General features: G+C 53.9%; 329 protein-coding genes, 2 tRNA genes and 6 pseudogenes (1 of these 337 running past the window's edge). 168 read left to right on the top strand and 169 right to left on the bottom strand.

Going from position 1 to position 369,343, the window contains the following annotated elements; genetic code table 11:
• The 4 genes in view from ACHZCX_RS17070 to ACHZCX_RS17085 are tightly spaced (each overlapping or abutting the next) and all read right to left on the bottom strand, a layout consistent with a single transcriptional unit that may run on beyond the window.
• On the bottom strand, nt 1-421 hold the 5' portion of the coding sequence (locus tag ACHZCX_RS17070) for a sigma-54 dependent transcriptional regulator (RefSeq protein WP_319588403.1). It extends 911 nt beyond the left edge of the window; only the first 421 of its 1,332 coding nucleotides appear in the window; it begins with the start codon at nt 419-421; the stop codon falls past the left edge of the window.
• Complete coding sequence (locus ACHZCX_RS17075) at nt 418-2,025, bottom strand: ATP-binding protein (RefSeq protein WP_319588404.1); 1,608 nt, start codon at nt 2,023-2,025, stop codon at nt 418-420. The genes ACHZCX_RS17070 and ACHZCX_RS17075 overlap by 4 nt, the downstream gene beginning before the upstream one ends.
• Entirely contained in the window at nt 2,010-2,366 is a 357-nt protein-coding gene (locus ACHZCX_RS17080; protein ID WP_319588405.1) for a hypothetical protein, read from the bottom strand. Before ACHZCX_RS17080 ends, ACHZCX_RS17075 begins: the two co-directional genes overlap by 16 nt.
• Entirely contained in the window at nt 2,344-3,183 is an 840-nt protein-coding gene (locus tag ACHZCX_RS17085) for a DUF4405 domain-containing protein (RefSeq protein ID WP_319588406.1), read from the bottom strand. The genes ACHZCX_RS17080 and ACHZCX_RS17085 overlap by 23 nt, the downstream gene beginning before the upstream one ends.
• A gap of 296 nt (nt 3,184-3,479) precedes the next feature.
• Between ACHZCX_RS17085 and ACHZCX_RS17090 the strand changes: the two genes are divergently transcribed.
• From ACHZCX_RS17090 to ACHZCX_RS17105, 4 genes are all read left to right on the top strand, one after another.
• Complete coding sequence (locus ACHZCX_RS17090) at nt 3,480-4,307, top strand: rhodanese-like domain-containing protein (protein WP_319588407.1); 828 nt, start codon at nt 3,480-3,482, stop codon at nt 4,305-4,307.
• A 138-nt stretch (nt 4,308-4,445) separates the two neighbouring features.
• Nucleotides 4,446-5,108: a TusE/DsrC/DsvC family sulfur relay protein gene (locus ACHZCX_RS17095; protein ID WP_319588408.1), complete on the top strand. Its 663-nt coding sequence runs from the start codon at nt 4,446-4,448 to the stop codon at nt 5,106-5,108.
• A 116-nt stretch (nt 5,109-5,224) separates the two neighbouring features.
• A complete protein-coding gene (locus ACHZCX_RS17100; protein ID WP_319588409.1) occupies nt 5,225-5,434 on the top strand; it encodes a sulfur reduction protein DsrE in 210 nt (69 codons plus the stop codon).
• A gap of 267 nt (nt 5,435-5,701) precedes the next feature.
• A complete protein-coding gene (locus ACHZCX_RS17105) occupies nt 5,702-6,343 on the top strand; it encodes an alpha/beta fold hydrolase (protein WP_319588410.1) in 642 nt (213 codons plus the stop codon).
• A gap of 3 nt (nt 6,344-6,346) precedes the next feature.
• On the opposite strand, the gene selB is transcribed toward ACHZCX_RS17105, so the two are convergent.
• The 3 genes from selB to ACHZCX_RS17120 all read right to left on the bottom strand — a co-directional run bounded on the left by selB (nt 6,347) and on the right by ACHZCX_RS17120 (nt 9,963).
• Entirely contained in the window at nt 6,347-8,272 is a 1,926-nt protein-coding gene (gene selB, locus ACHZCX_RS17110; protein WP_319588411.1) for a selenocysteine-specific translation elongation factor, read from the bottom strand.
• 41 nt (nt 8,273-8,313) lie between these two features.
• Nucleotides 8,314-8,946 carry an MBL fold metallo-hydrolase gene (locus ACHZCX_RS17115; RefSeq protein WP_319588412.1) on the bottom strand — a complete coding sequence of 211 codons (633 nt, stop codon included), beginning with the start codon at nt 8,944-8,946 and terminating at the stop codon, nt 8,314-8,316.
• A 69-nt stretch (nt 8,947-9,015) separates the two neighbouring features.
• A complete protein-coding gene (locus ACHZCX_RS17120; protein WP_319588413.1) occupies nt 9,016-9,963 on the bottom strand; it encodes an Mrp/NBP35 family ATP-binding protein in 948 nt (315 codons plus the stop codon).
• A gap of 323 nt (nt 9,964-10,286) precedes the next feature.
• Between ACHZCX_RS17120 and ACHZCX_RS17125 the strand changes: the two genes are divergently transcribed.
• The 7 genes from ACHZCX_RS17125 to ACHZCX_RS17155 all read left to right on the top strand — a co-directional run bounded on the left by ACHZCX_RS17125 (nt 10,287) and on the right by ACHZCX_RS17155 (nt 17,459).
• Nucleotides 10,287-10,433, top strand: a complete 147-nt coding sequence (locus tag ACHZCX_RS17125) for a hypothetical protein (protein ID WP_394708803.1) — start codon at nt 10,287-10,289, stop codon at nt 10,431-10,433.
• Between the two features lie 11 nt (nt 10,434-10,444).
• Nucleotides 10,445-10,888 carry an Hsp20/alpha crystallin family protein gene (locus ACHZCX_RS17130; protein WP_319588414.1) on the top strand — a complete coding sequence of 148 codons (444 nt, stop codon included), beginning with the start codon at nt 10,445-10,447 and terminating at the stop codon, nt 10,886-10,888.
• Between the two features lies 1 nt (nt 10,889).
• Complete coding sequence (lon, locus tag ACHZCX_RS17135) at nt 10,890-13,268, top strand: endopeptidase La (protein WP_319588415.1); 2,379 nt, start codon at nt 10,890-10,892, stop codon at nt 13,266-13,268.
• Nucleotides 13,268-14,785, top strand: a complete 1,518-nt coding sequence (gene ftsY, locus ACHZCX_RS17140) for a signal recognition particle-docking protein FtsY (RefSeq protein WP_319588416.1) — start codon at nt 13,268-13,270, stop codon at nt 14,783-14,785. Before lon ends, ftsY begins: the two co-directional genes overlap by 1 nt.
• Before the next feature lie 69 nt (nt 14,786-14,854).
• Nucleotides 14,855-15,694, top strand: coding sequence for a DnaJ domain-containing protein (locus ACHZCX_RS17145; protein ID WP_319588417.1), 840 nt, complete (start codon nt 14,855-14,857; stop codon nt 15,692-15,694).
• Between the two features lie 54 nt (nt 15,695-15,748).
• Nucleotides 15,749-16,168: a YiiD C-terminal domain-containing protein gene (locus tag ACHZCX_RS17150; protein WP_319588418.1), complete on the top strand. Its 420-nt coding sequence runs from the start codon at nt 15,749-15,751 to the stop codon at nt 16,166-16,168.
• 106 nt (nt 16,169-16,274) lie between these two features.
• Complete coding sequence (locus ACHZCX_RS17155) at nt 16,275-17,459, top strand: pyridoxal phosphate-dependent aminotransferase (RefSeq protein WP_319588419.1); 1,185 nt, start codon at nt 16,275-16,277, stop codon at nt 17,457-17,459.
• An 84-nt stretch (nt 17,460-17,543) separates the two neighbouring features.
• On the opposite strand, the gene glmM is transcribed toward ACHZCX_RS17155, so the two are convergent.
• The 3 genes from glmM to cdaA form a co-directional block, all read right to left on the bottom strand.
• Nucleotides 17,544-18,896 (bottom strand): phosphoglucosamine mutase, encoded by a 1,353-nt coding sequence (gene glmM / locus ACHZCX_RS17160; RefSeq protein ID WP_319588420.1) that lies wholly within the window; start codon nt 18,894-18,896, stop codon nt 17,544-17,546.
• A 69-nt stretch (nt 18,897-18,965) separates the two neighbouring features.
• Nucleotides 18,966-19,901, bottom strand: coding sequence for a CdaR family protein (locus ACHZCX_RS17165; protein ID WP_319588421.1), 936 nt, complete (start codon nt 19,899-19,901; stop codon nt 18,966-18,968).
• Nucleotides 19,885-20,694 (bottom strand): diadenylate cyclase CdaA, encoded by an 810-nt coding sequence (gene cdaA / locus ACHZCX_RS17170; RefSeq protein ID WP_319588422.1) that lies wholly within the window; start codon nt 20,692-20,694, stop codon nt 19,885-19,887. The genes ACHZCX_RS17165 and cdaA overlap by 17 nt, the downstream gene beginning before the upstream one ends.
• Before the next feature lie 196 nt (nt 20,695-20,890).
• Here cdaA and ACHZCX_RS17175 point away from each other — a divergent pair, with 196 nt between their 5' ends.
• Complete coding sequence (locus ACHZCX_RS17175; RefSeq protein WP_319588423.1) at nt 20,891-21,508, top strand: nitroreductase family protein; 618 nt, start codon at nt 20,891-20,893, stop codon at nt 21,506-21,508.
• Nucleotides 21,505-21,912, top strand: a complete 408-nt coding sequence (locus ACHZCX_RS17180; RefSeq protein ID WP_319588424.1) for a PGPGW domain-containing protein — start codon at nt 21,505-21,507, stop codon at nt 21,910-21,912. Before ACHZCX_RS17175 ends, ACHZCX_RS17180 begins: the two co-directional genes overlap by 4 nt.
• A gap of 66 nt (nt 21,913-21,978) precedes the next feature.
• Here the strand turns inward: ACHZCX_RS17180 and brnA are convergent, their stop codons facing one another.
• Both brnA and ACHZCX_RS17190 read right to left on the bottom strand, forming a co-directional pair.
• Complete coding sequence (brnA, locus tag ACHZCX_RS17185) at nt 21,979-22,203, bottom strand: type II toxin-antitoxin system BrnA family antitoxin (protein ID WP_319588425.1); 225 nt, start codon at nt 22,201-22,203, stop codon at nt 21,979-21,981.
• On the bottom strand, nt 22,184-22,456 hold the full coding sequence (locus tag ACHZCX_RS17190; protein ID WP_319588426.1) for a BrnT family toxin: 273 nt from the start codon (nt 22,454-22,456) through the stop codon (nt 22,184-22,186). The genes brnA and ACHZCX_RS17190 overlap by 20 nt, the downstream gene beginning before the upstream one ends.
• A gap of 113 nt (nt 22,457-22,569) precedes the next feature.
• On the opposite strand from ACHZCX_RS17190, the gene ACHZCX_RS17195 reads away from it, so the two are divergent.
• Nucleotides 22,570-22,761 carry a hypothetical protein gene (locus tag ACHZCX_RS17195; protein WP_319588427.1) on the top strand — a complete coding sequence of 64 codons (192 nt, stop codon included), beginning with the start codon at nt 22,570-22,572 and terminating at the stop codon, nt 22,759-22,761.
• Nucleotides 22,762-23,200: 439 nt separating this feature from the next.
• On the opposite strand, the gene ACHZCX_RS17200 is transcribed toward ACHZCX_RS17195, so the two are convergent.
• Together ACHZCX_RS17200 and ACHZCX_RS17205 are read right to left on the bottom strand one after the other, a co-directional pair.
• The gene (locus ACHZCX_RS17200; protein WP_319588428.1) at nt 23,201-23,776 is read right to left on the bottom strand and encodes a PEP-CTERM sorting domain-containing protein; all 576 of its coding nucleotides are present in this window, start codon (nt 23,774-23,776) and stop codon (nt 23,201-23,203) included.
• Nucleotides 23,777-24,236: 460 nt separating this feature from the next.
• A complete protein-coding gene (locus tag ACHZCX_RS17205) occupies nt 24,237-24,809 on the bottom strand; it encodes a PilZ domain-containing protein (RefSeq protein ID WP_319588429.1) in 573 nt (190 codons plus the stop codon).
• A gap of 757 nt (nt 24,810-25,566) precedes the next feature.
• On the opposite strand from ACHZCX_RS17205, the gene ACHZCX_RS17210 reads away from it, so the two are divergent.
• From ACHZCX_RS17210 to ACHZCX_RS17225, 4 genes are all read left to right on the top strand, one after another.
• Nucleotides 25,567-26,097 (top strand): shikimate kinase, encoded by a 531-nt coding sequence (locus ACHZCX_RS17210; RefSeq protein WP_319588430.1) that lies wholly within the window; start codon nt 25,567-25,569, stop codon nt 26,095-26,097.
• 62 nt (nt 26,098-26,159) lie between these two features.
• Nucleotides 26,160-27,908: a hypothetical protein gene (locus ACHZCX_RS17215; protein ID WP_319588431.1), complete on the top strand. Its 1,749-nt coding sequence runs from the start codon at nt 26,160-26,162 to the stop codon at nt 27,906-27,908.
• A 55-nt stretch (nt 27,909-27,963) separates the two neighbouring features.
• Entirely contained in the window at nt 27,964-29,043 is a 1,080-nt protein-coding gene (gene cobT, locus ACHZCX_RS17220) for a nicotinate-nucleotide--dimethylbenzimidazole phosphoribosyltransferase (RefSeq protein ID WP_319588432.1), read from the top strand.
• Nucleotides 29,044-29,179: 136 nt separating this feature from the next.
• On the top strand, nt 29,180-29,626 hold the full coding sequence (locus tag ACHZCX_RS17225; protein WP_319588433.1) for a hypothetical protein: 447 nt from the start codon (nt 29,180-29,182) through the stop codon (nt 29,624-29,626).
• A 9-nt stretch (nt 29,627-29,635) separates the two neighbouring features.
• On the opposite strand, the gene xseA is transcribed toward ACHZCX_RS17225, so the two are convergent.
• Nucleotides 29,636-30,988, bottom strand: a complete 1,353-nt coding sequence (xseA, locus tag ACHZCX_RS17230) for an exodeoxyribonuclease VII large subunit (RefSeq protein WP_319588434.1) — start codon at nt 30,986-30,988, stop codon at nt 29,636-29,638.
• 297 nt (nt 30,989-31,285) lie between these two features.
• Here xseA and ACHZCX_RS17235 point away from each other — a divergent pair, with 297 nt between their 5' ends.
• From ACHZCX_RS17235 to ACHZCX_RS17245, 3 genes are all read left to right on the top strand, one after another.
• The gene (locus ACHZCX_RS17235) at nt 31,286-31,981 is read left to right on the top strand and encodes a tetratricopeptide repeat protein (RefSeq protein ID WP_319588435.1); all 696 of its coding nucleotides are present in this window, start codon (nt 31,286-31,288) and stop codon (nt 31,979-31,981) included.
• A complete protein-coding gene (gene panC, locus ACHZCX_RS17240; RefSeq protein WP_319588436.1) occupies nt 31,981-32,841 on the top strand; it encodes a pantoate--beta-alanine ligase in 861 nt (286 codons plus the stop codon). Before ACHZCX_RS17235 ends, panC begins: the two co-directional genes overlap by 1 nt.
• Nucleotides 32,842-32,902: 61 nt before the next feature.
• Entirely contained in the window at nt 32,903-34,102 is a 1,200-nt protein-coding gene (locus ACHZCX_RS17245; protein ID WP_319588437.1) for a DegT/DnrJ/EryC1/StrS family aminotransferase, read from the top strand.
• A gap of 58 nt (nt 34,103-34,160) precedes the next feature.
• On the opposite strand, the gene ACHZCX_RS17250 is transcribed toward ACHZCX_RS17245, so the two are convergent.
• Nucleotides 34,161-34,946 carry a class I SAM-dependent methyltransferase gene (locus ACHZCX_RS17250; protein ID WP_319588438.1) on the bottom strand — a complete coding sequence of 262 codons (786 nt, stop codon included), beginning with the start codon at nt 34,944-34,946 and terminating at the stop codon, nt 34,161-34,163.
• Between the two features lie 127 nt (nt 34,947-35,073).
• Here ACHZCX_RS17250 and kdsB point away from each other — a divergent pair, with 127 nt between their 5' ends.
• The 8 genes from kdsB to ACHZCX_RS17290 all read left to right on the top strand — a co-directional run bounded on the left by kdsB (nt 35,074) and on the right by ACHZCX_RS17290 (nt 47,014).
• On the top strand, nt 35,074-35,838 hold the full coding sequence (gene kdsB, locus ACHZCX_RS17255) for a 3-deoxy-manno-octulosonate cytidylyltransferase (protein WP_319588439.1): 765 nt from the start codon (nt 35,074-35,076) through the stop codon (nt 35,836-35,838).
• A gap of 58 nt (nt 35,839-35,896) precedes the next feature.
• Nucleotides 35,897-38,248: a gluconeogenesis factor YvcK family protein gene (locus tag ACHZCX_RS17260; RefSeq protein ID WP_319588440.1), complete on the top strand. Its 2,352-nt coding sequence runs from the start codon at nt 35,897-35,899 to the stop codon at nt 38,246-38,248.
• Nucleotides 38,245-40,005, top strand: a complete 1,761-nt coding sequence (locus ACHZCX_RS17265) for a response regulator (RefSeq protein ID WP_319588441.1) — start codon at nt 38,245-38,247, stop codon at nt 40,003-40,005. Before ACHZCX_RS17260 ends, ACHZCX_RS17265 begins: the two co-directional genes overlap by 4 nt.
• Nucleotides 40,002-40,370, top strand: a complete 369-nt coding sequence (locus tag ACHZCX_RS17270) for a response regulator (protein ID WP_319588442.1) — start codon at nt 40,002-40,004, stop codon at nt 40,368-40,370. The genes ACHZCX_RS17265 and ACHZCX_RS17270 overlap by 4 nt, the downstream gene beginning before the upstream one ends.
• A complete protein-coding gene (locus ACHZCX_RS17275; RefSeq protein ID WP_319588443.1) occupies nt 40,363-42,327 on the top strand; it encodes a response regulator in 1,965 nt (654 codons plus the stop codon). Before ACHZCX_RS17270 ends, ACHZCX_RS17275 begins: the two co-directional genes overlap by 8 nt.
• A gap of 70 nt (nt 42,328-42,397) precedes the next feature.
• Entirely contained in the window at nt 42,398-43,405 is a 1,008-nt protein-coding gene (locus ACHZCX_RS17280; RefSeq protein WP_319588444.1) for a hypothetical protein, read from the top strand.
• Nucleotides 43,402-45,192 carry an ABC transporter ATP-binding protein gene (locus ACHZCX_RS17285; RefSeq protein WP_319588445.1) on the top strand — a complete coding sequence of 597 codons (1,791 nt, stop codon included), beginning with the start codon at nt 43,402-43,404 and terminating at the stop codon, nt 45,190-45,192. The genes ACHZCX_RS17280 and ACHZCX_RS17285 overlap by 4 nt, the downstream gene beginning before the upstream one ends.
• Nucleotides 45,185-47,014, top strand: a complete 1,830-nt coding sequence (locus tag ACHZCX_RS17290) for an ABC transporter ATP-binding protein (RefSeq protein WP_319588446.1) — start codon at nt 45,185-45,187, stop codon at nt 47,012-47,014. The genes ACHZCX_RS17285 and ACHZCX_RS17290 overlap by 8 nt, the downstream gene beginning before the upstream one ends.
• 209 nt (nt 47,015-47,223) lie before the next feature.
• Here the strand turns inward: ACHZCX_RS17290 and icmF are convergent, their stop codons facing one another.
• Nucleotides 47,224-50,487: a fused isobutyryl-CoA mutase/GTPase IcmF gene (gene icmF, locus ACHZCX_RS17295; RefSeq protein WP_319588447.1), complete on the bottom strand. Its 3,264-nt coding sequence runs from the start codon at nt 50,485-50,487 to the stop codon at nt 47,224-47,226.
• Between the two features lie 41 nt (nt 50,488-50,528).
• Between icmF and ACHZCX_RS17300 the strand changes: the two genes are divergently transcribed.
• From ACHZCX_RS17300 to ACHZCX_RS17325, 6 genes are all read left to right on the top strand, one after another.
• Nucleotides 50,529-50,768, top strand: a complete 240-nt coding sequence (locus tag ACHZCX_RS17300) for a hypothetical protein (RefSeq protein WP_319588448.1) — start codon at nt 50,529-50,531, stop codon at nt 50,766-50,768.
• Between the two features lie 91 nt (nt 50,769-50,859).
• The gene (locus tag ACHZCX_RS17305; protein ID WP_319588449.1) at nt 50,860-51,714 is read left to right on the top strand and encodes an AraC family transcriptional regulator; all 855 of its coding nucleotides are present in this window, start codon (nt 50,860-50,862) and stop codon (nt 51,712-51,714) included.
• 59 nt (nt 51,715-51,773) lie between these two features.
• Complete coding sequence (locus tag ACHZCX_RS17310; protein WP_319588450.1) at nt 51,774-52,574, top strand: methyltransferase domain-containing protein; 801 nt, start codon at nt 51,774-51,776, stop codon at nt 52,572-52,574.
• A gap of 111 nt (nt 52,575-52,685) precedes the next feature.
• Complete coding sequence (locus ACHZCX_RS17315; protein ID WP_319588451.1) at nt 52,686-53,723, top strand: MBL fold metallo-hydrolase; 1,038 nt, start codon at nt 52,686-52,688, stop codon at nt 53,721-53,723.
• 88 nt (nt 53,724-53,811) lie between these two features.
• Nucleotides 53,812-55,746: an ABC transporter ATP-binding protein gene (locus ACHZCX_RS17320; RefSeq protein WP_319588452.1), complete on the top strand. Its 1,935-nt coding sequence runs from the start codon at nt 53,812-53,814 to the stop codon at nt 55,744-55,746.
• Nucleotides 55,743-57,569, top strand: a complete 1,827-nt coding sequence (locus tag ACHZCX_RS17325; protein ID WP_319588453.1) for an ABC transporter ATP-binding protein — start codon at nt 55,743-55,745, stop codon at nt 57,567-57,569. The genes ACHZCX_RS17320 and ACHZCX_RS17325 overlap by 4 nt, the downstream gene beginning before the upstream one ends.
• 46 nt (nt 57,570-57,615) lie before the next feature.
• Here the strand turns inward: ACHZCX_RS17325 and ACHZCX_RS17330 are convergent, their stop codons facing one another.
• The 17 genes and pseudogenes from ACHZCX_RS17330 to ACHZCX_RS17410 all read right to left on the bottom strand — a co-directional run bounded on the left by ACHZCX_RS17330 (nt 57,616) and on the right by ACHZCX_RS17410 (nt 80,658).
• The gene (locus ACHZCX_RS17330; RefSeq protein WP_319588454.1) at nt 57,616-58,197 is read right to left on the bottom strand and encodes an HD domain-containing protein; all 582 of its coding nucleotides are present in this window, start codon (nt 58,195-58,197) and stop codon (nt 57,616-57,618) included.
• On the bottom strand, nt 58,163-59,395 hold the full coding sequence (locus tag ACHZCX_RS17335; RefSeq protein WP_319588455.1) for a PAS domain S-box protein: 1,233 nt from the start codon (nt 59,393-59,395) through the stop codon (nt 58,163-58,165). The genes ACHZCX_RS17330 and ACHZCX_RS17335 overlap by 35 nt, the downstream gene beginning before the upstream one ends.
• Nucleotides 59,396-59,444: 49 nt before the next feature.
• A complete protein-coding gene (locus tag ACHZCX_RS17340) occupies nt 59,445-60,785 on the bottom strand; it encodes an SLC13 family permease (RefSeq protein WP_319588456.1) in 1,341 nt (446 codons plus the stop codon).
• 27 nt (nt 60,786-60,812) lie between these two features.
• Nucleotides 60,813-61,823: a transporter substrate-binding domain-containing protein gene (locus ACHZCX_RS17345; protein ID WP_319588457.1), complete on the bottom strand. Its 1,011-nt coding sequence runs from the start codon at nt 61,821-61,823 to the stop codon at nt 60,813-60,815.
• A gap of 30 nt (nt 61,824-61,853) precedes the next feature.
• Nucleotides 61,854-62,512 (bottom strand): annotated as a pseudogene (locus tag ACHZCX_RS17350) (flavodoxin family protein).
• 24 nt (nt 62,513-62,536) lie between these two features.
• Nucleotides 62,537-62,971 (bottom strand): hypothetical protein, encoded by a 435-nt coding sequence (locus tag ACHZCX_RS17355; RefSeq protein ID WP_319588459.1) that lies wholly within the window; start codon nt 62,969-62,971, stop codon nt 62,537-62,539.
• A 4-nt stretch (nt 62,972-62,975) separates the two neighbouring features.
• Nucleotides 62,976-63,890, bottom strand: a complete 915-nt coding sequence (locus tag ACHZCX_RS17360; protein WP_319588460.1) for a zinc dependent phospholipase C family protein — start codon at nt 63,888-63,890, stop codon at nt 62,976-62,978.
• Between the two features lie 201 nt (nt 63,891-64,091).
• Nucleotides 64,092-69,452 carry a CHAT domain-containing protein gene (locus ACHZCX_RS17365; protein ID WP_319588461.1) on the bottom strand — a complete coding sequence of 1,787 codons (5,361 nt, stop codon included), beginning with the start codon at nt 69,450-69,452 and terminating at the stop codon, nt 64,092-64,094.
• Between the two features lie 394 nt (nt 69,453-69,846).
• Complete coding sequence (locus ACHZCX_RS17370; RefSeq protein WP_319588462.1) at nt 69,847-71,223, bottom strand: hypothetical protein; 1,377 nt, start codon at nt 71,221-71,223, stop codon at nt 69,847-69,849.
• Between the two features lie 343 nt (nt 71,224-71,566).
• Nucleotides 71,567-72,358, bottom strand: coding sequence for a caspase family protein (locus ACHZCX_RS17375; RefSeq protein WP_319588463.1), 792 nt, complete (start codon nt 72,356-72,358; stop codon nt 71,567-71,569).
• A gap of 242 nt (nt 72,359-72,600) precedes the next feature.
• Nucleotides 72,601-75,063, bottom strand: coding sequence for a helix-turn-helix domain-containing protein (locus ACHZCX_RS17380; RefSeq protein ID WP_319588464.1), 2,463 nt, complete (start codon nt 75,061-75,063; stop codon nt 72,601-72,603).
• Between the two features lie 87 nt (nt 75,064-75,150).
• Nucleotides 75,151-75,570, bottom strand: coding sequence for an alternative ribosome rescue aminoacyl-tRNA hydrolase ArfB (gene arfB, locus ACHZCX_RS17385; protein ID WP_319588465.1), 420 nt, complete (start codon nt 75,568-75,570; stop codon nt 75,151-75,153).
• Nucleotides 75,571-75,637: 67 nt separating this feature from the next.
• A complete protein-coding gene (locus tag ACHZCX_RS17390; RefSeq protein ID WP_319588466.1) occupies nt 75,638-76,174 on the bottom strand; it encodes a hypothetical protein in 537 nt (178 codons plus the stop codon).
• 130 nt (nt 76,175-76,304) lie between these two features.
• Nucleotides 76,305-77,534, bottom strand: coding sequence for an ISL3 family transposase (locus ACHZCX_RS17395; protein ID WP_319585207.1), 1,230 nt, complete (start codon nt 77,532-77,534; stop codon nt 76,305-76,307).
• A gap of 72 nt (nt 77,535-77,606) precedes the next feature.
• Nucleotides 77,607-78,167, bottom strand: coding sequence for a hypothetical protein (locus ACHZCX_RS17400; RefSeq protein ID WP_319588467.1), 561 nt, complete (start codon nt 78,165-78,167; stop codon nt 77,607-77,609).
• A gap of 461 nt (nt 78,168-78,628) precedes the next feature.
• Nucleotides 78,629-79,228 (bottom strand): nicotinamidase, encoded by a 600-nt coding sequence (locus ACHZCX_RS17405; RefSeq protein ID WP_319588468.1) that lies wholly within the window; start codon nt 79,226-79,228, stop codon nt 78,629-78,631.
• Nucleotides 79,228-80,658: a nicotinate phosphoribosyltransferase gene (locus ACHZCX_RS17410; RefSeq protein WP_319588469.1), complete on the bottom strand. Its 1,431-nt coding sequence runs from the start codon at nt 80,656-80,658 to the stop codon at nt 79,228-79,230. Before ACHZCX_RS17410 ends, ACHZCX_RS17405 begins: the two co-directional genes overlap by 1 nt.
• A gap of 539 nt (nt 80,659-81,197) precedes the next feature.
• On the opposite strand from ACHZCX_RS17410, the gene ACHZCX_RS17415 reads away from it, so the two are divergent.
• From ACHZCX_RS17415 to ACHZCX_RS17450, 8 genes and pseudogenes are all read left to right on the top strand, one after another.
• Entirely contained in the window at nt 81,198-81,629 is a 432-nt protein-coding gene (locus ACHZCX_RS17415; RefSeq protein WP_319588470.1) for a PilZ domain-containing protein, read from the top strand.
• Nucleotides 81,630-82,181: 552 nt separating this feature from the next.
• Nucleotides 82,182-84,271 (top strand): annotated as a pseudogene (locus ACHZCX_RS17420) (methyl-accepting chemotaxis protein).
• A 236-nt stretch (nt 84,272-84,507) separates the two neighbouring features.
• Complete coding sequence (locus ACHZCX_RS17425) at nt 84,508-87,717, top strand: PAS domain S-box protein (RefSeq protein WP_319588471.1); 3,210 nt, start codon at nt 84,508-84,510, stop codon at nt 87,715-87,717.
• Between the two features lie 167 nt (nt 87,718-87,884).
• Nucleotides 87,885-88,535: a response regulator transcription factor gene (locus ACHZCX_RS17430; protein WP_319588472.1), complete on the top strand. Its 651-nt coding sequence runs from the start codon at nt 87,885-87,887 to the stop codon at nt 88,533-88,535.
• A 54-nt stretch (nt 88,536-88,589) separates the two neighbouring features.
• The gene (locus tag ACHZCX_RS17435) at nt 88,590-93,197 is read left to right on the top strand and encodes a PAS domain S-box protein (protein ID WP_319588473.1); all 4,608 of its coding nucleotides are present in this window, start codon (nt 88,590-88,592) and stop codon (nt 93,195-93,197) included.
• Between the two features lie 287 nt (nt 93,198-93,484).
• Nucleotides 93,485-97,144, top strand: coding sequence for a PAS domain S-box protein (locus ACHZCX_RS17440; protein ID WP_319588474.1), 3,660 nt, complete (start codon nt 93,485-93,487; stop codon nt 97,142-97,144).
• Between the two features lie 806 nt (nt 97,145-97,950).
• Nucleotides 97,951-98,586 (top strand): hypothetical protein, encoded by a 636-nt coding sequence (locus ACHZCX_RS17445; protein ID WP_319588475.1) that lies wholly within the window; start codon nt 97,951-97,953, stop codon nt 98,584-98,586.
• A 525-nt stretch (nt 98,587-99,111) separates the two neighbouring features.
• A complete protein-coding gene (locus tag ACHZCX_RS17450) occupies nt 99,112-99,255 on the top strand; it encodes a YopX family protein (RefSeq protein WP_394708804.1) in 144 nt (47 codons plus the stop codon).
• Between the two features lie 109 nt (nt 99,256-99,364).
• Here the strand turns inward: ACHZCX_RS17450 and ACHZCX_RS17455 are convergent.
• Nucleotides 99,365-99,450 (bottom strand) — tRNA-Leu (locus ACHZCX_RS17455).
• Between the two features lie 158 nt (nt 99,451-99,608).
• Between ACHZCX_RS17455 and ACHZCX_RS17460 the strand changes: the two genes are divergently transcribed.
• Complete coding sequence (locus ACHZCX_RS17460; RefSeq protein ID WP_319588476.1) at nt 99,609-100,595, top strand: potassium channel protein; 987 nt, start codon at nt 99,609-99,611, stop codon at nt 100,593-100,595.
• 21 nt (nt 100,596-100,616) lie between these two features.
• Here the strand turns inward: ACHZCX_RS17460 and ACHZCX_RS17465 are convergent, their stop codons facing one another.
• Genes ACHZCX_RS17465 through ACHZCX_RS17475 form a run of 3 tightly spaced genes read right to left on the bottom strand, consistent with a single transcriptional unit; the run spans nt 100,617 to nt 103,661 of the window.
• Nucleotides 100,617-101,795, bottom strand: a complete 1,179-nt coding sequence (locus tag ACHZCX_RS17465; RefSeq protein WP_319588477.1) for a pyridoxine 5'-phosphate synthase — start codon at nt 101,793-101,795, stop codon at nt 100,617-100,619.
• 2 nt (nt 101,796-101,797) lie between these two features.
• Nucleotides 101,798-102,820 (bottom strand): PhoH family protein, encoded by a 1,023-nt coding sequence (locus ACHZCX_RS17470; RefSeq protein WP_319588478.1) that lies wholly within the window; start codon nt 102,818-102,820, stop codon nt 101,798-101,800.
• Nucleotides 102,807-103,661: a thioredoxin domain-containing protein gene (locus ACHZCX_RS17475; RefSeq protein ID WP_319588479.1), complete on the bottom strand. Its 855-nt coding sequence runs from the start codon at nt 103,659-103,661 to the stop codon at nt 102,807-102,809. Before ACHZCX_RS17475 ends, ACHZCX_RS17470 begins: the two co-directional genes overlap by 14 nt.
• Nucleotides 103,662-104,186: 525 nt before the next feature.
• Between ACHZCX_RS17475 and ACHZCX_RS17480 the strand changes: the two genes are divergently transcribed.
• The 13 genes from ACHZCX_RS17480 (at nt 104,187) to mtgA (ending at nt 118,818) form a co-directional block, all read left to right on the top strand.
• Nucleotides 104,187-106,358, top strand: coding sequence for an adenosylcobalamin-dependent ribonucleoside-diphosphate reductase (locus ACHZCX_RS17480; protein ID WP_319588480.1), 2,172 nt, complete (start codon nt 104,187-104,189; stop codon nt 106,356-106,358).
• 186 nt (nt 106,359-106,544) lie between these two features.
• A complete protein-coding gene (locus ACHZCX_RS17485) occupies nt 106,545-107,147 on the top strand; it encodes an SHOCT domain-containing protein (RefSeq protein ID WP_319588481.1) in 603 nt (200 codons plus the stop codon).
• A 10-nt stretch (nt 107,148-107,157) separates the two neighbouring features.
• Nucleotides 107,158-107,622: a hypothetical protein gene (locus ACHZCX_RS17490; RefSeq protein WP_319588482.1), complete on the top strand. Its 465-nt coding sequence runs from the start codon at nt 107,158-107,160 to the stop codon at nt 107,620-107,622.
• Between the two features lie 888 nt (nt 107,623-108,510).
• Nucleotides 108,511-109,740: an ISL3 family transposase gene (locus ACHZCX_RS17495; protein WP_319585207.1), complete on the top strand. Its 1,230-nt coding sequence runs from the start codon at nt 108,511-108,513 to the stop codon at nt 109,738-109,740.
• 57 nt (nt 109,741-109,797) lie between these two features.
• On the top strand, nt 109,798-110,301 hold the full coding sequence (locus tag ACHZCX_RS17500; protein ID WP_319588483.1) for a pyridoxamine 5'-phosphate oxidase family protein: 504 nt from the start codon (nt 109,798-109,800) through the stop codon (nt 110,299-110,301).
• 238 nt (nt 110,302-110,539) lie between these two features.
• The gene (locus ACHZCX_RS17505; protein WP_319588484.1) at nt 110,540-110,854 is read left to right on the top strand and encodes a BON domain-containing protein; all 315 of its coding nucleotides are present in this window, start codon (nt 110,540-110,542) and stop codon (nt 110,852-110,854) included.
• Between the two features lie 460 nt (nt 110,855-111,314).
• A complete protein-coding gene (locus ACHZCX_RS17510) occupies nt 111,315-111,767 on the top strand; it encodes a CBS domain-containing protein (RefSeq protein WP_319588485.1) in 453 nt (150 codons plus the stop codon).
• 46 nt (nt 111,768-111,813) lie between these two features.
• On the top strand, nt 111,814-111,993 hold the full coding sequence (locus ACHZCX_RS17515; protein ID WP_319588486.1) for a hypothetical protein: 180 nt from the start codon (nt 111,814-111,816) through the stop codon (nt 111,991-111,993).
• A 172-nt stretch (nt 111,994-112,165) separates the two neighbouring features.
• Nucleotides 112,166-112,666 carry a hypothetical protein gene (locus tag ACHZCX_RS17520; protein ID WP_319588487.1) on the top strand — a complete coding sequence of 167 codons (501 nt, stop codon included), beginning with the start codon at nt 112,166-112,168 and terminating at the stop codon, nt 112,664-112,666.
• 469 nt (nt 112,667-113,135) lie between these two features.
• Nucleotides 113,136-114,068 (top strand): ATP-binding cassette domain-containing protein, encoded by a 933-nt coding sequence (locus ACHZCX_RS17525; protein ID WP_319588488.1) that lies wholly within the window; start codon nt 113,136-113,138, stop codon nt 114,066-114,068.
• On the top strand, nt 114,065-116,983 hold the full coding sequence (locus ACHZCX_RS17530) for a DUF4350 domain-containing protein (protein ID WP_319588489.1): 2,919 nt from the start codon (nt 114,065-114,067) through the stop codon (nt 116,981-116,983). Before ACHZCX_RS17525 ends, ACHZCX_RS17530 begins: the two co-directional genes overlap by 4 nt.
• On the top strand, nt 116,980-117,999 hold the full coding sequence (locus ACHZCX_RS17535) for a DUF4340 domain-containing protein (protein ID WP_319588490.1): 1,020 nt from the start codon (nt 116,980-116,982) through the stop codon (nt 117,997-117,999). Before ACHZCX_RS17530 ends, ACHZCX_RS17535 begins: the two co-directional genes overlap by 4 nt.
• 126 nt (nt 118,000-118,125) lie before the next feature.
• Nucleotides 118,126-118,818: a monofunctional biosynthetic peptidoglycan transglycosylase gene (gene mtgA / locus ACHZCX_RS17540; RefSeq protein ID WP_394708848.1), complete on the top strand. Its 693-nt coding sequence runs from the start codon at nt 118,126-118,128 to the stop codon at nt 118,816-118,818.
• 19 nt (nt 118,819-118,837) lie between these two features.
• Here mtgA and ACHZCX_RS17545 read toward each other — a convergent pair whose 3' ends face one another.
• Nucleotides 118,838-119,278: a YqaA family protein gene (locus tag ACHZCX_RS17545; protein ID WP_319588492.1), complete on the bottom strand. Its 441-nt coding sequence runs from the start codon at nt 119,276-119,278 to the stop codon at nt 118,838-118,840.
• A gap of 212 nt (nt 119,279-119,490) precedes the next feature.
• Between ACHZCX_RS17545 and ACHZCX_RS17550 the strand changes: the two genes are divergently transcribed.
• Complete coding sequence (locus ACHZCX_RS17550) at nt 119,491-120,660, top strand: DUF2332 domain-containing protein (protein WP_319588493.1); 1,170 nt, start codon at nt 119,491-119,493, stop codon at nt 120,658-120,660.
• Nucleotides 120,661-120,752: 92 nt separating this feature from the next.
• The gene (locus ACHZCX_RS17555) at nt 120,753-121,616 is read left to right on the top strand and encodes a DMT family transporter (protein ID WP_319588494.1); all 864 of its coding nucleotides are present in this window, start codon (nt 120,753-120,755) and stop codon (nt 121,614-121,616) included.
• A gap of 74 nt (nt 121,617-121,690) precedes the next feature.
• Here the strand turns inward: ACHZCX_RS17555 and ACHZCX_RS17560 are convergent, their stop codons facing one another.
• Both ACHZCX_RS17560 and ACHZCX_RS17565 read right to left on the bottom strand, forming a co-directional pair.
• Nucleotides 121,691-122,323 (bottom strand): outer membrane beta-barrel protein, encoded by a 633-nt coding sequence (locus tag ACHZCX_RS17560; RefSeq protein WP_319588495.1) that lies wholly within the window; start codon nt 122,321-122,323, stop codon nt 121,691-121,693.
• Nucleotides 122,324-122,791: 468 nt separating this feature from the next.
• Entirely contained in the window at nt 122,792-123,619 is an 828-nt protein-coding gene (locus ACHZCX_RS17565) for an outer membrane beta-barrel protein (protein ID WP_319588496.1), read from the bottom strand.
• A 497-nt stretch (nt 123,620-124,116) separates the two neighbouring features.
• On the opposite strand from ACHZCX_RS17565, the gene ACHZCX_RS17570 reads away from it, so the two are divergent.
• The 6 genes from ACHZCX_RS17570 to asnS all read left to right on the top strand — a co-directional run bounded on the left by ACHZCX_RS17570 (nt 124,117) and on the right by asnS (nt 130,084).
• Nucleotides 124,117-125,286 carry a DUF1343 domain-containing protein gene (locus ACHZCX_RS17570; RefSeq protein ID WP_319588497.1) on the top strand — a complete coding sequence of 390 codons (1,170 nt, stop codon included), beginning with the start codon at nt 124,117-124,119 and terminating at the stop codon, nt 125,284-125,286.
• Between the two features lie 47 nt (nt 125,287-125,333).
• Nucleotides 125,334-126,455 (top strand): UDP-3-O-(3-hydroxymyristoyl)glucosamine N-acyltransferase, encoded by a 1,122-nt coding sequence (gene lpxD / locus ACHZCX_RS17575; RefSeq protein ID WP_319588498.1) that lies wholly within the window; start codon nt 125,334-125,336, stop codon nt 126,453-126,455.
• A gap of 7 nt (nt 126,456-126,462) precedes the next feature.
• Nucleotides 126,463-126,918 (top strand): 3-hydroxyacyl-ACP dehydratase FabZ, encoded by a 456-nt coding sequence (gene fabZ / locus ACHZCX_RS17580; protein WP_319588499.1) that lies wholly within the window; start codon nt 126,463-126,465, stop codon nt 126,916-126,918.
• A gap of 86 nt (nt 126,919-127,004) precedes the next feature.
• The gene (gene lpxA / locus ACHZCX_RS17585; RefSeq protein WP_319588500.1) at nt 127,005-127,802 is read left to right on the top strand and encodes an acyl-ACP--UDP-N-acetylglucosamine O-acyltransferase; all 798 of its coding nucleotides are present in this window, start codon (nt 127,005-127,007) and stop codon (nt 127,800-127,802) included.
• Nucleotides 127,795-128,643: a UDP-2,3-diacylglucosamine diphosphatase LpxI domain-containing protein gene (locus tag ACHZCX_RS17590; protein ID WP_319588501.1), complete on the top strand. Its 849-nt coding sequence runs from the start codon at nt 127,795-127,797 to the stop codon at nt 128,641-128,643. Before lpxA ends, ACHZCX_RS17590 begins: the two co-directional genes overlap by 8 nt.
• A gap of 58 nt (nt 128,644-128,701) precedes the next feature.
• Nucleotides 128,702-130,084 (top strand): asparagine--tRNA ligase, encoded by a 1,383-nt coding sequence (gene asnS, locus ACHZCX_RS17595; RefSeq protein WP_319588502.1) that lies wholly within the window; start codon nt 128,702-128,704, stop codon nt 130,082-130,084.
• Nucleotides 130,085-130,098: 14 nt separating this feature from the next.
• On the opposite strand, the gene ACHZCX_RS17600 is transcribed toward asnS, so the two are convergent.
• Nucleotides 130,099-130,278 (bottom strand): hypothetical protein, encoded by a 180-nt coding sequence (locus tag ACHZCX_RS17600; protein ID WP_319588503.1) that lies wholly within the window; start codon nt 130,276-130,278, stop codon nt 130,099-130,101.
• 25 nt (nt 130,279-130,303) lie between these two features.
• Between ACHZCX_RS17600 and hflX the strand changes: the two genes are divergently transcribed.
• Nucleotides 130,304-131,806, top strand: a complete 1,503-nt coding sequence (gene hflX / locus ACHZCX_RS17605) for a GTPase HflX (protein WP_319588504.1) — start codon at nt 130,304-130,306, stop codon at nt 131,804-131,806.
• On the opposite strand, the gene ACHZCX_RS17610 is transcribed toward hflX, so the two are convergent.
• From ACHZCX_RS17610 to pyrE, 3 genes are read right to left on the bottom strand one after another with little or no spacing between them, the layout of a single operon-like run.
• The gene (locus ACHZCX_RS17610) at nt 131,803-132,273 is read right to left on the bottom strand and encodes a PilZ domain-containing protein (RefSeq protein WP_319588505.1); all 471 of its coding nucleotides are present in this window, start codon (nt 132,271-132,273) and stop codon (nt 131,803-131,805) included. The genes hflX and ACHZCX_RS17610 overlap by 4 nt on opposite strands.
• A 5-nt stretch (nt 132,274-132,278) precedes the next feature.
• Nucleotides 132,279-132,449: a dual CXXC motif small (seleno)protein gene (locus ACHZCX_RS17615; RefSeq protein ID WP_319588506.1), complete on the bottom strand. Its 171-nt coding sequence runs from the start codon at nt 132,447-132,449 to the stop codon at nt 132,279-132,281.
• The gene (gene pyrE, locus ACHZCX_RS17620) at nt 132,446-133,012 is read right to left on the bottom strand and encodes an orotate phosphoribosyltransferase (protein WP_319588507.1); all 567 of its coding nucleotides are present in this window, start codon (nt 133,010-133,012) and stop codon (nt 132,446-132,448) included. The genes ACHZCX_RS17615 and pyrE overlap by 4 nt, the downstream gene beginning before the upstream one ends.
• 287 nt (nt 133,013-133,299) lie before the next feature.
• Here pyrE and glmS point away from each other — a divergent pair, with 287 nt between their 5' ends.
• The 6 genes and pseudogenes from glmS to ACHZCX_RS17650 all read left to right on the top strand — a co-directional run.
• Complete coding sequence (gene glmS / locus ACHZCX_RS17625; protein ID WP_319588508.1) at nt 133,300-135,138, top strand: glutamine--fructose-6-phosphate transaminase (isomerizing); 1,839 nt, start codon at nt 133,300-133,302, stop codon at nt 135,136-135,138.
• Between the two features lie 416 nt (nt 135,139-135,554).
• Complete coding sequence (locus tag ACHZCX_RS17630) at nt 135,555-136,754, top strand: efflux RND transporter periplasmic adaptor subunit (RefSeq protein WP_319588509.1); 1,200 nt, start codon at nt 135,555-135,557, stop codon at nt 136,752-136,754.
• A 3-nt stretch (nt 136,755-136,757) separates the two neighbouring features.
• A complete protein-coding gene (locus ACHZCX_RS17635) occupies nt 136,758-139,898 on the top strand; it encodes an efflux RND transporter permease subunit (protein ID WP_319588510.1) in 3,141 nt (1,046 codons plus the stop codon).
• Between the two features lie 4 nt (nt 139,899-139,902).
• Nucleotides 139,903-141,327, top strand: a complete 1,425-nt coding sequence (locus ACHZCX_RS17640; protein WP_319588511.1) for an efflux transporter outer membrane subunit — start codon at nt 139,903-139,905, stop codon at nt 141,325-141,327.
• Nucleotides 141,328-141,476: 149 nt separating this feature from the next.
• Nucleotides 141,477-142,109: a TetR family transcriptional regulator gene (locus ACHZCX_RS17645; protein ID WP_319588512.1), complete on the top strand. Its 633-nt coding sequence runs from the start codon at nt 141,477-141,479 to the stop codon at nt 142,107-142,109.
• A 174-nt stretch (nt 142,110-142,283) separates the two neighbouring features.
• Nucleotides 142,284-142,572 (top strand): annotated as a pseudogene (locus ACHZCX_RS17650) (ABC transporter ATP-binding protein/permease); the annotation flags it as partial.
• Nucleotides 142,573-142,640: 68 nt separating this feature from the next.
• On the opposite strand, the gene ACHZCX_RS17655 reads toward ACHZCX_RS17650, so the two are convergent.
• A complete protein-coding gene (locus ACHZCX_RS17655) occupies nt 142,641-143,744 on the bottom strand; it encodes a transglycosylase SLT domain-containing protein (RefSeq protein WP_319588514.1) in 1,104 nt (367 codons plus the stop codon).
• A 185-nt stretch (nt 143,745-143,929) separates the two neighbouring features.
• On the opposite strand from ACHZCX_RS17655, the gene ACHZCX_RS17660 reads away from it, so the two are divergent.
• The 3 genes from ACHZCX_RS17660 to ACHZCX_RS17670 all read left to right on the top strand — a co-directional run bounded on the left by ACHZCX_RS17660 (nt 143,930) and on the right by ACHZCX_RS17670 (nt 149,097).
• Nucleotides 143,930-144,757 carry a nitroreductase family protein gene (locus ACHZCX_RS17660; protein ID WP_319588515.1) on the top strand — a complete coding sequence of 276 codons (828 nt, stop codon included), beginning with the start codon at nt 143,930-143,932 and terminating at the stop codon, nt 144,755-144,757.
• Nucleotides 144,758-144,871: 114 nt separating this feature from the next.
• The gene (locus ACHZCX_RS17665) at nt 144,872-147,640 is read left to right on the top strand and encodes an HAD-IC family P-type ATPase (RefSeq protein ID WP_319588516.1); all 2,769 of its coding nucleotides are present in this window, start codon (nt 144,872-144,874) and stop codon (nt 147,638-147,640) included.
• Nucleotides 147,641-147,918: 278 nt separating this feature from the next.
• A complete protein-coding gene (locus tag ACHZCX_RS17670) occupies nt 147,919-149,097 on the top strand; it encodes a CaiB/BaiF CoA-transferase family protein (RefSeq protein ID WP_319588517.1) in 1,179 nt (392 codons plus the stop codon).
• Nucleotides 149,098-149,236: 139 nt separating this feature from the next.
• On the opposite strand, the gene ACHZCX_RS17675 is transcribed toward ACHZCX_RS17670, so the two are convergent.
• The 3 genes from ACHZCX_RS17675 to ACHZCX_RS17685 form a co-directional block, all read right to left on the bottom strand.
• Nucleotides 149,237-149,512, bottom strand: coding sequence for an Lrp/AsnC ligand binding domain-containing protein (locus ACHZCX_RS17675; protein ID WP_319588518.1), 276 nt, complete (start codon nt 149,510-149,512; stop codon nt 149,237-149,239).
• 130 nt (nt 149,513-149,642) lie between these two features.
• A complete protein-coding gene (locus tag ACHZCX_RS17680; protein ID WP_319588519.1) occupies nt 149,643-149,834 on the bottom strand; it encodes a ferredoxin in 192 nt (63 codons plus the stop codon).
• 131 nt (nt 149,835-149,965) lie between these two features.
• Nucleotides 149,966-152,632 carry a GNAT family N-acetyltransferase gene (locus tag ACHZCX_RS17685; RefSeq protein WP_319588520.1) on the bottom strand — a complete coding sequence of 889 codons (2,667 nt, stop codon included), beginning with the start codon at nt 152,630-152,632 and terminating at the stop codon, nt 149,966-149,968.
• A gap of 385 nt (nt 152,633-153,017) precedes the next feature.
• Between ACHZCX_RS17685 and ACHZCX_RS17690 the strand changes: the two genes are divergently transcribed.
• The 3 genes from ACHZCX_RS17690 (at nt 153,018) to ACHZCX_RS17700 (ending at nt 155,239) form a co-directional block, all read left to right on the top strand.
• Complete coding sequence (locus ACHZCX_RS17690) at nt 153,018-153,380, top strand: response regulator (protein ID WP_319588521.1); 363 nt, start codon at nt 153,018-153,020, stop codon at nt 153,378-153,380.
• Between the two features lie 164 nt (nt 153,381-153,544).
• Nucleotides 153,545-154,660, top strand: a complete 1,116-nt coding sequence (ald, locus tag ACHZCX_RS17695) for an alanine dehydrogenase (RefSeq protein ID WP_319588522.1) — start codon at nt 153,545-153,547, stop codon at nt 154,658-154,660.
• Between the two features lie 225 nt (nt 154,661-154,885).
• Nucleotides 154,886-155,239: a hypothetical protein gene (locus tag ACHZCX_RS17700; protein ID WP_319588523.1), complete on the top strand. Its 354-nt coding sequence runs from the start codon at nt 154,886-154,888 to the stop codon at nt 155,237-155,239.
• 94 nt (nt 155,240-155,333) lie between these two features.
• Here ACHZCX_RS17700 and ACHZCX_RS17705 read toward each other — a convergent pair whose 3' ends face one another.
• Entirely contained in the window at nt 155,334-156,491 is a 1,158-nt protein-coding gene (locus ACHZCX_RS17705) for an iron-containing alcohol dehydrogenase (protein ID WP_319588524.1), read from the bottom strand.
• 205 nt (nt 156,492-156,696) lie between these two features.
• Nucleotides 156,697-157,203, bottom strand: a complete 507-nt coding sequence (locus tag ACHZCX_RS17710) for a DUF4149 domain-containing protein (protein WP_319588525.1) — start codon at nt 157,201-157,203, stop codon at nt 156,697-156,699.
• A gap of 151 nt (nt 157,204-157,354) precedes the next feature.
• On the opposite strand from ACHZCX_RS17710, the gene ACHZCX_RS17715 reads away from it, so the two are divergent.
• The 3 genes from ACHZCX_RS17715 (at nt 157,355) to amrS (ending at nt 160,483) form a co-directional block, all read left to right on the top strand.
• The gene (locus tag ACHZCX_RS17715) at nt 157,355-157,681 is read left to right on the top strand and encodes a hypothetical protein (RefSeq protein WP_319588526.1); all 327 of its coding nucleotides are present in this window, start codon (nt 157,355-157,357) and stop codon (nt 157,679-157,681) included.
• Nucleotides 157,682-157,956: 275 nt separating this feature from the next.
• Entirely contained in the window at nt 157,957-159,396 is a 1,440-nt protein-coding gene (locus ACHZCX_RS17720; protein WP_319588527.1) for a PAS domain S-box protein, read from the top strand.
• Between the two features lie 73 nt (nt 159,397-159,469).
• Nucleotides 159,470-160,483, top strand: a complete 1,014-nt coding sequence (amrS, locus tag ACHZCX_RS17725; protein WP_319588528.1) for an AmmeMemoRadiSam system radical SAM enzyme — start codon at nt 159,470-159,472, stop codon at nt 160,481-160,483.
• Between the two features lie 207 nt (nt 160,484-160,690).
• Here amrS and ACHZCX_RS17730 read toward each other — a convergent pair whose 3' ends face one another.
• From ACHZCX_RS17730 to ACHZCX_RS17745, 4 genes are all read right to left on the bottom strand, one after another.
• Nucleotides 160,691-161,146: a DUF86 domain-containing protein gene (locus ACHZCX_RS17730; RefSeq protein WP_319588529.1), complete on the bottom strand. Its 456-nt coding sequence runs from the start codon at nt 161,144-161,146 to the stop codon at nt 160,691-160,693.
• A complete protein-coding gene (locus ACHZCX_RS17735; RefSeq protein WP_319588530.1) occupies nt 161,103-161,471 on the bottom strand; it encodes a nucleotidyltransferase domain-containing protein in 369 nt (122 codons plus the stop codon). The genes ACHZCX_RS17730 and ACHZCX_RS17735 overlap by 44 nt, the downstream gene beginning before the upstream one ends.
• A gap of 100 nt (nt 161,472-161,571) precedes the next feature.
• A complete protein-coding gene (locus ACHZCX_RS17740) occupies nt 161,572-161,823 on the bottom strand; it encodes a type II toxin-antitoxin system RelE/ParE family toxin (protein ID WP_319588531.1) in 252 nt (83 codons plus the stop codon).
• Nucleotides 161,820-162,044, bottom strand: coding sequence for a hypothetical protein (locus ACHZCX_RS17745; RefSeq protein ID WP_319588532.1), 225 nt, complete (start codon nt 162,042-162,044; stop codon nt 161,820-161,822). The genes ACHZCX_RS17740 and ACHZCX_RS17745 overlap by 4 nt, the downstream gene beginning before the upstream one ends.
• 184 nt (nt 162,045-162,228) lie before the next feature.
• Between ACHZCX_RS17745 and ACHZCX_RS17750 the strand changes: the two genes are divergently transcribed.
• The 6 genes from ACHZCX_RS17750 to ACHZCX_RS17775 all read left to right on the top strand — a co-directional run bounded on the left by ACHZCX_RS17750 (nt 162,229) and on the right by ACHZCX_RS17775 (nt 168,731).
• On the top strand, nt 162,229-163,095 hold the full coding sequence (locus tag ACHZCX_RS17750) for a glycosyltransferase family 2 protein (RefSeq protein WP_319588533.1): 867 nt from the start codon (nt 162,229-162,231) through the stop codon (nt 163,093-163,095).
• 3 nt (nt 163,096-163,098) lie between these two features.
• Complete coding sequence (locus tag ACHZCX_RS17755; protein WP_319588534.1) at nt 163,099-163,839, top strand: class I SAM-dependent methyltransferase; 741 nt, start codon at nt 163,099-163,101, stop codon at nt 163,837-163,839.
• Nucleotides 163,836-165,014: a glycosyltransferase family 4 protein gene (locus ACHZCX_RS17760; protein ID WP_319588535.1), complete on the top strand. Its 1,179-nt coding sequence runs from the start codon at nt 163,836-163,838 to the stop codon at nt 165,012-165,014. The genes ACHZCX_RS17755 and ACHZCX_RS17760 overlap by 4 nt, the downstream gene beginning before the upstream one ends.
• Nucleotides 165,014-166,879, top strand: coding sequence for an asparagine synthase (glutamine-hydrolyzing) (asnB, locus tag ACHZCX_RS17765; RefSeq protein ID WP_319588536.1), 1,866 nt, complete (start codon nt 165,014-165,016; stop codon nt 166,877-166,879). The genes ACHZCX_RS17760 and asnB overlap by 1 nt, the downstream gene beginning before the upstream one ends.
• Nucleotides 166,876-167,646: a methyltransferase domain-containing protein gene (locus ACHZCX_RS17770; RefSeq protein ID WP_319588537.1), complete on the top strand. Its 771-nt coding sequence runs from the start codon at nt 166,876-166,878 to the stop codon at nt 167,644-167,646. Before asnB ends, ACHZCX_RS17770 begins: the two co-directional genes overlap by 4 nt.
• A gap of 110 nt (nt 167,647-167,756) precedes the next feature.
• Nucleotides 167,757-168,731 (top strand): radical SAM/SPASM domain-containing protein, encoded by a 975-nt coding sequence (locus tag ACHZCX_RS17775; RefSeq protein WP_394708805.1) that lies wholly within the window; start codon nt 167,757-167,759, stop codon nt 168,729-168,731.
• Nucleotides 168,732-168,769: 38 nt separating this feature from the next.
• Here the strand turns inward: ACHZCX_RS17775 and ACHZCX_RS17780 are convergent, their stop codons facing one another.
• Together ACHZCX_RS17780 and ACHZCX_RS17785 are read right to left on the bottom strand one after the other, a co-directional pair.
• The gene (locus ACHZCX_RS17780) at nt 168,770-169,663 is read right to left on the bottom strand and encodes a lysylphosphatidylglycerol synthase domain-containing protein (protein ID WP_319588538.1); all 894 of its coding nucleotides are present in this window, start codon (nt 169,661-169,663) and stop codon (nt 168,770-168,772) included.
• Nucleotides 169,660-170,421 carry an acyltransferase gene (locus tag ACHZCX_RS17785; RefSeq protein ID WP_319588539.1) on the bottom strand — a complete coding sequence of 254 codons (762 nt, stop codon included), beginning with the start codon at nt 170,419-170,421 and terminating at the stop codon, nt 169,660-169,662. Before ACHZCX_RS17785 ends, ACHZCX_RS17780 begins: the two co-directional genes overlap by 4 nt.
• A 223-nt stretch (nt 170,422-170,644) precedes the next feature.
• Here ACHZCX_RS17785 and ACHZCX_RS17790 point away from each other — a divergent pair, with 223 nt between their 5' ends.
• A complete protein-coding gene (locus ACHZCX_RS17790; RefSeq protein WP_319588540.1) occupies nt 170,645-172,033 on the top strand; it encodes a glycosyltransferase family 39 protein in 1,389 nt (462 codons plus the stop codon).
• A 48-nt stretch (nt 172,034-172,081) separates the two neighbouring features.
• On the opposite strand, the gene ACHZCX_RS17795 is transcribed toward ACHZCX_RS17790, so the two are convergent.
• The 4 genes from ACHZCX_RS17795 to ACHZCX_RS17810 all read right to left on the bottom strand — a co-directional run bounded on the left by ACHZCX_RS17795 (nt 172,082) and on the right by ACHZCX_RS17810 (nt 177,551).
• Nucleotides 172,082-173,788 (bottom strand): glycosyltransferase family 39 protein, encoded by a 1,707-nt coding sequence (locus ACHZCX_RS17795; RefSeq protein WP_319588541.1) that lies wholly within the window; start codon nt 173,786-173,788, stop codon nt 172,082-172,084.
• Nucleotides 173,785-174,951, bottom strand: coding sequence for a vitamin K epoxide reductase family protein (locus ACHZCX_RS17800; protein ID WP_319588542.1), 1,167 nt, complete (start codon nt 174,949-174,951; stop codon nt 173,785-173,787). The genes ACHZCX_RS17795 and ACHZCX_RS17800 overlap by 4 nt, the downstream gene beginning before the upstream one ends.
• Entirely contained in the window at nt 174,948-177,053 is a 2,106-nt protein-coding gene (locus tag ACHZCX_RS17805; RefSeq protein ID WP_319588543.1) for a tetratricopeptide repeat protein, read from the bottom strand. The genes ACHZCX_RS17800 and ACHZCX_RS17805 overlap by 4 nt, the downstream gene beginning before the upstream one ends.
• 78 nt (nt 177,054-177,131) lie before the next feature.
• Nucleotides 177,132-177,551, bottom strand: coding sequence for a prepilin-type N-terminal cleavage/methylation domain-containing protein (locus ACHZCX_RS17810; RefSeq protein ID WP_319588544.1), 420 nt, complete (start codon nt 177,549-177,551; stop codon nt 177,132-177,134).
• A gap of 681 nt (nt 177,552-178,232) precedes the next feature.
• Here ACHZCX_RS17810 and ACHZCX_RS17815 point away from each other — a divergent pair.
• Complete coding sequence (locus ACHZCX_RS17815) at nt 178,233-178,934, top strand: hypothetical protein (RefSeq protein ID WP_319588545.1); 702 nt, start codon at nt 178,233-178,235, stop codon at nt 178,932-178,934.
• Between the two features lie 5 nt (nt 178,935-178,939).
• Nucleotides 178,940-179,590 (top strand): FlgO family outer membrane protein, encoded by a 651-nt coding sequence (locus ACHZCX_RS17820; protein WP_319588546.1) that lies wholly within the window; start codon nt 178,940-178,942, stop codon nt 179,588-179,590.
• Between the two features lie 362 nt (nt 179,591-179,952).
• Here ACHZCX_RS17820 and ACHZCX_RS17825 read toward each other — a convergent pair whose 3' ends face one another.
• From ACHZCX_RS17825 to ACHZCX_RS17855, 7 genes are all read right to left on the bottom strand, one after another.
• Entirely contained in the window at nt 179,953-182,001 is a 2,049-nt protein-coding gene (locus ACHZCX_RS17825) for a methyl-accepting chemotaxis protein (RefSeq protein WP_319588547.1), read from the bottom strand.
• A gap of 186 nt (nt 182,002-182,187) precedes the next feature.
• A complete protein-coding gene (locus tag ACHZCX_RS17830; protein ID WP_319588548.1) occupies nt 182,188-183,081 on the bottom strand; it encodes a DMT family transporter in 894 nt (297 codons plus the stop codon).
• A 267-nt stretch (nt 183,082-183,348) separates the two neighbouring features.
• Nucleotides 183,349-184,923, bottom strand: coding sequence for a serine hydrolase (locus ACHZCX_RS17835; protein WP_319588549.1), 1,575 nt, complete (start codon nt 184,921-184,923; stop codon nt 183,349-183,351).
• Between the two features lie 69 nt (nt 184,924-184,992).
• Entirely contained in the window at nt 184,993-186,285 is a 1,293-nt protein-coding gene (locus tag ACHZCX_RS17840; protein ID WP_319588550.1) for a hemolysin family protein, read from the bottom strand.
• 682 nt (nt 186,286-186,967) lie between these two features.
• Nucleotides 186,968-187,720: a twin-arginine translocase subunit TatC gene (tatC, locus tag ACHZCX_RS17845; protein ID WP_319588551.1), complete on the bottom strand. Its 753-nt coding sequence runs from the start codon at nt 187,718-187,720 to the stop codon at nt 186,968-186,970.
• The gene (tatB, locus tag ACHZCX_RS17850) at nt 187,717-188,172 is read right to left on the bottom strand and encodes a Sec-independent protein translocase protein TatB (protein WP_319588552.1); all 456 of its coding nucleotides are present in this window, start codon (nt 188,170-188,172) and stop codon (nt 187,717-187,719) included. The genes tatC and tatB overlap by 4 nt, the downstream gene beginning before the upstream one ends.
• Nucleotides 188,173-188,272: 100 nt before the next feature.
• A complete protein-coding gene (locus ACHZCX_RS17855) occupies nt 188,273-188,659 on the bottom strand; it encodes a nitrous oxide-stimulated promoter family protein (protein ID WP_319588553.1) in 387 nt (128 codons plus the stop codon).
• Between the two features lie 389 nt (nt 188,660-189,048).
• Here ACHZCX_RS17855 and nrfH point away from each other — a divergent pair, with 389 nt between their 5' ends.
• The 12 genes from nrfH to ACHZCX_RS17915 all read left to right on the top strand — a co-directional run bounded on the left by nrfH (nt 189,049) and on the right by ACHZCX_RS17915 (nt 201,139).
• The gene (gene nrfH / locus ACHZCX_RS17860; RefSeq protein ID WP_319588554.1) at nt 189,049-189,561 is read left to right on the top strand and encodes a cytochrome c nitrite reductase small subunit; all 513 of its coding nucleotides are present in this window, start codon (nt 189,049-189,051) and stop codon (nt 189,559-189,561) included.
• Between the two features lie 23 nt (nt 189,562-189,584).
• Nucleotides 189,585-191,084: an ammonia-forming cytochrome c nitrite reductase gene (gene nrfA / locus ACHZCX_RS17865; RefSeq protein WP_319588555.1), complete on the top strand. Its 1,500-nt coding sequence runs from the start codon at nt 189,585-189,587 to the stop codon at nt 191,082-191,084.
• Nucleotides 191,085-191,339: 255 nt separating this feature from the next.
• Complete coding sequence (locus tag ACHZCX_RS17870) at nt 191,340-192,644, top strand: adenylosuccinate synthase (RefSeq protein WP_319588556.1); 1,305 nt, start codon at nt 191,340-191,342, stop codon at nt 192,642-192,644.
• Between the two features lie 178 nt (nt 192,645-192,822).
• On the top strand, nt 192,823-193,089 hold the full coding sequence (gene rpoZ / locus ACHZCX_RS17875) for a DNA-directed RNA polymerase subunit omega (protein ID WP_319588557.1): 267 nt from the start codon (nt 192,823-192,825) through the stop codon (nt 193,087-193,089).
• A gap of 22 nt (nt 193,090-193,111) precedes the next feature.
• A complete protein-coding gene (dnaJ, locus tag ACHZCX_RS17880) occupies nt 193,112-194,269 on the top strand; it encodes a molecular chaperone DnaJ (RefSeq protein ID WP_319588558.1) in 1,158 nt (385 codons plus the stop codon).
• The gene (moaC, locus tag ACHZCX_RS17885) at nt 194,262-194,798 is read left to right on the top strand and encodes a cyclic pyranopterin monophosphate synthase MoaC (protein ID WP_319588559.1); all 537 of its coding nucleotides are present in this window, start codon (nt 194,262-194,264) and stop codon (nt 194,796-194,798) included. Before dnaJ ends, moaC begins: the two co-directional genes overlap by 8 nt.
• A gap of 2 nt (nt 194,799-194,800) precedes the next feature.
• Complete coding sequence (gene dksA, locus ACHZCX_RS17890; protein WP_319588560.1) at nt 194,801-195,163, top strand: RNA polymerase-binding protein DksA; 363 nt, start codon at nt 194,801-194,803, stop codon at nt 195,161-195,163.
• A gap of 5 nt (nt 195,164-195,168) precedes the next feature.
• Nucleotides 195,169-196,167, top strand: coding sequence for a galactose-1-phosphate uridylyltransferase (galT, locus tag ACHZCX_RS17895; RefSeq protein WP_319588561.1), 999 nt, complete (start codon nt 195,169-195,171; stop codon nt 196,165-196,167).
• A 9-nt stretch (nt 196,168-196,176) separates the two neighbouring features.
• Nucleotides 196,177-196,533 carry a response regulator gene (locus ACHZCX_RS17900; protein WP_319588562.1) on the top strand — a complete coding sequence of 119 codons (357 nt, stop codon included), beginning with the start codon at nt 196,177-196,179 and terminating at the stop codon, nt 196,531-196,533.
• Between the two features lie 66 nt (nt 196,534-196,599).
• Complete coding sequence (locus ACHZCX_RS17905) at nt 196,600-197,385, top strand: GTP cyclohydrolase, FolE2/MptA family (RefSeq protein ID WP_319588563.1); 786 nt, start codon at nt 196,600-196,602, stop codon at nt 197,383-197,385.
• A 31-nt stretch (nt 197,386-197,416) separates the two neighbouring features.
• Nucleotides 197,417-199,492, top strand: a complete 2,076-nt coding sequence (gene glyS, locus ACHZCX_RS17910; RefSeq protein ID WP_319588564.1) for a glycine--tRNA ligase subunit beta — start codon at nt 197,417-197,419, stop codon at nt 199,490-199,492.
• Nucleotides 199,493-199,882: 390 nt separating this feature from the next.
• Complete coding sequence (locus tag ACHZCX_RS17915) at nt 199,883-201,139, top strand: ISL3 family transposase (protein WP_319588565.1); 1,257 nt, start codon at nt 199,883-199,885, stop codon at nt 201,137-201,139.
• A gap of 8 nt (nt 201,140-201,147) precedes the next feature.
• On the opposite strand, the gene ACHZCX_RS17920 is transcribed toward ACHZCX_RS17915, so the two are convergent.
• The 10 genes from ACHZCX_RS17920 to ACHZCX_RS17965 form a co-directional block, all read right to left on the bottom strand.
• Nucleotides 201,148-201,543: a cytochrome c3 family protein gene (locus tag ACHZCX_RS17920; protein WP_319588566.1), complete on the bottom strand. Its 396-nt coding sequence runs from the start codon at nt 201,541-201,543 to the stop codon at nt 201,148-201,150.
• Between the two features lie 144 nt (nt 201,544-201,687).
• Nucleotides 201,688-202,536, bottom strand: a complete 849-nt coding sequence (gene ccsB, locus ACHZCX_RS17925; RefSeq protein ID WP_319588567.1) for a c-type cytochrome biogenesis protein CcsB — start codon at nt 202,534-202,536, stop codon at nt 201,688-201,690.
• 50 nt (nt 202,537-202,586) lie between these two features.
• Entirely contained in the window at nt 202,587-203,939 is a 1,353-nt protein-coding gene (locus ACHZCX_RS17930) for a cytochrome c biogenesis protein ResB (protein WP_319588568.1), read from the bottom strand.
• 144 nt (nt 203,940-204,083) lie between these two features.
• Entirely contained in the window at nt 204,084-205,316 is a 1,233-nt protein-coding gene (locus tag ACHZCX_RS17935; protein WP_319588569.1) for a lactate racemase domain-containing protein, read from the bottom strand.
• Entirely contained in the window at nt 205,313-206,572 is a 1,260-nt protein-coding gene (locus ACHZCX_RS17940) for a (Fe-S)-binding protein (RefSeq protein ID WP_319588570.1), read from the bottom strand. Before ACHZCX_RS17940 ends, ACHZCX_RS17935 begins: the two co-directional genes overlap by 4 nt.
• 6 nt (nt 206,573-206,578) lie before the next feature.
• Nucleotides 206,579-207,997 (bottom strand): FAD-linked oxidase C-terminal domain-containing protein, encoded by a 1,419-nt coding sequence (locus ACHZCX_RS17945; RefSeq protein WP_319588571.1) that lies wholly within the window; start codon nt 207,995-207,997, stop codon nt 206,579-206,581.
• Between the two features lie 13 nt (nt 207,998-208,010).
• Nucleotides 208,011-210,191 carry a hypothetical protein gene (locus ACHZCX_RS17950; RefSeq protein ID WP_319588572.1) on the bottom strand — a complete coding sequence of 727 codons (2,181 nt, stop codon included), beginning with the start codon at nt 210,189-210,191 and terminating at the stop codon, nt 208,011-208,013.
• A gap of 155 nt (nt 210,192-210,346) precedes the next feature.
• Nucleotides 210,347-210,982 carry a pyridoxamine 5'-phosphate oxidase gene (gene pdxH / locus ACHZCX_RS17955; protein ID WP_319588573.1) on the bottom strand — a complete coding sequence of 212 codons (636 nt, stop codon included), beginning with the start codon at nt 210,980-210,982 and terminating at the stop codon, nt 210,347-210,349.
• Between the two features lie 325 nt (nt 210,983-211,307).
• Nucleotides 211,308-212,726: a 3'-5' exonuclease gene (locus tag ACHZCX_RS17960; protein ID WP_319588574.1), complete on the bottom strand. Its 1,419-nt coding sequence runs from the start codon at nt 212,724-212,726 to the stop codon at nt 211,308-211,310.
• Nucleotides 212,727-212,957: 231 nt separating this feature from the next.
• Nucleotides 212,958-213,782, bottom strand: coding sequence for a Sir2 family NAD-dependent protein deacetylase (locus ACHZCX_RS17965; protein WP_319588575.1), 825 nt, complete (start codon nt 213,780-213,782; stop codon nt 212,958-212,960).
• Nucleotides 213,783-214,048: 266 nt separating this feature from the next.
• On the opposite strand from ACHZCX_RS17965, the gene ACHZCX_RS17970 reads away from it, so the two are divergent.
• From ACHZCX_RS17970 to ACHZCX_RS18020, 11 genes are all read left to right on the top strand, one after another.
• Nucleotides 214,049-214,351 (top strand): hypothetical protein, encoded by a 303-nt coding sequence (locus ACHZCX_RS17970; protein WP_319588576.1) that lies wholly within the window; start codon nt 214,049-214,051, stop codon nt 214,349-214,351.
• A 178-nt stretch (nt 214,352-214,529) separates the two neighbouring features.
• Complete coding sequence (locus tag ACHZCX_RS17975) at nt 214,530-215,603, top strand: acyltransferase (RefSeq protein WP_319588577.1); 1,074 nt, start codon at nt 214,530-214,532, stop codon at nt 215,601-215,603.
• A gap of 251 nt (nt 215,604-215,854) precedes the next feature.
• Nucleotides 215,855-216,799, top strand: a complete 945-nt coding sequence (gene dmeF / locus ACHZCX_RS17980) for a CDF family Co(II)/Ni(II) efflux transporter DmeF (protein WP_319588578.1) — start codon at nt 215,855-215,857, stop codon at nt 216,797-216,799.
• A 359-nt stretch (nt 216,800-217,158) separates the two neighbouring features.
• Nucleotides 217,159-217,584, top strand: a complete 426-nt coding sequence (locus ACHZCX_RS17985; protein WP_319588579.1) for a DUF2231 domain-containing protein — start codon at nt 217,159-217,161, stop codon at nt 217,582-217,584.
• Nucleotides 217,585-217,646: 62 nt separating this feature from the next.
• Nucleotides 217,647-218,189 (top strand): DOMON domain-containing protein, encoded by a 543-nt coding sequence (locus ACHZCX_RS17990; protein WP_319588580.1) that lies wholly within the window; start codon nt 217,647-217,649, stop codon nt 218,187-218,189.
• Nucleotides 218,186-219,127 (top strand): SCO family protein, encoded by a 942-nt coding sequence (locus tag ACHZCX_RS17995; RefSeq protein ID WP_319588581.1) that lies wholly within the window; start codon nt 218,186-218,188, stop codon nt 219,125-219,127. Before ACHZCX_RS17990 ends, ACHZCX_RS17995 begins: the two co-directional genes overlap by 4 nt.
• 3 nt (nt 219,128-219,130) lie before the next feature.
• Complete coding sequence (locus tag ACHZCX_RS18000) at nt 219,131-220,762, top strand: cbb3-type cytochrome c oxidase subunit I (protein WP_319588582.1); 1,632 nt, start codon at nt 219,131-219,133, stop codon at nt 220,760-220,762.
• A 62-nt stretch (nt 220,763-220,824) separates the two neighbouring features.
• Complete coding sequence (locus ACHZCX_RS18005) at nt 220,825-221,421, top strand: cytochrome c oxidase subunit 3 family protein (protein WP_319588583.1); 597 nt, start codon at nt 220,825-220,827, stop codon at nt 221,419-221,421.
• A 19-nt stretch (nt 221,422-221,440) separates the two neighbouring features.
• On the top strand, nt 221,441-221,725 hold the full coding sequence (locus tag ACHZCX_RS18010) for a cytochrome C oxidase subunit IV family protein (RefSeq protein ID WP_319588584.1): 285 nt from the start codon (nt 221,441-221,443) through the stop codon (nt 221,723-221,725).
• A gap of 18 nt (nt 221,726-221,743) precedes the next feature.
• Nucleotides 221,744-222,343: a cytochrome c oxidase subunit II gene (coxB, locus tag ACHZCX_RS18015; RefSeq protein ID WP_319588585.1), complete on the top strand. Its 600-nt coding sequence runs from the start codon at nt 221,744-221,746 to the stop codon at nt 222,341-222,343.
• A gap of 96 nt (nt 222,344-222,439) precedes the next feature.
• Entirely contained in the window at nt 222,440-223,252 is an 813-nt protein-coding gene (locus tag ACHZCX_RS18020; protein WP_319588586.1) for a UbiA family prenyltransferase, read from the top strand.
• Here the strand turns inward: ACHZCX_RS18020 and ppnN are convergent.
• The 3 genes from ppnN to ACHZCX_RS18035 all read right to left on the bottom strand — a co-directional run bounded on the left by ppnN (nt 223,249) and on the right by ACHZCX_RS18035 (nt 228,354).
• Nucleotides 223,249-224,634, bottom strand: coding sequence for a nucleotide 5'-monophosphate nucleosidase PpnN (ppnN, locus tag ACHZCX_RS18025; protein WP_319588587.1), 1,386 nt, complete (start codon nt 224,632-224,634; stop codon nt 223,249-223,251). The genes ACHZCX_RS18020 and ppnN overlap by 4 nt on opposite strands.
• Before the next feature lie 118 nt (nt 224,635-224,752).
• On the bottom strand, nt 224,753-227,248 hold the full coding sequence (locus ACHZCX_RS18030) for an AMP-binding protein (RefSeq protein WP_319588588.1): 2,496 nt from the start codon (nt 227,246-227,248) through the stop codon (nt 224,753-224,755).
• A gap of 101 nt (nt 227,249-227,349) precedes the next feature.
• Nucleotides 227,350-228,354 (bottom strand): YhdH/YhfP family quinone oxidoreductase, encoded by a 1,005-nt coding sequence (locus ACHZCX_RS18035; RefSeq protein ID WP_319588589.1) that lies wholly within the window; start codon nt 228,352-228,354, stop codon nt 227,350-227,352.
• Between the two features lie 268 nt (nt 228,355-228,622).
• On the opposite strand from ACHZCX_RS18035, the gene ACHZCX_RS18040 reads away from it, so the two are divergent.
• From ACHZCX_RS18040 to ACHZCX_RS18085, 10 genes and pseudogenes are all read left to right on the top strand, one after another.
• On the top strand, nt 228,623-229,828 hold the full coding sequence (locus tag ACHZCX_RS18040) for an MFS transporter (protein ID WP_319588590.1): 1,206 nt from the start codon (nt 228,623-228,625) through the stop codon (nt 229,826-229,828).
• A gap of 354 nt (nt 229,829-230,182) precedes the next feature.
• On the top strand, nt 230,183-230,494 hold the full coding sequence (locus ACHZCX_RS18045) for a transposase (protein ID WP_394708754.1): 312 nt from the start codon (nt 230,183-230,185) through the stop codon (nt 230,492-230,494).
• A 2-nt stretch (nt 230,495-230,496) separates the two neighbouring features.
• Nucleotides 230,497-231,024, top strand: coding sequence for a hypothetical protein (locus tag ACHZCX_RS18050; protein ID WP_394708735.1), 528 nt, complete (start codon nt 230,497-230,499; stop codon nt 231,022-231,024).
• Between the two features lie 26 nt (nt 231,025-231,050).
• Nucleotides 231,051-231,356 (top strand): transposase, encoded by a 306-nt coding sequence (locus tag ACHZCX_RS18055; protein ID WP_394708806.1) that lies wholly within the window; start codon nt 231,051-231,053, stop codon nt 231,354-231,356.
• A gap of 815 nt (nt 231,357-232,171) precedes the next feature.
• Nucleotides 232,172-232,459, top strand: coding sequence for a hypothetical protein (locus ACHZCX_RS18060; RefSeq protein ID WP_319588752.1), 288 nt, complete (start codon nt 232,172-232,174; stop codon nt 232,457-232,459).
• Nucleotides 232,460-232,472: 13 nt separating this feature from the next.
• Entirely contained in the window at nt 232,473-232,757 is a 285-nt protein-coding gene (locus tag ACHZCX_RS18065; RefSeq protein ID WP_394708807.1) for a hypothetical protein, read from the top strand.
• 375 nt (nt 232,758-233,132) lie between these two features.
• Entirely contained in the window at nt 233,133-233,459 is a 327-nt protein-coding gene (locus tag ACHZCX_RS18070; protein ID WP_319585208.1) for a transposase, read from the top strand.
• A 74-nt stretch (nt 233,460-233,533) separates the two neighbouring features.
• On the top strand, nt 233,534-234,475 hold the full coding sequence (locus tag ACHZCX_RS18075) for an IS3 family transposase (protein ID WP_319585350.1): 942 nt from the start codon (nt 233,534-233,536) through the stop codon (nt 234,473-234,475).
• Between the two features lie 36 nt (nt 234,476-234,511).
• Nucleotides 234,512-234,943: pseudogene (gene tnpA, locus ACHZCX_RS18080) on the top strand (IS200/IS605 family transposase).
• Nucleotides 234,944-235,184: 241 nt separating this feature from the next.
• Complete coding sequence (locus tag ACHZCX_RS18085; protein ID WP_319588591.1) at nt 235,185-235,559, top strand: pyridoxamine 5'-phosphate oxidase family protein; 375 nt, start codon at nt 235,185-235,187, stop codon at nt 235,557-235,559.
• A 72-nt stretch (nt 235,560-235,631) separates the two neighbouring features.
• On the opposite strand, the gene ACHZCX_RS18090 is transcribed toward ACHZCX_RS18085, so the two are convergent.
• The 5 genes from ACHZCX_RS18090 to ACHZCX_RS18110 form a co-directional block, all read right to left on the bottom strand.
• On the bottom strand, nt 235,632-236,975 hold the full coding sequence (locus ACHZCX_RS18090) for an FAD-dependent oxidoreductase (protein WP_394708808.1): 1,344 nt from the start codon (nt 236,973-236,975) through the stop codon (nt 235,632-235,634).
• Between the two features lie 150 nt (nt 236,976-237,125).
• The gene (locus tag ACHZCX_RS18095; RefSeq protein WP_394708849.1) at nt 237,126-237,668 is read right to left on the bottom strand and encodes an NUDIX hydrolase; all 543 of its coding nucleotides are present in this window, start codon (nt 237,666-237,668) and stop codon (nt 237,126-237,128) included.
• Nucleotides 237,669-238,125: 457 nt separating this feature from the next.
• Nucleotides 238,126-238,626 carry a ferritin-like domain-containing protein gene (locus tag ACHZCX_RS18100; RefSeq protein WP_319588594.1) on the bottom strand — a complete coding sequence of 167 codons (501 nt, stop codon included), beginning with the start codon at nt 238,624-238,626 and terminating at the stop codon, nt 238,126-238,128.
• A 236-nt stretch (nt 238,627-238,862) separates the two neighbouring features.
• Nucleotides 238,863-239,804 (bottom strand): IS3 family transposase, encoded by a 942-nt coding sequence (locus tag ACHZCX_RS18105; protein WP_319585209.1) that lies wholly within the window; start codon nt 239,802-239,804, stop codon nt 238,863-238,865.
• Nucleotides 239,805-239,878: 74 nt separating this feature from the next.
• The gene (locus ACHZCX_RS18110) at nt 239,879-240,205 is read right to left on the bottom strand and encodes a transposase (RefSeq protein ID WP_319585208.1); all 327 of its coding nucleotides are present in this window, start codon (nt 240,203-240,205) and stop codon (nt 239,879-239,881) included.
• Between the two features lie 159 nt (nt 240,206-240,364).
• On the opposite strand from ACHZCX_RS18110, the gene ACHZCX_RS18115 reads away from it, so the two are divergent.
• The 5 genes and pseudogenes from ACHZCX_RS18115 to ACHZCX_RS18135 all read left to right on the top strand — a co-directional run.
• Nucleotides 240,365-241,825: an SDR family oxidoreductase gene (locus tag ACHZCX_RS18115; RefSeq protein WP_319588595.1), complete on the top strand. Its 1,461-nt coding sequence runs from the start codon at nt 240,365-240,367 to the stop codon at nt 241,823-241,825.
• A gap of 131 nt (nt 241,826-241,956) precedes the next feature.
• Complete coding sequence (locus tag ACHZCX_RS18120; protein ID WP_319588596.1) at nt 241,957-242,226, top strand: chalcone isomerase family protein; 270 nt, start codon at nt 241,957-241,959, stop codon at nt 242,224-242,226.
• A gap of 14 nt (nt 242,227-242,240) precedes the next feature.
• The gene (locus ACHZCX_RS18125; RefSeq protein WP_319588748.1) at nt 242,241-242,540 is read left to right on the top strand and encodes a chalcone isomerase family protein; all 300 of its coding nucleotides are present in this window, start codon (nt 242,241-242,243) and stop codon (nt 242,538-242,540) included.
• A gap of 29 nt (nt 242,541-242,569) precedes the next feature.
• Nucleotides 242,570-243,108, top strand: a pseudogene (locus ACHZCX_RS18130) (DUF3833 domain-containing protein).
• A gap of 245 nt (nt 243,109-243,353) precedes the next feature.
• Nucleotides 243,354-244,021, top strand: a pseudogene (locus ACHZCX_RS18135) (transposase); the annotation flags it as partial.
• A gap of 408 nt (nt 244,022-244,429) precedes the next feature.
• On the opposite strand, the gene ACHZCX_RS18140 reads toward ACHZCX_RS18135, so the two are convergent.
• Together ACHZCX_RS18140 and ACHZCX_RS18145 are read right to left on the bottom strand one after the other, a co-directional pair.
• Nucleotides 244,430-247,555, bottom strand: coding sequence for a DUF6600 domain-containing protein (locus tag ACHZCX_RS18140; RefSeq protein WP_319588598.1), 3,126 nt, complete (start codon nt 247,553-247,555; stop codon nt 244,430-244,432).
• 56 nt (nt 247,556-247,611) lie between these two features.
• Nucleotides 247,612-248,556 carry a 4Fe-4S cluster-binding domain-containing protein gene (locus tag ACHZCX_RS18145; RefSeq protein WP_319588599.1) on the bottom strand — a complete coding sequence of 315 codons (945 nt, stop codon included), beginning with the start codon at nt 248,554-248,556 and terminating at the stop codon, nt 247,612-247,614.
• A gap of 315 nt (nt 248,557-248,871) precedes the next feature.
• On the opposite strand from ACHZCX_RS18145, the gene ACHZCX_RS18150 reads away from it, so the two are divergent.
• Both ACHZCX_RS18150 and ACHZCX_RS18155 read left to right on the top strand, forming a co-directional pair.
• The gene (locus ACHZCX_RS18150) at nt 248,872-249,768 is read left to right on the top strand and encodes a nucleoside recognition protein (RefSeq protein ID WP_319588600.1); all 897 of its coding nucleotides are present in this window, start codon (nt 248,872-248,874) and stop codon (nt 249,766-249,768) included.
• Nucleotides 249,769-250,163: 395 nt separating this feature from the next.
• Complete coding sequence (locus ACHZCX_RS18155; protein ID WP_319588601.1) at nt 250,164-251,369, top strand: MFS transporter; 1,206 nt, start codon at nt 250,164-250,166, stop codon at nt 251,367-251,369.
• Between the two features lie 156 nt (nt 251,370-251,525).
• On the opposite strand, the gene ACHZCX_RS18160 is transcribed toward ACHZCX_RS18155, so the two are convergent.
• The 11 genes from ACHZCX_RS18160 to mobB form a co-directional block, all read right to left on the bottom strand.
• Nucleotides 251,526-252,569: an extracellular solute-binding protein gene (locus ACHZCX_RS18160; protein WP_319588602.1), complete on the bottom strand. Its 1,044-nt coding sequence runs from the start codon at nt 252,567-252,569 to the stop codon at nt 251,526-251,528.
• A complete protein-coding gene (gene potC, locus ACHZCX_RS18165; protein ID WP_319588603.1) occupies nt 252,566-253,333 on the bottom strand; it encodes a spermidine/putrescine ABC transporter permease PotC in 768 nt (255 codons plus the stop codon). The genes ACHZCX_RS18160 and potC overlap by 4 nt, the downstream gene beginning before the upstream one ends.
• Nucleotides 253,330-254,184 carry an ABC transporter permease subunit gene (locus ACHZCX_RS18170; protein WP_319588604.1) on the bottom strand — a complete coding sequence of 285 codons (855 nt, stop codon included), beginning with the start codon at nt 254,182-254,184 and terminating at the stop codon, nt 253,330-253,332. Before ACHZCX_RS18170 ends, potC begins: the two co-directional genes overlap by 4 nt.
• Entirely contained in the window at nt 254,177-255,295 is a 1,119-nt protein-coding gene (gene potA / locus ACHZCX_RS18175; RefSeq protein WP_319588605.1) for a spermidine/putrescine ABC transporter ATP-binding protein PotA, read from the bottom strand. The genes ACHZCX_RS18170 and potA overlap by 8 nt, the downstream gene beginning before the upstream one ends.
• A gap of 50 nt (nt 255,296-255,345) precedes the next feature.
• The gene (locus tag ACHZCX_RS18180; protein WP_319588606.1) at nt 255,346-256,203 is read right to left on the bottom strand and encodes a YitT family protein; all 858 of its coding nucleotides are present in this window, start codon (nt 256,201-256,203) and stop codon (nt 255,346-255,348) included.
• Nucleotides 256,204-256,243: 40 nt separating this feature from the next.
• Nucleotides 256,244-257,080, bottom strand: a complete 837-nt coding sequence (locus ACHZCX_RS18185) for an arginase family protein (protein WP_319588607.1) — start codon at nt 257,078-257,080, stop codon at nt 256,244-256,246.
• 74 nt (nt 257,081-257,154) lie between these two features.
• Nucleotides 257,155-257,388: a hypothetical protein gene (locus ACHZCX_RS18190; RefSeq protein WP_319588608.1), complete on the bottom strand. Its 234-nt coding sequence runs from the start codon at nt 257,386-257,388 to the stop codon at nt 257,155-257,157.
• 531 nt (nt 257,389-257,919) lie between these two features.
• Nucleotides 257,920-258,774, bottom strand: coding sequence for an NAD(P)-dependent oxidoreductase (locus tag ACHZCX_RS18195; RefSeq protein WP_319588609.1), 855 nt, complete (start codon nt 258,772-258,774; stop codon nt 257,920-257,922).
• A gap of 210 nt (nt 258,775-258,984) precedes the next feature.
• Nucleotides 258,985-259,731 (bottom strand): DNA alkylation repair protein, encoded by a 747-nt coding sequence (locus tag ACHZCX_RS18200; protein WP_319588749.1) that lies wholly within the window; start codon nt 259,729-259,731, stop codon nt 258,985-258,987.
• The gene (corA, locus tag ACHZCX_RS18205; RefSeq protein WP_319588610.1) at nt 259,731-260,792 is read right to left on the bottom strand and encodes a magnesium/cobalt transporter CorA; all 1,062 of its coding nucleotides are present in this window, start codon (nt 260,790-260,792) and stop codon (nt 259,731-259,733) included. Before corA ends, ACHZCX_RS18200 begins: the two co-directional genes overlap by 1 nt.
• 31 nt (nt 260,793-260,823) lie before the next feature.
• A complete protein-coding gene (mobB, locus tag ACHZCX_RS18210; protein ID WP_319588611.1) occupies nt 260,824-261,333 on the bottom strand; it encodes a molybdopterin-guanine dinucleotide biosynthesis protein B in 510 nt (169 codons plus the stop codon).
• A gap of 337 nt (nt 261,334-261,670) precedes the next feature.
• On the opposite strand from mobB, the gene ACHZCX_RS18215 reads away from it, so the two are divergent.
• Nucleotides 261,671-264,631 carry an AsmA family protein gene (locus tag ACHZCX_RS18215; protein ID WP_319588612.1) on the top strand — a complete coding sequence of 987 codons (2,961 nt, stop codon included), beginning with the start codon at nt 261,671-261,673 and terminating at the stop codon, nt 264,629-264,631.
• 331 nt (nt 264,632-264,962) lie between these two features.
• On the top strand, nt 264,963-265,613 hold the full coding sequence (locus ACHZCX_RS18220) for a methyltransferase domain-containing protein (protein ID WP_319588613.1): 651 nt from the start codon (nt 264,963-264,965) through the stop codon (nt 265,611-265,613).
• A 41-nt stretch (nt 265,614-265,654) separates the two neighbouring features.
• Here the strand turns inward: ACHZCX_RS18220 and ACHZCX_RS18225 are convergent, their stop codons facing one another.
• Nucleotides 265,655-266,524, bottom strand: a complete 870-nt coding sequence (locus tag ACHZCX_RS18225; RefSeq protein ID WP_319588614.1) for a DUF2156 domain-containing protein — start codon at nt 266,522-266,524, stop codon at nt 265,655-265,657.
• On the opposite strand from ACHZCX_RS18225, the gene ACHZCX_RS18230 reads away from it, so the two are divergent.
• The gene (locus tag ACHZCX_RS18230; protein ID WP_319588615.1) at nt 266,523-266,669 is read left to right on the top strand and encodes a hypothetical protein; all 147 of its coding nucleotides are present in this window, start codon (nt 266,523-266,525) and stop codon (nt 266,667-266,669) included. The two genes, ACHZCX_RS18225 and ACHZCX_RS18230, sit on opposite strands and share 2 nt — an antisense overlap.
• A gap of 33 nt (nt 266,670-266,702) precedes the next feature.
• Here the strand turns inward: ACHZCX_RS18230 and ACHZCX_RS18235 are convergent, their stop codons facing one another.
• Both ACHZCX_RS18235 and ACHZCX_RS18240 read right to left on the bottom strand, forming a co-directional pair.
• The gene (locus tag ACHZCX_RS18235; protein WP_319588616.1) at nt 266,703-267,371 is read right to left on the bottom strand and encodes a hypothetical protein; all 669 of its coding nucleotides are present in this window, start codon (nt 267,369-267,371) and stop codon (nt 266,703-266,705) included.
• A gap of 229 nt (nt 267,372-267,600) precedes the next feature.
• Complete coding sequence (locus ACHZCX_RS18240) at nt 267,601-267,945, bottom strand: hypothetical protein (protein ID WP_319588617.1); 345 nt, start codon at nt 267,943-267,945, stop codon at nt 267,601-267,603.
• 316 nt (nt 267,946-268,261) lie between these two features.
• Between ACHZCX_RS18240 and ACHZCX_RS18245 the strand changes: the two genes are divergently transcribed.
• From ACHZCX_RS18245 to secA, 8 genes are all read left to right on the top strand, one after another.
• On the top strand, nt 268,262-268,447 hold the full coding sequence (locus tag ACHZCX_RS18245; RefSeq protein ID WP_319588618.1) for a 4Fe-4S binding protein: 186 nt from the start codon (nt 268,262-268,264) through the stop codon (nt 268,445-268,447).
• 96 nt (nt 268,448-268,543) lie between these two features.
• Nucleotides 268,544-268,981 carry a hypothetical protein gene (locus ACHZCX_RS18250; protein ID WP_319588619.1) on the top strand — a complete coding sequence of 146 codons (438 nt, stop codon included), beginning with the start codon at nt 268,544-268,546 and terminating at the stop codon, nt 268,979-268,981.
• Nucleotides 268,968-270,092 (top strand): alanine racemase, encoded by a 1,125-nt coding sequence (gene alr, locus ACHZCX_RS18255; protein ID WP_319588620.1) that lies wholly within the window; start codon nt 268,968-268,970, stop codon nt 270,090-270,092. The genes ACHZCX_RS18250 and alr overlap by 14 nt, the downstream gene beginning before the upstream one ends.
• Before the next feature lie 88 nt (nt 270,093-270,180).
• On the top strand, nt 270,181-271,830 hold the full coding sequence (gene argS / locus ACHZCX_RS18260) for an arginine--tRNA ligase (RefSeq protein ID WP_319588621.1): 1,650 nt from the start codon (nt 270,181-270,183) through the stop codon (nt 271,828-271,830).
• Nucleotides 271,831-271,971: 141 nt separating this feature from the next.
• A complete protein-coding gene (locus ACHZCX_RS18265) occupies nt 271,972-272,244 on the top strand; it encodes a hypothetical protein (protein ID WP_319588622.1) in 273 nt (90 codons plus the stop codon).
• 12 nt (nt 272,245-272,256) lie between these two features.
• Complete coding sequence (locus ACHZCX_RS18270; protein ID WP_319588623.1) at nt 272,257-272,772, top strand: hypothetical protein; 516 nt, start codon at nt 272,257-272,259, stop codon at nt 272,770-272,772.
• A gap of 102 nt (nt 272,773-272,874) precedes the next feature.
• Entirely contained in the window at nt 272,875-273,375 is a 501-nt protein-coding gene (locus tag ACHZCX_RS18275; RefSeq protein WP_319588624.1) for an N-acetyltransferase, read from the top strand.
• Between the two features lie 63 nt (nt 273,376-273,438).
• On the top strand, nt 273,439-275,991 hold the full coding sequence (gene secA, locus ACHZCX_RS18280) for a preprotein translocase subunit SecA (RefSeq protein ID WP_319588625.1): 2,553 nt from the start codon (nt 273,439-273,441) through the stop codon (nt 275,989-275,991).
• Nucleotides 275,992-276,075: 84 nt separating this feature from the next.
• On the opposite strand, the gene ppk2 is transcribed toward secA, so the two are convergent.
• A complete protein-coding gene (gene ppk2, locus ACHZCX_RS18285) occupies nt 276,076-277,002 on the bottom strand; it encodes a polyphosphate kinase 2 (RefSeq protein WP_319588626.1) in 927 nt (308 codons plus the stop codon).
• 229 nt (nt 277,003-277,231) lie between these two features.
• On the opposite strand from ppk2, the gene ACHZCX_RS18290 reads away from it, so the two are divergent.
• Nucleotides 277,232-277,645, top strand: a complete 414-nt coding sequence (locus ACHZCX_RS18290) for a hypothetical protein (protein ID WP_319588627.1) — start codon at nt 277,232-277,234, stop codon at nt 277,643-277,645.
• Nucleotides 277,646-277,666: 21 nt separating this feature from the next.
• Here the strand turns inward: ACHZCX_RS18290 and ACHZCX_RS18295 are convergent, their stop codons facing one another.
• On the bottom strand, nt 277,667-278,383 hold the full coding sequence (locus ACHZCX_RS18295; protein ID WP_319588628.1) for a metallophosphoesterase family protein: 717 nt from the start codon (nt 278,381-278,383) through the stop codon (nt 277,667-277,669).
• 81 nt (nt 278,384-278,464) lie between these two features.
• Nucleotides 278,465-279,928, bottom strand: a complete 1,464-nt coding sequence (gene cls, locus ACHZCX_RS18300) for a cardiolipin synthase (RefSeq protein WP_319588629.1) — start codon at nt 279,926-279,928, stop codon at nt 278,465-278,467.
• Nucleotides 279,929-280,210: 282 nt separating this feature from the next.
• Between cls and argJ the strand changes: the two genes are divergently transcribed.
• From argJ to ACHZCX_RS18340, 8 genes are all read left to right on the top strand, one after another.
• A complete protein-coding gene (gene argJ / locus ACHZCX_RS18305) occupies nt 280,211-281,395 on the top strand; it encodes a bifunctional glutamate N-acetyltransferase/amino-acid acetyltransferase ArgJ (protein WP_319588630.1) in 1,185 nt (394 codons plus the stop codon).
• A gap of 12 nt (nt 281,396-281,407) precedes the next feature.
• Nucleotides 281,408-282,961 (top strand): CHAD domain-containing protein, encoded by a 1,554-nt coding sequence (locus ACHZCX_RS18310; protein WP_319588631.1) that lies wholly within the window; start codon nt 281,408-281,410, stop codon nt 282,959-282,961.
• Nucleotides 282,958-283,701, top strand: coding sequence for a ParA family protein (locus ACHZCX_RS18315; RefSeq protein ID WP_319588632.1), 744 nt, complete (start codon nt 282,958-282,960; stop codon nt 283,699-283,701). Before ACHZCX_RS18310 ends, ACHZCX_RS18315 begins: the two co-directional genes overlap by 4 nt.
• The gene (locus tag ACHZCX_RS18320) at nt 283,673-284,197 is read left to right on the top strand and encodes a histidine phosphatase family protein (RefSeq protein WP_319588633.1); all 525 of its coding nucleotides are present in this window, start codon (nt 283,673-283,675) and stop codon (nt 284,195-284,197) included. Before ACHZCX_RS18315 ends, ACHZCX_RS18320 begins: the two co-directional genes overlap by 29 nt.
• A gap of 495 nt (nt 284,198-284,692) precedes the next feature.
• Nucleotides 284,693-285,940, top strand: coding sequence for a valine--pyruvate transaminase (locus tag ACHZCX_RS18325; protein WP_319588634.1), 1,248 nt, complete (start codon nt 284,693-284,695; stop codon nt 285,938-285,940).
• Nucleotides 285,941-286,083: 143 nt separating this feature from the next.
• Entirely contained in the window at nt 286,084-286,476 is a 393-nt protein-coding gene (locus ACHZCX_RS18330; protein ID WP_319588635.1) for a hypothetical protein, read from the top strand.
• 79 nt (nt 286,477-286,555) lie between these two features.
• Nucleotides 286,556-287,599: an ABC transporter permease subunit gene (locus ACHZCX_RS18335; RefSeq protein WP_319588636.1), complete on the top strand. Its 1,044-nt coding sequence runs from the start codon at nt 286,556-286,558 to the stop codon at nt 287,597-287,599.
• Nucleotides 287,600-287,603: 4 nt separating this feature from the next.
• Nucleotides 287,604-288,647 (top strand): ABC transporter permease, encoded by a 1,044-nt coding sequence (locus ACHZCX_RS18340; protein WP_319588637.1) that lies wholly within the window; start codon nt 287,604-287,606, stop codon nt 288,645-288,647.
• Between the two features lie 55 nt (nt 288,648-288,702).
• Here ACHZCX_RS18340 and ACHZCX_RS18345 read toward each other — a convergent pair whose 3' ends face one another.
• The 13 genes from ACHZCX_RS18345 to ACHZCX_RS18405 form a co-directional block, all read right to left on the bottom strand.
• Complete coding sequence (locus ACHZCX_RS18345; RefSeq protein WP_319588638.1) at nt 288,703-291,363, bottom strand: hypothetical protein; 2,661 nt, start codon at nt 291,361-291,363, stop codon at nt 288,703-288,705.
• 38 nt (nt 291,364-291,401) lie between these two features.
• Nucleotides 291,402-292,007, bottom strand: coding sequence for a GTPase domain-containing protein (locus ACHZCX_RS18350; RefSeq protein WP_319588639.1), 606 nt, complete (start codon nt 292,005-292,007; stop codon nt 291,402-291,404).
• Between the two features lie 80 nt (nt 292,008-292,087).
• Complete coding sequence (locus ACHZCX_RS18355; RefSeq protein WP_319588640.1) at nt 292,088-292,486, bottom strand: roadblock/LC7 domain-containing protein; 399 nt, start codon at nt 292,484-292,486, stop codon at nt 292,088-292,090.
• Nucleotides 292,487-292,751: 265 nt separating this feature from the next.
• A complete protein-coding gene (locus tag ACHZCX_RS18360; RefSeq protein ID WP_319588641.1) occupies nt 292,752-293,060 on the bottom strand; it encodes an EscU/YscU/HrcU family type III secretion system export apparatus switch protein in 309 nt (102 codons plus the stop codon).
• Nucleotides 293,061-293,082: 22 nt separating this feature from the next.
• The gene (locus tag ACHZCX_RS18365) at nt 293,083-294,480 is read right to left on the bottom strand and encodes a hypothetical protein (RefSeq protein WP_319588642.1); all 1,398 of its coding nucleotides are present in this window, start codon (nt 294,478-294,480) and stop codon (nt 293,083-293,085) included.
• Between the two features lie 283 nt (nt 294,481-294,763).
• Nucleotides 294,764-295,438, bottom strand: a complete 675-nt coding sequence (locus tag ACHZCX_RS18370) for a PilZ domain-containing protein (protein ID WP_319588643.1) — start codon at nt 295,436-295,438, stop codon at nt 294,764-294,766.
• A gap of 53 nt (nt 295,439-295,491) precedes the next feature.
• Nucleotides 295,492-296,190, bottom strand: coding sequence for a PilZ domain-containing protein (locus tag ACHZCX_RS18375; RefSeq protein ID WP_319588644.1), 699 nt, complete (start codon nt 296,188-296,190; stop codon nt 295,492-295,494).
• A gap of 301 nt (nt 296,191-296,491) precedes the next feature.
• On the bottom strand, nt 296,492-296,851 hold the full coding sequence (locus ACHZCX_RS18380; protein WP_319588645.1) for a hypothetical protein: 360 nt from the start codon (nt 296,849-296,851) through the stop codon (nt 296,492-296,494).
• A 32-nt stretch (nt 296,852-296,883) separates the two neighbouring features.
• Nucleotides 296,884-297,321 carry a flagellar export chaperone FliS gene (fliS, locus tag ACHZCX_RS18385; protein ID WP_319588646.1) on the bottom strand — a complete coding sequence of 146 codons (438 nt, stop codon included), beginning with the start codon at nt 297,319-297,321 and terminating at the stop codon, nt 296,884-296,886.
• 5 nt (nt 297,322-297,326) lie between these two features.
• Nucleotides 297,327-298,664, bottom strand: coding sequence for a flagellar filament capping protein FliD (gene fliD / locus ACHZCX_RS18390; RefSeq protein ID WP_319588647.1), 1,338 nt, complete (start codon nt 298,662-298,664; stop codon nt 297,327-297,329).
• A 21-nt stretch (nt 298,665-298,685) separates the two neighbouring features.
• On the bottom strand, nt 298,686-299,057 hold the full coding sequence (locus tag ACHZCX_RS18395) for a flagellar protein FlaG (protein ID WP_319588648.1): 372 nt from the start codon (nt 299,055-299,057) through the stop codon (nt 298,686-298,688).
• 90 nt (nt 299,058-299,147) lie between these two features.
• The gene (locus ACHZCX_RS18400) at nt 299,148-299,975 is read right to left on the bottom strand and encodes a flagellin (protein WP_319588649.1); all 828 of its coding nucleotides are present in this window, start codon (nt 299,973-299,975) and stop codon (nt 299,148-299,150) included.
• Nucleotides 299,976-300,207: 232 nt separating this feature from the next.
• Complete coding sequence (locus tag ACHZCX_RS18405) at nt 300,208-301,056, bottom strand: flagellin (protein WP_319588650.1); 849 nt, start codon at nt 301,054-301,056, stop codon at nt 300,208-300,210.
• Nucleotides 301,057-301,327: 271 nt separating this feature from the next.
• Here ACHZCX_RS18405 and ACHZCX_RS18410 point away from each other — a divergent pair, with 271 nt between their 5' ends.
• From ACHZCX_RS18410 to ACHZCX_RS18420, 3 genes are read left to right on the top strand one after another with little or no spacing between them, the layout of a single operon-like run.
• Nucleotides 301,328-302,335 carry an NAD-dependent 4,6-dehydratase LegB gene (locus tag ACHZCX_RS18410; protein ID WP_319588651.1) on the top strand — a complete coding sequence of 336 codons (1,008 nt, stop codon included), beginning with the start codon at nt 301,328-301,330 and terminating at the stop codon, nt 302,333-302,335.
• A gap of 34 nt (nt 302,336-302,369) precedes the next feature.
• Nucleotides 302,370-303,524 carry a LegC family aminotransferase gene (locus ACHZCX_RS18415; protein ID WP_319588652.1) on the top strand — a complete coding sequence of 385 codons (1,155 nt, stop codon included), beginning with the start codon at nt 302,370-302,372 and terminating at the stop codon, nt 303,522-303,524.
• Nucleotides 303,521-304,129, top strand: a complete 609-nt coding sequence (locus tag ACHZCX_RS18420) for a NeuD/PglB/VioB family sugar acetyltransferase (RefSeq protein WP_319588653.1) — start codon at nt 303,521-303,523, stop codon at nt 304,127-304,129. Before ACHZCX_RS18415 ends, ACHZCX_RS18420 begins: the two co-directional genes overlap by 4 nt.
• Here ACHZCX_RS18420 and ACHZCX_RS18425 read toward each other — a convergent pair.
• The 44 genes from ACHZCX_RS18425 to ACHZCX_RS18640 all read right to left on the bottom strand — a co-directional run bounded on the left by ACHZCX_RS18425 (nt 304,126) and on the right by ACHZCX_RS18640 (nt 345,577).
• Nucleotides 304,126-304,857: an acylneuraminate cytidylyltransferase family protein gene (locus tag ACHZCX_RS18425; RefSeq protein WP_319588654.1), complete on the bottom strand. Its 732-nt coding sequence runs from the start codon at nt 304,855-304,857 to the stop codon at nt 304,126-304,128. The two genes, ACHZCX_RS18420 and ACHZCX_RS18425, sit on opposite strands and share 4 nt — an antisense overlap.
• Nucleotides 304,850-305,902 carry a nucleotidyltransferase family protein gene (locus ACHZCX_RS18430; RefSeq protein WP_319588655.1) on the bottom strand — a complete coding sequence of 351 codons (1,053 nt, stop codon included), beginning with the start codon at nt 305,900-305,902 and terminating at the stop codon, nt 304,850-304,852. The genes ACHZCX_RS18425 and ACHZCX_RS18430 overlap by 8 nt, the downstream gene beginning before the upstream one ends.
• 145 nt (nt 305,903-306,047) lie before the next feature.
• The gene (neuC, locus tag ACHZCX_RS18435; protein ID WP_319588656.1) at nt 306,048-307,229 is read right to left on the bottom strand and encodes a UDP-N-acetylglucosamine 2-epimerase; all 1,182 of its coding nucleotides are present in this window, start codon (nt 307,227-307,229) and stop codon (nt 306,048-306,050) included.
• A gap of 130 nt (nt 307,230-307,359) precedes the next feature.
• Nucleotides 307,360-308,406, bottom strand: coding sequence for an N-acetylneuraminate synthase (gene neuB / locus ACHZCX_RS18440; RefSeq protein ID WP_319588657.1), 1,047 nt, complete (start codon nt 308,404-308,406; stop codon nt 307,360-307,362).
• 138 nt (nt 308,407-308,544) lie between these two features.
• The gene (locus tag ACHZCX_RS18445) at nt 308,545-311,061 is read right to left on the bottom strand and encodes a 6-hydroxymethylpterin diphosphokinase MptE-like protein (RefSeq protein WP_319588658.1); all 2,517 of its coding nucleotides are present in this window, start codon (nt 311,059-311,061) and stop codon (nt 308,545-308,547) included.
• A gap of 48 nt (nt 311,062-311,109) precedes the next feature.
• A complete protein-coding gene (locus ACHZCX_RS18450; protein ID WP_319588659.1) occupies nt 311,110-311,532 on the bottom strand; it encodes a flagellar assembly protein FliW in 423 nt (140 codons plus the stop codon).
• Nucleotides 311,529-311,771: a carbon storage regulator CsrA gene (gene csrA / locus ACHZCX_RS18455; RefSeq protein WP_319588660.1), complete on the bottom strand. Its 243-nt coding sequence runs from the start codon at nt 311,769-311,771 to the stop codon at nt 311,529-311,531. Before csrA ends, ACHZCX_RS18450 begins: the two co-directional genes overlap by 4 nt.
• 184 nt (nt 311,772-311,955) lie before the next feature.
• On the bottom strand, nt 311,956-312,924 hold the full coding sequence (gene flgL, locus ACHZCX_RS18460; RefSeq protein ID WP_319588661.1) for a flagellar hook-associated protein FlgL: 969 nt from the start codon (nt 312,922-312,924) through the stop codon (nt 311,956-311,958).
• A 3-nt stretch (nt 312,925-312,927) separates the two neighbouring features.
• Complete coding sequence (flgK, locus tag ACHZCX_RS18465) at nt 312,928-314,322, bottom strand: flagellar hook-associated protein FlgK (protein WP_319588662.1); 1,395 nt, start codon at nt 314,320-314,322, stop codon at nt 312,928-312,930.
• A gap of 272 nt (nt 314,323-314,594) precedes the next feature.
• Nucleotides 314,595-314,948: a flagellar protein FlgN gene (locus ACHZCX_RS18470; RefSeq protein ID WP_319588663.1), complete on the bottom strand. Its 354-nt coding sequence runs from the start codon at nt 314,946-314,948 to the stop codon at nt 314,595-314,597.
• A gap of 5 nt (nt 314,949-314,953) precedes the next feature.
• Nucleotides 314,954-315,211 carry a flagellar biosynthesis anti-sigma factor FlgM gene (gene flgM / locus ACHZCX_RS18475; protein ID WP_319588664.1) on the bottom strand — a complete coding sequence of 86 codons (258 nt, stop codon included), beginning with the start codon at nt 315,209-315,211 and terminating at the stop codon, nt 314,954-314,956.
• A 53-nt stretch (nt 315,212-315,264) separates the two neighbouring features.
• Nucleotides 315,265-315,831, bottom strand: coding sequence for a hypothetical protein (locus ACHZCX_RS18480; protein WP_319588665.1), 567 nt, complete (start codon nt 315,829-315,831; stop codon nt 315,265-315,267).
• Nucleotides 315,832-315,979: 148 nt separating this feature from the next.
• Nucleotides 315,980-316,294 (bottom strand): rod-binding protein, encoded by a 315-nt coding sequence (locus ACHZCX_RS18485; protein WP_319588666.1) that lies wholly within the window; start codon nt 316,292-316,294, stop codon nt 315,980-315,982.
• A gap of 46 nt (nt 316,295-316,340) precedes the next feature.
• The gene (locus ACHZCX_RS18490; RefSeq protein ID WP_319588667.1) at nt 316,341-317,459 is read right to left on the bottom strand and encodes a flagellar basal body P-ring protein FlgI; all 1,119 of its coding nucleotides are present in this window, start codon (nt 317,457-317,459) and stop codon (nt 316,341-316,343) included.
• Nucleotides 317,460-317,480: 21 nt separating this feature from the next.
• Nucleotides 317,481-318,224, bottom strand: a complete 744-nt coding sequence (locus ACHZCX_RS18495) for a flagellar basal body L-ring protein FlgH (RefSeq protein ID WP_319588668.1) — start codon at nt 318,222-318,224, stop codon at nt 317,481-317,483.
• Nucleotides 318,224-319,177: a flagellar basal body P-ring formation chaperone FlgA gene (gene flgA, locus ACHZCX_RS18500; protein WP_319588669.1), complete on the bottom strand. Its 954-nt coding sequence runs from the start codon at nt 319,175-319,177 to the stop codon at nt 318,224-318,226. The genes ACHZCX_RS18495 and flgA overlap by 1 nt, the downstream gene beginning before the upstream one ends.
• A 4-nt stretch (nt 319,178-319,181) precedes the next feature.
• The gene (gene flgG / locus ACHZCX_RS18505; RefSeq protein ID WP_319588670.1) at nt 319,182-319,964 is read right to left on the bottom strand and encodes a flagellar basal-body rod protein FlgG; all 783 of its coding nucleotides are present in this window, start codon (nt 319,962-319,964) and stop codon (nt 319,182-319,184) included.
• A 54-nt stretch (nt 319,965-320,018) separates the two neighbouring features.
• Nucleotides 320,019-320,753: a flagellar basal-body rod protein FlgF gene (gene flgF, locus ACHZCX_RS18510; protein WP_319588671.1), complete on the bottom strand. Its 735-nt coding sequence runs from the start codon at nt 320,751-320,753 to the stop codon at nt 320,019-320,021.
• Between the two features lie 97 nt (nt 320,754-320,850).
• Complete coding sequence (locus ACHZCX_RS18515) at nt 320,851-321,264, bottom strand: hypothetical protein (RefSeq protein WP_319588672.1); 414 nt, start codon at nt 321,262-321,264, stop codon at nt 320,851-320,853.
• A 24-nt stretch (nt 321,265-321,288) separates the two neighbouring features.
• Entirely contained in the window at nt 321,289-322,032 is a 744-nt protein-coding gene (locus tag ACHZCX_RS18520) for a FliA/WhiG family RNA polymerase sigma factor (RefSeq protein ID WP_319588673.1), read from the bottom strand.
• Between the two features lie 35 nt (nt 322,033-322,067).
• A complete protein-coding gene (locus tag ACHZCX_RS18525; protein WP_319588674.1) occupies nt 322,068-322,967 on the bottom strand; it encodes a MinD/ParA family protein in 900 nt (299 codons plus the stop codon).
• Nucleotides 322,960-324,246, bottom strand: a complete 1,287-nt coding sequence (flhF, locus tag ACHZCX_RS18530) for a flagellar biosynthesis protein FlhF (protein ID WP_319588675.1) — start codon at nt 324,244-324,246, stop codon at nt 322,960-322,962. Before flhF ends, ACHZCX_RS18525 begins: the two co-directional genes overlap by 8 nt.
• Nucleotides 324,236-326,338: a flagellar biosynthesis protein FlhA gene (gene flhA, locus ACHZCX_RS18535; protein WP_319588676.1), complete on the bottom strand. Its 2,103-nt coding sequence runs from the start codon at nt 326,336-326,338 to the stop codon at nt 324,236-324,238. Before flhA ends, flhF begins: the two co-directional genes overlap by 11 nt.
• The gene (flhB, locus tag ACHZCX_RS18540; RefSeq protein WP_319588677.1) at nt 326,338-327,405 is read right to left on the bottom strand and encodes a flagellar biosynthesis protein FlhB; all 1,068 of its coding nucleotides are present in this window, start codon (nt 327,403-327,405) and stop codon (nt 326,338-326,340) included. Before flhB ends, flhA begins: the two co-directional genes overlap by 1 nt.
• 170 nt (nt 327,406-327,575) lie before the next feature.
• Entirely contained in the window at nt 327,576-328,355 is a 780-nt protein-coding gene (gene fliR / locus ACHZCX_RS18545; protein ID WP_319588678.1) for a flagellar biosynthetic protein FliR, read from the bottom strand.
• A gap of 20 nt (nt 328,356-328,375) precedes the next feature.
• A complete protein-coding gene (fliQ, locus tag ACHZCX_RS18550) occupies nt 328,376-328,645 on the bottom strand; it encodes a flagellar biosynthesis protein FliQ (RefSeq protein ID WP_319588679.1) in 270 nt (89 codons plus the stop codon).
• Nucleotides 328,646-328,676: 31 nt separating this feature from the next.
• Nucleotides 328,677-329,417 (bottom strand): flagellar type III secretion system pore protein FliP, encoded by a 741-nt coding sequence (gene fliP, locus ACHZCX_RS18555; RefSeq protein WP_319588680.1) that lies wholly within the window; start codon nt 329,415-329,417, stop codon nt 328,677-328,679.
• Nucleotides 329,414-329,779, bottom strand: a complete 366-nt coding sequence (locus tag ACHZCX_RS18560; RefSeq protein WP_319588681.1) for a flagellar biosynthetic protein FliO — start codon at nt 329,777-329,779, stop codon at nt 329,414-329,416. The genes fliP and ACHZCX_RS18560 overlap by 4 nt, the downstream gene beginning before the upstream one ends.
• A 3-nt stretch (nt 329,780-329,782) precedes the next feature.
• Nucleotides 329,783-330,163 (bottom strand): flagellar motor switch protein FliN, encoded by a 381-nt coding sequence (gene fliN / locus ACHZCX_RS18565; RefSeq protein ID WP_319588682.1) that lies wholly within the window; start codon nt 330,161-330,163, stop codon nt 329,783-329,785.
• Nucleotides 330,150-331,178: a flagellar motor switch protein FliM gene (locus ACHZCX_RS18570; RefSeq protein ID WP_319588683.1), complete on the bottom strand. Its 1,029-nt coding sequence runs from the start codon at nt 331,176-331,178 to the stop codon at nt 330,150-330,152. The genes fliN and ACHZCX_RS18570 overlap by 14 nt, the downstream gene beginning before the upstream one ends.
• Before the next feature lie 5 nt (nt 331,179-331,183).
• Nucleotides 331,184-331,705 carry a flagellar basal body-associated FliL family protein gene (gene fliL / locus ACHZCX_RS18575; RefSeq protein ID WP_319588684.1) on the bottom strand — a complete coding sequence of 174 codons (522 nt, stop codon included), beginning with the start codon at nt 331,703-331,705 and terminating at the stop codon, nt 331,184-331,186.
• A gap of 277 nt (nt 331,706-331,982) precedes the next feature.
• Nucleotides 331,983-333,233, bottom strand: a complete 1,251-nt coding sequence (locus ACHZCX_RS18580) for a flagellar hook protein FlgE (RefSeq protein ID WP_319588685.1) — start codon at nt 333,231-333,233, stop codon at nt 331,983-331,985.
• Between the two features lie 232 nt (nt 333,234-333,465).
• Nucleotides 333,466-334,158 carry a flagellar hook capping FlgD N-terminal domain-containing protein gene (locus ACHZCX_RS18585; protein ID WP_319588686.1) on the bottom strand — a complete coding sequence of 231 codons (693 nt, stop codon included), beginning with the start codon at nt 334,156-334,158 and terminating at the stop codon, nt 333,466-333,468.
• A 15-nt stretch (nt 334,159-334,173) separates the two neighbouring features.
• Nucleotides 334,174-335,832 (bottom strand): flagellar hook-length control protein FliK, encoded by a 1,659-nt coding sequence (locus tag ACHZCX_RS18590; protein WP_319588687.1) that lies wholly within the window; start codon nt 335,830-335,832, stop codon nt 334,174-334,176.
• Between the two features lie 5 nt (nt 335,833-335,837).
• Nucleotides 335,838-336,353, bottom strand: coding sequence for a magnesium transporter MgtE N-terminal domain-containing protein (locus tag ACHZCX_RS18595; protein WP_319588688.1), 516 nt, complete (start codon nt 336,351-336,353; stop codon nt 335,838-335,840).
• Nucleotides 336,354-336,413: 60 nt separating this feature from the next.
• A complete protein-coding gene (fliJ, locus tag ACHZCX_RS18600) occupies nt 336,414-336,854 on the bottom strand; it encodes a flagellar export protein FliJ (protein ID WP_319588689.1) in 441 nt (146 codons plus the stop codon).
• Nucleotides 336,854-338,236 (bottom strand): FliI/YscN family ATPase, encoded by a 1,383-nt coding sequence (locus ACHZCX_RS18605; RefSeq protein WP_319588690.1) that lies wholly within the window; start codon nt 338,234-338,236, stop codon nt 336,854-336,856. Before ACHZCX_RS18605 ends, fliJ begins: the two co-directional genes overlap by 1 nt.
• Nucleotides 338,237-338,357: 121 nt before the next feature.
• Nucleotides 338,358-339,143 carry a FliH/SctL family protein gene (locus ACHZCX_RS18610; protein WP_319588691.1) on the bottom strand — a complete coding sequence of 262 codons (786 nt, stop codon included), beginning with the start codon at nt 339,141-339,143 and terminating at the stop codon, nt 338,358-338,360.
• A complete protein-coding gene (gene fliG, locus ACHZCX_RS18615; protein WP_319588692.1) occupies nt 339,130-340,140 on the bottom strand; it encodes a flagellar motor switch protein FliG in 1,011 nt (336 codons plus the stop codon). Before fliG ends, ACHZCX_RS18610 begins: the two co-directional genes overlap by 14 nt.
• Before the next feature lie 63 nt (nt 340,141-340,203).
• Nucleotides 340,204-341,844 carry a flagellar basal-body MS-ring/collar protein FliF gene (gene fliF, locus ACHZCX_RS18620; RefSeq protein WP_319588693.1) on the bottom strand — a complete coding sequence of 547 codons (1,641 nt, stop codon included), beginning with the start codon at nt 341,842-341,844 and terminating at the stop codon, nt 340,204-340,206.
• Nucleotides 341,845-341,908: 64 nt separating this feature from the next.
• Nucleotides 341,909-342,202 carry a flagellar hook-basal body complex protein FliE gene (fliE, locus tag ACHZCX_RS18625; protein WP_319588694.1) on the bottom strand — a complete coding sequence of 98 codons (294 nt, stop codon included), beginning with the start codon at nt 342,200-342,202 and terminating at the stop codon, nt 341,909-341,911.
• 3 nt (nt 342,203-342,205) lie between these two features.
• Entirely contained in the window at nt 342,206-342,643 is a 438-nt protein-coding gene (gene flgC, locus ACHZCX_RS18630; RefSeq protein WP_319588695.1) for a flagellar basal body rod protein FlgC, read from the bottom strand.
• A gap of 40 nt (nt 342,644-342,683) precedes the next feature.
• A complete protein-coding gene (gene flgB / locus ACHZCX_RS18635; RefSeq protein ID WP_319588696.1) occupies nt 342,684-343,097 on the bottom strand; it encodes a flagellar basal body rod protein FlgB in 414 nt (137 codons plus the stop codon).
• Nucleotides 343,098-343,147: 50 nt separating this feature from the next.
• Complete coding sequence (locus ACHZCX_RS18640; protein ID WP_319588697.1) at nt 343,148-345,577, bottom strand: hypothetical protein; 2,430 nt, start codon at nt 345,575-345,577, stop codon at nt 343,148-343,150.
• 325 nt (nt 345,578-345,902) lie between these two features.
• Here ACHZCX_RS18640 and ACHZCX_RS18645 point away from each other — a divergent pair, with 325 nt between their 5' ends.
• From ACHZCX_RS18645 to ACHZCX_RS18665, 5 genes are all read left to right on the top strand, one after another.
• Nucleotides 345,903-347,687 (top strand): Hpt domain-containing protein, encoded by a 1,785-nt coding sequence (locus ACHZCX_RS18645; protein ID WP_319588698.1) that lies wholly within the window; start codon nt 345,903-345,905, stop codon nt 347,685-347,687.
• A 169-nt stretch (nt 347,688-347,856) separates the two neighbouring features.
• A complete protein-coding gene (locus tag ACHZCX_RS18650; RefSeq protein ID WP_319588699.1) occupies nt 347,857-348,228 on the top strand; it encodes a response regulator in 372 nt (123 codons plus the stop codon).
• Between the two features lie 86 nt (nt 348,229-348,314).
• Nucleotides 348,315-348,782: a chemotaxis protein CheX gene (locus ACHZCX_RS18655; protein WP_319588700.1), complete on the top strand. Its 468-nt coding sequence runs from the start codon at nt 348,315-348,317 to the stop codon at nt 348,780-348,782.
• Between the two features lie 56 nt (nt 348,783-348,838).
• Nucleotides 348,839-349,291 (top strand): chemotaxis protein CheX, encoded by a 453-nt coding sequence (locus tag ACHZCX_RS18660; protein ID WP_319588750.1) that lies wholly within the window; start codon nt 348,839-348,841, stop codon nt 349,289-349,291.
• A gap of 193 nt (nt 349,292-349,484) precedes the next feature.
• Complete coding sequence (locus ACHZCX_RS18665; protein WP_319588701.1) at nt 349,485-351,338, top strand: hypothetical protein; 1,854 nt, start codon at nt 349,485-349,487, stop codon at nt 351,336-351,338.
• A 6-nt stretch (nt 351,339-351,344) separates the two neighbouring features.
• Here ACHZCX_RS18665 and ACHZCX_RS18670 read toward each other — a convergent pair whose 3' ends face one another.
• Both ACHZCX_RS18670 and ACHZCX_RS18675 read right to left on the bottom strand, forming a co-directional pair.
• Nucleotides 351,345-352,433 (bottom strand): sigma-54 dependent transcriptional regulator, encoded by a 1,089-nt coding sequence (locus ACHZCX_RS18670; RefSeq protein WP_319588702.1) that lies wholly within the window; start codon nt 352,431-352,433, stop codon nt 351,345-351,347.
• Between the two features lie 3 nt (nt 352,434-352,436).
• Nucleotides 352,437-352,967: a cyclic nucleotide-binding domain-containing protein gene (locus ACHZCX_RS18675; RefSeq protein ID WP_319588703.1), complete on the bottom strand. Its 531-nt coding sequence runs from the start codon at nt 352,965-352,967 to the stop codon at nt 352,437-352,439.
• A gap of 167 nt (nt 352,968-353,134) precedes the next feature.
• Between ACHZCX_RS18675 and ACHZCX_RS18680 the strand changes: the two genes are divergently transcribed.
• A complete protein-coding gene (locus ACHZCX_RS18680; protein ID WP_319588704.1) occupies nt 353,135-353,623 on the top strand; it encodes a thermonuclease family protein in 489 nt (162 codons plus the stop codon).
• Nucleotides 353,624-353,679: 56 nt separating this feature from the next.
• Here the strand turns inward: ACHZCX_RS18680 and ftsH are convergent, their stop codons facing one another.
• On the bottom strand, nt 353,680-355,476 hold the full coding sequence (gene ftsH, locus ACHZCX_RS18685; protein ID WP_319588705.1) for an ATP-dependent zinc metalloprotease FtsH: 1,797 nt from the start codon (nt 355,474-355,476) through the stop codon (nt 353,680-353,682).
• Between the two features lie 1,060 nt (nt 355,477-356,536).
• Between ftsH and nrfD (ACHZCX_RS18690) the strand changes: the two genes are divergently transcribed.
• Nucleotides 356,537-357,730: an NrfD/PsrC family molybdoenzyme membrane anchor subunit gene (nrfD, locus tag ACHZCX_RS18690; RefSeq protein WP_319588706.1), complete on the top strand. Its 1,194-nt coding sequence runs from the start codon at nt 356,537-356,539 to the stop codon at nt 357,728-357,730.
• A gap of 83 nt (nt 357,731-357,813) precedes the next feature.
• Nucleotides 357,814-358,257, top strand: a complete 444-nt coding sequence (locus ACHZCX_RS18695) for a MerR family transcriptional regulator (RefSeq protein ID WP_319588707.1) — start codon at nt 357,814-357,816, stop codon at nt 358,255-358,257.
• Nucleotides 358,258-358,473: 216 nt separating this feature from the next.
• Here the strand turns inward: ACHZCX_RS18695 and ACHZCX_RS18700 are convergent, their stop codons facing one another.
• The gene (locus ACHZCX_RS18700; protein ID WP_319588708.1) at nt 358,474-360,879 is read right to left on the bottom strand and encodes a sigma 54-interacting transcriptional regulator; all 2,406 of its coding nucleotides are present in this window, start codon (nt 360,877-360,879) and stop codon (nt 358,474-358,476) included.
• Nucleotides 360,880-361,207: 328 nt separating this feature from the next.
• Here ACHZCX_RS18700 and ACHZCX_RS18705 point away from each other — a divergent pair, with 328 nt between their 5' ends.
• From ACHZCX_RS18705 to ACHZCX_RS18725, 5 genes are all read left to right on the top strand, one after another.
• Nucleotides 361,208-361,963: a 4Fe-4S dicluster domain-containing protein gene (locus tag ACHZCX_RS18705; protein ID WP_319588709.1), complete on the top strand. Its 756-nt coding sequence runs from the start codon at nt 361,208-361,210 to the stop codon at nt 361,961-361,963.
• Nucleotides 361,964-361,984: 21 nt separating this feature from the next.
• Nucleotides 361,985-362,701 carry a c(7)-type cytochrome triheme domain-containing protein gene (locus ACHZCX_RS18710; RefSeq protein WP_319588710.1) on the top strand — a complete coding sequence of 239 codons (717 nt, stop codon included), beginning with the start codon at nt 361,985-361,987 and terminating at the stop codon, nt 362,699-362,701.
• A gap of 709 nt (nt 362,702-363,410) precedes the next feature.
• A complete protein-coding gene (locus tag ACHZCX_RS18715) occupies nt 363,411-363,644 on the top strand; it encodes a hypothetical protein (RefSeq protein ID WP_319588711.1) in 234 nt (77 codons plus the stop codon).
• Between the two features lie 49 nt (nt 363,645-363,693).
• Nucleotides 363,694-364,878 carry an NrfD/PsrC family molybdoenzyme membrane anchor subunit gene (gene nrfD, locus ACHZCX_RS18720; protein ID WP_319588712.1) on the top strand — a complete coding sequence of 395 codons (1,185 nt, stop codon included), beginning with the start codon at nt 363,694-363,696 and terminating at the stop codon, nt 364,876-364,878.
• Between the two features lie 75 nt (nt 364,879-364,953).
• Nucleotides 364,954-365,322, top strand: a complete 369-nt coding sequence (locus ACHZCX_RS18725; protein WP_319588713.1) for a MerR family transcriptional regulator — start codon at nt 364,954-364,956, stop codon at nt 365,320-365,322.
• A gap of 229 nt (nt 365,323-365,551) precedes the next feature.
• Here ACHZCX_RS18725 and ACHZCX_RS18730 read toward each other — a convergent pair.
• A tRNA-Arg gene (locus tag ACHZCX_RS18730) sits at nt 365,552-365,628 on the bottom strand.
• A 150-nt stretch (nt 365,629-365,778) separates the two neighbouring features.
• Here ACHZCX_RS18730 and ACHZCX_RS18735 point away from each other — a divergent pair.
• Nucleotides 365,779-366,105: a transposase gene (locus ACHZCX_RS18735; RefSeq protein WP_319585208.1), complete on the top strand. Its 327-nt coding sequence runs from the start codon at nt 365,779-365,781 to the stop codon at nt 366,103-366,105.
• A gap of 74 nt (nt 366,106-366,179) precedes the next feature.
• Nucleotides 366,180-367,121, top strand: coding sequence for an IS3 family transposase (locus tag ACHZCX_RS18740; RefSeq protein ID WP_319585209.1), 942 nt, complete (start codon nt 366,180-366,182; stop codon nt 367,119-367,121).
• 328 nt (nt 367,122-367,449) lie between these two features.
• Here the strand turns inward: ACHZCX_RS18740 and tnpA (ACHZCX_RS18745) are convergent, their stop codons facing one another.
• Nucleotides 367,450-367,881 carry an IS200/IS605 family transposase gene (gene tnpA / locus ACHZCX_RS18745; protein ID WP_319588714.1) on the bottom strand — a complete coding sequence of 144 codons (432 nt, stop codon included), beginning with the start codon at nt 367,879-367,881 and terminating at the stop codon, nt 367,450-367,452.
• Nucleotides 367,882-368,084: 203 nt separating this feature from the next.
• Nucleotides 368,085-369,101, bottom strand: coding sequence for an IS5 family transposase (locus tag ACHZCX_RS18750; protein ID WP_319588715.1), 1,017 nt, complete (start codon nt 369,099-369,101; stop codon nt 368,085-368,087).
• Between the last annotated feature and the right edge of the window lie 242 nt (nt 369,102-369,343).

The following is a 369,343-nucleotide window of genomic DNA, read 5'->3' on the forward strand; positions in this document are numbered from 1 at the left end:
TTCGTACCGGCAAGGCTTCGGCGTCGATCGTCTCCTCGACGCAAGCCACATCGTCGGCAATATAAAGCCGTTCCTCAATGGCCCTGATCCGGGCAAGCAACAATTCCAATTCCACCGGTTTTTCCAGGAAATCGTCTGCACCCAGCTGCATCACCCGGACAGCGGTATCGACAGCGCCGTAGGCAGTGATCATGATCACCCGAGCCAGGGGTGTGTGTTCCTTTATCCGGGCCAGGACTTGGTCGCCGTTCATATCCGGCATGCGGTGATCGAGCAGGACCAGGTCGATCGGGTGATGCATGAATTGGGCCAACGCCTCGGCCCCGGTAGCCGCCTCAAAGACAGTGTAGCCCTGCTTGCGGAGAAAGCCGCCTAACAGATCACGTTGCAGCGGCTCGTCATCGACGACCAGAATATTCATGTTTGCTGTCCTCCTGTTCCATCCGGCCCTGTTTCGCGGCGCTGCACACTGTGGTGGCGCGCTTTTCCGGGCAAGATCACTCTCACCATCAGTTGCTGCCGCTGCCGATCAACGGTAAATCGTAAGTCGCCGCCGTGGGCCTCGGCGATCCGGCGGCAGAGGGCGAGCCCCAAGCCGGTCCCCCTGACTTTGGTGGTGAAGTAGGGTTCTCCCAGACGGGCGACATCCTCGGCAGAGAGGACACAGCCACCGTTGGTCATGGTCAGTTCCATCCCTTGCGCAACCAGGGTGAACTTAATCTGGATAAAACCTCCGTTTGGCTGGGCTTCAATGCTGTTCTTGAGCAGGTTTTCCAGCAATTCCGCGAGGAGATCAGGATCGGCCTCGATGGCAGTGGTCTCCTTTCCGGTGAGAGTGACCTCGATCCGGTCCTCGGCGCATCGCTGCTGGTAGAGGGACAGGATGCTCCGGAGGAGTTGGTCAGGAAGCACCGGTTGCAGGCGGGGTTCGAGTTTCCTGGTGAAGCGCTGCAATTCGGTGATGATGGCGCCGGCACGGTGCACGGCCTCTTTCATGGCGACCATCAGGTGTTGTTGTTCCGGGTCGAGATGGGACGATTCCAGGCTCAAGCGCTGCAATCCCATACTGATGGCGTTGAGCGGATTACGCACCTCGTGGGCGATGGTGGCTGTGGCCCGCCCCAGAGACGCCGCTTCATGCTCCTTGGCCAACAGCCGTTCAAACCTGCGAGTCCGGGCAAGGTCGGCCTGCTGAGAGTGATAGAGAATCCAGGAGAAAAAGAGGCCAAGCAACAGGAGCAGGGTGGCAAAAAGGAGAAATTGCCGCCGCAACTGTTCGATCCGCTTGTAATGGTTGGCAGCGTCAAGGCCGACGACGAGGGTGCCCATGGGGATGGCAAGTCGCGCTTCCGCAGTTTGTTTTTCACCCTGGGTGACCAAGCGGACAGGATCTTCATCGGCCGCTATTTCAGTCTTTTCCAGGCGGACATAATGAATGCCCGGCAGACGGGAGAGATTGACCAGGAGTGCCGGCAAGGCGGTTTTGAGACGGAGCTGGAGAATAGCGCGGGCATCGAGACCGACCCGGATGCAACGGACCTGCGTTTCTGTGCCAGTATAGATGAGCAGGGCCGTCTGTTGGTCCCGGTCATAGTGGACTTGATTAGGAGCGAGATCACAGCCTTGCTGTTTCGGTAGCCACTCGGCTGATCCCCCGATGACAAACCCATCCTGGCGCACCAGTTCGATGCCGAGCAGGCCGGTCTCCCTGGTCAGGGCGCTCAACTCCTCCGGTTGCAAAGGGTCGATGGTATTGAGATAGTCGACGAACCTGGCCTTGTCACGGAGAAAGGAGGTGGTCACCGTATCGATGGTTGTCTCTGCCAAAGCGGCATTCGCCAGATTTTCTTCGATGATCATCGCCATCATCCGGGAGCGGCCGAGGGTATTGCGCTGGAGATCGTTGTCAACGGTGGTCATTTGCCAAAAGAAGACGGTCAGAACCAAGGCGATGAGCATGCCGAATCCGGCGAGATTCATGCCCCAGGAGGGCAGGGGGAGGCGGGGAGTCACTGATTGTTCCACTGCTCGCCTCCGCGGTGGCGGCAATGTCGGCCGCCACCGTGCCCGTTTTGCCCTTGGCGGCACATGCCCAAACGAGCCCGGACACCAGTGGAATCTTGGTTGTAACGTTGTTTCAGAGTCTGGATGTCGACGGTTTCCTCGGTTTGGCCGTTGTCGGCTTGTTGCTGCTCGCCTCCATCGGGCACTGGCGTCACCGAGGACTCGCTGTTGGCGGGAGGATACGCCACCGGCGCCTCGGATGGAGCCCTGTTATCCGCCTTGGCGGCCAGCAGGAGCAGTGGCAAGGAAAAGGCCAGCAGAAGCAGGAGGAAAAGCGTATTATTTCGGCGTAACAGCTTCATGGATGAGTGCAAAAAGGTTGTGGGGGTCGGTTCTGTGTTCGCCTGCGATCTCTTTCAGCGATTTTTCCGGATCCGCCGTGATCCCCTTGACGGCCAAGGCAGAGACAATCTGTTGCGGATTCAAACCGTATTGAGTGCAGATTTCCTTGAGTGGCATCCGTCCCATGCCGGGAAAGGGTTGATTCGGCAAGGATGAGGTTTTAGAGTCACCTTTGCTTGCCGCTCCTATCTGCAGAGCGTCGTAGACGGCCTTGGGTGTGATATGGTTGGCTTGGGCAATAGTGAGAATCGTCTGATCTTCACTGGTGAAGCGGATACCGGCTTTGTTCAAACCGGCCTTGATGCTGGCCAGTTCCAGCCCGGTGCGTTTGGCGAAGAGGGCCAGCGAGGACAGCTCGGCATGGCCGTAGGGCGGCTCGCCGTACTTGACGGCCGCAGCTTCTTTGAACGAATGGCCGAATTCGAGGATCGAGCTGAAGGGCGGCAGGTGAAGCAGGGTGCCCCCCAGAACAACCAAGTTGACCACCAAGGCCACGGTGAAGGCCGGAGTGAAAATTCGCACCTCCCTGGTTCTGTTTTTCAGGTAGGCGATCATGGACTTCCAGTTGTACCCGAGATGGACGATCCCGGCCGCCAGAAAGAGAAAGCCGGAGTTGATATGGATATCGCCCCATTGCGTTTTGTTAAGTCCGAGCCAGCGCCAGTCGGACCAATAGGCCATCCGCCCTTCGGGCACGACGTAAAGGACAACACTGGTCAGCACTAGAATAACAAAGGAAAGCAAGAGGGTTAAAGAAGTTATTTTTCGCACATCCACAGCAGGGAGCCTCGGGTTGGAGAAAAGGGGGCAACAGGGTTTGCCTGTATTTAGCAGTATACATGCCAAAAGGTTCTGTCGGTATATTTTCCTGAACAACCAGGAGAGAGACCCCTTGCCGAAGGTTGAGCGGTGTTCTCGACTGAGTGATTCGACAAGTATGTCGAACCAGGCACCTGTGTTGTCGATTCGGCTCAGGAAAAACCATACGATGGGCTTGAAAAACAGCGGCATATTCCCTATAACCAGGCATGTTCGCTGAAAGCGAGAGAATCAAGACTGTACGGGAGGCGGATATGGCCGAGGAGTATCAGGATATCAGCGCGGAGCGGGTGCGCGAGTACATGGCGCGGCATGAGGAGAATGAATATCTGCTCGTTGATGTCCGTCAGCCTGACGAGTACGCGAAGGGGCATATCGCCGGTTCTATCCTCGTCCCCTTGGGGGAAATACCCCAGCGGATGCAGGAATTGCCGGTGGATAAGGACCTTATCTTGTATTGCCGATCCGGCAAGCGGTCAAAAGGCGCGGCCATTTTCATCGGATCGCGGCCCTATGTGGCCGGAACGGTCTTCAATATGACCGGCGGCATCCTCGCCTGGGACGGGCATCTCCTCCCATCTACCCCTAACCTCAAGATTTTTGATCTTTCCGGGAGCGAGCAAGAGCTGCTGTTGCAAGCCATGGATCTGGAACGGGGGGCAGAACAGTTTTATGCGGCCCTGAGCCGGCGTTACGGTGCTGTCCCCTGGACCGAGAGCCTTGCCGTCCTGGCCGGGGCCGAGGAGGCACATGCTCGCATGATCTATCGGTTCTGGGCTGAAGGGCAGGGTGATCCGCCCTCCTTTGAAACGGTTTTTTCCGGTCTGGCCGGGGACATTGTCGAGGGGGGCTTCTCCAGCCCCGCTCTTGTAGCCACGCTCGAGGAGCAACCGATGGAACCCTGCCGCGCTACTCTGGAGATGGCCCTGACCATCGAGTATTCGGCCTACGACCTTTCCCGCAATATGGCGCATCGCTATCAAGATCAACCCATGGAAGCGGTCTTCACCACTATAGCCGAAGCGGAAAAAGAGCATGTGCGGCTTGTGGCCCAGGCCCTGGCGTTTTGTCAGGGCGGGTGAGAGACTTCTTGCGGGAAAATCAATCTGGTGGTACCTGTTTAGCAATAGATTAAACTAGTTGGCAAACAACGGAGTCTTTCCGGACAGTCGTCGGTGGGGTGGTTGACCGGGATTCGTGAGCCATGAAAAGGAGAGGAAATGAAGCCGTTTAGCTATAAGGATGTAACCTACGAATTGGATGACCAGGGATGTTTACTGGACCCCCAGAGTTGGAATCGGGATTTTGCCGAAGGCGTGGCGCGAGAATGCGAAATCCCGGTGCTCTCAAACGAGCATTGGGATGTGATCCAGTATGTCCGCGATGCCTATGGGAAAACCGGCGTCTGTCCGACTATTTTTGCCGCCTGTAAGGCCATCGGTCTGCGGCCCCAAGAAATGCAGAAGCTTTTTCCCACCGGCTACCACCGGGGGCTGTGCCGGGTTGCCGGCGTGCACTACCGGGTCAGTAATATGCCCTACGGCGCCCATCTCAGGGAGTCCGTTGCCGATCTGCGGGCCCTGTCTGGCGACAAGGTCTATGCCACCGATGTCCGTGGCTTTCTTGTCGATCCCGATTCTTGGGATGAGAATTTTGCCGTGCACCGGGCCATGGAGATGCGCATTCCGGGGGGGAAGCTGACCGACGAACATTGGCGGATTCTTTATTATCTTCGCGATGTCCATCAGATACAGCATCGGATTCCCAATATTTACGAAACCTGCGAAAGCTGCGATCTTGACTTGGACAGCTTTGAACAGCTCTTTCCGGACGGCTATCACCGCGGAGCGTTGAAAATAGCCGGTTTGCGGTTTGTCAAATAGGGCTTTGCTCTCTCGTCGCGACAGGATCTGTTTTTTTGGCATCTCGTGCGCGGTGTGATCGCTTTGATCGTGGCAAAGGGTTACCGGTGGTAAACGTTTGACCTGGAGAGAAGAGTATGAAAACTGCCTTGATGGTGTGCAGCGGAGATGCCGAAGTGGTTTGGAATGCCTTCAGAATGGGGAACCTCATGCTGGAGCAGATGGATGACGTTACTATGTTTCTCAACGGGCCTTCGGTGCGGTACGCTTCATTGACCTCAGCGAGCTTTCCTCTCACGGAATTGGCGAAATTGTTCACTCTGTCCGAAGGCGTTTTGCTTGCCTGAGGGAAACTCCTCGACCTCCACGGCGTGGAGGCAATGTACCACCAGCGGGCAAAACAGATCGATTTGTACCAATTGATTGCGGACAGCGACCGATTTATCACTTTTTGATTATGCCGGTTCTCGCGCCGACCATCAGCCAAACCCGCCGGCGTTGTTGAGCCGTTGAGCAGCAGGAGCGTGTGTTGTGGCCGCATCCTCCTGTTCTCAGGGGAAAAATGGTTTGTGAGTCTGCAAAAATACGACCGGAGCGGCCACGGAAGAGGAAATATGCATGAGGGAGTGATCCTGCTTCATGGTCTGGCCCGGACCCGCCGGTCGATGCGGCCGCTGGCAGCGTATTGCAAGCGGCAGGGATACTGTGTCGTCAATGCCGGTTATCCCTCTCGTCGCCACCCCATCGAAATCCTCGCCCAATCTGTCATTCCACCGGCAGTCGCCGCCTTGCGGAGGCAGGGTGTTGCTCGTATTCATTTCGTCACCCATTCCATGGGCGGCATTCTGCTCCGTGCCTATCTGGCCGTACAAATTCCTGCCAATCTGGGGCGGGTGGTGATGCTCAGTCCGCCGAATCAGGGCAGCGAGCTGGTCGATTGTCTCTGCCGTTTTGCCTGGTTTCGTCTGCTTTTTGGACCAGCGGGTTGTCAGCTGGGGACAGCGGAAGAGGCGTCGCCCGCCCGCCTGGGGCCCGCCGCCTTTCCGTTGGGAATTCTCACCGGCAACCGGCCGGCTCTCGGCCTTTCCCGATTTTTCCCAGGACCCAGCGACGGTAAAGTTTCGGTGGCACGGGCGCAACTTCCCGGGATGGCCGACTTTCTCGTCCTCCCCTGTGGGCATTCGCTCATTATGCGGCACCGTTTGGTTCAGGAGCAGGTGACCCATTTCCTGGTAACCGGTCAGTTCAGAAGGTAACCCTTATCCCTTGCGCAGGACGCGCTTGTCGTCGATGCGGATGGTCAGTTTGATCTTGTCGAAGTATTCGAGCAGGGGGATGGAGAATTTTCTGGTCAGGCCGGAAAGCTCCTTGAAGCGTGGCGCATCGATTTCGCCCTCGTGACGGATGAAGGCCACCACCTCTTCCTGTAGGGTCTGGATGGCCGGGGCATGGAAACTGAGGCTTTCATTGATTTTGATCAGGGCTCCCTTGGCAGCCAACAGGTCAATCACCTGGCGGATCTGCTTTTCCGGAAATTCACTGAAGGCGGCCAACACCTCCTTGAGATTGGGCGGGGTAAGGCCAGCCAGGCGGTAGAGTTCACTGATTTTTTGCTCCATCTCCTGTTCGTTCACCTCGAGGGTGACGGTGTGGCCGCTTACTTTAATTTCTGCCCCAACTTGCTCGATCACCCCTTTCCGAACCAAGCCGGCCAGCAGGGCCTGCAAAATTTTCTGCTCTACAGCGGGCCGCAGTTGGGAGCGAAGCTCTTCTTTGGGCAGTCCAGTTTTCAGGGGGTTGGCGCGGTGAAAATTCGTGAGTAGATCAACGATTTGGCGTTGGATACCCATTGCCACGGATGCGGCCAGCATCCGTTGGCTTTCCGAATCGACCACCATGAGCGCCCCGGTGGAAATAGGGTGCTGCAGCTGTTTTTTCAGTTTTTTGCTGAAGACACCGGTGCGGGCCGCCAGTTGATCGGCAGTGATCCCTTTGGAACCGCATTCCTCCACCAGCAACAGCAGTTTTTGCTCGCTATCGGCGGCGGCCAGGGCGGCAAAATGGGCCCGGTTGACCTCCCTGTCCCGTTCTAGGGTTCGTTTCCGTTTCTTGGGCCCATTGTTAAGGATCGTGCCACCGCCGATGGTGGTGATCGGCGAATAGCTGCGGATCACATAGTGATCGCCCGGCCAGACAGCCGCCGGTTCCTGCAGGATCAATTGGATGCGGGTGGTCTCGCCGGGTGTGAGGGTGTCGGATTCCAGCAGGAGAATGCGGCCGACGATCTCCCGGGTGCCCAGATGGACCCGCACTTGGGTCCGGTTTTTCAATTCATTGCGGGCTGAGCGCAGGCAGTGGAATTCGGCGTCGAGCAGGGTGGAGGCGATCAGACTACCCGGAGTGGCCGCCATGTCGCCCCGGTTGATCTGTTCCTTTTCAATGCCCTGGAGATTGATGGCGGTACGATGCCCGGCCTCGACCAGGCCGACATCCTGGCCGTGTACCTGGATACCGCGGATCTTGGCGGTGAGGCCGCCGGGGTAGAACGTCAACTCGGCTCCGGTCTCGATCCGGCCGGAAAGCGAGGTGCCGGTGATCACCGTGCCGAATCCCTTCATCGAAAAAACCCGGTCCACTGCCATGCGAAACGGTCCGAATTCCTCCTGGAAGTTTATCGCGGCGACCTTGGCATCAAGAAGGCGGACAATCTCATCGATCCCCTCACCGTTGACCGAATTAACGGGAACAATCGGTGCATTTTCAAGAAAACTGCCGGTGAAAAAGTCGCGGACCTCTTCGGTGACCATGTCGAGCCATTCCTGCTCAACCATATCTTTTTTGGTGAGGACGACCAGCCCATCACGGACCCCGAGTAGCTGACAAATCTCAAAATGCTCAACTGTCTGCGGCATGATGCCTTCGTCGGCAGCAATGACAAAGGCCACCAAATCCATGCCGGCCGTGCCGGCCACCATGTTGCGGATAAATTTTTCATGTCCGGGTACATCGACAATGCCGAGGCGGTGGCCGCAGGGGAGGTCGAGGTAGGCAAACCCTAGCTCAATGGTGATGCCGCGTTCTTTTTCTTCCTTGAGCCGGTCGGTCTCGATGCCGGTGAGGGCCCGAATCAGGCTGGTTTTGCCGTGATCGACGTGTCCGGCAGTGCCGAGGATGATTTCACGCATGAGCGAGGAGTGGGGTTCCTGTCTGGGGTGAGAGAACCAGCCTAGAGTTCGAGGTAGGGGTTGGTCTTTTCTTCCCTGGCTATGGTGGACTGCAAGCCTCCGTAGCCGTGGCCGGGCCAGACAAAGGTCTCCGGCGGCAGGGTCAGGAGCCTGGTTTTGATGGCGTCGATCATTTGGCGCATGGATCCGCCGGGAAAATCGGAGCGGCCGACTGCGCCGACAAAGAGGGTGTCGCCGGTGAAGCAATGCGGTGCGCTGTACAGACAGATGCCGCCAGGGGTATGGCCGGGGGTGTGAATGACTTGGAGCTGCTCTTCGCCGACGGCAATGACATCGCCGTCGTTGACGATCAGATCAACGGGCGGTGACTCGGGCAGGCCGAGAGAGGAAAAAAAGTCTTTAATGCGCGGTTCATTGAAAAAGGCGGCATCCTCGGCATGCATGACGATCTTGGCGCCGGTGGCCTCCTGGATGCGGGCGTTGCCGCAGACATGGTCGGGATGGCCATGGGTGTTGATGATATAGATGACCTTGAGCCCGCTGGTGCTGCAATAGTCGAGGATGCGGTCCTCATCGCCACCGGGGTCGATTACGGCGGCTTGTTTGGTCTGTTCGCAGGAGACAATATAACAGCAGACCCCCATCATACCAACGGTGAGTTGTTTGACAAGCATAGACCTGATCCCTAAGGGCTGTTTCCCGCAGCCAGCCAGGGCCGACTGCGGGAAGATTGAAGAAGAGTATTATTTGGAGGCGGAAAGGCAGCCGCTGGGACTGCAGGCGCAGCCGGCATTGGCGAAGGGGTTTACCATCACCGGGCCAGGCGGCAGGCGCTGTTCGACTGCGGTGACCACGCCGTTGAAGGCCTTGATGGCTGGGCTGTCCTCGTCCCCGGAGAGATACGGTGTGCCGGTGTCGCCGGCCATGACCACGCGCGGGTCCATGGGCACCCGACCGAGGAAGGGCAGGTCAAAGTCGCGGGCGGTCTGCTCGCCGCCGCCCGTGCTGAAGATGTCCACCGTCTCACCGCAGTGCGGGCAGACAAAACCGGACATATTCTCGACCACGCCGACGATCGGCATCTCGACCGCCTTGCAGAAGTTGATCGACTTGCGAACATCAGCCAGGGCTACGGCCTGCGGGGTGGTGACCACCACCGCATGGACGCCGGGCATGGTCTGGGCAACAGACAGTGGCTCATCACCGGTGCCGGGAGGTGCGTCGACGATCAAATAGTCAAGTGCGCCCCAGTCCATGTCAGCGATAAACTGCCGAATGGCCTGGATCTTGAGCGGTCCGCGCCAGATGATGGCGTCATCCCGGTTTTTCATCATGTATTCCAGGCTGACAACCTTGAGATTGTCGCTGTAGGTCAGCGGTGGAATGAGGTCGTCGGGGTTGGCCGGGGCCTCCAGGCTACCGGTGAGATTGAGCATCCGGCAGACGTCCGGGCCGTGAAGGTCGACATCCATCAGGCCGACTTTGTGGCCTTTTTTTGCGAGGCACAGGGCCAGGTTGACGGCAACAGTCGATTTGCCGACACCTCCCTTGCCGCTCATTACCAGGATTTTATTTTTGATTTTGCCAAGGGACTTGGTGATGGCGATATCCTGCTGGGCCAGGCGGGCATCGCCTGAACCGCAACTGCTTTGCTGATCGCTCCCGCAGGAACTGCCACAAGAACTGCTCATATTTTCCTCCAACGTTAAAAAAAGTGGTGATTAAATTGGGGGTGAACCCGCGGGTGCGCCATCGTCCGGTCCTGTTTGGGCCGCGCCCGGAAATCAGGGTGCGGTGGCGCAGTTGGTATGACCGTAAAAAAGGAGCCCGCGCATTTCCTGCCGGTATATCAAGATCCGGAGATGCCGCGGGGAGGCGAGTTCATCGTGATTTGGGCCTATACATTAATGCTGGCGAGTTGAAAAGCAAATAAAAAAGCAAACGGTCGCCGAGGGGGCCCAACCTGCCATTTGCCTTGTGTTTTTCTTGATTTATATTTGCCGGAAAAGTAATAGTGCTTACTTGTATCGCATCGCCGGGCCGGCAAAACGAGTGGCATTTACCGCTGGCTTATTCCGGCGACATCAACTGCGAGTTGTTTGCCGCCTGCGCGGGAAATTTCGCGGGCATGAATCAGATGCTTTTTCGGAAAGAGGCATAAAGGGGGACCTGATGGATCCATTCAGCAAAAAATTGTTGGAGGAACTGGAACAGATGCAGCAACATACGGGACGCATTCTGCGCTCCATGTCACTGTCCCGGATGATGCCGGTGGAATCGGACGGCTGGCAGCCGGCGGTGGATATTTATGAGGCGGATAATCACATTCATGTCTACGTCGAATTGGCCGGAGTGGTGAGTGACACCCTTCGGGTGACGGTGGACGGTCAGCAATTGCGGATCAGCGGGGTGCGGCAATTACCGCCACACCAGTCGATTGCCTGCATCCATCAGCTCGAAATCGAACTGGGCGGCTTTCAGCGGACCTTGCCCCTGCCCTCCGCCGTCGAGGTTGAAGGGGTCAACTCGGTCTATACCAACGGGATACTCGCGGTGACCCTGCCGAAACAGACCCGGAAGGGCAGAGTGATGATCAGGATAACACCTGGAGAATAAAATGGAAAACGAACAACAAGCGCCACCCAAAAAAATGGATCCTGCCGCGTTGGAGATCCCCGAATCCCTGCCCATTTTGCCGTTGCACGGATTTGTTTTCTATCCCGGCATGGGATTTCCGCTCCAGGTCTCAAGCGACACCTCAAAACAGTTAATCGATGATGTCCTCCTTGGTGACCGCCTGATCGGGCTGGTGCCGAGCCGCCGCGAGCAGGTTTCAGACGACGATATTCTTGGCCCCGAGGATCTTTATCAGGTGGGTGTGGTTGGTTACCTGCACAAGCTGAATAAGGCACCGGAGGGCTACTATCAGGTCCTGATGAGCGGCACCAAGAAAATTGCCGTCTCTGAGTTCATCGCCTCCACCTCCTACATGCGGGCCAAGGTCGTCGAAATCCCGATGGAGATTGTTGAGGATAAGAAAATCGAGGCCCTGTTGTTCAACATCCGGGCCCAGTTCCAAAAACTGGTGAGCGCCACCGAACTGCCCCAGGAACTGGTGGCTACCATCAACAGCCTGACCAACCCCTTTTATGTCGCCTACTTGGTCAGCAGCCAGTTGAACCTGAAAATTGAGATGGAGCAGGAAATTCTCGAGATCACGCCTCTGCACGATCTCCTCCATCGGGTAGCCAAGGAACTGGCCAAGCGGCTGGAAACCGTGGATATGAGCAACCAGCTGCAGGCCTCGATGAAAAAGGACATGGATGAGCGCCAGCGGGAATTTTTCCTCCGTCAACAGTTGCAGGCCATTCGCAAGGAACTAGGCGAGGGGGATGAGGATAAGGTCGAGGTCAAGGAGTTGAAGGAGAAAATAGCCGAAAAGGGCCTCAGTCCCCAGGCCAAAACCGTGATTGACAAGGAGATGACACGGCTGGAACGGATTTCGCCTTCTTCGCCTGAGTATTCGATGTCGCGCAACTATATCGATTGGATTCTCGACCTGCCCTGGACAGATTCCACCAAAGATTCCCTGGACTTGGTGCAGGCGGAGGCAGATCTCAATCAGGATCACTACGGCCTGAAAAAGATCAAAAAACGGATTCTGGAATTTTTAGCGGTCCGCAAGCTCAAAGAAGACATCCATGGACCGATCCTCTGTTTTGTCGGCCCTCCCGGAGTCGGCAAGACCTCGCTCGGCCAGTCCATCGCCCGTACCATGAACCGTAAGTTTGTGCGTATCGCGCTCGGCGGTGTTCGTGATGAGGCCGAGATTCGCGGCCACCGGCGCACCTATGTCGGTGCGCTGCCGGGGCGGATCATCGAAAGCCTCAAGCGGGCCGGGGCGAACAACCCGGTGTTTCTACTCGACGAGGTCGACAAGCTGGGCAATGATTTTCGCGGCGATCCTTCGTCGGCACTGCTCGAAGTCCTTGATCCTGAACAGAACTCAACCTTCACCGACCATTACCTGGACATCGAATTCGATCTGTCCAAGGTGATGTTCATCGCCACCGCCAATGTGCTCGATACCATCCCCGGGCCGCTCCGCGACCGGATGGAGGTGGTCGAACTCTCCGGCTACACCCAGCAGGAGAAGGTGGCCATCGCCACCCGTCATCTATTGGCCAAACAGCTGGAGGCCCATGCCCTGACGCCCGATGATCTGGAGATTCCGGAGGCAACCATTGAGGCGCTGATCGCCTCCTACACCCGCGAGGCCGGGGTGCGCAATCTCGAGCGCGAGATCGCTGCCCTCTGCCGGGGTACGGCCGCTGCCATCGCCCGTGGCCGGACCGAGAAGACGGTCGTCACCCCAGAAAAATTGTATGATTTCCTGGGGCCGCAGCGTTTCTATCCCGAGATGAAGGCCCGCAGCTGGGGCCCGGGACTAGCGACCGGACTGGCCTGGACTCCGGTGGGCGGGCAGATCCTCTTTATCGAAACCTCAAGTATGAAGGGCAAGGGAGGGTTGACGCTGACCGGTAAACTCGGCGATGTGATGAAGGAATCGGCCACCGCGGCGCTGACCTATATTAAATCCCATGCCAAAGATCTGGGAATTGACGAGGATATTTTTGCGGGTATCGACCTCCATGTCCATGTGCCCGAGGGTGCCATTCCCAAAGACGGGCCCTCGGCCGGGGTGGCCATGGTCTCGTCGCTGGTTTCGGTGATCCTTGGTTGTCCGGTCCGTCAGGATGTGGCTATGACCGGCGAAATTACCCTGCGCGGTGATGTCCTGCCTGTGGGCGGTATCGGCGAGAAGGTCCTGGCTGCGCTCCGGGCCGGGATAAAGGAGTTGATCCTGCCGGTGCTCAACGAAAAGGATGTGCTGGAGATCCCCGAGGATATTCGCAAAGGCGTGATCTTCCACTATCCCCACACCATCCGCGAAGTTCTGGCCATCGCCATTGAGAAAACAGAGGCAAAGAGCTGATGCTGGGTTGGTTCAAGAAAAAATTCGGCAAACAGACGGCCGATCCCGATGCGATTGAGGCAGATCTAAGACAAGAACCTGTCGAGGAGGTCCTCTCTTCTACACCTCTGGTCGAGCCGCCGCCGGAATCTATCGTGGAACCAACGGTTGTCGAGTCTGATGAACCGGTTGCCGTTGCCAAGGAACCCCTTGCGGTGGATGCGGTTGCAGACGAGCAGGTCATGGTCGAAGTGGCTGTACCTGTGGTCGAACCATCGACCCTCGAGGCCGATACCGGTGCGGTCGCCGATGAGACGGTTGTCGAGGAACTGGCAGCCGCCCTGGAGCAGCCTGTCGCTGAACAACCTCCTGCCCAGGCTTTCGATCTTCCGGCCGAGGAAACCCCCTTACAACAATCGGCGGAAGAATGTTCCGCCATTACTCCTGGTGCTGCCGGTACTCATGAGTTGGCAGAAATCATCGCAGAGGAGCCGGTAGCCGGGGAAGTCGATGCCGGTGAGGAAGAATCCGCCCTTGAACCGGCGCCCGCTGAACCTATCGTTCCGGCCGAGCCCCTTGTTGCCATAACCCAGGAAAAACCGGCGAGCAAATCGCTGTTTCAACGCCTGCAGGAGCGGCTGGGCAAGACCAAGGACTCCTTGGTGTACCGCCTTGACCGGCTTTTTTTGGGGAAGAAGGAGATCGATCAGGATCTCTTCGAGCAACTGGAGGAGATCTTGATTACCGCCGATATGGGCGTGACCACCACCTTGGAGCTACTCGATGCGGCCCGGAAAAAGGTCAAGCGTGACCAGTTGAGCGATCCCCAGGCGTTGAAGGCCATTCTTCGTGACCAGATTCTCGCCTATATCGAGGCCTCGGAGCAGCCGGCCGAGCTGGTGATGCCTGAAGAAGGACCTTTTGTTATCATGGTGGTTGGGGTCAACGGTGTTGGCAAGACCACCACCATCGGCAAAATGGCTGCCAAGTTTGTTCGCGCCGGGCAATCGGTGCTCATGGTGGCCGGCGACACTTTTCGCGCCGCCGCCATCAACCAGTTGCGGATCTGGGGTGAGCGGGTCGGGGTCGAAGTTATTGCCCAGAATCCCGGCTCCGATCCTTCCTCCGTCGTCTTTGACGGTCTTGAATACGGTGTCGCTCATCATCACGACGTCATTCTCATTGATACCGCCGGTCGCCTCCATACCAGTGTGAACCTGATGGCGGAACTCAAGAAGATCAAGCGGGTCATCGGCAAGAAGATGCCGGGTGCGCCGCACGAGGTGATGCTGGTTCTCGATGCCACCACCGGTCAGAACGGCATCTCCCAGGCCAAGCTGTTCCACGAGGCCGTGGGCGTGAGCGGCTTGACTTTGACCAAACTCGACGGCACCGCCAAGGGCGGGATCGTGGCTAATGTTTGCCGGGAAACCAAGATCCCGGTCCGCTTCATCGGCATCGGCGAACAAATTGATGATCTTCGCGATTTTGATGCCCGCGAGTTTGTTGATGCCCTCTTTGCCGGTCAGGAGGGCTGATCGCCCAGCCGGTGTCAGCTGCAACGGCGGACAAGCCGATTGCCCCATTTTTTAAAATAGTAGATCAGAATGGAATATCGACAACATAATCAACCGGGTTGCGGCGGCTGTCTGCTCCTGCTCGTCGTGCTGGCCTTAGTCACCGGTGGCGCGCCGGCCCTGCTCAATCTCCTCGGCTTCATCTTTTATTCCGGTCTGGCCGGGATCCTGTTGCTGGTTGGAGCGTTCTGGGCGTTCACCTATTATGTCCGGCGGCGAGTCTCCACCTATGAGGCCACGCAGTCTGAAAGCCACAATCGCTTTGTTATTCTCCTGGTCAATATTCTGGTGAAGATCGCCCAGGCCGACGGCCATTTTACCCGGCCGGAACTCAATGCCATTCTCAATTTCTTCCAGTACCAGCTCCGTTACAACCAGGATCAGATGTACTGGGTCAAACAACTGGTCAAGGAGGCGCGAGAGAACACGACCGATCTGCGCCAATTGCTGGAAGAGTTCCGTACCGGTTTTGCGTACGAGCCGCGCTTGATCCTGCTGGAGCTGATCTATCAAATCATCTACACCAAGCAGCCGCCGCCGCAAAACGAGTTGCTACTGGCGCGGGAAATCGCCGGATTGCTGCAGATTTCCGTGTATGATCAGCGGACCATCGAAGCGAAATACATGTACCGCCAGCGGCAGGAGGCCGCAACTTCCGGTCAGGTGGAGGAGCAGTATTATGCAGTGCTCGGCTTGGAAAAGGGGGCTGAATTTGCTGAGATCAAGAAAGCCTACCGCAAGCTGTCCATGCAGTATCATCCGGACAAGGTCGGACATCTGGGCGAGGAATTCAAGAAGATTGCCGAGGAAAAGATGAAGGAAATCAACGTGGCCTACGGCTACTTTGAAAAGAAATTTGCCGGCAGGTGAGGTGGTGGTTGGGGCATTTTTTTACATTCAAAGCTGCGAGTAGGAGAGAGCAAAATGGACATAACCCAAATTCCTTTCAACGCCTTTGTCGAAATTCACCACTTCGATTCCGGCAATCATAAGTTGGCGCTTCGATTCAAGGATCATATGAAAAACCATCTAGGCACGTTTCACGCGAGCGCCCAATTCGCCCTTGCCGAAGCGTGCAGCGGATGCTCCTTGCAGCAGCATTTTCCTCATCTGGCCAATGTTGTTGTCCCGGTGTTAAGGAAATCGGAGATTAAATTTAAAAAACCGGCCGAATCCGACATCCACGCCGAGGCCGGAATCGATACAGAAACAAAAGAGCAGTTTGAGCAACATCTTGCAAAGAAAGGCCGCGCGACCATAACCGTGCCTGTCGATATCAAAGACGAAAACGGGACGATTACCATGAGTGGCGTCTTCGAATGGTTCGTGCAAAAAATCAATTAAATCAAAAACTCTAACACCGTCCCCATGACTCTCGGGCCGCGGGTCTGTGGGGTTCGCTTGGGGTCGGGTAATCTTACCATTTAATATCAGTGAAAAGGGGTGCACAATGAGTGGTGTTGCCAAGAAGATGCGGGCGTTTGCGGAGAATTCCTCCTGGATTCGGAAGATGTTCGAGGAAGGGGCGAGAATGAAGGCGGAGTTCGGGGCTGACAAGGTCTTTGATTTCAGTATTGGCAACCCCGATGTGCCGCCACCGGCCAAATTTTACACCGTACTTCGCGAGCTGGCGCAAAACGAGCAGCCTGGCATTCACGGCTACATGCCCAATGCCGGCTATCCTTTTGTTCGTGAGGCCCTGGCCAAGCGACTCGGCGCCGAGCAGGGCGTCAATCTACAAGCAGGCGATATCCTCATGACCTGCGGTGCGGCCGGCGGCCTCAATGTCATCTTTAAGGCTCTGCTCGACCCCGGCGATGAGGTCATCATCCTTTCTCCGTTTTTCGTTGAATATCATTTCTACATCGATAATCACGGCGGTGTGGCCAAGATTGTGCCCACGGACAAGGAGTTCAATCTCGACCTGGGGGCAATTGAGCAGGCCCTGAACGAAAAGACCAAGATCGTCTTGATCAACAGCCCCAACAACCCCACCGGCCAGATCTATTCGGCTGAATCTCTGCAGCAACTCGGCAAGTTGCTGGATGCAGCGGGTGCGAGGTTCAACACCACCATCTACCTGGTTTCCGATGAGCCGTACCGTAACATCGTCTTTGACAACCACGATGTGCCGCCGCTGATGAACACCACCACCAATGCCATCCTCGCTTCCTCTTATTCCAAGGAGCTGTCCCTTCCGGGTGAGCGCATTGGTTACCTGGCAGTGCATCCGGAGATGGCGGACAAAGAGGCGGTTCTTGGTGCCCTGACGCTCGCCAACCGCATCCTCGGTTTTGTCAATGCCCCGGCCTTGATGCAGCGGGCGGTGGTGCAGTTGCAGGATGTCTCGGCGGACAATTCGATCTATGCCCGGCGGCTTGAGGCCTTCTGCAAGGTTCTGGACGAGGCCGGCATGACCTATGTCCGGCCCAAGGGCGCTTTTTACCTCTTCCCCCAGACGCCGATCGACGATGTCGAGTTCTGCCGCCTCCTGGCGGAACAAAAAATTCTTGCCGTTCCCGGACGGGGTTTCGGCCTGCCCGGGCACATACGGCTGGCCTTCTGCGTTGATGAAAAGGTGATCGCCCGGTCAGTCGATGGGTTCAAAAAGGCGATGGCCCAGGCGAAGAAATAAAAATTCTAAACTACATCGAGATTCAAAAAGAAAAAAAAAGGGCCGTCTTTCCAGAAAGAAGGCCCTTTTTTTTGGGGTGTTTTTTCAGCCCCGGTCAGCCTTGCGGATCACATCGCAGAGTTCATGGGCAATAGTCGCAATCTCCTGCTCGTCCTCACCTTCGGTCATCACCCGAATGACCGGTTCGGTGCCCGAAGCTCGAACCAGGATGCGGCCCCGGTTGCCCAGTTGTTGTTCCGCCTGTTCAAGGGCCTCAGGAAAACCAGGGATAAGCTCTGGGGCGATCCGCGAAGCCATGCGCACGTTTTGCAGCACCTGGGGAAAGGTGGACATGATGGTGGCCAGTTCGGAGAGCGGCTTGTTTTTCTTGATCATGATCGCCAGCAACTGCAAGCCGGCCAGGATACCGTCACCGGTGGTGTTGTGGTCGAGGAAGACCAGATGGCCGGACTGCTCGCCGCCGAAGTTGTACCCCTTGGCCCTCATGGCCTCAACCACATAGCGGTCGCCGACCTGGGTGCGGATCATCTGCCCACCCATGGCAGTCATGGCCTGCTCCAGTCCCATATTGCTCATCACCGTGGCCACCAGGGTTTTCTTTTTCAGCTTGCGTCGGTGCATCAGGTCGCTGGCGCAGATGGCCATGATATGGTCGCCATCAACAATGGCGCCGTGCTCGTCGCAAACGATCAATCGGTCGCCGTCGCCATCGAGCGCCAAGCCGATGTCCGCGCCTAGTTGCTTGACCTTGGCGGCCATTACCTCCGGATGGAGGGCGCCGCATTCATGGTTGATGTTTTTACCATCGGGCTCAGCACCGATGGTGGTTACCTTGGCCCCCAGTTCCGAGAAGACATGGGGCGCCACCCGGTAGGTCGCGCCATGGGCGCAGTCGAGCACGATGTGGAAATCGTCGAGCACGTAATCCTTGGGGAAGGTATTTTTTAAATAGACGATATAACGGCCGCAGGAATCCTCAATGCGCGAGGCCTTGCCGACCTCATCGGCTACCGGCCGCAGAGCCGCCATCTTTTGCGAGAAGATCAGATCCTCGATGTCAGCCTCCATCTCATCAGGCAGCTTATACCCGTCGGCGGAAAATATCTTGATGCCGTTGTCCTGGAAAGGGTTGTGCGAGGCCGAGATGACCACGCCGGCGTCGGCCCGCATCGAGGTGGTGATGAAAGCGATACCCGGCGTGGGCAGAGGGCCGACCAACTGGACATTGACCCCCATGGAGCAGATGCCGGCGGCCAGGGCGTTCTCGAGCATGTAGCCGGAAAGCCGTGTATCCTTGCCGATGACAATAGTGTTGCCCTTGACCTGGTTTTTGACAATAAAGGCGATGGCCCGGCCGATCTGCATGGCGATCTCTGTGGTCATGGGGTAGATGTTGGCTACGCCGCGCACGCCGTCGGTTCCAAAGAGTTTTTTCATAAGTTGTTCCTGTTGTGGCTGTTGAGTCTGAAGAATGGATTCATTTGTGGGCAATTTGACGGCTCCCGCTCAGGGCAAAATACGGGCCTTGTCCGGGGTGATTTTGAGGATGACGATGGGGGCATACCCCGGCAAGTTGACGCCGTTGACCAGGATCTGGACCTCCTGATCAGCCTTGTCAGCAGAGGCGTTGACTGATGCCTGGAACAGAGTGGCCAGTTCCGGGGTCATGCGGACGATCCGTTCCGGAATCTCCGCTTCCACGGTCACTGTGGGTGGGAAAAATCTCACCGGTGTCCCGGCTTCCTTGCTGTTGATCGGAATGGCCCGGACGGTTTTCCGGACCATGATTTCTTTGAGGGCGACCTTGGCCTCGATCACGGTCTCACCAATGAGTTTCAACAGGGCTTCATTCAGGTCGAGATGTACCTGAAAGGTACTGGAGCTGTCGACGCCCTCAAGATTGATGACTGCGGTTTTCAGGGACTCTTCTTTTTCAAGAATGGTTTGCGGTCCGGTGACGCTGATGTGTCGCGGGGTGAAGGTCAAACTTTCCAGGATAAAACCGGCGGCCGGCTTGCCTTTGGTAATCGGCGTAATGGGAAAATCCTTCCGGGTCAACCGGTCGACCTGCAGGGTGATGTTGGCTGGCTGCACCCGCTGCACCGTAATACCATGCGGCAGAGTGATGGATTCGGCATCATTCTTGACGACTAGGGTCCCCGGTTCCGCTTTGCCCAGGTCAATCGGCCGGGAAATGTTCTGCTGCCGCATCTCCTGGATCAGCCGACGGGAACCACTGAGAACCACCTCGATATCTTTTCGGTACTGGTTGGCAATGACCAGATTGGCAGGAAGGTTGCGCAATTCCAGGGGGATGGTAACGGTCATGTCCACCCGGTCCTCGCCAACCACGGAAAACCAGAGGCTGGCCCCGATGATGAGGGAGAGCAGTTTGAGCACCCAGTGTTTGGAGAGCAAAGAAAAATCAGGCTTTCTTTTCATGGCGTCGCAACAGGGGCAACCAGGTTTTCCAGCGCGCGGTCTTTTTACGCGGCGCCAGCAGTTCCTTGAGGGTGGCGGTCAGGGTTTTTTCGTCGTGAAAGGTGGTGATCTGCCCATGCTGGACCAGGGAAATCTCCTGGGTCTCCTCGGAAACCACGATAATGATCGCATCGGTTTCCTCGGACAGGCCAAGGGCAGCGCGGTGGCGGGTGCCGAACCGTTTGTCGATGCGTGTACTCTGTGAAAGCGGCAGCAGGCAACCCGAGGAATGGATGCGGCCCTTGTGGATGATGACGCCGCCGTCGTGCATGGGTGAGGCGGGAAGGAAGATGGCCACCAGCAACTCATGGCGCAGGCGGGCGTCAAGCCGATGGCCGGTATCGACAAGGTCGCGCAGGCCGGTGTCGCGCTCAATAACCATGAGTGCGCCAATGCGGCGTCTGGCCATGTAGGTGGCGGCGCGGACGATCTCCTCCATGTCTTGTTCGGCAGTATCGTCGGCCTTATGAAAGGGGGTTTTGCCCATTTGAGTGAGGGCGCGACGGATATCGGTCTGGAAAAGGATGACGATCACCACCAGGATCGAGCCGAGAAAGGTCTTGAGCAGCCAGTGCAGGGTTTGCAGTTCGAACTTGCCGGAGAGGAAATAGATGATAATAATGAGCGCGATGCCGACCAGCATCTGTACGGCCCGGGTGCCGCGGATGAGCAGCATGATACGGTAAATGATGAACGAGACGAGCAGGATATCGACGATATCCAGCAGTCGCATGGAAGGAATCGCATCAAGCATACAAGGATCAGGGAGAAAGTCGGTTAATATTGGTCAGGTGTCTGATATGTAGCATGTCGCTTGCCGATTGAACAGGAAAATTAGGGGTGTCGGGCCGTAGGTGGATAGAGTGCAGGGGGACGGCAATAATTGAGCAGCCTGCAGTCGATGAGCTGAAAGGCAAACAGCCTGAAGGGCTGGTCTAAAGGGTTAATACATGGAGAGGAAAGAAGAAAAGATGCTAAGCCAATTGGTGAGACGGACGCGGACAATTCGTCGTTTTGAGGAAGAGAGGAAGATTGATCCGGCCCTGCTGCAGAACTTGATTGATCTGGCCCGGTTGGGTGGATCGGCACGCAATGCGCAGGTGCTGAAATACATAGTGATCACCGAAGACGCCTTGCGCCAGCAGCTCTTTCCCCTCCTCGGTTGGGCAGGGTACCTGCGCGATTGGCCTGGTCCGGGGCCGGGAGAACGGCCTCCTGTCTATATTGTCTGCCTGCTGGACAGGGAGTTGCTGCGGGGCCCGGAAGCCGAGGCTCATTTTGATCTGGGCATTGCCACCCAGAATCTGTTGCTCGGCGCGGCCGAATGCGGCCTTTTCGGCTGCCGCATCGGCGCCTTTTCGCCAGGGCTGGTGCAGCGGTTGCTCCAGTTGGAGGATCGTTTTAAGGTGCTTTTAGTGGTGGCTCTCGGGTATCCGGCTGAGACGGTGGTTTTGGAAGAAGTCGGCGTCGATGGAGACATCCGCTACTGGCACGACCAGCAGGGCGTGCACCATGTGCCCAAGCGGGCGCTTGCGGACATTCTCCTCGAACCACCGGTGGTTGCGTGAGTCGCGTCGATATGTTGCAACTCCTTGGTCTATTTTCTCTGGTGACCTTTGTTGGCAGCTTGATTGCGGTGCCCTGGTTGATCGGCCGGATGCCGCCGGATTATTTTCTCACCCACTGGCAGAAAGTCGAAGCTCGGCATCGCCGGCATCCAGCTCTGGCCTTGGTGATTGTGCTCCTGCGCAATGGACTTGGCATTTGTCTGCTCATCGCCGGCATTGCCATGCTGGTGCTGCCGGGCCAAGGGCTGCTGACCATGCTTGTCGGCATCTGCTTGATGGATTTTCCCGGCAAGCGTCGTCTGATTGACCGGCTGGCGGGGATTCCCCAAATACAGCGGGCCTTGAACTGGGTGCGTCGCAAACAGGGCAAGGTGGAGTTTGTTTTTACGGGAAAGCAGGGGTAGGTGAGATTTCTCTAGGGCACACGGTGAGAATAGGGGGAAACGTGGTTTGTCCCCCTTTGTCGCGCGCTACGCAGCGTTTTTCAACTTTTCAGCGATCCAAACTTTTACAAGAGCCTGCCTGGTAATGCCAAGACGATGAGCTTGTTTGTCGAGCCCAGCCACAACCCAAGCTGGGAAGTCAATATTAACCCGCCTACTCTCTTGGTTGATCCGACGAGCCTTTGAAAAATCAAGTTCTTGGGTCAGGTCATCGCCTGCATCAAATTTTTCGTCAAATTTCTGAGCTTCCATAATACACCACCTCTTTTTCCCGTGAGCGACGGACCGATATAATTCTTAGGGAATCATCTCGGTATGTAATGACCGCTGACCAATGGTTAGAACCGATTTTGCCAACAACGAGCCAACGGCCTTCGTCTTCAACGGTCTTGGCTGGGATTTCAAGCACGTCCCAGTCATCCCATAGCGCTTGCGCTTCAACAAAATCTATGCCGTGTTTCTGTTTGTTGGCAGCGCTTTTTTTAGGGTCAAATTCAAATTGCATGCTATTAAGGTATAATATGTATACCATTATGCAATAGAAAAAGAGAAAGAGGAGGCAGGCCACTGCTCTTTTCTCAGAAAAACGTGGTCTGCCCCCCATCGCCATTGGTGAGTGTGATCCTGTGCAACGGTTTCGGCTTTTGCCTGATGGATTTTCCCGGCAAGCGTCGCCTGATTGACCGGTTGGTGGGGATTCCCCAAATACAGCGGGCCTTGAACTGGGTGCGCCGCAAACAGGGGAAGGCGGAGTTTGTTTTTCCGGGAAAGCAGGAAGGGAAGATTGCGTCGTCATTGCAAGGGAGATGAGATAAACTTCCGGCCATGGTTGAGGCAGAGTGACGGGCGTTTGCGGGAGGGCGCTGCGTGTGAGATGTTGATACTGTCCCTCGAATTCCCCGAAAGGTAAAGTCGGACCTTTGCTTACATCATTGCCGCCTGCCAAGATGGCGGAGGTGGGGCGGTGGGGTGTTTTGCAAGAGCTCCTTGACAGACGTGTAGCCCCCCTGGATGGACTGAAACGGAATCCGGGGTGAATCGGATGGTGAAAAGCTGCAGTCCGGTAACGGCGGGGGAATTGCCGGGTTTTGGATGCATCAGGGATAACTGTGTTCCCGGATTCCGCTTAAGCTCCATCCGGGCTACTCGCTACTCGCTGCGGGGATTTTCGAAGAAGGCGGCGGGACAAAGAAAAGCCCGACAGCAGACGCTGTCGGGCTTGGGTACGAAAAAACAAGAACTGAAGCGATCAGGACTTGGTGGCGGTTTTCCGGCGGCCAACAGCGGCCAAACCAGCAAGACCGGTGCCAAACAGAAGCATAGTGGTTGGCTCGGGGACAGCTGAGGGAGCTACGTCACTATTCCAGGATAGTTGGGTCCTGTTTGCGCTAACGGTTATGCTATAGGTCCAGTTACCTTGAACAGAATTTGTCGCAGCGAATGCATCAGCAAACAAAAATTCTGAAATTCTAAGCTGATAATTCCGATTCTCAGAGAGGTCACTTTGTATATAACTTGAAAGATCAAAAGGATAAAACGTGTCGTCATTACCAGCCAGTAAAGTTTCACCCGTTAGTCCTGACACATTATTTGTGAGCAAATACATTTGTGAGTCAAAACCGGTACCGCCTGTTTGATCAACGTTCATGGTGACTGTAATAGTATCCCCACCTTGTACATTGCCAACGTTGAAATACCAATCATCGATTCCATCTGAACCAGCGCCACTGAAAATATGACCAGTTCCAGTGATTGTGTTAGCAGAAGCTATCCCACCCATTCCGAGCATTGCAGCGCATACTACTACCGAAAATAATTTTTTCATCTGACCCTCCTTAAAGGCTGTTTGATGTGAAAATTTATGAACACCTTTTGTTTTGCTTATCGTATTCACGAACCATGCCTGTTTGATGGGGTTTGTGTGTGGTCAGGGGTGGTGTTCCTGGTTAATGTTATAAAAACAAGGTTTTGCATCTTTATCTGCCTGCGGCTGGAAGCCGATTTTTTCTCTTTGTCTTCGGCTTGCCCTTGTTTTGACAAGGGAACTGAAGCGTGGTTGAGAAAAAGTATCCATCCGACCTTGCCTCAATAGGGGGAATACTGGAAAAAGGTTAATTTATAAATTTAATTCAGCCTTTTAGGTCATTTTGATGATTCCGGAAATCCGGAATACGGTTGGCTGGAGGCTGTCTGGTTGCAGCTAGGGAACAGGAAAAGTTCAGAGGCAAGCGTCATTGTCGCTGCATATCCAGACAGCGATTTTGTCCGGTAGGGGTGTGATGCGGTTAGGGATGACGGGGAGGCAGGGTAGAAACAAGCCGTTCGGTAAAAACGATGCCGGCATGAAACAGGGGAGTGTTTGCAAGGGGTACGGACCAGATAACCCGACCAGTCCCTTCTATTTTGGTGGCGGTTTCGTCGACGTCCAGGGAAAAGCGGAGAGCGGTGTCAGCGGTCAGCACCTGCCGGGTGACAAAGCGAATGCCGTGCTCGCTGAGGTCAATGGTCCAGGCATCGTCTTCCCGCACACCGGGATGGTGATCCCTGCCGGTGATTTCGGAAAAACGGAAAACATGATGACTGGGAATACGGATAGAGCGGCGGCGGTTGACTGGTGACGTATCGACTCGCCCGGAGGTATCGTCAAGAGCGGTCAGCAGTTGATAGTGACGGCAACTGGGATAATGGCTGGAAAGGCAAAAAGAGACAACATGCTGTTCCACCGGGAGAAACAGGCCAACTTCAATCAGCTGACAGGTGTGGCTGGAACTGTCCCAATGGGGGCAGGCCGCTTTCTCCAACCGGTGTGCTTTCCGGGATGGCCGATCATTTTGTGGTGAAATCACATCGTTTTGCATGCGGAATAACGTGCAAAGATCAGTCCGTTTACTGTGTGTTTACCTTTTTTAACACGCGCTTTTTATCTGAGCAAGAGATACGGCGCTGTTGATGATCACTGGAATCCCCTAAAAAAACAGAGGCCCCCGCAAAGGCTCGAGATTTTTTTTTGTCCACACAGTATATAAGAACACACCTTGAGCCGGATTATCAGCGCTGGCCTTGCAGGGCAGCATGCCATGCCCTGCAACCAGTGAACAGTGAATAAAGATCCTTTTGCAAAATGAACGGTTGCAGGTTACGTCATTTCAACCGGAGGGAGAAATATGCTTGTCTTGAAGGCTGGGATTTTCGCTCTTGCTCGATATGACAACATGAATTGCCTCAGGCTCCCGAGATACGAGTGGGACGTGCGGTGTGATTTTATCATTTTGCAAGAGACTCTAAAAAGATGATTTCGAAAAAAGTTGATTCCTGTCATTTCGACGAGCACAGCGAGGAGAAATCTCATCATAATTCTAGAGATTTCTCGCTACGCTCGAAATGACACCCAAGTAGACGCAACAATTCAGGATACACATCGCGGGCATGGCCCGCTCCTACCCCAAGGGTAACGAGTTTGCGGGTAGGAGCGGGCCATGCCCGCGAACAAAGTTCAGTCTTGTGCAGCAATCTCTCCCATCCAAGATACAGGCTTTTTCGGTTGTGGCCTTTATATGACAAAACCGAGAGTTTTCCTTTTTTAAGAGTTCATCAAAACGGAAAAAGGCGGACAACGTGGCCGATAATATTATCCTGATCGGGTTCATGGGGGTGGGGAAAGGAAGAACGGCGCGGGCACTGGCGGCGGCGACCGGCCGGTTTGCGCTTGATACCGACGACCTGATCGAATCCTTTCTGAAAACGAAGATTCGTGCTTTTTTCGCCGAGCAGGGCGAACCCGCCTTCCGCCGGGTCGAGCAGCAGGCAGCCGACTGGCTGGAGCACCATGTCAACGGCAGCATTGTTTCCACCGGCGGCGGGTTTTTTATGGTGAACAATCTCAACCGGCTGGGTCGGGTCGTCTATCTTCATTCAAGCCTCAAGGGTATCCTGTCTGCCGTACAACGGCATCCGGACGCAGAGAGGAAGATCAAAAAACGCCCGCTCTTGCAAAATATGGACAAGGCTAAACAGTTGTATCGGACCCGGCTGCCGTTGTACCGTGAGGCAGCGGATATTGAAATCGACGTCGAGGGCCGGAAAGCATCTGAAATTGCTGCTGAAATCAAGGCGCTGCTCGCCAGGGATGGGGCGTGGCGAGCGTAGTTACGGCCAATGCAATCTGGTGAAGCTATTGAAAGGTTTAAGGGGACGACAGGAAGGGAAGCATGAGTGAGATTATCCGCTACGTCAAAGGCCAGGATCCGGACCGGGACGCTTGGTTGACCAATTTTTTCACCGAAAATCATCTGGCCTACGAGACCTTCCCTGATGTGGTGGCCTCGCCGGAGCAGCTCAAATTCATCGTCCATCTCGAAGACGAGCAGATCTACTATCCCTGCTCGGACGAGTTGTTTGCCGCCATCATCGAGAAACGGGCCGACACGGTGCTGACTTCGACCTACATCGGGATCTGGACCCGGCTGGAAAAATTGGTGCGTGAGGTGGTGACCGATACCTACAAGCAGCACTATCTCCTCAGCCTGCTGACCATCAAGTACAATCATGAGACCTCCCACAAGGTCCAATTGCCGGGGCGGATCGAAAAGCGATTGCTCGGTATTTTCACCACCATCAGCGAGATCGATCGGCCGCTCGCTATCGAGCGGGAACTGGAGAACAAGCGGGTGGCCGCCTTCCTCCAGTCCGAGGCTTTTGAACAGATTTTCAATTCGCCGGAAGGACTTGAAATATCGGGAGACACCACGCTCACCGATATTGATCTGCAATTGCATCTGCTGCGCCTGCGCCGTTTGCTCCTGCTCAGTTCGATGCGGCCGATCTGGCGGCAGGACCAGCCCCCGGCGAGCGACACCATCCGCCAGGTGATGAACACTCCGTTGGACACCCCGGAGTGGCAGTGGATCTGTAACTGGCTGCGGGATGTGATCGCAGGCCGGCGGCGGCCTTGTATCCTCTGGGTGGGCGGCCGTTCGGGCGAGATTGTCTTTGATCTGGCCATTCTCCGCATTTTCATGAAGATCGGCATCAAGGTGATCCTGGCGGTGAAGCAGGATTTTTACTACCACCGGGTTTCTTTTGTCGATCTTCTGGAAGACCCGACCCTAGATGAACTGCTTGAGGATGCCGACATCATCGGCGATGCCAAGATTTCAAAAAATCAACTGCTGCGCCACCTCGACAGCGACAATCGGCTCCTGGTCATCTCCGATGGCACCCGCGAACCCTTCAATCCGCTGTTGACCTCGGTCACCTATGCCCGGGCCTTCAAGGAGGCCGATTTGGTAGTATACCGCAACCCCGGTGGCCGCGAAAACATCTCCAACCATTTCCAGTTCACCCGCGATATCGTGTCCATTATCCCCGGCAACGACGGCGAGGTCGATATCCTGCTCAAACCGCATCATCCCCGGGCAGTCCGCTTCTCACGGGCGGCGCTGCGGCATAAGGCCGAGGCGCTGATCGACATGGTGAAGCGGGAAAAGACGCTGGGCAGAACCATTATGTTCTACTCGGCCATCGTCGGTTCGATCCCCGGCCAGCTCAAAACCGCCAAGGAAATCCTCAACGTCTTTGTTGAACATCTCCGCTCTTCGCTGCACGACGTGGTGATCATTAATCCGGGCGAGCATTTTGTCGAGGGCATGGACGCCGACGACATCATGTATATGTGGGAGATCTTTCAGCGTTCCGGCACGATCGATATCTGGCGTTTTCAGAGTGTCGACGACATTGTCAAATCCTTTGAACTGATGGGTAAGAAGGTGCCTCCGGAGTGGACCGGCAAGGATGCCACCTACTCCACCGGCTGCACCAAGGAGATGGAGATCGCCATGCAGATCCAAAAACAGTATCCGGAGATGCAGTTGATGGGTCCACCCTACGAAAAATTCCAGCGCCGCAAGGAATACGGAGTGGGTAAGCTCTACGACCGCACCCTTGCCGGCAGCGAATGAGGCGGGCTGTCCGTCCCGAGAGTGCACCCCAACCTCAACCCGGCAGGATGTGAGCATGGCCAACGAAAAAGCCCTCAGTTTTCTTGATACGACCTTTCGCGCAATTTATCCCCAGGACCACGAATATCGCCAATTGGCAGAGGCGAGGCTGAATCAATTGACCATGCCGCATTGGGCTCTGGGCGACCTGATGGATCTGGCCATTGATCTGGCGGGGATAACCCGGTCGATGCGGCCGCCGGTGGCCCGGAAAAAGGTGGTGGTCATGGTGGGTGATCACGGGGTGGCCGCTGAGGGTGTCTCCAACTATCCGGTCGAGGTCACGACTCAGATGGTCCATAGCTTCGTCCGCGGCGGTGCGGGGATCAATGCCTTGGCGCGGCAGGCCGGGGCCGGGGTCTGTGTGGTCGATGTCGGAGCAAAGGATGATTTCACCGAACTGGTGCGGGACGGGAAAATCATCGCTAAAAAAATCGGCCGGGGCACGGACAACATGGTCTATGGACCGGCTATGACCAGGACCCATGCGGTGATGACGGTGGAGGCCGGCATCGAGGTCGCCAACCAGCTGGCGGCGGAGGTTGACGTCTTCGGGACCGGGGATATGGGAATCGGCAACACCACGCCAAGCGCTGCCATTGCCGCGGTGTTCACCGGCAAGAAGGTTGCGGAGCTGACCGGGCGGGGCACTGGTATTGACGATGCCCGGCTGCGCCACAAAATCGAGGTGATTGAGAAGGCCCTGGCCCGCAATAAACCCAATGTCAAGGATGGGTTGGACGTGCTGGCCAAGGTGGGCGGCTTTGAGATCGGGGCCATCGCCGGTCTGGTCATCGGGGCAGCGGCCCATCGCAAGCCTGTGATTATCGACGGTTTTATCGCCACCGCCGGGGCAATGATCGCCTCAAGTTTGGAACCCTTTGTTCGCGATTATATCATCTGTTCCCACCGGAGTGTCGAGCCTGGGCATGGCGCGCTGTTGGAGAAATTGCAGCGTCGGCCGCTGCTCGATCTCAACCTCCGGCTGGGCGAGGGGACCGGAGCTGTCCTCTCCATGCATTTAGTGGAGGCGGCAGTTGCCGTTCTCACCGAAGTGGCCACCTTTGCCGAGGCTGGAGTCGCCGGACCTACCTGATTGGTTTCGGGGGTTGGCGGGGAATTTTCCAGGGTACAAAAAATTGTATTATGTGGGACTGGTTCTTGACACCGATGCTGGAGCATGTTAGTTTATAGCCATGTCTAACATGTCCCAAGTTTCCTGTGGAGAAGCGGTGAGAATTGTACTTTCAGGCATAGTGTTGTTGACGGTTTTGGTTTGCACCACCCCGTCATCATTTGCCAGTGAGGCTCAGGCAGCCCTGACCGGCAGGATACCTGTGTACCAATATGAAATTCCGGCTCAGCTGAACGCCGAAGAAAAACATTGGTTCAAGGTGTTTCAGGAAGGGAATTTTTTATCCGATGGCTGGCAGGATATTTCCACTGAGATTCTCGCAAAAACTCCGCCGGAGCAGCGGCAGGCTCAGAGAACAGCTCTGGAAAATCTGGGCAATAAAATAGGTATGGCATGGTGCCGGCCAAATGCGATCCGCAAGGTTGATTCCTCCATGCTTCAGGATTGGGGCGATATTTTGCGCAAGACAGCCCGGAAAAATCCGCAGCAGCTGGCCAAGGCCATTGCCTATATCGATCAGAAAGTCGACGCCGTTCTCAACTGATTCTCACCTTCACCTTTCCAGCGTCCCCATATCGTCACTTCGTTCCACCCGGCACACCAGTTCTCCTCGATGCAGGATGACCTGCACAGTTTCCCCTGCCCTGACTTGACCCGCCTCTGTCACAATTCGTTTTTTACTCTCGATTTTTTGGACAATTGCATATCCCCGCGCCAGGGTCGCCAGAGGACTCACCGCATGGAGAATGGCGGTAGTCCGGACAAATTGTTCGTCTTTGGCCTGGAGCCCAGACCGGGCCGCCTGGGTCAGCCGGTTATACAGTTCTTTCAGTCGCTGCTCGTGCAGGTCAATCCGGTGGGACGGATTCAACCGTTCCAGGTTCAAGGTGGCCTGATCCAGTCGGCGGCGCTGTTCGCTGAGGGTTGTTTTGAGGAATCGTTCAAGGCGAGCGGCTAAATGATCCAGCTGCAGCATGCGTCTGTCGAGGGGGTGTGGCATGGTCTCCAGCCGATGCCTGGCGAGAAGCAGTCGCTGCTCGAGTCGATCGATCTTGTTGTGCAGGGTGCGGTACATCCGTAAGCGTTGCTGGTCAATTCTGCCGAGCAAGGTGACACTATCCGGCGTCAGCAGTTCCGCAGCTCCACTGGGGGTAGGGGCGCGCAGGTCGGCGGCGAAATCGGCAATGGTGAAATCGATTTCATGACCGACAGCGCTCACCACCGGAAGGGGGGAATGGCGGATGGCCCGGGCCAGGTGCTCGTCGTTGAAGGCCCAGAGGTCTTCGGCGGAGCCGCCGCCCCGGCAGAGGACAATCACCTCCGTTGCCGCACGGGCGTTGATCTCCTCCAGGGCGCGGATCATGTCGGCCGCTGCCTGCTCGCCCTGCACGGTCACCGGATAAACCGCAATCCGGATCGACGGGCAGCGCCGGGTGGCAATACGAATGAAATCGTGTACCGCCGCTCCCTGGGGCGAGGTGACCAGGGTAATGTGGGCAGGGAAGCGCGGCAAGCCGCGTTTGAGATGCTCGTCGAACAGCCCTTCATTGGCGAGCCGCCGTTTCAGTTGCTCAAAGGCCTGCTGCAGGGCGCCAGCGCCGTGAAAGTCGATGGTGTCGACAATCAGTTGGTAGTCGCCTCTCGGTTCATAGACGGAGATCCGGCCGCGGCAGACCACATGCGCCCCGTCCTTGGGAATTTGTGCCAGGTAACGTTGCTGCATTTTGAACAGCACCGCCTTGATCTGGGCACCTGCATCCTTGAGGGTGAAATAGAAATGGCCGGAATAGGGTTTGTGCAGATTGGAGATTTCGCCGGTGACGCTGACAAAGGGAAATCGCCCCTCGAGCAGGCCGCGGATAGCACCGTTGAGCTCGGAGACGGTCAGAATCTGACGATCATCCATGGTTTTCTCCGAAACGGTGGGATAGGCAATTTGAAGAGGCGGAAGGGAGACGTGCTTGCTGGAAGGCTTTTTGCGTTGCCGTCATGGATTGCCTGATGCTTTTTTTTTCTGCCGGGTTATAATCAAAAACCCTGGCGCCAGGGCGCTAACAGCCCTTGTTCCTTTCCTTTTGCCGAATTTTTTGGGAAACTCGACTAGTAAGCATTTTTATTTACCGTTCGAGACGGCGAAGCGCAACGGTTATTGCCGGCAACCCGGTGGTCCTTTCCAACCTTGTTTTAACAGGAGCAGACAATCATGGCGGAACAGAGCGCCTTTGACCCGAAAAAAATCGAATTGCAGCCCTTGGGCCCAGCCATGGGTTTGCTGGAGCAATTCAATCTACCGCCGAAGGCCATCACCTTTATTCGAAAGAATCAACGGGCTATCTGGTCGGCCGTATCGGCGTGCGTGGTGATTGCTGTTGCCGTCTCCGCGTACACCACCTATCGCGATTACCGCGCCGACCAGGCCGCCGCCGCCCTTGACGCCGCTCTCATTGCCAAGCAGGACAAGCGGCAGGTGCTGGAAAAGGTGGTGCTGGAATATGGCTCGACCTCCTCTGGTCTCTGGGCGCAGATCGAGCTAGCCTTTCTTGAGGACAAGGAAGGACAGCGCCCCAAGGCGATTGCCCGGATGGCGGAGATCAATGCCGGACTTTCAGCAACATCGCCGCTTAAGCCATTGGTGTTGACAAACCTGGCGATATTGCACGAGAATGAGCAGCAGTTCGACAAGGCCCTGGCCCTCTACACCGAGCTGGCTGCCAGTGAAGGGTTTGCGCCCGAGGCCTACCGGGCCATGGGGCGGGTTAACGAGCAATTGGGCAAGAAGGACGAGGCCGCGGCCATGTACGGCAAATACCTCGAATCCGTCGGCGAGCAGTCGGGGCAGGGCAAGGCCGATCCAGTTCGGGAAATGGTTCAATCGAGATTTAACCAACTGAAAAAATAATGGAAATCATTCAAAACCCGGAAGCGATGAACCGTTGGTCCAGGGAGCAGGCACGCTCAGGGGCGACCATCTGTCTAGTGCCGACCATGGGTTTTTTTCACGAGGGGCACCTCAATCTCATGCGCCGGGCGGCGACGCTCTGCGACCTGGTGGTGGTCAGCCTGTTCGTCAATCCCACTCAGTTCGGGCCCAATGAAGATCTCGACAGATATCCCCGCGATTTTGAGCGCGATATGGAGCTGGTACGTCGGGAAAAGGTGGCGGCGGTCTTTGCGCCCACCCCTGAGCTGATGTATCCTCAAGGGTTCCAGACCGAGGTGCGGGTGAAGCATCTGGCCACCCATCTCTGCGGCAAGAGCCGGCCGGTCCATTTTTCCGGGGTAGCCACGGTGGTCAGCAAACTGTTCAATGTGGTGCAGCCCGATGTCGCGGTATTCGGGCAAAAAGATTTCCAGCAACTGGCAATCATCCGCCGCCTGGTGACCGATATGAACATCCCGGTCAGGATCGTCGGCCACCCGATTGTTCGGGAAGCGGACGGGCTGGCGATGAGTTCGCGCAACGCCAACCTCGACCCGGCCAACAGGGCTGCGGCACTCAGTTTGTCGACCGCCCTGCAATTGGCGCGAACGCAGGCGGAGCAAGGGCTGCGGTCAGTGGCCGTATTGGCCACCCTGCTGGAGCAGCATATTCATTCCTTTGCCGGAACAGCCATTGATTATGTCAGTTTTGTCAATTGCGAGACTTTGGAACCGATGGATGAGGTTGACGAGTGCACGGTTTTGGCCCTGGCGGTCCTCATCGACGGCAAGGTGCGGCTGATCGACAACGGCTATGTCCTGCCCCAGAAGGCGGACTGAGTGTTCGGCAACGGACGTAAGAAATTTCCGGTTTTTCATACAACAATAGAAGAGGTAGATTGTGCCCGGTTTTGAGATTTTTGGAGCAGAGGAAAAGCAGCAGGTTCTGGAAGTGCTAGAGAGCGGCGTGCTCTTTCGTTATGAGTTTGCGGCCCAGCGCAAGGAGGTGTGGAAGGTGCTCGAATTTGAGCGGGCTTTTGCCGCCTACACCGGTGCATCCCATGCTCAAGCCGTGACCTCCGGGACCGCAGCCCTCAAGGTTGCTCTGGTTGCTCTCGGTGTCGGCGCCGGGGATGAGGTCATCACCCAGGGGTTCACCTTTGTCGCCACCTGGGAGGCCATCCTTGATTGCGGTGCTGTTCCGGTCTTCACCGAGGTTGATCTGACCTTCAATATGGATCCGGCCGACCTGGAAAAGAAGATCACCCCGAAAACCAAGGCCATCATCCCTGTGCACATGATGGGGGCCCAGGCGAGGATCGAGGAGATCAAGGCCATTGCCGATCGCCACAACATCCCGGTGATCGAAGATACCGCTCAGGCGGCGGGCGGGCGGTTGCACGGACGTCATCTCGGTAGTCTTGGCGCCATCGGCACCTTTTCTTTCGACGCGGTTAAAACCATGACCACCGGCGAGGGCGGCATGTGTATCACCAGCGACCCGGTCCTATGGCAACGGATGTCCGAATACCAGGACCACGGCCATGACCATGTTCCTAATCCGGGGGGCCGTGGCGGCGAGGGCCGCCCCTTTATTGGGTTTAACTACCGGATGATGGAGATTCAGGGCGCCATTGGCCTGGCCCAGTTGGCCAAGTTGGATGGGATTGTCGCGGCGCAAAAAAACAACAAAGCCTTTTTCCGCGAAGCGGTCAGTGTGCTGCCCGGCGTCAATTTTCGCGAGATTCTTGATGCCGACGGCGATTCCGCCACCTTCCTCACCTTCATGCTGCCGGACAAGGAAAAAACCACGGCGGTCAATCAGGTGCTGCGCGATCAGGGCGTGGGCGCGGTCCGCTGGAGTGAAAACGGCTGGCATTATTATCCCAACTGGGAGCACCTGCTCGAAGGGAAAACCTACTGCCACGGCGGCTGGCCCTTCAGCGCCCATGGCAAGCGCCGGGTGGTTTATGATCCGCAGGGGTTGCCAGCCTCGGCGACAATCATTGAACGGGCTCTGACCTATCAGGTGCCTATTTTCTTGCCGGAAGAACAGAAAACAAAAATTGCGGCTGCTTTGAAAAAAGCAGCGCAGGCCTGATCCGATTTAACCTAGCACACCTCCCCTTGATTCGAGTTGCCGATTCCGGTGACCAGAATCAGGGGTTTGGAGCCTTCTTTCCCTCTCCCACATACACATCGAAACGGACTGTTTTGCCCCTCAGCGCGTAGGAGGGCAGCATCGACAACAGATGCGGCCCCTTGAGCGGTCGCTTGACCACCACTTTTTTGGGCTGTAGGGCTAGTGCCGCCTGCAGGAGGTGTTCCGGGGAGGCGGTTTTTTGGTCGAGGAGTTGCAGCAGCCGCAGTTCCTGCTTCACCTTGGCGGATTTGGTCCGCTCCGGGAACATGGGGTCAAGGTAGATGACATCCGGTTGTTCGGTAAGACCGGGGAGATATTCCAGCGCATCGCCCGCAAACAGGTATATCCTCTCTATCAGACCGGCAAGTTCGACGATTCGGCGGGCCCGGTTCAGCCCATCTTCCAGGAGGGCGGCGACAACCGGGTTGCATTCAACCATCCGCACCCGAAAGCCGGCGGCGGCAAGGAGAAAACCGTCACGTCCGAGGCCTGCGGTGGCGTCGATAAGCAAAGGTTGCGCGGTTTTTCGCACCTTGGCCGCCTGGACCAGAAGTTCCCGATGCGGATGGCGCGAGCGTCGGCGGGCAGTTGGCCCGGTAAAATCGACCCATAAGGCGCCTGGCAACTCGGGGTCGCCGGGTTTGCACAGTTCCAGCCGTTCCTGAGTGTACTGTAGCAGGAGGGTGGCGGTGAGCGGATCAGTCACCAGAGGGATGCCCAGTGAGCGGGCCAGCAGGTGCGACGGCGACGGGGTGCCGTGCGGGTCGTCGAGAACAGCCAGGGAAGGGAGGGGCGAGGACAAGGGGAAGATCCTTGGTAACCTGATGGATTTTTTGGTGATTGCCTTTTGATTGGCCGCACTGTATCATGCGGTAGGATAAAAAAGCAAACCAATGTTGCCTCCTCCGGGAGCATCCTCAGGATAACCGATGAGTACAGTTTCTCCGAAAATAGTTGCCATTATTCCAGCTCGTTATCAATCAAACCGTTTTGAAGGTAAGCCGCTGGCCCTGATTCAGGGGAAACCCATGATCCAGCATGTGGTTGAACGGGCGCGGCGGGTCGAATTGCTCTCCGATGTGGTGGTCGCCACCGACGATGAACGTATCGCCAGGGCGGTGGAAGCCTTTGGCGGCTCCTGGGTCATGACCCTGCCTGATCACGCCACCGGCACCGACCGGCTGGCCGAGGCCGCGCAGTCGCTTGCTATCTCCGATCAGGACGTGATCGTCAATATCCAGGGGGATCAGCCTTTGTTTCCGGCGGAAATTGTCGAACAGGTGGCCCGGCCGCTGATCGACGATCCCTCCCTGCCCATGTCCACCCTGATCTACAAGATTGTTCGGCCTGAGGAAATCACCGATCCCAACCACGTCAAAACCGTTTTCGACTGCCACGGCAACGCCCTCTATTTCTCCCGTTCACCGATACCTTTCCAGCGTGATCCGGGAGAAAAGGAGCAGCCAACCTATTACAAGCACCTCGGATTTTATGCCTACCGCAAAGGTTTCCTCATCACCTTTGTCGGTTTACCTGAAGGTCAGTGGGAGCGGTTTGAAAAACTCGAACAACTCCGGGCCCTGGAGTTTGGATACACCATCCGGGTGGTGCTGACCGGTCACGATTCGGTGGAGGTTGATACGCCCAAGGACTTGCTCAGGGTGGAACAACTGCTGCAAGCGGCATCGGTGTAGACACTTTTAGCCGGTCGCCGCATTTTTCTCTTTTTCTTTTTATCAGTCGCGAGACAGTATGGCCGGGCAGCAACAGCTCAAAAACCAGTTGCACATGTTAACCTCGGAGGGCTTTTCCGTCCTTGACGTCCTTCCGGAAGGGACCCTAGCGGAAAAGGTCATCTCCATTGTTCTGGGCAGCACCCCCGGCGGCTTCCCGCCGATTCTTTCTTCCCTCTTCAACAAACTTCAGCAACAAATCGAATCTCTGGATGTAAGCACCACGAAGGTGGTGGTCTTTGGGGGCGGCACCGGGCTCTCCAATATCATAGGTGGCGATTCCCGCCGGTTGGGCTGGGCCCGTAACCCCTTTACCGGTCTGAAGCAGGTCTTTCCCCAGGTCAATTCGGTGGTCTGCGTCACGGATGACGGCGGTTCGACCGGGGAGTTGCAAAAAGATCTGCCGCTTATCGCCCTCGGCGATCTCCGTCATGTCCTGATCTCATCGATTCGGCGTGAGAATCTTATTAGAACCTACGGCTTGGACCGAGCAGGGGCCCGGCGTTGCGCAGTGGCATTGCATGCCATTTTTAACTACCGCTTCATCTCCCCTCCCGTTTCGGCGGCGCAGGTGCTCCAGGATACCGGGGCAGTTCTTGCCGATCTGCCTGAGGGACTGCTTGCCTGCCTTACCGAACTGGCCATGCTGCTCTACAGCGATCCCCGCCTGAGTCCAACGCTGTACCGGCCCCAGTGCTTGGGGAATCTCCTTCTGGCCGCCGCCATCTACAAACAGTTGGACCCGGCCTTGACCTCAACCCAGTTGCTGGCCTCGCATCAGGTGGTCCGGACCGCAACGATCCGTGGGCTGGGCGAACTCTCCGCCTGTTTGGGGGTACGGCAGAATTCGGTTCTTCCGTGCACCACAACCCTGTCGCAGTTGCAGATGCTGTACGGCAACGGCGTCCTGGTCACCAGCGAATACAAATCAGGCAAGGCTCGGCGTGGTTATCCGATCGACCGGGTTATGATCGAGTTCAGCCGCAACCCCTTTCTCCAGCCCGAAGTGGTCCAGCTGGTGCAGCAGGCGGATATCATCCTCTTTGCCCCAGGCAGTTTGTACACCTCGATCATTCCCATTTTGCAGGTGCCTGGTTTGGCCGAGGCCATCCGCAAGAATGCAACGGCGCTGAAGGTACTGATCGCCAATATTTGGGTGCAGAAAGGCGAGACCGACGCCGCCCGTGACGCGCCGGACCGGAAGTTTTATGTTTCGGACTTGATCCGGGCCTATCATCGCAATATTCCCGGCGGCGTCCATGGCCTGTTTTCTCATGTGGTGGCCCTTGATATGAACGATATTCCGGGCTCGATCCTCCAGCGGTATGCGATCGAGGACAAGGAACCGATTTATATTGACCGGAACCGGGTTAGGGCACTTGGTTTCAGTTCGGTGGAGGCCAGAATTTTTGCCAACGACCAGTTGCAGCAGCGGCGGGTCATTCAGCACGACCCTGATGCCCTGGCACGGGCAATCAAGGGATTGTGGGCGCTGCAACAGGCGGGTTACCTTAAACAGCCCGCCTGCACGGAACAGTTGCCGGTTGCCGATTTTTTCTCCTTCAGCGAGTTTCAGGCCAAGCTAGCCCCCTGTCTGCGGTACGAAAAAATTCGGTCGCAGTTGCACTACCTCAGTACTGAGCTGATTGTAGCCGGATCGATGGCTATGGTCAAGATGACGGAAATGGAGCGAAAATGGCTCTTGGACCGGGTGGTGGAAATAATCTGGCTTCATCCCGACATTCCCTTGGAACATCTGCAATTCATCCGCGGCATCACCCTGGTCGAACCGGAATCGTGGAAGCGCTGTCAGGAGTGGGACAACATTTTTTCTTTTTACGATCCCGTTGATCAGCGGATCAAGATCCGCCAGGACCAGGTCGGCAACCTCAACCGCTTTGAGATGGTGTTCCTGATAGCCCTGGGACAGTCACTGCTCGGTAATTATGCCCAGGAAAAGCGAATGACCGATCTGGTTTCCGGTCAGGAGGTGGTGGGGCGGACATATCAGCTGAAAGTCCGGGGAAAGGAACAGCTGATCAGCTTTCTTGAACCCGAAGATATCGATGTCTACCTGCGACTTTCGCGGATGCATCGTTCACAGCAGGAAGAATCGGTGTACACCCGGGTGATCAATCCTGGAGAGGGATTTACGCCGCCCGGGCTCTTTTTTGGACTATTTTACGCCTGGTATCTGGACAACAGGTTTGCAGCTAACATAGAATATAAAATGTCCATCATGCGCAACGGCATCTCGGATCTGATTCCCGAGCAGGTGCGAATTGTTGATCGTCGACGCAAGACGATCAGCTTTTTTCGGGAGCGGATATTCAGGCAACGCTCCCCTTTACTTTCTGGAAAGGTGCAGTGAACGCTTCTGTGTTGATCATTTTCTGTCTTTTTTTAGCTGGTTACGCCGTCTTTTCGGTCCTGTTCTTTTTTCTTTGGATAAGGCCCCGGCTTCTCCCTGAGCCTGCCGTCGCTGCAACAGCACCGGCGGTGCCCGCTGAGGGGAGCGAAACGTTCACCAAGGAGAAAACCCATGGTGCCCAGACTTCCAACCCCGTTTTGCAACAGGCTTTGGATGAATGGCGGTATACTTTTGACGCCATCATCGACCCTGTCCTGATTCTTGACAGCGAGATGCGGATCGTCAAGGGCAACCAGGCCGCCATCCAGCTCCTCGCCACCGACGGAGCGACCATTGAGGGCAAATACTGTCATCAGCTGTTTGCCGGATCAAGCACCCCTTGTCCCTTTTGCCCCGTGCAAACAGTCCGCCTTGAAAATAAACCGCATGCCCAGGAGATCACCCATCGCTACCTTGGCCGCACCTTTGCCGTGAGTTGCTCCCCCCTGTTGGATGATGGCCGGATTGTCGGCTTTGTCTACTCCGCCAAGGATATCAGTCATCAACGCAGCCTGGAAAAGCGCCTGGTGCATGCCCACAAGCTGGAGTCCATCGCCACCCTTGCCGGTGGCATCGCCCATGATTTCAATAATATTCTCGGTGCCATTCTTGGCAACGCCGATCTGTTGCTTTACCGTCTGCCGTCAAAAGAGGGGCCGGGAGAGGCGCCTCTGGGTCCTCCGGTTCGGGTTGAAGAGATTACCGAGCATGTCCAGGCCATTAAGCGGGCCGGCACCAGGGCCAAGGATCTGGTCGCCCAGATTCTCGCCTTCAGCCGTCAGTCTTCGAACCAGCGGCGGGATCTGTTAATCGCCCCGGTGGTCAAGGAGTCCTGCCGCCTGCTGCGCGCCACCCTGCCGACAACCATTGAGATCAAGGTCGCGGTACCTGAGGGCATTGGTATGATCCATGCCGATGCCGGTCAGGTTCAGCAGGTGGTCATGCATTTGTGCACCAACGCGGCCCAGTCTTTGCCGAACAACGCCGGGGTGATCGAGATATCGTTGCGGGAGATCGAAACCGGCAAGGCGGAACAGCTCCGCTATCACGACTTGGCGCCGGGACGATATATCGTTCTGACCATCAAGGACAACGGCAAAGGCATGCCACAGGAAACGCTTGAACGCATCTTCGATCCTTTTTTTACCACCCGAGAGGTGGGCAAGGGTTCCGGCATGGGGCTGGCTGTCCTGCACGGCATCATCGTTGCCCATGACGGTGTGGTCGACGTCACCTCGGAACCGGACAAAGGGTCGGTCTTCACCGTTTTTTTCCCCCGTGTTCCCGATGCCGAAAGCGACGAAGACGATCAGGAAAGGGCCATACCCCAAGGCAGCGAAACCATTCTTTTTGTCGACGACGAGGAGGATATCGTGGGAATGCGCACTCGGATGCTTTCCCACCTGGGATACCGGGTACTGCCGGCTACCAGTCCGGAGCAGGCCTTGGACTATATTACCAGGGGAGAAGAACGGATCGATCTGCTGATTACCGACCATACCATGCCGAGGATGACCGGGTTGCAACTGGCTACCAAAATTAGCGCCACCAATCCGGATCTGCCCATCATCCTCTGTTCGGGCTACAGTGAGGCGGTGACAGTGGAAGAATCGCAACAGGCCGGGATCCGCCGCTTTTTGGCCAAGCCGGTTGACATGCGTCTGCTGGCACTTGCTATCCGGGAGATTCTGCCCAATCGTGATGGGAGAACACAATGAGAATCTTGGTCATTGACGATGACGATCAGATGCGAACCTTGCTGCGTCAGGTGATGGAGTGGGCGGGCTATGAGGTTATTGAGGCCGGCGATGGCCGGGAGGGGATGCAGAAACAGCGCAAACAGCCGGCCGATCTGGTGATCACCGATCTGATCATGCCCGAGCAGGAAGGATTGGAGACCATCACCTCGTTAAAGAAAGAGTACCCGGGGATCAAGATTATTGCTATTTCCGGTGGCGGCCGTATCGGTCCCGAGGCGTATCTGCCAGCCGCCCAGGAACTGGGGGCGGACAAGGTGTTCAGCAAACCCTTTGATGTTCGTGAACTCGCCGAAACCGTGAGGGAGCTGCTCAGCCATGAATGAAATCCAAGCGCTTGTCGTCGACAATAGCCCGGTCATTCGCAGAATTCTCAGTTATGTCCTCGAGGCCGAGGGATGCTGCGTTCAAGTGGCCGAAGACGGTTTGGAAGCCCTGGATTGTATTACCAGGCAGCAGCCTGATATTGTCTTTACCGATTTGATCATGCCGAAGATTGACGGGGAAAAACTCGGGTACATCATCCGGAATACTCCGGAGCTCAAGGAAATCTTTCTGGTTGTTCTCTCCGGTGTCGCCCTTGAGGACAACGACGCCACGGTGCGGATCGGGGCCGATGTCTGCATCGCCAAAGGCCCGGCGGCAGCGATGAAGGTGCACATCAAGGCGGCTCTTGAGCAGTTTCTGGCCAACAAGCGTGGCGGCAACGGTAGTATTCAGGGTTTGGAAGGGCTCTATCCGCGTGAAGTGACAAGTGAACTCCTGGTCAGTAAGAGGCACCGGGAGGTTATCCTTAGGAGAATGACAGAGGGCGTGGTCGAACTCAATCATCAGGGCCGGATTGTCATGGCCAATGACGCTGCGGTTGAACTGTTCGCAGAATCCGAGGCCCAGGTGTTGGGGCGCCATCTTGTCCAACTGCTGCCGCAACCCGCCCGAGAACAGATCTCGGCCTGGATGGGGCAACTCGATGTCTCCGCCAGCCTCCCCCCCCTGGTATTCTCCTATGACGAGCCGATTCTGATGGGAGAGCGACAGGTAACCTTCAATTTAGTGCCGGTCGCTGAAGGCGAGGCTTTTTTCATCATCGGCATTCTGCAGAACGTCAGCCAGCGGAAGATGCTGGAGCAACGCCAGCGGCAACTGGAAAAAGAGTTGCAGCGCATCCGTAAACTGGATGCCATGTCTTTGATGGCCAGTGGTATATCGCATGATTTTAACAACTTGCTCACTATTATCAGCGGCAATGTCGAGATGGCCCGTTACATCAGCCGCGACGAAAACGTCAGTCAGTTGCTGGGTGAATCGACCAAGGCGCTTAATTTGACCGCCCAGTTGATTCGTCAGTTCACCACATTCTCCGACAATTACCTGCCGCAGAAATCGCAGGTGCGGCTTCGGGCCCTGATCGATGAGGTTCTGTTTCGGGAATTGACGGCCACCGGGATCGGCTATCGTCTCGAGTGCAGCGATGATGAACCCGACATGACCGTTGATCCCCATCTCATTAGCCAGGTCTTTGCCAACTTGACCATGAATGCGCTTGATGCCATGGGGGGGGCGGGACGCATTGAGGTGACTGTCGACCGGGTGGACGGCAAAGAGGAGGCGGCGAGCACCGGCCAGTCTCTTCCGGGCGGGGAACTGGTCCGGATCGTCTTCAGCGATTCCGGTCCCGGCATTGCCCCCTCCATTGTGGAGCAGGTTTTTGACCCCTATTTTTCGACCAAGCAGAAGGGAGCCCAGAAGGGGATGGGGCTCGGCTTGACCATTGTGCATGCCATTGTCAAAAAACACGGCGGAACGGTATGGATCGAATCGCCTCTAACCGGAGGCTGCACGGTCATTTTGTATTTTCCTTTGCAGGGGGCGTTGGTCGTGAATCCCAACCACCGTGTCCCAAAGGGGCAGGGACGCCAGATTCTGGTCATGGATGACGAAGAGATGATGCGGCTGATCAATAAAAAAATGTTTGAGCATTTTGGCTGCACGGTCACTTTGGCGACCACCGGGCAAGAGGCTGTTGACCTCTACCGGAAGAAATGCGCAAACGGCAAGAGGTTCGATTTGGTGCTGCTCGACCTGCGGGTGGATGGCGGCATGGGTGGCCTGGAGGCGGCCGACAAAATCGCGGCCCTGGACCCGGAGGCGGCCATGGTCGCCATCAGCGGCGACAGCGGTAACGAGGTGATACGCTATTATACCGAGCATAATTTTGTCGCCGCCCTGGCCAAACCTTTTTCCATCGATGCGGTTGAGGATCTTGTGAACCGTTTCCTTTGAGTTGCCGGCCGAAACCGGGTATATTTGCGCTTTACTTCTCCCCGATCCATTTCTCTGAGTTTGTCCCTCTATGTATCTTGCCCGAAAGGAGATGGGTTCCCGGCAGTCGCAGTATGTTCTCCGGGAATCCTACCGTAGCGGCGGCATCCTCTATTCCCGCGAACTTGCTGAATTGGGCCGAGATCCCGGCCGTTTTATTGTCTACAGTGGCGAATCCTCGTTTCATATTGATGAGGATTTTCTTGGCCGCCTGCGTCTGCAGGGGGTGTCCGCCCCCTATGGAGAACTTGAAGAGCTGTTGTTTCCATTTATCGACCCCTACATCAAAAATAGGCTGCAACCGTTTCGCAACCGGCATACATACCGCAACTGGCAGCGGGCGGATGAGGCCTTGCTTGGCCGGGCGCTCAACGAGACCCATGTCATGGACCGGAGACGGATTCATTTCCTCCGGATGGGGCGGACTTCGGCGGAAACCGTCGAAAAGACCTCGGCCCTCTACATTGTCCTGCTCGACAAAAGCCGGGATGAAATCGAGCAGATGATTCTGGAACGCGAACAAGCCCTGCCGCCCCGCGATTATCAGAGTTATCTTTTTACCATCTTCGATTTGCAGCGTTTTTTTCATGAGAGCTATGCCCACTCCATTCCCCAGGCGCTTAACCGGGAACGGCTGGACACCTTTTTTGTCGAGGAGATCTGCCGCTTGGCCGCGGATCGCGATTTTTGGCAAGGGTTTACCCAAAACGGCCGCCTGCCGTACTCCTTGGTTCGCTATCTGATCATGTATTTCGACGCTCCCCCGGAAGACCCGGCAATCTGGTCTCGCTTTTCCCGTTCCCAGCGGTCCCGGCGTTTCCATCGCAGCAGCTACGCCGATGGCGAGAGGATGACGCGAACCCAGGCGTTCACCATTTTTGAGCTCAGCAGCGAGCAGTTGGCGGGTATGCGTAAAAAAGATCTCACCCGGATCTACCGGCAAAAAGCTCATGAGCTCCATCCGGACAAAGGCGGCGATACCGAGCAGTTTATCCGTCTGACCGCCGCCTACGAAGAACTCTTGCCTTCCCTCCCATGACCATCTCTCCTGCCGGCGCCAATTCCGGTCCTACTCGGGATCAGAGGCAAGAGGCCACCCTCGCCGCCCTGCTTCGCCTGCTCCGCCCGATTTTCAGGACGCATTGGCTGCGGCTTGCCTGCGGTTTTTTGGCCCTGGTGGTGGTCGATTTTCTCCAACTGATCATTCCCCGTTTTGTCAAATCGGCGGTGGACTCGCTCTCCGCCGGCACCGCCACCTCGCCGCTGCTGCTTGAGCTGAGCCTGTACGTCCTTGTGGTGGCGGTGGTAGTGGCGGTGCTCCGTTTCCTTTGGCGCTTTCTGATTATCGGGTTTTCCCGGATTCTGGAAAAGAAGCTGCGCGACCGGCTTTTTGATCATGTGTTGCGCATGGACCAGCCTTTTTTTGAGCGGTGGACCATCGGCGATCTCATGGCCCATGCCAGCAACGATCTGGCAACGATTCAGATGGCCTGCGGCATGGGGCTGGTGGCGGCGGTGGATGCCCTGGTGATGTCGTCGGCGGCCCTGGGGTTTATGCTGGCGATCAACGTCAAGCTGACCCTGATTGCGCTCTTGCCGATGCCGCTTCTGATTGTCTGTACCCGCATTCTTTCCGGTCGGCTCCACCACCGGTTCAACCTGGTGCAGGAACAGTTTTCCCTGCTCACCGAATTTGCCCGCGCCACCCTGGTATCGATCCGGCTGATCAAGGCCTACACCCTGGAGCGGTTGCAGGAAGGGCGGTTCCGTGCCCTGGGCGAGGCCTATGTGCAGAGCAACCTCAAGGTGGCCGCCATCCAAGGACTGCTCTTCCCCATCGCCACCCTGGTGGGCAACATCGGCATGTTGCTGCTGCTCTATTACGGCGGCGCCCTGGTCATCGACGGCGGGATCACCATCGGTTCGTTTGTCGCCTTTGTCAGCTATCTCTACATGCTCATCTGGCCCATGATGGCGGTCGGCTGGGTTGCCAACCTCGCCCAGCGGGGCATCACCAGTCTGCGCCGGATCCATCATCTGCTTGACCAGCAGCCGGTGGTCAGCATTGGGCCAACCTTGACCCTTCCCCAGACTCCAACGACCAGCTATGTCTGCAGGCATCTGAGTTTTACCTATGGGGCGGCTGTCCGTCCGGCCCTCACCGACCTCAACCTGGAGATCGGGCCCGGCCTGGTCGGTATGGCGGGCCGCACCGGTTCGGGTAAGTCGACCCTGTGCAAGCTGCTGCTGAGAATGTATCCGGTGGCGGATGGCAGGCTTTTTTTCCGGGGTATGGACGTCAACCGTCTCTCCCAGGCCGATGTGCGTGGTTGCATCGGTTATGTCGGCCAGGAACCGGTGGTTTTTGCCGACACCATCGCCGCCAACATTGCTCTGGGGAGGATTGATGCGACCATGGCCGAGATCGAGGCGGCCGCCAGGGCTGCGGCCATTGATGCCGATATTGCCGGTTTTGCCGAAGGGTACCAATCGATCATCGGCGAGCGGGGGGTGAAGCTCTCCGGCGGGCAGCGGCAGCGTCTGGCCCTGGCGCGGGCCCTGCTCTGCGACCGGCCCCTGCTGATCATCGACGACGCCCTGTCCGCTATCGATGTCGAGACCGAACAGCAGGTGCTGCAGGGCATTCTCTCCACCCTCAAGGGGAAATCGGTGCTGCTCATCTCCCACCGGGTCAATGTCCTGCGTCATGCCGACCGGATCGTCCTGCTCGATCAGGGGCGGATCGTCGATGAGGGGCGGCACGAGGATCTGCTGGCCAACCCCTTTTATCGTGTTATGGCGGAGAAACAACAGAACCATGCATAATTTCGGCTATTCGGAAGAGGGGAAGGTTGGTTCCGTTAGCGATGCCCGGCTCTGGCAGCGGATACTCGGGTACTGCCGGGGTCATGCTCTTGGCCTGGCCGGGGCGGTGCTGCTGTCCCTGGTTGTCACCGTTGCTACACTTGGTCTACCCCGGCTGATGCAACTGGGGATCGATCACTACATTGTGACTGACGCCTTGAGTGGTCCGGAGCGGATTGCCGGACTCGGCCGGGTGACGGTGCAATACGGGCTCCTGGTCGTGGTCATTTTTTTGGTTACCTTCTGCCAGGTGGTCATGCTCGAGTGGATCGGCCAGTCGGTCATGCACCGTTTGCGCCAAGACCTTTTTGCCCATCTGTTGACCCTGGATCTCCGCTATTTCCACAATCAGCCGGCTGGCCGTCTGGTCACCCGCTTGACCAATGATATCCAGAACATGCACGAGATGTTCACCTCAGTAATGGTCAGCCTGTTTAACGACGGTCTCAAGCTGGTGGGCATCTTCTGGTTTCTGGCCCTGATGAATGGGCGCCTGGCCCTGGTGATGGCAGTCTTCGTCCCTTTGGCCACAGTGACCACCCTGGTGTTTTCCCGCTTTGCCCGCGAGCAGTTTCGAGCCATTCGCTCGCAGATGGCCAAAATCAACAGCTTCCTTGCCGAATCACTGGCCGGGGTTGCCGTGATCCAGAGCTTCGGCGGCCAGGAGCGGAGCAGCCGCACCCACAGCGACCTGACCCAGGGGTACCTGTTGCGCTCCTTCAGCCAGATCAAAGTGTTCGGGGCCTTTATGCCGCTGACCGAACTGATGAGCTCCGCAGCCATTGCCCTGATCATCTGGTACGGCGGTGGCGAGGTCATCCGGCAGCACCTGACCATCGGCGAACTGGCGGCCTTTATCTCGTACATGCGGCTCTTTTTTCAGCCGTTGCGCGAGCTTTCCCAAAAATACAGCATCGTCCAATCGGCCATGGCCTCGGCGGAGCGCATCTTTCAGACCCTGGACACGCATTCCGCCATGGCAGTGCTTGCCCCGGGGCATGCGACTGAGACGATGCTCACGGGCGGGGCTATAGAGTTCAGGGGGGTGAGTTTCGGTTATGAACCGGGCCAGTTGATCCTCAAAGACATCAATCTGACCATCGCCCCAGGCGAGACAGTCGCTCTGGTTGGAGCCACCGGCGCCGGCAAGTCGACCCTGATTTCTCTTTTGGTGCGCTTTTATGATCCAATAACGGGAGAGGTGCGGATCGACGGCCAGGATGTCCGCCAGATTCCTCTTGAGGTCCTGCGGCGGCGGGTCGGCATTATCATGCAGGATATTTTCATCATGCCGGATACGGTACGGGCTAACGTCATCCTCGACCAGGAACGGGATGAGGAGCGGTTGGCCGCTATTTTGACCCGGACCGGCTTAAACGCCTTTATCGGCCGACTGCCCCAGGGGCTGGACACTCGCATCGGCGAAGGGGCCCTCAGTCTCAGCCTCGGGGAAAAGCAGTTGCTTTCCTTTGTCCGCGCTCTGTACCGAGACCCCGCCATTCTGGTGTTAGATGAGGCCACCGCCTCGATCGACACCGAATCGGAGAATATGCTGGAGCAGGCCATTGAGGCCGGTTTCCACGGCCGCACCTCGCTGGTCATCGCTCATCGACTCTCCACCATTCGCCGGGCGGACCGGATCCTCGTCATGGATCAGGGGCAAATTGTCGAGCAGGGGAGCCACGAGGAACTGATGGGCCGTGAGAGCCTCTACCGCAAGTTGGTGCAGATGGATCTTCGGTTTGAGGAGTCAGCGTTCCGGAAGGAGGAGAAGAAAGAATAGCTCTACAAACTTGGTTGGAATAGAATTGTCGACCCAGTTTGCTTATCGATTGCCGCCAAGAAATGCCCCGCCGGTCTTATCCGGGCGGGGCATTTTTCATTCTCCTGGAGAGAGTCATTGTACACCCTGTACAGTCGGAAATCGGGCAATGGAGTCATTTGTTATCCAGTTCAATCCGGCTCGCCTTGGTGAGCAAGCCGGATCGGTGTTCACATTGAGCGGCGATACTGGCCGCCCACCTCGTACAGGGCTTCAGTAATTTGGCCGAGCGAACAGACGCGGACTGCGTCGATCAGTTCGGCAAAGACGTTGCCATTGTTGATCACCGTCTGTCTGAGCCGTTCCTGCATCGGTCCGGCCGCCTCGGCGTTGCGTGTTTGAAAATCCCGCAGCCGCTTGATCTGCGACTGTTTTTCTTCTTCGGTTGAACGGGCCAGCTCGATCTCGATCGGCGCCTCTCCCTTGGGGTTACGGAAGGTGTTGACCCCGATGATCGGATAGGAGCCATCATGCTTCTTGTGCTCGTAGTAGAGTGACTCTTCCTGGATCTTGCTGCGCTGGTAGCCGGTCTCCATGGCGCCGAGCACGCCGCCGCGGGCGGCAATGGCCTCGAACTCCTTCAAGACGGCCTCCTCGACCAGATCGGTGAGTTCATCAATGAGAAAGGCACCCTGGTTGGGGTTCTCGTTCATGGCCATGCCCCATTCACGGTTGATGATCAGTTGAATGGCCATGGCCCGCCGCACCGATTCCTCGGTGGGGGTGGTGATCGCCTCGTCAAAGGCGTTGGTATGCAGACTGTTGCAGTTGTCGTAGATGGCGATCAGCGCTTGCAAGGTGGTGCGGATGTCGTTGAAGGCCATCTCTTGGGCATGCAGCGTCCGTCCCGAAGTTTGGATGTGGTATTTCAGCTTCTGTGAACGCTCGTTGCCGCCGTACTTGTTCCTCATGGCCACGGCCCAGATGCGGCGGGCAACCCGGCCAATGACCGAATATTCCGGTTCCATGCCGTTGGAGAAGAAGAAGCTCAGGTTGGGGGCAAAATCGTCGATGTGCATGCCGCGTGCCAGGTAGGCCTCGACGTAGGTAAACCCGTTGGCCAGGGTGAAGGCCAGCTGGGAGATCGGGTTGGCCCCGGCCTCGGCGATGTGGTAGCCGGAGATGGAGACCGAATAGAAATTGCGTACCTGGTGGTCGACGAAATATTGCTGGATATCGCCCATCATCTTCAGGGCAAACTCGGTGGAGAAAATACAGGTGTTCTGACCCTGGTCTTCCTTGAGGATGTCGGCCTGCACCGTGCCGCGCACCGTTGAGAAGACCCGGCAGCGGATTTCCGCAACTTCCTCGACCGTAGGCTGGCGGCCGTTTTGGGCAAAAAATTGATCGATCTGTTGATCAAGCGCCGTGTTGAAGAAGCAGGCCAAAATGATCGGTGCCGGGCCATTGATGGTCATGGAGACCGAGGTGGTTGGCGCGCAGAGGTCAAAACCGCTGTAGAGGACTTTCATGTCGTCCAGAGTGGCGATGGACACGCCCGAGTTGCCGATCTTGCCGTAGATGTCGGGCCGCTCGTCCGGGTCGCATCCATAGAGGGTCACCGAGTCAAAGGCGGTGGAGAGGCGGTGGGCCGGCATCCCGGCACTGACCGTCTTGAACCGCCGATTGGTGCGGAAGGCGTCGCCCTCGCCGGCAAACATGCGCGTCGGATCCTCGTTCTCCCGCTTGAAAGGGAAAACCCCGGCGGTGTAGGGGAAGAATCCAGGGACATTTTCTTTCATCAGAAAGCGCAGAATCTCGCCCTCATCCTGATAGCGCGGCAAGTAGACTTTGCGAATGGTAGAGCCGGAGAGCGAGGTGCGGGTCAACTGGGTGCGCATCTCCTTGTCACGGATTCTGACGACATGTTCCTCGCCGCCGTATTGGCCTACCAGTTCCGGCCACCGGTCGAGCATTTTTTTCGTCTGGGGATCGAGTTCCCCTTCTTTCCACTCGAGCAGTTCATCAAAGCTGGCCACCGGCTTGCCGCAGATCGAAAACAGATCTTTGCTCATCCCCAGTGCCTGCCGCTCGCGCACCTTTTTTACCTGGGCTTCGACATGGGCATGGTAGCCGCGCAGGCAATCGGCAATCTCAGCCAGATAACGGGTGCGTTCCGCCGGCACGATGGCCCGGTTGCTGGCCGATTTAGGCGTGGCAACCTGAGGCAGGCGGCCCGGTTTGAGCTGGAGGCCGAATTTCTCCAGGGTCGGCAGCATGGCCTGGAAGAGGGCTGTCACCCCCTCGTCGTTGAACCGGGCGGCAATTGTGGGAAAGACCGGCATCTGGTCGGTCGGGGTGGCAAAGGCCTCGTGGTTGCGTTGATACTGTTTACGCACGTCGCGCAGGGCATCTTCGGCTCCGCTGCGGTCGAATTTGTTGATCGCCACGAAGTGGGCGAAATCGAGCATGTCGATCTTTTCCAGCTGCGAGGCCGCGCCAAATTCCGGGGTCATCACATAAAGCGAACAATCGACATAGGGCACAATGGCGGCATTGCCCTGGCCGATGCCGGAGGTTTCGACGATGACCAGGTCAAACCCGGATAGCTTGCAGGCGGCAATCACCTCCGGCAGAGCAGCGGAGATCTCGGAGCCGGTCTCGCGGGTGGCAAGCGAGCGCATGTAGATGTTCGGGTGCTCGATGGCGTTCATGCGGATACGGTCGCCGAGCAGGGCGCCGCCGGTGCGTTTGCGGGAGGGATCGATGCTGATGATGGCCAGGTGGAGGCTATCCTCCTGGTCGAGGCGGAAACGGCGGACCAGTTCGTCAGTGAGCGAGGATTTGCCCGCGCCTCCGGTGCCGGTGATGCCGAGCACCGGCGTCTTGCTGGCCATTGCCGCCTCCTTGATCTGTTGGCGCAGCACATCCGGATAGGCCCCGTTTTCCAGTCCGGTGATGACTCTTGCAAGCATCCGGCGGTCGCCTTTTTGCAGTCCGGCTAGGACCGCATCCGGCTTCGGGGCGAGCGGGGCGAGATCAATGTCCGCAATCTCGACCACTTCGTTGATCATCCCCTGCAAGCCCATGCTCTGGCCGTTCTCCGGCGTATAGATCCGGCTGACCCCGTAGGCGTGCAGCTCGCTCAGCTCCTCGGGCACAATCACCCCACCGCCACCACCGAATACCTTGATGTTTTCGCCGCCTCCCGCCTTCAGCAGGTCGATCATGTATTTGAAGAATTCGACGTGGCCGCCTTGGTAGGAGGTGATGGCAATGCCTTGGACGTCTTCCTGCAAAGCGGCATTGACAATTTCCTGCACCGAACGGTTGTGGCCGAGATGGATAACTTCCACTCCGGTGGATTGGAGAATGCGGCGCATGATGTTGATGGTGGCATCGTGGCCGTCAAAGAGCGAGGCCGCGGTAACAAAACGAACTTTGTGAGTGGGCTTGTACAGCGTTTTCTGACCGGGAGGGGCTGGGTGCATCATGGATCTCCTTGTATAAGTTTTTTTCAAATGACGAGCGCCAGATGAGGGATCGAACAAACTCAAGGGGAAAAAAGGATAACCAAGCGACGTTAAAGGACCAAATTGAAATAATCAAAACAATTTTGGTTTCTTTTGGCCGCAAAGTGAGAAAAAGTTGCTCGACCGGTTCGAGGATCGAGCTGCCCAAGCGGTGGGCGCCGTTTTTTGGGGAGCATGCGATAGGGTTAGCCCTCTTTGGTTTTGCAGCAGTGATGCTTTTCTTCTTGAAAAACTGCGGATGAGGGGAGATTTTTGCTGTACCCAATACTCGGTGTTGGGTACAAGAAGGGCAGTCTCGCAGCGTTTTTGGCATGAAGCAGTTAAGGTGCAGGAATGAGGAAGAATGCGGACGGGTTGACAACCGGTGAACAGGTGGATATTCGCTCATTGGCGGAGATGCCCGGTCTGCAGTTGATGCGGGCCAGCTTTCATACCCGCACCTTCCCCCGGCATAGTCACGAGGGGTACGGGGTTGGGGTAATAGAGCAGGGGGCGCTCGGCTTTTACTACCGGGGCGAGAACGTAGTGGCCCCAGCGGGCTGGATCAACACCGTCAACCCCGATGAGGTCCATACCGGCCAGGCCGCCACGGAGAGCGGTTGGACCTACCGGATGTTCTATTTTTCTGCGGATTTTCTCCAGCACATGACCCAGGCTGTGTGCGAACGCCCGACCTCCTTGCCATTTTTCACTCAGGGGGTGATCGAGGATCCGGACCTTGCCGGCCTGATCCGCCAGGTGCATGGGCAGTTGGGCGACATCCGAGTGGCAAGGCTGGAGAGGGAAACGATGCTTTTGGAGATGTTCTCCCGGTTACTGGTCCGGCACACCTATGAGCCGCCGACCGTGGTTCGGGCGGGCAGGGAGGAGGCTCCCATCCGGCGGGTGATCGACTACCTCGACGCCCACTTCGGTGAGGATTTGGCCGTCGATACCCTGGCTGCCATTGCCTGCCTGAGCCCCTATCACTTTATCCGCGTTTTTACCCGGCAAACCGGCCTCACACCCCATGCCTGGCTGATGCAGTTGCGCGCCCACAAAGCCAAGGAGCTGCTCGCTTTGGGGTTGCCCATCGCCGATGCCGCCCTGCAGACCGGCTTTGCCGACCAGAGCCATCTGACCAAAATCTTCAAGCGCATTATGGGCTATACGCCCGGTCAACTCCGCAATTCCGTACAAGACGCCTAAACGCTTTTCACTGTACAATCGCCCCCTCACGCAACATCTATCCCAACAAGGAGGCGACGATGGCAAGCTATGTGCATGGTTATTCGGCGGAAGAGGGACTACGGCTCAAAGATCAGGCGACAACCCTGGCCCGGCTGCTGTACGAAGAACTCCAATACCCCAAGGGGACAACGGTGCTGGAGGCCGGCTGCGGCACCGGCTGCCAAACCGTGTTTCTTGCTGCCGCTCATCCGCACACCCATTTTGTCTCAATGGATATCTCCGCCGCCTCGCTGCACACAGCGGCAGAGGCCATCGCGGTCCAAGGTCTGACCAATGTTAGCCTCCAGCAGGGCGATATTTTCGAGCCACCCTTTGCCGAGCAGCAATTTGACCATATTTTCGTCTGTTTCGTTCTTGAACACCTTGCAGATCCGGTCGGCGCTCTGACCGCTCTTCGGCAGCTTCTCAAATCGGGCGGCACGATCACAGTGATCGAGGGGGATCATGGCTCCTTTTACTGCCACCCAGAGACCGCCATGGCCCGACGCACTGTTGACTGCCTGGTGCAACTCCAGGCCGGGTTGGGCGGCGATGGACTGATCGGCCGCAGGTTATACCCCCTGTTGACACAGGCAGGATTTGCCCAGCCGCGGGTCGAGCCGCGCATGGTCTATGTCGATGGCTCCCAGTCGGATCTGATCGAGGGTTTCTCCCGCAACACCTTTATTGCCATGGTCCGGGGGGTGCGTGAGCAGGCTATCGATCAAGGCCTGATAGACGCGGCCGCTTGGGACCAAGGTATCAGCGATCTGGAACGGGCCGCTGAGCCTGAGGGGATCTTCTGTTACACCTTTTTTCGGGCGTGGGCAAAGCGCTGAGGACGAAGAACAGCATAGGAAAATTGTCTTTTCCGAGATGGGATTTATATTTTCCCTCATTGCCGGGAGGAAAAAGGAATAAGCTGGTTCATTCTTGCAACAAGGGCGCTTATGCCACACAAACTCAACTTTCTTTCCGTTCTTGTACTGATCATGCAGATTTCCTGTGCGCCGCGCCATTACCAAGGCCCGGTCTCCGATCATTTTGATGGTGAGCGGTTTTTTAACCCTGGCAAGCCGATGGACAAAGGATTGCTGGAGGTTTTGAAGTGGTACTGGACGCGCCAGCCCCAGCCCTGGCCCGAGTACAGCGAGTTTCCGGTCACCGATAAGCCGCCGCAGCGAGTCATGGGCAATCAGTTGCGGATTTCATTTGTCGGCCATGTGACCCTGCTCATCCAGACGCAGGGGCTGAACATCCTCACTGATCCGGTTTGGTCGGACCGGGCCAGTCCCTTCACCTGGATTGGCCCCAAGCGGGTCCATCCGCCGGGAATCCGCTTTGAAGATGTACCGCCCATCGACCTGGTGCTGATCAGCCACAACCACTACGATCATCTTGATCTGGCATCCGTCGAGCGGCTGTGGCGGCGCGACCGGCCACGGATTATTACTCCGCTGGGCAATGACCGTATCATCCATGACCGTATCCCCGAAGCCACCATCGAAGCCCATGACTGGGGCCACCAAGTGGTGATCTCACCGAATCTGACGGTGCATCTCGAACCGATGCACCACTGGTCGGCGCGAACGCCCTTTGATCGCAACCGGGCATTTTGGGCGGCTTTTGTCCTGGCGACCGCCGGCGGCAATGTCTATTTCGTGGCTGATAGCGGCTACGGCGGCGGCGACACCTTCCGCGCGGCAAAAAAGAAATTCGGGTCCTTTCGCTTAGCCGTCCTGCCCGTCGGCGACTATGATCCCCGCTGGTTCATGGCCTACAACCACATGAATCCCGAAGAGGCGGTCCGCGCTTATAATGATTTGGGTCAACCCCAGATGCTGCCCACCCACTACCGCACCTTCCAATTGGCGGATACCGGTTACGAGGTCCCGTTCCGCGATCTCACGGCGGCGATGCAAGCCGCCTCCGCCCCCGAAGGGCGCATCCGGCCACTCATGGCCGGCGAACACTGGTGGGTAGAGTAGGCTTTCTCCTAATCTTACTCCGGTTCGGCTGGTAGTCTGCCTGGTTCTTGGCGCCAGCTTTCTCGCCGGGATTGTGCCGAGCGCCGGAATGACAATTGAAATTCCCGCTTCCTGCCAGGGACGCACAGGTGTAGAATCCTCCCCGGTCAACCTGACTTGCATTCCATTAGCCTCATCTCCCCTCCAAGAGGAGCGGCATACGCCAACAGCAACCACCATGGATCTCCTCCGTCTTTTCCTGCCCTTCCTCAAACCCTATCGGCTACCGGTCATCCTGGCCCTGTGCTGTCTGGTTGCCCTGGTGATTCTCGATCTCTCCATCCCGCGCCTGATCCAGCGGATCATTGATCAGGGCATTCACGCGCAAAACCAGGAAATGGTGGTTCATACCGGCCTGCTGATGCTGCTAATTTCCTTGCTCAGCTTGGCCATGGCAGTTGGCAATAATTTTCTCTCGGTCAAGGTGGGCGAGGGCGTGGCCCGCGAACTGCGCGATACCGTCTTCCTGAAAATCCAGAGCTTGAGCTTCGGCAACCTTGACCGGATGAAAACCGGCGGTTTGATGGTGCGGCTGTCCAGCGACACCGCCGCCATCCAGCGCATCGTCAATATCTCCCTGCGCATCGGCACCCGGGCGCCCCTGTTGATGCTGGGCAGCTTTATTCTCATGGTGCGGACCAGCCCGTCTCTGGCGTTGATGCTTCTCCCGCTGATCCTCCTTACCCTCGGGGTCATCTGGCTGTTCATTGTTCGCATGGAGCCACTTTATCTATTGGTCCAGCAGAAGTTTGACCGCCTCAACACCGTGCTCCAGGAAAACGTCTCCGGGGTCCGGCTGATCAAGGCCTTTGTCCGCGCTGATCACGAAGGCGCGCGGTTTGCCTCGGCCAATACCGAGTTCACCCGCCATTCCATCCGCATTCTGCGCTTCATGTCCGGGATGTCGCCGCTCCTGACCCTGTGCGTCAATGCGGGCATGGTGGTGGTGATCTGGTCCGGGGGCCTTGCGGCAGCCAAGGGCGAGCTGACCGTGGGCCAGATTGTCGCCTTTACCAACTACCTGCTCACTACCCTGACGCCGCTGGCCATGATGGCCATGCTCTCCAACGCTTGGGCCAATGGCATCGCCTCGGCACGGCGGTTGAGTGATCTGCTCACCATGGAACCGGAGGTTGTCGACAGGGCGAATGCCCTGTCGCTGACCGAGGCCGGCCTGGCCGGCACGCCGGTGCGGATCGATTTCGAGGGGGTGAGTTTTCGTTACGGCAACGGCAACGGTGGTGAAAATGGCGGTGCGAGTGAATGGATTCTGCGGGATATCGACCTGGCGATTGAGCCGGGCATGACCCTGGCCATTCTCGGGGCCACCGGCGCGGGCAAATCAACCCTGGTCAATCTGGTGCCCCGGTTTTACGAGGTGAGCAGCGGCCGGATCTGTGTGAACGGCATTGATATCCGCGACCTGCAACAGGAGGCCCTGCGCTCGTTGATCGCGGTGACTCCGCAGGAGACCATCCTTTTTTCAGGCACGGTGGCCGACAATATCCGCTACGGCGCCCCGGAGGCCAGCGATCGCGAAGTGGAAGAGGCGGCGCGGGCGGCCCAGGCGCATGTCTTCATCCTCGGGCTGCCGCAGGGCTACCAGACCCTCATCGAGGAACGCGGCACCAATCTCTCCGGCGGTCAGAAACAGCGGTTGGCCATCGCCCGGGCCCTGTTGACCCGGCCGCGCATCCTGATCCTCGACGACAGCACTAGCGCTGTTGATGTCGAAACCGAGACTCGTATTCAAGAGACTTTGGAACATCTGCCGTTTCGGCATACCCGCTTGGTGGTGGCCCAACGGGTGAGCACGGTGCTGGGTGCCGACCGGATCGTCATCCTCGAGAAAGGTCGCATCGCCAGCCAGGGAACCCACGACGAACTGCTGGCACGCTGCCCCATCTATCAGGAAATCTATGCCTCTCAGTTGGGCAACGGCCTGGAAGAGGACACCCAGAGGGAACAGGAGGGGCAACGATGAGCACCCCGACGAAACAGGTCTCGCCCTCGGCGCGGCAAGGGCTGGAGCCGACCCGTCCGGGCGCGGTCGGCAGGATCGAGTCGGCTCAAAATCCGAAACACGCCCTGCTGCGGCTGCTGCCCTTTCTGCGGCCTTTTGGCCTGCGTCTGACGGTGGTTTTTGCCGGGGTGATCGCCTACACCCTGTTTGGTCTGGCTGGCCCGTATCTCATGGGGGTGGCCATTGATCGGTTCATCGGTCCCGGCCAGAGCGAGGGGCTGCTGCAAACCGTCCTGTGGATGCTCCTGGTCTATCTGCTGGCCAACGGTTTTCAGGTCGCGACCGCTTGGTTGATGTCGTCCATTTCCCAGCAGGCCCTGCAGACCCTGCGCCGCGATCTCTTTGCCCATATTCAGCGGCTGCCGCTCAAATTTTTCGATCACCTGCCAGCGGGCGAACTGATGAGCCGGTTGACCAACGACATCGACGCCGTCAACCAGACTGTCTCCCAGAACGTCACCACCTTACTCGCCGGGGTCCTGTCCCTGGGCGGCATCCTGATTGCCATGTTCGTGCTCGATTACTGGCTGGCCCTGGCCTCGGTCCTGGTGGTGCCGGTGATCATCGGCTTCACCCGCTTTGTCGCCGGCTATACGCGCAAGGGCTACCGCGATCTCCAGGAACGGCTGGGCAATCTCAATGCGGTCACCGAGGAGGCCATCGGCGGGCAGAAAGTGGTCAAGGCCTTTGGCCGCAACGATTCGGTGCTCGCCGCCTTCCGGAAAGAGAACGAGCGGGTCTACCAGGCCGGGGTCTACGCCAACAACTACAGTATGCTGCTTATGCCGGTGACCGGGGTGCTCGGCAATTTTTTTGTCATCATTCTGGCGGGATTGGGCGGTTGGCTCGCCCTGCGCGGGCTGGTCAGCATCGGCGTCATCGCCACCTTCATCAGCTATGGTCAGAATTTCATCCAGCCGCTGCGCTTGCTCGCCAATATCTACAACTCCATCCAGGCGGCCCTGGCCGGGGCTGAACGGATTTTCGAGATTCTCGACACACCGCCGGAAATCGACGAAGGCCTGGCGTTGCCCAAGGATGGGATCAGGGGCGCGGTGTGTTTCGAGGGGGTTGGATTTGGCTATGAACCGGGCCATCCGGTGGTCCGGGAGATGAATCTTGCCGTGGCGGCGGGGCAAACCATCGCCCTGGTTGGGCCGACTGGTGCGGGCAAGAGCACCATTATGAATTTGCTGACCCGCTTTTACGAGATCGATTCCGGCCGGATCACCCTGGACGGCCGCGACCTGCGCGCGATTGCCAAGTCCGACCTTCGCCGTTGCATTGGATTGGTGCCCCAGGACACTTTTCTCTTTGCCGAATCGGTGCTGGAGAACATTCGCTTCGGGCGATTGGACGCGAGCGACCAAGAATGCGTTGAGGCGGCGAAAATGGCCGATGCCGATCATTTTATCCGCCAGTTACCCCAGGGCTACCACACCGATCTCGCGGAGCGGGCGGGCAACCTTAGCCAGGGGCAGCGGCAACTGCTGGCCATTGCCCGGGCCATCCTCGCCCGGCCCTTGATCCTCATTCTGGACGAGGCCACCAGCAGCGTCGACACGCGCACCGAGGCCCGCATTCAGCAGGCCCTGCTGCGGGTCATGGACCGGCAGACCAGTTTTGTCATCGCCCATCGCCTCTCGACCATCCGTGATGCCGATCTCGTAGTTGTGATCGAAGAGGGCCGGATTGTCGAACAGGGCACCCATCAGCACCTCCTGCAACGACGCGGAGTCTATCACCACCTCTACACCAGCCAGTTTAAAGGCAAGGCGATTTAGAGCGGGAAAGAAAGCTTTTTGGTTTTTCTTGCTGCTGCTCGGGTGATTATTCCAGTGATCGCAGGGTGTTGCCAATGACATTCTCCGGGATGATCGCGGCGATGCTTTGAGCGGTCGCCCATTCGATGATCTGCGGATTTCTGGCGGCTTGCGTGCAGAGGAATTGTGGGTCTACCGTCTTGCCGATCCGGCCAAGATCCAGGCGATCGGCATCAAAACAGGTCTGCACGGTGATGTTTTCATGGGTTCGCGCTCCGGTGTGGAGGCGGCAGGCGGTGAGCAGGAGAGCAAAGGGTTCGTCGTCAAGCTGGAAAGAGGTCCCCCGCAATTGCTCAGCCAGCATGGCTCCGCGCGGCCCGTGCTCGGGATCGGCGTGTTCATTGAATCGCCTGCTGTCGTGGAACAGCGCGAACAAGGCCACAACCTCTGGGGCAGCCCCAGTCCTTTCCGCCAGCCGCCGGCCGTTTTCGTAGACCCTGGCCCAGTGGGCGAGACCGTGAAGGCCCCGCCGGTTGATCGGGAGTTGCCGGGTAATCGTGAGGATGAGCTCGGTGGCAAGGAGCATGGTGTGATGGGGGGCGGTTTGTTGGTGCTCAGGACCAGATTTGATCCCGCAGTGATCGAGCATAGCATTCCGGGCAGATGCCGTGGCTGAAAAGCGCGTCGCTGTTCTCGGTGATGTACTTTTCCAACTGCTCCCACGATTCCTGTTCGGTGCGGATTTTTTTGCAATACATGCAGATGGAAATAATCCCTTCCAGCCGTTTGACCCGTGCCAGCGTCGCTTCGAGTTCCTCTTTTTGACGAGTCAGCAGCTCCTGCTGGTTCTTCTGTTCGGTGATGTCTATGATGGAAAACACGGTGTAGGCCTCGGGGCGTTCGCCCAAAATTATAGTCCGGCCATGGTCCTTGGCCCAAAATCGTTCCCCATTCTGGCGCTGATACAGCACCTCCCCCTCAAAGCGGCCGGTCGCTGCTATTTCGGCGTAGATGCTGCGGCCGTAGGCTTCGAAAATCTCGTCATTCTCGTACAGGGAGCGCACCGATTGACCCTGCAGGGTTCCGGGGGCAAAACCAAACATGGCTTCCATGGCCGGGTTACACAGCTCGATAACCCGGTTGCGGAGAATGCAGAGCCCCGTCGGCAGAGTGTCGAGGATCGCTTTCTGTTCTTTCAACACCTCCTGCAAACGCAGATCGGTCTGTTCCTTGGACAACACCAGCATGCCGAAGCCATTGGCCAGCATCATGTAGAACAGGATGAAAAAGCTGATGAATTGAATGGGATTTTGGGAAAAGAGCACGAATTCGCCGTTGGTGGTGAGGGCGAGTATGCCCCGGAGAGAGGCGGCCACGGCCAGCAGGAGGGTGCTCCATCCCATATAGGCGCGCAGCGACGAGGTGGACCAACCACTACGGAAGATCGCCCAAGCCGAGAGAACAAGGACTGGCGCGGACAACAGGGTCGAAGCGGCCAGCCGCCCGGTTGCCGACAGCGGTGTGGCGGCCAAGATACCCAGCAGTGCATAGGCAAGGCCTGCCCATTGGTAGACCAGGGGAACCGGCCGATTCGAGATACGGAACAGGGCCCAGCATTCGTAGGCAAATCCGCTGATCAGACAGAAGTTGCCCAGGGTATAGCTGAAGATGTCGGCGATGGTGCCACGACCGGCAAGAAGCAGCCAGCCGGTGCACTGCAGGAATTTGGCTGCGATCCAAAAAGGGTTGCGCTGGGATTGTTCCTCATGCCTCTGCAGCAGAATGAGCACCACGCCGAAAACAAAATTGCCAAAGGCGAGGGTGAGAATAATCGTTCGTATATCCAAGAGTTCATCCACCCCTGTCTGGCAGGGGATTGTTGCTCGGTAAAGGGGGTCAAACAGCCCTCAGGGTGAGTATCCAGACATACACCGCCGAAGCCGCCAACTGACAGACAGTGACCGGCACACCATAACGCAGAAAAGTAGTGAAGGAAATAGGCTGGCCGTTGGTGGCACAAATACCCGCACTGACCAGGTTGGCCGAAGCCCCGATCAGGGTGGCGTTGCCGCCCAGGGTCCCGCCGAACATCATGGCGACGAAAACCGGCAACGATTGGGCCGGCCAGGCGGTGAAGCCGATCCCCAGGGCTTCTTCAGGGACTATCTGCAAAAGCACCAGATATCCCTTGGTCATGAGAATGGCGGCGGCCACCACCGGGATGTTGGCAAGAAAGCCGGAGGCCAGGCCGATGCCAGCCAAAAGAAACATCCCGGCTATCAATAAATTATCTCCGAAAAGATCGAACATCTGCCGCGAGAGACCGCCAAGAATACCGGTCTTGGTGATTTCCTCGACAAAGCACATCATGCAGAAGATGAAGATGATCGTCTTCCAGTCGACATCGCGCAATACGTTTTCCACCGGTTCGACTCTGGTGGCGTGGATTGCCAGCAGGGCCAGGCTGGCGCCGATGATCGCCGCCGAGGGTGGCAGGATGGGGCTGGGCATATTCTCGCCGATGAGAAAGAGGGCCACCATGATGCCCAAAGTGAGCAGAGAAAAAAGGCAGAACAGAGGCCTGTCGACGGGCCTGGGCCGCAGGTCTTCGGCCAGGATGCAGCGGGTCTGCCAGATCGGCCGCAGGAGGAGTGGCATCAGCGGGATCAGGACCGCAATGGCCATCACTCCGCCGAGGCTGACCTTTTGCAGATAGGCCATAAAGCTCAGGCCCATGGCCTGGCCGACGAGGAAGGTGGCCGGATCACCGACCAGGGTCAGGAGGCCGGCGGAATTGCTGAGCATGGCGGTGAAGACCATCGGGCCGACAAAGTCAACCTTGAATTCGCGGCAGACCCTGATGACGATCGGGGCAATGAGGATCACCGCTGTGGCGTTGGGCAGGATGGCGCAGATCACCGAAACCATGGCCGCCAGCATGAGCAGAAATCGTTTACCGCTCCCCTTGGTGAGGAGGAGAAAGCGGGTGCCGACATGATCGAAGATACCGGTGGGCCCCAGGACCCGGGCCACCACCATGCCGCCGAAGAGCAGGGCCAGCGAACCCTGGGAGGCGAGGACGGTGTTGAGGATATCTTTCTGATCGATAACCCCGAAGACGGTCAATAAACTTAACCCCAGCAACCCGGCCAGGGTCATGTCGATCAGGTTGAAGGCGATACACAGGATGACACCGCCAAAAACGGCGTAGATGGCGTAGGCGTGAAATTCAGGCATGGGCGTGGTCCTCTTGGAAGGCGGGAATTAGAACGGTAGGGCGTAGATCATGCCGCCGTCGCGCACCAGCCGGTTGGGACCGCGTTCGAGTTTCAGCGGGCCCTTTCTGCCTAGGTTGCGCTCAAACATCTCGCCATAATTGCCGACAGCTGCAACCACTCGCCCAGCCCAGCCTGGCGTCAATCCAAGCGGGGTAGCCAAGACGTCGGTTCGGTCGAAAAAAATTGTGACTGAGGTTGAATCAGGTTTTCCCTGGCTTGCCTGCAGGGTTGCGCTCGTTACACCAAGCTCTTCCGCGGTGACCAGGGCCGAGAGGACTGCTTTGATCGTCATGAGCCATTGGATGTCGTCCTGCCGCACTGCCGGTGAGATAATCTCCCGGGAGTACAGTCCGGGAAGAAGCGTGAGGGATTGTTCACCCTTTGGGGCGAGCAGGCGTACGGCGGCAAGGACGGTGGCATCGTTGGTCAGGGCTGCGCATTGGCCGTCGAGAAAGGCGCGGGCAGCCAGCTCGAGACCATCGAAGAGAACCGGTTGGAATTGCAGATTACTGGTTACGGCCAGATCCTCAAGATTATGGACATGGGTCGAACCTTTGATCACGGCAATTTTGGCGTTGCGCAGGCTCTCCAAGCCCTTGCTGCTGTCTTCCTTGCGAACTAGAAAAGCTTGGCCGGTGATGACGAGCGGACCGGCAAACAGCACGCCCAATTGCGACTCTCGGCCCAGGGTATAGGAAGTGTTGCGGGAAAGCAGGTCGATCTCCTTGCTGAGCAGAGAGGAAAACCTGGCCCGGGTGGGGAGTGGCAGAAAGGAAACCTTGTCCGGGGTTTGCAGAACCGCCGCCGCCACAGCGCGGCAGAAGTCGGCATCCATACCCGACCACTGGCCCTGCGCATCGTGCAGGGCTAAACCGGGGATGTCAGGGCTGACGCCGCAGCGGATCGTCTTGCGTGCCAGGACGGTGTTCAAGGTCTCGCCTGCCCAACAGGGCGCCGCGAGGAACAGACAGATGAGTGCGGGAAGGAGAATGCGCATGACCAATCCTTTTGTCGGGAAAAGTAGTGGTTAGTCCTTGATTGCCAGCCGTTGTCCCAGTTCAAAAGCCCTCTGGCAATCCAAGGGAAAGACTTCTGTCCGTCGCGCCGCTTTCTTGGTCGGGTCCATGTATTCCATGATGACCTTGGTATAATCGGCAAATTGACAGGTGTCAAAGCAACATAAGGTTTCGGCCTCACTGCCAAAGGCACGGCTCAGTGAGGCCTCGGTGGAATTGAACATCACCTCGTAGCCGATCTGCCGGCTCACCTCCTCGCTGACATTCATGGTGTAGACAAAGGCTGTTTTAATGGTGCGCGGGAAGACCGAACGGGGCGGCTGGCTGTAGATCAGCGGCGCAAAGAGCAGCCGCTCCATGAAGGAGCGCATTTCGCCGCTTATGCAGCCGAAGTAGATCGGCGAGCCCAGGATCAGGGCGTCGACCTCCATCTCGATTTTCTCCAGCAGCGGACGGAGTTCGTCCTTCATGGCGCAGCGGCCGCTGCTTGGCCCGTCGATCATCTTGCAGGCAAAGCAGCTGGTGCAGCCCTTGTAGTCAAGATCGTAGAGATGGACCAGTTCGGTTTCGTTTCCGCCCCTTGCGCGGCGGCCCCTTCGAGCGCTTTTTCCAGCAGTGTGGCGGTATTCCATTTCTTTCTCGGGCTACCGTTGATGGCGAGTATATTCATATCGGTTGGACTCCTGTTAATAAGTTACGGTGCATCAGCTCCCTGCACCTGGCACCCCTGCAACACGCGCAGGGTGAATTGACAGGGGGCCTCGGATCGCACCTGCCGGTCTAGACGGGCGGAACAGCCAGCGTCTTCCATGATGGCTCGGCCGTCCTGGGTGCACAGCAGGACAACGGCGTACGGGTTCTGGTACTGCACCTTCAATTGATACGACGAGAATTCGGCTGCCAACAGGCGCGGGTCGTGCTGGGTCGCCTGCTGCAGGAGCACGGCATCACTTTCTTGAGGAGGCGCAGCGAGCCCAGAGAAAGAGGCGTCAACCGCTGCACTCAGATTGACCATTTTGGTGGACAAGCGTCCGCGCTCCTCGTCGCCAGGAAGTCCTTTGTTGCCGGGTGTGCAGCAGGCGTTGAGGAGGAGTAACGCGGCAAGAATAAAGAAGAAGTGTCGTTTCATATCATTAGCTCCAGTGCACCATTCGGCCATCTGTATCCAATCCGGTATCAAGGCTCATGCTTTTTAGGGTGTCCAGCGGTGAAGGCTGATTTTGCAGGGATAAGGCCATCCAGCCCCACATTTCGATGACATTGCCGAGCGCCTTCTGGAAAATTTCCTCGAAGGGCATGGAGCGATCTCCGGGAACTTTGAGTGCATCAATGTATGTCGGTTCAGGGGCAGCCGGATAAATAAGCCCCAGATTGGCGGCAACGTGGCGGGCAAAGGGAAACAGGACATTGCCGCTTTCGCCGATTTTCATCATCTTCCGCATGGCCGTATGCCAGGCGTGCACGTCCGGGTTGCCGAGCTGCGGATAGGTTGTTGTCAACGCCTCCCGCCACAGTGCCGCAATATCGGGGTCCATCTGTTCCTGATGGTTGATGTCGGAGGAGTCGTACACATTGGTTGATATCTGGCGATTGAAATCCAGCACGCCCAGGTTGAGCCGTCTGTGCGCATAAACATCCTCGGACATCTCACAGCTGCGGTGATTCGTTTTGTTTTGCTCATAGGGGCCGACCTTGAGGTTGACTACCGGATGAATGGTGCCGTCGGAAGCGACATGGGCGGCAAAACCGAACAACCAGGCCAGGCATTTCTGCCGTTTGTTGGCTTCCGGAATAGCGCGAATGGCGGCAATGCCCGTGCGAATCATGGTCACGGCCTGCCCCTTGTGCATGGCGTCGGCCCACTGGGTGGAGGTGCCATGAAGAACATCGAGATACGGATAATCGGGAGCGATTGACCCGACTATGCAAAATTTTTTCCACAACCCCAGCGCCTGCTTGGCCTCCGGATGCAACAGGCCGCCACGGCGATGCACGGCTTCCTCAATGGCCAATTGGACGAGCGTAATGTGCGTGTACCCACCGGACATATAATGTTTTCTCCTTGTTAGTGTGCAGGGCTTTTTTTGGTTTGGAACATAAGAGCCCGGTTTGCGAGTTATTTTCTTTATTGATGATTGGTGAGCAGCGGTTGCGGTAGTGCATCCCAAGCCATAAGGTTTCGGCTTCCCTTTGGGGCGAGTAGACATACATTCCGTTACCGGTGCCTCTGAGATCAAAACCTGGAAGGCTCACTGGCTCCGCATGATCTTTTCGACCAACCGCTGTAAGGCTTCCTTGATAGTCCTGCTCGGTTCATCCTCCGGAAGCAGGGCGATGACCAAGCGCAATCGATGGGTTGCTGGATCCGGGTCGCGGGCATCGCCCAGGCGGTTCAGCACCTGGCGGTACTGGCTGGCCAGCCGGTTGAACACTTCCGGTTCAGTCAGGCTTGCCTGTTGGCGGGTTTCCTCCAAACAGGCCCAGAGGGCATCGATTCGTTCGGCTTCGATTTCCGCCAGGGCGTGGCAGAGCTCTCGTTGTTCGGCAAAACGGCGGCGTCCGTTTTCAGCAGCTGCTCGGAGCAGGTCCGGCAATTGACTGGAGAGCGTGTCCATCGGCTCGCGCTCGCCCCAACTGGCACGAAGAAAGGCGGCGTCCAGGGCATTGAACAGCGGGGCATACTCCCAACTGCCGCTGCGTTTGTTGCTGTGCACGGCGGCCTTCCAGTAAGCCTCCTCCATCTCGGCCAACCATTTTTTGATCCCCTTGGTGTTCCCGTGCACCACGTTCGCCCGGGTCCATCGTTGCCAGTATGAGCCCAACAGCGTCAACCGTTCGGTGGTCGAGCCGAGCTTAATCAGTTGCTCCAACTGCTCCCGGCCCATTTCCATAGAGGTTTTACCTTTTTTTCGCTGCTCCTCTTCTTTCTTTTTGTCCGTATCCTTGGACTCCAACAGATCGGCTCCGTGGTGGATCTCCAGGCTGGCGAGGTGTTCCAGGGCGTGCAGGCTCAAGTCCGCGTCTTCAAAGCTCAACGCCGCTCGGTAATGGCCGATGGCGCGTTCCTGGTCGCCCAGTTCTGCCCAGGATACCGCCAGTTTTTCCCGGACCCCGGCATGCTGGAAATCGGTGCCGCGGGCGGCCTTCTCGATGGCCTTGAGTTGTTTACGGTAGAAATCCTGCCGCTCAGCCGGGGTGGCCTCCTTGAGGCGCGCTCCCAGCATCTCGAGGTCGGCAATGAGGTGGCTGGGATGGACGTATTCAAGTGGTTTCGTTTCTTTTGCATCATCGACATCGGGGAAGCGGTACTGCTCGTCACCGTAGGCCTGGAAGGCCCCCCAGGTGTTGGTCTGGGGATGATCGCGATGGGTCTCGGTGCGCGACTGAAGCAGAGCCTGCCCAAAACGCATTCCCTTGAACATCGCCTCATAGAAGATGCGGGCAAAGGTGGAAGCGGCCTGATCGTCCACGGCCCAGCCAGCAGCGATGACTGCCTTGCAGCCCATCTGGATGAATTCAGTGGCCAGGTTGGCGGCCAACTCGCCCCAGGGTTGCTCCGCCTCCTCTTTCATGCTGCCGAGATGACAACAGTTGATGAACACAAACTCGGGCACCCGCCGGAGCTTGCTCACTTGAGCGCTGGTGAGATAGGTTTCCGGCCCGAGCACCATCCCGGTGCAGCCGGTTTTCTTGTCGTTGACGATGCCGTGTCCGGCCAGATGGACGAAGCGGTAGTGGCCGTTGAACAAGCCGTCGAAGACCTCCTGGGCCATGGGCCGACAGAGCTCGTTGACCTCATATTCGGCATGGGTGAAGTATTCGGCCACATTTTTGGCCTCTGCCTGGGCACCGAGCAGTTCCGTCAGGCCGGACTGGGTGTCGCCGACAACAAGGGTCCGTTTTTCCGTGACGACCTGTACCCGGCCGCGGCCGTGGGGTGTGGCCAGTTGGCGCACCAATTCAATCCGGGCCGCCAGGGGTGGTTCGCCGGGCTGGTCGGTATCGCGCATCAGTTCCCAGGGATAGGCCGCAGCCTTGGTGTCCACCGACAGCATCAAGGTTCGGAGATCGGCCACCGCCTCCTTCATCCCATTGGGCACCAGCAGCTCAAACAGGGCCCGTGACAGACCGGGCTGATCCATGGTGCTGCGGGTGGCGGAGCGGATCAACCCATCCACCGCCTGGCGTTGGTCGGGTTCGGCACTGACCTCGTTGCGGGCTCGATCGGTGACCACAGTGAAACGCAGGCTGCCGTTATCGGCGACGATATGGACCCGGTACATACCCTGCTGTCCGCCGCTAGCTTGACACCGGCCGCGGTAGCCGCCCTGGCCGTCGCGCAGGCGGCCTTCGAAGCGGGCTACCTCGGCAAAGCGTGCCTCGCCGACCAGATCGCGCAGGGCCTGGACGGCGGCGACGGATCGGCCTTCAACCTCCTCAAACAGGGTCAGGTGGCCGATTCGGATCTTCATTGCCGATTGCAGCAAGGCCCGGTTGGCCCGCCGCAGGGCCTCGAGCAGGCAGCGTGCTCCGGATTCGATGGGCAGGCCGGCAAAACCGGTGCCCACCAACAGTGAGGAGACTGCGAGTCGTTCGGGTTGCGACGGATCGGCCTCGCACTGCTGTTCCATAATGCGGGCATACTCGAGTAAACCTTGACTCAGGGCCTGGGTCAGGGCACCGGGCAGCAGGTCGCCGAGAACGCCCAGGCCAATGACGATGGCTCCGGCTGGTTTGGCAGTCGGCTCGGTCCGGCGGAAGACCATGGCGCTGCCGACCTGACAGGGATAGCGGCCGATTTTTCCGGCCCGTTCCAGGCGGCCGTCAAGGTGATCGTTGAGGAATTTGGCGCTGCCGCAGAGGGTATTGCCTGCATAAGCGCCGATCAGCACCGGGGTTTCGGCGCTGGCCAGACTGCCATGGATGACCTCGATGACCACCGGCGCCTCTCCTTTCTCCCTGGTCCGTCGTCTCGGCCTTGCCCCGCCGGTGGCGGCGGCCAGCACCTCGTCGGCGCTGGGATAAAGACCACCCCCGGTCAGACCGCGCGCCCGGAAGATCGGTACAGCCTCGCCCCTCGCCCCGGCTGAACTCCGTGGCAGCTGGCGGGTGTTGCCGGTTTCTATAAGTTCCCGGTAGGCCTCGAAGGCCCGCTCATGATTAGCAAGATCACCGTGCATGGCGTCCGTGTACCAGACCGGCACACCGGCTGGAATCCCAGTTGTCCACGGCACCCGGCCATCACCCTCGCTGGTACTGCCAATTTCTACCCGGCCTTGTTCGCACCGAACCGCAATCGGTGTCGGCGCTTGGCCGGCCACATACAAACAGCATTCCGGATCGAGCTTGGCCCCGCTCAAGACAGCAACGGTTGCTCGTGCAGCGGCCAGCGGCCCGTCCTGCGGCGGTATCCAGGCCGTGTCCCTTTTCTCGTCCCGGTCCGCATCGTAGAATGTTCGCCAGGTCTCGGGGTTGAAATAATCAAGACCATCGGCAGCCAGACCGTTTTCCCCCGGCCAGGGCAGCATCTCCAGCACGCCGGGAAAATCGCGGACAATCTCCAGAAATGCGCGCATGTCGTGCTTCCAGTCGAACCAGTGCTCTATGGCCTGGACAAAATCGTCCCGACCCAGCAGCACGGCCGCAATGGAATGCGAGCCTTTATTGGGTGTACCAAGTTGCAGCAGGCGGCTACCCGGCAGGGCCTTAAATTTAGACCAGCGGTCCTGCAGGGCCAGTCGCGCCACCAATCCGCCCATGGAGTGGGCGACAATCCTGACGGGCTTGCCCCGTTCCTTGGCCTCGGCCATGGCCGGGTCCAGCTCTGTACCGAAGCGGAGGGCAGATTCCTTGATCGACTGGCGCCAATCGTAGGCAAAAGGGCGCACCTCGTGGGTTTCGGCGAGGAAGCGGGCCAGCTTTTCGTAATTGCGATCCAGCCACCCGTCCGGGCTGATGTTGGGGGCATCGATGCGCAACCGCTCCATGCCGCCACCGCAGAGGCTGAGCGGATCGAACCAGATGCGGTTGGTCCCTGTCTGAACGTGGCTGCCCATGATGCCGGGCAGGAGGAAAACGATGGGGGCCTGATCACGGCGTTTGATCTCAATGCCGCTTCGGCTGATCACCGCCTGGGATGGGCCGTCGATGAGGGTGAAGTCCTTGTCCTCGCCCCGGAGGGCGGCCAATAAGGCCAGGGCGCTCTCGTCGCGGCGGAAATAGCTGAGATGGTGCACCTCCGGGCCGGTCAGGCTTTTTTGCATGATCCCCATGGTACGAAAGGCGCCGCCGCTCATCGAGGGGGTGTTGACCACGAGATCGGTCTGGCCGCCGTAGTAGATTTCCGAGAGGCAGTCGCCCAGCCAGGGAAGCAGGCCATCGCCTTGAAAATCGCCAGCCAGCACATGCAGGGGTGCATCGATGCGGATGTCTGCCGCATTCAGCAGGCCCACCAGGGGCGAGTCGGGCATCATTGCTTCCAGGCCGGGGAGGATGCGGGCATCGGTGCGTTCGCGGACCACGGCCAGGAGGAAGTTTTGCAGCAGCTCAAGACCTTTGACCACCGGTTCGAGCAGGGGCACGGCCTTGCCGCCCGCTTCCAGTCCCTTGCCGAGCAGGTTGGCCATGACACTGGCCCAGCGGTCGAGTCGGCCGGATGCCAGGGTGGTGCCACGTGCTGGGCAAGCCACCCGGACAAAACGCTCTACCCGAATCTTGCGACTGAGCATCTCTTGGTTGAGTTCGCGCAACCGTCCGGCGTCAATCTCAAATCCTTGGCGCCCTGTTTTTTCACCCAGTTCGAGAAAACGAGCGATCTCACTTTCGGTGAAGGGATCTTGGCCAATTCTGTTGGCCCTGGCTAGGAGTTCACCCACCAAGCCGCCGCGCGAATGGCTGACCAGATGCAGCCGGGCACCCTGGGGGAGGGTTTTGATCAGGTCCAGCGCATTGGCAATCGGGCTTTCGGTGAGACTGCGGTGCTCCAGGGCGTAGATGCGTAGACCATAGGTTTTGACCAGATTATCCAGGTATTTGGAATTCTCCCACAGGCCGCCGAAACTGCCCTCAGAGGAAGAGGCAGTCCCGTGGAGGAACACCAGGGTCGGTTCGCCAGAAGTGGGCAGTTGCTCCACCTTGCTCAGATCCCAGCGGTCAGTGGCGCAGCGATAGAGGCCATTGCGGTGCTCAAGCCGTGCGTCCTGGAAACTGCCCGCCGCAATCAAGGCGGTCATGCCCGCCGGGCCGGTGCGGAAGACGCGCAACCCTTTCAAAATCCAGGCACCAATGCCCTCGCGAGAGAGGCCGTCGGGCAGACGAGGACCGGTGAGGCGCAGGGCCTGACTGACGGTGATGGTTCCCTCCGTGCTCTCCCCACCCCTGACTGCCGGGCCGAGGTACCGCTTTGCATCCTCGGCTGCGACCAGGATGCGGGTGCCATTTGCCAATTGCAGTTCCAGAACGGTATCGGGCTGGAGGTCAAGTTTGGGCAGGGCCGATTCCGCGCCCCGTACTGCCCCGTCGAGGCGATACGTCTCGGCCGTCCATCCGGCGACGTTTCCTTTGCTGGCAGTTGAACCTTCAATCTGCAGGGTGATGGTGGATGTACTCATGTTTGCCTCCTTGGGTATGCATTGGGGGGCAGGGCTTACCCGCCGACAGTGTCGGCGGATGGCCGCTCTCCAGCCGGAAAAGAATCGGCCAGGCTATGGGAATCTCTGTGGCGCTACCAGGGTAATGAAATCCTTGCGGTGCAATGAGCGTTGAAAAAAGTGGAACTGTTCAGGTTTGATGGTCCGGCTCGGTACAGGCTGTGCAACAGGCAAATTCAGGATTGATGGATGAATGGAACCTTTGCAAGGATTTTTAGGGCTTTCCCCTGACATCCGCAGGTACTTTACCTGCAGGGATCGAACATGAAACGATGGGGAGACGGGAAGGCTGCACCCTCCCGTCTCTTTCTTCTCCCTGCATTGAGCACACTCAAGCAAGGCGGTCATTCTGCCCTTAAAACTTGACGCAACCGTACAACATCATGGACGTCCAATCCTCATCGCCGCCATGTAACTGCGTGGCGCCGTCATCTGGAGTCGCGTACGCTCCAACCAGGGATAAGGTGAGGTAATCGGTGGCCGCCCAGTCGAAAATCAGGTTCCATTCATCGGCATAGTCATCGCTGACGACATCATACGCCTCCGGTTTATGGAGATTGAAATTAAAATAAAACAGGTTGACCGTCAGCGATTCGACCGGTTGGAACTTGAGCCGGATCATATGCGTATCCAGATTGTTGTTGCCCAGGGCATATTCGCCGACAATCTCGCCCTGATACCAGGTGCCCCAGTCGGTGCCGCCGTAGAACAGGGGATCATAGTTCTCGTCAAAGATGGCGTAGCGGTAGGTCAGTTCCGGTTTCCACGGCACCTTGCCGAACTGGTAGCTGGTGGCGATGTACCAGCCGTTGCCGTTATCAAGGCTGTTATCTTTGTCCTCATGGGCATATTCCGCCTCGAACTTGAGCGGGTGCAGGGCCTCGGGGCCACCGGCGACCGCAAAGGGTTTGATGTCGCCGCGGATGTCGTAGACCTTCATCCCATCGCGGGTCTCGTCTTCAGAATCGAGCGCGAAGAGGCTGCCGCCAAGATGCGCTGAATCGCTGAAGGCGTAGTCCGTCGTTGCCCCGCCTGCCCGGGTGTCAAAATCGCTGAAGTGCTGGGCGGTAAAGTCATTGATGCGGTCAGTTTCAAAATAAAAGAGGTCGCCGGACCAGGGACCTGATTTCATGCGAATAATGCCGGCAAAGTCAGCGCTTTTCCGGCCGCCGAGATACCAGGCCGCCCGTTTGTAACCACCCTCGCCTTCGCTGGTGAAGAGAAAGCCGTTGCCGACCGCATAGATCTGCCGGCCAAAGGAGATGTCGAGGAAATCCTCGCCGAGCGTGCTCAACAGATTGCCTGAACGCCAGCCGGCATAGGCCTTGTCGAAGCGTAGCGAACTGACGTCCCCCTCGGCGGCATTGGTCCCGCCGACATCGATACCGCCAAAGGTATTGGCCTGGACCGCGTCGACCTTGGCATAGAAAGATTGTGAATTAGGCAGGGTATAGTTGCCTTCAAGCCCCAGGCGGACCAGCGACTCCCACCAGGAATCAATATTTTCCCCATTCAAGTTCCCTTTATCGTTCCCGAACCAGGCGTTGCCCTGATTGAAAAACGCGAGGTCAAAGCCAACGGAGGCCTGCAGAAAACTGTTGTTTTCGCCCTGATAGAAGCGAAGCGGATTGGGCTTTTCGGCCTCCTCGGCATACCCTGTGGCGATCAACGGGGTGGTGAGCAGGAGTGCGGTGACGGTTGCCGTGAGGGGCAATCTCAACAGGTGGTTCATTGCATCAATCTCTTTTTTGTTGAAGTTAAAGGGTGAAAAAACGGTTCCGTGTTCACGCTTCCCGCGACCGAATTCAAAGCGCTTTGATCCAACCGCGATTTCCGGGTAGGAGCAAATCCCGATAGACGGGGCTGGGGCGATCCCAGTGACCCTGTCCCGGAAATGCTTGGAGACAGAGCCATGGGACCATTATCAGGTTAGCGCCGGGTTGGCCATAAAAATGTCGCTTTGCCACAGCGTGTCGTTGGTCTGCTGTTGAGTTTACCGTCCACCTTTGGCTGCGGAGGCTCGGTTGAGCTGGTGCGAGCGATCTCGTAGGGCTTCACCGGCCTCCCATGGCACGTTATTCGAAGATCTTGAAGCGACGTGCCGTTCTCGTGCCGAAGATCTGGGGCGATTGCGGCAGCCGGGTCGAGGGGAGGTAGGCGCGGATCTTGGTGAACCAGGTTTCGTAGGTCGCCGGTTTGGCATCGTGCAGGGCCTTGAGGGCGTAATAGGTGAAGGCGCCGTTGGGCCGGCCCTTGAAACTGGTGTCGTAGCTGTATTCGGTATCCAGGCAGCCGGCCAGCAAGAGGTCGCCGCCGGAGCGGGTGAGTCCACCGCGCAGCGGCGTCGCGCTCACTCGGGCTGCGGGTAGCTGATCCTTTGGCATCCAGGCTTCAGGCGGCATGAAACGGACGCGGGGAACGCCGGGATCGAGGTCTTCCTCAGAGCCGCGGGTCACGGAGCCCGAATGGCAACTATCGGAAATAAGGACAATGCGCACACCGGCAGCGCGGCGGGTGAACAGGGCATGGATGTCGTCGTCGAGCAGGGCGCCTTTGCTTGCCAGATCGTAGGGGCAGAGGGCCTCGTCGCGGGCGTCGGGCTCGTCGCCGTTGGTGTCCGGCACCCAGGTGCCGTGGCCGGAGTAGGTGAAGATCAGACTGTCCCCTTTGGCCGCCCCATCGATCAAACCGCCAATAGCTGCAATCATGGCTGCCCTGGTCGCCAATGCATCAAGCAGCTTGTGGACGGTGAAGCCTCGGGTCGTCAGTTCCGCGGCCCAGTCGTTGGCGTCGTTGACGCAACCGGAGAGATCGTTTTGGGTGCCGGGGTAATCGTTGATGCCGATGCAGAGTGCTTTTTTGTTCATGGGAACCTCCTGGGTAGTGGGGTTGGGGGAAAGACTCCTTGCGTGGTGGGGAGAGAGGTGTGGGGCGCTGCGGGCAACGCCCGTATTTGTCCTAATTTTTACGTGAGAGTGTTGCGTAAGTCAAGGCTTTTTCAGTGTTTTCCTGAAGCCCTTGTGGTGCAAGGAATATTGTCGCCGAGGTGTAATTCGACCATGGAAATGGCCAAGTTTGGCGGGGGAGAAGGCAGAGGGAAAAGCAGAGGTTATTGGTTGTTTCGGTGTTCCAGGTGGGCAAGCATCAGGTTGATTTCGCCGTAGGAAAAGTCGTCGCCAAGGGCGATTTTCAGATCCTTGATGGAGCGCGCCTGGATGTTGGTGATGCGTTCCTCAAGCTCTCGCAACCGGTCTGCCGGCATGAGGCCGTCGATGGCCAGTTCGCCGGTCTTGACGAAAAAGGCGAGATGTCCCTCGACGGTCTGGGGGGTCAGGCCGCGCTGCTGGGCGATCTCCATGATAGAGAGGCCGCTTGCCAGCATCTCCCGGCTGAGGGTTTTGGTGTCCTCTTTTTTTCCTGCTTTCTTGGGCTCGCCGGTCGGGCCGATGGCGGTGGGGTTGGGGAGGATAACCGCTTCGATCCCGTTTTCTATACGATACCCGGCCACCATGGCAACGATTTCCGGGCCGTATTTCTCGGCCAGCCGTTTGCCGATGCCCTTGATGGCCTTGAGTGCCGGGAGGCTGTCAGGCAGAAAGACGGCGATCTGGATCAGGGTCTTCTGGTGCAGCACCTGGAAGGGGGCAATGCCCGCGTCCTTGGCCTTGTCATTTCGCCACTGCCGCAATTCGCGGAACAGCTCCGGATGGCCGACGTCCGCCTCGGTATAGATCGAACTGGACTTGGTTGTGGTCTGCTGCGCCTCCATGGCTGCGGTCGACAGGGCGCGGAGATAGCGCGAGGGCGAAAACCCATCCCGGCAAACAAGGACCGCCGCCAGCTTGCTGGCGCATTCCTGCCGTGCCAGCTTGATTGCATCCACGATTCGCTTGCGTACCTCTTTGTTGTCCGATTCGACTTCCAAGCCCTCGACGCAGGGTTTGAGGATGGTCTCGAATTTTTCCTGAAAATAGCTGCCGGCTTTGACGAGACGTTCGAGCACCACCGGGTCGGCAGAGGGTTCCCGGTCTGCACCAAACAGGGATTGGAGCTGCCGCCGGAAATTGTCGCCAACGGTGCAGATGGCCTCCAGGGTTTGCTGCTGGACATCGAACAGATCGGTTGCGGCGGTCATCTGCACTATGCTCGCATTGCCCCGGATCAGCCCGACCAGGCGGTTCAGCAGCCGGGCCAGGGTCTGGAAATCGAAACATTCGAGCAGCAACTGCTGCTGGTAGCGGATCTTGGCGGTTGCCAGGGTCGTCTCGGTAGGCCCTTGCTCTTCGATGGCAGCAATAAAATCGAGCACCACCGGATCGGTTTTGACGGCGCGGGGCGAGATCGGCGAACGGAGCACCAAGCCCTCGAAGGTGCGGCAACGGCTCAGGGCCACATAGACCTGCCCATGGGCAAAGGCGGCCTGGGCGTCGATCACTGCTTTGTCAAAGGTCAGTCCCTGGCTTTTGTGGATGGTGATGGCCCAGGCCGGTTTGAGCGGATGCTGGTTGAAGCTGCCGATCACCTTCTGCGAGATCTCGGCGGTCTCCGGATCAACCTTGTATTCGATGTTTTCCCAGGTGACCGGCCCGACCTCGATGAGCTCGGTTTCCCCCGGACAATCGACCTTGATTTTCTCGCGGCTCATGCCGCTGATCGTGCCGATCTTGCCGTTGAAATAGCGCTTTTCCGGGGAGGAGTCGTTGCGGACAAACATCACCTGCGCCCCCACCTTCAGCTCCAGGCTGGCGGCGGTGGGGTAGGCGTATTCGGGAAAGGCGCCCTCGACCCCGGCCTCGAACCGGCGGCTGGTGCCGGGCAGGGCGTCGAGTTTGGTGCGGTTGATGGCGTCGGCGCTGCCGTTGTGGGTGCAGAGGGTGATGTAGCCGTCCTCTTCGCGCGGCGAGAAATCGGGCTGAAAGCGGGAATTGAGCAGTTCCAGGCTGGCCGCGTCGAGGCGATTGTCGCGCACCTGGTTGAGCAGGTCAATGAAGCGCTGGTCCGACTGGCGATAGATGTGCTTGAGTTCAATCGGAATCAGCTCGAGCTTGCGTAAAGCCGTGCTGCTGAAAAAATAGGGTGACTCGTAATACTGGTTCAGCAAATGCCATTCCGCCTCCTTGACCACCGGCGCCAACTGCTGCAGGTCGCCGATCATCAGCACCTGCACCCCGCCAAAGGGCAGCTCGGAGCGGCGGTAGCGGCGCAGGACGGAGTCGACCCCGTCAAGCAAATCAGCCCGGACCATGCTGATCTCGTCGATCACCAGCAGGTCGAGGCTTTTCATCAGGTTGCGTTTCTCCCGGCTGACCCGGTGCTGGCCGCTGTGCAGTTCGCTGCCGGGAAGGCAGGGGCCAAAGGGCAGCTGGAAAAAAGAATGCAGGGTGACGCCGCCAGCGTTGATGGCCGCCACCCCGGTGGGCGCGGTGACCACCAGCCGTTTGTGGGTTTGTTTTTTGATTGCATGGAGAAAGGTGGTTTTGCCGGTGCCTGCCTTGCCGGTGAGAAAGACGGCGCAGTTGGTGTGCTCGACAAAGGCTTCCGCCAGTTTGAGTTCGGGGTTGGCAACACTCATGGACAATTGATGCGGCAGAAGGGAGAAAGGGATGGGGCGACGAATGCGGGCAAACTACCTCATTTGGCCGCTCACGGCAAGCAACCTTCATTCATCGGGCTTGCGGCGCAGGGCCTTGGTTCGCCCTTGCCGGACCTTGCTCTCCACCCGCCGCTTGCGGGCCGCCTTGGACGGCTGGGTGGGGCGACGCTTTTTTTGCACCACTCCTGCCGCCCGGATGATCTCGGCCAACCGCTCCAGGGCCGCTTCCCGATTCTTTTCCAGGCTGCGGAACTCCTGAGCCTTGATGACCAGCACCCCGTCTTCGGTCAGACGCTGATCGTGCAGGGCGAGCAATCGGGTTTTGTAGCTTTCGGGCAGGCTGGACGCGCTGATATCAAAGCGCAGATGCACCGCATTGGAAACCTTGTTGACATTCTGGCCGCCCGAACCCTGGGCGCGGATGGAGGTCAGTTCAACCTCGGAAGCATCGATGGCCAGGGTGGAGGTAATAGAGATGGTTGGCATGATTTTTTATCACTCTTTGTTTGTTGCCATTTTAACGTTGGAGGTAACCGTCCAGTTGACCAAAGGGTTAGCCACGTAGGCCAAAGGCAAGCACCAAGGTTGCAGCGATAGAAACAAGAACTTGTGCAAAAACTAACCAAGCCTCGATTTGAGCAAATGTAGAAAGTAGTCGGCCTCCGGCTGCTAGATCGCCCGCCAGGAGTTTGCGATTAGAACGACGCACCATCAATCGTGCCGGCCAAAGCGTGGCATGTTCTAACTCTGTCAAAAACACAACGATGTCGATGTGTTGAGGAATTGGTTGCTCTTTCACTTTTTTGCCAACCTCCGCGCTTGAGGAAACGACTGCAGCAGAGTAGCGCTGAAAAAGATTTAGGAGGACAGCCCCTGAAAACAATATAGCCAGTCTGCTAAGCGTGTCGGGTGCGAGGAATTTGGCAGCTGAATCAATGTTTGCAAGTAGCGCGCCGAGAATTGCTGCATACCCAACTAGCATCCAGCCAGAGAACTTGGACAAGCCTGCGCTCATACACTCGGCCATTGCCATTAATACTTGGCCAATGTATGCGCTATCGGTTGCGGTGATAGATGGTTTATTTTCCATGTGCGGCTAAGGTGGAGTGTGACCGGTGAGCTTCAGCGAGTCCATGTTGACCAGCTTATCTTTATATTTTCTTATTATTCTAATTCATCAATCTGCTTTGTTGTCAAATATACTCTATTTAAAGGGTTCCTCACATGAAACGGTGCATGAGCGGTATGGCCGGTAAGTTGCCCATACAGTGGTAGAGGTTGCAGATAAAGAGGTCAGCTGTTCTGAACCCATAGGCCTTGTGGCTGACGACTTTGGCTTTATTGTTGAGCCCTTCGACAGTGCCGTTGCTGATGGGCATGTGGAACCAGGTCAGGATGTTTTCTTCATGGCGTCGGACCATCCAGGCAAACTCGCGTAAGGGTTCCAGGCGAGAATGCGTTGCCCACCAAAACCACTGCTTCAAGTGCTTCCTGGCCCAGGTTTTTGTCTTATAGGACCATAAATCTCGAAAGCGCTCTTTGAGGAGATAGGCCCTGTTGATCTTCAGATTCATATGCTCAAGGCTGCTGAGTCTGATCCTTTGCTTCGGCGTAAGGTTCCAAGGATTCTTAAGCCAGATATACCGGCTGTCCTTCATGAGCTCCTTGTGTTCCTTTCCTTTTTCTCGGATCTCATCTCGCCGGACTTGATCAACCGCTTCCATCAGGTGGCGAACGATATGAAATTTATCAAAAACAAGAGTTGCCTGCGGAGCACATTCCTTGATCACCTCGACATAGGGCTTCCACATATCGCAACAGATGCCCTGGAGTTTGTTTGTCCGCTCTGGCCCGAGGTAGTTGAAAAAGCTGCGCAAGGTATCTTTGGTTCTTTCAACCCCGCTCCAGATCAAGGTTTTTGAGCGGAGATCGTACACATTGGTGAGGTAGACATGACCTTTTTTCCGCGAAATCTCATCAATACCAATATGCGTAATGCCGCTGAGATCGCGATGCTCCATGCCATATTTCACTACGCTTTTGACTGCTGTGGCAACCGTACCCCAGGCACAACTGAACAGTTTGGCGACAGAGTACCAGGGCAGCATCTCGGCCCACTTGGCCAGGTAGCAACTGTAGGCAAGAGTAAAGCGTTGCTTGCCCGTCACCCAGGGAAGTTTCTCCGTGCGGACGCCTCCACATCGAGAACAAGACACCCGACGAGGTACATATTTGACCCAGACAGGTATATTCCACAGAGGCACGTGGCGAAAGAATCGCACCTCTCGCCGATCCCGGTAGACGGCAGGATGTCCGCATGACCCGCATCGCACCCTGTGGCGGGCATCAGGACGAATTTCAGCGATTATTCCATCGGAGTCTTTGGTGACCGTATGTACTCGAAAACCTTGCAAATCAACCGTCTGTTTGATTATCTGTTCAACAAGCATGAGTTCCTCTGTAGATAGATTATTGGCTGGCCGGCCTTTATCTACCTAAAAGAACTCATGCTTTTAAATTTGTTAAGCTGTTTTACGCACCGTTTCGTGCGGGGAACCATTTAAAGCAGAAGCATTCAGAGCAAAGTATAGGTTGAATAGGTGTCTTACTGGTATTTGATCCATAATTTTGTCTTTATCTATATCAACTTCCATAAAATTTCCATTACTCACCACCTCATCTTTTAAAATGGTGTACATGTCTGGAGTATATAAAAATAAATTTTTTATTTTATCCTCTATAGGCTTATCATTCATCGAAACGGTATGTGTCTCATGTGCAAATTCGTTTCGTAGTTTTCTTAAGTAGTGAAGCATATCTCTCGTATTTTTCCTCAATAGGCCAAGTCTGTATGCCAATTCTGTTTTTGAGTAAAAACTTCCGAGTGGTGCTGTAGGACCAGAAAAAAGAGGGTCATTGTTTTCTGGGTTCGATTTAACTAAAGTTGCTTTTATCAGTTTCTCTAATCCAACATCGAATAATGATACAGCTACTATAATTGCACCTCTATCACTCTCATTTTTAATTAAACCATAATAGCCAGAGAACATTTCTGACATTTCAGGACCTATGAATGGATTCATGTTTATCCTATAAGATAACAGTCTTGTTAGGCAAAATTACGAGATTTGCTTCCAGGTTAGCTGAACTTATATAATGAAGCAAATTCGATAAGTTATCATTTTTAACTGTGGATGTCCAGTTGTTAGGACAAACTCTAACGACAAGCTATCCCTCCGGGAGTGTGAGGGGTTAAGGTGCGGGTAAAAAATGGGAAAAATTCCCCGCTGTGTCATGTAAAGGCCACAACCGAAAAAGCCTGTATCTTGGATGGGGGAGATTGCTGCACAAGACTGAACTTTGTTCGCGGGCATGGCCCGCTCCTACCAGCAGACTCGATACTCTTGGGGTAGGAGCGGGCCATGCCCGCGATGTGCATCCTGAATTGTTGCATCTACTCGGATGTCATTTCGAGCGCAGCGAGAAATATCTAGAATTATGCTGATATTACTCCTCGCGGTGCTCGTCGATGACAGAGATCGACCTATTGCGAAACCATCAAATTTATTTCCGCTACCCTCAGCATCCGGGCCCCGGCCGCCCGCATCTCGGCCAGGGCGCGTTTGCTGTCGCCCGGCTGCAGATCGACCCCGGCGACGGCATCGTTGAGCACGGTCACCGTCAGGCCACGTTTTCGGGCATCGAGGACCGTGGCGCGCACGCAGTAATCGGTGGCCAGTCCACCGATGTAGAGGTGGTCGATGCCGTTTTCGGTGAGCAGATCCGCCAGAGTCCTGTCTTCCTCGGTTATCCCGTCAAAGGCGGAATAGCCGTCGACGGACTCGTCCATCCCCTTGGAAAGGAGAACAACGGATGCGGGCAGCCGCAGGTCCTGATGCATAGCGGCGCCATGGCTGTTCTGGACGCAGTGCACCGGCCAGGGGCCGCCAAAGGGTTGGAAGTGGCTGGTCTGCGGCGGGTGCCAGTCGCGGCTGGCAAAGATCGGCAGACCGATGGCCACAAAGTGTTCCACCGCCCGGTTGAGCGGCTCGACCACCTGATCGCCCTCGGGGACCGCCAAGGCGCCGCCCGGACAAAAATCGTTCTGCACATCCACCAGGAGCAAGGCCGTCGTCTTGTTCATCAATCTTTCCTCCCGCTGGTGACCGCCTGGGCCAGGGTGCAGCGCAGTTCTTTGAGCTGCGGCGAGATCGACACCTTGTAGTGGTGCGGATTGACGAATCGGCGGCAGCCCTGGGGCAGGAGGTCCATCTCCCGGCGGCAGCGCTCGGCCATGCGGTCGATCGGTTCCGGGGCCAGAGTCCGCTGCCCCTGTGCCATCACGGTCAGTCGCAGATCGACCAAGCGGACGTCCGCCGGCAAGGTGGTCTGGCGGAGGGGATTGGTCGGGTCGTAGACGGTCATCCCGCCTGCCAGCGCCTCGCCTGCCAGGCAGACCAGATCCTGGATGTAGGCGCCGCCAGGGGAGACGGCGCGCAGCACCTGCTTGCTGCCCGGCAGGGTCGCCTTGGCCGGGTCGCTGGTGGTTTTCATCTTGGGCTGGCCATCTATCGCCACCAATTTGTAAACTCCGCCCAGGGCAACGCCGCCGGTTCCGGCTGCGGTGGCCAGTTTGGTGCCGACCCCGTAGATGTCCACCCGGCCGCCCTCATCGCGGATCGAGTCGATCACCTGTTCGTCGAGTTCGTTGGATGCGAGGATGCGCACCTCGGGGAAACCGGCGGCATCGAGCATTTGCCGGGCCTCGCGGGAGAGATAGGCCAAATCGCCGGAATCAAGCCGGATGCCGCGCAGCTCATGGCCTTTTTCCCGCAGTTCCCGAGCGACGTTGATGGCATTGGGCACACCGCTTTTGAGGGTGTCGTAGGTGTCGACCAGCAGCACGCTGCTGTCGGGGAAGGCGTCGGCATAGGCGCGGAAGGCGGTCAGTTCGTCGGCAAAGGACTGCACCCAGCTGTGAGCATGGGTGCCGCGCACCGGCAGGCCGTAGGTCATGCCCGCCAGCACGTTACTCGTGCCCTTGACCCCGCCGACACAGGCGGCGCGCGAAGCGGACAACCCGCCGTCGGGCCCTTGGGCGCGGCGCAGGCCGAATTCAATCACCTCGGCCCCGGCGGCAGCATGGCAGATGCGAGCCGCCTTGGTGGCCACCAGGGTCTGGAAATTGATAATATTGAGCAGCACGGTTTCTACCAATTGGACTTCGGCCAGGGCACCGGAGACGGTCAGCAGGGGCTCGTTGGCAAAGACCACCGTGCCCTCGGGCGGCGCTTTGATCGTGCCCCGGAAACGAAAGGTGCGGAGGAAGGCCAGAAAGCGGGGCTTGAACAGCCCCAGGCTGCCCAGGTAGTCGATCTCCTCCGGCGTAAAATGGAGGTTCTCCAGACAGTCCAGGGCGGGTTCCAGTCCAGCAAACACGGCGTACCCGCCGGCAAAGGGATTGGTGCGGAAATAAAGATCAAACACCGCCGGTTTGTCGGCCATCCCCTCTTCGAGGTAGCCGGCCAGCATGGTCAGTTCGTACAGATCGGTGAGCAGGGGTGAGAGGTGCATGGGGCTCCGGAGTGGTGTCGAGGGCTCAAGTCGCCATAGCAGGGCAGGGTTCTATGCTTGACGCTTCCCTGGCCGGGCCATTGCGCATGAATCGGCCAGGTATTTCTAATCATTCTTCCACAAGATCAATATGTTATTGAAGAATGGAACCTATGGTTCTTGATAGTGCAAATACGTGGTCGCCGCAAGCTCTTTTCGCGCAGAGGACAAATGGACCTGTTCAGGCCGATTGCACTGGTTATTGAAGCCATCGATTGCGCCGCTCTTTCAAGCGAATATTTACTCGGGGCCCCGGGCGACAGGTTTTTATGGACAGGGTTGATTTTTTTCGCCTAAAATTGACATCATGTGTTGCGAAATATGACGATGGTGGTCATGTTGAAGATATCTTCCACCTGATCCCCTCTTTTAGGGCAGATGCCGGGAAAGTGAAAATGCATCCACTGGGGATCAGGAAGAAACAGGAGGAGTAAACCGGCAAGGTGACGATCACGCTTTGTTCGGCAACGGGCTGTTATGAGACAGCTGGAGTTCGCCGCATGGAAAAAAAAAGTTGGGATGACATACCCTCGTTGGATGGGCTGACGATCGATTGGGAGTATAAACCCGAGTCTTCCAATAATAAAAGATCGTTTATCCGGATAAAAATGGAGGCTCTTGCCAAACTCTTTGAAGTGAAAGAGATTTTTGTCAAGCTTGCAACAAGCAGCCAAACATGCACCGCCCATCTGCTTGACCTCAGCGAGGGAGGCTTGTCCTTGGGGGTGCCGATTCCACTTGCGGTCCATCTTCCCGTTAAGGTTGGTTTTTTTCTTGGCCAGGTGAAAGTCGTCGCCAAGGCTGAAGTGCGGCATGTCCGCAAGATAGAGGGGCAATACATCACGGGCATCAAGTTCATCGATCTCGACAAGGAGTCCGTTGCCTTTCTCAAAGAACTGTACGCCTCTCAGGTTTTTCGCCACGCCCTGTAAATTTTCTTTTTTGCGCCCTCCTGCCAGGGCAGTGACATCTTGAGCGCTGCTCGCCTGCAGTCTGAATGCCTGCCGTTACCGTCGGGACCGCCTACTGGCATGCACAGTGCAGCCTTCCATACAAGTTGGTTTCCTTGACCCGTTCACAGCCAGAGCCTGTTTTTTTCCTGTTTCCGCTGCTGCCCTGAAGACATTTTCCTGACAACGTCTCCGGGAAATGGTGGTGGAGCTTTTTCCTGTAAAAATAAGGGTTTTCCCTTATAGACAGGCGCACTGATTTTCCCATAAAATGGTTTGTGCATGGAAATTTTTTAGGGAGAATGATTACCCTCCCTCCCCACCATCGGCCAGGTCATCGTAATGAAACCCTCTACCCGGTTTCAGGGTATAGTCTTCCAAACAACGATAGAAGGTAATTTTTGCAGGAGGCTTTTGTGAGTCGTTTTTCGATAGTCCATCCTCGCATCTTGGCATCAGCAACGCATACCCTCCATAATCTCAAAGAGAGAAATGAATATGAGTCTTTTGAATGATTTGTCCGTCGGCAAGAAAATGGTGTTTTCGGGTGTGACCACAACTGCATTGCTGGCTGTGATCCTTGCTGGGTTGGCGTTGTGGCAGAGTGATCAGGCGCAACAAATAGCTGCGGATGAGGTTCAGAAACTTGCCAGTCGGGAGCAGGAAGGCCTACTCGCCGGTGTTGTCGCCACCCTCGCCAGCCAGCAAGAACTCCTGGAAGAGAAGGTTGTCTCTGATTTGAATGTGGCAAGGGATGTCTTGCAACAGATCGGCATGGTCGGGTTTTCCAAGGAATCGGTAGAATGGCGGGCAGTCAATCAATTCAGCAAAGCAAGCTCCACCACGAGTTTACCCAAAATGATGTTCGGTGAGACCTGTTTCAACGGATGAACGAGCAAGGGGACATGCTGCGGGTCAGTACCAATGTCGCCACCCTCGAAAATAAACGGGCCATCGGCACCTATATTCCGGTTACAAACCCCGATGGTAAATCCAGCCCGATTCTCCAGAAGGTGCTTGCCGGTGAACGCTTCGTGGGCCGGGCCTTCGTGGTCAATAAATGGTACGTCACTGCCTACGAACCCATTTATGACCGGGAGAAAAAAGTCGTCGGAATGCTGTATGTCGGCGTGGCCGAAGAGAGCGCCAAGAGTCTGCGCCGGCAAATTATGGATATCAAGGTGGGTGAAACCGGCTATGTCTTTGTGCTCGATCCTAAGGGGCAATACATCATCTTCCAGAAGGGGGAGCGTGACGGTGAGAATGTTTGGGAAACAAAGGATGCTAAAGGGGATTTATTCATTCAGGAAATAGTCAAGCGTGGGCAGGCACTTAAACCCGGCGAGTTTTCCAAATTTCAATATTCTTTGCTGAGTCCTGGTGATCCTCAGCCTCGCCAGAAGACAGTGAATATAGCGTATTTTGGGCCCTGGCAGTGGATCATTGGTGCGGGGACATGGGAAGAAGAGATCAAGCGGGGTGTTACTATCATTCATAACTCCAATAGGGTGAGTCGAAATCTTATGCTGGGTGTGTCTGCGGCCGCCCTGGTTTCAATAGCGATACTCTGGATTCTCCTGGCACGGAGCATAGTCAGCCCCATTCGTCGCGCGGCGGATATGCTCAAGGATATTTCCGAGGGCGAAGGTGACCTGACCAAACGACTGGAAGTAAAAAGCAAGGATGAGGTCGGGCGTCTTGCCTATTATTTCAATAATTTCGTGGGCAAATTGCAGGAGATTATCACCAGCATTGCGGGAAATGTGGAAACCCTGGCCGCCACCTCCACAGATCTGGCGACGGTCTCGCGGTCTTTGACCACCTCTGCCAAGGAAGCGGCGGACACATCCGATTCAGTAGCTGCTGCATCCGAGGAGATGAGCGCAAACTTTCAGTCGGTGGCTGCCGCCATGGAGCAGTCAACCAGCAACGTCAACATGATTGCCTCCTCCACCGAGGAAATGACAGCCACCGTGGGCGAGATTGCCGAGAATGCTGCGAAGGCGAGGGGGATTGCCGATACGGCGGTCAAACAATCCCAATCAGCTTCGACGAAGATGGCTAACCTGGGCCAATCAGCCACCAATATTGGCCGGGTGACCGAGGCCATCACCGAGATTTCCGAGCAGACCAACCTGCTAGCCCTCAATGCCACCATTGAGGCGGCGCGGGCGGGCGAGGCGGGCAAGGGGTTTGCGGTGGTCGCCAACGAAATTAAGGAGTTGGCGAAGCAGACTGCCGCTGCCACGGTGGATATCAAGAATCAGATCAATGAGATGCAGACCACAACCACGACTACGGTTGCGGACATTGAGAAGATTTCTGACGTAATCGTCGAGATCAGTAACGTCATCAACGTCATCGCCACGGCGGTGGAGGAGCAGTCTGCGGCCACGGGAGAAATTTCCGGCAATATTGCCCAGGCCTCCCAGGGGATTGCCGAGGTCAACGAGAATGTGGCTCAGAGCACGGTGGTGGCCGCCGACATCACCCGCGACGTCAGCGGGATCAGCACCCAGGCCCGACAGGTCGGGGAAGGCTCGGCCCAGGTGCAGGCCAGTGCTCAAAACCTCTCTGATCTCTCCGGTCAATTGGAAATCTTGGTGAAGAAGTTCAAAGTTTGAGTCTGGTGGCAGAGCAGGGAGAGCCTGGATGAAGCCTCGGCGTCATCCAGGCTGTGCTGTTTGTATGTTGGGTTATGCTCTGTAAATTACGAAAGAGATGTCATGTTGAATCCATTTGCAAACGAGAACAACCGTTGTTTCGACACCGTGTTCGTCGAAGGGTGTGCCGTGTATCGGACGGTGTGCGCGCTCCATGCCTGGGCCGGCAAGGTCATATGCTCGCGGGAGAGTGCACTATGAAGTCGGGTTGCCGGAGAGCAGGAAGGGCCTTTTCCCTGTTGTGCTTCCTTGTGGTTCATTTATTAGCAGCAACCGGGTACACCGTCGAGCTCACCAGCGAGGAGAAAGCCTATCTTCAGGCCAAAGGGCCGGTGGTTTTTGTCAGCCAGACTCATTATCCGCCTTTTGAGTTCACCGAAACCGATCGGCAACGCGAGGGCATGATGCTCGACGTGGTCCGCTGGCTGGGCGTCGAGACCGGTTTTCAGCCCCTGTTCGAGGATATGAGTTTTCAGAAGGCGCAGGAGGCTGTGCTGGCGGGCAGAGCGGATGTGCTGACCAGTCTGTTTCTGAGCGACAAGCGAAAGGAGCAGTTTGCCTTTACCTGCCCCCTCTTTGATGTGCCGGCATCCATTTTTATCCGGACTGATCGGACGGACATCAAGGATGTGGGTAATCTGCACGGCAAATCTATTGCCATGCAGCGGGGCGACTTTGCCAAGGAGTTTCTCGAGTCGCAGGGCATACAGTTCTCTGTGTCGGCTACCGAGGATTTCGGCGAGGCAACTGACCGGGTGATTGACGGCCAGGCCGACGCCGTCATCGGTGACGAACAGATCGTCCTCTACCACCTCTACAGCAACCGGCTGACCGGTTTGGTCAAGAAAGCAGGCGCCCCTTTGTACATCGGCAAAAATTGCATGGCCTCCAGCCAGGACAAGGCTGTTCTCATCGGCATCTTGAATAAAGGTATTGAAGAGGCACGGAAAACCGGTGTGCTTGATAAAATCGGCAAAAAGTGGTTGGGGACGACCTACGGATATCAGGAATCGGAACTTGAGCGCTATTTTCTGCCGGTTGCTGTTGCGGCTGCGCTTCTCATGGCCGCACTGCTAGCTGTCTGGCTGTGGAATATGCAGTTGCGCAGAAAGGTCCGGGACATAACCACAATTATTCTCCGCCGGGAAGAGTCCCTCCGGGAGAGTGAGCACAACTTCCGTGTCTTTTTCGACACCATGGACGATTTGATGTTCGTCGGCGGTCTTGACGGACGGATTTTCCACGCCAACGCCGCAGTGGTGAAAAAATTGGGCTTCAGCCTGGAGGAGCTGAGGGGAATGTCTTTTCTTGATTTGCATCCACCGGGTAAGCGCCAGGAAGCGGAGACCATCATTGTCGCCATGACCGCCGGGAAAACCGACAGCTGTCCCCTGCCGCTGCAGAGCAAGCAGGGCAAGCTTCTGCCGGTGGCAACCAGGGTCTGGAAGGGACAATGGAACGGCAAGGGTTGTCTTTTTGGCATTTCCAAGGATCTCACCAAGGAGCAGGAGGCGCTGCAGAAGTTCAACCGGCTATTTTTCAGCAATCCGGCGCCGATGGCGCTGTCAAACTTCACGGATAACTGCTTCGTCGAGGTCAATGACGCCTTTGTGCGCACGACCGGTTATGCCCGCGAAGAGGTGCTGGGCAAAAGTAGTGCTGAGTTGAGGCTTTTTTTCGATTCGGGCAAGCAGGACGAGGTGGTGGTGCAATTGGCCGCCCAAGGCCGGGTTGCGGATTGCGAATTGCAGGTCAGGCGCAAGGACGGAACGATTCTTGACGGTGTCTTTTCCGGGGAATTGGTGGAAAGCCATGGCCAGAAGTCTTTTCTCACGGTCATGATCGATCAGACCGATCGCCGGCGGGCGGAACAGGCGGTGCGCGAGAGCGAGGAGCAATACCGCCACTTGTTTGAATCGATGCTTGACGTCTACTGCCGAATCGACCGCGATGGGATCATCACCATGATTTCTCCGTCCGTTGCCAGGGTGACCGGTTTTCAGCCGGAGGAGCTTGTGGGGACGAGTGTCGGCACGTATTACGATAACCCGGAGGACTCCTACCGCATCCTTTCACTGATGGTGAAAAACGGTTTTGTTGAACACTTCGAGCTTGCCGTGCGGACTAAGTGTGGAGCACGCCGTTGGCTCTCCTGCAGTGCCCGAATAGGGAAAAGCAAGGACGGCGGCGGCTTTGCCTGCATCGAGGGCATCGCCAGGGACATTACCGATCTGCGGCAGGCTACTCTTGCCCTCCAGCAGGAATTGGCCTTCCGCAACGCTATCATCGACAATATGGCCGATGGGCTCTGCGTCTTTCATGAATTGACCGCTCCCCCCTTTATCAGTTTTACTGTCTGGAATGACCGCATGGCCGAGATAACCGGCCATACCATGGAGGCTATCAACCGGTCCGGCTGGTATCAGACCTTGTACCCTGATTCCGAGGTGCAGGAAAAGGTTGTGGAGCGGATGCAGGCGATGCGGCAAGGGGAAGAATTGCGCGCCGAGGAGTGGCTGATGACCCGTGCCAACGGTGAAAAACGAACGGTGAGCATATCAACCTCCTTTGTCGCCTCCGAACAGGGCACAGCACACAGGCTGGCCCTCGTGCGGGATATCACCGACCTAAAGCAGGCTGAGAAGGAGCGGCGTCAGATCAACCAGGAGCTGCAACAGGCGCACAAATTGGAAAGCCTGGGGCGGATGGCGGGCGCAACGGCCCATCATTTCAACAATATTCTGGGTGCGGTGTTGGGGTATTTGGAGCTGCTACAGGATGATATTTCCGGAGATTTGCAGGCCAGTAGTTTTCTTGCCCATGCCACGCAGGCAGCACAGCGGGCAGTTAAGCTGAGCCACTTCATGCTCAGGTATGCCGGTCAGGGCGACAACGGTCAAACCGTGCTCGATTTCTCCGCTGAGGTGCGGCGGATTGCGTCCTTAATCGAAGCGTCGTCCTCTTTGGGGATTACCCTGGAGACAACCCTCGTATCCGGCCTGCCGATCGTGAAAATTGACCCGGACGATCTCCACCAGATTCTGGTCAGCCTGACGACAAACGCTGCAGAAGCCCTGGGCGAAGCCGGCGGCGGCGTCAAGATTGCAACAGGTGCGGGGTATTTCGACGAGGACAGTTTGAGGCACACCATGGGCACCTTCATTCCTTCGCCCGGACACTATGTATTTCTGGAAGTGACCGACAACGGATGCGGCATGGGGAGGGAAACTGTGACCAGGATGTTCGATCCCTTTTTCTCAACCAAGTTTGTCGGCCGGGGCCTGGGACTGGCGACGGTCAGCGGTATTATTCGCAGCTGCCAGGGGGGCATGTTCGTCGACTCGGAATCCGGCAAGGGAACCACCGTCCGGATACTGATGCCGGCGGCAGCGGAGCATTCTCAATGAATTCTGGGAGTGGTGATCACGTCGCCCGTCTGCAGAAAAAGTATTGGTAGGAATTCTCCGGGTCTGGTTATGTTGAGGACCCAACTGTGGTGATGCTCTGCCGTTTCCGGCCGGCGGGCGACTCCGGCCAGGTGCGGAACCCTGGAAAAGCCGAGATATGTGGGCCTATGACAGGATCAAGAGGGAAAAATTCCATCCTGATTATCGAAGACGATTCCCAGTTGGGTCGCAACATGGCCTTGATTCTTAAGATGGAAGGATTTGAGGTCCGTGTTGCCGCCGACGGGGTTGCCGGTCTGACCCTGATCCGTAAAAAGCGGCCGGATTTGATTCTCTGCGACATTCTCATGCCGGGGATGGACGGTTATGCCTTTCACGAGGCGGTTCATTCTCTTCCCCATCTCAACAAGATCCCCTTTCTTTTTGTCTCCGCGCTTAATGAGCCCGGCCAGGTCCGCAAGGGTATGCTTGCCGGCGCCGATGATTATCTTACCAAACCCTTCACGGCTCAAGACCTCCTCGCCGCCGTCAACACCCGCCTGCAGCGGTTTGCAACCCTCCGTCCCACCCCAAAGGGACGGGGCGCTACGGCGGAACAGGCAGCCCGCCTGCGCCAGATTACTCCACGGGAGCGGGAGATTCTGCTCCTGGTCGCCCGGGGTGGAACCTCCAGGGAGATTGCCGAAGGGCTGTTCATCAGCGCCAAAACAGTGGAGGTTCACCGGGCCCGGCTGATGAGCAAGCTGGGAGCCGCCAATGCCGCCTCGCTTGCCTTCTGGGCGGCTCTTGCCGAACAGGCTGATCAGTCGAAGGGATAGTGATCCCCGCCTCGTCACCATCCGCTGTCTCCCCCCACCCAAGGAAAAGGCGCCATGCCCTCTCGTAATCGCGGACAACAGGACGCACTCCGCCGGATGGTTTCGCATCCCGTCATGCAACAACTCGATCGGCTGGCTGCTTGGCCTGTTGCCGCCGCAGCCCTCACGATATTTTTCCTTTTGCTGACGAAAGGGCGCATCTCCCATGAGAGCCCTTTTCTCCTGATGGGCCTCCATTTCGTCTTTGCCACCCTGGTTTCACTGTTTATCGCCATGAAAATTGGCCGGAACTTCCTAGCCGAATGCCGACCAGGGTTGCTTCTGCTGGGATGCGGTTCGCTTATTTGGGGGCTCTCTGGTTTTGTCGGCGTTATCGCCGGCATGTGGCCCTTCGGCTTCGGTCAGTTCAACGCCAACACCCTTGTCACCATCCATAATACCTGCGCCTGGGTATCCGCCTTTTGCCACCTAACGGGCGTCGCAATATCATTCAAACCGCATGAAATCCTGCACACGCCACGCACCTGGTTAATGGCGGCCTACCTCGGTATCCTGGCTTTGGCCGCCTTTATTACCTTGGCCGCTGTTTTGAACTGGATGCCTCCATTTTTTCAGCCCGGCCAAGGTGGAACGCTGACCCGACAGTTGATGCTCGGATCAGCCATAACCATGTTCGTGCTCGCCGCGCTCTTCTTGCGCCTGATGCATCGTCAGGCTCCGTTGCCCTTCGTCCATTGGTACAGTCTGGCTATTTTTTTGTTCGCAGCAGGCCTCACCGGCATCTTGTTTCAGAAAGTCAATGGCAGCGCCTTGGGTTGGGCTGGGCGAATAACACAGTATCTCGGCGGTGTGTATCTGCTCGTTGCCGCTCTCCGTTCCCCGCACGGCTTCCAGCTGGCAGGGTTTTCCCTGCAGCAGGCTGCCGGTGATGCACGGTCACAGTTGGGGGTTGCCGTGGGCATTGCCGTGGCAAGTACTGCCAGCGCCGCAGCCGTACGTATGTTGTTTCTGCATGATCTTGGGACGTCTCTTTCCTATGTGACTTTCTTTCCGGCGGTTATGCTCGCCGCTTTCATGGGTGGCTTTGGGCCGGGCTTATTGACCACCTTGCTTTCCACTTTGCTTGTGTTTCTTTTCTGGAGCGATCCCGTCGGCCGACTTGTCGTTCGCAATTCGACGGATTTGATGGAGGCGTTTTTTTTTATTGGTGGCGGTCTACTCGTCGCCCTGGTCGCCAGGGGGATGCATCGAGCTCAGTCACGCGTCATTCTGGCCGAGGCAGAGGTGGGACAAGCATCCGAACGCCTCCGGGCGGCTGAAGCGCTGCGGGCAAGCGAGGAAAGGCTCGCCAATGTCATCGAAGCCACCGAGGCGGGCGTTTGGGATTGGGACATCCAATCCGGAGAGGTGGTGTTCAACGAACGCTGGGCTGAGATTGCCGGGTACACCCTGGCCGAGTTGGCCCCGGTGTCCATTCAAACCTGGCTCGACCTAGCGCATCCGGATGATCGCAGAAAATCCGACGAACAGTTGGATGCGGTGTTTGCCCGCGTCCTTCCCCGGTATGACATCGAATGCCGGATGAAGCACCGCAACGGCGGCTGGGTCTGGGTTCATGACCGGGGTAAGGTGATTGACTGGACAGAAGACGGCAAGCCCCGGCGCATGACCGGTTCTCACACCGACATCACCGCCAGAAAGCAGGCTGAGGAGCAACTGGCCGAGCTCGCCCGTGAGTTGCATATTCTCCTTGAAACGGTCCCGGTCGGCATCACTAAGGTCGTCGACCGGAAACAGGTCTGGATCAATCGAAAAATGGAAGAACTGTTGGGCTACTCCAAAGAGGAGATGCTCTTTCAATCCACCAGAAAATTCTACCCGTCCGAGGATGCCTATGAAGCATTAGGGCAGGCGGCCTATCCCCTTCTTGCCCGAAATGAGATCTATGAAACCGAGCAGCGGTTGCTGCGCAAGGACGGCACGCCGGTTCTGCTTAAATTAGTCAGCAAGGCCTTTGATCACGCTGATCTCTCCAAGGGATCCATCTGGACAATGGAGGATATCTCCGAGCGCAAGCAGGTGGAAGAAGCCGTACAGGATCGGGCGGAACTCTTTCATGCCCTGTTTGAGCGTAATCAAGCGGTGAAGCTGCTCGTCGATCCGAGCGATGGTGCCGTTATCGACGCCAACTCATCCGCCGCCGCCTACTACGGCTACCCGTTGGAGCGGTTAAAGGCTCTTAATATCAGCGACATCAATATATTATCGCCTGAGGAAGTCCGGATAGAGATGCTCAGCGCCGCGAATCGGCAGGGTTCTCCTTTTCAGTTTCGTCATCGTCTGGCCTCCGGTGAGATCCGCGACGTGGAAGTGTATTCCAGTCCGATCGAGATCGGCGGGCGGAGCCTGCTTCATTCGATCGTCCACGACGTCACTGACCGCAGGCGGGTGGAGGCGTCGCTGCGGGAAAACCGGGCTTTGTTGCGTTCCATTACCGAGGGAACGTCGGACGCTGTCTACGTGAAGGACTGGGCCGGCCGTTACCAGATGGCGAACACGGCGATGGCCAGGTCCGTGGGCAAGTCTGTTCAAGAGATTATGGGAAAGGATGACCGCGCCCTTTACTCACCGGACGACGCTCGCCGGATTCTGGAAAGTGATCGTCGTATTCTTGAAGCGGGTGAGGTGCGGACGTATGAGGAATATCTGACCACAGGCGGCGTGACGTGTACCTTTCTGTCCACCAAGGGGCCGGTCCGGAACTCGCAGGGTGTTATTGTCGGCTTTTTCGGCATTGACCGCGATATCACCCAACGCAAGATTCTGGAGGAGGTGCTTCGGGAGCGGGAAAATAATTTGCGCAATCTGGTTGAAACAACCAGTGACATGATTGTGGTGGCGAGTATAGAAGGCCGGGTTCTTTTCACCAACGGTCATTTTGAGCGTCGACTAGGATACAGCCGGGACGATCATGCCGCCATGCACCTGCTGGATTTGCATCCGCCTGACCTGCGTCGTGAAGCCGAGGGAATTTTTGCCGCCATGCTGCGCGGTGAACGGGATACCTGCCCCTTACCGGTAATGACGAGGCAAGGGGTGGTCTTGCCGGTGGAAACACGCGCTTGGGCCGGGAAATGGGGCGGCCAGGAGTGCATTGTCGGCTTTATCAAGGATTTGAGCGCCGAGCAGGAGGCTCAGCAGCGCTTCGAACGACTGTTTCGGCGCAATCCCGCCCCCATGGCTCTTTCCACCATTTCGGATTGCGCACTTATCGACGTCAACGATGCATTTCTGGCCAAGCTCGGCTATGCCAAAGTTGAAGTGATTGGTAAAACAGCTCGCAAACTGGGTCTCTTTAGGCCTCAGGTAGAAAAGGCCGAAGCCCTGCTACCGGCCATTTATTCCCAGAGATGTTTTTCCGGGATCGAGTTACAGGTTGCCGCCAAGGATGGGCGGATCCTTGACGGGCTGTTTTCGGGGGAAGTCATCAATAGCCAGGGCCAGGACTCTCTGCTGACGGTGATGATTGACATCACCGAGCGCAAACAGATGGAGGACACCCTGCGTCTACGTGATGCAACGCTCACCGCCATCATTGAAAATCAGCCGGGCCTGTTATGGCTCAAAGACAGCGATGGCCGCTTTCTTGCTGTCAATACTCCGTTTGCCCGTGCCTGCAGTCTCGATCATTGTGAAGATGTTGTCGGTAAAACCGATCTCGAGGTCTGGCCGGCCGAACTGGCCAGCAAATACATTGCCGACGATAAGGCGGTCATGCAATCGGGCACCTCCCTGGTGGTTGAAGAACCCGTTTGGGAGAGAGGGGTGATGAAATGGTATGAGACCTTCAAGACGCCGATTTTGAATAACCAGGGCAGCGTCATCGGCACGACCGGCTACTCCCGCGACATCACTGAGCGCAAGCGGGCCGAAGAGGAGGTGCGGCGCGCCAAAGACGAGGCCGTGGCCGCCGACGAAGCCAAAAGCAAACTCCTTTCTACGGTGGCGCACGAATTTCGCACTCCGCTCAGTCTGCTGCAGAGCAGTCTTGATATACTTGACCGATATGGTGAACGTCTCAGCAAGGAGCAACGAAAAGAGCAGGACAAATACATCCGCAGTGCCTCGCGGCAACTTAGCATCCTGGCGGATACAGTGCTGACCTACAGGACCATGGCCACGGACACGCTGCGTGGTGCGCCCGAACCCTGCGACATCCTGGAATTGTCTCTGGCCATCGCCAATGAGACGCGCGCAGCCTGGTCGGCAGGGCACGGTTTCAAAGTGAATGTTGACCTCGAATGCGACGTGCTCCTTCTTGATGGGCTTCTTTTCCGGCGCATCTTGGAAAACCTGCTGGCCAACGCCTTTCAATATACGCCCCCGGTGGGTTCGGTTTCCCTGGATGTTTTTCGGGATAACGGCTGGCTGCGGCTGACCATTGCCGACCAGGGAATCGGCATGGAGGAAAAGGATCGGGAACAGGCCTTCGAGTCGTTCCACCGCGGCCGCAATGTCGGCCAGCGGCGGGGCATGGGGCTGGGATTGAGCATTGTCCGCGAAGCCCTGCTGCAGATGGGCGGTACGGTCACCTTGACCAGTGCGGTCGGCGATGGCACTGCCGTGGAAGTTGCCATTCCCTGGCGGGAAGTGCGCACTTGATGGAACGGCAGAGTCTGATGAAGGCAGTTGGCAACGTCGTCATTGGCAATCCTCTTCAGGACAAAATTTGTCGATAAAAGGATGAAGCCCACCTATGGATTTTAAGTTTTGCACTTGCCTGAATGAAAAGAGGGTCGATGGAAATAATCGATGACATAGAGGACAGATCTACAGTAAGTTGAAATAAATGGGAATAATCGGTTGATTGGAGCCCGCAACGGTTTGACAACAGGGTCTTGCGAAACATACTTGTAAGGCCTGATCGCAAGCGGAAAAGGAGACAAGGCATGATACCGAGGGTGGATACCCTTTCGGGTTGGACGAAACCTTTGCTCGCCCTGGTGTTTCTCGCCATGCTTGCCGGCGGGGTATGGTTTTACCTCGAGCAGAAAGAGGCCATGCGGCTCGAGATCGAAAGGAATCTAACCGCCATCGCCCACCTCAAAGCCGATCAGATTGCCGCCTGGCGTAATGATCAACTCCACGACGCGTCAATCTTGCAAGAGGACCCCTTTATTCGAGCAAGCGTGTTGCATTTCTTGGCCGATCCGAGTGAAGAGCACCGCCAGGATTTGCTGCTTCGATTCCGCAGTTTGGCCGATCAACACGACTTCGATGACATTGTGCTGGTGGAACCGGACGGAAAGGAACTGTTGAGCCTGACGGGTGATCCGAGAGGCCACCACAACCGGTATGTGCCGGCCTTGGTCGCGGCGTTGCAAGAGCGTCACCCCGTCTTTGTTGACCTGCACAAGGAAATGGCGCATCAAGCACCCCACAGCTCCGTGGTGACGCCGCTTTTCAGCGACCAGGGCCACAATTCAAAGCCCCTCGGTGGACTTATCCTCATTGATGATGCCACCCAATTTCTCTATCCTCTGATCCAATCCTGGCCGACGCCGAGCCATTCAGCGGAGACGCTGCTTGTCCGGCGCGACGGCGATTCTGTTCTTTTTCTCAATGATCTGCGCCATCAACCCGAAGCGGCCCTGAACCTGCGCCTTCCCCTGAGCCGAACGGAGGTCCCCGCCGTCATGGCGGTGCTGGGCCGGCAGGGATTCGTCCAAGGAAGGGACTATCGTGGGGAGGAGTCGGCGGCGGTCATCCTGCCCGTCGCCGATTCACCCTGGTTCATTGTGGCCAAGATTGACGTCAAGGAGGCCTTTGCCGACTGGAGGTTCCGTTCCGCCCTGCTTTTGGTGCTACTTTCGGGATTGCCCATCCTGGTTGGTGCTGCTGGAATAGCCCTGCGGCAGCGGGAAAAAAAGGACTATTTCAGAACGCTGTACGAAGCCGAAACGGCTCGTCGCGCCAGCGTGGAACGCCATAGCGTCACGTTGAAGGCCATCGGTGATGCTGTCGTCGCCACCGATGCCCAGGGACGGGTGGAGTTGCTCAATTCCGTCGCTGAACAACTCACCGGCTGGAAGGAGGCCGAGGCACAGGGACAGCCGCTCGAGGAGATTTTTGAAATTATTAATGCAAAAACCGGTGAGCCAGCCGAAAATCCAGTGAAAAAGGTGCTGGAGACCGGGGCTGTTGTCGGTTTAGCGAACCACACCAAACTCATCGCCAGAGACGGCAAGGAATACCATATTTCCGATTCAGGTGCGCCCATCAAGGATGAAAAAGGGGTGTTGACCGGCGTGGTTCTGGCTTTCCGAGATGTGAGCGAAAGCTACCGGCTGCGGGAAGCGATTCAAAGCGAACGCACTATGCTCCAGCTTTTTATCGAGCATGCTCCTGTCGCCATTGCGATGTTCGACAAAGAAATGCACTTCATTTCCGTCAGCCGCCGGTTTTTGATCGATTATGATTTGGGGAACGCTATCGTTGTCGGCAGGTCTCATTCCGAGGTGTTACCCGAACTCGCGGAACGATGGCAGAAAATGCACCATCGCTGTCTTGCGGGATTGAGTGAGCGCTGTGATGATGATTCCTTCCTGCGCGCAAACGGTCTCCTGGAAACCTCGATTCGTTGGGAAATGCATCCTTGGTACGAGCGGCCCGGAGAAATAGGCGGGGTTGTCTTTTTTTCGGAAGTCATTACTCAGCGGAAACAGGCGGAGCGGGCACTTGCCTCGGTGGCCCAGCAGTGGCGGACGACCTTTGATTCGGTAAAAGATGTCATCTGGGTGCTCGACAAAGATCAGCGGGTGGTGCGCTCAAACCGGGCGTCGGAACGGCTCTTCCCCATCCCCTGCAGTGAACTGGTCGGCCGGCACTGTTGGGAGATCACTCATGGCGGAACCGGCCCACTTGAGGAATGCCCCCTCCAGCGGGCCCGCCAGACCCTGCGTCGCGAAACTATGGAATTGCAGGAAGGTGATTCCTGGTTTGAGGTCTCAGTGGATCCAATCCTCGATGCAAGCGGTGAGTATGCCGGCGCGGTGCACATGATCAGAGACATCTCCGAGAGCAAGCGCATGGAAGCGGAGTTGAAAATCAGCGAAACAAAATTTCGTGACCTCTTCCATAAACATACGGCGGTCAAACTCCTGATTGACCCTGAGACCGGCAACATTCTCGATGCCAACGAAGCGGCGGAGCATTTTTATGGCTGGTCGGGGGAGGAGTTGCGGCGGATGCAGATCCAGGACATCAACACCCTTGCGCCCGAACAGGTCAAGGAGGCGATGGAGAAGGCCAGGGACCATCAACGAATTCGATTTGAGTTCGTCCACCGTCTGGCTGATGGGTCAGTTAGGGATGTGGCGGTCTACAGCAGCGGTATCGACATCCAAGGGAAAAAACTGCTCCATGCAATCATTCATGACATCACCGAGCGCCGCAACCTCGAGGGGCAACTCAGGCAGGCCCAGAAAATGGAGTCGGTGGGCCGCTTGGCCGGCGGGGTGGCCCATGATTTTAACAATATGCTCAGCGTGATTATCGGCTATTCCCAACTGGCTCTGGATAAGATAGCCCCATCCGACCCGGTGCACCACGACCTGCAGGCCATCCTCGAAGCGGGGCGGCGCTCCGCCGACATCGTTCGCAAATTGCTGGCTTTTGCCCGCAAACAGACGATCAGTCCCCAGGTTCTTGATCTCAACCAGACCGTGGAGAGCATGCTCAAAATGTTGCGCCGCCTCATCGGCGAGGACATTGATCTGGCTTGGCTACCCGGACCGGGTTTGTGGCCGGTCTATATGGATCCGTCCCAACTCGACCAGATTTTGGCCAACCTATGCGTCAATGCCCGGGACGCCATCGTTGATGTGGGCAAGGTCACCATCGAAACGGCCAACGTGACCGTTGACGAAACCTATTGCACGGGTCGTGTCGATGTTGTCCCCGGCGAGTTTGTCCTCTTGGCGGTCAGCGATGACGGCTTTGGCATGGAGAAGGCAATTCTTAGCAACATTTTTGAACCGTTTTTCACCACCAAAGAAGTGGGGGAGGGCACCGGCCTGGGTTTGGCCACTGTTCACGGCATCGTCAAACAAAACAACGGTTTTGTTAATGTCTACAGCGAACCGGGTAAAGGAACGACCTTCAAACTGTATTTTCCTCGCCATGCGGGTGCACTCGTCAAAACAAACATCGAGAGCGAACTGGCCATGCCGCAAAGCCGCGGTGAAACGGTTTTGATTGTCGAAGATGAGCCGATCATTTTGGAGATGGGCCAACAGATGCTGGAGAACCTGGGCTATCGGGTGCTGGCGGCTGGCTCGCCGAACGATGCCCTGCAGTTGGCCGAGGCGAATGCCGGCACGATTGATTTATTGCTCACCGATGTGGTCATGCCGGAAATGAACGGCCGCGATCTGGCTGGTCGGCTGCACACGCTCTATCCGGATTTGAGTATCCTGTTCATGTCTGGGTACACGGCCAATGTGATCGCCCATCGGGGCGTTCTCGACGAGGGCGTGGTGTTTATCCAGAAGCCTTTCACCAAAAAGGATCTGGATGGCAAGGTGCGCGAGGCCTTGGCTCGGAAATAGGTGCTAAGTGAACTGATTGCCGAAGGGGGGTGATCAGCATACAACTTGTTTTCTCAAGTTTTTTGGATGTCCAAGTATCGGGTCGCTTCGATCATCGGAAGGTGGATGCTCGAATCGACATCCTTATCTGATTTCTCTCCCTCGATTTGTTAAAAAATATTCTCGTTGTTGCCGCCATAGAGATCCCGCCGTTGCTTTGATCGTTTCGTTTTCAATCCAGACGAACTTTTTCCTGCATTGTCCGTACTTGATTTTTTCTGCCCCCCATTGCTGTCCCTCTTGAGCGTCGTTTGAGATGGGGGCGGGCGGTCTTGAATGCGGATCCAAAATTATGGAAGATTATTCTTCCCGTTATTATTGGGCATATTTGAAACCAACACACTGTTATTGTAGTTCTGTTTACAGATGAAGGGAAGTGTATTTTAAATATGCTTTCAGTAGGTTGGGTGTATATGGCGTGAACAGTTATGGTGTTTATTCCCTTGAATATTTTGTAGCCATACCGAGTGGATTGGACAGATGAATCGTTTATTTGATTTGGTAAAGTCTCAAAGAGTTGTATTCATCATAAAGAATGATTATAATATGAAAATATTAGCATTTTCACTAGTTACTTGTGTTTTGTTGTATGGTGAAGATCCTATTGTTATCGTATGGTTAAAATGCAGAAGAACACTGACTATTATAAGCTTCATTCAATGCTTGGTGAAGTTGAATTCGTAATCAGGATCGGATTTTCCTTCTTTCTTTAAGAGAACATTCAGACCGATTTGAATGATCTAACTCAACTCATGGGGTGATCTCACATGGCAGACAGGCTTCCCGATTTATTTTCCTACATAGTAGAAACTGACAGCGGATTTTGTCCGAACCCTTTTGGTGGCATCTGTACTCTTGCTTGTTGTAAACCGAAAATTCGATATAGTGCGAATATTGGTGATTGGATAATTGGTACATCACTCGCACCAAAAAGAGGCAGGTTGGTCTATGCCATGCAAGTGTATAGAGCATTGACATATGATTTGTATTGGAAATACCCTGAATACGAAGTGAAAAAACCGAACAAGGAGAATGCGCGTGGTGATAATATTTACAAAAATAAAGAAAACGGAGGATTGATTCAGGTCCCTAATCAATCTCATAGCGACAAACATTTCGAGAGAGATACGAGTGTAAATAGAGTGCTGATATCAAATGTATTTTATTATTTCGGCAAAGACGCTCCAGAGATACCTGATCAATATAAATCTATTATCCATACAACAAAAGGGCATGTGCGAATAAAGCCAACTTCAAAAAATTCGATGGCTGTTTCAGTTTTTCTTGTATGGCTTCGTGATACCTTCAAGCAAGGAATAAATGGCGAACCAGCACAGGCAAATGTCAAATGTAAACCCCATGTTGCTGCGACTGCTCCGGTTCAGCGAAAATTTGACTTTTAACTATAATAGCACCTTGCTATATTAAATTATGGGCTTTGAAAATTTGGCTTTTTGTCTCATGCTGCCAAGTTACCCGTGAACTCTTCATGGTCTTGTCACAGAGCGGAAACCTGAAGCGAGTTCAACTCGGGGAAAGAAAATTTATATGAATGGAGCCTGACAGGTCGATTTCTTCGGCAAGAGATGCATTCCTGTACAGAAGGTGCGGACACGTAAAATATTTACGGAATCTGAAATCATTCTTTCAAAAGGAGCAAGAACATGGGCGATAAGGGCGGAAAAAAGGATAAGGATAAAAGTCAGAAGCAAAGCGATAAAAAACAGAAACAAAAGGAGCAGGGCAAGTCAGACAAGCAACCCAAAAGCAAATTATAGGGGTTGTCAGATCCTGCCGGCTACTACGGTTCGTGGGCTGTGGTTTTTCTAATGGAAGGCGAGGCGGGCTACATTTGCGGACTGCGGTTCATGAAGACCAGTAGGGGGTTGTGCCTCTTTTGAGGCTTCCAACCTCGTGGCGCATGTAGGATGGAGTGGTCATTTGCTGAGACCGCTCCAGTAGTTGTTGCTGCAAGTGCCGGGCGAAACGGGTATCGAATTTGTGTAGCCAGAGGCCGAGTCATCGGCAACACCCATGAAAATCCTGAACTGCTAGAAATGAAAAATAATTAAGTCGTATTAATATATAAATTACAATCACATACCGATCGACTTGTCGCCAAGTCGTCGCGAATAGAAAAAGGCACTTGACTCGCAACGAGCTAAGTGCCTGTTTTTTTGTTGGTACCCGGAACGAGAATCGAACTCGTACAGCCAGAGGCCGAGGGATTTTAAGTCCCTTGCGTCTACCAGTTCCGCCATCCGGGCAGGATGGGTTTGTATACACTTCTCCCTAGGCTTTGTCAAACGGCAATTAGGATAAAGCCATTGAAGTTACGGCAGGTTAACAGTGGATTCCGGGGCGCGGGTGTGCTATGGTGGCGCTATGCCGACTGGGGCCTCTTACATGATATTGAACGGTGAGCATGCGGAAAATTATAATTATAGCAGTGATTTTTGTCCTGTTGGTCCTTTGCGGCACCTTCGGATACATGTACTTCGAGAACATGGGGTTCTGGATGGGGATGTATCTGACCATCATCACCGTGTTCACTGTGGGCTACGGGGATTTTGTCCCTATTCATCCTGCGGGGCGGGTCTTCACTGTTTTTCTGGTGATCTTCAGTGTCAGCTTTGTTTTTTATACCTTCACCAAGATCACGGAAACCATGATCGAGGGCGAGTTGCGCGGTTTGTACAAAAGGAGAAAGATGAATAAAGAGATCGGTCGGTTACATGATCATTACATCGTCTGCGGCTTTGGCCGAATCGGCAAGGAAATCTGCAAGATACTTAAGGAGCATCACCGGTCCTTTCTGGTTATCGAAAAGGATGAAGATGAACTCAAATCGCTGGAAGAACTGCAGTACATGCGCCTGCAAGGGGATGCTTCCGCCGATGAGGTTCTGCAAACCGCCGGGATTGAACGGGCCAAGGGGCTGGTGTCGGTGGTCGCTTCCGACGCCGACAATCTCTATATCACCCTGACCGCCAGGGGGCTGAGCCCCAACCTGTTCATCATGGCCCGCTCCAGCGGTGGACCCGGCGTCCAGACCAAGCTAAAGCGGGCGGGAGCCACCAAGGTGATCTCGCCCTATTCGATCGGCGCCCGCCGCATGGCCCATCTCATCGTCAGGCCGACGGTCACCGACTTCATCGATTTGACCATGCGGGCTGGTGAACTCGATCTGATGATGGAGGAGCTGCTGGTCAGTCCGACCTCGCATCTCAACGGCAAAAACCTGATTGAATCCGAAATCCGCAAGAAATACGACGTCATTGTGGTGGCGATCAAGCGCCAGGACGGCACCATGCTCTTCAATCCCAAGCCGGATTCCGTCATCATGGCCGGCGACATCCTCATCGTCTTGGGCGCGACCGATCATATCGTCGGCCTTGGCAAGGAGATGTGAGGCCCACCCGCTGTTTTGACCTCAGACCGACCTGACGATGGCCAGCATCTCCCGAACCGCCTGATCCAGGCCGACCAGGACCGCCCGGCTGATGACCGCGTGGCCGATGCTCAGTTCCTCGATGAAGGGCAGGGCGGCAATGGGGTGGGTGTTGCGGTAATCAAGCCCGTGGCCGGCATTGACCCGCAACCCTGATTCATACGCCAGTTCTGCAGTCTGCTCGATCAGCCGGAACTGCTGCTCCTGCTCCTCCATGGTCCGGGCCTCGCAGTAGCTGCCGGTGTGCAGCTCGACAAAGGTGGCGCCGACATCAAGCGCTGCCTGCACTTGGGCCGCATCCGGATCGACGAAGAGCGACACCGGGATTCCCGCCTTACGCATCTTTTCAATGGCCTTGCCCACCTTTTTGGCATTGGCCAGCACATCCAGCCCGCCCTCGGTGGTTAGCTCCTTGCGCTTCTCCGGCACCAGGGTGACCATGTCCGGCACAATCTCCAAGGCAATATCGACGATTTCAGAGGTGACCGCCATTTCCAGGTTAAGCTTGGTCTTGACCGTTTGCCGTAGCAGCCGCACGTCCCGATCCTGGATATGCCGCCGGTCCTCGCGGAGATGAATGACGATGCCGTCGGCTCCGGCCAGCTCGCAGAGCGAGGCGGCCAGAACCGGATCGGGTTCAACGCCGCCGCGTGCTTGGCGGATGGTGGCAATATGGTCAACATTGATGGCGAGATAGGGCATGGCAACACTCCTTGCTGTCTGGACTTGTTGGAACAGTTCTTTCTCGAAATCCCACATGCGCAGGGCTTCGTCCTCCGAGCGTTCATGGTCGTAGCCGGTGAGATGAAGCATCCCGTGGATGATCAGTTCGGTCAACCGGTGGTGCAGGCTGTGGCCCTGCTGGCCTGCCTCGCGCCGGGCGGTATCGACCGAGACGAGGATGTCGCCCAGTTCCGTTTCCGGCGGGGGAAAACCGTCGTCGCCTCCGGTGGCCGGGAAGGAGAGGACATTGGTCGGCCCCTGTTTCTTGCGGTACTGCGCGTTATAGGCTGCCATTTCCGTGTCGCCCATGAAGACGACGCTGACTTCGGCTGTCTCGAGCTTGAGCAGGTGGAGCAGGAGGTCGCAACGCAGCTGCAGGAGCCTGCGGTTGAGCGGGTGGCGGGCAATACCGTGGCTGAAACTGAATTGAACCGGCATGCTCAATCCTTATGATCGGTTTGGCCGCGCCGGGCCTCGTCCTGCAGTTCGTAGGCCTGGATGATTTCCTGCACCAGGGGATGACGGACCACGTCGGACTTGGAAAAATGGCGGAAGGCGATGCCCTTGATGCCGGTGAGGATTTTTTCGGCCTGGATGAGCCCCGATTTCTGCGTCCCCGGCAGGTCGATCTGGGTGACGTCGCCCGTGATCACCGCCTGGGAGTCAAAGCCGATGCGGGTGAGAAACATCTTCATCTGCTCGCGGGTGGTGTTCTGCGCCTCGTCGAGAATGATGAAGGCGTTGTTGAGGGTGCGGCCGCGCATGAAGGCCAACGGCGCCACCTCGATCACCCCGCGCTCGGTCAGTTCCAGAGTTTTTTCCTGGCCCATCATCTCGTTGATGGCGTCGGTGAGCGGCCGCAGATAGGGATCAACCTTCTGGGCCATGTCGCCGGGGAGAAAACCGAGTTTTTCGCCGGCTTCCACCGCTGGTCTGGTGAGGATGATCTTGGCGACCTGTTCCTTGGCCAGGGCCGAGACCGCCATGGCTACGGCCAGGTAGGTCTTGCCGGTGCCGGCCGGGCCGATACCGAAGACGATGTCGTTTTCCCGGATCGCCTCGATGTAGAGCTTCTGGTTGACCGATTTGGGTGAGATCACCCGCTTGCGCGAGGTAATGCAGACCTTGTCGAGGAAGATCTCTTCCAGCTTGGCCTGGGGCGAGGATTCGAGAATCTTGACCCCAAAGGCGATGTCCTGGCTGAAGACCGGATAACCCTTGAGCAGGAGGCCGTACATCTGTTGCAGGGTGGAAGCGGCTAGCTCCACCGCATGGGCCCGGCCGTTGATCCGCAGCCCCTTGCCCCGGGCATTGATCGACACGCCGGTGGCCAGTTCGACGGTATGCAGATTACGGTTCAGTTCGCCGAACAGCTGCTGGGCGACCCCGTTATCGGCAAAGTCAAGATCCCGCGTGGTCTCGACGTTGAGGGCGGCGGAGGGTTTCACTTTACTTGGTTCCACCCGCAGCCTCGGTGACCATCTTCTGCAGGGCGGGAAGACTGCGGTCCTTCACCGGCCGACCGTTGACGAACAGAGACGGGGTGGAGGTCACATCGGCGGCTTGGGCGTCGGTTTTATCCTTCGCCAGTTGCATCTGGGTTTCCTGGCTGCCCAGATCGGCCCGGAATTTTTCCATATTCAGCCCCAGCCGTAAGGCGGTTTCGTCGATGGTGTTGGGGGTCCAGGCAGTGGTCTGGAAGAGGGCGTCGTGCATCTCCCAGAATTTGCCCTGCTGTTGGGCGGCGATTGCGGCCAGGGCGGCCGGTTCGGCCTGCTGGTGCATGGGAAGCGGCAGGTGTTTGAAGATGATGCGCAGCTTGCCCTGGTTCTGGGCCTGCAGTTCGGCCAGCACCGGCTCGAGCTTGCCGCACCAGGGGCATTCGAAATCAGAAAACACCACCAGGGTCACTGGCGCGTCGACCTTACCGCGTACTGGTGCGCCGGTGACGTCGATCTTCTGGTTGAAGCTGACATCAATGGCGGTGTAGGTGTTGGTTTTGCTGTTCACCAGGTAGAGCATCTCGCCCCGGGCGGCGATGTCGATGGCATTGACGTTGGGGTCGACCGGCAGGGCGCCGAGTTGTTTGCCGTCCGGAGTGAAAATATAGACCTTGGCATCAGCGCCGAGGATGAAAACCTTTTTATTGTCCAGCGATTGCGCAACATCCAGGGGTTTAGCCGGAATAGGCCAGGAGGCCTGCACCGACCAGTTGAGGTCGCTCGCGGTGGTTTTTTTCGGTTCCTGGGCTTGGACGGTCAACGGCAGCAGCAGGGCAGCGCAAAGAATGGTTTTTTTCAGCATGGAGGATCGTATCCTTTGTGTGGGGGAATCGTGTTCGTGTGTATCGGCCGGGAGACCGGGTTAAAAAAACGGCCGGGTTGAGTCTCTTCCTGAACCATCGGAAAGCGTGGATTTGAAAAAATTGCTGTAACTATAATGGCAGCGGCGCGAATGCGCAAGCGGCAAGAGGGTCCTGGTGGGCAAGCTCTTGTTGCCGGTGCTGGTGGTGTCCTGACCTGCTTTTTTTTGCGGCGGCAGAGGTGTTTTTGCCGCTTTTCGTCTGAACTCGTTGAAAACAGGATATTTTAGAAAACACTACATGTTGCATGTTTTATCCTTGATGCGCTCTATATGTTGTGATAGATTGCCGTCGACGGTGAGGGGAGTTACCAGTATTTCCGGCCGTGGCGGCTCTGTCCCTGAAAGGGTGTTTTTCCAGGGTTTTGCGGGCAGGACAGAGCGGCAGGCGGCGAGGTTGAGACCCGGATGGCGGGTGTGTCAACCACGAGAGATGAAAACGAGATCAACTCAGACCATGAGGCAACCATGACCAGAAGCATACCCAAGCAGCAGCTGACCGACACCGCGGAAACCGTCCTGGAACGGAGGTACTATCTGAAGGACGCGGAGGGCAAGCCGCTCGAAAATTGGGAAACTCTCTGCCGCCGGGTGGCGAACGCTGTTGCCTTGGTCGATTGCGATCTCCCTGATTACAGCGAGCTGCCCGACCGCTTCTTCAAGATGATCTACTATCTCGATTTTCTCCCCAATTCCCCCTGCCTGATGAACGCCGGCACCGATCTCGGCCAGTTATCGGCCTGCTTTGTCCTGCCGATAGAAGACTCGATGGACGGCATCTTCACCTCTATCCGCAACGGCGCCCTGGTGCACAAGACCGGCGGCGGCACCGGCTACTCCTTCTCCCGTCTGCGGCCGAAGAACTCGGCGGTCCAGTCGACCCAGGGCGTGGCCTCCGGTCCCCTGAGTTTTGCCGCTGTTTTTGACGCCGCCACCGAAACCATCAAGCAGGGCGGCAAGCGGCGCGGCGCCAACATGGGCGTGCTCCGGGTCGATCACCCCGATATCATGGAGTTCATCGTCGCCAAGCAGGATCAGACCCGCTACACCAATTTCAATTTCAGCGTCGCCATCACCGATCTGTTCATGGACGCGGTCAAAAACGACCTCGAATACGACCTGATCGATCCCTCCAACGGCCAGGTCGTCCAATCGCTGCGCGCACGCGAGGTTTTCGACAAGATCATCGACCTCGCCTGGCACAACGGCGAGCCCGGGGTGCTGTTCATCGACGCCGCCAACCGCGACAACACTACGCCGCAACTGGGCAAGTTCGAGGCCACCAATCCCTGCGGTGAGCAATGGCTCCTGCCCTACGAGTCCTGCAATCTCGGCTCGATCAACCTCGGCCAGTACGTCAAGGACGGGGCGATCGATTGGGAGCGGCTGGGGGCCACCGCCCGCCTCGCGGTCCGTTTCCTCGATAACGTCATCGACTGCAACCGTTTCCCCATCCCCGAGATTGCCGAGATGACCCAGAAGACCCGCAAGGTCGGGCTGGGCATCATGGGCATGCATGACATGCTCATCCAGATGGAGTTGCCCTACGGCAGTGAAGAAGGGCGCACGCTTTCCGCCGAAGTCATGGCCTTTATCCGCAAGGAAGCGGAAGCCGCCTCGGTTGAGCTGGCCGCCATGAAGGGCCCTTTTCCCGCCTATGACGAACGGATCAACAAATATCCGGCCCGGCGCAACGCCGCCCTGACCTCGATCCAGCCCACCGGCACGGTGTCGATGATCGCCGATTGCGCCTCGGGCTGCGAGCCCTATTTCTCCATCGTCATGATCAAGAATGTCATGGACGGCGACCGCCTGCTCATGGCCAACAAGTTGTTTGAGCGTGTCGCCCGCGCCGAAGGCTTCTATTCCGCCGAGATGATGGAAAAAGTGGCCAGCAGCGGCACGGTTATCGGCCATGCCGAAATCCCGAAACGCTGGCAGGAGATCTTCCGCACCGCCCAGGACATCAGCCCGGAGCAGCACATCCGCATGCAGGGTATCCTCCAGCAGAACGGGGTCGACTCCTCGATCAGCAAGACCATCAATCTGCCGTCTTCCGCCACCGCGGAGGATGTCCGCACCTCCTACCTGCTGGGCTTCGAGCTGGGCTGCAAGGGGTTGACCGTCTACCGCGATGGCTCCCGCGATCATCAGGTGCTCAACACCATGGCCGCGAGTCCCGACAAGAGCGCGACCGTGTCCTGCGAGGGCCTCTTTCAGAAATCGACCTTGCCCGATGTGCTCAGCGCTAAGCGTTACCGTCTCAAGGACATCAACCAGGAGACCATCTATCTGATCGTCTGCTTTGACGAAGAGGAAAAACCGATGGAGGTCTTTGCCAAGTTCCCCTTTGATAATCGGGTGGATTTGAAAGACAAGTCAACCATGTGGACCACTACTTGTCGGTTGGTGTCGCTGGCCCTGCGTTATCAGATTCCCATGGATGAGATCATTAAGCAGTTGGATCGCTCCTCCGGTCATATGTTGGATCTGCCTGCCCAGTTGGGCAAATTGTTGAAGTCGTTCATGGCCGCGACCCAGCATGGGTTTGCCTCGATTTGCCCGGAGTGTCATGGCAAGTTGGTGTTTGAGGAGGGGTGTGAGGTGTGTCGGGATTGTGGGTATTCTAAGTGTTCGTAAAATTTAGCCGTGTTGCACGGTGCAATGAAGATCATTCAATGTTATTGAATTGTTAACATTAGTTATGCGGTAGGCTACCTTCGGTAGTTATTTATCGAACCATTCGAGAAAAAGGCCACGGAGTTTCGAGTTGAGATACTAGATCAGTAATAGAACGAATTTTACTATTATATTTTAACTGGAGAAATGATGAGTGATGAACCATTGACAAGTTCTGACCAAGGTAAAATTTTAATTTTTATTATTTTGTTAATTCCAGCAATATTTTTTGGAGCTGGAGTAATTCCAGCGATATTTCTTATCTTTGGAATTCACATGATGAAAAAAAGTGGAAATTTCAGCCATGTAGAAACTGCAGTTAATAACTCTAAAATTTATATATATTTGTGCATACTTTTCTGTATCATATTGCTCGCCATGTTCAGTTATCAACTGTTAAACTATCCTCAATTTGAGAATGGTTATGATAGCCTTAAGCTCATTAGGGTTTATTTCGCACTAACTTTATTTGCAATTACTGTTATTTATCTGGTTTTTTTGCAAAAATTGTTTTTCCAACCATTGAAAAATCATGAAAATTGGGTTTCATCTAATGGGATTTTTTACAATAAATCAAAATTGATAAATGAATGTGGCAAGAAAACTGAGGTAAAAATAATTAAAGGCGAAATCATGAAGTCATACTCTGTTGCTGATGAATTGACAAAGTGGGCAAGGTTGAAAGAAGACGGACATATTTCACAAAATGAATATGATGAGGCTAGGGCAAAACTTTTGAGTCGAAATTGATATAAGTAATATGGATTTCTTGTTTGATTTATTAATAAAGCTTGCGCCAGGGGTTGTTGTGGCATTTTTAGCTTCTAGGTGGGCAGTAAAGAAATTCCACGCAGAAAAATGGTGGGAGAGAAAGGAAAAGGCATACCGCGAAATTATTGAAGCATTATATGATTCAGTTCACTATTTTAGTGTATATAAAGAAGATTATGGGCAAGGGACTGGTTACTCAAAGCAAGTTGAGATAGAATTGCATCAAAAATATGAGAAATCATACTGGACTTTAAAAAAAGCCACAGATATGGGTTCATTTTATATATCGAAAGAGGCAGAAGATATATTGGAAGAACTTAACAAGAAAGACCGACTTGATTTTGATAGTAATCCCAAATGGGATGTTTATGAGCATGAATTTCTTCTTCATAAAAATACTCTTGAGAGACTTATTAAAGTCGCAAAAAAGGAATTGAGTGGAAATAAAATATAGCAAATAAAATGTGCGCCGATGCATATTTAACTTTTCCCTTCTCATCTTTCACTAAGTTCACAGCCGGGTAGGGTGCATTATATGCACCATCTCGCATGAATAATACCTCTATCTCCCTGCGGGAGTGGCATTCTTTTCTTTGCGTGCCCAAAGAAAAGAACCAAAAGAAAGGGCAGCCCGGCCGCTGAGACGACCCCGTTCGCCGGGGTCCGGAACCGGCGGGGCAAAAACTCGCTGCGCTCAAACAGTTTGCCCCTTTGCTCCGGTTCCGCACCCCGCCGCCCGGCTCAGCGGCAAGGGCCCTCACCGTCCCCGGACAACCCACATCCTCCGAACCAAACTCTCAGCGGGGCCGTCTTGTGCACCATTTGCCTGTTTTTTCTCCATAAAACTCCAGCACTTGTCATTTCGAGCGCAGGGGGAAATCTCCAGATTCCTCACCTGCGTTCGGAATGACAAAAAATTGGGGCGTGTAGCCTGGATGAAGCCTTGGCGTAATCCTGGGTTGATGTGAAATCGTGGCAACGAAGCCCCGGATTTTGGTGCCCTGCATCCGGGCTACGGCCTGATTTGTTGCCATCTTGACGCAGGGAAAAAATGCTAAGGCTGCAAACCCTAAAAAACGTGGACGGTGGGCAAGCGTTGTTTCCTCTCTCCGCATGCGGTTCGCTTGCAATCTCCCGTATCCATTTTCTCTGCGGTTTCTTTCAATTGCTTTTCTCTCCGCATCCACGTACTCTTTTGAGTCACAAAGGGCGCCTACTTAGAACTATCAAAATGGGTTCCCCGCACGAAACGGTGCGTAAAACAGCTTAACAAATTTAAAAGCATGAGTTCTTTTAGGTAGATAAAGGCCGGCCAGCCAATAATCTATCTACAGAGGAACTCATGCTTGTTGAACAGATAATCAAACAGACGGTTGATTTGCAAGGTTTTCGAGTACATACGGTCACCAAAGACTCCGATGGAATAATCGCTGAAATTCGTCCTGATGCCCGCCACAGGGTGCGATGCGGGTCATGCGGACATCCTGCCGTCTACCGGGATCGGCGAGAGGTGCGATTCTTTCGCCACGTGCCTCTGTGGAATATACCTGTCTGGGTCAAATATGTACCTCGTCGGGTGTCTTGTTCTCGATGTGGAGGCGTCCGCACGGAGAAACTTCCCTGGGTGACGGGCAAGCAACGCTTTACTCTTGCCTACAGTTGCTACCTGGCCAAGTGGGCCGAGATGCTGCCCTGGTACTCTGTCGCCAAACTGTTCAGTTGTGCCTGGGGTACGGTTGCCACAGCAGTCAAAAGCGTAGTGAAATATGGCATGGAGCATCGCGATCTCAGCGGCATTACGCATATTGGTATTGATGAGATTTCGCGGAAAAAAGGTCATGTCTACCTCACCAATGTGTACGATCTCCGCTCAAAAACCTTGATCTGGAGCGGGGTTGAAAGAACCAAAGATACCTTGCGCAGCTTTTTCAACTACCTCGGGCCAGAGCGGACAAACAAACTCCAGGGCATCTGTTGCGATATGTGGAAGCCCTATGTCGAGGTGATCAAGGAATGTGCTCCGCAGGCAACTCTTGTTTTTGATAAATTTCATATCGTTCGCCACCTGATGGAAGCGGTTGATCAAGTCCGGCGAGATGAGATCCGAGAAAAAGGAAAGGAACACAAGGAGCTCATGAAGGACAGCCGGTATATCTGGCTTAAGAATCCTTGGAACCTTACGCCGAAGCAAAGGATCAGACTCAGCAGCCTTGAGCATATGAATCTGAAGATCAACAGGGCCTATCTCCTCAAAGAGCGCTTTCGAGATTTATGGTCCTATAAGACAAAAACCTGGGCCAGGAAGCACTTGAAGCAGTGGTTTTGGTGGGCAACGCATTCTCGCCTGGAACCCTTACGCGAGTTTGCCTGGATGGTCCGACGCCATGAAGAAAACATCCTGACCTGGTTCCACATGCCCATCAGCAACGGCACTGTCGAAGGGCTCAACAATAAAGCCAAAGTCGTCAGCCACAAGGCCTATGGGTTCAGAACAGCTGACCTCTTTATCTGCAACCTCTACCACTGTATGGGCAACTTACCGGCCATACCGCTCATGCACCGTTTCATGTGAGGAACCTCAAAATGTAGTCCGGTAACACAATCCGGGGGTTGTGGCGAAATCGTGGCAATGCCGCATTGGTTTTCGGTGCGCCGCATCCGGTCTACGGTCTTTCTTGCAGTGGTCCTGGCAGAATCGAGCAGGCCGGGGTCAAAAACCTTCCACACGAAACGGTGCGATATGAAGCTGGAACAGTATTTCTCGGCAACGAAAGGGATCGGCGTCATGGCAACCTGTGATGGTAACGGCGTGGTCAACACTGCCATCTATGCCAGGCCGCATGTGCAGGGCAAGGACGAAGTGACGTTCGTCATGCTCGACAGACGCAGCCATGCCAACCTGCTGGAAAACAAACACGCCAACTATCTGTTTATTGAGGAGGGACGTAGCTATCAGGGGCTGCGCCTCTATCTGACTTTTGTTGACGAAAGCGCCGATCAGGAATTGATCCGCTCCATGAGCCGGCGGCCGAAGCGCCCGGACGAAGGAGAGCAGGAAAAGAAATTCCTGGTCATCTTCCGGGTGGACAAGGTGCTGAACCTCCTCGGCGGCGAACAGAAAGAGCTGGAGTAGAGGGGCTTTCATTCTTTCCTTGCTCAAGGAAAAGACCCCGCCGTTTCGGCTCAGCGACGATGGCTCTTACGATCTCCTTGAGCACTTTCTATCTTCAGAAAGACAATGTTCCGGTGGGGCGAGCAGCCGCAGTATTTCAGACTTGTATTCAACCACAATGTTCTGTAAAAAAAATGGCATTAGTCGCCTCATCGCTGGCAGCGTTTGAACCCTAAAATGCAAAAAAAGGAGGAACAACATGGCACGGAAATCTTTTGGTCTTTTTCTTTCCATCGTGTGCGCGGTCTTGCTCTCTCTAACGGTATCCTGCACCACCCCGGCCGGAAGGACGACGGGCCAGGTGGTTGATGATGCCTCCATAACCACCCAGGTAAAAGCAGAGTTGCTGGCCGATAAGGATGTCAGCGGGGTGGCGGTTTCCGTGGAGACTTTCCAGGGCGAGGTTGTGCTGACCGGTGCGGTCGATACGGCAAAGCAGCGGAACAAAGCTGAGCAGATAGCCGGTAAGGTTCATGGCGTCAAAAGGGTGAAAAATCTTATCAAGCTTAAATGAGCAGCCGGGAAGGGTGGGCCGGCTTTATGTGCGGGCCCACCATGGTGCTGCCTGAATATGTAACCAATTCCTGGCATCCTCTGCCGGTTTCTTCTTTTCTTTGGGACCCAAAGAAAAGCCCCTCCCGTGCGGCTCACCAGCAAGGCGCTCACTGTTAGCGGTTTTTTTATCCTAGAAAGCAATATATCGGCGGGGCAAGCCAAGCATTGTTGCCAACTCACCGAATGCTGCTTGATATCTTCCTTACCCATTTTCTCTGCACTTTCTCTTCATTGCTTTTCTCTCCCCATCCGCCTAATTTTTGATAATTATAGAACACCCGTATTGAACTTGCAGGGTGCCAAGCCGGCAAAACCAAAGCAGAACAGTTGATTCTTCATTTTTTTTTTTTACCGGAGTAGCCATGTTTTCATGAACCTGTGTAGCGTACAAAAAACGTAATCCAGCAAGAGGAGACGCCATGCCTATTGGAGAATTGTGCAACCGGGAAGTCGTGTTTGCCACCAGAACAACCACTGTCGTCGAGGCCGCGCAACTGATGCGCCGTTATCATGTCGGTGATCTGGTGGTCGTCGATCAGGTCGACGGCAAGCGGGTGCCGGTCGGCATCGTCACGGACCGAGATATCGTCACCGAGATCGTCGCCAAAGTTTGCCCAACGGAAGGTTGTGCCGTGGAAAACATCATGTGCGCGCAGTTGGTGAGCATTGCGGAAAGCGAGGGGGTGATTGCCACCATTCGGCTCATGCGGACCCACGGCGTCCGCCGGATTCCGGTGGTCGACGGTGATGGCGGATTGGTCGGCATCGTGTCGGCGGACGACCTGCTCGATCTGCTGGCCGAGGAACTGGCGGAACTGGCCAAAATCGCCCCACGTCAACAGGTACAGGAAGTACGCAGCCGGATCAGCTGAAGCTCTTGCTGGTGTCAGGGACCCAATACTGCTCTAAAAGACACTGATGGGCAGCGTCACTTTTTGCTTGGAAGTGCTGGCCGTGCTGTGTCTTGGTGGTGCTTTCTGGTCTCAAGAGAAAGAGGCGGGAACAACGGGAACTCGGCTTGCCGGTTCATCAGATCTGTATTGGCATGGTCGCCATAAAGGATATGATGGCAAAAATGGGGTGTTGATCATTTTTTAAGATCAAACTATAAACATACTCCTTGCTGCAAGGATTGAAAAATTTTTCCAGACAAGTCCGCGTGGTGGAGCCGATTAAGTTGATGACCGGCCAGACGGATGAGGACGAATAACTCTGTTTGGCTTAAGAAAAAACGCCATGCGCTAGCGATCGGCGTCAACGAGGTGCCTCAATGAAAGTACAGCACTTTATTTGTGGAATCGTCTTGTTCGGTTGCGCTGCCATGGCTGGTTGCGCCGCCAACAGCAGCGGTCCGGGCGGAAAATGGGAGATGGACGCGAACGTACAGCAATCCATTGAAGCAGGTACGGTGCTCCCGGATCATACCTATTATTATATTGGTTCCTCTGCTGCGCCTGATTCGATTATCGCAATCAGCAATCAATTCACCCTTCGCACCAGAGTCTGGGCCCAGGTCGACATGAACGAGCAGATGCTCAACGGTTGGCTGCAGTGGTATCGGACGGAACATTACGGCCCCGGATGCGAGTATCGCGGCGGCGTCATCATTACCCCCGACGGGCGGCAAGCGGGAATATGGTATTCACAAAACATCATCAATCTCATCTATCTGCCCGAGCCCGGCGTGCTCGAAGTCTACCAGCCCCACTCGATTTCAGGCAGAACCTGCGGCAAGGAAAATGATGATGGGTTTCTTGGCGGAATGTTCTGAACAGGAGGGAGGGAAGGGGGGACAAACCGCACTTTTCTCAGCTCCAACAAGGTCCAGCTTCTTTGTCTTTCTCGTGCCGGTTTTCAGTCCCATCCTAGCTGCTTTTTTCGACGAAACACTTGTCTCGCAACCTTCCCAGGACGTCTTTTTTTTTCTTTGATGGCATTTTCCTGCCCCCTTACGCACTGTTTCCGTTGTTATAAAGTTCCGCCATTTGGTTGACAAGCAACGGTACTGGTTTATGGTTTGCACCGGAATCATCTGCCGGGATTTGTTGCACTCTTTTTAAAAATACACGTATTGCGTCATGCTCCTTCGTCCGATTCTCTCCGTAGTTGTTGTGGTTGTCGCTGCTCGCATTCCCTCCTTCCCAGGCCGTTCCGGCAACAGGCCTCCATCTCGGGCGGTGTGACTTTTTGCTTCTTTGGCCGCCTGTTGCGAGGCTGTTTTTTTATATCAGGAGATCATTATGATCCATGTAGAACATCTAACTCGAACCTACGGGCCGCTTAAGGCGGTCGACGACGTCTCCTTCTCCATCGGGCCCGGCGAGATCGTCGGCCTGCTCGGCCATAATGGCGCCGGCAAGACCACCATCATGAAAATGATGACCGGTTTTCTCGAACCAACCGCAGGCACAATCAAGGTCAACCAGTTGGAGCTGGCTGCTGATCGGCGCGTCATCCAGGCAATGATCGGCTATCTCCCGGAGAACTGTCCGCTCTATCCGGAAATGACCGTGGCAGGCTACCTCGAATATCTCGCCACTCTGCACGGCGTGGATGGGGGGCAGATGGGACCGCTGCTCCGCGAGACCCTGGAACGAACCGCGCTCGAAGACAAGGCCGGGCAGACAATCGGCACCCTTTCGCGCGGCTATCGCCAGCGGGTCGGCGTGGCCCAGGCCATCCTCCACCGCCCCCGGATCGTCATCCTCGATGAACCGACCAACGGCCTCGATCCCACCCAGATTCAGCACATGCGCGGCCTGATCCGGGAACTGGCCAAGGAGGCAACACTCATCATCTCCACCCATATCCTCCAGGAGGTTCAGGCGGTCTGCGACCGGGTGATTATCATCCAGCATGGCCGTAAGGTTCTGGATGCCCGGCTGGCCGAGCTGAGTGCCGGTCAGCGGCTCCTGGTGCTGACCGATGACCGGCAGGAAGCCGTTGCCCTGTTGGGCAGTGTCGAGGGCGTTACCAGGGTCGAATCCTTGCCAACCGGCAACGGGCCAGCCTGTTTCGCCCTTTCCGGAGCCCAGCCCGCGCAAGAACTGGCACCGGCTGTGGCCACTGCTGTTACCGGCTGGGGCTGGAACCTCTACGGTCTTTCGCCCGAATCGCGCAATCTTGAAAAAATATTTAGTGAAATCAACATGGCATCCGGGAGGGAACAATGAGTACCTTGCGCAGGGTCGCCCGCCGGGAGTTGGCCGTCTTTTTCGCCACCCCGGCCGCCTTCATCTTTTTTGGCACTTTTCTGGCTGCCACACTCTTTATTTTCTTCTGGGTCGAGACTTTTTTCAGCCGCAATATCGCTGATGTCCGGCCGATGTTTGAGTGGATGCCGCTTTTGCTGATCTTCCTCTCGGCGGCCATCACCATGCGGGTCTGGTCCGAGGAGCATCGGGCCGGAACCCTGGAGCCGTTGTTGACCGCCCCGGTCAGTCTGCCTGCTCTGGTTGGCGGTAAATTTGTCGCCTGTCTGAGCCTGGTGGCCATCGGACTCATGTTGACGCTGCCGCTTCCGGTGAGTGTTTCCTTTCTCGGTCAGCTCGACTGGGGCCCGGTTTTCGGCGGCTATCTGGCGAGCATTTGTCTCGCCGGGGCCTATATTGCCATCGGTCTTTTTGTCAGCGCCCAGTTCAACAGCCAGATCGTCAGCCTGATCGTCACCACGCTGGCCTGCACAGGGCTCTACCTGCTCGGCTCCGATATCCTGACTAATTTTTTCGGCAATCGGGGCGGCGAGCTGCTCAAGCTCCTGGGCGCCGGTTCGCGTTTTGCCGCCATCACCCGGGGGGTGATCGACCTGCGTGATCTGATCTATTCACTCAGCCTGATCGGCATTTTTCTCTCCCTCAACGTCTACAGTTTGGAGCGGCAGCGCTGGGCCGGCAATCCGGTGAATCCCCATCACCGCCGGTGGGCGATATTGACCGGGTTGCTGACTGTCAATTTTCTGCTGATCAATCTCTGGCTGGCTCCGCTCGGCGACCTGCGTGCCGATCTGACCGCAGGCCGCATTTATTCGATTTCACCTGCCACTCGCTCCTACCTGGACCGGCTGCAGGAGCCGCTCCTTATCCGCGGCTATTTCTCGGCCCAGACCCATCCGCTTCTGGCTCCTTTGCAGCCGCAATTGCGGGATCTGCTCCGCGAGTACGAGGTGGCCGGCAAGGGCAGGGTCAAGGTTGAGTTCGTCGATCCCCAGGAAAAACCGGATTTGGAGCAGGAGGCAGGGGAGAAATACGGTATCCGTCCTGTGCCCTTCCAGACGGCTTCCCGCTATCAGACAGCGGTTACCAATTCCTATTTTGATATCTTGATCAAGTACGGTGACGAGTTTGTCACCCTTGGTTTCCAGGATCTGATCGAGGTCAAGAGCGAGGGCGACACCAAACTCGAGGTTGAACTGCGCAATCCTGAACACGACATCACTCGGGCGATCAAGAAGGTGCTGTACAGCTATCAGGGCGGCGGCAATCTGTTTAGCGGTATTGGCAGCCCGGTGGTCTTTCATGGCTATTTCTCGCCCGAGACTAAGCTGCCGCAGCCGTTGGTTGAATTACGGAAAAATTTGGAGATGGTGCTGGCAGATCTCAAGCAGCAGGGCGGCGACAAGTTCTCGACCAGTTTTACCGACCCCGAGGCCGAGGGTGGCCAGCTGGCGGCACGCCTGAGTAAGGAGTTCGGCATGCAGCCCATGGTGGCCGGTTTGCTTTCACCCGAGACTTTTTGGTTTTACATGACCCTTGAGAGCGGCGGCCAGCAGGTGCAGGTGGCCCTGCCGTCGCAACTCGACAAGGCGGCCCTGAAGACAACGATAGAGGCCTCGTTGAAACGCTTTTCCAAGGGTATGCTCAAGACGGTGGCCCTGTACACGCCGCCTGCCAATCCGTCCATGGCGCAGCTCGGCATGCCCGATCAGGGGAACACTTTCCAGCTCTTGCAACGTTTTGCCGAGCAGGAACACCGGGTCAAACCAGTGGATCTGAGTACCGGCCAGGTGGACCCGGAGGCGGATATCCTGGTGGTGGTCGCCCCCGAACGATTGCAGCAAAAACAGGTCTTTGCCATCGATCAGTTTCTGATGCAGGGCGGCACCGTGGTTCTGGCTACCTCGCCTTTTGATGTCAGCCTCCAGGGGCAGATCAGCGCCGTTGAGAAGAAAAGCGGTCTGAGCGACTGGTTGGCTGGTTATGGTATCAACCTTGGCCACACCCTGGTGCTTGATCCGCAGAATGCCGCTTTTCCGGTGCCGGTGGAGCGCCAGGCTGGCGGGTACAGTATCCGCGAGACCCATCTGATTAACTATCCCTATTTTGTCGATATCCGCGGCGACGGCATGAATCGTGCCAACGGCCTGATCACCGGCATCGATCAGCTGTCCATGACCTGGGCTTCACCGATTGGTATTGATCAGGAAAAAAGCAAGGGCCGCCAGGTGGTGCGGCTCCTGGAGAGTTCCAAAGGCGCCTGGCTGTCTGATTCCATTACCATTCAGCCCGATTTCGACCGGTTCGGTCAGGCCGGGTTTGCCCAGGGCGAGAGTGCTGGCCGCCAGTTGCTGGCGGTGCTGGTTGAAGGCGCTTTCGATTCCGCGTTTAAGGGCAAAACCTCGCCTCTGATCGAAGAGGCGCGTAAGCAGCAGGCCGAAAAGAAAATGGAAAAGCAGGGGGATATACCGGACGATCCGGCGGGGGGCAAGAAGTCCGAAGTGATCGGCCGGGTGCTGGAACGGTCTGCTGATTCGGCCCGGATTATCCTGCTGGCCTCAAACACCTTCCTCGCCGATACCAGCCTTGATCTGGCCTCGGGAGCTGGCGGCGCTCGTTATCTTAACCCACTCCAACTGGTGGCGAACTGTATCGATTGGTCGCTGGAGGATCGCGATTTGCTGAGCATCCGGGGACGTGGCCATTTTGCCCGCACCCTGCTGCCGATGAGCAAGGAGGCACGGATGCTCTGGGAATATATCAATTACGGTCTGGCGGCGTTCGGTCTGCTGACCGTTTGGGGCCTGCGCCGTCTGGTCATGGCCCGGACGCGGCAGCGCGAACAACGGCTGATAGCCGGGGAGGCAAGAACATGAAGCGACTGATCCTCATCTGTGCGGTGCTCGTTCTGGCGCAGGCCGGGCTGGCGGTACTGACCCATTTTTTGCGGCAAGCAGACGAAGCTCAGACCGGCAAGGGGCCACTGCTCAAACTGACGGCCTCCGAAGTCAACGAGTTGTTGCTCGAAGACGGCGAAGGCCGCAAGCTGCGGCTGAAGAAAGAGACGGAAAAATGGGTTTTGCCCGAATCGGGCTCCTTTCCCGCAGACACGGTCAAGGTGCAGGGGCTGATCGAGCGGCTGGCCGGACTGCAGCGAGGCTGGCCCGAGGCGACCACTCCTGAGGCGGCCACCCGTTTCAAGGTAGCACCGGATCGTTTTGAACGTAAACTGAGTCTGGGCAAGGACGGTAAGAGTCTGGCCACGGTGTATTTTGGCGCCTCTCCCGGGCTGCGCAAGATCTACCTGCGCGTCGATGGCGATGCCGAGATTCAGACGCTGGCCTTGCCCCAGCACGAACTGGAGGTCAAGGCCAACAGCTGGATCGACACCGGTCTCCTTCGCCTCAAGCCCGAGCAGATCACACGGGTCGAGCTGCCCGGCCTGCAATTGGAACGGACGCAAGACGGATTGCAGCCGGCTGATCTCAAGCCCGAGGAAGAGCTGGTCAAGGACCGCCGCGATCTGCTGGTCAAGCGGCTGGCCGGTCTGACAGTCACAGCCCTTCTCGGTGTGGAAAACAAGCCGGAATACGGGCTGGATAATCCTGCCCTGCGCTACACTGTGGAACTCGATGGCGGCGTCACCATCGACTATCTGTTCGGGCAGTTACCGAAGGCTGAGCAGGGCGAGGGCAAGGAGGGAGCACTGCCAATGGCCGAAAACTCGTCTGTGCTCAAGGTCTCCAACCAGGACCAATTGTTCCGGGTGGACGGCTGGCAGCTGGAGGAGATAAAGAGCGCCACCCGTGCAGCCCTGGTTCGCACTAAAGCCCAGAAACCAGCGGATGAGCAACCAGTGGATCCGGCCGATTCGCCGGAACAGCCCCGATAACAGGTAAAGCGCCGGTTCTGCCATGCTGTCTTCCTCTTTTGGTCAACAGGGACCACCGCAATGATCCGTTTCCGGGAACAGCTTCCGGCCGGCGGCTTCCCCAGTGCCCGGCCGAGTCGAGGCTTGATGGGCCGGTTGATCCTGCGGTTCTTTTTGCTGCTGGGTGTAGGGGTGGCGGGCCTGCTTCTGGTCATAGTCGCCCTGCGCTGGCTGCCCGTGCCTACAAGTGCCTTTATGGTGATCCGCCAGGTCGAGCGGCTGCAACCAGGCAGTGAGGTCCCGCCGATTCGGTATCAATGGGTGGATATGGATCGCATCAGCCCCGTGATGGCACTTGCGGTGATTGCCGCCGAGGATCAGCGTTTTCCTGACCATTGGGGGTTTGATTTCAACGCCATCGGCCGCGCTGTCGAATACAACAATCATTCCGAGCGAACACGAGGGGCGAGCACCATCAGTCAGCAGGTGGCGAAAAATCTCTTTCTCTGGAGCGGTCGCAGTTATCTGCGCAAGGGGTTGGAGGCTGGTTTGACTCTTGGTCTCGAAGCACTCTGGTCCAAAGAGCGTATCCTTGAAGTCTATCTCAACATTGCCGAGTTCGGCGATGGCATCTATGGCGTTCATGCCGCCGCCGACCGGTATTTTGGCAAAACGCCGGATCGTTTGAGTCTCCAGGAGGCGGCCCTGTTGGGCGCCGTCCTGCCTAGTCCCCGTCGGCTCCATGCCGATCGCCCTTCCCCCTACCTTCTTGCCAGAGCCCGCTGGATCAGCAACCACATGGGAAAGCTCGGTGGGGTGGGCCTGCTGAATCGGTTGTAATGCCCTCCGAACATGCCCCTTAGGCAAGCCAGCCCAGGGTGATCCAGGTCAACACCACATAGCGGAGCACCTTGGCGCTTCCCGCCAGTAGTAGGAAAACCGGGAAGGGTTCGCGCATCACTCCGGCGACCACGGTCAGCGGGTCGCCGATGATCGGCATCCAACAGAGTAGCAGGGACCATTTGCCGTAGCGCTGATACCACCCTTGGGATTGGATGAGGCGATGTTCGCTGACCGGAAACCAGGTACGATGACGGAAGCGTTCGAGAAACCGGCCTAGCCACCAGTTGAGCGCCGCCCCCAGAATATTGCCGCAACTGGCCACCGCCAGGAGCAAGGCAACCGGATAGTCACCGGTGAGCAGCAGGCCGGCCAGTACTGCTTCTGATTGCATCGGCACAATAGTGGCGGCCAGGAGCGCGGCCATGAACAGGCCGGTATAGACGGAAAGGTCAATCATGGTTTCTTCGAAGTGGAGTGTTGGGGCTTTCTACCCCATCACGCTGCCCGCGGCTACAAGGATTTTTTGGCGGCGGCATTGCCTCTAGCTGGAAAAGAAGCCTCCCGGCTTGCCGTCCACCGGGCCCCGCGCTATAGTCCGGCCCATTGTGCCGCCGCTGCCCCCTGTCGGGCTGCTGCCGCGCCCATTTCTTTTTCTGACTTTTGTCGACCATGGATAATTTTCAGATTCGCCTTGCCCACAGATTCCGCAAGCAGCAGGCCTTCGCCGCCTGTTCTTCTCCTCTCTATGCACAGTTACATGGTGTCCTGGCCGACTGGATGACGGCGGAACCGGGGGGAGATCCGCTGGTGGATTGGCTGGTGCGGGCAGCGGCAGGGCGGTCGTCATTTGATGTGCCGCTCCTTCTGCTGGCTGGGTTGCATCGCGACATCCTCGCGGGATGCAGCGAAGTCCGGGATCTGGCCCGCTATTTTCCGTCTGTGGGTGGAACGATGCCGCCGCAAGAGGGCAATATAGCCGCCTGTCTACGCCAGGCCATGTGCGCCCGGCAGGAACAATTGGGTTCATTTCTCCGTACTGCCACGGTGCAGACCAATGAAACGGCTCGTGGCCTCTGCTGGTTGCTGCCGGTGCTCTATCCCGGCTGGGAGGGTGTCCATCTGGTGGACCTAGGCGCCAGTGCCGGACTTAATCTGGTAGCGGACCAGCACCAGTACCGGCTCATCGAAAAAAACACCGGCGTCATTCTCCTGGATCTTGGCAGCGGCGGTCCGGGTCAGTTTACTGTGGCGGGTGAAGGCCAGTTTTCCTTGCCGAACCGGACCATTCCTCCAGCCATTTACACGCGCACCGGCTGCGACTTTGCGCCACTCGATCTCCATTCGGCGCACGATGAGCAAACCTTGGCTGCTTTTGTCTGGGGTGACCAACTGGAGCGGCTGGATATGCTTCGTCACGGAATTGCCGCACTGCAGCGGGTCAACCGGACGAAGGCTCCGGTACAACTCCACCCGACCGATTTACCCGATCACCTGTCCCGATTTCTTGAAGAGCGGATCAGCCCCCTGACGGATGCCCCAATTGTTTTCTATAATACCTACTTGACCACCTATCTCCACGACAAAGGGGCCTCTTTGCGGCCGCAATTAGCAGCCTGGGCCGTCCGTCAGCCGCAACCCGTGCTCTGGCTGCAGTGGGAGACCCTCTGGCAGGGACCCAAACCGCCGGATTTTGGCTGGGTCGGCTGGACCGCTGATCTGTGGCAGGACGGCCGCCATCGGCAATGGCAGCTCGCGTGGGCACATCCTCACGGAACACGGATTCTGTGGATGCCGGATATGGCCGATTGGGCAAGCTTTTGGCGTCGTGAGCACCAGTGAAAAAGCGGAGCAACTGCCAGTGATTTCTCCATATTCAATATGAATTGGAGTCAAATTTCCTGTTGTCCCCGTGTTCTCCAAGGAGAAACGATGTGAAACACTACCTCTACGCCATGGGTGCCATCTTTTGCTGGGCCAGCCTGCCGGTGGCGACCGGCACCGGGCTTGATGCCCTGTCGATCGAGGAGTTGCTGTTCTACAGTTTCTCCAGCGCGGCCATTTTTCTCTCTGGTCTCGATTTATTGCAGAAAAAAACCGTCAGGCTAGCCTTGCCGGGTTTGCAGGTTTCCTTGCTCGGAATCTGGGGCATTTTCTTGTATCACTATGTGTACTATCAGGCCATGGCCCGAGCCCCGCTCGCCGAGGCGGCCATCCTCGCCACCACCTGGTCGTTTTGGATCGTGGTCTTTTCCTCGCTGGTCACCTTCAGGCGATTGCAGCCCGCGCTCATTCTTGTCGCGTTAGTCGGTTTGTTTGGAGCAGGTTTGGTCATTGCTGCGGGCAAGGAGGTGAATTTTGACTCGGGCTCGATGTTGGGGTATGCCTTGGCGCTGTTGTGTGGCCTGATCTGGAGTAGTTTTTCAGTGGGACTGTCGCAGCTCCGGTTGCGAGAAGAGCCGATGACCGCTTTCACCTTCTATGCGGCCTTGTTATCCGCCGTGCTTTTCTGGCTGAGCGGGCCCCATTCTTTACCATCCGCTGGTGCATTGCTCTCGGCAGTCTATCTGGGCTGCGTGCCGCTCGGGCTTTCCTTTTTTCTTTGGAATCGGGCGGTAACCGGAGGCAATATGGCCGTTATTGGTCTGCTGAGTTACTGTACCCCGCCACTGGCCGTCCTGCTGGTGGCTTTGCTGCGGCAACAGCCGGTTGCACCCCAAGTTCTGCTGGGCATGGGCATGATTATCGCAGCGGCAGTAACAGGAAAATTGGTAATGAGCAAGACGCGGAAGATTTGAGGGAGGAGGCAGCGGAAAAAAAATCCCCGACCGAAAACCGGCCGGGGATGAGAACCCATCTGATTGCGAAGAAGTTAGAATTTGAATCGAACGGAACCAACAACATTGTGGCCAGTGATGCTCGTGGCGAGATCAGTATCAGCAACTCCAAGATACTCGTAACCGAGATCAGCAGCCAGAGCATCGGTGAAGTTGTAGGTGACACCAGCGCCAGCTTTATAAGCAAAAACGTTGTCGCTGCCGCCAATGTCATTCCCGTTATAGTTAATATCCAGATCATACTTAGCATAGCCGATACCAGCCATGCCATAAACGGAAAAGGCCTCGTATACAGGGAGTTCGTAGTACCCGTTGACCATGAGGGTCGTTAAGCGGGTGTCGACGTCATAACTATCGAGAACGTTGACTGTGCCTACTTGACGGAGTTCGTTATAGGTATCTGCATCGGTTTTTTGATAAGCCAATTCCAGTTCCGCCCGGAACTTGCCCAGCGCTTGGTACATGCTGAATTCACGACCAAAGGCCAATGCCCCGTCGAGTCCGGGACCACTGTCCTGGCTATCGAAAACATTGGTTACATCTGCAACCATCCAAGCCCCTCTCATGCCGATTCGCGCATACCGCGCATCGTCAAAAGCTTCCTCAAGATCGGTAATACGGCCCTCATGGTTCTGCAATTGTTTGCCATGGGCGGCCCAGCTGCTCATTCTGCTGGGCTTGGGAGGAGTTCAGGTCGTCGATTTGCTGTTGGCATGCTTCGGGGCAGCCGGGGCCCATCTTTTTTCCGGGACCGCCGGCAAAGGTTGTGCTCGCCATTAAGACGAAAAACGAAACAGTGAGGGTGCTGAGTACTCTTTTCCTAGTCTTTCTTATCCACTTAAAGGAAGTAAGTTTTTTTTGGTGTCAAGAACTCCCAAAAAAAAATAACGCCGAATAAAATGAATATCTCCTGGGTTATGCAACCAAAAATAATATTTATAGTCGCTATAGCTGCTCAGGTTGAACAAATCAAGGCATTGTGACGGAAAATACAAATTTTTGAACAATGAGAAGAGGGAGAGGGAGGAGGGAGCGATTTTCGAGGTTGAAAGAAAATGGAGGAAAAGGAACGCTTAAAAAAAATCCCCCGGCCAGTTCTCTGGCCGGGGGATTGAAACTAACTAATTTCTAAGAAATTAGAATTTGAAACGAACCGATGCAACAACATTGTGACCGTTGATGCTGTCAGCGAGATCGGTGTCAGCAACACCCAGGTACTCGTAACCCAAGTCACCGGCAACCTGATCGGTGAAGTTGTAGGTCATACCGACACCTGCCTTGTAGGCAAAGACGTTGTCACTTGCATTGCGATACTCACCGCGCGTGTTAACTTGCTCCACGCCCGCTGCATTAAAAAAAGCAACAGTGGAATCCATGTCGTATTTCGCATAGCCTGCGCCTACCATGGCATAGAGAGAAAAGGCGTCGGCGACAGGCAATTCATAATAACCATTGACCATGATGGTGGTCACGTCAACACTGCCGTCTACGATTCTATCGGTTCCACCTGTAAACGGACTGGTATAGATAGTTTGGTTGTCATCGAGATCGACTGACTGCTTTGCAATTTCAACCTCAGCCCGGAACTTGCCCATCGCCTGGTACATGCTGAACTCGCGACCGAAAGCAATGGCGCCACCCCAACCGGTAGTGCCATCCAAGTCTGAACCAGTCCATTTGTCCTCCTGATCCATCCAAGCGGCGCGTACCCCAAGACGAGCATACCAAGAATCGGCGAAAGCCTTCTCGAGATCAGTAATGCGGCCCTCATGGTTCTGCAGTTGTTTGCTGTGGGCCCCCAGTTGCTCGTTCTGCTGAGCCTGAGATGAGTTCAGGTCATCGATCTGCTGCTGGCATGCTTCCGGACAACCCGGACCCATTTTTTTGCCAGGGCCACCGGCCAGTGCTACACCTGCGGTCAGAACAAAGGCGGATACTGCCATTACACTCAGTACTTTTTTCATATTGTTTCTCCTGTTTATTTGAGACTATGTTTACCCGGGCGTTATTGCCCAAAAAAACGATTTCACCACGATGCTGTTAACTTCCGCATCTTTTAATGCCACTATAACAAAGGAAAATGAGACTGGCAATACCTGGAATGAAAAAAATACAAAATTTTGAACAAAAATAGGGAGTGGTTGTTCTAACTCTTTGTTTTTATTTGTTTGAATAAAAGATAAAAATTTGCACTCTTTTTTTGCGAGACAATTAAAAACTGTGGGGAGGAAGAGCTGCATCAAGGTGAAAATGGCCTAATATCAACAGCACATCAGTGGGTTACTTGCTCTTCCCTCGAGCTGCAGTGGAGTTTTTTTATAAGAGAAAGCCTTCCTTTTCTAAGCACAATAATTTCCCTACGGATTGAGCGGACTGCTTGACGAAGGCTTCCCGGTTCGCTAGAAACGGCAAACATTCATTCTCACGCACACCGATTAAGCGTTTTTTTTCAGGAGGTCTTGTGATTTATACAGGAATAGAGCAGGTCTGCCGGTCCGGCCGTGCACATCTTGCCGGCAAACGGCTAGGGCTGCTTGCCAATCAGGCCTCCACCGACCGCTGGTTTGTGCATAGCCGTGACTTATTAATTGCAGCCTATCCCGGCCAACTGACCTGTCTCTTTTCGCCGCAGCACGGATTTTTCAGCGAAAAGCAGGATAACATGATTGAATCCGATCATGGTATCGACGGGGTCACCGGTTTGCCGGTCTATTCGTTGTATGGAGAGACCCGCAAACCCTATCCGTCGATGTTTGCCGATATTGATGTCTTACTGGTGGATCTGATTGATGTCGGTACCCGGGTCTATACTTTTATCTGGACCGTTGTTCACTGCTTGGAAGTTGCGGCGCAAACAGGTGTCCAGGTGGTTATCCTTGACCGGCCCAACCCCATCGGCGGCCATTTGATTGAGGGCAATATTCTGCGCAAGGAGTGCACCTCGTTTGTTGGCCGGTGCGCGATTCCCATGCGCCATGGTTTAACTCTGGGCGAGTTGGCCCTGTTCTGCAACCGCGAACTCTCGATAGGCGCTGATGTAGAAGTGGTGAAAATGGTTGGTTGGCAGCGCAATATGCTGTTTCCGGCCACCGGCTACCCCTGGGTTTTTCCCTCGCCCAACATGCCCTCTTTCATGGCCGCTCTGGTTTACCCTGGGCAAGTAATATGGGAGGGGACCAATATTTCCGAAGCCAGGGGCACGACCCTGCCCTTTGAACTCTTCGGTGCGCCCTTTCTCGATCATCGCGAGGTCCTTGATTTTCTCCGCTCCACCGAGTTGCCCGGTTGCACCCTGCGACCACTCCGCTTTGAGCCGACCTCAGGGAAATGGATGGGGCAAGGGTGCACAGGTTTTCAGATGCATGTGACTGATCCTGTAACATTTAGGCCGTACCGAACCAGCCTCGCCCTGCTTCAGGCGATCCGCAGTCTGTATCCAGAGCCGTTCGCCTACAAACCGCCGCCTTATGAATATGAATTCGAGCGGCTGCCCATGGACCTGATCATCGGTGACTGGGCGGTACGCGAAGCTCTGGAAAACGGTATGCCCATTGTTGAGCTGGAGCAGAGCTGGCTGGGGGAGTTGGACGAGTACCGGCAGCGTTGTCGCGCTGTTTTGCTTTACGATTAAGCAAAAGTACAGTATTCTCGCCCTTCCTCTTTCGGGTGGAGAAAAACATGGGAAAACAAGGGGCAACTTCATTTTCCCTGCAATCATTCCCCCTTACTCTGGGAGTATTTTTACACGTGTCCCGCGAATGTACTCTGCTGCAACTGGCTGACTTGGTAGGCGGTCGGGTGGAAGGCGATCCGCAACTCATCATCCACGGTCTCAACGGTATTGAATATGCCCAAGCCGGGGAGATTACCTTCATTCTCGATAAAAAGCAGGGGCCGCTTCTGGGGCAGTGCCGGGCCTCGGCCTGTATCATGCCAGCCGGTTTTGATCCCCTGCCGATTGCTGCGATTGTCACCGATCAACCTTCGGTGGCCGCTGCCCGTATCCATACCTTCTTTCTCGCTGAACGCTTTCAGGCTTGGGGAGTGCATCCCTCGGTGGTAGTGGGGGAGGGCTGCGTCATCCCACAGGAGGTGACCATCGGTCCGCTGGTTTGCCTCGGCGATCGCGTCGTCCTCGGCGAGCGGGTGACACTTCATCCTGGGGCGGTGATCGGCAGTGAGACGGTGATCGGCGACGACACTGTTATTCACGCCAATGTGACGGTGGCATCGGGCTGCACCATTGGTAAGCGGGTCATTCTTCACCATGGAGCAGTGATAGGCAGCGACGGCTTTGGTTTTGCCACCGACCGGATGGGCCTCCACTATAAGAAACCGCAGGTTGGTACGGTGCGGATCGACGACGATGTCGAGATCGGCGCCAACACCTGCGTTGACCGGGCAGCCTTTGGGGTGACCTGGATCAAGTCCGGTGCCCGGATCGATAACTTGGTAATGGTGGGTCATAATGTGGTGGTTGGTGAAAACTCGATCCTGGTGGCCCAGGTCGGGATTGCCGGCAGCACCACCTTGGGCCGTAATGTAGTGCTTGGTGCCAAGGCTGGCGTTGCTGGACATCTCCATCTAGGAGATCAGGTTATGGCTGCGGCCATGAGCGGTATTCACAACAATCAGCCCAACGGTGCAATTGTCGGCGGAGCTCCTGCCTTTGAGGCAAAGAGCTGGAGTCGGGCCACGGCTGCTTTCAGCCGATTGCCGGAGATGGTCAAGGAGTTGCGTCGGTTGCGCAAAGAGGTGGACCGGCTCAGCGGTCTTCTCGAATCCACGGAACAACAATAGGAAGAAAATGACAACACAAGCGTTTGATGTGCAATTGCCCATTGATATTAAGGGGATAATGGAGATTCTGCCACACCGGTATCCTTTTCTCCTGGTTGATCGGATCGTTGAGCTGGAGCGGGGAAAAATCATCACCGGCATCAAAAACGTCACCATGAACGAGCCGTTTTTTCAAGGTCATTTCCCTGGAGAACCGGTCATGCCCGGTGTGCTCATTTTAGAGGCCATGGCCCAGGTCGGCAGCATCCTGGCTTGTCTCTCCGATCCGGAAAGGATGGGCCGCCTAGCCTATTTCGCCGGGGTCGACAAGGCCCGCTTCCGCCGGATCGTGCGTCCGGGCGACCAGCTGGTGCTCAAGCTGGAGATGATCAAGCAGAAAGGGAAGATTATCAAGATGGCTGGTCAGGCTTTTGTCGACGAGCAACTGGCCACCGAAGCCGAATTGATGGCCAGTTTTGCCTGATCCGCGTCGTGCATGACCACATTCACACATTCCAGGCGGCCTCTTGCCGGGCCCTCTCTCTTTGTTTTCCACAGGACCATTGCCCCATGAATATACACCCCACGGCGGTCATCGACCCCAGAGCGCAACTCGACAGTTCGGTGATTGTCGAACCCTATGTCTTTATCGACGGTCCGGTGAAAATTGGTCCGGAGTCCCGGATTGGCACCCACACTGTGGTTTCGGGCCATACCACCATCGGCGCCCGCAACACCATCGGTTCCTTCGCTACCATCGGCGCCCCGCCCCAGGACACCCATTACAATGGGGAACCGACTGAACTGATCATCGGTGAGGGCAACCAGATCCGTGAATACGTCTCTATCCATCGGGCCACAGCCAAAGCCAGTGGCAAGACGCTGATCGGCGACAATAACATGATCATGGCCTACAGCCATATCGCCCATGACTGCATCATCGCCGACCATGTCATTATGGCCAACGTCGCCACTCTGGCGGGGCATGTGGAGATCGGCAGCCACGCCAATCTGGGCGGGTGGGTTGGAGTGCATCAATTCTGCCGCATCGGCGATTACGCCTATATCGGCGGCATGTCCGGCATTGGCCTGGATGTGCCCCCGTATGTGATCATGGAAGGCACCCGCAACCAGATGCGCATCGCCGGCATCAATAAGATCGGCTTGCGCCGTTCCGGCATGGACAGGGAAACCATCAAAAACCTGGAAGATGCCTTTAAGATTCTCTTCCGTTCACCGGAATTGCTGCTCAAGGATTCGTTGGCCAAGCTGGAAGAGGAGATGAAGGACTGTCTCGAAGTTCAGTTGATGGTCGATTTTTTCCGCACCAGCAAACGTGGCGTGGTCAAGCGGACCATCGATGATTGAGGCGGGGCAAGCAACAGCCATCGGCCTGATCGCCGGAGGTGGCCAGTTTCCCCTGCTTTTTGCCGAAGCGGCGCGGGCGCGGGGACGGCGTGTGGTGGCCATTGCCCACGTCAACGAAACCTCGGCCGAACTCGAGGAAAAAGCTGATTGTACCTACTGGGTGAAGCTTGGTCAACTTGGTAAAATAATTAAGTATTTTAAGGGTGAAGGGGTCCGGGAGACGGTCTTTGCCGGCACCATCACCAAAACCCGCATCTTCCATGATATCCTGCCTGATTTCAAGGGATTAACCCTGTGGAACAAAATCGACAACCGCCTTGACGATGCCATTCTCCGGGCTGTAGCCGCTTCCCTGGAAGAAGAGGGAATCCGCGTTCTCGCCTCCACCTGCTACCTTGACCACCTCTTCTTTCCCCAGGGTCTCCTGACTCGGAAAAAACCGTCGGCTGCTCAGATGGACGACATCCGTTTTGGCTGGAAGATAGCCCGAGAAGTGGGCCGGCTCGATATTGGGCAGTGCGTGGTGGTCCGTGATCGCAGCGTGCTCGCGGTGGAGGCTATTGAAGGCACCGACGCCGCCATTCGCCGGGGTGGGGAATTGTCCGGGTCCGGAGCAGTGGTGGTCAAGCTGAAAAAACCGGATCAGGATTTTCGCTTCGATCTGCCGGCGACCGGTCCGCGAACCATCGAAACCCTCGCGGCGGTCAAAGGCGTGGTTTTGGCAGTGGAGGCCGGGCAGTCGCTTCTTTTTGATAAAGAAGTCATGATTGCAGCGGCGGACCGGGCTGGTCTGGTGGTTGTTGGACTCCGCGAGGACGAGCGGGGAGAACCGCACTACTGAGCACGAAGGGTGTTCTGCCGGTGAAATTTTCGAATCGGCAGGTCAAGGGAGAGAGGGCATGGTACAAATGACACGGATCATCGAGATCTTTCGGCAGCAGCCGGTGGGCGAAGCGGTCGAATTCAGCGGCTGGCTGCGCACCCGGCGTGACTCGGGTGGTCTCGCCTTCCTTGAAATCAACGACGGCTCCTGTTTAGCCAACCTCCAGGTGATAGCCGAGGATCATCTCAATAATTTCGAGACCGAGGTGAAGAAGCTGAGCACCGGCTGCTCGCTGCGGGTGCAAGGTGTGCTTGTGGCCTCACCGGCCAAGGGCCAAACCGTCGAGGTGCGGGCTGAGTCGGTCACCATCATCGGTTGGGCCGATCCCGAGACCTATCCCCTGCAGAAAAAACGGCACAGTTTTGAGTTTCTTCGCACCATCGCCCATCTTCGTTCCCGCACCAATGCCCTTGGCGCGGTTGCCAGGGTACGGAGTGCCCTCAGTTTTGCCATCCACCGCTTTTTTCACGAGCACGGCTTTCTCCAGGTGCACACTCCGGTGATCACCACTTCCGATTGCGAAGGCGCAGGAGAGATGTTCACCGTCACTGCGCTAGAACCGGGACAACTGCAAGGAGCGCAACCCTTTGCCAACGACTTTTTTGGCAAACGGGCCGGCCTGACGGTCAGCGGCCAGTTGCAGGCCGAAATTTTTGCCCTCTCCCATGGCTTGGTCTACACCTTTGGCCCGACGTTTCGCGCCGAAAACTCCAACACCAGCAGGCATTTGGCTGAGTTTTGGATGTTAGAGCCAGAGATGGCTTTCTGCGATCTGCGCGGTAACATGGAGGTCGCCGAGGCGATGATCAAGTCCCTGGCGGCGACGGCGCTGACCGAATGTACGGCAGATCTCGAACTATTCGAGCAGTTCATCGCCAAGGGATTGATCGAAAAACTCAGCCAGGTCCGTGACCGTCCCTTTGTCCATTTGACCTATACCGAGGCCGTGGCCGAATTGGAGCGGTCAGGGAAGACGTTTGAATTTCCGGTGCAATGGGGCATCGATCTTCAGGCCGAACACGAACGCTATCTCTGCGAGGAGATGGCAAAGGCCCCGGTCATCGTCACCAACTATCCCGAGACAATCAAACCCTTTTACATGCGCCTGGACGACGACGGCCGCACCGTGGCGGCCATGGATATCCTGGTAGCAGGCATTGGTGAGCTGGTCGGCGGCAGTCAGCGTGAGGAACGCTTGGATGTGCTGGCGGCCCGGATGGCGGCGGCCGGGCTCGATCTGGAGCAGTACGGCTGGTATCTTGATCTGCGGCGGTTTGGTTCCGTGCCCCATGCCGGGTTTGGGCTCGGTTTTGAGCGGTTGGTGCAGTTTGTCACCGGCATGCAGAATATCCGTGAGGTCATCCCTTTTCCGCGAACCCCAGGCAGTGCCCCCTGTTGATCTTTCTTTTTTCCTTAGGAGTGTGCCATCGCGACGGTCACCGGTAACACCAACGGGCTCAAGCCCAAGCAACTGCGGGACCTGGAACGGCTCGCCCAGAAAAAGGTCGGGCCCGAGGAGATCGTTGGCCGGGAAACCGCCCGGGCACTGGCCGCGATCTCAACCGAATTGAACCGGCAGGTCGGTTTGCTCATTCACCGTTCCGGTTGGATTGAAACCGTGATCGTTGGCGATTATGACCGCATCACCATCCCGGCCTTGGCGAATGTCGGCGCCAGTGGCGGTCGTCTCCGTGGTCTACGTTGCGTCCATACGGTTTTAGGGGGCTCGGCGGCGGTGAACGAGGAGGACATCATGGATCTGGCCTGTTTACGGCTCGACCTGATGGCGGTCCTCACCATCCGGGACGGGTTGCCGGATCTGCTCCATGCGGTGCATCTTATTCCGCTCCAGGTGGACGGCCGGGATTGGGCGACGCTGGCTCCGGTTCATCCTGCCAATCAGCACCTGTCCTGCATTGAGCTGATCGAGGCCCTGGAGGAGGAGTTTGTCCGGGAACGCCCGGTGCGCGAGGTGGATCAGGGCAAGGACCGGGCCATCCTGGTCTCGGTGACCACCGGTGCTCGCGGCGAGTCCGAGGACTCCATGGCCGAACTGGTCGAACTGGCCCGCTCCGCCGGGGTAGAAGTCCTGGCCCAGGTGATCCAGCGGCGCAAGCATATCCATCCCCGTTTTATCCTCGGTCGCGGCAAGCTGGTGGAAATCGTGCTGATGAGTCTGAGGCTCGGGGCCAACCTGCTGTTGTTTGATCAGGAGCTCAGCCCTTCGCAAATCCGTTCGGTCACCGACCACACCGACCTGCGGGTCATCGACCGCACCCAGTTGATTCTCGATATCTTTGCCAGCCGGGCACGCTCGCGGGAAGGGAAACTGCAAATCGAGATGGCCCAGTTGAAATATCTGCTGCCCAAGCTGACCACCCGCGACGACGCATTGTCCCGGCTCACCGGCGGCATTGGTGCCCGCGGACCGGGCGAGACCCGCTTGGAAATCGACAAGCGGCGGATCAACGATCGGATCACTCGCTTGGGCAAGGAATTGAAAACTGTGGGTGAGCAGCGCTATCACCGACGAAGCCGGCGACGTAAACGCGACGTGCCGGTGATTTCCCTGGTCGGCTACACCAATGCCGGCAAGTCTACCCTGCTCAACACCCTGACCAAAAGCAAAATCCAGGCCGAGGACCTGCTGTTCGCCACCCTGGATCCAACCAGCCGGCGTCTCAGATTTCCCGAGGACATGGAAGTGATCATCACCGACACTGTCGGCTTTATCCGCAATCTACCTGCCGACCTGCTCAAGGCCTTTGAATCCACTCTGGAGGAATTGTTCGAGGCTGATCTGCTTCTCCATGTGATTGATGTCTCCAATGCGGCCTGGCGCAAGCAGGTTGAGGTAGTAGAAGGGCTTCTGGCCGAGTTGGAGCTGGACGCCATCCCCTGTCTCAAGGTGTTCAACAAGACCGACCGGCTGGCTCCGGAAGATCAGGTTCAGTTGGTGCTTTCCGGGGAGGGTGTGGGGATCAGTGCCCTGGATGCGGGCACGCTTGAACCATTACTGGAGCGGGCCCAGGAAATCCTTAAGGGCGCCTTGGTTTCGATGGGCAATGCATTACCCGTTGAAAACACGAACAAAAAAGGGGGCGGAGAGAGTTGCCCTTAGCTCTGCAGAAAAAAACCTAAGGCCCTTTCCATTTCGATGGTGTCTTTGAATTGACAACCGATAGCGTTCTGTTGCACTGATTTAACCAGAACTCGCTTCTTTAAGGTTGTTTTTTTCTTGTCGTTGAGCTGAAATTCAACCTGCAGTACTTGGTCTTTTTCGATTCGATGCAGCCCGGAAACTGAAAAGCCCACTCCACCCCTTGAGATGTTGTTAATGTGAATAATGCCGCCCCCGACCCCGCCTTCGCTAAGAATGACGTACGTGCCAGGCAAGCTGGTCTGTTTACGATAGTGCCGTCGAAAGTCGAGAAGAATGGTGAACACCTGCTGACACCGGCACCGAACATTGATCGAATGGCGTCCGTATCGAAATTTTTCGGCAGCAATATGTTTGATTGCCCCGCAGGACGGACATATCAGGGTGGCAGTATTATTGTCGCGGACATGCACCTTGGTGTTGGTCATTGAGGTCAATCGTAGATGATGCAGGTGAAACGTTCAAGTTCTGCTTCGGTTTCCGGGTCAAGTTCAGCGGCGACTTCATGGATTTGGTATTCTTTTTTGCACCCTGAACATGTAAGCCGCACCTGACGGCACCGCCGCTGCACCTTCAATGTTTCATCGCATTCCTTACATTTCATGTTGGTTGAGCCTTACCTATGAGTTGCTCACGGGTAAAGACGGTTTTGAGAGGGTACCCCTTTGCAGCCAGAATTTCGGCTCCACCCTCCTGCCGGTCGACGATAGTGGCGACTAAACCAACCTTGAACCCTTCATTTTCCACCCGCTCGATTACCTTGAGGAGGGTGCCGCCGGTGGTGACCACATCTTCGACCAAGGCGACCAGTCCCCCCAGCTTGAGGTTACTTTTCCCTTCGATGAAATTTCCGGTGCCATGACCTTTGGCCTCTTTGCGGACGATAAAGGCCGGAATCGGCGATTTCTCGAGGTAACTGACCAGGGAAACAGCCGTCACCAGGGGGTCGGCTCCCAGGGTCATGCCGCCCACCCCGACGATGGGTTCCGGATGCTGGCGGATCAGTTCGAAAAGGAGGTGGCCGCATAAATAGCTCCCTTCCGCGTCAAGAGTGGTTTGTTTGCCGTCCACATAAAAATCTGAGGTCTTCCCGGAAGTGAGGGTGAAGATGCCTTCTCGGTAGGATTTTTGGAGGAGCAGTTCTTTCAGTCGTTGTCGTTTGTTCATGGGATTATCCTTTAACTATATGGTTATGAAGAGGATACCTTTTTTTACGCTTTTCGCAAAACGATTTCTCAAGTGGAGTGAAACAAGCGAAAGGTCGGTGGGGGAGCCTCTCGGTGGTTGTGCATTTTTGTCATATCAAATCGATGAATTACATTTTTGGAGCAAAGGGGATGGAAATGAGAATCCATGGTTTTATTGTTCTTCCGGCTTGCTTTTTACCGCTTCCTCGTGAATACTGACCCCAATGCTGGTTGATGCTGCCAACGAATATTAAAGAGGACGAACAAATGTGCGGAATAGTAGGCTATGTCGGGACGAGAAGAGTTGTGCCCATTCTCCTGGAAGGATTGAGGAGACTCGAATATCGCGGATACGATTCCGCTGGATTGGTCTATCATTTCGGCGGCCAACTGGTTCGCCATCGGGCCAAAGGAAAATTGGCCAATCTTGAAGCGGCGGTTGACGAATACATAGGTGTTGCCAGTGGGACCGGTATCGGCCATACCCGATGGGCCACCCATGGCGCCCCCACCGAGAATAATGCCCATCCGCATACCGACTGCACCGGCGAACTGGTCGTTGTTCATAATGGCATTATTGAGAATTACACCTCGCTGAAAAAAGAATTGACGGCCAAGGGGCATGTCTTTGCCTCGGAAACGGATACCGAGGTTATAGCCCATCTGATTGAAGACTGTCTGCAGGGAGATCTGGTCGCCGCTGTTCGCGCCGCTTTGGCCCGAGTTGAAGGTTCCTACGCCATCGGTGTGCTTTGGGCCAAAGAGCCTGAACTGCTGGTTGCCGCCCGCAATCACAGCCCTCTGGTTATGGGCGTGGCCGCCGATGCCTGCTATATCGCCTCGGACATTCCCGCGCTTCTGCCCTATACTAGGGAGGTTATCTTTCTTGATGACCGGGAAATGGCGATATTGCGTAAGGGCACATACACCATTTTGCAAATTGATGACGGTTCGGAGTTGGAAAAGACCATTTCGGTGATCGACTGGAACGCCTCAATGGCCGAGAAAGCCGGGTACCGTCATTTCATGCTCAAAGAGATTTTTGAACAGCCCCAGGCCATTCTCAATACGGTCAGCGGCCGGATTGTTCCTGATACTGGCGTCGTTGATTTGCCGGAAATTGGAATCGATCACGCAGCCATCAACACTATTGAGCGCATTGCCCTGGTTGCTTGCGGCACCTCTTGGCATGCTGCTCTCATCGCCAAGTATTGGATTGAGAAATGGGTCGGTATTCCGGTGGAGGTGGATATTGCTTCGGAGTTCCGTTACCGTCGGCTCTTGCTCAATGAACGCACGTTGACTATCGCCATTTCCCAGTCTGGAGAAACCGCCGATACACTGGCCGGAATTCGCCGGGCGGCGCAACTAGGCTCCAAGGTGGTGACGGTGTGCAATGTGGTCGGGTCCACCATGACGCGGGAGGCAGATGGCGTTATTTACACCCATGCCGGTCCGGAGATAGGGGTGGCCTCAACCAAGGCCTTCACCTGTCAGTTGGCAGCGCTTTTTCTGCTCACCCTCTTTCTCGGGCAAACACGTAAGACCATCGACCCGATAACCCAGAAAAAACTGGGGCTCGCCTTGGTTGATATAGCCGAGGTGATTGAGAACGAGTTGCCGCGTCTGCAGGATGAGATCAAATCCCTGATTGAAGGCTATTATGAGGCCAAGGATTTCCTGTTTGTCGGCAGGGGGCTCAGTTTCCCCATCGCCCTGGAAGGGGCGCTGAAATTAAAGGAAATTTCTTACATCCACGCCGAAGGATATGCCGCCGGTGAACTTAAACATGGGCCGATTGCCTTGATTGATCGCGATATGCCCGTTGTAGCCTTGGTTCCAAGGGATTCAGTGTATCTGAAAGCGGTTTCTAACATTGAGGAAATCAAGGCGCGCCAAGGCCGACTGGTCCTTTTCGGCACGCAAGGAGATGAGAACCTTGCTGGTTTGACGAGCGATATTCTTTATCTTCCTGAAGTGTTGGAGGATCTGAATCCATTGCTCTACACGATCCCTGCACAGTTACTTGCTTACGAAATTGCCCACCGTCGTGGCTGTGATGTCGACCAACCGCGTAATCTGGCAAAAAGTGTCACGGTTGAATAAGTCGCTGCAATGAGTTGTCGGCAGAGAGGTTGATTTTGTTCTTTACCGCATGAGGGAGCCCTCCCTCATGCGGTTTTTCTTTCCCCTGTTTTCCCTTCCTTCCTCTTTTTTCAACCCTCCGTCAAAGAACGAATCCTGTATCCGCTCGACTGTTGGTTATCTGCTGCCTGTTGACGTCTTGGTTTTCGCATGCGAAATTTCTCTAAATTATTTCGTAAGAATAGAAAATTCAAATAGTTGGCGATTGTTTGGCAACTGTTGTTGAGTTGGACACCCCTCTTAATAGGCAACTGCGCTCTGCTGGATTATCATAAAATCATCTTGCATACATTCACGAATGTATGTATAAAGCTGCTTTGCTTTTCTGTGTTCGTATTTTTTATCCTGCGTGAAAAACTTATAAGGAGTGTTTCCATATGAACAGAGTCGTGCGGAATGTGTTCGTGCTTCTCCCTCTTCTCGTTACCGGTCTTCTGGTCGGATCCTGCAAGAACACACCCCAACAAAATGTTGCGACCGGTGATCCGGTGGAGGTCACCGTTGTTACTCTCAAACCGCAACCGGTGTCGCTGGTGGTGGAATTGCCAGGCCGGACGGCAGCTTTTCGGATTGCTGATGTTCGTCCCCAAGTAAGCGGCATTATACAAAAACGATTGTTTACCGAAGGCGGTGAGGTCAAGGCAGGGCAACTGCTCTATCAAATCGATCCCGCCAGCTATCAGGCCGGTTTCGACAGCGCCAAGGCGGCGCTTGCCAAGGCAGAAGCCCAGGAACATTCTTCCCGCCTCAAGGCAGATCGTTATCGGGTGCTTGTCCGTACTAAAGCGGTCAGCGATCAGGAGCAGATCGAGATGGAGGCCAATTGGAAGCAGGCGGTCGCCGATGTGGCCGCCGCCAAGGCCGCTCTGGCCAGCGCCCGCATCAATCTTGATTACACTCGAGTCACCGCTCCCATCACCGGACGGATCGGCAAGTCGACTGTGACGGAAGGCGCCCTGGTGACCGCCCTGCAAAGTGCGGCACTGGCCACCATCCAGCAACTGGACCCTCTCTATGTCGATGTCAATCAATCAAGCACGGAATTACTTGATCTGAAAAAGGAAATCACAGGTGGGCAGGCTTCGGGAGGTCAACAGGTTCAATCCGAAGTCAAGGTGCTGCTCGAGGGCGGCGCAGTATACCGCCACGCCGGCAGTCTGGAATTTTCCGACGTCACTGTCAACCAGAGCACGGGGACGGTGACCCTTCGGGCCCTTGTTGCTAATCCCGACCAGGAACTGCTGCCCGGAATGTTTGTCCGGGCACGGATTGTCAAGGGGCAACGGCCGGAGGCCATTTGTGTGCCCGCAGCCGGTGTCAGCCGTAACAGCAAAGGGCAGGCCATAGTGATGGTGGTCAATAAGCAGTCCGCAGTCGAGAGCCGGCTGGTGCACATTGGGCAGAATGTTGGCGTTCAGGTGCTGATCACCCAGGGACTTGCGGCCGGCGAACAGGTGATTGTCGCCGGGTTGCAAAAAATCAAACCAGGTAGTCCGGTGAAGGCGGTTGAGTTACCCGCTACTGGAACTGATCAAGCCGTATCTGCCCCCGCCACGCCGGCGGCGAAAACGGAGTAAGTCATGGCCCGTTTTTTTATTGATCGTCCCATCTTTGCCTGGGTTATTGCTATTGTCATCATGTTGGCCGGAGCGCTCTCGATCATGCGCCTGCCGATCTCCCAGTATCCTGAGATCGCGCCGCCCTCGGTGCAGATCACCTCAAAATATCCCGGTGCCTCTGCTAAAATCGTTGAGGACAGTGTCACCCAGATTATTGAGCAGAACATGAATGGTCTGGATAATCTGCTCTACATGAACTCGCAGAGTTCCTCCTCGGGCAGCGTCACCATCACCCTGACCTTCGAGGCCGGCACCGACCCGGATATTGCCCAGGTTCAGGTCCAGAACAAATTGCAGCAGGCGCTGAGTCTGTTGCCCCAGGAGGTGCAACAGGAGGGGGTGCAGGTCACCAAGTCCAACGCGACCTTCCTGATGATTGTCGGACTCACCTCCGCCGACGGCAGCATGAACAAGAACGACCTGTCCGATTTCATGGTCTCGACCCTGCGCGACCCGCTGAGCCGCACTCCCGGAGTGGGCAGCATCCGTATTTTCGGTAGTCAGTACGCCATGCGCATCTGGCTCGATCCGCACAAGCTCAACAGTTTCCAACTCACACCCGCCAATATCAAGGCCGCCATCCAAACTCAGAACAATCAAGTTGCGGTGGGCGATCTTGGGGGCACGCCCTCGGTTGCCGGCCAGCAGATCAACGCCAGTATGATGGCCCAGACCAAGATGAGTTCTCCGGAGCAATTCGCCCAGATCCTGTTGAAGGTCAACAGCGATGGCTCCCAGATCCGCCTCAAGGATGTTGCCCGGGTCGAGATCGGGGGCGAGAGTTACGAATCAGTGACGACCTTCAACGGTAAACCGGCCTCCGGCATGGCGATCATGCTCGCTACCGGCGCCAATGCCCTGGATACGGCCAAGGCTGTACGAGCTAAACTTGCCGATCTGCAGCCTTATTTCCCGGCAGGTGTCGAGGTCGTCTATCCTTACGATACCACCACCTTTATCAAAATATCGATCGAGGAGGTCGCCCACACCTTGGTTGAGGCCGTTCTGTTGGTCTTTCTGGTGATGTATCTTTTTCTGCAGAATTTCCGGGCCACTCTCATTCCGACCATCGCCGTGCCTGTGGTCCTGCTCGGCACTTTCGGCATCATGGCCGCCTTCGGTTTTTCAATCAACACCCTGACCATGTTCGGCCTGGTGCTGGCTATCGGTCTCTTGGTTGACGACGCCATTGTCGTGGTCGAGAACGTGGAGCGGATCATGGCCGAAGAGGGATTGTCGCCGCTGGAGGCGACCCGCAAATCCATGGACCAGATTACCGGTGCCCTGATCGGTATTGCCCTGGTACTTTCCGCTGTTTTTGTGCCCATGGCTTTTTTGGGTGGTTCAACCGGCGCGATCTATCGTCAGTTTTCCCTGACCATCGTTTCGGCCATGGTTCTTTCGGTGCTGGTGGCCCTCATCCTGACACCTGCCCTTTGCGCCACCTTGCTCAAACCAGTCAGGAAAGGGGGGCATGGGCATAAGCGTGGTTTTTTTGGCTGGTTCAATCGGGTCTTTGACCGCAGTGCGGACGGGTATCGCGACAGTGTCGGTTTTGTGCTCAAACGTACCGGCCGCTTCGGCCTGATTTATCTCCTCCTCATCGGAGCCATGGGCTATCTGTTCACCACGCTGCCCACCTCCTTTCTGCCCGAGGAGGATCAGGGCGTTTTCCTCACCATGGTGCAATTGCCCACCGGTGCTACCCAGGAGCGGACTCAGGAAGTGCTCAATAAGGTCCGCGATCACTATCTGATCAACGAAAAAGACAACGTCAAGACTGCCTTTACGGTGGCCGGCTTCAGCTTTGCCGGTACGGGGCAGAACATGGGCATGGTCTTTGCGCAGATGCGCGACTGGAGTGAGCGGAAAAGTCCGCAGCAGACGGTCAAGGCAATCATTGGCCGAGCCATGGGGCAATTCTCCCAGTTCAAGGAGGCGATGGTTTTTGCCTTCAACCTGCCCTCCATCCCGGCCCTGGGTTCTTCCACCGGTTTTGATTTTTTTCTTCAGGATCGCGGTGGCCTGGGGCATGAAAAGCTGATCGAGGCGCGTAATCAGCTGCTGGGCATGGCGGCCAAAAACCCCAGTCTGACCCGGGTGCGTCCCAACGGTATGGAGGATACCCCGCAGTACAACGTGGATGTCGATTTTGAAAAGGCCATGGCCCTCGGAGTTTCAGTGGCCGACATTAACACCACTTTGTCGACCGCCTGGGGTGGAAATTACGTCAACGATTTTGTTCATCAGGGACGGGTGAAAAAGGTCTATGTGCAGGCCGATGCGCCGTTCCGCATGCAACCGGAGGACCTGGCCCTCTGGTATGTCCGCAACGCCACTGGCGAAATGGTGCCGTTCTCGACTTTTACCAGCGGTCACTGGAGTTTTGGTTCCCCCCGATTGGAGCGTTTTAACGGCAACTCGGCGGTGGAGATCGTCGGCGAGGCCGCGCCCGGCAAATCCAGCGGTGACGCCATGAAGATCATTGGTGAGCTGGTGGCGCAACTCCCCGCCGGCATCGGGTATGAATGGACCGGCGCTTCCTACCAGGAACAGCAGGCCGGGGCCCAGGCTCCCGCTTTGTACGCCATCTCGATCCTGGTCGTCTTCCTCTGTCTTGCCGCACTCTATGAAAGCTGGTCGGTGCCGTTCTCTGTTATTCTGGCGGTGCCACTCGGTGTCCTGGGCGCTCTGGCTGCCGCTTCTTTTCGTGGCATGGAAAACGACGTCTATTTTCAGGTGGGTCTGTTGACCACCATAGGTCTGTCGGCCAAGAACGCCATCCTGATCGTTGAGTTTGCCAAGCGGCGGTATGATAAGGGCAAGGATCTGGTTGAAGCCACGGTCAATGCCTGCCGGCTGCGGCTCCGGCCAATTTTGATGACCTCGCTGGCCTTTATGCTCGGCGTTCTGCCGCTGGCAATCAGCAGCGGCGCCGGGGCAAACAGTCGACACGCCATCGGCACCGGTGTACTGGGCGGCATGCTATCGGCAACGGTCCTGGCGATTTTTTTCATCCCCCTCTTTTTTGTGGTGGTATTGCGCCTGTTTACAAAAAAGCGGGCACCAAAGGCAAGTGTCGACCCGGTACGGGAGAACTGAAATCATGGATGTTCAATTGAATAAGATAATTGCGGGGTTGCTGTTCTTTCTCCTCCACGGTTGCACCCTGGCTCCTGATTATCAACAGCCGGATCTGCCGGTAGCGGAAGAGTTGCCTGCCGCTCCAGGGAATCAGAAAGGCCTGTTGCCAGCCAAAGATGCGGACCTGGTCAATGCTGAACTCGGCTGGCGCGAATATTTTACCGATCCCCGTCTGCAGCAACTCCTCACTTTGGCCCTTGCCCATAACCGCGATCTGCGGGCATCCGCGCTCAATGTCGAAGCCTATCAGGCCCAGTACCGCATTCAGCGGTCGGCCTTGTTTCCCGCCATCAGCGCTGAAGGCGTTGGCAGCAAACAGCGGACGCTGAGCGGCAGCGGCTATGCCACCGGCGAGGTCTATTCGGCCTCGATGGGAGTGACGGCCTATGAACTCGACTTGTACGGCAGGGTCCGGAATCTCAAAGATCAGGCCCTGGAGCAGTACCTGGCCATGGAGGAAACCCATCGAAGTGCCCGGATCAGCCTGGTGGCTGAAGTGGCGCGCGCCTATCTCACCTGGCTCGCCGATCACGAATTGCTGGCCATCACGGACGATACCCTTCGGAGCGAGGATGAGTCCTTCCGTCTGGTTGAACAGCGTGCCCGGGAAGGTATCGCCACCCAGTTGGATTTGGCCCAGGCTCGGACCAGCCTGGAGACGGCCAGGGCCAACCTGTCGCTTTATCAACGTCTGGTTGCGCAGGAAATCAACAGTCTGACCCTGCTTGTCGGCACAGCCTTGCCGGAATCGTTGCTCCGGAACGCGGCCCCCTTAAACGCCCAGACGTTCGTGGCTCCGCCGCCGGCCCGGCTGCCGTCACGGGTTCTGCTACAACGACCGGATATCATGGCGGCGGAACACGAACTCAAAGGAGCGTATGCCGATATTGGCGCGGCCAGGGCCGCCTTCTTTCCTACTATCAGTTTAACCGCCAAGACCGGCGCGATCAGTGGCGATCTTTCCAATCTTTTTGATGGTGGTTCTGGCTCCTGGCTTTTTTCACCGTCCATCAACCTGCCGATTTTCACGGCCGGCCGGCTGCAAGCCCAGTTGGATGCGGCCGTAATCCGAAAAGAAATATCCGTGGCCCGCTATGAAAAGGCCATTCAGTCGGCCTTCAGCGAGGTGGCTGATACCCTGGTTGCGAGCGACACCTATGTGCACCAGTTGCAGGCGCAAAAGGCCAATCTTGTTGCCAATCAGGAGTATCATACGCTGGCCAAGGATCGCCACCTTCAGGGAGTGGACAGCTTTCTCACCCTGCTTGATGCTCAACGTTCACTCTACAGCGCCCGTCAGCGGTACCTTGTTGTTCAGCTGGCTCAGTTGATCAATCAGGTCAACCTCTATAAAGCGCTCGGTGGCGGTTGGAAGGAACGTTCCTGATTATTCCCATTCCCCGTGAGGTGGGAGACTTGGGAGCCGCCGATTTTCTGCTGAGCGAACGCATGTGAGGAATCTCGAGATTTCTCCCGTTTGGTCGAAATGACAAACCGGAAAGTGTCAATTTGAAAGCAAACCGGAATGAGGATGTTATGGCACGCAAAACAAAGGAAGATGCTCTGGTAACGCGCAATGCCGTTCTCGACGCAGCCGTGCGAATCTTCGCCGTCAAAGGGGCGGCACAGGCATCGTTGGCTGATATTGCCCAAGAGGCCGGCGTCACCCGTGGCGCCATCTATTGGCATTTCGCCAACAAGGCTGACCTGCTCAACACCTTGTGGGATCAGGTTCTGTTGCTCTACGAGCCCTTGGCGCAAGCCAGTGAAAGCCGCGATGAACCCGACCCGCTGGGTAAAATGAAGGCTTTGTATCTCTCCTTTTTCACCGGTTTGGTTGAGGATCCGCGCCAGCAGCAGCTGTTTCGGATTTTGTTTGACGACAGCGACCGGAGCAAAGATACCGAAGCCATCCGGTTGCGCCATGCCGCTATCCGTCAAGAAAGATTTCAGGGAATTCAGATTGCTCTCCACAATGCCAGAGACAGGGGACAATTGCCGCCGGATTTCGATGTCCGGGTAGGGGCGATTGCGGTGCTTTCCTTTATCCATGGCCTTATTGCTAACTGGATCATGACGCCGGATCTCTTTGACATCAAAAAAGAGGCGCCGCAGTTGATTGAGGCTATGCTGGCGATGCTGCGCCAGGGTTTTAACCGCCACGACTGAGGGCTTGGTGTGCTTCGTCTTTTTCAGAAGCAGGCATTCATCCGTTATCTCCAAGAAGCTGGCGCGCAGGGCGATCAGGTTGAGGCGTTCATTGGCACGAGGTATCCCCCTCCTTCCTCTGCCGATGTGGCCCCTGATCGTCCGAGCCCGCCGCATTGCCGCTTCATCCTGTCGCGCTTCATGAGTTATAGCCGGCAAGAAGCCCTGGAACTGCGCCGCGAACCTCTTCCCCCCGCCTTGGCCCTTCTGGGCAGGGTCATTGTGATGGTGATCTAGGCTACGGCATCAGCAAGGATGTCGAGGATCTGCCCTTGGCGGTACTTGATACGGACCAGATCTCTTCCAGCCGAGTGTACCGCCTCAATTTGGCAGGTTCCCGTCATTTCATCGAACACCGTCCGATCACTGATACTCAGGACATCTGGATCGGCGCATGCGTTCGGGTGAGTTGAGTCTGGCTCTTTTCCGTTTTCGCAAGACCATCTCCTTGATGGCCTAAGTATGGGTGCGGAAGGGGAAAGGAAGCGGGGGTTATAATCCGGGGATGCCGATGTGCTGGATGCGGACCGCGTTGAGTCCCTCCTCGTAGGCGAGTAGTTTGCCTTCCTTGCGAAACAGGCGGAAGGCCAGGGCAGACGACAGGACGCGGATGGGATAATCGCGGGGCAGTTGTTGCAGGTAGGGCTGGATGGTGACGAAATCGGTGACGCCGTATTGCTGCATGATAAAGCGTAGGCCGCCGTTTTTAGGGCCGATGTTGTAGGCAAGCAGACCGAGGAAGAGGTCGCTCCTCATTTGGGAGAGATAATAGTGCAGGGTGGCGGCGGCGATAAAAGCGTTGTGGCGATGATCGGCGACAAGGGGTTTGCCGACCCCGAGCCGGACTGCCGCATCTCGCATGACCGCATCCGGCACCAGGGTGATCTGAAACAATCCTTGGCCGCCGTCCTTGCTGTCGCGGGGGAGAAAAGAAGATTCGGCGGCGGCGATGCCGTGGAGCAAGTCTGGGTCGAGATCAAAGGCTTGGGCCGCCGCATCAATATCCTCCGTGTACGGCTTGGCCCGATCAAGCAACTGCTGCATTTGCGCAGAACCCTGGCGACGATAGGCGGCGTAGACCTGATGGGCCAACGTCACCCGGCCGGCCTCTTCCTTGCCGCCGATCAGGATACGAAACTGGCCGAAAGCCCAGAAGAAATCACCCTTCAGGGCAAAGCCGCCGATGATCAGGGCCAGGGTTAGGGCCAGGGCCGCTGGAAGGAAGAAATATTTTTTGCTTAATTGTCGGCGCAGCCACCACCAACCGATCATCAGCAGGGCGGCGGTGACGATCAAACCAATGACACCTAGAGTGAAAGGCAAGAGATGGGAGAAAAAACGGGTACCGGAAAATCTGCCGGCCGCGTGACCCAGAAGGACGATTATGCCGGTCATGGTGCTAATGGCCAGGCAGAAGATTTCCAGACCGGTGAGCGCGAGCATCCGGCGTGTTGAAACCAGCGGCTTTTTCGTCCGGCGTTTGCGACCGGTGCCTTTCTTCGCTGATGGGCGGGGCTTGCGTTTAACCGGTGGCTTTGCTTTTTCTTCAGGCGGCACTTTTTCGGGTTGTTGTTGCTGCTCGACCGATTTTTTCATGCACCAGGTTGTCGTCATTTTCAAAGGCCTTGGCCTTTCGGTTTTAGCTGCCACTCTGGTAGAGTGGAAAAAATGAGGCGGTTCTGTTCGTAGTCGTCGGCACTCCAGGTGCCGCCAACCGTATCCAACCCCTGAAAAGACCTTTTTTACGGGTCCCTGTCAATCAATACCAAAGGAGAACGACCATGGATCTTTTGACCGTCAACCAACAGACCTGTAACCGCGACGGTATTTGCGCCGCCGTCTGCCCGATCGGCATCATCGATTGGACGCAGGGTGGCCTGCCTGAACTGGCCGCCGGGGGCGAGCAGAGCTGTATCCGCTGCGGCCACTGTGTGGCGGTTTGTCCCACCGGCAGTCTCAACCACCGGGACATGGCGGTGGATGCCTGCCCGCCGGTTCAGCCGGAATTGCGTCTTTCCGCCGAACAATGCGAGCATTTCCTCCGCGCCCGGCGATCCATCCGGGTTTATACGAAAAAACCGGTGGAACAGGATAAACTTGCCCGCTTGATCGAAATCGCCCGTTACGCCCCATCGGGCATCAACTCCCAGGGAGCTCGGTGGCTGGTGCTCGGCAACCGGGAGGAGCTGCACCGGCTTTCCGGGGTTGTCATCGATTGGATGCACTGGATGCTGGCAAAAATGCCGGAGGCTGCCCAGGGGCTCCACCTCGGCCGGACTTTGGAACGCTGGAACGCGGGCCACGATGTCATCCTCCGGGGCGCCCCGGCGTTGATCGTCGCCCATGCCGAGAAGGACAACCGCATGGCTCCCACCACTTGCACCATCGCTCTGACCTATCTGGAACTGGCGGCCACCTCCCTGGGGCTTGGCGGCTGTTGGGCCGGTTATTTCAACGCGGCGGCCAATTTTTTTCCGCCGATGATGGAGGCCCTGGATCTGCCCGAGGGACATCAGTGCTATGGGGCGATGATGGTGGGCTATCCCAAGTTCAAGTATCATCGTCTGCCGATCCGGAACACCCCGGAAATTCATTGGCGGCTGGGATGACGATCTTCTGAATAGCGGGAGAAGGGTCCACGTTGCTCCTTCGTGGTTGCGCAAGAGCAGTGGATGCTTATAAAATTGGGAAAAACTTTTCCTTTTTCCAGTGTGAGAAACGTCTTGAACAAACGACCAACGACCCTAACCGACAACCAGCAACAGGCCCCCTGGCATACCTTGGACCCGGAAACAGTGTTCAAGGAGCTTGCAAGCACCGAGGGCGGACTTTCCCAAGATCAGGCCGGGGAGCGGCTGCACCTTTACGGCCCTAATCAGATCAAGAGAAAACCGAAAGACAGTATGCTGCAACTCATCTGGCGGCAGATCAACAATCCTCTGATCTGGGTGCTGCTCGGTTCAGGCACGCTTGCGGTTGTTTTGGGCAAGATGACTGATGGGTTGGTGGTGCTTGCGGTGGTGGTGATTAACGCCATTATCGGTTTTATCCAGGAATTCAAAGCCGGGCGGGCAATCGAGGCGCTCTCCGAGATGGTGCCGCAGAATGCCACGGTCATCCGCGAAGGGCGAAACACCATGGTGCCAGCGGTTGAACTGGTCCCCGGCGATGTGGTCCTTCTGGCGGCGGGCGACAGCGTGCCGGCAGATATGCGCCTCATATCCTTGAAAAACCTCCAGGTCGAGGAGGCCGCGCTCACCGGTGAATCCGTGCCGGTGGAGAAGACGCTCGACCCAGCAGTTGTCGAAGCGGTCCTCGGCGACCGTACCTGCATGGTCTATGGCGGCACCCTGGTCACTTCGGGCACAGGCACGGCCATGGTCACCGGTACCGGTATGGCCACCGAGTTGGGCCGCATCTCGGATATGTTGGAAAGCGCCGTTGACCTCGATACCCCGCTCACCAAGAAATTGGCTGAAGTCAGCACCTGGATTACCATCGGCATTGCTGTGGTTTCCGTGGTTATTCTGGCGGTGGGCGTTAAACGGGCCTTGGACATAGCCATCCCCCTGGGGCCAGCCCTGAAGGAGACACTCATTTTTGCCATTGCCCTGGCCGTCGGGGCCATCCCCGAGGGCTTGCCGGCGGTGGTCACCATTGCTTTGGCAATCGGTGTGCAGCGCATGGCACGGCGAAACGCCATTATCCGCCGACTTCCGGCGGTGGAGACCCTGGGTTCCACCACCGTAATCTGCTCGGATAAAACCGGCACCCTGACCTGCAACGAGATGACCGTCACCGAACTGATGACCCCGCAGGGCACCTGCCGGATCAGCGGCATTGGCTATGACCCGGCGGGCGCTTTCACCATCGACGGCCAGGCGGTGGATCAACTGCCGGCGGATATGCGCAATTTGTTGGTCAAGTCGGTGCTCTGCAATGACGCCACCCTGCACCATGAAAACGACCAATGGAGCATCACCGGCGATCCGACCGAGGCCGCGCTGCTGGTAGCCGCCGCCAAGGCAGGGCTCGCGGCTGCGGAGGTCAATAGTCAATTTCCCCGGCTTGATGCGATCCCCTTTGCCTCGGAAAACCAGTACATGGCCACCTTGCACGGCGGCGAAGAGCTGATCGTGGTGCTTAAGGGCGCGCCCGAGGTGGTGTTCAAGCGCTGCCTGCAGGCCGGCGATACGGTGCTGCACCAGCAGATAGCCGCCGGGATGAACCGTATGGGCGAAGCCGGCATGCGGGTGCTCGCTCTGGCCGCGAAACAAGGGGAGGCGGGTACCAACGAATTGTCGCCGGCAGCTGTTGAGAACGGCTTTGATTTTCTGGGCTTGATAGGCATGATCGATCCGCCGAGGGAAGAGGCTATTGCTTCCATTGCGGCCTGCCACCAGGCCGGGATTGTGGTCAAGATGATCACCGGCGACCATCGGACCACTGCCCTGGCCATTGGCACGGATCTCAAGCTGGCGGAAAACGGTCAGGCCGTCACCGGGGTGGAGCTGGCCAGCATGGAGGAGGAGGCCTTGCAAGATGTGGCGCGGACTACCAATATCTTTGCCCGGGTGGCGCCGGAACACAAGTTGCGTCTGGTCAAGGCCCTGCAGCGCGACAACCATATCGTGGCCATGACCGGCGACGGCGTCAATGATGCGCCTTCGCTCAAACAGGCTAATATTGGTGTGGCCATGGGCATCACTGGTACGGCGGTGTCCAAGGAATCGGCGGACATCGTTCTGGCCGACGACAATTTCGCTAGCATCAGCGCGGCAGTAGAGGAGGGGCGGCGGGTGTATGACAACCTGATCAAATCGCTCGCCTTTCTCCTGCCCACCAACCTGGGGCTGGCCCTAATCCTGATTTACGGAATTATGTTTTTTCCTTTTGACCCGGTGACCAAGGTTCTGCTCCTGCCCATGCTGCCGACCCAACTACTGTGGATCAACCTGGTGGCAGCCGTGGCTCTAGCTCTGCCGCTGGCCTTTGAGGTCAAGGAGCCGGATATCATGCGACGCCCGCCGCGGCGGCCGGAGGCACCGTTGTTTAGCGGCTTTGTCGTCTTCCGGGTGGTGGCGGTCTCGGTGCTGATGACCGCCGGCACCATCATTCTCTTCAACATGGAATACCGCCAGGAACTCACCGCCGGCATCGCCGAGCCTCTGGCCCTGGCCAAGGCCCAGACCATTGGCGTTACCTTTGTCATTCTCTTTCAGATCTTCTACATGATCCACTGCCGGTCACTGAAAGACACTATTCTCAAGATCGGTTTTTTCAGCAACCCCACTGTGTTTTGGGGCATCGGCGTCGTCCTTGCGCTCCAGGCCCTGTTCGTCTATCTGCCTTTTCTGCAAAAGGTATTCAAGACGGCGCCCTTATCGATCAGGGAGCTTGCTCTCACCGCAGCCGCGGGCTTTGCCATCTTTCCGATCATCTCCCTGGAAAAATGGGTTCGTGCTCTGGCCCGCAATAGGCAAACCCCCTGATTCCTGAAGGATTTTTTTCCGTCCGTTTATCTGCTGTCTGCCAAGGATTGGAACATCCCGTTCCAATCCTTTTCTTTTGTGATCCACCACTCCTTTTCGTTTCAATTGCCCAGGTAACTCCATCGCAACGGAAGGGGTCGCAAAAAAAAGACCGCCAACTAGGGAGATGTGGTGTATGGTTTTGCTGCAGACTTTACTGGTAATCATCAAGCCGGAGTGAGCCTGTCTGCCCGTTTCCCATATTCGTGCGTACAACCCATTCCCCCAAGGAGGTCAGTATGCGGGCTGCATTTGCCGGAGTGAAGGTGTTGGATTTGTCGCGTCTCTTGCCGGGGCCGTTCTGCTCTATGCTCTTGGCGGATTTTGGTGCCGATGTCATCAAAGTGGAGGATCCCAATGGCGGTGATTACATCCGCTGGTGGCCGCCGCTGCTGGGCAAGAACAGCGGCTTCCACATCGTGCTCAACCGCAACAAACGCTCTCTGACCCTGAACTTAAAAAAGCCTGAGGCCAAGGAGATCTTTAAACAACTGGTTGCCGAGGCCGATGTGGTTTTGGAGGGGTTTCGTCCGGGCGTCATGGACCGGCTCGGGTTGGGATACGAGGTGCTGCGGGCTATCAACCCGCGCTTGATCTACTGCGCTATCACCGGCTATGGCGCAGACGGGCCGCGGGCTCAGCGTGCCGGCCACGACATCAATTATCTGGCCTTGAACGGGGTGCTCTCCTACAGCGGCCGGCAAGGCAGCCCGACCATTCCGGGGGTGCAGATCGCCGATCTCGGCGGTGGCGCCTTGTACGCGGCCTTCAGCATCGCCACTGCTCTCTTTGCCCGGGAGCGGTTGGGGGAGGGCCAGTTCATTGACCTGGCCATGGCCGATGGCGCCCTTACCTGGAACTGCCTCCGTTGGGGTAAGTATCTGGCCGACGGCCTCGTGCCCAGTCAGGGCGATGATTTCCTCAACCATGGTTTTGCCTGCTACAACCTCTACGCCACCCGTGATGGCCGTACCATGTCGCTTGGGGCTCTCGAGCCGCAGTTCTGGAAGCTGTTCTGCGCGACGGTTGGTCGTCCGGACTGGAACACGCCCGCCTACTTCGAGCCCGGTCCCCATCAACACGACCTGCAACAAGAGGTGGCCGAGATGTTCCGTACTCAAACCCTGGCTGAGTGGACCCAGGTCTTCGCCGACACCGACTGCTGCTGCGAACCGGTACTTAACTTAGAGGAAGTGATGGCCGATGAACAGACCCGGCAACGCCAAATGGTGGTCGAGCTGCTCCATGCGAGCTGGGGTGTCTACCAGCAGTTGGGCATTGCCCCGAAATTCTCGCTCACTCCGGGAACCCTCCGCAGCCATGCCCCGGAGCTGGGCGAACACACCGCCGAGATTCTTGCAGAAATCGGCATGAACGGAACACTTCAGGAACAACTTAAGGCAGGGGGAGTCATCTGAGAGGAGAGGGAAGGGGGCTTGTTCCGCACGGAAAAGAGGGGGAGAGACACAGCCGCTCGGAGCGGGAGCGGTGTTTCAAGACCTCTTGAAAGCCGAGTCGCACGGCCTGGATTGCCCCTTCTTCTGGGTGGTCCGGCGCTCACATCCCGACGGCGAACATAGCCTCCAAGTCGTGGCGGGAGAAGGCCTGGAAGGCAAGCATGGTTTCGGTTTTGGTAATACCGCCGATGGTCAGCATCTTTTTGGTGACCAGGTCAGCGAGGTCGTCGTTGGTTTTGACGCGGACTATGGCGATGAGATCGTACTTGCCGCTTACTGAATACACTTCAGAAATACCGGTGATTGCCTGCAGTTTTTCGGCAATCTCGTTGATCTTATTGCGCTCAGCGTTGATCAGAATGATCGATGTCACCATCAGTGCACCTCGTAACCAGAATGAACTTGTGCTGTCGTTAGCCCAAGTATCTGGTTTGAAAGAAAAAAACGGGCGGAGAGTGGAGGGTGTCCGCCCGGCCAGGCGTATTTTCAGACTTTTCAGACAGAGGTTATTCGTTGGATATGCATCCTGCGGGGCAAGAGCCGATCGCTTCATCAATGCAGTCCTCGTCACCACCTTCCTCCATGATGACATAGGCCTTGGCTTCATCGATATCAAACCCGAAGATCTCCGGGCATAATTCCACGCAGGCTTCGCAGCCCAAACATTCTTCCTGGTCAATAGCTACTTGTTTTGACATTCTATTCCTCTTGAGGAGTTGAAAAAAGAGGGGTCGTCCCCACTGATCATGGTGGACGGCGGTTCATTCCGAAACAGCATTCACGACCATCCTGGCTTGGATGGCCGGCAAAGCTTGGCAAGCCTTTCAGGTCACAGTTTTGCAGTTTTCAGGTCAATCGTCAACTTGTATTCCGAGGGTTCCTGTCCTTGCTTGACGGTGAATCCTAGCTTTTTGCCTAGGGCAATCATGTAGGAATTTTCTGCCAGCACGGTTCCCCAGACAATCTCCATGCCCCGTTCTTTCGCGATCCCCAGACATTGCAGCAATAATTTTGCGCCAATACCCTTGCCCTGCCAGGGGTCGCCGATGAGCACGGAGAACTCACCACGTTTGCCGTCCGGTTCGCCGACAATGTTGGCCACCCCGAGCATCCGTTCCTCACCCTCGCTGTCGTCGAGGCCGACAAAGGAGATCTCCCGGTCGTAGTCCACCTGGGTGAACCGGGCGAGTGTTTCGGGCGAGAGCGTCTTGACCACGGTAAAGAAGCGGTAGTAGATGCTAGTGGGGGTGAGCGAATTGAACAGCTCGACAAAGAGCGGCGCATCCTCGGGCTTGATCGGCCGAATGAACAGCGGCATCTGCATGTCGGTGAAATCGTGCCGCTCCAGGTGCTGGGGATAAGGGCTGATCACCAGATGGAGCTTGGCCGTGTCTTCGACTCGGGCTAGCTTGATCCGGGCATCGACTGCTGAGGGTTGGCCGTTTTTAACCAGCACCGGATTGATATCCAGTTCAACGATTTCAGGAAAATCGATCACCAGTTGGGAGAGCCGCATCAGCAGTTCCTCCAGTTTTTCCAGGTCCGCCGGCGGGTGGCTTCGATAGCCCTTGAGCAGCGGCAGGATACGGGTCTCTTCCATCATCCGCCGGGCGAGCAACCGGTTGAGCGGCGGTAGGCCCAGGGCCTTATCGTCGAGCACCTCGGCAAAAACGCCGCCTGAGCCAAAACAGAGGACCGGCCCGAAGTTTTCGTCGGTCTTGCTGCCGATCAGCAGCTCGAAATCTGGGTTGGCAATGTAGGGCTGAAGCGAAACACCGGTGATTCGGGCCTCGGGATTATATTCCTTGGCCCCGTTCATAATTCGCTCAAAGGCCTGCCGGAGGTCGTCCTCGTTGCGTAGGTCGAGCTGGACGCCGCCCGCGTCGGACTTATGGCTGATGTCCGGCGAGACCAGTTTCATCACCAGCGGCATCTCCATCTCAGCGGCCAGGGTCACCGCCTCGTCGGCTGAGGCAGCAAGCAGGGTTTCGTTCACCGGAATGCCGTAGGCGGCCAGAATCTCCTTGCTCTGGATTTCGGAGAGCAGCTCGGTCTCCTGCTCGAAGCATTCGTAGATGGTGCGGAAAACCTGATCGCGGTTGAAGTAGAGTTCGGTGGGCAGTTTGGGTGGCGCCTGGGAGAGCAGTTCCAGGTTTTTGGTGTATTCGACCATGTAGAGAAAGGCGCGCACCGCCCGCTCCGGGGTTTCATAGGTGGGGATATTGGCCTGGTTGAGGATGTCAACTGCCTCGGCCATCTGCTTGCCGCCCATCCAGCAGGCAAAGACCGGAAAGCGTTTGCGCTTAACCAGTTTGGCCAGCGCCTCGGCCACTTCCTTCGGCTTGATGTGGGGCTCGCTCACCATGATGATCAGGACGCCGTCAAATTCCTTGCTCGACAGGCAGATTTCCATGGCCTTGCTGAAACGTTCCAGGGTGGCGTTCCCCAGGATGTCGATCGGGTTGGTCCGGCTCCAGTAGGACGGCAGGATCCCATCGAGTTGGCTGGTGATGTCTTCGGGAAGAGGTGCCGGGTCCAGGTTGTACTCGGCCAGGGTGTCTGCCGCCATGATGCCCGGACCACCGCCGTTGGTAAGAATCGCCAGTCGCGATCCCGCAGGTCGTGGTTGTTTGGCCATCAACTCGGCGCAGTCGAACATACGGGCCAGCGACGGTACCCGGACAATGCCCGCCCGTTTGAAAGCGGCGTCATAAACCGCATCCTCGCCGGCCATGGCACCAATATGGGTGGTGGCTGCCCGAGCGCCGGCCAGGCTTTTGCCCGCCTTGAGCACGATGATCGGTTTGATCCGAGAGACAGCGCGGGCCGCGCTCATGAATTTGCGGGGATTGGTCAGATTTTCCATGTAGATGAGGATGGATTTAACCGACCCGTCGTTGCCCAGGTAGTCGATCATATCGCCAAAATCGACATCGAGCATGGAACCAATACTGACAAAATGACTGAACCCCGTATTTTCCTTGGCGGATCGATCCAGGGTGGCTGTGCCGATGGCCCCGCTCTGGGAAATGAAGCCCACATTACCCACGGCTGGCATGCCGGGAATGAAGCTGGCGTTCAGGTTTTTGCCGGGGCGGATGACGCCCAGGCAGTTGGGGCCGATGATCCGCATCCCCGAACCCTCGGCTGCTCCCTGGATCTGCTCTTCGATGAGGCTGCCTGCCTCTCCCAACTCCTTGCCGCCGGCGGAGATGATGATCACCCCCAAGACGCCAGCGCGCACGCACTGGCGGACTATCTCCGGAGTGGTGGCGATGGGCGTGGCGATGATGGCCAGTTCCGGGGCGTTTTCCACCTCAGTGATCGCACCAAAGGCCTTGAACCCATGGATGGTTTCATAGTTGGGATTCACCGGAACGATGGTTCCGCTGTAGCCCCCCTGGATGAGGTTGTCGATCAGGGCGGAGCCAATGGAATTTGGTTTATCATTGGCGCCGATAACCGCGATGCTTTTCGGGTTAAAGAATTGTTCCATGGAATGGGCAGTGTCCCTTGTGTTTGGATTTATTGTCTTTTTCCCAGGATCTACTGAAACGGCGACGGCATTGGCCAGATCGGCCACCGGTACCAACTCACCTAACCTTTCTTGCTTCGCTTGACAAGTATTTTGCGGGGGAATCGACCGTAAAAAGAAGCGGAAGAGCTGGCCGCTCCCTTTCGCAAACCGATAGGCACCGGACAAACGATAGCTCGGTGACACTCCGAGGCGGGGCGGGCAGGGTTGGGCACGGCCGGGAAAAGAAGGGCATGCAACAATATCCCTTGACGGTGCCGTTGTTCTTTGCCAAGGTGGGGGCGCAGTTGGCCTTCTATAACAGGTGGCAAATCGTCATCCGATCCCGCTCCCCAGAGTAACGTCCATGCCGAAAAAAATACTGATCGTTGAAGATGAACAACTGATCGGCCTGATGCTGGCCGAAAATGTCAGGGAACTGGGCTGTCAGGTTACCACCGTGGTGACCAACGGTCAGGCGGCGGTCCGGGCAATACGCAATGAGCTGCCGGACGCCATCCTCATGGATATCAGCCTCGATGGCGTTATGGACGGCATCGAGACCGCACGGATCATCAAGGCCAAACAGGACATTCCTATCCTTTTTTTCACCGGTTACCAAGATCAGCAACTGCTCGATCGGGCCCGCGCCATCAGGCCGGTCGGGATAGTCGACAAGCTCGACACCACCGACAATATCAGGGCGGCGATCTCCTCGCTGCTTCAGTAATCGACCCCATCCTTTCGCACCTCTTTATTCGCAGCTTCTCAATCGTTATAGCGGGATCCGGAGATGCTTTTCTGCAAATAATAGCCAGCTTTCCCGTCATTTTCTGATAAAATAATAGAGGATAATCCGTCTTCAACCCCATCCTGAACACAGGAGTGTGAACGATGCTCATCGGCATTCTCAAGGAAATCAAGGCAGAGGAAAATCGAGTCAGCATGACTCCGGCCGGCGTCGAGGTCCTGGTGAAAAACGGACACCGGGTGCTGGTCGAGCTGAGTGCCGGTATCGGCAGCGAGTTCGGCGACGCCCATTATGAAAAGGCCGGGGCGGAGATGGTGAGCAGTCCGGTCGCGATCTATGCGCAGGCTGAGATGATCATGCACGTCAAGGAACCGTTGCCCTCTGAATATGAGCTGATCCGGGAAGGGCAGGTGCTGTTCACCTATTTTCATTTTGCCGCTTCGGAAGGATTGACCAGGGCGATGATGGCCCGCAAGGCAGTGTGCATCGCCTACGAAACCATCACCGACCAGCGAGGTACGCTGCCCTTGCTGACCCCGATGAGCGAGGTCGCCGGCCGGATGGCCGCACAGGAGGCCGCCAAGTATCTCGAACGCAGTCAGGGTGGACGCGGCATCCTCATGGGCGGAGTGCCGGGAGTGGCTCCGGCCAGGGTTCTTGTCCTCGGCGGCGGCACGGTCGGGACCGAAGCGGCGAGGATCGCTTCCGGACTTGGGGCGACCGTGCACCTGCTTGATACCAGTCTGCCTCGTCTGCGTTCCTTGGCCGAGATCCTGCCGAAAAATTGCACCCTGCTGATGTCCACACCGGCCACTCTCCGTGAGCTGGCGCAACAGGCGGATGCCATCATCGGCGCGGTCCTGCTTCCCGGAGCCAGGGCCCCTAAACTTATTTCTCGTGAGATGCTGGCCACCATGAAGAGAGGGGCCGTGCTGGTCGATGTCGCCATCGATCAGGGCGGCTGCTTCGAAACCTCCCGCCCCACCACCCACGACCATCCGGTGTTCGAAGTCGACGGCATCCTTCATTACTGCGTTGCCAATATGCCCGGTGCCGTGCCGCTGACCTCGACCCTGGCGTTGACCAACGCCACTCTGCCGTATGCCGTCTCCCTTGCCAACAAAGGCTGGCGGCTGGCCACGCAGGATGATCCCGGTATCGGCAATGGCATCAACATGGTGGCCGGCCAGATCACCTGCCAAGGCGTTGCCGAGGCCTTTGGTTTGCCCCACACTTCGCTGGAAACACTGTTGGGGTAATCTGCGGAAGACAGCCGTGCCGGGGCAGGCTATTGCCGTTGTCTCATAAGGGATGGTTGGTCCTTTTCTTGAAGGGAAGGCCGGTCGATTCGGGAAATCTTTACAAACAATGATCAAGAAACGGCTCGCCTGAACTGTGCGAAAGAGGGTATGAAAAAGATGTAAATGGAGCCGTGGACAACTCGACGACCCTGGCTGCAGAGTTTCTTCTCAGGAGGTGCGGAAATGGGAAAGAAAATACTACTCGTCCTTGTTTTGATCCTGCTGGTGACGCCGTTCTCGCCCACGGCGGGATGGAGTCATTATCACCATGGCGGCGTTGCCCTGGCATGGGGCGTGACCGGATTTTTTCTGGGATCGACACTGGCCGCCTTTACCTACCGCCCTCCTCCTGTGGTCTATGCGGCCCCGCCTCCGGTTTATTACCCCCCGGTTTCTAACTATGCACCTGCCGTACCGCCGGGCATGTGCCGGTGGGAGCGTTATGTGCTCGACCGGTACGGCAGAACGTTGTTGGATCAGTACGGCCGGCCAGTGAAGGAGTACACTCTGGGCTCCTGCCAATATCCTCCGTACTGAACTCGCTGAAGGCGATCCGAGAGCAATCCCTCCTTTCGTTTTTTCCGCAGAAACCTGGGTGAATCGTCACTCGTGTTAGGCTGGTTTGGCCGGCTTAAAGGGCTTCTTCCAGAATCCTGCGGCTGACCTCCAGGGTCACCTGCCTTTTTTCGCCCAAGGCCGTCATGCCGTGTGTCTCCAGGGCCCGGACGACATCGTCGATCCGGTCCGCCGCTACTCCGTACGACCCCAGGCGGGTTGATACTCCTAGTCCCTCAAAAAAGGCCCGTGTTCGGGCAATTGCCTCGTCGATGCGGTTGTCCTCACTGCCTTCCCGGAGATCCCAGACTCGATCGGCGTATTGCAGCAATTTGGCCCGTTTCTGCTCCTTGCACACCGTCCAGACTGCCGGCTGGAGAACGGCCAGGGTTTTGGCGTGGTCGATACCGAAGAGCGCAGTCAGCTCGTGGCCGATCATGTGGGTGGTCCAGTCCTGGGGAGCGCCGGCACCGATCAGACCGTTGAGGGCGTTGGTGGCGCACCACATCAGATTGGCGCGGGCATCGTAATCGCTCGGGTCGGCCACGGTGGCCGGGCCGATTTCGATCAGGGTCCGAAGGATGCCCTCGGCGGTTCTGTCCTGGAATCTCCCCTCGGCCGGCAGGGTGACATACTGCTCCACGGTGTGGATGAAGGTGTCAATAACGCCATTGGCCACCTGGGTAGGGGGCAGGGTGAAGGTGAGAGTGGGGTCGAGAATCGAGAATTGGGGGAAGACCAGGGGGCTGAAAAAAACAAACTTACCGCCTTGATGGCTGATGACCCCACCAGAATTCATCTCCGATCCGGTTGCCGGTAAGGTAACCACAGTGGCAAGGGCAACGGCGGCGGAGAGCTGGGCCGGTTTGGCTTTGCCGGTGAGGATATCTTCGGCATTGCCGCCATATCGAGCAGCCAGAGCAATGAATTTGGTGCCGTCCATCACCGAGCCGCCGCCGACCGCCAGCAAAAAATCGATCTTCTCGCCGCGCACCACCTCCACGGCCCGCATCAGGGTGGAGTAACGCGGGTTGGGTTCAATGCCGCCGAATTCGATCAGGTTTCGGTTGCCCAGAGCCTGCCGCACCTTGTCGAGGGTGCCGAATTGTTTGACGCTGCCGCCGCCAAAGAGAATCAGCACCTTGGCATCGGCCGGAACCAGCCGGTTGAGTTCCTTGAGGCGATCCTGGCCGAAAACTATCCGTGTCGGGTTATGGAATTCGAAATTGAACATCTGCGTCGTCTCCTTGGATACAGTGGGTGGGCGAGAGCGCCGTCGAAGGCCGTGTATGGGTTTGCACGGCCTTGCAGCTTTGGTAACAGGGAATTTACGCAACAGTAAACCAACCTTACCCCGGCGGCAAGGATCGATAAAACCCGGCCAGCTCCTCTTAGCCTATCGGCAGGGCCGGCGGTTGCGCACCGGTTGGGATGTGGGGCTACATAGTTCGGCTTACGGTTTTTCCCGGATCAGTGATTTGTCGCGCTGTGTCGGTGGCGGGCAGAGAGGCGAGGAGCACCAGGATAACGCCACCGGCCACGACCGCCAGGTTGGCCGCCATGGAGATACCGTGCAGGGTCCGGAACTGAACCCGGAGCGGATCGTCCTTGGATGTTGTTTCGAAGGAAGGGATCGATTGTTTCAGTTCAGCAGCGCGCGGTTCGATAATAAAAGCCTGCACTGAGGTCAGGATCAGCATCGTTGCGATGATCAGCAACGATGCGACGGCAAAGCGGCCGCGGTTGACCAATTGGCAGAGCAGGGCCACGGCTCCGCAAGCCAGGCCCCAGCGAAAATAGCCGGGAAAGAGCAGGCCAACGATGTTGCCGGCCAAGTCGCGGGGGTAGGCGGCAAAGAGTTTGGGGGTCAGGAGAAAGGTAAACAGGGCCGCGCCGCCGAGCCAGCAGCTCACGGCAAGGTTATAAAGGATGGTCAAAGGGGTCATTTTTCTTCCTTGTGTCTGAATTAAAAAGAAAAAAACGAGACTGTCGCCATTGTTTTTTCTTACAGGCGAGGCCTAGCTTATCATGCCGGGGCAAATTATTGTATTGTTTAACAGTAGATGCCAGTCAAATTAACCAAGGAGACGTTTCGCCATGCGCACCACAGTTGCAGTCGCTCTTTTTCTGCTGTTTTGCCCGTCAATCAGCCTTGCCGACCGTTACCACGACGGTTACCGGTCGCAGCCTTATTCCTATGACCACCGGGACTCCAGCCACTCTCGCCACCATAGCGGTCACGGCGACGACTGGATTGTGCCGCTGGCCATTGTCGGCGGCGTTCTCGGAGTGGTGGCCCTGTCGCAGATGAATGAGCCTGCCCCGCCACCACCGCCGGCGCCTTTGTGCCGGGACACCTACAATCATTACGACGAATACGGCAACTATCTCTATTCCCGGTACGTCGACCGGCCGTGTTACTAAATCGCTCAAGGCGTTCTGTTGCATGGATTCTCAAGGTTCTGTAGCGGAAGATCCTGTTTTAAAAACGAATTTTTATTGTACGGATCGTTTTTGCTGTTGTATCATTTTGTAACGGCAAGAAAGGGGCGGCTACATGATGCCATGGGGCCCCCGATTCTTGTCGGCAACGGTTGGATGAATCGCTTCCGCAGTCGATTGCGTCGTCGCCCATCGGGTGTTTCGACCCTTCGGCTGAACAAGAGGGTGACTCCCCATGACAAAAGGAGAACAGGCCGATGCCGGAACCTGAGAACGCAGCCGTGTGCAACCAGGATGAAAGGGACCGCCAGTTGAAGGAATTGGCGTTGCACCGGGTTGAGTTGGAGAAGCAGAACGAGGAACTGCGCTTGGCGCGGGCTGAGGTTGAGGCCGGTCTGCAGAAGTATTACGATCTCTACGATTTTGCCCCGGTGGGATACTGTACAGTTGATCGCAGCGGTAAGGTCCGCGAAAGCAATCTTGCCGGCGCCCTGCTCCTGGGTGTTGACCGCTCCCGGTTGCTCGGGTGGAATATCGGCGATTTTGTTACCGAGGCTTCTCGTCGGTGGTTGCCACATTTTCTTGAACGGACGCTATCGGGTGCAACCAAGACAACCGGCGAACTTCAGGTGCCGGATGGTGATGAGGGCGAGCGGCACCTCTATTTGGAAGGCTCGTCGTTTGAAGCAGCCTCGGGCGAATCGCTGTGCCGGATCGCCATGATGGATGTCACCGATTCACGGCAGACCAGCGCCGAGTTGGAACACTATCGTTATCACCTGGAAGAAATTGTCCAGCAGCGCACCAGCCAGTTGGAAGAAGCAAATTTTCTCCTGCGGGAACAGGCGGAAAATCTGGCCTCGATCTATCAGGCTCTCGACAGCGTCGGCCTGATCGTCTTTAACCTGGAAGAACGGGACGCACGCATTGACATTTTCAGCGCCGGAGCGGAAAAGCTGTTCGGCTACCGTCAGGACAAGGCTATCGGGCAATCGATCATCCTGATCTATCCACCCGAAGACAGGGCTGTCATTGCCGATCAGGTCAAACGGCTCCGGCAAGGGCAGGCGATGCAGTCCTTTGACATGACGCTGATGCGCCAATCCGGGACCCGCTTTCCCGCCGTGGTTTCCATCCATCCTTTTGCACGGCACGAGGGCCAGTTCATCAAGGCTGTGGGCGCCTTTCGCGATATTTCTGAACTGATGCTTGTCCAGGACCAACTCCAGGCTATGAACGACGATTTGGAGTTACGGGTCAAAAAGCGGACCGCTGAATTGTACGAGTCCAACGTGGCCCTCAAAGTGCTGTTGAATAAACGGGAGGAGGACAAGCTGATTTTGTCCGAGCAGGTTCTTTCCCATACCGCCAAACTGGTCGATCCTTTTCTCGATCGGTTGATGAAAAGCGGTCTGACCGAGCAGCAGCAGGTATTGGTTGAGATCCTCCGGACCAATATCGAGGAGTTGACCTCACCCTTTGCGGGCAATTTTTCCGCCAAACTGACCCGGCTAACGCCTGCCGAGATTCAGGTGGCCAATTTGGTGAAGCTGGGGAAACGCACCAAGGAAATAGCCGAGATCATGCACCTTTCAGCGGGAACAATCAGTATCCACCGCAAAAACATCAGAAGAAAGCTCGATTTGACCCATCAGAAAACCAATCTGCAAACCATGCTCTCAACTAATTCATGGTAAGTTGGGGACTTTCCCCTTTATTACCTTGGTAAGATGACAAGAGAGATGTTCCGTATTGATCAAGGAGGAAAGCATGCATGAGGCGCTTTTTTATCAGCAGGCGGGAGAGGGGAAGGTTGTCTGCGGGCTTTGTCACCATCGTTGCCATATTGCTGCTGGCAAACGGGGCATCTGTGGTGTGCGTGAGAACCAGGACGGGAGGTTGATCAGTCTGGTCTACGGCAGATTGATTTCGCAGAACATCGATCCCATTGAAAAAAAGCCGATGTTTCATTTTTTGCCGGGCAGCCGCTCCCTGTCAATCGCCACTGTCGGGTGCAATTTTCAATGCCTGCACTGCCAGAATTATGAGATTTCCCAGTTTCCGCACCTGCACAAAGGCCAGATTAGCGGAGTGAGTTGCAGCCCCGGATCGGTGGTGGACGAGGCGGTGCGATCCGGCTGCGCTAGCATTAGCTACACATACGTCGAGCCGACGATTTTTTATGAGTTTGCCTACGATTGCGCCCGGCTGGCCAAAGAGAAGGGGATCAAAAATGTCTTTGTCAGCAACGGCTACATGACCGGCGAAGTGATCCACCATCTTGCGCCGGTGCTTGACGGCATCAACATTGACCTTAAAGCTTTCAGTGCCGATTTCTATCAAAAAATCTGCAAGGCCCGGTTGGAGCCGGTTCTGGACAGTATCCGCCTGTTTCACGAACTCGGCGTGCTGGTCGAGGTCACCACCCTGATTATTCCGGGTCTCAATGACGGTGAGGAGGAGTTGCGAGCCATTGCTCGTTTTCTCAGGGGGGTGTCAGCAGATCTTCCCTGGCATGTGAGTGGTTTCTATCCGACCTATAAAATGCTGGACCGTCCGGCAACTCCTGCTGCCACTCTGGAAAAAGCGCGAGAGATCGGCCTGGCCGAAGGGCTGCGTTTTGTTTACGAGGGGAATGTCGCAGGTTCCGGCGGCGAGGATACCTTATGCCCCGGCTGCGGTACATTGCTTATTCAACGATACAGTTTCAGCAGCCGACTAGTCGCGTTGCGCGACGGCATCTGCGATCATTGCGGTCTGGCTCCGGCCGGGGTGTGGCGGTAATGTTCTTCCCTGGTTAAAACGACAGCGGATAAACGTCTCTGCCGGAGATGCATTCCTTCGGCTTTTCCTGCCGTTATCACCTCAACTCGTCATTCCGGCAGGCTTTAAGCCAGAATCCAGATTTTAAACGCCTGGAAAGACTGGATACCCGGCAGGGCATTCGGGGATAACAGACATTCTGCAAGAGCCTCAGTGGAGTGTGCTTTTTTATTCCCTTTCTCCATTCAAAGGAGTCATGAGGAAATCAAGAATAAATGCGTGCCGGCGATCTTTTACGAGGTCCAGAATTCTGTCCATGTCCATATTCATGTAGTCATGCACGATGCGGTTGCGCAGGCCGATGATGCCATGCCATGGAGGCAGGCTTTCTTTCTCGATTATCCCCAATCTGGCAAGAGCGGTAAAGGCGTCGTAGGCGGAAACCGGAACCACCTCGCCTTGAGCCTTAAGTTGCTGTTTGGCTTTGCCGATGGCGTTTTCAATCAACACTTGGAGCCCATGAAGCAAGCCGTTCTGTTCAAGGGCTGTTAGTGGCTGCAGAGATTTGATGCGGACGCTGGCTTCATCCAGCAAGGCACCCTGTTCAGAGGCGATGCGTTTTGTCTCGGCATGGTACAGGTCAGTGCGCATAGAGTGTTTCCCAGTAATGGTCTTCCAGTTCACGCCAGGTTCGCCTGAGAAAGCGTTGCCAGGGCAGGCTGTCTCCGCCCTTCAGTACCACCCCCTCTTCTGCGATGGCGGCACGCATAGCGAGGTTCGCCCGTGGCGTATCGATGAGATCAATTGCTGTTTCGGGGCAAGCCAGTCCTTCCGCCAGGTTGCGGCGCAAGGTTTCGGTGCGGCCCAATTGTTCCAACCAGTCCATGTCCTTCCGCCATTGTAGCGCAATATCCCAGTCGCTGTTGGCCGTTTCGGTTCCCCAAGCCCGGCTGCCTATGAGCACGGCGAATTCCAGGTCTGACTCGGCAGTGAATATGTTTTGCAACACGGAGGGCTGGTTTGATTGCATAGCACAAGGAAAATGTTAAAAGTTTACGGGAGGTTTTCCTGCCCCTGTCCTCGTTTTAATCGCGATAAAAATTTTCGTGCTAGCCTATGGCCAGAAGGACTAATTCATCGGGTGAGTCTTCAGGGCCGATGAGTTTAAACGATAAAAGGATTTCTTGTTTGTTGACCTTGAATTTGTGGACGAAAACACCCGCTAAATCTCCTTTTTTGCCTTTTCCAATTTTTGGTTCCGCCATAATCTCACGTATTGCGGTATTGACCGTTTTTCTATCTCGATCGTGGAGCTTTTTTATCGCTCTCTCAAACGTCGGAGTAGCGCTGACTTTGATCATGAGGCTTCAAAATGATAGACGGCACGTTGCCCGGCGTTTGCTTCTTCAATGCTGAGCAGCGTGTCTTTAATAAACTGTAACGGCATGTCGGGATTCTCCTCTACCAATTTCCCCAACCTTGCCCAGTGCTCAATCTGTTTTGGAATGGAGCGATGTTCCGCTGCCGCGTGTGGCCTGGCTAACTCAACCAATTCATCCGATACTTTGAGTGCTGTCGACATAGTAACTACCTCCTTTTGGAAGCATACTACACCTTGATGCAACCTTTTGCAACCTGGCCGACGCGATTGGCCTGGGCTGACTGTGCAAAAAAGAAAACTCTATTAGCTTAATCTCTTTGCTTTTTTTTATGTTTCTGCTCTAATTTGCCCATGCCGTCAATCTTTGACCTTGTGGAGTGTGGTTGTGGAGGAGAAAAAAAAATACGAGGTGACCGTTCTGTTACCCGCGTATAATGAAGAAGGCGTGATCGGCAGTACCATTCAAAAGATACGGGCCCTGCACCCCAATTTTGAAATTTTGGTGGTGGACGATGGCTCCACCGACAACACCATGCAGGAAGCCATGGCTGCCGGAGCCAATGTGTGGCCGCATCCCTACAATATCGGCAATGGGGCTGCCATTAAATCCGGCCTGCGCTGCGCTCAGGGAGAATGGGTGGTGATGATGGATGCCGATGGCCAGCACCAGCCGGAAGATATAGCCCGGCTGCTGGTACACAGGGACAGGTTCGATATGGTCGTCGGTGCGCGGACGAAACATTCGGAAACCAGCACCCATCGCGATCTGGCCAACTGGGTCTATAACCAATTTGCAGGCTATGTTACCAAGTTTAACATCGAAGACCTGACCTCAGGTTTTCGTTTGGTCAGGCTTTCCGTGGCGAAGCAGTTTATCTACCTCCTGCCCAATACCTTTTCCTATCCTTCCACTTTAACCTTGGGATATCTGCGCAGTGGCCGCAGTGTCAAGTACATCCCGATTCAAACCAAGGCGCGTACAGGGAAAAGTAAAATAAAATTGTTAAAAGACGGAACACGGTTTTTCCTGATCATCACCAAGGTAGCCACGCTCTTTTCACCATTTCGGGTCTTCCTGCCGATCAGTCTTGCTTTCTTCGCAACCGGAATCTGCTACTACGGCTACACCTTCTTTACTCAAGGCCGTTTCACCAATATGTCAGCCCTGCTGTTTAATAGTTCGATCATTATTTTCATGATCGGCCTTGTAGCGGAGCAGATCAGCCAAATGCGGTATGATCGGGTTGAATAGAATATGACAAAAAGAATTTTTTTTATAATTTTTAAAAAATTAAAAGGATCATTTTTTCATCCTCAGTGGTTATCAGATCACTATCATAACCAATCGCGACAATTAATAAGGCAAATTAAATCAGGTTGTGTTGTAGACATAGGTAGCGGAGCTAGTAATCTTAATGATTATATTGGAGATTCGGTCGAACTCCTGAGAGTCGATTACCCGGCTACGAATTGTCGATATCAGGATGTACCCCACTTATATGCAGACGCTGCAAGGATGCCTTTTTTAGATGCCTCTATTGACACCGTGCTGTTGTTGGAAGTTCTTGAACATGTGGAACAATTCGATTTGGTCCTCGCTGAGATAAAGCGAATTTTGAAACCAGATGGGACGTTATATTTATCAGCTCCATTTATTTACCCGGCTCATGATGTACCCTATGATTATCATCGATTCACAAGGCATGGTTTAGAGAAAGATCTTGCAAGGCACGGGTTCGGAATCGAGATAGTCAAACAACATGGTAATACCATTGTTGTAGCCTTACAGATGATCAACCTGCTGTTTTTAGAAGTCGTCGATAAAACTATGAAGAGGGCGATGCTTTTAGGGTTGGCATTGGCAATGCTATGTTATCCTTTTTGTTTGTTGAATAATTTAATTTCATTGCCTTTTTTGGGATTAGATAAAAAAAGTACATCGGTGTTTGGTCATTTCGTAGTTGCTAGGAATTCTATACCGAGTGAATTGAATTGAATGTTTTGATTTTAACAACTTCATTTCCACTTGAAGACTATTCTTCAAGTGGAATTTTTGTAGCTCGTTTGGTGAATAATCTTGCATTGCAGCATGAAGTTACTGTTATTACTCCAGGTGATCATAAGCACCGTCTCCCATTCATCAATAAAGGTGTTAGGGTCATTCCTTTTAGGTATGCTCCATATAGGTGGCAAGTTATTTCTCACGCACCAGGAGGGATTCCTGTTGCACTGAGATGTAATCGTGCTCTGTATTTGTTAATACCGTTTCTTTTGGTTGGTTTTTTTTTAACCAGCCTAAAGTGGGCTCGAGATATGAACGTGTTGCATGCAAATTGGGCCGCGTGTGGATTGATAGCCGGAATAGTCGGTAAATATCATGGAATTCCAGTCGTAACAACAATTCGAGGGGAAGACATAACTAGATCTTCTAGACTTCAACTAGATAATTTGATCTTGACGTTTTGTATGCGTTTATCAGATAGGATAATTGGTGTCAGTCAAGCTATAGTGGATCGGTTGAAACAAAGAGTGGGGGTAATTGCTGAGCAAGTTTGTCTGATCGAAAACGGTGTCGATGAAGAACTTTTTTTGGTTCAACATGAATGGTGCAAGGACGGGTTTTTAAGGCTTATTTTTATCGGTAGTCTTATCCCGAGAAAGGGTGTGGATACCCTTTTGAAGGCAATTAATGCTTTCGGTCCAGGCAGTTCATTGTTGCTAAGTATCGTAGGCGAGGGTGTTGAGGAAATAGCCTTGCGAGAACAGGTAGGTCAATACGGTTTGACCAATAACGTGAAATTCCACGGCATGGTGGCCCCAGAATATTTGTCAACATTACTAACACTGCATGATGTTTTGGTTTTACCCAGTTACAGTGAAGGACGACCAAACGTTGTCCTTGAGGCTATGGCTGCTGGGCTCCCTGTAATAGCTTCTGATATCCCGGGTGTGGATGAATTGGTATTAGACGGTAGAACAGGGTTGCTTTTTGTGGCCGGCAATGTAACCGAATTGTTTCAATGTCTTGATACCTTAATGAGAGATAAAGCGCTACTTGAGAAGATGGGGGGTGATGGCCGAAAACAAATTCTAGAACGCGGCTTGTTGTGGTCGGTAACTGCTGAAAAATATACAAGACTCTATCAATCTGTTCAGCGTGGTTCAATCTGATGTGTGGTATTGTGGGGCATGTTTGCACAGTGCCGGATCGGGTTGATCCACAGGCGGTTCGTCAAGCTACGCGCAAACTAGCTCATCGAGGGCCGGATGGTGAGGGGTTGCTGGATCTACCCTGCGTCAGTTTAGGTCATCGTCGATTGAGTATTTTGGATCTATCAGGAAGTCGGCAGCCTTGGTCTTCCGATTGTGGTAGGTACCACATGGTTTTTAATGGTGAAATCTATAACTATCTAGAATTAAAAAATGTATTGATAAAGGATGGTTTTAGCTTTAAAAGCCATGGCGATACTGAAGTGCTTATGGAGATGTATAGAAGGTACGGGGCGGCCTGTCTGGATTGGTTAAATGGTATGTTTGCCTTCGCTGTTTGGGACAATGAATTGCGCCGACTGTTTATTGCACGCGATAGGATAGGCAAAAAACCTCTCTATTATGCACAAGGACATGAACAATTAGTTTTTGCATCAGAATTGTCAGCTTTATTAAGTTTCAGGTTTCTGTCTCAGGAAATTGATCCAGTTGCTGTTAATGATTTTTTCGCACACCAATTTATAGGAGAAAATCGAACTATATTTAAACAGGTTCATAAGCTGCCGCCGGCGCATTATATTATTTGGCAAAATGGAAAAATTGATATTCGTCGATACTGGCAGCTTCCTTTTCCTGTAAGGTCTTTTCGTAATGATACGAATTTGTGTGAAGAGTTCAGGCATCTTCTTCTGGAGTCGGTAAAAATACGGTTACGCAGTGACGTGCCTCTTGGAGCTTTTTTGAGTGGTGGACTAGATTCAACAATTATCACTGCATGCATCCGAAGCTTGGGATATGAGTTGTCAACGTATACCATCGGTTTCAAACAAGGCAGTTTTGATGAGAGTAGGCAAGCCGCCTCAGTCAGCACGCATCTTGGTACAAAACACCACTTGAAAATGTTAGATAACCCTTTAGATGAGGTTATAGAGCAGTGTCTATCCTCCTTCGGTGAACCATTTGCTGACCCTTCGGCGATCCCTACTTGGTATTTATGTCACTATGTTGGCGGTAAAGTTAAGGTGGCTCTATCTGGAGATGGTGTGGACGAGTTGTTCGCTGGTTATCGTCGCTATAAGGCCATGGAAATAGCACAACTTTATTTGAAAATACCATCCTGGCTTCGTGAAGGTGTGATTGGTCGCGTGGTGGATTGGTTGCCAGAACCTGATGAATATTTTACAGCAAGTTCAGTTAAGAAAATCAAGCTATTTTATGCATTACTTAGACGTTACAAACTATCTCCAGGAAATCCCCTCGCGCAAATTTTTAACCTTGAAGAGAGGCAACGGTTATTGTCTGGATACGCTCAGGACGAATATCAGTTTGATTTTCTTTTAAAGTATGATCTGCGATTGGAAGACCCTGTCACCCAGATGTTGATGGTTGATCAACAGATCTACCTGCCGGAAGATATACTCGCCAAAGTCGACAGAATGAGTATGCGACATGGACTCGAGGTGCGCAGCCCATTTCTTGATTACAGGATAATAGAGTTCGCCGCTAAATTACCGTTACAATACAAACTGGCGCAAGGAATACAAAAGGTGTTGCCTCGGAAGTGTTTTGCTGATTTGGTACCAAAGGCTGTACTTTCGCAGGTAAAACATGGGTTTGCAGTTCCATTGGCTACTTGGTTCAAGGGAGCATTACGCGAGTCATTTCAAAGTTTGATGTTTGATTGGGAGCTTGATAATGGATTAAATCGTAAGGAGGTTATGCGACTTTGGGAAGAGCACCAGGGGGGGGGGCGGGACCATGGTTTTAAGCTTTGGACGATTTTTGTTTACTCACTTTGGTGGAAAAACCAGTTTAGAACACCATGAAGAATAAACGTCAATATCAGAACGATCTGTCACTGCAATCACCTATACTTTTGGACTTTGAATATAAGCAGGTTAAGGTGCAGAAGATGTTGTCGGTGCTCAAGGATGCTGGAATGGTCAGTGACAACAGAAACGGTCTTGCTGTAGATATAGGGTGTTCGGGAGGTTTTTTTACTTATGCTATCACCCCGTATTTTCATAAGGTGGTTGGGTTAGATATCGATACTCATGCTATAAAGCTTGCTAATAAAAAAAATAGTATAGAAAATCTGTCCTATTTAATTGGCGACTCCTTAAACTTGCCATTTGCCGATAAATCGGTGGACTTGATTATTTGCAATCACGTTTATGAGCATGTTCCCGATCCGGAAAAAATGTTTTGTGAGATATATCGGGTCCTAAGTGATAATGGAGGATGTTACCTGGGGGCTGCTTCAAGGCTAACTTTGATCGAGCCACATTACCACCTACCTTTACTCTCTTGGTTGCCCAAACCATTTGCACATTGGTACCTGCGTGCTTTCAGTAAAGGTGAGTATTATTATGAAGATTTGCGTAGTTGCGGCGGTATTTTAAAATTGATTCGACGCTTCAATTTTAAAGATTATACTCTGGAAATTATAACAGATCCTGACAAGTTTTACGCCTATGACCTGTTGCCGGTGGGAGGGGGGCTAAGGAAGATTCCAATTTTCATATGGAAAATTTTTTATAAACTGTTGCCAACATACATTTTTATTCTAAAAAGGCAAAGACAAAGGCAATGAATTTAAAAGTTAGACTATATGTCTTCAGATTAATTAACTGGATATCCAGGAATTTTTTTGCAAACCGTTTAAACTTCGCGCATATCCAAGCTTTTTTACTGAACAACTCCTTGAAAAAAATCATCAATTTCATTCATGTTCAGTGGTCCATGAAAAGAGGGCATTCAAGAGTTAATTGTTACCCCTATCTCTTTGTTATGGAAGTTACTAATGTTTGCAATTTGAAGTGCCCGTTTTGTTTGACAGGAAAAGGGGTGTCAGGAGGACGTAAAGTCAGGCATATGAAGTTTGAAGAAGCAAGGAAGATACTCGATCAGGTCGGAGATCATCTTTATTTTTTGCAAGTTTATACTTGGGGGGAGCCACTGTTAAACCCTGATATTTTTTCAATTATTGAATATGCAAAAAAGAAAAATATATATGTAATGTTGTCCACAAACGCTACTACCATGTCCCCGGCTATTAATGAGCGCTTGTTAGATTCAGGTATCGACTACATTATGGTTGCCATTGATGGTGGGAGCCAGGAGACTTATCAGAAATACAGAAGAGGAGGGGATTATGTTAAAGTAATTGCCAACGTAAGGGATATGCTCGGTCAGCGTGAACAAAAAGAAGGCAGTAAACCATTTGTTGAATGGCAATATATAGTGTTTCGACACAATGAACATGAGGTGCGCGGTGTAGAACAGATGGCATATGAAATTGGAATAAATAAATTTACTCCATTGCCGGCGTATGTGGAAGATGAGGAGTGGGCTGCAAGTGATCCTGAATACCGTACTGAGCTAGGTAACCCTGAAAGACTGCGAAACTGTGATAGGCCATGGTCCCATCTCAATGTTCGGGCCGATGGTGGAGTCGCTTCATGTTGTTATACTTTTTTTAAGAAGGATGATCTCGGAGATCTAAGCTGTGATAGTTTTTTAGAGATCTGGAATAATGAATTGTTTCAACAGGCTCGTCGGATTATTGTACAGGCTCGTAAAGGAGAAGAAATAGAGAAGTCGCATATTGCATGCTACAGTTGTATGCGCCGAGGGATTCGCCCCTCTTTCTTTGAAATTACTTCTGATTCTCAGTAAAGGAAATCAATATCGGAAAGGATGAGGAGTGTTCTGGTCTAAATATTTCGAACTGATTTTCGGAACAGAAATTCAACAAGTAATAGCGACAGTGCTTCACCTGACATTATCCAAACCCGACTTGTGATCGCCAATATCGTTGCTTGGGCTTCCGGCAAATGGGGAATCAGGAGGAAATACAATGTTGCCTCACGGACTCCAATGCCACCTGGCACAATAAGGATAATAAATCCTGCGAAGAATCCCATCGCTATGCTTGAGCCTACGGGTAGCCACTTCTGATATTCCAAGGGGAAAAGCATATTTGTAAACACCACAAAAGCCAATCCGAATAAAAGCCAGAACAAACAATAATAACAATATATAAAGATTATACTTGTAGCAGTAGGTAGTTTTGCATTTGAAAAAGCCAATCCAATACTGCCAGGGGTAAAGCGAAGCAGGGAGATTACCTTGGGGTGTATACTCAAGCTAATCAGGAGAAAGATCCCCAGTATGTGCCAAGGCTTGAACTGTAATCCGCCGGCATAAATCAAGGATGGTAAGCCTACAGCTAGTGAAGAGCTTGCAACTATCATAGTTTCAAGCCATAGACTTAAGCTGAGGGTTGCAAGATTAATATTTTCATGACGTGCAAGTTCTGCTCGGGACATATATGACCAAACACCACCAGGGATATATCGGGCGATAGACGAAATCATCCAGATCCGGATTCCCTGTAATGTTGATGGACGGGCTGCAAGCAGTCTCAATATGAGAACCCAGCCGTAAGCGTCCAAGATAAAAAGAACTGTCACGGCTACCAATCCTATTAGCATGAACGGAATAGATAGGTGAAAATCAAGGTCTGCGATTTGCTTATTTTGTTCGTAAAGCAAATTCAGCATAAAACCTATGGCAGTGCAGATAAGAAGATAACGAAAAATCTTCACAACTGTTCGTCCGATTGGATCAATCTAGCAGGTGAGCCTGCAACCTTTGAATTGGCCTTAATCGTGTGGTTGACCACAGAATTCGCACCAATAATCACATTGTCTCCAATCGTTACGCCATCAAGAATCGTGACACCTGCGCCGATCCATACATTGTTTCCAATGCGAATGCCTTTTGCAGTAAATCCTTGTTGATTCATTGGTTTGTCAGATTGCTCATATACATGCGAAGATGCTACGATAAAACAGTTCCCGCCTATCATCACGTCATTTCCAATCAGAAGGCCGCCATTCCCGTACAGGATGGTATTTTGGCCGATACTTGTACGCTGACCGATGGTGACATGGCCTTCTGGAGGGCCCGCGTTAACCATAGCATGGCTTCGTAAAAACGAGTTCTTGCCGATTGAAATGGCTTGAGGGTGGCGAGATGTTGCAATTAGGTGCACTTCATCGTCGATAATTACCCCCTCGCCGAGAGATATCTGGCGGGGACAGCGCAAGGTGACCTGTCTGCCGACATAGGATTTGAAATTAAAATGTGGGAAGCAAAGTGTGTATAATAATTTTCTAATAATTAATCCCGTTATTCCAGGGAGGTATAAGCAAAAGCTAAGGAGCAGTTCATGCCAGAGCAGGCTGAATAATGAGGCGTTTTCCCCCACCGTTAGGCGGATATATTTTTCAAAAGCCGACTCTTCACTATATTCGCTTGAGATGTCGTAATGCCTTTGGGGGCCTTGTTGTTGGTTGCTCATATTAATCTGTTATCGACTTGCGTCAAGTATTAGCAGGGTATGGAAAAACGATATGACTACTAACGGGGTCTGTAATTGTTCAGGTGCATAACAAACCTGCTTAAGTAATACGGTTGTAAAAAGGTGGATTTACTGTGGCTAATTTAGTCTTGAATAAGGTGAGGCATGATCTGTTTTTACCATGTCTCGTTAAGAGAGACGGAAAAGAGAGACCGGAGATTGTATGTATTCTTATACAGATAAAAGAGCAATGAAAGTGGATAAAATTAGTTGGCTTATCTTCTTGTCTATTTTATTTCTTGGGTTTGCCTTAAAGATAAAATTCCTATTCCAGGTGAGCCTCTGGCCCGATGAGGCGCTCTATCTTTACATTGCCAGAAATTTAGCAGTCGATGTGACCAACCTAACGGACATTTCAGGGAAAATGATGTACGAGAGTCCTCCTTTGCTGATGTATCTTCTAAGTTTTGCGGCCGATATTAAATTTATAGAATTTGACCAAGCTGCAAGAGCGATGATAGTCCTCATGGGGATGGGAACTGTTTTGACCACATATTTAATTGGAAGGAAATTATATCATCCCCTAGTGGGAATAATCGCAGCCTTATTGCTCGCTATTTGTCCTCTCAGCAATTGGGTCGGCATTAGGATCTTAACAGATATTCCGGTTGTGTTCTTCATTTACTTGGCCATCTACATGCTGGTGAATGAAAAAAAGCCGGTCTTCTATCTTTTTGGCCTTTGTGCTGTATTGACCAAATATTCTGCATTCCCGATTTTATTTATTCCCTTTTTTATGAAACTGAAACCTAGAGTCTGGGCAACGCTTTATTTGACAGGATTTGTGACGCTTTTAGCTTTTGTTATGTCCAAGAATTTGTTTCCTAAGCTAGATGGTTGGGTCGGCTACTTTTATAATTTTTTCCAATTACCCAATGTGTTCCACATGGCAAGGGAAATTGATTTTTTTCTGGGATATTTACTTGCTGGTTTTATTCTGATCGGGATATTTCTCACAATCAGAGAACAGAAATATTCGGCAGTGTTTCATTGGTTTGTCGTTTTTGGAATAAGCCGGATTTTTCTTCCGTGGATCGTTTTTCGTGTCTCTCGTTATACATTGCCGCTTTACCCAGCCTTATATATTTTTGCAGCCTATGGTTGTTATCGAGGTGCTCAATTATTGAAATTGAGCTGGCCGTCATATTCAAAATTGGTAAACGTATCTTTAGTACTCTTGATTGCGGGTATTGTATTTTTCAACGCACAAAAGAGCCTAGGGATAATGAATCAAACGAGCAATTCCTTTTCAGGCTATGCTCAGGCTTGTGCATTTCTGATAAAACAACCTAGTCCTCATTCTATCGTGACAGCTTCCCCGAGACAGATAAAATATTTTGCTCCTGAGTTTAATGTCCATGATATTGATCAAAGAATAACGCCTGATGAATTTAGAATATTTATTGAAAAGGAGAAAATAGAGTACCTCTCCATCGATTCCTGGTCACCGCATTTGCCTTCCTGGTGCAACTCGTTTGATTTTCAAGAAAAGGGATATGATCTTATCTTTAACGGTCAGGATGTGCGTATATTCAAAGTGCCTAAGAGATAGATTTGGATTGTGAAATGTACCCTTCTCCTTTCAATAAGGTGGTTTTCATCATTTCATTTGAAAGAAGGTGTAACCATTCCTAGTAAACAATGGTTTTTCAGCCTTTGCTAGGAAGGGCGCAACGAGGAGTTTGTCTTCATTATGCAATTGCTGAAACCATGACATCGTTAAATCATCTCGCATCAATACATAGGAGATGTTTTTTTTATTTATTGTATCGAGAATATTTTTATTTTGCATTCCTGTTTTGAAAAAGTTTGAGAATACCCCCGAGCCAAAAGGTTGCTCGAAGACCGGTTCAAAATTCATGTAGTATCCTCTGTTTCCTAAGAAAAGACACATAACCTTGGCTTCCGGTAGCAAAATGGAATTAGCATATTGGATTGCCGGATATTCTGGCCGGAAGTTAGCAATGTAGTCGTCTCGGCTCACCTCGCCACGCAGATACGGTAGCGGATTAGTTGTTTTGAATAAGTCTACAATATAAATCCCATTATACGAAAGCATTAGAATTGGAAGGCTAGCTACCAATAGAAAAATTATTATTTTATTGCGACCAGTGCATTTTTTCCATGAGAGAACCTTATCGAATAGGCCTTTTAGACCATACATCGAAAGGATAACCAGGGAAGGAATAATGGGGGTGATATAGCGGATACGAATAGCATATTGGAATATGGTGAGAAGGAGATAAAGTAGGGCAAAAAGAAACAGGTACTTTTGTTCACGGCATTGTCGGCTGTCGAGTGGTTTAGCTATTAGAGCTAAAAATGGAAGAATAAGAAGAAAGGGTGTTAGTTTGCCGTCAAAATATTGAGGGTTGTCGTCTTGCCCTTCATAAAAAAAACGAAATGGTAAGAATATCGTCTGCCACCATGGTTCGTTATAAAGAATTTTTCTTTCAAGAAAGGCATTGCCTCCTTGGCTTGAAACCTTTTGGGATGTGCTGCGGATTTCTGCTGTAGGGAGTATTTGTTGACTTACATTCGGTATTCTGATTTTTTGGAATAGGGAGTTGTGCAGAGGGTAAATAGGATTGCCAGTCCAAATATAATTTTTAATAAGCCAAGGAGAAAATGTAGCTATAGTAATTACAATAAAAACAAATACATAGAGAAATGCTCTGCTGTTACTTTTTTCTTTTTTTTTGTTTTGTTCATGGAGAATTGGAACGAAAAGACTAAGGATAATTGTCGATAGAATACCGTTGTATTTTGTCCCGGAAGCCATTCCACAACAAAAACCAGCCAAGAGAAGAAAACGCCACTGAAAGTTACTTTCGACCCAGTGGAGTAAAATTATTAATGCAGAGGTCGAAAAAAAAACTAGACCCAAATCAACATAGACTGTGATCGATAATTTGATAATAATCGGAACTGAAAGAAAAAAAAGAGCACCAAGTAATCCGTAGTTGGTTCCTAACCGCATTTTAAGATGGAAGAAAATGATCCATCCAGTCAAAAGAGCAAAAATGTAATGTATATATTTTGGTACAATATCATTATTGAAATATAAGGGAATTGTATATAGTAGGTCGAGATTCATGGGGTAATAGGAAAAAATATTTTCCGGTATTTCATGAATTCCTCCATGCTTTAACCACATTTTAGGAATAAAAAGATGGTGGGTTAATGCATCTCTGTCTACCGGTGGCACAGAATCCATCAAAATAGTAGACAGAATTAGACCAGTCAGGAGAAGTGAAAGGAAAAGACATAGAATGAAACCAATGGAAAAAGTCGATTTAGTCTTCACTTGATTATTTCTTGCAGTAGATGAGGGGGTAATAGTTTTTGATATACTTCCCCATTCACTGTAAACGAGGGCGTACCGGTCAGTTTGTGTTGCAAACCATTAAGAATGTCATGCCGCAGATGCCCCAGCGTTTTTGCTGAATACATATCAAACGCCAATCTTTCCACGTCTAACTTCATAAGCTCTGCAAATTCATTAAGTTGGATTTTCTCATCTTTCAATTGAACCGCTTTGTACAGGGCATCGTTAACCACCCAGAACATCCCGCGTTCGCTCGCGACGATGGCAATCAGAGCCAGTTTACCCGATCCAATATGGAAAGGGTTTGGAGCGATAGCCTTATTAAATTCATGATCAAGCGGGTAATGACGATGAACCAGGCGGATACGCTCGGGAAATCGATTGATGAGTTGTCTGAGATAAAAATGCATTTTTCTACATTGAAAGCATTGATAATCTGTGAATTCTTCAATGGTGAATTGAGGGTTTTCCGCCCCGATCCAAGGGGATCCTTCCTTGGTTACCCCGGTTGTAACCTTGGGATTGGTGACATCAGCTTCTTGTATCCAATAGGCAGGCAAAAGCAGTTGGGTGGCGACAAGTAAACCGATCAGCAAGGGAATACCGAATCTGACAGGAGCGGCAGATGTTAAAGCCTTGCAGGCGGTGAGCAGGGACGACGGACGAATTTGAACTGTAGAGAAGCGCCTGAAAACTATCCATGATGAAAAGGAAAGGAGAAAGTTGACTGCATATGATATCAGGCACAAAATGCACCAAGAGTGAATGCGAAAGGCAGAAATGACAGCAAGGTAAACTGAAAAGCAAGAGGCCACCAGGGCAAGAATAGTCAGAAGGGCCCAGCAGTGTGGGGCATTATCGTCGTGACGCTTGAGTGGTATAAGGAGTAACGTAAACAGGCTGTAAGCAAAGATTCCCCAGAGGGCGACTGGCATTCCAAGGAAGACTGACCATGGACTTTGGGCCACGGTGTCACAGTTGATAGCCTCGGTGATGGCGCAAAAACTGGAAAAAGTAAGGTCTGTGTAGTTTTTATAGTGAGTGTATCCCAGATAGAGGCTGGTTGCCAAGCCCAGCAGATTCAGGCATACCACCTGAGAATAATAAAAAAGATATGGGAAATTTTTTTTGGGGGGATTCACTGTGTCGAACTATTAGTAGTGGAAGGGGTGGGAAGCTGGGAACCTATTAACTCGGCTAACTCTTTAGCTTCAACCGGAAAGAGTATGTTTTGCCGGTTTGCAGTTTGGATAGTGCTTAAAAGATCCTTCGTTGTAAAATGTTTATATAATTCGGAAAGTTGAGCCGCAGCGGCTTCGCCGTTTCCCTGGAGGAGATGGTTGCCGATCAAGCAGAGAAGAGGGAAGCGTGGTTCTGAGTAGGAAAATGCCTCGCGAAACTGTGCTTCTGCATCTTTGAAATTGCCTTGCCTGCTCAGCACACTGCCAAGGCAGGCTTGAGCGATTCCTCGTTCGTAACTTCTTTCGCCTGATTTTTCCACTGCTGCATGGAGCATTAAGTTAGCTTGGGATAATTCATGTCTTGCAGCAAAAATGATCCCCATGCTGGTCATTAGCTCAATGTCATTGGGACTCTCTTGCATTAACATTTGGAGCTCATTTTGAGATTTGTCAATTTGGTTGTTGGCCAAAAGAGCCTTGTGCAGATAATAGCGAGAGAATGGGGTTTCGTAAGCTTTTAATGCCCTGCTATAATAATTAATTGCTTCGGTATACATCCCCCAGTCCATGACGATGTTACCCATGTTATTGTAGGCCCGTGCCTTGTCTTTTGAGGGGGTGGGAGAGCTTTTATCGAGAGATTTTTGACAGAGTTCAAAGGCTTCTTGGTTCCGTCCGAGTTGTTGATAAGTGTGGGCGAGGTTGATGTAAGGGCGGCTTTGTCCAGGTGCCTTAGTCAAGCTATCTTCCCATAGACTTTGTTCGGTGAGCCAGATAGCATTGCGGCTATATGTGGCAACCGCTAGGCCGCATATTGTTAACAGCACCGCTCCCATGAGGACTTGCCGCAAGGCTGGCGTCGTTTTCAATCGGATGTAATACGCATCGATAAGAAGAGCGGCAAGCGGGAGGAAAAGAAATAATGAAGGGAGGTAGTTGCGGTGTTCGAATATGAGTTCTAACGGCAAAAAGGAGGACTCTATTCCGTGGTTTAACAAGAAAAAAAGAATAGCAAAGGACGCGAGTGGTCGGGATTTATGCCAATACAGAGACCAAATTGTCAAAAGGAAAAGAAACGCCATGGCCAACAATGTTGTCGGCGGTGTAAGAAGCGAGGTGGAAAGCGTGATGTCGTGAGTCAGGGATAATCTGTGCGGTGCTGGGAAAAAAAGTTGGGAGAGATAAAAAACCAAGATACGGTTTTCTGTCAGGAGTCGCTGCGTGAGTGTAAAGCTGCGTTGTTCGAACCCGGCGATGCCGCCAAAAGGGATGCCGTTGGTGAGCAGGTAGACAGCGGCAGTGGCGAGCCCAATCAGTCCTAGGATGGCAAAAATATGCCTTTTATCTAATTTACTTTGGAGTCGGAAAAGAATGCCTTCAATCAGCAAAAGTGTAAGCGGCAAGGTTATGCTGTTTTCCTTGGACCCTAGGGCGAGAACAAAGCAGGCCATTGCTGTTAAAAACCAGAGAATCATCCTGCCGCCTGGCATGGAGCGTCGGCCAATGAGATAACAGAGAAGAGATGCCAGATAAAAAAAGGTGGCAAGCCCGGCCATACGCTGCACGATATATGTTACAGCCTGCGTCTGTAGAGGGTTCAATGCCCAGAGCGTGGCGGCAAGCAGAGCTATTGAATATTTTGCTCTGATTCTCTGGTGTTGCAATAACGGGATATTGAGTAATTGAATCGTGGTCAGGTAAAGGAGAACGGCTGTTGCCCAGTGAAGAAGGATGTTGAAGATATGATAACCAATAACGTTGTCACCCCCAAAGTACCAGTTAAGAGCAAAGGAAAGGTTGGCAATCGGCCTGAATAATGTGCCTTTTTTAGTGGGATGGGAAAAAAATGTTTGGGTGAGGGATTGAGAATCAAGCGAATTAAGGTGCAGATTCTGGTTTTGGACAATATTGGGGTAATCGTCCAAGTGCCAGTCGGCGGTCAGCGTGTTACTGTAAATGATCGCTATAGTGATAAAAAGGAAAAAAGACGAGAAGAGAATTGAGGCTGCCACCTTCTCAAAACCAGGAGTTCCATTTTGGGATAACGTTTTTAAGGTGTTCAAAATAAACGGTTCCGGAGTGGAAACAAAGACAGGCGCTCCGTAGGGGAGCGCCTGTCGACAAGTTATGTTAAGCGGAGATTACAGAGTGAGGGAATACACACTTCCGGCCCATCTCGAGTTTCCTGCCCGGTATGTGGCTGGGCAACGGCCGGAAACATCAGTGACGGAAATTCTATACTGGCCGGTGGCGTTGGGTGCAAGCGCTGCAGTGGTGTTGTTTCTACTGAGCATTAAGGTCGAGCCACCCGGAAAAGCAACTGAGTTGCCAGCAGCTCCATGGAACGTTCTGTTAGCGGGGATGGAGAAATAATCGGACAGACCACTGGCAATTGCTTGGGCATCACTCTCCGCGCCTGAACAGAATGCCTTGTCACGATAAGAAATGTAGTTCGGAATAGCGATGGCTGCCAAGATGCCGATGATGGCGATAACGATCATCAACTCGATCAGGGTGAAGCCTTTTTCATTTGCATTCAGTCTCAGTTTGTTCAGTGTCATGTTGGTACCCTCCGAAAGGTGTGTTTGGTGCCCGCCGGTCGTTCATTCGCCAGCGGTAGATTTTCATTTGCTGACCATTAAGCACTCGGCGTGCCAGTTTTGCGCACTTTTTTTATTCTGTTTTTTTTTCAAGCTCTTACCTGGTTTTATTTGTTTTTCTCGTATGCGCTTTTATAGAGTGTCCCATGATTGCGACCCATGCCGCTGACAATGATTGTCTGGTGCTGACAATATTTGTCAGTTGATGGTGGGTTCCTTACTTTTCTTGTCATTCGGCGGAGTGAATCCCAGGCTTCCGGCCCTCCGGAGAACAGAGGCTATGACAAAGGGGGCGAGACTAGTGCGGTAACCTGGATGGAGCGTAGCGAAACCCGGGTAGAGTGTGAAGGGAGATTATCCTGGATTTCGCTGAGTTCCATCCAGGATACGGGCGGCGGTCGAGATGACAAGAAGTTGCTTGGAGCGTCTGCAAAGCAGAGGGATGCATCGCTGTCAGGATCGTTCTCTGTGTTGTCATATCGGCCAACGGGAGAAATCTCTGGGAGAGTTGATAACCTTTACCACAGTTTGCTCCGCCTGTTTTCTTTGCGACACTTTTAAGATTTCCCTATTGTTTCAGCGGGATGCTTCCGAAGAGTAGATAACCGGTTCTTTTCTTTTCTCTCACCTTTCAGGATCGCGATGCGAAACGGCTTATTCTTGATGCTCCTGGCTCTCCTGCTGGCTTTGGTAGCTGGGTGTACGCGGGGTCAGCGTGCCTCACTTTTTTCCGATCAAAAGGAAATGGAGTCTGCCTCTCATTGGAATGTGCTGGCCAATGATGTCGCCAATCGGATCAACAAGGAGTTGATGCGGCAGAATTACCTCACCGCATCGGTGCATGTTCGCCATAGCTGCGGCAAGCCGGGGCAATGCGGCACCTACGACACCTTCCCTTTTGACGAGGGGTTCAATGATCTACTGACCACCCAATTGGTCAACTTTGGCGTCCACACGGTGACGGCACCAGAAAGCGCCAGTCTCCTGGTGGACTACAAGGTGCAAGCGGTTTATCATCCTTCAGATTGGAGCAAATGGACCTGGCCCAAGCCGGGCATGCTCACGGTTCTGGCGGCCGGGATTTCCGTGATCCACGATGCCCCTTGGGAGATCATCCCCATCGCCGGCGCCATTGACGCGTTTCGGGCCAACCATCAGGACAACGGTTTTTACGAGGTGATTATTACCACCTCCATTGTTGACAAAAAACGATATGTGATGCGCTCGTCGGATATTTATTTTATCAATAATGTTGAGTTCTGGCAGTATCGGCAGTCAAGCCCCGCAGTTGAAATTCAATTGACCGGTGCACATTCAATCCCCCCGTCTGTGAGGAAGAAATAATTCGCATGATACTGCGTATGGGTCCAGCATATTTACTGTGTTCCCTCTTGGTTGTTTTGCTCCTTGGCGCTGCCGGATGCAGCGAACTCAACGGCACCCGGCTGGAACCGGTACTGGGCGGTGATATTGATCTGGTGGCGTTGGGGGATGAGGTGGCGGACTACTTGTCCAGGCAGCCCGTGCCGCCGCTCCTGCGTAACCAGTCGGATCAGCCGATTCTGGTTACCACCCTGGTCAATAACGACAACCTGGACGAGACCTCGAGTTTTGGCCGCAGTTTTCAGAATCATCTTGTCGCCGGTTTTGCTAGCCGGGCGTATGCGGTGAAGGAGATCAAACTGCGCCGGAACATGTTGGTTGAGACGCACAAGGGCGAATTCATGCTGACCAGGGAAATGGAGGAAATGGCCGCTAAGCAAAAGGCGCAGGCGATTGTGGTCGGTACCTACACCATGGCCAACCGGATTATGTATCTTTCCATTCGGTTGGTTTCGCCCAGCAATCAAGCAATCAGGGGTGTGTACGAAAACAAACTCTATCTGGATGACAATAGCCTGCGGCTACTCGGCCTCAAGCTCAAAAATGGGGCGGGAGACGATCCCACCCAACCGGTTCTTCCTCCCAGTCCGTCCGTTCTCGATAAAATCCTCTACTGATCTTGCTGCAATTGGTTTTCACACCCTCGGGAATATCCTCATGAGGGGGCAGACTGGTCAAGTCGAGATCCGTTTGCCGGATTTGATCACTCGTCTCATTGAGTTCCGAACATAGCCATTCCCCCCAGAATAGTCGTCCTGATCCGTCACTCTCACATTGGCCTCGGCTTTGGCAAAGGGCAATGAGTGATGTGTGAACCACTGCGGCGCCATAAAAAAGACCGTCTTTGAGCTGATGACTGCCACCCGCAACGGGGTAGAATCACTCAAAGACGGCCTGCTTGCTTTCACCCGGAAGGAAAGGCTCGATCCAATTTTTCCGACCAAGCTGTTTTCCTCGAACCCAACCCGAGAAGTGAAGGTCAAGTCTTGAATTTGGCCATCATCTCCTTCAGTCTGTCGGCGATGCCTGACAACTCCTCGGCACTCACCTTGACCTGGCCGCTGGCCTGATTCATCTCGTTGGCGCTGCTGTTGACTGTGGCGATATCAGAGGCGATTTCCGCGGAAACCGTCGAGCTTTGGGCCACGTTCTCGTTAACCTCCGCGATCCCCTGGGATGCCTGATGCACGTTCTGAGCGATTTCTTTGGTGGTGGCGGTCTGTTCTTCCACTGCGGCGGCGATGGTGGCGACAATTTTATCGACATCGGTGATGACCTCGCCGATCTCGTTGATCTCCTTGACGGTGACACCGGTCGCTTCCTGCACGCCCTGGATCTTGGTTTTGATGTCAAGGGTTGCTGCCGCCGTCTGTTTCGCCAGCTCCTTGATCTCGTTGGCGACAACAGCAAAACCCTTGCCTGCCTCGCCGGCTCTGGCGGCTTCGATAGTGGCGTTGAGTGCCAGCAGGTTGGTCTGCTCGGAGATTTCGGTGATCGTTTCAGTGACCTTGTTGATTTGGTCGGCGGCCTTCCCGAGTTCGTTCACCCGTTCGGAAGCCTTGATCGATTGTTTCACCGCCTGGCTGGTGATTTCTTTGGCTTTGCCCGAATTACTCGAGATTTCGTTGATGGTGGCGTTCATTTCCTCGGCGGCGGCGGCCACCATGTTGACATTGACCGCAGCCTGCTCCATGGCGGCGGCGATCGAGGATTGGTTGACGCTCATCTCCTCGGCGGCGGCAGCGACCTGGGCGGACCGGGTAGCGGTGGATTCAGCCCCGGCCGACATCTGGTTGGCGATGGCCGCCAGCTGGGTCGAAGATTCGTCGACCCGGCCAACACCATTGTTAATATCGCCAAACATCCCCCGCAGGTTCACGGCCATTTCGTTGAGTGATTTAGCAAGAATACCGATTTCATCCTGCTGATCGACATCCATGGTTTTGGTAAGATCACCATCGGCCATGGCCTTGGCCAGATCAACGCCCTTAAACAGCGGTTTGGTGATCAGGCGGGTGAGGAGAAAACCAAAGACGATGGCCAGGACAATGCCGAGAACCAGGCAGACGATGGTAATGAGGCGGCCGCGGGCAGCGATATCCTTGGCCTCTTGGATGGTCGCCGATGCGGTCTTGTTTGCCGCCTCCACCATCTTGTCAACTGCGGCAAAGGTGTTGGTTTGAAATGAGGCTCCTTCCTTTAGAAGGAGGATGTTCATTTTGGCGAATTTCTCGCTGCCACTGTCGGCAATTGCATTGATTTTTCCGAAAATGACAAACACCTGTTCCGATGTGGGGAGCAGTTTTTTCTCAAAGATTTCTTTGGCCTCATTGTGCTGACCGTGGCCAACAAGCTCTTTAATCTTGGCTGCATGCTGGTGCAGTTGGGTATGGATGGGCTTGACTTCTTTCACCAAGGCCAGGATGTCAGGGTTAGAAGTATTGGTATCCTGCATCCATTTTCCCAGAGAACAGGTGGTATCGTCGGTGCCGCCCTCGAAGGTGGCGTTCAAGAGCAGGAGCTGCGACAACTTAATCAAGAGAGCGTTATGGGCAATTTCTATCTTGGCCATGTTGTCTTTCATGAGAGTAGGGTTGGTCATGTCCAGGGTAATCAACTCTTTAGAGAGTTCGACTGCCTGGTTGTTTACGCCTGCCCATTTGGTGATTTGGGTGTTGAAGTCCTGCCATTCCGTTTTAACATCGTTCATTATGGGGAGGGTCATAAATTTTTCCTTGGCCGCTCCGTACACCTTTCGTGATTCAAGCAATTGTTGATGAGAAAAGTTACGATCTTCCTTTGAAGCGTAAGGCGTTAGGAGGGAGCGCATCAGCGCAGCGATGGAAGCAGCCTGGCTCTTGACTATCAGGATGTTTTCCACCGCGGGGAGTTGCTCTGTGCCGAGGTGGGCTGTTTCATCGGCGAGTTTTCCCTGTTGGACGATAGACAGAAGCCCCACTGCCAGGATGATGAGGGCTGTGAGCAGGAAACCTCCGAGCAATTTGATGCCGAGTCTGATGTTTTTCATAATCTAATCCTGTTGAAAAAATGAATGAATCCCAAGGACAACGCGGTGCAGGTGTAAGTGGTTACTTGGAGATTATCGGGAAACGGCCAGGCCATGTCAAGGTCGAAAAGCGAGGGAAGGGGGAAACCGTGGTTGTTGAAAACCAGACTGAGAGGGGCAGTCGATAAACTTGCTCCAGCAGAGCGCTTACCCAGTCTTGCGAATCGCCAGAAAGATATTGGCTGCGATAAGAATGAGAGCGCCCAGCCAACCGGCGGCGGTGAGTGGCGGGTCGGCGACCAGCAACGGACCGAGCAGGGCGGCGATGAGGATGCGGCTGGAGGAAATAACCGCGCCTTCGACTGCGGTCACATAGAGAAAACCGTAGGTCAGGAGGTATTGGCCAAGCACCCCGGCAGCAGAGCAGGCAAGCAGGAAGGCAATGTCCAGTTTTCCTGGAAGAAAAAGAGAATTGCTGAGAAAAGGGAGAATGAGAAGTGCCCCCGGACCAAACATATAGAAGAGGATGGTCTGCGAGTCGTGATATTGACGGCTCAGATTCAGGTAGAGAATGGAAAAGCCGGCAAAAAAACCGGACAACAGGCCCCAAGAGTTTCCCAATTGCGGTGTGGTCGCGCCGGGTGCAAGAATCAGCCAGATGCCGAGCGAGGCGATGCCGACGACGTACAGGGCACTAACGTCCCGCTGGCCCTTGATCATGAACCAGGAGAAGAGGGCGACAAAAAGGGGATAGGTCATGTTGAGGATATTGGCGCTGGCTACCGTGGAGACATCGACCGCTTTGTAAAAGCAGAAGACCGCCAGGGCATTGGTCACGGTCCGGCCGATGATATAGTGAACACGGGTGCAACTTGGGCGTTGCCCCTTGATGAGCATGGTCGCGGAGACGATTCCAAAGCCAAGAACAAAGCGGGCAAAGGTGTAGAAGGCGGCGTCAATATGTACGTAGGGCCGGCCCCAGTTGATGATGGCGGTGGCCAGGTAGAAACAGAGTGCCGAGCCGAAAACAGCCAGCCAACCGATGAGCCGTTGCCGTTGGTCAGACAAGTGTGGCGCTGCCGGGGAAATCGCTATCGCCATCGAGATGCTGCCTTTTCCAGAAAATTGAGGGACGTGCTAACCATAAGAGGCACTTCGCCAGCGAGCATGGGGGGAACTCTTTAATGGGGCTCGGTTGCCGGTTAGCTGGGCCGGTAAAGAATTTGCTGTTTTTTTGGGGGGTAAATGAAAGGACAGCTTGCAAGGGGAAGTGCGCAAGATCAATGGTTCTGCACCCGCACCGAGCCAGCCCAATTTCTTGAAAAATATGCAATAATGGTATCGGGGTTCGGGGCTCCCGCAAGCGACTCAGAGAAGGTTATGCTTCCGTTTCATTTCCTCATAAACTAACGTTGAAAAATCACGGATTACCCCGCCGCTGGTATGCATCCATTGCTTATAATCTGCTGGTGATGAAGGACGTTCGACAATTCCGACGATGGCATAGGGTATCCTTTCGCCGTTCTTGTCCCGTGGCGCCAGGATGCCCATGTCGCCGCAGAGATGCGCCGTCGTCCCCGTTTTATTGTAGACTAAAGTGCCATTAGGCACGTCTGTGCCATAAAAAATCCGATCACGTCCCGGAAGAGACATCAATCGAAGCATTTCGTTGGAAGACGGCAATTGATTATTCCAGAGAGCTTTGAGAAATTGAATGTACTCTGATGGCTGAGCGCTGTTTTGATAGGTGCGCCCGCCTGGAGGGATGTATTCCGTCACTTTGACCTGCTTAAAAATCTGATTGTACTCTCTTTTTAAAATGGCCTCGCATCGAGCCGGTCCTCCGACTTGCCGGATAAACCAATTGGTCGCCGCATTATTGCTCTGCTGGATCATGGCCTCCATCAAGTGGCGATGTTGCGGGGTGTAGGCCAATTTCCCTTTTTCTACTTGATGAAAAAAAGCCAGGGCAACAAAGGGTTTGATCATGCTTGCCGCTTGAAACGAGCGATTCGAATTAATGCTGAGCAAATAGTTGTTATTGGTGAGGTCATAGACCACCCAGGCTGTCCTTTCTTGTTGTTGTATTCTGCCTTTCTTTTTCTGATCCTGGAGAAAGACATCCATCCTGCTGTTTAATCCTGCCGGGGTTCCGGGGGAAATGGCTTGTAAATTGGATGGGTTATGCTCCGTTGTTCTCGTGCTGAGCTGGTTGCTGGTGATGCCAAATTGTAGCGCGGTTGTTTTCTTATTTGTCGTGTGCTGAAAAATGGCCTGGGATTGAACAGTCCGGGAACCTTGCTGGTCAGGCACTCTGCGTGTTTCCTTGAGGAGGCCAGGACCGGCGGGGACAATTGGTCGATCGGCGGCAGGTATGATCGACGCGGAAATTTTCTTTTTCTTCAGCATGGTTCCGTGCTGCTTGGCAAACCGGAGCGCTGCAGATTTGCTCGCCCAACAACGGTAAACGATCGAAAAATTGCGTGAATCATTTTTTTCGATAGATAAATGAGCGCTGACCTGTGCGCCGAGAGAGCTTTTGATGGTGGCGTAATCCTGATGAAGGATTGCAAGGTCCGGCCCCATAGTGTAGCTGACATTGTAGAGACTCTGGTCGCCACTGTTTTTTGTGGGTTGTGCCGGTTGAAGACCTGCTCGTCGGAGTTTTTGAGTGTGCTCTTCGGCAGTCTCCTTCGCCTGCCCCAGCGTCCCGTTCATCATGTAAACAACCCCATATTCTTGGCCACGCCCGACAATCTTCAGTTGTTTGTCGATGGTCAGCCCAAGAAGAGCCGGCAGCTTTTTCCGGTAATCGAGGACCTGCTGGATATCTGCGTCCCACGTGTACGCAACATCATAACGCGGCGATTGGGCTGCGCCGGCAAGTGTCGCCTGGAGAAGGAGAAGATGAATACCTATCTGGATGAATTTAAATAAGTTCACTGCAATGCATGCCGTATGGTTGAAATAATTGTTGACTGTATTCTGACCAATCCAGCCTCTTTCTGCCCGTTATGGAAAAATCGTGCGAGATATCAATATTTTATCAATACGATTTCTATCCATGTCGACAACCTCAAAACGATACCCATGTTCCTCAAAATGAGCCGCCTCCTTGGGGATACAACCCAACATGTGGATGATATATCCTCCCAAGGTATGGAACGTGTGACTTTTTTCACCGGAAAGATCCTGCTTGATCTCAAGCATCAATTTTACCCGTTCGATTGCAACACCGCCGTCGACAAGCCATGAGCCATCTTCTCGTCGGATGAATTCTTGATCTTCGGACAGACTGGAGGAGGGCACTGCACCGACAATGGCGGTCAGGACGTCGGTAAGGGTGACGATGCCTTGTATGTCGCCGTATTCATCAATAATGAGGGCACATTGCAGATATTCTTTGCGAAATTTCTCAAGCAACTGTGTCGTGGTCACATATTCAGGCACATACAGCGGTTTGCGAAGATGTTTTTCAATCGCCAGTGGCTCACAGGCAAGAGCGGTTTGCAGCAGGTCTGCGGTCCGCAAGAGTCCCGCTACCTCTTCCAACCCGCCACGGCAGACTATAATTCGGGAAAATGGACAGGTGGCCAGGTATTCACGAATTTCCGGTTCTGGTCTGTTGAGATCGAGCACATGAATATCTTGGCGATGCGTCATTATCGCCACTACTGGCTGCTCATCCAGGCGGAGCACGTTGGAGACGAGGACTTGCTCGCTTTCATGAAAAACTCCGGCCTCCGCCCCCTGTTCCATTAAGAGTTTGATCTCCTCATTGGTGACGGAAGATGTCTCTCTCTTGTTGGCACCTGCCAATTGCAGGAGCAAACTCGATGACGCTGAAAAGAACCACACCAATGGTTTCGCCACCCGAGCCAGCATCTTCATCGGACGGGCAACTAAAGAGGCCACTTTTTCAGGCTCCAACAATCCCAGGTGTTTCGGGACCAATTCGCCGACGACGACAGAAAAATAGGTCAAGGCGATGACCACCACAGCAAGAGCTAGGGGTTTGGCATACGTTTGCACGAAGGGCAAAGTCTCAAGCCAGGCGGTGAGGGGGTCGGCTAAGGCATTTTCTCCGATGGCACCGCTCAAGATGCCGACCATGGTAATACCGACTTGAATGGTGGAGAGAAATACGGATGGATTTTTTTTGAGATTCAATGCCGAGTTAGCCCCTCGTTTGCCGTCGTTTGCCATTTTTTGCAGGCGGGTATCCCTGGAAGAGATCACCGCTATTTCTGACATGGCGAAAATGCCATTGAGTAAAATGAGCAATACAAGCACAGCTAAATCCATGTACTCTCCAATCCTATTGATATATTTGAAGAAGGTGGGCGAGATGAAGCATATTTGCCGGTTCTCCAGGGCACTGTACTTGGAAAACCTATTCTGCTCAAATTACCATTTATCCTCTGTGATGAGAAGAAGAGGTGTGCATGGTGGGTGCAAATGGCCAAAGGTGAATACAACGAATAATTCCTCTGGCAAGGAGCGTAAGGGCTCTTGCAAAAGAACTGCTGAATCGTTTGCAGCCGATGGCAAGTGTCTGGAACTCGAAGTATTGATTGGGGAAAACGGGTTGTTTCAACATTTCCCTTGGGGCCTGTTTGAGCGGACATTTCCAGTCGGAAATACCTTCTCATTTTGGCCACCAAAAAAATAGAAGCCTTACCGTTGATGGTTTCGTTAAAAGTCCATTTCTGTCATTTTTACGAGCACGGATAATGGAGATGTCATGATAATTCTAGATATTTATCTCTAAATTCGAAACGAAAAAAACGGAGAATCTGTCCTTTTTGCGAGTTTACCACCGTTCAGAGTGGAAACAACCGCAACGGCCAGTCCGCCAAGAGCCTACAAGAAGAGTTTGACGCGTTGCCGATCAAGGTGCCTCGTGACCGGGGCTGCCGTTTCTCGTCGATACCATTGCCAAGGGGGCGGACTGTTCAGGGGGGCGATAGGGTGAGCGTGCGTTTTTTTAACCTGAGGATGAATCGCCGGTTGTCTGCTTCGTTTTCTTGCCGCCAAAAACGCGACCGGCAATGATACCGGCTTCGTATAGGGCGAAAAGGGGCAATGAGAGCAGGGTGGTGGCTGTCAACTCACCGGTTGTCAGGAGAAAGGATAGGACGACGATGGCAATGTAAAAATAGGCCCTTTTTTGGCGGAAATGATCGCCCTGAATCAGGCTGGTGCGGATCGCCATCACCATGAGAAAAGGTATTTCAAAGGCAATGCCGAAGGCCAGGACCATGCGTCCGGTGAACGTCAGGTAGAGGTCGAGTTTGAGCATCGGTTGCAGGGTGGGCGAGGCGTAACTCATGAAATAGTGAAGCATTTTCGGCAGGACAATGAAAAAGGCAAACAGAGCACCGCTGGCAAAGAGCAAAGTCGCCCAGAGAAGAACGGTGCGGACCATCCTTTTCTCGCTGTCGAGGAGCCCCGGCGAGACGAAGAGCCAGATCTGATAGAGAACAAAGGGCAAGGCGGCAGCCAGACCCACCAGCAGGGAGAGCGTGAGGTAGCTGATAAAAGCCTCGGTCAGCTTAGTGTAGACCAGTTTGCCCAGTTGCGGATAGGCCACGTACAACGGTTGCATGCACCAGGCGGCAAGCTGATCTTTGAACAGGTAGGCAACTGTGCTGGTGAGGACAAGCACCAGACAGCAACGGATCAGACGTTTACGCAGCTCCTCATGGTGAGGCCTGAGGTGTGCCAGGGCCTCGATCATTTGGTTTTATCGTGGATTTCGAGCACTTGCTCGGTGACAGAAGCCTCGGTGGGCTGCGGGGCTTCGGTTGCTTGGTCCGGATCAACGGTTCCGGTTGGGGGAGTGGAACGGGCGTTTATTTCAGCTTCGTCGGCAAGGGCTTCCGGTTCGACGTCAATGATGTTTTCTTCGTCATTTTTTGTCACTGGACCGGAGGCTGGGTGCCAAACCGAAGGATCAACATCAATCATTTTCTCCCGGAGTTCGTCGGCTGTTTTGCGGAGGTCTTGTTGCACTGAATCAAGAGCTTCGCCCTCCTGGGTCAAATTCTCCTTGACCTGGTTCAGAGTTTTTTTCATCTCCATCAACCCCTTGGCAAGCGATCGGGCCAGGCCGGGAAGTTTGTCCGGGCCAACAACAATCAGGGCGACGGCAAAGATGACAATCATTTCCGGGAGGCCGATTCCAAACATGGGCAAATACCGGGCGGAGGTTGGAGGAAGGGAGGCTGTCAAGCCGTTGCAAGACAGCAACTCTACGGGATTTGGTGGGAGGTGTCAAGCGGGCGGCGGCTCAAACCTTGGGGCGCGGCTTGCGTAGACCGTCGATCAGGTGCAAAATGGCCAGGATAGGGTGGGTAAGGAACATGCGCGGCCCGGCATAGCGCATCACCGCCCTGATATGATCCCGTTTCCCAGGTGTATAACAGTGGACTGGGCATTTGCCGCAGGTGGTTTTGTGTTCCTGGAAAGGACAATGGTGCAACCGTTTACGGGCGTAGGCCAGGAGTTCTCGGCATTCCTCGCATGGAGTGGCCTTGCCGCCATGGTGATCCCGGCAGAAGCGGTGGATCATAGCCTCCACGGTCTGGGATTCACGCTGCAGGCGTCGAGAGGAGAAAGGGTGTGGCATGGGCAGGGATAAGGTGATGACTGGATGGTTGGTTAACTTTTGTCGCAATGTACCATTGTTGCGAGCATGAGGCACCGCAAATGATACGATGTTCTGGAGAGGCCTTTGGGGGAGGTGTTACCGAATGGTAGCGGCTTCTGGTGTATTCCGCTACCAAATGGTAGCAGTTTTGGGCGATGCCGCTTGGCATGGTGCTGAATTTGCCTCATTGTTTTGCATGGTATGTTGTTTGCTTATGAAGTACATGTTTGCGGGGGTTCGAAGGTTGTAAGAGGTTAAAATCACTTTCAGTTTGCATCCTCTGGGGGTGCAACGTACCCAACCGGCGAGGTAAAAAGGCGTATGAAAGAGATGAGACTAGAGGCACGGGGCTATCCTGTATTGAACCATGAACAATCCAACAACCTGAAAAGTTGCGCGGGAAAACAGGTCCGACTATGAAATATATAGCGATATTGTCCGTTGCGGTGGTTCTGGGCGTTTTTGCCAATCTGGTGCATGAATCCAAGATGCTCTCCTACCTATCGAGCGATCCCAAGGCCTGCATCAATTGCCACACCATGATTACCCATTATGAGACTTGGCAGCACAGTTCCCATCGGGCCCGAGCAACCTGCGTTGATTGCCATTTGCCGCGCGATTCCTTTGTCAAGAAGATGCTGGCCAAGGCACGGGACGGCTATAACCATTCCGTTGCCATGACCTTCAAAACCTACGGGTACAATCTTCGCATCAGCAGTGATGCTGCCAGGAGAATTCAGGACAATTGCATCTCCTGCCACCGGGAGAACGTCTCGCAGATGCTGACCAACAGTAGCCTCTACGAAAAGGTTGCCGACAGCGGTGTCCAGATGGGGCGTCGATGCTGGGAATGTCATCGGGGGCTGCCCCATGGGACCATGCGCAATCTGACGGCAACACAGAATACTTTTTCGGTCAAGGTATTATAAGGATTTCAACCAGGAGAATGTTCATGAAAAAATCATCTATTGTCTTCGCTCTTTGTGTGCTTGTCACTGTGCCGATGGTGTTGCTGACTCTCTCCATCAAGGAGAACAAGGCTGAGCAGCAGGCCATTGGCGCGGTTCCAACCATTAAAGAGGGCGAGACCCGCTCCTCGGAATGGGGCAAGCATTATCCGCGTCAGTACGACACCTATATGCAAACCAGAAAGAGCGATGAGATAGCTGATGTATTGAAGCAGGATCCCGCTCTCTTGGTTATGTGGGGTGGATATGCTTTTTCTAAGGATTATAACAAGCCTCGCGGTCATTACTACATGCTCGAGGATAATATCAACACCCTGCGTACCGGTGCCCCGGTCGACAACAAGACCGGGCCCCTGCCGACTGCCTGCTGGACCTGTAAGTCGCCCGATGTGCCCCGGTTGATCAAGCGGGATGGCGAGATGGAATTTTTCACCGGCAAATGGGCCAAATACGGCGATGAGGTGGTTAACCCTATCGGTTGCGCCGATTGCCACGACAGTAAGACCATGAAGCTGACCCTGACCAGAGAGTATCTCAAGCGTGGGCTCGAAGCTGAGGGGCGCCTGAAGGTCGCCGACATCACCCATCAGGATATGCGTTCGCTGGTTTGCGCCCAATGCCATGCTGAGTATTATTTCAAAAAGACCGAGTGGGAAGACAAGGGGGAGAAGAAAACGGCCATGGTGGTCACCTTCCCCTGGGGCAAGGGGTTGTCGGCCGAAAAAATGGAAGAGTATTACGATGAGATAAATTTTTCCGATTGGACGCACCAGCTGAGCAAGACGCCGATGCTCAAGGCTCAACATCCTGATTACGAGACCTTTGTTACCGGCGTGCACGCCAGGAACGGGTTGGCCTGTGCCGATTGCCACATGCCCTATGTCCGGGAAGGAGGTGTCAAATATTCAAGCCACAAGGTCGGTAGTCCGCTGGATAATATTGCCAATACCTGTCTGAATTGCCATAAAGGAACGGAAAAAGAGTTTCGTGAGACTGTAGAGAGAAAGTTGGCTCGCAAGAATGAGTTGGCCAAGCTGGCTACGGATATCCTTGCCAAAGCTCATCTGGAAGCTGCCAAGGCCTGGAGCGCTGGAGCGACCGAGGAAGAGATGAAACCAGCGTTGCAGGATATCCGCCATGGGCAATGGCGCTGGGATTACGCTGTTGCTGGTCACGGCGCCTTTTTTCATGCTCCGGAGGAGATTCTTCGGACATTAGGTGGTGCTATTAACAAAGGGCAGGAGGCTCGTGTGAAGTTGCGTATCGTTCTGGCCAAGTACAAGGCCGCTGATTTTGTTGCCGCTGATTTTTCGACCAAGGAAAAAGCGCAGGCGATTATCGGTATGGATTACGGCAAACTGGTCGAAGAGAAAAAGACCTTCCTCAACACGTTGAAGCAGGAGTGGTTCAAGAATTCCGAGGCAAAAGGCCTGTATGATCCCGAATCCAGAAAGGATATGGTGCTGAAAACTTCGTATAACTGATTTTCCCCATCTTTTTTGTCCCGCACCTTCCGGTTCTGCCCATTTTTCCATGGGTGGAACCGGAAGTGTCTGTTGCTCTCCTCATTATTTCATCGGAATAGCTTGTTTTTTGTTAAAAATGGCTGGTTTTTCTCCCGTTTGACTTTTCTGGATAATTCTGCTAGATTAGCAAGGTTTGGTACAGGCATGCTGCTCTTGCAGTGTATAAAAATCGGGAAAGTCGCCTGTTTCACCTATTCAATTCTTGGAGAGAACATGGCCAGTGTCGTGGTGGTCGGCACCCAATGGGGTGATGAAGGTAAAGGGAAAATCGTTGATCTCCTGACCCGGTATGCGGATTATGTTGTCCGCTTCCAAGGTGGAAATAATGCTGGCCATACGCTGGTTGTGGATGGAAAGAAATACATCTTCCATATCATCCCTTCCGGCATTTTGTATGAAGATAAAATCTGTGTGATCGGCAATGGTGTAATTATTGATCCCGGCGTTCTCTTGAAGGAAATAGCCGGTCTAGCCGAGAAGGGCTTTGTCGTTGCTCCGAAGCGACTTCTGATCAGCAGTAACGCCCATTTGATCATGCCGTATCACCAGAGTTTGGATATTGCCCGCGAGAATGCCCTAGCTAAAGAAAAGAAGATCGGCACGACCGGCCGTGGCATTGGCCCCTGTTATATGGATAAAGTCGGGCGCGTTGGCATGAAGGTCGGCGACCTGCTCGATATGAGCTTGTTTCGGGATAAACTCCAGGCAGCGGTGGAAGAAAAGAATTTTTTTCTTACCCGGCAGTTTGGGGCGGACCCAGTAGATTTTGCTGCAATCGTCAGCCAATTTGAGGCATTTGCCGAACAGTTGGCACCCTTCATCGGTAATGTATCGGTGGTGCTGGATCAAGCCCGGAAAAAGGGGAAAAACATTCTCTTTGAAGGTGCTCAGGGCACACACCTTGATATTGATCACGGCACCTATCCCTTTGTCACCTCATCGAACACCATAGCCGGCAACGCCTGCATAGGGTCGGGATTTGGACCCAATCATATCCACGAGGTGATCGGTATCCTCAAGGCCTACACCACCCGGGTCGGCGAAGGCCCCTTTCCCACAGAGTTACCGGAAGGCGACGTCATCGGCGATGCCCTGCAGCAGAAAGGCCATGAGTACGGTGCAACGACCGGTCGTCGCCGCCGCTGCGGTTGGTTTGATGGTGTGGTTGCCAACGATGCCGTACGTTTGAACGGGTTGACCGGATTTGCCGTGACCAAGCTCGATGTGCTCTCCGGACTGCGGAAGTTGAAAATTGCCACCAGCTATCAGGTTGAGGGCGTACAGTATGACTATATGCCTGACAACATCCGTAAGGCACGACTGGCGGAGCCTGTTTACCAGGAGGTCGATGGCTGGGAAACCGAGCTTTCCGGAATCCGTTCCTATGAGGAACTGCCCGAGCAAGCCAAATCCTATCTCAAGCGGCTTGAGGATTTAACCGGTGTGGCACCTGCAATCATTTCTGTCGGTCCTGACCGCGAGGAAACCCTTCTGCTCCGTAACCCCTTTGCCGGGTAAAACCGCATGGCCGTTGGCAGTTGATCTTGCCATGGCCCATATAATGATTATTACTGAACAACTTAGTGTATCGCCGTTTCTTTTTGTTTATCTTGTACAGGCGAATGACTGGTAGAGATTGTTCCACACTCCCGGAGGTAGCTTGCTCCGGGATTTTTATTCCATGGAGGCAAACAACATGGCTCGTATCACAGTAGAAGATTGCCTGGAAAAAGTAGGTGATGACAACCGTTTTTCTCTCATTCATCTGGCGGTTGAACGCATTCGTCAGCACCGGAAGGGGGAACCCTTTCTCGTATCAGGCAAAAACAAGGAGATTGTCATGACGCTGCGGGAGATTGCTGCGGGCAAGGTCACCTTTGACAACATTTTTGAACTCCCCAAGCAGCGCAAGGCGGAAAAGGTAACAGAACCGACCGTCGACGACAACGGAGTTGAAGAATAGCATCAGCAGATTGAAAACGACCATGAGCAAAAGCTACTACGAAATTCTCGGCGTCCATAAGGACGCTTCGGCCGAAGCTATCAAAAAGGCCTACCGGAAACAGGCCATGAAGCATCACCCCGACCGCAATCAGGGGGATGCTGCGGCTGAAGAAAAATTCAAAGAGGCCGCCGAAGCCTATGAAGTGCTGAGTGATCTGCAAAAGCGGCAGATTTACGATGCGTACGGCAAGGAAGGGTTGCGCAACAGCGGCTACAGCGGCCCGGGCAACAGTGAAGATATTTTTTCGCACATCAACGATTTATTCGGCGATCTTTTTGGTTTTGGCGGCGGTGGCCGAGGTAGGCGACGCGACCCCAACGGACCAGTACCGGGAGAAGACCTGCGTTACGACATTAAGATTTCCTTTATGGAAGCGGTGCATGGTATCAATCGCCAGGTCGAAATTACCAAAAAGGAAACCTGCTGGACCTGCGAAGGCTCGGGCGCCAGGCCGGGGAACAAACCCGAGACCTGTCCAACCTGCCATGGGCGTGGTCAAGTGATCCGTTCCCAGGGTTTTTTTCAGGTAAGCACCACCTGTCCACGATGTAACGGCGCTGGTCAAGTGATCACCGATCCCTGCACCGATTGTCATGGCGAAGGTTTGATCAGCCGCAGCAAAAAAGTTAGTATCCGTATCCCGGCCGGTGTTGACACCGGTTCTCGGATGCGGCTCTCGGGCGAGGGTGAGGGCGGCCGCCGGGGGGGGCCTTCTGGTGACCTCTATGTGGTCATTCATGTCGATGAGCATGAACATTTTCAGCGGGATGGCCAGACCATCTACCTTCGGTTGCCGGTGTCGATGGTGCGAGCCGCCCTTGGTTGCGAGGCGGATGTACCCACGATTCATGACACCGCAAAATTAAAGATTCCCGCTGGTGCCCAGTCCGGCGAACGTTTCACCCTGCGAGGGGAAGGTGTGCCCAGTCTGCGAGGTGGCAGTAAGGGCGACATGGTGGTCGAAGTGCAGGTGCAAACACCCACCAAATTGACCAAGGACCAAAAAGAACTCCTCCGTGAGTTCGAGGCATTGGATAAGGAACATGAGGAAGAAGGCTTCTTCGCCCGCCTGTTCCATGGACATCTTGGCAAACAAAAGAAAAAGAGCGAAGATCAGGAAAAGGTAGCCAATGGCTGAGGAAGGGCAGTTCACCCATTTTGACGCCAGCGGTCACGCCCGCATGGTGAATGTCAGCGAAAAGGGTGAGACAGTCCGGCAAGCGACAGCGGCCGGATCGATCACCATGTCGCGGCAGGCATACGACATGATCCGCCAAGGCACAGTCAAGAAAGGCGATGTCCTGGGTGTGGCGAGGATAGCTGGCATTATGGCGGCAAAAAAAGTGGACCAATTGATTCCCCTGTGCCATCCTCTGGCGATCGCCGGTGCGGATATCGCCTTTTCGTTCAATGATGTGCAGTGCACCATCGAAATTGAGGCGACGGTCTCGATAACCGGCCGGACCGGGGTAGAGATGGAGGCATTGACAGCGGTTTCGACGGCGGCACTTACTGTCTATGACATGTGCAAGGCCGTTGATAAAACCATGGTGATTTCGAACATCCGTCTTCTGCGCAAAAGCGGCGGCAAGAGCGGATTGTTTGTCAGACCGACGGCCTCATGCTCGACTGAGGCAAATCATGAGAACCACCTTGCTGGAGAATAATCATGGATGAACAGGATTTGCTGCGTTTCAAAGAGCAGCTTGAAGGAATGAAGGCCGAGATCAACATTGATGTCGAGCAGACCTTGAACGAGATGACGAGCCATGTTGGCAATATACCCGATCCTAACGATCGAGCCAGCATGGAGTCTGACCGCAGCTTCGAGTTGCGCATCCGCGGCAGGGAGCGCAAACTAATGGACAAGGTCGAAGAGGCGTTAGCACGGATTGACGACGGAACCTTTGGTATCTGTGCCGGATGCGGATGCGATATCGCGATAAAAAGGCTTCGAGCCCGTCCGGTGGCGAAATATTGCATTGATTGCAAGTCCCGTCAGGAACAGCGCGAAAAAGAACAGGGGCGATAGGTTGTATGCCTGAATTACGAAAAGATCCGATCCTCGGACGCTGGATTATTATTGCCCAGGAACGGGGCAAACGGCCCACTGATTTTTTGGTGGAAGAGTACAAGGTGAAGGGAGGGTTCTGCCCTCTCTGCCCAGGCAATGAGAAAACCACCCCGGACGAAGTGCTGGTCTACGGCCGGGATTGGGGCTACCCCAACACCCCCGGCTGGAAACTTCGGGTTGTTCCCAATAAATATCCCGCCCTGATTATTGAAGGCAACCTCGATAAGCAGGGAGAAGGTCTCTATGACCGGATGAATGGCATCGGCGCCCACGAGGTGATTATCGAAAGCCCTAATCATCAGGACCGGTTTTCCCATCTGGCGCCACATGACATGCTCCTCACCTTTCAGGCCTTTCGCGATCGTATTCGCGACCTGGCCAAGGATTACCGCTTCAATTACGTTGTGGTCTTTAAAAATTTTGGCAAGGCTGCGGGAGCTTCGCTTGAGCATTCGCATTCCCAGTTGGTGGCCCTGCCGATCCTGCCCCGGATGATTACTTCCGAACTTGAGGGCAGCCTCTCCTATTATAAATACAAGGACAGGTGCATTTTTTGCGACATCATCCGGCAGGAGATCCAACAAAAAGTCCGCTTGGTTTGTGAAAACGACCATTTTGTCACCCTCGCGCCCTTTGCCCCGCGCTCACCGTTTGAGATGTGGGTAATGCCCAAACAACATAATTCTTCCTACATCGAGCAGGATGACGCCTCCCTGATCTCCCTGGCTGAGCTCTTCTCGGAGACCCTGCGGCGACTCGACACCTGTATTCCTCATGCTCCCTACAATTTCGTGCTGCACACTCAACCTCTGCGTTCCGGTCCGTTGGATCATTATCACTGGCACTTTGAGATCGTTCCCAAGCTGACCTCGATTGCCGGATTTGAATGGGGAACCGGATTCTACATCAATCCCATGCCGCCGGAGGAGACCTGCCGATACCTCCGTGAGGTAAAACTGTAGGAGGCCGCCATGAAAAAAAATCGTATTTTGCTGGTTGATGACGAGGAGAGCATCCAACTGCTCTATCGGGAGGAATTCGAGGAAGAAGGCTATGTTGTGGATTCGGCCTACAATGGTGTCGAGGCCCTGGCTAAATTCCGGGAAAACCCGCCCGATCTGGTCATCCTGGACATCAATATGCCGGGAATGAACGGCATTGAAGTGTTGCGCCAGATGAAGGAATTTCGCGCTCATCTGCCCATCATTCTCAGTTCGGCGTACCAGGAATACAAACAGGATTTTGGCAGTTGGGCCTCCGAGGCCTATGTGGTTAAGTCGGCCAATATGGACGAGCTTAAGGCCACTGTCCGTAAGTATCTCCTCTGATTGATTGGCTCTTTGTCTCTACAGCCCCCGCGATAGCCCTTGCCAGGGCACTGCGCCGCTCCCCGCATGAAAGATATCCAGAATCTCCACGACACCCGGCGCATCAATATTCGTAAGGTGGGCGTCAAATCCATCACCTACCCGATTATTGTTCTCGATAAGGAGAGTAAAACCCAGCAGACTTTGGCCCGGATGAATATGTATGTCAATCTGCCGCACCGGTTCAAGGGGACCCATATGAGCCGGTTTGTCGAGATTCTCAATCGGTTTCACGGCCAATTCAACCTGAAAACTTTTCATCTCATTCTTGAGGAGATGAAGGTGCGCCTGGAGGCCGAGGCTGCTCACTTGGAGATCGAATTTCCTTATTTCCTTAAAAGCGAACAACCGGATCGCACCCCCTGGATGGAGCGATATGATTGCCGTTTGCATGGTACGCTCTCTCAAGTTTTTGATCTTGTCGTCGAGGTCGATATTCCGGTGGCGTTACCAAGCCCAATAGGCTTGCCGGCTACAGTTATTTCCTCGGGTCTCTGGGGTGAGATCACCGTTGCCGTTCGCATGAAGCGCTTTCTCTGGATCGAGGATCTGATCGGTCTCATTGAACGTGGTGCGGCCCCGCAAACAGCCCAGGCTGAAACCGTGGAATCCATGTGCCGCCGGATCAGTGCAGCCCTGCAAATAAATGGCTCTTTTCATTGGTACAAAGTTGTTGTGAAAAATATTGCCAGCGGGTATTCAACATTTGCCTCGACCGAGTGGCCTGAACCTGTATCGGATCCGACAGATGGTTCGGGGGAAGACCATATTTCTTGCCGGACTAAGGGAAACCGGGTGTTTTTCCCTTCATAATGTTCAATCAATCCAACAAGAGCGGACTGCAATGAGTGAACTTCTCTTTGAAATCGGAACAGAAGAAATTCCAGCCGGTTACATACAACCGGCCCTGGAAGCTTTGGCAGCCGATGCTGCTAAGAAACTGCGATCTTTGGAGCTTGCCTTTGAATCGATTCGGACCTTCGGCACCCCTAGGCGTCTGACTCTGGCCATTGATGGATTGCAGTCCCGACAGGCGGACTGTCGTCAGGAGCACATCGGTCCCTCGAAAAAGGCGGGCTTTGACGGTGAAGGTAAGCTGACCAAGGCAGCTGTCGGTTTTGCTCGATCGCGTGGTTTTGAGCCGGAACAGATCCACGTGGTCACCACTGCCAGGGGGGAGTATCTGATGGTGGTGGAGGATGTCAAGGGGCAGGAAACCTCTGTTCTCCTGCCCGCCGTACTGGAATCGCTTGTCCGCGAACTGGTGTTCCCCAAATCGATGCGCTGGGCTGATTACAATATGACCTTTGCCCGTCCTATTCAATGGTTGCTCGCCTTGTATGACGGCGCGGTGATCCCCCTCACTCTCGAGGGGTTGGACAGCGGCGGCACTACCCGCGGTCACCGGTTTCTGGCTCCGGCCAGCTTTTCGGTCACGGGGATAGATTCGTACCTCAGCGGTCTAGCGGGCCGGTTCGTTATCGCCAATCCCATAGAGCGTAAGGCCAAAGTGGTCGAAGAGGTGAAACGAGCGGTCAACATGGGGGTCGATACTCCCGGAGCGCAGCCGGTTCTCCACGAAGGGTTGCTCGATACGGTAACCAACCTGGTGGAATATCCCTACGGCATCTGTGGCCATTTTGACCAGAAATTTTTGCAAATACCAGAAGAAGCCCTGGTCACCTCGATGCGCGAGCATCAGAAATATTTTCCGGTCGTTGGGGTGGATGGGAAGCTGCTGCCGCTCTTTGTGGCAGTCAACAACACCAGGGTCGAAGATCAGACCCTGGCCGCTAACGGTCACGAGCGGGTGTTGCGGGCGCGTCTTGAGGACGGGTTATTCTTTTTCAAGGAAGATCGTAAACGACCGCTGGCCGATCGTTGCCCGGAACTGCTTGGGATCGTCTTTCAGAATAAGTTGGGCACCATGCAGGCCAAGAGCGAAAGAATCAGCAGTCTTGCCGGCAGGTTGGCCGCTCGCATCGCCCCAGAACTGCGCGAGGACGTCATCCGTGCCGCCCAATTAGCCAAGGCTGATCTTTTAACCGCCATGGTGGGAGAGTTTCCTTCGTTGCAAGGCATCATGGGGCGGGTCTATGCTCTTCATGATGGGGAAAAACCTGCCGTTGCCCAGGCCATCGAGGAACATTATCTGCCACTCCGGGCGAACGGAGAGGTGCCGCAGTCACTGCTCGGCGGCTTGGTCGGCATAGCCGATCGTATGGACACCCTGGTGGGCTGTTTTGCTATCGGCGAGAAGCCCACGGGCAACAAGGATGCTTTTGGCCTGAGACGGCAGGCCATCGGTTTGATCAGTATCATTCGTGGGCTGAACATCTCCCTTTCCTTGATGGAAACCGCCACCGCCGCTCTTGCCGGGTATGCCGAAAAACTCAATCAGCAAACAGAGGTTGCCGCCGATGTAGTGGCTTTTATTCGACTTCGTTTCGAAAATGAACAGATGGCCTCTGGCCTTCCCCAGGAATTGGTAGAGGCGGCTACCTCCGTCGACTTTGACGATCCGGTCGACTGCTTGGCACGGATCGAGGCCTTGAACCAAATTCGGGGCCAGGAAAGCTTCCGGGTGTTGGCCGGTTCATTTAAGCGTATTCGCAACATCATTAAGGAAAACAAGGAAACTGTGGTTAACCCGGCCTTGCTGACCGAACCGGCTGAAAAGGAACTGTTTGCCGCCTTGACCAAGGTGCGGGATAAGGCCCTGCCGCTGCTTGAGAGTCGGGCCTACCCTTCCGCCTTGCTCGAACTGTTGGAGATGAAAGGTCCCGTGGATCAATTTTTTGATAAAGTCATGGTTATGGCCGAGGACGAGGCGGTCCGCCGCAACCGGTTGAATCTATTGACTGCCTTGGGAGAATTGGTGCTTCGAGTGGGGGATATCTCCAGGATGCATGTGGAGTAAAACGAGACAGGTGTAACCAAAAGCAATAGATTGATTAATACCTGTTCTGTTGCGCAGGGTGTTGTAACGAAAACGGCTGTCCTCTTAAGGGGCAGCCGTTTTCGTTTTGGATGTTTTTGTTAAATAAGGGCGGTTATTTGCCTCGTCCGCAGAATTTGTGGGTAGCTCTTTGAAAATAAGCCCCGTCACCCTTGCCACTTTCAGGATGAGCGTGGAGGCTCGGCTCTGTCAAGGCTGTGCGCACAGCGCACACCCGCAGGGCTTGGCCTTGATAGAGTCGGGACTCCATGCTATTGCCAATGTCCTGTTGCGGGTTTTCAGAAAAAGCATCCTGTCTTACCTTGCCGGGGAAAGTTTCTTCCAAAAACTCCTCAGCTTAGCTCAGATAGGATGCACATTAAGACTATCTTGAACCGTATCGAAAAACAACCGGGTTTTATCTATGACACCTGTAGTTGGCGCGACTCCGGGCCACCGGCATTGGTGATAACGTTGCGGCCCCAAGCCGGCAGCAAGCCAATCTGCTCCAAGTGCGGTGAGAGGCGACCAGGGTACGACACCTTACGTGTCAGGACTTTTGCTTTTGTCCCATTATGGGCCATACCGGTTTTTTTTCTCTACGCTCCACGGCGGGTGCAGTGTCCAACCTGTGGCGTCAAAGTCGAAAAGTTGCCGTGGGCTGTGGGAAAAAGCCATCTTACAATCTCTTACGCCTGGTTTCTGGCCACTTGGTGCAAGCGATTGAGCTGGAAGGAAGTGGCCGAAGTCTTTAAAACCAGTTGGGACACTGTCTTCAGGTCGGTGGAAATGGCGGTCAACTGGGGCCTCGCACATCGTCAAATCGATGGGGTCACAGCCATTGGCATCGACGAGATCTGTTGGCGCAAACGCAAAGACAAGTTTGTCACCCTGGTGTATCAGCTTGACCAGGGGAAAAGACGCCTGCTTTGGATTGGCCCCGACCGTACATCCAAAACTTTCAGGGAATTTTTCGACTGGCTCGGCACGGCAAGGTCTCGGCAATTGCGGTTTATTTGTAGTGACATGTGGAAACCCTATCTGGCCGTTATTGTAGAAAAGGCAGCGGGTGCCGTCAATATCCTCGACCGGTTTCATATCATGAGTCACATGAGCAAGGCAATCGACGAGGTCAGGGCCAATGAGACCAAGGAACTGAAGAAAAACGGGAAAGAACCCCACCTGACAAAAAGCCGTTGGTGTCTATTAAAACGACCCGAAAACCTGACTGGGAAACAAGTAGACCGGCTCAAGGATCTGCTCGCATGCAACCTCAGAACCGTCCGCGCCTACTTGCTCAAAGAGGATTTTCAGCGGTTCTGGGGCTACAGTTCTCCGGCTTGGGCTGGCAAGTTCCTTGATGCCTGGTGTACAAGAACCATGCGATCCAAAATCAAACCGATGAAGAAGGTCGCCAAAATGTTGAGAGCTCACCGTTCCCTCCTGCTCAACTGGTTTCGTGCAAAAAAAAATGCGATTGCCTTGGGCTGCGTGGAGGGCCTTAATAACAAGGCCAAGGTGGTCACGAAACGATCCTATGGATTTCGCACATACGACGGGCTAAAAATAGCTTTATATCATGGACTTGGTGATCTGCCGATTCCCAAGGCTACCCACAGATTCTGCTGAGGAACCGGTTATTTTTTATGGCAGACCGAACATTTGACCAGTTCCGGTCTGTTTTTCCGGTGGCATCCCTGGCAGAGGGTGTGGGCGGCATTTTTAAAGGTGGAGATTTTTTCCGGGAGACCCGATTTACTGTTATGGCAGGTTTCACATTTTTCGATTTTTTGTCCTTCGACGTATGAGAGTCGCTTACCTTCGGCGCTCTTGCTGTGATGACAGGTTCTGCATTCCAGTCTGGCTTGGTGCGCCCCATGGGGAAACTGCGCCGGATTCGCCGGTTTTGCAGGATCAATGGTTGACTGGAGGGTGATTTCCAACGAGCCTTTATCCGCAGTCGTTGTGTTGCCTAATGAATAGGGGACACAATAGAATGCCACGAAAACGCCATAAATCAGCGTTTTTTTCATGACCAGCCTCCTTACTTCCACACACAGTTAAGAAAAGAGTAAATACGATGATGCCTTATATCGTGGCGACGGAGCGGTTGTCAAGGCAACTGATGTTTGAAAACCAGGTTTCGTTGTCCTTCAATATACCCTCATTCAGAGAGGTTAGACCGAGCCGTAGCTGTGGAGTCCGGAAAGGAAGAAATTGACCCCAAAATAGGTGAAAAAGACCGCAATAAAACCAAAAATAGCCAACCATGCAATACGACGTCCACGCCATCCTCTGGTGAAGCGGGCGTGCAGGGTCGAGGCATACAAAAACCAGGTGATAATCGACCAGGTTTCCTTAGGATCCCAACTCCAGTAAGTGCCCCAAGCCTCGTTGGCCCAAACCGCGCCGGTGATGATTCCAGCGGAAAGCCACATAAAGCCGAAAACAATGGTTTTATGGGTCAGATCGTCGATCACTTTCAGGTCCGGCAGGGAAGCGGTCAAGGAGGCGGTGCTGGGTTTATCGCTGGCCGACTGCTTGAGGAGATACATCAGGCCCAGGCCTCCAGCCACGGCAAAGGCAGCGTAGCCGATGAAGCAGGTCACCACATGGGCAATCAGCCAGTTTGATTGCAGGGCAGGGATGAGCGGGCTGATCTGGGCGTCGATTCGGTCGGAAAACGAGGCGTAGGCCATGGCAACTGCTGCACAGGGCATGACAAAAGCGCCCATAACGCGCGTTTTGAAACGGTATTCCAAGGCAAGATAAAAAAGGGTGGTGCACCAGGCGAAAAAGATCAGTGATTCGTACATGTTGGTGAGCGGCGCATGGCCGGCCCCCATCTGGTAGGACTCGGACCAGCGGAGGCCAATGGCCACGGTTTGCACAGCGGTGCCGCACAGGGCCAGCAACATGCCGATGAGACCGAGGCGTTCGATTTTAAAAAGAAACAGGCCGAGATAAAAGGCGGCGGCCAGGAGGTAGGCAATCATGGTGATGCCAAAGAGTTGGGAGCTGTCCATAGTCTATCCGTTGCCAGGCAGGGCGCCTTGGGAATAGGTATTGATCGGAATTATTTCTCTAACTTATTGATAAGCTCAGGAAATTTACTTTCAAAGCCTACCTTGTTTTTATTGGCCTCGCCAGCGAAAAGAATGCGGCTGCTGTTCGCCTCTGGCTGCACAAAAACGTAAATTTTACGGTGCGAGAGAAAAAAAGCGATATATAAGCCAATAAGCATGAGTAGGCAACCGCCGTATACCAGCCAGACGCCGGGATCCTTGGTCACTTGCAGGCCGGTGGCGTACAGTTGGCGGATGTTAAGGCTATACGTTCCGGAAGGTCGCTCGATAGCCGCTTCCTGATTGATGTTCACCCAGAAAATGGATGGGTCGCCCTGGTTGTCGGTGAACCAGATTTTCAATCGCCGAGTCACTTCACCCTGGCTTTCCCGGTTGACTATTCCGTAACTAACGCCACCCTCCGGCCAGTCCATCTGTTTTGCCGTGGTGACGATTGCAGAGGTCTCGGTGTTGGTCGCCTGTTTTTTCAACGAGACCTGGTAATTCTGATACGGCTGATAGCTTGATTGGTAAAAGGTGATCCCCTTGTAGGTCAAGGGTTGATTGACCTCAATATCAGCGGTCTGCACCGGCTTGTTCTTCTCGATAACCGTAACCCTGGAGCGGTAGGTTTTGGGCATACCGTTCGGGTAATACTCGATGGCAAAGGCGTCGCAACGAAGGTGAAAGCCGAGTTCGAGGTGTTCTCCGCTCTTGAAAGCAACAAGATGATTGGTACTTTCGCCCTCGGGCAGCATGATCGAGCCCTTGAAGGCAAATTGCGGATTATGGAGGAGTTTGCGTGCTACTGCCGAGGAACCGACCAGGGCACCGCCTAGAATGATCAGGATGGAGCAATGAACCACATACACACCGAATCGAGTCCAGCCGCCTTTCTCGGCAAAGAAGAAACGTCCGGTTCCTTTTTCCGTCTCCCTGGCATGCCAGCCTTGGACTTTGAGGAGGGCCGCCACGCGCTCGTGAGCGGTCTTGAGGGGAACAGGAAGCGTTATCTCTTGGTGCAGCGAAAATTTAATTAACTGCTCGGGAGGCGTGGTCAGACCGTCCCGGCGGAGGGTGCGAATCACCTGGGGAATGCGTTCCAAGCTGCAGACAATCAGGTTGAGCGAAAAAAGACCGAGCAGGCCAAGAAACCACCAGGAATTGTACATGTCGGGTATATCAAGGAGTTGGAAGAACAGGGCTGTCTTTGGGCCGTACTTCTCGATATAGAACGTGTGCGGGTTATTCTGGGGGATGAGCGTGCCGATAATCGAAGTGGAGGCCAGGAGGAAGAGGAGGAAGAGGGCCAACTGGACCGAGGCAAACAGGCTGAGAAATGAATTTTTTTTAGGTGGGGTCATGGAAGTTTTCCCGGAAATATGCGGTCTAGTGTCGCCCTGGAGGCAATAAAAAAATTGGAGTGATACTTTCAGAGTCTTCCTTTAGCACGGAGCCAGCAAACCGGCAACAGTAATGCTTCATGGCACAATGTGGCATTCGGTTGGTCAGCGGATCAGCATCGAGGCGTTGGTGATTACCGCCATATCCCGTGCATTGGCCGCCTGCCGGGCCGCTTCCTCGGCATTGATCCGGGTGACGCCGATCAGTCGACAGAGTTTATGTTGTAAAGACGTAACCATAAAAATTCGGATACGTGCGGTCTTGGCCATCATCGCCAGGGCGGTGCCGCCGTTGCCGCTGTACTGTTCGGCCAAATGATCAAAGGCCGCCTCCTGGTTCCCCATCTCAAAATAGGGGAGAAAGGATGTGGAGCCGATGCCGTCGGCGCATTCGGCCAGCAAAATCAGCGTGCCGTTGTCACGGACAAAGGCGGCGGCATTGTTGATGGCCTTGTGGGATTGAATAAAATTGACGTCCTTGGGATACCCTCCGGCTGACGCCAGAACCAGATCGTACTGTTCACCGGACCCGGCACGGTAGAGGGCGTCGTGTTCCCTGCAGGCGGCAAGAAAGTCATCGTAGGTTGTACCGAAGCGAAAGGCTGCGACCTCACCGTGACTGTCGAGCAGACCATGGATGGAGAGATAGGCTGGAAGCATGCGATTAATCTCAAACAGGTCCTCGGCAAGAGGATTACCGTGTAATTGACCTGAGCGGCAGCCAGGGGCTAAAATTCGCTGCTTGGCGTCAAGAAACAGTCGATGATTCTGATAGATGGCCTCCTGTTCACCCAATCCGGGAAACAGCAGTTTGCGGCCGCCGCCGAATCCCGCGAAATAATGATGGGAAATCGCACCGACGGTGAGAATCAGAGCCGCATGCAGCAGGTCTTCTCGGATACGGACCGGCGTCCCCCGGCTGGTCCGGCCCAGTTCAACAAAGCGAACCGGCTCGATGCTCCGGTGGTGGATAAAGGGATACTCTGCATAGATTGGCCCGTAGGCAGTCCGAGATTCGGCATCGCTTTGGGGGGCATGGGTGCCGTAAGCAATGTAGAAGGTGATCTGGTGGCGATTCGCACCTCGCGCGAATAACGCCTCTGTCAGCCAAGGCAATATCATTGGATAGCCGCAAAGGCGGGTTTTGTCGGCAACGACGATGGCGATGGGGCCTTGAGGAAGAACCGGGGGGAGAATTTGGTTCACTCCGGCCTGGAAAGATTCGCGGCTGAACGATCGCGCTGGTTCGCGGGGGGCAAGGATTTCGGCATGGGCGGCAACCGCGCATGTCAAACGGGCCCGGCCGTAGCGCAGGTCAAGGGTGCGAGGGAGGCTCATTGAACCGGTTCGGTCAGGGCCTGCTGGATGAGCTCCAGGGTGTGCACTGCTTTGACGGGCAGCCCGGCGCGGTCGACGATATCCTGCAGTTGCAGGATACAGCCGGGGCAACCGCTGGCAATCATTTCAGCACCACTGGCTTGGATGCCAGCCACCTTGTGGTCACCGATTGACCGGCTCAATTCGGGATGGGCAGCGGTGAAGGTGCCCCCCAAGCCGCAGCAGAGGCCGGCATCCTCCATTTCCACGAACTCAACCTGGGGCAGGGCCCGCAGGAGTTGGCGCGGTTGCACGGTAATGCCTGCGGTGCGGAGATGACAGGGGTCGTGGTAGGTAACCCGGAGACGCTGGCGCCATCTGGGCAGGGCCGCCAGTTGGTCGATGAGCCCTTGCTGCGCGAGAAAGACGTGGATGTCGACGAGTTCGCCTTCAAAGGGATTGTCCGTCTTGGCCGCATAATGACCGGCGAGCATGCCATGGCAGGAGGCGCAGGCGGTGAGGATGGTGTCCACCTGGCGGGTGCGGAAGGCATTGATGTTGGCGCTGGCCAGTTTATCGATCAGCGGGCCATTGCCTGAGGACAGGGCCGGCATGCCGCAGCAGCCCTGGTCCCTGGGGAGAAAAACGGAGTAGCCCAGGCTGTGCGGCAGGCGGGCCAGGATTTCCCCCACCTGGGGATAAAGATAGGTGAGGGCGCAGCCGGCAAAAACGCCAAGCACTGGTTTGTCCGCTTCGCCCTCGAGGAATTCGGGAACGCGCGCAAAGAGATTGCGTTCGGGGAGGGGCGGCAGGCTGCGGTCCTTGAGAATATCCGGGGAAAAACGGAGTCGCAGGCCGCTGGTCTCCGGGATTTTTTTGAACAGCAGGGGTGAGAACAGGTCAGCGCCCTTGAGCAAGGTCTTGATCAGCACCTTTGATCCGGTCAGCGCCGCCACCCCTTTACCGATCGGCGAGAGTCCCTGATCATCGGTGATCCGCCGCCTGAGTGCGCCCACAATCCCGTCGGTCGGTACCCGGTTTGGGCATTTGACCACACAGGAACCGCAGAGCAAACAGAGGCTCATCTCGTTGCGCAGGCGTTCATCCAGGCCGACCTCACCGGCAAGCATCGAGGCTGCCAAAACGATCTTGCCTCGCGCCACCGAACCTTCCCGGCCGGTCTCAAGGTAGACCGGGCAATGGGCCTGACAGGCGCCGCAGCGGACGCATTGGGCAATCTCGTCCCGGTAATCTTCGAGTGTTTTCTGCTCAACCATGGCGTCTCAGGATGATGGGGCTCCGGTGGCCGCAATTTCTTCTAAAAAAATCTTGCCCGGATTCATGATGTTGTTGGGATCCAGAGCTTTCTTGATCAATCGCATGGTGGCCAGGGTCGCCTGATCCAACTCCATACCGATGTAAAGAGCCTTGGCTGTGCCGATACCGTGCTCGCCGCTCACTGATCCGCCCAGATCGACGGTGGTGCGAAAGATCTCGTGCAAGGCCAGCTGCACCTTCTCCTCCATGCCCGCCTCAGCCAGATCGACCATGACATTGACATGGATATTGCCATCTCCCGCATGCCCGAAGTTGACGATCGGCACCTCGTAGCGGTTCGCTATGGCCTCCAGGGCCCGGATCATCTCCGGCACCTTGGAGCGGGGCACGACGATGTCCTCGTTGAACTTGTTGGGATTAAGCGTGCGCAGGCTGGGGCTGACGCTGCGCCGGACCTTCCAGATGGCCTCCGATTCCTCGCTGGTTTCGGCGACCCGGGTTTCCAGGACGCCTAGAGTTTGAATAATGGCAAGGATCTTGCCGGCCTGAGCGTCGAGCTGTTCTCTGTCACCATCGACCTCAATGATCAGGACCGCCCGGCAGGCAAACGGCAGGTCAAGCGTGGTGGCCTTGCGGACGCAGTCGATGGCCGACCCGTCCATGAACTCCAGAGTGGTGGGGATGATCTTGCCGCGGATAATGGCCGAAACCGCCTGGGCTGCGCCGTCGATGGATTCGAAGGCAACCAGCATGGTCTTGCGGGCCTCGGGTTTGGGCAGCAGGCGCAGGGTAATCCGGGTGACAATGCCCAAGGTCCCCTCGGAGCCGACAAAAAGCCGGGTCAGATCATAACCGACCACATTTTTCATAGTCCGGCCGCCGGTATGGATGATTTCACCTGTCGGCGTCACTACTTCCAGACCCAGCACATAATCCCTGGTCACGCCGTATTTGACGCAGCGCGGCCCGCCGGCGCATTCGGCGATGTTGCCGCCCAGGGTGGAAAAATCCTTGGAGGCCGGATCAGGCGGATAGAAAAGGCCCAGTCGTTCCACCTCTTTCTGCAGCCGGCCGGTGACGACGCCGGGCTCGACCACAGCGATCAGGTTGTTGGTGTCGATTTCCAGAATCCGGTTCATCCGGGTGAGCACGAGCACAATCCCGCCATGGATGGGCAGACTGCCGCCGGTAAAGCCGCTGCCGGCGCCACGGGGGAGGAGGGGGATGTTTTCGGTGTTGGCCAGACGAACGATTCGGCTGATTTCGTCTGTGTTGGCCGGATGCACCACCAGATCCGGCAAACACTGCCGCTGGGTGGCGTCAAAGGAATGGGTGATCCGGTCGACAGTCTCGCTTGAGACATTGTCCGGGCCAACAATATCCGCCAGTTTGGCCAGGAGGCGATCCTTCAGTAGCGATTCCACACTGTACTCCAGACTATGCCTTGCCGCCCGATGGCAGGTGCACGGTCATTTGCGGGAAGGGGATTTCCCAGTTGTTGGCGTTGCAGCAGTCCACGCACCATTTGGTCAGGGCCCGTTCGATCCGTCGGTAGGCCGGGGCCTGGTCACCCTTGAAATCCGCCAGCACCGCCACATCAAGGGACGAGGCTCCAGCCTGGAGAAAATCCACCGACAGGCTGAGGCAGTCTTCGGCGTAGCCGTTTTCCGCCAGTTTTGTCTGCAGAAAGGTTTTCATTGTTTCCAGGACCGTGGTGGTGATCTCGGCCTGCAGATCGTAGGAGAGGCCGAAGACCACGCGGAGGCTGAAGTTGCGCGAGAGGTTGGCCGGCGACATGCCGAGGAAGGCGTCGGTTTGGTAGACCGTCCGCCGGCCGCCCAGTTCAACCACCTCCACCTGTTCGTGGGAGAGGGTGACCACCTTAGCAAAGGGCTTGCCGTCAATCGCGATCCAATCACCTTTTTTACAGGGAAACCACGGTTCGTCGATGTGATAGGGCCGGGAGACAAGCCCAATCATGTTTTCGATCGGAATGCGCAGGTGCATGGCCAGGGCCGGGTTGTAGAGTTTGCAGAAGACGTTGATTGCTTCCACCTTCCAGGGCACGCCATTATAAATGATGCGCTCGCCCTCACGGATCGAGCCCATGTTCAGCACCAGCCGGACCTGCTGCCACATCTTGGGCAGAGTTTGGCGGACCGTCCAGGCCAGACCGACGAAGAGGATGATGGTGGCGCTCAACAAAAGCCAGTCCTCAGCGGTGTAGAGGACGAAGATTAAACCGCAAATTGCTGCGACAACAGAAAATACCTGAAAGAAAATGTCAAGGACGCGGACATGGATAGGCCGCTGCTCCTTCCGGGCACCGGGGAGGACAAAAAAGATCAGGCGGGCGAGCAGGCGGCAGGCCAGGAGGATGCCCACAAAAGCGAATAAGGCGATCAGCAGGTACAAGCCGCGGTTGCGGAAAAATTCCCGGACCGAATTGCCGGAGCTTTGCAGCAGTGAAACATCCTTATCCTCCAGCTTCGCCAGTTCCCGCTGGGCTAGATCCAATTTGCTATTGATCCGCTTTTCCATGTTCTGCCAGGCGGGCAGCAGTTCTCCCAGATGAGTTTTAATGTTGGGAGTTTTTGTCTCGTTGGTCAGCCGATTGAGATGCTCAACCGCCCGGCGGGCCGTGGCTACCTGTTTGTTGTAGTCGGCGATAGTATCCTTGAGCTCAGATTTCTGCCGGGCGCGGGCAGTCAGTTGCTTCAGCTCCTTGATGCTTGGTTCCAGCAGAGCGGTCAGTTCGTCTTCAAAACTGAAGGTGACCTTTTCTTTTTTGGAAAACGCCTCGGGAGCCACCCCGGTGGCGATCCGCTCAAAATCCGCACCCGTTTCGGAGAGCTGTTTATCCAATTTGGTCAGTTCTTCCTGCAGCGCCTGTTTCTCAGCCTCGGAAACGCTGGCCTTCAGCTTTTTGGTGGTGACGGTGATCTGCTGTTTAATGTTTTTCTGCAGCTCCACCAAGGACGTCAGCATGTCCAGGACATCACTGGTTTGTTCCGCCTCTTCTTGCTGGCGCAATTTTTTGGTCAGGACCGATTCGAATGTAATTTGCGGTTCGGGCTCTTCGGCTGAGGTTTTTGTATGTTGTGAGCGGATGCCGGAGCGCAAGGGCGGCGTGGCCGTTACCTGGCGCAGGTTTTTGGGATAAGGGAAGACCTGGAACCATAGTGAGGCTTGTTGTTTGGCCGATTCCGATTCATCGACCGCGGCGGCGAGCAGAGGCGGGACATTGTTGCCCGGCCCGACGCTCTTTGCCGTGGCATTGGTTCTGTTTCGCTGGCTTGCTCTTGCCGGTTTCTTGGCCGGAGGGGGTGCGGCAGCTGGTGCGTTCTCGACTTTTTTAGGCTCCGTGGCAGGGTGAATAGACGCTGAAGGTGCTGCCTGCGATTTGTTGAGCAACGGGGCGGCGGCCGGAGACGATGGAGGAGCTGAGGGCGGTCCCGGAAGGGGCAGCCACTCCGGTTGTTTGCCTGCCTGGGTCGATGGCTGCTGGGGCGCGATCAACAGCGGCGGGGCAGCCGGTTCCGGGGCGGCCTTTTGTTCATCGGCAAAGGCATGGATGGCGAGAGCCAGAATGAGCGAACAAAGCAGAGGGATGCGCATGATCAGGTCCGTTTCAGGGTGGGTTGAGGGATTGATATCATTGGTTAGGAGCGGAGACGAGTGCGACGGGGGGCCACCACAACCATTGCAGCATCCGGCAGGGGTGCTCTTCGCCTGTCTTCGACGAGGCTTCGATTGGGGAACGGGTCCAAGTTTCAGGGCGCCAGCCGTTCGATGGTCCAGTTGTTGTCCTTGAGGCGGTAGATAAAACGATCATGGAGTCGGCTGGTCTGGCCTTGCCAGAATTCAACGGTTATAGGCCGCACCCGATACCCGCCCCAGAAATCGGGCAGAGGGATTTCACCCTTGAAAAATTTGCTTTTAATTTTATCGAGTTCCATCATCAACAACTGGCGGGAGTTGAGAATCGAACTCTGTTTGGATATCCAGGCGCCCAACTGACTTTCGCGCGGCCGGCTGGCAAAGTAGCGGGCCGATTCGGCGGTGCTGACCTTTTCGGCGATACCGGTGATGGCCACCTGACGTGCTAGTTTGATCCAGGGGAAGAGCAGGGCGACGTTCTGGTTTTCTTGAATTTGCTCGGCTTTACGGCTGCTGTAGTTGGTAAAGAAGACAAAACCGTTTTGGTCAAACAGTTTGAGCAGCACCGTTCGCAGGGTGGGCTGGCCATCCGTGCCCACCGTGGCCAGGGCCATGGCGTTGGGTTCGGGCAGTTCTGCCTTGCAGGCCTCGTCGAACCAACGTTCAAACTGGTGAAACGGGTCAGAAGCCAGCATGTCCCGGCTGAGTACCGGGTTGGCATATTCTTTCCGCAATCCTTTGATATCCATCTCTTCCCTCCGTTGGGCACATTACCCCCGCAAGATAAGCCGAACTCTCTAGCAGGTCAACACTCTCTTGTTAAGAGTTTTTTCTTCCACGGGTTCTCAGTCACATGACAAAGTTGACCCCGGTCGAATTAAATCTTGTGATAGAAAAAGCCTTTTGCTGCAAGTCGACCTGCGGCAACTTGTAACAGCAACGGGGAACGAATAGGGGGCGAAAAAGGAACATGCGGAAAGTCGGCCGGCCCCAGAGCAAGCCACCTTTTGGAACGCGGGTAATTCCGGCTCGGTTTATTGGCTGGTTGGGTTGTTCTGCATTCTTAGACACTCGTCACCTCGTTGTGTTGCGGGCGGCTAGCAGCACTGCGAGTGTCGCACGGGCATCTCCAAGCGCTCTATGCTTGGGCGCTGCCGCCCCGACGTGCTCCGCTAGTACACTGAGCTTGTATGTGCCAAGCGAGGGCCACGTGCGCCGCGCCACTGGCAGGGTGTCGTGAACTGCATTCTTAAATTTTAGCTTTGTCTTTACACACGCAGCGCGAAGGAAACCTTGGTCGAACGGCGCGTTGTGAAAGAAGATCGGGCGCTCACCTATGTGACTCAAGAAGGCAGCCAACGCTTGGGTGAGCGGTTGACCCTGAGTGTCTACCTCGACCTGTATTATGCCTGTGAGCCTAGTGATATTGGCAGGGACAGGGTACTGCGTTTTTACGAGCACCGACAACTCGGAGGTCACCGAGCCGTCCGGGTCGACCAGCACTGCCGCTAGCTCGAGGATCTCTGCACTATGCGGATTGAGACCGGTAGTTTCCAAGTCCGCTACGGCAAACGGCGCTTGCGTGGCCGCCCAAGCGGATTCAATGTCTGTCACCAATTCAGCGAGCTGCGCTTCACGGGCAGCGTTTCGCTCCAGCCACTCCTTGCGATACCCCAAGTTGCGCGTCACAAGTTCCCGCAGCCACTCAGCCATCGTCTTCTGCGCGAGGCCGAGGGACCGGGCCGTCTCGTTCGCACTATGCAGTTCTCCCCAGCAGTAGCGAGACACGGCATTGCGTCGGAGGTGTGGCCACACGGCGTCAAACGACTGGTGCTCAGCAGGTTCACCGAAGGCCTCAACCAACCACTTCACGTCGGTCTTCGAAAGCGCTTGGATGCACAGGTAGCCCATCAAGGAGTATTCGATGCGAATGCCCTGAAGTTCGCCAATATCGACGTAGCGAGTCATCGCGTGGACAGGTATACCTTCAAAGGCGAGAGACTCGGCAAAGTCCACGAGGACGCAAGAGCTGTACAGTGCGCGGAGCAGATCGTCGTTGGGTTGCTTGGCCTTTCGGAGTTCTCGGATGAGCACCCGAAAAACCTTGGCGATCCCTGCAGCTGAATTGGGTCCCAATACTAGGATTGGCTTGAGGTGCTCGAGTTTGGTCACATCAGGGGGTAGGAAAGGTAGTAGCCATCCGTAGGCCTTCTCTGAGCCGTCTCGCAAGCGGCGTTTCTGTGTTGTTTCCTCAAACCACTGGTCGGCGGTTTTAAGCAGCCCAAGTTCATTGGTAAGCACGAAGTTGTGACGCTCGATAGCCTCAGCCACCTCAACCTCGGAGATGGTTGCTACGGATTGTGTTGCCCCGGAATAACTGACCGTCACGGTCAAGTCAGATGCCGACGCAGGATGTGCAGGTGATGGATTAGCGGATTGCTCGGGGCTATTAGAGCCCAACAGCTTCGAGGCTAGGTTGTTGAGAAAGCCCACGGGACCCTCCATCGGTGAATGTTTTTGGGGCTGTCGAGCATTGTGCCGTAAAAAAGAGGAGCGAGGTCCGTGTTACACCAGGACTGAAAACCAACAGAACAATCGACGGACCAGTAGAGAGCGGTCAGATGCTTTCCGCCCGTGGCTACACACCCATTGGGGCCTATCTTTGACTCTTCATAAAATGCCGAAATGCCGGTCACCGTTGAGCGCGGCACCCGGTCAGGGCGGTCAGGCGGCGATCATGGCCTCGAGCAGGGCGGGCAGGGCCGAGGCGCTCGGCTCTTGCACAAAGAAGCCGCGAGCGCTTTTCTGGGCCAGTTGAGTGAAGGGGTTGGCCTCGATGTTGACGTCAATGATCACCCCGTCGCGCTGATAGACCTCCCGGGCTACCTGGTTGGGGAGATTGGTGGCCCCGGCCGTGCCGACGACGATCAAGAGCGCCGTGTTTTGGGCGGTTTTGAGCGAGCTGTAAAAGTGGTAGTGATGTTCGTTGTAGCTTTCGTCAAACAGCAGGATATGCGGCCGGGACCGCGCCCCGCAGAGCGGACACCGCAAGTGCTCCCGGTCGCTGTCGGTCAGTCCCTCTTCCTTGCTCTTGGGCCGGACAGCCGCCGGGATCGGGTAGAAGGCCTCGCTGCATTCCAGGGAACAGCGCATGTAAAAGACGTTGCCATGAATCTGATAGGTGCGAGGCAGGGTATTGCCGGCCCGCAGATGGAGGCCATCGACGTTTTGGGTGATCAGGGTGAAGCGGTCGCCGAAGTGCTGTTCCATGGCTACCAGGGCCAGGTGGCCGGGATTGGGCTCGGCCGCGCCGCAGATGCCCATACGGTACAAATACCATTTCCAGACCTCGTCGGGCATCTGGCAGAACATGTGAAAGGTGGCCATCTCCTGCGGCTGGTAGACCGTGGAACCGACGGTCCAGTAGCCTTCCGGGCCGCGAAAGGTCGGGATACCGCTCTCCGCCGAGATCCCGGCCCCGGTCAGCACCGTGATCTTGCCTGTTCCTCCGGCGATCTCTCGCAGCACGTTCCGTACGTCCTCTTGCATGACAGTGTTCCCCTGGTAAAGAATTGGTCACCTGCTTTGGCGGGCATCATTGGAAGAATCAATTTTTGCTCAACGGCTGTTTGTATTAAGTCCAGAAAAACAACTTTTTCAAGGAGATTGTACCACCAATCTTCCCCCCTTGGCTCTTTTGTCCCCTCAGGATTTTTCAGAGAAAATAGACCGGTGACCTTTGGGGTACATCCGTGGTATATTGGAATCGTTGCCAACAACTAACAATGAACAATGGGCAACAAGGAAGGTGCATCATGAAACGTCATGTGCTTGCCGCTGCGGTTGTATTGCTGACCTGCGGCGGTTGTGTCGGTTATTACGGGGATCCCTACTCGTACGGATCTTATTATTATCCCTACAGCTCCTATTACTACCCGTCCTACAGACCTCCCGCGGTCTATTACGATCCCGGCTGGGCACTTTTCTATCCGAGCTTCTATTTTGGCACCGGCTATTATGGCCATTATGGCTATCGGGGTTATCGGGGCTATCCGGGTTACTATCCAGGTTATCGGGGCTATCGAGGATATTATCACCATGGTGGTGGCAGGCACTAATCGGTATTTGTTGGAAGTGGGCCATAAATGGACACAATAAGCCGGTTGAGAGCGCTCTTCCGGCTTGCGTCATCGCATGGAGTTTTTTTATTCTGGCTGCCGCCCCTCATTGAGCATCACTAGACCATAGCTTGGTTTTTGATGTTCCCCCTCCACTCTCGTTTCGACTCAACAGACAATGCTCGACAATGAATCCTCGCTCCGGCTCAAGCTCCTCCGCTTTCCCCCGATCATCGGTGTGATCTACATTCATGCCTATGGCTCGGTCATCCATTACTCGACCGGCAGTCTCGGCACCTCCGAACTCAATAGTGTCACCAACTTCATCCGCATTCTGATTTCAGAAGGGATCGCCCGGACTGCTGTTCCCCTCTTTTTTCTGATGTCGGGCTATCTTTTCTTTGCCACCTTTCATTGGTCCGAACGGACCTATCTTAGAAAGATCGGCTCCCGTTTGCGCAGTTTGCTTATCCCGTTTATTTTCTGGAATATTCTGGTTCTCGCCTTCACGATCTTAGTTCAGGCGATTCCGGCCATCCAGCCGTATTTCACCGGAACAGGCAAAAAGGTTATTGAATTCGGGGTGTATGATTATCTCAATGCCCTCTTCGGCATCCAGGGATATCCGATCGCCTACCATTTTTGGTTCATCCGCGATCTCATGCTCCTGGTTCTGTTAGCGCCGGTTATCGCCGTCATTGTGCGCTTTATCCCCATACTCTTTTTCTTGGTGGTGTACCTCTGCTGGGTGACGGAAAGCTGGCCAATCTATGCGCCAGCGGCCGTGGGCGTGCTCTTTTTCTCCGCAGGCGCCTTGTGTGGCATCAAGGGGCAGAGTCTGTTTGCCTTTGACCGGTTTGGAACAGCCATTTGCCTCCTCTATCTGCCGATGTTGCTTGCCGACGTCATCTGGTACGAGGCCTGGTTTAATGTCTATCTTCATCGGACCGGGTTGATCGCCGGTGTCTTGGTGGCCCTGTATGCAACTAAATTGATTGCGCGCAGCGAGGGCTTGTGCAAGGCACTTATCGCCCTGGGCGGCACCAGTTTTTTTGTCTATGCGGCCCACGAACCATTGCTGGGCATCGTCCGTCTGCTGGCCTTTAAATACGTGCCGCTGGATGGTGCGTACACCATGCTGACCCTTTACCTGGGCATTCCTGTGCTGGTTATGGCGCTGCTGGTGCTCTGTCACCGCATGCTGACCGTTTTGTGCCCGCGTTCACTCAGTCTGATAACTGGGGGCCGGTGAGTTTTTTCGATTGGAGCCGGAGTTGGGCGGTACTTCCTTGCCGGTGTCTTTTTAGAACTTTCCTTAGGGTATCCTTACTTGATTTCTGAAACCTAATTGTATAGGGTGAAAGCTTCAAAGATAAGGAAACAGATTTCCCTATTGGTGGTAGGCCGAGTTGTTCTTTTCAACTGCACCTCATAAAAACAGTCCCAGTTGCCACCTTTTGCCTGCCGCTGGGCTCGCTTGTACTCTTCAAGGATCTGAAAACAATGCACATTCATTCCATCGACACTTGGCGGCACTCACATAATTTTCTGGCAGATACCGAGCAGGCCGAAAAAAATACTGTCCGGGTTATGCTGTTGACCGCCGGTATGATGGTCGTCGAAATCGTGGCGGGGATGGTGTTCGGTTCCATGGCGCTGCTGGCCGACGGTTGGCATATGGCCACCCATGTGGCGGCCTTTGGCATTGCCCTCTTTGTGTATCGCTATGCCCGACGCCAGGCCGACAACCCCCAGTTTACCTTTGGCACTGGCAAGGTGAGTGTCTTGGGTGGATTTGCCAGCGCCGTGGCGTTGGCGGTAGTGGCCCTGGTCATGGCGCTGGAATCAATGATGCGCATGGTGCGTCCCGAGGCCATCCACTTCAACGAGGCCATTGGTGTCGCCGTCGCCGGCTTGCTCGTCAACCTGGTCAGCGGTTTTCTGCTGCATGAACACCATGGCCATGATGATCACGGCCACGACCAGCATGGCTCCAAACACCACCACGACCACAATCTGCGGGCCGCCTATCTGCACGTTTTGGCTGATGCTTTGACGTCGGTGCTGGCTATTTTTGCGCTGCTTGTCGGGAAATATGCGGGATGGGTCTGGCTCGATCCGGCCATGGGAGTGGTGGGGGCGGCGGTGATTGGCCGATGGTCATATGTTCTGTTGCGGGATACCGGCAAGATCCTGCTCGACGGCGGTGTCGATGAACAAACCCTGACGGCAATTCGGCGGGCCATTGAGGAAGACGCGGATAATCGCGTCACCGATCTCCATGTCTGGCATGTCGGGCCTGATACCTATGCCGCCGGGTTGGCCGTAGTGACCCATTCTCCCCAGAACCCGGACTACTATAAGAACCTGCTCCGGCAGATCCCGCATCTTGCCCATGTCCTCATCGAGGTCAATCCTTGCCAAGGGGCATCCTGCATCAGCAGCTGAAGTCGGAACTGGAGCGCCCCTTTCGACCATCACAAGGATGGATGGTAAATAGGGGAAAGAAGATTCATGCTCTGCTCTTTGGCGTAGGGGAGAATATTCGCATCACCCTAAGAAAGTTGACGGGGAGGTTTGTTTTCCTTGCTCAGAAAAAGACACAGTTTATACTTTGACCCATCTTTTGTGAATTAGTCTCAAATTCAGATTGAAAAGAGGCTTTTTCAAGGACGACGAAATACTCTTCTTTGTTGAAGAATAAGGACACCAAAGAGTGGATAAATAAACACCAAAGCGAAGAAGAACCTAAGAAAGAAGAACCGTCTTGCACGGACATTTGAACTCTAACATGTACGAGGTGGAGCATGATCGAATCATTGTATGCGCTTTTGGCAAAAGTTGGCTTTACTCACCCCCTCCATCCTGCCTTGACCCATATCCCCATGGGAATGGTAATGGGCTGTTTTTTCTTTGGCTTCCTGGTCTGGTACGCCAAAAAAACTGATTTTCAAAAGACCTGCCTGCATTGTTCCGTGCTGGCCTTGATCTTTATTGGTCCCACGATCATTGCCGGGATTTTCGACTGGCAGCACCTCTATGCCGGTCGTTACCAGGCGCTCATCATCATCAAGATGATTCTGGCGGCAGTGCTCACCGGTCTTCTCGGCTACTCCATCTGGCTCCATCGTCATGGGGCCGAACCAAAAAAAATCTTCATCATTTACGCCCTGTGCCTGGTCTGTGCCGTTGGGCTTGGCTTCTCCGGTGGGCAACTGGTCTATAGCAACTAAAGGAAAGGGGTGGCCGCAGGCCGCACCCTTTGAAGAATCCCATCTACACAAGAGGAAAAATCATGGCAATGATCAAGTCCGTATGTTCCCTGCTCAGCGCTGTTTCCCTGTCCCTGCTACTCACCGCCGATCTCGGCGCCGCCGTGTATCAACACTCGCTCACCGTCGATACAATGACCTTTGACTGGAGCATCGAGGGGGAAAACCTGGCGATCAAACTCTCAGCCCCGACCACAGGTTGGGTGGCCATCGGCTTTCATCCCACGGACATGATGAAGGATGCCAATATCATCATCGGCTTTGTCAAAGACGGTAAGGTGGAAATTTCTGATGATTTTGGCACCCAGCCCACCCAGCACACACCGGACACCAAAAGGGACGGCAAGGATAACGTCACCGTGATTGGCGGCACCGAAACCGGCACCACCACCACCCTGGAATTCTCCATCCCCCTGCAGAGCGGCGATGCCAACGACGGCGTCATTGATCCCAAAGCCGACACTATGGTGATGTTGGCCTACGGCCCGGACCGGGATTCCACCAAGCTGAAACACCAGTTCGCCAAGACCATCACCGTCAACCTGGGTAGCGGCGTCAAGAAATGAGCCGAACCAGCCCGGTACCCACCTGGTGGCTTTTGCTGGCCATGGTGCTGTTGCCCTTGACCGTGTTCGGCCATGGGCCAGGTCACGAGACAGTTCGTGGCAACCAACAGGCCAAGCAACAAGCCACCAAGGATGACCGCCAGGCTACAATACCCAAGCAGGTGGAGACGGTCGCTCCCCTAGAAGTATCCCAGGCGGAGGCGCCCCAGGAACCAGAGGTTGCTGAAGTTGTTGCCCCCGGAGAATGGGTACAGGAAAAGACCGGTGACATCGTTCCACTGGATGCCTTCTTCAAAAATGAGCAAGGTGAGACGGTCACCCTCCGGCACCTGATCGACCGGCCGACCCTGCTGCTCCCCATTTATTACAGTTGCCCGACAGGCTGTTCTTTTGAACTCGCCAATCTGGCCGATGCGATACGCCGTAGCCGTCATACCTCCGACAGTTTCCGGGTTATCAGCCTGAGCTTCAATGCCGACGAAACGCCGGAAACCGCGGCTACGGTTAAACCCAACTACACGCAACTTCTAGGCAAAGATTTTCCGCAAAGGAACTGGGTCTTTCTTACCGGCAATACAGATAATATTCTCAAACTCACCCAATCCATGGGCTACACCTTTATAAAAAAGGATGAGTTTACTTATATCCACCCCTCGGCCCTCATCGTACTCGATAAAGAGGGCAGGATTATCAAATACGTCTACGGTTCCTTTATTTCAGGAGATGTCGACCTCGCCCTGTCTGAAGCTGCGAAGGGCGCACCGGCCTCCTCCATCCACCGCCTCCTGGCCTTCTGTTTTCCTTCCAATCCCCGGCAAAATCAGCAAGTGCTGGCTTATTTCAAAATGGGGACTGCGGCTGTTCTCCTTGTCGGAGGTCTCTGGTTTCTGCTTTTTCTCCGCAGGAAAAAATCCTACCAACCCCATTCTAAACCATAGCCCATGGCGCCCCCACCTTCTTTCTTCGACACACCGGCCCCACCAGGACTGACAGGCATCAAGGCCTGGCTCCTAACTCATGACCATAAACGGCTGGGTCTGATGTATCTCTGGGCAGTGCTTTTTTGGTTCGTGATTGCCCTCACGATCGGATTTCTCCTCCGGATTGAGTTGATGACCATGGGGCGAACGATCATGTCCGCCGGGGTCTACAACTCGGCCTTCACCCTCCACGGGGTGATCATGATTTTTTTGTTCGTCATTCCTGGCATTCCAGCTATCTTCGGTAATTTTTTCCTGCCCATTCAACTCGGGGCCGATGATGTGTTCTTCCCCCGGCTTAACCTGCTGTCATGGTACCTCTACATGCTCGGCGGGCTCTTGGCGATCGTTTCCCTGTTCACCGCTGGCGGTTTTCCCGATACCGGCTGGACCTTTTACGTCCCCTTCAGCATCGGCACCAAACACAACGTGCCCCTGACGGTGTTCGCCGCCTTTATTCTCGGCATGTCGTCGATGCTCACCGGGCTCAATTTCATCACCACGGTCCACCGCAAACGATCGTCAGCCATGGGCTGGATGCAGATTCCACTCTTTACCTGGTCGCTGTATGCAACCGCCTGGGTGCAGCTTTTGGCCACACCGGTGATCTCGATCACCCTGCTCCTGGTGATTGCTGAGCGGTTTCTCAGTATCGGCCTCTTTGACCCTGCCAAAGGGGGCGATCCGATCCTTTACCAGCACCTGTTCTGGATGTACTCCCACCCGGCGGTTTACGTGATGATCCTGCCTGGTATGGGGGTTATTTCCGAGATCATCCCCACCTTCTCACGTAAGGCTATCTTCGGCTACCGGGCGATTGTTTTCTCCTCCATGGGCATTGCCGTGGCCGGCTCCCTGGTCTGGGCTCACCACATGTACACCAGCGGCATGAGTGATACCGCGGTGTTTGTCTTTAGCCTGCTCACTTTCCTGGTGGCCATCCCTTCGGCAATCAAGGTTTTTTCCTGGGTTTCGACCCTCTATAAGGCCTCAATCGAGATGACCCCGCCGTTACTCTACGCCCTGGTTTTTATCTACCTATTCTCGGTCGGCGGACTGACCGGCCTGGTTCTGGGCGCCGCTGGACCAGATATCCATGTCCACGACACCCATTTCGTGGTCGCCCATTTCCACTTCACCATGTTCGGTGGCACAGGCTTTGCCTTCTTTGCCGCCCTCCATTACTGGTGGCCGAAGATGTTCGGGGTCATGTATGATTTCCGTCGGGCCTATATCGCCGCTACCCTGGCTACGGTGGGCTTTATGTTTCATTATGTGCCGATGTTTATCCTCGGCCTGATGGGCATGCCCCGGCGCTACTACGATTACCTGCCGCAGTTCTCCCGCGGCAACGAACTGGCCGCGGTCGGCGGCCTGTTGCTCTTTTGCGGTATTATCCTAATGCTGGTCAATCTGATCCTCAGCTTGCGGAAACAGAAGAGAATCGTGGCCCCGGCCAACCCTTGGGGTGGCTGTACGCTTGAATGGACGGTACCGTCGCCGCCACCTGTGCATAACTTTCTTCAGGAACCCCACATCAAGGAATATCCCTATGATTTTTCAGATATTTTAAAGACACCCCCAAATGCTTGACACCCAGCCGATGCAGGTACTGTGCAGCATCTTCGCCTTCAACCCAGCAGCAAAGGAGTCCCATGGAAAGCCGGCCTGACCATACCGGGACGCGCATCGGTATGTGGCTGTTCCTCTATACCGAGATCATTCTTTTCGGCGGTCTCTTTGTGCTCTATGCCGTTTATTTTCATAAATACCCTGCCGCCTTCGCTGAAAACGGCAAAGAGCTCAACCGGGTTATCGGCGCGCTCAACACCATCATCCTCCTGGTCTCGAGCTTTACGGTTGCCGCCTCGATCACTGCGATCAGGCAAAAAGCAAAAAACCTTTGCCTGCTGCTGCTGGCCATCTCATTTCTCTGCGGGGCCGTCTTCCTCATCAATAAGTACTTTGAATGGAGCCATAAATTTGCCATCGGCATCTATCCCAACTCTCCGGCTCTGAACGGTGGCACTCCGGGCAAGAATATCTTTTTTGGCCTGTACTATGTGATCACGGGCCTTCATGGGCTGCATGTGATCATCGGCATGACCCTGCTTGGCCTCAGCTTTCTGTTTGTTTACCAAGACAAAATTACGGCGCAGCGATTTGCGATGTTGGAGAACTCAGGCCTGTACTGGCATCTGGTCGATCTCATCTGGATTTTTGTTTTCCCGCTTTTCTATCTGATTCTGTAACCAGACCAAGGAGCCTGCTATGGATTCCGACCAGCAGCATCTCATGTCTTACAAAACCCTGGGCCAGGTTCTTGTTGTCCTGCTCCTGCTCACCGGCCTTACCGTCGGGGTTAGCTATATCGATATGGGAAGGCTTAATGTGCCGATCACCCTTGCCATCGCCAGTGCCAAGGTCTCGCTGGTGCTGCTGTTTTTTATGCACCTCAAATATGAGGGCAGGGCCATCAAGATATCCTTTATCAGCACGGTCTGTTTTCTGGCCATCATGATTAGTTTTACGTTCTGGGATGTCGCATTTCGTTAACAGTCAAGGGAAGAAGCAATGGATCCTGTTGTTGGTATAGACCGGGCGTTCTGGTACATATTTATCGTCTCCGCAGTGCTGCTGACCGGCATTACGCTGGTCATGATCTATTTTGTCATCCGCTACCGGCGCAGCCGCAACCCCCAGCCCGCCGACATCAGAGGCAACTGGAAGCTTGAGTTACTGTGGACGATCATCCCGACCATCATTGCCCTTTCCATGTTTGTGGTGGGTTGGAAATCCTTCACCGGTCTACGCGCCGTCCCTGCAGGTTCAGTCCAGATTCAGGTTCTGGCACAGATGTTTACCTGGATTTTTGTCTACGGCAATGACAAGGAGTCGGAAAATCTGCTGGTGGTCCCGGAACACACCCCGATCAAGCTCAACATTGAGTCGCTTGACGTGATCCACAGCTTTTATCTGCCCGCCTTTCGGGTCAAGGCCGATGCGGTAAAAAATATGCCCACCTATGTCTGGTTCAGAACCCAGGAACCGGGTGAATTCGATATTATGTGTACGGAATATTGCGGTCTTGATCATTCGAAGATGCTGGCCAAGCTCAAGGTTGTTTCACGCAAAGACTATGATGCCTGGCTGGCGCAGGAAGGCAATGAGTAACGCTTGCAGGAGGTGAGAAAGAGACTTTTATGGCGCACTTTGGTCGCCTCTCTCCGTCCTTGGTTGCAACTGGTCAAAGTGCCTCTTTGCCTGCCAGTGGCCTGTTCCGCGGGCTTTGGATATATCCTCTCTTCGCCGGCGCTCACGCCCTCTCTGGGACTCATTTGCTGTGGCGTTTTTTTGTTGGCCTGCGGGGCAGCGGGTTTGAACAGCCTCCAGGAGATCGCAACTGACAGCCTTTTTGCCCGTACACGCAATCGACCGATGGTGACCGGTCGCATCGACAAGCTCCAGGCAACCTGGTTGAGTATTCTGCTGGTCATCCTTGGCATGGTCACCCTCTTTTGGGGCACCGATGGCTGCCAACCGCTCTTGCTGGGTATCGTCGCCTTACTGCTGTATAATGGCGTCTATACACCGTTGAAAAAGATTACGATTTTTGCGCTTTTTCCCGGAAGTCTTGCCGGGGCCACGCCGCCCTTGATTGGTTGGACAGCTGCCGGCGGCATGCTGACTGACAATCGTGCCTGGCTGCTTTTTTCCCTGTTCTTTCTCTGGCAGATTCCCCATTTTTGCTTGATTCTCCTCTCCCATCAGGAAGATTATCGCACTGTCGATCAACCGGCGCTGATCAGACTGCTCTCCGCAGAAAGCCTGCAACGAATCGCTCTCGTCTGGATACTGGCCTTCGTTGTCGTCGCTCTCGCTCTTACCCTTGACCGTGAGCTTCTTCAATCAGGGGCACGCTTGGCCATCGCCTTTATGGCCGTGATGCTGACTCTTGGTGCAACTTCACTCTTGCTGCGAAAAAAACATCCGAGCTACCGGTTTCTTTTTCTTGTTCTCAACGGTTCCTTTTTTAGCACTCTCTTGATTGTCGCAGTACTGCAACTACTGAGTGCGCGCTAAAACATATCACCCTCCGCAACCAGTCGATAGCAGGGGGTATAGGTGCTGGTCGGCAGTTTCATCCGCTGTTGTTCGACAAAGGCGGCAAGCAGGGTGTCGAGTGGTTGCATGATCGCGGTATCGCCGTAGAGTTCAAAGAGTCCCTTTTCTTCGATAGCTCGAATACCAGCCTCCTTAACATTGCCGGTTACGATTCCGGAAAAAGCCCGGCGCAGGTTGGAGGCCAGCAGATACGGGGCTTGTTTTTTGTGCAGGTCGAGGCTGCGCATATTTTCGTGGCTGGGCACAAAGGGCAACTGTAGGCTGGGGTCGATATTGAGGAGCCAGTTGAAATAGTAGGCGTCGTCGGTCTTGAAACGGAAGGTTCGGACCTGTTCCACACCTTCCAGGGTTTTCCTGGCCACAGTCTCAGGATCGTCGATGATGATCCGGTACAACTGCCGGGCCACCGGGCCAAGGGTATCGGTGATGAACCGGTCAATCTGGCCGAAATACTCGCTGGCGCTTGCCGGGCCGGTGAAGATCAGGGGCAGGGGGATGCGTGAATTCTCCGGATCAAGCAGGATGCTGAGAATATAGAGAATCTCCTCGGCCGTGCCGACGCCACCGGGAAAGACGATGACGGCATGGCCGACGCGGACAAAGGCCTCCAGCCGTTTTTCGATATCCGGCATGATCACCAGGTCATTGACAATGGGATTGGGCGATTCCGAGGCAATGATGCCCGGTTCGGTAATCCCCAGATACTGCCCGTTGGCGATGCGCTGCTTGGCGTGACCGATGGTGGCCCCTTTCATCGGACCTTTCATGGCACCCGGTCCGCAGCCGGTGCAGATGTCGAGACCGCGCAGGCCCAGTTGATACCCGACCTCCTTGCTGTAATCGTATTCGGCCGGCGTGATCGAATGCCCGCCCCAGCAGACCACCAGGCGCGGGTTGGTGCGCGGCCGCATGATGCCGGCGTTGCGCAGTATATGAAAGACGGCGTTGGTGATGCCGTCTGAGGTCTGGAGGTCGAAACGAGGGTTGTTGTTGATGGTGTCGTCGACATAGACGATGTCGCGGAGCACGGAAAACAGATGCTCGTTGATGCCGCGGATCATCTTGCCGTCGACAAAGGCGCTGCTCGGGGCGTTGCGCAGGTCGAGCCTGATGCCGCGCTCCTCCTGGATCACCCGGATATCGAAGTTCTTGTACCGTTCGAGGAGTTCACGGCCGTCGTCGAGGTGACCACCGTAGTTGAGCACGGCGAGCGAGCTGTTGCGAAAGAGCGGATAGAGTTCGCCCTGGCTGGTGTTGAGAAGCTTGCCCACTTCCAGCCGGGAGAGGACATCCAGACTGCCGTTGGGGCTGATGCGGGCGTCAATAACATCGTATTGCATGAAAAATCCTCTTCTAAAAGAGTGTAAAGGTGTTGAACTTCGATCCTGGATCGAAGAATCGGTGTGCACGTGATTGCCCATCTGTCCTGAAGCATAGTTTGGCGCGATGGGTTTCCGGTTAGGATGTGATGGCCGTATTGTCAGGCAGCAGCGATTGATGCCCCCTTTGCAGGCAGTCCCTGACCTTCTGCTCGACTATCTCCTTGAGGGATTCGTAGCTGTGGCCTTCCGGAAAGACCGGCGGCTGGAAGCACACCGAGATTCGCCGGAAGGGACGGGGGAGGAGGGAGCCGGCGGGCAGGGCCTCGAAGGCGCCGCGGATGGCCACTGGCACCACCGGCACGTTGAGTTCCTTGCTCAGGATGGCAAAGGTTTTCTTGAATTCCCCCAGGGCGCCGTTGAGCGTCCGGGTGCCCTCGGGAAAGATGATGATGTTTTTGCCGCTTTGCAGCAGGGTGGCCACCTTCTGGATCGATTCGCGGACATCGGCATTGATGTCCATGACCACTATATTGTTGCGGTCGGCGAGAAAGCGTAGCCAGCGATTCTGCAGATGCTTGGCTTTGGCATAAAAACAGGTGCGCTGCATCAGGCTGTTTTTCAGTCCGGCAGCGACAAAAAGACCGTCGATAAAACTCTGGTGATTGGGGGCAAGGATGCAGGGCGTGTCCGGGATGTTTTCCCGTCCCTCGGCGTGGAAACGGAAATAGCAGGCAAAGAGCAGGCGGCTGATATTTTTGATCAGGTTGGTGGTCCACCAGGTGCGCGGCAGGCCGGTGTCGACCCGTTGCCGCAGGATGTCGCGCCAGTTGATCAGTTCGACCGCGATTTTTTCTTTGCGCTCGGCAATGAAGGTGCTCAGTTGGCGCAGCGTCGGGATGTGCATCAGTTTGTCCTCGGCGATGGCAACGCCAAAGGTCTTCTGAATAAAGACGAGCAGGCTGACCTTGTCGAGGGAATCAAGGGCGGCATCAATCTCAAGATGGTCGTCCGGCGCTATGTTTCGAGAGGTGTGGTGTTCGAGAAACTGGTGGATGATCTGATATTCCTCGGTGGCTGGATGCTCGGCGTGAACCTTGCGCTCCTCCCGTGCCGTCACCAGGGCCGGGAGCTGGAATCGTTTGAGTTTCGACAGCCTGGTGCGGGGCAGTTCGTCCTCCACCAGGGTGAAATGATGGATCCGTTTGGCGGGTGAGGTTTTCTGATTGTAACGGTCTATCACCTGCCAGCGGAAGTACTCGTCCATCCGAGTAATGCCCTTTTCCCGGATCAGGGCCAGGTTGGGGCGGATCACCACCTGGAGGAGATCATCCTTGAGAAAGACGCCCGCTTCGGCGATGGCGGGACTGATCGCCTCCAACTCCTGCTCGATCAGCACCGGGTTGATGTTCTTGCCGTTGGCTAGGACCAGGATTTCTTTTTTGCGTCCGGTGATGTACAGCCGTCCTTGGTCGTCAAGGCGGCCAAGGTCGCCAGTATACAACCAGCCGTCGCGGAGGACCTCGGCGGTCTCCTCGGGCCGGTTCCAGTAGCCCTGCATGATGTTTTTCCCCGAGGCCACGATCTCGCCTTCGCGGATGTCGATGGTGGTGCAGCTCATGGCCGTGCCGGCCGAGCCGATGAGCACCTGTCCGGGCCGGGTAAAGGTGATCATCGGGGCGGCCTCGGTCATGCCGTAGCCTTCGAGGATTTCAAAACCAAGGGTGGTGAACTGTTGCCCTATGACCGGATCAAGGGCTGCGCCGCCGCTGACCAGATATTTGAGGTGGCCGCCGAATTTCTTGTGCACCGAACGAAACAGCAGACGGGAGAGCGCGGGTGAGGCCGCTTTTGCCGCGACCCAATAGAGGAGGCTGGCGACCTTGTTGGCTGCTATTTTATCCTGGATCGACTTCATGATCAGGCTGTAGAGCCGGGGCACGCCGATCAGGATGGTGATTTTGTTGTTCTGCAAGGTGCTGACAATGTCCTCTGCCCGGAGGGAGGGCGACAGGGCTACCGTGGCTCCGATCTGGAAGGGAATCACCAGGGTGCCGAGCAGCGGAAAGATGTGGTGCAGTGGCAGAAGCATCAGCACCCGTTCCTCCGGGGCGTAGATGGGGGCGCCGATGGTGACCGCCTCGACATTAGCCAGCAGGTTTGCAAACGAGAGCATCACCCCCTTAGGTGTACCGGTGGTGCCCGAGGTGTAAATCAAGAGGGCAGTGGCCTGGGGATTGGAAGCGGCAACCGGCTTGCTCTCCAGGTGCTCCACGGGCGAGAGCTCTTCAAAGACCAGGAGCTGTGGCCCGTAGTCCAACCCGGCCAGGACTTCCTCTATGACCGGTTTGCGTTCCTGGGAGCAGAAAAAGATTTGGGGTCGGCAGTCCTGGGCAATGAAGGCGACCTCCTCGGCTGTGGCTTGGAAATCGACCGGCACTACCGTGCAGCCCTTGCCCCAGGCCCCGTAAAAGGCATGGACCCATTCCGGCCGGTTTTCCGAGAAGATCAGCACCCGCTCGGTGCCTTCCGGGATAAGCTGGCCATAGGCGTGGGCCATGGTCAGCAGTTGGGCGTAGGTGTAGGAGCGGTCCGGCAGGATCAGGGCGATTTTGTGGTGATCGGCGAGGAGCATGGGTTGTTGACCGTGTGAGGGAGGACAAAAGGAGTAAAATTCGGGGGCGGTCCGACTAACCGTCCGCCCCGGAAACTTGCCTGATAGATGGCGGGGAGCGATCAATCACCGATCTTGACGATATTTCTTCCCCGGTGCTTTCCCTTAAGGATTAAAGAAATCCGTTCATCCAGCGCCTCAAGGCCGGGCAGTTCGGTGGTGATCGCCTCCAGATGGTCGAGCTTCCAGTCGCTGGCCAGCTTGTTCCAGATGCGCAGGCGTTGCTCGGCCGGGCAGTTGACCGAATCGATACCCACAAGGCTGATGCCGTTGAGGATAAAGGGGTAGATTGAGGTGTGCAATTCGCCGGAGGTGACGTTGCCGCAGCAGGTGATCGTGCCGCCGTAGCGGGTGGCTTTGATGGCCGTACTCAGGATATTGCCGCCCACCGTGTCGACAACTCCAGCCCAGCGTGGTTTGAGCAGGGGGCGGCTGCTCTGGTCGTCGGCATCGGCAGTGCTGATGATCTCTTTGGCGCCGATCTGTTGCAGGTAGGGCGCTTCGTTGATTTTCGTGGTGACTGCCGCCACCTCATAACCGGATTTTGCCAGGATGGCCACGGCTATGGAGCCAACGCCGCCGGTGGCCCCGGTCACCAATACCGGGCCTTGATCCGGGGTGACGCCATGTTCGATCAATTGAGAGCAGGACAGGGCGGCGGTGAAGCCTGCGGTGCCGTAGATCATGCTCTCGCGCAGGCTCAGCCCTGTGGGCAGCGGTACCACCCAGGCGGCCGGAACCCGAATATATTCTTCATAACCACCGGCGGTGTTCATGCCCAGGTCGAATCCGGTCACCAGAACTTGATCACCAGGTTGCAAGGCTGGCTTGCTGCTCTCCATCACGATACCGGCCGCGTCGATACCCGGCGTGTGCGGGTATCTTCGGGTCACTCCCTTGTTGCCTGAGGCGGAGAGGGCGTCCTTGTAGTTGAGGGAGGAATAACGGACCTTGATCAATACTTCGCCTGCGGGCAAGTCCGCGATATGTTTTTCGCCGATGGTGCGGACGAATTGTTTGCCTTCCGTTTCGGTAACGATCATGGCCTTGAATGCGATGTTTTCCATGTTTCCTCCAGTGGGTTGTCCTGCCTTGGTATTCCACACGATTTGTCAAACCACTATACGAGTTTTTTCTGAGCAGTACAAGGCGGGGGACAAAGGCGCTTGATGAGTTTCGCCAGGTGAGATGGACCGTTGCCGGAAAGAGCGGTTTGCAATCCCTTGAACGGATGGTATGAAGGAGAGTTGCAGGGCGGCCTGTTCCTCCTCCCACACCAATTGTCGATGATTCAACTGTAAGCCGGCGCATCCCGGCCTCGAAAGATTCCTTTGCATGTTCAACCGCATACTCATTACTGTGGTGCTCTCGGTGTTTATCGCTCTCTTAGGGGTCGGTATCATCATTCCGGTCTTGCCAGTGCTGGCCACTAAGCTGGGAGCCTCCGGCTTTGCTCTGGGCTTGATCACCGCCGCCTTTTCCTTGAGCCGGGGCCTGCTGCAACCGGTGGTCGGCAATCTCTCCGACCGCTGGGGCCGCAAGGGTTTTCTGGTCGCTGGTCTATTTATCTACGGACTGGTCGGTCTGTTGATTCCCCATGCCGGCAGCGTTGTGCATTTGGTCGGCATCCGGCTTTTTCAGGGTGTAGGGGCTGCCATGATCGTACCCGTGGCCATGGCCTACGCCAGTTTTCTTGCTCCGCCCGGCCAGGAGGGGCGCTACATGGGGGTGGTGAACATCGCCATCTTTTGCGGTATTGGCTGCGGACCGATTCTCGGCGGCTTTTTTTCCGACGCCTGGGGGCTGGCCTCAGTCTTTTATATGATGGCAGCGCTCTGTTTTTTCGCCTTTCTTCTTGTTTTGACCAATATGCCCGCTTGTTGTCCGATCGACCGGCAACAGCAGACCGGGTTGCTGGTCAATGTCCGGTTGATGCTGAAAAGGCGGCGGACCGTGGGTATTCTCATTGCCCGTTTCGCCACCGTGTTGATGATGGTGCCAACCATGGCCTTTTTACCGGTGATGATGGCCGGGTGGCCGGGCAGCAGCGGGTTGCAGACTGGTTTGGTTATTGCCAGCCGCACGTTAATGAATGCCCTGCTCCAGTATCCTTTTGGTAAATTGGCAGACCGCTCTGACAAAGTCGTGCTTCTGGTGTGCGGATGCCTCTGCATGAGCGTCGCGGTTTTTTTCATTCCTTTGGCGACCAGCTTTGGCGGTATGGTCGCAACCTATCTTTTTCTTGGCTTTGGCGAGGCTGTGCTCTGGCCGGTGCTCGGCGCCTATGCTGCCGAAGAGGGCCGGACTCGGTTCGGTCATGGCACCATGATGGGGGTGTTCAATCTGGCGATGAGTGCAGGTGTGTTCACCGGAGCCGTGCTTGCCGGCGTCAGTCTGGATTTTATCGGCATGCGCCAGGCCTTTTCCTTCACCTCTCTTAGCATCATGCTCCTGACCCTGATGGCTGCGTTCCTGATCCGCTCAGGTGAAGCTGCCGGCGAAACCAAGGTTGACCACCACCAAATTGCTCCATCTTCCTGAATTATCTCTCTTTATTCCTCTCTTCAAATCACCGTAGAAACTTGGTGGAAACTGCTCCAGCAATATCTGAGTCTGTCGCAGAACCGATGCAATAAGACTCAATATATGTTATTGAATTAATGATATTAGTTGATGTTTTCAGTTTCTCGATCTGCCGAAGGGAAAAGCCACGCATCGCCGATTTCACAAGCCCAACCGGAGTCAACTGCATCTGCTGCCGATCTCGATCGACCAGTGGGTAGAGGAAGATCACCTTGCCCGATTTCTCTGGGATTGTGTGGAGCATTTTAATCTGGGGCAGTTTTACGCGGCCTACGGCGCGATGAAGGCGCCCCTCCTTATGATCCGCAGATGATGCTGGCCACCTTGCTGTACGCCTGGTGTCTTGGCATTCGCTCGTCTCGGCGGATCGCCAAGGCCTGCGAAGATCAAGTGCCGTTTCGATGTCTGACCGGCAATATCCGACCCGATCACTGCGCCTTTGCCCGTTTCCGCAGCCGTCTCATGAGGAAGCGATCAACCACCTGTTTGCCCAGGTGCTGTCGCTCTGTCATGAGGCGGGCTTGGCCAAAGTGGGCAAAGTCTACTTGGATGGGACCAAGATGCAGGCCAATGGATCCTTGGCGGCCAACCGAACGCTCGCGCATCTGGAGCAGGAGATCGTGAAGATGCACAAGGAAATGAAGGCGGCGGATGCTGCCGAATATGCGCGGCATGGCAAAGAGAGCCAGGGCGATGAGCTGCCCCCTGACTTGCGCAGCAAGCGCGAGCGCCTGACACGGTTGCAGGAGGCCAAGGAACGCCTTGAGCTGGCGGCGACAGCAGAGCGCTTGGTACAGGAGGAGAAGCTGGGCAAAAGAGCGGAAGAGGAGCAGCAGAGTGGCAAGAAGAAACCCGGCCGCAAACCGGCGAGTCCAGAAGCGGTGATCAACCATGATCGCAAGGCGAACCCTACTGACCCTGCGAGCCGGATTATGAAAACCCGTCAGGGACATGTGCAGGGCTTCAATGCCCAGGCGATAGTGACGGCGGGTCAATGTATAGTCAGCGCGGATATCACCCAGGAGGAGAACGACGTCCACCAGTTGGAGCCGATGTTGGCAGTGCTGGAGGCCACCTTGGAAGCTGCCGGGATCGAGGGCCGTCCCCAGGCGCTGGCAGCGGAGGCGGGTACTGGCATGACCAGCTTGATATAACCGAGCTGGAGCAGGACGGCCCTGAGTTGTTCATCGCCACGGCGAGCCGTTTGCGAGAAGCGCAGGCGCACCAGGCGGAAGGTTCTCCCCAGGGCCGGATCCCTGACGACATCACCCCGAAGCAGCGCATGACGCGCAAGCTGCGAACCCAGGATGGGCGGGCCGTCTACAAGTTGCGCAGCCAGACGGTGGAGCCGGTCTTTGGGCAGATTAAGAGCGTCATGGGGTGCCGGGGCTTTCTTCGCCGTGGCCTGGATGCGGTGCAGTCGGAGTGGTCGCTGATTTGCGCCTGTTTCAACCTGCGCAAACTGTACATGGCGGCATATGGATGATCAATGAGCAACGAAAAATGGTGGAGAAGGCGCTTTTAATCGCCAGCCGATCATTATTGAAAGGCAAAAGCGTGGCCTATGGCAAGTCTCGAGAGAGCAAACGAGACTACAAGCAACACTCTTCTACAGAGAGACCCGCTTGAGGCCTGAGACTGAAATATCCCGTCAATAGTTCTGCGACAGGCTCATCTGTATATTTTCTGATTCGCCCCCCCTTTGTCAAATTGTAGCCCATAAATAAAGAATGGAGAGCCATCGCTAGCCCTCCATTCCTGCCTTCCTGTTCCTTCCTGGCTTCATCCTCCCTGTACCTTCTCAACCCTACCGTCTTCAAGGGCGAAGGTTCCGAGTGGCATCCGAACCCCATTGCCATTTGACCTATGAGTTAGAGAAATACAGAGTTCATCCCTTTGCTCCTGTTCATTCCATCTCAAGTTGACCTCTGCGCCAATGTCCCAACCGTTAGCCTGAAGCAGCAGTCCTGATGACTTATGCCCTAACCTTGACGCTTCTCCTCTACCTCCACGAATCGTCCCTCTGAATTGTGCCATGTGACCTCCTTGTTATCTGTGATCTTTACTATCGGAGGTCGCTTGTAAGTGCTTATAGAGAGTCGATGACTCGACCATCACGGGTGGGGGTATCTGAGGAGGCGGGGTATTGTCGTCTTTAGCACTCAATACCCCCTGTGGTGAGGGGGGATGGTATACAGGCTCTTATTGATTGGATAAAAAAAAGCCCCCTGACCGTGAGGTCAAAGGGGCTTATAATGGGAAAACCGTGACTGAAATGGCTGAAGCCATGATGCCACAGAAGTGCTTGAAAAAAGATTTCTTGACAGTATTCAATATCAGCAATGTCCGGTTAAGATTTTGCAAGGAGGCGCCGGGCAAAAAAAGTTACATAACAAGCTGAATTTTTTTGACAAATCAACGGGGAGCCGCCGCGGCCTTTTTCATAAATATCCTTTCATTGCAATGGGTTATGAAAATGGCGCCACACCCGTTCAAGTCAGGAAAGTTAACCGCTCACAGCTACGAACGCTCCTGCTCTCCATTACATTTGGCCCTGGAACGTATTCCAAAACTCAAATCCCGGAGTAACAGACCGCTGCAAATGGAATTTGAAGACCAGCTCCATGCACTCATCTATTTTCACCTGCAGGAGCATACCTCCGGCAGGCATCTGCTCCAATCCCTGGAAGAAGATGCCTTTGCCCGTGACCATATTGCCCCGAAGAAAGGTATTGCCAGGAGTTCGTTCTTCGAAGCCATGAACGAACGTGGCTTCGAGCAATTCCTGCTGGTCTTTGAAACATTGCAACAGCAGGGCTTCGAGGCTCCGCTGCTCGTCTTCATTAATTGTGTAGTTTTCATGTGTGCGTGGCATGACGCACTATAACACATAAGTTGATAAATATGCCCAATTAACCGCACGTTACACTAGCCATTGTTGATGCAGTCATGGGCTTTGCCGTTGATATGCTGCAAACAGGAAAGAAATTGGCCTACGTTAAAAACATAATAACGGCAAGTTAGAGCAACTCGGAAACTTGAGTAACTATGAAAAAATATATTTGACACAATGCAACTCAATCTCGCCGTAAGTCATAATTTCCGTTAGGTAAACCCCCGGCTTTGCCGGGGGACAACAAAAGTTTGACGGTTCCAGCATAATAAAGAAGCCTCCTCTCAACGTGGACCGCTCAAAGTCACGAGAAAGGAGTGTCTTGGTTCAACGGGAATAGGACTTTTGAGCTGTTCATGATAAACCATTATGAACGGAGGAAAGTCCATGCGAAAGAAACGTCACAACTACAGCCCTGAAGAGAAGGTAATCATCCTCAAGCGCCACCTGGTTGGCCGGGAAACGGTATCGGATCTCTGCGATGAATACCAACTGCAGCCGAATACATTCTACGGTTGGCAAAAGCAGTTTTTCGAAAAGGGAGCTGCTGCTTTTGCCCTAGAAAACAAAGACTCCAAGAAGGTACAAGAACAACGAATCCATCAGCTTGAAGATAAATTGCGTCGGAAACATGAAGTTCTTTCCGAGTTGCTGGAGGAGCATATCCAGTTAAAAAAAGAACTTGGGGAGCTCTGAATGGTAGCTGGGTTCCTCATGATACACGTGATACCGTTGTTGATTTCAGCAAGCATTGGAGCAAGAAAGCTGAAGTGGCCCTGCAAGAGATCATCGCTTGGCTGGCCGTTTCCAGGAGCAAGTTTTATGCATGGATCAAGCGGTACGGCAAGGCCAACGAACATAATGGGCTGATCCCCCGGGATTTCTGGCTTGAACCTTGGGAACGGGCAGCGATCGTCAATTTTGCTGTCAACAATCCCCTTGAGGGGTATCGGCGGTTGACGTTTATGCTACTGGATCAGGACATCGTTGCCGTCAGCCCCAGCAGCACCTGGCGAGTTCTAGGCCAGGCAGGGTTGCTGCAGAAATGGAACCGGAAGAAAAGCCTCAAGGGCACCGGCTTTGTGCAACCGCTCAGGCCCCATGACCATTGGCATGTGGACATTTCTTATATCAACATCTGCGGCACATTTTATTATTTGTGCAGCATTCTCGATGGATGCAGTCGTTTCATTGTCCACTGGGAGATCAGGGAACAGATGACGGAAATGGATGTGGAGATCATCCTGCAACGCGCCAAGGAGCACTTTCCCGAAGCCCGGCCAAGGATCATTTCAGATAACGGGCCACAATTTATTGCCAAGGATTTCAAAGAATTCATCCGTATCTCGGGAATGACGCATGTGCGGACATCGCCGTATTATCCGCAGTCCAACGGCAAATTGGAACGGTTCCACGCAACCATCAAGGGGGAATGTATTCGTCCCGGTGTCCCGCTTTCCCTTGACGATGCCCGAAGAATGGTTGAAGGGTTTATCCATCACTACAACAACGTCAGGTTGCACAGCGCCATCGGATATATCGCGCCGATGGACAAATTGAACGGCAGAGAACAGGAAATATTCAAAGAGCGAGACAAAAAACTGGAAAAAGCCCGGGAACTGAGAAAGAAAAAACGACTTCGTGCCTACGGGCCAATCACCCCAAGGGGAGATAATACGGCTCCCCATAACCCCTTAATGCAAACAGCTTGAATGTCCATTTCCAACTGAGGCGGAACAGGAGGCTTCATGAACAACGTACAATGTTTAAGCCACACGAAATGGGATTGCAAGTTCCATGTAGTGTGGATACCGAAATGCCGTCGGAAAATGCTTTACGGTCAACTTCGCAAGAATCTTGGAGATGTGTTCCATGACCTTGCCCGGCAGAAGGAGAGCCGGGTGTTGGAAGGGCATTTGCAAACCGATCATGTGCACATGCTGATTTCGATACCGCCGAAATATGCGGTATCGCAGGTGGTTGGCTATATGAAAGGAAAAAGCGCGATCCATATAGCGCGGACCTAGCTTGGCCAACGGAAGAACTATAGCGGCATGAGTTTTTGGGCACGGGGCTATTTTGTTTCAACTGTCGGTGCCGATGAAGAGGTTGTGCGGGCTTACATCCGCGAGCAAGAACAAGAAGACCATCGCGTCGAGCAACTGCAACTATTCAGATAGTCGACCACCGAATGGTGGTCAGAGAATCTGTTGAATATACCGCTTTGAGCGGGTCACAATCTTTCAAGCCACCGGCTTTGCCGGTGGTCACTGACTTTTCTTTAAAAATAAACAGTTATATCAAGGTTGCAGTTACAAGCATGAAGTTGGCTTAGTCTTTGTGTCGCAAAAGACCCGCGTCGTGTTTATGGTTCCAACCTAGAAGCCAAGAAGATAAAATTTTGCCGCAAAAGGGAAAAATATGAAAAAGTTACAAGAATACTTCGAAAGTATCAAAGGGGTAGGTGTATTGGCTACAGCTGACAGTAAAGGGAAAGTGGATGCGGCCATTTATTCACGTCCGCATTTTCTTGAGGAAGGGACGATGGCCTTTATCATGCGCGACCGTCTGACCCATCACAACCTTCAATCAAATCCTTCCGCGACCTTCCTTTACATTGAAGATAAAGCGAGATACAGCGGAAAGAGACTTTTTTTAAAAAAAGTCCGTGAAGAAAACAACCCGGAATTAATCAAGAAAATAAAACGGCGTACATTCAGCGATGATAACGAGGCGCTTGCTTTTCTTGTCTATTTCACACTTGAGAAGGAACTTCCGCTCATTGGTGATAAATAGCTGCTCAAGTCGGGATCAGATATTGATTTGCAGGGGCCTCGAGTCCGCATCTGCAAAATTCAAGGTTTTGATTCATACTTCCTTCAGCGCCATACGTGCGGCAATAACTATCGGATCCCACACTCCGGCAAAAGGTGGGGCATAGCTCAGATCAAGGTAGAGCAGGTCTTCCACGGAAAAACCGGCATGGAGTGCGGTTGCCGCTGTGTCAATACGTTTTGCTGAACCTCGGCCGCCGACGATCTGAACCCCGAGCAAGCGGCCTGACCCCTTCTCAGCCAGCACTTTCACATGTATTCGTGAGGTTCCTGGGTAATAACGGGGCAGGGTATGTCCTTCGACCAGGCCGATTGAGCACTGCAGGCCCAGTTCCTTGATTTCCCTCTCGTTGAGGCCGGTTCTGGCGCATTCGGTATCCATAAATTTGGTTATCGCAGTGCCGACGACTCCGGGGAAGGTGGCGTATTGGCCCCCCAGGTTCAGACCAGCTACCCGGCCCTGTTTGTTGGCAACCGTCCCCAATGCCACATGGACCGGCTTGCGGCTAACCAGGTGATAGGACTGGGCGCAATCACCCGCTGCCCAGATATTGAGGGTTGCAGTCTGCTGCAGATCGTTGACCCTGATACTTCCTTTCGGCCCGAGGGGAATCCCGGCATTTGCAGCCAATTCACTGTTGGGTGTGACCCCCAGTCCAAGAATAATCAGATCCGTGGGGATGGTTCGTTTATTGGTAGTAACAGCAACGGCCAGGCCATCCTTGTGTTTAAAGCCCTGCACGGTCTCGTTCACATGGAGATCGACACCTTCTTCCCGCAGAGCCTGACCAAGGCGTTCGCCCATGTCCGGATCGAGAGTAGGCATCACCTGCGTATTGCGCTGGACCATGGTGATTTTCAGGCCACGCATATGGAGTGCTTCGGCCATCTCCAAGCCGATATACCCGCCGCCGACAATCACCGCAGTCTTCGGTTTTTGCTCCGCGAGGGCCTGTTTGAGCCGTGAACCGTTCACCAAGCTGTTGCCATCGTAAATATTTCGGCTGTCAATACCCTCCAAGTTCGGTCGAATCGGTCTTGCCCCGGTGGCAACAAGCAGTTGATCATAGTGTTGCCAATGTTCGGTGGACGAGTGTAGATTCCTGACCAGAACCTTTTGATTTGCCGGATCGATGGCAATAACCTCGTGCCTGGTTTGAACATTGATGTTTAATTTTTCTCGGAACGTTTGAGGCGTCTTGGAAATAAGTGCGTCTTCTCTGTCGACCAGACCGGCGACGTAATAGGGTATGCCTCAGGCGGAAAAGGATGTATGGACACCGCGCTCAAAAACCAGTATGTCCGTCGCAGGTTGCAGCCTGCGAACCTGGGAAGCTGCACTCATGCCTGCGGCATCGCCACCTATTATTACGAGCATTTCTTCCTCCTTTTACATACTGTTTAGGGTATTGCTGGTTGATGCGCTCAAAGAGGGTATCGCCGATATCCCCTGACTGCAAAGTGTCTCTCTGCATCAGAACAGTGAGCGCAGCGAGATGATGGTATTTTCGATTTCGACGGCACATATTCATGTTCTCTGCTGCGGCTTGATGTCGAGAATACGAAAGGGGAACTCCGCCTTCTTTACATCGTCACAAAATAATCGCAGCGTTTCATGTACAGCAGAAAAAGCCAGGTCGTCCCAGGGGATTGCATCAGGAGTGAAGAGTTTCACTTCAAGGCTTTCGGTGCCGGCATGAAAATCGGTATTAAGAAGGCGGGCCCGCAGAAAGAAATACACCTGATTAATAAAGGGCAGGTTGGCAAGGACGTAGGGCTGCAAATCCTCAACTTCTGCCCAAGCCTCCTCTTGTGTTTCACGCAGGGCGCAGGTCGAAACCGTTTCCCCATTTTCCAGCCATCCGGCCGGAAGCGTCCATTTTCCACGACGTGGTTCAATGGCCCGTTTGCACAGCAGGATTGTATTACCCATTACTGGAATGGTGCCAACAACCATTTTGGGATTATTGTAATGGATGGTATGGCAATCATCGCACACAAACCGCAGTCGGTCATCCCCCTCGGGCATTTGCATCGTCACTTTGGCACCGCACTGAGTACAGAAATTCACAATCGCGTCCTTTCTGAAAGAAAATGTCCGTTGTTTAGAGTACCAGGCTTTCACTGCCTGGTCTTGGCTCCTGACCCCAAGCCGTGGAATCTGCAGGTCAATCGCCCCGATTAACCTTCGGATATTCTCCCTGATGGATATCAGCCCTTGTTGCAAACAGTTTCTAACGTTCCATATCAAATGTTCGGGCTACCTGTGAATGCTGTGGAGGAGCCGTGTGCGTAAATGGCACAAGCACGGTTCCGAGAGGGGGCGGTGCCAACTGTGAAAACAATTCAGAACGGCAGAACAGGTAATAGCTGCGTGCGGCGAGGCGTTAATAAAGAGCTTGCAGTTAACAATTTGTTTTCATGAGAGAAACCGGTCTGCTCGACTGTAGAACACAGTTTGAAAAAGCTTGGTTCAGCCTGTCGCTGCAGGCCCAAAAAAGGGCCGACGCTCTTCCTTTGACCTTTTTTCAGGTACGGCGGGCGAGCATCAGTTCGATATCTTCCTGCAGCGCCTGGAGATCTTCCTCATGCTCAACCTCGTCCTGGAGTATCTGCAGGGCTACGTTGTAGGTCACCGGATCCAGTTCCCTGGTTTCGGCCAGCATCGAGTTGTACACGCTGATGGCGCACTGCTCGCCCTTGATGTTCTGCTCTAAAAGCCGCAGCACATAGGGGTCTTCCGGGGCATCATAGCCGCAATTCGTGAAATCGTACCACAGTTTGGGGCTGGTTGGTGGAGTACCGCCCAGTTGGATAATCCGGGTAGTCACCAGATCGGCATGTCGTAATTCATCAGCGGCATGCTGCAGCAATTCGGCAATCACCGCTTCTTTCATCGGCCCCTTGGCAACTTTCGCTCCAAGCCAGTATTGATAATAGGCCAACCATTCATCGGCAAAGGCTTTATTAAGCAGTGCCAGAACTTTTTCAGTATTAACTCCAACTATCTCTCTTCCCTTGGTTCCCATGGCTGTCTCCTTGTTTAAAGATACACGACTTGCCTGTAATAGTGATTAAAAAAAACTGTATTGCCCTTTTGCCCGGAAGGCAATTGCTTTCTAATCTTCGGAAAAAAACGACCATTGCGCGGTCATCGCGACCTTTTCATTCCAGGCGCAACAGAGGGCGAGAATGAAAATGTTTAGACAATGATGTTCTTCATCATGATGTCTTGGTCTGTTCCGCCTCAGTTGGAAATGGACATTCAAGCTGTTTGCATTAAGGGGTTATGGGGAGCCGTATTATCTCCCCTTGGGGTGATTGGCCCGTAGGCACGAAGTCGTTTTTTCTTTCTCAGTTCCCGGGCTTTTTCCAGTTTTTTGTCTCGCTCTTTGAATATTTCCTGTTCTCTGCCGTTCAATTTGTCCATCGGCGCGATATATCCGATGGCGCTGTGCAACCTGACGTTGTTGTAGTGATGGATAAACCCTTCAACCATTCTTCGGGCATCGTCAAGGGAAAGCGGGACACCGGGACGAATACATTCCCCCTTGATGGTTGCGTGGAACCGTTCCAATTTGCCGTTGGACTGCGGATAATATGGCGATGTCCGCACATGCGTCATTCCCGAGATACGGATGAATTCTTTGAAATCCTTGGCAATAAATTGTGGCCCGTTATCTGAAATGATCCTTGGCCGGGCTTCGGGAAAGTGCTCCTTGGCGCGTTGCAGGATGATCTCCACATCCATTTCCGTCATCTGTTCCCTGATCTCCCAGTGGACAATGAAACGACTGCATCCATCGAGAATGCTGCACAAATAATAAAATGTGCCGCAGATGTTGATATAAGAAATGTCCACATGCCAATGGTCATGGGGCCTGAGCGGTTGCACAAAGCCGGTGCCCTTGAGGCTTTTCTTCCGGTTCCATTTCTGCAGCAACCCTGCCTGGCCTAGAACTCGCCAGGTGCTGCTGGGGCTGACGGCAACGATGTCCTGATCCAGTAGCATAAACGTCAACCGCCGATACCCCTCAAGGGAATTGTTGACAGCAAAATTGACGATCGCTGCCCGTTCCCAAGGTTCAAGCCAGAAATCCCGGGGGATCAGCCCATTATGTTCGTTGGCCTTGCCGTACCGCTTGATCCATGCATAAAACTTGCTCCTGGAAACGGCCAGCCAAGCGATGATCTCTTGCAGGGCCACTTCAGCTTTCTTGCTCCAATGCTTGCTGAAATCAACAACGGTATCACGTGTATCATGAGGAACCCAGCTACCATTCAGAGCTCCCCAAGTTCTTTTTTTAACTGGATATGCTCCTCCAGTAACTCGGAAAGAACCTCGTGTTTCCGACGTAATTTATCTTCAAGCTGATGGATTCGTTGTTCTTGTACCTTCTTGGAGTCTTTGTTTTCTAGGGCAAAAGCAGCAGCTCCCTTTTCGAAAAACTGCTTTTGCCAACCGTAGAATGTATTCGGCTGCAGTTGGTATTCATCGCAGAGATCCGATACCGTTTCCCGGCCAACCAGGTGGCGCTTGAGGATGATTACCTTCTCTTCAGGGCTGTAGTTGTGACGTTTCTTTCGCATGGACTTTCCTCCGTTCATAATGGTTTATCATGAACAGCTCAAAAGTCCTATTCCCGTTGAACCAAGACAGGTCATCGTTTCCATGACCCTTGTGCATCATTCTATTCGTAAATACAATGAAAGATATGCAGTCGTAAACTCTCAATCATCACCCAGTCGAGCAGCATCAACGCAATCATGCCTGATACAATGAAGACCAAAATCGTACTGGTGACCGGTGCAACCGGTTATGTCGGCAGGCGGCTGACCCATCGTCTGCTTAAAACATCAGCACTGAAGGTTCGATTATTGGTGCGGAACAGCAACAAAGTTCAGCATTCGATTGCTGACCAGGTTGAGATACAAGAGGGCTCAACCTTTGATAAAGCGTCTCTTGCTGCCGCCCTGCAAGGGGTCGACACGGCATTTTACCTTATCCACTCCATGGGAAGCACCGAGGATTATCGGAACCTCGACCAAGTAAGCGCCGAGAATTTCAGAGAGGCCTGCATAGAAGCCGGTGTGCGGCGAATCGTCTATCTCGGTGGGCTCGGTGTGAAGGAGAGTGCCAGCAAGCATCTCTTGAGCCGCATTGAGACAGGTGAAATTCTTTCAGCAAAACCCGATCGTATCGAGACGATCTGGTTGCGTGCGGCCGTGATTATCGGGTCCGGGAGTTCCAGTTTTGAAATTATTCGAAATCTCTGCCAGAAACTGCCGGCGATGATTACTCCTCGCTGGGTACGAAGCCACACGCAGCCCATCGGCATCGATGATGTACTTTCCTATCTGCAGGCGTCTGTGGAACTCCTGCACCAGGGGAACCTTGTCGTCGACATAGGCAGTGAAAAGCTCAGCTTTCAGGAAATGATGCAGCAGGCCGCGGAAGTCATGGGGCTGAAAAGATACCTGTTTCCCGTTCCTGTACTCTCGCCTCGCTTATCATCCTATTGGCTGATTCTCTTCACTCCTATCCCCTATAAGCTCGCTGCCGCTCTCGTAGAGGGGCTCAAGAGTGAAACCGTTATACAAAATGATAACGCGGCGAAACTGTATCCGGAGATCCAGCCTCTTTCGTTCAAACAGGCGGTTGCGGGTGCGTTGCGGGAACTTGAGCACAATCAAGTCGTTAGTCGGTGGTGTGACAGCACCGGTCAAAAGGCGTGCGACATCAAGGATTTCGACAATCCTGCAGGGGCAATTTTAAGAGACATTCGGACGGTTCCTTTTGAAAATGGCGAGCGTCAAGAAGATGTCTTTCAATCGGCCTGTGCTGTAGGCGGTACCAATGGTTGGTTTAAGTATGATCTTCTCTGGCAACTTCGGGGGATCATCGATAAACTTGTTGGCGGCTATGGTCTCAATCGTGGCAGGCGGCTCGACCAGGAACTTCGCGTCGGTGATGCGCTTGATTTCTGGAAGGTTGTTGATATCAAACCTGGGAAAAGGCTCTTACTCTATGCCCAGATGAAATTGCCGGGTGAGGGGTGGCTGGAGTTTGACGTGCAATCCGATCAACTCGTCCAGACCGCCCATTTTCTGCCACGGGGCATCCTGGGCAGGTTGTATTGGTATCTGGTCATGCCACTGCATCATTTCGCATTGTATGATCTTGCCCGGACCATTGTCGCCAGCTCGGCCAAGTCCAAGTTAGAATGACAGGCCTTCATAGTGAACACAGTATGAGTGCAGATACGATGCTTTCCTGCGGACGGAAGAAATCCTGCCGGCCAGGTAGTTTATAAGTTTAGCAAACGACTCTATTTTTAGATTCATTGAGGAGGAGCTCCATGGAACCGTTACAAACCTTTTTGCGCCTCATCAAAAGAACACTTCTTTTTTCCCTTCTGGTCGTGCAACCAATCAATGCTGTCGCTCTAACCGTCGAAGATGTTACTTTCCAAGAGAGCATCAGCATTGATAACAAACAGGTCCCGATTCGAGGCGTAGCACTTCTGCGCTGGTTGAAAATCTTCAAGGTCTACGTGGCGGCTCTTTACCTGCCTGAAAACGGTTCTCCCCATGATGTCCTGGCTAATACCCCAAACGTCTTGAAATAAGCTATCTCGTCTCCATACCCGGACCAGATTTTGGCAAAGGGGCAAAAGCGATTCTGGAACGTAATAATACCCCGGACGAACTGGCTCGCCTGCAAAGCCGTATAGAAAAAATCAATGCGGTGTACCGTGATGTCAAGCCCGGTGATCGATATGCTTTGACCTACGTGCCGGGGCGAGGAACAGAGTTGAGCTACAATGATCGGCCGCTGATCACCATTGAGGGGGCGGATTTTGCCGCAGCATATTTTGGCATCTGGTTGGGAAAAGATCCTATTGACCTGGAAATGCGCAGCCGACTGATCAATGGAGGCTGAAAATCAGGGAAAAATTTGGGGGGATTATCATGCCGCTTCGTTATCAGTTTTCACGGTGGTTCTTGTGCGCTCTGATTGCATTGTTAACAACGAGTTGTACTTCGGTTCAACTCTCTGACTACGCAAACCAGAAACCTCATTTTGACATGCAGGAATTTTTCAACGGGCGTGTTGTTGCCTATGGCATCTCCAAGATCGCTCAGGGAAGGTTATTCGTCGCATGACGGTCGATATGCGGTGCAGTTGGCAAGGTGACACCGGCACACTTGATGAAAATTTTACCTACGCTGACGGCAAGAAAGAACGGCGTATGTGGACAATCAAAAAACAAAAGGATCGGTACATCGGTACCGCAGCTGACGTCGTCGGTGAGGCTGCCGGTGCGGCAGCAGGCAATGCCTTGAATTGCAAATATGTGCTTGCCCTGCCAGTTGGTGACAAGGTTTATAACGTGAACTTTGACGATTGGATGTGGCAGCTTGACGACAAAATCATGATGAATCGGGCCGTCTTCTCGAAGTTTGGTTTCAAATTGGGCGAAGTCCTTATTACTTTTTATAAGCAATAGAAGTATGCAACTGGAACACCGAGGAAGGAGCTGATTTTGCTGCCGACAATTTCGGAAATCCGGTGAGTAGGTGATCCGCTCGATAACATCCTGAAAAAGGCTCTGTTGAAAATGTTTGATATGTGTACCGGTCTGGTTGGTCATGAAAACAAGTTTCCTGATGAAACCCTTGGAAACGAGGCCGTTCAAAATTCTGTGTCAGTTAACTTCAAGCTGATATATTCAGCGCAACAAGGAGAACTGACATGACCCAGGAAAACCATGACTTCGATTTTTCAGCAGCCCTGAAAGCCCTCCAGGAAGGCAAGCCGCTTCTCGGCAAGGAAGGCATCCTCACCCCACTCATCAAAAATCTCACTGAAGCAGCCCTTGAAGGCGAGTGGGATTCGCATCTCAGCCAAGAAATCACCGCCAACCGCCGCAATGGTTAAAGCCAAAAGACCATCAAATCTTTGAATGGCAACTTTGAGTTACGCACTCCCCGAGACCGTGACGGGACCTTTACCCCTCAATTGGTCAAGAAGCATCAGACCAGCCTCAATGACGAGATTGAGCAAAGATTATCGCCATGTATGGCGTCGGCCTGAGCTATCGGGATATTTCAGGTCATCTTCGTGACCTCTACGGGCTTGAGGTTTCGACCGGCACCCTGAGCGCCATTACTGATAAAATAATCCATACGGTCAAAGAGTGGTAAGCCCGGCCTTTGGCATCGATTTATCCGATTGTCTGGCTCGATGCCATCCACTACAAGATTCGGGAAAATGGCAAGGTCGCTGGTAAGGCAGTGTATACAATCCTCGGCGTCAACCTCGAAGGCCGGAAAGAGGTTCTTGGTCTGTATATCTCCGAGCATGAAGGCGCCAATTTCTGGCTTCAGGTGCTGACCGATCTTTCGAATCGAGGCGTGAAATGGACGATGCCGGTCCAAAACTGGTCCCTGACAATTTCTCAGTTGGCGATGTTTTTTTGAGGGAAGGCTGGATAAGGAATTGAAACTCTGATAGGTATGCTGATTGATGAAAACGATGATTCTACAAATCCGCTCCAGCAAAAACCAACTCCTCCGACGAGCATGCTTGTAGGCCCATTCTCGGAGTTGGCTTTAGCTTCCGCTCTCTTGGATGGCAGTTCGAGAATCAAAAATCCTGACACAGAACTCTGAACACTCACTTGGAAACCGCTGTTGAAATCAATAGACCGCTTTGAGCGGGTTCCCAATCTTTCAAACCACCGGCTTTGCCGGTGGTTGCTGACTCTCTACTCTTCCGTTCCTCACAAGAAGTGTTGATTCGTTTGTCCTCTGTTTAGAGGCCCGAGGTTATTGGTTTGGGACTGGCTGCCCTTGTAACAAAAGTTCCTCTTCTTGTGGAGTTCTCTTCCTTTTATTTGGTGGTTGCTGCTGTTGCTGCTGCTGTTGTTGCTGCCGCTGGAGCTGCTGCTGTCTTTGGCTTTCTTCCTGCTGCCGTCGCTGCGCCTCTTGCGCTTGCTGCCGTTGACTTTCTTCCTGCTGTCGTCGCTGCGCCTCTTGCGCTTGCTGCCGTTGACTTTCTTCCTGCTGTCGTCGCTGCGCCTCTTGCGCTTGCTGCCGTTGACTTTCTTCCTGCTGCCGTCTCTGTACCTCCTGCGCTTGCTGCCGTTGACTTTCTTCCTGCTGCCGTCGCTGTACCTCCTGCACTTGCTGTCGCTGGCTTTCTTCCTGCTGTCGTCGCTGCACCTCTTGCGCTTGCTGTCGCTGACCATCTTCCTGCTGCCGTCGTTGCGCCTCTAGAGCTTGCTGCCGTTGACTATCTTCCTGCTGTCGTCGTTGCATCTCTTGTGTTTGTTGCCGCTGGCTTTCTTCTATCCGCCGCGTCTGGTCTTGTTGATGAGTAGCCTGTTCTGCTTCCTGGTTTCGAGGATCCCTGGGTGATCTGATACGGCGATTCTCTTCCTGGCTGGCGGTGTCCTTCGTTTGATCAAGTTCGCTTCGATCACGCGGAGCACGCCGGTTGTCCTCAATACGGGTAGGTGTTTCGATAGCTTTTTGCTCTGTCGTTTGGGTTTGGGTCTCTCGAGGTGATCTGATACGGCGATTTTCTTCTTGGCTTGCCGCGTCCTTGGTCTGATCAATTTCGCCTCGATCACGCGGAGTGCGGCGGTTGTCCTCGAGGCGGGAAGGTGTATCAATAGCTTTTTGCTCTGTCTCCTGGGTTTGGGTCTCTCGAGGTGATCTGATACGGCGATTTTCTTCTTGGCTTGCCGCGTCCTTGGTCTGATCAAGTTCGTTTCGATCACGCGGAGTGCGGCGGTTGTCATCGAGGCGGGAAGGTGTATCGATAGCTTTTTGCTCTGTCTCCTGGGTTTGGGTCTCTCGAGGTGATCTGATACGGCGATTTTCTTCTTGGCTTGCCGCGTCCTTGGTCTGATCAAGTTCGTTTCGATCACGCGGAGTGCGGCGGTTGTCATCGAGGCGGGAAGGTGTTTCGATGGCTCTTTGCTCTGTCGCTTGGGTTTGGATCTCTCGAGGTGATCTGATGCGTCGATTTTCTTCTTGGCTTGCTGCGTCCTTAGTTTGGTCAAGTTCGACTCGATCACGCGTTCCGAGTTGCTTAGGATCTTCTTTTTGGGGTGGTGTTTCGGTTCTGGTCGGCTCCATTATCTGGTTGCGTGCATCTCTGGCTGAGCGCATTCGCCGGTTGTCATCCTGGTTGGCTGTGTTCTGAATTTGGCCGGCCTCCCCTTGAACGCGCGGGCTACGGCGCTGATCGTTGTCGGAGCCAAGCTGTCGTTCTCGATTTTTGGGTTTGATTTCTTGTTTCGGCAGGGACAAGGAACTGATGGGTTTGTTGATCTTGTCGGCATCGACCAACTTGGTTGCAAGCGTGGGTGCTCGCAGAGTAGTCGTTGGCGGCGGTTGAGCCGCCACTTTGACCCGGGTCAAATCCTGTTCGATCCGTGCCCGGTTGATGCGACCTGCATCCCGGCTCATTTTTTGATTGTCATTGATCCGGTTCATGACCGTGGCGTGTGGTTTACGGGCCACCTGTGCATCACTCAAGGTAAATCGGCTTCTATCGGTATCGAAATTGTTGATGACCGTATTGTTGATCACCGTAGAGGGACTGTAGTTGTTAATGATCGCCGCCCTGCCGATATTGGGTTGCACATAGGGAGTGTAGCGATTTCCTCTGTACATATGGTCCCGAGGAATGATGACGGCTCCGTCGAGGTAGCGATAACGGGAAAGGTTGATGTTGATGACCGTGCCTCGATGAACAACCACGGTGCGGTGGCCCCAGGGCCGGTAGCCGTAGTAAATCTCGTCCGGTGCAAGCGGCACCCAGCCGATGGAAGGACCGCTGTGGATCCAGCCCACCCGGCCGGGATACCAGCCAAAGCTGATGGAGATGCCCGGTACGCGGGCAACGGCCCGGGTTACCGGAGGAACCCAATACCAGGTGCGGAATGATTCGACGTAAACCCACGAGCCATAATGGTGGGTGACATAGCCGAAAGGCTCATCCGGAATCCAGCAGTTATCGCCGTAATACACGCTCCAGCGTCCGGAGGTGTAAGGCCGCCAGCCTGGATCGACTCGGGTCGGCCGCCACATGTTGCGATAATCGCCCTCATAGTAGACACGTTCCCAACGGCCGTTTTCTTCCAAAGCATAGGCTTCGTCGCGGATGGGTTCGGGTAGATATTCTACCGATGAACCTCTGTTTTGCTGGCGCTGGGCCCAGATGTTGTCGCGCTGGCCGTTCCAGTCGTCCCAAGCCGAATCGACGGTACCGTTCCCCTCGGCAGTTGTTTTCCGGTCAGCAATAATTGAGGGAGAGCCTTCCTGCACTTCGTATCTCGAACCCGTGGCGCTATGGACAAAATCGACGTCGCCGCGGACGGCGATGACTTCCAGGGAGTCGTCGCCAACATAAAGATCAAAAATTGTGCCGCCCGGGGCGACTACATACCCGAAAGGAGTCGTTACCTTAATGACGGCGTCGTCGCTCTTGTTATACAGACGGGCAAGGCCAGAGGCGACGTCCACGGTGGTGGCATCGGGATTGAGGGCAATGAGCTGAATCTGGGTGTTCTCGCCCACCCGAAGCCAGGTTCTGTTTGGCATGATGAACTCGGCCTTGGTGTCCTCACCCGAATAGAGCGCGTCTTCCAGGCCAAAGGGCGCATCATCGACCGTAGCGACCCAATCTTTTCCTTCCTCAACGTAGCGGAGGAGTTTGCCTTCTATGTGTGCGATCCTGCCGACAAGAATGCCTTCCTCGCTGTCGGCGGCCAATGCCGAAGTGTTGGCAGCAAGTGCTCCAAAGGCAATGAGCAGGACGAGGCTGAGATATCGCAATGCAGTGTACATGGTCGTCTCCTTGATTGACGGTTGTGCTCGATTGAGCCCGGCAATAATCGGCCGGTAGTCCTGTACTGTATAGATTTGTGAACGGGATTTCAACTGCTCCTCCGCATTATCTTTTGCAAACGGAGACCGGAGCATTGAATAGCTCGTATTTATACGACAAAGGGTGTTTCCTGGTTGAAATCCGGGTTGTAATAATCGGCACTGGCAAACTCCTGGATCCAGCCGTTGGTAAAGCCGAGCCGTTCCATTTCAGCGACTACCTGCGCGTATTCTTCGGGCAGGAGTTGCCGGTTGAGGGGGGGCAGGTTGGCCACGGCAGCATTCGGTTGATACTGGGACATCAACGATAAGGTGAGGCGAGGCGAGAGGGTGCACGCCAAAAAGCGAAGCGCCTGCAAACTGTTGGCAACCGACCCAGGCAGGACCAGATGACGGACGATCAGGCCGCGCTCGGCCATGCCCTCATCGTTGAGATGGAGCATGTTGCCTTTTTGGCGGTACATTTCACCAAGTGCGGCTGCGGCAATCTTCGGGTAATCATTTGCTCCGGACAGTTTTGCTGCCAGAACCGGATCGCTGTATTTATAGTCCGGCAGGTAGACATCCACCCAATCCTCGAGGGCGCGCAGGGTTTCCACCCGGTCGTAGCCGTTACTGTTATAGACGATCACCGGGTTACACCCGCGTTGGCGTATTTCCTCAATGATGGCAAACATCTGCGGCACCATATGCGAGGGTGAAACAAAACCGAGCCGGTCGACTCCGGTTGCCAGGATGGCAATTATGGCCTCTGCTACTCGGGCAAGTGACCAATCCGCCCCCCGGATATCGTGCTCATTGCGAGAAATCTGATGGTTCTGGCAAAATTGGCAGCGCAGGTTGCAGTGGCCGAAAAAGACGTTGCAGATGCCTGTTTGGCCGCTGATTGCCGGTTCCTCGCCCCGGTGCAAGGTGATGGCGGCGATGGCATAACCGGCTCCAGTGCGGCAGAAGCCGGTGGCTCCGGCGAAGCGGTCAACGCCACATTGCCGGGGGCAGAGGCAGCAGTTGTGCAGGGCAAAAGGAAGTGTCGAGATAGGGGGCGTTGGGGGCATGAGGGTTTGTTAAGGTTTGATGCACAAAATTTTCACTCGCCATGGTAGGGGAACGGGTGGCGCTATGTCGCCCGACACTATAATCGCACTGATGCGAAAAGGGCATACGGTTTTGCTTGGGTGCGAAGTGTCCGGGGAACCGTGCTCGCCTGCTTAAAACGGTGAAGAAGGGCGGTCCAGCAAAATCGCCCTGGTTCTCCGTTCGAATCTGCAGTATATCGATTCTTGTCCGCCGGGACTGGGCCCAAAGAGCACCACGCCCATGGCTGGCAATGCAATGTGCAGCAGCATCCCGGTGCCCTGCGGAGAAACCCGATGCAACAACTCCTTCGTGACAGCCTCAAATCCTCGATTGCCAGCGGGCTGCTGATCCTCAAATATGTGGTGCCGCTTTATTTGGTGGCGGATGGACTGCAGTATTTCGATCTCTTGCGCCACCTGGGTTTTCTCTTTGCCCCGTTCACTTCGCTGCTTGATCTGCCGCCCGAGGCAGCGGTGGCTCTTGCCGGCGGCGTGCTGATCAATATATATGCCGGCATTGCCTTTGCCGCGCCCCTGGGCCTTTCACCGTATCAATGGACCATTCTCGCGGTCTTTCTCGGGGTGTGTCATTCGATGATCGTCGAGAGCGCCATCATGGCAAAATTGGGCATCTCCTACGGCTACTCCATCCTGCTGCGGGGGCTGGGCGCTTGCCTCACGGTCATTCCTGTCCTGCTGATGCCCGCTTCCTTTTTCGGTCAGACGGTCCAACACAACCAGATCACCGCGCCGCACTACGAAACCTTCCATCAGATGCTGCTCCACTCGGTGTGGAATGCTCTGGTACTTTCGGTGGAGATCATCTGCCTCATCAGCCTGATCATCGTTGTCATGGATGTGCTCAAATCAACCAGATTTCTGCGGGCCCATCTGGAAAAGGTCAGCACCTCTTTTTCCATCATTGCCGGGCAGTTGCTCGGCATCACTTACGGCGCCGGTATCCTGATCCGCGAAGCAACTAGGGGTACTCTCAGCCGTGAGGATATTTTTTTCATCGGCACCTTTCTCATGATCTGCCACTCGATAGTCGAGGATGTGCTGCTTTTTGTCCTGTTCGGGGCCAACTATTGGATTATAATAGGCGTCCGTTTGACGGCGGCACTGGTGATCAGTTGCATTCTTGTGCGCGTTTTTCGGGTGGTTTCCCTGGACTCGGTAGTCCGGCCATGAAACTGACTGGTAGGTAAAAGAGATAAAATTGATTTGTGAGTGAAATGCTTGATTTGATTACCCTATCCATAGGGTCCATTCCGTATCTTTATACGGAATAGCAGCATTTTTTTTACAAGTTAATAACAGGAAAACCATTTTGGCCTTCTTTAAAAATAATGGCTAAGACCATATTCGATGGTTTCTGGGGTATTGGGTGAGGATAAAAACACAAAAGCTATATCTTCTTGATAAGATAGAAGATGCTATATAAATTGACCAGCTACTCGACACTCTGTGTAACCATACTCTATTAATGGTGCAGCACTTAGCATCTCAGTTTCTTAACTTTTTCAGCCCCTCAACCCTGTCTGCCCGATAACCGGGAATTCCTCGCCGATCAAGGAGACTTTACCTTGTCTGTCCTCGCCTCTCTCCGCCTCAACGGAACCCTGCCCAAGATCTATTTTTGCACCGTCATCACCTTCTGTTCCCTGTATGCGGCCCAGCCGATTCAACCGGTGTTTCAGCATGAATTCGCCCTGACTTCCTTTCAGGCCATTCTCTTCACCACCTTGATGATGCTGCCGCTCGGTTTTGCCCCGATGTTTTACGGTGTCCTTCTGGAGTCACTCTCCGCCCGAATGATCGTGCGCACCGCCATCCTCCTGCTTGGGGTGCTGGAACTGGTGTTCAGCCTGACCAACAACTATCTGCTGCTGCTTTTCCTTCGCGGCCTGCAGGGCATGGCCATTCCGGCCATCCTGACCTCACTGGTCAGCTATATCTCGTTTACCGCGCCCCGGGAAGACGTGCAATCCGCCATTGCCCGCTATATTGCCGCCACCATCCTCGGTGGCTTTTTAGGCCGTTTTTTTTCCGGCCTGTTCACCGATCTCTTCGGCTGGCGGTTTTTCTTTTTTGTTCTCGGCCTGTTGCTGATCTGGGGATTTTTTCTCCTCCGCACCCTGGAAAAGGACGCCAATCTCGAGTACACACGGCCCAAATTGGCCGAGGTGGCAGAGCTGGTGCGGCAACCGCAGTTTTTCTGGTTGTATTGCACTATTTTTTCGGTTTTTTTCGTCTTTGCCGGCCTGCTTAATTTTCTGCCCTTTGAACTCAAGGCGATCAATCCCTCCTTTCGCGAAACCGGCATCGGTTTCATGTATTTTGGCTATGTCATGGGCATTTTGGTGTCGCTTAACGTCCGGCGGTTGATCAGCCTGTTCGGTTCGGAAACCAGGGTCGCCATGGCCGGCCTTTTTCTGTATTTCATCGGCATCTGCGGCTTCATGATTCCGGATCATCGGGCCATGTTCCTCTCCATGTTCGTTTTCTGCACCGGCATGTTTATGGCGCATTCCCTACTCTCGGGTTTTATCAACACCCTGGCCAAGAGCAAGAAGGGCATTGCCAATGGTGTCTACATCTCCTTTTATTACCTCGGTGGCACCATCGGTTCATTTGCCCCGGGCGTGCTGTACGAGCATTTTGGCTGGAGGATTTTTCTGTACAGCCTGATCCTGGTGGTCTGCGGGGCGCTCTATTGTCTGCGGCGGCTGCAGCAGGCAGCAGCTGCGGCACATGCTGCGGAAAACGGCGAGGAGGATCGATTAGAGTGAAGACAATCAAAAGACATTCTTTGGAAGATTTCGGATGTTCGGGCTGAAGATCCGATTCCGCTGAATCACAAAGGCCGTTTGACCCATTGGGGATCAAACGGCCTTTTTTATTGCCACCAGCTTATTGCCCGGGTGAACGGGCGGGGGATGCCCGTCTTACTTGGTTTTCAGTTTGACCCAGTACTGCTCGTAGAGTTTGAGGGTTTTCTCATCCAAACTGTCGAGGAATTCCCCCTTGGCGGCATCTTGAACCGGCGGGTTGACGATGCTATTCTCTTTCATCGCAGCCGGGAGGAACTCGAAGACCTTGGCGTTGGGCGAGGAATAGCCCATGGACACGCTGATGAGGGCCGAAACTTTTGGCTGGAGTACATACTCAATAAACCGGTAGGCCGCCTCGACATGCTCCGCTCCTCTGGGAATGCAAAAGCTGTCGAGCCAGAGACTGAATCCTTCCGGCGGGTAGATATAGCGGATCGCCTTGTTCTCGTTGTTGGCAATATAGGCCTCGCCGTTATAGACCAGACCGGCGGCGACTTCACCGGAAAGCAGCGCCTGTTTGGGTGAATCGGAATCAAAGACCCGAACAGAGGGCATCAGGGGACGCAGCTTCTCATAGGCCTGGCGCAGATGTTCCGGATCCTTTTCATTGATCGAATAGCCGAGCACTTTCAGGCCGATGCCCATGACTTCGCGGGCATCGTTGGGCAGAATCAGTTTGCCCTTGAGTTCCGGTTTCCACAGGTCAGCCATTTTTTGCACTGTCTGTTGAGGCATGATGCCGGTGTTGAGTACCAGGGCGGTCGAGCCCCACATGTACGGCACCGAATAGCTGTTGCCCGGATCGAAACTCTGGTTGGTGAACTGCGGGGCGATCAATTGGAAGTTGCCTATTTTCTTGGTGTCGATCTGGGCGAGCAGTCCCTCGCGCCGCATCAGACCGACATGATCGGAGGAGGGCACTATCAGGTCGTAGCCCTTGCCCACCAGCTTGACCTTGGCGTACATGGCCTCGTTGCTGTCGTAGGTGGAAATGTTGACCTTGATGCCGGTTTCCTTGGTGAACTCAGCGAGGACCTCTTCCGGGATGTATTCCGACCAGATATAGAGGTTGAGTACTTTGTCCGCGCCGTAGCCAGGCGGCACGGCAGCACAGAGCACCAGGAGCGCCAGGCAGGCGCCATGCAGGATCGTTTTCATTGTTTCTCCTTGAGCAGTTTTCGGGAAAGAACGAGGGCGGCTATGGTTATGGCCATCATCACCATACAAAGCGCATTGACGTCGGGTTTGATGCCGAGGCGAACCATGGAATAGATGCGCAGCGGCAGAACCTCGTAGTCAGGGCCGGTGGTGAAGAAACTGATAATCACGTCGTCAAGCGACAGGGTGAAGCTGAGCAACCAGCCGCCGATCACGGCGGGGGTGGCCAGGGGCAGGACAATGTAACGGAATATCTGATATTCGCCGGCGCCCAGGTCCTTGGCCGCATCAACAATGTCGGTGGGGAAACCGTGAAAGCGGGAATACACCGTGGTGGCGACAAACGGCACGCAGAGCACGGTGTGGGCCAGCAGCAGGGTGGAAAAGCCCAGCGGCAGATACACAGCGAGATAGAGCAGCAGGAGCGAAATGGCAATGACAATGTCCGGCGACATCATCATCACAAAAAGGGTGCCGAAGAGCAGGCGGCGGCCGGGAAAGCGGTACTGGTGGAGGATAAAGGCGGCAACGGTACCCAGCAGGGTGGCCAGGGTGGCGGCACCGGCGGCGATAACCAGCGAGTTGAGCGCCGCGGTCATCAAGCCGGGGTTCTGCCAGAGCTTGACGTACCAGTCGAGGGTAAAGCCCTTCCAGGCAAGCGAGTATTTGGAGCTGTTGAAGGAGAAAACGGCAACAATCACCAGCGGCAGATAGAGAAAGCCGTAGACGCCGGTGGCGAACAATCGTTGTAGCCAGCGGATCACGGCAGCATCTCCTTGCCCGAACGGCGGTTGGCCAAAGAGTAGAGGATCAGCAGCAGACCCATGGCAAGGGTCATGGTGACGCTGGCTGCCGCGCCCATGGGGATGTCGCGGAAGACCAGGAACTGGTCGCGGATGTAGTTGCCCAGCAGCATCGAACGGGCGCCGCCGAGGATATCGGAGACGTAAAACATGCCAAGCGCCGGCAGAAAAACCAGCATGGTCCCGGCAATGATACCGGGCACGGTCAGAGGCACGGTGATCCGGCAAAAATTCTGCAGACGGCCCGCACCCAGATCTCTTCCCGCCTCCAGCAGTCGCGGGTCCACTGCTTTGAGGGCCGCGTACAGAGGCAGGATCATAAACGGCAACAGGGTGTAGACCAGACCGATGAAGACCGCCAGCGGCGTGTACATCATCTGCAGCGGTTGGTCGATCAGGCCGCTCCCCAGCAGCAGGCTGTTGATGATGCCGTCGGCCTTGAGTAGCATCACCAGGGCATAAGTGCGGATCAGGGAGTTGGTCCAAAAGGGGATCATCACCAGCAAGAGCAGCAGCGGCTGCACCCTAGCTCCGGCCTGCGCCAGGATGTACGAAAAGGGATAGCCCACGGCCAGGCAGAGCAGGGCGGCAATGGCGGCTAGTCCGATCGAATCGACAGCCATACCGAACACGGCCGGCGATAGCAGGTGGAGATAGTTGGTCAGCGTCAGCCCCGGCTTGACCAGGGTTTCTGTGCCCCGCTCCAGCAAACTGGCCCCGAGCAGGATCAGGTAGGGGATCAGCGCCAACACCGCTATCCAGGCACAGGTGACGCCGATCAGCAGCCTGCGGAAGAGCGAACTCTTATTCATGCGGCAGCACAACCTCCCAGCCCTCATGCCAGCCAAGGGCCACCGCATCGCCCGGTTTGAAGTAGAGATTTTCGCTGTCGTCGTCGAAGAATTCGGTGACCTGAACACGGGTTCCGCTTTCCAGGTTGACCTCCACGTCGTAGGTGGCGCCGTGGTAGAAGACCCGCCGCACCGTGCCCTTGAGCCGGGCCTGCTGAAATTTGGCCGAGAGATCCAGCGATTCGGCCATGTCCTGCTCCAGTTCCAGGCGGAAGTCCTCGGGCCGGAGCAGAATATGGATCGGTTGGGCCAGGCTGAGCTGCCGGTTGCTCCTGAGGCTGACCGTCGCCCCTTCGACCAGTGCCATGAAGGTCGCGGGTCCAGTCTGTTCCCGGATAATGCCATTGAGCACATTGATATCGCCGACAAATCGGGCGACATAGAGGTTGAGCGGCTCCTCGTAGATCTCCATGGGCGTACCGATCTGTTCGATCCGCCCCTCCTGCATGACCACCACCCGGTCCGACAGAGCAAAGGCCTCGTCCTGATCGTGGGTGACGAGAACAAAGGTGATGCCCAGGGTACGCTGCAGCTGTTTCAACTCTTTTTGCATCAGCTTGCGCAGGCGGTGATCCAGGGCGGACATCGGTTCGTCGAGAAGAAGAACACGAGGTTTGTTGACGATGGCGCGAGCAATGGCGACCCGTTGCTGCTGGCCGCCGGAGAGTTCGGTCGGTCGCCGTCGCTCCATCCCGGTGAGTTGGACCAGTTCCAGTGCCTGCTCCACGGAGACTGCTACTTCGGCTGCCGGTTTTTTCGCCATGCGCAGGCCAAAGGCCACATTGTCGAAGACCGTCATGTGGGGGAAAAGGGCGTAATTCTGGAAGACGGTGTTCACTGTCCGCCGTTCCGGCGGCACCCGGTCCACGTCCTGACCGTCGATCAGCAGCGACCCGCTGGTGCAGTGTTCAAAGCCGCCGATCAGGCGGAGCAGGGTGGTTTTGCCGCAACCTGAAGGGCCGAGCAGGGTGAGAAATTCGCCGTCAGCAACAGAGAGGGAAATGTCGGTCAGGGCCCGATGATGGCCATATTCCTTGGAGACCTGATTCAGTTCAACGACCGTCTTGTTCAATCCGCATGTCTCCCTAAAAAGATCGGCTTTCGCATGCAGATCGCCGGATGTCAGTACATCTTCCGTTTGCCGAAATTCGATCCGATGACGTTGAAGCTGTTTTCTACAATGAACAGCGCGTGTTCATCAATTGTAAAGACGATGCTTTCCAGTTTTTTTAACTGGAGATTGTTGGTAATGGCCATGAGGATGAGTTTGTCCTTGCCGCTGTAGGCCCCTTTGCCTTTGATAAAGGTGGCGCCTTGATTTTCCTCCTCGTTGAACAGCTTGGAGATTTCTTCGTTATGGTCGCTGATCACATAAACGATCTTGCGCTCGTTGAAAAGCGAAAGGATGTAATCCAGGGAAACCGAAGAGATAAACACCAGAATGATTGAGGCAATGAAGATATCCGGGGTGTAAAACGAAGCGGTCAGGCCAAAGAGAATGACGTTAAAGAGCAGATACACCTTGCCGATGCCGATATTGAAGCGGTTATTGAGGATGACCGCGACAATGTCGAGCCCGCCGGTTGAACCCAGGGAGCGCAGAGTGATACCAACACCGGCCCCGCAGATGAGGCCACCGGCGACAGCGGCATACAGTTGTTCCTTGATGTGGAAATCGAGCACGAGCCATTCGGAGGCGGCGGTGACCACCAGCACGCCGTACAGGCTGTAAAAAAAGAACCGTCGGCCGACATAGAACCAGCCGATGGCAAAGAGCGGGATGTTGATCAGCAGGTACCAGACCGGGGGGGTGAGCAGGCTGGTTTTATAATAGAGGAGCAGGGCTGCGCCAAAGACTCCGCCGGTAATGAAGGAGTTGTGCACCACTGCCCCGTTGATCCCGATGGAAAAAATCACCGAGCCCAAGGTAAGGAGCAGAATATTCCAGGCGACGGAATTGACAAGATTGTAGCGCTTCATTGCTCAACCGTCGCCCTGTTGCCGTTGGGATTTTCATACATCAGCGATTGTTGTGCAAGCAGCAAATAAGGGTTTTATAAACCAGTTTTGCTGCCAGCAGGTGGGTATGGAGCCCGCTTTGCTGAGGAGCAAGGCCGGTCACGTCGAAACCGATGATGGTTTTTTCCCGGGCTACCATGCGGATGAGATTATTGAGGGTATACCAGTCGAGTCCACCGGGTTCGGGCTTGGCCACGGCAGGCATGCAGGCTGGATCAAGGACATCGAGGTTGATGGCCAGGTAGACGGTCTCGCTGAGCACATCAATGGCGTCGGCTGCTGCATTGAGACCATTGTTATAAATGTCACGGGCAAAAACCAGGTTGTCGATGAGGATCTTTCCCTTTTCTGCCTTGACCATGCTGCGGATACCGATGTGGGAGATCATGCATTTTTCTTTGATCCTCGCCATCACGTCTGGCTCCTCGGTGGCGGGATCGAGCAGATGGGGATGAGCGCCGAGATGGAGCACGCTGAGGTTATTGTCCTGCCCGAGCGCAGCCCGGACCAAGCCTTCGCTGATCAGATGACTCCCACCGATGGCAGCGACCAGTTTGTTTTTCTTGAAATGCGGGCTGGTCTGATTGGCCAGCTCATCCATTACTTCCTGCCGGTTATCCGGGCAGACCATCGGGTCCAGGGTGTGCAGATTCAGTTCGTTGAGGTCGGTGTTTGTTTCGACATCATAGGCGGAAAGCATCTGAGACGCCTGGAGAATTACCTCGGGGCCCTTGTTCATGCTTGGGGTGCGGCCCGATCCCTTATACGGAATGGGGAGGATGACTGCTTTGGCTTGGTTATAAGGGGGCTTTGTTGCCGACAGATTGAGAAAATTCATTCTTCAACACCTCAAAAGCATAGATTCGTGTGAACAACTGGGTGCCAGGCTGGTCGCGATTCGCCATGCCTTGATCAATCGTATTCCTCACCGTACCGCTCATCCGGTTCGTCGAGCTCGGCGTCGATATCACCATCGAGCAGTTTAAGACGAAGCGGATCGAGCGAGCGAATCAGAAATTCGGCCTCGCAGTCATTACAGTAAACAATATCCTCTTCCTCGCAATAGCTATCAACGATGATGTCGCCGCCACAGACTGAGCACTCCTCAATCTGGCTATCATCCTCATCATTTTCTCGATCAACCATGGTTCCGCCTAAAGAATGGGGTTATTGAAATCAGGCGTTGTCTTGTTTCCTTGATTTCGGGCAATCAACAGGGAAGGCTTTTTCCCGGAACAGCGGGTCGCGTGTCCTGTTGCCTCGTTGATGGAAATATAACGTACCCTCTCTGTCAATAAAAAAAATGAGTAAATCAGCGTAATAACTGCACGCTGGGCCCTGTTTTCCGCTGGCGGGACAGGTGGGTGCAGGAAGTGCGGAAAAACTCGACCCGGCTGTCGGTCATTACCCGACAGAGAAGCTCCGAAGAAAAGGAACTGTTTGTGCGCGGGGTATAAAGAGAAAAAAGGCGCCCCGCAGAGGGCCGGAGGAAGAGAACTTGAAGAAGGGTTGTCTTCTGGGATGAGGTTGAGTGTTCCCCCGTTTTTGACGGCCACCACAGTGTATTGGGCGGCATGTATCTCTTTCGAGCGCGCTCCCCCAGCAGGCAAGGCGCTCTCGAAAAGGTTCAGGAACCGTGCTCATTTTCTCTTGAAAAGAGCACGGAGGCAGGGCGATTTATTGCTGTTTGAACAGGGTGTAGATTGAGGAAAAATCGAGTTCGCTCATGCCTTCGGCCATGGCGCGGCCAAAGAGCTCCTTGATCACTGCACCGGTGAACAGCGGCCGTTTGCTTTCATAGGCCAGATCCTGCAGGCAATGCAGATCCTTGTAGATCAGCGAGTTGGTAAAATGGGGCGAGAAATCCTCAGACAGGAGCTTGGCCCTCTTGGCGTTGAGCACCAGGGACTGGCCGCCGCCGACATGGAGAATATCGAGCACCGCTTCTTTTTTGATGCCGACTCCTTCGGCAAAGGCCACAGCTTCCGCCAGGGTGGCCATGAAACTGCCAAGTGCCAGGTTGTTGATCAGTTTCATCTTGGTGGCTAAGCCAGCCTCCGGTAGGTGGAACAGATGCTTGCCCACATTGGCTAAAACCGGTTCAGCCCTGCTATATCCTTCTTCCTTGCCACTGACCAGCACAGTTAGGGTGCCTTGAGAGGCGGGCACGACACTGCCGAGCACCGGTGCTTCCAGGTAGATGGCACCGGCCTGGGCACAGAGATCGTGAAAGGCAAGAACCTCGCGGAAATGGTTGGTGGTGTGGTCAATGATGATCTTGCCGTTGAGATCGGCAGCGAGCAGGCCCTGATCCTGGGTGAAGACAGTCTGCACAGCGGCGCTGTCAAACAGGCAGATGAACACGATGTCGGCCTGTTGGGCCACTTCGGCCGGTGAGGCGGCGACGGTGGCCCGCAATCCTTCGGCCTTGTCCGCCGACCTGTTCCAAATCGTTAGGGTATGCTGACATTCAAGCAATCTACCGGCAATCGCCTTGCCCAGATGTCCAAGTCCGATAAAACCAAGCTGCATAATAGAACCTCCTGCATTGTTGTTTCGCGCGAGGGCGGGTGGTGGCGTTGCAAAACGCTTTGCCTGGAAAAGGAACAACCGCTCCGGATGGCTCGACTGAAACCTACCTGAGCGGCGATTATGATACCACTTCCAGAACCTTGCCGGTCACTTTTTTAAGGAAGGTTTTCAGCAGCTGGCGTTGCCGCGTCTCACCTTTTCAGGAATCTTTCACGGCCCTGTCACGGAAATTCTGTTGTGGAGATAGGCCTGCCGCAACGGTTCGGGGAATTTTTCAATGGCAGAGCGCAGCATGGTCCGCGGCATGGCCTGGTAGTGTTGCCGGAGAAAAACCTCCGCTGTCTCTTGATCGCGCTTGCCGACCTCCCGCAGCATCCAGCCCACTGCCTTGTGAATGAGATCGTGCCGGTCCGCAAGGAGAAGGGCAGCGACGGCCAGGCAATCGTCAAAGTCGTTATTCTTGATCAAATGCAAGGTGGCGATGACGGCGATCCGCCGCTCCCAGAGTGATGTAGAGTTTGCCAGGCTACCGAGAAGAGCTCGATCCTTATCCTCAAGAAAAGCGCCGACAATCTGCGGGGCCGAACAGTCGACCAGATCCCAGTTGTTGATACAGGCGATGTTGTCCAGATAACTTGCGAACACCGCGGCTTTGTCATCCTGATCACCCTTGGCGAACCGGGCAACCATCAGCAACAGGGCAAAGAGGCGCTCTTCATGCCAGGGTGAGTGCAGCACCTCGCACATGGCCGCCAGCGACGTTTGCCGGTATCGGGGCAGCAGGCTGCGGAGCATGGGAAGGCGGATGCCGAGGAACTGGTCGCCCTCGCCGTACTGGCCGGGACCGGTTTTGAAAAAACGTTGGGAATGGGCAGCAATGGCGGGGTCGCCCAGTTGCCGCAGGGCCTGTGGGATGGATTGGGCCTCGGTGTTCGTGCTGCGTGGATGGGGCGTCATTACAGCCACTTCTTCTTCCGGAAGAGGGTCAGGAGCACCGCCGGAATCAAGAAGAAGAAGCCCCAGAGGATCGGGTAAGACCAGCGCCAGCGCAACTCCGGCATATAATCGAAATTCATGCCGTAGACTCCGGCAATAAAGGTCAGGGGGATAAAGATGGTGGCGAACACGGTCAGCACCTTCATGATTTCGTTCATCCGGTTGCTGACGCTGGAGAGATAGATGTCGAGCATCCCGTTAATCAAATCCCGGTAGGAGTCCATGGTGTCGATCACCCGCAGGGTGTGATCAAAAACATCGCGGAAAAAGGGCAGGGTTTTTTCCTGGATGAGCGGGCTCTCGCTACGCTGGACCGCAAGCAGCACCTCGCGCAACGGAAGGATTGCCTTGCGGATGAACACCAGTTCGCGCTTGAGCAGTTGGGTGGTGGCAAAGGTCTTGGGCCGGGGCCGGTCCAGCAGTTTGATTTCCAGGTCCTCGATCGCCTCTTCCAGGGTATCGGAGAGGGCGAAATAATTATCCACCACCGCATCCATGATCACATAGGTGAGATAATCCGTACCCATGGAGCGGATGCGACCCTTGGCATTGGTCAGCCGTTGGCGGAGGCTGTTGAACAGGCCGTCCGTCGTCTCCCTGAAGGTGAATAGAATATCGGCAAACACCAGGATAGAGACCTGTTCGTGGCGGACGGTCAAAGCCTCGGTGGAGTTCAGGGTTTTGACAACCAGGAAAAGGTAGTCGTCGTATTCCTCGAATTTTGGCCGCTGATGGGTGTTGAGGATATCCTCAAGCACCAGCGGGTGGACGGTGAACTGGTGGCCGATGGCCTCGATCATCTCAACAATGTCAAGCCCTTCGCAGTGGACCCAGAGGGTCGCTCCAGGGTTGCGGTGCTGAAGAATGTCGTCAATGGTGGCGACCAGGTGTTCTTCGAAATGATCAGTGCTGTAACTGATCAGGGTGATACGACCCGCTGCGGCTGGTTCCTTGCCGACATGCACCAGGGTGCCTGGCGGTAGGCCCGCCTTTTCGGATGGGTAATTGAGGGATTCGGCCATGCGCTCCTCCTTGGATGGTGATGGACAGCGGTTAGCTCTTTGGCTGATGTGGCGTGGAAAGGAAGCGGGCCGTGATCAAATCGGCAATTTCCCGGCTCTGGGTAAGTTGGAAACGCAGACCATCCGCTAGCGGCAGGTTGGTGGCCACGGCGATCACCCCAGTTACCTGATCACGCAGTAGCGGTGCATCGCTTTCCCTTCTGACCTCGATTTTGGGTATATTGGCGGCATGCTTGAACCCTTCGGCAATGACGATATCTGCTTCTGAAAACAGACGTTGGGCCAACGCCAGCAGGTCGAGGCCCGGTGGTTTGCTTTGCACGATTAATTGGTCCGGGGCCAACAGGGCCACACTTTCAGCGCCGGCTGACTTGTAGAGAGCAGTGTCGGTGTGCAGTTGGTCAAACACAATGCCGCTTTCCTTGGTCGATTTGATCACCGCAACGGTATAGCCCATCTCTTTGAGATGGGCCACCACCTGCCGGGCCAGGGTGGTTTTACCGGAATTATGCCAACCTATAAAACTGATAACCGGAGGCATGGGACTCCTTGCTGGTTGCTTGCCTTTGCTCAGGCAAGTCGACTCGACGAGAAAAAGTTGACGAAAAAACGACTTTCAAGATCATGCGATTGTTATTATTAATTTAATTATAAAACAACAAGTTAAAATATGGCTCCGAAACTGTCCATCCTTGAACGTATCGGATGGTGCAACCGTTTATAATTTTGCCGAGAACTGCAGTTCATCCCGATCCGAGCTGTGTTGAGGTTCTCGAAAGCGTGATGCCGTGCGCAGGTAGGTTGTCCGCGTGCGTGTTCGCCGTCCGCTTCCAGTGTCGCCTTTTGGATCAATTTTTTCACCAGGGAGTAAGCCTCTAATGCGTGTTCAGTCAGTTGTGAAAATTGGCGCTCTGTTGGCGGTTCTTGTGGCCCTTCTGGCAGTGGGAGCGGTCATTGCCTTCAAATTCGTGAATCTGGAACAGGTCAAGAATATGTTGACGACACAGGTGAAAACCGCCACCGGCCGGACTCTGACCATTGCCAGCCCACTTGAGCTGCAAGTGGGTTTGGTTCCGGTTGTCATCGCCAAGGGTGTGACCCTGTCCAATCCCGCCGGATCGACGCGCTCTGAGATGGCCAAGATCGGCCAGGTCGAGATGGAAGTTGCCCTGATGCCGCTGCTGAAGCGGGAGATTCTTGTCAAGCGGCTGATTGTTTCCTCGCCCGACATCCTGATCGAGACCGAGGCCCAAGGGCCGGGAAATCTGGATTTCAGTAACCCGACGGAAAATAGCGAGGCCAAAGCAAGTGAGCCCGCACCTTCCGCCCCAAAGGAAGGCGGTGGCTACTCTTTTAACCTCAATGAACTGATCATCACCGATGGTCTGGTGAGCTGGTATGATCGCGTCTCCCAAAAAACCGAGGCAGTGGAAATCAAGAAATTGACTCTGCGGCCAGATAGTGCCGATGCCGAGCTTTTGGCCGTGCTTCTGCATACCAAGGTTCGGGAGCATACCATTGAACTCAGTGGCACCGCTGGCCGGCTTGCCACTGTGCTCGACGGTAAACCCTGGCCGGTCAATCTCAAGGGTACCATAGCCGGGATAACCGTGAGCATTGAAGGCAGCATTGCCGAACTTGTCGCCTTTCGTGGCCTGAATTTGAGGCTAGCGGCCCAAGGCGCCGAGTTGATCGATGTTGTTCGCCTTACTGGAATAACCGAGCCAGGGCTTCCGCAAAGTGCAGGTCCCTTTAAGGTTGCAGCCCATCTGAGCGATACCGGCGGCGAGCAATTGCACCTTACCGATGTGAATTTTGAGGCAGGAAAACGCGATTTGCTGCTGCTCAACGCCCAAGGTTCAGTGACTGATCTGACAGGAGCCGTTGCTGTTGATCTGGGGCTGAAGGTGGAAAGCGACAGTCCAGCTGCCGTGGCGCAATTAACGGGAAACCAGTGGCCGATCAAAGGCCCGGTGAAAGGCTCGGGAATAGTGCAGGGCAGCAGCAAACACTTACATCTTACCAATGTGGATTTTGAAGCGGGAAAACGCGATTTGCTGCTGCTCAACGCCCAAGGTTCGGTGACTGATCTGACGGGATCCGTTGCTGTTGATCTGGGGCTGAAGGTGGAAAGCGACAGTCCAGCTGCCATATCGCAATTAACGGGAAACCAATGGCCGATCAAAGGCCCGGTGAAAGGCTCGGGAAAATTGCAGGGCAGCAGCAAGCAATTGAACCTTACCCATGTGGATTTTGAGGCGGGTAAACGCGAACTACTGCTCAACGCTAAAGGTTCGGTGACCGACTTGACAGGAGCAATTGGGGTTGATCTCGCGCTGAAGATGGAAAGCGACAACCTAGCAGCCGTGGCCCTATTGACTGGCAGAGAATGGCCGGTCAAAGGGCCAGTGAAATTTTCCGGAAGAGTGCGTGGCAATAGCAAACAATTGCACCTTGCCGACATGGATCTGGCGGCAGGCGAACGCGAATTTTTGCTGCTCAATGCCAAGGGGTCGGTTGCCGATCTCACAGGAACAATCGCTGTTGATCTGTCGATCGAGGCGGAAAGCGATGTTCCGGCAGCCGTGGCGCAAATGACGGGCAATGAATTGCCGATCAAGGGACCGGCGAAACTCTCTGGAAAAGTGCGTGGCAGCAAGACGACCATGAAAATGACCGGCCTCAAGGGCACTCTCGGCGGCAGCGATCTGAGCGGCGAGTTGGCCGTCATGACGGTTCCAAGGTTGCAGCTCTCAGGTAAATTGGCGAGCTCCCTCTTGAACGTAACCGATTTTACTGCCCCGGTGGCAACAACGGCTCCGGCAACAGCGGGTCCGAAAACACCAGCGGCGCAACCGGCCAAGGCCAAAAGTGACGACGGCCGCGTTTTTCCCAAGACGCCGTTGCCGGTCGCAGCTCTGCATATGGCGGATGCAGACTTGGTTGTGCAGATCGGCAAACTGATCCTGAAGGATAAACAGTTGATCGATGTGGCTGCTACGGTGCAACTCAACGCTGGCCGGCTGGTGGTCAAACCTTTCCGGTTTGGTCTAGTCGGGGGCGTTGTCGAGGGTGAGGCCAGTCTGGATGCTGCCGGCAAAATGCCGGTTGTGGTCCTGCGGCTGGATGGCCGTCAGATTGAACTGGGCAAGCTTGATAGCAATGGCCCGATCACCGGCGGCAAAAGTGATATAAAGGTCGATCTGAAAGGCAACGGCGAGTCGGTGCGCGCTCTGATGGCCTCGGCCAGAGGAGAGACGAGTTTGAGTGTGGGCGAGGGACGTCTGCAGAACAAGGCTGTTGATTTTGCCGCTGGTGATCTGATATTCCAGGTGCTTGGGGCAATCAATCCGTTTGTCAAAAGCGAGGACACCACCCAGATGACCTGCGCCGCCGTCCGGTTGGTCCTTCGTGATGGCGTCGCCACTGCCGATAAGGGGATTGCGATGCGTACCAGTAAAGTGGATGTGGTCGGTTCCGGCACCGTTGATCTACGCTCGGAGGGTATTGATTTGTTCATCAAGCCCCGCGCTCGCGGCGGGGTGGGCTTGTCGCTGTCCTCGCCCCTGGCGGGCCTGGTGAAAGTGGGGGGCACATTGAGCAAGCCATCCATGGGTATTGATGCGGCTGGCACCCTGCGAACCGCAGCTTCAGTTGGAGCAGGCGTCGCCACCGGCGGTCTTTCTGTGTTGGGAGAGATGCTGCTCGATAAGGCCACCATCGATGAGGATCCATGCCGGACAGCACTTGGTCAGTCTCAGCAGGACCAGAGCAAACAGAAGGCGGAACCGCAGAGGCAAAGTCCGGGTAAGCTTCTCCAGGGGCTGTTTGGCCGCTAGCCCACCTGGAACACTTCAATTGGATTCGATTCCGGCGAGATATTGCCGGGCGCCCTGCTTTCACCTGAGAATTTTGTGTGTTGAGAGGCCATTTTTGACAAACGCTCTTTGCACCTGCAAAAAGCGGCCCTTCGCAGGGCTGTGCGGCTGGTATCGCATTTAAATCTCCGATTATCCTATCTTTTTAACACCACACCCGGTATCCTGCAAACATCCACTGGATCTGTCCATCTCGGCAGTTGTTTCACCCGCCTCGTGCGTGGGTCTTCCGCCTTCTGATTTGCTCACATTCATCTCCCGAACTTCTTTCGGTAGGAGCAATCAGTCCCCTATGTATCATGTAAAATTCGAAACCTTTGTCATCGGTGGCACCGACTATATCATCCGTTCGTTGCAGGATCGCCAGCAGTTCCATGACCCGGCTGGGACGGCGGAAGCAATGGGCATCTCCTCGGCCACCTGGTCACTGTTTGGCACAGTCTGGCCTTCGGGTCTGATTTTGGCTGATATCATGAGCACCTATGATATTGCCGGAATCAAGATTCTGGAGGTGGGCTGCGGGCTCGGCATTGCCAGCCTGATTGCCAATGCACGCGGGGCCAGCCATACAGCCAGCGATTATCATCCGCTGGCGGACGAGTTTCTCCAGGAAAATAATCGGCTCAATGAGCTGCCGTCACAGCATTTCGAGCGCTGCGACTGGGCCGAGGCCCTGCCTGAAGTCGGGTTGTTTGATCTGATCATCGGCAGCGATCTCCTTTATGAGCCCGATCATCCGGCCTTGCTGTCCCGGTTCATCGATCTCCATTCCAGCCCTTCGGTCAAGGTGATCATCATAGATCCGGGCAGGCGGCAACAGGGGCAATTTACCCGCAGGATGGAAGGCTTGGGGTATGCGGCAAGTTTCACTCAGGCAACCGAGTCACAGACGTACGACCGCAATTTCACCGGCAAGATTCTCCACTACAATCGGGAAAACTGACGTAACGGATCGCACAAGGGCCGAGCCGATGCGGCGACCCTTCATTCCGGCAGCGGCTTACCGGGATAAATCTTGAATTTTTCCACAAATCCCGATGGGTTGTAACTGAGCTTGGCTTTTCTTAAGCCTTCGTTGCCCAGATCCTGTTCCCGGTTAATGGTTTCGTAGCTTTCCGGCAAGATGGCGGCGAAGGACTGGTTGATGTACTGGTACAGTCCCTTATACCCGGAGACCGCCTTCTCGAAATGGACGGCAAAGCTGACGCCTCCAGCGACTTCCTCCCCCAGAGCGTAAGCCACTGGCTGCGTCTCCACATAATAGATGCCGCCGCAGAGCTGCAAGTCTTCCATCCTTTCTAAGGCCTCATGGGCCGCCTCATAATCGCCTTGATCAGTCTCGTTCCGCCAGGCATCGAGCACACACAGGGCGTCGTTACGGAATTCTTCGCGCAGCGGCCTGGCTGAAAAGATGTGCGAGTTGACAAAGGCTTTGATCAAATTGCGTTTTTTGTGATAGTTACGGCCTCCCAGGAGAGCGAGGTCCTCTCGGCGATAGAGATAATCGAAATTGTCCCGGTCTTCGACTGCGCGGTAGCCTCTTTGTTCAAGCATTGTCGCCTGCACCCTTGAGGCGCATTTCATCATCCCCCGTTCGCGAAAAAGTTGTTCCAGCAACGGTTGCTCGGGTAGGGCGAAGGGGAGCATGAAAAAGCTGGTGGCTGCATCTTGGCCAAGGATGGCAAGTGTGCCGTCAACCAGCGAGGTAACGGCATATCGATGCGTGTTTCGGAACAGGTAAAGATTGGCGAAGGTGAACTCGGAGATGCCGTCGGGCAGCTGCTGGAAAAGCGGGTGCAGCAGGGGCCGGAGTTCGAGGGTCAGGGGAGAGGTTTTAGGATACTTGGGGAGCATGAAAAAAACGCTGTGCTTGCAACGGGGGCAATTCGTTGTGCAGGGTGCGGTCGACTGGGGCCCGTGCCAGATCGTGGTGGAAAGAGTCCGTAAGGCAGGGGAACAATACCCCATCACCAATATAATCGGCAAGGACTGGTCATGATTGTTTTATGATGATTGCGAGGGGGTGCTGTCATTATCGGTGAAAGAGGGTGTCAGCGGTGCTGATAACCAGAGCGCTGGTAAAGTCCGCCATGCTGTGGATAACCTGATTGCCGGTCGTGTGCATGGCGGCAAGAAAGGCAGAGGCCTGGTTGCCGTGGGCAGCGGTGACGGCTCCCGCAACTTGAGGGCAGAGGTAATGGACGCAACGGGGCGATTTGAACATCCGCAGGGTGCAGCCGGTGGTGGTCAGGTGGCTGCAATAATTTAGCCTGGGATAGTGGCCCTGTTGGATGGCATGGGCATGTTCCTGATTCTGCAGGTCGGTGAGCACATGGGCAAGGTGAAGTGCATTTTGCGTCGGCTGAGCAAAGACGACATCGGAAAAGGAGAGGATGACATGGTGTTCGCCGTTGCAGCAGCCTACCGGCGGGCGGGTGCAATCGTGGGCGCAGGTATGGTGGATGGTGCCTTCCCACTCCTGGATGGCGTCAAGTTGGCGCACATAGAGGGAATACTGGATGGCAGCCTGTCGAATTCGGGTCGGTTGAGAGCCAAGGTGCATGCTCAACTGCTCGACTTGGTACACAGCTTGATCCTCTTTGAGGAAGGGAAGGGGAGCGGCGGTTAACAATGTGAGGTCGGCCCGGATATGACGGATCGAGTTTTCGGAAAGACTCTGGAGCCAAACCTCAAAGGGCATGCGGCCCCGGGAAAACGCTGGTGGCACAGTTGGTTGGGGAGAAGGATGGACGGATTCGTTCCAACAGGAAGCCACAGTCACCGGAGTGGAGAGACGGGAAGGGTGGGAAACGGCAGGCGAAGTAAGGCGATGCGGCCAAAGAACCAAAAACGATGGGGTGAGAGAGTCCTTTGGGCAGGAGGGAATCCATGCATTCTGTCCGTTGAGTTGTCTGTGGATGCAGTGGCAGTTATTCCTCGGTGCCCAGAACCTTGGTGACAATCATCTTTTTGGTGTAGAAATCCGGTTCTGGTGACTTCCAGCTGACGAACTGCTTGGTCACCCGGGAAAAGTCGCCGTGATCAACTGAGCATTGGTCACAAATGGATTCGGCATTGTCCCGGTACATGATGATTTTACTGGCCGGATCGCCGGCTTGGTCGAGTGCCGCCATTTTCCGGCAGCCGCAATTAAGGCGGATCACCGCTACGCCCACGGCGTCCGGGCTTCCCTCAAGGATGCCTTCAATCATCGCCTGTTCGCCTTTTTCGGGGGGAAGGACGCCCTTGCCACTCGTGTGCTGTTTTTTTGCCATTGCTGTCGAACCTCGAAATGGAATTGAATGAGACAGGCTCTACTTACCTTTGTTTTGGTCAAGAGCAAACCAAAAAAAGCGGAGTCACCGTGAGAGAAATGCAGGGGGGCAGATCGGTGCAAAAGGGTTGCCGTCAGCAAAAAACAACAGGCTTCTAAAGAGGGTAATCGTCTGGATCGAAAATATCTTTTAACTTGACAAACCATGGGCTGTCTTTTAAAGAAAAGCGATTCTTGCGTATCGTTTTATCTTTTAGTTGAGGTCGCAATTACATCGTTCTCATGTTTTTAATTTTATTTATTGTGGAGGTTGTGCCATGTGGGAAATCATTGTTGATAAAGATAAATGTTCCGGTGATGAAGAGTGTGTAAACGCTTGCCCTGCTCAGGTTTTTGAAATGCAGGGCGGCAAGGCCGAGCCTGTAAATGGTGACGAATGTCTGGGTTGCGAAACCTGTGTTGAAGTTTGTCCCGAAGGCGCTATCACTGTTACCGAAATCTGATCTGACCGGAACATCGGGTCGATCGATAAGCCCATCCCTTTCAGGGGATGGGCTTATCTTGTTTCTGGGGCTGAGACACCCTTCAGGGAGGCAACGATGAACCCTTTGAGCAAACCCGGAGTGTCGCGCACCGTCCATCTGTTTGCTGCCCCCTTTCTCTGGACAGCCATCGGCGGCATGCTGTTGTTTCGGGGGTGGGGATGGCTTGATCCGGGATGGGGTCGACTCCTGCTCCTTGTGGCCGGATTGCTGGGAACACTGAAGTCGTTGTTTATTCTCGACAAGATAGCGCGGCGCTCCTTGGAACGCATTGTCCTTTTCAAGGACAACACTTGTCTGGGGGCCGTTTATTCCTGGAAAACTTGGCTGCTGGTGGTCCTGATGATGACCGTGGGTTTTGTTATGCGAAAAATCACCCAACCGGGTCCGTTTATCGGCACCCTCTACTGCGCCATCGGCTGGTCACTCTGTCTGTCCAGCCGTTTGGGTTGGCTCCAATGGTTTAGACAGTTATACCATCATGAAATCGCTTAATCGGGTTGAAATCAGCCGTTCGGCGCTGATCCACAATTTCCAGGTCTGCCGACGGTTGGCCGGGTCGGCGGCACTCATGCCCCTGGTTAAGGCCGATGGTTACGGCCACGGGATGATCGACTGCGCCCGGATTTTTGCCGACCAGGGTGCTGCGGCATTCGGCGTAGCTGAGGCTGTGGAAGGTCTGCGCTTGCGCGAAGCCGGTATTACCCAACCGATTCTGGTCCTGGCCGGGGTGATCCCCCAGACGCTGCCGTTGATTGTCGAGGCGCACTTGACGCCAGTGGTGCTCGACCCGTCGATTCTGGCCGAGTTGTCCAGGTTGGCAGGAGCTCAGGGAACTGCAATCGGGCTGCACCTGAAGTTAGATGCCGGCATGGGACGTCAGGGAGTTTTACCGGCTGATTTTCTCGATCTGGCGCGGGCGGTGGAGGCTGATCCGCATCTGCGGCTCGACGGTGTCATGGCCCACTTCCCTCTGGCCGACAACCGGCAGTCGACCAATTCGACCGAAGTCCTGCAAACCTTCCTGGCGACAACCGCTGCCTTGGCCGATGTGGTGCCCGGCAAATGCTGCCTCCATCTTGCCAATTCCGGCGGGTTATTTTATGTTGCCGGCGCCCGGCTCGACATGGTCAGGCCGGGCATCGCATTATACGGCTACTATCCCGATGGTCACGCCGGCCGGGCCGCCGCGCCGCCACCTCTGCTACAGCCGGCCATGCGTTTTTCCACCCGGATCATCCAGGTACGCCAGGTCCCGGCGGGTAGCGGTTTGGGCTATTGGCATTTATTTACCACCTCCCGCCCTTCCACCATCGCGGTGTTGGCGGTGGGGTATGAGGACGGCTATCTGCGGTCTCTCTCCAACCGGGCAGAGGTGCTGATCGGCGGGCAGCGGGCGCCGGTGGTCGGCCGGATTTCGATGAACCTGACCCTGGTCGATGTCACCGATCTGCCCGAGGTGCAGGTGGGCGATGAGGCGGTCCTTCTGGGGCGGCAGGGCGAGGAAGAAATCACCGCTGATGAGGTTGCCGGTTGGATGGAAACCATCAGCTACGAGGTTCTGTGTCTGTTCGGTAATCTGAACGAGCGGGAAATGGTCGATTAACTGTCGGAAATTGCTTTTCTTATGTTCGGACCTCGTGATCGAATGGTTGTCCGGGATTGATTGAACACTTATTGCACCTGTTTACGTCATGATAAAATCGAAGATTAAAGAAATTGTCGATCATTGTTTCAGCGAGGGCGTCCGGCTGGGTCACTGGACTGAGGCCGCAGGCGGCCGGTATACCATCGAGGTGCCCAAGCGCGAAGGCCAGGGAGATTTTTCCACCAATTTTGCCATGGTAGCGGCCGGAGTCGACAAGCGCAAGCCGCGCGATCTGGCCGTCCCCTTCGCCGAACTGCTTGGTAGCCAGCCGATGATCGATCGGGTTGAGATTGCCGGTCCAGGCTTTATCAATCTGTTCATCAATAAGGCAATCTGGGCCACAGTACTCGCCCCGATTTACGAGCAGGACGAGCGTTTCGGCAGCTCCGACACCGGCGGCGGCCGCCGGGTTCTGGTCGAATTTGTCAGTGCCAATCCCACCGGACCCCTGAGTGTTGGCCATGGTCGCAACGCCGTGCTGGGCGACGCCATTGCCCGGGTTCTGGCAGCAAGCGGCTACGCGGTCCAGCGCGAATACTATTTCAACGATGCCGGCCGCCAGATGCGGATTCTGGGGGAATCGACCAAGGCGCGTTACCTGGAGCTGCAGGGCTTCCCCAACACTTTTCCGGAAGACGGTTATCAAGGCGATTATATTTATGACATCGCCCGAGCGATGATCACCGACGGTGGCGATTCGTTCAAGGATGCCGAGGTCACTATCTTCAAGGACAGGGCTCAGCAGGCGATTTTTGCTGATATCGACGCCACCTTGAAACGGATAGGCATCGGCTTTGACACCTATTTCAACGAGCACACCCTCTACGAGGATGGCCGGATTAACGAGGTGGTCGAAACCTTGCGGGCCCGAGACCTAGTCTACGAAAAAGAAGGGGCCACCTGGTTCAAGACCTCCGAGTTCGGCCAGGAGCAGGACCGGGTGATTATCAAGGGGACCGGCGAGCCCACTTACCGGCTGCCGGACATCGCCTATCATTGCGATAAATTCAAGCGCGGCTATGATTGGATGATCAATGTTTTCGGCTCCGATCACATCGCCACCGTCCCCGATGTAATGGCCGGGATCCGAGCTCTGGGCTACGACGATTCCCGGATCACCGTTGTCCTCTACCAGTTCGTCACCCTGCTTCGCGACGGTAAGCAGGTGAAAATGTCAACCCGCAAGGCTACCTTTGTCACTGTGGATGAACTGGTCGACGAGGTGGGCCCTGATGCTCTGCGGTTTTTCTTCCTCATGCGCAAGCCCGACAATCTAATCGAGTTCGATCTTGACCTTGCTAAGAAGCAGAGCCAAGAAAATCCGGTCTTTTACGTCCAATATGCCCATGCCCGTTTGTGCAGTATCGAAAGGCAGGCTCTGGAGCAGGGGATAGCGGTCGATTCGGCGGATCAGGCGTTGGATCGGCTGGTCGAACCCGAGGAGTACGCCCTCCTCAAGACCCTGGCCGATTATCCCCAGATGGTCGCCGGGGCTGCGGCCGACCTGGCGCCTCATCGCGTGATTTTCTATCTGATGGAGCTAGCTGGCCAGTTCCATGGTTTTTACAACAAACACAAAGTGCTGACCGCTGACCTGGAGTTGACCGGGGCGCGCCTAGCCCTCTGTGGCGGATTGAAGCGGGTCTTCCGTAACGGCCTTCATCTGGTCGGCCTGACAGCACCGGAAAGCATGTAGAAAGGAGAGGAGGCGCTATGGTTATTTTCTGTTCCATACTTGCTTTTCTCGATGGAATACTTACTGATAAGCGCTTAAAGTCAATCGAAACAACAGGCGAAAACGATCCGGTGGTCATGGCTAGGACAAGCACAGGGAGCTGTGGGACTGTTTAGGCGAAAGGCGCCTCCGGTTGAGGGGAAGAACAAGCGCTTCCGCATCGAGCTTGGCTGGCGCGGGATGTTTGGGCTGGTCGTCGTCTGTTTTTGTCTTTTTCTCTGGATGTTCCTGCTCGGCATCTGGGCGGGACAGACCATTCTTCTGCCGCCTCGGACCAATGCCGAGCCGATCTCGGGATCCTCGAAACAGCCCCCGGTCAAAACAGTTGAGGAAAACGACATGTCGCGGCAACAACAACGAACATCAGCCCCCTAAAGAACATCAGGAATGAGAACCAAAAGAAATCAGCGCGGAGTGCGGAGAGCGCGTGTCCCCCTTGTTTTGTCCGTACGCAAGGCCGTCACCCAGCATGTCAGAAAGCATCTGGTCGTCTATGTCCCGGCCCTCTTGCCGGTGGCCTTCTTTTTTTTGGCGCATCTCCTGACTTTGCTTGCCCTGATTTTTATCAAATCCGGTCTGTTGCGGCAAGAGCACCTGTTACATAAAACCGTCGTCACCTGGGCGGTTTATGGATTTTTGCCGCTGCTTCTCTGCTCGTATCTCTGTTTCTTTGTCGTTGCCCGGCCGGTGACAGGAATTCTGGAACGTAAATTTCCCCTTTGGACCGCAACGATGCTCAATCTGTCGTCCGGGGGCGCCTATGGAGTGGGCATGGGGCTTATTCTGCTCCTGCTACTTGAGCCGAGGACCTGGTTGAATGCTGTCTTTCTGCTCGTCATCGGCATGGTTGTCGGCCAGGGAAACTGGTTTTTTTATCGCAAACTGACGACTGTTGGCGCATAATTGCAAAGACGGCCGCCGAAAGGCTTGTTGCCAGCCTGAAGTTCGCAGCCGCCTGCGGAGAGGGCGTGTTTCTGCTTCAGTCTAAAAGAGAGGGTATATGATATGGCAGCACCACAAAAAAATGAGAGAACCGGCAGAATACGTCCTGCCCGGATGGGCGATGTCCGGTCCATTCATGCCCTGCTGACAATTTTTGCCAACAAAGGGTTGATGCTGCCCCGTTCGATCAGTTCCCTGTACGACAGTTTGCGTGATTTTGTCGTCTACGAGGAGGCGGGTACCATTCTTGGGATCTGCGCTCTCCACATTTGCTGGGACGATCTGGCAGAGATCCGCTCACTGGCCGTGGCCGAGGACAGACAAAAATGCGGCATCGGCGCCATGCTGGTCGAGTCCTGCCTGGACGAGGCCAAAAGTCTGGAGATCAACAAGGTCTTTGTTCTCACCTATCAGGCCCCGTTTTTTCGGAAATTCGGGTTTGAGGACCGGGATAAACAGGATCTGCCGCACAAGATCTGGAGCGATTGCATCCACTGTGCTAAATTCCCCGACTGTGACGAGGACGCCCTGATCCGCACCACCGTCCCGGGAACCAAGCCGTAATCCTCGAAATCACGCAATTTTCACTAATCCTGAGGGCTCTGTGCCCTTGATGGGAGACGCATAATGGTAGGAAGGGTACTTGCCAAGGTATTCGGCAGCAAAAACGACAGGATGATCAAGCAATACCGGCGGATCGTCAAGACGATCAACGAGCTGGAGGCCTCGATCGAGTCGCTTTCCGACGCCGAGCTGGCCGCTAAGACCGTCGAGTTCCGCGAGCGGATAGCCCAGGGCGCAACGCTCGATGAACTGTTGCCCGAGGCCTTTGCCGTGGTCCGCGAGGCCGCCCGGCGCGTGCTCGGCGAGCGGCATTACGATGTGCAGTTGATCGGCGGCATCGTACTCCACCATGGTATGATCGCTGAGATGAAAACCGGCGAGGGGAAAACCCTGACCTCGACTGCGCCGATCTACCTCAATGCTCTCAACGGCAAAGGGGTGCATGTGGTCACGGTCAACGATTACCTGGCTCGCCGCGACGTTCAGTGGATGGGCGAGGTGTACCGCTTCCTCGGCATGACCTGCGGTTGCATCCTCCACGAGTTGAGCGACGAAGAGCGGCGAGAAGCCTACGGAGCGGACATCACCTACGGGACCAACAACGAGTTCGGCTTCGACTATCTCCGCGACAACATGAAGTTTTCCTTGAAGGATTACTGTCAGCGAGGATTCAGCTACGCCATTGTTGACGAGGTCGACTCCATTCTCATTGACGAGGCCCGGACACCCCTGATTATCTCCGGTGCGGCTGATATGTCCACCGATCTGTATCTCAAGGTCGACCGGATCATGAAGCATTTCAAGGCGGAAGAGCACTTCACCAAGGAGGAAAAATCCCGCCAGATCATGCTCACTGACGAGGGCGTGGCTTTGGGTGAAAAGCTGCTGGAGGTGGATAATCTTTACGATCCACGCAACATCAATCAGCTCCACCACATCAACCAGGCGCTTAAGGCTCATTTTATTTTCCAGCGCGACGTCGACTATATCGTCAAGAATGGGGCTGTGGTCATTGTCGACGAGTTCACCGGCCGCACCATGGAGGGACGCCGCTACTCCGATGGACTCCATCAGGCCCTTGAGGCAAAGGAAGGCGTTAAGGTCGAGAAGGAGAACCAGACACTCGCCTCGATCACCTTCCAGAACTATTTCCGCATGTACAACAAACTGGCGGGCATGACCGGCACCGCCGACACCGAGGCACCCGAGTTCAAAAAAATCTACAACCTCGACGTTGTGGTCATTCCCACCCACCAGAAGATGATCCGCAAGGACTATGCCGATCTCATCTACAAGAACCAGCAGGCAAAATATCGCAATATCGTCAGGGAAATCAAAGAACTGCACGAAAAGGGCCAGCCAATTCTGGTGGGCACGATCTCCATCGATATCTCCGAAAAGATCGCCAAGATGCTGGCCAAGGAAGGAATACCGCACGATGTGCTCAACGCCAAGCAACACGAGCGCGAGGCTGAAATCATTGCCGGGGCTGGCCAGCAGGGCAAGGTGACTATTGCCACCAACATGGCGGGCCGCGGCACTGACATTAAGCTGGGCGATGGGGTGCGCGAGCTTGGGGGCCTGCATATCCTTGGCACCAGCCGTCACGAAAGCCGCCGCATCGACAACCAGCTGCGCGGCCGCTCCGGACGCCAGGGTGATCCCGGTACCTCCCGGTTTTTTCTGTCGCTGGAGGATGATCTGCTACGCATCTTCGGTTCCGACCGGCTGAGCAGTATCATGGACAAGCTGGGGATGGAGGAGGACGAACCCATCGAACATTCGATGGTTTCCCGAGCGATCGAAAACGCCCAGCGCAAGGTCGAGGGCCACAACTTCGATATCCGCAAGCACCTGCTTGAATACGATGACGTCATGAACAAACAGCGTGAGGTCATCTATAGCCAGCGGCGCGAGGTGCTGGAGGGCGAAAACGTTCAGCCGATCGTGGGCGACATGATCAACGACTTGCTGGATCAGGTGATAGGGGAGTTTGCCTTAAAAAAGGTGGCCGATGAGTGGGACTGGTCGGCGATCGAGGAACGGATCGGACAGGTGTTTAATATCGAGCTCGACTGGCCGGCGGAGGAGCGCCAAAATCTCGATCAAGAATCTTTTGCCGAGAAATTGCGGGAAACTGTCCAGCAGGCCTATGCCCGCCAGGAGGAACGCAATGGCGAAGAGCAGATGCGGCAGCTTGAGCGGATGGTCCTGCTGCAGATGGTTGACTCGCTGTGGAAGGAGCACCTCCTGCACATGGATCATCTTAAAGAGGGGATTGGTCTGCGTGGCTATGGACAAAAAAATCCGCTGAACGAGTACAAACGGGAAGGGTACAATCTATTCCGGAGTCTGATTGATGCGGTCAAGCTGCACACGGTTGCCAACTTGATGCGCATCCAGCTGGTTCAGGACGACGAGCTGGAACGACTCGAAGAGGAGCGGCGGCAGCAGCGCGAACGCGAATTGGCCGAGGCCAAGCGCTCCATCGCGGCGGAGCCCGGCGAGATCGACCGGCGACCGATCCAGCGAGCCGAAGATAAGATTGGCCGCAACGCCACTTGCCCCTGCGGATCGGGGAAAAAATTCAAAAAATGTTGTGGCTTGACCGGCTGAGCGCTGAGTTTAGCGCGGCCGTCGTTAGATCATGTAGCGGCACCAGCCGTCAGCACCCTTTGCCCGGGAGCTGACGGCTTTTTTTTATCCTCTGAGCCGCTCTGGATCAAACAGGTATTTTTCCATGTGCTTGATTTCGTCGATGCCGGAGATGACAATTTTGGGGTCAATGGCCAACTCCTCGTCCGGCAGTTTTTTGTCGTAATCGAGGTGGGAGAGGATGTATTTGATACAGTTGAGCCGTGCTTTTTTCTTGTCGTCGGAACGGAGAATGGCCCAGGGGCTCAGGGTGCGGTTTGATTCGTTGAGCATCTGGAATTTTTTGACGGTGTATTGGTCCCAATAGGTCTGGGCCAGGTTGTCCACCGGGGAGAGCTTGTACTGCTTGAGGATGTCGGTTTTGCGGGATTCGAAACGCTTGGCCTGTTCATCCTTGGAGACGGAAAAGTAGAACTTGAACAGTTTGATCCCGTCCTTGACCAGCATTTCCTCAAAAAGCGGCACATCCTTCAGGAACCGTTTGTGCTGCTCGTCGGTGCAGAACCCCATGACCGGTTCGACCATGGCCCGATTGTACCAGGAACGGTCAAAGAGCACCAGTTCGCCGGCGGAAGGCAGGTGAGGTACATATCGCTGAAAATACCACTGGGAGACCTCGCGGTCGCTGGGTGCGGCCAAGGCGACGATGCGGGTGTTGCGGGGATTGAGAAAAGTGGATATACGCTTGATGGTGCCTCCCTTGCCGGCGGCATCGCGACCCTCGAAAATGACCAGCACCCGGGTTCCCCGGTTTTTCATGTCCTGCTGGAGCTTCATCAGCTCGACCTGCAGTTTTTTCAGCTCCTTTTCATAGGCCAGGACTTCCTTGCTCACCCAAATAGCCTGGCGGTCGTCATCCTTTTTTTCGCCCTTGAAATGGAGGGCCGTGCCTTCCTGGAGCCTGAAGTCGATGGCCTTGTCGGTGTCGTGCTTTTTCCCCTTGCCTTCATCCTTCTTCTTTTTTTCGCCCATGCGTATCCTCTGTGGTTGGCAATTATGGTTGATTGAGTTCTTCCCCGTTCATTGTTTCCGCCTGAAAGATCAGGATGTTTGAGCTGGGGCCGATAATCGTGGTGCAAAATGGTGCAAAGATATATATGACGGTAGCACAGATCGTGGGAAAATTCACAAAGACAACGTTTTTTTGCACTATTTCGACTCGCTGGCAGGGCGAATCACCAGCGAACAAGGAGCGGTGACAATGCATGAGGTGAAAACGGCGGTAGCGGGGTTTCTGGAAACATGGACAGAGAGCCCTGAAGGCAACAGGCAGGGATTTGTCCGGCTGACGGATTTGTTGTTTGGCAAGGAAGGCGTTGTTCTCGAATTTCAAGCCCGGCCAGGGGTGACGTATTCGTTTCGGGCTTCGGTTTCTGGGCACAGCCGGCCCTTGTTTGTCATGGTTGACGTGATCGAGGACCAGCCGCGTTGGCTGTCGGTCTGCTTTTTTGGCGATATGGTTCAAGATCCCGAAGAAAAAGGGGCTGTTGTCCCCGGCGGTCTGCTGGGAGAAGATGCCCTCTGTTTTGATCTTGAGGTCTGCACCGAGGAGGGGCTCAGCTATGTCATGGCACGGGTCGATGAAGCTTGGTGCGCCGTCACCATTGAAAACTGATGCCGACGGCGAGTTCCCGGTCTAATTGCGTTTGCTGCCGGTGCGAAACATTTCACCGTAAATCTCCGGCAACTGGTGCTCGCCCAGCGCCTTGACCACGGCTTCGACATCGTAGGTACAACGGTAGTGGCTGACCGATATTTTCCCCTTAACCAATTCTAGGATGGCGTAAGAAGCCTCGGGGTGGCCGTCAAACATCCTGCCCACCGAGCCGGGGTTGATAAAATGTACCCCATTGATAGAGCGGTGATACGGGACATGAGAATGGCCAGTAATCACCACCTCGCAGCTGGTCGCTTTGGCCAGTTCCTTAAAGCGTTTTTCCGGGGTATCGGCACAAAGGAATTCCTCGTGATCGGTTGGGCTGCCGTGGAAAAGGCCGATGGAGGTCTGGCCGATGCGGAGGATTTTTTTCTTTTTCAGCTCAAGAAGATAGGTGCTGTTTTCCGGAGAAAGCGCTGCCGCCGTATTAGTATACATGACCCTTTTTTCAGGCTTGGACGGTTTTTTAAAACTCTTGCCCTTGAGCAGTTTGATCACCCGGTCGTCGGTGTTGCCACGGATGGTGAAGGCCTGGTGGGTTCGCAGCCAATCGATGGTTTCGTTGGCAAAGGGGGCATACACAAGGGAGTCGCCGCAATTGAAAATATGCTCGCAGGCCAGGGGCTCGGCCTCACGACTGACTGCTTCAAGGGCTGGGTAGTTGCCGTGGATGTCGCTGATCAGAAGGATTTTCATGGGCGAGAGGCTGTGGGGGAAAGAGTGGTTGGTTGCCGGGCAAAAATGCCGTTCCGGTCGTATCGAGTTTGAGCAGCCAGTTTAAAGAAGAGGTCCCAGCAACAAGGCGATATTTTCCAGAAACTGCTGCCGATAGGAGCGGTTCCGGAAGTTTTGGGCGTCGTGCTCGACAGCATGCCGCAGGTAACCTTGCTGGAGTTCCCTGACCCGGCAGGTGAAGTCTTTATTGTAGATGACCAGGGTCATCTCGAAATTGAGCCAGAAACTGCGCATGTCGAGGTTGACCGAACCAAACAGGCAAAAATCGTTGTCAACCGTGATGGTCTTGGTGTGGAGCAGGCCGCCGGCAAAGGCCATGATTCGCACTCCGGCCTTGCTCAGCGCATCGAAGCGGGCGCGGCTGGCATAGTGGACCAGGCGGGAATCGTTTTTTTCGGGAAGAATGATGGTCACCTCGACACCCCGTTGCGCTGCCGACTTGAGCGCAGCTAGGATGGCGTTATCCGGCACGAAATAGGGTGTGGTGAGGATCAGTTCCCTGCGCGCTGCGTAGATGGTGGTCAGCAGCAGGTCGTGAATAGTGTCTTCGCCGTATCCTGGGCCGGAGGGCGCTAGTTGGACCAGGGCATTCCCCACCGGCTCCACCGGATGAATGTCGGTCATTCCTTTGTAGCTGGCGAGGCGTTGTCTTCGCTCCAGCAGCCAGTCGAACATGAAGGCAGCTGTCAGTAGCTCTACCGCTGGGCCGGTCATCCGGACCATGGCGTCAACCCACTCGCCCACTGCGTTCTCCTGTTTGAAGAAACGGGGGTCGACCAAATTCTGGCTGCCCGTGTAGGCGATCTCGCCGTCAATCACCGCGATTTTTCGGTGATTGCGCAGGTCAATGCGGACAAACAGGGCCCGGATGAGTCCAGCCGGCAGGGCTTCAACCACCTCGATACCGCCCTTGCGCAAACGGGTAGCGTCTTGACTGCGTAAGAACAGCTTGGAACCGATGCTGTCGAGCAGAAGCCGGCAGACCACGCCTCGTTTTCGTGCCGCTAGGAGGGCCTCGATCAGTTCATCGATGCGTCCCCCCACGTTCAGTACATAAAATTCAAGATAACAACTGGATCGAGCGCAGCGGATATCGTCGATCAGCAGAGAGAAAAAGCGGACGGGTTCATCGATCAGCTCCAGATGGTTTCCGGGCATGGTCGGGATGCCTGTGGTGGCCATGATCTGCCGGTCCAGGGGCAGGCATTCCGGATTGATCGTGCTCCAATCGATTGCCGCTTTATTCCGCAGGGCGCTGGACCATTCCCGAATGATCGGCCGATCCTTGAGCAGCCGATTGGCTCTCCGCTCTCCGAGCCGGTTTTCACCGAACAGCAGGTAGGTTATGGCGCCGGCAAAGGGAAGCAGCAAGATGACCACCAGCCAGGCAAAGGAAACGCTGGGCGCACGTTTGCGCATGATCACGCGCAGGGAAAAACCAAGGCGGATGGCAAGGTCGGCAAGAAAGAGCCAACTGGTGAAACCCCAGGTAAAGGTGTCTGTCATGCTAGAAAGTGGCGAGTACCGCCTGCGGGTGGTGCTAGTGTGCAGGCCATTGATTGCGCTGAAAAGGAATGTGTTTGCGTGAGGTAGGGCATAGTCCCGATTTTTTGTAACGGTAGCTGCTTGCTCCGGCCGTTTGAGCCAGGGCATAACGTGGCATAAAACCTTGCGGATGGTCAAGAAAAATTAGCGCCGGCGCAATTCTTCATACTTTCCTTTTGCCTGGTATCTGGTACAGTAACGAGGAGATTTTTCAGATAACTTCAATAGAAAACAGGATGTTTCATGCAGGTGAAAGGTTTTTCAGCCGCAGCGATACAGGCCGGGATACGGTACGCGGGGCGGTTTGATCTGGGGTTGATTTTTTCGCAGGTTCCAGCGGTGACCGCCGGGGCTTTTACCACCAACAAGGTCAAGGCGGCCCCGATTCTGCTCGATATGGAACGGTTGCGCTCCGGCTTGGCCCAGGCAATTTTGGTCAACAGCGGCAACGCCAATGCCTGCACCGGAAAAGAGGGGATGGACGTGGCTCTGGCCACCGGTGCCCTGGCGGCCCAGGAACTTGGGATTGAGGAATCGTTGGTGCAGGTGGCCTCGACCGGGGTGATTGGTCAGCAGCTGCGGACAGAACCCTTTGCCAAGGCCATGCCCGGACTCGTGACCAATCTTTCCGAGGATGGGTTCGACCAACTGGCCCAAGCCATCATGACCACGGATTTGGTTCCCAAGATCGCTACCGCCACGGTGGTCATCGACGGAGTTGAAGTATCCATTCTCGGCGTGGCCAAAGGCTCGGGGATGATCATGCCCGATATGGCCACCATGCTCTGTTTTGTAGTCACTGATGCGCGGATTGTTTTTCCGGTACTCAACCACCTGGTTAAATCCGGGGTGGAGAAAAGTTTCAACCGGATCACCGTCGATGGCGACACCTCCACCAATGATATGGTGCTGGTTATGGCCAACGGCGCCGCCGGTAACACCTGGATAGACGATGAAAATAAGGCAGCTTCCGCCCAGTTCGGTGCGGCCCTGCACGGCGTTTTTAAAGAGTTGGCGTTGAAGATTGTCGCCGACGGCGAGGGCGCCACCAAGCTGGTGACGATCAAGATCACCGGGGCTCGGGACGAGGCCGAGGCCATGAGCGCTGCCCAGACCATTGCCAATTCGGCTTTGGTCAAGACCGCCTTTTTTGGCGAAGATGCCAACTGGGGCCGGATCATCGCCGCCCTGGGTCGATCGGAATGCTCTTTTGATCAGAACAGGGTTGCTATCAGCTTTGATGCGGTCAAGTTGGTGGAAAACGGCCAGGCGCTGGGAGCCGAGCAAGAGGTCGCCGCCACCGAGGTGCTCAAACAGCGCGAATTCACCGTGACTGTGCATCTCAGCGAGGGCACCGCCGAGGCCGAAGTTTACACCTGCGATTTTTCCTACGACTACGTCAAGATCAACGCCGATTACCGGAGTTGAGGGATGTGAACGATGCAGCACCCCGGAGCGGACACTTGGTACATGCCCGATTTGTTGCAGGTCGATGCGCTCCAGTCCGCCTTGGCTGCGGAGTTCAATCTCGTCGTTACTCCGGAATACGCCGCCACGGTGGTCTACACCGACTCCTTTGATTGGCGGCTCTATCAACAGGGCTATCTGCTTCATTGCCATGGGCAGTCCTGGACTCTCTACCACGGTGACAGCTGCGAAGTGACGGTGCAGCAGGGCGGGCCGGAACTGAAAGGCTCTCGTTTTGCCCAGGATTTCCCTCCGGGCAGGCTCAGGGAGATTCTGGAGCCGATCCTGGGTGTTCGCTGTCTTTTGCCGCTGGCGACTGTGGGCTTAAAAGGCTGCCAGATCCGTCTGCTCAACCGGGATGAAAAAACCGTGGCCCGGATTGTTGTTGAAACCCAGCAGCCTGCCGGAAAAAAGTCAATCTTTCGCCTGATCCGTTTGTTCGGTCTGCGCGGCTATGATCAGGAGCTGGCGCATGTCCGTCGCATTTTGGAGGAGAACGGCGTCCGGCAAAACGCCTCGCCGCTGATTGGTTTTGAAGAGGGGTGCCGAGTAGCAGGCCGCCAACCGCTCGATTACAGCTCGAAATTCTCTCTAGTGCTCGACCCCGCCTGCACGGCCCGGCAGGCCATGGTCCGCATCTATCAATCGCTCCTGGAGAGTATCAAGCGCAATATTCCTGGAGTCCTTGAGGATTGGGACTCTGAATTCCTGCACGATCTCCGGGTCGCCATTCGCCGCACCCGGTCAGGCTTGAGCCTGGTAACGAAGGTGCTACCCGACGCGATGGTGGAGCGATTCAAGCGCGATTTCGGCCTTCTCGGCAGCTTGACCGGACCCACCCGTGATCTTGATGTCTATCTGCTCAACCGGGACGATTATCTCAACCGTTTACCACCCGCCTTGCAACCAGGGTTGAATGGTTTTTTTGCCGAACTGGCCCGCAGGCGTCAGGTCGAACAAAAAAAACTGGTGCGGGTTTTGCGAGCCAAAAAAAGCAAAACCATCTTGGCCGCTTGGCAGCGCGCCCTGCACAATCAAGATCTGCAACCGGCACCTTTAGCCGGGATACCGGTCGGAGAACTGGCTGGGCGAATTATCGTCAAGCGCTTCAAACGAGTCTTGCGCGAGGGCAAGGCATTGAACACTGCCACGCCCGACGCCGAGGTGCATCGGCTGCGCATCCAGTGCAAAAAACTGCGCTACGCCATTGAATTTTTTAGTTCTTTGTATCCCAAAGAAGAAGTTCAAAGGGTGGTCCGGCAACTGAAAAAGTTGCAAGATATTCTGGGCAGCTTTAACGACCTCTCGGTACAACTGGAGATGCTCCGGCTGAATCTTACGAAACAACGCGGCGAGTCGCGGCGCAATCTTGAACTGGCGGCTGCTCTTGGTGGCCTTATGCAGAGTCTGTTTCAGGAACAACAGGCGCTGCGCGACCATTTTGCAGAGGCCTTTGATCAGTTCAGCGATCCGGAAACTATGGCACTCTTTCACCAGCTTTTCCGGAAAAAACAGGAGCCTTCATGAGCATTATCGCGGTGTACAATATCAAAGGAGGAGTGGGAAAGACAGCCACCTCGGTTAATCTTGCCTACCTCTCCTCGCAACAACCGGGAAAAACCCTGCTCCTCGACATGGATCCGCAAGGGTCAGCTTCCTTCTATTTCCGCATTCGTTCGCCTGAGAAATTCAGCTCCAAGAAGCTGCTCAAGGGCGGTAAGCACATCGAAACAAATATCCGGGGTACAGATTATCCCGGCCTTGATATGCTGCCCGCTGATTTTTCCTACCGTAACATCGATATCGCTCTGGACGAGTGCAAAAAATCGCATAAACGTCTGAGCAAGGTATTGCAGCCACTGCTCGAGGAGTATGACCGGATCATTCTCGATTGTCCGCCGAACCTCACCCTGTTGTCGGAAAACATTTTTTATGCCGCTGATTGCATCCTGGCGCCGGTGATTCCCACTACCCTTTCCCTGCTTTCGCTCGAGCAACTGTTCACCTTCCTCGATGAGATCGGGGAAGGGCGCGAAAAGGTGCTCATCTTTTTTTCCATGGTTGAGAAACGAAAAAAGATGCATTCCGAGTTGATGCAGTCCATGCTGGAAAAGGAGGGTGTTCTGCAGAGCACCATACCCTACTCGGCAGACATTGAACGGATGGGGGTCTACCGGCAGCCTGTTGCCGCTGCCCTTCCCGGTTCGAATGCTGCTGCCGCCTATGAGAGCTTATGGCATGAAATTCAAAACCGTACTCAGGTCTGAAAAGAAGCGGTTGTTGATTTGCCGCCACGCCAAATCGAGCTGGTTGGATACAAGTCTCAACGATTTTGACCGTCCGCTGAATAAGCGCGGCGAGCGCGATGCTCCGGATATGGGCCGCCGTCTGCTGCAGCGGGGTATACGACCGGACCTGATCATGACCAGCCCGGCAGCACGAGCCCTTGGCACCGCCGTCCATTATGCCGGCCAGTTGGGCTATCCGCTGGAGCAAGTGCAGCCCAATCCCATCCTGTACGCGGCTACGGTTCCGGTGCTGATCAAGATAGTGCAGGAGATGGCACCGCAGGTGAACACGCTGCTTCTGGTCGGCCACAATCCCGAAAGCACGGCCTTGGCCAACACACTCGGCGGACTCGCGATCGACAATATCCCGACAAGCGGCATCGTGGCGCTTGAATTTGCCATGGTCTCGTGGCTGGAACTTGCGGCAGGCAAGGGAACACTGCTCTTTTTCGACTTTCCCAAAAAACAGGAATGAGCTGCCCCTCAGCTCGGTGAAGTTGAGAAGCCGTTTGCTAACTCGTCTCCCCTGACCCAATAACCAACAATACCGTGATGTGGTCGATGTGAGTACGCGGAATAGGGAACGAGAGCCGGACTGTTTCAAATGCCGGAATTTTTTCATCACCTATGATCCTCGCCAACCCAAAGGCTGCCGGGCATACGGCTTTAAGTCACGGGAGTTGCCATCACAGGTGGTTCTGTCCACTTCTGGCATGCCCTGTCATTTCTATGCCCCTCGTTTGTCGCCCTGAGCGGAAGGTCGGCTAACCACCCTGCAGTTCCCCAAAGATTATGTGCAGCTCTCCTTGCTGCTTTTCCACATATCAGGTGGAATTTTCCTTCGAAGCTGGTAAAATTTTCGGTTCGATCCTCCTGGCGATACCTGGAGGGAGCAGATGTGACTGGGTGTACGGCCAGCGATTACAGGGAGCCAGTTTATGATTTTGTTCAGAATGGGCGTTAAGAATTCATGAAACTCTCGGCATTCGGTGAAAAACTTTCCGCGGGCGCTGGTATCCTTTCGTTGATGGATGATCTCGGCACTGCCTTGGCCGAAGGTGGAAAGATCATGATGGGCGGTGGCAATCCCGGTCATATCCCTGAAATTCAGACGGTTATGGCAGAGCGCCTGCGCACGCTGACCGATGATGAACAATTATTGCGGCGATTGATCGGGACCTATGATCCGCCCCGGGGCGAAGGTGAATTTCTCCAAGCCCTGGCGAGTCTATTGCGTCGTGAATATGGCTGGGATTTGACCGAGGAAAATATTTGTTTGACCAACGGCAGCCAGGGCGCCTTTTTTCTCCTCTTTAACGTCCTGGCCGGGACAACGGGCAATGGCGGCAAACGCAAAATACTCCTGCCGATGGCTCCCGAATACATTGGTTATGCTGACCTTGGCCTGGTGGACGATTTTTTTGTGTCGGTACGGCCGCGTATCGAAATGATCGGCGATCATTTTTTTAAGTACCGGGTCGATTTTGAGGGGATCACTATCACCGACGAGATCGGTGCTCTCTGTGTCTCCCGGCCGACCAACCCAACCGGCAACGTCCTTACCGACGATGAGATCGCCAGATTGGCCCGTCTAGCCGAAGAAAATGAGATTCCCTTCATCATCGATAATGCCTATGGGGTCCCTTTTCCGGGGATGATCTACACTGAGGCAACCCCGGTTTGGAACGAAAACCTGATTTTGTGCATGTCGCTCTCCAAATTCGGCCTGCCTGCTGTGCGCACCGGGATCGTCATTGCAGGCAAAGAGATGATCCGCCTTCTTTCCGGGGTGAATGCCGTGGTGAATCTGGCGCCCGGCAGTTTCGGCGCCATGCTGACCACAGAGATTATCCGTTCCGGTGAGATCATTCGCCTGAGCCGGGAGGTGATTAAACCCTTTTATCAGCACAAAATGCAACGGGCCCTGACCTGTTTGCAAGAGTGTTTTAAAGGGATTGCCTATAAAGTGCATGTTCCCGAGGGAGCTATGTTTTTGTGGCTTTGGTTTCCCGGCCTGCCCCTTTCCGGCCGGCAGTTGTATGAACGGTTGAAGAAGAGAGGGGTGGTGGTGGTCTCCGGGGATTATTTTTTCCCTGGACTAGCTCCCGGCTGGAGGCACACCGACGAATGTCTCCGCATCACCTACTCGCAGGAGGAAGAGGCTGTGCGGCGGGGCATCCATATCATCGCCGAGGAACTCCGGGCGATCCTTGCCTGAGCAGTCCAGGCTAAGAAGTACCAAAAGGCTACGATTCCCTGGAAAAGAATAGAAGAAACAACCTCACCGCAATTCCATGATGGAAACTCTGCACGCAAAACGAGGGATTGTGATCCGTGAAAACACCAAAAGGAGAACAAACAATGTTGTGGCAATACCGGACCATTCTTTTTGAATTCACGAAAGATGGCCTGCTGGGCGATAAATATGTCGATGATGAAGAGATGGAGAAGACCTTGAATCAGTTGGGCGGACAGTCCTGGGAACTGGTCGATGTGACCCTGCTGCAGGATGGTGTGTTGGCCTTTCTTAAGCGACCGACCGGGGAAGAAATGGTAGTCGAGGAGGTCGTGGAAGCCGCACCGGCAGCCCCTCCGCCTCCCATCATAAAACAGCGTTCAGTTGCTGCCGCCCCGAAGGTGATGGCGGTTGAGCAGATTCAGGAGGAGGAACCCATCCGTGGTCTAGAACGGCAGCGAAAACCAACCATGCACAACGATGATTCGGATTTTATCGGTGGCATCAAAATTTCTTGAATTGAATGGATAATAAATTGTACCGCATTTCCTCTTCGATAGCATCTTTCGCCTTCCAGAGTTGCGTAAGGAGAGGCTGATGGCATTGTATATTCTCAAGCGGTTTTTGCTGATGATACCGACCCTTTTCGGGATCATGCTGATCACCTTTGTCATCACCCAATTTGTACCGGGTGGCCCGGTGGAACGGTTGATGGCGCAATTGAGCGGTTACGGTGCTGGCGGCGAAACCTCTGGCGGCGGGCTGTATCAGGGGAACAAGGGATTGGATCAGGAACGGGTCGAGCAGTTGAAAAAACTCTATGGCTTCGATCAGCCGGCACTGACCCGTTTTGCCACCATGATGCGGCAATATCTGGTCTTTGATTTTGGGAGATCCTATTACCACCACATGAGCGTCGCCCAATTGGTCGTCTCCAAGCTGCCAGTCTCAATGTCACTCGGGCTCTGGAGTTTTCTCATTGTCTATACGATCTGTATCCCGCTGGGCATAGCCAAAGCAGTGCGCGACGGCTCAACATTTGACGTCCTGACCAGTGCCGTTATTCTTGTCGGCTACGCCATCCCCGGTTTTGTTCTCGGAATTGTGCTGATTGTTCTTTTTGGCGGCGGCAGTTTTTGGAACATTTTTCCCCTGCGTGGGCTGATTTCGGACAATTGGAACGACTTGAGTGCCATAGGCAAAGTCCTTGACTACCTTTGGCACATGGTGCTTCCTATCATTGCTTCCACGGTCGGTAGCCTGGCGGTAATGACCCTGCTCACCAAAAATTCATTTCTTGAGGAGATTCGGAAGCAGTATGTGGTCACCGCACGAGCAAAAGGGCTTGATGAGAGGCAGGTGCTCTACAAGCACGTCTTCCGAAATGCCATTATCCCGATCATTACCGGCTTCCCTGGCAGTTTCATCACCGCCTTTTTTACCGGCAGCCTGCTGATCGAAACCATTTTTTCCCTGGATGGCATGGGGCTTTTGGCCTACGAATCGGTCATGAACCGCGATTATCCGGTGGTTTTGGGCACCCTCTATTTTTTCACTATTATCGGCCTCATCTCGCGGTTGCTCTCCGATCTTTCCTATGTCGTGGTTGATCCGCGCATCAGTTTTGAAGGCAGGCAATAGGCAAATGAAACAGGTAAAGGAGATAAAGGGGAAGGCCGCCAGCCTTGGCCGCAAGCGCTGGATCCGGTTTAGAAAAAATGGGCGTGGTTTTTATTCCCTGGTGTTTTTTGTACTGCTTTTCGGTTTCAGCCTGTTTGCCGAGGTACTCAGCAATGATAAACCGCTGCTCATTCGTTATGAAGGGCAGTTGTACTTTCCTTTGGCGCAGGTGTATCCGGAAACGGTTTTTGGGGGCGATTTTGCAACCGAGACCGACTACCGTGATCCTTATATGCTTGAGCGCCTCACAACCGGCTCTAATTTTGCTCTTTTCCCTCCCAACCCCCATAGCTTCAACTCAATCAATCTGACATTGGATCGACCGGTGCCCGCACCGCCCAGTCGGGACAATTTTCTTGGCACTGATGATCGCGGTCGCGATGTCTTGGCGCGGCTCATTTATGGGTTCCGGTTGAGCATACTTTTTGGCGCCGCCCTAACAGTAGTAGGGACCTTGCTGGGGATTGTTGCGGGTGCGCTGCAGGGGTATTTTGTCGGCCGGTTTGATTTGATTTTTCAACGTTTTATCGAACTGTGGGGCTCCATGCCCGAGCTGTATCTCTTGATTATCTTCGCCTCTATTTTTCAGCCCAGCCTGCTGCTGCTGCTCATTTTATTGTCGATGTTTGGCTGGATGGGTTTAGCCGATTATGTTCGGGCCGAGTTCCTCAAGGGAAGAAACATGGAGTATGTCAAGGCGGCCAAAGCCCTCGGCGTTGGCAATGGCACCATCATGTATAGGCATCTTTTGCCCAATAGCATGACCCCGGTGATCACCTTTCTGCCTTTCCGCATGTCTGGGGCGATATTGGCGTTGACCAGTCTCGATTTTCTTGGACTCGGGGTTCCTCCCTCAACACCAAGCCTCGGAGAATTACTGTCCCAAGGCAAGGCCAATATTGAGGCATGGTGGCTTTCACTTTCAACTTTTGTGGTCCTTGTCGGTACACTAGTTCTACTCATTTTTATTGGTGAAGCCCTGCGGGAGGCATTCGATCCCCGGAAATAAAAAAGGGACCGGAGAAATTCTCCAGTCCCTTAAGCATGAAAAAGTAGGATGACAATCAAGTTTTGTGATGGTGCATCTCGAGCCTCAACTTGGCAAATTCCTCTCTGATATGGGTACGAAGCTCAGAAAGCTCGAAATACAATTCTTTTGCCGTATAAGCATATGTTGGCTCACTATCCTGATCAGCCGCGACCGGGATTACTGGCATGATGGCGCTGGCCTGTTGCAGCCACGCCGTATAACGGCCAATGGCCTCCGGCAGGGTGCCGGGCAAGCAGTGTTCTGCCAGGAGCTGCTCGTAAAGATAGTTGACTAATTTTTCCGTGGACGCATCATCCTTGGTGGGAAGCCGAACGAGCATGGTAATAACCGAATCGAGCAATTGCACGAGCGACTGTTGTTCGGTTGTCAATCCAGTCTTCTTCAAGTTGGCGACCAGAGTGGCCGCTTCGGCGAATTTTTCGTGGGATGGCGTTCGCACGACGATGGGCAACAGGGCGCCCAGTGCAGCCAGCTGTATTTGCCGAGATTCCGTCAGCGGTTCGTCTTGAATGTCGTCAATGGTGGCTTCCAAGGCCGAGGTCAACTCATCAACTGCGGTGGGGAGGGGGGCGTGTTTTTCCTCTTCAACGTCGGTAAAAAAGAGATCGAGAGCCTCTCCAAGCGATTCATCTGGCTGGATTTGACCAACAAAAGTTGATTGTTCTTGGTACTCACCTGCTTCCGCCGAAACGAATTCATCAAGGGCCGGTGGAATAATCTGCTCCAATTCAGGTTCACTCAAGGTCAGATCCAGTGATCCTTCCCGTAAATCACTTGGCAATGTTTCGTGTTGATAGGTGTCTGGCTCCGGTTCCTCATCGGCATCGGTTCCAAAGAAGAAGTCAAGTTTTTCTTCAATCTCGTCCATTGGCGTGAAGCTCAGGGTTGCAACCTCAGCTTCTTCTGAAAAACCTTGTTCTTCTTCGCTATCGGCGAGGGCGGATTGAACATTATCCTCTTCGTTGAAAAAGAGGGATTGTTCAATTTCTTCAACCGTAGTTTGAGGAGCGTTGATCGTTTCCGCTGGCTCTTCATCGATATCGATAAAGAAGTTGTCCAACTTACTTTGGATTTCAAGGGCGTTCGGATCGGTTTCAGTCTCTTGGATGATTTCGGAATGTAAATCGGGGTGTTCCGCTGGTTCCTCTGCGTCGCTTAGGGCTGCCTCGACGGTATCCTGTTCGATTTCCGGGTTCATGTCGGTAAGCGCAACCACGGATTCTTCTTCCCCGTCGATGGCTATTTCTAAATCACTTGAGTCGAGTGCAGAAAAGGTGAGTGCCGAATCGTTACTCGCCTCGGCTTCTGAAAAGAGAAAATCCAGTTGGTCGGCGAGGTCACTTTGTGTCGACTGGTCAAGGAGTTCTGCATTCTCATCGAACCCGGAGGTTTCGTCTGTGTCGGAAAGGGCCGGCGTCAACCCACGGTTAGTGCTGAGGTGAGCCTCGATGAAATCATCGGCCAGTTCGTCTTCAACAGGTTGAATGGCGTCTGGGGAGAGAATTTCGTCGGGATATTGGACATCAGCCGATTCCATTGCCGGCATTGAGCCTATAGCAAAAAGAGTGTCAATTTCCGCTTCGAGAATATCGGTTGATTGTTTGTCGACAGGGCCACTTGTTTCCAGGTCATCCGAGATGTCTTCCGTGTGCATGCTGGGAGAAACAATTGATTCTGCTTCCGATTGAGGAAACCCTTCCATCCTCAATTCTGTAACGGCAGGGGTGCTTAACTCCTCGACCATTTCATCAATGCGTTGATCGTCGACAAGTCCGCCCGGCGGAGCGGCAATAAGCAGTTTAAGATTGTTGAGGCGATTGATCCGGTCAATAAGAAGATCCTGGATTTTTTCTTGTTCCAAGCGCTGTCCGTCTGGTCTTAGAACCTGCTCTAAGGCTTCATTGAAAGAATGGAGGAGAATAAATGCTTCCGGATGTGCCGCTGCTCTTTCGTCTGCGATATAATCACCTAAAGCTTGCAGACCTTGAGCCAATACCAGCGCCGGTTTGTTTCCCGCCATATTTTGATGAAACCCAGCGAGTTTCTCATTGAACAGTCGCAAGCTTTCATCCGTTACCTCCCAATCCAAGCTGAGAATTGCTGCTTTGAGCTGTTTGGTGGCGTCCGATTGGGGAGGCGCTATGGTGACCTTCTCTATTATTTTGCTTGGTTCGATTCGGTTTTCTGATACCGCGAGAGTTTCCGTCTCGTTTTGGTTAATCTGATATTGCAGTATTTTAAATTTACGGACATCACCTTTTAGTAGTTGGGTGATCTCTTCGCCCGTGATCTGCTCGGAAGATATAATTTTTTCGAAGTTGTAGAAAAATGTAAGGAGTAATTTAATAGAATTAGGATGGGCATATGCACCTTTTGTGCGAATGTAGTTGCCGATCTTGCTCAATCCCTGCAGATAAACCTCGGCAACTTTATCATTTTGCCATATTGTCTGCTGCAGGTTGTTGAGCTCGTCATCCAATTCCTGTAGGATGTCGTCGTTGATCTCCCAGTCAAGTGAAAGGATAATGGACTTGAGCCGTGTCAACGGAGAAGATTCTTCACTTGTGAATTCAAAAAGATCGACATCCTCCGTGTTAAAGGATTCGTTGGCAAAAAGTGTCAGATCTTCAAAGTCATCGATTGAAGAAATTTGGTCACGCTGTGATTTTTTCATATACCGACTCTGGTGTTGGCCTCAACGGTCCACTCCCATCACATGAGTTTCCTCTGGATGGAAATAACCGTGGATGAAATAATTTTCTTTAATGTTTCTGGTACATTGTATCCGGTGAGGGCGCTTGCCTCAAAAGTGGGTACTTTGAGTTTACTGTTGAGATCTTTGTCGAGAACAGAGATCGGTAAAACGGGGATTCCCTGATTCCTCAGGTCGACTTTATTATATTGGAGCACCAGCGGGATTCTGAAAATAGATTCCTTGTAACTCACGAGATTTTCGTGCAACTGATTAAGTGAGCGAATATTTTTTTCCCGCATCTGTTCTTGCGCATCAGCCACAAAGACTATGCCGTCAACTCCTTTGAGCACCAGCTTTCTCGTAGCGTTGTACTTAACTTGACCCGGTACGGTGTAGAGCTGAATTTTTAAGTCATAACCCTTGATTTGTCCCATGTTAAAGGGCAAAAAATCAAAGAACAGGGTTCGATCCCCGTGAGTCTTCAAGCTGACCATTTCAGACTGGATCTGTTTGGAGAACTTTCTGTTGATATATTCGAGGTTAGTGGTTTTGCCACCACGACCTGGGCCGTAATAGACAATTTTAACCTGAACAATTTTTTCTCTGAGGTTGATGAAGCTCACAATACTCTCCTGCGGCCTTTAGCTGATCGCCAATGATTCAATAACAATTCTTGTCAGATGCCATAGACCTCAGAAATCATTTAATTGCGAGCCCAGATTTTTTTGATGCGTTCAATGGTTTCAACCACATTGAGCCGCAGAAACCCCAAGGATATGCTTTTTCCGAACATGGTGATGAGTAACAACTCGTCGTCAATTTTAGAAAAATGGATATTGCATTCCGAGCCTTTATGAAACAACAGAGAAAACTCCTGCTCACCGACGAGTTTGGCCATGGCGTCCACAGTAGCAAAGTTACCGGCTGCCAAGGCTGCAAACGAATAGACGTCGTATTTTGACGTACCGTTGTCTTTGGCAGTGATAATGTTGCCAGCCATATCAATAATGATAACGCAGTCGACACCAATTTTTATGAGCTTTTCAGTCAGGATTTCGTCTATTCGCTCTAGTTGTTCCTGGCTAACAACTCCATAGTTCATATTGTTACCTCGTACACGTTCAAAAAAATTGTTATGGGAAGACTTATGCCGCTTAGTTGACAAAAGGAAAAATATTTTACCAAAAAGGGGACAACCATTGAGGGGCTTCGGAGTAAAAATTGAATTTTTTCAATGGGATCTTTCATGCTTCTTTTCAGTTATGAGGAGTATACGCCAGAAAAAAATATATATGAAGCGGTTTTTTTCTCGTTATATTCTTTTTTTTTCCTTTTTGAAAACGAGATGTTACCGAGAAAAATAAATTTTAAATACCCACTTTTACGGCTTGGCTTATCTTCATTTTGTACTTGCTGTTCACTGAGTAGACAAAAGCGAGCACCTCTGCGATAGTTTGGTATAATTCAGCGGGGATTTCTTCGCCGACTGGAATTTTTGACAGCAATTCGACCAAATCCTGGTCTTCTTTAATGTGCACTCCAGCCTCGGCGGCAGTGGCGATGATTTTTTCAGCGACCAGGTTGGAGCCGCTAGCCACAACTTTTGGGGCAGCGGCTTTTTTGGGGTCATACAGCAGGGCAATAGCTTTTTTCACCGATGTATGTTTTTCGTCCATGACTTCTCCGTTAAGATCCGATTCAGGCCCTAGTGTCGATTATTCCGGTATCGCCACTTGTCATCTTCTTCAACAATGTTTTGACAGGTTCTTTTGCGCCGACAAGAAATTGAACCGAATCCAGGCTGCCAGTGGTGATCCATTGCTCCAGTTCCTCGCGGAATTCGGCGACAAATTTCGCTTTTTCAACATTTTCCGTCAAGAACCTCAAGGTTAGTTGGTCCTCTTTCTGGTGAATATCGATCTGCAAATTGCCGAGTCCTTCGAGCTGCAGATGGAGTTCAACAGTTTTGTCGGTTTGGCCAACCCGGTCGGGCTCTGGTTCCGATTGCCCTTGAGGATGATCGGCATTGATAAGCATGTACCCTTGCTGGAGGAAGGAGAATGGCAGGGGGAGGAAAAAGAGTGATTCATTTGCCAGCCGAATCTGCAGCAACTGATACATCTCCAATGTTTTAGCCAGTTGATCCGGTGCCACCGTACTTTTCTCGACCGTTCCAGCCTGTTGTGACAACTCAAGCAAGGCAAATTTCAAAGTTCGAGCTGCCTCTTCAGGCCTGTTTTCAGCCAGGAGTTGCTCCATGTTGATTCCCAGGCGGTTGAGGTAATTCTCTATCTGTCGACCCGTTGCTTGCTGAAAGGACGGCACAGTTTGCTCATTTTCTGTTTTTATTAGAAATGTAAGCAGTTGACGCAATGGGTGAGTTGCCGGAAGGGTGGTGTATTCTTGCGTAAGAGGGAGGAGTTGCGAAAAAGAGATTGGGTTAGCCGGATCATTCTGGACCATTCTTCCAAGCAGCGTTAATAAGGCCTCGGTTTCTCCTGCATCAACAGGTGCAATTGTTGAAGCGGTCGCTAACCTGGAAAGAGCTTCAGGCCAATGCCCGCCGGCTTCCTGAGCAAAAAGGGCAGCAAGATGCATAGCTTGTTGAGCCGCATTCGGCGAAAGCGTGGGAATGCGGGAGAATTGCTGGAGCAGTCCGCTCAATTCTTTGTATGTTTCCTGGATCGTCTGTCCGGGCAGGGTGGTCGTTATTTTGGATGCCAGGCCGAGGAGTTGAGCCGCTATTTTCGAGGTAGGAAGCTCATTTTGCGTTCCATTTGCTTCTATGCCTTTTGAATAAAAAAGCAACGTTTCTTGGGAGGCTGGACTGAGCTGTGCCATGGTTCGAGAATCTCCGGCAAGTACCGATACTTCAGGCATCAAGAGTGATTGTTGGCCCAGCAGGGGGATAGAATTGCCCAACCAGCGATTGATTGGATTATTGCTGACAACCTGCAACTCAATTCGCGGGGCAAGCGAGGCTACTTGCAGATCGAGTTTTTGTCCAACCTGCAGCTGCGCGGATGACTCAGCCGTTACTTTGTGGCCGTTAATTTCGAGAGTGAATTGATGGGCATCGACCTTGGCGCTGACCACGCCTTGGAGCAGTTGGCCCTGGGAAAAAGGAAGACGTTGGTGCTGTTCGCCGGTGAGATTGGTGGGGAGGAGAGGCCTTATTTCGGTAATCAGGGTCAATGGCTCCAAAACGATCTCCCCGTTTATGCGGCCGCTCTTTGTACTCTGACAGGATGTTCCTTCGTCTTTGAGAAGGAGTGCCATGCTCCCATATGTATTGCCTGGCATTCTAGGGTGAGAAACGATGAAACTGGTGTATGAGCAGAGAGAAAACCTCCGTTTGAATGTGTTTCAGACGGATTGGCTACAGAGTTTGAACATTTTCTCTGAGTTGCCGGCGTTGTTCCTGTAAGCAACAGGATATGATTACGTCTCTTGTCTTGGTTGAAATGTTTTCAAAATGAAAGGCCACTTGAAATCGGTTCTTGCGAATCCTGTAGGAGCGGATCACATTTGCCAGACAAACGATGGGATTTTCTTCGATAGATATGGTGATGACCAGTTGGATTCGGTAATTGCTGGGCGGTTTTTCAGCAAAAATGGCTAACACTCCACTGCCGCTGAGGTCAAGTGTAGTGCCGATCATTTTCCAGGTCCGCGTTTTGGTCTCTTTGGGACCGGCGATATAACTGGCTTCGATGGGGGTGTTTATCGACACCCGGAAATAATCGCGGAGCGCTTCAGGCGAAACAGGCTCACGCGCTGTGAAACTCAGACGGCGTTCTCGGACTACCCCATCAAGCCGCGCGATCAGGTTGACTGTCAATCCATTGTGTTCGACGGCCAGGTTGCAGTCGCTGCCAATTTGAAGATTTTCAGCCTCCCAGGAATGAGGTGGAAAGACAAGTTCCAGGGTAGGGTATTCTTTTTTTATGAACAAGGCTTTGCAACGGAAATTCTCCTCACGTTTACCGGGAATATCGACAACTGTCGGGGCGTTGTCGTTCAACTTTTCTAGGATTTCATTGATTCTTGCCACGTTGCAATCACAATTTATGTTAAGAAAAATAAAGTGATGAGGGGGGGTTTTGGTTATGGGGCATTGAGGCTTTCCAGACGCACTCTCATGCGCAGATACCTGCGTTGCAATTCAAAGCAACAGGCCATTATTTTGTCCTGGCTTTCGGAATCGATTAAATCAAAGTGCAAGGCTATGTGATATAAATGCTCTTCAATTTTCCGGCATCGTACCACGTGGCCCAAGACATTGATAACCTCCATGTCACGGGTTGGTAGGGTCAGTTCGATTTTGACCCTTACCCCCTTTTCCAGCGGTTCGCTGAAACTGCACAACAAGCCGCTCCCGCTGAGATCTATAGTGTCTCCAAGAAGCCGCCAGCTTTCCTCTTCTTGAGTTATTTCTTCCGGTACAACGGGTGAGGCAGCAACCCTGGCGGCCGCATCAACCCGGAAGTAGTTGCGGGCATGGGTATGGGTAACGGTTTCTTTGGCAACAAGTTCCAAGGTGGATGGTTCATTGATGGCGCTGATAGTGGCGGAAACCGCTATAGTCTGGTTAAAAAAATCAAACATCACCATGCAGATCTTGCTGGTGTCCACCTGTTCGACCGCCAAGGTGCCGTAGGGAAAGGAGAGGGTGAATCCCGGAGCTTCCCCCTTCCCGTAAAAACAGTTCAATCGTTCTTTTTCAGTCACGCCTAGAAGGGGAACAGCCGCTCGAACAGCCATCCCCTCTTTGATGGTATGAAGAAAACTGTTTAATAATGGCAAGATGATACCTATCCTTAAGTGGAAAAGATAAAAGTGATACCCCTTCTAACTTGCCACAACGATAACGAGAAAGAAAGATCTTTTTCTAAAGAACAAGAAGATGTCGGGAAAATAATTTCGTTAGGTAAAACCGGTGGTTTCTTCGGAAGGTAATAAAAGTTTGACGATTTCAAAATAACAAAGAAGCCTCCATTCGACCGTTCAAAGTTACGAGAAAGGAGGCTATAAATTATTTACAATATCGAATCCATACGATGTGGGATTGTGCATCTAAGACACTTAACAAGGTGCTAAAGTTCTGTTACTTTGAACTGTTAATGATTGACCCAGTTCGTGATGGCCTTTGTGCTGCGTAGCCTTTTGCGGTTTGTCTTCCTAATCTGATTTGATTGAGTTCGTTATGATGTAACGCTGTTATATCCTGTATACGGCTTGCTATAATACCGCTTTTTTTAAGTATTCTCGCTACGATCGAGCGCTTGGAGTCATTTGCTGGGAGTGTTTGTTGAAGATCTTCGGCCTTGATTGCTTCAAGGCACTGTTCAATATCTTGTGAAAGCTGTTCAATGGAAGAGATATCCAGTGAATCAAGAATATGATCGATGCTATCGAGTTTTTCCAGCATCAGTGCATAGGTAATCATGGAACATTCAACATTCATTTCATATCCTATTTCGTCGACATTAAAGGATCTTACAGCGCAATTGAGAAAGAACCTCGTTCCATTGATTTCGCAGGGAACATAGCGCTTTGTTTTTCCTTTTTCACGATGTCGATTGCCTGTACCCAGGTTTCGCGAAGGCCTGACAGCATTTCTTCAACCTTAATCAAAGGCTCCGTGGAGTTATGTATGGTCGCCAGGTTCAATTCATTGAGCATATACGTATACAGGGAGTCGAGGTCTTCGGCAATCTTCCCGCCAATCGAATGGTTGAGTGTCGCGTCCAATTCTGCAATAACGGCGTTAGCTTTTTTGATACAGTAGTTTCTATCCTGGATGTCGCCTCTTTCTATCGCCATTCTCGCTCTGCCTGTGAAGCGGATTGCTCCATCATAGAACATGAGCAATAACTGTTCTTTGGAGGCGGTAGATATCTGAGTCCGCAGGTAATCGTTGCTGTACATGTTCATTATTGTCAACCTTTGCTGGAATTCATGCTGCTGATTTGCTGGGAAAGATAGGTGCTAGTCGCGTTCATCGAACTCATGAGCAACTCAAGGGCTTCAAACTGGGAGCGCATGGATTTCTCCCTTTTCTCCAGTCTTAGTTCCATATTATCAATGTTTTTTTCTATTCCCTTGACAGCGCTTTCTGTACTTTTTTTCTTCGAAGCGTATAATCCCGTTGTTGAGTCTGTCAGACCTGATAAGTAGTTAATAAATTTATCGTTAATTCCTTCACTGCCGTCTTCACCGATAAAAAGGTTTTCCAGACTTTGAAAGTCTTCGCTGATGATCTTATCGATTTTGCTGCTGTCCAGTGAAATGGTACCGTCTTTCTTGTCGGTTGAAATGCCGATTTCTGCTAGTCTGTGCAGAGAACCAGAACCTCCTGCGCTATCGACAAGCATATTTTGTAACCGTCTTTTTGCCGACTGCAGGCTGGAATCATTGGCCCAACTGGTATCTTTTTGATCGGTAATGAATTTAATAATATCGTTATAGGCAGAAACAAAGGTGTTGAGCTTTACCTTGACACCGTCGTTATCCACATCAACGCTTAATTGTGTCGTCGCGCCCGTCGTATTCTTTTTTAACAAGGTCAGGTCGACACCGGGAATTGCATTTTTTAGTGTATTGTTGTTGCTGACTATGGGCAGGCCGTCAACGATCACGGATGCCTGCTGAGCGGTTTGCGTTGAAGCAAAAGTCAACGATCTACTGTCCGCCGAGACACCTGTTGCTGTGGCTGTAAATTCGGTTGAGGCATCCTGCCCAGTCAGAACGATCCGGAACCCGTTGGTTGTCCCATCATTGATTAGCGCAGCCGATACTCCGGTTGCCGTATCGCCCGTGTTGACACTGTTGATTTTATCGACAATATTTGCAAGGTTGTCGCCTGGGTCGACTGTGATCGTGGTCCCGCTAATATCAATAATACCAGCGCTGAATGTCGAGGTCGAAGAGCTAGCGTAACCCACACTGGCTGTTTTCTGGACCTGGGCCAGATTGACTACTTCGACGTTGTACGATCCTGCTTTGGAGGAACTGCTGGTCTGGATGGAAAAGTATTCCTCGCTGGCAAGGGTAGCGCTGTAGGAGCGAAACTTGTTGGTGCTGTCAAGATCCTCAATAGCAGTTTCCAGTGCCTTGAGTTTGGTATTGAAATTGGAAAAGGCAGTCAGTCTGGTGTTGAGATAACTCTTGTCATTTTCCAGGCGAGTTAGAGGTTTCTTCTCTATGTTCATCAGTTGTGTGATGATAGAGTCGGTGTCAATTCCGCTGGCCAATCCGCCAAAAGTAATAGATGCCATATCCTGCCTCTTTCTTTGCGTTCAGCTTTCAGTCTGCAGCAGGTTGCCGCTAAGTTCGGTCAGCGTTTTGTGCAGACCAAGAATCTCGTCGGACGGGATCTGGCGAATAATCTCGCCCGATTTCTGGTCGATCAGGTTGATGACCAGATCGTTCGTATCCTTGCGCATTTCAAAGCGGACGCTATACGAGCCGTTGTCAGTCAGCGCCTTGATACTCTGCAATAATTCTTCCGGCTGCACCTGCCTTGCTTTTCCCTCCTGGCCGGAAGAAGTTTCGCTGGCCGGATCCTTGGCAGCAGATTCCCTGTTCCGTTGGATCTGTTCAGCTCCTGGGCTGAGCGTGGAAAAGCGGGTGGATCCACTTTGTCCGGTTGAAATCGTTTCGATATTCATGTTTCCCTCCATGGAGTTTTGGTCGACGTCGGCTGTGGGATAGGGGGGACGGACAAGGGAGCGTCCCCCCTTGTCCGGTTAAGGTTTGTTTTACTGGAGCAGGCTCAGCGCTAACTGTGGCGTCTGATTGGCTTGGGCCAAGACCGACACACCTGCCTGTTGCAGGATGTTGTTTTTGGTCATGGAAGAGGTCTCTTGGGCGATGTCGGCATCAATAATCCGCGAACGGGAGGCCGAGATGTTTTCGGAGACGTTGCTCAGGTTAGCAATGGTCGATTCCAACCTGTTCATGACCGCACCGAGCTTGCCGCGTTCTGTGTCAACTGATCCGATGGCCGCGTCAATCGTTGATATAGCGGCATTTGCATCGGATTGAGTATCGATTACGGCATCACCTGAATCGACCCCAAGGCCCGTAAGTCCCATTGAGTTGATACTTAGGGTGATGGTCTGGTCAGCATTTGCACCAATGTGGAAAATTACACCATCTGTTGCGCTGCCGTTAAGAACGCTTCGGCTGTTAAACTGGGTGTTGTCGGCAATGCGTTGAATTTCGGCCTGTAATTGCTTGAATTCATCGTTCAGAGAGCTACGGTCATCCGCTGTGTTGGTATCGTTGGCGGACTGTACAGATAACTCCCTCATGCGTTGCAAAAGGTTGGTGGTTTCATTCAGGGCACCTTCCGCTGTTTGCGCCATGGATATGCCATCCTGAGCGTTACGGGCGGCCTGGTTCAAACCGCGGACTTGCGAGGTCATGCGATCAGAAATCGCGAGACCGGCCGCGTCATCCTTGGCACTGTTAATGCGCAGACCTGAAGACAGGCGCTGCATGGACTTGTTCAGTCCGAGTTGAGAAGTACTGAGGTTGCGTTGAGCGTTGAGTGAAGCAATATTGGTATTAATTACGATTGCCATGGTCTTTCCTCCGTGAAAGATTATTTCCGGGCATCCTTGCCCTAGGTGCTACGTTTTGTTGGTTATTTAGTGATCGTTTCAGCCTTTGTTTTTCCTTTTCTATTTTCCTCCCTTGGTTAGATTTGTATTTCTTGTTAAAATTCTTTTCGTCGTCACTTTCATTTTTCTTTAGCTCTTTTTTATTTTTTTAAAAAAAGCAGGCTGTCGGTCAACAGCCTGCTTTCATTTGGTATTATCCCTGAAGGAGTTGGAGAGCCAATTGCGGTGTCTGATTGGCTTGGGATAAGATGGCGACGCCCGCCTGCTGCAGGATGTTGTTCTTCGTCATAACGGCTGTTTCCTGTGCAACATCGGCGTCAAGAATACGAGAGCGGGCGGCCGAAAGGTTTTCAGCAACATTATTGAGATTGGCAATGGTTGATTCCATCCGGTTCTGAGCCGCACCGAGATCGCCGCGCATGACATCGACGTCGGAGATGGCGGCATCGATGACTCCCAGGGCAAAGTTAGCCCCTGATTGAGTAAGAATGGCTGTGCTGGCGATTGTATCCGTGCCACTGCCAAGTCCTCCTGTCGAAGCCCCTGCGATGGTTATGCTAATGGTCTGATTAGCATTGGCACCAACATGGAAGATGAAGCCGCTTCCAGGATTGGCATACGAGCCGGTGAGCATGGTCTTGCCGTTGAATGAGGTAGTGGTGGCTATCCGGTTCATTTCCTCAATCAAGCTTTGGAATTCAGCATCAAGCGAACTCCTGTCAGCAACGGTATTGGTGTCGTTTGCCGATTGAACCGCCAGCTCACGCATTCTCTGAAGCATGTTGGTGGTTTCCTGCAGCGCACCCTCAGCGGTTTGCGCCAGGGAAATCCCATCGTTGGCATTTCTTGCCGCTTGCGTAAGACCTCGGATCTGGGAGGTCATACGATCGGAGATGGCTAAACCGGCAGCGTCATCCTTAGCGCTGTTAATACGCAGGCCGGATGACAGTTTTTGCATAGCCTTGTTTAAGTCGCCCTGGCTTCTGGAAAGATTCCGTTGGGCATTAAGTGATGCAATATTGGTGTTGATGACAAGAGCCATGAGTTATCCTCCGTGACTTAATTTTCCTGTTTTTTACCAATTTGCTTCACTGCTCACGCTTTTCTCAACTAGTGATTTATCGGTGGCCCGAGAAAAAGAGTTAATAGAAAAGATGAGATGTCCATGATTTTATTTTGACTGGATTAATTTCTGGATGCATCATGCGAGCGGAGAAAAACAATATGGCTCGGGCCGTATGAAGATAACATAATGGATAATTTGACTTCTCTCCGGTTCAACGCTAGAATTTTATGTATAAATTCAGGAGGAAATGAAAATGACAGGTAAGGTTTTAGTGACCGGTGCCGATGGGTTTATTGGTTCGCACCTTGTTGAGACTCTCGTTCGTAGCGGCATTCCCATTCGTGCATTTGTATTATACAATTCGTTTAATTCCTGGGGTTGGCTCGATCATGTTCCGGAAGATATCAAAGAGAATATCGAAATATTCTCTGGCGATATCCGTGATCCATTCGGGGTAAAAAAAGCGATGGAAGGATGTGAGGCAGTTCTGCACCTGGCCGCATTAATCGCGATTCCGTATTCGTATCATTCTCCAGCTACTTATGTGTCGACTAATATTCAGGGAACTTTGAATGTTGTACAGGCAGCCAGAGAAATAGGAGTTCGCAAAGTGGTCCATACCAGTACCAGTGAGGTGTATGGGACAGCGAGATTTGTGCCGATCACGGAAGAGCATCCGCTGCAGGGGCAATCACCTTATTCCGCAAGCAAGATAGGTGCGGATCAGATCGCCATGTCGTTCTATAGTTCTTTCAATGTTCCCGTTACCATTATTAGGCCATTCAACACCTATGGTCCCCGGCAATCCGCAAGAGCTATTATTCCGACGGTTATTACCCAAATCCTCAGTGGGAAACGCACTTTGCACCTTGGCGCATTGCATCCAACCAGGGATTTTAATTATGTAAAGGATACAGTGAGAGGATTTGTTGATGCTATGCAGTCGGAAAAGGCTGTGGGTGAGGTACTTAATATCGGCAGTAATTTCGAAGTTACTATTGCTGAATTGGTTAGCATTATTACTGATGTTATGGGGGTTGAGGTAGACATAACCACCGATGACCAGCGATTGCGTCCTGTAAAGAGCGAAGTGGAACGATTATGGGCCGACAACCAAAAAGCGTACAGGTTAACGGGTTGGATACCGGAATTTGCCGGTAAGGATGGGCTCGCTCGAGGACTGCAAGAAACGATTGCCTGGTTTTCTGATCCTGAAAACATGAGCCGGTATAAAGCGTCCCGCTATAATATTTGAGACTCGCTGAAAACAGTGGGATAGGGAAAAGGCAATGGTAGAGAGCAACTATGATTCCGTAATAGCCTTCATCCGAAGTCTGTATCCCCGCAATGCGGAGACGATTCCGCTCCATGCTCCCATCTTTCTTGGCAATGAGAAACGGTATGTCGCAGATTGCCTTGATTCCTCATTCGTTTCCTCGATAGGTCCTTACGTCACGCAATTGGAAACGATGATGTGCGAACGGACCGGCGCTGCGTACGCCGTAGCCACTAACAGCGGGACAGCTGCGCTCCATGCTGCACTTTTGTCGGCCGGGGTTGAGTCGGGAGACGAGGTGCTTACCCAGCCGATTTCTTTTGTCGCCACTGCCAATGCAATAGCTTATTGCAATGCCGTACCTGTTTTCATCGATGTGGAACTGACGACCATGGGTCTATGTCCTGAACACCTTGAGCGGTTTTTGCATTCCCGGACGTATATAAAAAGTGGTGTCTGCTATAATAGAAAGTCGGGCCGAAAAATAGCTGCATGTGTACCAATGCATACTTTTGGCCACCCTGTCTCTATTCAGCAAATTATCGTCATCTGCGAAAGCTATCATATACCGGTCATTGAAGATGCGGCTGAGGCATTGGGGAGTTATTCACACAACAAGCATTGCGGCACATTCGGGTTGGCCGGGATTTTCAGTTTTAACGGGAACAAGATAGTGACTAGTGGCGGTGGTGGCATGATTGTCACTGATAACAGTGGGTTCGCAGAGCATGCAAGGCACCTGACAACAACTGCCAAAAAGCCCCATCCCTATGCATACGAGCACACACAAGTGGGATATAATTATAGAATGCCCAACATAAATGCAGCTCTGTGCTGTGGTCAGCTAGAGCAGCTGGATATTTTTTTAGCGAAAAAACGATGGATTGCGGAGGCGTATAAAGCTTTCTTCGAGGAAAGCTCACTTGCTTTTGTCAAAGAACCTGATAATGCGCGATCTAATTACTGGTTGAATAGCATAATGACTCAGGGTCAGAGGGAGAGGGATTGCCTGTTGGAGCAAAGCTGTGCAGCAAAAATAATGACCCGGCCGGTCTGGGCCCCTCTTAATCGTTTGCCGATGTTTAAACACTGTGAAACATATGGAACAGAACATACCGACTACCTAGCCCAGCGAATTGTTAACTTGCCCAGTAGTGTAGCACTATGAAAGAAATAGTACTTGTGGGAGGAGGGGGGCATTGTCGTGCCTGTATAGATGTCATTGAACAGCAAGGCCTTTACACTATTGCAGGTATTGTTGACGTGGCTGATAAAAGAGGAAGCTCTGTGTTGGGTTATGCAGTGTTTGCAACAGATAATGATTTGCTCGATCTCATTAATAAGTATACCTATTTTCTCATTACATTAGGGCAGATAAAGAGAAGCGATCGAAGAATAGAACTGTTTAATGTAATATATGATAATGGTGGAAAGTTGCCTGCAATCGTTTCTCCATTGGCTTATGTTTCAAAACACACGAAAATTGGGCATGGAACAATAATAATGCATCATGCATTGATTAATGCAGGTGCTGTAATCGGTGATAACTGTATCGTCAACACAAAGGCTTTAATAGAGCATGATGTTGTGATAAGAAATCACTGCCACATGGCTACAGGGAGTATAGTGAACGGAGGAGTTGTTATAGAGAATGGAGTTTTTGTTGGTAGTGGTGCGGTTATACGGGAGAGTATCCTTGTTGGTAGAAACACCACCATAGGCTGTAATTCTACAGTTAAGCAGTCAGTCTCGCCAGGTTCAATGTTACGTTAAGTTTCTGTTATTGCGATATTGATTGCTTTTTTTCGATCCATTAAATAAATTTCAGCTAAGCGAAAATCGATTAATGTGTCGATATCTATTGAATATTCCTGTCGCATTAGGTGGGCAAATGTACCCTCAGTGATAAAAGATTTGACCTTTTCGATAAAACAAATCTCTGCGAGGTAGATGGCGCCATTTAACCGGTAATATATGGGGAGTTGTTGGCGATTGGTATTGCATATTTCCGTACGAAGGAAATCTTTCATCCCACCGTTTTCAGGAAGAGTGTTTGTCCACCAAGGGTGATGCTCAGCTTTGCAGACAGAGACTATTGACTTTGCGTTTTTTTCGAAAAGAAGCTCCACGGCATTGTCTATGTCTTTACCTGTTCTAAGAGGAGAAGTTGGCTGGAGAAGGAGAACAAGAGAAAACCGCGGTGTGGGAGACTGCATAATATTGAGCGCATGGAGGATCACATCAATACTTTTTGCCTCATCTGAGGCCAATTCAGCCGGACGTATAAAAGGCACGTCTGCTCCCCAACTCGTAGCGACATCAGCGATTTCTTGGCTATCGGTTGAAACAATCAATTTATCCACATAGCGAGACTCTTGAGCCGCTTTAATGCTCCAGGCAATGAGAGGTTTGCCGGCAATTTGCCGGATATTTTTTCCAGGCAGGCCCTTGCTCCCACCCCTTGCTGGAATGACGGCTATTATTTTTTTATTTTTATACATCAAAAATTTCTTCGTAATCGGTATTTGCTTTGGCGAAATCGTCTGATCTGCCTATATCCAACCAATACCCTTTAATCGGGAATGAACAGATTTTTTTTTCGGAGTGAATAAGTTGTTGAAATAACTCAGGCATATCAAAAAAAGAATCTTTGGGAATAAGTGAAACTGCTTTGGGGCTTAATACATATATCCCCGCATTCACGTAAAAATTGTGGATTGGTTTTTCGACTATTGCCTGGATGGACGCGCCTGCCATTTCGACAACCCCGTAGGGAACCTGAAAATCATATTCCCGTACACACATGGTGGCCATAGCATCGGCAGTGAGATGATAATTGAGCAGATGTTCGAAATTAATGTTGGTCAGGAGATCGCCATTCATAACGAGTAAAGGATCTGGTGGTAACTCCGGCAGCAGACTGAGAGCTCCGGCTGTGCCAAGACGCGTAGGCTCTTGAATATACCGGATGTTCACTCCCTGACGTGAGCCATCCCCAAAATACTGCATGATGATCTCGGCTTTGTAATTCACACAAAGGAAAAAATTGCGAAAACCATAACTTGAGAAGTTTTCGATAATTGTTTCGAGGATCGGTTTGGTCCCAACTTTGAGCATTGGCTTGGGGATATTTTCCGTCAGTGGACGCAAACGAGTACCTAAACCGCCGGCCATCAGGATAACAGTGTTTGGTTTTTCCGATTTGCGCAGATAATCATCTATATATTCAATGCCAACCAGGCAACCATTTTCATCAACCATGGGCACCTGCTTGATGCCATTAATGATTGCGAGTTGAAGGATGTCCTCCTTGGGCTGGTTGATATATGCCTTGGTTGGCTGGATATTGAAAACCCCATCGATTGAGTCCGATAAGCCCCTCCCTTTGAGTATGGCACGACGAATATCACCATCGGTAATTGTACCTATAAGATGGTTTTCTCCATCGACAATAAGAGCAATTTGCATGGCACCAAGATCAATGGCTTCCAGTGCTTGACGGATGGTATTGTCGGGGGAGATAGTGATGTTTTTAACCTTGCGCATGGGGACTTCTCCCGGTTGGGTGAGCGGACTGGGGAACTGTTCTTTATTAATAGGGGAATTTCACAAAATACCAGATGTTGAGGCTTCTGAAAAGAAATGGTTATTCATAAAATTGCATCAAAGTGCATAGTGGAAAAATTTCATATCACCCTCCATGGAAAATCTCAGGCGATTGTTGTAGTGGATCTTCTTTTTTGTATAGAAATCGTTTGAAGTCAAGAGACTTAATAATGTTGAAAGCCTTTGGGGCACTGTCGCCATTTCCATAGATGTTATGCATTTCTGTCAGGCTGGCTGAAAAACTTGCGCTTGTAACTTTTTCTATGGAAAAGAGAATGGAGTTTTCAGAAGTATCGCAAAAAATTACATTTTTATTTACCTTCCGTCCTGTTTGACGCAAGCCAATATTTATGGCGGGTATTGGAATTGATGCCGATTCAAGGATGCCGGCCGAGGAATTGCCAATTATAAAACGACTGTTTTTAAAAATTGAAAGAAATGTGTCGCGGTCAAAATTTTTGAAGAAAAAGAACATGGGATCTTGATGATAGTTTTCCAGTTCATGCAATATTTTTTTATTACCTGGATCTGTGTTGGGCGTGCTGACAAAGGTGTGGATACCCTTTCTTTTAAGGGTGTTGAGGATATTCCTGAAAATCAGGTGGCAGCTGTCCTGCTCCTCCGTAACGGGGTGGAATATCAACAGGGCAAATTCTTTGAATCCTTTTTGAATGCCTAGGGTCCTGCGCAGTTCAGATTTCGATATTGGACTGTGCTGGACAAATCGGTCTAAGGCTATACTGCCGATGGTGAAAATTCGATCCGGAGACTCACCTATTCGAATCAGTCGCTGTCGGTGTTCTTCATGGCTCACCATGTGAGCTGATACGAGTTTCGAGGTCGCATGCCGAACGGGGTTATCGATGTGACCGTCCTGGGTATGGTCACCGCCATAAAAATGAAGGGTGGGGATTTCCAGAAAGCCGCCTATTAAAGCTCCCATGATAACATCTTCTCGGTCACCAGCAAGCAGGATGAGATCGGGTTGGTAGAAAGCAACTGTATCGATGGCATTTTGTAAAAAAAGGCTGGCAGTCTTCAGGCGTGATTGGCGAGAATCAGAGTCTATCAGCGACTCGATTGTGAGAAGAATGTCGAAACCATCATTTTTGATCAGGTCAACGCTATTGCCGTAGATTTGGGAAAGATGGGCTCCGGAGACAAGCAGTTTGAATTCAATGTCAGTTGAATCTGCTAACAGTCGATACAGGCTGCTCATCAGGTCGTAGTCAGAACGGATGCTGGTAATGCCCAAGATTTTTTTCATTGAATCGATATGATTTTTTTTGGTTTAGCAATAGCCAACCTCGGGATATTGCAACAGCTGTCGCTATTGTATGTAAGCGGAGCGCTAGTTGTTTGTGCGATAAAATTCTAGAAGCCGACGGGTGTAAACCTCAGAGTGTTGGAGGGCTGTCGTCAAAAACAATGAATTCGTCTTTTTCATAATTTTTGCTGGCCGTGGTGTTGATGATAGTCTCCCAGCGCATCGGACTGATTCCCCATGCGGGTCTTTTCGTGGTGAGATTTCCTTCGGTGAAGAGTTCACCTTTTTGGATATCTCTTGCGGCAACAATACTTTTTCTGGCAATGGCTATGTTGTGGAGTTCGGATGTGGAGGGCTGCTTTATTCCATCTCCAAGAGCTATGGAGACATTACGGATGGCTTTGACCATATTGCCTAATTCATCTGGTTCCAGGGAAGCGTTATGGTCTGGTCCTGCCATGGTACGGTCTAGGGTGAAATGTTTTTCAATAATAGTAGCCCCCAGAGCCACTGCAGCAATGGAAGCCTCGGTACCCAAAGTATGGTCGGAGTAACCAACCGGAAGCATGAAGGTTTCGGCAAGTGTTGTAATCGCACGCAGGTTAGCGTCTACCATGGGGGTGGGATATTCGGTATTGCAGTGTAGAAGGGTAATATGGTTCTTTGGCCCTGCAGTTTGAAGAACATGGAGAGCGTCGGCTATTTCTTTAAGAGTGGACATCCCTGTTGATAGGATGATTTCCGTGTTCAATGAGCCTATTTTAAGAAGATAAGGGAGGTTGGTGATCTCCCCAGAGGGAATTTTGAAAAGTGTAAGGCCTAAGTCAGTGAGTAAGTCAATGCTGAAAAGGTCGAAAGGGGAGGAGAGGAAGAGAATGTCCCGCCGTTGACAATGTTCAAAGAGAATGCGATGGGCAGTCTGGTCCAATTCAAGCTTTCGGATCATTTCGAACTGCGACTCATGTGGAACTGTAGCCTTCTGTTGGTAGTGTGCTTTAGGTGTGTCGCTACGTACGAGGTCAATGGCTCTGAAAGTTTGAAATTTTACCGCATTCGCCTTGGCATCGGCAGCGGCATCAATGAGTTGTAGTGCGGTGGTGAGATTGCCATTATGGTTGACCCCAGCTTCTGCAATGATGAACACATTGTTCTGATAACTAGTTGATGATGTGTTCATGTGGCGGGGCTCGTCTATTGAGGGTTGATTTTTTCTGGTATAGTGGGTGCTTGTTTATCTGGTCAGGCCGTTCAATGCCCCATTGGAGAATTGCGTGAAGAGTTAGTTGGGTAAAGTCGAGTTTGCAGCGATGGATGGTTAGTGTGTGGTGAAACTGTCTAGCTCAAGTAATAATTGTTTTGCTGCTTGATTGTCCGGTTCGAGGAGAAGAACATGTTCGTACATACCTTTGGCGCCTTCCTTAATGTTCAATTCTCTGAAATAATTACCAACCTTCAGCATCACCATGGTGTTTTGTGGAACCTTTTCTAAATAATCGAGGTAGGTGGTTAGAGCTTTTTGCGATTGCCCAGTCAATCGTAGAAGATCTCCGTAATGTATAACGTAGGAAGGGGATATTTTCGACAAAGCCTCCAAGGTAACTAAACTGTTCTTGTGGTCGTTTTTAGCGAGGCAGATAGTGGCTATTCTTTGTAGTACGTCTTCCCGCAGGATCTCATCCTGTTCGTCTAGGAGGAATTGATACTGCTCCAATGCCAGATCAATGTTTTCGTCTAGTTCCGCAATCAAGCCAGAGCAGAGATGAAAATATTTCCTTGCTTGGGGATTTTCATGCTTTTCAAGAGAATGTTGAATATTCTTAAGTGACTCTCCGTTCAGGTTTTTAAAATATAAAAGTAACTTCCCTCGTAACCCTTGAAGTGATGCGAAAGCAACGCTTCTCTTCATGTGTGGTGAGGTTAAAGTTTTAACAAACTGTTTTTCATAAAGTTTTATAGATTTTTGTAGAACTTCTATTTTTTCTGCTGGAATATCTTGTGCTGTGAAATTGCATCTGTCTAACCAAATATAAGCCCTTCCTGGTTGTTCGTCTTTTTCCCACTGCAACGCTAACCCATTAATGTCTGTATCTGTTGAGTATTCTTCTGTTCTTACGTGTATTTTGTTGATGGAATGATCAATTTTACTAATTAATACTTTTGCTGCTTTATTGTAATTTTTGTAATAAATGTTTGCAGATTCTTCAATTTCTTTGTCAGTTAAGTCGTCATAGTTCATTCCTAATTTTGTTATTTGCAGTAATTCATGGGCAGCATACTTCTTCAAGAAGGTCGTGTAGGAAGAAAAAATTGTATTGAGTTTATTCTCAATGTTGTCCATTTTCCTCTTGTATTTAAAATTCTGTTTTTTTCCTTTTCTGCCAAATAAACCATCATTACAGTGTAGGGCTTCTTTGGTAAGTTTTTCTATTTGAATGATCTTTTTCCTAGCCTTTGAAAGCTCATCAGTTACCGCATGAAGATCTCTTTTTCTTGTTTCCTCTGATATATCAGGGTATATAATATTGATTATATCTATTGGTTTTTCATGTAAAACTGATAATACTATTTCCTCAAGAGGAGCATGGAGAATGTTATCTATTTTTGCAGCTCCTTTGGCAGGATTGATTAATTTGGTATTTTTTTGGAGGGCATGCTGGGATTGAATACCAATAATATTGATTGCTGAAAGAAAATCGCTGGTTGTTTCAGCCATCCAGCCACCATTTGTTACTACCTGCCGGCTAGTTGCGCAGAGTTGAGGCCCAGCAATTCGCTCATTACTGCCTAATGCATGAGTGTAACCATCCTTGCTATGGCAAAGATCTAATCCCGCCAATACAATACAGCTGAATCCCATTTCAGTTGCCACCGAAAGTGCCATATTGGATACCGTCGGGCCGGCCATAGGAAGGCTTGGTTTATTCAGCTCAGTTTCCCAAGGAAATCTATTGCCTAGAAATATGCTTCTTCCTCGCCATTGTCCTAGGAGTAGTGGGGATACATGATATCCATGTATAAATATAGACTCTTTCCAAAAACGAAGCATTTCCACGCTGACGTCAAAACTCAGGCGATGCGGGTCAATGGAAAATATGAAATCGGGCGCTAGATTCACTTCAAGCAAGCGCCGACAGATTCTGGAAACTGCAAGAATGACCAGTGATCCTCTGTTGGCTATGGCCCAAGGGAGAACATCGTCAAGAGATGGTCCTCCTGCAAGCAGTACTGCTGTTTTCCCTGTGAAGGAATCTTTCAGGATAGTGGATGGGACGATGTTATCTGCCAGGTTTTCAAGCTGCGCATGGATAAATGCCTGTCCTTTCAGATGAACATTCACTAACCATTGCTGCTGGGTGCATAAATTTTGAATATTAAAAAAGAGTTCGTGGTAATCCGTCAGAAAGCCATATTCTGCGGCAAGAGATTTGGCTATAATAACTTCGCCGGCATAAAAATAGCGGTTGATCCCCACTGATTCGGAAATAACTTGGAATTCTTCAGAGGGAGCGAAGACGATATTCTCAGGAAGGTTCAGCGATGAATACTCTTCGTTAATTATTTGGTAGATAATGGAAGGTTCGAGGAGAATGAATTGCGAACCAGAGGCGATAGTTTTCGATGCAAGAAATGACAGTAATGTTCCGGAGTCTGTTCCTATAACGATGAACAAGGTGTTTTTTGTTGCACAATGTCGATCAAACCTAGACTGTTGCAACAATGTTGCCCCTGTTTGGTTCAGGGAATTATGATTGAGGCTATGAAGATATCTGTCGCCAAAATTGTTTGTTAAAAAGAACTCTTTTTGTTTAGGCCCCTGTAAAGAAATTTCCATTATTTACCGTACTCGATGAAATTTTTTTCAAACAACTGATTGCAGGGGTCAAGAGTTCGGCAGTGGTGTTTTGACTTCATAATTTGTGTCTTCAAGGATCACCTGGACGGCACGATTTGATGTCGGCGAAAACAGAACTGGAGCAACAAGATTGAGGGTAATTTCTTTAGCAGATGAAACGGTAACGATACTCAGAGCATAACAATCCTCAGGGGATTGAATATCCAATTTGCCGATTTCGTTTTTATCCGGCAATACTTTGTATTCCAGGAAAAAGTTAGATGGGTCAGTGACAATAAAGGCGACTTCTGGGTCGTCGATGCTTTGAATCCAAAAAAGAGGACCCTCTTTCCTGTTGGGTATGACGATGAAATCATGAAGAGTTTCAAATCCGATCAAGCCGTCGGGAAAGTGAATGGAATTCTGCGGGTCATATTCTATCTCGCCGAAACGAGAGGTTAATTTTTTCATCTTTTCACCTTCTTTGTAGCAAGAGTGTCACTGAGCGTTTCAAGGTCGGCAATGTCCCAATGAGTGGCCCCAATATTTTCGTTTCGAATGCGTTCATACACCTCTTGCCTAAAAATTTTGGTTTCATTGGGCGCGTCGATCCCTATTCGAATCCCACCACTTTTGATCTCAATAATCTTGATGGTAATGTTGTCCCCGATGATGATACCTTCACCGGGCTTCCTGGTCAGCACCAGCATAAATTTCACCTAATAAGCTTTCGGGCAATAAAACCCGAGGTAAAAATAGAAAAATAATAAAAAAATCAGACTGATAAAAACTGCATTTAGGAGAGTGCGAACCTCATGGTTCAAACCAATTTACTTATTAAAAGTATCCTGTAAAGAAAAGGAAAAAGCAAGCGTTTTTAAACTGTTGGCGCTTTCATAGGTAATCGAGAATCGAAAGTTGTGAGACCTTAGAAGTGACGCTGAGGGCTGCCTGCAATGCCGTTTCCTGTTGGACGATGGCATTGAAAGACTCTATCGCGTCAGCGTCCTCATAATGGGAAAGCAGTTGTTCAAGATCAATCTTCACGCCTTTCTGTGTATCCAAGGCAGTCTCCACCAAGCTGGCCTTGTTGCCAAGTTGTGAGCGGAGCCGTCTGTTTTGCTCGGCCGCCCCTTCAAGATCATCCAGGCTGGTTTCCATGGCACCCTGATCATTAGTGCGGATAGCTTCTTCAGCCTGAGTCAATTCGGAAAAAAGATCAAACCTGCCCGCGTCTATGCTGTTTGGATTTGCCGGGTCCCAGGTTGATGTCCCAAGAAAAAGATCGTTGCCTGTCAGGTTAACCTGCATCGTTTCGCCAGTTGAAATTTCCAGTAAGGTCGCATTTCCATCACCTTGGTATAAAACTGGCCAAGTGTTGGAATTGGTGGGATCATAACCAAGAGTTGTATAGCCTGAATTCTGTATGAAGGGTTTACTGTCCTCCTGATAGCCTGCAAAAAGATATTTACCGTCAACGGTTCCATTGGCGGCATCAAGAAGTTCTTGGCGAAGCAGGGAAAGTTCATCAGCCAATGTCGTTCGATCTTCGGTACTCAAGGTCCCGTTGATTGAATTGGTCATAATTTCCTTGGCCCGCTGCATGATGTTTTCCACATGCTCAAGATGACCATCGGTGGACTGCATGGTGTCAAGTGATTTACCCATGGTTTCCGTATAGCGGTCGACATTGGAGAGCTGTTTTCGGGTGTTAAGTACCGGACGAATCGAAGCAGGATCATCCGAGGGTTTGTTGAGTTTCTTTCCCGTTGCTCCGATGATTCGAAGTCTTTCCAAGTCGTTCGATACATCATTGAGGCGCGAACTCAACATCCTGTAGGTGGTTCCCTGTGTAGCTTTCATAGCTTATCCCTTGAGCTGGAGGAGTGCATTCATCATTTCGTCAACAGTGGAAAGAAACTTGGCCGAGGATTCGAAACCGCGCTGGTATTGGATGAGATCGATCATCTCTTCCTCCAGGGACACCCCGGAATAGCCATCTCGCAGATTTTGAAGCTGGATGGTCGCATCTTTCGCGCCTGAAAGTGCCAGGTCGTTGCGGGAGGCTTCAATGCCGACGGTAGCCACCATCTGGCTGAAAAAATTGTCGAAGGTGTCGTTGGTGGTCCCGACTCTATGGGTAACCTCCAGCTGGGCAATGCGCAACGCCGCCTCGTTGTCACCCGGGGCGGCTTCGATATTGCCAGCGGCAGCCACCTGGGAGGCGTCGGTGAGGATAACCCGGACATTACGGCTTGGTACATCTGTTGGCCCTAACGTCGCCATATCCAGGAAAAAATTTCTTTGTAAGCCATCCGAGCCATAGCCACCAGAATGCTCCAAATTGACCGCATCAGTCAGGTCGACAGCCAAAGTGTTGAGGTCGTTACGCAGATCGGCCATAAAGACATCGCGCATCTCGAACATGCCCTTAAATTTCCCGCCGAGATTTTCGAGAGGAATGTCAAGCGTCGATCCGGCAATCTGCAGCTGGAGGTTAACGTCGGTACCGGTGGGCACGGTACTGATAGTTGCGGCAATACCGCCTTGAACAAGCGGCATGCCGCCGGGCAACTGAACGTTCAGCATACCCCTGTTGTCGGTATAAGTCTGGACGCCAAGGGTTTCCGAGAGATCCTTGATGATAAGATCACGCTGGTCGCGGGCGGAATTGGCTGTTTGTCCGGAGATCTCTACCAGGTTGATCCGGTCGTTGAGCCTGGCGACCTCGGCTATTTTTTCATTGAGCGTTTCAACTTCGGAAATGATCTCGGTGTTCATGTTCTGCGCCACCGTATCCAGTTGATCGGTGATGCTGCTAAAGGCTTCGCCCAGCAGTTGTCCCCGCTGCATAACCACATCGCGTTCCACTTGACCACTGGGGTTGGTAGTCAGTTCCTGCCAGGCGTCGAAAAAATCGTTGATCTGCGAGGCAAGATTGTCCTCGGAAACGTTAAAGATCCTTTCCATCTCGGTCAGAGATCCAGATTTGCCTGTTTCCACGCCGAATTCGATGGATTTGCTCTGCAGTTGGCGGCTGATGAAGAGGCTGTAGTCGCGGCTGACGTCGGAAACGGCTACGCCTTGGCCGATGAAGAAATCGCCAAAGTTGACTGCCGGGATCTGCATCAGCTCGGCGCGCTGCCGGGAATAGCCCTCGGTGTTGACGTTGGCAATATTGTTACCGACTATCTCAATCGATTTCTGATTGGTCAGCAGGCTGGTTTTGCCGGAATTTAAAGCGTTGAGGAGGCTTGTCATGGTGCTTTTCTGTCCCTGTCGTTCCGATGGCTGTCCCGAAAGAGGGCAATGGTCTTTGCGGGTGCGGCATGGTCATGCTGCGGTAACACACTGTTACGTTATGTTACTATCGGCAGAATAAGGGGTCGAGTTTAGCTGCAGCGACAAGAATCTTAAGGCGGTTGCGGCTGGCAGAAAACTGGGGAATGATAAAGGGGGTATAAAGAAAAACACCCACGCGGGGGTGGTCGGTGGAATACGAAGAAGGGGAAGCGAAGGAAAGAGCGGGTCTGTCAGATTCGTCCGGAGAGAAGTCGTCCGTTAATGGTGGTGTTTTGCGAAAGGCCCCGCTGGCTGTACGTAACCGGTACGGTCTTGCGGCCAAAAAATTCCATGGTGTCTTGGATCCAGTTCAGGGTTGCACGGAAGAGAAAGGCATTACGCCGGTTTTCCTGACGAATCTCTCTGGCAAATTGTTGGTCATCCGGGTGCAGCGTTTCCACCGAATTGAGCGCCCGGAGTATAGCTTCCTTGCGTTTGACGTCCACTATCATGGCGGCAAGATCAAGAGCTTTGGCGTGCTCGCGTTCGTCGCGGATGGCGTCGCGCAACTGCAAGAGTAATTCCTTGACGGTTTCACGGTCCATGTTCATCAACCTTCAACAAGGAAGCGCAGCAAGCTGGAAGCAACCTTATTCAGATCCGGCTCGTATTGGCCACTGCTCACCTGTGCCTTCAGTTCCTGCACACGGGCGGCGCGGTCAGCGTCTTCAGTTTTTCCGGCGGCCTGAGTTGCGGTTGCACCTTGCAGAGCCGAAGAGAAAGAGAGGCCTTCCTTGCCTTCGCTCTTCGATGTTTTCTGCGCGTCACCGGCCTGGCCGATTTTATTGAGACCACCTATCTGTCCCATGCCCCGTACTCCAAAGAATTCTACAGTCATCTCGTTCACCTTAAGATAAAATATCAGGCCACCGTCTTGGCTTCTGCCACCCAGTCATCGAGCTTTTTCATCACTGCATCGTAGGTGTCGTAGGAGATGTCGGGCAACCAGTCGCCGAAGGCTTTTTTTGCCTCGGCAAACCCTTTGTCGATTCCTTCCTTGATCGCATCGATGCGAGAAGGATCTCCGCCGGCAATACCCACGGCTAACTGAAAGAGCCGCTCGGATGTCTGTTTTACGCCAAAATAGCCGTCTTCACTGACCAGTTTTTGAGCTTCCGTGGGAGTGATGGCGGCGATGTCGATTTCACCTTCGCCGACAGCTATCTTGGTGTTGACGCCTTGTTCTTGCAGCAGGTTGGCCACCAAGTTTCGCAACATTCCAAATTTGGCCTCGTCGCCGGCACTGAGCTTTAAGTTGCCGGAGTAGGTAACGGCCGTGGTGGATTCGCTTCGCAGGCTGATCGTGTCGGAAGTTGTTGTCTGTACCCCGTTTTTAGCGGATCTGGACACCGTTGACACCTCCAGGCTGGAACTCTGGTAGGAGAGAAGCGTGTTGTGAATCTGGTTGGGACTGATGTTTGCGACCATTGTTTTTCTGCCTCCCTGCAGTGTTTTTGGGCCATCCTGGCCCACTTTCAACAGGTGTTTTTCTTCCTGTTGACACTGTATCGGTAGCGGTTGAGAAAAACTTTACAGAAAAAAGAATTTTTTTTGAAAAAAAGAAGTGGGAGGGATGTTATTTTTTGGAGGTGAGGTTCTTTTCCATCTGGCGATACATCTGGTCGGCGAGACCGACGCTTTGTTTCCGCGATATTTTCGAGGCGATTTCCTGATCGAGCATATCCTGAAAGGTCTCAGTGGAGGTGCTTTTTTCGAAGAGGCCACTTTCGGGAACGGTTTTACGCATGGCCTTGAACAGGGATTGAACGAAGATGGCCTCAAAATCCTCACAGGATTTTTTTAGAGCCGCCTTGTCCTTTTGACCGCGTCGGGTGTCTGGGGTTTGCTTGGTTGTGCTGACCAGCAGGTTGGCATCAAGATTTGTTTTCATATGATCGCCGATAATGGAGGTGTTGAATGGACAGGAGCTGGTCAGCTTAGAGAATAACCAACTCACCCTGAAGCGCCCCTGCTGCCTTGATTGCCTGGAAAATAGCAATCAGATCCCGTGGTGTGGCGCCGATGGCGTTGAGGGCCCGGGCGATTTCACCGAGGTTGATTCCCATGGGAAGCACCACCAGGTTCCCTTCCTCTTCGACTGCACTCAAGGTCGTTTTAGTTGTTGCGACGGTTGTTCCGGCTGCCAGCGGATTAGGTTGGCTGACCTCAGTCGATTCGGAAATAACCAGGTTCAGGTTGCCGTGCGAGACCGCCACCGTTGAGATGCGGACATCCTGTCCCATGACGATGGTGCCGGTGCGTTCGTTCACCACGATTTTTGCAGGTCCATCCGGTGCCACTTCAATGCTCTCAAGATCAGAGATAAAGGTGACCATGTCGCCTTGGAAGCCAACCGGCTTGACTGCGCTGACGGTTCGGGAGTCTATTGATTTGGCCGTGCCGGCCCCGAAATGGCCGTTGATAGCATCAGCCATGCGTGATGCGGTGGTAAAATCGGTTTCTCGCAACTGAAAGAGAATATTACCGGAGGAGGGTAGAGCGTAATTGACGGCACGTTCGACGATTGCTCCGCCGGTGACGCGGCCCGAGGTGGTGAAATTTTTCTGGGCTTTGGCTGCCTTGCCGCCGAAAGAGATGCCACCCACTGCCAATGGTCCCTGGGCAACGGCATAGGTGCTGCCATCAGGCCCTTTCAGCGGCGTCATCAACAGGGTGCCGCCGGAAAGGCTGGAGGCGTCGCCAATCGAAGATATCTGAATATCGATGGGTGATCCCGGTCGGGCAAAGGGCGGCAATTGGGAAGTGACCATCACCGCCGCCACATTTTTTGTTTTTATTTGCTGGAACGTTGCTTCGGGCAGAGCCATACCCATCCGTTTGATAATGTTGATGATAGCCTGTTTAGTGAAGATGGATTTTTTTATGTCATCACCGGTGCCATTGAGACCGATGACCAGGCCGTAGCCCATCAACTGATTGTCGCGGACGCCCTCGATGTTGGCGAGGTCTTTGATGCGGGTGGCCTTGACAGGTGCTGCCATGCAAAGCAGTGCTGCCAGCAGAAGGAGACCGGTGAAGCAAAATCGATATTTCATACGTTAAGCTCCGAACAGTCCTTAAAAGGGCCAAGTATTGTCAAAAATCCGCATCAGCCAGCCGGGTTTCTGTTTGTCGGAAATGGAACCCTTGCCGGTGTAGGAGATCTGCGCATTGAGAATATTGCCCGAATCCACAGTATTGGTTGCGGTCACGTCGTAGAGCCGGACAATACCAGTGAGATAGATGATCTGGTTTTCATTGTTGACGGTCACTGATTTTCCGCCCCGTATTTTTAGATTCCCATTGGGGTAGACTTCGACTACCTGGGTGGTCAGGGTGGCGACCAGATCTTCCGAACGGGTGGTCTTACCGCTGCCTGAAAATGCATCACCTGCACTGGCCTCTATTAGGGACGCTGGGTTGAGGTTAGAGTTTTTTTCTGCAACCGATTGTTCCAGTCCAAAAAAACTGGAGATACCAGCGGAAATGCTGGAATCACGAGTGGTGTCGGTGGACGCCTGCTTGGAGGCCTTGGCCTGCTCCTTGATGATGACCGTGACAATATCACCGACTCGGCGCGCCTTGACATCCGCCAGCCAGTTTCCTTCGTCTCCGTTCCACAGGGTCCCGGGGGACTGTGGCTTGGGGTTGGCGGCAATCGGCTCCTCTAGCGGTTCGATATTGGTTACCTCCTGACTGGGTTGCGCACAACCGGTCAGGGTGAGGATACATGTCAACACCAGGAAAAGAAGCGCCTTTTTTCGATCAGTTGCCGCGAGAGGCCACTGGAAATGAAGGAAGGCGGAATAGCATTGCATCATTAAAACTCCACGGAAACAGCGCCAGGTCCCTCGACCCGGCATTGAATTATTTTATTGGAACTGATGTTTTTTACCGAGATGATTTCGCCCAGTCGGCCTTCAGTTTTGGCGACACCGCTGGTGGAGAGTTGCATAGCGCCTTTGCGGGCAAAAATTTTTATCATTTCCCCGTCTTTAATGATGGGGGGCGAGACGATGTGCTCCTGCTTGAGAATCGTTCCGGCGGTGACCGTGCGGGCAATCTGCATCCCGAGGAGCTGCTCCTTGGCCATGAACGGTTTGTCGGTTCCTCCAATATCCTGGCGCTGCATAACAATGCTTGCGTCCGTGACGACATCGCCCTTATGCAGCGGTGTTGCGGCGACGGCCACTTCGGCTACGACCTCCAACCGTCCACGAACGACACAGTTGCCTGCGGGTTTGCCGTCAACAAACAAGGCGATGGAAAAACCATTGCTGCCGATAATTCCAGGTCGGGAGGGCGTCACCTTCCAACTCAATTTTCCAGCTGGAAGCGTCAGTTCTTCCGGGGCACGAACCGCGGTGAAACGGATCTCTGCTTTGGGCAGATTGGCCGTGTTTTCCTTGAGATAGGCGGTGATAATCTGTTGCACCTGCTCCTGGTTGAGAGTATTGCCTTTGCGCTGGACCACGATGGTTTGGCTGCCTTGCCAGTCAACATCGGCCACCTCCGGCCGGTTGCGCAGGGAATTGATCACCGAGACCGTGGACAATTCTTTCGATTTTCCCGGGGCGGGCGCGGCAGCCACAGGTAGTTGCCCAATGGCCTCAGCCTCGCTGCCCTGGGGTTTGATGACGGCGATATCGGCAAGGACGATTTTGGGACCAGCTACAGCGACATTGGTTTGGAAATTGACCGATATCTGGGCGGCCACCATCAGCGGATGGATGAAGAACCAGGTGAGAATTGAAAGGGGCAGCCAATACTTCAAAGAGTTACACCATGTTGGTGACAGTCTGCATCATCTCGTCCGAAGTGGAGATCACCTTGGAATTGATCTCAAAGGCGCGTTGGGCCGAGATCATCTGGGTCAGTTCCTCAACCAGGTTGACATTGGAATTTTCCACATAGCCCTGCAAAAGGGTGCCTATACCATTCTCACCCGGTGTGCCGACTAGGGCCGTGCCTGAAGCCTCGGTCTCCCGGAAGAGGTTTTTACCGATGGCAAGCAAGCCGGCATCATTGACAAAATCAGCCAGATCGATGTTGCCGAGTTCGGTGGAGGTCGTGTCGCCGCCGACAATGGCGCTGACCACACCGGTCTGGCTAATGGTTACCTGCAGGGCATCTTCGGGAATAGTGATCTCCGGTTGGATGGGGTAGCCGTCGGAGGTGGTGATTCTGCCCTCGCCGTCCAGCTTGAGATTACCTGATCTGGTATAGGCGGTGTTGCCGTCGGGCATGGCCACCTGGAAAAATCCGGCGCCCTCGATGGCCACATCCAGGGTGTTTCCTGTCTGCACGATATCACCCTCGGTGAACACCTTGGTGACGGATCCGGGCTGAACGCCGAGCCCCACCTGAATACCGGTGGGCGATTTGGTATCGGCTGAGGTGGGAGAACCAGGTACTTTCATGATCTGATAGAGCAAGTCCTGGAAATCGGCCCGGCTCTTTTTAAAGCCCGAGGTCGAAACGTTGGCCAGGTTGTTGGCAATGACGTCCATATTGAGATTTTGGGCCGACATGCCGGTGGTTGCTGTCCAGAGTGATCGCATAGAATGTCTCTCGTGAGAGTTTTTTTTATTGCGCGGATCGACGATAACGTTCGGTTAGCCTATCGATCCGAGTTCATCTTGCTTTTGGCTGAGTTGGGAATAACTCTCTATTACCTTGGTGTGCGCCTCAAAGGCTCGCTGGGTGGCAATCATGGACGTCATTTCCTCCATCATGTTGACATTTGAGGCCTCCAGGTTGCCCTGGATTACGCGGTAATCGGTCAAGGGTTGAGCGTCGCCTTCGGCCAGCTTGTAGAGCGAATGGCCCACCTTGACCAGTTTGTCCTGATCCTTAATGGAAAATACCTGCACCTGGCTGCCGGCAAGGGTACCGTTGACGGCGATCTCACCGGATTCGGCAATGACGATGTCCTTACCGAGCGAGGTGTCGATTTGCAGGGGTGTGTCGCCGGCACCGAGGACGGTGAAGCCGTCTTCGGTTTTGACCATGCCGTTGCTGTCGAGCATCAACCGTCCGGCCCGAGTGTAGAAGATTTCATCATTTTTCATGACTTTCAAGAATCCGGGCCCGTCAATGGCCACATCCAGGTTTCGGCCGGTGGTCTGCATGCCGCCTTGGCTGAAATCGGCGCCGATCTTGCGGATGCGCGCATAGTTGATGCCCTGGGTCTCACTTGTCTGTTTGGCGCCCTTTAACATGGCGGAAAAACTGATCCGATCCTTCTTGAATCCTGTGGTGTTGACATTGGCCAAATTGGCGGCGAGATTGCTCATCGCCTGTTCTCTGGCTACTGCTCCACTGAGGGCACTGTATTTTCCCGAGACCATGGGGCTCCGTATTGGTGTGTTTCAGGTTGAGTAGGGTTTATTTTCTTGTCGGTCTTCTTGACGCGCTTCTTAACGGCAAAGTGTTGTCAGAGACCTCTCAGTGGCCGAATTTGGCCATGCTGCTCAGGCTGAGTAATTGACCGGCTTCAACCTGGGAGATGTCGAGGATGGTCGCAATCTCTTCGGCACCCATCCCTTGCGATGCCAGTCGACCGAGAATCCGGTATTTCTCCGGTGTTTTTTTGTCTAATTTAGCCATGTTTTCCATTCGAGGCCGCTGCAAGTCGGTGGTTAGACTGGCGGTTTTCAGGCTGACGCTGAAGGCCTCCCGAGTCGTTTCAAACCCTTCGTCCCGGAGGGCGACGTCGATTTTGCGTTGGAGTGCCAGAATCCTTTGGGTTTCCAGTTGTCGCTCTGTGCGCTGGCGCTTGGCAAGCAGCAGGAGCGCTGAGAGAAAGAAAGCGATCACGACCAAGGCGCTGCCCATGATGAGAGGGGTGAATGTAGGCATATCGTCCTCAATGTTTTTTTTTAATTAGGGCTCGTACAGTTCAGAATTGATCAGTTTGACCCGCAGTTTCAGGAGGGCCTGGCTGTGCAACTGGGAAATCCGGCCTTCGGAAACGCTGAGCACCTCGGCGATTTCCTTCTGGGTGAGTTCCTCATAATAGTAGAGGGCAATGACCAGCCGTTCTTTTTCCGAGAGCTCTTCAAGGATCTCGGCCATCATTCGGGTCATTTCCTCTTTTTCGAGGAGATCGGAGGGCATCGGGCCGCCGATATCTTCCAGGTTATCGAGAAAGCTTCTGCCTTCCTCCGAGTGATCCAGGGTTTCGTGGAGGCTGACGCAGCCGAGATGGCTGACCTCGGTGAGGAGGTCGCGGTATTCGTCAATGGTCATGGTCAACTCGGCGGCCATTTCTTCCTCTTCCGGAGAGCGGCCAAACCTTCGTTCCAACCGGAGCATGGTCTGGGTCAACTGGCTCTGTTTGTCACGCATGGAACGGGAAAACCAGTCGAGTTTGCGCATCTCATCGAGAATAGCGCCGCGCACCCGGTATTCGGCAAAAGTCCTGAACTTGACGCCCTTGGCGGGATCGAATTTATTGGCGGCGTCAATTAGACCAACCATGGCCGCGCTGATCATGTCTTCCTTAGTCATGAAACTCGGCACCTGAGGGACCATGCGTTGCACGACCAGTTCGACCAGGGGCATATTCTCCCGGATCAACTGTGAACGGTCATCAAGGGGCTGCACCGGAGGATACATAGCGATCATTTGTTGTCAGAGGACAGAGTGTCGGGGCACATAATTTATTTGGCGCCGAATTCCAGCAGCCGTTTCCAAAAAAATTGGATCGATCCCTTGGGTTCCAGGTTCTGGGGCTCCTGCACAATGGTGCGGGCCAGAGCTTCGAAAGCATGGCTGGTCCGGCTGTCGGGGAAGAGCTGCACCAGTGTCTTTTGCTTGCGGATGGCGTCCACCATAAGTTTGTCACGGGGGATCGAGCCGATGTAATCGATTGAGATGTCCAGGTAGCGGTTGGCCACCATGGTGAGTTTGCGATAGACATCCAGGGCTTCTTCCTCGTTCCTAATGAAATTGACGATCAGGTTGAAGTGTTTTTCGTGGTACTGGTTTGAGAGCAGCTTCATCAGGGCGTAGGCATCGGTGATCGCGGTTGGTTCCGGCGTTGTCACCACCAGGATCTCCTGGGCAGCGGTGTTGAAATAGGTGACATTTTCGGAAATGCCGGCCTCGGTGTCGATGAGCACAAAGTCGAAATCGTTGTTCATCGTGTCGAGCCCTTCGAGAAGCCGCATCTTCTGCTGGGAATCAAGCCGGGTGAAACGCTGCACCCCTGAACCAGCCGGCAGGATTTTAATGCCTTCGGGGCCGTCGGTAAGAATCGACTCCAATCCATGTTCGCCAGTAAAAAAGTGGTTGAGGTTATGGCCCGGCGCCAGCCCGAAGACGACATCGATATTGGCCAGTCCGAGATCGGCGTCAAGGATCAGGACACGTTTGCCCATGCGGGCGAGCAGCACCGCCAGGTTGGCAACGACCGCCGTTTTGCCGACGCCGCCTTTGCCGCTGGTGATGGAAAAAACCCGGGTGGTGGTCGTTCCGACCCTCTTCTCCGTTTGTTCCGGATTGTTCATGGCCCGCAAGGTGCCTGCCTGGTCTGCGAGTTGGAGTGCTTGGTCAGCCATGCTTCAGGTTCCCGTGGTCATTCATGATGAGGCCTGCGATATCGGTCGGCGAGGGCATGAGCAGATCCTCCGGAACCCTCTGGCCGTTGGTGAGAAAAGAGATCGGGGTGTCGTTTTTATAATGGATGTTGAGCAATACGCCCAATTGGTCGCATTCGTCGATCTTGCTGAAGATGAAATTGCTGATCGGTAGGAGAGAAAAACGCTTAATGGTTTCTTCAAGTTCCCGCTCCCTGGTGGTGGCCGACAGCAGGAGATTGTTTTCGATGCCCAGCTGGGGATGGAGGAATCCGGCCAATTCTTGGATATCGAGCCCGTTTCTAGGACTGCGGCCGGCGGTGTCAATGAGGACCAGATCGTAGTCGCGGAATTTGTCCAAAGCCAGTTCCAATTCACGGGGATTGATCACCACTTCCACCGGCAATCGCATGATCTCGCCGTAGACCTTGATCTGCTCAACGGCAGCGATGCGGTAGGTGTCGATGGTAATCAGGCCGATGCGACCACCATAACGACTGAGGTAATGAGCGGCGATCTTGGCTAGAGTAGTGGTCTTGCCCACGCCGGTGGGGCCGATCAGGCTGAGGCGCCGCTGGCGGGTCAATCGACCATCGAGCAGCTTCTCCGTGGTGAAAAGACGAGCAATAGCGGCTTTGAGAATTGCAGCCAGATCCTCATTGTCAAGATTGCGGGTTTTCTCAATGGCGTCGCGGGTAAACCGGGCCACCACCTGGGCTGTTTCCTGGTTGATGCCGTAGCCGGTGAGGTACCCGGTCACCGGGTCAAGGGGGCCGTTGTTGCTGGTGGGAGCGGCAAATTCGGGCTCAACGTAGGGTGTGCGCAGGGTGGAGGGGGCAATTCCGGTGATCCGGTTGGACAGCCCGTTGACGAGAGAACGCAGTTCCGCCAGTTCGTTCTGGATATTCTGGTCCGCCGGTGCAGGTTCCCGGCGGGAAGACGATGGGTTCGCCTGCGATTCCGGTTCGTTCCGAGCCCAAATTTCCTCGTAGGAAATGTCGCGCTGGTGCTCAACCGGTTCCGGCGGCTGGTTCCGCCAGGAGCGATGCGAACTCGTTCGCGAAGGTTCAGGTGCTGTTTTCGGTTCCTGCCAGGTGTTATCAACGGCGGCGGTAATCTCCATCATCGGTTTGCCGAGCATGCCTAATTTGCCGGTGCGGATAGTTCGGGTCGAGAGGATAAGGGCATCTGGCCCGAGTGCATCCTTGACCATTTTCAGGCCCGTGGCCATGTCTTTTGCTTCAAAAACCTTAACTTGCATTGATGGTCACCGTTCCGATGGATTGAATGCGGATTTGCGAGGTGATCTCGTTATGCGACAGCACCGAAAGGTTGGGGAGGTAGCGTTCGGTCAGGCGGCGGACATGCGGGCGAATCTGCGGCAGCACCAGCAACACCGGCTGCTGTCCCCCGGTAAAGGAGGTCAGCAGGGTGTTGAGACTATCGAGGATCTTTTGCGCAATTTTGGGATCCAGGGCCAGGTAGCTGCCGCGTTCACGGTGCTGGATGGCGGTCTGAATAGTCTCCTCCACTTTGCGGTCCATGGTGATAACCGGCATGACACCGTCATTTTGGACGTGGGCGGCTGAGATCGACCGCGACAGGGCATGACGGACATACTCGGTGAGGATGTCGGTGTCCTGGGTCATAGTGGCGTAGTCAGCCATAGTTTCCAGGATGGAGCGGAGGTCGCGAATGGAAATGCCTTCACGAAGCAGATTCTGCAGGACCCGCATGATATTACCCAGATTGAGCACATGGGGAACCAGTTCTTCGACCAGCTTGGGATAGCTCTTACCCAGGTTGTCGATCAGCGTTTGGGCCTCCTGGCGGCCGAGCAGTTCATGGGCATGTTTCTTGATAAGCTCGCTGATGTGGGTGGCCATGACCGTGATGCAATCGACCACGGTGTAACCGGCGATCTGGGCGCGCTCCCGTTTGTCTTCGGTGATCCAGATGGCCGGCAGGTCAAAGGCCGGTTCCATGGTGGGTAGCCCTTTGATCGTCTCCGTCACCAGGCCGGGATCCATGGCCATGTAGTAGCCGGGCATCATTTCGGCGGTGGCGATATTCACACCCTTCAAGCTGAGGGTGTACTGATTGGGGTTGAGTTGCAGGTTGTCTTTGATATGGACCGGCGGCACGATGAAACCGCTGGTCAGGGCAAACTGCTTGCGGATCGATTGAATGCGGGTGAGGAGTTCACCGTCCTGGGCCGCATCAACAAAGGGAATCAGGCCGTAACCGACCTCGAGTTCGATCAGGTCGACGTTGAGCATCTTTTCGTAATCCTGATCCGGTTTGACCACCGGTTGCGGCCGTTCGACCACCGCTTCTTCGAGCTGTTTAGCTGCTTCGGCCTTGTCAAGATGATAGGCGGTGTAGGCAAGGGCGCAGGCAATGACGAGAAAGGGCAGAAAGGGCATGCCGGGGATGAGGGCAAAAACGAGAATAATCCCTGCCACCACCCACAGGGCTTTGGCGTAGCGGGTGAACTGGTTTTTGAGTTCGGCGCCGAAGTCCTCTTGGCCAGCGGAGCGGGTCACCAGCATGCCGGCGGCAGTGGAGATGATCAGCGCCGGAACCTGGGCAACCAAACCTTCGCCGACGGTGAGGATGGTGTAGTTTTTTGCAGCCTCGGCCAGCGGCATGCCTTTTTGGAGGACGCCGATAATGAAACCGGCACCGATATTGATCATGGTGATGATTATGCCGGCAATAGCGTCGCCGCGGACAAATTTCGAGGCTCCGTCCATGGCTCCGTGAAAATTGGCCTCGTTGGAGATTTCTTCGCGCCGTTTGCGGGCCGTGGTTTCGTCGATAAGGCCGGCATTGAGATCGGCATCAATGGCCATCTGCTTGCCCGGCATGGCGTCCAATGCAAAACGCGCCGCCACTTCAGCGATCCGGCCAGCACCTTTGGTGATGACGATAAAGTTAATAATGACCAGAATTACAAAAATAACCAGACCAACCACATAGGAACCGCCGACCACAAACTGGCCAAAGGCCTCTATCACCGAACCGGCAGCATGCATGCCCTCGTTGCCGTGGAGGAGGATCAGCCGGGTTGAGGCGACGTTAAGGGCGAGACGAAAGAGGGTAGTAATAAGGAGGATGGAAGGAAAGATGGAAAATTCAACCGCCTTTTCCGTGTAGAGACTGATGATGAGGATGAGGATGGCGATGGTGATGTTGAGCGACAGGCAAAGGTCAAGGAGCATGGCCGGCAGAGGGACGATCATCATCATAAGGATGCCGATCAACCCTAGCGAGGCCATGATATTGCTTTGCTGTAGCAGGTCCATTATCCAAACCCGGCTAAACAGCGTCTGCATCCTTGTTGCTTCCATTATCTCCTACCTTTCAATGAATAGACATAGGCCAGAATTTCCGCCACTGCCTTGAACAGCTCGTCTGGGATAGAGTGGCCCACTTCCACCTTGGAATGCAATAATCTTGCCACTGGCGGGTTTTCAACCAGAGGGATGCGGTGCTCTCGGGCGATTTCCCGGATTTTTTCCGCAACCAGGTCCTGGCCCTTTGCCAGGACCACTGGGGCCTCCATCTTGCCAGCCTCATACTTGAGGGCCACTGCAATATGGGTGGGGTTGGTGATGACCACATCGGCACTGGGGACTGCGGCCATCATCCGTCGCCGGGCCATCTGTTGCTGGATGGAACGGATTTTTGACTTAATGTGCGGATCGCCCTCGGTCTCCTTCATCTCCTCCTTCTGTTCTTGTTTGGTCATTTTCATTTTCTCCTCCATCTCCCAGCGGACAAAGGCGTAGTCAAGAATGGCCAGCGCAATCATGATCGCCGCCACTTTTGCCATAACCAGGGCCGAGGTTTTCGCTAGATAGAGGATAGTCATATCGACAGGCATTTCGGTGAGGAGTAGGGCCTGGTGAAATTCACCTTGGACGGTTTTGTAGGCTATCCAGCCGATCAGCCCCACCTTGAGCAGTGACTTGATAACCTCGACCAGGGAGCGTTTGGAGATAAAACGGGCCATGCCCTTGATCGGATCGAGTTTACCGAAATCGGGAAGCAGCGGCTCAGTGGTGAAGAGCCAGCCAATTTGGAGAAAAGTGGAGAAAAAGCCAACGATCATGGTCACTAAAAACAGCGGTGCTAAGGCCATGGCCAGGCTGGCGCCGAGAAAGTAGGCCAGTTGCATCAGCGAGCTGGTGGTGATTGCGTACTCGCCACTGGTCCGCCAGATGGCCGTGATCATTTGCTGGACTTTTTCCCAGAAGATCGGGGCAAAAAACATCCAGAACAACAGCAGCAGGGTGAACATGGCTGCTGTCTGCACTTCGCGGCTTTGGACTACCTGGCCTTTTTTGCGAAAATCGGCCCGGCGTTTCGCCGAGGGGGTTTCGGTCCGTTCTCCGGAGCTGCTTTCTTCGGCCATAGTCAACAACCTTGAAGGTCATTCGGCGGCGCGAATGACGGTTAATCGGCAAGGTGGGCCGCTGTTCACATGCAACGGCCTTTCTTAGCAGCATTTTTGCAATTACCAGACCTGAAAGCTGGGGGACAGGCAGTTGGTCAGGTTGGAGATAGGGAGGGGTATGCCAATACTTATTTGAGTAAATGCAGAATGTTGAGGATATTCTCGCCCATGGTGTCAAATTCACGGCGCAGAACGGAAAAGGTGCCTCCGAGTGTCAGGGAGATGACAAGGAAGGCGATGCCGATGTTCAGGGGAAAGGAGAGCATGAAGACATTGAGTTGGGGAAAGACCCGGGCAAGGATACCCAGCACCAGGTTGGTGATCAGGAGGAGGGCCAGGATTGGGGCGCTGAATTTGACCCCGAGGACGAACATGTGACTGGCCAGGCGCATCAGTTCCTGGACCGCACCTTGGGAGAAATCAAGATACCCTGGCGGCAGGAGTGTGTAGGATTCGACGATGGCACGGAAAAAGAAGTGATGTATGTCCAGGGCAAGGAAAGCCAAAAGGGCAAGGATATTGACGAACTGGCTCATGAGCGAGAGCTGCTGGGTGGTTTGCGGGTCAAAAATGTTGGCGGCGGCAAAGCCCATCTGATACCCGATGACCGTGCCGCCGAAACTGATCGCGGCAAAGACCATCTGGGTCACCAGGCCGATCATGACCCCCACCAGCACCTCGTTGACGATTAACAGACCGAACCCGGTCAGGGTAAAGGCTACCTTGGGGGTGTAGGGGGCCATGGCTGGGAAAAGCAGCAGACTGGTCATCACGGCCAGGCCGATCTTGATTCTTCCGGCGATCTGGCTGCCGGCAAAGGCGGGAATGGCGGCCACCAGGGCAATGACCCGGGCCAGGCAGAGGAGGAAATCCTGAAACTGCTGCAAGGGAACAAACGGCAGGTCCATGATTGTTCTCGCTCTAAACCTTATCGGCCGATCGTGGCGATTTGCGTGATGATGCCGGTGGTGAAGGTGATCAGCAGGTCCATGATCCAGGGGCCGAAGATCAGTAATGTGACAAAGACCGCGACGATCTTGGGGATAAAAGTCATGGTTTGTTCGTTGATCTGGGTGGCGGCCTGAAAGATGCTGATCACCAAGCCGATCACCATGGCGGCGAGGAGCATAGGAGCTGAAGTGAGAAGAACGGTTTCCACGGCCTTCTTGCCGAGATGGATGACGTCTTCCGGGGTCATGGCGTTCCTCGTGGGGGAAAAGGGTTAGGGGTCAACCGAAACTTTTAACCAGCGAACCGACGACCAGTTGCCAGCCGTCAACAAGCACAAACAGGAGGAGCTTAAAGGGTAGGGAGATGACAACGGGCGGCAACATCATCATGCCCATGGCCATCAGCACCGAGGCCACCAGCATGTCGATGACCAGGAAGGGAACATAGATCATGAAACCCATCTGGAAGGAGCGTTTGAGTTCCGAGAGCATGAAGGCTGGAATAAGGATCGATGACGAAACCTCTTTCTTATTGGCTGGTTGTTGTTCTTTGGTGATGTCGATGAGCAGCTGCAGTTCGCTTTCCTGAACCTGGGAAAACATAAATTCGCGCATCACCTCAACTGATCGTTCCAGGGCCTGCTGCTGGGTAATTTTTTCCTGCATGTAGGGTTGCAGGGCCTGGGTGTTGATGCTGTTGAAGGTCGGCGCCATAACGAAAAAGGTGAGAAACAGGGCCAGTCCCAACAACACTTGATTGGGCGGGGTGTTCTGGGTGCCCATGGCCTGGCGGACAAATCCTAGGACGATAACAATGCGGGTGAAGGCCGTGGTCATCAGCAGGATGGCTGGAGCCACGGTGAGGATGGTCATGACGAGCAAGACCTGGAGTGCGGTAGAGACCTCGGCCGGGGTGTTTGCTTCCTTGATGCCAAGCGAGAGGGTGGGCAAGTTGACAGCCGCCGCCAGCTCAGGCGCGAGCAGCAGGAATAGGCCGAGGCAGGGGATAAGCCTTTTCATTCCTGCTCCGCCAGGAGGGTGGGGAAATCTTTGTGCTGGGTGCTGGCGTCACCGGCGAGATCTGCCAGCAGGTGGATGCCGCCTGTGCTGATGCCCAAGAGATATTCCCGGCCGCGAACCTCAACCAGCGCAAGCGTCGATTTTGGCTGCAACGGCCGCAATTCAATGATTTTAATGGCGTTGCCGCTGATTCTTCCCTGGAACAGCTTTTTTTTCGACAATCCATACAGGGCGAGGATCAGGCCGGCCACTACCAGCAGAGCCCAAGCCGTACGCAATACCGCTGATGCCATGGTCGGCGGTTCGGCGGCCCAGGCGGTTGCCGGGAAAAACGCGAGGAGAAAGCAGCAAAGCATCGGCATGGGTCAGCCCAGGTTTTCGATCCGATCCGATTGACTAACCACCTCGGTCAGCTTGATACCAAACTTGTCACCTACCTTGACCGCCTCGCCCCTGGCGATGAGCCGGGAGTTGACGTAGAGATCCAGGGGCTCGCCGGCGAGTTTGTCGAGTTCGACGACATAGCCTTCACCCATTTGCAGCAGATCTTTGAGCAGGATGCGGGCCCGTCCTACCTCGACCGAAACCTGCAGCGGTACATCGTAGAGGAATTCGAGTTCCCGGCCAAGGCTGCTCTGGCCGTTGCGACCCGAGGGCTCGTGCTGGTTTTCCTTCAGCAGTGCTGCGGTTTCCTCAGGGTTCAAGGTGTTGGATCTCTGCGTTTCCAGGGGATCAGTTGCCGCCATGGATTCCTCCTAATCGGTTGCTGTAGCGGCCGGTGACGTGAAAGGCCTTTTTGCCGTTTCTCTCCCCGGCAATAGCCAGAAAGAGTGGTTGATCCTCGACCATGACGGTCAGCGGCTGATCGGGATTGTAGGGCAGATCGACAATGTCGCCGGGCTGAAGATCAAGGATTGCGCGGATGGTCATGTTGATTTGACCGGAGCTGGCAATTACCCTGCTTTCCATCTCCAGGGTCTCATGGGCTAAAGTGTCGACCCAGGTGTTGGCGGCGGCTTGGGCGATGGTGGCTAATGCCTTGAATTTCTCCCGCAGCGGTTCCAGGGTGAGGTAAGGGACGATGAAACGCATCTGGCCGCAAAGCTCACCGGCAAGGCGGATATTGAAGCGGGTAACCAGGACCTCGGTTTCCGGCTCAACGATGCTGACCAGGCGGAAATTATTTTCTACCTTGGAGAGATGGATCTCCAGGTCGGCCACCGGTCGGAGTGCATTGTGCAGTTCATTGCAGATGTCGGTCATGATGGTCTTGAGGATCGCGATCTCAATGGTGGTCAGGTTGCGATCTAAAGCGAGCGACTCGCTGGATTGGGACGAACCGAGCATAATCTCCAGCATGGTGAAGGCCATGAGCGTGTCAAAATGAAATAAGCAGCCGTGTTTGAGAGGAGCAACACTGTAGATTCCTACCGCGCCTTGGCTTTTGAGATCTAACAGGCTTTGCTGAAAATCGGTGGTGGCGATCTCCTCGCGCTCAACGGAGAAGTTGCGCTGCATGGTGTTGGTCAGGCTGGTTGAAAATTTACGGGTAAAACTATCCAGGATGATGTCCAGGTTGGGAATGCGCATTTCGCCGCTGATGCGGCTGCGCTCGTAAGTCCTGAACAGATCGATCTCGGTGGAAGCAAGGGTGTGCCGGGTTCGAGGCTGGCCGTTTTCGACCAGTTCCGTTGAAACCCTGCCCGCTTTAATGGCAGCGAGCAGATCGGCGATTTCTTCCCTGGTGAGTATCGGTTCCACAAGACTCACTGCACAACGAAATCAGTCAGGTAAATATTGCTGACTTTTCCGGTTTTAAGAAACGAATTGATCTTGCTCTTCAACTCGGCCTTGACCTGGTTCTTCCCTTGGATGTCCTGCAACTCCTCAAAAGTCTTGTTACCGATGAGCAGGAGGATAGCGTCCCGAATTTGGGGCATTCGTTTGTTGACTTCATCGATGGTGGTGTCCTTGTCCAGTTCCAGCGAGAGCGAGGCCTTGACGTAGTGGGCCGCATCTGTGCCGATGATGTTGACAACAAACTCTTTGATTTCGACCATCGGGCCTATTTTTGCCTCTTCGGGGACCGGTCTGATCAGGCTCGCTGCCTTGCTCTCCTCTTCCTGCTTGCGCTGCATCTCAGCTTTATGCGGTTTGAAAACGAGGAAATAGTATCCTCCTCCACCTGCCCCCAGGAGGAAGACTAAAGCGCCTACAATCAGAATAAGCAGCTTTTTCTTGCCGCCCTTTTTGGCTTCTTCCGTTTTCTCAGCTTTTTTATCCGCCATGAGTTGGCTCCTTTCAATCAAAGTCCCTCAAGAGGGAAAGAGGTTTGGACAGTGTGTAATAGCTTGCTTAGCGATTGGTTGAACAGGCGTATTCGATGACAGAAGTGTACCGAGAAGCCGAATTAATGAGACGAATGCAAGTAAAATGCCAGGAGAAGTGAAGCTGTCGTCGCAGTGGCAATGACGGGAAAGTGGGGGAACGGCGGAGCCGGGCAGAAAAAAACGGCCCCACTGGATGGAGTCCCAGCGGGGCCGTGTGTCGGAAATTTGACTTCGATTAACGTTTGAGGTTAATAAGCTCTCCCAGCATCTCATCCACAGTGGTGATGATTTTTGAATTGGCTTGAAAGCCGCGTTGTGTGGTGATCATTTTGACAAATTCCTGACCCATGTCAACGTTGGACTGCTCCAGGGAGTTGGTAAAGAGCTTGCCCAACTCCGGTCCCGGCAAACCAACCCGGATAGTACCGACTTCAGACGGGGCGATGTAGCGGTTGGAACCCGCCAGTTTCAGGCCGCCTGGATTCTGAAACTTGGCCAGCACCAACTGGGAAATGTTGATTTGACGACCGTTGGAATAGGAGGCCACCACCACGCCATCGCCATTGATGGCCACGTTGGTGAGTTCGCCGGCCGCGTAGCCGTTTTGCTGCTGCCCGATAACAATGGAATCGCTGTCGAATTGGGTACAGTTGAAGGAGACGTCGATGGTTGAGGCGTCGGCGCCGTTGGCCCAGGCCGGAAGAGTGAGGGTTTCTGTAAGCACGGGCGCGTTGCCATTCACATCGAAATCTAACTGGGCTGCAAAAGTGTCGAGGGGCAAGGCGTTGTCGTTATCAATGGTATAAGCCATGTTCCAGGTGTTGAGGTTATCATTTTCCAACTGCCAGTACACCGAGAGCAAATGGGGTTCACCCAGAGAGTCGAAGATCTGGGACGACGCAGTATAATTATATGTTGCTCTCGTTGCTGGATCGATGGGAATCGCGCCTATTGGCGTGGAGTTTTCATCCAGGTTGGTATTGAAGGTCAGTTCGGAAGTGGCGTTGGCGGGAATGAGGCCGACATTGGCCACCTGGATATTGGTCGGGTCTGAAGGCAGGAGTTCGTTATTGTTGATGGGGTCGAACACCTTGCCTTGCACCATCAGCCCTTCTGGGTTGACCAGATAGCCTTCGTCGTTGAAACGGAAGGCGCCTGCCCGGCTGTAAAAGGCGGTGTCGTTTCCCGTCTCTTTAAGGATGAAAAACCCTGCGCCCTCGATAGCGACATCGGTGTCCGAGGAGGTGGTTTCAAAGGTGCCCTGGCTATAAATGGCGTCGACAGTGGAGAGGCCCACGCCGCGGCCGACCTGGGACATGCCGCCGGAACCGAAAACGCTGCTGGAGAGGAGATCGGAAAAGACGCTGCGTGAACCCTTGAAACCCAGGGTGTTGGTGTTGGCCAGGTTATTGCCGATGACGCTCATGGCCTGGGAATTGGTGTTGAGTCCGCTGACTCCGCTGAACATTGCACTTTGAATGCCCATAACAACCTCCTGCGTGGTTGGTGAAAATTGGATAATTGATGGTGATGAGCTGGTGGAGAGTGAGACGTCTTAAGCTTGCTGCTTGCATCGCAGTCTCTCCTCAATTATCCCCGCGCCGTCCGTTGCCCAGAGATGTTTTTCCTCTCGTCCTGTTGACTGCCATTCCTTCGGCGGTGATAAGGGAAAAGGGGGTTGTGCTGTAGTGGGAACGGCAGAGAAGCCGCTTCCTCGTTTATCCGGAGTTGCCGGTGGTCGCGCTTTGGTCGCTGTTGTAGGCGCCGTGGATGGAAGATATTTTGTATTCTCCCAGTGCGGTGACTATTTGTGCTTCTGTACCGCTCAGGTCGATGCCGGTGACCTTGGAACGCACCAGGGGAGCGACCGTGGCGCTTTTTCCGTCGGCGCTTTTGGCATCGATGGTGATTGAATATTTCCCCGAAGCAAGAGTGTTGCCACTGCTGTCCTTCCCGTCCCAGGCAAGGTAATGGTCGCCCGCCGAAAGATCCTTTGCGGTAAGAGTTGCCACGGTTTTGCCGGAGCTGTTTTTAATCTGCAAATTGGCGCTGGTGACCGTACCGTCGATTTTGTAGCCTATCTCTACGGGCTGAGCCCCGAGTGTGAATTCGCTTTCTTCAACTACCACATCCTGGCCGATCAGGCTCAAGGCGGAAAGCCGTTCGGAGCTGTTTTGGGCCGATGCTAATTTGTCCATCGAATCATTGAGGTTAAACAATTGTTCCAATTGGCTGTACTGGGCCAACTGAGCGGTAAACTCAGTGGCGTCGGTTGGGTTAAGCGGATCCTGGTTCTGTAATTGTGCAACCAGCAGGGTGAGAAACTGATCTTGCCCCAGGGCGCTGGCTTTTGAAGTCGTTTTTGACGCGGTGGTCGTCGAGGTGTTGGTTATTCCGGGAATAGTCGTCATGGATTCCTCCTGGTGTCAGGCATGAACACTGAGGGTGTTGGCGATGGAGTGATCTTCGCCGGTGCTTTCATCGGCTTCCAGGGTAAAGACCGGTTGGTCGGAAGAGGTGCGGTGCAGGGAAGGACTTGGTTGTCGCCAAGCGTCGCTTTCCTTGAATCGTTCACCACCGGTGTTGTCTTGGGCGGCAAGCGTGACTTCCACCTGCTGCAGATGCAACCCCTGCTGTGCCAAGGCTTCACGCAACCGGGGCAGGTGGCGGTCAATCATCTCCTGGGCCTGGGGATTTTGGGCAATAATATGGGCTTTGATGTTGTCCTGCTCCACCTTGATTTCCATCCGCAATTCCCCGAGTTCCTGCGGGTAGAGCTTGAGATTGACGGTGCCGGTTTCCAGGCGCTTGTTCATAGAGAAATGGGTGATCATTTGATCGACCACCACCCCTTCAGGAACTGTCGATCCGGAAGGCAGACGGAACGTTGACGATTCAACGGTTGTACTACTGGTGGTGATTTGGCCGCTGCTTCGCTCATGGGCAAATATGAGCGGTTGGTTTTCCGGGACAAGGTTTGGTTGTCCTTTCTGGATTATTGATTGTTCGCCGGTCACCAGGCCTTTTTTGGCTAGTTCTTTTGGAGCAGTCGCTTCCTGTTGCTTGGATTGTGTCGAGGGGTCTTGTGGCTGATCGTCACCTTCTTTTGTGGTCTCCGGAGACGCATCGTTGGGAAGATGGGAATGGATGTAGTTGTTGTTGACATCCATTCGCTGACCTTCGGTACCTGGCGAGACTGTCTTGCCGGAACTACTGGCGATAGCCGTTTCTTCTGCGGTCTCTCCTGCCTGATGGATGGTAAGAATCTGGCCGTATTTGTTCTGTACGATCAAGGGGCCGTTTTGTTGCGCGCCATCCTCTTGTGCTGCAGCCTCTGTCGATTTTGTCGGCGATGTTGAAGCACCGGCGCTTTGCTGGGCAGCCAGATCAGGAGCTTGGGCTGTGCCGGCGGTGAACGAAACGGTTATTTGCGGTTGGGGCGTGCTAGCACCGGCTTGGCGAGAGGAGTTGGCGTCCGAGGTCACGGCGGAAACCTGCGTGTCAGGCCGGGCCGCAGGGGGAGCTGTTGCCAACTTTTGCTCCTCTGCGATGATGTCGAAAGGTTGCGATAGCTGGGCCGCTGTTTCCTGTTGGGTTGATTCAGCAACGGATTCGTCCTGCGTGCTCCCGGATGCCTTGGTCGTTGTCAGGGGCTCAGGTGTCATCGGTTTAGTCAGGGACTCCAACAATTTGTCCACAGCAGATTTGTTGCTCTGAACCAATGAGAGAGACGAATCCGATCCTCCCTTCAACTCGTTCACGCCCTCGTCGGATTTTTGACTGGTGGCGAATTGCTGTAGTGCAGCTCCGGCAGACCCGTTCGGTGTTGCTTCCAGAGATGCCTCCTCTCCGGTTTCTTCGGACGAATCGGCCTCTTTAGGGACGGAGGAGAGCTTGTCGGTGGTGGGTGAACTGCCGGACTGTTTGTCTGCGGTTTTGGAAGGCCGCTCGGCTGTCGTCTGCTTCTCGGTTGCTGTCTTCAGGTTCGAGGCGAAATGGCCTTTTTGCCCCGTATTGGCAGATGATGCGGCAACCGGGGGGGCGGCGGGCATCACATCGACGGGAACGCTGGAAAGTGCTTGCATGGGTATTATCGGGTATCCAGGGTTGAAAAGGCGGTTGTCAGTTTGGCTGCCTTTTCCCGTTCCATATTATTCAGGATTTTGGCGGCGGATTTGGTTTTCATTTTTGCCAGAATGGAGATTGCCAGTTGCTGTTCGACCGATCCCATAACTATGGCTGCCTTTTCCGCAGTCATTTTCTCGTACACTTTGGCGAGTTCCACTATTCGTTTCTGCTCTTCCGCACCCTTTTGTTCGAGGAGTTTTTCAATCCGAACCCGGAGCTGGTTGAGCTGTTCAATTTTCTTATCGACTTCACCCTCAATTCTCTTTAGTTCCTTTTTCTTGTTCTCCAGATCCTCACGCTCGCGGGCAAAAGGAGCACTCCCATCCTGCAAGGATTCCATGATCCGCCGCTCTTCGACGGAGCCATATTGCTGTTCTTGTAAAGCCTTGGGCGGATTTTTTGCCTCCTGTTCTTCGGCCAGAGTTATGGTCAGTAAGAACAGGGTGAGAACGCAGGGGATGAGGAAAGATATTTTCATGACGCGCCTTCTGGGCTGTGGTCGATAGACGGTTGAACAATAGGTCGTTGGAGAATGGGCCTATCGATGTTTTCGCTCATGGGAGAGGACGGCGATTTCATCGAGCATGCCGAGCTCTTTTTTTTCCAGATATTTCGCATAGGCTGCATTTTGTTGTTCTTGCAGTTTTTCCATAATTTTTCTGCCCTTGCTCGCCTTGACCAGTTGCTGTCTTTTATTGGCCACCTGCACCTGTTGTTTTTCCAGGTCGTTCCGGCGCAGTTCGACCTGTTGTTTGACCAACTCGATCCGATTATCAAAAAGAAGCAGCCGGTCGACGGTGGTTCCTTGATTTTTGTCTTGCTGGAGGCCGCTATACAGCTCGGTCAGTTCCGCCTCTACTTGCAACAACGCCTCCTGGAGACGGGCCTCGACCTCCAAGGCCTGATGCAGACTTTGCAAGGCTACATCTTCGAGTTGGTGGCGGTACTTGAGCACCGCATGCATGGTAAAAGGTTTCATTAGGTTCCGTCTTCGGCCAGATCGGTTTTCCGTCGATCGTAGCCCTTACGGCCCAATCTTCTTCTGTCGGACACTTCCCGATCACTGACCAAATCACCCATGGCGGCGATGGTTTCCTCGAGGCTGGAGGATTCGTCGAACTCCTGGGTGAGAAAGGTGTTGATGGCATCTATACGGGAGATGGCATAGTCGATCTTCTTGTTGCCACCGGCCGCGTAGGCGCCAATGTTGATCAAATCTTCAGATTCCCGGTACACGGCCATGACGCTGCGGGCCTTGCCAGCCAGCTCACGGTGCCTGGCCGTGGTGATGTCTCGCATGACCCGGCTGGTGGACATCATCACATCGATGGCCGGATAATGATTTTTAGCGGCGATGCTCCGCGAGAGCACGATATGGCCGTCCAGGATGGAGCGCACCGAATCCGCCACCGGTTCGGTGAGATCGTCGCCGTCGACCAGCACGGTGTAGAGGCCGGTGATCGAGCCCTGATTCTGAAAATTGCCAGCCCGCTCCAGCAACTTAGGCAGGGTTGCGAAAACGCTGGGAGTGTATCCCTTGGTCGTGGGCGGCTCACCGATGGAGAGTCCTATTTCGCGCATGGCCATGGCGAACCGGGTGATCGAATCCATCATCAGCAGCACATTTTTGCCCTGCTGCGAAAAATATTCGGCAATGGCGGTGGCGGCAAAGGCCCCCCGCGTGCGGAGGAGCGGTGATTGATCCGAAGTGACCGCAATGATCACTGAATGGGCCAGGCCTTCCTTGCCCAGGTCGCGCTCGATGAACTCCTTGACCTCACGACCGCGCTCGCCGATCAGGGCGATCACGTTGATATCTGCCTTGGCGTATTTAGCCATCATGCCAAGCAGGACACTTTTTCCCACGCCCGAACCGGCCATGATACCCATCCGCTGGCCAATGCCGCAGGTCAGCAGACCGTTGATCGCGCGGATGCCGAGGTCAAGCGGCAGGGTGATGGCTTCGCGCTGCATCGGGCCAGGCGGCAGGGAGTAAAGGGCTTTTTCGTGGGAGAGGCAGAGCGGTGGCCCCTGGTCAAGCGGTTGGCCCATGCCATCGAGCACTCGACCGAGGAGCGCATTGCCGACACTGATGGTGGCTTGTTCCTTTTTGACTCGAATAAGACTGCCGGGACCGAGGCCACGCAGTTCTCCCAAGGGCATCAACAGGGCCCTGTTGTTGCTGTAGCCGACAATTTCAGCAGGGATGGATTCTCCGCCATGGAGAGGGGATATTTCGCAGAGCGAACCGATGGAGGAACGGGCACAGGAGCCCTCAACAACCAGGCCGACAATGCGATGGACCTTGCCGTAGACCCGGATGGGGGAAAAAGAGTGCATCGGTTCGGAAACGTTGAACATATCTTTTGTCTCGGTGGGTCAGGATCGCATGATGTCTGTCGAACCAGGTGCCGCACGTCCAGACGTTACTTGCCGGCACGAGTGGTTGAGGTGCGAAGAATTGCCGAAATCCGGCAATGACTCATGCCTCCGGGTTGGTTTCTTCAGCCGGTTGATCAACCGGCACTGCCGCATCGATTTCTGGAACCGGCAAAAAGATGGGTTGGTCCGCCAAGAATTCTTTCATGCTTGCCAACTGCGTCTCAATAGTGGCGTCCACCCTGCAGAGCGACGATTCGAGCAGGCATCCGCCCCTGATCATGCTGTTGTCGGTCTTAAAAACGATACGCTCCAAACCACGGATATCGGCAATGATTTCCGGAACCTTGGCCTCGGCAAAGGCGAGATCTTCAGGGTGGAGGGTGACATAATATTCTTCACTTTCAATGGCCTGTTCCAGGGCCGATTGCAAGGTGGCCGCGATGATGTTGCGGGGTGTGGCGAGTTCCTGGCCAAGAATTTTTTCACTGAGGAGAATGATCAGGTTGATAAGGTCGCCGCGGCTGTGCTGGAGCATCTTCTTGCGCTGGCTGTCGATTTTTTGACACCCATCGGCAAAGGCGGCAAGGGTCTGTTGAAACTCCATCTGAAACTGGGCGGCCAAATCGGCTTTCCCCTGGTTGTAGGCCTCCTGTTTGAGGGTTTCAATGTCAACCAGCGTTTCCGGTTCCCCTTTGGCTTCGTCCTGCGTGAGCGGGACATCATCAGGTTCTATCAACGGCGCTTGGAGTGCGGTATCAGGTAATGATTGCGGCGGGGTGGCTACGGGGTGAAACTTTGATTCCTTTCGTACCGGTAGAATATTGCGGCGGACAAGTGGTGTCGGGGTAAAGTGCAGGTCCTTCTTGAATACCTTAGACGAACTCATCGCTGCCACCCTTGCCTAGCACCAGCTTTCCCTCTTCCTCAAGTTTCATCGCTATCTTGACGATGGTCTGCTGCATGACTTCGACCTCGGAGAGACGAACCGGTCCCATGGCCTCAAGGTCATCCATGATCATGTCTGCGGCCCGGGACGACATGTTAGCGAAAATTTTTGCCTTGATCTCCTCGGAGGCGGTTTTCAGGGCCAAGGTTAGGGAGTCGTTGTTCACCTCGCGCAGGATCATCTGAATGGACCGGCCATCCAAGGCGCAGAGGTCTTCGAAGGTGAACATCATCTTACGAATGTTTTCGACCATTTCCGGATCAACTTCCTCAAGGCTCTCTAAAATTTCCGAATCGAGGTTATCGTGCATACTGTCGAGGATTTCGACGACTTTTTTCAAGCCCCCGACCTGTCGTTGTTCCTGGGCACCGACCACAATGCCGATTTCCTTGCTCAGCGCCTCCTCGATACGGTCGATGACCGCCGGAGAAACCTTGTCCAGGGTGGCGATGCGATGGATGACGTCTGCTCGTTTTTCCTCGGGCAGTTTGGCAATGATCGCACCGGCATGTTCGGTGGCCTGGGTTGAAAGAACCAGCGCCAGGGTCTGCGGATGTTCGCGTTCGAGTAACCCAGCAACCATGGATGGCTGCATCTTGGAAATAGTTTCCAGGGGGCGGGATTCGGTGCCGGTGACAAACTGCCGCATGAGGCTCGATTCCCTATTTTTGTTACCGGCGCCGGCAATCAGTTTTTTGGCGAATTCCTGCCCCTTGACCACCAGCCCCGCCTGACTCTCGGCGGCCAGTTCGAAATCCTCAAGCACCCGCGCCTTGATCTCTTCGGGAATATGTTCGATCTCCGTCATACTCCGGGTGACCTTGAAGATCTCCTCGTCTGTCAATTCACGCAGCAGCTTGGTTGCGGATTCTTCTCCCAGGCAAATGAGAAGGATCGCCGCTTTTTTAAGCCCTGTCAGTTTTACCGCTGCTGCCATGGAGACCGTTGTTCATGCAAAAGGTGAAAGATCGCGAGGACATATCCGTTTAGTGTCTGTGAATTAATTCTGTTCATGAATCCAGCTTTTCAAGACATGGGCGCTGAAAACCGGATCAGTCTCCACCCCCATTTTAACTTTTTCCAGTGGATCCGAGGGCGGGGATTCCATCGCCGTTTTGTAGGCAGACCCACCAACCAGAGACCCGGCTCCACTGCGGCCAGCGGTTTTACCCTGTCTCGCCTGTTCGGCTTCCATCTGTTCCACTGTTTTATTATGTTGGGTGACATCTCTGCTCAAGGTCTTCATAAGCGGTCGAATCATGAACAAGTAGAGGAGCAGGCCGCCAAGAACAAGCAGGCCGTACCGGACGAACGGTATGTACTGATAGAACCGGTTGGCGGCTACGCCCTCGCCGCTCGACTCTTCCGTCGATTCGAGAAAGGGCATGGAGGTCACCTCAATTTTATCGCCACGGGCGGTGTCCAAGCCAAGGGCAGAGGCGACCATGGTTTCCAGGGCCTTGAGTTCCGACGGTTGCCGGGGTTCAGTTTTGGCCGGTTCCTTGTCCTTAGCTGGAATGATCTTATCGGCAACCAGCACTGAAACAGAGAGTTTACTGACTGTGCCGACCGGATTGATTGTTTTCGAAACCACCTTGCTGATCTCATAATTAGTGGTCCGTTGTGAACGGCTGGTAGGCGGGCTGGCACCAGCTGTCTGGCTACTGTTGCCCTCCAGATTTGACTGGACGCCGGGCACGCCGCCGGTGATTTCCGAGCCTGATTTCTCATCGCTGACCTGCTCGCTGCGGATGACCGGCTCTTCCGGATCAAAGGTTTCTTCAGTTTTTTCCGTCTTTGCAAAATCAAGCGTCGCGCTGACCCTGACCATGGCATTTTTGGTCCCCAGCGATTTATCGAGCAAGGCCTGGGCTCGGTCTTCAAGGCGTTTTTCCACCTGCATTTGGAACTCCAGCATGTCAGGGGAAAGATTGCCGGTCAATCCCTTCTCACCAGTCCGGGAGAGGACATTGCCATTCTGGTCGATCACCGTGACTTGGCCAGGATCGAGTCCTTCGATAGAATTGGAAACCAGGTGCACTATGCCTTCGATCTGTGACTCGTTCAGTCGCTTTCCTGGAGCGAGTTTGATGATAACCGAAGCGGTGGCTGGTTTTTGCTGATCCTTGAACAACCTTTTTTCCGGGAGAGCAAGATGGACTCGCGCCGTTTCAACCGGTCCGAGCGAGGCGATGGTCCTGGCCAGTTCCCCTTGGAGGGCTCTGGAGTAGTTGACCTTCTGGACAAAATCAGTCAGGGCGAACGATTGTTTGTCAAAAATCTCAAAACCAACGCCGCCGCCTTGTGGCAAGCCCATGGAGGCAAGGCTCAGGCGGGTTTCGTAGACACTTGTTGCCGGGATCAGAATATTGTGTCCGGCGTTCGTCAGCTGGAAGGGAATTTTTTGCCCTTTGAGCCAATCGACTACGGCAGAGGCGTCCGATTCGGCCAGATTGCCGTACAGCATCTGGTAATCTGCGGTTCTCGCTTGGACGATGATAAAGGCGAACAGGCCAATGGTGATGGCGGTCACAGCGACCAGAGCAATTTTTCGCGACAAAGGCCAAGCGGTAATCGTGGCCATCAGTGCCTGCCATCCGCTTTTCATATTTTGGGGAGTGGCGTCTGTTTGTTCAGCCATGGTGCGTCCCTGCTGCAGTTAATACTCGAGTACGAGTGGTAATTCCCTGAATTGTCATCGATTGTTATACCTGCATCCGCATGACTTCCTGGTAGGCGTCAATGGCCTTGTTGCGGACCTGAATGGTGTATCGTAAGGAAATGTCAGCCTTTTCCATGGCAATCATTGCCTCGTGCAGATTTTTTTCACCACCGGCGTGCAGCTGCTGCATAGCTTGATCGGCATTTTGCTGCTGGCCGTTGGTTTGCGCCACCAGGGATGTGAGGATATCGCCAAATGAGGTCGCCGCCTGGGTAACCTGCGAGGTCGCGGGTTGGGCAGGTGTGAGCAACGGGGCAACGGCTTGAATTGCTTCCATCTGTTATCTCCCGATATCGAGGGCTTTCATGGCCATGCGTTTGGCCGATTTGATGGTGGTGGTATTGGCCTCGTAGGACCGGGTTGCCGACATCATGTCCACCATTTCTTTAAAAGTGCTAATGTTGGGCAATTCCACATAGCCGTCTTCCTTTGCATCCGGGTGTGAGGGGTCATAGATGCGTTGGGGCGGGCTGGTATCCTCGGTAATTTTTGCTACTTTAACCCCTTGCGCCAAGCCTTGGCTCTGGAGAGAGGAATCGAGATGCTGTTTGAAAGGAAGTTTCTCCGTTTGAAACACCACTGATTTTTTTTTGTATGGGCCGCCTTCTGGGGTTGAGGTGGTTTCGGCATTCGCCAGGTTGGAACTGATCGTGTTTAACCTGGTTGTCTGGGCTTTGAGACCAGAGGCGGCGATGTCAAAGGTGGTAAAGATATTCATAAGAAACTCCTGGTCTGAGGTGTGTTATTCTTTAAGCAAATTATGCGCCACCATTGACGGCATATTTGATCTGGGATAATTTTTTATTGAGCATGGTCACCGCTGTCTCATAGAGGATTTCGTTTTCCGAGAGCTTGAGCATCTCCTGGTCCATGCTGACGGTGTTCTGGTCACCAAGGCCGGCGGTGTCTTTCTTGGCGGAGACGGTGCCGCTGACCTGTTCGAGGCCGGCAGGTGCCAAGGGGAAATGGTTGGACTGGGTGGCCACCGGGCGTAAACCGTTTTCCGAGAAGGCGCTTTTCAACTGCTCCTCGAAGCTGAAGGTTTGTGCCGCATAACCCGGCGTTTCGGCATTGGCGATGTTGGAGCCTATAACCTCTTGATTTTTTGTGCGAAGGTCGAGCACCTTCTGGAGAAGTTTCATGGTAGTGTCAAATTGCTGAATGCCTGGCATCGTCTTTCTCCAATGGTAGTTCTTGACTTTGATAACAATAAGGGCTCCGGTCACCTTTTCTCTATCTCGAGAATTGCCGCTTCCTCCCGGGCAAGTTTGGCCCACAAGGGGTCTTTGCCTTTTTCGGCTAATTCCTTGAAAAGAATAAGTGCCTGCTGTTTGTTGTCTTTTTTTAACGCGATTTGAGCCAGCCGGTATTGGGCCTGCTCGCTGCCCTCTTTCTGTGCCTTGATCCGTTGGAATATTGTGAGGGCCTGCTCGTCCTTGCCGGTCTGGAAATAGGATTCGGCGAGAGGAAGCAGCATGGAATTCTGCAGCAGCGCCTCCTGCAAGTCTGTTTGAGCCAGGGTGTCGATGACCTTTTGCCACTCTTTATTCTCAAAAAAAATTCGTCCCTTGAGGATTTCCAGTTCCCGATTTCGGGGGCTGGACTCGGAGGTCAGCAGTTTAAGAGCTTTTTCAAGCTGGCCGCTGGCATACAGTGCCTGGATCTTGAGCGCAAAGATGGCTGGGAAGTCGCTCCCCTTGGGATAGCGAAGCTGATAGCGGTCGGCATATTCCTCGACCTGAAGTAAGTGGCCTGAGGTGAAAAGTGCCTGGATGAGCGGCAGGTAAATTTTTTCTTTGTTGGCTTCTTCGGTTACCTCGAAAATGTATTGGTACGTCTGTGCAGTCTGATCGGCCAAGCCGAGCTTGCTGTAGGCCTGGGCAAGGTCATACAACACGCCGACCTCGATCCAGCCGCGGGCAAAAAACATTTTGTTTTGTTTGGCTAGCACCAACGCCTTGACATACTCTTTGTTTTTGACCATCTGCCTGATGACACCAGGAAGTTGCTGGATTAAAAGGGCCATGGCCTCGGTGCGCAAATTCCCGGACTGAAAACCGCGAAGCAGTTCCATGGACTGGTTGACGCTTGCCTCACCTGCACCTGCCAGCGCATTCACCAAGGCCTGCTTGAGAGCAGCTTCTTCGCGCAGTGAGATTGATTCGGCCTCCACCGCATATTTTCCATACATCGATTCCGCTTCAGGCGCGGCCGTTTTGTTGGCCACATAGTCCAGATCAGTCAGTTTGATTAAGGCTCGGGTTCCGCCTTTGGTTCCAGCAAAGGCATTCTGGATCTGCTGCAGATCGATTCTCGCTTTTTTTTCGGTAGTCGGCATGCGGAGATGACACATGGCCAATCGGAAAAGAACGAGATCCAGACCCGGTCGATTGTTGTTGAGTAAGTCACCGAGCTGTTGATACCGTTTGGCGGCTTCGGGATATCGTTTGGCGGCATAAAGGGCATCCGCAAAACGGGCGAGCGACATCGGGTCGGAATCGATAAGGGCTGGTTGGCTGGCCAGATCCAGATAATCTGTCAAGGCTTTGGCTTTTTGGTTTTTAGCGGAAAGCAGATCGGCTTGACGCAATAGGCGGGTCAGCTTGAGCGATTCGTTGTTGCTGACAGCTGGGCTGGCTAAAATTTTCACCCCTTCATCTGGGAGGCCTGCCATCAGAGCCAATTCGGCCAGTAATAGATCGAAGGATCCAATAAATGGGGTCTCTTCAATTTTTTTCAATAAGCTGTGAAGTTCATAGTAGGCATTGGTATAATCGCCCCGGTCAGCCTGCTGATAGATCAGGAGAAAACGGGCTAAATCGGCCATCAGTGAATCAGGATACTGCAACATGATTCGCTGCAAGAGGAAATAGGGATATTTATATTCCCCGGCTCTGATCAGGGCCTCGGCATAGGTCAAGACAAGCCGCTCCTTAAGTTGTTCATCCGGTTGTTTGTTCACTTGTTCGCGGAGGAGTTGGCACACCTGGAGCCATTTGCCGTCCTTGATCTGCGCCTGGATTTCTTCGGACAGCCATTTTTCAACAGCCGTCTGCGGCGGTAGAGAGGCGGCCAGCGGGAAGGGAGGCAGGTGCAGTTTGGGAGGAGGAAAGATCTCGAGGGGGGATTCGTAGTGCGTAAAAAATAAACGCCAATTTTGAGCAAAAGGAGAGAGCTTGACAGGGCTCAAAGAATCGGATCGGGCCTCTTTCACCACCTTGACCCCCTGGAGTTTGGAGGAAAGATCAGGTGAGGAGACTGACAGCTGGTTGCCCAGAAGGATGTCGAGGATGAGGACCCCAGTGTTCTTGTTGCTCTCGGTGGATACCTTTTGCGGGGGATAACGGAAATAAAAAGTGAGGGTTGTGGTGTTGTTTTCGACCTGACTGACCATCTTGATCATTTTGCCGTCGGTTGCTGGGGGCACCAGTGACTCGCTTAGGGTGGTGTCTGAAAATTTAAGGTCGATCCTCCGGCCGTTGGTTAAAAGATTGAAGCCTGGTAGTTGGTCAAAATGGAGGGAAAGCTGTAAGCGAGCCGATTCATCACTGCGGTTCACGGCTTTGAGAACTGCGGCCGCCAGCGCGTTTGTCACGGAAAACAGATTGACAGTGAGCAACAGCAGGGTGATGATGAAGAAATGATGGGTCATATTTTTTCTAAATAACAGTGAGAGCTCTCCTGAATCCATGTCGCCTAGACGGGTCCTTGCAACCCTTTAAAGCAATAAGTATTCCATACTGCCGGCTCGGCGATGCAATTCAAAGGCACTGGTTTCCAGCGATACCTGTCCGTGGTCGGATAGGTCGTCTGCGGCATTTGTAAGGTTTACAATGTGCTGTGTCGTTATTTTGGCACAGGCGAAGCTTTGCGTTCCATGTATTGTAATAGTTGCCCAGTCAGAAGGGATGCTGATCCGTTGCCACCAATAGTTGGCGGTATTGGAGACTGGCTGCAAAAGGAGAAGTGGAGGAACAGTGGCATCTGAACAAAATCAACAACTCTTAGAGACATTTGTCCATGAAACCATGGAGATGGTTCGTCAAGTTCGGCCATTTGTCCGCGCTCTGGTCGAACAACCGGATAGGGAGGATGTTCTACCCAAGGTAACAAGTTCGTGTTTCCGTCTGTTTCATTCCGTGAAGGGGACCGGATCTTTTCTTGGTCTCAATCACCTGACCACCCCGGCGGAGGCCATGGAATACCTGCTTGACCGGGTTAGATCCGGTATTCTTCTGCTTACTCCACGCCACATTGCTTTGCTGGCGGAGGCCTGTACCTTTATGGAGCAGGGGCTGGCTCTTGTTCTTAGGGAGAAAAGTGACGGCCGTTTAGCCAATTCGGCCGGTGCCTTAGCCTCGGCGATTCTCCTTTCTGCCTCCACTGGAAATGAACCCGGATGGGACGAAGGAGCGGTTGGGTCGTTGCCTTCCGAAATGCGCGAGTCCTTTTTGTGGGAAATCGAGAATCTGCTGGCCACCGTTGAGCAGGAATGCGTTCTCTGGGATTTCATCGCGGTCGATCTTGAACGGATGGCTGACTTGTGCCGGTTGCTGCACAGGTTGAAGCAGAGTTTTGCACTGTATGATTTCAGTGAACCGGAGCGGATCTGTATGGCCTTGGAATCGACTCTGAATCGCTATGTGCAGGGTGAGTTTTTCCAAACCGAATATCCCGAGAGGGTTTTTCTCCGCTGTATCGACGCATTGCGTACGGCAATCGCACGGTTTTCGGCAGTTGATGAATTTGTCGTACCCGATATGGAGCATCACTTGGCGGCTCTTCAGGGGCTGATGCGTCAACCCATAGGGGAATTGTTGATAGAAGCCGGACTGGTGGATTCGGGGATAGTCAACCATGCTCTGGAGGTGCAGCGCTCTACCCGTGAGGAACAACCGCGCCGCCTGGGCGAGGTGCTGGTGGCAATGGGCGAGGTCACCCCGGAACAGGTGCAGCACGTCCTTCAGGAGCAGCACAGCAAACGGTTGCGAACAGCGGAGGCGGAAACTGCCCTGGGCGGCAACGGTTCGGATTTTCCTCAGCGTTCACTGACCACCTCCGCCACTCATGAGGTGTGCATCGATGGCCGCAGAATCGAGCGGATGGGTGTTGTGCTGGAGCAACTGATGGCAATGCGTCTTCCAGGAGACCACACCGCACTGCTTGGTGAGTTACAGTCACTTGTCCAATCGTGCCGTCGTGACGCCCTTTCCTCATTGGTCAACCGTTTACAGAGGGTGGTGCATGATCTGGCTGTTCACGGCAACAAACGCATTCATTTTTCCATTGAGGGAATAGATGTGCTTCAGGAGATGGGAGAGGCAACCTTGTTTGCCGATACCCTCCTTCACCTCCTCCGCAATGGCGTTGAACATGCTTTGGAAAGTGTGGAGGAAAGGTTGCGGGCGGGGAAGAAGAAAACCGGCAAGCTTCATCTCTTAGCCTTGCGTCAAGGAGATGAGATTTTAGTGAGCATCGAAGATGATGGCCGAGGTTTTGATTTTGAAAAGGTGGCGGCCCTGATCGTCAAACGTGGATTAATTGAGGCGGAGAGCGTCGGCCAGATGACCAGCCGCGACCGCCTTCGTCTCCTGTTCACCAGTGCCCCGGTTACGTCTAACAGTGGACAGGAGGGAGGGGATCCTAGTCCGGGATTGGTGGTTGTTAACAGAGCCCTCCACGGAATGCAGGGGAAAATCGATGTGGTTTCCCGGTCGGGCAAGGGAAGTTGTGTCACCTTGCGTGTGCCTCGGAGGCGTTGAGGTTCTTGGGAAAAAGCTCCACCCGGAGGAAGAAACCTTGATTTCCCCATTTTCCTCCTGATAGAATAGCCAATATGAAAAATTCCCTGCTGCGGTAATTGTTGATCAAAGCAGAGGGTTCCCCATTATTGACGGATGTCGTGTCCTAAACGAAAAAGAGGAGAGAACAATGGCAAAAAATGTACTGCTTGTTGATGATTCCAGCACCATGCGCAAGATCATCAGCCGGTCGTTGCGTCAGGCCGGACTTGATTTTGGTGAGATTTACGAGGCAGGAGACGGTCAAGAAGCACTCGCCATGCTTGAAAAAGAAGCTATTGACATCGTGCTCAGCGATATCAATATGCCGAACATGAACGGCATCGAGTTCCTCCGGGAAAAAGCCAATCGTCCGGGAATGAAAGATATTCCGGTGTTCATGATTTCGACCGAAACCGGAGATGACATCATCGGCGAAGCCAAGAGTTTGGGGGCTGTCGGTGCGTTGAAAAAGCCCTTTACCCCAGACAAGGTCAATGAAGTGCTCGGCCCGCTCATGTAAAGCACCTAGCGGGGCGCGGCTATAACTCATATTCTTTTTCCGGATGACCATGCCTGGTCGCCGGATGATTCTGGAGGGGGGGCAGTGTGAACAGTTTTGCCGAAATTAATGATAAGATCATCGAGTCGACGATAGAGATATTTACCGGCATGGTGATGATGGAGATCTCGGTGGCCGGCGAACCGCTGGAAACAATGGGGCCCCTCAAACAATCGATTACAGGGATGGTCGGTCTCGCCGGTACCCATAAAGGCGTTCTTGCGGTGCATTTTCCCAAGCAGGTGGCCCTGGACGTCACTAGTAGTTTTCTCGGGATGGAGGTCACTGAGATCAATGACGATGTTCAGGACGCCATTGGCGAAATTGCCAACATGCTCGGCGGCAACCTGAAAACAATACTTTCCGATCGAGGAAAGGATATTCATCTCTCTCTGCCGTCGACTATTTTCGGGGATGAATACGCCTTTAGCTCACAGGCCGATGTCGATCAGATTATTCTCCCTTTCCAGGCGCCTGCCGGTATGTTTTACGTGGAGCTTGAACTGGAACACTGATGTTGCAGTTTCATTAAAGTAATACAAGCTTTACTGCGGGAGACTTGTTCTTGGAAGTGGAAAATTATCTCATTGATGCTATCCTGGAGGTTTTTGCCTCCATGATTTTTATCGACATTGCCGCAGAATTGCCCTCTGCGGATCCGGCGCCGGACATTGACCCAAATTTGTCGAGTCTTATTGGCCTTGCCGGTGATCTCAAAGGTATTCTTGCCATTCATTGTCCAGCGGCTGTAGCCCTGGGGATCACTTCTAGCATGTTGGGAATGGAGGTGACGGAACTCGACGAGGATGTCAAGGACGCTATCGGCGAAATTGCCAACATGGTCGCTGGTGGCCTGAAAGTTGCTTTGGCCGCCGATGATAAAAAAATTGAACTGGCCATTCCTACCACCGTCATTGGTAAAGCTATTCATACCAGCGGTCTTTCCAGGGCAACCCGAGTCATGATTCCTTTTTCTAGTCCGATCGGCCGGTTCGGTGTTGAGCTCCGCTTCATGTTGTCGTAAGAAATCAGGTAAATATTTTCCATTTTTCTGTCGAGATAAACAAGAAGGGTTCAGTGTTTGCAAGATTTTTCTTGGCAAACAATGCGCTGTTTTTTTCCGTATCGGACGGATAGCCCTGGAGTTTGGCAGGGGTAATACCTTTACCCTGTCGGCGTGGGCCTTGTGCGATGATTAATCTCTCACTGTTTATGCAATGAAAGCCAGAGAACGCTTCGACAAAATATTACTCTCTTGCTGTGATCGGATCCAGGAAGAAGTCAGCGCCTTGATCGGGAAACCGCTTAAATTGGGCGAGGCGCAATTCCGTCAGGTCAGCAAGGAAGACTTGTTTTCTGAAGCCGGAGGCAAACAGGTCCTTGCTCATATCCGCCTGGAAGGTGAAATCGAGGGAAGCGGCTGCCTTTTGATCGGCATTAAGGACGCTATTTATATTGGCGGTACCTTGATCATGCTGCCGGAATCGGAACTGGAGAGCGTTCTTGCCGGTCAGCAGTATTCGGAGGATTTGCAGGATTCATTTGGTGAGGTCGCCAATATCGTCTGCGGAGCTGTCACCGTTACCTTTGAGGAGCAGTATCCGAAAAATGTGCGTTTGGTCAGGACTGAACAGGAATTGATCACTCCGGTCAAGGTGGTGGTTGAATCTGATCAGCCAATTGTCGATGTCCCGTATTACCTGATGACCGCTCCGCTGCAGTTGGATAGTCGTAAGCTTGGTAATCTTCAGTTAGTTCTTCCCGCGATCCCCTTTGGGCTTGTGGAAGAGGCAGCCAAGGGAAAAGCCGAACAGCAATCCTCGGAAGCGAAAACGACCCCGGAGCGTGGTGAGAAGGATGCTCCGGAATCGGTTGGGGTGATTGAACGGGAAGTTGCCGATGACGATGTTCCTGAGAAAGTAGGTGTACTCCAGCATCCCACATCAGAGGGAGAGGTCGCATCGGAACAGGCTGCTCAACCGGCCCCGCGCACCCGCGACATCGGCAAGCAGAAGAAGCTGGTCGACGATCTATTGAACAACAGCATGATTAAGATGTGCGAGGAGGTGAGTGCCCTGCTAGGCGGGACCTTGAAGGTTTTGCCTACTGAAAATCTGGCGCTCACCAAGGAGCGGTTCCTCGATCAAGCTGGCGGCAAACAGATCATGAGCCGCATGGATATACGCGGTGGAGGGCAGGGTGAGGCATATCTGTTTGTCGACGTTAAAACCGCTGTGTATTTGGGGGGGGCACTCATCATGCTGCCCGAAGGTGAGTTGGAGGAGACTGCTCGCAACGAGGCATTCGGTGACGACGCCCGCGACGCCTACGGCGAGGTGACCAATATCATCGCCGGTGTATATACAGCCATTTTCGAGGAACAGTACCGCACCAAGCTTGGTTTTGTGAAGACATCAATGGAACCGGTGGTGCCGGTCAAGATCGATCCCGATTCAGACGACGTCTTTACCAATCAGGCCTATTATCTCTCGACCGGCCAGATACAATACAACGACCGCGATTTAGGGAGGTTGCAACTACTTATTCCCGCCAATGTGCTTGAATTGGAAGAATTGCTTCTGGCCGCCGAAGAGCCGGTTGAGACTGTTAAGACGAAGGCGGGGGGGGCGCCTGTACAAGCGCCTGTTGAAAAGGCTGCCGCCGCATCTGTCGATCCATCCCGGATTCAGGAGAAACTAGCCGAGAGCGCTGATATCCTCTTGTTCACCGACGACGACGGCGAGGCCGGTCGTGTTGCCAATGTCTTAGAAGAAATGGGATATGTCTGCCGCATTCTCCATTTCAAGGATCCGGTCAATAGCGTGTTAACGCCCCGCATTCAAATGGTCTTTCTGGTGATGCAGGAAGCCAGTGAACAGGGATTCGGTGTAGCCATCAAAATCAGCAGTGCCGGTTTGCCGGTGCCCCTGGTGGCCGCTGGTCCGGCGTGGACCAGGACCATGGTGCTCAAGGCTGTGAAATACGGGGCTTGTGATATTCTCATTACCCCGTCGTCGTCTGATGATATTCGGGAAAAAATTGAGGTTAACTTGATAAGAAAAGCCGCTTGACCAGTTTTACTCGCCCGCCTCTTCCTCCGTCTCGCTGGCAACCAGCTCCTTTTTCTTGATTTTTTCCAGTAATGTGGTCCGTTTTAAATTCAGCAGCCGTGCGGCTTCCTTTTTATTACCCTGGGTTAGTTTCAAGGCCTGAACGATCAACTGGGTTTCAAAATCGTTGACCAAGGTATTGAAATCAATACCGCTTTCCGGCCAGATTTCGTTGGTTGCCGGAGCAGAAGTGGACGAGAAGAGGAGCAGTTGCTCGGGACGGGTGACATCATCGAATGTCTGCTGTGAACTGGTTTGCTCGGAAGGGAGGGGAGTTAATGCGCCGTTACGGTATTTTTCGGGGAGATCACTGTGGCCAACCATTGATCCGCCATGCAGGATGGTCATGTGTTGTACGAGATTTTCCAGTTCCCGGACATTGCCCCGCCAGGGAAAAACGGACAAGGCCCGCATGGCAACCGGATCAAATCCCAAAAGGGGAGTTTTTTTGCTTTTTCCGATGCTGTTCACGAAATATTCGATAAGCAATGGGATGTCTTCGGAGCGATCGCGTAACGGAGGGATGGATAAAGGAATAACGTTGAGGCGGTAATAAAGATCCTCCCGGAACCTGCCTTCAGCTACCATTTGTTCCAGGTTGCAATGGGTGGCTGCGATAACGCGTACGTCCACCGGAATCGCTTTTAGGCCGCCCACCGGTTCAAATTCGCGCTCCTGCAGGACCCGCAACAGTTTAGCTTGGAGCACCGGCTTCATGTCACCGATCTCATCGAGAAAAAGAGAACCGCCGTTGGCGTATTCGATTCGGCCTATTTTGGAAGTTAGGGCGCCGGTAAAAGCGCCCTTGGTGTAACCAAACAGTTCACTTTCCAGGAGATCGTCGGGGATTGCCGCGCAGTTGACCGGAACAAAGTGATGGGCGTTTCGGGGGCTGTGTGCATGGATTGCCTTGGCAACCAGCTCCTTGCCAGTTCCGGATTCCCCATGGATCAGAACGGTGCTGAGGTCGTCTTCGGCTACCTTGCTGATCAGCTTGAACAGCCGCTGCATGGATGCACTGCGACCGATTATTCCATAAAAAGCATCAAGGGCCATGGCTTAGTCGGGGAGTTTGTCCGCAAGTTTGCTAGTGGTCAGGCGCATGTTGAGACTCAACAGTTGCATGACCTTTTTAAGCAGGGTGACGCCCACGCTGGGATAATACTCGGTGAGTATGTCAAATCCTCTTTTAGTCAAGATTATGACAACCGATGGTTGGCGAGCTACGACTGCAGCTGATCGTGGCGATTTATCGATGATCGACATCTCGCCGATGGCGTTGCCCTTGCCGAGGCGGGCGATAACCCGATAATCACCTGCCGTAGTTTTTTTAAGAACATCAAGGAGACCGCGCACCACAAAGCACATGAAATCGCCTTTGTCACCCTCGACAAAGAGATGTTCTCCCCGCAGGATTTCTGCAAAGTTCATGTGGCGAGCAAGGATGTCGAGTTCATCGGATTTGAAGGCGTCAAACAAAGGGAGCGTGAGGATGAGATCCCTGGTTTTTTCCTCGTTTTCCGTAAGCTCTTGATCGGATTCGCTGGTTTTTTCCATGTCGGGAGGATGCAGCAGTTGTTGAATAGTCATAGAAGGTACAATTTTTTGTGTTCTCAAGTTCAATTATTTGTAAGGTTACCACAGGTGGCTGACCGAATACAAGGGACTTTCGAAAAAAGTGTCATTATCTTGACAATAAAATATATGTTCGCGACCTTTTTAGGGCAAGCAAGCGCTCAGGTGTTTAAGGAGAAAGAATGGAGCCTCGTAAGCAATCAATCTGTAACCTGATATTACTCTTTTTTTTGCTGTGGGCCTCGCCGGCAATTGCATGGGAGGGAACGGTGACACGGGTGCTCGATGGCGATTCGCTGAGGGTCAATCAAGGCGGTCAGATTGTGACTATCCGCCTCTACGGTATCGACAGTCCGGAGTATGGGCAGGCCTTCTGGCGCACGGCTAAGGATGCCACCAGTCATTTGGTTCAGGGGAAAATTGTTACGGTTGAACCATTCGATACGGATCGTTACGGTAGGATCGTTGCCTTGGTCGGTGTCCGGGGCAGGTCGGTCAACGGAGAATTAGTACGTCTCGGCATGGCCTGGGTTTATCCTCATTATTGCAAGGCTCAGCCATTATGCCGTAATCTGGAAGAGCTGGAGCAGGTCGCTCGTGTGCAGGAACTGGGAATATGGAAGGATCGCAACCCCGTGCCGCCCTGGGTTTGGAAACACAGCAAACAGTGAATTTCGAGCCGCCGGTTGTTCCAAACGGCGGCATCTGTACAGAGGATTAAAACCGGCTATTTTCTTTCGGTTATCTCAATGATTCCCTGTATATCGGCTCGAGAGAGTGTTTCCCGTTCAATCAGGGCATCAGTGATAGCGTCGAGCAACGTGCGGTGTTCTTCGAGTAGACCACGCGCCCTGTCGTACGCCGATTGCACTAATTTTTTCACCTCAACATCGATCAATACTGCCGTCTGTTCGCTGATGATCTGGCCGGGCTGATTGCTCAGGGGATTCGAGGCCCTAAAAGTCAGCGGACCGATCGCCTCGCTCATCCCCCATTCACAAACCATGTGCCGGGCAATGTCCGATACCCGTTCGATGTCATTCCCGGCACCTGTGGTCATCTGGTTGAAAACGATCTCCTCGGCAATACGGCCGCCAAGCAGGGTGCTGAGATTGTTGAACAGAAAGGTGCGATCATGGGAATTGCGCTCTTCCTCGGGAAGTTGCATGGTCAGGCCAAGAGCTCGGCCCCGGGGGATGATCGTGACCTTGTGCACGGGATCGGCCCCGGGCAGCATCCAGGCCACCAGGGCGTGGCCGGCCTCGTGGCAGGCAGTTATCCGTTTTTCCCGGTCGGTGATGATGAGGCTACGCCGTTCCGCCCCCATCAGCACCTTATCCTTCGCTGCTTCCAGAATCTCCATGCTGATGGTAGGACTGTTTTTCCTGGTCGTCAGCAGGGCCGCCTCATTGACCAGGCTGGCCAACTGGGCGCCAGAGAATCCAGGCGTACCCTTGGCGATCACCTGCCAGTTCACATCCGGACCGACTTTGGTATTGCGGGCATGCACCTTGAGGATCTTCTCCCGGCCTCCAACGTCGGGTAGGGGCACCATAACTTGCCTGTCAAAGCGGCCTGGCCGCAACAGGGCCGGGTCGAGGATGTCCTGGCGGTTGGTGGCGGCAATGACGATCACGTGGTCATTGGCTTCAAATCCGTCCATTTCCACCAATAGCTGGTTCAGGGTCTGCTCCCGCTCGTCGTTGCCTCCGGAACCAGAGCCTGAACTGCGATGACGGCCAACCGCATCGATCTCGTCGATGAAGATAATGCAGGGCGCTTTTTTCTTTCCCTCCTTGAACAGATCCCGCACCCTGGAGGCGCCGATCCCCACATACATTTCGACAAAGTTTGAACCGCTGATCGAAAAGAACGGTACTCCGGCCTCGCCGGCAATGGCTTTGGCCAACAGGGTCTTGCCTGTTCCCGGTTCACCATACAGGAGCACCCCGGTGGGAATTCGGGCGCCGGCCTCAACAAATCTCTCTGGTTTTTTGAGAAAATCGATCAGCTCGGCAACTTCCTCCTTGGCCTCATCGATGCCGGCAACATCGTTCAGCTTGATTTTCGATTCCTCTGGATTGATCAGTCTCGCCCTGCTCTTGCCAAACGCCATGGCTCGACCGCCGCCCCCGTTTCCCTGACCGCTTCCTTTTTGAAAATAAAAAAACCAGAGAAAGGCAAGAAGGAAAATGGGGAGCCAGGAGAGTAGGGTTTGGAGGAACCAGGGCGTTTGGGGAGGTTCTTCAGCCCGGACCGCAACGTTTTTGAGGAGCAGGTGCTCGAGGGCGTCGTTGGTTTGGGGGACAACGGTTTTGAAAAGTGAGCCGTCGGACGTCTCCCAGAGAACAGTATTGTTAATCATTGTCACCTTGGAGAGGTGGCCGCTGTCCACCTTTTTAAGGAATTCAGTGTAGGGTACGGCATGGTGGCGGTCAGGCGATTTTTGACAGTAATTGAAGAGGAGCAGTGAGGCTAAAGCAATGATCAGCCAAATAGACAGGTTTTTGTAAAATTTCTGCACAATACTCTCCTGGAAGGGATGAAATAAGCTCAGTGAAACCTGCGACGATCAACGAACTGAAATTCGGAAGGGTGTAGGGGGGTGAACCGAGGTTCAGTAGAGGCATGATCCCTACATTCCATGCAAGGAGCTACCATAAATCAGGGTAAAGGTAAAGCTGGTGGGGGGAAGAAGAATAAAAAATTCCCCTCCAAGGCCGCCACCTTGGAGGGGAGGGGGGAAGCTTGCTCGTTATCTGGATGAAATCGAGTAGCGAAAATAATGAATGCACTATCTGTTCCACTGTCAGGGCTTGAAAGAAGATGGAGTCGTTTCTAATATAACATATTGTTTTTGTATTAATTTTTATCTTTTTAATGTGCGGGGATGAGACGTCTAGTTCCGTTCGTCCTTTTCTGTGGGCGCATTTTGATTCTTGCGCATAGTGTGCTTGGCTCATTGTGCACATTACACTCGAAGTGAGCGATTCGCCTCCTGGGAATTCAGTTGCAAGTGGTTTTTAGTTTAAAAAATATCGGAATAACAAATATATTTTTTAACGGGAAATAAACGTTAAACGGAAATTGGTATTTCAACAAAAGGATAAAGTAGTTAATTGGACGCAAGTTGATCATGTTATTTATAGTTTTTTTGACAATGAAGACGAGTTTTTCTTGACAGCTTTTTTGGCTGTGTATAAAAAGATCTCATGGATTGAGAAGAGAACAGGCCCGGATCCGTGATGGTGTCAGGGTCGCATCAACAAAGGAGGTGCTGGCAAGGAAGAGCGTGACCGGGTTTTTATCCGCCAATAAATCCTGGTGTAACACAACTGTCCGGGGATCCGGAGCAAGGAGAAATTCAAATGGAAGCTATACTTTTTTTCGTTATCTGGTTGGGTGGTGCTGTTCTCCATACGCTGTTCGATCTGAGAATCAAACCGGTTCTGCAGTCCGTCAGGGAAGAAAGCGATTTGCCCTAACCTAGTTTTTCGTACAGGATTGAGTCAACTCAAGGATCAATAATAGTGCGGGGCGACAGTGGTTGGAACTGTCGACCTTAAAAAGGAGGAGAAAGTGCCATGGAAAATATTTTAACCAAGGTTTTGCCCCAGGAAGGGGGGCTTGAGGGGAGTCGGTCTGGAGTGTACAACGGGGTGATCGGCTTGTTAGGTCTGTTTACCCTGGTCGGTATCGCCTTTGGTCTGCACGCCTTTTATTTGGGCTATCACAATGCTTACGGTGTCAGTCGTGAGGTGCCGTGGGGTGTGGTGCTGGCCGCTTATGTCTTTTTTGTCGTTACCTCGACCGGTCTGTGCCTGGTTTCATCGATTGGCCATGTCTTCGGCTTTGAAACCTTTAAGCCCATCGCCAAGCGTTCGGTTTTTTTGGCCATCGCCACGATTGTTTCCGGTTTTTTGGTTATCGCCTTTGAGATTGAAAACCCTTGGCGCATGGCTATCTATAACATCATTTCGCCAAATCTTACCTCAAGCATCTGGTGGATGGGTACCTTGTATGGGGCATATCTCTTCTTTATGTTGATTGAATTTGCCCTTCTGCAGGCTGGCAAACACAAGATTGCCGGCATGTTAGGATTGCTTGGCGTCATCTCGGGTGTTGCTGCACATTCCAATCTGGGGGCTGTTTTTGGATTGCTCAACGGCCGTGAATACTGGCATGGTCCCTACATGCCTATTTATTTCATCGTATCGGCGATGATGTCTGGTTGTGCGACGGTCATCCTCTTTCATTGGCTCGGCTATAAGATTAATGGCTGGAAGATGAGTGAACAATTGCAGGAGTCTTTGCGGTCGGTGGCTAAACTGGGAGCCTTGCTCTATATTGTTATCATGTTCTTCACCACCTGGAAGTTCATTGCTGGTCTTTCCGGTCACCCGCCTGGAGAATATGAGGCGTTCATGGCTCTGCTTAACGGCCCTTTTGCCAATAATTTTTGGTACGGTGAGGTCGCGTTAGGGCTGGTTATCCCGCTTGTGATTATCCTTGCGGTTCGAGCTAGGAATATCACAGCGATGGCCTTTGGTTCGGCTTGCAGCATCATCGGCATCTTTGTTATGCGCTACGATCTGGTGCTGATTGGTCAGATTATACCCGGGTTTCACGAGCTCAATATCGTCGACCTTCCCCATATCCTTCCCTACGCGCCGACCCTGCACGAGTGGATGGTGACCCTGTCCGGTTTCACTTTCTGTGGTATTCTCTTCATGATGGGCGAGCGGTTGTTCCGTGGCCATCTGTCTGAAGACCACTGATGGAATCTGTGTCGAAAGGAAGAGCGGCAACCGGTAACGGTCCGCCGCTTTTCCCCGGCGCCCCGCATTGACAGGAGGCCGGTATGGCGAGAAAGAGAACAGAAATACAGGCGATTCGCTCAGATGTAGCCATCTATCCGATCGGTGTTGCCGCAAAGTTGCTGAATGTTCATCCGCGCACTCTGCGGATCTATGAGAAGGAAGGGTTGGTTTTTCCGACACTTGTGGGCAACCGAAGGATGTTTTCTGCCGATGACATCCAATGGATTACCTGTTTGCGTACCTTTATCCACGAAGAGGGGATCAGTATCCCAGGGTTGAAGAAATTGCTGGAATTTATCCCCTGCTGGGAGGTAGCCGGATGTCCGGCTGTGATCCATGAGAGGTGTGCTGCCCGAGTGGATCGGGCAGTACCTCGCACTCTACATCCGGTTGGCGATGTAGCGGCCAAGTTGGAGGCCAAAGAAAAAGATAGAGAGAGCCGGGAAAAACCCGGCCAAAAAAAAAAGCGCCAATCTTCCGTATGATGTATTTTCGGGAACATCGACAGTCTCTGCACGATGGCAAAACCTCGCGCTCGTCTTGCGGTTGAGGCTAGTTGCGTGTGTTCATGATTGCGGGGTCGTTCGTTGACGCCGGCGCGACCTGGTGAACAAAGAACAGCGGAAGCAGTTTCTCCGGGTAGTAAAAAGGCGTTCCGATTATTCGGAACGCCTTTATTTGTTTCTTGATGCAAATTGTGTTCAATCGTCTTGTTCGATTTCGTTCGCTAGCGGGTTGTGAAGACCGTAACGCTCGATTTTTCGCCGCAGAGTATCTTTGGAAATCTGAAGTTCACGGCAGGTAGCCATTTTTCGCCACTGGTTGCGTTCAAGGCTGAGGATGATTGCTTGCTTCTCGATGTCTTCCAGGGTTTGCGGGCCGGCAGCACGCGTCGCCAGGGGAATTGCTTCTTCAAAACCGGCAGCAAAAGGTTCGGGTAGATGCTGGGGCTGGATATAGCCCCCCTCGCAGAGGATGAACGAGTATTCGATGATGTTTTCCAACTCGCGAATGTTACCTGGAAAATCGTAACGCATGAGAATGGCTAGCGCGCCGCTGGAAATGCCGACGATGTCCTTGCCCTGCTGGGCGCTATATTTTTTGATGAAATGGTCAATAAGCAGGGGGATGTCTTCCTTGCGTTCCCGTAAAGGCGGCAGGTTGATCTTAACCACGTTGAGACGATAGAAGAGATCGTCACGAAACGATCCTTCCTGCACCAGGGCTTGCAAATTGCGGTTGGTGGCGGTGATGATGCGGACGTTGGCCTGGACGGGAGTGTTGGAGCCGAGTGGCTCGTACACTCTTTCCTGCAGGACACGCAGGAGTTTGACCTGAACACTACCGGGTATGTCGCCAATCTCATCGAGGAATAGGGTGCCGCCCTCGGCTACTGCAAACCGCCCTATTTTATCCTTGCGGGCATCGGTGAAAGCACCGGCCTTATAGCCAAACAACTCTGATTCGAGCAGGGTTTCGGGGAGGGCTGCGCAGTTGACAATGATAAAGGGTTTGTCCTTCCGTTCACTGGCGTTGTAGAGGGCGCGGGCAATCAGTTCTTTGCCGGTGCCACTTTCACCAAGAATCAGCACCGTACTGGGACTGCGGGCGATGTCTGGTAGGATGTTGAAGAGGCGCTGCATGGTAGATGATTTGGAAATGATCGCGTCAAAGGTGTATTTCTGGCTTAATTGCTGGCGCAAGGTGGTGATCGCGGTCAGGTCGCGGAAAGTCTCCACTCCGCCGATAATGTTTCCCTCATGATCGGTAAGTGGGGCAGCGCTGATGCTAATGGGAACCTTTTCCCCTTGGCTGTTGCGGATAGTGATCGAGCGGTTGGCCACTGGAGCACCCTTGTACAGGCTTTCGGCAATGGCGCAGTTTTTGCCGCAGATGGATGAATGAAAAATATCCGAGCAGGACTTGCCCATGGCATCATCGCTGGACCAGCCGGTGATTTCTTCGGCTGCTCGGTTAAATGAGGTGATGTTCCAGTTTCGATCCACAGTAAACACACCATCGGCAATAGAGTCGAGGATCAGGCTCTCGCGGATCGATGAAGTGTTGTCGCGAAAGGTTTCAATGCCGCCGATGATATTGTCGAAATCGTCAAGGAGCGGAGCGGAGCTGATGGTCACCGGTATGGAATTTCCCGCCTTCCCCTTGATGAAGATGGAGCGGTCGACAAACTTGTTATTGCTGTCAATTGCCTTTTGCAGGAGGCAATCCTTGCCGCAGACGCTGGAGTGGAATATTTCTCGGCAGGGTTTGCCAATCACCTCTTCTTGCTTCCATCCGGTGATATTCTCCGCCGCCCGGTTGAACGAGGTGATGACGCGATTGCGGTCAACAGTGAAAACACCATCGGCTACCGAGGCGAGGATCAAGGCGTTGTTGAGGGAGGCGGAGCAATCATGAAAGGTCTGCACCCCGCCGATTACTTGGCCATTGAGGTCATAAAACGGTGACAGGGTCAAGGAAAGGGGGAAGAAATGCCCGTCCTTGTGGGTCATGAAGACGGTGCGGGCAATAAATGGTTTTTCCTCTTCAATGGATTGCTTGATCAAACATTGATTTTCACAGAATTCGGACGGGAATATTTCTTGGTATTTTTTCCCGAGCGCATCCTCGATCCCAAATCCGGTGATCTGCTCGGCAGCTCTGTTAAATGAAGTAATTTCCAAGGAAAGATTGACGGTCAACACACCTTCGGAAACGGAATCAAGCAGCAACTGATGGTAGAGCGATTCATTGTTGCAGTCAAGGGTGACCAGTGCTCCTGAGAGGGCCCGGTCGTGGCCCCAAAGGGGCATGAAAGTGGCCAGAACATCAATTTTTCTTTTGTTTGTGACGCTATTGAGCAAAAACGATTGCCGGGAGACTGATTCGTCCCAATTAAATTGGGTGAAAAGTTCACCAAGGCTGCCGGTTTTCTCCTCTAAAACGAGAAGCTCATCCATCGGTTTACCGAAAAGAGCAGCAAGAGGTTGACCTGTCAGGCGTTCGGCATTTTTATTGAGTCCGATGATGACGCAGTTGCGATCCAAGTGGAACACAGCCAGGGTGCTTGGAAAGAGGATTAACTGTTTAAATACTTTTGCTCGCATAGCACTAGGTCACCTGAAGGGTTATCAATTCAAGCAGGGCAGAGTAAAAGCCATCTGCCGCTATCATGGAAAAGGAATGCTCTCTGCTTTGGGAACGGTGCTTAGTCGTTCAATGAACATGCAGATGAAATCGTCTTTACCAAATACACTTACATATACCATATGTTTGAAAACTTGCTCTTCTCTTTGTTTTGGGTTATGTTCGCTCGTTGCGTTTTTTAATAAATGAGCGTCTATTCATTCTGTTTTTTTTTCTCTTACCATAACAGCACGTTGTAGCACAGTGTGCCGATGTCGTCTTCGTTACTTTTTATCTTGAGGGTATGGAATGAACATTAAAGAGTTGGAACAGTTAAAAAATGAGGGGGCGGATAAACTGCCTTCGCTTGAGCGCCGGACTTTTTTACGCGCCGGACTCGCCATCACCGGATTGTTCATGGGCGGAACGATATTGTCGCTTACACCTGTCCGCAATGCCGAAAGCGCTATTGGAACGATGCCCAAGAGCGAAAAATATCCATACAGCCCCCATTACAGCATGGTTATGCGCCAGAATCTGTGTGTCGATTGTGAGCGCTGCATGGAGGCCTGCGTACAGACCAACCATGTGCCGGCTTATGGCTGGAGAACCATCATCCTCGAACGGATCCGTGAAATTGGCCCTAAGGAAAAGGAAACAATATTCATGCCCGTTCTCTGTAACCAATGCAACGAGCCACCCTGTGTTCGCGTCTGCCCCACTGTGGCGACCTACAAAGATAAGACCACCGGCATTGTAGTGATGGACAGTAAAAAATGCATCGGTTGTAAAACCTGCATGGCAGCCTGTCCCTATAATGCCCGCTATTTTAACGAAGAGGTTCGGGCAGTCGATAAGTGCAATTTCTGTTGGGATACACGGCTCTCCAAGGGCAAAAAGGATACAGCCTGTGTTGAAGCCTGTCCTGCCAAGGTTAGAGTATTCGGCGATCTCAGCGATCCCAAAAGTGAAGTCTATAAACTGGTGCATCAGCCGGAAACGACAGTTTGGGTTCTGCGGCCAGAAACCGGCGCCCTGCCGAACGTTTTTTACATGAATGCCTAACCGGTGGAAGGAGAGGGGACTATGAAAGCAAAGATGAGAATAGTAGCGGCCCTTGGCTTGCTTGTTGCCGCCGGGGTGCTCTGCACTGCTGAAATTCAGGCAACTGCGCCGGTAGCCGCCCAGGCAGCGCCGGAAAAAAAATATGAATCCTACGGCAACACCCAGGTGGTGGCCGTAGATCCAATTAAGGAAATGTTTAGCCACAAATCCCACGTGGTGACTGCAGGATTGAGCTGCGACAGTTGTCACCCCGACCTGTTTGATCGTAAACGTGGCTCGGCCAAGGCTAAGGGCGATTACACTATGGCTTCATTGGAAGCCGGCAAATATTGCGGCGCCTGCCATGACGGTAAAACCGCATTCAATACCACCGGGTCTGAGACCTGTAAAACCTGCCACGGCAGTGACATGAAGCAGCCTGAAACAATTGTATTTAATGTGCCAGTAAAGACGGTTATTTTTGAACATAAAGGGCATGTGGACATGGGGCTTGATTGCGCCAGTTGTCACGCTAAGGCCTTTGAGATGCGCAAGGGTGCTGCCGAAGAGCATCCCGACAAGTTCACCATGGAGGCCCTTTATGCGGGCAAATATTGCGGCGCTTGCCATAATGGTACCGATGCCTTTGCCTCTAATACCCGATGCACCACCTGCCATATCGGGGTAAAAGGGTTCGACCGGAAGTTTGCCGATGCAATTCCGGCCGATAAAAAGGACCACGGAAAAAAGAATCACTAAATTTCCCTGCTTTTCCGGGGCGGGCTTTCTGCCCGCCCCGGTCTCTTTCCTCCTGCTATTATCTGCCTGTTCTCGCTGTCAAGTTACCTACCAACCACCTGCTGATAAGTTTCTCTCCCATTCCTTCGGAATGTACAGCGCTTCTGCGTCTGTAATCCTCTAATTATTTCATATTCTCGGCTTGTTTCTAGCTTTCCCTGCTCCCCAGCAGGTTCTTTTTCTAGGGTGAGGGGCGTGAATGCTTCAATGAATGGAATCGAAATGCGCAGGTTGCTTGAGCGTGTTTCCTATCTATCTTTTTTACCGTTATTTATTCTGTGCTAGAAATTGGGGTCTTCTCTATTTTCTTCCTTGTCTTTTCTTGTGGGAAAGTATGGCCTATATCTTTTAACAGGCTGAAATATAAAATATTTTTACTCTATTACTGGTCTTCCTCCCAAGGGAGGGAGGTGTTTTTTATGGCGAATTTTGCGCCAAGGGGCCGGTGGTGTATGGGATGATTTTGCGTCTTTAGCGTAAAAAAACGGGCAGTTCTTTTTACCAGTAAATCTTACCTGTTATTTGTTATAAGTTAAATTAATATTGTAATTTCAATATATTGCCTTGATTTTAAAGGTATCTTTTCCTTTTTTAAGCGAATGGCACATCCCTTGCGATAACAGGGGTAACAACGTTCCAACCAGCGAATCACGAAAAAAAGGGGAAGACCATGAACAACTTATCGCACAGCCAAACCAGCAAGCCGGGGAATGATGGCGGTCAGTCCCCGGCCAAGTGGGTACGGGCACATTTAGGCCAAGTCACCGAGTCCTTCTGGTTCTGTCTTACCTTTGTCCTCTTTCTTCTCATGGGACCGTTTTCAGCCGTTGCAGTTCTCATCGGCCTCGGTTCCCTAGCAAGTGAAGAGCACAGGGCGCGAATGACTGAGCCAGCACAGTTATAAACTTACTCATCACGTAAAATTTTAAACGAAAAAGAAAGGAGGTTTTATTATGGCAACAGGATTTTCACTGACTGCAACAGCAGAACCAGAGGTGGCAAATTCTCTGGTTAAAACGTTGTCCGGAATGTTTGGGCTGCTACTGCTTGTTGGCCTCGGGGTTGGGCTAGCCGGTTTTTTTATCGGTCATGAGCATATTTTTAACAATACGAGAGAAGTACCCTGGGGTCTGCTGATTTCCACCTATGCATTTTTTGCCATCACCTCTACAGGACTTTGCCTTTTGGCGGCAATCAGCCACGTCTTCGGCGGCAACAAACTCGCTCCGCTGGCCAACAGAATGGTGTGGGTTTCATTGATCACCATTCTTAGTGGATTTGCCGTCATCGGCATGGAAATAGAAAACCCTTGGCGTATGGCCATATACAACGTTATTTCCCCCAATATCACCTCAAATATCTGGTGGATGGGTACCTTGTACGGCATGGCCCTTGGGTTTATTCTCCTCGAGTTTTGGTTGATCCTGACCCGTCATTTTACCCTGGCTTTAGCCCTTGGTATTCTCGGTGCCCTTGCTGAGGTCGCTGCCAACACCTGTCTTGGTGGTGTTTTTTCCACTTTGGCTGCCCGCCCGTTCTGGTACGGCGCACAATTGCCGGTCTATTTTCTTGCCTGTGCCTTTCTTTCCGGAGCGGCTGCTGCCATCTTCTTCACCCATTATGCCTATGTTATCCGTGGCCGCAAAATGGAACAGCATGTTTTCCAAGGGGTGCAGGCCGCTGGCAAGGTGTTGTTGCTCATGTTGATCCTGGTGGCTGTTTCTACCTTCTGGCGCATGGCTTCCTTCTACGTTGGTGGTGTCACCGATGGTCGGGTAGCGGCAGATGCCCTTTACTCCGGTCCGCTTGCCTTTAACTTCTGGGCATTGGAGGTTGGTGTTGGTCTGGCCGCCCCCGCCGTGCTTCTGGTTCTGACCCGAATGAGGAATATGGCCGCAATGTCCACCGCCGCCTTGATGAGTCTGGTCGGCATGTTCATTTCCAGGCTTAATATGGTAACCGGTGGGCAAATTGTGCCGCAATATCTGGGCTATGATAATCTGCCCACGTATCTTAACTACACACCCTCAGGCTACGAATGGATCGTTGCTCTCGCCGGTATCGGCCTCACCGGTTTGGCTTTTCTCCAGGGCGAGCGATATTTTGGCAAGAGTTTCACTGAGCACGAAGCGCATTGAGAAAAGGGAACCGGCTTGGCACTGTAACCGGGGCCGCGCAGGCTCCGGTTACGGCTTTACCATATGAGGGTTACCATGGTTGATGAAACAAAAGCGATATTCACCATCGGTGTTGCGGCACAGATGCTCGGGGTTCATCCGCGGACTTTGCGGATCTACGAGGAAGAGGGGTTGATCACCCCCCTTCGTAAGGGAAAGTGGCGTTATTTCACTATGAATGATATTAGATGGATTGAATGCTTGCGGGAGATGATCCATGAGCATGGCGTCTCTATTGCCGCCGTGAAAAAGCTGCTGCAGTATACACCGTGTTGGAACATCACTGATTGCCCTTTTGATAAACGCAAACAGTGTACGGCGTTCATGGCCAATGGGCTGATACCGAAAAAAATTGATAAGCAGAAGTCGAGAAAGGTGCAAAACCTGGACACCAAAGCTGCCTGAAAATTTTTAATTTTCGCAAATCGCCGGCAACTAGGCTAGCCTGAATCGACTGGTAAGCGAGAGTTTGGCAGCGTACCGTTCAGCTTTTTCCATTGAGCAGCAAGAAAACCACCAGTACCCAGCAGGGATCACATAACAAAAAAATGTTTTCTGTTCAGAGGCACAATGGGGACGCAAAACGAAAAAAAGCCACTTAGCCGAATGCCTGCTAAGTGGCTTTTTTTATTATTGGTGAACGAGGCGGGATTCGAACCCGCGACCTTTGGCTTCGGAGGCCAACGCTCTATCCAGCTGAGCTACCCGTCCATGAAGAAAAGCTTTGATAAGCGAGGCACAAGTATACACCAATCGCTTGTCAACGCAAGGTTTTACGCAATCCTACCATGATTTAGTTCAATCCCAGTCTGTCTTGGTTCAACGGGAATAGGACTTTTGAGCTGTTCATGATAAACCATTATGAACGGAGGAAAGTCCATGCGAAAGAAACGTCACAACTACAGCCCTGAAGAGAAGGTAATCATCCTCAAGCGCCACCTGGTTGGCCGGGAAACGGTATCGGATCTCTGCGATGAATACCAACTGCAGCCGAATACATTCTACGGTTGGCAAAAGCAGTTTTTCGAAAAGGGAGCTGCTGCTTTTGCCCTAGAAAACAAAGACTCCAAGAAGGTACAAGAACAACGAATCCATCAGCTTGAAGATAAATTACGTCGGAAACACGAGGTTCTTTCCGAGTTACTGGAGGAGCATATCCAGTTAAAAAAAGAACTTGGGGAGCTCTGAATGGTAGCTGGGTTCCTCATGATACACGTGATACCGTTGTTGATTTCAGCAAGCATTGGAGCAAGAAAGCTGAAGTGGCCCTGCAAGAGATCATCGCTTGGCTGGCCGTTTCCAGGAGCAAGTTTTATGCATGGATCAAGCGGTACGGCAAGGCCAACGAACATAATGGGCTGATCCCCCGGGATTTCTGGCTTGAACCTTGGGAACGGGCAGCGATCGTCAATTTTGCTGTCAACAATTCCCTTGAGGGGTATCGGCGGTTGACGTTTATGCTACTGGATCAGGACATCGTTGCCGTCAGCCCCAGCAGCACCTGGCGAGTTCTAGGCCAGGCAGGGTTGCTGCAGAAATGGAACCGGAAGAAAAGCCTCAAGGGCACCGGCTTTGTGCAACCGCTCAGGCCCCATGACCATTGGCATGTGGACATTTCTTATATCAACATCTGCGGCACATTTTATTATTTGTGCAGCATTCTCGATGGATGCAGTCGTTTCATTGTCCACTGGGAGATCAGGGAACAGATGACGGAAATGGATGTGGAGATCATCCTGCAACGCGCCAAGGAGCACTTTCCCGAAGCCCGGCCAAGGATCATTTCAGATAACGGGCCACAATTTATTGCCAAGGATTTCAAAGAATTCATCCGTATCTCGGGAATGACGCATGTGCGGACATCGCCATATTATCCGCAGTCCAACGGCAAATTGGAACGGTTCCACGCAACCATCAAGGGGGAATGTATTCGTCCCGGTGTCCCGCTTTCCCTTGACGATGCCCGAAGAATGGTTGAAGGGTTTATCCATCACTACAACAACGTCAGGTTGCACAGCGCCATCGGATATATCGCGCCGATGGACAAATTGAACGGCAGAGAACAGGAAATATTCAAAGAGCGAGACAAAAAACTGGAAAAAGCCCGGGAACTGAGAAAGAAAAAACGACTTCGTGCCTACGGGCCAATCACCCCAAGGGGAGATAATACGGCTCCCCATAACCCCTTAATGCAAACAGCTTGAATGTCCATTTCCAACTGAGGCGGAACAAGTCAGTTTACCCCGACAGGTCTAAACATAGCTGTATCCACTAGTGTCCGGTTACGGAAAAAATTTAGCGAAATAAAATTTTGATTTTTGGTTAATAAATAAGCAAACATGCCTGTGATCGACTTGAGGGAATCTTGAAATTTTGCTCAGTAAGCCCGGTCGCTCTCACCGGCAAATTTATTTACGAAAATCATGCTTTTCTGGCAGTCAGTGACCACCGGCAAAGCCGGTGGCTTGAACGATTGTGAACCGCTCAAAGCGGTATGTTTAACAGATTCTCTGACCGCCATTCAGTGGTCGACTATCTGAATAGTTGCAGTTGCTCGACACGATGGTCTTCTTGTTCTTGCTCGCGGATATAAGCCCGCACAACCTCTTCATCGGCACCGACAGTTGAAACAAAATAGCCCCGTGCCCAAAAACTCATGCCGCTATAGTTCTTCCGTTGGCCAAGGTAGGTCCGCGCTATATGGATCGCGCTTTTTCCTTTCATATAGCCAACCACCTGCGATACCGCATATTTCGGAGGTATCGAAATCAGCATGTGCACATGATCGGATTGCAAATGCCCTTCCAACACCCGGCTCTCCTTCTGCCGGGCAAGGTCATGGAACACATCTCCAAGATTCTTGCGAAGTTGACCGTAAAGCATTTTCCGCCGGCATTTCGGTATCCACACTACATGGAACTTGCAACCCCATTTCGTGTGGCTTAAACATTGTACGTTGTTCATGAAGCCTCCTTTCTCGTGACTTTGAGCGGTCCACGTGAGAGGAGGCTTCTTTATTATGCCGGAACCGTCAAACTTTTGTTGTCCCCCGGCAAAGCCGGGGGTTTACATAACGGAATTTATTCCTATCGGTTTTGTGCCGTTGCACCTTCTGGCCATGCATTCGATGGCGTTCTTTTGCCATTTTGCCGCTTCCTGCGCGCACTTCACCTGCTTGTCGCCAGAAGCATCCCCATCCGGTCAATGTTGTACGCCAAGTTGCGCAAACCGATTTTTACTCGGGCTCGGGTTATGCCAATCGTACGCAACAGCAAATTCCCCGCTCTCTGGGCCTGTGCACCAAAGATGTGCTCGATCCGCGAACGGATCCTGGACCTGGTCTTATTGCCTTCCTGTTCCCTTGGCGTCAATGGACGATTGCGGCTCCCCTTGCGTTGGATGTGTTCGCGAAAACCGTCTTGCGCAAGCCGATCCAGCCGATCCGCCGATCGATAGGCCGAATCCGCCCATACGTCCTTGCTTGTGTTGTCGGCAAGGAGTTGCTCGAACACATTGCTGTCGTGCAGGGCCGCATCCGTCACCGCATAGCTTCGAATCAGCTTGTGCTTCACATCCACCGAAACGTGGTTCTTGTATCCGTAAAAGAACTTGCCGTTCTTCTTGGTCCAGCGCGCGTCCACGTCCTTTCTTCGCCGCTTGTTCTCGGACCAGGCTTCCGGGATGTCGCCCTCTTTGATCCTGCCATTTTCTTCCCGGCTGTTCCGCTGCTTGGGCATGTTGACGATGCTGGCATCCACGATCTGCCCCTTCATGGCCATGAAACCGTTGGCACGGAGGTGCGCATCGAAGGTCGCAAACAGCTCCTCCACGATGCTGGCTTTGATGAGGTCTTCCCGAAAACGGCAGATGGTGGTGGCCTCCTGGACTTTCTGGCTGATGTGCAAGCCAAGAAAGCGCCCAAAAGAATGCCGGTCGAGGATCTGAAATTCGGTCGCGTCGTCCGACAGGTTGTACAGCGACAGCAGAATGAGAATTTTGAACAGCAGGATGACATCGTACCCCTTCGGGCCAACATTGGATTGCCGGTTTTTGTCTCTGGCTTTTTCGAGGGCTGGACGAAACATCTCCCAGTTGACCGTCTCGTTGATCTTGGCAAGCGGGCCGCCGTTTTTGTCGATTTTGTGCAATCGGTCCTGCAGGTCGAAAAATCCGGGCTGGATCATGGCTGGTCTCCATCGGGTTAGCTTGTCGGGTGCCCCCTTAAAACGATAAAGATCGTAGCGCTTTAACGTAAAATCAAAAAGTTGATAGTTTAATTTGTTGTGAGCTACTGCATTTAATTTTCAAGAAACCTTCAATGGATTTGATCGAGCAAGATTTGAGGGAATTTTTCCTTGATGAATCAAATTTCATTAAGCGAATGAAGAAAAAACGAAACGAAATCATTCTTGATACGATTTTTTTT

This window comes from uncultured Desulfobulbus sp., from assembly GCF_963662935.2.
In the GTDB taxonomy this organism is placed as follows: domain Bacteria; phylum Desulfobacterota; class Desulfobulbia; order Desulfobulbales; family Desulfobulbaceae; genus Desulfobulbus.

Bases quoted from the DNA above. Each gene is read 5' to 3' on its own strand.
- ACHZCX_RS17080 (WP_319588405.1), bottom strand. From the start codon at position 2,366: ATGAAGCTGTTACGCCGAAATAATACGCTTTTCCTCCTGCTTCTGCTG.
- ACHZCX_RS17090 (WP_319588407.1), top strand. From the start codon at position 3,480: ATGGCCGAGGAGTATCAGGATATCAGCGCGGAGCGGGTGCGCGAGTAC.
- ACHZCX_RS17095 (WP_319588408.1), top strand. From the start codon at position 4,446: ATGAAGCCGTTTAGCTATAAGGATGTAACCTACGAATTGGATGACCAG.
- ACHZCX_RS17100 (WP_319588409.1), top strand. From the start codon at position 5,225: ATGAAAACTGCCTTGATGGTGTGCAGCGGAGATGCCGAAGTGGTTTGG.
- ACHZCX_RS17105 (WP_319588410.1), top strand. From the start codon at position 5,702: ATGCATGAGGGAGTGATCCTGCTTCATGGTCTGGCCCGGACCCGCCGG.
- selB (WP_319588411.1), bottom strand. From the start codon at position 8,272: ATGCGTGAAATCATCCTCGGCACTGCCGGACACGTCGATCACGGCAAA.
- ACHZCX_RS17115 (WP_319588412.1), bottom strand. From the start codon at position 8,946: ATGCTTGTCAAACAACTCACCGTTGGTATGATGGGGGTCTGCTGTTAT.
- ACHZCX_RS17120 (WP_319588413.1), bottom strand. From the start codon at position 9,963: ATGAGCAGTTCTTGTGGCAGTTCCTGCGGGAGCGATCAGCAAAGCAGT.
- ACHZCX_RS17130 (WP_319588414.1), top strand. From the start codon at position 10,445: ATGGATCCATTCAGCAAAAAATTGTTGGAGGAACTGGAACAGATGCAG.
- lon (WP_319588415.1), top strand. From the start codon at position 10,890: ATGGAAAACGAACAACAAGCGCCACCCAAAAAAATGGATCCTGCCGCG.
- ftsY (WP_319588416.1), top strand. From the start codon at position 13,268: ATGCTGGGTTGGTTCAAGAAAAAATTCGGCAAACAGACGGCCGATCCC.
- ACHZCX_RS17145 (WP_319588417.1), top strand. From the start codon at position 14,855: ATGGAATATCGACAACATAATCAACCGGGTTGCGGCGGCTGTCTGCTC.
- ACHZCX_RS17150 (WP_319588418.1), top strand. From the start codon at position 15,749: ATGGACATAACCCAAATTCCTTTCAACGCCTTTGTCGAAATTCACCAC.
- ACHZCX_RS17155 (WP_319588419.1), top strand. From the start codon at position 16,275: ATGAGTGGTGTTGCCAAGAAGATGCGGGCGTTTGCGGAGAATTCCTCC.
- glmM (WP_319588420.1), bottom strand. From the start codon at position 18,896: ATGAAAAAACTCTTTGGAACCGACGGCGTGCGCGGCGTAGCCAACATC.
- ACHZCX_RS17165 (WP_319588421.1), bottom strand. From the start codon at position 19,901: ATGAAAAGAAAGCCTGATTTTTCTTTGCTCTCCAAACACTGGGTGCTC.
- cdaA (WP_319588422.1), bottom strand. From the start codon at position 20,694: ATGCTTGATGCGATTCCTTCCATGCGACTGCTGGATATCGTCGATATC.
- ACHZCX_RS17175 (WP_319588423.1), top strand. From the start codon at position 20,891: ATGGAGAGGAAAGAAGAAAAGATGCTAAGCCAATTGGTGAGACGGACG.
- brnA (WP_319588425.1), bottom strand. From the start codon at position 22,203: ATGGAAGCTCAGAAATTTGACGAAAAATTTGATGCAGGCGATGACCTG.
- ACHZCX_RS17190 (WP_319588426.1), bottom strand. From the start codon at position 22,456: ATGCAATTTGAATTTGACCCTAAAAAAAGCGCTGCCAACAAACAGAAA.
- ACHZCX_RS17200 (WP_319588428.1), bottom strand. From the start codon at position 23,776: ATGAAAAAATTATTTTCGGTAGTAGTATGCGCTGCAATGCTCGGAATG.
- ACHZCX_RS17205 (WP_319588429.1), bottom strand. From the start codon at position 24,809: ATGCAAAACGATGTGATTTCACCACAAAATGATCGGCCATCCCGGAAA.
- ACHZCX_RS17215 (WP_319588431.1), top strand. From the start codon at position 26,160: ATGAGTGAGATTATCCGCTACGTCAAAGGCCAGGATCCGGACCGGGAC.
- cobT (WP_319588432.1), top strand. From the start codon at position 27,964: ATGGCCAACGAAAAAGCCCTCAGTTTTCTTGATACGACCTTTCGCGCA.
- xseA (WP_319588434.1), bottom strand. From the start codon at position 30,988: ATGGATGATCGTCAGATTCTGACCGTCTCCGAGCTCAACGGTGCTATC.
- ACHZCX_RS17235 (WP_319588435.1), top strand. From the start codon at position 31,286: ATGGCGGAACAGAGCGCCTTTGACCCGAAAAAAATCGAATTGCAGCCC.
- panC (WP_319588436.1), top strand. From the start codon at position 31,981: ATGGAAATCATTCAAAACCCGGAAGCGATGAACCGTTGGTCCAGGGAG.
- kdsB (WP_319588439.1), top strand. From the start codon at position 35,074: ATGAGTACAGTTTCTCCGAAAATAGTTGCCATTATTCCAGCTCGTTAT.
- ACHZCX_RS17260 (WP_319588440.1), top strand. From the start codon at position 35,897: ATGGCCGGGCAGCAACAGCTCAAAAACCAGTTGCACATGTTAACCTCG.
- ACHZCX_RS17270 (WP_319588442.1), top strand. From the start codon at position 40,002: ATGAGAATCTTGGTCATTGACGATGACGATCAGATGCGAACCTTGCTG.
- ACHZCX_RS17275 (WP_319588443.1), top strand. From the start codon at position 40,363: ATGAATGAAATCCAAGCGCTTGTCGTCGACAATAGCCCGGTCATTCGC.
- ACHZCX_RS17280 (WP_319588444.1), top strand. From the start codon at position 42,398: ATGTATCTTGCCCGAAAGGAGATGGGTTCCCGGCAGTCGCAGTATGTT.
- ACHZCX_RS17285 (WP_319588445.1), top strand. From the start codon at position 43,402: ATGACCATCTCTCCTGCCGGCGCCAATTCCGGTCCTACTCGGGATCAG.
- ACHZCX_RS17290 (WP_319588446.1), top strand. From the start codon at position 45,185: ATGCATAATTTCGGCTATTCGGAAGAGGGGAAGGTTGGTTCCGTTAGC.
- icmF (WP_319588447.1), bottom strand. From the start codon at position 50,487: ATGATGCACCCAGCCCCTCCCGGTCAGAAAACGCTGTACAAGCCCACT.
- ACHZCX_RS17300 (WP_319588448.1), top strand. From the start codon at position 50,529: ATGAGGGATCGAACAAACTCAAGGGGAAAAAAGGATAACCAAGCGACG.
- ACHZCX_RS17305 (WP_319588449.1), top strand. From the start codon at position 50,860: ATGAGGAAGAATGCGGACGGGTTGACAACCGGTGAACAGGTGGATATT.
- ACHZCX_RS17310 (WP_319588450.1), top strand. From the start codon at position 51,774: ATGGCAAGCTATGTGCATGGTTATTCGGCGGAAGAGGGACTACGGCTC.
- ACHZCX_RS17315 (WP_319588451.1), top strand. From the start codon at position 52,686: ATGCCACACAAACTCAACTTTCTTTCCGTTCTTGTACTGATCATGCAG.
- ACHZCX_RS17320 (WP_319588452.1), top strand. From the start codon at position 53,812: ATGACAATTGAAATTCCCGCTTCCTGCCAGGGACGCACAGGTGTAGAA.
- ACHZCX_RS17325 (WP_319588453.1), top strand. From the start codon at position 55,743: ATGAGCACCCCGACGAAACAGGTCTCGCCCTCGGCGCGGCAAGGGCTG.
- ACHZCX_RS17330 (WP_319588454.1), bottom strand. From the start codon at position 58,197: ATGCTCGATCACTGCGGGATCAAATCTGGTCCTGAGCACCAACAAACC.
- ACHZCX_RS17340 (WP_319588456.1), bottom strand. From the start codon at position 60,785: ATGCCTGAATTTCACGCCTACGCCATCTACGCCGTTTTTGGCGGTGTC.
- ACHZCX_RS17345 (WP_319588457.1), bottom strand. From the start codon at position 61,823: ATGCGCATTCTCCTTCCCGCACTCATCTGTCTGTTCCTCGCGGCGCCC.
- ACHZCX_RS17355 (WP_319588459.1), bottom strand. From the start codon at position 62,971: ATGAAACGACACTTCTTCTTTATTCTTGCCGCGTTACTCCTCCTCAAC.
- ACHZCX_RS17360 (WP_319588460.1), bottom strand. From the start codon at position 63,890: ATGTCCGGTGGGTACACGCACATTACGCTCGTCCAATTGGCCATTGAG.
- ACHZCX_RS17365 (WP_319588461.1), bottom strand. From the start codon at position 69,452: ATGAGTACATCCACCATCACCCTGCAGATTGAAGGTTCAACTGCCAGC.
- ACHZCX_RS17370 (WP_319588462.1), bottom strand. From the start codon at position 71,223: ATGAACCACCTGTTGAGATTGCCCCTCACGGCAACCGTCACCGCACTC.
- ACHZCX_RS17375 (WP_319588463.1), bottom strand. From the start codon at position 72,358: ATGAACAAAAAAGCACTCTGCATCGGCATCAACGATTACCCCGGCACC.
- ACHZCX_RS17380 (WP_319588464.1), bottom strand. From the start codon at position 75,063: ATGAGTGTTGCCAACCCCGAACTCAAACTGGCGGAAGCCTTTGTCGAG.
- arfB (WP_319588465.1), bottom strand. From the start codon at position 75,570: ATGCCAACCATCTCTATTACCTCCACCCTGGCCATCGATGCTTCCGAG.
- ACHZCX_RS17390 (WP_319588466.1), bottom strand. From the start codon at position 76,174: ATGGAAAATAAACCATCTATCACCGCAACCGATAGCGCATACATTGGC.
- ACHZCX_RS17395 (WP_319585207.1), bottom strand. From the start codon at position 77,534: ATGCTTGTTGAACAGATAATCAAACAGACGGTTGATTTGCAAGGTTTT.
- ACHZCX_RS17400 (WP_319588467.1), bottom strand. From the start codon at position 78,167: ATGAATCCATTCATAGGTCCTGAAATGTCAGAAATGTTCTCTGGCTAT.
- ACHZCX_RS17405 (WP_319588468.1), bottom strand. From the start codon at position 79,228: ATGAACAAGACGACGGCCTTGCTCCTGGTGGATGTGCAGAACGATTTT.
- ACHZCX_RS17410 (WP_319588469.1), bottom strand. From the start codon at position 80,658: ATGCACCTCTCACCCCTGCTCACCGATCTGTACGAACTGACCATGCTG.
- ACHZCX_RS17415 (WP_319588470.1), top strand. From the start codon at position 81,198: ATGGAAAAAAAAAGTTGGGATGACATACCCTCGTTGGATGGGCTGACG.
- ACHZCX_RS17425 (WP_319588471.1), top strand. From the start codon at position 84,508: ATGAAGTCGGGTTGCCGGAGAGCAGGAAGGGCCTTTTCCCTGTTGTGC.
- ACHZCX_RS17430 (WP_319588472.1), top strand. From the start codon at position 87,885: ATGACAGGATCAAGAGGGAAAAATTCCATCCTGATTATCGAAGACGAT.
- ACHZCX_RS17435 (WP_319588473.1), top strand. From the start codon at position 88,590: ATGCCCTCTCGTAATCGCGGACAACAGGACGCACTCCGCCGGATGGTT.
- ACHZCX_RS17440 (WP_319588474.1), top strand. From the start codon at position 93,485: ATGATACCGAGGGTGGATACCCTTTCGGGTTGGACGAAACCTTTGCTC.
- ACHZCX_RS17445 (WP_319588475.1), top strand. From the start codon at position 97,951: ATGGCAGACAGGCTTCCCGATTTATTTTCCTACATAGTAGAAACTGAC.
- ACHZCX_RS17450 (WP_394708804.1), top strand. From the start codon at position 99,112: ATGGAGTGGTCATTTGCTGAGACCGCTCCAGTAGTTGTTGCTGCAAGT.
- ACHZCX_RS17460 (WP_319588476.1), top strand. From the start codon at position 99,609: ATGCGGAAAATTATAATTATAGCAGTGATTTTTGTCCTGTTGGTCCTT.
- ACHZCX_RS17465 (WP_319588477.1), bottom strand. From the start codon at position 101,795: ATGCCGGTTCAATTCAGTTTCAGCCACGGTATTGCCCGCCACCCGCTC.
- ACHZCX_RS17475 (WP_319588479.1), bottom strand. From the start codon at position 103,661: ATGCTGAAAAAAACCATTCTTTGCGCTGCCCTGCTGCTGCCGTTGACC.
- ACHZCX_RS17480 (WP_319588480.1), top strand. From the start codon at position 104,187: ATGACCAGAAGCATACCCAAGCAGCAGCTGACCGACACCGCGGAAACC.
- ACHZCX_RS17485 (WP_319588481.1), top strand. From the start codon at position 106,545: ATGATGAGTGATGAACCATTGACAAGTTCTGACCAAGGTAAAATTTTA.
- ACHZCX_RS17490 (WP_319588482.1), top strand. From the start codon at position 107,158: ATGGATTTCTTGTTTGATTTATTAATAAAGCTTGCGCCAGGGGTTGTT.
- ACHZCX_RS17495 (WP_319585207.1), top strand. From the start codon at position 108,511: ATGCTTGTTGAACAGATAATCAAACAGACGGTTGATTTGCAAGGTTTT.
- ACHZCX_RS17500 (WP_319588483.1), top strand. From the start codon at position 109,798: ATGCCGCATTGGTTTTCGGTGCGCCGCATCCGGTCTACGGTCTTTCTT.
- ACHZCX_RS17505 (WP_319588484.1), top strand. From the start codon at position 110,540: ATGGCACGGAAATCTTTTGGTCTTTTTCTTTCCATCGTGTGCGCGGTC.
- ACHZCX_RS17510 (WP_319588485.1), top strand. From the start codon at position 111,315: ATGCCTATTGGAGAATTGTGCAACCGGGAAGTCGTGTTTGCCACCAGA.
- ACHZCX_RS17515 (WP_319588486.1), top strand. From the start codon at position 111,814: ATGGGCAGCGTCACTTTTTGCTTGGAAGTGCTGGCCGTGCTGTGTCTT.
- ACHZCX_RS17520 (WP_319588487.1), top strand. From the start codon at position 112,166: ATGAAAGTACAGCACTTTATTTGTGGAATCGTCTTGTTCGGTTGCGCT.
- ACHZCX_RS17525 (WP_319588488.1), top strand. From the start codon at position 113,136: ATGATCCATGTAGAACATCTAACTCGAACCTACGGGCCGCTTAAGGCG.
- ACHZCX_RS17530 (WP_319588489.1), top strand. From the start codon at position 114,065: ATGAGTACCTTGCGCAGGGTCGCCCGCCGGGAGTTGGCCGTCTTTTTC.
- ACHZCX_RS17535 (WP_319588490.1), top strand. From the start codon at position 116,980: ATGAAGCGACTGATCCTCATCTGTGCGGTGCTCGTTCTGGCGCAGGCC.
- mtgA (WP_394708848.1), top strand. From the start codon at position 118,126: ATGGGCCGGTTGATCCTGCGGTTCTTTTTGCTGCTGGGTGTAGGGGTG.
- ACHZCX_RS17545 (WP_319588492.1), bottom strand. From the start codon at position 119,278: ATGATTGACCTTTCCGTCTATACCGGCCTGTTCATGGCCGCGCTCCTG.
- ACHZCX_RS17550 (WP_319588493.1), top strand. From the start codon at position 119,491: ATGGATAATTTTCAGATTCGCCTTGCCCACAGATTCCGCAAGCAGCAG.
- ACHZCX_RS17560 (WP_319588495.1), bottom strand. From the start codon at position 122,323: ATGAGCAGCTGGGCCGCCCATGGCAAACAATTGCAGAACCATGAGGGC.
- ACHZCX_RS17565 (WP_319588496.1), bottom strand. From the start codon at position 123,619: ATGAAAAAAGTACTGAGTGTAATGGCAGTATCCGCCTTTGTTCTGACC.
- lpxD (WP_319588498.1), top strand. From the start codon at position 125,334: ATGGGAAAACAAGGGGCAACTTCATTTTCCCTGCAATCATTCCCCCTT.
- fabZ (WP_319588499.1), top strand. From the start codon at position 126,463: ATGACAACACAAGCGTTTGATGTGCAATTGCCCATTGATATTAAGGGG.
- lpxA (WP_319588500.1), top strand. From the start codon at position 127,005: ATGAATATACACCCCACGGCGGTCATCGACCCCAGAGCGCAACTCGAC.
- ACHZCX_RS17590 (WP_319588501.1), top strand. From the start codon at position 127,795: ATGATTGAGGCGGGGCAAGCAACAGCCATCGGCCTGATCGCCGGAGGT.
- asnS (WP_319588502.1), top strand. From the start codon at position 128,702: ATGGTACAAATGACACGGATCATCGAGATCTTTCGGCAGCAGCCGGTG.
- ACHZCX_RS17600 (WP_319588503.1), bottom strand. From the start codon at position 130,278: ATGAGCAAACCGACCTGCCGGTTCAATTCGGTTGAGATCGCGGCCAGT.
- ACHZCX_RS17610 (WP_319588505.1), bottom strand. From the start codon at position 132,273: ATGACCAACACCAAGGTGCATGTCCGCGACAATAATACTGCCACCCTG.
- ACHZCX_RS17615 (WP_319588506.1), bottom strand. From the start codon at position 132,449: ATGAAATGTAAGGAATGCGATGAAACATTGAAGGTGCAGCGGCGGTGC.
- pyrE (WP_319588507.1), bottom strand. From the start codon at position 133,012: ATGAACAAACGACAACGACTGAAAGAACTGCTCCTCCAAAAATCCTAC.
- glmS (WP_319588508.1), top strand. From the start codon at position 133,300: ATGTGCGGAATAGTAGGCTATGTCGGGACGAGAAGAGTTGTGCCCATT.
- ACHZCX_RS17630 (WP_319588509.1), top strand. From the start codon at position 135,555: ATGAACAGAGTCGTGCGGAATGTGTTCGTGCTTCTCCCTCTTCTCGTT.
- ACHZCX_RS17635 (WP_319588510.1), top strand. From the start codon at position 136,758: ATGGCCCGTTTTTTTATTGATCGTCCCATCTTTGCCTGGGTTATTGCT.
- ACHZCX_RS17640 (WP_319588511.1), top strand. From the start codon at position 139,903: ATGGATGTTCAATTGAATAAGATAATTGCGGGGTTGCTGTTCTTTCTC.
- ACHZCX_RS17645 (WP_319588512.1), top strand. From the start codon at position 141,477: ATGGCACGCAAAACAAAGGAAGATGCTCTGGTAACGCGCAATGCCGTT.
- ACHZCX_RS17655 (WP_319588514.1), bottom strand. From the start codon at position 143,744: ATGAAAAAATCGGTCGAGCAGCAACAACAACCCGAAAAAGTGCCGCCT.
- ACHZCX_RS17660 (WP_319588515.1), top strand. From the start codon at position 143,930: ATGGATCTTTTGACCGTCAACCAACAGACCTGTAACCGCGACGGTATT.
- ACHZCX_RS17670 (WP_319588517.1), top strand. From the start codon at position 147,919: ATGCGGGCTGCATTTGCCGGAGTGAAGGTGTTGGATTTGTCGCGTCTC.
- ACHZCX_RS17675 (WP_319588518.1), bottom strand. From the start codon at position 149,512: ATGGTGACATCGATCATTCTGATCAACGCTGAGCGCAATAAGATCAAC.
- ACHZCX_RS17680 (WP_319588519.1), bottom strand. From the start codon at position 149,834: ATGTCAAAACAAGTAGCTATTGACCAGGAAGAATGTTTGGGCTGCGAA.
- ACHZCX_RS17685 (WP_319588520.1), bottom strand. From the start codon at position 152,632: ATGGAACAATTCTTTAACCCGAAAAGCATCGCGGTTATCGGCGCCAAT.
- ACHZCX_RS17690 (WP_319588521.1), top strand. From the start codon at position 153,018: ATGCCGAAAAAAATACTGATCGTTGAAGATGAACAACTGATCGGCCTG.
- ald (WP_319588522.1), top strand. From the start codon at position 153,545: ATGCTCATCGGCATTCTCAAGGAAATCAAGGCAGAGGAAAATCGAGTC.
- ACHZCX_RS17700 (WP_319588523.1), top strand. From the start codon at position 154,886: ATGGGAAAGAAAATACTACTCGTCCTTGTTTTGATCCTGCTGGTGACG.
- ACHZCX_RS17705 (WP_319588524.1), bottom strand. From the start codon at position 156,491: ATGTTCAATTTCGAATTCCATAACCCGACACGGATAGTTTTCGGCCAG.
- ACHZCX_RS17710 (WP_319588525.1), bottom strand. From the start codon at position 157,203: ATGACCCCTTTGACCATCCTTTATAACCTTGCCGTGAGCTGCTGGCTC.
- ACHZCX_RS17715 (WP_319588526.1), top strand. From the start codon at position 157,355: ATGCGCACCACAGTTGCAGTCGCTCTTTTTCTGCTGTTTTGCCCGTCA.
- ACHZCX_RS17720 (WP_319588527.1), top strand. From the start codon at position 157,957: ATGCCGGAACCTGAGAACGCAGCCGTGTGCAACCAGGATGAAAGGGAC.
- amrS (WP_319588528.1), top strand. From the start codon at position 159,470: ATGCATGAGGCGCTTTTTTATCAGCAGGCGGGAGAGGGGAAGGTTGTC.
- ACHZCX_RS17740 (WP_319588531.1), bottom strand. From the start codon at position 161,823: ATGATCAAAGTCAGCGCTACTCCGACGTTTGAGAGAGCGATAAAAAAG.
- ACHZCX_RS17745 (WP_319588532.1), bottom strand. From the start codon at position 162,044: ATGTCGACAGCACTCAAAGTATCGGATGAATTGGTTGAGTTAGCCAGG.
- ACHZCX_RS17755 (WP_319588534.1), top strand. From the start codon at position 163,099: ATGACAAAAAGAATTTTTTTTATAATTTTTAAAAAATTAAAAGGATCA.
- asnB (WP_319588536.1), top strand. From the start codon at position 165,014: ATGTGTGGTATTGTGGGGCATGTTTGCACAGTGCCGGATCGGGTTGAT.
- ACHZCX_RS17770 (WP_319588537.1), top strand. From the start codon at position 166,876: ATGAAGAATAAACGTCAATATCAGAACGATCTGTCACTGCAATCACCT.
- ACHZCX_RS17785 (WP_319588539.1), bottom strand. From the start codon at position 170,421: ATGAGCAACCAACAACAAGGCCCCCAAAGGCATTACGACATCTCAAGC.
- ACHZCX_RS17790 (WP_319588540.1), top strand. From the start codon at position 170,645: ATGTATTCTTATACAGATAAAAGAGCAATGAAAGTGGATAAAATTAGT.
- ACHZCX_RS17810 (WP_319588544.1), bottom strand. From the start codon at position 177,551: ATGACACTGAACAAACTGAGACTGAATGCAAATGAAAAAGGCTTCACC.
- ACHZCX_RS17815 (WP_319588545.1), top strand. From the start codon at position 178,233: ATGCGAAACGGCTTATTCTTGATGCTCCTGGCTCTCCTGCTGGCTTTG.
- ACHZCX_RS17820 (WP_319588546.1), top strand. From the start codon at position 178,940: ATGATACTGCGTATGGGTCCAGCATATTTACTGTGTTCCCTCTTGGTT.
- ACHZCX_RS17825 (WP_319588547.1), bottom strand. From the start codon at position 182,001: ATGAAAAACATCAGACTCGGCATCAAATTGCTCGGAGGTTTCCTGCTC.
- ACHZCX_RS17830 (WP_319588548.1), bottom strand. From the start codon at position 183,081: ATGGCGATAGCGATTTCCCCGGCAGCGCCACACTTGTCTGACCAACGG.
- ACHZCX_RS17840 (WP_319588550.1), bottom strand. From the start codon at position 186,285: ATGGATTTAGCTGTGCTTGTATTGCTCATTTTACTCAATGGCATTTTC.
- tatC (WP_319588551.1), bottom strand. From the start codon at position 187,720: ATGATCGAGGCCCTGGCACACCTCAGGCCTCACCATGAGGAGCTGCGT.
- tatB (WP_319588552.1), bottom strand. From the start codon at position 188,172: ATGTTTGGAATCGGCCTCCCGGAAATGATTGTCATCTTTGCCGTCGCC.
- nrfH (WP_319588554.1), top strand. From the start codon at position 189,049: ATGAAATATATAGCGATATTGTCCGTTGCGGTGGTTCTGGGCGTTTTT.
- nrfA (WP_319588555.1), top strand. From the start codon at position 189,585: ATGAAAAAATCATCTATTGTCTTCGCTCTTTGTGTGCTTGTCACTGTG.
- ACHZCX_RS17870 (WP_319588556.1), top strand. From the start codon at position 191,340: ATGGCCAGTGTCGTGGTGGTCGGCACCCAATGGGGTGATGAAGGTAAA.
- rpoZ (WP_319588557.1), top strand. From the start codon at position 192,823: ATGGCTCGTATCACAGTAGAAGATTGCCTGGAAAAAGTAGGTGATGAC.
- dnaJ (WP_319588558.1), top strand. From the start codon at position 193,112: ATGAGCAAAAGCTACTACGAAATTCTCGGCGTCCATAAGGACGCTTCG.
- moaC (WP_319588559.1), top strand. From the start codon at position 194,262: ATGGCTGAGGAAGGGCAGTTCACCCATTTTGACGCCAGCGGTCACGCC.
- dksA (WP_319588560.1), top strand. From the start codon at position 194,801: ATGGATGAACAGGATTTGCTGCGTTTCAAAGAGCAGCTTGAAGGAATG.
- galT (WP_319588561.1), top strand. From the start codon at position 195,169: ATGCCTGAATTACGAAAAGATCCGATCCTCGGACGCTGGATTATTATT.
- ACHZCX_RS17900 (WP_319588562.1), top strand. From the start codon at position 196,177: ATGAAAAAAAATCGTATTTTGCTGGTTGATGACGAGGAGAGCATCCAA.
- ACHZCX_RS17905 (WP_319588563.1), top strand. From the start codon at position 196,600: ATGAAAGATATCCAGAATCTCCACGACACCCGGCGCATCAATATTCGT.
- glyS (WP_319588564.1), top strand. From the start codon at position 197,417: ATGAGTGAACTTCTCTTTGAAATCGGAACAGAAGAAATTCCAGCCGGT.
- ACHZCX_RS17915 (WP_319588565.1), top strand. From the start codon at position 199,883: ATGCACATTAAGACTATCTTGAACCGTATCGAAAAACAACCGGGTTTT.
- ACHZCX_RS17920 (WP_319588566.1), bottom strand. From the start codon at position 201,543: ATGAAAAAAACGCTGATTTATGGCGTTTTCGTGGCATTCTATTGTGTC.
- ccsB (WP_319588567.1), bottom strand. From the start codon at position 202,536: ATGGACAGCTCCCAACTCTTTGGCATCACCATGATTGCCTACCTCCTG.
- ACHZCX_RS17930 (WP_319588568.1), bottom strand. From the start codon at position 203,939: ATGACCCCACCTAAAAAAAATTCATTTCTCAGCCTGTTTGCCTCGGTC.
- ACHZCX_RS17935 (WP_319588569.1), bottom strand. From the start codon at position 205,316: ATGAGCCTCCCTCGCACCCTTGACCTGCGCTACGGCCGGGCCCGTTTG.
- ACHZCX_RS17940 (WP_319588570.1), bottom strand. From the start codon at position 206,572: ATGGTTGAGCAGAAAACACTCGAAGATTACCGGGACGAGATTGCCCAA.
- ACHZCX_RS17950 (WP_319588572.1), bottom strand. From the start codon at position 210,191: ATGCGCATCCCTCTGCTTTGTTCGCTCATTCTGGCTCTCGCCATCCAT.
- pdxH (WP_319588573.1), bottom strand. From the start codon at position 210,982: ATGGATATCAAAGGATTGCGGAAAGAATATGCCAACCCGGTACTCAGC.
- ACHZCX_RS17965 (WP_319588575.1), bottom strand. From the start codon at position 213,782: ATGCAAGAGGACGTACGGAACGTGCTGCGAGAGATCGCCGGAGGAACA.
- ACHZCX_RS17970 (WP_319588576.1), top strand. From the start codon at position 214,049: ATGAAACGTCATGTGCTTGCCGCTGCGGTTGTATTGCTGACCTGCGGC.
- ACHZCX_RS17975 (WP_319588577.1), top strand. From the start codon at position 214,530: ATGCTCGACAATGAATCCTCGCTCCGGCTCAAGCTCCTCCGCTTTCCC.
- dmeF (WP_319588578.1), top strand. From the start codon at position 215,855: ATGCACATTCATTCCATCGACACTTGGCGGCACTCACATAATTTTCTG.
- ACHZCX_RS17985 (WP_319588579.1), top strand. From the start codon at position 217,159: ATGATCGAATCATTGTATGCGCTTTTGGCAAAAGTTGGCTTTACTCAC.
- ACHZCX_RS17990 (WP_319588580.1), top strand. From the start codon at position 217,647: ATGGCAATGATCAAGTCCGTATGTTCCCTGCTCAGCGCTGTTTCCCTG.
- ACHZCX_RS17995 (WP_319588581.1), top strand. From the start codon at position 218,186: ATGAGCCGAACCAGCCCGGTACCCACCTGGTGGCTTTTGCTGGCCATG.
- ACHZCX_RS18000 (WP_319588582.1), top strand. From the start codon at position 219,131: ATGGCGCCCCCACCTTCTTTCTTCGACACACCGGCCCCACCAGGACTG.
- ACHZCX_RS18005 (WP_319588583.1), top strand. From the start codon at position 220,825: ATGGAAAGCCGGCCTGACCATACCGGGACGCGCATCGGTATGTGGCTG.
- ACHZCX_RS18010 (WP_319588584.1), top strand. From the start codon at position 221,441: ATGGATTCCGACCAGCAGCATCTCATGTCTTACAAAACCCTGGGCCAG.
- coxB (WP_319588585.1), top strand. From the start codon at position 221,744: ATGGATCCTGTTGTTGGTATAGACCGGGCGTTCTGGTACATATTTATC.
- ppnN (WP_319588587.1), bottom strand. From the start codon at position 224,634: ATGCAATACGATGTTATTGACGCCCGCATCAGCCCCAACGGCAGTCTG.
- ACHZCX_RS18030 (WP_319588588.1), bottom strand. From the start codon at position 227,248: ATGCTCCTCGCCGATCACCACAAAATCGCCCTGATCCTGCCGGACCGC.
- ACHZCX_RS18035 (WP_319588589.1), bottom strand. From the start codon at position 228,354: ATGGAAAACATCGCATTCAAGGCCATGATCGTTACCGAAACGGAAGGC.
- ACHZCX_RS18040 (WP_319588590.1), top strand. From the start codon at position 228,623: ATGTTCAACCGCATACTCATTACTGTGGTGCTCTCGGTGTTTATCGCT.
- ACHZCX_RS18045 (WP_394708754.1), top strand. From the start codon at position 230,183: ATGCTGGCCACCTTGCTGTACGCCTGGTGTCTTGGCATTCGCTCGTCT.
- ACHZCX_RS18050 (WP_394708735.1), top strand. From the start codon at position 230,497: ATGCACAAGGAAATGAAGGCGGCGGATGCTGCCGAATATGCGCGGCAT.
- ACHZCX_RS18065 (WP_394708807.1), top strand. From the start codon at position 232,473: ATGGAATTTGAAGACCAGCTCCATGCACTCATCTATTTTCACCTGCAG.
- ACHZCX_RS18070 (WP_319585208.1), top strand. From the start codon at position 233,133: ATGAACGGAGGAAAGTCCATGCGAAAGAAACGTCACAACTACAGCCCT.
- ACHZCX_RS18085 (WP_319588591.1), top strand. From the start codon at position 235,185: ATGAAAAAGTTACAAGAATACTTCGAAAGTATCAAAGGGGTAGGTGTA.
- ACHZCX_RS18100 (WP_319588594.1), bottom strand. From the start codon at position 238,626: ATGGGAACCAAGGGAAGAGAGATAGTTGGAGTTAATACTGAAAAAGTT.
- ACHZCX_RS18110 (WP_319585208.1), bottom strand. From the start codon at position 240,205: ATGAACGGAGGAAAGTCCATGCGAAAGAAACGTCACAACTACAGCCCT.
- ACHZCX_RS18115 (WP_319588595.1), top strand. From the start codon at position 240,365: ATGCCTGATACAATGAAGACCAAAATCGTACTGGTGACCGGTGCAACC.
- ACHZCX_RS18120 (WP_319588596.1), top strand. From the start codon at position 241,957: ATGGAACCGTTACAAACCTTTTTGCGCCTCATCAAAAGAACACTTCTT.
- ACHZCX_RS18145 (WP_319588599.1), bottom strand. From the start codon at position 248,556: ATGCCCCCAACGCCCCCTATCTCGACACTTCCTTTTGCCCTGCACAAC.
- ACHZCX_RS18150 (WP_319588600.1), top strand. From the start codon at position 248,872: ATGCAACAACTCCTTCGTGACAGCCTCAAATCCTCGATTGCCAGCGGG.
- ACHZCX_RS18160 (WP_319588602.1), bottom strand. From the start codon at position 252,569: ATGAAAACGATCCTGCATGGCGCCTGCCTGGCGCTCCTGGTGCTCTGT.
- ACHZCX_RS18170 (WP_319588604.1), bottom strand. From the start codon at position 254,184: ATGAATAAGAGTTCGCTCTTCCGCAGGCTGCTGATCGGCGTCACCTGT.
- ACHZCX_RS18180 (WP_319588606.1), bottom strand. From the start codon at position 256,203: ATGAAGCGCTACAATCTTGTCAATTCCGTCGCCTGGAATATTCTGCTC.
- ACHZCX_RS18185 (WP_319588607.1), bottom strand. From the start codon at position 257,080: ATGAATTTTCTCAATCTGTCGGCAACAAAGCCCCCTTATAACCAAGCC.
- ACHZCX_RS18190 (WP_319588608.1), bottom strand. From the start codon at position 257,388: ATGGTTGATCGAGAAAATGATGAGGATGATAGCCAGATTGAGGAGTGC.
- ACHZCX_RS18195 (WP_319588609.1), bottom strand. From the start codon at position 258,774: ATGCAGCTTGGTTTTATCGGACTTGGACATCTGGGCAAGGCGATTGCC.
- ACHZCX_RS18200 (WP_319588749.1), bottom strand. From the start codon at position 259,731: ATGACGCCCCATCCACGCAGCACGAACACCGAGGCCCAATCCATCCCA.
- corA (WP_319588610.1), bottom strand. From the start codon at position 260,792: ATGGCCGAATCCCTCAATTACCCATCCGAAAAGGCGGGCCTACCGCCA.
- mobB (WP_319588611.1), bottom strand. From the start codon at position 261,333: ATGCCTCCGGTTATCAGTTTTATAGGTTGGCATAATTCCGGTAAAACC.
- ACHZCX_RS18215 (WP_319588612.1), top strand. From the start codon at position 261,671: ATGCGTGTTCAGTCAGTTGTGAAAATTGGCGCTCTGTTGGCGGTTCTT.
- ACHZCX_RS18220 (WP_319588613.1), top strand. From the start codon at position 264,963: ATGTATCATGTAAAATTCGAAACCTTTGTCATCGGTGGCACCGACTAT.
- ACHZCX_RS18230 (WP_319588615.1), top strand. From the start codon at position 266,523: ATGAAAAAAACGCTGTGCTTGCAACGGGGGCAATTCGTTGTGCAGGGT.
- ACHZCX_RS18225 (WP_319588614.1), bottom strand. From the start codon at position 266,524: ATGCTCCCCAAGTATCCTAAAACCTCTCCCCTGACCCTCGAACTCCGG.
- ACHZCX_RS18235 (WP_319588616.1), bottom strand. From the start codon at position 267,371: ATGCCCTTTGAGGTTTGGCTCCAGAGTCTTTCCGAAAACTCGATCCGT.
- ACHZCX_RS18240 (WP_319588617.1), bottom strand. From the start codon at position 267,945: ATGGCAAAAAAACAGCACACGAGTGGCAAGGGCGTCCTTCCCCCCGAA.
- ACHZCX_RS18245 (WP_319588618.1), top strand. From the start codon at position 268,262: ATGTGGGAAATCATTGTTGATAAAGATAAATGTTCCGGTGATGAAGAG.
- ACHZCX_RS18250 (WP_319588619.1), top strand. From the start codon at position 268,544: ATGAACCCTTTGAGCAAACCCGGAGTGTCGCGCACCGTCCATCTGTTT.
- alr (WP_319588620.1), top strand. From the start codon at position 268,968: ATGAAATCGCTTAATCGGGTTGAAATCAGCCGTTCGGCGCTGATCCAC.
- argS (WP_319588621.1), top strand. From the start codon at position 270,181: ATGATAAAATCGAAGATTAAAGAAATTGTCGATCATTGTTTCAGCGAG.
- ACHZCX_RS18270 (WP_319588623.1), top strand. From the start codon at position 272,257: ATGAGAACCAAAAGAAATCAGCGCGGAGTGCGGAGAGCGCGTGTCCCC.
- ACHZCX_RS18275 (WP_319588624.1), top strand. From the start codon at position 272,875: ATGGCAGCACCACAAAAAAATGAGAGAACCGGCAGAATACGTCCTGCC.
- secA (WP_319588625.1), top strand. From the start codon at position 273,439: ATGGTAGGAAGGGTACTTGCCAAGGTATTCGGCAGCAAAAACGACAGG.
- ppk2 (WP_319588626.1), bottom strand. From the start codon at position 277,002: ATGGGCGAAAAAAAGAAGAAGGATGAAGGCAAGGGGAAAAAGCACGAC.
- ACHZCX_RS18290 (WP_319588627.1), top strand. From the start codon at position 277,232: ATGCATGAGGTGAAAACGGCGGTAGCGGGGTTTCTGGAAACATGGACA.
- ACHZCX_RS18295 (WP_319588628.1), bottom strand. From the start codon at position 278,383: ATGAAAATCCTTCTGATCAGCGACATCCACGGCAACTACCCAGCCCTT.
- cls (WP_319588629.1), bottom strand. From the start codon at position 279,928: ATGACAGACACCTTTACCTGGGGTTTCACCAGTTGGCTCTTTCTTGCC.
- argJ (WP_319588630.1), top strand. From the start codon at position 280,211: ATGCAGGTGAAAGGTTTTTCAGCCGCAGCGATACAGGCCGGGATACGG.
- ACHZCX_RS18310 (WP_319588631.1), top strand. From the start codon at position 281,408: ATGCAGCACCCCGGAGCGGACACTTGGTACATGCCCGATTTGTTGCAG.
- ACHZCX_RS18315 (WP_319588632.1), top strand. From the start codon at position 282,958: ATGAGCATTATCGCGGTGTACAATATCAAAGGAGGAGTGGGAAAGACA.
- ACHZCX_RS18320 (WP_319588633.1), top strand. From the start codon at position 283,673: ATGAAATTCAAAACCGTACTCAGGTCTGAAAAGAAGCGGTTGTTGATT.
- ACHZCX_RS18325 (WP_319588634.1), top strand. From the start codon at position 284,693: ATGAAACTCTCGGCATTCGGTGAAAAACTTTCCGCGGGCGCTGGTATC.
- ACHZCX_RS18330 (WP_319588635.1), top strand. From the start codon at position 286,084: ATGTTGTGGCAATACCGGACCATTCTTTTTGAATTCACGAAAGATGGC.
- ACHZCX_RS18335 (WP_319588636.1), top strand. From the start codon at position 286,556: ATGGCATTGTATATTCTCAAGCGGTTTTTGCTGATGATACCGACCCTT.
- ACHZCX_RS18340 (WP_319588637.1), top strand. From the start codon at position 287,604: ATGAAACAGGTAAAGGAGATAAAGGGGAAGGCCGCCAGCCTTGGCCGC.
- ACHZCX_RS18345 (WP_319588638.1), bottom strand. From the start codon at position 291,363: ATGAAAAAATCACAGCGTGACCAAATTTCTTCAATCGATGACTTTGAA.
- ACHZCX_RS18355 (WP_319588640.1), bottom strand. From the start codon at position 292,486: ATGAACTATGGAGTTGTTAGCCAGGAACAACTAGAGCGAATAGACGAA.
- ACHZCX_RS18360 (WP_319588641.1), bottom strand. From the start codon at position 293,060: ATGGACGAAAAACATACATCGGTGAAAAAAGCTATTGCCCTGCTGTAT.
- ACHZCX_RS18380 (WP_319588645.1), bottom strand. From the start codon at position 296,851: ATGAATGTTGAATGTTCCATGATTACCTATGCACTGATGCTGGAAAAA.
- fliS (WP_319588646.1), bottom strand. From the start codon at position 297,321: ATGAACATGTACAGCAACGATTACCTGCGGACTCAGATATCTACCGCC.
- fliD (WP_319588647.1), bottom strand. From the start codon at position 298,664: ATGGCATCTATTACTTTTGGCGGATTGGCCAGCGGAATTGACACCGAC.
- ACHZCX_RS18395 (WP_319588648.1), bottom strand. From the start codon at position 299,057: ATGAATATCGAAACGATTTCAACCGGACAAAGTGGATCCACCCGCTTT.
- ACHZCX_RS18400 (WP_319588649.1), bottom strand. From the start codon at position 299,975: ATGGCAATCGTAATTAATACCAATATTGCTTCACTCAACGCTCAACGC.
- ACHZCX_RS18405 (WP_319588650.1), bottom strand. From the start codon at position 301,056: ATGGCTCTTGTCATCAACACCAATATTGCATCACTTAATGCCCAACGG.
- ACHZCX_RS18410 (WP_319588651.1), top strand. From the start codon at position 301,328: ATGAAAATGACAGGTAAGGTTTTAGTGACCGGTGCCGATGGGTTTATT.
- ACHZCX_RS18415 (WP_319588652.1), top strand. From the start codon at position 302,370: ATGGTAGAGAGCAACTATGATTCCGTAATAGCCTTCATCCGAAGTCTG.
- ACHZCX_RS18420 (WP_319588653.1), top strand. From the start codon at position 303,521: ATGAAAGAAATAGTACTTGTGGGAGGAGGGGGGCATTGTCGTGCCTGT.
- ACHZCX_RS18425 (WP_319588654.1), bottom strand. From the start codon at position 304,857: ATGTATAAAAATAAAAAAATAATAGCCGTCATTCCAGCAAGGGGTGGG.
- ACHZCX_RS18430 (WP_319588655.1), bottom strand. From the start codon at position 305,902: ATGCGCAAGGTTAAAAACATCACTATCTCCCCCGACAATACCATCCGT.
- neuC (WP_319588656.1), bottom strand. From the start codon at position 307,229: ATGAAAAAAATCTTGGGCATTACCAGCATCCGTTCTGACTACGACCTG.
- neuB (WP_319588657.1), bottom strand. From the start codon at position 308,406: ATGAACACATCATCAACTAGTTATCAGAACAATGTGTTCATCATTGCA.
- ACHZCX_RS18445 (WP_319588658.1), bottom strand. From the start codon at position 311,061: ATGGAAATTTCTTTACAGGGGCCTAAACAAAAAGAGTTCTTTTTAACA.
- ACHZCX_RS18450 (WP_319588659.1), bottom strand. From the start codon at position 311,532: ATGAAAAAATTAACCTCTCGTTTCGGCGAGATAGAATATGACCCGCAG.
- csrA (WP_319588660.1), bottom strand. From the start codon at position 311,771: ATGCTGGTGCTGACCAGGAAGCCCGGTGAAGGTATCATCATCGGGGAC.
- flgL (WP_319588661.1), bottom strand. From the start codon at position 312,924: ATGAAAGCTACACAGGGAACCACCTACAGGATGTTGAGTTCGCGCCTC.
- flgK (WP_319588662.1), bottom strand. From the start codon at position 314,322: ATGACAAGCCTCCTCAACGCTTTAAATTCCGGCAAAACCAGCCTGCTG.
- ACHZCX_RS18470 (WP_319588663.1), bottom strand. From the start codon at position 314,948: ATGGACCGTGAAACCGTCAAGGAATTACTCTTGCAGTTGCGCGACGCC.
- flgM (WP_319588664.1), bottom strand. From the start codon at position 315,211: ATGGGACAGATAGGTGGTCTCAATAAAATCGGCCAGGCCGGTGACGCG.
- ACHZCX_RS18480 (WP_319588665.1), bottom strand. From the start codon at position 315,831: ATGGTCGCAAACATCAGTCCCAACCAGATTCACAACACGCTTCTCTCC.
- ACHZCX_RS18485 (WP_319588666.1), bottom strand. From the start codon at position 316,294: ATGAAAACAAATCTTGATGCCAACCTGCTGGTCAGCACAACCAAGCAA.
- ACHZCX_RS18490 (WP_319588667.1), bottom strand. From the start codon at position 317,459: ATGAAATATCGATTTTGCTTCACCGGTCTCCTTCTGCTGGCAGCACTG.
- ACHZCX_RS18495 (WP_319588668.1), bottom strand. From the start codon at position 318,224: ATGATGCAATGCTATTCCGCCTTCCTTCATTTCCAGTGGCCTCTCGCG.
- flgG (WP_319588670.1), bottom strand. From the start codon at position 319,964: ATGCGATCACTCTGGACAGCAACCACCGGCATGTCGGCCCAAAATCTC.
- flgF (WP_319588671.1), bottom strand. From the start codon at position 320,753: ATGGTCTCGGGAAAATACAGTGCCCTCAGTGGAGCAGTAGCCAGAGAA.
- ACHZCX_RS18515 (WP_319588672.1), bottom strand. From the start codon at position 321,264: ATGCCTACATTCACCCCTCTCATCATGGGCAGCGCCTTGGTCGTGATC.
- ACHZCX_RS18520 (WP_319588673.1), bottom strand. From the start codon at position 322,032: ATGATCGCTATGTATCCTCCGGTGCAGCCCCTTGATGACCGTTCACAG.
- ACHZCX_RS18525 (WP_319588674.1), bottom strand. From the start codon at position 322,967: ATGGCTGACCAAGCACTCCAACTCGCAGACCAGGCAGGCACCTTGCGG.
- flhF (WP_319588675.1), bottom strand. From the start codon at position 324,246: ATGCAAGTTAAGGTTTTTGAAGCAAAAGACATGGCCACGGGCCTGAAA.
- flhA (WP_319588676.1), bottom strand. From the start codon at position 326,338: ATGGAAGCAACAAGGATGCAGACGCTGTTTAGCCGGGTTTGGATAATG.
- flhB (WP_319588677.1), bottom strand. From the start codon at position 327,405: ATGGCCGAAGAAAGCAGCTCCGGAGAACGGACCGAAACCCCCTCGGCG.
- fliR (WP_319588678.1), bottom strand. From the start codon at position 328,355: ATGGACCTGCCGTTTGTTCCCTTGCAGCAGTTTCAGGATTTCCTCCTC.
- fliQ (WP_319588679.1), bottom strand. From the start codon at position 328,645: ATGACCCCGGAAGACGTCATCCATCTCGGCAAGAAGGCCGTGGAAACC.
- fliP (WP_319588680.1), bottom strand. From the start codon at position 329,417: ATGAAAAGGCTTATCCCCTGCCTCGGCCTATTCCTGCTGCTCGCGCCT.
- ACHZCX_RS18560 (WP_319588681.1), bottom strand. From the start codon at position 329,779: ATGCCGATGCTTTGCTGCTTTCTCCTCGCGTTTTTCCCGGCAACCGCC.
- fliN (WP_319588682.1), bottom strand. From the start codon at position 330,163: ATGGCGGCAACTGATCCCCTGGAAACGCAGAGATCCAACACCTTGAAC.
- fliL (WP_319588684.1), bottom strand. From the start codon at position 331,705: ATGGCGGATAAAAAAGCTGAGAAAACGGAAGAAGCCAAAAAGGGCGGC.
- ACHZCX_RS18580 (WP_319588685.1), bottom strand. From the start codon at position 333,233: ATGGGCATTCAAAGTGCAATGTTCAGCGGAGTCAGCGGACTCAACACC.
- ACHZCX_RS18585 (WP_319588686.1), bottom strand. From the start codon at position 334,158: ATGACGACTATTCCCGGAATAACCAACACCTCGACGACCACCGCGTCA.
- ACHZCX_RS18590 (WP_319588687.1), bottom strand. From the start codon at position 335,832: ATGCAAGCACTTTCCAGCGTTCCCGTCGATGTGATGCCCGCCGCCCCC.
- ACHZCX_RS18595 (WP_319588688.1), bottom strand. From the start codon at position 336,353: ATGAAAATATCTTTCCTCATCCCCTGCGTTCTCACCCTGTTCTTACTG.
- fliJ (WP_319588689.1), bottom strand. From the start codon at position 336,854: ATGAAACCTTTTACCATGCATGCGGTGCTCAAGTACCGCCACCAACTC.
- ACHZCX_RS18605 (WP_319588690.1), bottom strand. From the start codon at position 338,236: ATGTTCAACGTTTCCGAACCGATGCACTCTTTTTCCCCCATCCGGGTC.
- ACHZCX_RS18610 (WP_319588691.1), bottom strand. From the start codon at position 339,143: ATGAGTTCGTCTAAGGTATTCAAGAAGGACCTGCACTTTACCCCGACA.
- fliG (WP_319588692.1), bottom strand. From the start codon at position 340,140: ATGGCAGCAGCGGTAAAACTGACAGGGCTTAAAAAAGCGGCGATCCTT.
- fliF (WP_319588693.1), bottom strand. From the start codon at position 341,844: ATGGCTGAACAAACAGACGCCACTCCCCAAAATATGAAAAGCGGATGG.
- fliE (WP_319588694.1), bottom strand. From the start codon at position 342,202: ATGGAAGCAATTCAAGCCGTTGCCCCGTTGCTCACACCTGCCCAACCC.
- flgC (WP_319588695.1), bottom strand. From the start codon at position 342,643: ATGAATATCTTTACCACCTTTGACATCGCCGCCTCTGGTCTCAAAGCC.
- flgB (WP_319588696.1), bottom strand. From the start codon at position 343,097: ATGCCAGGCATTCAGCAATTTGACACTACCATGAAACTTCTCCAGAAG.
- ACHZCX_RS18640 (WP_319588697.1), bottom strand. From the start codon at position 345,577: ATGACCCATCATTTCTTCATCATCACCCTGCTGTTGCTCACTGTCAAT.
- ACHZCX_RS18650 (WP_319588699.1), top strand. From the start codon at position 347,857: ATGGCAAAAAATGTACTGCTTGTTGATGATTCCAGCACCATGCGCAAG.
- ACHZCX_RS18665 (WP_319588701.1), top strand. From the start codon at position 349,485: ATGAAAGCCAGAGAACGCTTCGACAAAATATTACTCTCTTGCTGTGAT.
- ACHZCX_RS18670 (WP_319588702.1), bottom strand. From the start codon at position 352,433: ATGGCCCTTGATGCTTTTTATGGAATAATCGGTCGCAGTGCATCCATG.
- ACHZCX_RS18675 (WP_319588703.1), bottom strand. From the start codon at position 352,967: ATGACTATTCAACAACTGCTGCATCCTCCCGACATGGAAAAAACCAGC.
- ACHZCX_RS18680 (WP_319588704.1), top strand. From the start codon at position 353,135: ATGGAGCCTCGTAAGCAATCAATCTGTAACCTGATATTACTCTTTTTT.
- nrfD (WP_319588706.1), top strand. From the start codon at position 356,537: ATGGAAAATATTTTAACCAAGGTTTTGCCCCAGGAAGGGGGGCTTGAG.
- ACHZCX_RS18695 (WP_319588707.1), top strand. From the start codon at position 357,814: ATGGCGAGAAAGAGAACAGAAATACAGGCGATTCGCTCAGATGTAGCC.
- ACHZCX_RS18700 (WP_319588708.1), bottom strand. From the start codon at position 360,879: ATGCGAGCAAAAGTATTTAAACAGTTAATCCTCTTTCCAAGCACCCTG.
- ACHZCX_RS18705 (WP_319588709.1), top strand. From the start codon at position 361,208: ATGAACATTAAAGAGTTGGAACAGTTAAAAAATGAGGGGGCGGATAAA.
- ACHZCX_RS18710 (WP_319588710.1), top strand. From the start codon at position 361,985: ATGAAAGCAAAGATGAGAATAGTAGCGGCCCTTGGCTTGCTTGTTGCC.
- ACHZCX_RS18715 (WP_319588711.1), top strand. From the start codon at position 363,411: ATGAACAACTTATCGCACAGCCAAACCAGCAAGCCGGGGAATGATGGC.
- nrfD (WP_319588712.1), top strand. From the start codon at position 363,694: ATGGCAACAGGATTTTCACTGACTGCAACAGCAGAACCAGAGGTGGCA.
- ACHZCX_RS18725 (WP_319588713.1), top strand. From the start codon at position 364,954: ATGGTTGATGAAACAAAAGCGATATTCACCATCGGTGTTGCGGCACAG.
- ACHZCX_RS18735 (WP_319585208.1), top strand. From the start codon at position 365,779: ATGAACGGAGGAAAGTCCATGCGAAAGAAACGTCACAACTACAGCCCT.
- tnpA (WP_319588714.1), bottom strand. From the start codon at position 367,881: ATGAACAACGTACAATGTTTAAGCCACACGAAATGGGGTTGCAAGTTC.
- ACHZCX_RS18750 (WP_319588715.1), bottom strand. From the start codon at position 369,101: ATGATCCAGCCCGGATTTTTCGACCTGCAGGACCGATTGCACAAAATC.